The sequence below is a fragment of the Rhizobium sp. WCS2018Hpa-16 genome (assembly GCF_031843705.1).
GTDB classification, from domain to species: Bacteria; Pseudomonadota; Alphaproteobacteria; order Rhizobiales; family Rhizobiaceae; genus Agrobacterium; species Agrobacterium tumefaciens_C.
Map to the genome: position 1 here is coordinate 900,946 of NZ_JAVTIX010000001.1, position 330,532 is coordinate 1,231,477.

A 330,532-nucleotide genomic window follows, 5' to 3' on the forward strand; every position below is an offset into this window, starting at 1 on the left:
ACGGGCTATCGGCAGGCACAGTCAGGAAATGGCTGGCCTGTGGCGCATGGGCCGCAAAATGGCGCATGCCCGCAAGAATACCGGCCAGTGGCCCGGCGTGCCCGGACTTGGTATCTGGCACCAGCGGAAGCGCGAAGGCGTGGGCCCAGTTTTCCGGGGCGTTCAGCACAAGCTGTGACACCTGCGGTGTTACCCGATCAATCACATGGGACAGAAGAGGCCTTTCGCCGAGGTGGCTGAGCGCCTTGTTCGTGCCCATGCGGCGCGATAGTCCACCGGCAAGGATAAGGCCAGGCAGCGTATCTGTTTGGTTCATTTCATGCCTCGTATATGGCGATTCTCCTGCATGCCTGTATAGGCACTTGCTGCCAGCGCAAGAAGCGCGTTCACCGTCATGACCAGCAATAACGGCGTGGTGCCTGCTTCCTTTGAAAGCAGCGAAGACGCAAGGACGGCCAAAGCAGCGCCTCCGCCAATGGTCAAGGCACCGCCAAGGCCGGATGCCGAACCGGCCAGATGCGGTTGGACATTGACCATGCCAGCATTGGCGCTGGGCAATGTCACGCCATTGCCGAGGCCGATCAGGGCAAGCGGAAGAAAGAATTCGTAATGGCTGTTCAGCCCTAGATAGGACAGCGCCAGAGCAACGAAAATGCCGGCTGCGGCAATGGCGTTTCCTGCCAGCATCATGCGCGAGATACCGACGCGCTGCGCATAACGCCCGGACAGGAAATTGCCGAACATGTAGCCGCCCGCCATGAAGAAGAATTGCATGCCGAGCACCGCCGGTGACAGGCCGTAAAGCACATTGCCAACGAAGGGCGCGCCACCCAGAAAGGAGAAGAACAGGCCTGACGAGAATGTAGACGTTAGCGCGTAGCCCCAGAAGCGGCTGGAGCGCAGCAATTGCGGCCAGGCATTGAACTGAGCCGAAAAGCTTGATGATTTCTGTGTGTTCGTTTCGCCAAGGTCGAAAAAGACGAGGGCGAAGATCGCAGCGCCGCAGAGGGCGAGCAGTATGAAACTTGCGTGCCATGACGCGAAATCATTGAGGAAGCCGCCGATGGTGGGTCCAACCATGGGAACGACGGACATGCCCATGGTGACGTATCCAATCATGGAGGCGGCCTGATCTGCCGGAACCATATCCCGCACCACGGCGCGCGCCAGTACGAAGCCTGATGCCACAACGGCTTGCAGCATGCGCCCAATCATAAAGACGGTGACATTGGGCGCGAACGCGCAGATGAGGGTGGCGATGACCATGACGGCGAGCGCAACGAGCATGACCGGACGACGCCCGAATAGATCCGATAGCGGGCCGATGACGAGTTGCAGAATAGCTGTGGTTGCCAGATAGCCAGAGACGGCAAACTGCATGACGGCATAATCGGTCTCGAAATAGACCGCCATGGCGGCAAGCGAGGGCAGGAAAATGTTCATGCTCAGCGCCGCAACGCCTGAGATCAGGACGAGCGTCGCAATATGCGGCGGCGTCGAGCGCTTGAGAAAAACGACCGCACTCATGGTATTCTCGTTGAGGTTTTCGCGATAGGCGGTTGTTTGCGCCTGCTTTCGCGATAGAACGTGTAAAGCCCTGAGGCAACGATGATGGCCGTGCCGCTAAGGATAAAGGCGTTCAATTCCTCTCCAAACACGAAAAAGCCGATGGAGAAGGCCCAGATCATGCTGGTGTAGCGAAACGGTGCCACGAAGGCGATCTCGCCACGGCGCATGGACAGAATGACAGCCTGATAGCCGATGACAACGAGAACGGCAGAGGCGAAGAGGTGCGACCAGATATAGCCGTCCATCGGCTGCCAGCCGCCAAACGGCAGGACCAGGGCTGCGCCAAACAGCGTGTTGACGAAGGCGGTGGTCATTGTAATCGTCATGGACGGGACATCGGTATACATGCGCCGTGTGAGCAGATCGCGCCCGGCGGTAACGAAGACGGCGCCAACGACCAGCAGGGCTGCCGTGGTGAAGCCATCGGGGCCGGGCCGCAGAATGATGAGCACGCCCGCGAAGCCGACCAGAATGGCGCTCCAGCGCCGCCAGCCAACTGGTTCGCGCAGAAAAATGGCCGCGCCGAGCGTAACCGCCAGCGGGAGCGATTGCATGATCGCCGCCACATTGGCAAACCCCATGACCGCCAGCGCGCTAAGGTAAAGAATGGATGCCGCGACCTCGCACAGGCAGCGAGCGACGATGATGGGTCGCAGCATCATTTTGATAGGGCGCAGCGCGCCCATCTGACGGGCAATGACATAAACCAGCACGCAGGTGATGATGCCGCGCACGAAAAGGATCTGGCCTGTGTTGATGTAGGGCGTGACGGATTTGGTGAAGGCGTCATTTATGGTGAAGCAAGCCATCGCGAGCGTCATGAGCAACGCGCCGCGCGTATTGTCCGTCAGTGCCATTTTATTCACATTCCCAGATACAACGGTGTCCGCGATGGTGCCTGGCACATCGTACGACTCCGCCCACTCCTCTTACATTGAATGCGTGGCATGCTGCCGAGGCGAATTCAATCGAATTATATTGGAAGACGGAATAAAGCTTCGCGTCAGACGGGTCTGGATTCCGAAAATGCCATCAGCCGCCGGTCACACTCATGTGGCGGGCAACAGCGGGGCGCTTGTGGGTGCGGTCGATGATGAAATCATGTCCCTTCGGCTTGCGCAGAATGGCATCATCAATGGCCTGAGACAGAAGTGCGTTGTCATCGGAAGCGCGCAGCGCCGTGCGCAGATCTGCGGCATCATCCTGCCCCAGGCACATATATAGGGTGCCGGTGCAGGTGAGGCGTACGCGATTGCAGCTTTCGCAGAAATTATGCGTCATAGGTGTGATGAAGCCAAGGCGGCCACCGGTTTCCTTAACGCGGACATAGCGCGCCGGACCGCCAGTCTGGTAGCCGATATCATCAAGTGTGAAACGCTCTTCCAGCGAAGCCCGCACCTGCGACAGCGGCAAATAGCGATCCGTGCGGTCTTCCTCGATTTCGCCCATCGGCATGGTTTCGATGACGGTCAGATCCATGCCGCGCTCATGGGCGAATTGCATGAGGTGAGGAATTTCATGTTCGTTGAAATCCTTCAGCGCCACGGCGTTGAGCTTGATCTTGATACCGGCAGCCAGTGCGGCATCAATACCGCTCATGACCCGCGAGAAATCGCCCCAACGCGTGATCTGCCGGAATTTATCCGGATCGAGCGTATCCAGAGACACGTTGATGCGGCGAACACCGCAATCGAACAGTTCTGTCGCATGAGTTGCCAGTTGCGAGCCGTTGGTCGTCAGGGTCAGTTCGTCCAGCGTTCCGGCCTGCACGTGGCGACCGAGGTCACGGACCAGATGCATGATGTTCTTGCGAACCAGCGGCTCGCCGCCTGTCAGTCTGATCTTGCGCACACCCTTGGAAATGAAGGCGGAACAGAGCCGATTCAGCTCTTCCAGCGTCAAAAGATCCTTCTTGGGCAGGAAGGTCATGTGTTCGGACATGCAGTAAGTGCAGCGAAAATCGCAGCGATCCGTAACTGACACACGCAGGTAGGTGACGGCGCGACCGAAGGGATCGACCATCGGTGCCGTGCTTTCCGTCAGGGAATTCGCGTGGGGCAGCGAACCGAGAAAGCTGTTCAAACTGAAGTCTCCAGTCCATTCTTTGGGAGGCGGGCGAGGCTTGGGCCTTCATGTAGTGTCTTGCCCGCAGAGCGGCAAGGTCATAAGTGTGCAGTATATTATCATGTTGCGGAAATGAAAAATGAGTGATCCCTGGCCCACGGAACTGCGCGTCTCGAAAGACAAGCGACATCTCGTCGTGACATTCGACAATGGCGCCTCTCATGATCTGCCCGCCGAAATGCTGCGGGTGCTTTCGCCGTCTGCCGAGGTTCAGGGCCATGGGCCGGGACAGAAGGTTACCGTTCCGGGCAAGCGCAACGTTGGCATTCGCGCCGTTGTCGCCACGGGCAATTATGCCGTGCGCATCGCGTTCGATGACGGTCATGATAGCGGAATTTTCACCTGGAGATATCTGCTGGAGCTTGGGCAGACGGGTGACACACTGTTCTCTGAATATGAGCAGGAGCTGAAGGAAAAAGGCTTGAGCAGGGAGCCTAAACTCCGCTAGCAGACATAAACGAATTCATGCAGGGACAGGGGTGACACTTGGCAGTCGAGGGAAATGCAAACGATCTGGCGCAAGTGGTCGTCCTGTTGGCGGCGGGGGTCATCGCGGCGCCTATTTTCAAACGAATAGGCCTCGGTTCGGTTCTAGGCTATCTCGCCGCCGGTCTCGTCATAGGTCCGTTCGGGTTCGGTGCCTTTTCCGATTCACAAGCCATCATCCATATAGCCGAACTTGGCGTGGTGATGTTTCTCTTCATCATCGGGCTGGAAATGCAGCCATCGCGGCTGTGGTCCATGCGCAAGGATATTTTCGGGCTCGGTGCCTTTCAGGTGCTGACCTGCATGGCGGGCTTGACGATGGTGGGCCTTGCGCTCGGCTTCTCGCTTGCGCCGTCCTTTGTCGCGGGCACCGGCTTTGTGCTGACATCGACTGCTATCGTCATGCAGATGCTGCAGGAGCGCAACAGCATGTCGACGCTGAAAGGCCAGCGCATCATTGCTATTCTTCTGTTTGAAGATCTGGCCATCGTGCCGCTTCTGGTGCTTGTCGCGTTTTTGGGTGCGGGTGGCGAAGCCGTGACGCTGACGGAGCGGATGACCTCCATTGGCATCGCGCTTGCCGCCGTCGTGGCGCTTGTCGTCGCAGGCCGCTATCTGCTCAACCCGTTCTTCCGGCTGCTGGCGGCATCTGGCGCGCGGGAAGTGATGACGGCAGCGGCTTTGCTGGTGGTTCTTGGTTCCGCACTTTTGATGCAGGTCAGCGGGCTTTCCATGGCGATGGGTGCGTTTCTGGCGGGCGTGCTGCTGTCTGAATCCTCGTTCCGGCACCAACTGGAAGCCGATATCGAACCCTTCCGCGGCATTCTTCTCGGCCTGTTTTTCCTCGGCGTCGGCATGGCGATCGATCTGACTGTGATTGCCGCCAACTGGCAACTGGTCGTGATGAGCGTGGTTGCCTACATGCTCATCAAGGCGCTGTTGATTTACTGCGTGGCGCGGATGCTGGGAACGTGCCAGCGCGAAAGCATAGAGCGGGCCGTGCTGATGGCGCAGGGTGGCGAATTTGCCTTCGTGCTTTATTCGGCAGCCGTTGCGGCTGGAATACTCGACGCTGAAGCCAATGCGGTGCTGACGGCGACCATCATCATTTCGATGATCCTGACGCCGCTGATGGTGATTGCTCATGATCGCATCATGCCCAAGCATGTTCCCGATACCGGCGATCTTGATCTGCCAGAGAATGTCGAGGGCAGCATTCTCATGATCGGTTTTGGCCGGTTCGGCCAGATTGTCAGCCAGCCGCTACTGGCGCGTGGATACACGCTGTCGCTCATCGATAAGGATGCAGACTTCGTGCGCGACGCCGCCGGTTTCGGCTTCAAGGTCTATTATGGCGATGGCTCACGGTCTGAAATTCTGCATGCGGCAGGGGCAGGGTCGGCTAAGGCCGTGCTGATCTGCGTGGACGACAAGGACGCTGCCGTTCGGATCGCCGAAATTGTGAAGCACGAATTTCCCTTGGTGCCGGTGCTGGCGCGCGCCTATGATCGAGGCCATGCGCTCGACCTGTTGAAGGCGGGTGTCGATTACCAGATCCGCGAGACCTATGAGTCAGCTCTGGATTTCAGTGGAAAGGTGCTGACCGCTATTGGTGAGGAAACCGATCTGGCCGAGCGGCTGGTGGAAGAATTCCGCGATGTCGACAGAGAGCGGTTCGCGCTCGAGGTCGTTGGCGGTATCTATGCCGGGCGCTCGCTGGTGCGCGGCAACTCGCAGCCCGCCGACCTTGTTGCTGCCCGCACGGCCCGCGAGCGCGCGGAACGAGAGGCCCGCGAAGAGGCGCAGGAGCAAGGCTGACGCGCTATGCGAGGCAAAGAGAGGACATCATGACAATCATCCGTTCCGTCGACGAACTGAGAGCCATTTATGGCGAGGTGAAGGAAACCTCTTACACCAAAGTCACCAGGGCGTTGACGCCGGGTTACAGGCGGATGATCGAAGCATCGCCATTCATGGCGCTGGCAACCGTGGGGCCGGAGGGACTGGATTGCTCACCGCGTGGTGACAAGGGCGGCATTATCAGGGTTGTTGATGACAAGACGCTGATGCTGCCGGATTGGCATGGCAACAAGCGTGTGGATTCGCTGACCAACATCGTGCGCGATCCCCGCGTGGCCCTTCTGTTCCTGGTACCCGGTTCCAACACAACGATGCGTGTGAACGGAACTGCCGAGGTGTCAATCGACCCCGAATTGCTTCAGAGCTTTGAGATGGATGGCAAGCATCCGCGAACGGTCGTTGTTTTCACGATTGGTGAGGTCTATTTCCAGTGCGCGCGCGCATTGCTGCGCTCAGAACTGTGGAACCCGGACAATTTCCTTGATCCCGCGTCCTTACCCACGCCGGGCGCACTGGTTAAAGATGCAAAAGCGGATTTCGATCAGGAAACCTATGATCGCGAGTGGCCGAAAATCGCTGAGAAAACCATGTGGTGAGTGGGTGAGAAACCGCGGATGCGGTTTTCTACTTGTAAATGAGCCAGCTCTTGCCGCCATAATTTTTCTGCATGCCGTCCTGGAAAAGCACGGTGCGGTTCCGTCCTGTTTCCTTGGCCTGGTAAAGCGCGATATCGGCGTTTGCATAGAACTCGCCGGGATTTTGCGCCTGCGATGCCATCGTGTAGCCAAGGGATATTGTGACCTGACCGTAGTCGATCCCGGATTTCGAGTGGCGGAACGGGGTCTTCTCGAGCGTGGTTCTGATCCGTTCGCACATCACGTTGATTTCTTCCTGGCTGCTGCCTTCGAGAATGATGGCAAATTCTTCACCGCCACTACGGGCAACAAAGATATCCTTGCGCACGCAGGCACGGATGACCGAGGCGACGCTGGCGAGGATCTTGTCTCCCACGGGATGACCGAACGTATCGTTGATACGTTTGAAATTGTCGACATCCACCAACACAAGACCGGAAAATTGCAGGCCGATGGTGCTGTCATACATGGAGGCCAGCTTTTCATCGAAAGCGCGGCGGTTGGAAAGCCGCGTCAGGGAATCGGTGTTGGCGATGCGCTTATATTCATCAAGCTCAAGGCGAACCTGCTGCATTTCCTCGGCATGTCGATCCACGCTTTTGGATGTCGTCTCGTTTTCCGCCATCTTGTTTCCAGTCGCCTCCACAAGCATGGCGACAGCGGTGCGCAGAAGATGGGTACTTGCGTGGTTCTTATCCGCAATACCGGCACGGGTTTCATCCAGAATGCGGTTGTAATTCTCAAGGTTCGTCTGCTCGTGTTGAAGAACACCGAGCACGCGGCTGAGCTCCGTCGCCAGCTTTGCACGGGCCGATTCCAGCAATTGCCCCTGGTTATGATCGAAATACCGTGAACCGAGTTCGTCCAGATCTTCCTGCGTCGCATTATTGCCCAGCGCAGCGAGATCCTTGGTCAAATCCGGATTGGAGCCGATATAGGCTTCGTAGAACAGGCTGTAATTGCGCGGAATGGGAACAACGCCCATATTGCGCATGGCAAACAGAATCTGCGCGGATATATCCAATCCCTTGGACGTCGACGGCATCTTCATCAAGTCACTCCCGGCAATATGTGCGTCTGTAATCCGCGATCATCATAAAGTTCTAATGGAAATCTCAATTAACGAAAATCTGTATTTGTCGAAAATACGAATATTCCAATATGTCCACGGCTCTGTAAGGCCTTGTTTTTAAATAATTAGATTCGCCTAACAAAATCGTGGGTAGCACCCAATATCACCATGCAGCCAAAATTATAGTGGTAATTTCTTATAGGGCCAAAATTTTTTTGTTGTCTTAACAATCGTCAAGAATATCGAAAAAAATGGAGGCGGTTCATGAGAGCCGCCTCCACAGTCTCGTGTTATTTAGGGCCGATCATGTTTTCCGGACGAACATACTGATCGAACTCTTCATTGGTGAGATACCCACCGCCGACCGCTTCTTCGCGAAGCGTCGTGCCGTTCTTGTGCGCGGTCTTGGCGATCTTGGCGCAGGCGTCATATCCCAGCTTGCCATTGAGGGCTGTGACCAGCATGAGCGAGTTTTCGACGCCCTTTTTGATGTTGTCTTCACGGGCTTCAATGCCGACGACGCAATTGTCTGTGAAGGAAACGGCCGCATCGCCTAGAAGTTGTACCGACTGCAGAAAGTTATAGGCCATCATTGGGTTGTAGACGTTGAGTTCGAAATGGCCCTGGCTGCCTGCGAATGTGATAGCCGCCTGATTTCCGAAGATGTGTGCGCAGACCTGGGTCAGAGCTTCCGATTGGGTCGGGTTGACCTTGCCCGGCATAATGGATGAGCCGGGTTCGTTTTCAGGCAATGCCAGTTCACCAAGACCGGCGCGTGGGCCGGAACCGAGGAAGCGGATGTCGTTGGCAATCTTGAACAGTGCGGCCGCCGCGGCATTGATGGCGCCATGGGCAAAGACCATCGCGTCGTGGGCAGCCAGTGCTTCGAACTTGTTGGGGGCCGTTACGAAAGGAAGGCCAGTGATCTTTGCGATCTCTTCGGCAACCTGTTCTGCAAAGCCGACGGGCGCGTTAAGACCTGTACCGACGGCGGTGCCGCCCTGTGCCAGTTCATAAAGACCCGATAGAGTGAGTTCGATGCGCTTGATGGCGGAAGCGACCTGCGCTGCATAGCCGGAAAATTCCTGGCCGAGCGTGAGTGGTGTTGCGTCCTGCGTGTGGGTGCGGCCAATCTTGATGATGTGGGCAAAGCCCTTTGCCTTGGCATCCAGGCTCGCATGCAGGTGCTTGAGGCTTGGCAGCAGGTGGTGAACCATCTGCTCGGCGCAGGCAATGTGCATGGCCGTTGGGTATGTGTCGTTGGACGACTGGCTCATATTGACGTGGTCATTCGGGTGAACGGGCTTCTTGGTGCCCATCTCGCCGCCGAGCATTTCAATCGCCCGGTTGGAAATGACTTCGTTGGCATTCATGTTGGACTGCGTGCCGGAACCGGTCTGCCAAACCACCAGCGGGAAGTGATCGTTGAGCTTGCCATCGATGACCTCTTGTGCGGCCTGGATGATGGTGTCGCCAATCTTCGCATCGAGACCGGCCAGTGCCATGTTTGTGCGGGCAGCGGCCTGCTTGACGATGCCGAGCGCACGTACGACCGATGCGGGTTGCTTTTCCCAGCCGATCTTGAAGTTTCCAAGCGAACGCTGTGCCTGGGCGCCCCAGTAACGGTCGCTTGCAACATCGATCGGGCCAAATGTGTCGGTTTCAGTGCGTGTGGCTGTCATCAGTCCTGCCTCTCCTGTGTATCCTCCGGCAAGCCAGCTTTTCGCTTAAGGCTTTGCGCGCGGGCCGACATATAAAGGGATAGCGCAATCATGGAAAGCCTGTCGCAGCAGCCGGACGCCATATTTCGCCACGGATTTGACGCCGCGCATGGCTTGGTTCCGAAAGTCCGGCAGCGTGGCATTTGGGTCACGTTACTGGAGGCACGGAAATGACGCTCAATGTGTACCCGCGTGACGAAAACTTGTTTGCTCAATGATAAGAAACTAAAGAGAAATTTAACTATTCTGGCCAAACGTGGAGCCCACGCCAGCACGATTTTTGTCGGGCTGGAAACCCATGTCTGATAAAGGATTGGCCTTCTTCCGTTTCTTCCCAAAAGAAGACCAATCAGCTAGACAGACACATACTTCTCATATGCGCATCGATGAATGATGGCGCGGGACGCGGCGAGGATTACATTGAAAATCACATCAGGAAAAATATCGGCAGCATGGATTTTGGCTCTCGGTCTTTCCGTTTCGGCTGGCGTGCCAAGCACCGCCAGTGCCGTCACTCTCATGGATCTTCTGCGTGGTGGACCGGGCAAGGTTGAGCGTGAACGTGAGCGTCAGGAGCGCAGTCTTCCGGGTGTGACCCAGCCAGGTATCGCTGCCACCCGTGATGTGGACCCAGAGCCGCTGCCACGCGTGGCCGGCCCTCGCTATTATACCTACAAGGCAGACAGCACGCGCGTCATCGACAGCTCGAAGTTTTCGTCTGGTCTTGCCGGTGTCAAGGTTTCCGCAACGCCTGAAATCGCCAAGGCTGTGGAAGCCTATTACAACGCCGGTGGTGCGCCTATCTGGGTGTCGAACGGCGACATCAGCGAACGCGCAAGCGCCGTCCTCGCATTCTTTGAAACGGTCGGCGACAGCGGTCTCAACCCTGCCGACTACGCCGTTTCCGCACCATCGCAGGATGTGACCGCCAGCATTTCCGCAGAGCCGCAGGCGCAGGTCCAGAATGTTGCCCTGACCGACGAGCAGAATATTCCGCCTGCGATGATGCAGTTTGAACTGGCATTGTCCGTCAAGGTTCTGACCTATGTGCAGGACACGGCGCGTGGCCGCGTCGATCCCAACAAACTGTCTGGCTATCATGATTTCAAGCGCAAGACGGTCAATCTCGCGCCGGTGCTGAAGCTTGCCAGCATGAGCCCCGATGTCGGCGCTTATCTGCGCAGCCGCGAGCCATCTAATGTCGAATACCAGGCCCTGAAGGCGGAGCTTGTGAAGCTGCGCAACGAGGACCGGGATAGCACCAGCAAGATCGCGGTTCCCACAGACCTCGTTCTGAAGCCGGGTGAAAACAACGTCGAGATGGCGATGGTCGTCAAGGCCATTGAGCATCGCTCATCTGCCGGGTTGAAGACCGAGCACGCCATGACATTGGCTGGCTATCAGCAGACACCGGAATACACGCCTGATCTGGTTGATCTGGTAAAGTCGTTCCAGGCTGAAAATGGTTTGAAGGCCGATGGCGTGATTGGCCGCGCAACCGTGCGCGCCATGACCGGTGACAGCAATGAAGTCAAGATCGCAAAGCTTGAAGTAGCGATGGAACAGGTGCGCTGGCTGCCAGCAGATCTGGGTGACCGCTTCGTGTTCATCAACCAGCCCGCATTCATGGCTTACTACCATAATGAAGGTAAGGAAGATTTCGGCATGAAGGTGGTCATCGGCTCCAAGGCCAACCAGACCTACTTCTTCCAGGATGAGATTCAGACCGTTGAATTCAACCCTTACTGGGGCGTTCCGCAGTCCATCATCGTCAATGAAATGCTGCCAAAGCTGCGTCGTGATCCATCCTATCTGGATCGTCAGGGCTATGAAGTCTCCGTCAACGGCCGCACCGTGTCTTCGTCCAGCGTTGACTGGTACGGTTCGACCAACGCGATTTCGGTTCGCCAGCCGCCAAGCAGCGACAATGCGCTGGGTGACCTGAAGATCCTGTTCCCGAACTCCCACGCCATTTACATGCACGACACGCCAGCCAAGAGCTTCTTCAGCCGCGATATGCGGGCTCTCAGCCACGGCTGCATTCGTCTTGTCGATCCGCGCCGCATGGCTGCTGCCGTTCTGGGCACGAGCATCAACGATGTCGACAAGCAGATTGCCGCTGGCCAGAACCGCGCCGTGCAGGTGCCGGGCAAGATCCCCGTCTATGTTGCCTATTTCACGGCATGGCCAGACAAGGACGGCCACGTGCAGTATTTCGACGACGTCTATGACCGCGACAGCTACGTCATGAAGGCCTTCGACGCGACGACCAAGACGCGCTCGTCATCCATCTGATAGCGAGCGAGCAAGAACAGAAAGCGCCTTGACGGGCGCTTTTTTATTATCAAAGGGCAAGGGCCATGCGGGACATTCAGACGGTACTCGATTCCATTTGCAAGCACATGCAAACCCGTCTGGGTGAGGGCAAGGTTGCTGATTATATCCCGCAACTGGCCAAGGTAGACCCCAAGCAATTTGGTATCGCCGTGACCACTGTCGATGGCGAAACCTATGTGGCCGGGGACGCCCGGGTTCCGTTTTCCATTCAGAGTATTTCCAAGGTGTTCATGCTGACGCTTGCGCTGGGCAAAGCCGGTGAAAGTGTGTGGAAGCGGGTGGGGCGGGAGCCATCTGGTTCATCGTTCAACTCCATCGTTCAGTTGGAGCGCGAGGCGGGTATTCCGCGCAACCCCTTCGTCAATGCTGGCGCTATCGTCATCACCGACATGGTGCTGGCCGGTCACCAGCCGCGCGAGGCCATTGGCGAGTTGCTGCGCTTCATTCAATATCTGGCCAATGACGATACGATTTCCATCGACAACTCCGTCGCGAAATCTGAACAGACGACGGGCTTCAGAAATCTGGCGCTCGCCAATTTCATGCGCAGCTTCGGCAATCTTCACCACCCGGTAGAACACACGTTGGGCGTTTATTTCCATCAATGCGCCATTTCCATGAATTGCGTTCAGTTGGCGCGGGCAGGGCTGTTTCTGGCTAATCATGGCCGCAACCCGGTCACGGGCCATTCAGTGGTATCGGACAAGCGGGCGCGACGCATCAACGCGCTGATGCTGACCTGCGGCCACTATGATGGGTCTGGTGACTTTGCCTATCATGTCGGCCTGCCGGGCAAGAGCGGCGTTGGCGGCGGCATTTTAGTGGTTGCGCCCGGCAAGGCGTCCATCGCCGTCTGGTCTCCTGGTTTGAACGAGGTCGGCAACTCCGCACTGGGTTCTGCAGCACTGGAAATGCTGGCCAACGAAATGGGCTGGTCCGTATTCGGGGCTTGATCTTCCGCTCATATGCGGGCATTGCCTGAGGCCGGGACGCTTCAAACGTTCAGGACCAAGCGAGATTGCCATGACCATTGCCGCAGAAATCGATGACATGCCAGAGGGCGTCGAGCTTGATGAGCAGAGTGGTACTCATCCGCTGTTTGCGCATGTGCCGCAATCCGTCTCGTTCAACAAGCTGCGGAAGCGTCTGCTGCGCAATGTGCGCCAGGCCTTCGAAGATTTCGACATGCTGAAGGGTCAGAAGCGCTGGCTGGTGGGCTTGTCAGGCGGGAAGGACAGCTATGGTCTGCTGGCGCTGCTGCTGGACCTGAAATGGCGTGGCCTGCTGCCGGTTGAGCTCATTGCCTGCAATCTCGATCAGGGCCAGCCTAACTTTCCCAAGCATGTATTGCCGGAATATCTGACCAAGATCGGCATGCAGCACCGCATCGAGTACCGCGACACCTATTCCATCGTGAAGGAAAAAGTGCCTGCGGGTGGCACCTATTGCTCCCTCTGTTCGCGCCTGCGCCGCGGTAATCTCTACCGTATTGCGCGCGAAGAAGGTTGCGATGCGCTGCTTCTGGGTCACCATCGCGAAGATATTCTCGAAACATTTTTCATGAACCTCTTTCACGGCGGACGGTTGGCGGCCATGCCGGCGAAGCTGATGAACGACGAAGGCAACCTGATGGTGCTGCGTCCGCTGGCCTATTGCGCCGAGGACGATATGGCGAAATTTGCCGCAGCCATGGAGTTCCCGATTATTCCCTGTGATCTGTGTGGTTCACAGGATGGTTTGCAGCGAAATGCGATGAAGGACATGTTGGCGGATATCGAACGCCGCATGCCTGGCCGCAAGGATGTGATGTTGCGCGCCATGGCCCACGTCAATCCGTCGCATCTGCTTGACCCGAAGCTTTTTGATTTTGCGGGCCTTGCTGTCACGGAGCCGTCACGCTTGGAGCTTACGTGAGCACAGCATTTCATCCTTAAAAGAAGCCCTTCATGACCATTTCCGATTCCGATCTCGATTACCTTGTTTCCATCGTTGCCGATGCTGGCGTAACTGAGATAATGCCGCGCTTTCGCAACCTCAGTGCCTCCGATGTTTCGGAAAAGACCTCGGTCATCGATCTTGTCACTGAAGCCGATCTTCTGGCGGAAAAAAGCATCACCGCCGCGCTGCTGGAGCGTTTTCCAACGGCTCATATTGTCGGTGAAGAGGCCTATGATGCCGACCGCTCGGTTGTGCCCGCTCTTGTCGATGCTCCCTTGGCCTTCGTGATTGACCCCATCGACGGCACGTTCAATTATGCCTCAGGCCTGCCAGCCTTCGGCACGTTACTGGCCGTAACCATCAAGGGTGAGACCGTCGCAGGTATCATCCATGACCCTGTGATGGGGGACACGGTCGTCTCCGTGAAAGGCGCTGGCGCAAGGTTGATCCGCAAGAACGGCGCAGAGGTGAAACTTGATGTCGCCAAGCCGGTCGAGCTCTCACAGATGGTCGGCGTGTTTTCCTGGGGGCATAGCTTTGAGGAGCGCCGCCCGGTTATCGCGGCCAATCTGACGAAAGCCAAAATGGCGCTTTCGCTGAATTGCTCCGCGCACGAATACTGGCTGGTTTCCAGCGGCAAGATCCACTTCATCGGCCATGAAAAGTTGATGCCCTGGGACCATCTGGCCGGTGTGCTGACGCATCAGGAAGCCGGCGGGTATACGGCCAAATTCGATGGCACGCCCTATCGTCCCGGAGATCTGGCAGGCGGTATCCTGTCTGCCCCCGACAAGGAAAGCTGGAAGATGCTGCGGCGCGAAATCGTCGGCCTTTGATTTGAGACCTGTTGTAATGCGTGTCGTCCACTGGTGCGACATGCCTTGAGGAAGGAACGACCCATGACCGTGGAACTCGACATCGCATCTCTTGCCAACGCCCTGCAAGAGGCGGCGGCAGTGGAAATCCTGCCAAGGTTTCGCAATCTGGGTGAAGGCGATGTGCGGATCAAGACTGAGGCCATCGACCTTGTGACGGAGGCCGATGAAGCTGCCGAACGCCTGATCCGGGCACGCGTGGCCGAGTTCATGCCGGATGCGCTGTTTGTGGGCGAAGAAGCGGTTGCTGCCGATCCGTCCCTGCTGGGCAAGCTGGGGCAGGCGGATCTGGCCGTGGTTGTCGATCCCATCGATGGCACATTCAATTTCGCCGCCGGCCTCCCGCTTTTCGGCGTCATGCTGAGCGTGATTTCCAAGGGCGAGACTGTCGCTGGCCTGATCTACGATCCCATGGGCAATGACTGGGTGATTGCCGAGAAGGGTTCTGGCGCATGGATGTGCAGCGCCGATGGCTCACAAACCCAGATGAGCGTCGTGCCACCGCCAGAGCTTTCACAAATGGTGGGCATCGCCAACACCGGCTATTTTGAAGGTGAAGTGCGCCGCCGGCTGCTGAACAATCTGGCCGATGTGCGCCTGTTCACAAGCTATCGCTGCGCAGCCCATGAGTACCGCATTTTCTGCGGTGGCCACATGCACTTCCTTATGTACAACAAGTTGATGCCTTGGGACCACCTTGCTGGCACGCTGATTTCGCAGGAATCCGGCGCTTACGCAGCACGTCTTGATGGTTCGCCTTACCTGCCCCACCATGTCGATGGCGGGCTTTTGCTGACGGCGAACGAGGAAACCTGGGAACTGCTGCGCGAGAAGATTTTCACGGTCTGAGCCAAGGCTCTCCCGTACAAACGCAAAAGGCGCGGATGTCACCATCCGCGCCTTTTCTGTATTTGGCACATTCAGTGCGTGGGTTTGTTCTGCGGCTGGAAGAGAACGCCCTTTTCACCCAGCAGTACGAACAACAGCCCAACGACCGAAACGACGAAGAAGCCAGCCACCATGGGCAGCGCCGTGCCGTTATAAGCCTGACCGATGACTGCGCCGATCAGCGAGCCGCCAATGGTGCTCATGAAGCCGATGACCGACGAGGCGGTGCCAGCGACGTGGCCAAGGGGTTCCATGGCCAGCGAGTTGAAGTTGGAGCCGATGAGGCCGAACTGGAACATAGCGAGCGCAAACATGACGATGAACAGCACGAATGGCATGGGCTGTGGCCCGTACATCTGTGCCAAGAGCCACACGAAGGTGATGACGATGAAGCCGATCAACGATCCATGCGACAGCTTACGCATGCCAAAACGGCCAACGAGTTTGGAGTTGAGGAACGAGGACAACGCCATGAAGAGTGCGACGCCCGCAAAGGCGGCGGCAAACCAGGGCCCCAGTCCATAAATGCCCTTGTAGACCTGCTCCGCCGAGTTGATGAAGCCGAAGAGCGCACCAAAGATGATTGTGCTGGCGATGGTATAGCAAAGCGCTATCCGGTTGGTCAGCACGATCTTGAAGCCCTGCAAGACGGAGGCGACGGTGAGCGGACGCACATCTTCAGCATGCAGGGTTTCCGGCAAGCGAAGATACATCCACAGGGTCACGATGGCAGCAATGCCCGCCATGAAGCCGAAGATCAGGTGCCAATCGCCGAAGAACAGAACGATCTGTCCGGTTCCGGGTGCGATAACGGGCACGACCATGAAGACCATCATGATGAGCGACATGACTTCCGCCATCTGCCGTCCGCCATAGATATCGCGAACGATGGAAATGGTGATGACGCGTGTGGCAGCCGAGCCGATGCCCTGAATGAAGCGCAGCACGAGAAGGCCTGCAAAGGACGGCACAAAAATAACGGCAATGGACGAGATGATGTAGATCGCCAGGCCGACCAGCATGGGCGTGCGGCGACCGAAACGGTCAGCGAGCGGGCCGTAGAAGAGCTGCGAAATACCAAAGCCTATCAGATAGGCCGAGATGACATATTGACGGTGATTTTCATTGTCGACGCCAAGCGAAGCGCCGATTTCCTGCAAGCCCGGCAACATGATGTCGATTGCCAGCGCATTGAGCGCCATCAACGCTGCTGCCAGCGCGATGAATTCCGTACGCCCCATGGATATGGTGCGCGCTGGATCTGATTGTGAAGGATTTGTCACAGAATTTGTCCCAATAGAACGGCAAAGGCGTTGCTTGGGGCAACGCCTAGACAGGTTTTTAAAAGTAGGGGGGCCGGTCTGCACCGGCCGGAATCATGCCGCGCCGCGGACGCTGATACCCTGTTCCTGAAGATGGTCCTGCAGTTCGCCGGACTGGAACATCTCTCTGATGATGTCACAACCGCCGAGAAACTCGCCCTTGATATAGAGCTGAGGGATGGTGGGCCAATTGGAGTAATCCTTGATACCCTGGCGCAGATCTGCATCGGCAAGCACGTTGACGCTCTTGTACTGCACGCCGAGGTAATCAAGAACCTGAACGACCTGACCGGAGAAACCACACTGTGGAAACTGTGGGGTACCCTTCATGAAAAGCACGATATCGTTGCTCTTCACTTCTCCGTCGATCATTTCGTGAATGCCGCTCATGGCCATATCCTTTCACATGCGGTTCAAGGCCGCTGCTTCGTTTGTTCTTAGATAACACGGGAGCGCACGATTTCCAGCCGGAAATGGCAAAAAATCAAATCCGCCCGAAACCGGCATTGTCAGATATCGAGATTTTCCGCAAATGCCGAGCGATCCTGAATGAAACGGAAACGCGCCTCAGGCTTTGAACCCATGAGGTTATCAACGGCTTCGCGGGTTCCCTCAAAGTCCACGTCATCGATCTCCACCCGCAGCAGTGTGCGTTTGGAGGGGTCCATGGTGGTTTCCTTCAACTGCGCTGGCATCATTTCGCCAAGGCCTTTGAAGCGACCGATCTCGACCTTCTTGCCCTTGAACACCGTCTCCATCAGCTCGGCGCGGTGAGCGTCATCGCGGGCATAGACGGTCTTCGCACCCTGACGGATGACGTAGAGCGGCGGAACGGCCAGATAGAGGTGGCTGCCGCGTATAAGCTCCGGCATTTCCTGATAGAAGAAGGTGATGAGCAGCGAGCAGATATGCGCGCCGTCCACGTCGGCATCTGTCATAATGACGATGCGTTCATATCGCAGATCTTCGTCTCGATATTTGGTGCGCGTGCCACAGCCCAGCGCCTGAATGAGATCGGCAATCTGCTGGTTGGCAGATAGCTTCTCGCGGCTGGCGTTGCCAACGTTGAGGATCTTTCCGCGAAGGGGAAGAATGGCCTGATTGGCGCGGTTGCGCGCCTGCTTCGCAGAACCGCCAGCCGAATCACCCTCGACGATGAACAGTTCGGCGCCCTCAGCAGTGTTCTGCGAGCAATCCGCGAGCTTGCCGGGCAAACGCAGCTTGCGAACGGCCGTCTTGCGGTTGACTTCCTTTTCCTTGCGGCGGCGCAAACGCTCTTCGCAACGTTCGATAACCCAGTCCAGAAGCTTTGCCGCTTCATTAGGGTTGCCAGCCAGATAGTGATCGAACGGATCGCGAAGCGCGTTTTCAACGATGCGCTGTGCTTCCACCGTTGCCAGCTTGTCTTTTGTCTGGCCCACGAATTCCGGTTCGCGAATGAAGACGGACAGCATGCCGACAGCCGAAATCATCACGTCATCGGTCGTGATTTCGCGGGCGCGTTTGTTTTGCGTCAACTCAGCGTAGTTCTTCAGGCCCTTGGTCAGAGCAATGCGCAGGCCAGCCTCATGGGTGCCGCCTTCAGGCGTGGGGATGGTGTTGCAATAGGAATGCAACTGGGCATCGCCACCATACCATGTAACAGCCCATTCCATGGCGCCGTGGCCACCGGTCTTTTCCGTCTTGCCGGCAAAGATTTCGCGCGTGACGGTGAAGTCCTTGCCAAGCGTTGCGGCCAGATAGTCCTTCAATCCGCCGGGGAAGTGGAATACGGCCTTTTCAGGGATGTCACCATCCGGTGGCACCATGCCGGGATCGCAGCTCCAGCGAATTTCCACGCCACCGAACAGATAGGCCTTGGAGCGCGCCATGCGGAAAATCCGCGCCGGTTCAAACTTCGCGTGGTCGCCAAAAATCTGCGGATCCGGGTGAAAGCGAACGCGTGTGCCACGGCGATTGTGAACATCGCCCAGCTCTTCCAGGCCACCCATGGGAATGCCGCGGGAAAAACGCTGGCGATAAAGCTTGCGGTTTCTGGCCACTTCCACTTCGAGAAGGTCCGACAACGCATTGACCACGGATACGCCGACGCCGTGCAGACCGCCTGATGTTTCATAGGCCTTGCCATCGAACTTGCCGCCCGCATGCAGCTTCGTCATGATGACTTCGAGCGTGGATTTGCCCGGAACCTGCGGATGATTTTCCACTGGAATGCCGCGACCATTATCGCTGACCGTCAGGAAGCCTTCCGCATCCAGATGGACTTCGATGAAGTTGGCGTGGCCGGCGACGGCCTCGTCCATTGAGTTGTCTATGACTTCGGCAAACAGGTGGTGCAGCGCTTTTTCGTCCGTGCCGCCAATATACATGCCGGGCCGCATGCGCACCGGCTCCAGCCCTTCGAGAACCCGAATAGAGGACGCGCCATATTCCTGTTCGGAAGACGTGGTCACAGTGGCAGGCTTCGGCGTGCTCGCAACTGCCTTCACGGCAGGCGCAGACTTGGCCACGGCCTCCTTAGGCTCTGGTGGCGTGGCTACAGGTTGGCTTGAAAAAAGATCGTTGCTATCGTCCATTGTGCCCAGTTCAATCAGAATTTGGCCATGCGAGCAGGCTTATGATCTGCCACAGACGGCAACGCATACTTGCTGCTCAAGCACGGATGATCGGTTTTCGCGTATCCGAGGATTGCGCCGCGCACGCCCGGATGGCAAGTGTTGTGGCCGAATTGAATGGGTTCCTCAAGGCATGTCCACAGCTATTTTCACCTTTTGTACTCTTATTTGCCTCTCTGTGGCCATCGTGCCAGCCTCGGCGCAAACCTCTAGCGGGCCGCTGAAACCCTTCAAGGATGAGCTTTTCTCGGCCCAGACGGTGCTTTCCACAGGTGATGGCGGTGCGTCGCAGGTCATCGATTATCAGGAGATGCGCGATATCAACGGCCGGGATGAGACGCCGGAACGCCGCGTCAAGCGGCAATATGTCGACCTTTCGCCAAAGAAGTTCCAGACGCTGGAAACGATTTCCGTCGAGGGCAGGGCGCTTGATGTTGGCCGCGTTGGCCCGGCCTCCGGCCAGGCATTTACGGTGATATTCATCCACGGTCGTGGCGGAGACCGGCGGCTGGGCATGAATGATTACAGCTTCGGCGGAAATTTCAACCGGCTGAAAAACCTCGCCATTGCAAATGGCGGCACCTATTACGCGCCAAGTGCGCGCAGCTTCGACCAGAATGGCGTGGATGACATGGCGGCATTGATTGCCGATGCCAAGGCAAAGTCCGGCGGGCGTCCGGTTATTCTCGCCTGCGCCTCCATGGGCAGCTTCTTGTGTTACGGCATTAGCCGCGATGCACAGGCCGTGGCGAATTTGAAGGGCATGGCAATTCTGGGCGGTGCGGTCGATCCTGATTTTCCGAAAAGCGCATTTGCCAAGGCGAAAAAGCCGGTGTGGTTCACCCATGGCAGTGCAGATACCACGTATTCGGCAGAGCAGCAGGCGGCCATGTTCCGCACGCTGCTGAAGGCAGGACAGCCCGTGCGTTTCACGCTTTACCAGACAGGAACACATGGTACGCCCGTTCGGATGACGGACTGGCGCGCTGTTCTGAACTTTTTGGTTGCGCATTGAGCAGAATTCTCGCCTTGCACTCTTAAATACGTGCAGGCTGCTGAGAATTTAACCAAGGTTGTGAACCAATAACGTTCTTTTTTGTACCAAAACGTGGGCTGAGCCTTTAAGAGAAAGAGGAATAGGCCACGAACAGGCACTCGTCATAATCGAGCGCTTTTTTAGCTAGAAGGAATGGATCGCATATGACCCCTGATGTTCGCCCGCTCGTCGCTGGAAACTGGAAGATGAACGGAACACGCGATTCGCTCGATCAGATCAAAGCGATGGCTGAGGGTGTCAAAGGTCCGCTTTCCGAGAAGGTGGATGCGTTGATCTGCCCGCCTTCGACACTGCTCTATGTGGCGACTGCGCTGTGCGATGACAGCCCGCTTCTCATCGGCGCGCAGGATTGCCACCAGAACCCGTCAGGTGCTCATACGGGCGATATTTCTGCCGAAATGATTGCCGACTGCTTCGGCACGCATGTCATCGTTGGCCATTCAGAGCGCCGCACGGACCATGCTGAAACAGACCATCTGGTGCGGATCAAGGCGACGGCTGCCTATGCGGCCGATCTGGTTGCGATCATCTGCATTGGCGAGACGGCGGATGAACGCAAGTCCGGTCAGACGCTGGATGTGCTCAAGCGCCAGCTTGCTGGCTCCGTGCCGGATGAGGCCGTGGCTGAAAACACCGTGATTGCCTATGAGCCCGTCTGGGCCATCGGCACGGGTCTCACGCCCACCACGCAGGATGTGCGCGAGGCTCACGCCTTCATGCGTGACGAGCTGGTCAGGCGTTTCGGCGCTGAAGGGCAGGGCATGCGAATCCTCTATGGCGGCTCGGTCAAGCCAAACAATGCGCTGGAGCTGATGGGCGTCGAAAATGTGGATGGCGCGCTGATTGGCGGCGCCAGCTTGAAAGCATCCGATTTCCTCTCCATCTATGCCGCATATGAGCAATTGACGGCTTGATACCGTCTTTCGTCTCTCAGGGGGTTGGAATACGCTTTCGCCTCATGTAAAGAGCCGCAAACTTCTTCATTGTGCTCCAAACGGGGCATGGAATGGATTGTCATGCAGAACGTACTGATTGTTATTCATCTCATGATCGTGCTGGCGCTTGTCGGCGTGGTCCTGATCCAGCGGTCCGAGGGCGGTGGTCTTGGTATTGGCGGCGGCTCGGGCTTTATGTCCGCACGCGGCACTGCAAATGCCCTGACACGCGCAACGGCCATTCTCGCGGCTTTGTTCTTCGCAACATCGCTCGGCCTGGGCCTTCTCACACGCTACGAATCGCGTCCAACAGATATTCTGGATCGTATTCCGGCTACACAGGGCCAGGGTAACGGCATTCTGGATACGCTTGGGCCTTCGTCGTCCACGCCTGCAGCGCCGGCGCAAAACGGCGTTCCATCATCCACGAATGGTGCCGCTGCACCGGCAACGCCTGCCGCTCCGGCACCGGCTACGCCCGCTCCGGCAAATCCGAACGCAGTTCCAACCGGTCAGTAAACCCGGTTGATGCATAACGCTCCGGCAGGCCAAAAGCCTGCCGGTTTTCTTTTGTTCATATTCCGGCCAGGCTCTGCCCTTCATCAACAGGTGAATGCAGGCTTTCAGAAATTTGGACTGGCGGAATCACTCTTTTAAAGGTAAGCGGTAAATCCCATGGCGCGATATGTATTCATCACAGGCGGCGTGGTCTCCTCACTTGGTAAGGGCATTGCGGCCGCAGCACTCGGAGCGTTGTTGCAATCCCGTGGTTACCGGGTGCGGCTTCGCAAACTTGACCCCTATCTTAATGTCGATCCCGGCACCATGAGCCCCACCCAGCATGGTGAGGTGTTCGTGACGGATGACGGCGCGGAGACGGACCTCGATCTCGGTCACTACGAACGCTTCACGGGGCGCTCGGCTACCAAGACCGACAACATCACTACGGGTCGGATTTACAAGAACATCATCGATAAGGAACGGCGCGGCGATTATCTCGGCGCGACGGTGCAGGTCATTCCGCACGTTACCAACGAAATCAAGAATTTCGTGACTGAAGGCAACGAGGAATACGATTTCGTCATCTGCGAAATCGGCGGCACGGTGGGCGATATCGAAGCCATGCCGTTCATGGAAGCGATCCGTCAGGCCAAGAACGACCTGCCACGCGGCACGGCCATCTTCGTGCATCTGACGCTGATGCCTTACATTCCGGCAGCTGGCGAGTTGAAGACCAAGCCTACGCAGCACTCCGTCAAGGAATTGCAGGCCCTGGGTATTCACCCGGATATTCTGCTGGTACGTGCCGACCGGGAAATTCCGGAAGCCGAACGCCGCAAGCTTTCTCTGTTCTGCAACGTGCGTCCTTCCGCCGTTATTCAGGCGCTGGATGTTGCCAATATTTACGACGTGCCGATTGCCTACCACAAGGAAGGCCTCGACAACGAGGTTCTGGCTGCGTTCGGCATCGAGCCTGCACCAAAGCCACGCCTTGAGCAGTGGGAAGAGGTTTGCAACCGCATCCACACGCCGGAAGGCGAGGTTACGATTGCCATCGTCGGCAAATATACTGGCCTCAAGGATGCGTATAAGTCGCTCATCGAGGCTCTGCATCACGGTGGCTTTGCCAACCGCGTGAAGGTCAAGCTGGAATGGATCGAGTCTGAGGTCTTCGAAAAAGAAGATCCGGCGCCCTATCTGGAAAAGGTTGATGCCATTCTCGTTCCCGGCGGTTTCGGTGAACGCGGCTCGGAAGGCAAGATTCGCGCAGCACAGTTTGCCCGCGAGCGTCAGGTTCCTTATTTCGGCATTTGCTTCGGCATGCAGATGGCGGTCGTGGAAGCGGCCCGCAATCTTGCTGGAATCGCGAACGCCTCATCGACCGAATTCGGCACCACGCAGGAACCAGTCGTCGGCCTGATGACCGAGTGGGTGAAGGGCAACGAGCTTGAAAAGCGCAATGCTGCTGGCGATCTTGGCGGTACGATGCGTCTGGGCGCTTACAAGGCTAAGCTCAAGAAAGACACGCGGATTGCCGATATCTACGGCTCCACGGACATTTCCGAACGCCACCGCCACCGCTATGAAGTGAACGTTGATTACAAGGACCGCCTCGAAAACTGCGGCCTCGTCTTCTCCGGCATGTCCCCGGATGGCGTTCTGCCTGAAACGGTGGAATACCCTGACCACCCATGGTTCATCGGCGTGCAGTACCACCCCGAGCTCAAGAGCCGCCCATTGGACCCGCACCCTCTCTTCGCTAGCTTCATTGAAGCTGCGGTGGAGCGCAGCCGGTTGGTTTGAGGCATCAGTGCTGAGATCAAATTGCAGAAGGCCGCAGTGATGCGGCCTTTTTTTATTGAGTCTATTCGCGGAACCTCTGCCATTGGACGCCTGATCTGACCAACAGCGATGGCTGGCCTGCGGGTGCATTTCTGGCAGCTGAGATAGGCGTTGCTAATATCCCTTAGATTTTAATGGTATTTAAATAGAAGCTGTTTAGTCGTTAACCAGACAAGTTTACCGAGCCGCGATGATCGCGAGCGATGGTTGTCATCAATCATCAAAATGCCGATTTCTCCGTAGTGGCACTGGCTTTGCTCAGTGAGCGTCTTCTTGCGTGCTGCTACGCGTTTGGCGATCAACAGGGTTCCCCAAAACATGTCATTTCTTAAAAATGCGAGCATACGCACCAAGATCCTCGCTCTCGTCTTACCGCTCTGTATTGTGGGATTGAGCGCGACGGCGTTTATGTCAAACAGCTTCAAGAGCGCTGATAACAGCTACACGGATTTCATTTCCAACGATACTGCTGGCGTGACAGCAATGTCTCGCGCAAATAGAAACCTTGCAGCAACGGCCTATGCCGCATACCAAACCCTGGTCTATGGCAGTGATACTGCCGGCATGAAGGCAGCCTTAGCGCTTTATGCGGATGCCAAAGCCAAGCTCTTTGATCGGTTGGAAACGACGGCTAAACTTCTGCCAGCTGAAAAGCCGGCTCTCGACGCCTTTATTTCCAAGTCGAAAGAGGTGATTGCCTTGACCGACGAGGCTGTCAAGCTTGGCGCAAACGATCAGGATGATGCTGCCAAGGCCGCTCTGGCGAAAGCAGATTTGTTGATCGTGCCGCTGGCAGCAGATGCAGCCAAGTTCCTCGATAAGGTTATGAAGGATGTTGCAGGCAGAAGTGACGCGCTGTCCCATCAGACGGACTCTACGATCTTTTGGTCGCTGACGATTGTCGGTCTGACATTCGCGCTTGGCATCATTGCTTCGCTAGTGGTTGCAGCAAAGGGCATTACCACGCCAATTGCGAGCCTGTCCAAGCGCATGATAACGCTGGCCAATGGCCAGACAGATGCGCCGGTTGATGGGCAGGATCGCAAAGACGAAGTCGGACAAATGGCGCAGGCTGTTGCAGTGTTCCGCACCAATGCGCTTGAGACCATTCGCCTTGAAACCGAAGCCGCAGCAAACCGCAGCATGTCTGAAAAAGAACGTGCAGCCAATGAAGCGCAGAAGGCCAAGAATGCTGAAGAAACGCAGTTTGCTGTTGATAATCTGGCAAAGGCACTCAACCGCCTGGCAGACGGCGATGTTGCCTATCGCATCGAAACGCCATTTGCTGCGCATCTCGATACGCTTCGCGCCAACTTCAACAGCTCCGTCGGCAATCTGAACGACGCTCTGCGTGCTGTTGGACAGAACGCCCGTGGCATCGACGCTGGCGCAAACGAAATCCGCTCCGCCGCCGATGATCTTTCCAAGCGCACCGAACAGCAGGCTGCTTCTGTTGAACAAACAGCTGCCGCGCTGGAAGAAATCACCACGACGGTGAAGGACAGCAGCAACCGCGCAGAAGAAGTCGGCCACCTCGTTTCAAAGGCCCGTCAGGGCGCTGAAAAGTCCGGCGACGTCGTTCGTCAGGCCGTAACCGCCATGAATGAGATCGAACGCTCCTCCGGTGAGATCACCAACATCATCAGCGTTATCGATGAGATCGCGTTCCAGACCAACCTTCTGGCCCTAAACGCCGGTGTCGAAGCCGCGCGTGCCGGTGAAGCAGGCAAGGGCTTTGCCGTTGTTGCTCAGGAAGTGCGTGAACTGGCGCAGCGTTCTGCCAAGGCCGCCAAGGAAATCAAGGCGCTGATCACAACATCTGGCGAGCATGTCCGCTCTGGCGTCAACCTTGTTGGCGAAACCGGTCGTGCGCTTGAGGTGATTGTCGGAGAGGTTCAGGAAATCAACCGCCACATCACCGCGATTGTTGAATCCTCGCGTGAACAGTCTGTTGGACTTCAGGAAATCAACACCGCCGTCAACACGATGGATCAGGGTACGCAGCAGAACGCAGCCATGGTCGAGCAATCGACCGCGGCCAGCCACAGCCTTGCGAAGGAAGCCGCATCTCTCAACCAGTTGCTGGCACGCTTCAACGTTGGAAATGGCGAAGGCGCAAGCCGCAGCGTTCCAGCTGCCCCGGCACCAAAGGTTGCGTCCAACCACTCAAGACCCGCAGCATCGCCAGCCCGTGCCCTCGGCCGCAAGATCGCCAGCGCCTTCGGCGGCGGTGCATCGTCTGCCGCAGTCGCACAGGACACGTGGGAAGAGTTTTAAGCTCTTGTGCGAATCCAACGGCTAGTGCGCTCCACGGCACACGGCCAACACATTGAGTGAAATACAAGGGCCGCAGCGATGCGGCCCTTTTGTATTGAAGTACGGTTTGCGCCAAAGGAAGCCATAGATGGTTCTGATGGTTTCGTGCTATTGGCATCCAGGTTTTGAAACTAGCACCTATCCTCGGTTACAGCATACGGGGTCTACACGAGTAAGGATCGAGCAGTGGCCCGCAAGAATAGAGATGAGTTCGTTTCATGGGACGAGCCTGCGCCTGAGCCGGTAGTCTGCCCGATGTGCGAGCGCGTCATCCCGGAGGATCAGAGAGACGAGCATCATCTCGTTCCCAAGAGCAAGGGTGGAAAGAAAACCGTTTCCCTGCACCGGATCTGCCACGACCAGATACATTCGATCTTTACCGATGCCCAACTCGCCAAGAAGTTTTCCACGATCGAAGCCATTTTGGAAGATCCTGCGGTGGAGACATTCGTGACTTGGGTGAGAACCAAGCCGCCTGGCTTTTCGGATTCTGCAAAGGAATCACGTCAGTCATTCCGTCGAGTCCGCTAATCGTCCCGGGCGAAAGTTTCAGCCGGAATAGAATGCTGCCGTAGCGGAAATGCGATACAAGCGAACCTCTGATCGTGTAGGTCGGGCAATCTTAAACACCTGCCAGAATTTGGCGCTTTCCCTTCGCAATACGACATCCGCGCGTCGTGCAGTCACCATCCTCGACTAAGCCGATCGTCTATACCATCGAGTATCTGCAGGTCTTGCTTGGGGGAGCGAGTTGGACATGAACCCGGCACGCGATCGTCTTAATGGCATCTACATGGTCATTGCCTCAGCGGTTATGTGGAGCACTGCCGGTCTTTTCGTTCGCATGGCGGATATGGATGTATGGTCCATGGTTGCATGGCGCTCGGGCTTTGCGGCAATCACGCTCGGCGCCTTCCTGCTTGTTAGACAGAGGACCACCAAGCGGCATCCGGCGAAGACCTTTGGACTGCCAGGTGTTGTGGCGTGCGTTGTGTCAGCCTTCACGGCGATAAGCTATATTGCGTCACTGCAATGGACGAGCGTCGCCAATGTCATGACGGTCTATGCCACTCTGCCCTTCGTCGCGACAGGTATCGCCTTCGTGTGGTTGCGAGATCAGGTAACGCACCGCTTCGTCATCGCAGGTTGCGTCGCTTTCATCGGAGTAGCAATTTCAGCTGGCGCGGCGGTTTCGGCAACCGATTTCATTGGAATCCTTGCGGCGTTTCTCATGACCGCGGGTTGCGCGACGCAGATCGTAATCGCGAAGCGTTTTCCCAGTATGGATTCCACGCTGATGACGGTCTGTGCGGCTATCTTATGTTTATGTGTTGCTCTGCCCTTCATGCAGTTTTCGCTTCCTGCGCCAACACAGCTTATCGCCTGCGCTTTTTACGGAGTCTTGACCACAGGTGTCGGCTATATTCTCCTGCTCCTAGGCTCTCGTCGCGTCGGCTCCGGGGAAGCTGGTCTGCTCTCGATGCTTGATGTCGTGCTCGGCCCTCTTTGGGTCCTGCTGTTCTACAAGGAGTATATCTCGCTTCCTGTTCTGGCCGGCGGGGCGGTCGTGCTGACAGCCGTAGCTTGGTACGTGATAGCTGACCGCAAGACTGTCTCTGCAGCGGTTTCAACCACGCCTTAGGGCCAAGCAGAATCGGTATTTTTGGCGCGCTACAGAAACTGTCAGCCTACCTCAGCCTCACCACCACACACTCGCCACCAGCCTGCAACTCCTCAGCAAATGGCGCACGCACAATCAGGCAATCCGCCTCGGCCATGATCTTCATCATCGAAGAATCCTGCTTGGTGAAGGTTTCGACGATGGGGTTGCCGTTCTCGTGGCCGATGATGCGGGCGCGCAGATAGTCTTGGCGCTGGTCGTTGGCTTTTAGCGTTGTGGCGGTTTGAGCGGAAGTCTCGCGGGAGGTGGGCTTGCGGTGGCTGAGTTTTTGGATGAGGGGTTCCAGAAACAGGAGGCTGCAGACGAGGCTTGCGACGGGGTTGCCGGGGAGGCCGAGCACCTGCATGTCACCGATTGAGCCGACCATCAGCGGTTTGCCCGGGCGCATGGCGATGCGCCAGAAATCGAGTGCCATGCCTTGCGCTTTAAGCGCCGCCTGCACCAGATCATGATCTCCAACCGAAGCGCCTCCGAGCGTTACCAGCACGTCGGCTTTGGCGGCTATGGCGTTGTCGATGGCTGCGCGTATGAGCGCTTCGTCATCGACCACGATTCCGAGGTCGAGAATTTCTGCACCGGCCTTCCGCGCTAATGCGGCGACGCCGAATGTGTTGGAGGCGACGATTTGCGCTGGATTGGGCGAGCCGCCGGGCGGCACGAGTTCATCGCCGGTGGCGAGAATAGCGACAAGCGGTTTGCGAAAGACCGGCAGTGCCGCATGGTTCATGGCAGCGGCGAGGGTGATATCGGTGAAGGTTAGTTCCGTTCCGGCCTTGAGGACCGTTTCCCCCTCGGCAAAATCCTGACCACGGGGACGGATATGTCGCCCTTCGGTGACCTGGAAAGTCGTGCGGATTTTACCCTCGCCGATCACCTCGGCATCTTCCTGAATGAGAACGGCGTCGGCACCCTCTGGCAATGGCGCACCGGTGAAAATGCGCACGGCCTCGCCTTCGCCGACATGGCCCGCAAAGGCGTGCCCTGCGGCGGCCTCACCAATGACGGTCAGCAAGGAGCCGATCTGTGGGGCATCGACGGCCCGCAGTGCATAGCCATCCATGGCAGAGGCGTGGAACGGCGGCTGGGTGAGGCGGGCCTTGAGATTTAGCGCAAGCACGCGCTGGTCTGCGCTCTCAAGCGGCACAGTTTCCACAGAGGTGATAGGGGTCGCTGCAGCCAGCAATCGGCTTTGGGCGTCCGCAACGGGCAAGAGAGGTTTCATGGGGGGTGTCCTCTTTTATGAGCGCGATGCAGGTCGCAGAACGTCTTACGCCTTGTAGTGACCGGATTTTCCGCCAGTTTTTTCCAGAAGGCGGATGGAGCCGATTTCCATGCCCTTATCAGCGGCTTTCGCCATATCGTAGATGGTGAGGCACGCGACAGATACGGCGGTCAGGGCTTCCATCTCGACGCCCGTCTTGCCGGATAGCTTGACGGTCGCCTCGACCCGCAGCCCGGGCAGGGCGTCATCCTCGGTAATATCGACGAGGATTTTTGTCAGCAGCAGCGGATGGCAGAGCGGAATGAGGTTCGATGTCTGCTTGGCGGCCATGATGCCGGCCAGACGCGCTGTGCCGATGACATCGCCCTTCTTGGCGTTGCCGTCGCGGATGAGATCAAGCGTTTCTGGCTTCATCTTCACGAAGCCTTCGGCGACTGCAACGCGGGTGGTTTCGGCCTTTTCGCCGACATCGACCATGTGGGCTTCGCCGGAGGCACCGATATGGGTGAGCTTCGCGTCGTCGCTCATTCAGCAGCAATCGCGTTTTCGCCATTCAGCAGCGTGCGGGTAGCGGCCGTCACATCGGTCTTGCGCATTAGGCTTTCACCCACCAGGAATGTTGTGATGCCTGACGTCTGAAGGCGCTTGCAGTCTTCGTATGTGAAGATGCCGCTTTCACCGACCAGCAATTTATCGCCTGACACCATGGATGCGAGACGCTCGCTGACATCGAGGCTGACCTCGAATGTGCGCAGGTTGCGATTGTTGACGCCGAGCAGCGGAGAGGCGAGTTTAAGTGCCCGCTCGGTCTCTTCCTCGTCATGCACTTCCACCAGCACATCCATGCCAAGCGAGAAGGCTTCGTCTTCGAGACGCTTTGCTTCATCATCAGAAAGAGATGCCATGATGAGCAGGATGCAATCGGCACCCCAGGCGCGGGCTTCATGCACCTGATAGGTTTCAAACATGAAATCCTTGCGAAGTGCGGGCAGGGAGCAGGCGTTGCGCGCTGCTGTCAGAAACTCCGGCGCGCCTTGGAAGCTCGGCGTATCCGTCAGTACGGAGAGGCAGGCCGCACCGCCAGCTTCATAGGCTTGCGCCAGCGAAGGCGGGTCGAAATCCGGGCGGATGAGACCCTTGGATGGGCTGGCCTTCTTGATCTCGGCAATAAGACCGAAGGCACCGTCTGCCTGTTTGCGCTTCAACGCATTGTAGAACCCGCGTGGTGGCGCTTGGTCAGCAGCCATCGCCTTGAGATCATCAAGTGAAACCCGGGCCTTGGCCGCCGCGATTTCCTCGCGCTTATAGGCTTCGATCTTCTTCAGAATGTCGCTCATGGCTTTGCCCTATTCCTCGTTCGAAACGGCAATCAGCCTGTCCAGCGCAGCCGCAGCTTTGCCTTCGTCCAGGGATGCGCTCGCGATTTTCATGCCTTCCGCCAGCGTTCCGGCCTTGCCGGAAACGACCAGAGAGGCTGCCGCGTTACAAAGAGATACGTCTCGATAGGCATTTTTGTGACCAGCCAGAACTTCGCGCAGCGCGGCCGCATTGGCAACGCCATCGCCACCCTTGAGGTCATCGATGCTGGCGGGTTCAACGCCGAAATCGGCAGGTGTCAGATCGAATGTTCTGATCTTGCCGTTTTCCAGCGCCGCGACATGGGTGGTGCCTGTCGTGGTGATTTCGTCCAGGCCATCGCCATGCACGACCCAGACCGATTCTGAGCCAAGGTCACGCAGCACTTCGGCCAAGGGTACAAGCCAGCGCGGAGCAAACACGCCAAGTAACTGCTTTTTTGCGCCTGCCGGATTGGAGAGCGGGCCGAGCAGGTTGAAGATTGTGCGGGTGCCAAGCTCGACGCGGCTGGGGTTCACATGGCGCATGGAGGAATGGTGACGCTGTGCGAACATGAAGCCAAGCCCCGCCTCTGTGACGCAGCGGGTGATCAATTCCGGCTCAATATCCAGCTTCACGCCGAGCACCGAGAGGGCATCGGCAGTGCCGGACTTTGAGCTCAAAGCACGGTTGCCATGCTTGGCGACTGGCACACCTGCACCCGCCACAATGATGGAGGCCAGTGTGGAGATGTTGTAGGTGCCGAGACCATCGCCACCCGTGCCGACGATATCCATGGCATCGGCGGGTGCCGTGACAGGCAGCATGCGCGCACGCATGGAGGAAACCGCACCGACGATTTCATCAACCGTTTCGCCGCGCACCCGCAAGGCCATGAGAAAGGCGCCGATTTGCGATGGCGTTGCCTCGCCGGACATCAGCACGTCAAAAGCCTGACGTGCCTCTTCCCGGTTGAGGCTTTCGCCATTGGCAACCTTCGCAATCAGCGGCTTTAAATCAGCCATGTCACGCCCCCTGAAGTCCAGTTTTAATAAGCAGCCGTCATAGCCTGATCTGCCGCAGCCTGATTGATGGTCACACCATAATCATTCTGCAGGCGATTGACCATCTGGTCGAGCATGTCGTCGCCAGCGGCGCTGGCCATGGCTGTGACCTGCTGATCGCTGTCTGCAAGCGCGTCTGTCGAGGTGCTTGTGTTGACCTCGGTCACCTTGAACAGGATGCGGCTGGAACCTTCAGTATCTGGCGCAGTGCCGACGAGGCCATTTGCGCCTGCGAAGACGGCAGCCACTGCCTGCTGGCCCAGAACCGCATCTTCACTCGTGCGGCGAAGGCCCATCTTGTTTTCAACGGAAAGGCCCATCTCGCCGGCAATTGCTGCAAGCGTTTCGCCCTTTTCAGCGCGCGCCTTCAGCTCGTCTGCCTTTGCCGCAAGCGCTGTGCGCTGCTGCTCGGCAGTCCAGTCGGCAACAACCTGCTCCTTGACTTCGCTCAAGGTACGGTCGCGCGGCGGTGTAACCTGCTGGAGGTCGAACCATACGTAACCATCACGACCGATATTCACGGCTGGTGCATCTGCACCCTGCTCGGCCTTGAACACCTCTGCGATGAGGGCAGGGGTCGGCAGACCTTCGACGGCAGTGCCCTTCTCGTCTTCGCCCTTTTCATCGATTGCATTGACGGTAACGGGCTTCAGCTTGAGCTGCGTTGCCGCATCGCTCAGCGACGAACCACCGCCACGCAGATCTTCGTAACGGTCATGAACATTGTTCAGTTCTTCCGCTGCATTTGTCGTGGCAAGGTTGGTGCGAATTTCTTCCTTCGCCTCATCCAGCGTCTTCATGCTTTCATTCTTTATGCCTGTGACGCGCAGGATAACTGGGCCAAATGCGCCATCGACCACAGGCGAAACGCCGCCATCCTTCTGGATTGCAAAAGCTGCCTCGGCGACGGATTGATCCGGCACGGTGTCTTTCGTGAACTCGCCAAGTGTTACGTCTTCAGGACGCTTGCCCTGATCCTTCACCACCTGATCGTAGGTCGTCGTGCCAACGCGAATCTGCGTCGCAGCGGCTTCGGCCATTTCCTTGTCGGTAAATGTCAGCTGCTCGATGGTGCGGCGACCGGCTGTGCGGAAATTGTCTTTGTGCGCGTTGTAGAAGTCGGCGATCTGCTGGTCGGTAATCGCTGCCTGGTCTGCAATGTCGGAAGGCTCAAGCTTCACATAGGTGAACTTGCGATATTCCGGAGCGCGATACTGTGCCTTGTTCTTTTCAAACCATGGAGCAAGAACGTCGTCGCCCGGTGCCTTAACCGGATCGATATTGGCGTTGGAAAGCAGCACGTAGTCAATCGAGCGCTGTTCATCGCGATACTGCTTCAGCGCATCGACCAACACCTTAGGCGCTGTGAAACCATCCGAAATGGCATCGACGATCTGGCCGCGCACGGCAACCTTGCTGCGTTCTTCGACGTAATCGTCTTCGTTGAATCCTGCACCACGCAGGCGCTGGCTAAACAGAGCGCGGTCAAACTGGCCGCCCGGTGCCTTGAAGGCAGGATCTTCCGCGATCAGCGTGGCAAGGCGGTCTTCCGAAAGTCCGAGGTTCATGTCCGATGCAAGCTGGTCAAGTGCAGCACCTGCGGATAGCTGGCTGAACACCTGACGGTCGATTCCGAATGCCTTGGCCTGTTCCGTCGTCAGGCGCGTGCCGAACTGGCGGCCTACATCTGCGAGCTGGCGCTGATAGGCAAAGCGAAACTCGTTCTGCGTGACCGCCTGGTCGCCAACTGTCACGACAGAATGCGAGTTAGGAGACACCAGAGATGCGGAAACGCCCCACACGCCGAAGGAAAGAACGAGGAGGAGAAGAAGAATCTTCGCCGCCAGGGTACGAGAAGCATTTCTCAGGGAATCGAGCATCGTTATGCAAACCTCACAATATCAGCCCGTTACGCCGGGTCTATGGGGCTTCCTTAAATCAATCCACTTTGAAATTGAAGGCTAAATACCGCTGAAAATGGCGCAAGCGCAAACGAAGGCGTGAGTGGGAGCAATTGCGCGCCCTAAACAGGTGCAACCACGTATGCAGGCACAAAAAAACCGCCTCGGATCAGGCGGTTTTGTTTATGACGCAGACATTTACAGGCTCGACGGCCTTAAAACGATTTGCTGCGCTCGATCATTTTTTTGAACTGTTCGTCTTCTTTCTTGGACTCGATCACGGCTGTCATAACAGAGGCTACGAACATGGCGCTGATGAGGGCTGCAAGCAAAGTCAAGAAAGTAAACATGGAGAATCTCCAGAAAAGTGGATGATTACTCCCGCTCGATCAATAGTAGTTCATATATTGAGTGCGGGATGTGAGCTGTGGAAAGTCCGGGCCGTTCTGAGCCGACTTTTCGCTGTGAAGGCTGAACATGACAGCGACCATAGCGATAACCAGCATGGTCCAGGCTGTGCTGATGACGCCAATTTTAGCCGAAGTAGACTGTTTTTCTTTGGAAAACATGTGCTTGTTCCTTACCTGCGATTTCAACGCGCAATCTCTGATCCGGTTCCGCGTTATTGTTAAAAATCGATTAGCATTGCGCCTCTGAAGCGTTGTTGAATGCTTCGTTCATCTGCCGTTCAGAAAATCGGCAGTTTGCGTCAATCCATGAAAACGTATTCGACAGCAAAAGATGTTGCGATTGTCAGCATCATCATGAACACCAGCATTTCCGTCTCCGTGAGGGCATCTTGCCCGTTCGCCATTCGATGAGACCTTTATAGACATTGGCTTTGAAGCCGCGCTGAACGGGGTATTCATGTGATGTTCACTCCGCTGTTTGGCCGCTGAGACAAGCTTACGGTCTTGCGAAGACTGGGCTTCCATGACAAAAGGCGGCACAACCAACGTTAAGTATCGGGAGCGATATGACGATTGCCTTTTACCCCGGATCATTTGATCCGATGACCAACGGACATCTGGATATATTGATCCAGGCGTTGAACGTTGCGTCAGAGGTTATCGTTGCTATCGGCATTCACCCCGGCAAGTCGCCTATGTTCAGCTTTGAAGAACGGGCTGACCTTATCCGTCGCTCGATGAACGATGTTTTGCCGGAAGCGAGCGCGCGCCTGCGGGTCGTCTCTTTTTCCAATCTGGTCGTGGATGCCGCTCGTGAACACAGCGCAACACTACTGGTGCGCGGCCTGCGCGATGGTTCTGATCTCGACTACGAAATGCAGATGGCTGGCATGAACAGCCAGATGGCGCCTGATGTTCAGACCATCTTTCTGCCTGCGGCAACGGCATCCCGGCCCATTACCGCCACATTGGTTCGTCAGATCGCAGCAATGGGCGGTCGTGTAGAGTCCTTCGTGCCGAAAGCTGTGCTTGAAGCCCTTAACAGCAAGCTGAAACGCTAGTTCAGCCATTATTCTGGAGCCAATTCCGATGAAACTGCTTCGCTATGCCTTTGCCGGCGCACTTTTTGTCAGCGCCGTTGCTGCCAGCACATTCGCTTCTGCTGCTGAATTTCTGACTATCCAGCTTAAGGATGGCCCCGTCGTCATCCAGCTCGCGCCCGAAGTTGCGCCCAAGCACGTTGCGCAGATCAAGGCGCTGGCTGAAAAGGGTGCCTATGACAATGTCGCGTTCCACCGCGTCATTCCAGGCTTCATGGCCCAGACGGGTGATGTGCAATACGGCAATATGGCCAAATCCTTTGACGCCCAGCGCGCAGGAACAGGCGGCTCGGACCTGCCGGACCTTCCAGCCGAGTTTTCCAAGACACCGTTTGAGCGCGGCACGGTCGGCATGGCCCGCTCGCAGAGCCCCAACTCTGCCAACTCGCAGTTCTTCATCATGTTCGATCAGGGTTCGTTCCTGAACGGACAATATACCGTTGTCGGCCAGGTCGTGTCCGGCATGGAATTTGTCGACAAGATCAAGAAGGGCAAAGGCGGTAACGGCGAAGTTTCCGATCCTGACCGCATGGTCAAAGTTACCGTCGGCAAGAAATAAAACCGGGCGAAGACGCCCAAAATTAGGAGAGACATCATGGCCGAGATCAAAGATCCCGAAAACACCCTCATCATGGAAACAACGACTGGCAAGGTCGTGATCCAGCTTATGCCAGAAGTGGCACCGGGCCACGTTGCACGCATCAAGGAACTGGTGTCCGAGCAGGCTTATGACGGTGTTGTTTTCCACCGCGTCATCACCGATTTCATGGCGCAGACCGGCGACGTGAAGTTCGGCAAGAAGGGCTCCGAGAGCTTCAACCCGGCACGCGCCGGCATGGGCGGCTCTGAAAAGCCTGACCTGCAGGCTGAATTTTCGGCCATTCCGCACGTTCGCGGCACATGCTCCATGGCCCGTTCGCAGAGCCCGAACTCTGCCAACTCGCAGTTTTTCATCTGCTTCACAGACAGCCCATGGCTGAACAAGCAGTACACTGTCTGGGGCCAGGTCATTGAAGGCATGGAAGCCATCGACAAGATCAAGCGCGGCGAGCCTGTGAAGGATCCCGATTCGATCGTCTCCATCCGTCTTGCTTCTGCCGCTTAAGCGTAGGATAAAGACTTGTCACCCGCCTCGCAGGCAACTGCGGGGCGGGTTAATTATGTTTGTTATGCACTGATTTCTCCTTCGTCATCCTCGGGCTTGACCCGAGGATCTACCCACGTTTGATGTTGGGGTTCGTTAGATCCTCGGGTCAAGCCCGAGGATGACGGAGGGAAGCTCAGCGCATGACCGCAAACCTCTACTTGCCTTAGCCCAGCGTGAAGGCGGGTTTTGCTTTAGAGCCCATCATGCGTGTAGACCTTTTCGACTTCGACCTTCCAGATGAGAATATTGCGCTGCGCCCGGCCAATCCGCGTGACAGTGCGCGTTTGCTTGTGGTCGATCCGAATGTGGACCGCATGACGGACCATCAGGTTTTCGATCTTCCCGGCTTTCTTAAACCCGGCGACGCGCTGGTGTTCAACGATACGCGGGTGATTCCCGCCCAGCTGGAAGGTGTGCGGCTGCGCGAAGGTGCGCCGGAAACGGCTGTTTCCGCTACGCTTCATATGCGCGTTGATGCCAGCTGCTGGAAGGCTTTCGCGCGACCTGGGAAGCGCATCAAGCAAGGCGACCGTATCCGCTTCGGTTACGAGCGCGACAATGCCTGCGGTCTCGCGTTCTTGGAAGCGACGGTTGAGGAGAAAGGCGAAGAGGGCGAAATCACCCTGCTTTTCGATCTCTCCGGCCCCGCTCTCGATGAAGCCATCGCATCTGTCGGCCATATTCCGCTTCCGCCTTACATCGCGGCCAAGCGACCAGAAGATGCGCAGGACCAGATGGATTACCAGACCATTTATGCTCGCGAAAAAGGTGCCGTTGCGGCGCCCACGGCTGGCCTTCATTTTACGCCCGCGCTTTTTGATAAGCTCGATCAGGCCGGGGTGGAACGCCACTTTGTGACGCTGCATGTGGGTGCGGGCACGTTTTTGCCTGTCAAGGCTGATGACACCGAGGAGCACAAGATGCACCTTGAAATCGGCTATGTATCCGAAGAGACGGCAGTGAAGCTGAATGCTGTGAAGGCGCGGGGCGGGCGCATTATCTGCGTCGGCACCACCTCGCTGCGCCTGATCGAGAGTGCGGCGACAGATGAAGGCCAGATCAAGCCTTGGTCTGGCGCGACAGGCATTTTCATAACGCCGGGATATCGCTTCAAGGCGGTCGATATTCTGATGACGAATTTTCACCTGCCGAAGTCCACGCTGTTCATGCTGGTCTCAGCGTTTTGCGGGCTGGATACGATGCGCAAGGCCTATGCCCACGCGATCTCGACCGCCTACCGTTTCTATTCCTATGGCGATTCCAGCCTGCTTTTTCGGAAGAACTGATGCAAGAGAACTTTACCTTCACCCTCAAAGCAACCAGCGGCGGTGCGCGCCTTGGCGAAGTGGCCATGCCACGCGGCGTCATCCGTACACCTGCCTTCATGCCGGTTGGCACGGTTGGCACCGTCAAGGCCATGTATCTGGATCAGGTGCGCGATCTGGGTGCTGATGTCATTTTGGGCAACACCTACCATCTGATGCTGCGGCCCGGTGCGGAGCGCGTGGCGCGACTGGGCGGCCTGCATGAGCTGATCCGCTGGCCGCACCCGATCCTCACCGATAGCGGCGGGTTTCAGGTCATGTCGCTGTCTGGGCTGCGCAAGCTGGATGAGAAGGGCGTAACCTTCAAAAGCCATATCGATGGCTCCTATCACCACATGTCACCGGAGCGCTCGATCGAGATCCAGGGGCTGCTGGGATCTGATATCCAGATGCAGTTGGACGAGTGCGTCGCACTGCCAGCGGAGCGCAAGGAAATCGAGCGCGCCATGGAAATGTCGCTGCGCTGGGCAGAGCGTTGCCGCGTTGCGTTCGGCGAACAACCGGGCAAGGCCATGTTCGGCATCGTGCAGGGCGGCGACCAGCCGGACTTGCGCATCCGCTCGGCTGAAGCACTGAAGCAGCTTGATCTGAAGGGCTACGCTGTTGGTGGCCTTGCTGTGGGTGAGCCGCAAGAGGTGATGCTGGGCATGCTCGACATTACCGTTCCGGCCTTGCCGAGCGAAAAGCCACGCTACCTGATGGGCGTGGGAACACCGGATGACCTGCTGAAATCTGTGGCGCGTGGCATCGATATGTTCGATTGCGTCATGCCGACACGCTCAGGCCGTCATGGTCTGGCCTTCACCCGTCGTGGCCGGGTCAATCTTCGTAACGCCCGCCATGCGGAAGACATGCGTCCGCTGGACGAACAGTCCAACTGCCCGGCATCGCGGGATTACTCGCGCGCCTATCTGCACCATCTCTCGCGCTCCAACGAAGCGCTCGGCGGCATGCTGCTTTCATGGCACAATCTGGCCTATTATCAGGAACTGATGCAGGGCATCCGCAAATCCATCGAAGAGGGCCGCTTTGCGGATTTCTACGCCGAAACCATTGAAATGTGGGCAAAAGGCGATATCGATCGCCTATGATGTCATTTATGGCGGGATCGAATGGATTTGCTGACTTCGCCCTATGTTCTGTTTCGCGATGACAAGACCGGCACGGTAACGCTGTTTACCGAGCCGGACGAGCTTATCGTGGCAAATGAGGCGGAGGACTTCTTTCCGGCGCTGGAGCGGATGCAAACCGCGCGTGCCAGTGGCAAATATCTTGCCGGTTACATGTCCTATGAAGCCGGGTATCTTTTCGAACCCAAGCTGGCTCCGCTTGCGCAGGTGAAGCGGGACGTGCCGCTGCTGTGCTTTGGCGTGTTCGCGTCGCCCTCCGGTGACATGTCGCCGCCCCCGTCTCTCATGAATGCGGACGACTTTCTGGGCGATATCAAGCCCGGAAGGACGCTTGACGAATACAGCGCGCAATTTGCCAAGCTGCATCAGCATCTGCGGCAGGGTGACTGCTATCAGGCCAACCTGACCATGCCGATCAATGCCCGTTGGTCGGGGGATCCGCTGACCGCTTTCTGGTCGCTGATATCCAGGCAGCCGGTCAAATACGGCGCGCTTCTCGATCTCGGTGGCCCTGTCATCCTGTCGCGCTCACCAGAGCTTTTTTTCTCATTGAAGGATGGTTGGATCGAGACGCACCCCATGAAGGGAACGGTCAAGCGTGGCGCATCGCCTGAGGATGACGCCGCATTGATCGCGACCATGCTGCAGGACGAAAAGACGCAGGCCGAGAACCGCATGATCGTGGACCTCCTGCGCAATGACATATCCCGCATCATCGAGGTCGGCACACTGGAAGTGCCCAAGCTGTTCCACATCGAAACCTATCCCACCGTGCACCAGATGGTGAGCCATGTGCGGGGCAAGCTTCTGCCTGACATGACCGTCACGGATATTTTCGCAGCACTCTTCCCCTGCGGTTCGATAACGGGTGCGCCGAAAATGCGGGCCATGGAAATTCTGCACGATCTGGAGATCGGTCCCCGCAACGCCTATTGCGGCGCAATCGGCATGATGTCACCCGATGGAGATATGCGGTTCTCGGTGTCAATCCGCACCATCACGCTGTTTGAGGATGGCACTGCCACCTTCAACGTCGGCGGCGGGATCGTGTTCGATTCGGTGGCTGAAGCGGAATATGAGGAGTGCCTGCTCAAGGCGAAATTCGCGACGGGTGACAGGCGGCTGGGGTAGAGCTGTTTGGCTAGACCGATGGCACTACATGCACCGTGAACGTCATCCTCGGGCTTGTCCCGAGGATCTAACGAACCCCAACATTGAACGTGGTCAGATCCTCGGGACAAGCCCGAGGATGACGTTGAGGTTGCCTTGCTCCTCTCGTCTTTTCGGCAAAACAGGAACGGCATTTCCCAATAGCAGCGTCCTCCGGCACATGGCACCGAAGGACAATTTCGGTTGATTGATCAATCAATCAATAAACGACAACGCCACGGATGCTTTCACCCGAGTGCATCATGTCGAAGCCCTTGTTGATGTCTTCGAGCGGCATGGTGTGGGTGATCATTGGGTCGATCTGGATCTTGCCTTCCATGTACCATTCGACAATCTTCGGAACGTCGGTGCGGCCACGGGCGCCACCGAAGGCGGTGCCCATCCAGTTGCGGCCTGTGACCAGCTGGAAGGGACGCGTAGAGATTTCCTGTCCTGCACCGGCCACGCCGATGACGACCGACTTGCCCCAGCCGCGATGCGATGATTCCAGCGCCTGACGCATGACCTTCGTGTTGCCGGTGCAATCGAATGTGTAATCCGCACCACCGATCGTGTCGCCGTTGCGTTTCGTCAGATTGACGAGATAAGGCACGATGTCGTCGCCGACTTCCTTTGGATTGACGAAGTGCGTCATTCCGAACTTTTCACCCCAGGCCTTGCGGTCATTGTTGATATCGACGCCGATAATCATGTCGGCACCGGCAAGACGCAGGCCCTGAAGCACGTTGAGGCCAATGCCGCCGAGACCGAAGACGATGGCCGTCGAGCCGATCTCGACCTTGGCGGTGTTGATGACGGCGCCGATGCCCGTCGTTACGCCACAGCCGATGTAGCAAATCTTGTCGAAAGGCGCGTCAGGATTGACCTTGGCCAGCGCAATCTCCGGCAAAACCGTGAAATTTGCGAAGGTCGAGCAGCCCATATAGTGGAAGATCTTGTCCTTGCCGATGGAAAAGCGGCTGGTGCCATCTGGCATCAGGCCCTGGCCCTGCGTGGCGCGGATGGAGGTGCAGAGGTTCGTTTTACGGCTGAGGCAGGAATAGCATTCGCGGCACTCCGGCGTGTAAAGCGGAATGACGTGATCGCCTTTCTTCAGCGACGTTACACCCGGGCCTACGTCAACGACGATGCCCGCACCCTCATGTCCGAGAATGGCTGGAAACAGGCCTTCCGGGTCTGCGCCTGAGAGCGTAAAATCATCCGTGTGGCAGATGCCGGTCGCCTTGACCTCGATCAGCACTTCGCCAGCGCGTGGTCCTTCAAGCTGAACCGTCATGATTTCCAGTGGCTTGCCTGCCTGAACAGCGACTGCGGCGCGAACGTCCATTTGCGTCTCCATGATTGCTTTGTAAATTCGAAAAGACTTTTGCCCGACCTCAGCGGTTGGAACAAGGGTAGGTGTCGATTTTCGTCAAACTTCTGAAACCGCAACGATGGTGCGGTTTGCGGCGCGGCGCTCTCGCCAGATGATGAAAAGGCCTGATGTAACGATGATGACGATGCCGAGCCATTTCGATGCCGTTGGGAAATCGGAAAACAGCACGTAGCCCAGCACGGTTGCGGAAATGATTTCGAAATACTGAAACGGGGCGAGCAGGGACACGGGTGCTAGACGAAATGCCTTGACGACGAGGAGGTGCATGTAGCCGGATATGGAGCCGAGCAACACAAGCAGAACGAGGCCATGGCCCCAGCCGGGCAGCGCCATTTCGAAATTCACATCGCCGAGCCCGTGGCCTATCAGCAAGGCAGCGGCCATGAAAACCGTTCCGGCAATGCCAGCCATGGTCTGCATGACGAGCGGGCTGTCCGCATCCCCCATCGCACGGTTGAGAAACAGATAGAGCGTGAAAAGGAATGCGCAGGCAACCGGCAAAAGCGAGGTCCAGCCGAAGACTTCGAAGCTGGGCTGTATGACGATCATCGCGCCGATGAAGCCGACTGCAATGGCCGACCAGCGCATCCAACCGACCCTCTCGCCCAGAAACAGCGCGGACATCATGGTCAGCAGAAATGGTTCGACGAAATAGATGGCGAAGACATCTGCCAGCGGCATGTATTTGACCGCCGCGAAGAAGCAGAGGCTGGCCGCCGCATGCAGCACGCCGCGCAACAGGTTCAGCCACGGGCGTTTGGCCGCCAGCAACGCCTTTGGCGACATGATCATCAGCAATGGAAGTGTGCAGACGAGCTGAAAGAAGAACCGATAGAAGGTGACCTGCGCAGGAGACATGCCTTCGCTGACCGCCATATATTTGGCAATCGCGTCCATGATCGGCAGCACGATCATGCAGCCGGCCATGATCAGCATGCCCTTCAGTGCGTCTGAATTTGTGATTGTCGAGGTCATTCGATCACCATTTGTTCCGAAAGTGACCTTCATCTGAGTCTGAACGCCGTTGCAACCGGAATGACGGAAAAACTGGATTTGGGCGAGGGCAGGTTGGCAGAGCTGACGTTGCCCGCATGGCCCGTTTGAGGGGCCATGCGGGTGGCTTCACTTCATTTGTCGCGGGTGACGGACATTTCACCGAAGATGCGGGCCATTTCCTTCTGGACATTCTCGTCCGTGGAGCTGCTCGTATTTGCAGGAGCAACCCGTTCCGGCTCAATCTTTCCGCCAAGTTGCTCAAGGGTCACGGCAGGTGCGCCAGCAGCATTGTTACGGGCAATTTCCGCCTCTAGGAAGCTTTCGAAATCACTAGTCAGCTGATCGCCGAAAACAGCGCCGTTTTCATCCGGTGCAAGCGGCGCTGGCTTGGCCGGGCTTGCCGTGGCGGTGATGGGTGCCTCGGCGCGGTATGTCGGCAGCACGCGCTCCCTTGCAGCCTCAAGGAAATCGACAGCGCTATTTTGATCGATGACTGGAGCAATGAAGGCAGGCTCCGGCTCTATTAAAGGCGTCGGTGCAGGCGCTTGGACAACTGGCGGTTCCTGCACGGCCGGGGCAGGCGGCTTAGGCCTCGCAACGGGTTCCGCTGCCACGGCTGCCGGTATCATCGCAGGCACTACGGCTGCTGTGAGCGGCGCAGACGCGGGTTCTCTGGCAAAACTTCTCGGCGCGTTTGAAACGTCTGGAACGGGTTGTACTGCTGGTGGCGCTGGTCTCGGTGCGGGCTGGACTGGGGCAGGGATGCTTGCCGCAGGCGCTTGAGACGGGGCAGGCCTTGGTGTTGGCGCTGGTGCGGCAGTTGCAGGTGTTGGCCGCGCAGCGACAGGCGGTGCTGGCTGTGGAGCAGGCGAGGGAGCGCGTGCCGGTCTTTGCTCAGGCTGAGGTGCGACTGCTCTAGGGGCCGCTGGAATTGGCGTGCGCATCTCTGTTTCGGTGCTTGGCGCCAGTGCTCTTGTCCGTTCGACTGCAATTGCCTTTTCGGGAGTCGTGGTTTCAAGCATCGCATTCTGAGGCTCTTGCACGTCCTTCATGAAGGGAATGGCACCAATGCCGCTCTCAATCACGATATCTGTCGGGCCGCCGATCATGACGAGATGTTCGACATTGTCCCGGCGAACGAGAACGAGCCTGCGGCGCGCATCGACGGCGGTTGCATCCAGAACCTGCAGGCGGGGTTGGCGATTTTTGCCGCCGCGAATGAAGGGGGAAGATCCGCCACGCCGGCGAATGATCCACAAGATGATTGCCAGAGCCAGAAGCGCCGCGCCGACGCCAACGACAGCAACGATGAGGTTGTTGCCATAAGCGCCGATAAATTCGTCCATCATGGAGCCAATCCCTTTGGTCTTTTGTCGGTCAAATGAATGTCGCACCCGAAGTCATCAAGCTATCTGGTGCGAAAAGACGATTTTTTTCCGTCGAGTACAAGTTTTTATGCGTTGGACTTAGCCAAATTGCTGAGCATTTCAACCGTCCTCAACGCTTCGACGTGGCAAAGGTGCCACGCGAGCCTCGATATCGCATGAAAAATGTTGCATTCGCTGTGTATTGACAAAGGTTTATGGGGGCTTGGAGCTTTTTGACATTTGAGCGAATTGCTACAAGGGATAGACAAAGACGATTCCGTTCGGGGCATTTGTGCCCGAATGCGCAGGGATCGGCAAAACTGCAAGGGTTAGAGCCTCAATGACCAAGGTCAGCCAAGCCAGCGACAATGACTTTCCGTTGGTGGACAGGCGCGCCCGATCAGGCACCCTGTTGCGCATTCTGTTGCTGGCACTTGTGCTTGTGGCTGCTGCCGTCGGTTTCGTCTATTTCAAGGATTCGCTGGAAAATGAGGTTGTCCTCGGTATCCTCGGCATTCTTGCGATGCTGGGCATCTTCTTTCTGGTGTCGTCTGCCATTGGCTTCATCGAGGTCATGCCGCAATCCCAGTCCGATGGTATGGCGAGGCGCTTCCTCTCTTCTCACCCGGATGGAACGCTGATCACCGATATCAAGGGTCGCCTGGTTTATGCCAACGCGACCTATTGCCAGATGACGGGCGCGACACGGGCAACCGACATTCAGAGCCTGGAAACGCTGCTTTCAAAAGACAGGGAATCCACCGAGGCGCTGTACCGGCTGATCAACGGCCTGCGCGATGAGAAAAATGGCTATGAGGAGTTCCGGCTGCTCAGGCCCTTGAGCGAGACGAAATCTCAGGCCGGTCCGCACTGGTATCGTCTGAAAGCGCGTCTGCTGAAAGATACGAGCGACAACACTCTGCATGTGTTTCAGATTGCCGATATCACCACCGAACGCGAAGATCAGGAGCGGTTTTTTCGCGAATTGCAGAATGCCATCGACTATCTCGACCACGCTCCGGCTGGCTTCTTTTCTGCGGGCAAGAAGGGCGAGATCGTCTATCTGAATGCCACCCTGTCACAATGGCTTGGAATTGATCTGGCGCAGTTCTCCCCGGGATCGCTGACCGTATCCGATATCGTGGCCGGTGAAGGCATGGCGCTCATCGAATCCGTTCATCCGCAGGCGGGCACGAACCGCACGGAGATGCTGGATCTGGACATGCGCCGGGTCAACGGCCAGAGCATGCCAGCGCGGCTGGTACATCAGGTAACCGCCACACGCGATGGTGCGCCGGGCGAAAGTCGCACAATCGTGCTGATGCGCTCCAAGGGCAAGGAGGATGCCGAATCGGCGTCCGCCATGCGGTTTACCCGGTTCTTCAACAATACTCCGATGGCGATTGCCTCTCTGGATGGCGAAGGTCGCATTCTGCGCACCAATGCGCCGTTCCTCAAACTGTTCTCGGGCATTGTCGGGCGTGACGATATCGACAATGGCGTCGTTCTGGATGCGGTGCTGCTGGAAATTGACAAGCCGAAATTGCTGGAGGCGATCGAAGCCGCCAAGGATGGTCAGGGCGATATAGCGCCTTTCGACTCGCGCCATCCGACCGATGAGACACGGCATTTCCGTTTCTATGTTCACGCTGTGCTGGATCAGGATGACGAGGCGCCGGAAGAGGTTGCCATTGTTTACGCCATCGAAGTGACCGAGCAAAAAGCGCTTGAGACGCAGATGGCGCAGACGCAGAAGATGAATGCGGTCGGCACGCTGGCGGGCGGCATCGCGCACGACTTCAACAACGTTCTCACAGCCATTCTGCTGTCGTCGGACCACCTTTTGCTTCAGGCGCGCCCGGCGGATGCAAGCTTTGCAGACCTTATGGAGATCAAGCGCAATGCCAACCGCGCTGCGGTTCTCGTGCGGCAGTTGCTGGCCTTCTCCCGCAAGCAGACGATGCGCCCGGCCGTGCTGAACCTGACCGATGTTATTGGCGATCTCAGAATGCTGGTTGACCGGTTGATTTCCGGCACGAATGTCAAGCTCGAGGTGGACTACGGTCGAGATCTCTGGCCGGTTAAAACCGATCTTTCGCAGTTCGAGCAGGTGCTGATCAATCTCTGCGTCAATGCGCGCGATGCGATGCCGCAAGGCGGAAAAATCAAGATCATTACCCGCAATATGGCTGCGGATCAGGTTATCGCGCTTGGGCGTGCAGACCTGCCGCAGGAAGATCTCGTTATGATCGAAGTGGCCGATACCGGCACCGGTATTCCGCCCGAAATCATGGACAAGATTTTCGAGCCCTTCTTCACCACCAAGGAAGTGGGCAAGGGGACCGGGCTTGGTCTTTCGATGGTCTATGGCATCGTCAAGCAATCGGGCGGCTATATCTATCCGGATTCGGAAGTGGGCAAAGGTACAGCCTTCCGCATCTTTCTGCCCCGTCACATTATCGAAGTGGTGCATCAGACCGAAGAAGAGATCGCTGCACGCACAATCGCAGATGCCGCTGCCGCAAAGGATGTGGCAAAGGCAGAGCTGCTTGATCTGACGGGCAAGTCCGCTGTCGTGCTTCTGGTCGAGGACGAGGAAGCGGTGCGCCGTGGTGGAAAGCGTATGCTGGAAACGCGCGGCTACACCGTGCATGAGGCAGGCTCCGGCACCGAGGCACTTGAGGTTCTCGAAGAGCTGGAAGGCAAGGTCGATATTGTCGTTTCAGACGTTGTCATGCCCGAAATGGATGGCCCGACGCTGCTCCGTGAGCTTCGCAAGACCTACCCGGACATGAAGTTCATTTTCGTTTCTGGATACGCGGAAGACGCCTTCGCCAGAAACTTGCCCGCCGACGCAAAATTCGGTTTTCTTCCAAAGCCGTTCTCATTAAAGCAGCTTGCCGTTGCCGTGCGTGAAATGCTCGATAGTGAAAATTGACAGGTCACGGGACTTCAAATACCCTGATTTCCGGGTATTTGGAGATCGTGCGTTGACAAGCTGGCCTATCGAAGCCTTGCGTCTCCACTTTCGCCATTTGGAGGCGCAAAATTTACGATGACCTGCTGATACAGCTGCAGAATAACAAGACGCTGGACGAGGTCGGAGACACTCTGGCCGAAATTCAGGCTCTCTTCGGGTTCCGTTGCTACTACGTGCTCGATATGTCGCGTCTGGTGGCAGAGGAGCCGATTTCCTCGCTATTTCCCTTCAATATCGCATCTTCCATCGTCTACAAGCTGGATGAGGGGCTGACGGATTTCGCGTCCCATCTTTTCACGCATTCACCTGATACGCTTGGGCCGTTTCAGTGGCAGCTCGACGAGTTGGAAGCCATGGGCTGCGCCCCACCGGCCATGTTGAAATCATTTCGCGGTTTCGACCTCTCCATGGGAGCGGACTTTCCGGCCTTGGGCATGTTCGGAGCGCCACGGATAATCGGTTTTGCAGGCGCCAGGCCACCGCTGGATGTCGATGAGCTGGAAAGCCTGAGCGTTTTAATGTTCCAGCTTCACGCCCGCCTGACGGTGATCGGAAACGCGAGAACGGAAAAGAAGGCGCCGTTGACAAGCCTTGAGCGAGAGATTCTCAGCCTCGCATCAGATGGAGAAAGCTTCGAGACAATTTCAGCGCATATGGAATTATCGAGCCGCACGATCAATTATCTTGTTGATTCTATATGCAAGAAAATGGAGGTGGCGACGGTTGAGCATGCCGTTGCGTTGACGTTGAGACGGCGGCTGGCATCGTGAGGCGCATTTTTATCATGTAGCCGCGTTTCGGTGAACTGTTTCATCGCGGGAACGGATTATTGATTGCAGTGCGGCGCAAGGGGCTTAAAATCACGTTGTAACGACCTAAATAGAGGTCAGCGAAATTCTGGCGCGCCCCAATAAGGAGTGGAGCGTGTTTGATCTGGAGAATGATAAAAAATGATCGAGAAGTCGATCTACATGCAAGGTGATGGTGAAGGGGAAGATGGCGGTCCCAACCGCGGCACATCTGTTATCACCCGCACGAAGCCTAAGACAAAAAAGCCCAATCTATACCGTGTTCTTTTACTGAACGACGATTATACTCCCATGGAGTTCGTCATTCATATTCTGGAGCGTTTTTTCCAGAAGGACAGGGAAGGGGCAACCCGCATCATGTTGCATGTACACCAGCACGGTGTCGGCGAATGCGGGGTGTTTACATATGAGGTCGCAGAGACAAAAGTAAGTCAGGTCATGGATTTCGCCCGACAGCACCAGCACCCGCTTCAGTGCGTCATGGAAAAGAAATGAGGATCGCAACGTGCCAACTTTTTCCCCAAGTCTAGAGAAGGCGCTGCATCAGGCACTGACCTTTGCTAACGACCGCCACCACGAATATGCGACGCTGGAGCACCTTTTGCTGGCGCTGATAGAGGACGCGGATGCGGCAGCCGTGATGGGTGCCTGCAACGTAGATCTGGACGCGCTTAAAAAGACAGTTGTCGATTATGTCGACAATGAATTGTCCAACCTTGTTACGGGTTACGATGAGGATTCAAAGCCGACTTCTGGCTTCCAGCGTGTGATCCAGCGCGCCGTCATTCATGTCCAGTCATCCGGTCGTGAAGAAGTAACCGGCGCCAATGTGCTGGTCGCAATCTTCGCCGAGCGCGAAAGCCACGCCGCTTACTTCCTGCAAGAGCAGGAAATGACGCGCTATGACGCGGTGAACTTTATTTCTCACGGCATCGGCAAGCGTCCCGGCACATCCCAGACCCGCACGCCACGCGGTTCCGAAGAGAGCGAGAGCGAATCCAAGCCACCGCGCAGCAGTTCTGACGACGACAACGCAGCGCCCAAGAAGCAGCCGGATGCGCTGAAAGCCTATTGCGTCAACCTGAACGACAAGGCCCGCAACGGCAAGATCGATCCGCTGATAGGTCGTCATGCAGAGGTGAACCGGACGATCCAGATCCTGTGCCGCCGTTCCAAGAACAACCCGCTTTATGTCGGTGATCCCGGCGTTGGCAAGACGGCGATTGCCGAAGGTCTGGCCAAGCGCATCGTGGAAGGTAAGGTTCCAGAGGCGTTGAAGAACGACACGATCTTCTCCCTCGATATGGGAACGCTTCTGGCAGGCACCCGTTATCGTGGTGACTTTGAAGAGCGTTTGAAGCAGGTCGTCAAAGAGCTGGAAGAATATCCCGGCGCGGTGCTTTTCATCGACGAAATTCACACCGTGATCGGCGCTGGCGCGACATCTGGCGGGGCCATGGATGCTTCCAACCTACTCAAGCCTGCTTTGTCTTCGGGTGCAATCCGTTGCATCGGTTCGACCACCTACAAGGAATATCGCCAGTTCTTCGAGAAAGACCGGGCTCTGGTGCGTCGTTTCCAGAAAATCGACGTCAACGAGCCATCCATCGAAGATGCAATCGAGATCATGAAGGGTCTGAAGCCCTATTTCGAGAGCTACCACCACCTTCGTTATTCCAACGAAGCCATCAAGGCGGCGGTGGAGCTTTCGGCCCGCTATATTTCTGACCGCAAGCTGCCGGACAAGGCGATCGACGTCATCGACGAGACCGGTGCCGCCCAGATGCTGTTGCCGCCATCCAAGCGTCGCAAGCTGATCACCGAAAAGGAGATCGAGGTTACGATTGCGACCATGGCTCGCATCCCGGCAAAGACCGTTTCCAAGGATGACGAGATGGTTCTCGCCAATCTTGAGAAAGAGCTGCGCTCTGTGGTTTACGGTCAGGATATCGCGATTGAAGCGCTGTCTACCGCCATCAAATTGGCGCGTGCGGGTCTTCGCGAACCGAACAAGCCGATTGGCTCCTACGTCTTCTCCGGCCCGACCGGTGTGGGTAAAACCGAAGTTGCCAAGCAGCTTGCCGCCTCGCTCGGCGTTGAGATGCTGCGCTTCGACATGTCGGAATACATGGAACGGCATACGGTTTCGCGTCTTCTGGGTGCACCTCCCGGCTATGTAGGCTTCGACCAGGGTGGGCTTTTGACCGATGGCGTGGATCAGCATCCACACTCCGTGGTGCTGCTCGATGAAATCGAAAAGGCCCATCCAGACATTTACAACATTCTGTTGCAGGTGATGGACCATGGCTCGCTGACAGACCATAATGGCAAGAAGATCGACTTCCGCAATGTCATCCTGATCATGACGACCAATGCGGGCGCATCCGAAATGGCCAAGTCGGCCATTGGTTTCGGTTCTTCCAAGCGCACGGGCGAAGATGAAGAGGCGCTCAACCGCCTGTTCACGCCGGAATTCCGCAACCGTCTGGATGCTATCATTCCGTTCTCGCCGCTTCCGACTGCGGTCATCCACAAGGTTGTGCAGAAGTTCGTCATGCAGTTGGAAACCCAGCTGTCCGAACGCAATGTCACCTTCGACCTGCACGAGGACGCCATCGCCTGGCTGTCCGAGAAGGGCTACGACGAGAAAATGGGTGCGCGTCCGCTGGGTCGCGTCATTCAGGAGCACATCAAGAAACCGCTCGCCAATGAGATCCTGTTCGGGAAACTCAAGAAGGGTGGCGTCGTCAGCGTGTTCGTTGGTAAGAATGAAGACGGCACGGATGGTCTCAAGCTGAATGTTTTGCCGGAGACAGCGCCGGTGAAGCCCAAGCCTGAAGCTGAGCTGAAGGCGGCAAAATCGCCCGGCAAATCCAAGGCCAAGGCGAAGGTGGCAAAGCCTGAGCCAGAGGCCGAGGTTGTGGCTGCAGCGACCGACAAGACGACCGAGGAGGTCGCTCCCCGCCGCAAGGCAAACACAGTGCCGAAGGTGCCTAAAAAGAAGTAAGCTGCGTTCAATGATACAGACCAGTGCCGGGCTTCTTGCCCGGCACTTTATTTTTGCCGATACCGGATGATGACATGGATCTAGACCGCGATGCAGGGCCCGCCTACCTCTGGTATTTCAGAGGCATGAAAGGGATTTTTTCTCTGCCCTCGCTCATTCTCATGATCTCATTCGTGGGGTTCAGTGCGTTTGCGCTGGAATCGGGCGTTCCGCGCGAAGAAGCGGTTTTCATGACGCTGGTCATCTGGGCCTTGCCTGCAAAGATGATCCTGATTGGCGCGATGACGAGCGGGGCGGGGTTAGCGACATGCTTTCTGGTCGTCACACTGTCATCCATACGTATGATGCCGATGGTGGCGTCCATCGTTCCGGAAATGCGCACTGCAAAGACGCCGACCTGGATCCTGCTTTTTCTCTCACACTTCGTCGCCATCACGGCATGGGTCTATGCCACGCAAAACCTCAGCAAGGTGCCAAGGCCCGCGCGTGTGGCATGGTTTATCGGCTTTGGCATGACGCTGACGCTGGTGAATGCCGCCATCGTCGCCGTCTGCTATGGCGTCGTTGCAGCGTTTCCGCCGCTTGTGGCTGGCGTGCTGTTCTTCCTGACGCCGGTCTATTTCATTTCCTCGATCTGGGCATCGGCCAGACACAGCGTCGTCAAGGTGGCCTTCGTCATCGGCGTGATTGGCGGCCCGCTATTTGCTGTTATCGAGCCGGAATTCGACATTCTCTATGCCGGTATTGGTGGTGGAACGCTGGCCTACCTGATTGATCGCTTCTGGTTTCGCCGCAAAATCGAGCCTAGTTCAGTGGAGGGAGAGCCATGATGACCGATGCGTGGTGGGCACCCTATCTCTTCATCGCGATTGCAGGCTGGATTGCGACAGACCTTTGGCGCTGGCTCGGTGTTCTCGCTGGAAACCGCCTGAAAGAGGGATCTGAGGTCCTGAACTGGGTAAGAGCCGTAGCAACCGCGCTCGTGATGGCCGTCACCGCAAAGCTGATCGTCTTTCCGACAGGTGTTCTGGAGCAAACGCCGCTTTGGCTGCGCATTGGGGCGGCTGTGGTGGGGTTCCTCGTCTTCCTCCTTGCCCGGCAGAGGGTGATCGTGGGTGTGGTCGTGCCACTGTTTTTACTCGCGGTCGGCCTGTTGGCACTGGGTTTCCGCTAGAACCAGCATTTACGCGAATTTCAGGCATCCCGTTTAAGATCAGTCGCAATGGAGATACCCATGCGATTTTTGCCAGCCGAACGTTTCTTCGCCTTTATCATCATCACCATAGCCTTAGCTGATCTGACACTGATCACTGTTAGGGGCATTGCGGTTGATTCGCTGGGTTACGCAGTACCGGCTTTCGGCGCGTTAGCGCTCATTGGTGGCGGCCAATATTATCGCGTGCATAGGGGTGAGGAGCGCATTGCGCTCGCACTTATTGCGTCCGGCCTGTTCATCATTTTTACGCTCGTCGCATCTGTCTTCAACTATATGCTGCTGCCAATCACGGCTGTGCCTGGAGATGTGCTGCTGGCACATGTGGATGCGTTATTCGGATATAAATGGCCAGAAGCCGTTGCATTTGTGGCCGAATGGCCCGCGTTCTCCCGGACGCTTTATTATGTTTATTTCAGTTCTCTGCCACAGCTTGCATTCGTCGTTCTTCTGCTGGGCTTCTCGGGAAAGGCGGATGCCCTGTGGCACTTCCTGCTGACAGGAGTTTTGGGCGTAGCGGGCTGCATCGCGATCTGGTTCGCCTTTCCGAACTTTGGTCCTTCGACGCTTTTCGTGCTGTCACCCGATTTGCTGTCGAGGATCGAGCTTGGCGTGACGCCGCAATATGGCGAGGAGCTTTTACGTTTGAGCCGTGACGGTCCGACTTACATCTCGCCAGCCAATGTGCTGGGTCTGATCGGATTTCCCTCTTTTCATACTGTGATGGCATGTATGTCGGTGGTTTTTCTGGCGCGGTTCAGATGGATTTTTCCGTTCGCGCTTTGCCTCAATGCAATAATGGTGCCCGCCATTCTTGTTCATGGCGGACACCACTTGAGCGATGTCGTGGGGGGTATTGCTATGTTCGCTGTTGCATACCTGCTCGGCGGTAAGCTGGTCGCCCGACTGGCGCAGCCTGATGGGCCGATGAGGCATCCTGAGGTAACCGCACCGCCAGCCGTGAAATAATCAGGCTAGCGCCGCCTTGATGCGCTCGGCGTGCACCCTCAACATATCCCCATCCGCCATCGCGCCACTATGCGGCTTCATGGGCTCGACTTCGTTGCGCGGTATGACGTGGAAGTGCAGGTGAAACACCGTCTGGCCTGCTGCTGGTTCGTTGAACTGCGCGATGTAAACACCATCGGCCTCGAATGCCTGCTTGGCGGCGATGGCGAGTTTTTGGACGACGGCGATGGTTTTGGCCAAAACATCCGGGTTAGCATCCAGAATGTTGCGGGAGCCTGATTTGGGAATGACGAGCAGATGGCCCGGCGCCTGTGGCATTACATCCATGAAAGCCAGCGTGTGGTCGTCTTCGTAAACCTTTGCGCAAGGGATTTCTCCGCGCAGAATCTTGGCGAAAATGTTGTTGGTGTCATAGGCGGCTGTCATCAAATATCTCCTCAGGCAATCAATCGTCAGTTTCGGGGCGCTCTCCCTTGCGGAAGGGGCTGTGCTCATCAAGGTAGTCGCCGATCTGCTCCACCTCGTTTCGCTCGCGCTCAAGATAATTAGCTATGGCGCGGCGAAGGCCGGGATGGGTTATGAAGTGCGCAGACCGCGTGGTGACCGGTGTGTAACCCCGTGCCAGCTTATGTTCGCCCTGCGCGCCAGCCTCAACCCGGGCAAGGCCACGCGCCAGCGCAAAATCTATGGCCTGATGATAGCAGACCTCGAAGTGCAGGAACGGGTGATCTTCGATGCAACCCCAATGGCGGCCGTAAAGCGCTTGTCCACCAATGAAGTTGATCGCACCTGCGATATAGCGACCTTCACGCTTTGCCATGACCAGAAGAATATCCTCCGGCATGCGTTGGCCAATCAGGGAATAGAATTCGCGGGTGAGGTAAGGACGACCCCATTTGCGGCTGCCCGTATCCCTGTAGAAGGCATAGAACTGGTCCCATATGTCTTCTGTCAGGTCGCTGCCCGTCAGCCAGTCAATCTCTATGCCGTTCTCAAGCGCGGCGCGGCGCTCTTTCTTGAGGCCCTTGCGCTTGCGAGAAGAGAGCGCATCAAGAAAATCTGCGTGGTCGCGGAAACCATTGTTGATGAAATGAAACTGCTGGTCGGTGCGGGGAAGGAAGCCTTGCTCTACCAGCGCATCCATGTCGTCATCCGGGGCGAATGTCACATGCGCGGAGGAAACCTCGATGGCTTCCGTCACCTGCCGTAAACCGGACGCCAGTACCTGTCGGAAAGCGGCATCGTCGATACCAGTTGTGAGAAGCCGTGGTCCGGTTGCAGGCGTAAAGGGAACTGAGCATTGCAGCTTGGGATAATAACTGCCGCCCGCCCGCTCCAGTGCATCCGCCCATCCATGGTCGAACACATATTCGCCCTGGCTATGGCTTTTCAGATAGGCAGGGATCGCGCCCTTCAATTGTCCCTCACCATCTTCCAGAAGCAGATGGTGGCCCCGCCATCCCGTCTTGGCGGTGGCCGAACCAGACTCCTCCATGGAAGAGAGGAAAGCGTGGGATATGAACGGGTTGTAGTCATCTGTTCGCGTAAGTTTTGAAGTCCCGGAAAGCATGTTCCAGCTTTCCGGGGCAATGTCCTTGAAGGACTGTTCTACGCGAATGGAATATTCATCGCTCATGCGCTGGCTGTAACGCCTTCTCTTGGGTCGAAACCTTCAAACGTCATCTGGTCCGCATATTTATAGGTATTCGCGCGACCGGTTTCATCCCGTACAGTCCAGGTAATCACGGGAATCCCGAGTTTTCTTTGCGCATCGATGAAGCTGTTGGGCAGATGTGACCAGGCATAAGAGATGAAATCAAGGCCGATCTGCATGGCTTCATCGTGCTTGAAGAAGTCTTCAGGCTTTGCGCCCTCTGCCGTCAGGCCAAGCGGCCATGGCGAACCGGCGGCCTTGAGGTCTTTCAGCAGATGACGATCGAAGCTCATCAGCGCGACATGGCCTTCGTAGCCTTCAAGCTCTTCGAGAACCGCTTCGGCAAATCCAATATCGACATTGTCGCCCGCACGGCCTTTGAGTTCCAGAACCAGCGGGACCTTGCCGCCACAGAGCTTCAACAACTGCTTGAGCGTCGGCACCCGGTCTTTGGTCTGCCCGACGGACAACATACCGAGTTCGCCAGACGTGCGCTCCCGCACATCACCCTTAATGCCGGTCAGGCGGCTCATTTCATCATCGTGGAAGACGACGGGAACGCTGTCCGAGGCCAGCTGCAAGTCGCATTCGATGGCGAAACCCGCGTCGATTGCCCGCGAGAACGCCGTCAGGGTGTTTTCCCAGACGGTTTTGTTCTGATCATGGTAGCCACGATGAGCGACGGGGTTGGCGGTTAGCCAGGAAAGTTTCAGCGTCATACGTCAATTTCCACGATGGCGTCGATTTCAACTGCGGCATTGAAGGGCAGGGAGGCCATGCCCACAGCGGCGCGCGCGTGTTTGCCGGCATCGCCCAGAACATTTGCGATCAGGTTCGATGCACCGTTGATGACAAGATGCTGCTCGGTGAATTCAGGTACGGAAGCGACAAAGCCGTTCAGCTTCAGAACGCGGCGGACCTTCGAGAGGTCACCGTTGAGCGCGGCTTTGACTTGCGCGAGAATGTTCACGGCGCAGAGTTCGGCAGCGCGCTGCGCAGTCGCAACATCGACATCGCGGCCAACATGGCCCGTCACCGCAATCTTGCCGGATTCCATCGGCAATTGACCTGAAATGTAAAGCAGATTGCCGCTGATTGTGTAGGGTACATAGTTTGCAGCAGGCGCTGCGGCGGCGGGCAGGGTGTGGCCAAGTTCCTTCAGGCGAGCTTCGATGGCATCCGACATTTTCGTCTCCGCTTTTGTTGTAAATCTTTCAAAAATCCGGCAGACAGATCATGATGTCCAGAAGCCGGGCGATTGCTTGTACAATATGAGCGGTGAGTCCAACAGGAGATATTGAATGTTTGTCAGGAACCTTGCCATCGCACTTGGCTGCGGCACCCTTTTGGTGATGCCCGGTGTTGCAAGTGCTGTGCCTGCCTCCGTTCCCAACCTGATCTCTCACCGTGCTGTCTATGACCTGGAATTAAAGGATGCGTCGGATCGCTCCGGTATCGAGGGCATGACCGGGCGCATGGTGTATGAGTTTACCGGCTCGTCCTGCAAAGGTTACAAGACCGATTTTCGCTTCGTTACGCAGATCAATACCGGCGATGCGGTGCGCATGACGGACCAGCAGACCACGACCTTCGAGGACGTGGCTTCGCAGAAGTTCACCTTCGCAACCAAGTCATTTACGGATGAAAAGCTGGACAAGGAAGTGACGGGTTCTGCAGCGGACAAGGATGGGGCGATGAAAATCGACCTCGTCAAGCCAGATGCGCGCACGATCGACTTGGATGCTGGTGAGTTTCCGACCGAGCACATGGTGCAGGTCATCGAGAACGCGAAACTCGGCAAGCGCATTTTCGAATCCCGCGTTTTCGATGGTTCTGATGACGGCGACCAGAGCCTCATCACCTCGACCCTGGTTGGCAAGCAGCAAACGCCCGGTGATGCGGACCCGGATGCTGGCAAAGCAGGCGATTTCGCCAAGACCTCGTTCTGGCCGGTGACGATTGCCTATTACAACGACAAGTCCGCCACCGATTCGCTTCCCATCTACCGCATCTCGTTCAAGCTTTATGAAAATGGAATCACACGCGATCTGACCATGGATTACGGTGACTTCGTGCTGACGGGCAAACTGGCCAAGCTTGATATTCTTCCGCCAGAAAGCTGTGAAAAGCAGCCACTTCGCTGATCATATCGGCTATTTTCGCATATTGACTTGCGTTTTGTTGAAACAGTCTGTATGCGGCACACCATTCCACACGCGAAGCTTGGGATGTTCCGGGAGAAATCCGGATCATTCCGCCCGGTGGTGCCAGTTTGCTGGCGCTGTTTGCTTCGCGGGGGTTAAACCGGAAAAGGATAACTAGGCATGGCATTGCCCGATTTCTCTATGCGTCAGCTTCTGGAAGCTGGCGTTCACTTTGGTCACCAGACACATCGCTGGAACCCAAAGATGAAGCCGTACATCTTCGGCGACCGCAGCAACATCCACATCATCGACCTGGCACAGACAGTTCCTTTGCTGTCGCGCGCCCTTCAGGTCGTGTCTGACACGGTTGCCCGTGGCGGTCGCGTTCTGTTCGTTGGCACGAAGCGTCAGGCTTCTGAAATCATCGCCGACAGTGCAAAGCGTTCTGCCCAGTACTACGTCAACTCGCGTTGGCTCGGCGGCATGATGACCAACTGGAAGACGATTTCGAACTCGATCGCACGTCTGCGCAAGGTCGACGAAATCCTCAACTCCGACGCATCTGGCTACTCCAAGAAAGAGCGCCTGAACCTTGAGCGCGAACGCGAAAAGCTTGAAAAGGCTCTCGGCGGTATCCGCGATATGGGCGGCGTTCCTGACCTGATGTTCATTGTTGACACCAACAAGGAAAAGATCGCTATCGAAGAAGCAAAGCGTCTGGGCATTCCAGTCGTCGCCATCATCGACAGCAACTGCGATCCAGACCAGATCGACTTCCCAATCCCCGGTAACGACGATGCTTCGCGCGCCATCTCGCTCTATTGCGATCTGATTGCTCGTGCAGCCATCGACGGTATTGCACGTCAGCAGGGTTCTTCCGGTCGTGACCTCGGCGCGATGGAAGAAGCTCCAGTCGAGCCAGCGCTCGAAGACGAAGCTGCTGCTGGTACAACTGCCTGATAAGGCTACGGGCGGCGCTTATGTGCCGCCTTCTCCATGAGACGAGACAAGGCCGTTCTGGACTAGAAAAGTTCGGCGGCCTTGTTCGTTTCCATCACGCCGTTTGCTTGGCGAGGCGTGAATTTTGACGTTTCGTGATGGCCTCTTCATCAGGCTGTCACAGTTCCGGGTACATTCGTTCCCAAAATCCGATTGAGGTCTGGCCGCATTCGTGCCGTGACCGACGAACCGACAAGAGGCACACAATGAGCGAAATCACAGCCGCAATGGTAAAGGAACTGCGCGAGAAGTCTGGCGCAGGCATGATGGATTGCAAAAAGGCGCTGTCCGAGACCGGTGGCGACATGGAAGCCGCAATCGACTGGCTGCGCGCCAAGGGTATCGCCAAGGCTGACAAGAAGTCTGGCCGTACGGCTGCTGAAGGTCTCGTTGGTATCGCATCTGCCGGCCACAAGGCTGTTGTTGTTGAAATCAACTCCGAAACCGACTTCGTTGCACGCAACGATGCGTTCCAGGACATCGTTCGCGGCATTGCATCCGTTGCGCTGACAACAAACGGTTCTGTTGATGCAGTTGCTGCAGCAACCTACCCAGCGACCGGCAAGTCTGTTGCAGACACCATCAAGGACGCAATTGCGACCATTGGTGAGAACATGACGCTGCGCCGCTCGGCGATGCTTGAAGTCGAGCACGGCGTTGTTGCGACTTACGTTCACAACGCAGCTGGCGATGGCATCGGCAAGCTGGGCGTTCTGGTTGCGCTCAAGTCCGAAGGCGACAAGGCCGTTCTGACATCCATCGGCCGCCAGATCGCAATGCACATTGCTGCGACCAACCCGCTTGCTATCCGTTCGGAAGAAGTTGACGCGGCTGTTGCCGAGCGTGAACGCAATGTCTTCATCGAGCAGGCTCGCGAATCCGGCAAGCCAGAAGCCATCATCGAAAAGATGGTTGACGGCCGCATGCGCAAGTTCTTCGAAGAAGTCGCTCTTCTGTCGCAGGCATTCGTCATCAACCCTGACATCACGGTTGGTGACGCTGTCAAGGAAGCTGAAAAGGAAGCTGGCGCGAAGATCGAGGTTGTCGGCATGGCTCGCCTGCTGCTGGGCGATGGCGTCGAAAAGGAAGAAAGCGACTTCGCAGCTGAAGTTGCTGCTGTCGCCAAGGGCTGATCTATTTACCCAAATACGGGAAAACTATGGGGCATCGCGTGACAACGCGGTGCCCTTCGTGTATCGGCGTTGCGGTTATATCCTGCAGTGGGTGGCGATCATTCAGATTCGCCGTGCGCTGCTGTTTTTCAAGTTTCGCATGTTGCTATGTCTCGACAGCCATTGCTGCAAGATCACGCATCCATTCCTCAAGGAGTCATGATGTCTTCCAAGCCGCTTTATAAACGTGTTCTTCTCAAGGCGTCGGGCGAAGCCCTCATGGGCGATCAGGGTTTCGGCATCGATGTCGCGGTTGCAGATCGGATCGCATCTGATATTGCCGAGGCAAGGGCCATGGGTGTCGAGGTGGGCGTCGTTGTTGGCGGCGGTAATATCTTCCGCGGCGTGGCCGTTGCATCCAAGGGTGGAGACCGAGTGACGGGCGACCACATGGGTATGCTCGCAACCATCATCAACGCCCTGGCGCTCGCGACATCACTGCGCAAGCTCGATATCGACACTGTCGTGCTTTCTGCCATCGCCATGCCGGAAATCTGTGAGAGCTTCTCTCAGCGCGCGACGCTTTCGCACATGGCGCAAGGTCGCGTCGTGATTTTCGCCGGTGGTACCGGCAACCCGTTCTTTACCACGGATTCGGCAGCTGCCTTGCGTGCTGCTGAAATGGGAGCTGAAGCGATCTTCAAGGGCACTCAGGTTGACGGCATCTATTCTGCCGACCCGAAGAAGGACCCGACGGCAACGCGCTTCGAGGAGTTGACGCATTCGGAAGTTCTTGCCAAGGGACTGGCCGTCATGGACGTAGCAGCCGTTGCACTGGCGCGGGAAAACCACATCCCGATCATCGTCTTCTCGATCCACGAAAAGGGCGGTTTCGCGCAAATATTGACGGGTGGCGGTCGCAAGACCATCGTACACGACAAGTAACACCCGGCGCTGATTCCACGCTACACATAAGGCCGCGAGCGCCAAGAACTGATGGAGTATGAAAATGAGTGATGTTGACCTCAACGATATCAAGCGCCGCATGGACGGTGCGATCAATGCATTCAAGAGCGACATTGCATCGCTGAGAACCGGCCGCGCTTCTGCCAACATTCTCGATCCTGTCACGGTTGATGCCTACGGCTCCCGTGTGCCGCTCTCGCAGGTCGCAAACATTACCGTGCCGGAAGCGCGCATGCTGGGCGTGAATATCTGGGACAAATCGATGGTTGGCGCGGTTGATCGTGCCATCCGCGAATCCAATCTTGGCCTAAACCCGATCGTTGATGGCCAGAACCTCCGTATTCCTCTTCCAGAGCTGAACGAAGAGCGCCGCAAGTCTCTCGTGAAAGTCGCGCATGACTACGCGGAGAAGGCCAAGGTTGCTATTCGCCACGTCCGGCGCGATGGTATGGACGGCCTGAAAAAGGCTGAAAAGGATGGTGACATCGGCCAGGATGAAAGCCGTGCAAAGTCTGACAAGGTTCAGAAGATGACGGATGACACAATTTCGGATATTGATCGCTTGCTTGCTGAGAAAGAAAGAGAAATCATGCAGGTATAGTTGGTCGCAGACCAACAGCATATTTCCCTGTCAACGCCACGCTGCTTAAACTGGATCGAGATGTCGGACACTAGCCGTTCCTCACTACCCGAGCATGTTGCCATCATTATGGATGGTAACGGGCGTTGGGCTAAGCAGCGTGGGCTTCCGCGCATCATGGGCCATAGACGTGGCGTCGAAGCCGTGCGCGAAACGGTGCGGGCCGCGGGTGAATGCGGCCTGAAATATCTGACGCTTTTCGCATTTTCCTCGGAAAACTGGCGCAGGCCAGAGTCCGAGGTGAGTGATCTCTTAGGGCTTCTCAAAGCCTTCATTCGCCGCGACCTGGCGGACCTGCACAAGGAAAATGTGCGGGTTCGTATCATTGGAGATCGGCAGAATTTGAAGGATGACATCCGCAGCCTGTTGATCGAAGCCGAGCAGATGACAGCAGCCAACACGGCACTGACGCTGGTTATCGCCTTCAATTACGGTTCGCGCGATGAAATAGCCCGCGCGGCGGCATCGCTGGCAGCAGATGTGGCTGCAGGCGTGTTGAGCCCGTCTGACGTCGATGCCGACGCGATCTCTTCGCGCCTCGATACTGCGGGAATGCCGGACCCCGATCTCATCATCCGCACCAGCGGCGAAGAGCGGCTCTCCAACTTCATGTTGTGGCAAGCGGCTTATGCAGAATTTCTCTTCATTCCTGAGTACTGGCCGGACTTTGACCGCAAGACGTTTGTCTCAGCCATTGACCAGTATATGACGCGTGATCGCAGGTTTGGCGGCCTTTCGAGCCAAGTCGCTCTGGCGGGTGCCTGATGAGCCGGGAACTGAGGCTAAGGCTTATCTCCGGCATCGTGCTCGCTGCCGTTATACTCACAGCCACCTGGTACGGCGGAATGATGTTCCGCCTTGTCGCCGGGGTTCTGGCGCTGTTGCTCTATTTCGAGTGGAGCACCATTACCAAGCTGTCTGATACCAATCCGACGGGCTATGCCTGGGGGTGGTTTTCTGTGGCTGTCATGGCTGGCAATACGATTTTCGGCGAGTCTTCGCTCGATCTGCCCCTTCTGTCAGGTTTCGCGCTCACCGCAGCGCTTTTTCCGGTCTTGCGTGGTCGCAATTGGTGGCTGGTGGGCGGCATCGTCTATGCCGGTCTCAGTGGCATTTCCCTGGCGGCAATTCGCGGTGACGAGCTGACGGGCTTTGCAGCCATGGTCTTCGTCTTTGCCATCGTCTGGGCCACGGATATTCTGGCCTACTTTGTCGGTCGCGCAATTGGTGGGCCGAAGCTTGCACCCGCCATATCGCCGGGAAAGACATGGTCTGGCGCCATTGGTGGCACGGTTTCCGGCGTCGCAGCAGGCTCGGCAGTGGCCTATATCGATCACGGTCGTATCGGCATGGGGATCGTTGGGCTTGCGCTGTTGCTGTCCGTTTTCAGTCAGATCGGCGATCTCTTCGAATCCTTCATCAAGCGACGTTTCAAGGTCAAGGATTCCAGCAATCTCATTCCCGGACATGGCGGGTTTCTGGACCGGGTTGACGGTCTTGTTTTCGCCTGTTTTACCGTATTCCTCATTGCTGTCGTTCATGCGGCGATAACGGGTGATGTGCCAGGTTCAGGCAGCGGAATTCTTCCGGGGTTCTGACAAGCGTAGAGCGGCATTAGCGAAAGGCTAGACACATATGGAAATGGTGACGGCGACGGTTGGTTTTTTGACCGGGTACATGGTGCCGTTCATTCTCGTCCTTTCCCTGCTCGTTTTTGTTCATGAAATGGGACATTATCTGGTTGGGCGCTGGTGCGGCATACGATCCACAGCTTTTTCCATCGGTTTTGGACCTGAGCTTATCGGCTTCACCGACAGCCGCGGCACCCGCTGGAAGATCTCGGCAGTGCCCTTGGGTGGCTACGTCAAGTTCTTCGGTGACGAAGACGTCGCCAGCAAGCCAGACAGTGATTCTCTCGCAGGTTTGACGCTGGAAGAGCGTTCGCAGACTCTTGGCGGCGCAAAGCTGTGGAAAAGAGCAGCGACGGTTGCTGCAGGCCCAATCGCGAACTTCCTTCTGGCAATCCTTATTTTTGCAGCACTTTTTGCAATTTACGGGCGGATGATTTCAGATCCGATCGTGTCTGAAGTGCGGGAAAACAGCGCCGCGCAAGTTGCAGGTGTTCTACCAGGTGACAGGTTGGTTGCAATCGACGGCGAAAATGTCAGGACTTTCGAAGACGTTCGTCGCTACGTTGCCGTCCGGCCAGCCACGCCGATCAAGGTAACGGTGGAGCGCAATGGGCAGCAGCTGGACTTAGGCATGGTCCCTACGCGGACCGAGACGACAGACCAGTTCGGTAACAAGATGGAATTGGGGATCATCGGTATCGTGACCGATCAGACCCGCGGAAACTTCAGGCATATCAGCTTTTCCCCAGGGGAGGCGATGGTTGAAGGTGTGCGTGAGACGGGCCATGTCGTGACCGGAACCTTTGCCTATATCGGCAATCTGGTGACGGGGCGCATGAATGCAGACCAACTCGGAGGACCTGTGCGGGTCGCTCAGGCTTCGGGCCAGATGGCATCGCTTGGCTTTGCGGCTGTCATCCAGCTTGCAGCGCTGCTTTCGGTGTCGATTGGCCTGTTGAACCTGATGCCTGTGCCGGTTCTGGACGGGGGGCATCTGGTGTTCTACGCAATTGAGGCGGTGCGGGGAAAGCCGCTCGGCTCCGGCGCGCAAGAGGTCGCATTCAGGATTGGTCTTGCGATGATCTTCAGTCTGATGGTATTTGCGACTTGGAATGATATCAGCAGCTTGATTGGCTAAATTGGGCTTTTTAGGCTGTATTTTAAGGGGTCGTTTACCTTGTTTTCATGCGAAAGTGGCGATTGAGCCACGGTCGCACGCGAAGTAAACAGAAATTAACGGTCGGGCTTGCTTGTAGAGGAAAAGCAGGTAAAAACGACGACAGATGGCCGGAGTCGGGTTCCGCCCGCTGAGGGACAACGGGAAAAGGTAAGAATTGAAAATGAAGGCTGGTTCAAGATTTTTGAACGCGGTGTCGGCGGTTGCGCTGTCTGCTGGTGTTTCTTCGGTTGCGGCTCTCGGAGTTGTTGTCTCCGCTGGTGTTGCCAATGCGGCTGTCATCAGCAAGGTTGATGTTCGTGGTGCTGAGCGCGCCGGTGCAGACGCTGTGCGCTCCAACATCACGATCGCTCCCGGTCAGAACTTTTCCAACGCTGACATCGATGAATCGGTCAAGCGCCTTTATGCGACGGGATACTTCTCCAACGTCAGCATGAGCGTTTCTGGCAAGACTCTCGTTGTTACGGTGAGCGAAAACAATCTCGTCAACCAGGTTGTGTTCAACGGCAACCGGAAGATAAAGGACGACAAGCTTCAGGGCATCGTTCAGACACAGTCCCTCGGCCCATACGATCAGACGCTGGTAACTGCCGATATCGCTCGCATCAAGGATGCATACGCCGCGATTGGTCGTAGCGACATTCAGGTTACGACGCAGGTCGTGAACGTCGGCCAGGGCCGCGTGAACCTAGCTTTTGTGATCAACGAAGGTGAGCGCACAAAGATTGCACGCATCGATTTCGTTGGTAACAACGCCTACAGCGATGGTCGCCTTGCTGCTGTTCTGAATACCAAGAAATCCAACATGCTGTCGTTCCTGACGCGTAAGGATGTATACAACGAGGACAAGCTGCGCGCTGACGAAGAAGCGCTGCGCCAGTTCTACTACAACCGTGGCTATGCCGACTTCCGCGTGACGTCTTCGGACGCCGTGCTGGACGAAGCCACCAACGAATACACCATCACCATCAATGTGGATGAAGGTCAGCGTTACGCATTTGGTAATGTGGCTGTTGAATCGACCGTTCCTGGTGTTGATGGTTCGCAGTTGCAGGGTCTGGTCGAAACCAAGGCTGGTTCCGGTTACAGCGCCAAGGAAGTTCAGCAGAGCATGGAAGCCATTTCCAAGCGCGTTTCCGCTGAAGGCTATCCATTTGCTCGCGTCACCCCGCGTGGCGACCGTGATATGGCTGGCAACACCATTGGCGTGACCTACATTGTTGATCAGGGTGAGCGCGCTTACGTTGAGCGTATCGAAATCCGTGGCAACACGCGTACACGTGACTACGTGATCCGCCGCGAATTCGACATCAGCGAAGGCGATGCGTTCAACCAGACGATCATCTCGGCCGCCAAGCGTCGTCTTGAAGCTCTGGGCTACTTCTCCAAGGTTAATATCGGCACTTCGCAGGGCAGCGCTCCTGACCGCGTCGTGATTGTTGTGGATGTTGAAGATCAGGCAACCGGTTCGTTCGGTATCGGTGCTGGTTACTCGCAGAACGATGGCGCGCTTCTCGAAGCTTCCATCGAAGAAAAGAACTTCCTCGGTCGTGGCCAGTACATTCGTATCGCTGCGGGTGCCGGTCAGGATGACGCGCGTAGCTACAACCTGTCTTTCACAGAGCCATACTTCCTGGGCTACCGCCTTGCAGCAGGTTTCGACCTCTTCAAGAGCCAGAGCTCGAGCGAAGATTATTATGACTATGACGAGCAGGGCTTCGCGCTTCGCGTAACCGCGCCGATCACAGAAAATCTCGCGACGACGTTCAAGTACACTTACAAGCAGATCAATTATGATGGCCAAGGTGACTGGGATAATCCTGCAAACCTCGCGTCGCCTTATCGTGACCTGATCCGTGGTGGTGATTGGACGCAGTCCATTATCTCCAACACGCTGGCTTACAATTCTCTCGACGACCGCAACATGCCGCGCGATGGCTGGCAGGGCGCTTTGACGAACGAATTTGCCGGACTTGGTGGTGACTCCGAATACTACAAGATCTATGCCAAGGCTCGCTACTACCACACTCTTTCCGATGAGTATGACATCATCGGCTCGATCACAGGTCAGGCTGGGTATGTTGCACCAACGGGTGACAATCTCCTCGTCTTCGACCAGTTCAAGATCGGCGGACGTGTGATCCGTGGCTTCGAGAATGATGGTATTGGTCCTCGTATCAACGGCGACTCCATCGGGGGCACGACATATTTCGCAGCTTCTGCTGAAGTGACTGCGCCTATGCCGGGTATTCCTGAAGACTTCGGTCTGCGTGTTGCTGGTTTCGTTGATGCCGGTACGCTGTACGGTAACAAGGTTGCAAATAGCACAGGTGTGCAAGACGACAGCTCTATCCGTGCATCCGCTGGTATCGGCGTCATGTGGGCTTCGCCATTCGGTCCTCTGCGCGTAGACTACGCAGTACCGTTCATGAAGGAAGACTACGACGAAGTGCAGAACTTCCGGTTTGGCATGTCCAACACTTTCTGATATCGGCAGTCCAGAACTGCAAGTTTGAACGTTCTGGAGTATTCGGTTGATGGAATATAATGCTTTTTTTCCGCCCCACGAAGGCATGCGATTGAAAGATATCGCAGACCGTCTTGGGGCGGAACTGTCTGATGAAACGGCGACTGATCGTATGGTGCGTTCCATAGCACCCGTTTACAGGGCCAAGTCTGATCAGCTGTGCTACATCCTGTCTCGGAAGAACCGTGAGGATATCGAGACCTGTGACGCTGCGGCGATCATTTGTGATCCTGCTCTGCAATATCTCGTGCCAGCCCATATTCCGGCTCTGATTACCAAGCATCCGCATACGGTATTTGCGCAGGCTGGGGCCTTGCTGCATCCCTCAGCCATGAAGCCATCGGCTGTTAGTGGGCAGGATGAAGAAATTTCGCCTCTCGCGCATATTCATCCCTCTGCCAAACTTGAAGCCGGTGTTATTGTCGAGGCCTATGCCGTCGTCGGTTCCAACGCGAATATTGGCTCCGGCACACGAATCGGACCCGGCGCCATTATTGGTGAGGAAGTGCAGATCGGACGCGATTGCACGATCGCCGGTGGCGCGAGCATTCTCTCGTCGCTGGTTGGCAATGGCGTCATCATCCACAATGGTGCGCGCATCGGGCAGGATGGCTTTGGTTACGCCCCTGGTCCACGTGGCATGCTGAAGATCGTGCAGATCGGGCGTGTGATCATTCAGGATCATGTCGAGATCGGCGCAAACACCACGGTCGATCGCGGCACGATGGATGACACCATCATTGGCGAAGGCACGAAAATCGACAATCAGGTCCAGATCGGCCACAATGTTCGCATTGGCCGCCATTGCGGTATCGTCAGCAAGGTCGGTATTGCTGGCAGCACGCGGATTGGCGATGGCGTGATGATCGGTGGTGCCAGCGGCATCAACGGCCACATTTCGATTGGAGATGGTGCGCAGATCGCCGCAATGAGCGGCGTCGTTGCCGATGTGCCGGCTGGTGCGAAATATGGCGGCGTACCGGCGCGGCCTCTGAAACATTTCCTGCGCGACATGGCAGAACTGCTTGCGCGCGCCGAGGAGCGAGACAAGAAGACAGGAGAGAAGAATGTCTGAAGAGACGAAGACGGTGCTTGGCGCGGCTGACATCCTTGAAGTGATGAAGCTGCTGCCACATCGTTATCCCTTTTTGCTGATCGACAAGATCATCGACATTGATGGTGATAGCTCCGCGACGGGCATCAAGAATGTTACGGTCAATGAGCCGCATTTCACCGGCCATTTTCCAGATCGTCCCATCATGCCTGGCGTGCTGATTGTTGAAGCCATGGCGCAGACAGCCGGAGCCATCTGCGCCCGCAGGCAGGGTGATGGCGGCCATCTCGTTTACTTCATGACGATCGACAATGCGCGCTTCCGCAAGCCTGTCGTGCCGGGCGACCGCCTGGAGATTTACGTCGTGAAGCAGCGCCAGCGCGGCAATGTCTGGAAGTTCCATTGCGACGCCAAGGTTGATGGCGCTCTGGTGGCTGAGGCGGATATTGGCGCGATGATGATCCCCGAGGGTCAGCAATGAGCAAGATCGCGGCTTCGGCCAAGGTTCACCCGTCTTCATTCATTGAAGACGGAGCTGTGATCGGTGAAAACGTCGGCATTGGTCCGTTTTGTCATGTTGGCCCTAAGGTGACGTTGCATGATGACGTGCAATTGCTCAGCCACGTCGTTGTGCTGGGCTGCACGACTGTGGGCAAAGGCACAAAGATCTGGCCATCTGCCGTGATCGGCGGCGACTCTCAGAGTGCCCATCATAGCGCGGTTGATACAACGCTCGTCATTGGTGAAAACTGTACTATCCGTGAAGGTGTTACAATGAACACAGGCACGGTGGAACATGGCGGAACGACGGTTGTCGGCAACAATAACCTGTTCCTGGCCTATGCGCATGTGGCGCATGACTGCCGTTTGGGCGACAACATCATTCTGTCCAATAACGTCATGCTGGCTGGCCATGTGACGATTGAGGACCGCGCCATTCTGGGTGGCGGCTCTGCCGTGCACCAGTTTACGCGCGTTGGCCGTCAGGCCTTCGTTGGTGGCCTCTCTGCCGTCAGCTATGACGTCATTCCTTATGGCATGCTGAATGGTAATCCAGGTATTCTGGGTGGTTTGAACATTGTCGGGATGACCCGTGCAGGTATCGAGCGCGCGGAAATTCACAAGGTTCGCCGCGCCTACAAGCAGATCTTCGAAAGCGAAGGCAATGTGCGCGCCAATGCTGCCGCCATTCGTGAAGAGTATCTCGATTGCCCGCAGGCGCTCGAAGTCATCGATTTCATCGCTGCTGCCAATGAGCGGGCCATTTCGTCGCCCAACCGGGGAAAATAGCGCGTGCCACAGGATGCGGGGCGTCTCGCGATCATAGCTGGCAGCGGCTTTCTGCCCTTTTATGTGGCGCAAGCAGCACTGGACGCAGGCGAGACGCCCTTCATCATCCGCTTGCAAAACCAGGCCGATCTTGATTGGTCGGCGTTTGAAAATGCATGCATCAGCGTGGGTGATGTGTCGAGCCTCGGAAGGCTCCTGGCGAGCCATGGCATTGATCGCGTTGTGCTGTCTGGCGCGGTATCTCACCGGCCTGAATGGCGGGAAATTCGCCCCAATTTCAAAATGATTGCAAAGATGCCGTCCATCATCCGCACGCTTCTGTCGGGCGGAGATGATACCGTGCTGCAAATGGTGATCGGGCTGATTGAGGCGCAGGGTGCGCGTGTCATCGGCGCACATAACATCGCACCGGGTCTGCTGGCCACAACTGGCTCTTTGGGAAAAATCGAGCCAAGCGATGAAGACCGGAGGGATATTGCCAAAGCGGCGAAGGCGGCACTCGCGCTCGGCGCGCTCGATGTAGGGCAGGGTGCGGTCTGCGTCGGCGGTCGTCTGGTTGCGCTTGAAGGCGTCGAGGGCACCGATGGCATGCTGGCTCGGGTCGCTACATTGCGTGCCGAAGGCCGCATTTCCAGCCGTCGAAAAGGTGTGCTGGTCAAGCTGTGCAAGCCGCAGCAGGACATCAGGGCCGACCTGCCTACTATTGGCCCATCGACCGTGCACAATGCCGCCAAGGCTGGGCTTGCCGGCATTGCAGTCGAGGCGGGCAGGGCATTCGTACTGGATCGCGACGCCATGCTGGCTGCGGCCGATGAAGCCGGGGTGTTCGTCTGTGGAATCGATACAGGCCTTGCGGGAGAGATGATGTGAGAGACACGGTTCTGAAACTGGCCGTCATTGCCGGTGAAGTCTCTGGCGATCTCTTGGGCGCCGATCTGGTTCGCGCCTTGAAGGTGCAGTATCCGGGCAAGGTTGAGCTGGTTGGCGTTGGCGGCGATGGCCTGACCGGCGAAGGTATGACATCACTATTTGATTATTCCGAACTGTCGATCATGGGCTTCACGCAGGTTCTGAAAAAACTGCCGCAGCTGCTTGCGCGAATAAAAGAAACGGCAAACGCGATCATCGCAGCCAAGCCAGATGTGCTGCTTATTATCGATAGCCCGGACTTTACGCACCGTGTGGCGCGACGTGTTCGTAAAGCGATGCCGAACCTGCCTGTGGTGAATTACGTGTGCCCCAGCGTTTGGGCCTGGAAGGAAAAGCGTGCGCCGGCCATGCTTGGCTATGTCGACCACGTTCTGGCGCTGCTGCCATTCGAGCCAGAAACCATGCGGCGTTTGGGCGGCCCGCCCACGAGCTTTGTCGGCCACCGCTTGAGTGTTGATAATGACCTGTTGGCTGTTCGTGAGCAGCGCGCTGAACGGGCGTTGCCAAAGGATGGCGAACAGAGAACCATTCTTTTGCTGCCCGGCTCACGCTCAACAGAAATCACGCGTTTGATGGAGCCGTTTCAAGCTGCGGCTGCAGCATTTGTGGAGCGTAACGGGCCGACGCGATTCGTGCTTCCCACGGTTTCGAGACAGGAAGCCCGGATACGTGAACTTGCTGCATCCTGGCCAGATCATATCCGACCCGAAATCGGAGCCGATTCGGCATTCAAGTGGAATGCCTTTGCGCAGGCCGATGCGGCGATTGCTGCGTCCGGTACGGTCATTCTGGAGCTTGCGCTTGCCAATGTTCCGGTTGTTTCCGTTTACAAAACGGACTGGATCTTCACCATGTTGAGCAGGCGCATAAAAACCTGGACTGGTGCACTGCCAAACCTGATTGCCGATTACGCGGTGGTTCCGGAATATATCAACGAGGTTGTGCGCGCAGGCTCCATGTTGCGCTGGGCCGAGCGCCTTTCTGCCGATACGCTGCAAAGGCAAGCGATGCTGGAAGGTTTTGCGCTGGTGCGTGAGCGTCTGCACACAGAGCGTCCGCCGGGTGAGGTGGGGGCAGAGATATTGCTCTCAGTTTACCGCCAAAAGTCGGGCGCTGCGATCACGGCTTGATCCGCCCAATATTTGGCCGTGATGCGAAATATCGCTGTCTAAAAAATCATCATTGGTCATCGGCGCACATTTAAGTGCCATCGCGAAGGCCGTTTTGCAAAGTCCGCACAGAATGGCACGCACCTTGCTTTCTGATCTTGTATGCAAGACAGACATACAGGCGAGACAGATCAGAGTGCGATAGAACAGGCCATCTTTTCCGGCATCCTGTCTGCACGCATACGCCCCGGCACACGGCTGGGCGAATCGCAGCTTGCGGAAATATATGGCGTCTCCCGCACCAAGATCCGGGAAGTCATGATGCGGCTCGTCACGCGCGGTGTCGTTGAGGTCAGCCCCCGTCGCGGCTGGTTCGTTGTGGAGCCATCGGCCGAACAGGCGGTGATGGTGTATCAGGCGCGGCGCGTGATCGAGTTTGGCCTGCTGCGCACCATGACGACCCTTTCTCCCGCCGGGCGCCGGATACTTCTTGATCATCTGGATGAAGAGCGGGAAGCGCTGGCCGTGGCCGATCGTCAGCGCCTGACATGCCTGATGGGTGATTTCCACATCCGCATTGCCGAGATTGTCGGAAACGATATCATTATCGATCTTCTGCGGGACCTGACCGCACGCACAATCCTCATTTCGATGCTTTATCAATCCGACTTCCATGCTGCCCAATCCCATGAAGGGCACTGCCGCATATTTGAGGCGATGGATGCGGGCGATTTCGTGCGCGCAGCAGAGCTTGCCGTCACGCATCTGGATGAGGTCGAGACCGGGCTGGACCTCACGCGCCAGCGAGACCCGCTCCGGGACCTTCGCAGTTCACTATCCCTACCACCCCTTCATATTGCCAACTCATAGGAGAATTTGAAATGTTCAGCAGACGCATATTTCTCGCCACTATTGCCATTGCAGCCACCTGCAGCTTTGCAGCACCCGTCTTCGCAGATGCCTTGAGCGACATTTCATCTCGCGGTGCGATCCGCGTTGCCGTTCCGCAGGACTTTCCACCATTTGGCAGCGTTGGCGGTGATATGGCCCCGCGTGGCTATGACATCGATGTGGCCAATCTGATTGCCGAAAAGCTGGGCGTAAAGACTGAGCTCGTGCCCGTAACCAGCGCAAACCGCGTGCCCTACCTCCAGACCAACAAGGTCGATCTGGTAATTTCGAGCCTCGGCAAGAATGCAGAGCGTGAGAAGGTGATTGATTTCTCCGTGGCCTATGCACCGTTCTTTAACGGTGTGTTCGCGCCTGACGCCGTCAAAATCGAGAAGGCAGAAGATCTCGCAGGCAAGACAATAGGCGTCACACGCGGTGCGGTGGAAGATCTGGAGCTGACGAAAATCGCGCCAGCCGATGCCACCATCAAGCGTTATGAGGACAATAACGGCACGATCTCGGCATTCCTGTCAGGCCAGGTCGAAACCGTTGCCACCGGCAACGTAGTTGCGGCCGCGATTCTCGAAAAGAACCCGCCAAAGCGCCCGGAACTGAAATTCCTCATCAAGAACTCGCCTTGCTACATCGGTCTGAACAAGGACCAGCCCGCTCTGCGTGAAAAGGTCGATGCCATCATCGCTGCTGCAAAAGCCGATGGCAGCCTGAATGCCATTGCACAGAAGTGGCTGAAGACGGATCTGCCGAAGGATATTTAAGACCATTGAGAATGCGCACCCCGTGATGATCCGGGGTGCGTGTCCCGTCTTTATCCGAAAGGACCCGTCGTGAATTACACCTTCGAATTTGGGTGGCTTCTCGAATATTACCCTGCAATCGTGAAGGGGGTGCTCATCACTCTTCAGCTGATTGCGATTGGTGGTATCCTGGGAATCACTCTTGGTATTATCTGCGCCTGGGTCCGTGCGCTCGGGCCGCGGTGGCTGCGCCCGCCTGTTGCGCTTTACGTTGAGCTGATCCGCAACACGCCGTTTCTGATCCAGCTGTTTTTCATCTTTTTCGGTCTGCCATCCCTCGGCTTACAACTGACGGAACTGACCGCCGCCAATATTGCCATGGTCATCAATCTCGGTGCCTATAGTTGCGAAATCATTCGCGCTGGCATTCAAGCGACACCCAAGGGGCAGTTCGAGGCAGGCGCAAGCCTTGCCATGACGCGATTCGAAACGTTCCGTCATGTCGTGCTGGTGCCATCGCTGCAGCGCATCTGGCCCGCTCTGTCGTCCCAAGTGGTCATCGTCATGCTGGGTTCCTCCGTTGTGTCGCAGATTGCAGCCGAGGACCTGACCTTTGCGGCCAACTTCATCCAGTCGCGCACGTTCCGCGCTTTTGAAGCCTATATGGTTTCGACGGTGATCTATCTCGGGCTTGCGATTTTGCTGCGACAGATATTGCTTGTGCTTGGCGGCTTCATATTTCCCAGAAGGAGCGTCAGATGATTGAGTTTTCCACCTGGGACATACTGAGAAACCTGCTTCTGGCCGCCCGGTGGACGGTGCTGCTGTCTCTGGTTTCGTTCATTGGCGGCGCGATGGTTGGCCTCGCGTTGCTGTTCATGCGGATTTCCAAGAAAAAATCGCTCCGTGTCTTTTCCAAATATTATGTCGAGCTGTTTCAGGGCACACCTCTGTTGATGCAGCTGTTCATTGCCTTTTTCGGTCTCGGGCTTGTCGGCATCGATGTGCCTGCCTGGCTCGCCGCCGGAATAACGATTATTCTCTGGGCCGCGGCCTTTTTGACAGAGATATGGCGTGGTTGCGTTGAAGCCGTTGCCAAAGGCCAGTGGGAAGCATCCGCAAGCCTTGGCATGGGGCGCTTCCAGCAGATGCGCTACGTGATTCTGCCTCAGGCCCTGCGGGTTGCCATTCCACCAACCGTGGGCTTTGCCGTTCAGGTCATCAAGGGAACAGCGGTAACATCGATCATCGGCTTCGTGGAGCTCTCCAAGGCCGGTACCATTGTCACCAACGCCACCTTCCAGCCCTTTACCGTTTATGGCCTCGTTGCCCTCATTTATTTCGCGCTGTGCTGGCCACTGTCGAAGAGCAGCCAGATTCTCGAAAGGAAGCTTAATGTCGCTCATCGAAATCACTGAAGTCCGCAAGAGCTTTGGCAGCAACGAGGTGCTGAAAGGCATCAACCTCGATATCGAGCCGGGTGAGGTGATCGCCATTATCGGCAAGAGCGGCTCCGGAAAATCAACGTTATTGCGCTGCATCAATGGTCTCGAGACCATCTCATCTGGTGCAATTTCAGTTGCAGGTGCGCAGTTCATCGACGATGAGCTTCATCTGAAAGCGTTGCGGTTGAAAGTCGGCATGATCTTTCAGCAGTTCAACCTTTTCCCTCATCTCAATGTTGGGGAAAACGTCATGCTTTCTCAAACTGTTGTGAAGAAAACGCCGAGGCCTGAGGCGGAAGCCTTGGCGCGCAAGATGCTGGAGCGAGTGGGCCTTGCCCACAAGTTCGATGCCTATCCCGATGAACTTTCTGGCGGCCAGCAGCAACGAGTCGCCATTGCCCGCGCGCTCGCCATGCAGCCGACAGCACTTCTCTGCGACGAGATTACATCCGCCCTTGACCCGGAACTGGTGGCCGAGGTTCTGGCCGTGGTGCGGGAGCTGGCGGCGGAAGGCATGACGCTGGTGATGGTCACGCACGAAATGAAGTTCGCCCGCGATGTCTGCTCCCGCGTTGTCTTCATGCACGAGGGAAAAGTCCACGAAATCGGCCCGCCGGAAGAGGTGTTCTCAGCGCCTGAGACAGCGGAGTTGAAGCAATTTCTGGGTGTGACGGCTCATTGACGCGCTGGGGTGGCGTCGATTCAGACGTTAGTGACGCAATAAAAAAAGCCGGGTATTGACCCGGCTTTTTTCTTGTTTCGTTGCTTCCGCGCTTAGCGCTTGGAAACTGGCAGGTAATCGCGCTTTGCTTCGCCGGTGTAGAGCTGGCGAGGGCGACCGATGCGCTGCTGTGGGTCTTCGATCATTTCGTTCCACTGTGCGATCCAGCCGACGGTGCGGGCGAGCGCGAAGAGAACTGTGAACATGGTCGTGGGGAAGCCGAGTGCCTTCAGCGTGATGCCGGAGTAGAAATCGACGTTCGGGTAGAGCTTCTTTTCGACGAAATAAGGATCGGACAGAGCGATCTTTTCCAGTTCGAGCGCGACCTGCATGATAGGATCATCCGAGTTGCCGGTGGCTTCCAGCACTTCGTACATCGTCTTCTGCATGATCTTGGCGCGCGGATCGTAGTTCTTGTAAACGCGGTGGCCGAAGCCCATCAGGCGGAACGGATCGTTCTTGTCCTTGGCGCGAGCGATGAATTCCGGAATGCGATCAACCGAACCGATTTCGTTGAGCATGTTGAGCGCAGCTTCGTTCGCGCCGCCATGGGCAGGGCCCCAGAGGCAAGCGATACCTGCAGCGATACATGCGAACGGGTTTGCACCAGACGAGCCGGCGAGGCGCACGGTCGAGGTCGAAGCGTTCTGCTCATGGTCGGCATGCAGGATGAAAATGCGGTCCATGGCGCGTGCCAGAACTGGGTCAACCTTGTAGTCTTCGCATGGTACGGCAAAGCACATGTTGAGGAAGTTGGACGCGTAATCCAGATCATTCTTCGGGTAAACGAAGGGCTGGCCGATGTGGTACTTATAAGCCATCGCCGCAATTGTCGGCATTTTCGCGATCATGCGGAGCGACGCGACCATGCGCTGGTGCGGATCGGTGATGTCAGTGGAGTCGTGATAGAAGGCCGAAAGAGCGCCGACCGTGCCGCACATGACAGCCATCGGGTGGGCGTCGCGACGGTAGCCGGTGAAGAAGCGGCTCATCTGCTCATGCACCATTGTGTGGCGCGTAACCCGGGTATCGAAGTCCTTCTTCTGTGCAGTTGTTGGCAGTTCGCCGTAAAGCAGCAGATAGCAGGTTTCGAGGAAGTCACCCTGTTCGGCCAGTTGCTCGATAGGGTAGCCGCGGTGAAGCAGAACGCCTTCGTCACCATCGATGTAAGTGATCTTGGATTCGCAAGAGGCCGTCGACGTAAAGCCGGGGTCGTACGTGAAGGTGCCGGTGTTCTTGTAAAGCGTTCCGATATCTACGACCTTGGGTCCGATCGTGCCTTCCCGAACAGGAAGATCGACCGTGCTATCGCCGAGGGTCACTTTAGCGCTTGATTCCGTCATACCATACCTCCGATATATGCGGGCGATGCGGGATAACGCATCAGCCTGTTAAGCGTTACCGATTAGCTATATGATCCTAGTCATGATGCCAAGCTATCCAACCGGCAAATTGTGCATTGCGACACGCCAATATCCCAAAATGGTGCGATTCCGAGGCAGAGTGTTTCATTCTAGGTCAATGCTTCCTTAACTCAGCAAATGGTTGCAATAATACTTTGAGGGTTGCAAACTGAAAGGCTACGGCAGGGGGCGCCGGGCTTTGAATACGCAGAACGAAAAAATATTACTTTAGCGAGACCCAGACGAGATTCATTCCGCATGGAGAACTCGATGACTTGCTGTCGCCCCTGCATACCTCAAGTGGTAACGCGCTTGCAAAAAACGCGCAATCGGACTTACGTCTAGGTGCGATGGCGCGCTTCAGGCGCTGGTTGAATATTTGCCTTGCTGAAGAGGCAAATCATCGCCACGAATTTCTCTTCATTCCGGTGTTGATTGCTGCGGGAGCCGCCCTCTGGTTCAGCCTGCCGACGACACCGCCGCAGTGGCTTCTGTTTTCGCTTTCCGCATGCGCCATCATCATCGTTTGCGCGCTATTTTATAGGACTGGCCCCATTTCCATGGCTTTGAAGGCTGGGGCGCTTGTGGTGCTGGGCATGGTGCTGGCTGATGGGCAGTCTCGGCGGGCGGGTACGATCATTCTCGATACCCCGGTTACGACCGAGATTGCCGGAACGGTGGAGCGCCGCGAGCTGGATGCAAGGGGGAACTGGCGATATGTCGTTGCGGTGAAACAGACATCAGCCCCGCAGCTTGCGCGCGCGCCGCAAAAGGTCTCACTGGTTGCTCGCAGCCGTCATGAGGCGGTAGCGATAGGTGCGTCGATTATCGGCAAGGCGCGTCTGTCGCCGCCTTCAGGTCCGGCTCTGCCGGGGCTGAACGATTTCGCCTTCGGCTCCTATTTCAGCGGCGTTGGTGCAACCGGGTTCTTCTACTGCGCGCCGAAGATATGGACGGATCCGGCTGGCGAGGAGCAAGGCGGCACGTGGGCAGGGGCGGCGGATCGGTGGCTTTATGCGCTGAGAAGCAACATAGCGAACCGCATTCGCGACCTGATCGGCGGTGATGCTGGAGCCTTTGCGGCATCCATTGTCACCGATGAGAGACGTGCGATATCAGGCGAAACGATGGAGGCTTTGCGCATCTCGGGCCTCGCGCATATCGTCGCGATTTCCGGGCTCAACATGGCGCTCGCGGCCGGTATTTTCTTTGTTGGCATGCGAACCGTATTCAGCTTCTTTCCCGGCTTTTCTCAACGCTGGCCCGTGAAGAAGATTTCCGCCTTTGCGGCACTTCTCATGACATTCTGCTACTATCTGATATCAGGCTTCGCCGTCTCTGCGGAGCGAGCCTGGCTGATGATGTCGATCATGCTGGTTGCGGTTCTAGTGGACAGGCCATCGATCAGCGTTCGAAATGTTGCGCTTTCGGCCATCGTCATCATCGTCTTGTCTCCCAACGAGGTGATGGGCCCGAGCTTCCAGATGTCATTTGCAGCAACGCTGGCTCTTGTGTCGGGCTTTGCAGCCTGGAGCCGGTGGAGAGGCGAGCGCGAGCGCCCTGTTATCGCGCATCCGCCGTGGTGGCTCAGCGCCGCTTTTAAATGCGCAACCATCATTGGCGGCGTTATCGTGACATCGCTCATTGGCGGACTTTCAACGGCAATCTATTCCATCGAACATTTTCACCGCATCACAACATACGGGCTGGCCGCAAATCTTGCTGCGATGCCAATCATGTCACTCATTGTCATGCCGTTTGCGCTGATGGGCATGCTGCTGATGCCGTTCGGGCTTGATGCTCCATTCATCAAGGTCATGGGGTATGGAATGGCAATGGTCATCGACATCGCGACAACGGTGTCAGGCTGGGGCGGGGATGTGACGATTGGACGGCAGAACAGCTGGTTCCTCGCTGTGTCGACGACAGGTTTTCTGCTGCTCGCCCTTTTACGCACCCGGCTTGCATTGATTGGTCTACCCTTCGTTGCCGCGGGCTTTGTGCTGCTGAGCGCGGAGCAATGGCGCAGCAAGCCGGACTTTTTGATCTACGAGGATGGGTCGCTCGTTGCTCTTTTGAATGACGATGCGGTGGCAACCACAAAGCAGCGGGCGTCGGGCTTCATCTATGATCAGTGGGCGAGGGCGCTGCCCCTGCCGGAGCGCCATATTCCAGCAGATATGCTTGACGCAGAAAAGTCACCGGATAGTGACGACGAAGTTGGGGATGACTCACAAACCGGACGCCGCTCAACGCTGACGGACCAAGCCAAAGCGAAAGAACGGAAGGAGATGCAGAGGGCTCTCCTGAAACCAGATGGATTCACCTGTCGAAAAAACAGTTGGTGCGTATCGAAATCCAAAATCGGCATCACTGTAGCGGTAGTCTTCGACACTGCATTCGCGGGATTGGCCTGCGATATTGCCAATATTGTTGTCACGACACGCAGCGTTCCCTTCACCACATGCCGTTCTGGCGCCATTCTCATCACTCACGAAACCTTGCGCCGCACGGGGTCGATGGAGCTATGGCTAGGCGATGCAACAAAGCCGGTCCTGACCACAAGGGCTGCCATGCTGAGCGACAATCGGCCATGGACGGAGCACCGCCACTACGACTGGCGCGACAAAAGCTTCAATACAGGAATTCCGGCCCATATCGAACACCTGCTCACAGGCCGTCCATAACTCATGTGCTTTGGAGCGCGCCGCTGCTCGTCACGTCGGGACTGCGCGCAAATCCGCAAGCCATTCCCCCACATCCCGCGCCTCAGCCTCATGCGCATCATCGCGCCACGGTTCGAGAAGGGCCGCCTGTTCCCATTCCTGCATTGCCGGTAGGGAGAGGAGGTGATCCATATAGTGCTTCGATGCTGGAGACAGCGCCGTTCCGTAGGTCTGAAACCGAAACGCAACCGGGCAGAAAAACGCATCCACAGCTGTGAACCCGGCCCCGGCCAGGAATGGACCGCCATGGGCTGCCAGCCCTTGCTGCCACAAGGCGTCTATCCGGGAAATATCTCTCTGCAATGCGTCCGATATGGAGGATGGCCTAATTCGAAGACCAACACTCATGGGATGGTTGTTGCGCAATGTGGAGAAGCCAGCATGCATCTCCGCCGCGGCAGAGCGAGACCAGGCCCGTGCCTTTGCATCCGCTGCCCATACGCCATCATGCTTTTCCGCAAGATACTCGGTGATGGCGAGCGATTCCCAAACGGTCAGATCGCCATCCACAAGACATGGAACTTTCGATGTCGGTGAAAACTCCGAAAACGCATGGTCCTTGTCATCGAAACGCATGAATCGCTCGGAAAATCCAATTCCGAGCGTGCGCATCAGCACCCAGATTCGCAGTGACCAAGACGAGTAATTCTTGTTGGCGATGAAAAGTTGATACATGAGCAGCGCTCCTAAAAGGCAGCGATCAAAAAGAGAAAACTATCAGTAAACGAGAGAATTTCTTGCATAAAGCCATCCACAGCGATGGCATCATTCAAATTATTTGATGACCGTAACCAGCGTGGCGATCACGCCGGCTCACAAGCACCAGCTACAAACGCAACGGCGAAATTCCCATGCCATAAGTATCTGCTGACATAACGGAAAATCCACTCCAAATCACCGAATCGCAGTGGAATCGATACCCGGCTAACAAGTTCTATCACCGCGCGGTGACTTGAGGCCCCGCGAGCGTCAACAGAGTTAAGACTGCGCCTGAAAAGCGAGGCAAGAGCCTGTCAGGCTGGTCAGTGATAACGCCTGATCAGACCAACAAGCTTTCCCTGAATCTTGACCCTGTCGGGTCCAAATATGCGGGTTTCATAAGCAGGGTTCGCAGCTTCAAGTGCGATAGACGCGCCGTTGCGACGGAAGCGCTTAAGCGTTGCCTCCTCTTCGTCCACCAGAGCCACGATGATATCACCGGGATTTGCGGTGCTGGTATCCTTGATAATGACGGTATCGCCGTCAAAAATACCGGCTTCGATCATCGAATCGCCTTTGACCTCAAGCGCGTAATGCTCACCCGCACCCAGCATATCCATCGGCACGACCACATCATGAGTGTTGTTCTGGATGGCGGAGATTGGCACGCCCGCTGCAATGCGTCCCATGACCGGTACGCTGACTGATTCAGAATTTCTGCTGTTGGAAGATGATGGCTGAGGCCGTTGCTCAACAGCTGCGGTTTTGCCGAGACTGCCCTCAATAACACTTGGCGTGAAGCCGCGCTGTGGCTTTTCCGGGGGCGAATATGATTCGGGAAGCTTGATAACCTCGAGCGCACGGGCTCTGTTCGGTAGCCGGCGAATGAAGCCGCGCTCTTCAAGCGCTGTGATCAACCGATGGATGCCTGACTTTGATGCAAGCTCCAGTGCATCCTTCATTTCATCGAAAGATGGTGGCACGCCGGACTCTTTCATTCTCTCATGAATGAATAGAAGCAGTTCCTGCTGTTTGCGCGTGAGCATGAAGAGACCCTTGACGATTCGAGGCGGAGATTCGGGAAACAAATACAGAACGAACACTATCTGTTCCATATGTGTTCTGCAATCCCTTAAAACTCAGTGAAAGTACAAACGAGTTTCAGCGTTGCCCACAATCCCGCCGAATACCGCTCCTATACCGTGACTCGCTGTCGGCTTACTGCTACATGCGTTGCCAAGATCGGGCGTGATGCCCGTGCACTGTTTCATTTGTTCCAAGGGAAAACCATGAGTGCGACGAACAATCTGAAGGTCATTGCCGGCGAGGGCGCTGCTGCGGTCTCTTTCTCGAACACCGAACGGTTTTCCCTGATTGCCGGTCCGTGCCAGATGGAAAGCCGTGACCATGCTTTCATGATTGCCGAAACGCTGGCCGAACTCTGCGGCAAGCTGGGAATCGGCCTTGTTTACAAATCATCCTACGACAAGGCCAACCGCACCTCGCTTTCGGGCCAGCGCGGCATCGGCATCGACAAGGCGCTGGAAGTCTTCGCCGAGTTGAAGGCGCAGTTCGGCTTTCCAGTCCTTTCGGATATTCACACAGAAGAGCAGTGCGCCATTGTTGCGCCCGTCATAGATATTCTGCAGATTCCGGCATTTCTCAGCCGTCAGACGGACCTGCTGGTGGCTGCTGCAAAGACCGGCCGAGTGATCAACGTCAAGAAGGGCCAGTTTCTGGCACCCTGGGACATGAAGAACGTGCTGGCCAAGCTAAATGACAGCGGCAACTCCAATGTGCTGCTGTGCGAGCGTGGTGCATCCTTCGGCTACAATACGCTTGTGTCGGATATGCGCTCACTGCCAATCATGGCATCGCTCGGTGCGCCAGTTATATTCGATGCGACCCATTCCGTTCAGCAGCCCGGCGGGCAGGGTGGCTCGACAGGTGGTCAACGCGAGTTCGTGGAAACATTGGCACGCGCGGCGGTGGCCGTTGGTGTTGCCGGTCTTTTCATAGAGACGCATGAGGACCCTGATAATGCGCCGTCCGATGGCCCCAACATGGTTCACCTGAAAGATATGCCGAAGCTTCTCGAAAAACTTCTGGCTTTCGACAATATCACCAAATCCGCCTGATATTTCGGCGCCGAGAGGCGTCGATGGAAACCATCGCGCAGGACGGGGCTTGTCATTGTAATTTCTTCCGCATCGGCTACAGCGGAAGACGAATACCAAACGACTCGCCGCTCTGGCGACGTGTTTTTATCGCATGCCGGAATCTGAAACTTCTTCACAGCTTCCCTCATGCGCTTTAAGACATGCACCTGAAAAACACTGTTCCAATCCTAAGGGAGAGATCATGACAGCCATTACCGACATTATCGCACGCGAAATTCTCGACAGCCGCGGCAACCCGACCGTTGAGGTAGATGTCTATCTTGAAGACGGCTCTTTCGGCCGCGCAGCGGTTCCATCGGGCGCATCCACCGGCGCGCATGAAGCCGTAGAGCTGCGCGATGGCGGCAAGCGTTACCTCGGTAAGGGCGTCGAGAAGGCAGTCGAAGCCGTCAACACGGAAATCTTCGATGCGCTGGGCGGTTTCGATGCCGAGAGCCAGATCCATGTCGACCAGACACTGATCGAACTCGACGGTACTCCGAACAAATCGCGCCTCGGTGCCAATGCCATCCTCGGCGTTTCGCTGGCTGTTGCTAAGGCTGCTGCTGAAACCACGGGCCTGCCACTCTATCGTTACGTTGGTGGCCCGAACGCGCATCTGCTGCCAGTTCCTATGATGAATATCATCAATGGTGGCGCGCATGCCGATAACCCAATCGACTTTCAGGAATTCATGATCATGCCAGTCGGCGCGGAAAATATCCGTGACGCGGTGCGTATCGGCGCTGAAATCTTCCACGTTCTGAAGAAGGAACTGTCTGCGCAGGGTTTCAACACCAATGTGGGCGACGAAGGCGGCTTTGCGCCGGGCCTGAAGAGCGCGCCGGAAGCACTCGATTTCATCATGAAGTCCGTTGAAAAGGCTGGTTACAAGCCAGGCGAAGACGTGGCGCTGGCTCTCGATTGCGCCTCGACGGAATTCTTCAAGAACGGCAAATACGTGATGGAAGGCGAAGGTCGCACGCTGGAGCCTGAAGCCATGGCGGATTATCTCGCCGAGCTCGCTGGTAAGTATCCGATCATCTCGATCGAAGACGGCATGGCCGAAGACGATTGGGACGGCTGGAAGTACCTTACAGACAAGATCGGCAAGAAAGTTCAGCTGGTTGGCGACGATCTGTTCGTGACCAACTCTGCCCGCCTTCGTGACGGCATCAAGATGGGCGTTGCCAATTCGATCCTCGTCAAGGTCAACCAGATCGGATCGCTGACGGAAACGCTCGATGCTGTTGAAACTGCACACAAGGCTGGCTACACGGCTGTCATGTCTCACCGCTCTGGTGAAACAGAAGACTCCACGATTGCCGATCTTTCAGTTGCCACCAACTGCGGACAGATCAAGACAGGCTCGCTTTCGCGCTCTGACCGTCTGGCCAAGTACAACCAGTTGATCCGTATCGAAGAAATGCTCGGCCCACAGGCCGCCTATGCAGGTCGCTCCATTCTTCGCGGCTGATTTCGATATCGATATGACACGACGAAAAGCCCGGTTAACGCCGGGCTTTTTTGTGCGCTGCGGTCGGAGCGTGCGTTAAGGTCAACGGATGGTTAAGCATATGTCGCTATGATGCCTTCAGTAACGCGTTTGAAGGCTGTTTCAGAGTATGTGGACCAAGCATCACAAGAAAAGACGTTTTGGCCGTCTTGTCGTTCCGGCAATCACGGTCGCGTTTCTCTCCTATTTCGGGTATCATTCCATCCATGGTGATTTCGGGCTGAAGGCTGCGGAGCAGTTGGAGAAGCAGCGCGTCGCCCGTTCGGCGGAACTGGCCAAGCTTACCAAGGCTCGCACGGCGCTGGAGCGCCAAGTTGAGTTGATGAGTGATGGCTCGCTCGAGCGCGACATGATCGATGAGATCTCTCGCTATCAGCTGAACATGTCACGCGCCGACGAAATCGTCATCATGAACACATATTTTTGATTAACCGAATTTCAGTTAATCTCATTTTTTAATTTATTCGCAGTCACTTAGGGCGAATACGAGCCATGCGTTTATGCCATTGCTGCTTCGCGTTTTCTTGCATATGGTGCGCACCGATCCAACCATTCTAAATGGCAACTCAGGGAGGGATGTATGGCACCGCGAAAAAACGCGACCGTATCCGGCCGCAAGACCACGGCAAAGACAGCCGCTAAGGAATTTACCGGCCAGAACACGCCGGAGTTCGGCAAAGATGAAGAGCTCCACGCGTATCGCGAGATGCTGTTGATCCGCCGATTCGAAGAAAAGGCCGGCCAGCTTTATGGCATGGGCTTCATCGGCGGCTTCTGTCACCTCTACATCGGGCAGGAAGCTGTCGTTGTGGGCATGAACATGTCTCAGAAGGAAGGTGATCAGGTTATCACTGCCTATCGCGACCACGGCCACATGCTGGCTGCTGGCATGAGCGCGCGTGGCGTCATGGCTGAGTTGACCGGACGAAGCGGCGGCTTGTCGAAAGGCAAGGGCGGCTCCATGCACATGTTCTCCAAGGAAAAGCATTTCTACGGGGGACACGGCATCGTGGGTGCCCAGGTTTCTCTCGGAACCGGTCTTGCCTTTGCTAACAAGTATCGCGGCAATGACAGTGTTTCCGTCGCCTATTTCGGTGATGGCGCGGCCAACCAGGGCCAGGTCTATGAGAGCTTCAACATGGCTGCTCTCTGGAAGCTCCCAATCATTTATATCGTCGAAAACAACCATTACGCCATGGGTACATCGACTGCGCGCGCAACCGCCCAGTCCAACTACTCGCTGCGTGGCGTTGGCTTCGGTATTCCGGGTATGCAGGTCGATGGTATGGATGTTCGTGCCGTCAAGGCTGCTGCCGATGAGGCGCTGGAACATTGCCGCTCCGGCAAGGGTCCGATCATTCTTGAAATGCTGACCTATCGTTACCGTGGTCACTCCATGTCTGACCCGGCGAAATACCGTTCCAAAGATGAAGTGCAGAAAATGCGCGCGGAACATGACCCAATCGAGCAGGTCAAAGCCCGTCTCCTTGAAAAGGGCTGGGCGTCTGAGGATGAACTCAAGGCAATCGACAAGGATGTTCGTGACGTCGTTGCCGACAGCGCGGAGTTCGCCCAGACCGATCCGGAGCCGGATGTATCCGAGCTCTACACCGATATTCTGCTCTGATTTGGGAAGGGAGACATCATGCCTATAGAGATTCTCATGCCCGCCCTTTCCCCAACCATGGAGGAAGGCACGCTTTCCAAGTGGTTGAAGAAAGAGGGTGACAAGGTTGTTGCTGGCGACGCTATCGCTGAAATCGAAACAGACAAGGCAACGATGGAAGTCGAAGCCGTGGATGAAGGCACGATTGGCAAGCTGCTGATCGAGGCTGGCACCGAAGGCGTCAAGGTCAACACCGCGATTGCTGTGCTGCTTCAGGATGGCGAAAGCGCAGATGATATGTCTGCTGCATCCGCTCCCAAGAAGGAAGAGCCAAAGGCTGAGGCTTCCAACTCCGGTTCGGACGCTGCTGGTGGCAAGACCCGCGAAGCAACGGAAGAGCCTTCTGCTGCCAAGGAAGCAGCGAAGGTTCCAGCAGCACCGAAGATCGAAGTTGCTGCCGACCCTGACATTCCAGAGGGCACCGAATTCGTAACGCAGACAGTGCGTGAAGCACTGCGCGATGCGATGGCGGAAGAAATGCGCTCTGACGAAAACGTCTTCGTCATGGGCGAAGAAGTTGCCGAATACCAGGGTGCCTACAAGATCACTCAGGGCTTGTTGCAGGAATTTGGCGCCAAGCGCGTCATCGATACGCCGATCACCGAGCACGGCTTTGCCGGTATTGGCGTCGGTGCTGCGATGACGGGTCTGCGCCCGATCGTTGAATTCATGACGTTCAACTTCGCGATGCAGGCCATCGACCAGATCGTCAACTCTGCTGCCAAGACGCTCTACATGTCTGGCGGTCAGATGGGTGCGCCAATGGTGTTCCGTGGTCCATCGGGCGCTGCTGCCCGCGTTGGCGCACAGCACTCGCAGTGCTACGCGGCATGGTACAGCCATATCCCGGGCCTCAAGGTCGTAATGCCGTATTCGGCTGCTGATGCCAAAGGTCTGCTCAAGGCTGCGATCCGCGATCCGAACCCTGTCGTCTTTTTGGAAAACGAAATTCTTTACGGTCAGAGCTTCGAAGTGCCGAAGCTGGATGATTTCGTGCTGCCAATCGGCAAGGCGCGCATTCACCGCAAGGGCAAGGACGTTACCATCGTTTCCTTCGGTATCGGCATGACCTACGCCATCAAGGCTATTGCGGAACTCGAAAAGCTCGGCATCGACGTTGAACTCATCGATCTGCGTACAATCCGTCCGATGGATCTGCCAACAGTGATCGAATCGGTCAAGAAGACCGGTCGTTTGGTGACGGTGGAAGAAGGCTTCCCGCAGTCATCGGTCGGTGACTTCATCGCTAACCAGGTCATGCGCGCCGCATTCGATTATCTCGACGCGCCGATCCTGACGATTGCTGGCAAGGACGTTCCGATGCCTTACGCTGCGAACCTTGAAAAGCTTGCTCTGCCGAACGTTGACGAAGTTATCGAGGCGGTCAAAACCGTCTGCTACAAGTGAAGGGGGAGAGTGTGAGTAAAATCAAACAAATCCTCCCGGCAACTGAAAACTGGCACCGCGTTCTCGGTTCCAAAGATGCCCCGCAATTCGAGCGGGTTATCTTCTGGGCTGTGGTCAATGATGGTGAAGGCGATGTGGTCGTTGGCGTTCCGCGTGAGAACATCGGCGTCATCGGTGCCGTCAGCGAATGGCTGAACGACGTTGCGGGATATATCGAAATCGACCCGTCGCAGATCAGCCGGCTCGCGGAACATCCCGAAGAGTTGGAACAGTATAATCTCGTTTGGGGGGAGGGCTAGTCATGCCTATCAACATCACAATGCCTGCCCTGTCTCCGACGATGGAAGAGGGCAATCTGACGAAGTGGCTCGTCAAGGAAGGCGACAAGGTCGGTCCTGGCGACGTGATTGCCGAGATCGAAACAGACAAGGCGACCATGGAAGTGGAAGCCGTGGATGAAGGCATCGTTGCCAAGCTCGTCGTCCCAGCCGGTTCCGAAGCGGTCAAGGTCAATGCCGTGATCGCCATTCTCGCCGCCGAAGGCGAAGATGTGGCTGATGCTGCCAAGGGCGGCGGTTCCGCACCTGCAAAGGCAGAGGCGAAAGCCGAAGCACCGAAGGCTGACGCCGCCAAGGCTGATGCACCTGCGGACGTGAAGGCTGAATCAGCACCTGTAAAGGATGAAAAGCCTGTTGCTGATCAGGGTCCTGCGCCATCCACACCAGCACCGGTCTCGAAAAGCGGAGAGCGTATCTTCGCTTCGCCTCTGGCCCGTCGCCTGGCGAAGGATGCCGGTCTTGATCTGTCTGCAGTTTCCGGTTCCGGCCCGCATGGCCGTATCGTGAAGACGGACGTTGAAAAGGCGGCAGCTTCTGGCGGCGCAAAGGCGGCTCCTGCTGCTGCACCATCGGCTGGTACTGCGGCTCCTGCGCCTGCCAAGGGTGCGTCGGACGAAAGCGTGCTCAAGCTGTTTGCGGAAGGCTCTTACGAGCTTCTGCCACACGATGGCATGCGCAAGACAATCGCCTCGCGCCTCACGGAATCGACTCAGACCGTACCGTCCTACACGGTATCGATGGAGTGCGAACTCGATGCGATGCTGAAGCTGCGCGCCGAGATCAACGCATCCGCACCGGTGAAGAAGACCGAAAAGGGCGAGGTTCCAGCCTTCAAGCTTTCCGTCAACGACTTCATCATCAAGGCAATGGCGCTTGCTCTGCGTGATGTGCCGATGGCGAATGCTTCGTGGACATCGACCGCTCGTGTTCTGCACAAGCATGCCGATGTTGGCGTTGCCGTGTCGATCCCAGACGGTCTGATCACGCCAATCGTTCGGAAGGCAGAGACAAAGACCCTGTCTGCCATCTCCAACGAGGTCAAGGATCTTGCCAAGCGTGCGCGTGACAAGAAGCTGAAGCCGGATGAATACCAGGGCGGCACGACATCCGTGTCCAACCTCGGCATGTTCGGTGTCTCTTCCTTCACGTCCATCGTCAACCTGCCGCAGGCATCCATTGTGTCTATCGGCGCTGGCGTCGAGAAGCCGGTTGTTCGTGGCGGCAAAATCGAAGTTGGCACGGTAATGACGGCAACCTTTGCCTTTGACCACCGCGTCATAGATGGTGCGCTGGGTGCAGAACTTGCATCCGCATTCAAGCGCTACATCGAAAACCCGATGGGTATGCTGGTCTAAAAAACGCGGAGCCGAGAACCGATCAGGTTTTCGGCTCGCTCCATTCGGGAGGCCGACGTGACGAAGAACGTTCTCTGCTATGGCGACAGTCTGACATGGGGATATGATGCCGAAAATCTCGGCCGTCATGCTTATGAAGACCGTTGGCCGAGTGTCCTGCAAAAGGCGCTGGGCGCCAGTGTCAATGTCATCGCCGAAGGGCTGAACGGCAGAACGACGGCCTATGATGACCATCTTTCCGACTGCGACCGCAATGGCGCACGGGTTTTGCCGACGCTTCTGCACAGCCATTGCCCTGTTGATCTCGTCATCATCATGCTCGGCACCAACGATCTGAAGCGCGGCATTGGCCCGGGGTCTGCCGTTGGTGCGGTGAAGGGCGTTGAGCGACTTGTGGCACTGGTTCGCCAGCACGCCTGGCCATTCGGATATGAACAGCCCGAAATCCTGCTCGTTTCCGCGCCGCATATTTGCGAAACAGGCAATGAAATGTTTGCGGCGATGTTCGTAAACGCCATCGAGCAATCGCAGATGATGGGTTCGTTGTACCGGGATCTGGCGGATGAAAAGGGCTGCGGCTTCTTTGATGCGGCATCCGTTGCTGTGACGACGCCGGTCGATGGCGTTCATCTGGATGCAGAAAATACGCGTGCAATCGGACGAGGCCTCGAGCCCGTCGTTCGCATGATGCTTGGACTTTAAAATAAATTGATTGAGGCGGCGACCATGTTTCGCCCTCAAGAAGCAAAGACAGGAAACAGACATGGCTCAGTCTTATGACGTCATCATCATCGGTTCGGGTCCGGGCGGTTACGTCACGGCCATCCGTGCGGCACAGCTTGGCCTCAAGACTGCGATTGTCGAGCGCGAACATCTGGGCGGCATCTGCCTGAACTGGGGTTGTATTCCTACCAAGGCCCTGCTTCGCTCTGCCGAAGTTCTGGATAATTCCAACCATGCCAAGAATTACGGTCTGAAGCTGGAAGGTACAATCACTCCGGACGTGAAGGAAGTTGTAGCCCGTTCGCGGGGCGTTTCTGCGCGCCTGAATGGCGGCGTGGCTTACCTGATGAAGAAGAACAAGATCGACGTTATCTGGGGTGAGGCAAAGCTCACGAAAGCAAACGAGATCGTTGTCGGCAAAATTTCCAAGCCAATCGTTCAGCCACAGAACCCCGTTCCAAAGGGTGTGCTGGGCGAGGGCACCTATACGGCAAAGCACATCATCGTTGCGACCGGTGCGCGTCCGCGTGCGCTGCCCGGCATCGAGCCGGATGGCAAGCTGATTTGGACCTATTTTGAAGCGATGAAGCCGGATTTCCTGCCGAAATCCATCGTCGTCATGGGTTCCGGCGCCATCGGCATCGAATTCGCGTCCTTCTATCGGTCCATGGGCGTCGATGTGACGGTTGTGGAATTGATGGCCAACATCATGCCGGTCGAAGATGTGGAGATCTCCGCCTTCGCCCGCAAGCAGCTGGAAAAGCGCGGCCTCAAGATCATCACCGAAGCCAAGGTTTCCAAGGTTGAGAAGGGCGCTGACTCGATCACGGCCCATATCGAGACCAAGGATGGCAAGGTTCAGACAATCACCGCAGATCGCTTGATTTCGGCTGTCGGCGTGCAGGGCAACATCGAAAACCTTGGTCTGGAGGCGCTTGGCGTCAAGACGGATCGCGGTTGCGTTGTCATCGATGGCTATGGCAAGACCAATGTTCCCGGTCTCTATGCCATTGGCGATGTGGCCGGTCCGCCAATGCTGGCGCACAAGGCAGAGCATGAAGGCGTGATCTGCATTGAAAAGATTGCCGGGTTGCCCAACGTGCACTCAATGGACAGGCTGAAGATCCCCGGCTGCACCTATTGCAACCCTCAGGTCGCCTCTGTCGGTCTGACAGAAGCCAAGGCAAAGGAGCAGGGCCGCGAAATCCGCGTTGGCCGCTATTCCTTCGCAGCCAACGGCAAGGCAATCGCGTTGGGCGAAGATCAGGGCATGGTCAAGACCATCTTCGACAAGAAGACGGGCGAGCTGATCGGCGCGCATATGGTTGGCGCCGAAGTGACCGAGCTCATTCAGGGCTTCGTGGTCGCCATGAACCTTGAAACGACCGAGGAAGAGCTGATGCACACCATCTTCCCGCATCCAACGCTTTCGGAAATGATGAAAGAAAGCGTGCTGGACGCCTATGGACGTGTGCTGAACGCATAACATCTGCCCGTTACCCGGCATTGCCTCGCAAAGCCGGGTACACCATATGTCGTTGAAATGCGATTGACGGAGTTTGAAGATGGAAAGTGTGGGCTGGATAGCAGCAATCATCATCGGCGGACTGGCGGGTTGGCTCGCGGGTAAGCTGATGGATATGCGCTTTGGCATTTTCATGAATATCGTTCTTGGCATCGTTGGCTCGGTTGTTGCGGTCGCAGTGCTACGAACATTCGACGTTTTCGTGCAGGACAGCCGTCTAGGCTATTTCGTCACATCTTTCCTGGGCGCGAGCCTTCTGTTATTTCTCGCCAAGCTCGTAAGGCGTTAGACCGTATCGGTACGGTGGAAGCAGGTTTCTATGGTCACTATTCTCGACAGGACATCGCAGGACGACAAGCGTGTTCGCCACCCGGAAAAGGCGCATCGTCCCGACACCGAGGTGATGCGCAAGCCCGAGTGGATTCGCGTCAAGGCGCCGACATCAAAGGGCTATCACGAGACACGCGAGCTGGTGCGTTCGCACAAGCTTGTCACCGTGTGCGAGGAAGCGGGCTGTCCGAATATCGGCGAATGCTGGGACAAGAAGCACGCCACCTTCATGATCATGGGCGAGATCTGCACACGCGCCTGCGCCTTTTGCAATGTCTCCACTGGCAAGCCAAATGCGCTTGATATGCTGGAACCGGAAAACGTTGCCAAGGCCGTCAAGCAGATGGGCCTCAACCACGTGGTCATCACCTCTGTCGACAGAGATGATCTGGCCGATGGTGGAGCGGAGCATTTCGAGAAGGTGATCTGGGCCATTCGCGCCGCATCGCCCGGCACGACGATTGAGATCCTCACGCCAGACTTTTTGAAGAAGCCCGGTGCGCTGGAGCGGGTCGTCGCCGCCAAGCCGGACGTTTTCAATCACAATATGGAAACAGTTCCAGGCAACTATCTGACGGTTCGTCCCGGTGCGCGTTACTTCCACTCCGTGCGCCTGTTGCAGCGGGTGAAGGAACTGGATCCGACAATGTTCACCAAATCCGGCATCATGGTTGGCCTGGGTGAAGAGCGCAACGAAGTGCTCCAACTGATGGATGACCTTCGCACTGCCGATGTCGACTTTCTGACCATCGGCCAGTACCTGCAGCCGACCAGAAAGCACCACAAAGTGGAAGCCTACGTGACGCCGGAAGAGTTCAAGTCCTACGAAACGATTGCTTACACCAAGGGCTTTCTGATGGTGGCCTCCAGCCCGCTTACCCGTTCATCGCACCATGCGGGTGATGACTTTGAGCGCCTGCGCGCAAACCGTGAGCGCAAGCTTCTGGCAGCGGCTGAGTAATCCTCAGCCCGCCTTCGCTGGCCGGTGCGCCTGCATGCACAGCAGCACGCTGAGCACGACTGAGACGATAGCTGCGGCTTCGATAACGGTCGGTCCGCGCTGTTCCCACATGAAGCCGTACAGAAGCGCAAACAGCGTTTCAAACAGGATCATCTGACCAACCATCGTCAGCGGCAGCAGACGGCTCATGCGGTTCCAGAACGCATTTCCTAAGATCGAGGCCGAGATGCCGAGACCAACCGCTATGGAGGCGAATTGGAACCAATCGGCATTGCTGTGGACGTTTTGGCTGAAGGCGAATGCGGGCACCGCAACAACCAGCGCCAGACCACCAGTGACCACGCCCGTCATGAGGTTCCACTCATCGGCGCTGACATCATGAAGGCGTGTGAGCCAGCGGGCGTTTCCAACAGCAAAAGCGGTCCATGATGCGAGCGCGCCGATGGCGCAGATAAGGCCGATGATCTTTGTCGGATCGAGACTGCCCTGACCTTCAAACAGTGACTGCCACGAAATTCCAAAAATGCCGATGGCTCCAAAAAGAAGCGAGGGCCACAACCGTTTCAGAGAAACCGCGCCATGGTCGCGGCTGCCGATGATGGAAATGGCCACGGGCATGAAGCCTATGATGATGGATGTGAAGGCGACGCCGCTGAGTTGCACGGCGGTTGAGATCAGGAAATAATAGGCGATATTGCCGATGAGGCTAAGCCAACCCAGAGCGAGCCATTCGGCCTTGCCGAAACGCGAAGCTACACGCCGGATTTTGGGGGCGATGAGTACCAGTGCCAGCAGTCCATAGGTCAGATATCGCGCAGTCGAAAGCTGCAAGGGCGTAAAGCCGGCTGGGATGAGTTTTGGAGCCAGAAAGATACCGCCCCAGAGTGCGCCCGCCATCATTCCGTAAAATACGCCCAGTCCCGTCTTGTTCATGCCATGTCCATCCGTTGCATGGCGCTGTTTGCCATGGGGTGGAACGGCTGTCTTGACATAAACTACTGTTAAGGCGCGGAAAGTTCACGACGATAGGCGGCGGGCGTCGTGCCCGTGGCTTTTTTCATGGCGCGGGTGAGGGCGGTCTGATCTGAAAAACCTGCTTTATCGGCAATCTCGGCAATAGGGAGAGGCGTGTTGGCGAGATAATCGCAGATTTTGCGCATACGGATGTCGGCCAGCCAAAGATGCGGCGTTTCATCGAACTGTTCGCGGAAAATGGCATGCAAGCGGCTGACGCTGATTTCAGCCTGATCAGCCATCCGCTCAAGGCTCCACGGCATGAACGGGTCTATTTCGACAAGCGTTCTCAGCAGCGAAACTCGGGATAGAACATCCGGGCTTTCATCGGTCAGGCTGGCAATCAGAATGGGTGCCCAGGCAATGCTGGCCTTGGCGTTCAGTTCGCCTCTTTGCAGCATGCCATGCATATAATGCGTCAGCCTGTTCGTTCGCGGCTGGATATCGAAAAATGAGTTTGACGAGAACGTGTCAAGCATCTGCGCAGAGACTGCCTGTTCGTTGACATCAACGATCAGAGATTGGTTCAGGCCCGTTGCGACCTGCGTGTGTGACGTGCCCTTGTGAACAAGTGCACCCTTCAAGGGTGATAATCTTTGCTGACGCCCGCAGACGTCTATGTCCAGTTGGCCTGACAGGGGGAGGACGATCTGCACGAAGGGATGGCGCTCATCCGGGGTCTCACCACGATAGGAGCGCAGGTCGACTGAAACGGTCGGCATTGAGCGTCCTCCTGGATATTAATCCGAACTTGGTCACAGCTGGCCGGTCGGACTTCCGTTCGTCTCAGACTTCAACTTCCTGCTTCACCGTCGATTCGCCACGCTTGCGCTTGCGAAGAACCGGCTTGTTCTCTCGTGCTTCGCACTTGGCGACATCAATGAGGTAAGCCAGCATCGGCATGCTGTTCATGGATGCAAGTTGCTTCGCGGATTCTAAGAGGTTGATGATATTTGCAAAGTCGTCCATCGTATCACTCGGCTGTTTGGTTGCACCCAAGGCTGCAATCGGTGGTGTTCAATAACGCCCAGCACGGCCAGCTTGCAATAGTCAATTTCTGCAAACAGCCATGCGTGGAGTGGGTAAGATGAACCTTCTGTATGATATCGAGCAGGCTGCCCGGCTCGTATCCAACGCTTCACGCGTCATGGTGCTGGGCAATTCAGGCGCGGGGAAGACTACGCTCTCGAAAAAGCTATCTGGTCATCTCAACTGCCAATATTTCTCGATAGACCGCGATGTGAGGTGGCAATCCCACTGGACGCAACGTGACAGCGCGGAGCAGCGCAGAATTTTACACGATATAGTCGGGCGCGAACGTTGGGTGCTGGATGGCGCCAATCCATCCACCCTGGATATCAGATTGCCGCGCACCAATGTCGTTATCTGGATGCGCCTGCCGCGCATGACGTGCTTGCTGGGTGTGGCGCGGCGTGTGGTGAAATATTACGGAACGGTGAGGCCTGATATGGCGGAAGGCTGCCCGGAACCGCTGCCAAATCGCGAGTTCCTCACCTATATCTGGAACTTCGAGACACATCACGCACCGAAATTCATTCGGAATTTTGAGCTGTACGGGCCTGAAACACCAATATTTCAGGTGAAATCTCGAGCGCAGGCAAGCAAGCTTCTTGATCTTGTCAGCGCAGCGCATTAACTGCGCCTCATGCCGCAATTCGAAACCCGCCGCCCTGTCAAGCACTCCCCCGAACGGATGTATAATCTCGTTGCCGACGTGGAGAAATACCCGGAATTTCTGCCACTTTGTGACAGCTTGACTGTTCGTTCGCGCAAAGAGCGAGACACCAAGACCTTGCTGGTTGCGGATATGACGGTTGGTTACAAAGCCATCCGTGAAACCTTCACGACCCAGGTTTTGCTGAAGCCCGAGGAATCGGCCATCGACGTGAAATATCTGGATGGTCCGTTCAAATATCTCGACAACCGCTGGCGTTTCGAACCCGGCGAGAATGGCGGCTGCTCGGTCTACTTCTTCATTGATTATGAGTTCAAGAGCAGGTTACTGGGCGCTGTTATGGGCTCCATGTTCGACCGTGCATTTCGAATGTTCGCGGAAGCTTTCGAGGCGCGCGCCGACAAGATTTACAAGGACTGATGGAGTTCTAAGAGCATCTCAAGCGCCGTCTTGACGGTGGCGAGACGAACCTGCTCGCGCCCAATATCGCCATATCGCATTTCTCGATGAAGCATATGCCCGGAACGCCCCGTTGCGGCGAGATGCACAAGGCCGACGGGCTTGGTGGCCGATCCACCGCCCGGACCCGCGATTCCTGTTACCGCGACTGAGAACTCAGCCCTTGAGCGGTAAAGTGCCCCATGAGCCATCTGGAGTGCGGTTTCTTTTGAGACTGCGCCAAACTCATCAAGTGTCGCAGGGCTCACCCCAAGCATGTCCATTTTGGCATCGTTGGTATAGGTGACGAACCCACGGTCCACCACGGCTGACGACCCGGAAATCTGCGTCAGCGCACCGGCAATCAATCCGCCTGTGCAGCTTTCCGCCATTGAGACCATATGACTGGACGCGCCAAATTCCTGCACGATGCGTTGCGCCAAAGCCTCAATGTCTGCCGGAAACAGGCTCATTCCGACCTCTGCCGATAGACGACCGTCGCCGTTGCGATTGCGGCGATACCTTCTCGCCGCCCGACGAAACCAATGGTCTCGTTTGTGGTGGCCTTCACCGAGCAGCGGTCTAGCGAGATATCAAGAATAGCAGAAAGGTTCTCGCGCATGGCTTGCCGATGTGGGCCTACTTTTGGCGCTTCGGCAATCAATGAAACATCCGCATTCATGATCGTGCCGCCATAATCACGGACGATTTTCGCCGCATGCGCCAGAAAAATCCTTGATGCCGCGCCCTTCCACTGGGGATCGGAGGGTGGGAAATGGTCGCCAATATCACCCGCACCACAGGTGGCGAGTAGAGCATCCGTCAACGCATGAAGCGCGACATCGGCATCCGAATGGCCCATTAGTTTCTGATCATGCGGAATGAAGACGCCACACAGGGTGACGCCGTCGCCCGGCACGAGTTGATGTACATCGTAGCCATTGCCAGTGCGCACATCCGGTAACGCAGCGCCAAGCTTTTCATCGGCCATTGTAATATCCCGTTTCAGCGTGAGTTTAACATTATCAACGAGGCCTTCCACCAATTGAACGGCAATGCCAGCCCATTCGGCAATCGCCGCATCGTCGGTGAAATCAAGCCGTCCCGATGCTGCAGCGGCCTGGTGTGCCTCAAATATAGAGGGGTAGTGGAAGGACTGGGGCGTTTGCGCGGCGTAAAGGTTGGTGCGAGACACCGTCTCGCCAACCAAACCGTCATGGCCGCGCTTCAGCGTATCAGCCACCGGCACCGCTGGCAAAACCGCTTTGGCGCCTGCCGAAAGTGCTTCGGTGATCCGTTGCAGCAAAGGTGCATCGATGAAAGGGCGAACGGCGTCATGGATCATAACGTGGGTAATGCCAAGCCCGTCCAGCGCTTCGAGGCCTGCAAGAACCGATTGTTGACGCGTCGCCCCACCCGTTACCGTGGCGAGTCGGCTTCCCGCATTGAGCCTTCTGGCAATTGGCTCGAAAAGCGAGGCGTCGTCGGCGTGAGTGACGACCACGATCTTGGCTGCATGTTCCCAGCCAAGAAACCGCTCCAGCGTGTGCTCAATGACGGGCTTTCTACCAATGAGGCGGTACTGTTTCGGCCCCTCTTGCGGAGAGCCAGCGCGTTCGCCACGCCCCGCCGCAACGATGACGATTGCTGTTGTCATTGCACTTCCCTGCATTGAACCCATGTTATTTATGCATTTCTTCAAAGGTTTACACGGGGTTGTCTAGCGTTTTAGAAAACGAATGGCCAGTCAGAATGCCGGACATGATGCACGCATCGAAAGCCTGCGATTAAGCAAATTCCATTTTACCCTGTCGCAAAACAAGGCACGAAAAAAACAAATGAAAATCCGTGCAAAAGTGCTTGGCAACTGCCCAAACACTGTCTAAAAATAATGCAAATTTTAGAAATGCATGAAAGTTGACCATTTGGCCATTCCAACGCTGGCAGACCCATTTCAGATCGATGCCGTGACGGTGCGCAACCGTGCGGTACTGGCACCCATGTCTGGCGTAACCGACCTGCCGTTTCGCAAACTTGCCTGGCGTTTCGGCGCGGGTCTGGTGGTGACGGAGATGGTGGCAAGCCGTGAACTCGTCGCCAACAGAGGCGAATCATGGGCGAGGCTGAAAAATGCGGGCATGGTTCCGCATATGGTGCAGCTTGCGGGGCGCGAGGCGCACTGGATGGCGGAAGCGGCGAAGATATCGGCCGATAACGGAGCTGGCATCATCGATATCAATATGGGTTGCCCGGCAAAGAAGGTGACCGGCGGTTATTCCGGTTCTGCATTGATGCGTGAGCCGGACCACGCGCTCAGCCTCATCGAAGCGACGGTAGAGGCTGTCGACGTGCCGGTGACCCTGAAGATGCGGCTGGGCTGGGACGATGATTCCATCAATGCACCAGAGATCGCCGCGCGGGCCGAAGCTGCTGGCGTGAAGCTCATCACCATTCACGGCCGCACACGGATGCAGTTCTATGAAGGCCGCGCCAACTGGGATGCGATCAAGGCCGTTCGTGACGTCATATCCGTGCCGCTGATTGCCAATGGCGACGTGGAAACCTCTGCCGACGCCAGCGAAATTCTGCGCCGTTCGGGCGCGGATGCTGTGATGGTCGGGCGAGGGGCTCAGGGGCAGCCCTGGCTGCCGGCGGCTCTTGCTGGCCATGCGCCGCCAAAGGCTGAAGAAATCGCCGACATCGCCGTCGAACATTACGAATTGATGCTGGAATTTTACGGTATCGAGGCCGGTCTTCGTCATGCGCGCAAACATCTCGGATGGTATCTGGATCGGTTTGCGCCAGACATGAAGACAGATGACAAGGTTTCCATCATGACATCTAAAAACAGCGTGCAGGTGACGGAGCTTCTGCGCTCTGCCCTGCAGCAGGGTGCGGAAATTTCCGCTGCGAGGAAAGCCGCATGAGCGTCGATACCGCACCTCCCGGCGGCGGGGCAAACAACACGCTTGCCATGGCTGTTCTCAACGCCGTGCAGAACCCCGTCATTCTCGTGGATGGCGAAGGCTTCATCGCCTTTGCAAACTGGGAGGCGGAGGCCTTTTTCGGGGCAAGCGCCACGCATCTGGCGCGTTACCGCATTTCCACCTTCATTCCCTTTGGCAGTCCGCTTTTGGCCCTGATTGATCAGGTGCGGGAGCGGCGTGCGCCGGTCAATGAATATCGGGTTGACCTGTCATCGCCGCGTCTTGGGCAGGACAAGGTCGTTGACCTCTATGTGGCACCTGTTGTCAGTGAGCCGGGTTCGGTCGTCGTGGTGTTTCAGGAACGCTCCATGGCCGACAAGATTGATCGCCAGTTGACGCATCGCGCTGCGGCTCGCTCCGTTACTGGCCTGGCATCCATGTTAGCCCATGAAATCAAAAACCCACTCTCCGGCATTCGCGGTGCCGCGCAGTTGCTGGAAACGTCGGTACCTGACGAAGACCGCTCGCTGACGCGGTTGATCTGCGATGAGACGGATCGCATCGTCTCGCTGGTTGATCGGATGGAGATATTCTCCGATGAGCGCCCGGTCGATCGCATGCCGATCAACATTCACTCGGTGCTGGACCACGTGAAGGCTGTGGCGAAGGCCGGCTTTGCCCGCAACGTCAAGATCAGCGAAAACTACGATCCATCCCTGCCGCCCGTTTATGCCAACCGCGACCAATTGGTGCAGGTCTTTCTCAATCTGGTCAAAAATGCTGCCGAGGCGGTTGGCAATCAGCAGGATGGCGAGATCATCCTGACGACGGCCTACCGCCCAGGTATTCGTCTCTCGGTGGCAGGCAGTCGTGAGCGAATTTCACTGCCGCTGGAGTTCTGCGTGCACGACAATGGTCCCGGCGTTCCGGCAGACCTTGTGCCGCATCTTTTTGACCCGTTTATTACCACCAAGACCAACGGTTCCGGTCTGGGCCTTGCGCTCGTTGCAAAACTCATCGGTGCCCATGGCGGCATTGTTGAATGCGACAGCCAGAATCACCGCACCACATTCCGCGTTTTGATGCCCGTTTCCCCCGAAGTGGCGGCTGACGACATTTTGCCGAACCCGACAGGACTAAATCGATGACAGCAACGATTCTCGTGGCCGATGATGATGCGGCCATCCGTACCGTTCTCAATCAGGCTCTCAGCCGTGCCGGGTATGATGTCCGCATTACCTCCAACGCGGCGACGCTGTGGCGCTGGGTGGCAGCGGGCGAGGGCGATTTGGTCGTGACCGATGTGGTGATGCCGGATGAGAACGCATTCGACCTTTTGCCGCGTATCAAAAAGGCTCGGCCAGATTTGCCGGTGCTGGTCATGAGCGCGCAGAACACCTTCATGACGGCCATCAAGGCCTCTGAAAAAGGTGCTTACGACTATCTGCCCAAGCCCTTCGATCTGACCGAACTGATCGCGATCATCGGTCGGGCATTGTCCGAGCCCAAGCGCAAGCCTGCGAAGCTGGATGATGACATGCAGGACGGCATGCCGCTGGTTGGCAGATCCGCTGCAATGCAGGAAATCTACCGCGTGCTTGCGCGCCTGATGCAGACCGACCTGACGCTGATGATCACAGGCGAATCCGGCACGGGTAAGGAACTCGTTGCCCGTGCGCTGCATGATTATGGCAAACGCCGCAACGGCCCGTTCGTCGCCATCAACATGGCCGCTATTCCGCGAGACCTGATCGAATCAGAGCTGTTCGGGCATGAGAAGGGCGCGTTTACTGGCGCGCAGAACCGCTCCACCGGCCGGTTTGAGCAGGCTGAAGGCGGCACGTTGTTTCTGGATGAAATCGGCGACATGCCGATGGATGCCCAGACCCGTCTGCTGCGCGTACTTCAGCAGGGCGAATATACCACGGTTGGGGGACGTACGCCGATCCGCACGGATGTGCGCATCGTTGCCGCAACCAACAAGGATTTGAAAACCTCGATCAATCAGGGCCTGTTCCGAGAGGACCTTTATTATCGCCTCAACGTCGTTCCTCTGCGGTTGCCGCCTCTGCGCGACCGTGCGGAGGACATTCCAGACCTCGTTCGCCATTTCATCCAGACGGGTGAGAAGGAGGGCTTGGAAGGCAAGCGCTTCGAGACGGAAGCTCTGGAGTTGATGAAGGCCTATGCCTGGCCGGGCAATGTGCGTGAATTGGAAAACCTCATCCGCCGCCTGATGGCGCTCTATCCACAGGAAGTTATTACACGCGAAATCATCGATCAGGAACTTCAGTCTGACGTGCCTGATAGCCCGATCGATCGCACGGCTGTCCGAAATGGTTCGCTGACCATCTCTCAGGCCGTTGAAGAAAATATGCGCGATTACTTCTCCGGTTTTGGCGAGAACCTACCGCCGGCAGGCCTTTATGATCGCGTATTACGCGAGATGGAGTATCCGCTGATACTCGCGGCGCTGACCGCCACACGTGGCAACCAGATCAAGGCTGCTGACCTGCTGGGGTTGAACCGAAATACCCTGCGCAAGAAGATTCGTGAGCTGGGCGTATCTGTTTACCGTAGTTCACGAACTGCTTGAACGGTTGACAAGAGTCATCAGTCGTTGCATTTTCGCCACATTGTGTTGCTTGAAAATCACGGGACCGCAGGTGTCGCTTCGCAGCGTCCAGCGGTCTTTTTCAAGAATATGGTGCTGCATTATGCGGCATAGGAAAATGTTCGATGCGCAAACCTGTCCCAGATAAGGTTTCCGACCGTGCGTCGGCAGACGTAGTGATCGCTGACCGAAGAATGTCTTTTGCCTTGCCGGGTCTGGTGCTGGCAGGCGTTGCGCTGGTCTGCGCCACACTGACGCTGTTCGTGCTGCTGGGTCTCACCCCTATCGCACCCACCACCAACGTCGTTATCGCCTCTGTCGTCATCAACTCCCTGCTGGTGCTTGGCTTGATGTATCTGATCGGTCGCGAGATCGGTCGGTTGGTCAAGGCGCGGCGCAGGGGCCGCGCAGCAGCACGCCTCCACGTTCGTATCGTTGGGTTGTTTTCCATCGTTGCGATTACGCCCGCCATCCTCGTTGCGGTGTTCGCCAGTATCACGCTCAATGTCGGTCTGGATCGTTGGTTTGCGCTGCGCACGCAGTCCATCGTGGATTCGTCCAGCAATATTGCTCAAGCCTATATGCTTGAAAATGCCGGCTATCTACAGGGCCAAACCCTGTCCATGGCAACTGATCTCGATCGCAACCGTGCACTTTTCTATCTCGACCGTACCGGTTTTGTTGAACTGATGACGCGCCAGGCCAAGGGCCGCGGCTTCCTGGGAGCTTTTCTGGTTCAGGAAGATGGCGACGCCGTTGTGCAGGCTGACATCAAGACGGAAAGGCCGCTACCTGCCATTCCGCAGGATGCGCTGGAAAAGGCCGCCGCTGGCCAGCCAACCCTCATTCCGCCCGGCGTGACAAATCTCGTCGGTGCCATCATCAAGCTGGAAGGCATTGGCGGCACGTTTCTTTACACCGTTCGCGCCGTGGACCCCAAGGTCATGGCGGCGATGCGGCAGATGGAGGAAAACCGCGCCGAGTACAAGGCGATGGAAGCCGGTCGGGCGCCGCTACAAATCGCCTTTGCTATTCTCTACTTGGGCTTTGCGCTGATTGTTCTCCTCGCCGCCATCTGGACGGCCATCGCCATTGCCGACCGAATCGTTCGGCCTATCCGGCTGCTGATCAGCGCCGCCGACAGTGTGGCGATGGGCAATATGCATGTTCTGGTGCCTGTACGTGCCGTGGATGGCGATGTGGGCCGATTGGCGCGCACCTTCAACAAGATGATTTCGGAGATACGCAGCCAGCAGGATGAAATCATCGAGGCGAAAGACGACATTGACAACCGCCGCCGCTTTATCGAAGCTGTTCTTTCAGGCGTGACGGCGGCTGTTATCGGGGTTGATGAGCATCGCAACATCACCATCGCCAATCCGTCTGCAGAAGAATTTCTGGCCGTGCCATCCGACCGGCTCGTCGGCTCACCTCTCGTCGAGGTTGCGCCTGAGATCGAGCAGGTCGTGACGGAAGCGACCGCTTCTGCGCGAATGGATTTCCGAAAGCAGATCAACATCATCAGGCGCGGCAAGGAACGCACATTGAACGTGCAGGTCACCCGGGAAGACGCACGGGATGGCCACGAATCCTACGTCATCACGCTCGATGACATCACCGATCTGGTCATCGCTCAGCGATCCACCGCCTGGTCCGAGGTCGCGCGCCGCATCGCCCACGAAATCAAGAACCCGCTGACGCCGATCCAGCTATCCGCCGAGCGCATCAAGCGTCGGTTTGGTAAGCAAATCCACGACGAGGGTGACCGCGCTGTGTTTGATCAGTGCACGGATACCATCGTTCGACAGGTTGGCGATATCGGTCGCATGGTAGATGAATTCTCGGCTTTTGCGCGCATGCCGAAGCCGACCAAAGAACTGTCCGATTTGCGCACAATTCTGAAGGACGCGACATTCCTGCGGGAAATGGGTGCGGCCCATGTGAAGTTCGCGACCGAGTTGGGTGAGCGCGAATTGGAAGGCATGTTCGATCAGCGCATGCTCGGTCAGGCCTTTGGAAACCTCATCAAGAACGCAGCCGAAGCCATCGAATCGGTTGAGACGAGTGATACGCCGCGTGAGGGGAAAATCCTTGTGCGTGCGTCCTACGACGAGGATAACAACCGGTTCATAGCCGATGTGATCGACAATGGCCGTGGTTTGCCCGTGGAAAACAGGCACCGCATTCTTGAGCCCTATATGACGATGCGCGACAAGGGCACCGGTCTGGGTCTCGCGATCGTCAAGAAAATTATTGAAGAGCACGGTGGTCATCTTGAGTTGCATGATGCGCCCGCCGATTTCGATCATGGCCATGGAGCCATGATTAGAGTGCTGCTGCCGCGTGTCGACCTGGCAGCCAGCGAGAAAGACAAGGAAATTGCATATGGCGTCTGATATTCTGGTCGTTGACGATGAGGCTGACATTCGCGAGATCGTCGCAGGCATCCTGTCCGACGAAGGTCATGAAACCCGCATGGCGTTCGACAGCGACAGCGCTTTGGCTGCCATTTCTGAGCGTGTGCCTCGGCTGATCTTTCTTGATATCTGGATGCAGGGCAGCAAGCTGGATGGTCTGGCGCTTCTTGACGAAATCAAGAGCCGCCATCCGGACCTTCCCGTCGTGATGATTTCTGGCCATGGCAATATCGAAACCGCCGTCAACGCGATCAAACGCGGGGCTTTCGACTTTATCGAGAAACCCTTCAAGGCAGATCGGCTGATTCTCATTGCTGAGCGTGCTCTGGAAAACTCCAAGCTCAAGCGCGAAGTGTCGGAACTGAAAAAGCGCACCGGCGATGCAGTCGAGCTGATCGGTGCATCGCTTGCGGTTTCGCAGCTGCGCCAGACCATTGATCGCGTTTCGCCCACCAACAGCCGGATCATGATCCTTGGCCCCTCCGGTTCCGGGAAGGAGCTGGTGGCGCGCATGATTCATAAGAAGTCATCGCGGGCAACCGGACCATTTGTGGCGTTGAACGCCGCGACCATCACACCTGACCGGATGGAAATCGCATTGTTTGGCACGGAAGGCCTGCCGGGCCAGCCGCGCAAGGTCGGCGCACTGGAAGAGGCCCATCGCGGCGTTCTCTACCTCGATGAAGTGGGTGAAATGCCGCGCGAAACGCAGAACAAGATTCTGCGCGTGCTTGTCGATCAGCAGTTCGAGCGCGTTGGCGGTGGAAAACGCGTGAAGGTCGATGTTCGCATCATCTCGTCCACGGCGCATAATCTGGAAGGGCTGATTGCCGATGGTCTCTTCCGTGAAGACCTGTACCACCGTCTCGCCGTTGTTCCCGTCAAGGTGCCAGCGCTGTCTGAGCGTCGCGAAGATATTCCGTATCTGGTTGATATGTTTATGCGCCAGATCTCGGAGCAGGCAGGCATCCGTCCACGCAAGATCGGCGATGACGCAATGGCGGTTCTTCAGACGCATGACTGGCCGGGCAATATACGCCAACTGCGCAACAACATCGAACGCCTGATGATTCTCGCACGGCCCGAGGGCAATGACATGCCCATATCGGCCGATATGTTGCCCGCAGATATTGGTGACATGCTGCCGAGAATCGCCGCTCAGGGCGACCAGCACATCATGACTTTGCCCTTGCGCGAAGCCCGCGAAATGTTCGAGCGCGACTATCTTGTGGCGCAGATCAACCGGTTTGGTGGCAATATTTCGCGAACGGCAGAATTTGTTGGCATGGAACGCTCAGCACTGCATCGCAAATTGAAATCGCTCGGCGTATAACGATCCGCAGTTGCGGCAAATTTCCGTCAGAGAGAGCGTATGAAAGTCATCATTTGTGGTGCTGGCCAGGTGGGCTACGGCATTGCCGAGCAATTGTCGCGGGAAGATAACGAGGTTTCCGTTATCGATACCTCATCGGCATTGATTGCGGCGATTACCGAAACGCTCGATGTGCGTGGCTATGTCGGGCATGGCGCTCATCCGGATATGCTGGCCAAGGCGGGGGCCGATCAGGCCGACATGATCATCGCGGTTACGCTCCACGATGAAATCAACATCGTGGCCTGCGAAGTGGCGCACGCTCTGTTTAATGTTCCGACGAAAGTCGCCCGTATCCGTGACCAGAGTTACCTCGCGCCTGAATATGGCGACCTTTTCAGCCGTGAGAACATGTCAATCGACGTGACGATTTCGCCTGAAATCGAGGTTGGCAAGATGGTCCTGCGGCGCATCGCATTTCCGGGCGCTACGGATGTCGTTCGCTTTGCTGACGATAATGTTTTCATGCTGGCGATTGAATGCATGGAAGATTGTCCTGTTATCAACACGCCGCTGCAGCAACTCAGCCACCTCTTTCCCGATCTAATCGCTACCGTGGTCGGCGTTTATAGGGACGGCCATCTCCAGGCCGTCGACTCGGCTGAGCAGCTCCGGGTTGGCGATCTTGCCTATGTCATCTGCCAGCAGCAACACGCACGCCGTACGCTTGGACTTTTTGGTCACGAAGAAAAGGAAGCCAGCCGCATCGTGATCGCTGGCGGAGGCAATATCGGCCAGTATGTTGCGCGCTCCATTGAGCAGCTTCAGCCGAAAACACGGGTTAAGATCATCGAGTCTGACCGGGAGCGCGCTGTTGCAGCCTCTGAAAGACTGAATTCCACAATCGTTCTGAATGGTTCTGTGCTTGACCAGAAGATACTGCACCAGGCCGATATCGCTGATGCGGATCTGATCGTCACGCTGACCAATAACGACCAGACCAACATTCTTGGTGCCGTGATGGCAAAACAGCTTGGCTGCAAGTCCAACCTTGCCTTGTTGAACGGACCATCCTTCCATGATGTGGCCAAGTCGCTCGCGCTGGACGCCTACATCAATCCACGAGCCGTGACGATCTCACGTGTCTTGCAGCATGTTCGAAAAGGCCGAATCCGCTCTGTCTATGCCGTGCAAAGGGGCAATGGCGAAGTCATCGAAGCCGAGGCACTGGATACCTCGCCACTGGTGGGGCAGGCGTTGCGGGACATAGACTTTCCGCAGGGCGTGCGAATCGGCGTGATCTACCGCGACAAGAAAGTTCTGCGTCCGGATGGATCTACGAAAATCAAGGCGAAGGACAGAGTCGTCCTTTTCGCGTCATCAGACGCGGTGCGGGAGGTTGAACAGCTATTCCGTGTATCAATTCAATATTTCTAATATCTTTAGTTTCTAAGGGAAAAAGGACATTCCGAGAAATTGGGGTGAGTTTTTCCACATTGCGGAACAGATCGTGATTTGATACCAGAGTTGCTGATCGGCTGACGGGGGACAAGTTTCAACCGATCCTATTATTGATTGTTTATTTCCCGGTCTCCCATCCGGGCAAGAAAGAAAGAATCGGCGCCATGGCGGAACGTTCTCAAAACCTGCAAGATCTGTTTCTCAATACCGTTCGCAAGCAAAAGATCTCGTTGACCATTTTCTTGATCAACGGCGTCAAACTGACCGGTGTTGTTACATCCTTCGACAATTTCTGCGTCCTTCTTCGTCGTGACGGGCATTCTCAACTTGTCTACAAGCATGCAATCTCGACGATAATGCCGGGGCAACCCATGCAGATGTTCGAATCGGAAGAGGGTGCCGCGTAACGGCAAAGGCGATCTGATCGTCACACACCTCATGAGTTGATGGACAACGGAACCTTAGCCGGGGACCGTTGTTTTCTATGACATGCGCCGGACATTTCCGTTGCGCTACGGCAGACAATGAAAAGGTGCGGGCTCATTTCTACACGCGACACATCCAACGAATCCATCATCCCGGAACTCGAAAAGCACCGGGACGATATGCGTGCTGTGGTGATTATCCCGGTTTTGAAACAGGGACGTCAGCCTAAAGAAGCTTCGGCAACAACTGCCCCTCGCACCATGGAAGCCAAGCTTGAGGAAGCCAAGGGCCTCGCTCTGGCCATTGATCTCCACATTACTCAAGGCCTGATTGTTCCGGTCAATCAGCCGAAGCCTGGAACCTTGTTCGGCAGTGGCAAGATAGAGGAAATCAAGCAGCTTCTGAATGAAACGGACGCAGGTCTCGTTATCATTGACCACCCCTTGACGCCGGTGCAGCAGCGCAATCTTGAAAAAGAATGGAACGCCAAGGTCATCGATCGGACCGGTCTGATCCTGGAGATTTTCGGTCGTCGCGCGTCTACGAAAGAAGGAACGCTGCAGGTTGATCTCGCCCATCTGAATTATCAGAAGGGTCGTCTGGTCAGAAGCTGGACCCACCTTGAACGTCAGCGCGGTGGTGCGGGCTTCATGGGCGGTCCCGGCGAAACTCAGATCGAGGCTGACCGTCGTTTGCTGCAAGACAAGATCGTCAAGCTGGAGCGCGAGCTGGAGCAGGTGGTGCGTACGCGCCAGCTTCACCGCGCCAAGCGTCGTAAGGTGCCTCACCCCATCGTCGCGCTCGTCGGTTATACCAATGCCGGCAAGTCCACGCTGTTCAACCGTATCACCGGTGCAGGCGTGCTGGCTGAAGACATGCTGTTTGCCACGCTGGACCCGACATTGCGCCGCATGAAGTTGCCGCATGGTCGCACGGTTATCATGTCAGACACAGTTGGGTTTATTTCCGACCTGCCCACCCACCTTGTGGCCGCCTTCCGTGCGACACTGGAAGAGGTGCTGGAGGCGGACCTCATTCTGCACATCCGCGATATGTCAGACCCTGACAATGCCGCGCAATCGGGCGACGTGCTGCGTATTCTGAATGATCTGGGCATTGATGATAAGGTCGCTGACGAGCGGATTATCGAAGTCTGGAACAAGGTCGACAGGCTGGAGCCGGAAGCGCACGACGCCATCATGCACAAGGCCGAAGGTCGGAACAATGTTCGCGCCGTGTCGGCCATTACGGGCGAGGGCGTTGATAGCCTCATGGACGAGATTTCTCGTCGCCTGTCCGGCGTTCTCCTGCCAATGACCGCCACGCTGAGCGTCGAGCAGTTGCACCAGCTCTCCTGGGTCTATGACAATGCCATCGTTGATTCTCGTGAGGATAACGAGGACGGTTCAGTGACGCTTGATCTGCGCCTTTCAGACGCCCTGTGGCAAGAGCTTGAAAGACGCACCGGCAAGGGCCAGAAACCTGCCGAGGATGATTGGCAGCGCTGAGGTGCTGGAAAATGGGGGACCTCGCAAACGCGAGTTCCCTTCAATCATCACCTTGATAATGTGCGCTCGATAGCTTTGGCCGATTGCCACAGTTCTTCCATACGTTCCAGCGTCGCGGCCTCCAGCGTTTCTCCGCTTTCCGTCAAAGATGTCTCTATGTGGTGAAAGCGGCGACGGAACTTTGTGTTGGTGCCGCGCAGCGCGTTTTCCGGGTCTGCCTTCACATGTCGACCAATGTTGACGACGGCGAAGATGAGATCGCCCAGTTCATCGACAACCCTTTCCGGCTTCCCTTGAGATAGTGCTTCGCGCAACTCGCGTACTTCCTCCTCGATCTTGTCGAGGATCGGCTCCGGCTCCGACCAATCAAAGCCAACGCGGGCGGCTTGCTCTTGAAGTTTCAAAGCTTCCGTTAGCGCTGGCTGCGTGCGTGCAATGCTGCCCAGAAATCCTGCTTTGAAATCACCGGTAATGCCGCGTGCGAGGCGGCGCTCGGCGCGCTCCTGCTTTTCCTGTTTCTTGATAGCATCCCACTGAATCTTGACGGATTCCTCCGTATCGGCCCCAGAGACCGCGAAAACATGAGGGTGGCGTCGTATCATCTTTGTTGTGACCGCGTGGACAACGTCACCGAAAGAAAACGCGCCAATCTCTTCGGCAATACGAGAATGGAAAATCACCTGCAACAACAGGTCACCAAGTTCTTCGCAGAGGTCGTCCATGTCGTTACGCTCAATCGCGTCAGCAACCTCGTAGGCTTCCTCGACCGTATAGGGCTTGATGGTCTCGAACGTCTGGACGATGTCCCAAGGGCATCCGGTCTGGGGATTGCGTAACGCTTCCATGATCTCGATGAGACGGGAAATATCCTTCGAGGCTTCCATGTGACTGCTTTCTGCGGTTTTCAATTCAAGGGAATGTTGTTGTCATCTTTCGATGACTGATAGTCTGATGAGAGAGCATCGTATGCCGCTTTGATACGGGCTGCCTGATCCTTTAGGCGGGAACGAAGAGGCTCGGCTTCGGACTCGACAAGGTCGGCAATGAAGTATGAATTCCAGAAGGCGTTGCTGCGCCTGTAGCCGCCCGGCTCCAGCCCGAAAACTTCCTTGAGGATTTTCAAGTCATGCGGAATGGCGAAGGCATCGCGGGAATCCTCGTGGCTGAAAAAGGAGTAGAAGTTATCAAAGCCAGCCCAGGTAATGGCAGACATACACATGGTGCACGGTTCATGTGTGGACAGAAAGATGAGGTCTTTCGTGTCAGGCTTTTCTCCCAATTCGTGGAAGCGTTTCAGCGTGTGGACTTCGCCGTGCCACAGCGGGTTCTCCAGCTCATTGTTGGTTTCTGCGACAACCAGCGAAAGATCAGACTTTCTCAGAATCGCAGCACCAAACACCTTGTTGCCAAGCGCGACACCTTTTGAAGTGAGGGGGAGAATGTCGTTCTCGATGACATCGAGCAAGCGGGACGCTATCGTGTGTTCGGTCAAGTTTATGATCCTGTTCGATTGATGCCTAACGATTGGACGCTTTGGCCCGAATCTGCTGAAAAAAGATACGGATGGGCGCGTGAAATGTGTGGGATTACAACAGCGTGACACATTCGTTGCGTCGGTTTGTTTTCCTCCAAATCAACGCTTGCCCAGAAATAATAATCTACTGCACTATGGCAAGGGAATTTCTGTACCTTCAATCCTGACGCCGGATCGGACATATTATGAGCATGCTTAAGACCGCTTCAGATAGGGCTGACCACCGGCTTACGACTTTTCCCGCTTTTTTCAAGGTGGACAAGCGTCCTGTCGCGGTTTTTGGAAATGGCGATGAGGCCTATGCCAAGGTGCGCCTGCTGCTGAATACCAGCGCTGATATCCGCGCTTTTGCCGATGCGCCGCAGGATGACTACGCGGCACTGCTGAGCCAAGGCAAGGTGTCACACCACCCGCTTCCATTCTCGCCAGAGCTTGTGGACGGCATGGTGCTGGTTTTCGCGGCAACGGGCGAAGAAGCCCTGGACCGTGAGATTGTGGATGCCGCGCGCGCAAAATCGATCCCCGCCAATGCTGTCGATCAGCCCGGCTATTGTGATTTCTATACGCCAGGTCTCGTTTCTCGCGCTCCTCTTGCCGTGGCAATCTGTACCGAAGGGGCAGGGCCTGTTCTGGGCCAGATGGTCCGTGCGCGGATCGACCAGATGCTTGCACCATCGCTCGGGCATTTGCTGCGTCTGGCTATCGAGTATCGGGATGCGGCGGAACAGAACATCAAGAAGGGCGCACTGCGTCGCAACTTCTGGCGCCGCTTCTTTACTGGCAGTGTTGCCGACTCCGTGGCTTTGAATGATGTGGACGCAGCCAATAAGGCCGCACACCAGCTTCTTGCCAATCCAGAACGGCCGGAGGGCTATGTCTGGCTGGTAGGTGCCGGTCCAGGTGCCGAAGATCTGCTGACATTGCGCGCACAGCGCGTTCTGATGCAGGCCGATGTTATTGTTTACGATGCTCTGGTGCCGCAGGAAATCGTCGATATGGGCCGCCGGGATGCCGAGCGTCTGTCGGTTGGCAAGCGCAAAGGCTGTCACTCCAAGTCTCAGTCCGACATCAACAAGCTGCTCGTTTCGCTTGGCGAAGAGGGCAAGCGGGTCGTGCGTTTGAAGTCTGGAGATCCGCTGGTTTACGGTCGTGCGGGCGAAGAGATGGCTGCACTCCGGGAAGCCGGTATCGGCTACGAAATTGTGCCGGGCATCACTTCTGCATTTGCGGCCGCTGCTGACTTTGAGCTGCCGCTCACGCTGCGCGGCATTGCATCATCGCTGATTTTCACGACAGGCCACGATCTGGCCGGGGATATTCTGCCGGATTGGGCACGTTTAGCCGTATCAGGCGCGACCATCGCCGTTTACATGGGCCGCACAGTAGCGGCATCCGTGGCAACGCGCTTGATGAGCGCCGGTCTTAATGCCGATACAACGGTCGCAGTCATTGAAAATGCCAGCAGGCCTTATCGTCGGCTGATGCATGGTACCTTGAAGGATCTTCCGCAATTGGAACACCGCGATGAGCTGAGTGGTCCGGTCATGGTTATCATTGGTGATGCCGTTGCGGGCGCGAATTTCGAACGGTCCGAAGCGCTTGGATTTACCGAAGCGCCTTCAGACATGAAGCAGGAGTATGCAAATGGTTGACAAGGTTCTGACGGCCAACCGTCTCGATGACGGCATTGCGGTCTGGCTCAACGCAAACGGTGAGTGGACCGAAGATCTGCAGTCCGCACTTATTGCCCGCCACGCGGAAGCAGAAGCTTCGCTTGAGCAGATCGGCAAGCGCGATTTTTCGGCCAACAAGGTTGTGGATGTCAACATTGTCGACGTGACCGAAGAGAACGGCCAGCTTTGGCCAACGCGCCTGCGTGAACGCATTCGCGCAGCAGGCCCAACCATTCATTACGCCACCGGCTTCAAGGCAGCCGACGCGGCATTCATCGCAGTCTGAGGAATACCATGTACCGTTACGACGAGTTCGACCATGCTTTTGTCCAGGGCCGCGTAGACCAGTTCCGCGACCAGGTAGAACGACGCCTTTCCGGCGAACTGGCCGAAGATGCCTTCAAGCCGTTGCGACTGATGAACGGCGTCTACCTCCAGCTTCATGCCTACATGCTGCGCGTCGCCATTCCCTATGGAACGCTCAACGCGAAGCAGATGCGGATGCTGGCGCATATTGCGCGGAAATATGACCGCGGTTACGGCCACTTCACCACGCGTCAGAACATCCAGTACAACTGGCCCCGCCTTGCCGATACGCCGGATATTCTGGCTGAGCTCTCAAGCGTTGAAATGCACGCCCTTCAGACATCGGGGAACTGTATTCGTAACGTGACGGCTGACCATTTTGCCGGTGCTGCTGCCGACGAGGTTGCCGATCCACGCCCATACGCTGAAATCCTGCGTCAATGGTCATCCGTCCACCCGGAGTTTTCGTTCCTGCCACGCAAGTTCAAGATTGCGGTGACCGGAGCAGAGCGCGACCGTGCTGCCATTCAGGTGCACGACATTGGCCTGCATCTGAAAAAGAATGATGATGGCAAAATCGGCTTTGCAGTCTATGTTGGCGGCGGGCAGGGCAGAACACCGATGATCGCCAAGAAGATCAACGACTTCCTGCCCGAAGAAGATCTGCTGTCCTACACGACCGCAATCATGCGCGTTTACAATCTGCATGGCCGCCGCGACAACAAGTACAAGGCGCGCATCAAGATTTTGGTGCATGAGACAGGTGTCGAAGAGCTTTCGCGTCAGGTGGAAGCAGAGTTCGCACAGCTGAAAAACAGCGAGTTGAAGCTGCCGGATGCGGATATCGCCGCCATCACATCCTATTTCGCTCTGCCGGATTTGAAGGCACGTCCCGAAGGCTGGGAAAGCCTCGCACGCTGGAAGAAAGCCGATCCGGATTTCGCCCGCTGGGTGGACCAGAACGTCCAGCCGCACAAGAACCCAGACTACGGCATGGTTACCGTATCGCTGAAGCCAATCGGTGGCATTCCGGGCGACGCGACGGATGAGCAGATGGAGCTTGTTGCTGATATTGCGGAAGAATACGCGCTGGATGAAATCCGTATCAGCCACGAGCAGAATATCATCCTGCCGCATGTGGCGCTGGCTGATCTTGAGCCGGTCTATCGGGCGCTTGCGGGTGCGGGTCTGGGCACCGCCAATGCCGGGTTGATTACCGATATCATTGCCTGTCCCGGCTTGGATTATTGCGCGCTGGCCAATGCGCGCTCTATTCCAGTGTCTCAGGAAATCTCCAACCGTTTCGGCGCACCAGAGCGTCAGGCCGAAATTGGTGAGTTGAAAATCAAGATTTCCGGCTGCATCAATGCCTGCGGCCACCACCATGTCGGCCATATCGGCCTTTTGGGGGTGGAGAAGAAGGGTGCAGAGCTTTACCAGATCACGCTTGGTGGGTCAGGCGACGAGAACTCGTCCATTGGTGAAATCATCGGGCGTGGTTTTGAGCCGGAGAAGGTGACTGACGCGGTGGAAACCGTTGTCGATACCTATCTTGGTCTGCGCCTGTCCAAGGAGGAGACTTTCCTTCAGGCCTATCGCCGCGTCGGAGCGCAGCCTTTCAAGGAAGCACTCTATCCGACCGCATCTGCAGCCGCATAAGGAACCGTATCATGACAAAGATTTGGAACGAGAGCGGTTTCGTGGATAACGACCCTTGGGTCATCGAAACGGAGGAAGTGAAGGCTGAGGGTGACCAGCATGCGGTGCTCGGTTTCGATGCCTTCATTGCACGCGCAGAGGAAAGCAATGATGTCGGTCTTGGCGTGCTGATTGGCCCCGCCGATGACGTGGAAAAGCTGCGTCCCTTCATTGACCGCATCGGGCTTGTAGCGGTGAGCTTTCCTGCATTCAACGATGGCCGAGGCTTCAGCCACGCTTCGCTGTTGCGTTCGAGATTGGGTTATGACGGTGAGCTTAGAGCCGTGGGCGATGTCTTGATTGACCAGGTTCCGCTCATGCTGCGCACCGGCTTTACCAGCTTTGCTGTGACGAACGAGACGGCCATTCGTCGCCTCTCCGAAAACCGCCTGCCAGCCATCGACGTTTATTACCAGCCGACGGCCAAGCAATCCGAAGGTGGCGAGGCGTATAGCTGGCGCAGCCGCAAGGCGGTCTGAGCCATTGCCAAGCGCGGGGCTTTGATCAATATTTCTACGCGCATCGCTGCAATGAACAAACCTGTACCTTCAATAGTCGGTTCAGATGGTATATTGCCCCACACGAAAGTGTCGCTCACAATTTGAAAATGGATCGATAGAGAATGAACGCTCCAGCCAAGACGGAAGAATTTGCTGCGAAAATCCCTGACGGTGTGTATGCCGAGACGGTTCTGTCGGTCGAACATTATACCGACCACCTGTTCCGCTTCCGCATGACCCGCCCGGCAGGCTTTCGTTTCCGCTCTGGCGAATTTGCCATGATTGGCCTGATGGTTGGTGAAAAGCCCATCTACCGCGCCTATTCGATTGCCAGCCCCGCATGGGACGAGGAACTGGAGTTCTTCTCGATCAAAGTTCCCGATGGTCCGCTGACATCCCATCTTAAGCAGATCAAGCCGGGCGACACAGTGCTGATGCGCAAGAAGCCGACAGGTACGCTGGTTCTGGATGCGCTGACACCGGGCAAGCGTCTCTACATGTTCTCGACGGGCACGGGCATTGCGCCATTTGCAAGCCTCATCCGCGACCCTGAAACCTACGAAAAGTTCGAGGAAGTCATTCTCACGCACACCTGCCGCGATGTTGCCGAATTGCAGTATGGCTTCGACCTTGTTGAAGAAATCAAGAACCACGAATTCCTAAGCGAAATCGTGGGCGACAAGCTGAAGCACTACGCCACAGTCACTCGTGAAGACTATGCGTTCACGGGTCGCATTACTGACCTGATCGAAAACGGCAAGATGTTTACGGACCTTGGCGTGCCGCCGCTGGACCCCGCGATTGACCGCGGGATGATCTGCGGTTCTGCCGCCATGCTGAAAGACACCAAGGCGCTGCTTGAAAAAGCTGGGCTGACCGAAGGTGCCAACAACAAGCCTGCAGAATTCGTTATCGAGCGCGCCTTCGTAGGCTGATCGGGCACAGATACTGAAATTGAAAAGGAGGCCACGGCCTCCTTTTTTGTTTCAAGCCGTCAATTTCTGACCGTCGCCTTTTTGGGCAGGCGCGATGTCATGCCGGTAGACGAGAAAGAGCGCAATCGCGATGGCGGCTATTCCGGCACCCACAAGGTGAGAGAGGGCGTAGCCGCCTTGCGTGGTCAGCCAGCCAGCGACCCCGTTGCTTAGCGACGCGCCTATGCCTTGCACCGTCATCACGCTGGCGAGGCCCACATTGAACCGTCCAGTACCCTTCAATATGCGCTCCACCGCGATGGGCGTTGCGATACCCAAAAGGCCCGCGCCGATGCCGTCCAGAAGCTGAACGGGATAGATCACCCAGAAATCACTAAACGATGCAGCCAGCAAGCCACGCACGGGCAGGGCGGCAAGCGCGATCACAAACACGATGGAAAGCCCGAAACGTCTGATGAGCCAAGGCGTAATTGCGGCCACGAATATCATCGCCAATTGGGCGACGCCGGTGATGATGGCGGTGGTGCGGAATGGTGTGTTGAGCTCGATGGCGAAGTTTTGCGCGATCAGACGTCCCATCGGTGCATTGCCGAAATGGAAAATGAGGAGAATGATCGACAGGAAAATCAGGCCGCGTTCCTTGAACAGGACTTTGACACCTGATGGCCCCGGCTTGCCCTTATCCTCTCCCAACCCACGGGCCACCTTGTGGTCGATCTTTTTTGGGTCGATGGCCGAGATGGCGATGAGGGTTCCAAGGGCCGTTACGATCATTAGACCAATGACGCCGGAGATGCCGAAAGCTGTAACGGCAAAATAGGTTGCGAACAGCGAGATGAAGTTTCCGCCGTGGTTCCAGAACTCGTTTCTGGAAATCTGCCTTGAGAACAGCTTTTCTCCGACCAAACCCAATGTCAGGCCAGCGAGCGCGGGACCGACAACCGCGCCGACGACAGCTGTCATGATCTGCCCCGTCCAGACCACGGCTTCATTGGTAAAGAGCAGTGTGATCAGTGCACCAATGGTGACGAGAACGACAGGTATCGCGATCAGCGTTCTTTTCCAGGTGGAGCCGTCAACCAACGCGCCGCACAATGGTGTCGCCGCAAGACCAATTAGGCCGCCAACAGTCGCGATCACGCCAAGCTGCATTGCCGACCAGCCATTTGTTGCCAGAAAGGCGTCCAGAAATGGCCCGAGCCCGTCACGTGCATCTGCGAGAAAGAAATTGAGGGCTGCGAGTGCGAAAATCGAGCGATCAGACAAGCCGGTATTGGGCGTTCCGCCAGCGGTAACGCCGCGTTCGGTCGAAAGCAATGACATTGGGGGAACTCCAGATGGATGGGGAAGCTGGCGTGAAACGCGCGACATCAATTTAGGTTGCTGCCGCTCCATTACGATATGATGACGGAACAATAGGATTTGCGGAGCGTTCGGTCTCCACACACAGAAGGATGATGCGCATGATCCGCAGGCTGATTTCCACTATAGCACTTTCGACCGCTCTCTTGGCACCACCCGCCATGGCCCAAGAGGCCCAGTTTCTGTCCACGCTGAAAGGAAGCTGGAAGGGTACGGGCACTGTCACAACCAAGATCGGCTCCCGACCGATCAACGTGAACTGCACATTCGATTCGACAACATCGGGGCCGTCCCTGCAAATGAACGGCACATGTCGCGGTCTAGTCGTCGTGAGGCGCGCAATTTCGGCAGATCTTCGTGCCAGCGGCACTCGATATGGCGGCAACTATGTCGGCCCATCCGGCATCCCATCAGCACTTTCCGGTAGCCGCAGCGGCAATTCCATCAATCTCTCGATCACATGGAAACGTGTTATCAATGGTGACAAGGTCGCGGGCATGACCATCACCAAGGTGGGCAATAATGGCCTGCGCCTGCGCACCACTGACAAAGATGGAGCCAATGGGCCAACCGTTGTGACTGCCGATATCAGGCTGACGCGATAGCGACATGTGCATATAACAAAGAAAAGGCCCGGAGCGATCCGAGCCTTTTATCGTTTGAGCCTTACTCAGCCGCCTCGGCGTATTCGCTCATGGGCGGGCATGTGCAGACGAGGTTTCGGTCGCCATAGACGTTATCGACGCGATTGACCGGCGACCAGTATTTGTCCACACGGAACGCGCCCGGCGGGTAGCAGGCCTGCTCGCGGGAATATGGGCGATCCCAGTTTCCAACGAGATCTTCCACCGTATGAGGTGCGTTCTTGAGCGGGTTGTTGGTCTTGTCCGAGCGACCTTCCTCGATATCCCGGGCTTCCTGACGGATGGCCAGCATCGCGTCGCAGAAACGGTCGAGTTCAGCCTTGGGTTCGGACTCGGTCGGCTCGATCATCAGCGTGCCAGCAACCGGCCAGCTCATGGTCGGTGCGTGGAAGCCGCAATCGATGAGACGCTTGGCAACATCGTCAACAGTCACACCGCAGCTATTGGCGAGCGGACGGGTGTCGATGATGCACTCATGCGCAACGCGACCGGCTTCTGACTTGTAGAGCACGTCGTAAGCGCCCTTCAGCCGTGCCGCGATATAGTTTGCATTGAGGATCGCGACCTTCGTTGCCTGCGTCAAACCTTCACCACCCATCATGAGGCAGTAGCTCCAGGAAATCGGCAGGATGGAAGGCGAGCCGAAAGGAGCAGCCGAAACGGCACCTGAGCGTCCATCGCTTGCGGGATGGCCGGGCAGGTGAGGTGCCAGATGCGCCTTGACGCCAATAGGACCCATGCCAGGACCGCCGCCACCATGTGGAATGCAGAAGGTCTTGTGGAGGTTGAGGTGCGATACGTCAGAACCAATATCGCCCGGGCGGGAAAGGCCGACCATGGCGTTCATGTTTGCACCATCCAGATAGACCTGGCCGCCATGGGTGTGGGTGATATCGCAGATCTCGCGAACAGTCTCTTCAAACACGCCGTGGGTCGATGGGTATGTAATCATGCAGCACGAGAGGTTTTCCGCATACTGCGCTGCTTTTGAACGGAAATCATCGATATCGATGTCACCGTTTTCACGCACCTTGACCGGTACGACACGCATGCCGACCATCTGCGCGGAGGCAGGATTGGTGCCGTGGGCAGAGGTTGGGATAAGGCACACATCGCGGTGGGCATCGCCGTTTGCGAGGTGGTAGTTGCGGATGGTCAGAAGGCCCGCATATTCACCCTGCGCGCCTGAGTTGGGCTGCATGGAGAAAGCATCGTAACCCGTCACCTGGCAAAGCTTGGCGGAGAGATCATCGATCATCTCTCTATAGCCAAGAGCCTGATCGGATGGCACGAAGGGGTGGATATCCGAAAACTCCGGCCATGTGATCGGAAGCATTTCGGCTGTCGCGTTCAGCTTCATCGTGCAGGAGCCGAGCGGTATCATGGAACGGTCGAGCGCCAGATCCCGGTCCGAAAGGCGACGGATGTAACGGGTCATTTCGCTTTCGGCGCGGTTCATGTGGAAGATCGGATGCGTCATGTACTGGCTGGTACGCAGCAGATCCTTCGGCAGACGATAATCTGGCTCGAAATCCGAGATGGAGAAGTTGCCACCGAATGCACGCCAAACGGCTTCCAGCGTGGCAGGGCGCGTACGCTCGTCCAGGCTCACGCCGATCTTTGTCGAGCCGACCTTGCGCAGGTTCACGCCTTCAGCAACCGCTGCCCGCAGGATAAGGGCCTGCATGTGGCCGACATCGACCGTGATGGTGTCGAAGAAGGTTTCTGGCTCAATGGTGTAGCCAAGCTTTTCCAGACCTTTGGCCATAAGAACGGCCTTCTGGTGGGTCTGCTGGGCAATGGCCTTCAAGCCTTGCGGGCCATGGAAGACGCCATACATGGACGCCATGACGGCAAGCAGCACCTGCGCAGTGCAGATGTTGGACGTCGCCTTCTCGCGGCGGATATGCTGTTCGCGGGTCTGCAGCGAGAGGCGGTAGGCGCGGTTGCCACGAGCGTCGACGGATACGCCGACGAGGCGACCCGGCATGGAGCGCTTATGTGTGTCCTTCACCGCCATATAGGCGGCGTGCGGGCCGCCGTAACCAACAGGCACGCCGAAGCGTTGCGAGGTGCCGATTGCAATGTCTGCACCCATCTCTCCAGGAGATTTAAGCAATGTCAGCGCCAGAAGGTCAGCAGCAACCGTTGCGATGGCGCCCGTCTGATGCAGGCGGGAAATCAGCCCGGAGAAATCGCTGACATGGCCATGCGTGCCGGGATACTGGAAGATGGCGCCAAAGACGTCGACCGGATCGAGATCAGTGAAGGGATTGCCAACGATGACGTTCCAGCCGAGCGGGGCGGCGCGGGTTTCGATCAGTGCAATGGTCTGCGGGTGGCAGTTTGCGTCCACGAAGAAGGACGTAGCCTTTGACTTCGCCACGCGCTGGCACATGGCCATGGCTTCGGCAGCCGCAGTCGCCTCATCCAAAAGCGACGCATTTGCGACATCAAGGCCGGTCAGATCGGAAATCATCGTCTGGAAATTCAGCAGGGCTTCAAGGCGGCCTTGAGAAATTTCGGGCTGGTAAGGCGTATAGGCCGTGTACCAGGCAGGATTTTCCAGAATATTGCGCTGGATGACGGGCGGCGTGATGGTGCCATAGTAGCCCTGACCAATCAGCGAGGTCAGAACCTTGTTCTTGTTGGCGGTTTCGCGCAACCTGTCCAGTGCTTCACGCTCCGTCAGGGCAGGACCCCAGGCGAGTGCGGCCTCTTGGCGGATGGATGAAGGCACTGTTGCGTCTATTAGGGCGTCAAGGCTGTTATAGCCGATGACCTTGAGCATATCCGCCATTTCCGACGGCGACGGGCCTATATGACGCCGATTGGCAAAGTCATAGGGCTGGTAGTCGGTAAAATGGAATTCTGTCGGGGTCGTCATCAGGCAATAAGCTCCTTATAGGCAGCTTCATCCAGCAACGCATCAACATCAGACGTGTTGGAAAGCTTGAGTTTGAAGAACCAGCCAGCGCCCTGTGGGTCAGAGTTGACGAGCGACGGGTCATCAACTATGGCCTGATTGATCTCGGTGATCTCACCATCCAGCGGACAATAAACGTCGGATGCTGCTTTCACGCTTTCAACGGTTGCGGCATCGCCATCCTTCGAGAAGGTTGCGCCCACTTCCGGCAGTTCAACAAACACCAGATCGCCCAGCTGTTCTGCAGCGTGGGTGGTGATGCCAACAGTGGCGACATCGCCTTCGATCTTCAGCCACTCGTGCTCTTGAGTAAATTTCAGCATTGGTTTCTCCGGAAATTAGCGTTTGTAAGTGGGAGTAATAAAGGGCAGGGCAGCAACGGTGAGGGGCAGGTACTTGCCGCGCACTTCTGCAAAAATAGCGGTGCCGGGCGTTGCAAACTCTTTGGGCACATACCCCATGGCAACAGGGCTCTCGACTGTCGGGCCAAACCCGCCAGAGGAGACTTCTCCGATTTCCTGGCTGCCATCTGCATCTGCAAAAAGCTTCGCATGGCCGCGCACAGGTGCTTTGCCTTCCGGCTTCAGACCCACGCGGCGGCGCGCCGTGCCATTGGTCAGTTCACCCAGAATGCGTTTCTCACCGGGAAAACCGCCTTCGCGATCTCCGCCTGTGCGGCGTGCTTTCTGAATTGCCCATTCAAGCGATGCCTCGATGGGAGAGGTCGTGGTGTCGATGTCATTGCCGTAGAGGCACAAGCCAGCTTCTAGGCGCAGGCTGTCACGCGCACCGAGACCAATAGGCTCGCAATCGGGATGCTCCAGAAGCGCCTTGGCAATCGCCTCCGCCTTGTCGGCCGGGATCGAGATTTCGAAGCCATCTTCGCCGGAATAGCCCGAACGGGACACGATGCACTGCACGTCCAGCAGCGGTACTTCGCGCACATCCATGAACTTCATGCCGGAAACGCCAGCCCAGAGCTCGGCCAGAACCGCTTCGGCACGTGGTCCCTGAAGTGCGATCAGAGCACGGTCGTCCAATAGCGTGATATCGCAGGCGCCGGACAAGTAAGCCTGCATATGCGCCAGATCCGCATCTTTACAAGCAGCATTGACCACCACGAAAAGATGGTCGCCACGGTTGGTGATCATGAGATCATCCAGAATGCCGCCATTCTCATCGGTGAAGAAGCCGTAACGCTGGCGGCCTTCCTTCAGACCGAGAATGTCAACGGGAACCAGCGTTTCCAGAGCAAGCGCTGCATCTTCCACTTTGCCAGACTTGGCCTTTATAATGACCTGGCCCATGTGGGACACATCAAACAGGCCAGCAGCGGCGCGGGTGTGCAGATGCTCTTTCATGACGCCGGCAGCGTACTGCACCGGCATGTCGTAACCGGCAAATGGCACCATGCGTGCGCCAAGCGACAGGTGAAGGGAATGAAGCGGGGTGACTTGTAACTCGGCTGTTTCGGCCAAGGACGCCTCCAGGGTTACGCGATGTCGCGCGGGCTCATGTCATGGCACTCTTTAAAGCGCCGGGTTCAAGAGCCCCCTCTGTCCTTGTCGCCTGAGATTGTTATCCCTTCGGCGAGCCGTCCTTTGCAGGTGGCTTCTCTCCAGAGTTCCGTCCTGTTCCGCTGGTCCTTTTGCCTGAGAGTTTCCGGGGCGGTTGCTCCTTCGGCCCCGCACGAATGCGGTGTCTCCCAGCGGGATAGAAGCTCATTATCTGCTAAGCCGGTTTATTGGCAAGGACCAAATGACGCAGTCAAACAGTTTTTTGTTCAGCCTGCGCCATTGCGCCGGAGCGTCTCTGGATGGCGCTCGCCATCTCGCTTCAGCCGAAACTACTTTTCTTTCTTCTCAGGCAAAGACTTGCGCTTGGTGGTTGCGATTTCTTCGAGTTCTTTTTCAGTCATGGACTTAGCCATGTTTTTTGAAGCGCCTTGTAAACGGGAATTGGGTATCTCGCCGCGTTTTGAAGCAAGGGCGGCGCCAGCAGCTTTCTGCTGAGCTTTGGATTTTGCGGGCATGGCAGGGTTTCCTCGGATGTTTCCATACGAAGCGAAAAACCCTCGGACCGAGCTCGGAGTTCCGCCTGCTTCAAATTGGACTTTGATTTACCGCAAAAACCGGGATATCGCTTCGTGGCATGGGGAGTGCAATGAACAAGCGAGCAACCACGGCTGAAAGACTTTTGCGCATGCTTTGCGCCGTCGTCATGCTGTCGCTCGGTTTTGCGCACAAGCCGGTGGTAGCGATTGCAGCTCCGGTTATGGCACTCGATGAAGCCTACCGGTTGCCGGATGGCAGTTTTGCCGAAATCTGCGCTGCACATAGCGATGTTGAGTCGCACGCCAAGGGCAACACCGACCACCCCGGCATGAGTTGGCCTCTTTGCGAAGCATGCCTTCTGGCCGCTTCCATCCTGTTGCCGACGCCGGATACGACATCCTGGGCGAGGGCGGACATTGCGTCGCTCGAAAATGCCCCGGTTCTGTATCAGGCCGTGGCGCATGATGTGCACATGCAACGTCCCAAAGCCCGTGCGCCCCCGGCATTTCTTTAAATCCTATTTGAACGAAATCATTATGGCAGCCGCGATCGAGCGGCAGAGACGACTGCTGATGCCAAGGGCCGCAGTCGAGAGGAACATGAAATGAATATTGTTAAAATCACAGCTTTGGCCACCTTGATGGCGTCTGCCTCCAGCGTTCACGCATTCGCGCATGCCAGCTTCGTCAATCCTGTCGCTGAGCAGGAAAGCACAATTGTCGCAGCGCTTCAGGTTCCGCATGGCTGCGAAGGCGGGCTTGCCACGACTGAAGTCCGTATGGTTCTGCCTGAGGGGTTTATAGCGGCCAAGCCGCAGCCCAAGGCTGGCTGGGAATTGGAGATCATCTCAGGCGACTATCGGAAGGCTTATGATAATCATGGCACGGAGATGAAAAGCGGCCCTGTTGAGATTCGCTGGAAGGGTGGCAATCTGCCGGACGCTTTTTATGACACCTTCAACGTGCGCGGAAAAGTTTCCGGCATCGATGCCGATGTGGACCTGCCTTTCAAGGTGACGCAGCTTTGCGGAGCGACTGCCACTGCGAAATGGGACGAGATTGCCAAAGCCGGTCAGGACCCACATTCGCTGGACCACCCGGCACCAACAATTAAGGTCTCGGCAAAGAAGGAAAGTGCGCACGCCGGTGGTCATGACCATGGCGCTGCCAGCCACCATGCTTCTGATGTCGTGAAGGTTGGCAATCTAGAGCTTTCCGGTGCTGCGGCGAAGGCAATGCTGCCGGGCCAGCCTGTTGGCGGTGGCTTCGTCACCATCAAGAATGACGGGTCATCTGATGATCGGCTGGTTGCGGTGGAATCTCCACTTGCTGGCCGCTCTGAAATTCACGAGATGGCAATGGTCGATAACGTGATGAAGATGCGCAAGCTGGGTGACGGCATCGCCGTTCCCGCGGGCAAGACCGTGGAGTTGAGCCCAGGCGGCCTGCATTTCATGTTTTTCAATGTGAAGAAGCCGTTTGCAGAGGGCGACATGGTGCCCGCGACGCTGACATTTGAAAAGGCTGGCAAAGTCGACATCATGATTCAGGTCGGAGCGGCCAACGGTGAAGGCCATTCCCACAATCACAACTAATGGAAACAAGATCGCCGGGGCGGTTATCGTCCCGGCGGTTTTCGAATGGAAGGCGGTTGCCTATTTCGTGACCGTCAATCTGGCCTGCATTCCGGCCGAGTAGTGGCCCTTGATATTGCAGAACAGAAGGTAGCTGCCGGGCGTCAGGTTCGCTTTCAGCGTTCCGTGTTTGCCGGGTTTCAAATCCGCCACTTCACCCAGGCTTTTCAGCTTCTTTTCATCGATACGGTCTTTTGCAGGATCAACCGGGATCGTCTCATCGGGCGTCTTCAGCTTGATAAGAACCATCTCATGTTCTTCAGACACGGCATCATTGTGTACGTTGAACGTGGTGCTGCCCGCTTTGACAGTTGATTGATCGAGCACGAGCGTCATCGGCTGACCGCCTTCACCGCTTTCAGTTACTTTAATGGTGTTTGCCGCGAAAGCTGGTGCTGCCATGAACAGAACGGCTGCGGCGAGTGTGTATTTGGAAGGCATTTTCATTCGGTGGCTCCTTGTTATAAGAAGCACTTTCACCGTTATGCTGACACCAGACTGAACGCCGGGCGACAATCTGCGCAGATCAGTCCGACGCCGTCTTGTTTTCTTCGTAGGCCTCGATCACCTCTTCCAGAGTGGCCTGAGGGTTCTGGTGCCGTCCGGCGGTCAGGAATTCAAGTGAGAGCGCGGGTTCCTTGACGACCGCAGACATGGCGCTGACAAGACTGTCTTCGACTTGTCCGGTTCTGCGCGCAAGCTCGCGGCCAGCCTGCTCGATCTCTGCTTTTCTGGAGGCACGCTGCGTGGACTTCAAGCTGTCCGCCACATAACCTGCGGTGGTCGCTGAAACTGTTAAAACCTGCGCCATGCGATCACCTTCTTGATCCAGAATTGAACCAAGATATCTCAAGCGAATTTCTTCTCGATTAAATCCAACCGTTCAATTTTATCGAATTTTTAACGGTCTCAAAAATGCAATTTTTACCAATGGATATGTGCACTCAGGAATTTCACTTATCCTCACTTTGTCGTAGACAAAAAGCATATCGAATGGAGTGACCCCATGCTGAATATCTTCCTTGTGGCGCTGGGTGGTGCGCTCGGCTCGGTGGCGCGGTATCTTGTTTCCGTCTGGAGCGTGAGACTGGCGGGGCCGAACTTTCCTTGGGGTACGTTGACAGTCAACGTCGTCGGCGCTTTCCTCATCGGGCTGATGGTCGAAACGATTGCGCGCCGTTTTGATGCCTCCGCAGAAATGCGCCTGTTTCTGGTAACGGGCATTCTGGGCGGCTTCACAACCTGGTCGTCCTTCACGCTGGATGCCGTGGCGCTGTTTGAGCGCGGCGATTTAGGGCTTTCGGCCCTTTATCTTGGCGGTAGTCTTGTCGTTTCTTTCGCAGCGGTCTTCGCCGGGCTGGCCTTAGGCCGCGCTTTGTTCTAAAGGCAACGGAAAATACCGCACACAGACGATGCGGAGTTGAGAAAAGAAAGACTGGAATTACCATGGCAGGTATCGAGCATATCAAGGTTGAAGCCGAAGAGTCCGGCATGAGGCTCGATCGCTGGTTCAAGATCCATTATCCCGGCCTCGGCTTTGGTCCTCTTCAAAAGCTGATGCGCTCCGGACAGGTGCGCGTGGATGGCGGTCGTGTAAAGACGGATGCGCGCGTCGAAGCTGGCCAGATGGTGCGCGTGCCGCCGCTGGATGTCGATGCCAAGGTCAAGGGCGGGCCTATCAGCTCGACCGACCTGAAGAACTCCGACGATGTCGATCTTTTGAAGCGCATGCTGCTGCATGAAGATGACAAGGTCTTCGTGTTCAACAAGCCCGCTGGCATCGCCGTGCAGGGCGGGTCTGGCATCAATCGCCACATGGATGGACTGCTGGAAGCATGGACAAGCTCCAAGGGCGAAAAGCCGCGCCTCGTTCACCGCATCGACCGCGATACATCGGGAGTTCTCGTGGTGGCCCGCACCAGAGGTGCCGCCCAGAAACTCACCGCCGCCTTCCGTGAACGCGACACCAAGAAGACCTATTGGTCTTTGGTCAAGGGCGTGCCGCGTAAGCATCAGGACAAGCTATCGACCTGGCTGGTCAAGGAACAGACACCGGACGGCGACCGCATGCGCATTGCCAAGCACGGTGAAGAGGGTGCCGACCACGCCGTTTCCTATTACCGCGTTATCGATACAGCTGCGCAAAACCTGGCATGGCTTGAGATGGAGCCTTACACGGGCCGCACCCACCAGCTGCGTGTTCATGCGCTGCACATGGGCCACCCGATTATCGGCGACCCAAAATATTTCATCGAAGATACCAACTGGGATTTTCCCGGTGGTGTTCAGAAGCGCCTGCATCTGCATGCGCGCCGTATCGACATTCCACACCCATCAGGTGGTCGCCTGCGCGTGACGGCACCTCTGCCACCGCACATGGTGCAGACCTGGAACCTGCTGGGTCTTGACGTTGCCGATGGCGACAGGGACGACGAATGAAACTGGTCCTTTTCGATTGCGACGGAACGCTGGTGGACAGCGCTGGCCTGATCCATGAGGTCATGGCCCGCACCTTCGTTCATTTCGGCCACGACCGGCCGGAGATGTCGCTGACCAAATCGATCATCGGCCTGACGCTCGATATCGCCATTGCCCGCATGCAGGGAAAGCCGCATGTGGATGATGAAGCGATAGCGATGACGGCGCACTATAAATCGATCTACGGCGAAACCCGCGCAGAAGCTGGTTTTCAGGAGCCGCTGTTTGACGGTATCACCGCCATGATCGAAACGCTGGCAAAGCGTGACGAACTGCTGATGGGTGCGGTGACTGGCAAATCCCGCCGCGGTCTTGACCTCATCATGGACACCCACGGTTTCCGTCCGCATTTCATCGTGTCTCGGACTGCCGATGATTGCCCGTCCAAGCCGCACCCGGCCATGGTGACGGAATGCTGCAGCCAGACCGGTATCGTTCCGGCGGATACCATTGTTATTGGCGATGCGATTTACGATATGCAGATGGCCAAGGCGGCAGGTGCGAAGGCTATCGGTGTCGCCTGGGGTTATGCCTCCGTGGATGATCTATGGAAAGCGGGCGCCGATGCCATCGTCGAGCATGCGAGTGAAAGTCCCGGTCATATTCCGGGCTGAGAAGGACGTATCATGCGTGATCTGTTGAATGATCTTACGGAAGGACTGAGCCATCCCGATCCCATTCGCCGTTCCCAAATCCAGATGCAGAAGCGGCTGCCAAAGCGCTTCTATAAGGATGTGAGCGTGGGTGAAACAGAGGAGGGTGCTTTCACCGTTCTTCTGGACGGTAAGACCATGCGTACGCCTGCCAAAAGCCCGCTTTCCGTGCCCACCCGTGCCCTGGCGCAGTTGCTGCGAGACGAATGGGACGCACAGACCGAGGTCGTCGACCCAACGATCATGCCCGTTTCGCGCCACGTCAACACGGCTATTGACGGTATCGCCAGCGATCCGCAGGCCGTGTTCGAGGATATACTGCGTTTTTCCTCCAGCGATTTGCTCTGCTACCGCGCAGGCGAGCCGCAAGAATTGGTCGAGCGCCAATCCGATCAATGGGATCCCATTCTGGACTGGGCGGCCAATATGCTGGGTGCACGTTTCATTCTCGTTGAGGGCGTCATCCATCAGGAACAGCCCCGCGAGGCAACCGCGGCCTTTGCCGTGACCCTGAGAAAATACGATACGCCAATCGAACTGGCCGCGCTCCACACCATGACGTCCCTGACCGGCTCGGCTATTCTCGCTGTCGCCCTGGCCGAAGAAGTGCGTGATCTGGATGACATCTGGACGCTTGCGCATCTGGATGAAATCTGGACGGCGGAGCAATGGGGCGAAGACGAAGATGCCCAGATCCGCACTGCCAAGCGCCTTGTAGACATGCGCGCCGCCGTGGACGTCTTGCGGGCGGCACGTTCCGATCTCAAGTGACGCTTTAACGGTTTTCTAACCGTAAATGATGATGATGGATGCAGAGCCTGACGTTGGGGGAGGCGTCTATCATGCATCACTCGCTAAAGCGTCTTTGCATACTTGTTCTGGCATCGCTCGCACTCATGTCCTTCAGGCTTGAGACCGAGACGCGAGACGCTGACCGTCTGCTTTATGATGTCCGGGGCGCTTTTGTTGCGGCGAGACCCGAAGTCTCCGCCGACTTGATGCAGACAATCCACTACGAGATTTCAAGCGCCATACAAGCAACGACCCGAGATAAAACCCGGCCACGCGTGGTGCTGACGATCCGTCTTTTAAAAGTCACCAACACATCCTTGATTTTTGGGGAGAGGGCGTCGGCGCGCGTTCTCGTACGCGCCGCAGCAGTGCAGACGGGCGAAGTGGTCGCGGAGACCACATTCACCGCCACCATACTCGGCCTCGACAGATCAACAATACAGCGGGAACTTGCCAGCGGAATTGCCGAGAGGGTGATTACCGAGTTCCGCCTCGATAATCCCTCATCGGTCACGACAGCCTTGTTCCCAGGCCGGTAGCGTGATCAGCCGAGCCGCTCGGCGTGCCACTTCAAATGGTCATCCATGAATGTTGAGATAAAATAGTAGGAGTGGTCGTAGCGTTCATGCATGCGCAGCGTCAGATCGATATCCGTGCCCTTGATTGCCTCTTCAAAAAGCCATGGCCGAAGACCGGTATCGAGGAAGTTGTCCGCTTTGCCTTGATCGATCAGGAACTCCGGGAATCGTGCGCCGTCTTCCACCAATGAGCATGCGTCGTATTGGCGCCACGCAGCCTGGTCTTTGCCGAGATATTTCTCAAATGCAGGCGCTGACCAGTCAGCCGATGAGGGCGCCACAATGGGAGCGAAAGCCGAGCAGCTTTTGAAACGCTCAGGGTTTTTCAGCGCTATGGTCATGGCGCCATGTCCGCCCATCGAATGCCCGAAAATGCCTTGGCGGTTCATGTCGACTCGGAATTGTTCAGCAATAAGGGCAGGGAGCTCCTGCGTTACATAGCTGTACATCTGATAATGTGCCGTCCACGGCGCCTCGGTCGCATCCAGGTAAAAGCCTGCGCCTTTGCCCATCTGCCAGTTGGTCAGCTCATCTGCGACGTCGTTGCCGCGTGGGCTCGTGTCCGGGCATACGATGATGAGGCCAAGCTCTGATGCCATGCGGCGATATTCACCCTTGTCCATCACGTTAGCATGGGTGCAGGTCAATCCGGAAAGATACCAGACAACGGGGCAGGGCTCGTGAATGGCCTTTGGCGGAACATAGACGGCAAAGGTCATCTCGCATTGATTGACGTCTGAGTCGTGGGAAAAGACGCCCTGCATGCCGCCGAATGCGGTATTCTGAGAAATGATTTTCATGGGATTCCTGTGTTGACTGGAGCGATCAACCGGCCAGCGAAACTGCGGCATTGACAGCCGCCGCAACCAGCACGGTGTTAAAGAAGAACGACACGATGGAGTGCACAAGCACAAGCTTTCGCATGGATGTCGTCGTGATGGTCACATCGGATGTTTGCGCTGTCATGCCGATGACGATTGAGAAATAGAGAAAATCGTAAATTCCGGGTTCTTTTGTCTCAGGAAATTCCATCCCGCCGCGCATTTGCTGCTTCCCACCAATCTTTGCTGGACGCCAGAACACATGGGCGTAGTGCATCGCGGTCATTGTATGGATGGTCAGCCAGCCGAAAACGACTGAGAGAATTGCGAGTGACAGAGACCAGATCGTTTCGCCACTCGTATGATTAAGCGCACTGAAAAGCGATACGACCGCAACGCCGACGGCAAGACACGCGATCGCAATAATCACGAATGTGGGCAGATCATCGCTATCGGCATGCGCCTTCAAATGGGCCGCGGTGAGACGCGGAAGCCGGAATAACAAGCCAAAGAGATAGGTCAGGAAGAAAACGATGACAGCGCCTTCGACCGCCAGAGATGGTCTGATAATCAGCGCGCCGATCAGCACCAGTGCACTCAGCAAAATCGCAATGATGAATGAGCGGTGGCGCTGGAAATTATGGACCGGCGGCTGAGTGGTTTTCATGATCGTGTTCCTAGGCATTGCCTTTTTTGGCACGACGGCAAAGGCGGTCAAGTGTCTCCAGAAACTGTGACCGGTCGCGCGGTGAAAATGCCGCGTTATAACCCTTGCTTTCACCCGTTTCGCGCAAATGCGCGCCGAGATCGCGCATCGCTGTTGCCATGCCGATGTTTGTCTTATCGAAAATCCGGCCGGTCGGTCCGGTCACCTGCGCACCATTGGCGACGCAACGCCCAGCCAAGGGGACGTCCGCCGTAATAACGATATCGTCTTCGCCGGCACGTTCGGCAATCCAGTCATCGGCCGCATCGAATGAGCTTGAAACAATGACGTTCTTGACCATAGGGTCGCGGGAAGGGCGCAAACCAGAATTGGCAACGAACGTCACTTCCAGCCCGTGCCGTTCCGCAACCTTCAAAATCTCCGCTTTCACAGGGCAGGCATCGGCATCAACGTAAATCTGCGGCATGGTTCTCTTCTCAAGCTCAGTGTTCAAATCGCTTTTAGAAGGGTGGGTCGCAATTCCCAAGCGCTATTTGCGGCGGATGACCAAAGCCACGATTTGGCGGGATTTCAGGTAAGTGGAAAACGGCAAATTTCAACGCGCCAGAATCGATGTCGTCGCTCGTATTCCCCCGACAACCTGTGTGACGACCAACTCCAGCTCCTCGCGTGTCGCGCCGTCTTTGGCTTGAACGGAAAGCCCTTGCAGCACGGTTGCGAGATAACGGGCGAGGGCATCAGCGCGATCCTCATCAAGCCATCGCAAAATGGCACGCTTGATCGTTTCGCGCATATCATTCCGTCGTTTGGTCAGTTCCAAAGCCAGCTCTGAATGGTCTGGGGAAACCTGGACCATTCCGCTGGACACCATGCAGCCTTTTTCTCCCTCAGCGGATGTCACGGCCTCAATCGCCTTGCGCAGCATGGTCTCCACGGCCTGTGGCAATTCCAATGCTTCACCAAGATCGGTAAGAGCACCCGGCATACCGAAATATCGGTCCAGTGCCTCCCTATAAAGTCCGGCCTTGCTGCCAAATGCTGCATAGAGGCTGGGTGGTGCGATGCCAATCGCCGACGTCAGATCGGTCAGCGACACCCCTTCATAGCCGTGGCGCCAGAAGAGATGCATGGCCGTTTCAATGGCCTTGTCTCTATCAAAGGTTCGGGGGCCGCTACGCCGCTTTCGTATAATCTTGTCCATAGTGATCACTAAAGATCACTTGACACAAAAAATCAAGCCGATAACCTTTAGTGATCAATACAGATAAGCGCGGAAATATCGTCCGGGCTGCTCAATATCGAATTTCGGAGTCTCGGCCCATCCTCCTAATCATAGGCTCCGGCAACACCAGCAAGGATTTTTGTCTGATGATCTTGAAGTACTTAATCGGAATGGTACGAACATTGACTGTCTCCATTCTCATCGTTGGTTTCGCGTCTGCTGCAGAGGCCGGCGGAAAAAACTACACCGTCGAATCCTCTGATGGGGTGGCCATTTCCGTTCAGGAGGCCGGAAATCCTGACGGCAGGCCGATCGTCTTCATTCATGGTCTCTTCGGTAGCCGCCTCAACTGGGAGGAGCAAACACGCAGCCCGGCATTACAGCAATATCGGCTTATCACCTATGACCTGCGCGGCCATGGGCTATCTGAAAAGCCGGATGATGCGGAATCTTACAAAGACGGACGTCGCTGGGCTGATGATCTTGCCGCGGTACTGACGGCCAGTGACGCCAGAGAGCCTGTGGTGGTAGGATGGTCTCTGGGAGGCGTGGTGATATCGAACTACCTCGCTGCCTATGGCGACGCGAAAATTGGCGGCATCATCTATGTTGACGGCGTCATCGAACTCAGCGCGGCCCTGATTACGCCTCATCCCGAGGTCTATGCGGGTCTGGCTTCCAAGGATTTGAAAACGCACCTTGATACCGTGCGAACATTTCTCGCTCTGTGCTTTGAAATCCAGCCAGATTCAGCAACGTTCGAGCGTCTCCTGTCCAATGCCGCAATGGCATCCTGGGTCATGACAAAAACCGTGCCATCAATGACGGTTTCCGTCGCTGAGGGACTACCAAAGGCCAAAGTGCCGGTGCTGTTATTGTATGGCGGCAAGGACAATCTGGTAAAGCCAGAGCCAAGCATTGCGCGCGCCAAGGCTCTTAATCGAGGCGTCCAGTCCAAGATCTATCCGGACTCCGGCCATGCACCATTTCTGGAAGAAGCGACCCAATTCAACCAAGATCTGTCTGAGTTCGTCAATTCCATCAATGATGAGAGATAAGTGGCGTCGGGGCAAGTTCTCTTGCCCCGTTCCGCGAACGTCCATACAACGCCTCGAGGCGAGAGTGCGCTATGGAGAGTCAGATACACTCGATGCGATCTTCAATCGCTGTGGCGTCAATGGACCGGGGAGTAGAGTGACATCAGGTCTGTGGCAGCACAGGACACACAATTATCCCGGCAATACCGCCACTACATAAATCACATAAGATATATTATGGAACTTTTGATATCTGTGTCTGGCTAGCGCACATTAAAAGCTGACCAACTTGGCAACAAAAGAACCGTGATATGTCATTGCCTTACCTGGAAAACCTCCACCGCAATCATATCTCTCCAGACGCTTCACGGCGTCTAATATCGAGTTCTTCTGTGTAGCGTCGCAGCGTGTGGCTTTCGGTCAGAAGTCCGATAGGTCTGTTTTCGATTTTGTCGTTGACGACCGCCAGCGCTTCGCTCTCCGTGGTGTCGAACAAGGCTGCGGCTTGGCGGGCGTTCATCGTTGGAAGAAGCACGTCGCTTTTGTAACGTAGATAGGCTTCCAGGCTTATCTGCGTTGCGTCGCGTTCCATCGGGTCTGCATAGATTTCCGCCACCAGGACGATGCCGGCGTAGCGCCCGTCATCATGCACCATGATCACGCGTTGCGTCGACCCTAAGGAGAACTCCTCCTTGAACGCTGGCAAGCCCATGCTGACCTTTGCCGTGCGGACGTCTGGACGCATGATCTTGCCGACCGTCAGGTCACGTATCCAACCGATATCGTGAGCACTGCGGATGCTTTCTCCGCGAAGATGAAAGCGCCACGTGGCGAAGGAGTAACCAAATGTCGTGCGCACAACCAGCGACGTTGTGATGACTGCCGCCAAGACCAGCACGGTGATCTGAAAGTCCCCTGTCAGCTCCAGAGCCAGAAATGTCATGGTCAATGGCCCACCGATGATGGCTGCCGCAAAGGCGCTCATGCCGATCACGGCGTAAACGATGGGCTGAGTGTCGCCGTAGCCGATATGAGGCGCGCAGATGGCGAAGATTTTGCCGATCAACGAACCCATGAATAGTGAAGCAAAGAAAAGGCCGCCTCGGAAGCTGGAGCCGATGGAAATCGCACTCGCCGCCGCCTTGAGCAGGAATATACCGATCAAACCCGCCAGTGTCATATTGGCATCAAGGTTGAGATGCAGTGCGCCGTGGCCGCTGGATAAAACCTGCGGCGAAATGAGCGCCAGAGCACCTACCGCAACGCCGCCAATGGCTGGGCGCAGCCAGATGGGTATTCTGCTCTTTCGTGCAGATTCCTCGATGAATGAGACCGTTTGCATCAGCACGATGCCCACGCCGGCGCAGACCATGCCGAGGAAAATTGCCGGCACATAATCCGGCGGCGTCACTTCGCTGGTGCCGAAGATGTCGATGCTCAGACCATGCTGCGATAATAGCCCGGCAACGATGGTCGAAACCAGCGCCGAGACAATCAATGGCGCAAGCGTTACAATGGTGTAGCTGCCGATAATCAGCTCGATGGCGTAGAAGGCGCCAGTCAGTGGGGCGTTAAAGGCGGCCGCAATTGCGCCTGCAGCACCGCAGCCAACGAGGATGCGCATATCCCCTCGCCGCATTTTCAGGTTTACGCCGAGCTTGGACGCTATGCCACTAGCCACCTGTGTGTAGCCAGCTTCCAGTCCGACCGAGGCACCAAACCCGTTGGAAATGATATTCTGAATGCAAACGATGAGACTGTCGGTCAGGGAAAGCCGGCCGCCATGCAGCGCATTGGCCTCGATCGGGTCGATCATCGGCTTCTTGCGGGTTCTGGAAATGACGAACATGAAGCCGCCGAGGAGAATCCCACCCATCACGGGACCGGCCAGCACGATCCAGCTGGACAGATCGCTGCTGCTCAGCCTCTCAACGCCGAAGTTGATGACATGCAGTTGCGTGGCGATTGCGCTGATCAGGACGACGAAAACGCCTGCGCATGCACCGACTAAGATTGCGAGGAATACAAGTGCAAGCTCACCCCGGCGGAAAACGGCGCGAAGCCGCGTTGTTCGCAGATTATCAAAGAAGCTTGAAAGGCTGGGTGCGCGGAAGGGTTTTGTAGACATGAAGTTCCTCCGGCATTTCCAAACGCCCGTAAATTACGAATCCTGAGCGGCGACGTCGATTTCAAGTTGCATCTGGTCATAGCCAGGCTGAACGTGATCAGGCGTTTCGCGCATGACTGTGTCGTAATCAAGTGGCGTGTGCATATGCGTCAGCACGGCGCGTCTGGGCTGGAGCTTTTCGATCCAGCCGAGCGCCTGTTCCAGCGAGAGATGGCTTGGGTGATATGTGTACTGCAGCGTATCGATGATCAGCAGATCTAGCCCCAGAAGCTTCGCGACAGAGTGTGGCGGAAAATCGCTGACATCCGTGCAGTAGGCGACATCGCCGATACGAAAACCGAGCGAATGCGTGTCGCCATGCTGCTGCATATGCGGCATGAAATGAATGGTTCCGCCTGCCCCGCTGATTGCAATTGGCGTGTCCAGATCGACAATCAGGTGGCCATCGATGATGGGCGGGTAATTGCTGCCTGGCGGCGTTTCCAGACAATAGGGAAATCCATCTCGAATACGCTGCATCGTGACGGTGTCTGCGTAGATGGGAACGCGTTTTCTGGTGGAGATGAAATAGCCGCGAAGGTCATCAATGCCGTGCAAATGGTCTGCATGGGCATGGGTGTAAAGCACGGCATCAATGTTCGACACTTTCGCCGCTACCATCTGGGCGCGGAGATCGGGCCCGGTGTCTATGATAACGGTGGTAACGCCGCCATCGGGCGCAATCTGTTCGACCATGAGGGCGGCACGACTGCGTTGGTTTTTCGGGTTTTTCGGGTCGCAAGCTCCCCAGTCACCGTTGATCCGCGGCACGCCGGGAGACGAACCGCAACCAAGTATCGTAAACCGACGCCGAAAGCCTGCCACAGCCTACACCTTTGTCATTTTCGGAAAGCAGCGAAAGGCGTTTTCTGTCGTGATCTTCGCCATCTCATCAAAGCTGATGCCATGGACCTCAGCCAGAACTTCCGCCGTGTTGACAACGTAGGACGGTTCGTTGCGCTTTCCGCGCCAGCGTTTCGGCGCAAGATAAGGCGCGTCCGTTTCCACCAGCAAACGATCCAATGGCACTGTCGCGGCAATATCGCGGATATCCTGCGACTTGGGAAATGTCAGAATGCCCGAGAATGAGACATATCCACCGAGTTCCACACCAACTTTCGCCAATTCCGGTCCGGCGGAAAAGCAATGCAGAATGAAGGGAAATGCCCCCTTCCCGCTTTCCTCACGCAAGATCTCGATCATGTCATCATCGGCACTGCGGCTGTGAATGACAAGCGGAAGCTGCGTCACTCTCGCAGCCTCGATGTGACGTCGCAGGCCGGTTTTCTGATCCTCCGGCTTTTGCGTGTCGTAGAAGTAATCGAGACCCGCCTCGCCGATTGCAACAATCTTGTCGTGGCTGTTGGCCAGCCGCACCAGATCGTCGGTCGTAATGTCGAGTTCTTCATCCGCATTGTTGGGATGCGTACCGACAGAGCAGAAAACAGACGGATATTTTTCCGCGATCTTCAAAAGCTCCGGTAGCCGCGCCACGCGGGTGGAGATCGTTACCATTTGTGCGACGCCTGATGCGTGAGCGCGCGCAATGAGATCGTCGCGCTCTTCATCGAAATCGGCAAAGTCCAGATGGCAATGGGTATCAATCAGCATGTTCAGTTCAAACCTCTGGCGCCACATAGCGCGGGAAGACCGGCTTCGGCGCTTCGAGCGGTGTACCCGGAACAAGGCGTCCCGCTTCACCCAATGCTGCAAAGTCACGCTTTTCAGCCGGTGCGGCAACCAGATCAAGCAGCTTTTCACAGGACCCTGGCATGAACGGCTGGAGCAGGATGCCGATCTGGCGAACCACTTCCGCAGTTACGTAAAGCACCGTGCCCATCCGTTCTGGATCGGTCTTTTTCAACGCCCAAGGCTCCTGGCCGGCAAAATAGCGGTCCGTTTCTGAAATGACGGCAATGATCGCGGCAAGCGCCTTATGGATCATCTGCTTGCCCATTTCATCGCGGCAAGTAGCCTGCAACGCATCTGCGGCGGCAAGCATGGCCTTGTCTTCATCGGTAAAGGCGCCGGGCGTCGGAATCTGGCCGTCACAATTCTTGACGATCATGGACAACGAACGGCTGGCGAGGTTGCCAATACCATTGGCAAGATCGGCATTGATACGGGTGGCAATGCCTTCTTCACTGTAGCTGCCGTCCTGACCGAATGAGACTTCGCGCAGGAAGAAATAGCGCACGGGATCCAGCCCGAAATGGTTCACCAGATCAACAGGATCGACGACGTTGCCGACGGACTTCGACATCTTCTCACCCTTATTGAGAAGGAAGCCGTGGGCAAAGACGCGCTTGGGCAGCGGCAGACCGGCGCTCATCAGGAAGGCTGGCCAATAGACCGCGTGGAAGCGGATAATGTCCTTGCCGATAATGTGCGCATCAGCAGGCCAATATTTGGCACGGGGGCCATTCTTGTCTTCAATGTATCCAGTTGCGGTGATGTAGTTGGTCAACGCATCGACCCAGACATACATCACATGCTTTGGGTCATCGGGCACCTTGATGCCCCAATCGAATGTCGTGCGCGAAATCGAAAGGTCCTTGAGACCCGATTTAACGAAGGAAATGACTTCGTTGCGGCGCTCGGAAGGGCCGATAAAGTCCGGCTGCTCCTCGTAGAGCTTCAGAAGCTTGTCTTCATATTCAGACAACTTGAAGAAGTAGCTCTCTTCCTCAACCCATTCAACAGGCGTGCCCTGTGGTCCGTAGCGAACGCCATCGGCACGCACTTCCGTCTCGTCTTCGGCGTAATAGGCTTCGTCGCGGACGGAATACCAGCCCGCATAGCTATCCTTATAGATATCGCCGCTTGCTTCCATCAGCTTCCAGATGTTCCGCGACGTCTCATGGTGTCGCTCTTCCGTGGTGCGGATGAAATCGTCATTGGACGCATTGAGCAGCTTGCCCATGGCGCGGAACTGATCAGAATTGCGCTGCGCCAGCTCTTCTGGCGAAATACCTTCGGCGCGGGCGGTCTGCTGCATCTTCTGGCCGTGCTCGTCGGTCCCCGTCAGGAAGAAGACGTCCTTTCCATCCAGGCGCTGGAAACGTGCCATGGCATCCGTCGCGATAAGCTCGTAGGCATGGCCGATATGCGGCTTGCCATTGGGATAGGAAATCGCGGTTGTGATGTAGAAAGGTGTCTTGTCTGTCATGACGCTCAATCGGTTCTAGGGTCTGTTTTTGAGATAGTCCGCTCTTAGCCTATTGTTCGCACAAGCGAAAGCAAAAGCCTTAGAAATTGTGCGGTATCAAACCGAGCGCATGTCTTCCAGAATGGACAGCACCATCTGTTTCTTGTCGAGATTATAAGCCTGCGCGACCGTGATGCGCTCTGTGAGTGTTGATGACAGGCGCGCATGTCGCTCGGCAGCCGCCAGATCACCCGCCATGGCCGCCGCCCGCGCCCGGTCCATCAGGGCTTCCGTGGCATGCTCCATAAAGAAACCAAGAACGATATCACCGTCCTTTTGCGCCAGAACATCAGCCAGTTTGTGCATCTGCCTGCGCGCGGCTGGCCCCGTTGCCACCATCACTTCGCTGAAGACATCAACAATATCGGAGCCGCCGTAATTCAACAGCTTCAAGGCCTGCGAAACGCTGCCTTTTGAGGCTTCGAGAAGCTTATCGCGCTTTTCGGCAGACATTGTCGGGCCAAGATGCTGTAGCGCCTGCTCCATATCGTCGCTCTGCAATGGCATCAGACGGAGCGGCATGCAGCGGGAGCGGATGGTGGGCAAAAGCTTCCCCGGCGCGTGGGACAGAACGAGGAAAAGAGCGCGCTTGGGCGGCTCTTCCAGTATCTTCAAAATGGCGTTGGCCGCATTGCGGTTGAGATCGTCCGCCGGGTCGATAATGACAATACGCCAGTTGCCGGTGCCTGAGGTCTGCGAGAAGAAATGCCCTGCCCTGCGCACCTCATCAACGGTAATGGCGGACTTCACCTTGCCCGTCTTTTCATCGACCGGGCGCGTGAGATGCAGCAGATTGTGGGACGCACCAGAAGATATCTGACGGCTGACCATAGAGCCAGCGTCAGGATCGGCAAGGTGCTCGGGCGCCAGTAATGGATCTGGATGAGACAGCACGTGGTTGGCAAACCGGAATGCCAGTGTAGCCTTGCCAATCCCTTCCGGTCCCTCGATTAGAACCGCATGGTGACCTTTGCCAGAGCGGTAGGATTGCGCAAGAAATTGCTCCGCTTCATCGTGGCCGAATAATTTCGTATTCTCCTGGGGCGGAATTGCGCCATCCAGAACGCCCTGAGCGTCACTCATTCCGCAACGTCCGATCTAACAATTTTGCTCGCCAGAAGCGGCTCCACCAGCGCCCAAACGTCCTCAGTCACCTTTTCCTTGGGCTGTTCGGCATTGACGGTGCGGCAACGTCGGGGTTCATTGAGAGCGATATCGAGATAGGCCTCCCGGCGCTTCTCATGCGTCTCCAACTCTTCCTTCTCGAAGCGATCCGGCGTTGCGCCTTCATCTGCCCGCTTGCGGGCGCGGGCAAGACCAGCCGCGGCTGGAATGTCGAAGATCAACGTCATGTCGGGCATCGTGCCGTCTATGGCAATGCGCTGAAGTGTTTCGATAAATTCCAGCTCCAGATTGCCTGTAGCACCCTGATAGACCCGGGACGAATCGAGGAAGCGATCACACAACACGACAGAACCACGCTGCAAAGCGGGTCGGATCACCTCTTCAACATGGTCGTTGCGGGCCGCCGCAAACAGCATCGCTTCCATACGCACGCCGAACGGTTCCGCCGCGCCAGAAAGCAGAACGTGCCGGACCGCTTCGGCACCTGGCGATCCGCCAGGCTCGCGCGTCACGACAACATCCAGACCCCGTGCGCGTAAGGTTTCAGCGAGAATATTGATCTGAGTCGATTTCCCAGCACCCTCGCCGCCTTCAAAGCTGATGAACAATCCGGTGTTTTCGGGCAATTTCTCTTCCTGACTTCAGCAGTTCCGCCTGCTCGAGTTTAACCCATATAGAACTGTCGGCAAACCGGGCAAGTCACAGCCAAAAGAAAAGCAGTTCCTTCAGCGCACCGGCGGCGTTCTGGGTCAACGTCCCCTCTGTCACCGCAGCTGTGGTGTAAAGGGGCACTTCGCGAAGCAGCTTCTCGCCGGAGAAAATCTTCAACGTCGCCGCCTTTTGGCCGGCCTCAAAAGGTGCGTTCATGGGCCAGTTGTAGACGATACGCCCGGAAAGCCGGTCTGGGTTGTTGAGAGGCACCAGCACGCTCACCGGCTCGTGCACGGCAAGGTCAACAGCGCTCGATGCGCCGCCATAAACGCTGATATTCCCGACGGTTTCGTCCTTTTGAAACAGATTGCGCTTCTGAAAGGCCGTCAGCCCCCACTCCACCACCCGGCGAACTTCTTCCTGCCGTGTCTTGTCGTCAGGCATCCCTGCCAATGTCAGATAGATACGGCGGCCATCCCGTTCAGCCGAGACCAGCGCTGAAAATCCGTGGCCCTCCGCAAAGCCCAGACCCATGCCATCGATACCGTTGCCAAGAAGCGCGTTCTTGTTGCGCTGGAATATCCGGTTCCATTCGAAGTCCGGTTTGCTGAACAGGCTGTACCGATCCGTATAGGTGTCGTGAATATGCTTGCCCAGAACCACCATGTCGCGCGCGGTTGTCTTGCTGACCTGATCTGGTAGCCCGGTGGAATTGGCAAAGGAACTGCCCGTCATCCCCAAAGCCCCAGCTCGCTCGCTCATGCGCTTGGCAAATGCGGCATCCGACCCGGCCATGCCTTCTGCGATGACAAGGCAACCGTCATTGGCGTTCTGGACGATGACGCCAGTCAGCAGATCATTGATTCCGACGGAGGATTTAAGCGCTGCGAACATTGTGGATGCGCGGGACGGCGCGCCGCCTGTGCGCCAGGCATATTCGGACACCGGGTAGCTGGTCTCCGCGCTAATCTGACCTTTGGTCAGCGCGTCCATCACCACCTCAACCGTCATCAACTTGGCGAGAGATGCAGGCGCGAACTGTGCATTTTCATTGATGGCCAGCAGGACTGTGCCGGTTTCGGCATCAATCATATAAGCCTGCTGCGCTTTCAAGACCAGACTGTTACTGGCTTGGGCATGCACGCCTGAAGTGCTTGCACCGAGAAGCGTTGCAACAACCATAACGGTGCGAATGGATAGGTTCAGTATATCGCGCATCAACACGCCAGCCCGTTGTCTTGCATTAACAATGCCTGCGCACTCTGAAGAATATGATAACCGCGCCTGACAGTTGTCACGCACTCATCGGCATAAGGGATGCCTCAGCTCGGGATAGAGATCAACGACCTCTACCCTGCCTGCTTACGAAATCGAGAATGGACTGTTCGTTCAGGTTGCCCTTGTTAACGAGGACCTTGTCAAAGGCGCTTGCTGCCTTGGAAACTGCTTTTGTCTCTTCGGAGTAGGCAGAGGCGAAACGAGCCGAAGGCGTCGGTGCACGCAGGTAGTTGCCCTCTGGGCGCTCTATCAGGAACGGTCCAATTTCAGGAAGCACGACGAATTGCTCGCTCGCGCCCTGTCCCATCACAGGTGCCGGACCATTGACCAGCGGCATGGCCTGCAATGCCTGACTTTTCTTTGAGCCGACCAGTGCTGTCTGAGCCGAGCCGCCATAGGCGGGGCTCTGTGGAATTGGAATATTGGTTGCCGAAGCAGACGCGACCATCACACCGCTTGCAATCTGGCCTTCAGGATTGATGCCCGGATTGCGTGAGCCTTTTGGCGAATATGACGCCATTAGGAAAGGCATATCGTGACCGTCCAGCGGCGCGCGCCCAACATATTGAACGCGGACATTGGCTGTTCCGGTGGCCTTCATATCAAGCAGGTCGGCGGTCTTGCTGGAAACGTCGATCAGACGACCCTCGTGGAACGGGCCACGGTCATTGACGCGAACGACGACGGAAGAGCCGTTATTCAGATTGGTAACGCGTGCATAGCTAGGCAGCGGAAACGTTGGGTGGGCGGCAGAAAGGTGTTCCTTGTCATAGGCCTCACCATTGGCCGTCAAGCGGCCGTGGAAGGCCGAGCCGTACCATGACGCAAGACCTGATTTGTCGTAGTTCTGGTCTTCCTTAGGAAAATAGCGACGACCTTTGACGGTATAGGCATTACCTACGAGGAAGCGCCCGCCGCCCTTCGGAACATTCGCACCATCCGCAACCCGTGGGCTGGCCTTCACGCCATATTCGGATTCGGAAAAATATTCCTTGCTGCGCTTTGGCTTCGGCTTCGCATTGGTGTCCGACGTCGTGGAACAGGATGCGGTCGCCGCGCATAGAACGGCAATGCCGAGCCACTTGGCGCTCACTCCGGCTTTCATAACAGCAGATTTCAAATCCATGCCCCGCGTTATTATGGGCCGCCTCCGCAGCAACCCCTCTATACCTCGATCGTCATGCCCTCTGACATCGAAGTACCTAACAGCCCCCTAATCTTGCCCCTAACATGGCGAAAATGCGAATGCCGATAACGATTTCACTAAAATTGTAATTAACGTGGTTAACCAAAGGCTAACGCAGGCATCGTCGCGACGATGCAGAAATGCCTCCTGTGACGGATTGACGAGCGGAGGCAAACCGATATAAAGCCACCCATAAGACGGATGGGTGTCCGAGTGGTTTAAGGAACCGGTCTTGAAAACCGGCGTGCGTGAGAGCGTACCGTGGGTTCGAATCCCACCCCATCTGCCAGTCTTGCAAGTGACTTTTGTGTAAAACCATCAACGAAATACAGCTCTCAAGGCCGTATTTGTAGCTTGTTTACTGCAGTCCAACTGCAAGTGCATAAATCCCGTTATATGTTGTAATGAAGCATTGGCGACATATGCCAGTGCCATTATAAGGTCCGAGAACGACGATTCTTGAAAGGCCTATCTATGTGGATGGAAGTGACAGCGGTCAGCAACAATCAGAAGTTTGCGATCAATTTTGACCATGTTACGCAGATTTCCCCCCTGTCCCAAGGCACGCTGATTATGCGCGCGGGAAATGAACGCGTTCAGGTGATGGAAAGCTATGACTACATCGTCGCTCGCCTTCACGCGGCCGCGACGAAGTAATTCAGACGCCTGCGAAAACGGCGATCAGTGCGGCGAGTGCCGGGACCGCCTGAATGAAAAGAATCTTTTTGCTTGCAGTAGCAGCGCCGAAGAAGCCAGCCACGAGAATGCAGCCCAAAAAGAAAATCGCAACGCTTCTTTGCCCGTCGCCCTGCGACAGTGCGAAGATCAATCCAGCCGCCAGAAATCCATTATAGAGCCCCTGATTGGCGGCGAGAACTTTGCTGGCCTCTGCAAATTCCGGTGAAAGCCTGAATGCTCGGCGTCCTGCCGGTTTGGTCCAAAGCACCATCTGCAGAACGAGAATGTAGGCGTGTAAAGCAGCGATCAAAACAATCAGAATATTAGCAATCAATTTTGGCCTCCCCCATAGGTTTAGCCTCCTCGATAGCATTGAAGCCCCGGGTGGCGGAAGCAGCTTCAATGCTTCCGCGCCGGATATGGTTTACGGCTTCAACAGAACTTTCCCAGCTTTGCCAGGTGTCAGCGACGCTTTGACAGCAGCCGAGATGTCCGCAAGATCGTAAATGCCGTCTACCGGCAGCGTGATGGTCTTGTTGTCAACGAGCGTAATCAGTTCGCCCATCAGTCGGCGTCTGTCGTCGGGAGAAAGGGCAGCGATTGCCTTTGATCCCCAGAAGCCTTTGATGGTCAGCTGCTTGAAGATAACTGGACCGGATGAAATTTGCATGGGCTCGCCCGTCATTGAGCCGAAGGAAACGAGCAATCCATCATCACTAAGAAGTTCGGCAATGTCATTGCTGGCAACGCCCCCGATGGAATCCACACCAGCGCGAATCGGCTGATCTCCAGCCAGTGCGCGCACCTTTTGCTTCCAGTCGTCTGCGGCGGTCGAGACACCGTTAACGATGCCCAACGCCGCAAGTTCTTCAACACCCTCATCACGACGTACAAGGTTTATCGCATGAATGCCCCGCGCCTGCGCCACCATCGCAACGGCCTTGCCCACTGCGCCATTGGCGGTGTTTTGCACGAACCAGTCATTCGGCTTCACGCCCATATATTCCAGCAACGTCAGTGCGCTGAACGGCATGGCGATCAACTGCGCTGCGGCTTCGTCTGAAATCGAATCAGGCACAGGGACGACGCCGGACGCTGGTGCGACAAAATACTCGGCCCACGAACCATGAACGCCTGCGGCGGCCACCCTTTTTCCAAGCAATGAGGCGTCTGCCCCTTCGCCCAGTGCCTCGACTATGCCGACAGCCTCACTGCCACCAATTGCACCAGGCAAAGGCGGCTTATATCCATAATTGCCGCGCACTGTCCAAATGTCGTGATTATGGATGGGTGACAAAAGCATGCGAATGCGAAGCTCTCCCTTGCCCGGCTGGGGAACTGGAGCATCTCCAAGTTTTAGCACGTCCTGCGGATCGCCAAAAACGTCGTGCATTGCGCTGCGCATATAAAAATCCTTCTATTAGACAAACTACGCGCCAGCCTTGGCGAGCACTGTGGCATTGCTGTGAAGCGGAGGCGAAATACATCCAAAAAACGAAAAGCCGACCAACTGGCCGGCTCTTGCGTCACTAAAAATCTATCAACCTTACTGGCAGACGCGGAGGCTCTCCATGTGCCAGCCGCCGTCATAGGCGTTCCGGACCTGCCTGTCTTCGAACCAGCAGCGTGGCGGAGGCGGTGGTGGTGGCTCGACATAACGCGGGCCGTTACCGCCTGCCAAAGCACCACCGATGATTCCGCCCAGAACACCAGCAGCGATGCCGCCAGCAATGATGCGGCCATTATCACGGTCCCGATGCTTGCGAGGAGGATCGCGATAAGGGCGGGGCGGCGGGCCACGGCGGTCGTATCGAGGACCACCATCATAATAACGGGGCCCACCATCGTAATATTGTGCGGATGCGGTTTGCGCGCTTGTCAGAACTGCGCCACTGGCGATGATTGCAGCGAGTGCTGTGAGAACAATCTTTTTCATTGCAGGCTTCTCCATGTGAGCCGAACCGTTCCCGGGTGTCGTCTCAATATTATCTGAAAATGACATGGCAGTGATGAACAAGTGCTGAATGGATAAATATTCTGAATTCATATGGCTCCCGCATACGCAGGCGTACCGTTAGCCAGCACACTGACCTTTCGCGCTATACGGGATGCAGCTATGGGGTGATTGCTTCCTCCACGGGAGGAGCTCCCAAGTCCTGAAAGCCAATCAGGCATTACTTGGCCCCGCCTTTTGGTGGGGCTTTTTTTCTGTCCATGGTGAGCTAGTGTAGCATTGCGTTTGCCGCTCTTAGCGGGAGATCTCAACAGGCATGACTTCAACTTCAACAGCATGCCCGGAATGGCTGTCGCGTGGATACTGGTTGAAAAGATCTTCGAAAAGCTCAATCACGGCCGCAGGCATGTTGCGCGAAAACTCATCGAACAAATCATTCGCCCGGTCCCAGGCGTAGATAGCCAGAAGCGTGAGAACGAGTAGAAGAAGCCAGGGCCAGATTGGCTTGCGGCGGGAATGCCTCTCACCGTTCTTGTCAATCATATCGGACATGGGGCTTCTCCCGGTGAACGCTCAGCGTCTTCCATACCGCGGCTCACCGCCAGGGGCATAAGCAGCTTTCTGCGAAAATCGAAAGATATTGCCGCATTGGGCGCAGCGTATCATATATTCGGATGGATTGCCCGAAGGCCGCTCCGCGCGAAAGCCTGCAGGCATTTCATCAATGCGAAAATCGACATTCGGATTCTGCTTCTCATCTATTTCAGACACTTCAGCAAAGCCGGAGTGGCCACACTTTGAGCATTCGAGTTTGCGGGAATATCGGTCGCGCGAAGCCATGGAGAATCCTTTGTTTCGCGACAGGTAGCAATGCAGCGACGGCAGTTCAATACTCTCCGCGCTCCCTCCCAGCCTTCCGCAGGCTTAGGCCAAGATAGATGTCACCTCATCGCAACGCCCGATGCTGTGCCGCTCTCGATCACGAGCCGCATTTTATCAGGTTAAGTTACCATTCATAAACCACTTGGTAACGCCATCGCACTAGTGTTGCGAGATGAAATGTCTGGCGGGGCGTGTCGGACGGAACAGTGGCATGCGATTAAAGAGTTCAACCGTGTTCAAAAATGTATCTGAGTTATTTGGTAAGACGGTCAAGGCTGGGTCATTCGTGAAGGTTTTCATGTTTGCGATAGCTATGGCAACAGCAACAACTGCGACCACGCAGGTCGCGAAAGCTGATCCCAAATATGCAGGCATCGTTCTTGATGCCAAAACAGGCAAGGTTCTGTACGGCGAAGATCCAGATGGCCTGCGTTATCCAGCATCATTGACGAAGATGATGACCCTTTATCTGACGTTCGAGGCGCTGAGCGCCGGTCGGATTTCGCTTGATTCCAAGGTGCCGGTTTCTGCCAATGCAGCCAAGGAACCGCCGTCCAAGCTGGGCGTGCGTGCAGGTGGCAGCGTCACAGTCGAGCAGGCGATTCTCGCTCTCGTCACCCGCTCTGCAAATGATATTGCCACGGCACTCGGCGAGTATCTTGGCGGCAACGAAGAGCGTTTCGGTCGAATCATGACGGCAAAAGCTCGTGCCCTTGGCATGACGCGCACCACATATCGCAATGCCAATGGCCTGCCCAATACAGCGCAGATGACAACGGCACGCGACCAGGCTCGCCTCAGCGTCGCTCTTCGCCAGCACTTCCCACAATATTACAGCTACTTCAGCACCCGCACATTCACCTTCGGCAAGCAGGTCATCGGAAACCACAACCGCCTCGTCGGTACCGTTCGTGGCGTCGATGGCATCAAGACCGGCTACACCCGCGCTGCTGGCAGCAACCTTGCAACATCTGCGCAGCTGGACGGACGCTCTATCGTTGCGGTCGTACTGGGTGGTCGCTCAAGCGCCGCCCGTGATGCGACAATGCGCAAGCTGGTTGCCGAATACCTGCCAAAGGCTTCCCGCTCCGGCACCAGCAACCTGATTGCAGCAACGCCTTCAGCACCTATTGAAGAGCCCGTTTCTGTCGCAACCGCAAACACAGCTTCCGGCCTTCCAAACGCTGGCCCGCTTCCGCAGGCACGTTACGCAGATGAAACACCTGTGACGGCATTCGCACCAGCACCTGCAAATGCAGCCGTTGCAGCCATGGACATGGCAACGCGTGCCAAGACACCTGCCCGCCCAGCTCCACCTGTGGATATGAGGCCTGATCGTTCGCTGGTTACGAACTCGACCAAGGTCGACAACATCGTGACAGCCTCGACCACCCCTGTTCCGGCTGTTTCCGGTGATGCTGGCTGGGTCATTCAGATTGGTGCGTCTCCAGACGAAGGCTCTGCGCGCAACCTGCTTCAGGCCGCGCAGGACAAGGGCGGCAGCCTGCTTCGTAGCGCAAAGCCATTCACCGTGGCCTTCACGAAGGATGGTTCACAGATGTACCGCGCGCGCTTCGGCGGCTTCGATGGCCAGAATGATGCGGTCAATGCATGCAACACATTGAAAAAGAAAGGCATCAGCTGCTGGGCGTCTCTCCAGTAAGCAGCAGATGGTATCAGCGACCGGTGATGTCATGACGAACGAGATTACCGGTTCCACTCCTCGAATTGTATTGAGTAACGAGGGTTTCCAAATGGCAATCAACGAAAACTATTCGGACATTGCGGCAGGCAAAGGCAGACAGCAAAGTCTTTCCGTGCTGCATCCAATCCACGAGGCGGCAATGCGAATTGCCGATCTCGGCCTCAACAAATCGCGTCACAAGACCCGCGATCTTGTTAACCTGCTCCTTTGCCACGGCGCCCGCGCCTGGCGCAGTAACCAGCCGGAAGCAAAGATCCATCTTCACATCATGTCTAAATCTGGCCGCGGTGCGATTCATCTGCGTTTGAGATAAGACTTCCATGACAAACAAAAGCCCTGCGAAACGATGTTTCGCAGGGCTTTTTTGTATCTTATGTCAGAGATGAGTTGCGGCGAGCCCAAACAAAGGCGCGCCGCAGCTTCTTATGCGCCCTCGCCGTCACCTTCAGGTGCTGCGGCTGCTTCGGTCTCAATGCCATCAACCTCGGCCTCGCCATCATCTTCACCTTCAGGCTCATTGATGCGTTCGACGGAAACAACCTTCTCATCCTTGGCAGTTGAGAAGATGGTCACGCCCTTGGTCGCGCGGCTTGCAAAGCGAATGCCGTTGACTGGCACACGGATCAGCTGACCTCCATCGGAGACAAGCATGATCTGGTCGCTATCATCAACAGGGAAGGCTGCAACGAGTTCACCGATCTCGGCTGTCTTGGACGTGTCGGTGGCACGAATGCCCTTACCGCCACGGCCCGACGTGCGGAAGTCATAGGAAGAAGACCGCTTGCCAAATCCCTTTTCGGAAACAGTCAGAACGAACTGCTCTTTCGACTTCAGGAACTGATAGCGCTCTTCGGTCAGATGACCTTCTTCGGTCACCTCTTCACCAACAAGCGCGATTTCTTCAACATCGGTTTCGCCGGTCAGTGCACGGCGCTCAGCAGCGGCACGCTTGAGATAAGCTGCACGCTCCCATGGCTCGGCATTGACGTGGCTGACGATCGTCATCGAAATGATGCGGTCGCCCTCGCCCATGTTGATACCACGAACGCCAACCGAGTTACGGCCTGCAAAGACGCGAACATCATCGACCGGGAAGCGGATGCACTGCCCGAGCGCAGTTGTCAGCAGAACGTCGTCGCCGACAACCTCGCCAAGAGCGTCGGGACCTGTGCACGTCTCGACGGAGAGGATTTCGTCACCCTCTTCATCCAGCTTCATCGCAATCTTACCATTGCGGTTGACCTGCACGAAATCAGACAGCTTGTTACGGCGCACCGTTCCACGCGTGGTGGAGAACATCACGTCCAGTGTGTCCCACGTTGTCTCGTCTTCGGGCAACGGCATGATGGTCGTAATACGCTCGCCGGGTTCCAGCGGCAGCATGTTGATGAGCGCTTTGCCCTTGGACTGTGGTGTGCCGATTGGCAAGCGCCATACTTTTTCCTTGTACACGATACCACGTGACGAGAAGAACAGAACAGGCGTGTGCGTATTGGCAACAAACAAGCGGTTGACGAAATCTGCATCACGGGTCGCCATGCCGGACCGGCCTTTGCCACCGCGGCGCTGCGCCTTGTAAGTCGTCAAAGGTACGCGCTTGATATAACCAAGGTGCGAAACAGTAACGACCATGTCTTCACGGGCGATGAGGTCTTCATCGTCCATGTCAGGGCCACCTTCCACGATGACGCTTCGGCGTGGTGTGCCGAATTCGTCGCGTACCGCCGCAAGCTCGTCCTTGACGATCTGCTGGATACGAATGCGGGAAGACAGAATATCAAGATATTCGCTGATCTCAGCGCCGATCTTGTTCAACTCATCGCTGATTTCATCGCGACCCAGCGCAGTCAGGCGCGCAAGACGCAGCTCAAGAATGGCGCGTGCCTGCTCTTCCGAAAGGTTGTAGGTCAGGTCTTCGTTGATGCGGTGGCGCGGATCGTCGATCAGAAGGATCAGGCTTTCCACGTCCGATGCTGGCCAACGGCGCGTCATCAACTGTTCGCGGGCCGTTGCTGGATCTGGTGCCTGACGGATGACGCGGATGACTTCATCGATATTGGCAACCGCAATCGCCAGACCGACCAGCACATGGGCGCGATCACGCGCCTTGCGCAGAAGATACTTTGTGCGGCGGCTGACGACTTCCTCGCGGAAGGATACGAAAGCGCGCAGCATATCCAGAAGCGTCATCTGCTCCGGCTTGCCGCCGTTCAGCGCAACCATGTTGCAGCCGAAAGAGGTCTGCAGAGGCGTGTAGCGGTAAAGCTGGTTCAAAATGACTTCAGCATTGGCATCGCGCTTCAGCTCGACAACAACGCGGTAGCCCTGACGGTCGGACTCGTCGCGAAGGTCGGAAATACCTTCGATACGCTTGTCCTTGACCAGTTCGGCCATCTTCTCAATCATCGACGACTTGTTCACCTGGAAGGGAACTTCGGTGATGATGATCTGCTCACGGTCTCCACGCATCGGCTCGATGGTGGCGCGTCCGCGCATGATCACGGAGCCGCGACCGGTCTCATAGGCCGAACGGATTCCGGAGCGGCCGAGAATGAACGCACCTGTTGGGAAGTCAGGGCCCGGGATGATCTGCATCAATTCTGGCAGTTCGATTTCCGGGTTGTCGATCAGCGCGATAGAACCATCGATGACTTCGGACAGGTTGTGCGGCGGAATGTTGGTGGCCATGCCGACCGCGATGCCGCCCGCGCCGTTGACCAGCAAGTTGGGAAATCTCGCGGGCATGACGACCGGCTCAGACAGTGTGCCGTCATAGTTATCGCGGAAATCGACTGTTTCCTTGTCCAGATCGTCGAGGATCGAGTGAGCGGCCTTCTGCAAGCGGCACTCGGTGTAGCGTTCAGCCGCTGGCGGATCGCCATCGATGGAGCCGAAGTTGCCCTGGCCGTCGATCAATGGCAGTCGCAGGGACCAATCCTGCGCCATGCGCGCCAAAGCGTCGTAAATCGCCGAGTTGCCATGCGGGTGGTATTTACCCATCACGTCACCGGTGACGCGGGCGCATTTGACGTATTTCTTGTTCCAGTCGATGCCGAGTTCGGACATGCCGTAAAGGATACGGCGATGAACGGGCTTCAGTCCGTCACGAACGTCTGGAAGTGCACGGCTGACGATAACGCTCATGGCGTAATCGAGATACGACCGCTGCATTTCCTCCATGATGGAAATAGGCTCAATACCTGGCGGAAGCTTTCCGCCGCCTGGGGGGCTCTGGTCAGTCAAATCGGATCACATTCTATGTTAAGAATCGGATGGATTTTTATAGCGGAAACAGCGCTAAAGCGCCAATTTCCAGCCGGGTTATGAACAGTCTTTTACGTCATTTGCAAGACGATGCACAGTTTTCTCCCTACCATCAAGGAAATCTCTGTTCTGAGGGTTTTAAACGCGCCAAGACTTACCTACCATTGCGACACATCGATCCTGAAACGGGCCACAATCCCGCAATTCAAGGGCGCCAGACGGGGATATCATGGCAAGCACCGAACTTCTCATCAATGCGTTGACGACAATGCTCGTCACGCTGGATCCTCCGGGGCTCGCTCCGGTGTTTCTTGCCCTCACAGTTGGCATGACACGGGCGCAACGCGGCCAGGTGGCTCTCAGAGGCTCGATCATCGCCTTTGCCATCCTTGCCGCATTTGCGCTGTTCGGAGCATCCATTCTAGAGCTTCTGGGCATTTCACTCGGCGCCTTCCGCATCTCTGGCGGCTTGCTGCTGTTCTGGATCTCGTTTGAAATGATCTTCGAGAAGCGTCAGGAGCGTAAGGAAAAGACGTCGGAAATGGCGATCACGCTGGACCACATCCAGAACATCGCGGTGTTCCCGCTCGCAATACCCCTCATCGCCGGTCCGGGCGCCATATCTGCCACGGTGTTGATATCCGGCTCCATGCAGACGACCTTCGACAAGATCATCTTCATTCTGCTTCTGGCCTTCAGCATGCTGCTGGTGTTCCTGGCGCTACTGGCTGCTGACCGTCTGGATCGCTTCTTGGGCAACACCGGGCGCGCCATCCTCACCCGCCTGCTCGGCGTGCTTCTGGCTGCGCTTTCAGTTCAGTTCGTGGTGGACGGCGTGAAATCCGTGATAGCGTCCTGATACAACATCCAAGCAGGCCGAGATTTCGCGCGGATGCTTTCTGCTCCTGAAGCGCCGCACGCAATCAGTCGCGCGGGCCACGATGAGCCATAGTCGTTAAAGGCGGTATCGCAGGCCTGACAGACACCAGAGTAATAGAGAGGTCCCTGCTTTCCCGCCTCTGCTGCAATCCATAAAGCTCTGCAAATAGCTATAACGCAAAACGACGACGGCCATTACCTGGCGCGTCGTCGTCATTTGTTCATTGCTGATGGTCCAGAAATCAGAACGGAATATCGTCGTCCATGTCGTTGCTGAAGTTGCCAGCTGGCTGGCCACCACGAGATGAACCGCCGCGAGAGGACGAGGATGATGGCATATCGTTGCCACCGCCGTAGTTTCCGCCGCCGCCGAAATCATCTCCGCCACGGCTTCCACCGCCGCCCTCGCCACGACCGTCAAGCATCGTCAATGTCGAGTTGAAGCCCTGCAGAACGATTTCAGTCGAGTAGCGGTCGTTACCGGTCTGGTCCTGCCATTTGCGTGTTTGAAGCGCACCTTCGATATAGAGCTTGGCGCCCTTTTTCACATACTGCTCGATAACTTTGCAAAGACCTTCGTTGAACACGACAACAGTGTGCCATTCAGTCTTTTCTTTGCGCTCACCGGAGTTGCGATCGCGCCAGCTTTCGGACGTCGCAATGCGCAAATTCGCAATAGGGCGACCGTCCTGCGTGCGGCGAATTTCAGGATCAGCACCGACGTTCCCGAGCAAAATTACCTTGTTTACGCTGCCAGCCATCTTCTCATCCTGTCTGCCAACCCTCATGGCCAGCATTTATCCTGTTCAAAATTTAAACGCACCATAGACCATCGTTTGGTGCCATGGGCATTGGATGGAACAACAATCCACAAGGAATGTTCTCTCACCTGTGAAACCCTTGTCAATCGTTCTTATTTTGTTCTATTAAGGCAAATCAATCGAGTCAAGTGGACGGAAAAGCGTATCTGAAAAGCTTAACATACCTCGACACGCCGTCTGCCATCATTACATAAGAACCGACGCCTCCCAACGAGTATTCCGAGCCTTCTCATGAGTGAATTAAAGACGATTTCGATCCGTGGTGCCCGCGAGCATAATCTCAAGGGCATAGACCTGGATTTGCCGCGCAACAAGCTGATCGTCATGACCGGCCTTTCGGGCTCCGGAAAATCCTCGCTTGCCTTCGATACGATCTATGCCGAAGGGCAACGTCGTTATGTCGAAAGCCTGTCTGCCTATGCGCGGCAATTTCTGGAAATGATGCAGAAGCCGGATGTGGACCAGATCGAGGGTCTCTCCCCGGCCATTTCAATTGAGCAGAAGACGACATCGCGCAACCCGCGCTCGACTGTCGGCACTGTCACTGAGATCTACGACTATATGCGCCTGCTGTTTGCGCGCGTTGGCGTTCCCTATTCTCCTGCAACCGGTCTGCCGATCGAAAGCCAGACAGTCAGCCAAATGGTTGACCGCGTCCTCGCATTCGAAGAAGGAACGCGTCTCTATATTCTCGCTCCCATCATTCGCGGACGTAAGGGGGAGTATAAGAAAGAGCTGGCCGACCTGATGAAAAAGGGTTTCCAGCGTGTGAAGGTCGATGGTCAGTTCTACGAAATTGCTGATGTCCCTGCCCTGGATAAGAAATACAAGCACGATATCGACGTGGTGGTGGACCGTGCCGTGGTTCGCCCGGATATGGCGTCGCGTCTTGCAGACAGCATCGAGACATGTCTGAAACTGGCCGATGGATTGGCTGTCGCCGAATTCGCCGACAAGCCCCTGCCCGCGGATGAGACCTCTGCCGGCGGTTCGGCCAACAAGTCGCTCAATGAAACCCATGCGCGCGTGCTGTTTTCGGAAAAATTCGCCTGCCCCGTATCAGGTTTCACGATACCGGAAATCGAACCGCGCCTCTTCTCGTTCAACAATCCCTTTGGTGCTTGCCCGACTTGCGATGGCTTGGGCTCGCAACAGAAGGTGGACGTCGCTCTAATCGTGCCCGAACCCGAGCGCACTCTGAAGGATGGTGCGGTCGCACCTTGGGCAAAATCATCGTCGCCCTATTACAATCAGACGCTGGAAGCCCTTGGAAAAGCCTTTGGTTTCAAGCTTTCCAGCCGCTGGAACCAGCTGACCGATGCTGCCAAGAAAGCCATTTTGCAGGGTACTGACGACAAGATTGAATTCGAGTATCAGGACGGTGCGCGCTCCTACAAGACCGTGAAGAATTTCGAGGGCATCGTGCCCAATCTCGAGCGTCGGTGGAAGGAAACGGATAGCGCCTGGGCCCGTGAGGAAATCGAGCGCTACATGTCGGCGGCTCCCTGCCCCGCTTGCGCGGGTTATCGCCTTAAGCCCGAGGCATTGGCCGTCAAGATCAACAAGATGCACATCGGCCAGGTTACGCAGATGTCCATAAAACTTGCGCGCGACTGGTTTGAGGTCTTGCCGGAATCCCTCAACGCTAAGCAGAACGAGATCGCCGTCCGCATTCTCAAGGAAATCCGCGAACGTTTGCGCTTCCTCAATGATGTGGGTCTGGATTATCTCAGCCTGTCGCGAAATTCCGGCACGCTATCCGGTGGCGAAAGCCAGCGCATCAGGCTTGCCTCGCAGATCGGTTCGGGTTTGACGGGCGTTCTCTATGTGCTCGACGAGCCATCGATTGGCTTGCACCAGCGCGACAATGCTCGCCTCCTCGAAACTCTGAAGCACCTTCGTGACATCGGCAACACCGTCATCGTCGTGGAGCATGACGAGGACGCGATCATGACCGCCGACTATGTGGTCGATATCGGCCCCGCAGCAGGCATTCATGGCGGTGAGGTGATCGCCGAGGGAACGCCGCAACAGGTGATGGACAATCCGAAGTCACTGACCGGCAAATACCTCTCCGGCGAGTTGGGTGTGGCTGTTCCTGCGGAACGTCGCAAACCCAAGAAGGGCAAGGAGATCAAGGTCGTCGGCGCACGGGGCAACAACCTTAAGAATGTCACTGCGTCTGTTCCCCTCGGTGTCTTCACAGCGGTGACGGGTGTGTCCGGTGGCGGCAAATCGACTTTTCTGATTGAGACGCTCTATAAGGCTGCGGCCCGTCGGGTCATGGGCGCACGCGAAATACCGGCAGACCACGACCGGATCGATGGGTTTGAATTCATCGACAAGGTCATCGATATCGACCAGTCGCCCATCGGTCGGACGCCGCGCTCCAACCCGGCCACCTACACCGGTGCCTTCACGCCGATCCGGGACTGGTTTTCAGGCCTGCCAGAAGCTAAGGCCCGCGGTTATGCGCCCGGTCGCTTTTCCTTCAACGTCAAGGGCGGCCGTTGCGAAGCGTGTCAGGGCGATGGCGTCATCAAGATCGAGATGCACTTCCTGCCGGATGTCTATGTCACCTGCGACGTATGTCACGGAAAGCGCTACAATCGCGAAACACTTGATGTGATGTTCAAGGGCAAGTCCATCGCAGACGTGCTGGATATGACGGTCGAAGAGGGCGTCGAGTTCTTCGCGGCTGTGCCTGCGGTGCGTGACAAGCTGCAATCGCTCTTTGAAGTTGGCCTTGGCTATATCAAGGTTGGCCAGCAGGCGAACACGCTTTCAGGCGGCGAGGCCCAGCGTGTGAAGCTTGCGAAGGAGCTGTCGAAACGCTCCACAGGTCGCACTCTCTACATCCTCGACGAGCCGACGACGGGTCTGCATTTCCACGACGTCAAAAAGCTTCTGGAAATGCTGCATGAACTGGTCAATCAGGGCAACTCCGTTGTTGTGATCGAGCACAATCTGGAAGTCATCAAGACGGCGGACTGGGTCATCGATATCGGCCCGGAAGGCGGCACTGGCGGTGGTGAGGTCGTTGCGGCGGGAACGCCTGAGCAGATCGTGAAGGAAAAGCGCTCCTACACGGGGCACTTCCTGAAAGAACTGCTGGAACGCCGTCCAGAGAAGAAAATACAAGCGGCCGAGTGATCAGGACATCGAGGGCATAGGATGAGCAAGACAGGGACGATCCGTACGGGCATTGGCGGCTGGACGTTTGAGCCTTGGGAGGGCAAGTTCTATCCCGATAAGCTGGTCAAACGGCGACAGCTGGAGCATGCCAGCCGTCATCTATCCGCCATCGAAGTCAACGGCACCTATTATGGCAGTCAGAAGCCTGAAACCTTCGCCAAATGGGCGTCTGAAGTGCCGGAGGGTTTCATATTTTCGCTGAAGGCCAGCCGCTACGTCACCAACCGGAAGGTGCTTGCGGAAGCCGGTGACTCCATGACGAAGTTCCTGACTCAGGGTTTGACCGAGCTTGGCGATCACCTCGGGCCGATCCTGTGGCAGTTTGCGCCTACGAAAAAGTTCGAGCCCGATGACTTCGCGGCATTCCTCGCGCTTCTACCGGAAAAACAGGATGGATTGACGCTTCAGCACGTCGTTGAGGTCCGTCATCCGAGTTTTCAGGTGCCGGAATTTATCGAGTTGCTGAACAAGCATAAGGTGGCCGTGGTCTGCGCCGATCACCACGACTATCCGATGCTGCCAGATGTTACGGCGGATTTCGTCTATTGCCGACTGCAAAAAGGCGAAGACGATATCGAGACCTGCTATCCTGAAAAGGACGTCAAAGCCTGGGCTAAGCGTCTTCATACTTATGCAGAGGGTGGAATCCCCGATGATCTTCCATTGATCGCAGCCGATTTGCAGCCCGAGAAAAAGCCACGCGATGTGTTTGCCTTCTTCATTTCAGGCGGCAAGGTCAACGCGCCCGAAGGCGCGCAGCTTTTGCAGACGCTGGTCTAGCGCTCGGCTGCTAAACGGCGGCATCCAGTGAACTGGCATCGAAATTGATCGCGGCAAAAGCGTTCGCGATCACTGCCGATCCGGCACCCGGGCGGGTGGCATCACTGGACAGTATCTGTCGGAAGCGGCGAGCGCCTGGCATGCCTTGGAAAAGACCAACCATGTGCCGCGTAACATGGTTCACACGCCCACCCTTGGCAACGTAGTCGTCGGCATAGGCCATCATCTTGTCGCGCAACTGCATCCAGTCCGGTGCGCGCTCCGCGTCACCGTAGATACGGTGGTCCACATCGGCCAGAATGGATGTGTTGTGATAGGCAGCGCGACCCAGCATGACGCCGTCGACATGCTTCAAATGCTCGTCCGCTTGATCGAGATCGGTAATCCCGCCATTGATGCCGATGAATAGACCGGGATTGGCCTCCTTCATGCGGTAAACGAGCGGATAGTCCAGCGGCGGCACATCGCGATTTTCCTTCGGCGAGAGACCTTGCAGCCACGCCTTGCGGGCGTGGATCCAGACGGCATCCGCCCCAGCAGCGACGACGCGGGCGATGAAGTCCGGCAACACGGATTCAGGCTCCTGATCGTCCACCCCGATGCGGCATTTGACGGTGACAGGCACCGTTGCCACGGCTTTCATCGCCGATACACAACGTGCAACCACTTCCGGCTCGCGCATCAGACACGCGCCAAATGTGCCGGACTGGACACGGTCCGAGGGGCAGCCGACGTTCAGATTGATTTCGTCATAGCCATAATCGCTCGCAATCTTCACCGCTTCTGAAAGCTTTGCCGGATCAGAGCCACCCAATTGAAGGGCAACCGGGTGTTCCTCGGGGTGATAGCCCAGCAATTTGTCGCGCTGACCGTGGATGATCGCGTCAGCCACAATCATCTCGGTATATAGCAGCGCATGGCTGGACAGTTGCCGATGGAGAAAACGACAGCGCGTGTCCGTCCAATCGATCATCGGGGCAACAGCAAACAGCTTGCCACCGGTTTCGAGAGCTTTTTGATACATGGGGCGTGGAACCTCTTTTGGGGGCTTCTACCGCAATGTTGTCGATAATGCCAGTTTTGAAAGAAACGGATTTATGGCTGGAAATCGACGCAGAATCGCGGGACAACCATCTCCAGAAATCAGGAGCCGAGCCCATGTCCGCGACCGTCATTCCCGTTCCACCTGCCGTTCTTCTGCCGGTTGAAGGCACCGATGAGACATTTCCGGTGCGCCGTGTTTACTGTGTGGGGCGTAATTACGCGGATCACGCCATTGAAATGGGGCATGATCCCTCGCGCGAGCCGCCATTCTTCTTCCAGAAGAATGCCGATAACCTACTGCCCGCCGGGCAGGCCTTTCCCTATCCTGCCCTATCGTCAAATGTTCACTACGAGGTCGAGTGTGTTGTTGCCCTGAAAAGCGGTGCATCTGATATCGCGGCGGAAGAGGCCCTCGACCATGTCTGGGGGTATGGCGTGGGTATCGATATGACCCGGCGAGACCTTCAGGATGGCCTCAAGAAAATGGGCCGTTCCTGGGAAGGCGCAAAGGCCTTCGAACATTCCGCCCCGATTTCGCCATTGGTCCCGGCATCAAAAATCGGCCATCCGGCAAAAGGCACTGTCTGGCTGGAGGTCAACGGCGAGAGAAAACAGACCGGCGACCTTGATCAGATGATCTGGAAAACGGCTGAAATCATCGCAGAACTCTCAAAGTATTTCACTCTTGCTGCTGGCGATGTCATCATGACAGGCACACCGGCTGGTGTCGGCGCTATTGTCCGTGGCGATCACATCGTCTGCGGCGTCGATGGTGTCGGAACACTGTCCGTCAAAGTCATCTGAACAGAGGGGGTGAACATGCCAATATACCGGCTAGGCGAACGCATACCGCAACTCCCTGCCCCGGACCGTTACTGGGTAGCGCCCGATGCGAATGTCATCGGGTCTGTCACGCTAGGTGAAGATGTCGGCGTCTGGTTCGGCGCAACACTTCGCGGCGATAATGAGCCGATTACCATTGGCCGTGGCAGCAACATTCAGGAAGGCACCATGGTCCACGCCGATGTGGGCTTTCCGGCCACGATTGGTGAGGATTGCACAATCGGCCACCACGCCATTATCCACGGCTGCACGATTGGAGACGGGTCGTTGGTCGGCATGGGCGCTACAGTGCTGAACGGCGCCAAAATTGGCAAAAATTGCCTTGTTGGCGCCAATGCACTGATTACGGAAGGAAAGGAGTTTCCCGACAACTCGCTAATCGTCGGCTCTCCGGCACGGGCCATCCGCACCCTTGATGACAAGGCCATTGCCGCCCTGAAAACATCAGCCGAAAACTATGTCAAAAACTGGCAGAGTTTTGCCAGAGATTTGAGACCGCTTTAAGCGGCGCAGGCTTCACAAAGGCCACGAATTTCAATCGTCGTCTTTTCCGCCTTGAACTTCTTGTTTTTGGCCCAGTCACCGAGACGGTGGTCCATTTCGTGGTCGTGAAATTCGGTCACCTGCCCACAGGCATTGCAGATCGCGAAGGCAACGCTGCCATGATGGTGCGTGCAGCAATCTGTTTTCGTGTGGGAACATGCGACGAATGCATTCAAGCTCTCCAGCCGATGCACGAGGCCGAATTCAATCAGTTTTTCCAGCGCGCGATAAACCTGAAGAGGCGCTCTGAAGCCAGCATCACGTAGCTTGTCGAGGATGACATAAGCGCTGAGCGGTGCCTGCGAACGCGAGAGAGCGTCATAAACCAGAGACTGGTTTCGCGTGAGGTTCTGGGTGGTCATGAACGGCCTCCTTGTTCTGCCTTGCGCAAAAGTTTTGGCGTGGGCAGAAGACTCAAGATGAAAAGCATAACGGCGGCGACGACAATAGATGGGCCTGACGGCGTATCATATTGCAGCGAGCCCATGAGGCCGACAACGACCGCGACAGCGCCGAGAAGCGATGCGAGCACAGCCATCAACTCAGGCGTTGACGAAAACCGTCGTGCAGTGGCCGCAGGTATGATCAACAGCGATGTAATCAGCATGATGCCGACGATTTTCATGGCAATGGCGATGACGAGCGCCATCAGCAGCATGAAGAGCAGCTTGGAACGTTCCGGCCGCATGCCCTCCGCTTCCGCCAACTCTGCATTCACAGTCGAGGCCAGCAAAGGCTTCCACAGATAGGCGATTGCAAACACCACCACCACACCGCCGCCCCAGATTAGATAGATATCGGACGGAGAGACGGCCAGAATATCCCCGAACAGGAAGGCCACGAGATCGATACGAACCCATGTCATGAAGGCAACGATCACAAGCCCGAAGGCGAGCGCGGAATGCGAGAGAATTCCCAGCAGCGCATCCGAAGACAAAGCCTGACGCCGTTGCAGGAACAGCAGCACCAGCGAGACGAGCGAGGCAACGATAAAGACGCTGAGAATGAGATTGAGTTGAAACAGCAGCGAGAGCGCCACACCAAGAAGCGCGGAATGCGCCATCGTATCCCCGAAATAGGCCATGCGGCGCCAGACGACGAAGCATCCCAAAGGCCCCGCCATCAAGGCAACACCCACACCCGCCACCATGGCTCTTACGAAGAAATCGTCAAACATGCTTGGCTTCCTCCGCATGGTGATGCGAGTGACCGTGGTCATGATCATGGTCATGGTGGTGACCATCTTCCGGGTGGCAGTGGTCTGTGACTGACCCATCGGCGTGTTGCACGCGCCCATCTGGCAAATGCGTGTGGTCGTGATCGTGGCTGTAAACCGCAAGCCCTCGTCCCGCTGCACCACCGAACAGGCGCATATATTCCGGGCTCTGGCTGACGGCTTTGGGTGTGCCACGGCAGCAGACATGTCCATTGAGGCAAATGACGGAGTCAGTCTCAGCCATAACCAGATGCAGATCGTGCGAAATCAGCAAAATGCCGCAACCCGTGGAGTTTCGAATGGTCTTGATCAGATCATAGAGCGCAATCTCGCCTGAAAAATCCACGCCCTGCACAGGCTCGTCCAGCACCAGCAGATCGGGCTTGCGGGCAATGGCGCGGGCAAGCAGGGCACGCTGAAATTCCCCACCGGACAAATGCTGCACCTCGGCCTTTGCAAGATGCGCAATGCCGGTGGAGGCGAGAGCAGCGTCGATCTCTCCGGGTGGCAGCTGACCGGTGAGCGTCATCAGCCGGCGCACGGTCAATGGCATGGTCCAGTCGACGGAAAGCTTCTGTGGAACGTAGCCAACTCTCAAGCCTGCAATCCGCGAGACCTGCCCCTCATCCGGCTTTAGAACGCCCGTCGCCATTTTGGCGGTGGTGGACTTGCCAGATCCGTTGGGGCCGATGAGCGTGACGATCTCGCCTCGACGCACGGAAAAGTCCACACCCCGAACCAGCCAGCGACCGCTGCGCTGAATGCCAGCATTGGAAAGAGAGACAAGTTTTCCGTCATCTGTGAGCGGAGAATGAAGCATGTGTTTTTCCGATTGTCGGTGTTGCCTATGGCTATTGCATACGTTATAGCGTTACGCAACATATGTAATAACATTACAATTATATACAACTGGAGTATCCGCATGAAGTCCATCGCCACCCTTATTTTCGCTTCCGTCGCCGTGATCACGTCTTCGAACGCCATGGCCGCGCCGAATGTGGTGGTTTCCATCAAGCCGATCCACTCGCTCGTCGCGGCCGTCATGGCAGGCGTTGGAGAACCGGCACTGATTGTCGATGGCGGCGCATCTCCGCACACCTACAATCTCAAGCCATCCAACGCGCGCGCCATCGAAGGTGCCGATGTAGTGTTCTGGGTCGGTGACGGGCTTGAGAAATTCCTTGAAAAGCCGCTGCAATCTCTTGGCAGCAAGGCAACTATTGTCGAGCTGGATGATGCGAAGGGCCTGGAGAAACTTCCGTTCCGCGAGGGCGGCCCCTTCGAAGGTCATGACCATGGCGAGCACGAGGGCCATGACCATGCGGCTCACGACCATGGCAGCCATGAGGACCACGCCAGCCACGAGCATGAGCATGAGGACAAACACGAACATGAGGGTCATGATCATGACGAAGGTGAATTCGATATGCACCTCTGGCTTGATCCTGCCAACGCAAAGGCCATGGCTTTCGAGATCGAAAAGACACTGATCACGGCGGATCCCCAGAACGCGCAGACCTATCAGCAGAACACAAAGAAGCTGATCGAGGATCTCGATGCGCTGGACAAGGAGATCGTGGCCACGGTTGCGCCGGTCAAGGATAAGCCATTCATCGTGTTTCACGATGCGTACCAGTATTTCGAAAGCCGCTATGGCGTCAAAACCGTCGGCTCCATCACTGTCAGCCCGGAAAGCATTCCAGGTGCGGAGCGCATTAAGCAGATTCACGCCAAGGTGAAAGAGTTGAACGCAACCTGCGTTTTTGCCGAGCCGCAGTTCGAGCCAAAGCTGGTCAATGTCGTCATCGAAGGCACCAACGCGAAATCCGCAACGCTGGACCCTGAAGCAGCGACGCTGGAAGCAGGTCCAGATCTCTATTTCAAATTGATGCGCGGCATCGCCACTTCGCTGAAGAACTGCCTTTCTTAACTCAACCGTCCGGGAGGCGGGTGGCTCAGACCGCCCGCCTCTTTTTTTTGCCCATCAATGTAATACTATTACAATTCGGAGAACTTCATGACGCGCAAGCTTCCTGTAACGGTTTTGTCGGGATTTCTTGGAGCAGGAAAAACCACAGTCCTCAATCATATTCTCAGCAACCGCGACGGCCTTCGGGTTGCGGTGATCGTCAACGATATGAGCGAAGTGAACATCGATGCCGCATTGATCAGGGATGGCGGTGCCAATCTCTCGCGAACCCAGGAACAGCTTGTCGAAATGACCAATGGCTGCATCTGTTGCACGCTGCGGGATGACTTGCTGAGTGAAGTGCGGCAATTGGCGCAGCAGGACAGGTTTGATTACCTTCTCATCGAATCCACCGGCATTGCAGAACCCCTGCCCGTGGCTGCCACCTTCGATTTTCGCGATGAGAACGGAGAGAGCCTCTCCGATGTCGCGCAACTGGATACGATGGTCACAGTCGTCGATTGCGCCAATCTGCTCAAGGATTACGGCTCTTCAGACTTTCTTGCCGATCGTGGAGAAACGGCTGGAGAGGGCGATGAAAGGACGCTGGTTGATCTGCATGTCGAGCAGATAGAATTCGCCAATGTCGTCATTCTGAACAAGGTCTCCACGGCAACGGAGGCGCAGCTAGACGCGGCCAGAAAAATCATTATCGGGCTCAACCCGGATGCAAAGCTCATCGAGGCGGATTACGGCATGGTCGATACTAGATCCGTGCTTGGTACCGGCCTTTTCAATTTTGCCGAGGCTGAGACGCACCCGCTCTGGTTCAAGGAGTTGCACGGCTTCAAGGGACATATTCCAGAAACCGAGGAATATGGCATTCGTTCATTCGTCTATCGCGCCAAGCGCCCGTTCGACCCAGCCCGCTTTCACGCCTTCATTAACCGCGATTGGCCTGGCGTCATCAGAGCGAAGGGCTTCTTTTGGATAGCCACCCGCCCCGATCATGTCGGTGAAATCAGTCAGGCTGGCGCTTTGGTCAAGACAGGAAAGATGGGGCTTTGGTGGACATCCGTGCCCAAAAAGCAATGGCCAAATGATCCCGGTTTTGAGCGGATGCTCGCGCCCTATATGGACGCCGTCTGGGGTGATCGGAGGCAGGAGATCGTCTTTATCGGAGCAGATCCGATGAGTGAAGCTGGCCTTCGCAAGGAGTTGGATGCGTGCCTCGTGGATGAGGTATCGTTCACACCCGCCGCCTGGCGCCGTCTTCCAGATCCATTTCCAGACTGGAGCAGGAAAGCATCGTGAAAACGGCAGAGCGCATATCCAATTTCCGTTGCGAAGCCATTACGGGCGAAGTCGCCTTTGACAGTCAATGCGGCCATGGAACAGATCCATGGCCGCAAGACATTTCAAGCGTCGGCTTATCTGCCGGAAAGGCTGATGATCAGGCCATTGCTGGTGTTGATCAGGAGGTACTGGTTGTTAACGCGCACCCAGCGCTGACCACGACCTGGCTCTCGAAGGCTGTGACGGCGGTAGTCGCGGCGATCAATCATCTGACGACGTTCCGCCGCAGATAGACGCTGACCACGATCCCAGCGGTGTTTCTTGATGATCACCTTCTTCGTGGTAACCGTCCGCTCTACCCGGTGGCCGGGACGATCATCATGGCGGCTCTGCGCCTGCGCTACCGGAGCGGCAAGAACGGTGGCTGCGATCAGAATGGAGAAAAGCTTTTTCATGTGTGTGCCCTTTCGTGAAGTGATGGGCAAACACTATCGTCACGACGATGAACGGAAACTGAATTAGCGAATTACAATTTGGTAATGCTTGCCGGGTCTTAGCTCAAGATTCTAAAGTTTCCGTAGAGGTCACGACGAGAATGGCCGCCCCGACTATTATCAGGGCGACCTTGTTTTCACTTCGTCAGTTCGGCAGATTTTGCCCACAGATTGATATCTGCGTCCTTCGCGAAGACATCGATCTCAGCCAGTTCTTCCGGGGTGAAGTCGGGCTTGTCGAGTGCCTTGACGCAGTCCTCGACCTGCTCGGGACGGCTGGCGCCGATCAATGCAGTCGTGATGCGACCGCCGCGCAGAACCCATGCAATGGCCATCTGCGCCAACGTCTGGCCACGCCGTTCTGCAATGGCGTTCAGACCGCGAATATTCTCGATATTGCGCTCGTTGAGGAAGGCGGGGTTTAGAGACTTGCCTTGGCTCGCTCTGCTCGCATCCGGCACGCCGCCCAGATATTTGGTGGTCAGCATGCCCTGCGCCAATGGCGAGAACACGATGGAGCCGATGCCGAGGTCTTCCAGCGTATCGACAAGGCCATCCTCTTCGATCCAGCGGTTGATCATGGAATAGCTGGGCTGGTGGATGATGCAGGGTGTTCCCAGCTCTTTAAGAATAGCCGCAGCTTCTCGCGTACGCTGAGAGTTATAGGACGAGATACCGACATAAAGCGCCCTGCCCGAACGCACGACATGGTCAAGCGCGCCGCAGGTTTCCTCAAGCGGCGTGTCAGGATCAAAACGGTGCGAATAGAAGATATCGACGTAATCCAGCCCCATGCGCTTCAAGCTCTGGTCGCAGGAAGAAATCAGATATTTACGGCTGCCCCATTCACCATATGGCCCCGGCCACATATTGTAACCGGCCTTCGAAGAAATCACCATTTCATCGCGGTAACCGGCGAAGTCAGTCCGCAATATCTCGCCAAATGCTGTCTCCGCGCTGCCGGGAGGCGGACCATAATTGTTGGCAAGATCGAAATGGGTAATACCGAGATCGAACGCCTTGCGGCAGATGTCCTGCTTGGTCTTGTGTGAGAAATCATTGCCGAAATTGTGCCACAGGCCCAGCGAAATCGCGGGGAGTTTCAGCCCGGATGCGCCACAATGATTGTATTTCATGGACGCGTAGCGGTTTTCAGCCGGTTGCCAAGCCATGGATTTTCCTCCCTAGAATGCTGTTGCCCTGCGAAGAACTCGCAGGGCGTGATTGGTGCGTCGAACGTAGTGGCATGCCGCCTTCGTTTCAACCTTGCGATTGCGACGAAAACAGATCGAAAATCTTGAAGGACGGTTGTGATGGCTGCGTCTTGTCCTGAGGAGAAAAGACGATGCGCCGCGTTTCACCCGCGGTCAGATCGAACAGATTATCGGAATACCGCCCGGCAACATCGGCCTCGATGACCACGAAAAGCGCAAGCCCTTTCGCCATCACTTCCACCTCGTACTGCCCGTCATCCCGCGACGTGACGGTGTGCGTTATGCCGGATGGTTGAAGATCGAGCGCCTTATAGGTTTCCGCCACATGGTGGCCCTCGCCGGTCATGCCGTTGGAGGCGATGAAATCCCAGGAAAGCAGCGCGCCTTCGGCAACCTGGCTCATATCGATCTCGGCCATCACGATGGCCGCATCCGGCCCGCAAACACCACTGGCGGATTTGAGCGGCGTGCGCGTGCCATCGGTTGCCAGCGCGAAGATGTTCATGTCGATGTCCACCTCCTCCATCGTGTCATTGACGGCGGAAAACCGCACGATTTTGCCGTCATCGGAGGGAATGGCTGATACGGCCACCGGCTGGAAGAACCGCCTTGCGGCGTAGTGCAAAGCCTTCCAGCTGCCGCCATAATCAAGGCTAGACCATGAGGCCACCGGCCATGTGTCGTTCAACTGCCAATACAACGTGCCCATGCAGTGAGGCTTCAGCGAGCGCCAATATTCGACGGCGGTCTTGATGGCGAGCGCTTGCTGGACCTGGCTGATATAGACGAAATTCGCAAAATCCTTCGGGAAGCGGAAGTAACGGAACATGGTTCCGGCAATCCGCTCATTGCCGCCCGCATTCTTCTGGTGCAGCTCTATGACCGGCGACGAGATGTTCATGTCCTTGGCATCCGCGTATGTCCGGATAACCGGCATGGATGTGTAGGACTGGAAGCCGAATTCCGAGCAAAAACGCGGTTTGACCGCGCGGTAATTGTCGAAGGATTTGTTTTCGTGCCAGACGGACCAGTAGTGCATATCGCCAGAACCATCGGCATGCCAGGCATCGCCATAATCCAGATAGCCGGAGGCCGGGCTCGATGGCCACCACAGTGCCGAGGGTGCCGCTTTTTTCAACGCCGTTTCGATGGTCCGGTTCAGGCGATCATAGGCGACCAGATAACGATCCCTGTTGTTCCGGGACTCATCAAACCAGTTCAGAGCCCCAACGAGTTCGTTATCGCCACACCACAGCGCAATGGATGGATGCGATGACAGGCGTTTCACCTGATAGGTGACTTCACGCTCCGCATTGTCGAGAAAATCATCCGTGCAGGGGTAAAGATTGCAGGCAAACATGAAGTCCTGCCAGACCAGAAGCCCAAGCCGGTCGCAGAGATCATAAAACCAATCCGCTTCGTAAAACCCGCCGCCCCAGACGCGGATCATGTTCATGTTGGCTTCCACCGCAGACGACAGCAGATCCTCGGTCTTTTCACGGCTGGTGAGCGAATGCAGCGCGTCTGCCGGGATCCAGTTCGCGCCCCGGCAGAAAATCTCCCGCCCGTTAATCCGAAACGCAAAGCGGCTGCCGGCTTCATCCTTATCCGTCAGCAATTCAACGGTGCGAAAACCGATCTGCCGTGTCTCGGTCTCGTCTGGCAGTTCCACCGTCAGAGTATAGAGCGTTTGCTCGCCGCTGCCTGCGGGCCACCATAGTTTTGGCTTCTCCACGAAGAAGACATGACGAATGACGGTTTCGCCGGCATTCAGCCCGCAATCCAAACGGACCCGCTCCTCACCGAGAGACAGATGAACCTGCACGCTTGCGGGTTGGGCCGCATGCAACGTCACCTCAAGATGAAGCTCGACACCGCCATCGACGTGATGCTGCGAGGTGCAGACATGCTCGATACGCGCTGTGTCCAGTCGCCGAAGTGCAATGGAGCCGTAAAGGCCGAGAGGTGCCAGCGCGATGTTCCAATCCCATCCGAAATGGCACTGCGGTTTGCGCAGCATGTTGCCATTGGCGATTGGCGAATTGCCAGGGTGATAAGGAACATAAAATGGCTGGGCCGCCTGTCGCTCCTCTCCCGCCTTGATGCTGGAATGGAAATGGATGCGAATGACGTTTTCGCCTTTCAACAAGGCACTCGAAACGTCAGGCCTGTAGCGCCGAAAACAGTTATCGGCCGACAGGACGGGAACATCGTTCAGGAAAATCACGGCGACCGTGTCAAGATAATCCACGTCCAGATACCAATCTGCATCGACATCATCGATGTTGAATCTACGCTCGATCACCCAGTCCCGATGCGCCACCCACTGAACGTCATTTTCATTGCGGCCGAAATAGGGATCAGGAATGATTCCCGCGTTACGCAGAGCGGAGTGAACATCACCCGGTATCGTTATCGTCGTTGAATGATCATTCTCGACCGAGGACAACACCCATTCACCCGAGAGATCTACCTCTACGTCGCTTGCGTAAGATGACGTCATGCCATTCGCCTTATCTTTCATTGTGCATTAGCGGAAACGTTACCGTAAAATTCCTCAGGCGTCACGGGGTGTCATCGCTAGCCAATGACATTGACGCTTGCCACGAGCGGTAACCGCTAAAAATTTCAAAAATTTAATTAACTTACAATAGGCTACGGACACATCCTGATGTAAAACATTATATAATTCCCTATCCGATCATGGCAAAAATCTCCTGAATTAGACTCGCAGGCGCTATATCCTCAAGTTTTAAGGGCAAGTCGCCAAGCATGGCGACGCTCTCCGCTTTGCATTCGCATAAAAGCAATCTACGATACTTCGAATATGTATAGTGAGTGTCGACATGAATGACAGCATGAAGCCTGAGACAGGTGGCCAACCGCCTTCTGGTTACGAGCGGCCTACCCTCAAGACAATCGCGAACCTGACTGGTCTCGGCATCACGACAGTGTCTCGCGCTCTTAAGGATGCCCCTGATATTGGCGCCGACACGAAGGAGCGCGTGCGTCAGGTCGCTCAACAGGTTGGCTACCAGCCAAACCGCGCCGGGGTGCGTCTTCGTACAGGCAAAACGAACGTTATAGCGCTGGTCCTCAGTGTCGATGAGGAAATGATGGGTTTTACGACGCAGCTGGTGTTCGGCATTGCAGAGGTGCTGGCCAATACCCAATACCACCTTGTCGTTACGCCCCACACTCACGCAAAAGACCCGATGGTGCCGATCCGTTACATTCTGGATACGGGTTCAGCCGATGGTGTCATTATCTCGAAAATGCAGCCAGACGACGCCCGGGTTCGATTGATGACGGAGCGGAATATGCCGTTTGCCACCCACGGGCGCACGGACATGGGCATCGAGCACCCTTATCATGACTTCGATAATGAGACATACGCCTATGAAGCGGTGAAACGGCTGTCGCTCTGTGGACGCAAGAATATCGCCGTTCTGTTGCCGCCAGCTCACTTTTCCTATCACGACCACGCAAGACGCGGTTTCGACAGGGGCTTGCGCGACTTCGGACTTAAAGAATTTCCGATGACGGGGCTGAGCAACGCCACGTCGCTGGACCAGATCAAGGATGTCAGTCGGACATTGATGAGCGGTAGCGATTATCCTGATGGACTGATTTCAATCAGCGGCAGTTCCACCATCGCCTTCATCGCCGGCGCAGAAGAAGCGGGCAAACAGATCGGAAAAGACATCGATGTCGTTTCGAAGCAATCAGCCGATTTCCTGAACTGGATACGTCCAGAAATTCACACCATCAATGAAGACATCAAGCTGGCTGGCCGCGAGCTGGCAAAAGCTCTTCTGGCGCGCATTGATGGAAAGCCAGTTGAGGGCTTGCAGAGCCTCATTCAGCCAGTCTGGTCCAGTCGGTCACCCAAATTTGGCGCATAAAAAAGGCCCGCACGAAGCGGGCCTTTTTGTTTCAACCTTAGAAAGTGTCGAGACCGCTGCCCCATGGGCCGTGCGGCTTATCGACACCGTCGGTGCGCTCAAAGCCGTGGGCGCCGAAGAAGTCGCGCTGTGCCTGAATGAGATTGGCACTGCCACGTGCGCGGCGATAGGCGTCAAAGTAGCCGAGAGCCGAAGCCAGTGCCGGGACCGGCAGGCCGGACAGAACAGCATGCGAAACGACGCGGCGAAGCGGCGCATCGGTGTCCTTCACCATCTGCGAGAATGCTGGCGTTACGATGAGGTTGGCAATGTGCGGATCTTTTGTGAAGGCCGATGTGATTTCATCCAGGAACTGCGAGCGGATAATGCAGCCAGCGCGCCAGATGCGGGCGATGGTCGGCATCGGCAGGTTCCAGCCAAACTCCTTGGAAGCGGCAGACATGATTGCAAAGCCCTGCGCATAAGCACCGATTTTTGCAGCCAGAAGTGCATTTTCGAGGTCGTCGATAAATGCTTTCTTGTCTGAAGGAGCAGCCAATGCCGTGGGCAGACCGAAGATCTTCTCAGCCGATTCGCGCTCGTCTTTCTGCGAAGAAAGAATACGCGCAGCAACTGCTGCTTCAATCGCCGTAGCTGCGACGCCCATGTTCTGTGCTTCGATGACCGACCACTTGCCAGTGCCCTTCTGGCCTGCCTTGTCGAGAATGAGATCAACCATCGGCTTGCCGGTGATCGGGTCTGCAGCGCGCAGCACCTTTTCCGTGATTTCGATGAGGTAGGAGTTCAGGCGACCCTTGTTCCACTCGGCGAATACGTCGGCGATTTCGGATGCGCTGAGGTTCAGACCGTCGCGCAGGATGCCGTAGATTTCAGCGATCATCTGCATATCGGCATATTCGATGCCGTTGTGGATGGTCTTCACGAAGTGGCCCGCACCGTCATTGCCTAGCCATGCAACGCAGGGCTCGTCATTGTACTTGGCGGAAATAGAGGTCAGTACCTTCTCGACACGCTTCCAGCTGTCTTCGGTGCCGCCAACCATGATGGATGGTCCGTGACGCGCACCCTCTTCACCGCCAGAAACGCCCATGCCGATAAAGGTCAGGTCTGTATCCTTGAGATTGTCGAAACGGCGGATCGTATCGCGGAAATTCGCGTTACCGGCATCGATCATGATATCGCCGCTTTCGAGATACGGCTTGAGGATTTCCATCTGCTGATCGACTGGATCGCCAGCCTTGATCATGATGATGATGGGGCGCGGCGGGCGGATTGCGGCAATGAATTCCTCGATTGTTTCGCAAGGAATGATCTGGCTCTGCAACGCGCCGGCGTCGGCGTAAAATTTCTTTGTCACTTCCGGGGTTCGGTTGAAAACAGCAATCTTATTGCCTTTTTCCGCGATGTTGAGCGCAAGGTTCGAACCCATTACGCCAAGACCGATCAAACCGATTTCTGCCTGTTCCACGGATGTATCTCCAAATTGCCTATAACGGCGATGTTGTGGCACTGTAAAAGCGAAACGGCAAGGCTAACCCGAACTGAAACGATTAAATTTTGATGACGCAGCTCAGCTTTGCAGTCAGCGCATGAGGCCTTTATTCAGTCGTCCGGTCGGTCGTTTCCGTCATCGAGTGCACGCCAACCCGCCCCGTCCATATCCTCATATTGGCCGCTTTTAAGCGACCACAGGAAGGCCACCAGCCCAAGACCCCCCAGCAAAAGTGCGACTGGAATGAGAAAAATCAGCATGTTCATGCGAATTCTACTTCCGATATCGCGGCCTCAACATCCTGCGCTCTCGGCGTTTTCTCAAACCCGTTGAGCCGCAAGGCATTGGCCACGACGATGATGGATGACGTGGACATGGCGATGGCAGCAATCATTGGCGTTGCGTAGCCCGCGAGAGCAATCGGAACTGCAATGATGTTGTATCCGATAGCGAGTGCAAAATTCTGGCGGATCAACCTGCCTGCCCTTTTGGAGATATCGACTGCAAAGGATACGGCGCGCAAATCATCCTGCATGAAGACGAAATCCGCTGCCTGCCGACCGATGTCGGCGGCCGTTGCAGGTGCCATCGAAACATAGGCCGCAGCCAAAGCCGGGGCATCATTAATGCCATCGCCCACCATCAGAACCTTGCGGCCCTGGTTGGCAAGTTCAGCACAACGCTGCGCCTTTTCAGCCGGAGCCAGCGCACCATTCCAAGTCGATATGCCAACCCGTCGTGCCAGCGCCGCAACAGCTTGCACCCTGTCTCCGGACACGATTTCCGCTTCAATGTCATCCTGGGCAAGTTGGAGAATGGCCGCAGACGCACCCGGTCGAACGCTGTCTTCGAACTGGAACTGCGCGATCTCCCTGTCGTCGAGCGATAGAACCACCTCCGATGTGGCGTGCCGGTCGCGCGCTCCTGCTGACGCTGCGCATGCAAAGCGTCTGTTGCCCAATCGATAGATGCCATCCGCTGTTTTCACTGCCATGCCGGAGCCCGGAATTTCGGTGATATCGTCAAAGGTCACATGTGGTCCGTCCAATTCACGCGCAAGCGCCTGGGACAAAGGATGACGGGAATGCGCAGCGATACCGGCGGCAAGCTGCATGATGTCTGCTGGAATATCCGCAGTCCTGACAAGCCGGGGCTGACCCAGCGTCAGTGTGCCTGTCTTGTCGAACAGAACCATATCGGCTTCAGCAAGCCGTTCCATCGCAGACCCGTCTTTCACCATGATCCCGTTTTTGAACAATCGACCCGCAGCCACGACCTGCACCACAGGCACGGCAATACCCAGCGCGCATGGGCAGGTGATAATCAGCACCGCAATCGCGATCAGCAGCGCCTGCTTCCAATCTCCGCCAAGAACACCCCAGGCCATGAAAGAGATGAGCGCCAGCAGGTGCACGACAGGCGAGTAGTATTGCGCTGCGCGGTCTGCGAGGCGACGGTAACGCGCCCTGCCCCCTTCAGCCGCTTCCATGAGGCCGATGATTTCCGACAGAAACGAATCGCGGGCAAGAGCCGTCGCCTGCATTACCAGCGGCCCGGTCAGGTTTAACGTTCCGGCCTGAATGAGATCGCCCGTCCGCACAACGCGCGGCGCGCTTTCACCATTTGCAATCGACATATCTAGATCACTGCTGCCGTTGACGATTTCACCATCCACCGGCACGCGGTCTCCCACCGCGATTGCCACGCGATCACCCGGCATGATTTCAGTGACGGCACGATATTCGCGACTGCCATCTTCCAGCAGCACCGTTGCGCCACGCGGTGACAATCGCGCAAGACCTGCAATGGCAGAACGCGCCCGGTCACGCATGACGTGATCTAGCGCCCGGCCGATCAGTAGGAAAAACAGAAGCGAAGTGGTGGCATCGAACCATGCGTGCTCACCGCTGTGCATCGTTTCCCAAAGCGAGATGGTGTAAGACAGCGTAATCGCCAGCGCGATGGGCACGTCCATATTGGTGCGGCCATGCTTCAGGGCGTTATAGGCTGAGATGTAGAAGAAGCGGCCACCGTAAATCAGCGCGGGCGCTGCAATGAGCGCCGAAAGCCAGTGAAACATATCGCGGGTTGAAGCATCCGCACCGGACCACACCGAGATCGAAAGCAGCATGATGTTGACGGCGGCAAAGCCAGTCAGCCCGACAGCGCGGATCAGCTTGTCGCGCATATCGTCTGAGGTTTCCTGCGCCGAGCCATAGAGATGCGCCTCATATCCGGTTGCGGCCACCGCTTTCGCCAGATCGGCAGGGTCCGTGGTCAAACCGTCCACTTCCGCTTTCCAAACGACGGAAACCCGCTTGGAGGAAAGATTGACGCGGGCACGTTCCACTTGCGGCATATGGTTCAGCGCGGTCTCAAGCGTTATGATGCAGGCACCGCAATGCACGCCCGGCACCGATAGATCGGTCTGGCGCAATCCCTGCCCAAGATCGCGACTTGCCAGCATCAACTCTTCCGATGATGGCAGCGCGCGCTTGAGGCCGCTCTTTTCGAGAGCCATTTCCGTTCCGGGGGCGCAGCAACTCATCTCACACCACCCGCAATATCGATGCGCAATCCCGTGTGAACGATGACCTTGCCGTCCTTCATCGCAATGGCCTCAACAATCCAGTCACCAGCCGCGAGATCATGCTTGGCGGTAAAAATATTGGTCGCCTGCTTGTCCAGATCGAGCGAAAAATCCTGCTTTTCCCCCACCGGGCGGCGGAAGTTCAGCGTGACCGAATCGGTATCGATAGCACCGCGCTGCGGGTGCGAAACATCATAGGCAATTGCGTTGCCTTCAATGTGGAGTGCACCAACGATGCCCGTTGCCGCCCGTGCCTTGGCGGCCTCCGCCTTGCCGTTGAACTGCTGGCTGGCCACATAGGTGTTCGGCGCCACAAGCCCGCTCCAGCTGGTGACTGCATTCCACGCCATGGTCACGTTGACGGAGATGATGGTGCCGAAAAACAGAAGCATGATGGTCAGCATATGCCAGCCGGTAAAGGTGAAATCCGGCTTTTCGCGTGATTTAGCGCTCATTTGTGTGCTCCCGGCCCATTGAATGCGGCCTTGTAATGCGCAGTTTCCGAATACTCGGCATCGGTGGCGATGAAGTAGAAATCGTCGGCTGAATGTGTCGCGGCATCCCCCGGCAGGGTTACGAATACCCTGAGATTGGTGACTTCATCCGGCTTCACATGAATGGTGAAGCTGCGGGCCGGAAGATCGCTGACACCATTGATTTTCATCACCGCCTCGGGCAGCCCGTCGATGGACAGCGTAATGTCGCGAGGCTGGGCGATCATGTTCAGCAGACGAATGGTATAGCCATTTCGAATGGAGCCGCCCGATTCCAGCACATATTGCGGATTGCGATCATGCAGCACATTCACAGCCAGCCGCTCCCGGGTCGCAAGACTGACCATCATGACGACGCCGACGAGACACCAGATCGTCAGATAAAATACCGTCCGTGGGCGGTAGATAATATGCCAGTCGAAATGCCTGACGGAATCCAGAAAGCTTCCATCGGAATTTCGAACTTTCGAGGGCTGTATGCTCTGCGTACCGTTATCGGTCGCAAGCGCCATATTGGCCTCGTATTCGTTCAACGTTGCATAGGCAATCAGACCACGAGGCTTGGAAAGCTTGTCCATCACACCATCGCAGGCATCAATGCAGAGCGCACATGTTATGCACTCGAGCTGCTGGCCGTCCCTGATATCGATGCCCATCGGACAGACGGCAACGCATGCATTGCAATCCACGCAATCGCCCACGGGTTGACCTGCTGCAATCGCCTTTTTAGCATGCTGCGTACGAGGCTCTCCGCGCCAGTCATTATAGGTCACGACCAGCGAATGCTCATCCAGCATAGCTGCCTGAATGCGCGGCCATGGACACATGTAGGTGCAGACCTGCTCGCGCATCAATCCACCGAACACGTAGGTCGTCGCGGTCAGGATCGCGACGGTATAATAGGCAACCATCGCCGCTTGGCCGGTCAGAAACTGCATGGCAAGTGTTGGCGCATCAGCAAAATAGAAGATCCACGCACCGCCTGTCAGAACCCCGATGACGAGCCATGTCGAATGCTTGAGCACCCGTTTTCGGATCTTATCGAGTGTCCATGGACCGGCATCGAGCTTCATGCGCGCATTGCGATCACCCTCGATGTAACGCTCCACCACCAGAAACAGATCGACCCAGACCGTCTGCGGACAGGTATAACCACACCATGCGCGCCCAACGGCAGATGTCAGCAGGAACAGGCCGAAACCGGCCATGACGAGCAGGCCCGCGACATAGAAGAATTCCTGGGGCCATATTTCGATGAAGAAAAAATAGAAGCGGCGATTGACGATATCGATCAGCACCGCCTGATCAGGCGCATAAGGCCCGCGATCCCATCTCAGCCAAGGCGTGAGATAATAGATCCCGAGCGTGACCAGCATCACGATCCATTTGAACCGCCGGAACCGGCCTTCGGCACGCTTGGGAAATATCTTCTTGCGCGACTCGTAAAGCGGTTGTCTGATTTTTGCGGAATTGACGGGCTCAGCATGCAGTCTTTCGACCGTAGCAGAGCCATCACCATCATTTTCGGCGTTGTATATCTTCATGGTCGTGAGGGTCCGGTTTCTTGTCCTTGCGTTTTGACATTTTGCCGGGCAACCATCCTTGACTTAGGTCAAGTGGACCAATGTGACGCACCCCAGGGGATCAGCGGGAGGACCAAAACCATGACGGTCATGCCATCGCGCATCATCCATCTGTCTATCGAGCGCCCGTGGAAAGAGGTCTATGCCTTCGCATCCGATCCCGCCCGCATGCCCCAATGGGCTGCTGGACTTGCCACGGGGCTGGTGCAAGATGGAGAAGAATGGATCGCGTCTGGCCCGCTGGGGGATGTCAGGGTAAAATTTGCAGAGCGAAACGCCTTTGGCGTGATCGATCACAGCGTGACACTGCCACATGGACTGCAGGTCTATAATGCCTTGCGCGTCATGCCAAATGGTGACGGTGCGGAGGTCGCTTTTACGCTGATGAAACTGCCCGGCATGAGTGATGCAGATTTCGAGCGCGATGCGGCGATGGTGTTTGCCGATCTTGAGAGATTGAAGGCGTTGGTAGAGGGGGAATGAGGCCTGAAACCAGCCCTCATTCGTCGTAGTTGAACAGATGGTGAGGTAAGATAAAGCCCCTTACTCCCCGCCACCAAGCGAATGGACAAACAGCGTCAACTGCTTGACTGTCGTATCGCCAAGGCGCGCACCCCAGGCGGGCATTGCGCCATGCTTTGGAGCACGGATCTGGGCAATGATCCCATCCTCGCCCTTCGCCTTCAACCAGATGGCATCGGCAAGGTTTGGCGCACCGAATTCGCGGTTGCCCTTGGCGTCTTCACCGTGGCACGAGGCGCAATTGTCCGCATAGACCTGACGCCCAGGCTCGATCAGTGCCGCATTGTGCGGCGTGCCCGTAAGGCTCACAACATAAGCCGCGACCTCTTTGATCTCATCGCCTTTCAGAATTTCAGCGAAAGCAGGCATTTCCGACATGCGGGTATCGGCATCTTCATTGAAGCGGATGCCATGGGTGATGGTCGTGTGAATGGCATCCACATTGCCGCCCCAAAGCCAGTCATCATCATTGAGGTTTGGATAGCCGTTTCCACCTTCTGCACCAGAGCCGTGGCACTGGATACAGTTGACCTTGAACGCAGCCGCGCCGCCCGCCACCGCAAACTGCATCAGTTCGGGATCAGCCTTGATCTCATCAAAGTTCGATGATGCAATCTTCTCCAGAGAGACATTCTGCGCAGCCTTGGCATCATTGGTTTCCGCTGCAAATTCGGCGCGGCTGTGCCAGCCGAGAAGACCCTGAGTGCTGCCACTGATGAGCGGCCATGCGGGAAAAGCAATGGTGTAGCCAATGGCCCAGACGATGGTGACGTAGAACGTCCAAACCCACCAGCGCGGCATGGGGTTGTTGAGTTCGCGAATGCCGTCCCACTCGTGACCGGTGGTCGAGACGCCGCTGACGTCGTCAATATGTTTATCGGACATGTTCAGTCCTCCCTGAGCGGAATGCTGGCAGCATCGTCTGCGGCTTTCTTGGAACCGGGACGAAGCGTGAAAACGACGACCCCTGCAAAGAACAGGGCCATGGCAAGCAGTCCCCAGCTATCGGCGAAGTGGCGCATGGCAGTGTAGGTTTCCATGGTGCACCTCCTCAACGATAACCGGCGGCATCGTCATAGGTCGAGAAATCGACCAGCGTGCCGAGCATTTGCAGATATGCAACCAGCGCATCCATTTCGGTCAGCTTTGCCGGATCACCGTCGAAATCACCGATTTTCGCCTTCGGATAACGAGCTTCAAGGCTCGTCGTGTCAGCGTTGGGATCAGCCTGCGCGTGAAGATCAGCCACGGCACTGTCGATCATTTCATCACTATAGGGAACGCCCACCATCCGGTTGGCCTTCAAGTCCATCGAGATGTTGGTGACCTTGAGTGGTGTCGTCTTCAGGAACGAGTAGCTTGGCATCACCGATTCCGGCACGACGTCACGCGGCTCATTCAAATGCTGAACGTGCCACTCGTTGGAATAGCGGCCACCCACACGCGCAAGGTCTGGCCCTGTGCGTTTCGATCCCCACTGGAACGGATGGTCGTACATACTTTCTGCAGCCAGGCTGTAATGACCGTAACGTTCCACTTCATCACGGAATGGCCGGATCATCTGGCTGTGGCAAACATAGCAGCCCTCACGCAGATAAATGTTGCGGCCCGCCAGTTCGAGCGGTGAATAAGGCCGCATGCCCTCCACCTTCTCAATGGTATTTTCGAGGTAGAACAGCGGCGCGATTTCCACGATACCGCCGATGGCGACGACAGCTAGCGAACCGACGAGAAGCAAGGTTGCGTTTCGTTCGATGACGCCATGTTTGTCGAGAATAGACATGGTGAAACTCCTTATTCCGCCGGTTGCAGCTTGGGCGCGGCGGCCTTGAAGCCCGCTTCGTCACGCTGGTAGCCGAGAATTGTCATGGTGACGTTGTAGGCCATGATCAGTGCGCCTCCGAGGAACATGGCGCCGCCCAATGCACGCAGCAGATAGTAAGGGAAGAGTGCAGCGACGGTTTCAGCAAAGGAGTAAACCAGGAAGCCCTGCGAGTCGTATTCGCGCCACATCAATCCCTGCTGGATACCGGCTACCCACATGACGGCGGCGTAAACGACGATGCCGAGTGTTGCGAGCCAGAAGTGCCAGTTCACCATCTGCATGCTGTAGAGCCGTTCACGGTTCCACAATTTTGGCGTCAGATAGTAGATCGCACCGAAGGTGATCATGCCGTTCCAGCCAAGAGCGCCGGAGTGAACGTGGCCGATGGTCCAGTCGGTATAGTGGCTGAGCGAATTGACGGCCTTGATGGACATCATCGGGCCCTCAAAGGTTGCCATACCGTAGAAGGCAACGGCCATCACCATCATGCGAACGATAGGATCGGTACGGATCTTGTCCCATGCGCCAGACAGGGTCATCAGACCGTTGATCATGCCACCCCAGGAAGGCATCCACAGCATGATGGAAAAGACCATGCCCAGCGTCTGCGCCCAGTCAGGCAGAGCCGTATAATGCAGATGGTGTGGACCGGCCCAGATATACATGAAGATCAGAGCCCAGAAGTGGATGATCGACAGCCGGTAGGAATAGACCGGGCGGTTCACCTGCTTGGGAATGAAGTAGTACATCATGCCGAGGAACCCGGCTGTCAGGAAAAAGCCGACGGCGTTGTGCCCATACCACCACTGCGTCAACGCATCCTGCACGCCCGAGAAAGCCGAGTAGCTTTTGACCCCAAGGAACGAGACAGGGATCGCCAGATTGTTGACAATGTGCAGCATGGCAATGGTGACGATGAAGGCGAGGTAGAACCAGTTCGCGACATAGATGTGCGGTTCTTTGCGCTTCAGGATCGTGCCCAGGAAGGTGATGAGATAACAGACCCAGACAATCGTCAGCCAGATATCGACATACCACTCAGGCTCGGCATATTCCTTGCTCTGTGTGATGCCCAGAAGATATCCGGTAGCCGCCATGATGATGAAAAGATTGTAGCCCCAGAACACGAACCAGCCGAGATCGCCGCCGAACAACCGTGCCCGCGATGTGCGTTGCACCACGTAGAACGAGGTCGCAATCAGCGCATTGCCGCCAAAGGCAAAAATCACAGCTGACGTATGGAGTGGGCGAACACGGCCAAAGTTGAACCAGGGTTCGACGTTGAGGTCGGGAAAAGCCAGTTGCAGGGCAATGACGACGCCCACGAGGAAACCGACAACACCCCAAAAGACGGTGGCAATCACGCCATAGCGAATGACCCCATCGAAATACTCCGACTGAAGCCGGGCTTTTTCGGCAGGATCAACGGGTGCAAAGGAGACGAAGCGCAGCATTATGGCCGCGCCCGTCAGAAGCACGAAAAACAGCACCCACATATGGGCGGCAAAAAGATCATCGTAGGCGAAAGCCGCCCCGAGTAGCGCGAGGAAGGCCCCGATGCCGACCGTCGCAATTCCTAATACAGAGTTCATTGTTGGTTTCCCCCAACGTCATCGCAGATAAGACGCTGGGCAGGCACCACTCATGAAGGCGGCAAGCGTGCTTTCGCGTCATCTGCTGCTTTGACACCGCTAGGGGCAAGCGGCCTTGATCCATATCAAGTCGGAGTGATGGAAGGTGGAGCGCAAAATCGCTTGAGAGCGATCAGCCCTTCATTTTGAGGGGCAACCCAGCGGCAATGAAGTAAACCTCTTTGGCAACGGCTGCGATCTGCTGGTGCAGGCGTCCGGAATGATCCCGAAACTGCCGAGCCATGCGATTATCGGGCACGATGCCGAGCCCCACCTCGTTGGAAACAAAAACGATTTTGGCCTTTGCCTGGCTGGCATGCGCAACCAGAGGCGCAAACGCGTCCTCTACGTTCACGCCCTCCTCCAGCATCAAATTGGTCACCCAAAGCGTCAGGCAATCAACGATGATGGTGTTATCAGGCTGATCCAGCCGCTTGAGCGTGTCGGTCAACGCCAATGGCTCTTCATGCGTCTCCCAGCCATCGCCACGACGATCGCGATGATGAAGGATACGCTCCTTCATTTCGTCATCCCATGCACGGCCGGTAGCAATGTAATGCGCCCGCCCCTCTTGCGAGAGAACCATGTCCTCGGCAAACGCAGACTTGCCCGAGCGAGCACCGCCAAGAACAAGCACACAGCGGGACGCATCAAGCATTCGATAAATCATTCAATGGGATGGAAAACGATCCGGCTGCCTCTGCGACATCAGTCGCAAGCCTCGCAGCGTTTGACGGGAAAAGAGAACGATTCGTAGATATGGAGGCGTTCTCCCGGTCAATCCCGTCACACTCACCCGGTAGTGAAACCCAGCCCGTTTACCCGTCCACACAATGCGGACATGTCAGTAAATGTGCTCGGCTCAAAAGCGCCGGATCGTCATCTAAAAATAGGGATGATCCGTGACATTGTCAAACCAAGAGGATGCACAGCCGGTACGAAAAACCAAATCCGGCGTGCAGCAACACCAATGCCGGTATTTTGTTACCATACAGTTAGCGCCGACACAGAAAGAACGGATGGATGATTTTCCAGCCAGATTGCCATGCGGTCAAATCCCCTCAATATAGCGCGGGAGATTCGGACCAAGAGCCAAAGGTAGACAGCAATCATGACGACCATTGATTACGTAGCATTGATCGTTTTTTTGGTGCTGTGGATATCCTACACATACATCACCACGGCAAAAACACCATTTTCACGCACAAGCCTCAATCAGGCGATGGGAGAACGTCGCCGTCAGTGGATTTACAATTCCCTGACCCGCGACCTGAAAATGATCGATACGCAAATCATGGCGGGCTTGCAGAACGGCACCGCGTTCTTCGCCTCCACCTCCATCTTTGCCATTGGCGGATGTTTCGCGCTGCTCGGCGCGACGGATCAGGTCGAGTCTGTCTTTAGAGACCTGCCCTTCGTTCACTATGCTGGCCGCACGGCTTTTGAACTCAAGGTGATGGGGCTGACCTGTCTCTTCGGTTATGCATTCTTCAAATTCGGATGGTCGTACCGCCTGTTCAACTACTGCACCATTCTCTTTGGCGGCATGCCAATGATGCATCAGACCAATGAGAACCGACAGGCAGCGGAACACGCCGCCGAAAAAGTTATTCGCATGAACATCATCGCTGCGAAAAACTTTAATGAGGGCCTCCGAACCATCTTCTTTTCCATCGGCTATCTCGGCTGGTTCATCAGCCCCTACGTTTTCATGGCAACGACGGTCATCATCATGGTGGCACTGTTGCGCCGGCAGTTCTTCTCGGAAGCGCGCCTTGCTATCATGGATGACCCGAAAGCGCCATGAAATCGCCGCACTTCACAGGCGAAGCGCTGAGATTCAATTGTTACCGTTGCGAAGGACGGATGTATGAGTGAAGTTCCGGCAACGGCTGATATTACACGATCAAAGGGCCGCATTGGCGCACTGGACACATTGCGCGGCATCGCCCTCATTGCCATGGCAAGCTACCACTTCACCTGGGATCTGGAGATGTTCGGATATCTGGATCCGGGCACCGCAACGCAGGGCTGGTGGCGGCTTTATGCGCGTGGAATAGCCAGCACATTTCTGTTTCTAGCCGGTTTCAGCCTTTACCTCGCGCATCGGCGCGGCGTGCACTGGCCATCCTACGGCAAACGTTTTGCCATGGTAGCTGGAGCTGCACTCCTGATCTCTGTCGCGACCTATTTTGCGGTGCCGGACGGCTGGATTTTCTTTGGCATTCTCCACAATATCGCGACTGCCAGCCTGCTTGGCCTGCTGTTCCTGCGGCTTCCCTTTTTCGTGACGCTGGTTTTCGCAGCACTTGCCCTTATAGCACCGCGCTACCTGAGCTCAGACGCTTTCAATCCCATCTGGTTGTCATGGATCGGATTGTCGACCGCGCCTCCCCGCTCGAACGACTACGTGCCGCTGCTGCCTTTTCTGGCACCATTTCTTCTGGGGCTGGCGATCTCCCAATTCGTAACGCCCCGCAGTTGGCTTGATCGTTTCAGGAAGCCCAGTGGGCAAAAGAATATTCTGGCTCTGTTCGGGCGACACAGCCTTCTTTTCTACCTAGTCCATCAGCCTGTCCTGATCGCCATCGTTTATCTGGCGTCGCTGGTAGCCCCAGTCGATCAGGTCGAAAACTACAAGACGAGCTGCGAGATGAGCTGCCTGAAGCAGCAGGATAATGCGGAACTTTGCCAGCGCTTCTGCGGCTGCACACTGGAAAAACTCCAGGCAGAAAGCCTGTTTGAGCCTATGATGGCAAACAAACTAGCCGAAGCGCAGCAGTCTCAAATAGGCGAAATCGCCGCGCAGTGTTCACGCGAGATGTAGTGGGTATCGATCAGGTACCAACGCCGATTTCGGCAAGCCGAGTCAGGCATGCTTCTTCGACATTATCCAGTTCCAGAAGCGTTTCCTCGATGTCCTTGCGCTTCTGGCGAAGGTCGGCACGCTTTTCGTCAACCTTCTTCATCAAAAGCTCAAGCTGCCCGGACTCGCCAGGTGGCTCTTTGTAGACCTGAATGATTTCCCGGATTTCGGCGATGGTGAAGCCAATACGTCTGCCGCGCAGTATTTCCTGAATGAGCCTGCGATCTGCCATGCGAAACAGCCGAGTACGCCCACGACGCTCAGGATGAATAAGGCCCTCATCCTCATAAAAACGAAGGGTGCGGGTGGAGACCCCGAATTCACGCGTCAGTTCCGTAATGCTATAATACTTGTTCAAAGCTTCATCCGATTCTGGAGCACAGGACCGAAAATGAAAGACAGTTTTCAGAGTATCCGGCGCTCAAACAACAAGATAGAATGACGAAGCACATCGGGCCCCATAACTCTCCTTCATTTCAGACACTATGATTGACCTTCACGTAAAAGTCAATTTTGAGGCATCAGCCAGAAATGCCGAACCACCATGTGGCAAGGCCGAGGAAGGAGAAGAAACCGACAATGTCGGTGACCGCTGTCACGAAAACCGCAGAGGAAACGGCTGGGTCTGCTCCGAATTTATCCAGCAGCAACGGAATGATGATGCCGGCAAGGGCAGCAGCGAACATGTTGATCAGCATTGCCGTGGCAATAATGCCGCCAAGATTGACGTCATTGAACCATAGACCGGCGATGACACCGATGGCACAGCCAAACAGTGCGCCATTCAAAAGGCCAACGCCTGCTTCACGCCTGATAATGCGAGATGCGTTGTGAATATCGAGGTTTTTGGTTGCCAGCGCCCGCACTGACACGGTCATCGTCTGTGATCCGGCATTGCCGCCCATGCCCGCAACGATTGGCATGAGGATAGCCAGCGCCACGATCTGTTCGATTGTCGCATCAAAAAGACCGATGACGGATGCGGCCATGAATGCCGTGATGAGGTTGACGGCCAGCCACGGCACGCGCGAGCGCGATGTAACCGCAATCGAGTCGGAAAGCTCTTCGTCACCCACGCCGCCAAGGCGCAGCAAGTCTTCCTCTGCCTCTTCCTGCATCACGTCGACGACGTCATCAATGGTGAGAACGCCCACCAGACGGCCATTATCATCAACAACAGCCGCCGAGAGAAGGTCGTATTGCTCGAAGAGTTGGGCTGCCTCTTCCTGATCCATCTCGGCTGCAATCGGATGGTTCGTCTCATGCATGATGGTTTCGATCTTCACCTGCCGCTTGGAGCGCAGCAGCCGGTCGAGATCGAGCGCGCCAACCAGCTTGAAGGTGGGATCAACGACAAAGATTTGCGAGAAGGATTCGGGAAGCTCCTCTTCCTCGCGCATATAGTCGATGGTCTGGCCGACAGTCCAGAAAGGTGGCACAGCCACAAATTCCGTCTGCATGCGGCGACCAGCCGAGCTTTCCGGATAATCGAGCGCGCGAAGCAACCGCACCCGCTCGGTAAACGGCATCTGCGCAAGAATGTCCTCGCGATCTTCGCGGTCCATGTCTTCGAGAATGTAGACGGCGTCATCCGAATCCATCTCGCCGATACCGGCGGCAATCTGGTCATTCGGCATCTGCTCGACGATGTCGAGACGAATCGCCTCATCCACCTCGGTCAGCGCAGTCATGTCGAAATCGGAGCCCAGCAGGCGCACCATGGCGTGGCGCTGCTCTGGCAGAATGGATTCCAAGAGGTCGCCGAGTTCCGATTCGTGCAGGCGAGCGACGTTCTGCCTCAGGAAAAGCACATCGCGATCACCAATGGCGGCACCCACCATCGCCAGAAAATCGGAGCGTATTGAGCCGTCTTCCGCGTAGATGTCGGCCATGATGTCCGGCCGCTTGGCGTCTTCCGGCACGGAATGATGGTCGTCCGCTTGCGTCAAATTACGCCCCTTTATCCGGTACACTGCCTGCTTCGCCAAAGTGCAGGAGAATGGCTTTTAAAAGCGCAATGTCAACAACAGGATAGGAGAAAAGCCACGCGCTTGCCACGGCTAATCGCGCAGATAACGGATCGCGGGAGATTAATGATTGCGAAACAGTCTCACCGAATTGATCGAGCAATTTCAAGACTTGCTCAGTTACGAGTTGACATGTGTCATTTATCCGGGAATCTGGAACAAAACGCTGCAATAACAACCGTACCTGCTGGCACAGGCAACGGGCAGCGAACAAGAATTAGATCAGAAAGAGACCTTATAATGGGCAAGATGGATTTCATCGGCAAGGCTTCCAGCGCGGCTGGCGGCTGGGGCGCACTCAAGAGCGTGGGCAAGCGCCTTCTGGAATCGGGCGCTCCGATTTCCGGCGCACGAACGCTGCTCAAAGCAAACCAGCCTGATGGTTTCGATTGTCCCGGTTGCGCATGGGGAGATCCGGCCCATGGTTCATCTTTCGAGTTCTGTGAAAACGGCGTGAAAGCCGTTGCCTGGGAAGCCACGGAAGCGCGTGTACCGCCAGACTTCTTTGCCAACCACACGGTATCTGCCCTTCGCAAATGGTCGGATTACGATCTGGAAAAGCAAGGTCGCCTAACAAATCCACTGCGCTACGACCGGGCGACTGACACATATATGCCGGTCAGCTGGGACGCCGCTTTTGCCGAAATCGGCAAGGTCCTCAACAGTCTGGATAACCCTGACCGCGCCGAGTTCTACACATCCGGCCGCGCCTCCAACGAGGCTGCCTTCCTCTACCAGCTGATGGTCCGTCTTTACGGTACCAACAATTTCCCGGATTGCTCCAACATGTGCCACGAAGCCAGCGGCGTTGGCCTCAAGGCCTCCGTGGGCGTGGGCAAAGGCACCGTTCTTCTGGAGGATTTCGAGAAGGCGGACGCAATTTTCGTGATCGGCCAAAACCCCGGCACCAACCACCCGCGCATGCTGGGTGATTTGCGCCGTGCGGCCATTCGTGGCGCACGCATTGCCGTATTCAACCCTATCCGTGAGAAGGGTCTGGAGCGGTTTACTGATCCGCAAGACAAGCTGGAAATGATCACCGGCGGCAACACCAAGATTGCGACAAACTACTACCAGCCCCGCCAGGGTGGCGACATGGCCGCAGTGCGCGGCATGAGCAAGGCCGTTTTCGCAGCGGATGATGCCGCCCGCGCCGCTGGAAAGCCTGCAGTCATTGACTATGATTTCCTGAATGAGCACGCTGTCGAGTTCGAAGCTTACCGCGCCGCTGTAGACGCAACATCATGGGAAGCCATCATTGACCAGTCCGGCCTGACGCGCGAGCAGATCGAGGAAGCGGCCGGCATTTACATGGCGTCGAATGCCGTCATTGCCACATGGGCAATGGGCATCACCCAGCACAAACACTCCGTCATCATCATCAGAGAAATCACCAACTTCATGCTGCTGCGCGGCAATATTGGCCGCCCCGGTGCTGGTCTCTGTCCCGTCCGCGGCCACTCCAACGTTCAGGGTGACCGCACGGTCGGCATCGATGAGAAGGCGCCACCTGCCCTACTCGACGCGCTCGAAAAAGAGCTTGGCGTGCCGATGCCGCGTAACCGTGGCCACAACACGGTAGAAGCCATTTCGGCAATGCTCGATGGCAAGGCGCAAGCATTCATCGCCCTTGGCGGCAACTTCCTGCGCGCAACACCAGACAGCCCGCTGATTATCAAGGCTTTCGAAAAGCAGAAGCTGACGGTCAACATCGCCACCAAGCTCAATCACTCGCATCTCGTTCCCGGCGAAACGTCCTTCATTCTGCCCTGCCTCGGCCGCACAGAAATCGACCGGAACTCTGAGGGCAAGCCCCAGATCGTGACCGTGGAAGACTCCATGAGCATGGTGCACGGCTCGGGCGGAATCAACGAACCCGCATCGCCAGAGCTGCGCTCGGAAATCGCCATCGTGGCTGGCATTGCCCAGGCGACGCTTGGCAATGAGCGCGTGAACTGGAACGCACTTGCAGACGATTACGATCTCATTCGTGACATGATCGAACGTGTCATTGTCGGCTTCCATGATTTCAACGAGCGCGTCCGCGTGCCGCGTGGTTTCCATCTGCGCAATGCAGCGGCAGAGCGCGAGTGGAACACGCCTGCCAAGAAGGCAACGTTCTTCACCGGCCCGCTGCCGGAAAAGACCGAGCATCAGGAAGCTCTCACCAAGCAAGGCGTTTTCGTGCTGCAGACATTCCGCAGCCACGACCAGTACAACACCACCATCTACGGCATGGATGACCGTTACCGCGGCGTTTATGGCGAGCGTCAGGTCATCTTCATGAACCCGAAGGACATGGAAGCACTTGGCGCCCATGCCAAGCAGCGCGTGGACGTGATCGGTGAATATGGTGATGGAGTAGAGCGCATGGCCGAAAACTTCCGCCTGGTGCCCTACAACATTCCAGAAGGCAGCATCGGCGGATATTATCCTGAGCTGAACGTGCTGGTGCCGCTTCACAGCTATGGCGAAGGCAGCTTCACGCCAACGTCGAAGTCGGTTCTCGTATCCGTGCGCCTGCGCGCAAGCGCAGAGGCCGCCGCCTGATGAGTGAGGATCAATCCGCGGCGCGCTTCATGGCCGTTGTGGAGGAAATCAGCCTTAAGGCCCCTGTTGCGCTTGACGCGACCGGGGCCGCATTGATTGCAGCCGTCCATTTCGGTGTCGGCACGGACAGCCGCAGCCTTTCCAACAAGCTCGGCATTGAGCACGCGCTTGTTTTGCGTGAAATCAATATTCTCTCGGGTCGATTTCTGATTATCGGCAAGCGTGATGCGCGGACGCAGCGGACATGGGTGGAACTGACAAGCGAGGCCAGCGAACTTGCAAGTTCCGCCTCGAATGTGGCACTGCAAGAACCGCTTTAAGTCTCATGGAATGAATGGAATATAGACATGGCAATCCGTTCCATCGTGCCCTATCCACATGTGGTGCTTTCATCCCACTGTGAACCGGTCACAGACTTTGGCCCCGGGCTTGCGGAGCTTGAAAAGGATTTGCTGGACACGATGCGCGCCGCGCCCGGCGTCGGAATTACGGCCGCTCATATCGGCGTCCTCAAACGCATCTTCGTGCTGGAACTCACACCCGGCGCGGTGCGCACCTATGTCAACGCTGAAATCACCGAACTGTCCGGTGAGACGATGCGGCACATGGAAGGCAGCGTTTCCATGCCGGGCTTTACCGAGGAGGTCGAGCGGCCTTCATCGGTGAAGTTGCGGTATCAGGACGTGTCAGGCGCGTGGCACGATGAGCAGGCGGACGGTTTCCACGCGATCTGCATTCAGCATGAAATCGATCAGCTGAACGGCATGTTCTGGCTGAAGCGCCTGTCGAAACTCAAGCGGGATCGCCTTATCCGCAAATGGGAAAAAGCGCAGCGCTGATTATTCCACCGCAAGCGTAAAGCGTGCGTCGCCCCGCAGCGTATTGCTGACGGTGCATATCTCTTCCGCTCTGTGCGCTATGGCGATTTTGGTATCCTCATCGAAATCGCCACGGATGATCAACCGCACATCAAAGCTTGTGATCCGCGAAGGCTCCTCCTCGGATTTCTCGCCCGTAACTTGCGCCTGCACACCCTCAAAACGATTGAGAAGGCCCATCTCGCTGGCGGCAATGCGTGCGCTGAGAACCATGCAGGCCGCAAGCGATGCGTAGAGCAAATCAAGCGGGTTAAACCCGGGGTCAGACGCGCCCGTCACCATCGCCAATTCGCCGCCAGTCGGCGTTTCGAGATGCGGATGACCATTGCGGCCCAATGTGGCCGATGCACCGGTCTTTCGTTTTCTGATCCTGATCTCGCTCACGGAAACATCCTCACATTCGAATTGTCGAAAATTACATTTTGCACAATGGAACCAAAAGACGCTGCCGTGGTTCTACTCACGGAACGGTGATGAACCGTTACGGATTTATCGAAAATAGGAGCTGGGACACATGGTTACTGGTACACTCGTTAGCATTCTGATCACATTTCTGGTCATCGTACTTATTCTTTGGCTGATCAACCGCCTGCCCGTTGGCGGCAGCGCGAAGCAGATCGCTCAGGTTATCGTCATCATCATCGGTATTATTTCGCTGCTGAAGTATCTCGCAGTATTTTAAGCGATAAGACTTTTATGTCTGAGAGCCCGACCAGGTGTCATGCCCTGGTCGGGTTTTTTTGTGCGATTTCAGCTTTCACGCGGGAAAATATCTGACATAAGCGAATTCGTCACCGACAGGTGACCAGTTGGGTGAATTCATCGTCCCCTGCCCGCCAAACAGATCAAATAGCGTTTCCGCATTGCCGCCATCCATATCCATCAATCGCAGACGCACGTTCAGGTCACGCGGATGGTCGAAAACATCGGCGTCGTAAGAGACGAAGACGATCTTGTCACCCACGGGTGACGGATGCGGAAACCAGTCTCCAAACTCGCTGTCGGTGATACGCTCAACCTCGCCGCCGCCAACCGGCACGCGCCAAATTTGCATCCGGCCCGTGCGGCTAGAGTTGAAATAGATCCATCGACCATCCGCCGAATAGTCAGGCCCATCATTGCGACCTTCGCCGTGGGTCAAGCGCGTCTCTTCGCCGCTTTCGATATCCATGGAATAGATATCGAATATCTGATCGCGGATGCCACAATAGGCAAAGCTTTTGCTATCAGGTGCCCAGCCGTGCCAGTACGACGGCAGATTGTGCGTCATCAGCTTAGGCGTTCCGCCTGCTGACGGCAGTAGATATATCGCGCTTTTGCCGAATTCGACCTTATCGGAAATGGCGATCAACGAGCCATCCGGCGAAATGCCGTGGTCATTGTTGCACTGCGTCGCAAAACCGGTGTCGAGAACAAGCGGCACCACATCACCAGTCAGAGACAGCCGATACATCAGCCCCTCACTGTTGAGCAGCAAATACTGCCCATCCGGCGACCAGTTGGGCGCTTCGAACAGTTCCGGCGTCTGCCAGACCACCCGGTTTTGCCGGGTGCGGATGTTGAAGATTTCAACGGAACTGCGAAGCTTTTCGATCACATCATCTGTCCCGGAAGCGGTTGGTGATGGGGTAGCGGCGATCACGACCGAAGTTCTTCTTGGTGATCTTCACGCCCGGCGCAGACTGCCTGCGTTTGTATTCGGCAAGATACAGCAGATGTTCGATGCGATGGACCGTCGCAAGATCATGTCCGCGCGCGACAATATCGTCCACAGACATTTCCAGTTCCACCAGGCATTCCAGAATATCGTCCAGCACCGGATAGGGCGGCAGGGAGTCCTGATCGGTCTGGTTGGGGCGCAACTCGGCAGAGGGTGCCTTCGAAATGATGTTGGCGGGAATGACCTCGCCCGAAGGTCCAAGCGCCGTTGGCGGCACGTGGCTGTTTCTCCACGCCGAAATCGCATAGACCTGCATCTTGTAAAGGTCTTTGATCGGGTTGAAGCCGCCGTTCATGTCACCATAGAGCGTGGCATATCCAACCGACATCTCCGATTTATTGCCTGTCGTGACAACCATCGAGCCAAATTTGTTGGAGACCGCCATGAGAATGGTGCCTCGGGTGCGGCTTTGCAGGTTTTCTTCTGTAATGCCCTCTTCCGTTCCTTCGAAAAGCTCAGCCAAAGACGACAGGAAGCCATCCACCGGATGGGCAATCGGAACGATATCATAGCGGCAGCCAAGAGCCTTGGCGCAATCGGCGGCGTCCTTCAGGCTGTCTTCAGATGTGTAGCGATAGGGAAGCATGATGCAACGCACCCGCTCCTCGCCAAGCGCATCGACAGCGATCGCGGCGCATATGGCGGAATCGATGCCGCCGGAAAGGCCCAGAACGACGCTTTTGAAGCCATTCTTGTTAACGTAATCGCGGAAGCCCAGCATGCAGGCCCGGTAGTCCGCCTCCTCGCCCTCTGGTATTTGTGAAAACGGACCTTCGCTGCAACGCCAGCCGTTTTCGGTGCGCTTCCAATCCGTGACGGCAAGTGTCGTCTCAAACTGGCTCATCTGGAAAGCCAGCGTCTTGTCCGCATTGAAGGCAAAGCTTGCGCCATCAAATACAAGCTCATCCTGCCCACCCACCTGGTTGGCGAAGACGAGCGGCAGACCGCTCTCAATGACCTGGCGCAAAGCCACCTGATGGCGCACATCGACCTTGCCGCGATAGTAGGGTGAGCCGTTGGGAACCAGCAGAATTTCCGCACCGCTTTCAGCCAGCGTCTCGCAGATGCCAAGATCGTTCCAGATTTCCTCGCAGATCGGAATACCGATGCGTACACCTCTGAAATTATAGGGGCCGGAAATCGAGCCTTCCGAGAACACGCGCTTCTCGTCGAACTCGCCGTAATTCGGCAAATCGACCTTGTCTCGCAGCGCAATAATCTTGCCGCCATCAATCAGCGCCACCGAGTTATGGCGCCCCGCCTCGCCCTGACGGGGAAAGCCGATGATGATACCCGGGCCGCCATCGGCGGTGTCTGCCGCCAGATCTTCCACGGCCTTGAGGCACGATTTCAAAAAGGCAGGTTTCAACACCAGATCTTCCGGCGGGTACCCGGAGATGAACAACTCGCTGAGCAGCAGCAGGTCTGCACCCTGCGACGCCGCATCGGCGCGGGCCTGACGCGCCAGAGCAAGATTGCCCACGACATCGCCGACGGTTGGGTTGAACTGCCCGACGGCAATCCGCAAAATACTAGGATCAATCTGTGCTTGGCTCATGTCACTTATCTAGCGCGCTGATGCCTGCGGTGCAACGCAGGCCATTAAGGTCTCTCACAAAAAACAGAACCACTGACGTTGGGACCGCCTTCACTCACTCCACACATGAGCAGATGTAGATGTTTACCGCGAATTCATTTGAATTCCACACGCACAGCCGCTTATTTCGATAGAACGGTGGACGCCAGGTTTCGAATTGTCCCCGGCTGGCTGGAGACCAACAATGTCTGCAATTCCTGAATATATCGCCTCACATTTCACGCGCTCATCCAGAAACATCGGAGAGGCAGAAAAGCGCATTTTGAAAATTGCGCATGAGAAAAAACTCATTTCCACCGATACCAATGCCGCGTTCTCAAAGGGTTCGTCTTTTGGAGAACGCTTGGCGGATGAAATTGCCCGCGTTGGCGGGTCATGGGCCTTCATCATCAGCTTCATGGTTTTTCTTATGGCATGGGTTATCATCAACACCATCGTCCTAACGTCGCATGCCTTCGACCCCTACCCCTTTATCTTCCTCAACCTCATTCTCTCCATGCTCGCAGCCATCCAGGCACCCATCATCATGATGTCTCAGAACAGGCAGGCGACACGCGACCGATTCGACGCGGAGAAGGATTATGAGGTCAATCTGAAGGCAGAACTGGAAGTCCTCTCCCTTCACGAGAAAATCGACAACCGTGTTCTGGCAGAACTGGCGGCATTGAGAAGCGATATCGCCCGCCTTCACAGCCGCGAGACCGGCGAAGAAACAAACTAGACGAGTACGGCTGAGCAAAAGCGACATAACGCAAATCTTTTTGCGTCATTCCGGTCGATAGTTACGAATCCGTCAGATTTTTACGCTACTGATTGACGTGGGCATTTGTTGCATTGCACTCTTGGTGCGGCGACGCGGGAATCAGTTCCGTTTCAGGATAGCATCACGCTTTCCCGAGCAGCGACGCCTCCGCGCTGGAACAGTTCAGTCCGGCCTTCAAAATTCTTTTCCGAGGTTTTCTCCATGAACCAATATGATCTTGTTGTTGTCGGTAGCGGACCCGCTGGTAGGCGTGCAGCCATCCAGGCCGCCAAACTCGATAAAACGGTCCTGGTCATCGAAAAAGGTCGACGCGTTGGTGGCGTATCGGTCCACACCGGCACAATTCCCTCAAAGACGATGCGCGAAACGGCGCTCAACCTCTCTGGCTGGCGCGAACGTGGCTTCTATGGTCGCTCATACCGCGTGAAGCAGGAAATCAGCGCCGATGACCTGCGCCGCCGCCTGCTAATTACGCTTGATCATGAAGTCGACGTTCTGGAGCACCAGTTCGCGCGAAACCGCGTCACGCATATTCGCGGCAAGGCCGCCTTCGTTACGTCTGACACCATGGAAATCACCAAGGATGATGGTGAGATCGTGATGATTAAAGGCAAAGCCATTTTGCTTGCCGTCGGAACCCGTCCTTTCCGCCCGGATTACATGCCGTTTGACGGCAAGACGGTGATCGACAGCGATGAACTGCTGGAGATCCAGAAACTGCCGCGCTCCATGGTCGTCATTGGTGCCGGCGTTATCGGCATAGAATATGCAACGATTTTCAGCGCGCTGGACACGGCTGTCACCGTGATCGATCCAAAGCCGACCATGCTGGACTTCATCGACAAGGAAATCATCGAGGACTTTACCTACCAACTTCGTGACCGCAACATGAAGCTCCTTCTTGGCCAGAAGGCTGAAAAAGTCGAGCATACGCCCGAAGGCAAGGTCATGCTGACATTGGACAACGGCCGCACGCTGACCACGGAAATGGTTCTGTTTGCCGCTGGCCGCATGGGGGCAACCGAGTCACTGAACCTTGCAGCTGCTGGCCTTTCCGCAGACGATCGTGGCCGCCTGTCGGTCAACCCTGAAACCTTCGAGACATCGGTTCCCGGTATCTTCGCGGCCGGTGATGTCATCGGCTTTCCAAGCCTCGCCTCCACCTCCATGGAGCAAGGTCGAATCGCTGCGCGTGTGGCTGTCGGCGCCATCGGCATGGAGCCGCAGAAATATTTCCCTTACGGCATCTACGCTGTCCCGGAAATTTCGACTTGCGGCCTGACCGAAGAGGAAATGAAAGAACGCGGCATTCCATACGAGTGTGGTATTGCCCGCTTCCGTGAGACCTCGCGTGGGCACATCATGGGGCTAGACACCGGCCTGCTGAAGCTCATCTTCTCGCAGAAGACACGTCGCCTTCTGGGTGTTCACATCGTTGGCGAAGGTGCGACAGAGCTGGTTCATATCGGACAGGCCGTTTTGAACCTCAAGGGTACCGTCGAATATTTCGTCGAAAACACCTTCAACTACCCAACGCTTGCCGAAGCCTACAAAATTGCCGGCCTCGACGCCTGGAACCGCATGGGTGACATCAAGAAAAAAGAGAACGTCTGACCTCTAGAGCAATTCCATCAAAAGTGGGAACCGGTTTTGCGTCCGGAATTGCGTAAAAACAAAGAGCTAGAGTATTTCGGTGAACCGGTGTTCACCGGAAATGCTCTAGGCTCAGCGCCCCTACCATTTGATGTTGTAGCGGGCGCTGACCGAAGGACTAAAACCGTCCCGCTGGCTCTGGGCGAAGTTGCCAGAGACGGAGAGGTTCTCACCGAGTTTCTGCTCCAGCCCCACATTTGACGTGAAGTCTTCAAACGAATCGTGGCTCGCCCCGGTCAGCACAAATGCCGTACCGGTCGCTGACCGCGTCAGCCGCAGCGACTGAGAAACATCAAGCCCGCTCCACTGCTGCGCCGTTCCATCATAACGGACCGTTACATTCCTATTGGATTCGAAATCCAGATCCGGCGTAGCAATACGTTTTTGCGAAGATGTCATTGACCACGCGCTGGAGCCGGTCAGCGCGTTGACCAGCACGCCAATATCGCCAGCCACCTTAGCACCCGGCACGTTGGAGGACAAAATCGTAACCGTGCCCCACAGCTTCACCGGCGTATCCACCAGCGCACCGCTCTCTGAGCCATTCACACCCATTTCAAGACCGCCCCGAATAGGAGTCTGCGTTGGGAGTTTCGCACCAATCCGGGCGGAGTAAGAGGTATCGGAGTTCTTTGCCGGAGCCCAGATCAGCCCGCGCTCCTGCGCAAGAGCAGATCCGCATTGGCAAAGAACAGCAAGGGCGGCAATCAGGGCTTTGTGTCCCGTTTTCAAAAACATGTCTCTTCCTCAAGCTTTGGGAAGGTGCGCCACCATGTGCAGGCGACGCTCCTTATTCGGCTATCGACGACAGAACCGTGAGGAACTGCCGTTATGAATTGTAGAATCAACACGCCGCAGGGCGCGTTATGTCACCGGGCGCAGAGCCGCATCGAGTGGCGCCAGACGGAGAGTTGGAACTGAGGGCGAAGCCGGGCCGCGCATTTTGCGCAACGGATTTGCTGAAGCGCGAGGAACTGCAAATCGATGCCCTAACCTGCCAGATGAACGCCAGATGAACAAGGGCGACCGGGGCAGAAACCGGATTGTGCAGTGCAATGTGATTGGATTGTTACAGTGGTTAACGAACAGGTTAACGCCTGAATCTGGTAGAAAAATAATCCGCCGAACGAAAAAGGCCGCAGCAATTGCCGCGGCCTTTCCATAAATCCTGATGACGGAGAAGCTTACTCAGCGTCGCCTTCGGCAGCCTTCTTCTTAGCAGGTGCCTTCTTCTTCGGAGCGGCTTCTTCGCCTTCGGAAGCGTCGGCCTTAGCAGCTGCCTTCTTCTTGGAAGAAGACTTCTTCTCAGCCTTGTCGCCTTCTTCAGCGTCGTCAGCCAGCAGCTCTTCCTTCGTTACGGTCTTGTCAGTTACCGAGATTTCCTCAAGCAACTTGTCGATGACCTTTTCTTCGAAGATAGGAGCGCGCAGCGAAGCGGAAGCGCCTGGCGTGTTGCGGAAGAAATCAAGGATTTCCTTCTGCTGGCCTGGGAACTGCTGAAGCTGTGCAAAAAGCGCACGCTGCATTTCTTCTTCGGTGACTTCTACGCCAGCCTTCTCGCCGATTTCGGAGAGAACGAGACCAAGGCGAACGCGCCGCTCAGCAAGCTTGCGATACTCTTCGCGGGCTTCTTCTTCAGTCGTGTCTTCATCAGCAAAGGTCTTGCCGGACTGAGCAAGATCGGTGTTGATCTGGCGCCAGATGTTGTCGAACTCGGCATCAACCAGACCGGCAGGCGTTTCAAACTTGTAGACTTCGTCCAGCTGATCAAGAATCTGACGCTTCACCTTCTGGCGAGTCACGTTCGTGTACTGGCTTTCGATCTGGCCGCGCACGATTTCCTTGAGCTTCTCAACCGACTCGAGGCCGAGCTTTGTTGCCAGTTCGTCGTTGATCTCGACGTCCGCAGCAGCAGCTACGTCCTTAACGGTGATGTCGAACACAGCTTCCTTGCCTGCAAGGTTTGCAGCAGGATATTCGGTTGGGAACGTAACCGTGATGGACTTCTCTTCGCCAGCTTCAACGCCAACCAGCTGGTCTTCAAAGCCAGGGATAAAGCGGTTGGAACCGATAACGAGTTCTGCATCTTCAGCAGCGCCGCCATCGAATGCAACGCCATCGACCTTACCGAGGTAGTTCATCGTCACGCGATCACCTTCGGCGGCCTTGCCAGCCTTGGTTTCGTAAGTGCGAGCGCTTTCGGCGATCTTGAGGATCTGCTCGTTGACTTCGTCTTCGGTCACTTCAACGACTTCGCGCGTAACCTTGATGCCGTCGTTCGACTTCAGTTCGATAGCCGGAATGACTTCATAAACCAGGTTGAATTCGAAATCGGCTTCGGCTGCGAGAATCTTGTCAGCTTCGTCCTGATCTTCAGTCATGGAGATGGAAGGCTGCGTTGCAGACTTTTCGCCACGGCCAGAAATGATTTCAGACGGCTTGTCGCGAACCAATTCGTTGACGAGGTCAGCCATGATGGACTTGCCATACATCTTCTTGAGATGTGCGAGTGGCACCTTGCCTGGACGGAAACCGTTGATGCGAACCTTGTCCTTGGCGTCAACCAGGCGCTCGTCAAGGCGAGACTTCATATCTGCGGCCGGAATAACGACCTTGATTTCGCGCTTCAGCCCTTCAGCCAGCGTTTCGATAACCTGCATTTTCATACCTTCACATCATGGCGGCGGTGCTCAGACAGCCGTTGGTTTACGTTCGAGCACAGCGCCGGAACCTAAATTCACCGGCCGTAACTATATAAACTACATGCACAAGCATTTTGCCGAGCAAAAACTGCGCTTGAGCCAAAGAGGCGGCGATACAAGTGTATCACGCATGCCTCTCGGCGATTCATGTGGTGCGGGTAGAGGGACTCGAACCCCCACAACTCTCGTCGCCAGAACCTAAATCTGGTGCGTCTACCAATTCCGCCATACCCGCGCTCTTGAATCCTGCATAAACAACATCCGGCACAAATGCCTTCCGGAGCGCGCGTCTCTATATCACCCGTTTTCTGGAGCGCAAAGGAAAAATGACGGTTTTACGTCGCTATTTGCTGAACCGGATGATCCAAGCGGAGGAAATTGGGGCAAACACCCCTCGCCTCATCGCCATCATCTTCATTGCCAGCCATCGAGACCGGAGCGCGATCAACCAGCCGGGCCCCAACGTAATGGCGGATTGCAAAGCCGAAAAACACATCTTTTCCGCGACTAAACAGCTCGAACGCACAAAATGTGCCGCCAAATTATGCATTTACGAAGACTTAACCACTCGATTTCAGGCATGCAATGCACCCAGCGCATAGGTGGCATACTTCATTGTCTGTTTTTGTTTTTATTAAACCGATTATATTCGGCGTCAGGAAATGAGTTGAACGCCGATCCCAAGCGGCGCAGATAACCAAAGGAAACGATCATGAACATCACTCGCTCGCTGAACAACTGGCGCAAGTATCGTCAGACTGTAACTGAACTTGGCCGCATGAGCGACCGCGAACTGAACGACCTGGGCATTGGCCGCAGCGACATCCGCCGCGTAGCACGCACAGCAGTCGGCATCTAAATATAGACTGCTTGTGAGTGGCGTTAGCCACGACACATCAAGCTTTGAAAAAAGGTCTCGAGCTTCGGCTCCGGGGCCTTTTTCTTTGTCTGCAGCATTCCCAAACCTGAGCCATAAACGCTGGTCAAATTGAGCGCCTAAAAAACATGCGCAACCGCCACAAAGGTGCAAAAATAGCCGACACATTGCACAAACGCATGGCAGTCGCCTAAAAACTGCACTCCACTTCCTCGATCTCCTTATGTATATACACATCAACAGCAGCAAACGCCCACACGTGCATCGCTGCAGACCCATTCGAGATAAACCGAACACAGATTGAGGAAACGACCATGAACCCTATTCGCATCGCAAAAAACTGGATGAGCTACCGCCGCACAATGAATGAACTCGGCAGCCTCTCCAACCAGGCCCTGAGCGACATTGGCCTGACACGTTACGACATCCGCAACGTTGCTTCCCGTTCGTTCCGCTAATCAGCGTACAGAGTCATTTCTTCGACCGTCCTCCCAAGAACGCAGAAATGACTGAGCGACAGGTAATCAAAAACGGCGCCATTGGCGCCGTTTTTGATTCTACCATCCCCACGGGTAGCAACGCGCTCCAACCAAGCCATCCCCTCCCCACTACATAAGAGAATCAGCCCCTCGCTTGACAATTCAATTCTAATATGAGAACATAAAGTGAACATATGGAGTTGCAGCAATGACCGCAGCAGACAAGACCATTGAAAATGCCATGTCCATAGTCGCCCAGTCACGCAGCTTGCGTGAAAGAGCGCTGGAACGCAGACGTGAACTGCAACGGCGCACGGAAGTGATGACCATCAAGCCGCTTTACATTCTCAAGAAAAATGGCGGCAGACAGCTTTCGCTTCGGTTGGACAGCTGACCCAAGGCCCAAGGCTTCCGCATCTGTGCAGCTACTCGTTTCATGGCAGAAAAAATCCCGATTCGGAGTTTCCTCCGCACGGGATCACTAGAACAGCACTATATCATGGTCGTTACTGCATGCGCTGGAGGGCCGCCTGCGGCGATGCGGTTGCGGTCTCTGTGAGACCCGGCAAACGATCTGTCTTCCTCAGTATTTTAATTGGCTTCTCAGCTGGGTCTGTCGGTGTGGCGATGCTGGCGGTCTTGAATTCCCGATCAACGGGGAAAGATACGTCAACATTTTTTGTCAGCAAACTATCGGCCATTGCTGCGGAGGCTGAAAAACCGATCGTGGCTACAATGATGAGAATAGGCTTCATGTCATTCTCCATTCTTTGTGGGTTACGGCTCGAATTGAATGCGTGTGCGCTCCGTGAATTTCCTCTGGAAAAGAGGAAATGCTCAGGCTTTACTGGGCTCATATTTGCTTTTCAGAGAGCGTCGGAAGATCATCGCAACATAAGTCCCTCGCAGAGGAATTATGATCGGTTTATACACGGACGCTGAGGCGCTGTTGGCAGCCTGCAATATGCGGCGAGTTCCGGAACTGTTTTGAGACATCATGCCTGCTCTCCTTCGCGAAATAGAACGGAAGGCGCGGGCTTTAGTTCCTGCTGCAGCTAAGTAAAGGTTAACAAATCATACAACAAATGCAGAATATCCACTCACGAATCCGTGATTGAATTCTAATGAAAACTAGTATTTGGGCAAAAATTCTAGATATCGAGTGTTCCAGCTGCAATACGTACGGCATGTCCGCCGATTCTGGCACGGGAAATCTCGTTTTCCTTCACATCCATCACAAGATGGATATGAGACGGGCGTCCCATTTCAACACCCTGCTCAATCAGCATCGGGTAGTGCCCATCTGCCAATCTGTCAAAATGGTGGATCGCTCCTGAGAGTGCTGCAACTGCGGAGCCGGTAGCCGGATCCTCTGGAATGCCCATATCAGGCGAGAACATGCGGGCATGAAACTTTGCCGCATGGTTCACGCCACCGCGACAATAGAGATAGGCAGAGGTCAGCCTGCCCTCGACCAGAGGCGCGTTTTTGATCCACAGCCCGGCATCAAAATCCACCTCTTCCATCGCAGCGAGATTATGCACGGGTATGGTCAGGAATGGCACTCCGGCCGTCCAAATGGAAGACACGTGATTCTCGAAGCCCAGCTGGGATTCGGCAAGACCAATTGCGTCGGCAAGCTCCGCGCTGTTCACCGGCAGTTGCACACGCGAGGACTTACGCGGCAGATCGAATTCAGCAAAACTGGCCTCTCCCTCACGAATGCGGATAGCGCAGCGGACTGGCCCGACCTTCTCGTCCAGCACTGTCACCATATCTGCGTCACCACCACCGTGGTTTTTCTCCGCAATGGCGATGGCCGCACCCACAGTCGGGTGGCCGGCAAATGGTAATTCTGATGATGGTGTGAATATACGCAGGGATGCAGCATGGGCGGGGTTGGCGGATGTCGTGATGAAAACCGTTTCAGACAGGTTCATCTCGCGCGCAATGGCCTGCATGGTCACATCGTCAAGTGCATCCGCACCAAACATGACGGCAAGAGGGTTCCCGGCCAGCTTTTGGCGCGTGAAGACATCGTAGATACTATAACTTATAGCCACATCCCACTCCCTTGGCCGCTCTCGTTCATCCGCAAACTGCCTGACCTCACAAGCCTCTGCAACCCTGTTTGTGCACTCGTTGAGAAGAAGCTCATGAATGCACGGCCTGCTTTAAAGAGCTTGTCCTGACAGCAGGTCTTCATGTACCAAAGGCCATCAACAGGGGTGACGGAATGTCGCGTTCAACTGAGAGTCTGTGTTTCGTAGCCTCGACCACCGACAATGCGCAAGCTGCGCGCGATGAGCTTGTGGAGCATTACGGCAATACGCCGTTTGAAGAGGCCGATGTCATCGTCGCGCTTGGCGGTGATGGTTTCATGCTGCAGGTGCTGAATGAAACCATGAATTCCGGCAAGCGCGTCTATGGAATGAATCGCGGCTCTGTTGGTTTTTTGATGAATGATTACCGAATCGAAGGGCTTCGCAGACGCATCGCGGTTGCCACGGGCAACGATTTCCATCCACTTCGCATGACGACAATAGATACCAACGGCGATGAATTCTCCGCACTCGCAATGAATGAAGTCAGTCTGTTCCGCCAGTCGCATCAGGCCGCAAAACTGCGCGTTGATGTGGATGGCAAGACGCGTTTGGAAGAGCTGATTTGCGATGGAATGATGGTTGCCACCCCCGCAGGCTCCACTGCCTACAACTTCTCAGCCCACGGGCCGATATTGCCGCTCGAATCACCGCTTCTCGCATTGACGCCGGTCAGTGCCTTTCGTCCCCGTCGTTGGCGTGGCGCTCTGCTGCCCAACAAGGTCACTGTGGATGTGCACGTGATTGAGGGCGATAAGCGCCCGGTCAACGCCGTTGCCGACCACACCGAAGTCAAATCGGTGCAAAGCGTGCGGATTGCGCAATCCGAAGACAGGACCGCAAAAATTCTGTCCGATCCAGACCGGTCCTGGTCAGACAGGGTGCTGGCTGAACAGTTTACGAATTGAGAATCATGATGATGATGAAAACCCTTCTCACCACCAGCTTGCTCCTTGTCAGCATCTGCACTGCCAATGCACAGTCTCAGAACGCCGAGATTGCCTCCCTGCCCGTCTCTACCATTTTCGTGGCGAGCAGCGGCCTTTGGGAACAGGAGACCGCCCCCGCTGCGAACGCAGACAAGAAGGGCGAACCGACGCGGGGCTACTACAAGGTTGTCGCCATGCGCCAGCCAGACGGCACGGCGAAAATCTATCTTCAGCAGATCGCCTATACGGCGGGTGGGCCAAGTCTGGTCGAGACCGTGGAACTTGAAGAATTCACGCAGATGAAAGCTTACGTAACCGACATCCGCCCTGAAAGCTCAACCGGCGCGCCCGCTGTTCCCGGACTTTTCGTAACCGTGCACCTCAAGACAAAGCCTGACCAGAAAGATGCGGATGCATGGACGGTTCTGATCGATGAACTAGGTGACATGAAAATCGAAAAAGCATCCAACTGACTGCGACCTTAGAGGCCCAAGTGCTCGGGTCCGCTCAGGACTTCCCGGAAATGGTGCTTCCAAAGGCGAGTACCCAATGCACCGCTGCGGTCGAGACTGGAACCGACCGTCAGCCAGGGCAGCAATGTCGGACGTAACCCGGCGTCGAAAAACGAAAATCCAGCGGCCAGCACGCAGGTGTCGGCCTGAATTCCACAAACGAGAACGCGGTCCACTTCTAGCGATAGCAGGTAATCGACAGCCTCTTTCGGCGGCGCGTAACCGTATTTTATGAAGACGCGATCTGCGGCAATCAGGCTCTCGTCCGAGGGTGCCGGTTTCCAGCCCAACTGGCTTTCAAAGGGTGTGATGCTCTCATCGTGCCTTTCGACACTGGCAACGCTCGGCATGAGTTTCGCAAGCTTCTTGATCTTGTCCACCAGCTCCACTGGCGGGTTAAAGCTTGGCTGGATATCAACGATATAAAGAACCTGCTTCATCTCACACCTCTCAAAACACGAACGCCTCCCGCGATATCAATCGCAGGAGGCGCATTTTCAGTAAGGCTTTTGACGTCCGATCAATCGATGTCAGCAACCTCAACATCAGCACCGCCGCTGATGCGGTGTGCCAGCGCAGCTTCCATGAACTCGTTCAATTCGCCGTCCAGCACGTTGCCAGGTGCAGTGCTTTCGACGCCCGTGCGCAGGTCCTTGACCAACTGATAAGGCTGCAACACGTAAGAGCGGATCTGGTGGCCCCAGCCAATATCGGTCTTGGATGCAGCCTGCGCGTTGGCAGCCGCTTCCCGCTTCATCAACTCCGCCTCATAGAGGCGCGACCGCAGCATTTCCCACGCCTTGGCGCGGTTCTTATGCTGAGAACGTTCCTGCTGGCACGCAACAGCAATACCGGTCGGAATATGCGTAATACGCACAGCCGAGTCTGTCGTGTTGACGTGCTGTCCGCCAGCGCCTGACGAACGATAGGTATCGATGCGGCAATCGCTTTCATTGATATCGATCTGGATCGAATCATCAACCACCGGATAGACCCAGATGGACGAGAAGGATGTATGGCGTCGCGCATTGCTGTCGTAAGGCGAGATACGAACAAGGCGGTGAACGCCCGACTCGGTCTTCATCCAGCCGAAAGCATTGTGGCCTTTGACGAGGATCGTTGCGGATTTGATGCCCGCTTCTTCGCCATCGTGAATTTCGAGAATTTCGACCTTGAAGCCCTGACGTTCGGCCCAACGGGTGTACATGCGCAAAAGCATGTTGGCCCAGTCCTGGCTTTCGGTGCCACCAGCGCCTGAATGCACTTCGACATAAGTATCGTTGCTATCGGCTTCACCAGATAGCATCGCTTCCACCTGACGGCGGTTGGCTTCGCTTCTCAGCGCCTTCAAACCGTCTTCAGCTTCCTTGACGATATCGGCATCGCCTTCAGCCTCGCCCATTTCGATCAACTCAATATTGTCGTTGACCTGCTGTTCAAGCAGTTTCACGCCATTGATCGATTCATCGAGTTGCTGGCGCTCGCGCATCAGCTTTTGCGCCTCTGCGGCGTCGTTCCAGAGGTTTGGGTCCTCTGCCTTATTGTTCAACCAGTCCAGTCGTCTTATCGCCTGGTCCCAGTCAAAGATGCCTCCTCAGCAGGCTTATGGCCTGCTTGATTTCGTCGACGATGTTCACGATCTCATTGCGCATTTCGCAGATACTTCGCTTTCATGGAATTTGGAATTGTATTTTGCTCGCTGAATAAATGCGAGGGGCGCGGATGTAAAGCCCACGCCCCTCGCCTTTCCATTCAATGATTTTAATAGAGGCCGCCGCCGCCGCCAGTAATGGCCTGCTGCGCCTGGGGAGAAGCGCGCAGAATATCTTCCTGCGACATTGCTCCATCCATGCCGATGACGGAGAAGCTGCTGGCTGGCCCCGTACCTGGCTTGAAAGCTTCCATGATCGTATCAGGCTCGCCCTCGTTTGCTGCCATGCCCGTCTTTCTGTTGACGGCCACGAACTGCATGCCATTGGGGACGATGAACTTGCTGGCCGGCATGTGTTTGGCAGCCTGCGCTATGAATTCGCCAAAGATCGGCGCGGCAAGAGAGCCGCCGGTACCGCCGCGACCAAGGGGGGCCGGGCTGTCAAAACCGATGTATAGGCCAGCGACCATGTCCGGCGTGTAACCGACGAACCATGCATCCTTTTCGTCATTTGTTGTGCCGGTCTTGCCAGCAACCGGCAGATCGACCTTGATCTTGCCAGCGGCAGTGCCGCGCTGAACAACGCCCTCGAGCATTGACGTGGTCTGATACGCCGTCATCGGGTCGAGAACCTGCTCGCGATTATCAACGATCTCCGGCTCATCCTGGTTCTGCCAGCGTGGCGCGTTGCAGCTCTCGCAGCCGCGCTCTTCATGACGGAAAATCGTCTTGCCGTAACGGTCCTGAATGCGGTCGATCACGGTCGGATTGATCTGCTTACCGCCATTCGCGATGACCGAGTAGGCAGAGACCATGCGCATGACAGTGGTTTCGCCAGAACCGAGCGACATCGCAAGCAGCGGTGGCATCTTGTCATAGATACCGAAGCGTTCGGCATATTCTGCAACCAAGTTCATGCCCATATCCTGCGCAAGCCGCACAGTCATGAGGTTACGGGATTTTTCAATGCCCAGACGCAGTGTGGATGGGCCTGCGGATTCACCGCCATAGTTCTGCGGCCGCCAGACCTGACCACCGGAAACGACTTCAAGCGGCGCATCCATGACAACCGAAGCAGGCGTATAGCCATTGTCCAGAGCGGCTGCGTAGATGAATGGCTTGAACGATGAACCCGGCTGACGCATGGCCTGCGTTGCGCGGTTGAATTCAGACTGACCGTAGGAGAAGCCGCCCACCATCGCCAGAACACGACCCGTATGGGGGTCCATGACAACCATGCCGCCCTGAACCTTTGGTGGCTGACGAAGGCGGAACGCATCCCCCTTGTCGGAAAGCGGCTCAACGTAAACAACGTCACCCGTTTTCAAAACGCCGGCTGGCGATTTGGCGGTTGCGCGCTGGCCTTTTGCGTCTCGATAGGCCCACTTCATGTTCTCCGGCTTGATCCGACCACGGCTGCGCAGATCAGGATTTTCGCTATCTCCATCCGGACGAAGTCCGATGTCGACACCGTCAGCCGTAGCAGCAAGCACAACGGCCATTTTCCATTCCGGAACGTCACGCAGCGGCTTCAGCTTCAAAAGTGCAGCCGCCCAGTCGCCTGACGTATCGATCTGGTCGATGGGTCCGTGAAATCCGCGGCGCTCGTCATAATCAAGGAGACCATCCTGCAAAGCCTTGCGAGCTTCCATCTGAATGACGGGATCAAACGACGTGCGGACGGAAAGGCCACCTTCGAGCAAAGCCTTCTCGCCGTATTTCTCAACGATCTGGCGGCGGGCTTCTTCGGAGAAGTAGTCGGATGCAGCAAGACGTGCGCCGCCTGTGCGAATGTTTACGCCCAGCGGCTGTGTCTTGGCGTCAGCAGCGTCTGCCTGGGTGATGTAGCCGTTTTCGGCCATACGATCGATAACCCAGTTACGGCGTTCCAGCGCGGCTTTTTCCCGGCGAAGAGGGTGGTAGTTCGCAGGACCCTTCGGCAGCGCGGCCAAATAAGCGGTCTCGGCAATTGTCAGTTCCGTCACGGATTTGTTGAAATAGGTCAACGCCGCACTAGCGATACCGTAGGAGTTCAACCCGAAGAAAATCTCGTTGAGATAGAGTTCGAGGATTTTGTCCTTGCTGTAGGCCTGCTCGATGCGGAAGGAAAGAACCGCTTCTTTCGCCTTGCGCTCCATTGTCTGTTCATTGGTCAACAGGAAGTTCTTGGCCACCTGCTGGGTGATGGTCGAACCACCCTGCGTGGGGCCACCTGTTGCAAAGGCGACGGCTGCACGGGCAAAACCTGTCACGTCGATGCCAGGGTGCTGATAGAAATTCTTGTCTTCTGCCGAAAGGAAAGCAGCCTTCACACGGTCAGGAACCGCCTGGATGGGCAGAAAAAGCCGACGTTGCTTGGCATACTCTGCCATCAGCGCGCCATTGCCCGCATGAATGCGCGTCGTAACCGGCGGCTCGTAACTGCTCAGCACAGCATAATCGGGAAGATCCTTCGTGATCGTCACCAGATAGATGGCAACACCACCGGCTGCCACAAGGAACAGCATGCTGGCCAAGCCGAAGAAATATCCAATAAGTCTGATCATATTAAAGCTACCGATACTTCGAATCGCGAAGGGTTGCGCCCGCAGTTATGCGCACATTCTTGCATATAGCGTGCCGTTTTGCACACCGCATCATCGATGACAAGCTGCCAGTTGAAGCATTGTCCGCATTGTTAGAGCGGACGGCAACTCCTGCTTAACAAAAAAGGTACAGCGTTGGCATCGAATCTCAACCGAGAGTAACGTGGGGAATGTGAGTAAAATAGGGCTTTACACCTATTTCCTCGGGGAGATCGTCCAGACTTGAATGCTTTTGTCGTGTGAATGTGCGCAAAACACACGAAGCCGTGATGCAATGGCCGCAAGCATGTTTAACCGCCGTTCGCCATCGCCTGAGCGCGGTAGCGTGTCACGGCGTTTGCCAGCGTATCAGCCACCTTTGCCCGCCAGGCTTCATCAAGCAGCAGCTTCTCGTCATCAGGATTGGACAGAAACCCGAGCTCAAGCAGCACAGACGGCACATCATGCGCCCGCAGCACCTGAAAACCGGCAAATCGATGCGGATTATTAATAAGGCCGATTTGACCTTCGAAGGATTTGACGATGTTCTCAGCCAGGGTAACGGAAAATGCCTGAGTTTCGCGTCGGGTGAGGTCAAGCAGAATATCTGCGACCTCAGGGCGTTCGTGCTGCACAGTCACGCCCGCAATCTGGTCTGAAAGGTTTTCTCGCTCGGCCAGATCCTGCGCCATCCTGTCGGAGGCGCGATCGGAGATCGTGTAGACAGTCGCGCCGCGAATACCCTTCTGTTTCAGGGTGTCAGCATGAACGGAAATGAAGAGATTGGCATTCTCTTGTCGCGCAAGAACAACGCGCTCGGAAAGCGCCAAAAACGTATCATCGTCACGGGTCAAGAAAGCCTTGATTCCCGGTATCTTGTTCAGCCTATCAGCCAATTGCTTGGCGAAGGTCAGCGTGATGACCTTTTCGTCCGTACCACTGAGCGCTCCCTTGGCGCCTGCATCAATGCCGCCATGGCCGGCATCGACAGCAATGACGAACTCGGATTGGCGCGACGTTTTCGGCGCCACTTCAGAGGTTACAGATGCTGTTGTCGCTGGCGCAAGTGCCTGCCAGTTCTGATTTTTCAGCAGGTCTGCAAATTTCTGCTTCGTCGTTACCTCAGCATCCAGAACGAAGGGAAAAACCTGCGCTCCATTTTCCGCCTTGGCTTCAGCGATAACAACCTGCGCTGGCTTCTTGGCCGTCAGAACAAGGCGCGCACGGCCCTCGCCCATATTGCCAAATCGGATATCGCTGAAAATCCCTGTCGGTGCCAGGTCGCTGTTGGGGAAGGAAAAGCCGACGGCCGGGAAATCGACAACGATGCGAGCTGGAGAATCGAGATAGTGGACTTCGAATTCCGGCTGCTGGTTAAACTCCATGACGATGCGGGTGCGCGCCTCATCCCCGATGATGCGTGCTTTGCTAACAACAAGCGCTGGCGTCTTCTCCTGAGAATGACCCAAGGTACCGCTGCAAAAAATGCAAATCGATGCAAGCAACAGGGCCTGACCGATTCGCGCGGACAAAACCCTGAATTGAGACACGCAGCTCGCGATAATGGATATTTTTGTGGTCGCCAAAATCATTTCCGTATCTGAAGTTTTGTCACGCAAGAGGATATTTTATCAGCGAAACAAGCCGTTCCAACTGCTCACAGAGGCCGGAATTAGGCCCGCGCGCAACAATCACAGCCATTGGTGAAGCAATTCTTAACTGCGAAATTCCATCAACGATATGGCATATTTAGCCGCCCTATTGCTATTATGACAGATAGAACATACAACGTGAATGAGGGTTAAAAGTGTTGACGGGATCGATGCCCGCCGGCTGCCAATCGACAAAGACGCTGGCGCTGCAATATCGGGCAATCATCTGCCGTCGCTGCATTTTTCTCCTGAAACTGAATCAATTCTGGCGTTGCCAGAACAATACCCGGTGGCATGCCACCGCGCGCTCGGAGAGAGCATTTTCATCGGATCCCATCGGGGTCTATTTATTATAGTCGTTCTCGCTTGGCCAATGATGTCGTTGCAGCAGCTTTCAAATCAACCGGATACCACGAGCAGGCATCATGCTTTGCCAGTTGTCCGGGCGCTGCCAGTTAACCGACGCCGGGCAGAACACTTCATTTCCGGCACACCCTTGGAATTAGATGAAAGGCCTGTCCTCGTGACGGGCCTGTTCTCGTATATGACAAGGCTGCGCCGAGGAGCAAAGCTTACATGGCAGACAAAATGCTTATCGACGCGTCCCATGAAGAGGAGACGCGCGTAGTCGTAGTCCGCGGGAATCGAATTGAGGAATTCGATTTTGAATCGGAACACAAGAAACAAATTCGCGGCAATATCTATCTTGCCAAGGTGACACGCGTGGAGCCTTCGCTTCAGGCTGCATTTGTTGACTACGGCGGCAATCGCCACGGCTTTCTGGCATTCGCAGAAATCCATCCTGACTACTATCAAATCCCCCTTGCTGACAGGCAGGCTCTCTTAAGAGCTGAAGCGGAAGATCATCGCCGCAACGACGACTTTGAGTCGGCAGACGCGCCGAACGAACGGGTCTCATCGACTGTCGATCTCTCTCAGGTAGAACAGCCCGATGTGGGCATCGTTGAAGCCGCACAGGCTGCCCCTGAGCCTGAGGTTGTCGAGGACGTTTCCGCTGAAGCTGTTGAAGCCGAGGTTGAGGCAACCGAGGTCGTGGCGCAAGACGTTGCTTTCGAAGACGAAAAGCCAAAGAAGCGCGTTCGTCGCCCACGCACAAAGAAAAAGACGGAAGCTGATGACGTTTCTGCCGACGCGGCCCCTTCGGATGAAAGCTCCGAAGATGATGGCAGCAAGGGCGGCGAAATGGCAGCCATGGTCGATACCGACACGATTTCGGAAGAAGTCGAAGGCCTCGGCCGTCGTGACAATGATGACGAAGATGATGATGACGATCATCACGAGAAGGAAGTCATCGAGTCTGTTGGCGCAGAAGACGCAATGGAAGAAGTTCCAGACCGCGTTTCCCGCAAGCCGCGCAAGCAGTATCGCATTCAGGAAGTCATCAAGCGCCGCCAGATTATTTTGGTTCAGGTTGCCAAGGAAGAACGTGGCAACAAGGGTGCTGCCCTGACGACATATCTTTCGCTGGCTGGTCGTTACTCTGTTCTCATGCCCAACACGGCGCGTGGCGGTGGTATTTCCCGCAAGATCACTCAGCCAACAGACCGCAAGCGTCTGAAGGAAATCGCACGCGATCTCGAAGTGCCGCAGGGCATGGGCGTGATCCTTCGTACAGCTGGTGCAAACCGCACCCGCGTCGAAATCAAGCGTGACTTCGAATATCTGATGCGTCTGTGGGAAAACGTCCGCACATTGACGCTGAATTCGACGGCCCCTTGCCTCGTTTACGAAGAAGGATCGCTGATCAAGCGTTCCATTCGCGATCTCTACAACAAGGACATCAGCGAGATCATCGTTTCCGGTGAAGAAGGCTATCGTGAAGCGAAAGACTTCATGAAGATGCTGATGCCGAGCCATGCCAAAGTGGTTCAGCCATACCGCGACATTCACCCGATCTTCTCGCGCTCCGGCATCGAAGCGCAGCTTGACCGCATGTTGCAGCCACAGGTCACGTTGAAATCAGGTGGTTACCTCATCATCAACCAGACGGAAGCGCTGGTTGCCATCGACGTGAACTCCGGTCGTTCGACACGCGAGCATTCCATCGAGGAAACCGCGGTCCAGACGAACCTGGAAGCCGCTGAAGAAGTCGCACGCCAGCTTCGTCTTCGCGACCTTGCCGGTCTTGTCGTCGTCGACTTCATCGACATGGAAGAAAAGCGCAACAACCGCGCCGTTGAAAAGAAGCTGAAGGATTGCCTGAAGAACGACCGCGCCCGCATTCAGGTCGGTCGTATCTCGCACTTCGGTCTTCTGGAAATGTCGCGCCAGCGCATTCGCGCATCGGTTCTGGAATCCACAACGCAGGTCTGCTCGCATTGCGGTGGCACCGGCCATGTTCGCTCTGAATCCTCCATTGCCCTGCATGTGCTGCGCGGCGTTGAAGAATATCTGCTGCGCAACACCACGCACAACATCACGGTTCGCTGCACGCCGGATACGGCATTGTACCTGCTCAACCACAAGCGTGCGACGATTGTCGATTATGAAGCCCGCTTCGGCGTCGCTATCATCATCGCTGCCGATGCAAGCGTCGGTGCGCAGCACTTCGCGATTGATCGCGGCGAAGCCGTCGAGAACCCTGTCAAGATAGAGAGCCTCATCCAGTTGCTTCCTGACTTCGAAGAAGAGGAAGATGACATCATCATCGAAGCTGATGAGGATGAAGAAGAGGAAGAGATCGTAAAGGTCGAGAAGGCTGAAGCCAAACCTGCGCAGGCGGACAACGGCGAAGAAGGCAAACGCAAGCGCAAGCGTCGTCGTCGTCGTCGGGGCAAAGGCAGCCAGAACGGCGTCGATGCACAAGCAGATGCTGGCGAAGACACTGAGTCTGACGATCAGGACGACGATGCCGAGACAGATACGGATGAAGAGACAAATGTTTCGACATCCAATGGCAGCGACAACAACGGATCGGAAGAAGCAAAGCGCAAACGCCGTCGCCGTGGCAAGCGTGGTGGACGCCGCAATCGCGATGAAAACGGCAACATCATTGAAGACAATGATGACGTTGAGGCCACACAGGCTGGGGAAGAAGGCGACGAAGCCGCACCTTCCGAGAGCACAGAAGAACAGGGTGCCGTCGACGCTGTTGCTACTGACGTAACACCTGCGGTCGTTGCCAATGACGCTGAAAAGCCGAAGAAGCCACGCCGGACACGTAAGGCGAAGGACAAGGCTGGCGACACCGAGGCTGAACCTGCAGCAGCTGTCGCTTTGGCTGAACCAGCACCTGCAGCCGTCGCTGTCGAGACTGTGGAGCCGCAAGCAGTGGAGGCACCCGTTGCCGAAGCCCCTGCTCCGGCGCCTGTGGAGCCTGTTGTTGAGTCATCTGCCGTTTCCCGTGAAGAAACGACGGATGAAGCAGCCAAGCCTGCACGTGCCAACCGCGGCGACAACGTCTCCTCCTCGGAGCCCGTCGTAACCTCGGCAGCACCAGAAGGTGGCGAGACTGATCCATCCAAGCCCCGCAAGGGCGGTTGGTGGCAAAGACGCGGCTTCTTCTAGAAGCCGGCTTTAGTCCGATAGCAAAAAAGGCTCCGTTTACGGGGCCTTTTTTGTGTCTACGGTTGGCAAACGGCTGGCTTGTTGTCGGGAATTGTGGATGCTATCGATCCTCCATGAGATCCAGCACACCGATGGGCGAAGCTGAGTACAAAGCCTTGCTCCTTTCCATTCTGCGTCAGCACTCGCTACCCGCATTGGACAAGCGGCGGCTGGTGGGTCTCAACCTTCCCGCAAAAACTCGTATGATGATGATCGGGATACATCCGGGACAAAGCGAGGAAGGCTTCTTCGACGTCCACATTCACCTTGATGGTCCAGACCTCTACGTCCCAATAAAGCTATTGCAGCGTATCGATCACTCTTCGAGGTTAGCTGTATCGATGGTCGTATGATACCGGATGTGCCGATGTTCGACGCCGAGAATGCCGGGTTTTCTGTCAATGACGCAATCGTCGATGTGTGCATGGACTGGGTGGAGGAACTGTGGTCGCAGTCTGAGGGTATCGATGTGGCAGCACAGATGTTCGGCGACGAAGGCTATGGATCGGTATCCGAAAAACTATTGCCTCGCGGGGGGGGGCAGGCAATGAGGCCATAAGGTTGAGACCGGCCGCAGCCTATCGACGGTTAGACACCATCATGCATCACAAAATAAAAAGCCGCATCGTTTCCGATACGGCTTTGGACGTGCTTAATATAAGCCTCAGATGGCTCACTCGTCGCGATACACCTTTTCACGGCGCTCGTGGCGTTCTTGTGCTTCGATGGAGAGTGTGGCGATAGGACGGGCGTCCAGTCTCTTGAGACCGATAGGTTCGCCGGTTTCTTCGCAATAGCCGTAGGTGCCATCATCGATGCGCTGCAGCGCAGAATCAATTTTCGAGATCAGTTTTCTCTGGCGGTCTCGGGCGCGCAGTTCGATGGCCCGGTCTGTCTCTGATGATGCCCTGTCGGCAAGGTCAGGATGGTTTGCGCTTTCCTCTGCGAGATGCCCCAGCGTCTCTCTCGCTTCTCGCAGAATGTCGTTCCTCCAGCTCACCAGCTTGGCCCGAAAATAGGCCTTCTGGCTTGCATTCATGAACTCATCGCTCTCCGAGAGTACGTATTTACTAAGATCGATCTTCTCACTCACGCGATTCTCCTCGAAGAACATCTCTTATATTGCGCGGGTATACTCCAAGGACGTAGGCCCGTTCAAGTGCGCAGAACAGTTTTAGAGCATTTTTAAATCTGTCATAAAAATCGGCTAAATGATTATTTCTTATGCTTTATTCGCAAAACACGAAATATTTCCGCGATCACGTTTCACATCACGTCACGACAGCCTGGCTCTTGCAGCAAGACGCTCAACTCCTGTAAAGCTGCTGTCGATGTTTCCCTGGCCACAGGACTTCCGATGCAAGAGCCTTCCACCCTGCCGTCAAGACTTTATCTTTTGCGCCATGCACATGCCGGTTGGGCTGCGCCCGGCGAGCGGGATTTCGACAGATCGCTGGATAATAAGGGCTACAGCGAAGCGGAAATCATCGCAGACCGCGCATCGGACATGGGCTACAAACCCGATATACTCATCAGCTCTACCGCGTTGCGGTGCCGCGAAACGGCCCAGTCCATGCGCCGCGCCTTCAACGACAGCGTCGAGATCACCTTCGTCGATGAAATGTACAATGCCGAGGCCGATACTTACATGGCCTTGATTTCAGCGCAGGCGGAGGGCAGCTCCGTCATGCTGATCGGTCACAATCCAACGCTGGATGCCGTTGCAGAGAGGTTGATTGGCAGTAGCCAGATGGAGGCACAGATCCCTTCAGGCTTCCCAACCGCTGGTCTTGCTGTGCTGGATGCGGTGCCGACCGCTGATGGAGATGGCGCCCAATGGCGTCTGGTGGCTTTCCTGTCTCCGTGACATCGACACCGGCTCGACGGTAAAATTTCCGCCGGGCGCTTCTTTTTTGAGCAATCCGCCACCCTATATATTTTCACATAGAATAATATTTTGTGGGAAACGTCCTTGCCGCCATCCTTTACATCCGTCGCAGATAGCGCACTGATTGCCATGGACAACCTTGCGGACCGGGCAAGCGCCATCACTAACCCGACATTGCGGTTGGGCGTGACCGGACTCTCGCGCGCTGGCAAGACTGTCTTCATTTCCTCGCTCGTGCATAATTTGCTGAATGGTGGCCGGTTGCCGATCTTCGAGGCGATGCGATCCGGTCGTGTCTCAAATGTGCGGCTGGAGCCTCAGCCCGATGACGCCATACCCCGTTTTCAATACGAGGATCACATTCAGGCACTTGTGCGGGACCGGATATGGCCGGATTCCACCCGTGCCATTTCCGAATTGCGCATCACAGTGGAATACCAGAGCGCCAGCGGCTGGGGTCGCTGGTTCTCGCCCGGACGCCTCGCCATAGACATTGTCGATTATCCCGGCGAATGGCTGCTCGATCTTCCGTTGCTGTCCAGAGATTACAAGACCTTCAGCGACAGTACCGTCGCGCTGGCACAGACCGGTGTGCGCGCCGAACTTGCCCGCGAATGGCTTGATATCGCCGCCGCCGTCGATATTGATGGCCCGGCAGATGAAATGACGGCGCGTCGTCTAGCCGAAAGCTTTGCCACCTATCTGCGCGCTTGCAAGTCAGATGAGCGTTCGCTTTCCACCCTTCCTCCGGGACGTTTTTTGATGCCGGGTGATCTTGAAGGATCGCCTGCCCTCACCTTTTCACCGCTTCCCGGCCTGAGTGATGGCAAGGCAGCAAAAGGCTCCCTGCGCGCCATGATGGAGCGTCGTTACGAGGCCTATAAGACGATTGTCGTGAAGCCGTTCTTTCGTGAGCACTTTGCGCGCCTTGATCGCCAGATCGTGCTTATCGATGCGCTTCAGGCCGTTAATCGCGGCCCTGAGGCGGTACAGGATCTGGAGAGAGCGTTGGGCGACGTGCTGGCCTGTTTCAGGCCCGGCAAGAACAACCTGCTGTCATCGCTTGTCGGGCGGCGGATAGACAAGGTTCTGGTTGCCGCAACGAAGGCCGATCACCTTCACCACGAAAGCCATGACCGACTGGAAAATTTGACGCGACGTCTCGTGGACAGAGCGATCACCACAATCGGCATGAGCGGCGCGGGCATAGAGGTCATGGCGCTTGCCTCAGTGCGTGCCACCAAGGAGGCTAGCGTGCGCCAAGACGGGCAATCGCTCCCGGTCATTGTCGGCACGCCTATCGCTGGTGAGACGATCAATGGCGAGGTCTTTGACGGAAACCGCACCACCGCTGTTTTTCCCGGCGATCTGCCCGAAAATCCGGAGCCACTGTTCCGCGCACTCGATGCTGAGGGTGACAAGGCTGATCTTCCAGATGTGAGTGTCATCCGCTTTCGCCCGCCCCGGCTTGAAGAAAACAAGGATGGCATCAAATTGTCGGTTCCGCATATCAGGCTGGACCGTGCCATGCAGTTCCTGTTTGGAGATCGGCTTGCATGAAAGACGAGAATGATAAGTCCAGCCGCCGCCCCGCAGCGTTTACTCTGGAAGCTGAAGCGACACCAAGCCGCGTGATGGACGCCAAACGCGCTCCGCGCAGCTTCGATGGCGAGATTTCGATGACGCCGGATGAAGAGGACCCGTTTCTATCGCCGGATGCTGCAGATGCAGCGGCGGTTCCCGTTGCTGTTCCTCGCCGGCGGCGCTTCTCCTTTGGTAAACTGGCCATCAGCGCCATAGGCGTTCTTCTGTCCCTCGCCTTTGGTCTGTGGGCAGATCAGTTGATCCGCGATCTCTTTACCCGCTCTGACTGGCTGGGTTATGCGGCAAGCCTTTCGCTTGCTGTCGCCGTCTTTGCGCTGCTTGCGCTTGTTGCGCGAGAATCCATTGGCATTTGGCGGCTGAACGCTGTGCAGTCGCTGAAAGCGGATGCAGAAAAAGCTTCGTTGGATAAGCAGCCAACAGCCGCCCGTGCTGTCGTGGCACGTCTCACAACCGTTCTCTCACATCGGGCGGAGACTGCGAAGGGCCGCGCCGCGCTGAAGCTTACTGAGAACGATGTGATCGATGGCCCTCACCTGATCGACCTTGCAGAGCGGGAACTACTGACCCCGCTTGATCGTCAGGCGCGCGCCCTCATTCTCAACTCATCCAAGCGCGTGTCGGTCGTCACAGCCGTCAGCCCCCGCGCCGTTGTAGACCTCGTCTATGTGCTGTTTGAAGTCACACGGCTCGTCCGCACCATGGCTGAGCTTTATGGCGGTCGTCCCGGCACGCTGGGAATGCTGCGCCTGTTGCGGGATGTTATCGCACATCTGGCGGTAACGGGCTCCATAGCCGTTGGGGATGGCTTGGCCCAACAGGTTCTCGGTCATGGCCTCACCTCCAGGCTTTCCGCTCGCCTGGGTGAAGGCGTCATCAACGGGCTGATGACCGCACGAATCGGCATTGCAGCTATGGATCTGTGCCGTCCCCTGCCGTTCAGGGCACTGAAACGCCCCGGAATTGGTGATTTTGTTTCTGACCTAACGCCAGATTTTAGCGGCGGGTCTAAAGCGGAAAAGCCCTGATTTTCAGGCTGTCTGGAGCCTGAAAGGTTACTGCCCACATTAGCAAACGTCACGAAAGAAACGAAGCGTTAACCATTCCCGACATAAATTGAGGCCACACAAAGCGGCCAACGCGCCAGGGAAAGTATCATGTATTCGCGCTTCTTTTCGCTACTGGGTGGCCTTGCCGCCATTATGTCCATTAGTGGTGGCCTTTCGGTTTCCGACGTTCAGGCAGCCTCCCGCGATGACCAATTCTTTGGTTCCGTTGCTGGCGCATGGTCCGGCCCTGGCGAAATCGTTGCCGGCAAATACAAAGGCACCAAATTCACCTGCGATTTGACAGGCGAACCCTTGGCAAACGACGATACCGGCATCAAGCTGGGTGGCACCTGCCGCGTTGGCGTTTTCAAGCAACCGATGTCTGCCGTTATTTCCCAAAAGGGCAACAGCTACGAAGGCAAGTTCCTCGATGGTTCCGAAGGCAAGGGACTTGATATCGTTTCCGGTCAGGTCAGTGGCGACAAGGTTGTTCTTGGTATCAACCGCGCGAAGCTGAATGGCGCGATGGTTGCCCGCGTTACCAACAACACGTCCATGAACATCACGATTTCGGTGAAAGTCGCGGACCAAATGGTGCCTGTTATCGGCCTGACGCTGGCGCGCAATGTCGATCAGATGGCGGTAGGATCGATCAAGCCGTAATTAACACAGCCTGAGTTCTAAGCATCTGAGAACGGGAGTGTCCACCACTCCCGTTTGTTGTTGGTGATGCGGATACCATCCTTGTCGGCATCCTGCAGCCAGTCAGAAACTGCCCTACCCTCAAAAATAAGGTCTGGCGCTATGTCAGCCAGCGGCATCAGCACGAATGCGCGTTCCGCCATACGCGGATGAGGAATTTCTACACGTGCGGTGCTGATGATGGCTTCGCCATAGGTCAGCACATCGATGTCGATTGTTCGTGGCCCCCAGCGCTCATTGCGAACACGCTTCATGCCCCGCTCAATGTCCAGGCACAGATCCAGTAACTCTTCAGGGCCAAGCGCTGTCTCAATCAGGGCGCAGCAATTGAAAAAATCCGCCTGATCAAGCTTGCCCCAAGGCGGCGTCCGGTAAAGCTGCGACACTGCAACAAGCTGGCAGCTTTCGTGACGTGATAGCAATTCCAACGCTTGCGCCATGGCAGCCGGTGGGTCGCCAATATTGCCGCCCAGCCCCAGAGACGCAACGATCATCCCATCAGCCATGCTGTTCGACACTCACCTGCGCATAATCCAGAATACCAGGAACAGGTGCCGAGGGCTTGCGAACGGTAATCTTGACCCGAACGATCTGCGGATAACGACGACGCAAGGCCGTGGCTATATCGTTGGCCAGTGCCTCGATCAGATAACGGCGTTGCCCGGCAACGATCTTTTCAACGACATCGAAGGCCACGCCATAATCAACCGTGTTTTTGATGTCATCCGTTTCCAGAGCGTCGCCAGCCTCGACTTCCATTTCCGCATCAACGAAAAAGCGCTGACCAAGCGTTTCTTCCTGCTCCAGCAGCCCATGGCGGGCGAAGAACGAACAGTTTTTCAGCACTATCGTGTAACGGCTCATCTCATCCACCTTAATTCTTGTTCTTGTGCTTTAGAACCGCATCAGCAATCGACAACGCGTCGCGTGTCATCGCCACATTATGTACGCGAAAAATCACCGCTCCCGCCAGCCTTAGAATGGCCGTTGTGGCCGCGGTTCCAACATCGCGCTCCTCCGCACCGTCCCTGCCGGTCAGCGCACCGATGAACCGCTTGCGGGAGGTGCCGGCCAGAATAGGCAATCCAAAGCCGCCAAGCTCATCGAAACGCGACATCAACGCAATGTTTTCGTCCGTATCCTTGGCAAAGCCAAAGCCCGGATCGAGCACGATCGCATTTCGCGCGATGGCGGCCTGCTGCGCAATCTCGAGCGATCGGTTAAGAAATGCGAACTGGTCTTCAACGACATCCGGCAGTTTCTCGCGATCGCGCCCCGTATGCATGATGCAGACACCGGCTTGCGTGGCCGCCACAACATTAGCCATATCAGGGTCTTTCTGAAGCCCGTAGACATCGTTGACGATGTGCGCGCCAGCCTCTATCGCCAGTCTTGCGGTCGATGCGCGGTAGGTATCGATGGAAAGCAGCGCGTCCGTCTCTTTCGCCAACCGTTCGATGACAGGTAGCACCCGGTCCTGCTCTTCCTGCTCGGTCACGGCGTCAGCGCCCGGACGGGTCGATTCACCGCCGATATCGATGATATGGGCGCCCTCTTTCACGCAGGCCAAGGCGTGCGCGAAGGCTTGGTCAGCGGCCAGAAATCGTCCGCCGTCGGAAAAAGAATCCGGCGTTGCGTTCACGATTGCCATGATAAGGCCATCCCCATCAAGTTTCAGGGATCGCCCATGCCCGACTTGCCACCCATTGTCACTGGCTGTTATCACCTAACTTCAAGCCTTTCCGGAATAACGGAGTGCATGCCATCAATACCGTTACCACTCCGTCCAGCGAACTGGACATCATCTGGCGTTCTATGCCGGAATCATTCTCCAAGTTCAACCGGAAGGCCGGGAAATGAAGAACCAGTCACACATGCTTCGTGCTGTTGTTTTCGGTGTCATGTTTTTGTCTGCGACACAGATCGCAAATTCCGCGGCGGTCGTCAGCAAGTCCTTCTCCTACTTCAAGATCGGTGGAAAAACCGCAGAGGATTTGGACCGCGAATTGTCCCGCCACGGGCCTTTGACAAAAGCGACGGGAGCCCGACATCCCGGTGCAACCGAGATCAAGTTCGGTGGCGAGTTAAGCTACGTCGAGAAGGGCACACTGTGCGCCGTCGGCTCAGTCAAGGTCACGCTGCACACCAAGATCCTTCTGCCGCGATGGACCAATCGTCGGCGCACCTCGGCGGACCTTGCTCTGATCTGGGACACACTGGCATCAGACATCAAGCGACACGAAGAACGACACGCCGAGATTGCCCGCACCTATGCGCGCTTGCTGGACCAGAAACTGCAGGCGCTTCAGCCGCAGCCAGATTGTGAGAAGATGCAGGCACTCGTCACGCAGACGACGCGGAGCGTGATGGAAGAGCACGACAAGGACCAACTTCGGTTTGATATCGTGGAATCGAAAAACTTCGACGCGCGCATGACACGATTATTGAAGCACAGAATTTCACAGGCAGCGCCTGATCGCTAGAATGTATGATGCAAAAAGCACTTATAGGTAAGTCTTAAAGCATTATCGCAACCGGGAAAACCGCGTTTCAGAGAATGAAATGATCGTTGATTTCTTGCTATGGATGCAACGATCCGACTCGGCCATTATCAGGCCAACACAGTTTCAATCTCCCCTTCATGGCTCCTCCGGCGCGTGCTGGGCACCAGGCATATATCTATATGCCTGAGAGTGATGCACCTACCTTGCCTCGCTTCTCCTGAGAACGGATGGCGAGGTTTTTTCTGTGGTAATGTCTGGCTATCAGCCCTGACGCTCTGGCACGTGAACGACAAGGCCATCAAGCGCATCGCTCATTTTGATCTGACAGGAAAGACGCGACGTCGGGCGAACGTCGAATGCAAAATCCAGCATATCTTCTTCCATCGGCTCTGGCGCGCCGACGCGCTCTGCCCAGGCATCATCAACATAGACGTGACAGGTGGCACACGCACATGCACCACCGCACTCGGCATCGATACCCGGTACGGAGTTGCGCATGGCGGTTTCCATCACGGTGGAGCCATTGCTGACGTCGAATTCATGCGACGTGCCGTCAAAAGCAACGATAGTCAGTTTGGTCATGTAGGGAATCCAGAACGAGTGTTTGAGAATGTTTCTAAACAAATAGAAAGGCCGGGTCCGCTTGGCAACCCGCGAATGTGGCTACCAATGCAAAACCGGCCTCAAAAAACCCGTCTCTAACCGTGATTAACGGCACAATTTCAAAATGAAGTTCTCTGCTTCAACGACGGAAACGGCCACTTTTGCCAAGGCGGCACTGTCCTTGCAGTCATTTTCAACGGCCTCAGCCGCAGCAGAGACACCGAAAGCACCCACCGCATCCGCCGAACCTTTGAGACGATGCGCAATGGCTTTGATCTGATCTTCATCGGCTGTCGCGAGATCGTGCAGCAAAGTCCGTGCATTGCGGGTAAACAACTGGAGAATCTCGATCTCCAGATCCTTGTCGCCCATCGTCTGACGGGACAGATGCGCGAAATCAATTGGCTTGCTCTTGGCGGGCGTGGCGGGCACGCCATTATCTGGACCTTCAAATGCAATATTTAGCACTGCCATCTTGTAGAATCCCTATTTTGGATCAGTTTCTTGTTTTGAGGCACACATGTTCCGGAGTTAAGCAGGCTAAGGCTCCCAAGAGCTTAAATTGCGGCGCGCGTGCGGTGAAAATCTTTCCCTATGGTTAATTTATGTTAAACATATACGGAACAAGGTGTTCAGCGCGCTGGCGAGGTTTAAAAACTGTTAACAAACCGCCACTTGGCCAAGTGCGGGATGCTGCGTTAATTGTTTCAAAGCCGCAAATGTGTCACTACGATACTGCTGTGATCCACAACCTCAGTTCGGGTTTTGTGAATCCGGCATATGAATGTAGTTTACCCGGGAGCTTGGGGAACAGCTCTCAGAAATTAGTAAGACACGAGGCACTATATACCGGCTGGTATCGTGTCTCGAGGCGTGATGGCGGAAACCCGTAGCGGGCGGCAAACGGGTCAACGGCATGAGGCCGGGCGTATAGTAACGAGGCGTAACCGCATGGCGAATAACAAGATTAGCGACTCGATTGACGAGACTGCATTTCAGGCATTGGAAGATGCCTTGCAGCTTGGCGCATACGAAAATCAGCCGGAGCCTCGGAAAAAGTCCGCTCCAAAGCCTGCGGAGCGCAAAGTGCAAGAACCAACAAGAGCAGCAGAACGCCCCAATCCCCGCGCTGCAGAAGTCCCGCAGCAGCCACGACCTGTGCCTGAGCAGGCAGCACCGAGATCACCATCTCTGGAAGCGGCCAATGATGGCTCGAAACGCAGCCCGGCCATGATCCTGAAGTCGCTCGATGCTGGCTCTATCGCAGGGGCATTGCGCAACGCTTCTATAGTTTCCGTATTTTGGGCCGTCGCTGGAGTAGGCCTTGCAAATGTTATCTATGGCAACCTGATCTGGAATGTCGGTTCTCTGGCAGAACTGCTGGCTGTTCCCGGTGTCATGGCAATCTTCATTGGCATCATCGTGCCAATCATGCTGTTTTTCGCTTTCGCAATCATGATGGCTCGCGCCAAGGATCTTCGCAACGCAGCGCGCTCCATGGCTGAAGTGGCATTGCGCCTTTCTGAGCCTGAAACGGTTGCATCAGACCGCATCATGTCCGTCGGTCAGGCCGTCCGCCGCGAAGTATCCGCGATGAATGACGGCATTGAGCGCACTATTGCCCGTGCGACCGAGCTTGAAACGCTCGTTCATTCCGAGGTCAATGCGCTTGAGCGTAGCTATGCCGATAATGAATTGCGTGTTCGCAGCCTCGTTCAGGAACTGAGCGCAGAGCGCGACGCCATTATCAATCACGCGGAACGCATCCGCACCTCCATCGTCGGCGCGCAGGATCAGATCAAGGAAGAACTCTCCATCGTTGGAGAAGAGCTTTCCATGCGTCTCGCGACCAGCGGCGAAGCCTTTGCCTCGATGATCGACACGCGGTCTGCCGCCCTTCTGGAAAAATCGCGCATTTCTTCAGAAGCGATGGGCAGCCTCATCGCCGCCAAGACGGACAACCTTCTCAAGGCTCTGAACACGTCAGGCGCATCCATTTCCAACGAATTCGATCTGCGCCTGCACGATCTCAGCACGACGCTGGATGAGCGCGGCCGCCTGCTTCTGGACCAGTTCGCAACCCAGGCTTCCACCCTGAGCAGCGGAACGGAAAACCTCAATAAGTCGCTCGAAGAACGCACGCGTCTTCTCAATGATATCCTGTCCAAGCGCACTCTGGAAATCGGCCAGAACATCGAGCGCGGCCAGGAAATCATCGGCGGTTCGCTCGACAACGTTCTCGATAAGCTCTCGGAAACGCTGGAACAGAAGGGCCTGTCCTTCCGCCAGAGCCTGCAGAGTTCGACCGACGATGCCATCATGGATCTGGATCTGCGCTCCGGCCTGTTCGAGGAAAAGCTGCAGACAACTGTTGGCCTCGTCAACTCAGCCTTCGATGAGCACGTTGCCGAATTCGCCACTGCATTCGATCAGCGCGCTGGCAGTCTCGATAGCAAGTTGATGGAAAGCCTCGCCCGGATCAATGAAACGGTTTCCGGCGGCACTGAGTCCATCGATGGCGTACTGAACTCGGGTATCGATCGCCTCAACACCACCCTCACCGACCAGTCATTCGCTCTCGCCACCACACTTGGCACCGGCCAGGAAATGCTGGAAAGCTCGTTCGAAGGCCACACTCGTGAACTGAGCGACGCAATCGGCAAGCGCACGGCTGAAATCACCGGCGCATTCAACACAACACATGAGCAGATCGATACTGTTCTGGCCGAACGCAGCGCCGCCCTGTTCGGTGCGCTTTCCGCCAGCCAGGATCGTTTCGACACTGCCCTTGCCAGCCGCACCGAAGCCATCACGGGTTCTGTATCCGGCACGGCGCAACATCTTGCAGCCCTTCTGGAAGAGCGCGCTGCAGCCATCAACAACATCGTGGCCGATGTCGAACGCCGTCTGGCCGAGACCCTCGACAGCCGTGCAGCAGCCATCACTGGTGCCGTTTCTGGTGTCGAAGAGCGCCTGGCAGATACGCTCGACGTGCGCACCGCAGCCATCCAGCAGGCTGTTGCGGGCGTTGAAGACCGCATCGCGGACACGCTCGAAAGCCGTACCGCCGCCCTCGCCCATGTTGTGTCCGGCGCCGAAGAGCGGATCGCGGATGCTCTCGACAGCCGCACGATGGCGCTCGACATGGCGTTTTCGACCGCCGAAGAGCGCCTGTCCGAGACATTGGATAGCCGCACCACCACATTGACAAGCGCGGTTTCGGGCGTCGAAACCCGCATCGCGGAAACGATTGATAGCCGTACAGCAGCTCTGAGCAACGTCGTAGCCGGTGTCGAAGACCGCATCGCAGACGCACTCGACAGCCGCACCATGGCGCTCGATATGGCGTTTTCCACTGCCGAAGAACGCTTGTCCGAGACATTGGATAGCCGTACAGTCGCATTGACCGGCGCAGTTTCGGGCGTCGAGACACGCATTGCAGAAACACTTGATAGCCGCACGGCAGCTCTCAGCAGCGTCGTATCAGGTGTTGAAGACCGCATCGCGGACGCTCTCGACAGCCGCACCATAGCGCTCGATATGGCGTTCTCCACAGCCGAAGAGCGTCTGTCTGAAACATTGGACAGCCGGACCAACGCGCTGAATTCTGCGGTCGCTGGCGCAGAAGAACGCATTGCCGATACGCTTGACAGCCGTACCATGGCAATCGACATGGCGTTTTCGGGTGCCGAGGAGCGCATCGCAGAATCTCTCGACATCAGAACTGCGGCGCTGAACACGATCGTGTCCGGCGTTGAAAGCAGAATTTCCAATACGATTCAGACCGGAACAACCGCACTTTCCAACGCCGTCACAGGCGTGGAAGATCGCATCGCTGAAACGCTCGATAGCCGCACAGCCGCCTTGAGCAGCGTTGTCGCCGGTGTTGAAGAACGGATTGCCGACACGCTCGACAGCCGAACCATGGCGATCGACATGGCATTCTCCGGCGCGCAAGAGCGCCTTGCAGAGACACTGGATGCGCGCACGACGTCGCTGTCCGGCATTGTCTCCGGTATGGAAACTCGCATCGCCGACACGCTTGACGGCCGCACCGCTGCCTTGTCCAGCGTCGTATCTGGTGTCGAGGAGCGCCTTGCCGATACGTTGGATAGCCGCACAATGGCTATCGATATGGCATTTTCTGGTGCGGAAGAGCGTATCGCGGCCTCTCTCGATAGCCGCACTGCCGCTTTGAACACCGTCGTTTCCACTGCTGAAGAGCGCATCGCCGATACCCTCGATAGCCGGGCGATGTCCTTCGATATGGCATTTTCTGGCGCCGAGGAGCGTATCGCAGCCTCTCTCGATAGCCGCACTGCCGCTTTGAACACCGTCGTTTCCAGCGCTGAAGAGCGCATTGCAGATACGCTCGACAGCCGGGCGATGTCCTTCGATATGGCATTCTCGAGTGCAGAAGAGCGGCTTGCCGAAACCCTTGATGCCCGCGCATCTTCTCTCAGCAGCGTTGTTGCTGGCGTCGAAGGACGCATCGCCGACACGCTGGAAAGCCGCACAACTGCGCTTGCAAACGCAGTATCCGGCGTCGAGGACCGCATTGCCGACGCACTCGACAGCCGTGCTATGGCAATCGACATGGCGATTTCAGGTGCGGAAGAGCGCATCACGGAAACGCTCGATAATCGCACCGAGACCCTCACCCGGTCTGTCGCAAATGCGGAACAGCGTCTTTCGTCTACAGCTTCTACCATCGAGGAAGCGCTTTCCGTCGGACATCTTCGTCTGGACACCATGCTTGGCATCCAGGCCGATGCGATCACCAGAACGGTGGAGCGCAACAGTGGGCTGATCGAGGAAACCGTTGGATCAGCGGCAACGCGGATCGAAACCGCAGTAGAAGGCGGCGTCGGCCGATTTGCGGGCACCATGGAAACCGGCGTTTCCCGCATCGAGAACAACCTTGTTTCATCGCACGACTTGCTGCGCGGCACACTCGACCAGCATCACTCCGCACTCAGCGAAACGCTTGGCTCTGCGCGGGAGCGCATCAGCGACCTGCTATCCGAGCAGTCCATGTCGATTGGCACAACAATCGCATCGAGCGCAAGCATGCTGGAAATGTCGCTTGAGAACCAGCAGGAGGCCATTCAGCGCACGATAGACGCCAGTGGCGCGACGCTTGAAGAGCGCATGCGCAACAGTGCGGGTGCCGTCGTCGAAAAAATCGATGAAGCCACCAGAGAAATTGGTGGCGCGGCTGACGCCCTCACCGCCCGCGTCGAGGAAACCGTCGGTCAAGTCGCCGTTCGTCTGGATCAGACCGGTGCGCGCCTCGAAAGCAACATCGACAGCTTGCAGACCCGTATCCAGACCGATCTCGGTAACGTCAATGCAACAATCGAAGATGCCGGTCGCAAGATTTCCGAAACGTTTGACGGTAAAACCGCAGAGCTTGTACGCTCAAGCGACGACGCAACACAGCGCATAGCAGGCGTTTTGGACACCGGGGCAGCCCGCATTGACGAGCGCCTCGGCACCATGGACCGCGCCCTGAATATCGGCCTCGATAATGTCAACCGCACCATCGAAGGCAAGGCGACCAACCTCGCTGTCAGCCTGCGCGATGCTGTTGTGAATGCTACTGAGACAATGGGTAGCGAAGCCCTTCGCTCGACAGAATTGCTGGCGAAAACAGGCAATGAATTTGCCGATCAGATTAAATCGCGCAACGATGAATTCGCACGCGCCATCGAGCAGCGTTCCGATGAAATCGTTGGCCGCATGTCTGATGCTCAGGTTCGCATGTCGGGTCAGGCAGTCGCTGTGGCCCAGACCTTCTCCGAAGCTGGCAATGCCATCGTCAACAAGGTTGCAGAAGCTGAAGCCATTGTTCGCACACAGGTCGGCGCCATCTCCGAGACTTTGGCGGGCGTGGAAAGCTCTCTCGATGCACGTGGGGAATCCATCCGCTCGACACTCGATTCGCGAACACGTGAACTCAACTCCATGCTTGCCAGCCGCTCCGCCGAGCTGTCGCGCCTCATCGAAGAGAAGGCCAAGCCTATCGTCAATGAGTTCTCGACAATCGGTAACAATGCGGCTGAAAAGATCGTGACCGCCGCACAGCAGAGCGCGAACCTTCTGGTCGAAAGCAACAGCGGTATGGCTCAACTGGTCGAGCAGGCCATTGATGACTATTCCAAGGCCAGCAGCGATGCGGCAAACCGCTTGGTTGCCGCTACTCGTCAGAGCACGACGATGCTGACAGAAACGCATTCCGGCATGACGAATGTCGTGACGGGCGCAGTTGATAACCTCAACGTTGCCGTTGCGCGCGCCTCTCAGGAATTCAAGGCGGCGGATCAGTCGCTCAGCACAGCGACCTCCAGCTTCTCGGATTCCGCTTCACGTGCCGCCGATATGGTGTCCAGCTCCAGCCGCCTGCTGGAAGGAAAGATCGACCGCCTCTCCAACATTTCGGGCCAGACTCTTACGCAGGTTGCAGGGATCGTCGATCGCTTCGAGGAACATTCATCCGTTCTGTCGCAGGCCTCGGAGCTCCTCAACGCTGCACAGACAAGTCTGGTCGGCACTCTGGAGGAACGTCAGGAGGCCCTGCGGACACTGTCTGTTGGCTTGCTGACCCGTTCGGAAGAAATCGAAAACTCGATGCGCGACGTCATGGGCGTCGTTGAACAGACCCTCGCACAGGCTGAACAGCGTTCTGCCAACGTGGCAGGCAATCTGCGAAACAACCTCAGCACCTCATTCGATGACATTGGCCGCTCGCTCGACGAGACTGAACAGCGGGCAAAGTCTGCAGCCGAGAACATGCGCGGCGCACTTCAGTCTGCGGGCGAAGATGCAAGCCGCTCTATCGAAGGCACAATGGCTGAAGCCCAGAAATATTCTGACGCTTTGGTGACCCGTCTTCGCGGTGGCGTTGCAGCGTCCCTGTCCGACGTGGACAAGCTGCTCGGAAACGCAACTGACAAATCCAACGCTGCGGCTGAATCGATGCGCGAAACACTGCGTGAAGCGGTGGAAGAAGCGGTTCAGCGCTTTGCTGGTGCCACGGACGAGATCCGTCGCTCGAGCCTCGATATTCGGACTGAACTGGATTCGACTCGTGCCGAACTGAAGCGTGGTGCCTTCGACCTGCCAGAAGAAGCCAAGGAAAGCGCTGCCGCCATGCGCCGCGCCGTATCCGAGCAGATCAAGGCGCTGCAGGACATTTCGCAGCTGGTCGGTCGCTCGACGCAACAGCTTGAAATTTCCGAGCCCGCTGCGCGTGCGATTGCCGCAACAAAGACGGTCGCACCCGCCCAGCCACAGCAGCCACGCGTAGAACAACGGCGCCCAGAGGCCCCAACACTGTCTTCACCCGTCATATCTCGCCCTGCGCTTCAGCAACCGGTTGCACAGCAGCCACGTCCAAGCGCGCCAGCTGAAGCCCGCGCCGTACCGCAGCAGCCAAGCATTTCTTCTGCGCCAGTTCAACGCCGGGAAGATGGCGGCGGCTGGATCAGCGATCTGCTGCGTGGCGCCTCCCGTGATGGTCAGGATGGCCAGGCACAGCCTGCACCCGCCCCGCGTCAACAGGCAGAGCCTCAGACAAGAGCTGCAGATGTGAGAAACCCACGCCACGTGGTCGAATCCCTCAACTCTCTGTCGGTGGATATTGCCCGCGCCATCGACCATGATGCTTCTGTTGAATTGTGGGGCCGCTATCAGCGCGGTGAACGCGACGTATTCACACGCCGCCTCTACACTCTGAAGGGCCAGCAGACCTTCGACGAGATCAAGCGCAAATACGAGCGTGAGGTGGAATTCCGCACCGCAGTGGACCGCTACATTTCCGATTTCGAAAAATTGCTGGCTGATGTCGCACGCACAGACCGCGACCGCACAATCACGCAGTCATACCTCACCTCCGATACCGGCAAGGTCTATACGATGCTTGCCCATGCGGCGGGTCGCTTTAGCTGAGCCGCTGACATATGAAATCACCAAGCCCTTCCGGTTCGTCCGGAGGGGCTTTTTCTTTTGGCGCTTCATACCGTCTTGAAGAAATTTGCTCAGGGTTTTATATTGTCTCTGCGAGGACGACCTCGGCCATGGTGGTGATAGCAGTCGGGACGGCCCGGAAAAATACGGGAGTTATCGATGCGCACGATCAAGGATCGTATCCGTCACGCCCTCAGCTTCGAAATCATCGGCCTAATCCTCATGATACCGCTCGGCGCTATCGTCTTCAGCATGCCCGCGGAAGATATCGGCGTGGTCGGCGTGGTCAGCGCCACGATCGCAACGGCTTGGAACTATATCTACAATCTAGGTTTCGACCATGCCATGCAGCGCGTGAAGGGCACGACACAGAAAACCACGCTTATTCGCGTTGTGCACTCCGTCTTGTTTGAGCTCGGCCTGCTGATTGTCCTCATGCCATTTATTGCATGGTACCTCGGGATCAGCCTGCTGCACGCGCTGGTGATGGACATATCCTTCGCGCTTTTCTACGTCGTCTACGCCTTCGTCTTCAACTGGTGCTACGACAGGCTCTTTCCGCTCCCAGAATGGAATACAGCCTCCTCTGCAGAGCAGATCTAAGTGCTATCAGAACACCAATAGAAAACGCCGCGTACAGCTTCTGTACGCGGCGTTTTCTTTTCGAGCTGGCTGACACAAGAGCAGTACGAGTGAAGGACACTCCGACCGGCTTCTCTGCCTTTTACAGTGACTTGAGCGTCCAGGCGACGATGTCGCGCGTTGCACCAGCGAACGCGCTGTCGATACCCTTGACCAGATTGGCGTTGCCGGAACCGTTGATACGCGCGCTTGAGCGGAACACTTCCTGCGACCGCACAGTGCCGTTCTTATCGTTCAGCAACTTCACCGAAATCTCGATATTGGCGACGTTTTTCGTCGTATCGACTTCGAATGCGCGAATATCCGTCACGACCTGATAGTCGATAGCGAGGCCCTGGCCAGGACGACCGACGCCGCCGAGTTTGCCGGTGTCTTCGAACGCTTCAACAAGCTTCGACTGCACCATGCGCGGCAAGCGGTCACTCCACTGCGATCCCGCGAGATACTGCATCTCGGAGCCGGATAGACGCACAACTATGTTCTCGCTATCCAATGCCTTCAACGCGGTCGGATCCGCGATCAGCAACTGCCTTGAGCGCAGTGTAGGACCTTGCGTAACGGACGTAGACGTCACGGAAAGATCGAATGTGTCATTCTTTGCACCGCCACCGCAGCCTGCCAGCAAAGCTGCAAGCATAGGCACCACGACGACCGCTTTGCTGCCCGACCGGTAGGACGTCTGTCCGCGCATCAACGAAATTTTCAAAGTCGTACCTCCCGTCAACGCCTTGTCCGGCCGTCATATTGTTTTACGTTTTCGCCACCGAAAATCAGTCGCTGCGGATCGCGATCGAAATTCGAAATGGTGTTATTCAGATTGTCGACGGTCTGGCGAGTGCTGCCAATCAGCGCCTGGAAATCCTTCAAGCCGGAACCGGAGAAGCGCGCGAGATTGTCTGCAATCGGCCCGATACGTGCGTTGAGATTATCGGCAACGGCCTTGAACGATGCCAATGTCTCACGAGCCTTAGAGAATAGCGAATTGGCATCATCGGTTCCCAGTAGTCCGTCAACTTTCGCCAAAATTCCATCAACGCGGCTGGAAGCGAGGTTCAGTTTGCGCGACATATCGGTGAAATCAGCAATGGCCTGATCGATATCCGGACGGCGCGTGCCGACGTCATCTGCAATCTGGCGGAATGTCGACATCGCTTGACGCGCATCTGCAGTGGCCGTGGAAACGTCATCGACCACATTGCCAACCTTTGACGGGTCAACTGAGGCCAGCAGCTCGTCAGCCCTCTTCACCACAACCTGAACCTCGGAACTGGCCTGCTCGAAGTTGCGCGACGTGCGCTGCACCGTTTCCATCACGTCCTGAATGCCGCCAGATGAGGCCGCCACGTCCGACGTTACCTTATCGACGTTCGTCAGAATCGAGTCGATCTTCTGCGAATCGACAGCCTTCACAAGGTCTTCAACCGCTGTGAGTGTGCTGTCGAGACGCACGGAAACCGACTGAACTGTGGTGGACAGGGAACTCAGGCTGGAAATAAAATTCTCGATACCATCGGAATTGGACGCCAGCGCATTGGAGAACTTCTCCGCATTGCGCACGGTCTGTGTCAAAGGTCCGCGCGCATCCTGCACGAAGCCCTGCAACTCACCGATAGCGCCATCTGCGCGGCGCAGGATCTTGTCTGCCGTTGCCAAAAGGTTCGTCACGCTGGAAAGGTCAGCCGTCAGTTCTGCAGGCACGCCGGTGTCGAACGACTTCTGCAGGATACGCTCTTCATTGTTGCGACCACCTGATAGTTCGATATAGGCAGCGCCCGTCAAGCCCTGAATTTCAAGCACGGCGCGGGTGGATGGAAACACGGGCGCATCGGCCTGCACTTCCGTAAATGCGATTGAATAGGCCGGATCGTCGCGGTCAATCGAAAGGCCACGCACTGTGCCCACGGGAATACCGTTGAAGCGAACCGGCGAACCGACGGACAGGCCGTTGGCAGAGCCCGGAATACGGATCGTCAATTGTGCAGTTGGACCACCGCGACCGAATTCCGCCATCCAATACACGAAGCCGAAGGCGGCTGCGATGATGATCAGCGTGAAAATTCCGACGATGGTGTAATTTGCCTTGGTTTCCATGGCTATCCGTCACTCCCCGGAATGTGTTGCGTGCCGTCGGGAAGAACAACGGCGCGTGCCCGCTTTCCGCGGAAATATGATTGAACCCAAGGATCGTCGCTTTCGAACATTTCCTCAAGTGTACCTTCTACAGCAACCTTTTTATCGCCAAGAACGGCAATGCGGTCGCAGACCGAGAACAGACTGTCCAGGTCGTGGGTGACCATATAGACGGTCAAGCCCAGAGAATCGCGCAGACGCGCAATCAGCATATCGAATTCCGCTGCACCGATAGGATCAAGTCCAGAGGTCGGCTCATCCAAAAACACCAGATCGGGATCCAGGGACAGAGCGCGCGCCAATGCAGCGCGCTTAATCATGCCACCCGAAAGCTCTGACGGGTATTTGTCAGCGGCATCAGGTGCCAAACCGACCATCTCGATCTTGATGGCGGCAAGCTCATCCATCAGTTGCTGCGGCAGATCCAGATATTCGCGCATAGGCAACTGAATGTTTTCTTTCACGGTCAAACCGGAAAACAACGCGCCCTGCTGGAAGAGGACACCCAGACGCGTGTCGAGCCCCATGCGCTCTTCTTCCGTTGCCTTGTCGTAATCCGTTCCAAGTATCTTGATGGTTCCGCCCTGACGCGGAAGAAGCCGCAACACGGCCCGCATCAGCACGGATTTACCGGCACCGGAAGGCCCAATGAACCCAAGAATTTCTCCGCGGTAAACATCGAGATCCAGGTTATCGAGAACAACTTTGTCGCCAAACGCAACGGTGACGCCCTCGACTGAGAGGATCACTTCCCGGTCTGTTTTTTTCTTTTCGGTTTTCAATGCCTGCTCTTGCACAGCCTCTCCCTCAAAAATCGATGGCTGCGTAGAAGATGGCGAAGACGCCATCCACCAGGATTACAACGAAAATGGATTTAACCACGGAAGATGTCACGTGCTGGCCGAGAGACTCGGCACTTCCGCCAACCTTCATGCCTTCCACCGCCGCAACAATGCCGATGATGAGCGCCATGAATGGCGCTTTGATCATGCCGGAAGCAATTGTCGAAGCCTCCACGGCAGAATGCAGGCGAGATACGAACACTTCGAAGGTGATGCCGGAATAAAGCAGCGAAACGACGGCTGCGCCGAACAGCGCGGCGAAGTTGGCGATGATCGTCAACAGCGGCAGCGCAATCGTCAGCGCCACCAGCCTTGGAAAGACCAACACACCCACCGGGTTAAGCCCGATGACTTTCAGCGCATCGATTTCCTCGCGCATTTTCATCGAGCCGATTTCAGCCGTAATCGCGCTACCGGAGCGGCCCGCAATCATGATGGCGGTCAAAAGCACGCCGATTTCACGCAATTGCAGAATGCCGACGAGATCGACCACGAAAACTTCGGCGCCGAAATATCTCAGCTGGAACGCTCCCTGCTGCGCGATGATCGCGCCAATCAGGAATGACATCAAAAGGATGATCGGAACAGCGCGAACGCCCATGTGATCGATCTGGTTGACGATGGCTGCAGGAGAAACCCCGCGCCCGCGCCCCAGCTTCATCTGCGCACCGCGCACGGCTGAACCGAGAATATACATGCCCGCCAGAAAGTCGGCACCAGCCTGCACAACGTTCTTGCCGATAGGATCGAATATGCGCTGAACGACACCGATCTTGTTATTGTTCTTTGGCGGCAGTGGTGCCTGGTCCGGCAGACCTGCAATAATCGCTTCGAAGCGCTCATTGCCCTCAAATGCGACCTCTGTACCGGACTTGTCCATCCGGTTGCGCAGTCGGCGGAGCAGCCACGCACCCGTGGTGTCGATGTCCTCGACGCCAGAAAGGTCAATCGTTACAGGTCCGGATGGTTTTGAAGTCTCGATCTTCTCAATGTCTGCCAGAACGGGCGAGACATTGGCGTTGCGCCAGGAACCGCTCAGAACATAGCGCGCAGCGCCACGATCCGCGTTGTCATCCGCTACGATCGCTGCCGGTTGCGCCTTTTGCTGTGCCTCAAGTTCTTGCATCTTGCTCCAAGCGAATGCAGCCTATTAATAAATGAGTAACGACTCATATCCATTGACGGATCACCAAGCCACAGGGATCACGTCAGATTCCGATCATTTGTTGTTGGCAACCGGGTTTTACATCAGACGAAAGGTTAAATTCGATGAGCCGTTACCTTGAAGCCACAGCGCAGGCCTTTCCCGTCGCCGGAAGTTTCACCATTTCTCGCGGAAGTCGGACAGAAGTGGTGGTCGTGGCGTGTACCATCACGGAAAACGGCTTCATTGGACGGGGCGAATGTGTTCCTTACGCCCGCTACGGCGAATCAGTCGAGGGTGTCCTTGCCGGTATAAGCGCCGTGTCAGATGCGATCTCGAGCGGCATCGACAGGATGGAACTCCAGCGCCTCATGAAGCCAGGTGCCGCCCGCAATGCGGTGGATTGCGCCTTATGGGATCTCGAAGCAAAACAATCCGGCAAGTCCGTTTCCACGTCGCTGCTTTCCGTAGAGCCGCAAGCCATTATCACAGCGTTTACGATATCGCTGGGCAATGCGGACACGATGGCGGCCAAGGCAGCGGAGAATGCATCGCGCCCGCTTCTGAAAATCAAGACCGGAACAGAGGATGACGCCTCGCGCCTTCGCGCCGTCAGGGCAGCGGCTCCCCACGCACGCATCATCGTCGATGCAAATGAGGGGTGGACCGAACTCAATATTGAGTACCATCTTGCCGTCGCAGAGGAATTGGACATCGCGCTCATCGAGCAGCCATTGCCTGTCGGAAAGGATTCTATTCTTTCGCGCATCAAGCGCCGGGTGCCTATCTGTGCGGATGAAAGTGTCCACCACACGGCGGATCTCGCCTCCTTAAGAGATCGATATGACGCCATAAACATCAAGCTCGACAAGACAGGTGGCCTGACGGAAGCACTCGCCATGAAGAAAGAGGCCGAACGGCTCGGCTACACCGTCATGGTCGGCTGCATGCTGGGCACCTCGCTCGGTATGGCGCCTGCCCTCATGCTTGCTCAGGACACGGCCTTTGCCGATCTCGACGGTCCGCTCCTGCTGGCGCGGGATCGTGTTCCGGGCCTTCGCTATGAAGGATCACTCGTTTTCCCGCCACAGCCGGAGCTCTGGGGCTGAACATCACGCTGCCCGCTGGCCGATCAGCCCAGCAATATTGACAGGCTCCAATTCGCGCACCGCCGTTTCGAGCTGGTCGTCGGACTTCATCCACGTAATCAGCTCAAAGGTGCCGTCGGCATTCTCGGCAACGGCGGTGCAGCTCTCCACCCAGTCGCCGGTGTTGATATAGCGGATACCGTCTATGTCCTCCATAACGGCGTGGTGGATATGACCACAGATGACACCATCAACATTGTTGCGGCGGGCCTCATCTGCCACCACACGCTGAAACTCGCCAATGAAGTTGACCGCATGCTTTACCTGAAGCTTGGCCCAGGCGGAGAAGGACCAGTAAGGCAGGCCGATGCGACGGCGCACGGCCGCGAGCAGAACGTTGATGGCAATTGCCGCGTCATAGGCCCAATCGCCCAGATAAGCTAACAGACGGGCGTTGCGAACCACCACGTCGAACTCATCGCCGTGGATGACGAGGTACTTCTTGCCGTCAGCCGCTTCGTAGATCATTCGCTCGGCAACTTCTATTCCGCCGAAATGCGTGCCTGGAAACTCCCGGAGAAATTCATCGTGGTTTCCCGGAATATAGACGATGCGCGTACCCTTGCGAGCCTTGCGCAGCAGCTTCTGCACCACATCGTTGCAGCCCTGCGGCCAGTACCAGTTGCGGCGCAGGCGCCAGCCATCAATGATATCACCAACAAGGATTATCGTGTCAGCCTCGTGATGGCGCAGGAAATCCAGAAGGAAATCTGTCTTGGCCGCCTTGGAGCCAAGATGCACATCTGAGATGAAAAGCGTTCTGAACTGCCTGGCTTCGGTTTGCGCGGCCATGGAATTGTTCCCTCTGTCTCGGCAACTTTCTCCCTCTGCAAAACCAGACTCGTGTTTCAGCAAGATGACAAAGCGCCATTTCCGTTGATCGACGTGCTTTTTACGCAACTTCGAATGTACGGATTTTGCGCAGTCCAGATGAAATAAACGGCTGTACGCACTGTCTGATTGTTGTATGCAAAGGCCTCCCAGAAACTTGAAATAAAGCGGTGATAGAATGAGTTCTCAGGACACGGGCAAGACGCAAGACAAGAACCCCAATGCGGATCTGGAAGAACAGGCGCTTTTCTATCACCGTTATCCTCGCCCCGGAAAACTCGAAATCCAGGCATCCAAGCCGCTTGGCAACCAGCGTGATCTGGCTCTGGCCTATTCTCCGGGCGTTGCTGCGCCTTGCCTGGCCATTCACGAAAACCCTGAAATGGCTGCCGAATATACGGCACGCGCCAATCTGGTTGCTGTGATCTCCAACGGCACGGCGGTGTTGGGCCTTGGCAATATCGGTCCACTGGCCTCCAAGCCAGTCATGGAAGGCAAGGCCGTCCTGTTCAAGAAATTCGCAGGCATCGACGTTTTCGATATCGAAATCGACGCACCCGGCGTCAATGACATGGTGTCGACCATTTCGGCGCTCGAGCCCACCTTCGGCGGCATCAACCTAGAAGACATCAAGGCACCGGAGTGTTTCGAAGTAGAGCGCCAGCTTCGCGCCAAGATGAATATTCCCGTCTTCCACGATGATCAGCACGGCACAGCCATCATCGTTGCGGCTGCCGTGACGAACGCGCTAGAACTGGCTGGCAAATCAATAGGTGACGTTAAGATCGTTGCATCGGGCGCGGGTGCCGCAGCCCTCGCCTGCCTCAACCTGCTGGTCGTGCTAGGCGCAAAGCGCGAAAACATCTGGGTGCACGACATTGAAGGCCTCGTCTATGAGGGCCGCAACACCTTGATGGATGAGTGGAAAGAGATCTACGCGCAGAAGACCGACAAGCGCGTCCTGAACGAAACCATTGATGGCGCCGATGTGTTTCTCGGCCTGTCTGCCGCTGGCGTTCTGAAGCCGGAGCTTCTGGCCCGCATGGCTGAAAAGCCTCTCATTCTGGCACTCGCCAATCCTAACCCTGAGATCATGCCGGAACTGGCACGCAGCGCGCGCCCGGATGCGATGATCTGCACAGGTCGTTCCGACTTCCCGAACCAGGTCAACAACGTCCTCTGCTTCCCATACATCTTCAGAGGTGCACTGGATTGCGGCGCGACGACGATCAATGAAGAAATGAAGATGGCTGCCGTTCACGCGATTGCGGAACTGGCGCGTGAGGAAGTTTCAGAAGTCGCCGCGAAAGCCTATAGCGACGAGACGCCAATCTTCGGCCCGAACTATCTCATCCCCTCGCCTTTTGACCCGCGCCTCATCCTGCGCATCGCTCCTGCGGTGGCACGCGCTGCTGCGGCAAGCGGCGTAGCGGCACGTCCTATCACCGACTTCGACGCCTATCTCGATCAGCTGAACCGCTTTGTCTGGCGCTCCGGCTTCATCATGAAGCCAATTTTCAATCTGGCGAAGACGGCAGAAAAGAAGCGCATCATTTTCGCAGAAGGTGAAGATGAACGCGTTCTGCGCGCCGCACAGGTGCTGCTGGAAGAAGGCACAGGCGTCCCTATCCTCATCGGCCGTCCGCAAATCATCGAGGCGCGCCTGAAGCGTTTCGGCCTTCGTATTCGCCCGAACGCAGACTTTGCCGTGGTCAATCCGGAAGACGATCCACGTTACCGTGACTATGTGGATGACTACTTTGCGCTGGTCGGTCGTGCCGGCATCAACCCGGAAGCGGCGCGCACGATTGTTCGTACCAACAGCACCGTCATCGGCGCTCTCTCGGTCAAGCGTGGCGAAGCGGATGCCCTGATATGCGGTCTCGAAGGTCGCTTCGACCGCCATTTGAAGGATGTGAACCAGATCATCGGCAAGAGCGAGGGTGCCCACACATTTGGCGGCCTCAGCCTGCTCATTACACAGCAAGGCGCGATCTTCCTCACCGACACCTTCGTGAATTACGAACCGGCGGCTGAAGATCTGGCGGAGCTTGCAATCCTTGCGGCCAAGGAGATCAAACGTTTCGGCATCACGCCAAAGATCGCTCTCGTCAGCCATTCAAACTTCGGATCTCGCGATTCTGAAAGCGCACGCAAAATGCGCCGTGCCTTGCAAATGGTGCGCAGCGCCGCGCCAGAACTTGAGATCGATGGCGAAATGCAGGGCGGTTCAGCACTTTCGGAATCGCTGCGCAAGCGCGCAATGCCCAACAGCTCCCTCTCCGGGGAGGCAAATTTGCTGGTCTTCCCGAACCTCGATTCGGCCAACATCACCCTCGGTGTTGTCAGGACGATGACCGAAGGCCTGCACGTTGGGCCAATCCTGCTGGGCTCGGCACTTCCCGTTCACATCCTGTCACCAACGGTGACATCGCGTGGCGTTGTCAATATGGCAGCGCTGGCTGCGGTGCAGGCTTCCCACCCTTCGGTGTAATCGGGGGTTAACATAATTTTGAACACGGCCTTGCCGCTTTGCGGTGGAGCCTTATGTTATCCTGAACTAAAGCACGTCATCCGCATCCTGCGGGTGACGATTACAGGATATGACCTGCACCATGGCAGGACAGGAAACGGACGGACCATTGATCCCGCGCCGACACCGCATGATCGGCACACTTGCCTTGCTCCTGCTGGCTGCGCCCGCAACGGTGCAAGCAAGCGATGTGTGCGAGACGCTTCGCTCGCAGCTGGAACAGCAGCCAAGGCAGACCTTTGGCAACACTGCTGAAGTACGGCGGATCGCCAATGCGCTGGCCCAACAGAACATTCTGATCCGCCGCATCAAAAATGACATGCGAGGCTATGGCTGCACGTCCGGCAGCATTGTCACCTATGGCAATCCCAATGCTGAGCTATGTGGCGAGATTGGCTATGCGCTGGAGCAGGCAGAAGCCGAACGGGACATGATCGCGCAAGATCGCGACCGTATGCTTGCCGAGCGGCGGAGCGAAAACGCGCAAGGCGCGAGAGACCGCATTCTGGCCGCGCTCAATGCTCAGGGATGCTACGACGAACAGCCGTCCTATAGCGCCACGGATCCATCTGAAAATCCCGACATGCAAGAGCCCATTGGCGGCTATGGCGCGGCAGATAATCAGGACTACGCACCAACGCCCGATATGCCGATGCAAGGAGGCTTGAGGACGCTCTGCGTTCGCACCTGCGATGGCGCGTTCTTCCCGATTTCATCGGATGCGACACCGCTCGATTTCAAAGATCAGGCGGCGCAATGCGAAAGAATGTGCCCGGGCACACAGACCGAGCTTTTTTATCATGAGCTTCAGGGCCAGGAGAGCGCGGATATGGTTTCTGCCAAAACCGGCCAGCCCTATGCTTCCATGCCAACTGCATTCGCTTATCGAAACAGCACCACGGCCAATCGTTCCCCCTCCTGCAGCTGCAATATGACCGCCAATGGCGACCCGATGAAGAAGCAGGATGGCAAGGAAAGCGGCCCGCAATCGACGCCTGCGCAAAGCTCTGCCAGCATCACCACCATCCCGTCACCAAAAGGTGACACGGCGTCAAAACCAGCGGGGACCAAACCGGTCGAAAAGGCTGAGCCGATCCCTGATCGTGATTATGACCCTGCCAAAAACAAGGTGCGAATCGTCGGACCCCAGTTCATGCAGGAAGAAGCCAGCCGCATCGACCTTAAGAACCCGGCTCTTCAAGGCGCGCAACCGCAGCAGCAGTAAGTGGCAGCGCCCTGCCCTTACCTCTGGCCCCATCGGTCCTGAAAGACGAGATCTTCAAGCGGAAGCCTTTGCCGCCAACCCTTCACCGCAAGTTCCGGCTCAGTGTACAGTTCATCAACCCGACCAAGACAGAGCCATGCGACGATTTCGATGTGATCCGGGATCGTGAGAATCTCGCGAATATCGGCATCGTGAAAGATGCTGACCCAGCCCACGCCAACACCCTCTGCTCGCGCAGCAAGCCATAGGTTCTGTACGGCGCAGACGGTGGAGTACACATCCATGCGTGGATTGTGGGTCCGGCCCAAAACAACGTCACCACCCCGCGTAGGATCGCAAGTCACACAGATGGAAAGCGGGGCTTTGCGAATGCCCTCAAGCTTGAGGCTGCGGTAAAGATCCTGCTTCTCCCCGGCAAACATCGCTGCCGCTTCCGCATTGGCGCGGGAGAAGGCCTCAAAGGCTCGCTGGCGCGTTGCGAGGCTCGTCACCAGTGTGAAGTTCCAAGGCTGCATGAAGCCGACTGAGGGTGCGGCATGGGCAGCGGCAAGTAATTTCGCTACGAGATCATCCGGCAGCGGCTCTGGCAGGAACTGATCGCGAACGTCGCGCCTGGTTTCAATCGCACGGTATACCGCCGCCTTGTCGATGTCTGAAAATGCCTGTGCCTTTTGCACCGCATGTTGAAAATCATCATCCTGCATCGTCAATCCCCAACATTACAGGGCTTATGCCGCTTATCAATAAAAGGCGCAAGCAGGCACTGCTTTTCCCGGATTGGTCGGAACCGCGACCCTGCCTATCGCATTCTAGACGAAAAGGAGAATGCAGATGGATTGCTACACGGAATTGCGCCAACAGATCGGCCAGGACCTAGACACACTCAAAACCTCCGAGGGTCCAAAGTCGATTTTCGAGCTGGCAGACGCTTATCTTCTGGCCGACGCAGACCTCACACGGCAGGTGGTGGAAGACATTATCAAACAGGAAGCCGACAAGCGGTCCATTGAAATTCACTGATCGCAACCAGATATCTAGGCGGGGATGGGCTGATAATTGGAGAGTATGCGGGTGATGTCATAACTGAGAATTCGCTCATCCTTATGTGTATCAGCGTCGTTCTCGCCATTCTCGCGAGTATCATTCTCGCCTCGCGCCATCGCGACAAACTCATCATCAAAATCGCAACGACCGCTCTTTCCAAGAGCGATGACGCGACACCTCTCGACAGACACTGGACGGATATACAGCGCGGACAGAGCCGAGGAAATGCACTGTCGCTGATCCAGTCCAACATGGCCGCTTTTGCAGCACGGGTAAACTCAGCGCGCGCGGCAGGCCGAAGCCTCGATCTCATGTATTATATGTGGAATGCCGATCTCACCGGTCAGCTCATGATGCGTGAGGTTATAGCCGCAGCAGATCGTGGTGTTCGGGTCCGGTTGTTGCTGGATGATCTTGGCGTGTCTATTTCAGACCGCGCTTTCCAAGCCATAGATAGCCACCCCAATATCGAGCTCAGGCTCTTCAATCCAACAAAGGCTCGGGAAAATGTGTTCCGCCGAGGATTGGAAATGGTGCTGCGGTTTCGCAGCGTCAACCGGCGCATGCACAACAAGGCGTGGATTGCCGATGGCCGAATTCTGATCGTCGGTGGTCGCAATATTGGTGATGCCTATTTCGATGCTGCGGAACAGGCCAACTTCCGCGACTTCGACGTCATAGCGCGTGGTGACTGCATCTCCGATGCGGAGGAGATTTTCGACGATTACTGGAACAGCGCCGTTTCCGTACCCGTCCGGTCACTTCTTGCCCGCCGCCCTTCCAAGCTCGCCAAGCTCAGACGCAAAATGGACATGCTGGCGTCAGGCGCTGCCGCTCGCCCCTATCTGGCGAAAGTTGAAAGCCAGCATCATTCCGGCAGTTTTTTGATGTCCGACAGTTTGCACTGGGTCGACAATGCCAAGGTGGTAGCCGATCCGCCGGAAAAGGCCGCCGGCAAGCGCCGCAGCGGCCACAACTTTCTGATGGAAACGCTTCTGCCTGTCATGGAAGACACGGCACAGCAATTGAATATCACATCGCCCTATTTTATCCCCGGGCAGAAGGGCGTTGAAACCTTCTCTCGCCTCTCCGCCTCCGGCGCATCCGTTTGCATCCTGACAAATTCCCTGGCAGCAACAGATGTGGCAGCGGTTCACGCTGGATATTCCCGGTATCGCAGGCCGCTGCTCATCAACGGTATCAAAATCCACGAGCTGCGCTCGCTGGCAGACCAGAACAAGTCCTTCTCCCTGCGCGGCTCAGGCCAGGCAAGCCTTCATACCAAGGCGTTTACACGCGACAGTGAAATCGGCTTCATCGGCTCGCTCAACTTCGACCCGCGGTCCATGTCGCTCAACACAGAAATGGGAATGCTGTTTTCCTCTCCTGAGCTCGTCGAAGAGATGGACGTGATTTTCAAAGAAGAAACCAGCCGCCAAATGAGCTTCGAACTAACCTTGAACGAGCGCAGAAATGTCACTTGGACGGGCATGGTGAAGGGTGTTCCTAAACGCTACCGCCGTGAGCCCTATGCCAGTTTCAGCCGCCGCCTGCTGGTCGGCGTTATGGGGCTTCTGCCGCTCGAATCTCAACTTTGAACAAAAGATGTAAGGTGAACTGATCGATTTTCCTTCTCAGGCATTTCAGCTCTATGGAAGTTCAGGAGAAATTGATGTTCATCGCGCCGCCCGACCCCAAAACGAGCATTAAAATAGCGGAAATGTACCGCAGTGCCGAAAGCACTCACGGTTACCTGCCCAATATGTATCGCGCTTTTGGCCACCGTCCGGAAGTCATGGAAAGCTGGAGTGCGCTTCTCTCAAGCCTGCGAGGAAACATTGAACCACGCAGATATGAACTTGTGACGCTGGCCGCAGCACGAGAACTGAAATCATCCTACTGCATGCTGGCGCACGCCTCTGTGCTGGCGACAGAGGGGCTGGGCGCTGAGGAGCTCGCAAGCATCGTAGACAACGCAGAAAACGCGCCGCTGAATGAACAGGAGCGCGCAATCATGTTCTTTGCAACAAAAGTCGTGCGTGATGCGACTTTGATCACGCAAGCTGACATTGACGCCTTAAAAACCCATGCGCTGACCGACGCCGAAATTTTCGACATCGTGGCAGCAACGGCTGCGAGATGCTTTTTCTCTAAAACGCTTGATGCCTTGGGCACATCGCCGGATCAGGCCTATGTCGATAAGCTTGGGCCAGAGCTTTCTGAAAAGCTTGCGCTCGGGCGTCCGATTGAACGAGACGCCTGAGCCATTTAGCTTACGTCAGGCAGCAGCCTTTTTGCCGAGCAATTTTGCCGCCTGGATCTGAACCAGGGTATCGAGGTTCTGATTGACGCGGCAATAGAACTCCTCGTCGATGAACGGGCGCAGCATGAAGTCATTGCCGCCCGCTTTCAGGAAACGGGCTGACAAAAGCCGATTGTTAGATGAAGAAACGCCGATGATGCGCAATTCATGCGAGCCGCGCATGGTGCGGATGCGACGTGTCAATTCAAAGCCATCAATATCAGGCATGTTGTAGTCAGTCACAACAAGGCCGATGTCAGGATTCTTGCGCAGGATTTCCAGCGCTTTTGCACCGTTTTCAGCAAGGCTGACGCGGAAGTTGTAACGCTTCAGGCGGCTAGACAACAAGGCGCGTGCGGTTGGGCTGTCGTCGACGATCAACACGTGGTGGCGATGGTTCGTAAGGAAGCGGCAAACGGATTCAGTCAACATATCGACTGCGAACACATTGTCCTTGAGAATATAATCGACCACTTCCTTGGTGATCAGCTTTTCGCGCGTATCTTCGTGGAAGGTGCTTGTGAAAACGATCGTGGGAATGGATAGATCAACGAGGTATTCCAGAGCTTCGCCGTTTTCTGCGCCGGGGAGATTGATGTTGGACACAGCAAGTGTGACCTCTTCCGAAGAATGCTCATAGCATTCCTGCAGTTCTTCGAAGTTCCGGCAGATCTCTACAGTTAGACCAAGCAATTCATGCAGCCGTCCGCCGATCATTTGGGTGAAAACGTTTGAGTCTTCAGCAAGCAATATTCTTGTGTTTTCAAATGCGACGCCGGCATACTGCATGCCTGTTATACCTAGAAAATTCATAGTGCCCCCAAAGACCAAACCAGCTTTGAGATAGACAATACACTCTGATATTTTCAGAATAATTAATCCACAGCCGACTTGCGAACTATGGTTACCTATTCGCAAACCATTTTTTCTACCGATAAGCAGAAACTTCAGACCGTCATTAGCTTCAACGTGTCGACAACTTTCTGGAAATCGTAAGGCTTAGGAAAGAAAACGCTGCGGGCCGGAAGCGACTCGTCGGATGGTGTGTTATGCCCAGATGTGACGACAATACCAAGAGGTGTGTTGCCAGCCCTTGCCCAGTGCGCAAGTCCCACGCCATTCATGCAGCCTGGCATATCAACATCGGTAAACAGAACGTCGATGTCGTTGCGGCTTTCCATAATTTCTATTGCCTGATCGGCTCCGGTTGCCTCGACAGCGTCGAAGCCCGCATCCTCCACCAGATCAACCGCCATCATTCGTAAGAGCGGGTCGTCCTCCACGACAAGCACCACTTGTCTGGCATATGCGTTGCGCTGTCCCATGGCTACTACCACCTGTTTTTACATCCAAGCGTCGTATCGTCGAGAGTTCGTGACCTTGGATAGAACAACGCCCACCTGAGCCGCCTGTTCCTTCAGGTCCGGCTGAATCAGGCCTGATCGATCTCCAATATGGGACAGCAACGGCGAAATTCGCCCTATTTCATTCCTGTCAAAGCTCAGACTGAACGGGTAAGTCCTCCATCGACGCGCAAATTCTGACCCGTGATGGAACACGCACTTCTCGATGCAAAAAAAACCAGTAACAGCGATTTTTTAGCTTTTCGCAGGGCGCTGCTTCGGCGTTACCGCGCTACTTGAGCCACCCGGCAATGCGGCCCACCGCTTCGGCAATGTCGGACACCGAACCGGCATAGGAAAACCGCAATGCGCGGTGGCCTTCTAGCGGGTCAAAATCCATGCCGGGAGTCGCTGCAACGTCGATTTCTGCCAGCATTCGTTTGGCAAACTCCATGCTGTCATTGGAGTATCGACTGGTATCGACATAGGCGTAAAAAGCGCCGTCCATCGGCGATGCCAGGGGCAGACCAAGCTCCGGTAGGCGGGTCAACAGAAAGTCACGGTTGGTGCGATAGCTTTCCTTGTAGACATCCAGCTCCTCCTCTGCGGAAAAAGCCGCAGTGGCAGCCAACTGCGACAATTCGGGAGCGGAAATGTACAAGCTCTGCGCCAGACATTCGACGGGACGGATCAGCTTTTCCGGCAAGACCATCCAGCCAATACGCCAGCCGGTCATGCAATAATATTTGGAAAACGAATTGATGACGATGGCATTATCGCTCACCTCAACCGCACTCGTCTCATCACCGACAAATGTCAGGCCATGATAGATTTCATCTGAGATGAACGCGATATCGCGGCTGTCACAATAGGACATCAGGCGTTTCAAGGCCTCGCGCCCGGTCACGGTTCCTGTCGGGTTTGCAGGGCTGGCCAACAACACGCCTTTGAGCTTGCATCCAGCCTTGGTTTCGGCACGCTCAAGGCTGGCGGGCGTCAATGTGTAACCCGTCTCGGCCGTTACCGGCACTTCAACGACCTTAAGCCCCAGCGCTTTGAGAATGTTACGATAGGCAGGATAACCCGGACGCGCGATGGCGACCGCGTCGCTGGGATCAAACAGAGCCAGAAAAGCAAGATTGAAACCAGCCGAGGAGCCGGTGGTGACGGCAATGCGTGCAGGATCCACGATCGCACCATGGCGTAGCCTGTAGCTGGCGGCGATGGCCTCACGAAGCTCGCGAAGGCCCAGAGCATCCGTATAGCCAATGCGTCCATGCTTGAGAGCGGCTTCGGCGGCTTCCAGCGAAGCGCGTGGCGCGGAATGTGAAGGCTGCCCCACAGCCATGGAAATAACCGGGCGTCCTGCTTGTCTTCGCCTGTTTGCTTCCGCCAGAATATCCATGGCGTGAAATGGCTCGACAGCGCTTCGCTTGGACAACGTTATCAATGCATGCTCTTTCTTCGAAAACCGTCGGACATTTGCCGCATTATTGCGGTCTTCACAATGGCGGGATCGCAACGGATCGATTTAATTTGCGATGTCTGAATCGCAGCTAATAGGGTAGATGCGTGGGACTACAGAATCACCATTTTGCAACAAAACGATGAGGACCGACATGGCACCCTTCTTAAAATCCACGGCTTTTGCCTGCATGACGGCCCTTTCAACTGTTTTCATATCCCTGCCCGCGCATGCGCTGGATGAGCAGCAGAAAAAAGAGTTCGGCGCCTTCATCAAGGAATACCTGATCGAGAACCCCGAGATCATGCTGGAAGTTCAGGAAGCGCTCGAGCGCAAGCAATATGAAACGCGTAATGCCAAAGCTGCGGACGCCGTCGCTGGCAACGAGAAGGCATTGTTCCAATCGAAATACGACTTGTCCATTGGCAACCCGAACGGCGATGTCACATTGGTCGAGTTCTTCGACTACAATTGTGGCTATTGCAAACGCGCCATGGCTGACGTGGACACCATTCTGAAGACCGACAAGAAGGTTCGTTTCGTCCTTAAGGAATTCCCGATCCTCGGGCCTGAATCGGTCGAGGCCCATAAAGTCTCCAACGCCGTCAAGTTGATCGCGCCGGAAAAATACCCTGAGTTCCAGCGCACCCTGCTTGGAAGCTCTGGCCGCGCCAATGAAGAAAGTGCCATTGAAGTCGCAACATCGCTTGGCTTGAAGGAAGCGGACATCCGTAAATCCATGGCTGAAAACAAAAATGATGCGCAGGTCAAAGAAGCCTATCAGCTTGCGACAGAGCTCGGCATCACCGGCACACCTTCTTACGTCATTGGTAATGAGGCCGTATTTGGCGCAGTCGGCGCGGCGCCGCTCAGCGAGAAAATTGCTAACATGCGGACATGCGGCAAGGCGACCTGCTCGTAATTCGGTGTAAATCGACGCGTAAGGCCCCGAAAATTAAGGACAACAAGTGGTTTGAGCGCTTCGGGGCTTTTCCTTCGCCTTTGCGCGGTCTATAGGTGGCGCTGATTTTTTGGCGGAACGACAAATGAGCAACACAATCTTCGTCCTCAATGGACCCAATCTCAACATGTTGGGAAAACGGGAACCTGGTATTTATGGCGGCAAGACGCTGAAGGACATTGAGAACGACTGTGTGAGAGCTGGCGAAGAGCTTGGCTTCTCCGTCGAGTGCCATCAGTCAAACCACGAAGGCGCACTGGTCGACCTGCTGCATGAGGCTGGCGAACGTGCGGCAGGTGTCATCATCAATCCCGGTGCCTATGGGCACACGTCAATTGCCTTGCACGACGCCATTCGCGCCATATCGGTTCCGGTCGTGGAAGTTCACATTTCCAACATACACGCACGTGAAGAATTCCGTCATAAATCGATGATAGCGCCAGCCGCCAAAGGCATGGTCTGTGGCTTCGGACCTTACGGCTACATCATGGCTCTCAACGCTTTGAAGAATATCACGGCATAAAAGAAACAATCAGAATAGGGTTTGTCATGTCAGAAAAGAAACACGGTATCGACAAGGAACTGATCCGCGACCTCGCGAACATTCTCAACGACACCGACCTTTCCGAGATCGAAGTCGAGCAGGACGATCTGCGCATTCGCGTCTCCCGTGCAGCACCTGCGCCGATTTACGCAACAGCACCCACACAGTACGCACCTGCTCCTGCCGTCGCACCAGTTGCTGCAGCACCCGCAGTCGCACCTGGCATGGCTGCACCTGCTGCGCCTGCCCGCAACCCGGCCAACACGGTCACGTCGCCCATGGTTGGCACCGTCTACCTGTCGTCCGCTCCTGGCGCACGCCCGTTCGTTGAAGTCGGCGCCACCGTCAAGGAAGGCCAGACGCTTCTGATCGTTGAAGCCATGAAGACCATGAACCAGATCCCGGCTCCAAAGTCTGGCAAGGTGACAGAAATCATCGTGAACGACTCGCAGCCAGTGGAGTATGGTGAAGCCCTCGTGGTCATCGAATAAGGGCTCATTTCATGGTATCCAAGATCCTCATCGCCAATCGCGGCGAAATCGCCCTTCGCGTTCTGCGCGCTGCCAAGGAGCTAGGCATTCCAACTGTTGCCGTGCATTCCACGGCTGACGCAGATGCCATGCATGTGCGCCTTGCCGACGAAAGTGTCTGCATCGGCCCGCCACCTTCGCGTGACAGCTACCTGAACATCCACCAGATCGTTGCCGCCTGCGAAATCACGGGCGCTGACGCCGTTCACCCCGGTTACGGCTTCCTTTCTGAAAATGCGAAGTTCGCGGATATCCTGGATGCGCACGGCATCACCTTCATCGGGCCGACCGCCGACCACATCCGTATCATGGGCGACAAAATCACTGCCAAGCAGACCGCTCTTGAACTCGGAATTCCCGTAGTTCCCGGCTCTGATGGCGAAGTGAAACCTGAGAACGCCTTGGAAATTGCCCGTAAGATCGGCTTCCCCGTTCTCATCAAGGCAACAGCCGGTGGTGGCGGACGCGGCATGAAGGTTGCGAAAGACGAATCGGAAGTCGAAGAAGCCGTTTCCACGGCACGTTCCGAAGCGCTTGCCGCTTTCGGTAACGACGCCGTCTACATGGAAAAATATCTCGGCAAGCCGCGCCATATCGAGGTGCAGGTTTTCGGTGACGGAGAAGGCAAGGCCATTCACCTGGGTGAACGCGATTGCTCGCTTCAGCGCCGCCACCAGAAGGTTCTCGAAGAAGCCAATTCACCCGCGTTGACGGTTGAGCAGCGCATGAAAATCGGCGAGATTTGCGCTGATGCGATGCGCAAGCTGAAATATCGCGGTGCCGGCACCATCGAGTTCCTCTATGAAAACGGCGAATTCTATTTCATCGAAATGAACACCCGTCTTCAGGTGGAGCATCCGGTCACGGAAGCGATCACCGGCATGGATCTTGTGCAGGAACAGATTCGCGTTGCCTCCGGCCAGGGCCTTTCGGTCACGCAGGATGAGGTCAAGTTCAATGGCCATGCCATCGAATGCCGCATCAACGCCGAAGACCCACGTACTTTCGTGCCATCTCCGGGTACGCTGACCTATTTCCACACGCCCGGCGGTCTCGGCGTTCGTGTCGATTCAGGCGCTTATCAGGGCTACAAGATCCCGCCATATTACGACAGCATGATCGGCAAGCTGATCGTGCATGGTCGTAACCGTGACGAGTGCATTCGCCGCCTTCGTCGCGCACTCGACGAGTTCGTCGTGGACGGTATCAAGACCACCCTGCCGCTGTTTCAGGATCTTCTACAAAACGAAGACATTCTGAAGGGCGACTACGACATTCACTGGCTGGAAAAATATCTGGCCGGCGACGCGAAGTAAGAGATGGGCAGGCGCAGCAGAAATAACGATATAGACGTCGATATTCTGCTGCGCGCCTATTCCATCGGCCTGTTTCCAATGGCCGATTCGGCAGATGACCCGGAACTGTTTTGGATAGAGCCGGAAATGCGGGGCATCATTCCGCTTGATAATTTTCATGTCTCCAAAAGCTTGGCCAAAGCCATCCGAAAAAGCCAATTTGAAATCCGCTTCGATACGAATTTCGAAGGCGTGATGGCCTCATGCGCTCAGGAAGCGCCCGACCGCCCCAGCACTTGGATCAACAAAACAATCCGTCGCCTTTACACCGAACTTCATGAGATCGGCCACGCCCACAGCGTGGAAGCATGGGACGGCGATGAGCTTGTCGGCGGTCTATACGGGGTGTCTCTAGGCTCTGCATTTTTTGGCGAGAGCATGTTTTCCAGACGCACGAATGCCTCGAAAATCTGCCTCGTGCATCTTGTCGAGCATTTGAACACAAAAGGCTTCACGCTGCTCGATACGCAGTTCACGACGGATCATCTGAAGACGTTTGGCGCCATCGATGTCCCCAAAGCGGAATATGCGAAAATGCTGGAACCAGCGGTTAACCGCCCAGATCTCGACTTTTAAGATGTTAGATTATTTGCTCGCGGCCGCCGGTGCGGGCACATCCGATTCTTGCTTGCAGTTGGTCAGCCACACGTCATAGATCGGGTGCTCAACGGCATTGAGGCCGGGGCTGTCTGCAAACATCCAGCCCGTGAATATCCGCTTTATCTTGCGATCAAGCGTGATCTCATCGACTTCGATAAATGCATCGATTTTCTGCGCTTCGGTGTCGTCACGCGAATAGCAGACTTTGGGCGTAACCTGAAGCGCGCCGAACTGCACCGTCTCATTCAGATAAACGTCAAACGACGTGATGCGACCTGTGATTTTGTCGATACCGGAAAAAACCGCAACGCGATTTTCAATTCGGGCGGCGGAAGCGGGAAATGCAAAGCCAGCGATTGCCGAGAGCGTCAGAACCGACATAGCCAGTGCACGCAAAGAACCATCTCGCGTGAATTTTCCCATATGGATCCGTCTCCAGAAATATTGCCCCCGCGACGTTAGCGGAAGTTCAACGCCTACAGGCGGAATGTGGCAAAAACGGGTGACAATGACGCGCGGATATTAGACATAAGCGCGCCACGCACCAAGGCAATCAGTTACCGGGTGTCCAGGCATCGTAGTCGCCGGTTACGCGCGGACGCTCGCCTGCAACGGCCAAAGAACCCTGCGGGCGATAGGCCTGCGACGTGCCAGTCATGTTTGGCTGGTGCGGCTTCTGCCATTCGCGCACCGCATAGCTTTCCTGGCTTGGCGGAACATCCGTGCGGTAATGCATCCAGCCATGCCAGCCGGGCGTGATTGCAGACGCGTCGGCATAACCGTTATAGATCACCCAGCGGCGCGGCATGCCCCAAGATGTCGTGCCGCCCTCATAGTAGGTATTGCCCAACTCATCCTGTCCAACCTTCTTACCGAAACGCCATGTGTGAAAGCGTGTTCCGATTGTCTGGCCGTTCCACCAGGTGAAGATTTGCGTCAGGAGAGTCTTCATTGTCAATTCCTCGGCTGTGAGTGCACCGCAGCGATCAAATGTGCGCAGCACAGCACAAGCTTATGCCGCTCCACGCATCAATTGTCCAGTATTTCCAACATTCAGTGTCGCTATTTCAGCGTCATTCCAAGCCAGACAAGTCGATCGCACGCTTATCTTGCTAGCGTCTTTTCCATCGCAATGCCGGGCAAGCCGGCAACACCTGCCATCCGCTCGACCCGGTCAACCTCTGTGAAGCCGAGGCCCTCATAGAAGGCTATCGCGACCGAATTTTTTGGCTCAACCTCAAGACGCATAATCTCTGCATCAGGGAAGCATGTTTCCAGTTCTGCAAAAATATCGCGCCCGACACCCTGCCGCTGAAAATGTGGATCGACATAGAGCTGATGCAACAGTGCGGTCTTCGACATGTTGCTCGACATGGCGGCATACCCCATACCGCCAATGCGCTTTCCATCGTCCGCAACAAGAAACTCGCCACCCTTTTTCTGGACGCGCTCTTTCATCGCGGCTGGCGAGTGCCACTCGGTAATCAATTGACTAACCCGCGGCGCGCCATAAATCGCATCATAAGTCGCATGCCACGTTCGAGCCAGAAGCGCCCTCACCGGCTCAATATCGCGCTCACTGGCGGTGCGTATGAAAAACACCATGAACCTCCGTCGCAGAATGAAAACGCCGGGAGTAATCCCGGCGCAAAGAATGTTTTTGACTGCTTTGTCCCCTCGCCGTCATCACCGGGAAAAGTCCCGGCACAACGGCTAGGGCACGTTCTATTCCTCGATGCCCAGTTTGGCCTTAACCAGATCCTGCACGGCTTGCGGGTTGGCCTTGCCGCCCGTGGCCTTCATCACCTGCCCGACGAACCAGCCGGCCAGCGTTGGCTTCGCCTTGACCTTCTCAACCTGATCCGGGTTTGCAGCAATGATTTCATCCACGGCCTTCTCGATGGCGCCCGTGTCAGTGACCTGTTTCATGCCTCTGGCATCAACAATCTCAGCCGGGTTGCCGCCTTCGTTCCAGACGATTTCGAAAAGGTCCTTGGCAATCTTGCCAGAGATTGTGTTCGCCTTGATCAGATCAATGATTCCGCCGAGCTGATCGGCAGAAATCGGTGTTTCTTCAATGCTCTTGCTGGACTTGTTCAACGCGCCCAGGAGATCGTTGATGACCCAGTTTGCAGCGATCTTGCCATCTCGTCCTTCGGCCACCACCTCGTAATAATCAGCAATGGCCTTTTCAGAAACCAGGATCGATGCGTCATAGACCGACAGACCAAGCTCACGCACAAAACGCGCCTTTTTGTCATCTGGCAGTTCTGGAAGGTCTTTGCCCATCTTTTCGATGAAGGCATCGTCGAATTCTAGCGGCAACAGGTCCGGGTCTGGGAAATAGCGGTAGTCATGCGCATCTTCCTTGGAGCGCATCGAGCGTGTCTCGCCCTTGCCGGGATCGAACAGGCGGGTTTCCTGATCGATAGAACCGCCATCTTCGAGAATCGCAATCTGGCGGCGCGCCTCGTATTCGATGGCCTGACCGATAAACCTGATGGAATTGACGTTCTTGATTTCGCAGCGCGTGCCAAACTCGCCGCCCGGCTTGCGGACAGAAACGTTCACGTCGGCACGCATGGAGCCTTCGTCCATGTTGCCGTCGCAGGTGCCGAGGTAACGCACGATAGACCGCAGCTTCGTCATATAGGCCTTGGCCTCGTCAGATGAGCGCATGTCAGGCTTCGACACGATTTCCATCAGTGCAACGCCGGAACGGTTCAAATCCACGTAGGACATTGTCGGATGCTGGTCGTGCATCGACTTGCCCGCATCCTGCTCCAGATGGAGGCGCTCGATGCCGATCTCGATGTCTTCGAAGTTGCCCTGACGGTCAGGACCCAGCGAGATGATAATCTTGCCTTCGCCAACGATGGGGTCCTTGAACTGCGAAATCTGATAGCCCTGCGGCAAATCCGGGTAGAAATAGTTCTTGCGATCGAAGATGGATCGCTTGTTGATCTGCGCCTTGAGCCCGAGGCCCGTACGCACGGCTTGCGCCACGCATTCCTCGTTGATGACGGGCAGCATGCCGGGCATGGCGGCATCCACCAGAGATACATTTGAGTTCGGTGCATTGCCGAAGGTCGTGGACGCGCCCGAAAACAGCTTGGAATTGGAAAGAACCTGAGCGTGAACTTCCATGCCGATGACGATTTCCCAATCGCCGGTCGCGCCGGGAATGAAGCGTTTTGGGTCTGGTGTGCGCACGTCTACAAGGGTCATATCAAGCTCATAAAATACGGAATTTCTGTCTATGCTGAGGTAGAACAATTGGCACCGAGGCGCAAGGCTTGTCGCGCAGCACAGGCCGAGGCCTCCCGATTTCGACACGCCGGGCACCAATTTTTTACAATTTTCACGTCCATTGCCAGCATGATGACCCTCGCATTGGCACTCGCCACCTACCTTGCTTTCAACATCCTAGTCTTCCTCACCTATTGGTGGGACAAGCAGGCAGCCCGAAAGGGAAGCTGGCGCGCGCATGAAAGCACGTTACTGTGGCTGGCTTTTCTGGGTGGAAGTGTGGGCGTGGTGCTGGCGCAGAGATTGCTGCGTCATAAAACCCACAAGGAGCCGTTTCGCAGTTACCTGCTTGCAATCATCGTGGTTCAGATCGGACTCATCCTGTCCCTGCTGACTGCTGCGAACTGGAAGAACTGAAGGCAATGGCTCAAAAGCCGAAGCCATAACCCGTCACATTCATGTCAATGAGTTGTTTTTGCAAGCCGACAGACTGAACTTCACGGTCAAGCTTGGTTGAATACTTCATCGAGAACCAGCTGACACTGTAACCGTGTTTTCTGAAGAAAGAGACTGCCTGATTGTTCTGTGCATGACTTTCAAGCTCGGCAACGGGCAAGCCGCGCTCCACGATCTGCTGTTCGAGTTTGGCCAGTAACGCTGTGCCAACACCTTGACGTTGGTGGGCCGGATCGACCCAGAAATCGCTTATCATCTCATCGAAATGTTCACGCGCAGCCCAACCGACAACGACACCCCGCACCTCTGCAAGCGTTATCGCCTGCCAGGTTGAAAATGCGAAACTCTCGAATGCGGCGCGGGCATTGTCACGCAATGCTTCTGTCACGCCAATTGCCGTTGTGGCGTTTGTCCAGGCACGAAGCCCGATGCTTGCCAGCACCGCTGCGTCCGCCTCTTTGGCCGCGCGAATAAGGATCACAAGCTGTCTCCATCTGTGGTTCGAAAGCCGCGCAGATAAAGCTTGGGTGAAAGCCGCCACCTTGCAGCGACAGCCTTCGCTTTCAAATCATGCAAGATGCCGATCAGGTCCGCTCGATGCGGATGACCTGCGGCTCATTGACAAGATACTTCTCGCTCTTGATGGCTTTGACGGCCTTACGGATCGCATCTTCCATCGTCGCGTGAGTCACGAGGATGATGGTTTGCGAGCCACCTTCGCTTTGAACGCGCGAATGCTGCACGATGGATTCCAGCGAAATGTTGTTTTCCGCCATGCGTGTTGCGATGCTGGCGAAGACGCCGGCCTTGTCCTTCACCGTCAAACGAATGAAATAGCCGCCCTCATGGCTCTTCATCTTGGCGCGGCGGTATTCTGTCAAGGATTTGGCAGGGCGACCAAGAACCGGCACCTGCTGCGCGCCGGGGCGGCTCTTGGCAATATCGGCAATGTCACCCAACACGGCAGATGCCGTGGCGCTGCCGCCTGCGCCGGGACCAACCATCAGCAACTCGCCGAGAATATCCGACTCGACGGCAACGGCATTGGTCACGCCATCAACCTGCGCAATAACAGAATCTAGCGGCACCATGGTGGGGTGAACGCGCTGCTCGATACCGGATTCGGTCACCTGCGCCACGCCAAGCAGCTTGATGCGATAACCAAGATCGGCAGCAGCCTGAATATCCTCGATGGAAATATTCGAAATGCCTTCGAGATAGATGTCATCGGCCGAAATCTGGCAGCCAAAGGCCAATGTCGTCAGGATTGCGAGCTTGTGGGCGGTGTCGTTGCCCTCGATATCGAATGCAGGATCGGCCTCGGCATAACCCAGGCGCTGCGCTTCCTTCAGGCAGGCCTCGAAAGAGAGCCCTTCCTTTTCCATCTTGGTCAGGATGTAATTGCAGGTGCCGTTCATGATGCCGTAAATGCGCGACACATTGTTGCCGGTCAGCGATTCGCGCAGGGCCTTGATGATAGGAATGCCGCCAGCCACTGCCGCTTCGAAGTTAAGCAGCGCGCCTCTCTCTTCCGCGAGAATGGCAAGCTCAACGCCATGTTTGGCAAGCAGCGCCTTATTGGCTGTTACCACATGGACGCCGCGCGACAATGCCGCACGGACCGCATTCTCTGCAGCACCGGAAGCGCCACCAACGAGTTCCACCAGAACATCGATTTCGGCATTTTTAGCCATGTCTTCTGGCGTATCGAACCAAGTAATACCGGCAAGATCCAGACCACGATCACGCGAATGATCACGTGCGCTGACTGCAATAATCTCGATTGCGCGTCCGCAGGTAATCGCAAGTTCGTTGCTTCTCTGCTGAAGGATGCGCACGAGCGAAGAGCCGACAGTGCCGAGTCCCGCTATGCCGATTCTCAATGAATCTGCCATTGGTATATTCCTGATTTGCTGACATGGAGAGGTGGCCAGAAGCGGCCACCCGGTTGGTGCCCTTAACGGTGGGCGTTAAGCGAAACGACGTTGTGCAATGTGTCGTCCGCTGTCGCCAGAAAGCGCTTCAAATTGCGCGCTGCCTGGCGAATTCGGTGCTCGTTCTCAACCAGAGCCAAGCGAACGTAATCGTCGCCCATTTCACCGAAGCCCACACCTGGAGCAACGGCGATATCGGCCTTCTCGACCAGAAGCTTGGAAAACTCCAGCGATCCCAAATGGCGGAACTTCTCTGGAATTTTAGCCCATGCGAACATCGTGGCGGCTGGCGGCGGAACCTCGAAGCCTGCCTTGCCAAATGTATCGACCATAACATCACGGCGACGGCGATATACGCTGCGCACTTCTGCGATATCGGAACCATCACCGTTCAGTGCGTGGGTCGCAGCAACCTGAATTGGCGTGAATGCGCCATAGTCCAGATAGGATTTCACACGCGTTAGCGCGCTGATCAGCCGCTCATTGCCAACGGCAAAGCCCATGCGCCAGCCCGGCATGGAGAATGTCTTGGACATGGAGGTGAACTCGACAGCGACGTCCATGGCTCCGGGCACTTCCAGAACCGAAGGCGGCGGGTTGTTGTCGTCAAAATAGATCTCGGAATAGGCAAGGTCCGAAAGCACGATCAGATCATGCTTCTTGGCGAAGGCAATGATATCGCGATAGAAATCCAGCGACGCAACATGCGCGGTCGGGTTGGACGGATAGTTGATGATGAGCGCAAGCGGCTTCGGGATGGAGTGGCGCACCGCGCGCTCCAGGGGACCGAAAAAGGTTTCATCCGGCTCGACATTCATGGAGCGAATAACGCCGCCTGCCATCAGAAAGCCGAAGGCATGGATCGGATAGGTCGGGTTTGGACACAGAATGACATCGCCCGGCGCGGTAATGGCCTGCGCCATATTGGCGAAGCCTTCCTTTGAACCAAGGGTGGCAACAACCTGAGTATCGGGATTGAGCTTCACACCGAAACGGCGCGCGTAATAGGCAGCCTGCGCGCGGCGAAGGCCGGGAATGCCCTTGGACGAAGAATAGCGATGCGTGCGCGGGTCCTGAACCACTTCGCACAGCTTGTCGACAATGGCCTTTGGCGTTGGAAGATCAGGATTGCCCATGCCAAGGTCAATGATGTCAGCACCACCCGCTCGCGCGCTCGCTTTCAAACGGTTGACCTGTTCGAACACGTATTGCGGCAGACGCTTGACCTTGTGAAACTCTTCCATCTTTTCCTCGTGGACATGAACCGAACGACCGGCTCACAAAAGCATTCGTTTTTTGATTCCAGATACAGCCGACACGAACAAATCGGGCCTGTAAAACTGAGTGTAACGTATGTGCTGGAAAACACGAATTTGTTTTCGCAGCAACCGGCTTGTTTGCAGGCTTGGCGCCACCGCGCCAAAACCTGCATAACGCGAGTTTTTTCCAAATTGCAAGGCAAGCCACCGCGTTTGGCGGCGCAACCTGCCAATCAGCCGCGCTCACCATTCACAATTACAGATCGGATCACAGAAAGCACCCGCTCCGGCTCAATGTTGGTGCAAACCTGCTGGCTTGGATATCCATCCCAGTTACCGGGTGGAAAGGCCACGCCATCCGGCTTCTGGATGGTCTGGCCATCAGCAATGCCCCCGCACACGACGCGGACGGCACCCTTGCGGGTCTCGAACAGTTCAGGATTGGTCAGATAGACGCAAGCGCATGAGTCGTGAACGACCATGCCATCACCGGTGCGCTGGCTGTAAAACTCGATGTAGAATTGCGATAGATCAGACAGAAGCTGGACATGGGCACCGCCCTCTTTCGCCATATCAGCCATGAATTTCGATGTCATCACAGTGCGTGTGGTCACATCGAGGCCGACGATGGTCACAGGCCATGGCGCTGTAAACACCACATCTGCGGCTTCCGGATCCCCGTGAATATTGGCCTCGGCGGCAGGGCTGACATTGCCATTGATATCAAACGCGCCACCCATGATGATGACGCTCTTCACCAGAGATGCAAAGTCAGGTTCTTCACGCAAAGCCAAAGCGAGGTTCGTCATGCGCCCCACAGCAATAAGCGTCACTTCACCCGGATTTGCCCTGACCGTATCAATGATCAATCTGTGCGCCGGACGGGAATCGAGTGGCAGGTCGATGGAGGCAGGCACGCCAATATTGCCAAGTCCGTCGTCGCCGTGAATGAATGTTGGCCAGTGGCCTTCAGGAAGCTCGGGATTGAATGTCACGCCTGCGCCTTTTGCCACAGGTGCCGTCATCTCCCATTGCTGCTTCAGAAACAGCGCGTTGCGCGTCGTAATATCGAGCGGCGCGTTGCCGAAAACAGTCGTCACGCCGACAAGGTCAATATCGGGATGCCGATGCAGAAAAAGCAATGCCATTGCGTCATCGATGCCGGGGTCCGTGTCGAAAATAACCTTGTGCATGGGGTAATCCTTGAAATCGTCTAGAGTAGAATCGCCCAATAAAAGACGACACAGGGCGAGCACCATAAACGGCGATACGGATGACGCAATGCCCACGACGTATCAGAGGAAAAGCATTGCAAGCCTGATGATTAGGTGACAGAAGCGAACAATCTCACCACCGTTCCGGAATACTTGCCGTGCACGAATTAGCTCTCAATATTTTTGTGATTCTCTTTTTTGTCGCGATCTTCGCGGGCTTTGTGGATTCCATTGCTGGCGGCGGCGGCCTGATTGCCATTCCGGCCATGCTGATTCTGGGTATTCCACCGCTGGAAGCCTTGGGAACCAACAAGCTTCAGGCGCAATTCGGCTCAGCCTCGGCAACGATAGCCTATGCCCGCCGGGGGCATGTTGACCTGAAAAAACAGTTCCCGATGGCGCTCATGGCCTTCATTGGCGGCATATTTGGCGCGATGACGGCCTCTTTCGTGCCACCGGATACGCTTCGCATGATCATGCCTTTTCTTCTGATCATCATAGCGCTCTACTTTGCCTTCAAACCGAACCTCAGCGATCTCGATAGTCACCAGAAAATCGCGCCATTTGTTTTTGGCGTGACGATTGTTCCGCTGATCGGTTTCTATGATGGTGTTTTTGGCCCGGGCGCAGGCTCGTTTTACATGCTTGCATTCGTCGGCCTCGCCGGCTTCGGCATGCTGAAAGCCACCGCCCACACAAAGCTTCTGAACTTTGGCTCGAATTTCGGCAGCTTCCTCGTCTTCACTTTCAGCGGCGCGATTTTATGGAAGCTGGGCCTTGTCATGGGGTTCGGACAATTCCTGGGCGCTCAGATGGGATCGCGTCTTGCCATGAGTAATGGTGCGAAGATCATCCGGCCTTTGCTCGTCGTCTCGTGCCTTGCAATGGCTTCAAAGTTGCTGTTCGACGCTGGAGCAGCAGCCTTTATCAGCCAGTTTTTTCAGAGCCTGTTCGGGGCTTGATCGCCTCAACTGTTTTCCATGACGACCATTGCATGGACTTCTTGAAGAACGACCACGGCACCTATGATTTCATTGTTGGCGGCCCGCAATGGGCTCATGCGGCATCTGGTCTTGTACTCGTCCTGATCGCGCCTTCCGAGATGGAGGTAATCCACGAGTTGACCTGAAAAACACCGGTCGAATGCGGGTTTCGCCATAGCTTCAAAGCTTTTTTCGCCAATAAACTCAGAAACGTGCCGACCAACGACAGAGAGCTGTGAATAGCCAAGAAACTCAGCATTGATGCGATTGGCATAGAGATAGCGATAATCTCTCGTAATAACGGCGATACGGTCGGGCAAGCTGTCCAGTATAGCCTCATTGAACAGCGGTTGAGCCTGCGCATTGAACGCAAGGCAGTTTTCCTTTTGAACAAGCAACTGATCGCAGCTGTCGTAACCTTCGTTCGCGCCTCGGAAATAACGATCAATCAGCATCGACATCGCTGCACTGCGGCGCGTCACGCTGGATCTGTCATCTGCTTCATCGCGGATGAGGCCATTCAAGAACTGCAACTGCCTGTAGGCATCCTCACGCGTGCGCGCACGATAGGAAAGGATATCCGCAATCATGGGCTCCAGCTCACGATCAAGCAGCCGGACGAGATCATCATGGCCGTTCGCAACAGCCTGTTTGAGCTGAACACATTTCAGCGAAAACGCATCGAAGAGCTCAATCAATGGAGTCTCCATCCTATAACAGACATTTCCTGCAACCGCCCAAAGTTCAGCAAAATGGCACCGCCGATCTCAGACACAGCGAGGAGAACGCCTTCTCCTCAAAAACAGTTCCATTGAAAAACCGATTTATTTTATATACCACTTGGCAAATAAATTTGAGTGGACTTTCCCGATCAACTTTAAAGCGCGAAACAAAGATAAAGATTAGCGGCATTTATAAACCAGTTGTATTTGCAGCATCAACACTAACGTATCATGATGCGTCAATACACTATTTTTTACCTGTTCATGGGCGGAATCGATATCGATACCGCAGGATTTTCCTACGCTACGCGAGGCACGGGAATGCGTTAGTCATCGCGGTAACCTCACGTGACGCAAGATCTTTCAGGCAAATAAGTTCGAATGCGGTCTATACGACCGAAGGATTACGCGACCACCCTGTTTCGGCGATCCGCAAGTTCCTTGACGGTGATGATTGCGCCGACGAGTTTGTAGGAAGGGGAAAAGCAGGGAGACATTTCGTAGGAGCGCACGACAGTGCGTCCGTCGATCGTCTCGGCATACGTGTATTTCGCGGGTTGCCCCTTGAAGCAAGCGTCCAGCTTTTCGCGCAGGGCCTGCTGGAAGTGATGTACGCCAATGAATTCCGCAATGTGGCGCCCAACAAGATCGTTTGTTGTCGCGTCATAGCAATTCGCATTGATGGCGTTGGTGTAATTGATGCGATAACCGGGCGAAACAACGAAAACACGCGCATCCAGATCGTCGAGCTTGTCCTCGTCCAGAATGACGTAGGGGCTCCATGTTGTCGATTCGCCATCCGGCGCCACGCCATCGTACGGAAGTCCGGCACCGATATAGCGATCGACCAGCTTGCGCAGAAGTTCCGAGTTGCGCTGCACGCAGCCAGTGTCTTCCGCTTCTTCATTCAATAGATCGATAGCAAAGCGAAACTGCTCCAGCACCTCGGCTGAGCTCATGGTTTGACGGCTCGTAATGCCTTCAAGCAAGGTATCGAGTTCACGATCAAGATTCGTTATAGTCTGAGCATCATTACGACCAACGGCGCCTTTCAGCTCCGAATATCGTTGCCAGAACAAGTCAATCAACGCTTTCAACTCGATACTCCCCCGGCTGATCCAATGCCATTCGCATGTTCAATACGCTCAGGCCCAGCGGTACAAGACTGGTATAATGCGCCACTGTTAAAAAAAGACGTAACGAGAATGCCGCACTGCACATAGAATAAATAACACACGCATGGCGGTTTTAACAAATCCTAGAAATTGTGACGAATAAGGTGCAGTCACAACTTACAGAACATTGCTCGCGTGCCTCAATATGCGGCGGTCTTGTTAAATACTATTCTTGATATGCCACCGGTCGTGATACCACAACCATTGGCCTGGGTATTCACGCACCCAGCTCTCAACCTTGTCGTTGAGAAGCTGCGCGGTCTTCTGAACGTCGACACTGCCGTTTTCGTTCAACGGTATCTCGACTTTAGGTTCGATTTCCAACCGATAACGGTTATCGGGAAGGCGAACACAGCGAGCGGGAAACACATCACAACCGAACTGCCGAACAAGCTTTGCCAGCAATGGGTTGGTCAACACGTCGTTGCCGAAGAATTTCGTGGGCAATCCCTTTCGGAATTTCTGGTCCACCAGAACACCGATCCCACCGCCCTTTTCCAGCTGACGCGCCAGCGCAAAGGATGAACCGGCGTGGGATGGTACGAGGTTGCCCATGCGCTCTTTGCGAAAATCAAAGATACGTTTCGCAACATAGGGATTGTTGGGTGGGCGGAACAGCACCGTCACATCAAGCCCGAAGGCGGAACCTGCAACAGGCAGAAGTTCGAAATTGCCGGAATGCGCCGTAAATACGATGAACGGACGTGGATTGTCGCGCAGTTCCAGAAACGTTTCGGTGCCGATAACCTCAACCCTGCCCGGCTTTGGATTGGCCGGATCAAAGTCGAAGAGGCGATCGAGAAACACATATTCGGCCGCCAGGCGACCCATATTGCCCCAGCTGTCGAGCGCAATCTCGACTCGCTCTTCTTCCGACTTCTCCGGATAAGCACGCTTCAGGTTCACCAGCATCAGCTTGTGACGAGAGGTTTTGGGGCCAACCTTACGCGCAAGCCTGTCTGCGAACCGGATGGCCGGATCGGCAGGAGCAAGTTTCAGGAGGTTCAGAGCGCTGAATGCGAGCGTCGCATTCAGCCACTGACGAAAGTTTTCGAGCGCCAGAACAGCGCGCGTTATCAACATTTTCAAAAGGATCAATCCATCCGTAGGACGATTTTGCCGAAGACCTGACGGCTTTCCATCCGCTCCAGCGCCATCTCGATAGTATCGAAGGTTACTTCGGTATCGATGACCGGATGCACAAGGCCACGTGCCATCTTTTGCATAGCATCTGCCATGTTTTCCATACGGCAGCCAAAGGAACCCAGCAATTTCAACTGCTGTTGGAACAGCATCATCAAATTGATTTCCGAGGAAACGCCTGATGTCGAGCCACATGTGACAAGGCGTCCACCGCGCTTTAGGCAGAACATCGAACCGGCCCAGGTGTCTTTGCCGACATGTTCGAAGACGACATCAACGCCCTTCTTCTTGGTCAACTTGCGCACCACGCCTTCAAACCGATCAACGCGGTAGTTGATAACGTGATCGGCGCCAAGTGCTTTGGCGCGTTCGATCTTGTCATCAGAACCCACCGTGGTGATGACGGTGCAGCCCATCTTCTTGGCAAGCTGGATCGCAGCGGAACCAATGCCGGAACCGCCAGCATGGATCAGGATCGTTTCACCGGGCTGAAGCTTGGCGTTGTCGAACAGCATGTGTTCGACAGTCCCGAACGTTACGGGTGCAAGAGCCGCAGCCACAGCGTCGATGCCGGGCGGTGCAAGTACGAGCTGCCGGGCGGGAATGTTGATCTTTTCCTGCGCAAAGCCATCCAAGTGAAAGCCGTGCACACCCGCCACGTTTTCGCAGAGGTTATCCCGCCCGGCCACACAGTGATGGCAGCGCCCGCAGGTACGCGCGCCGTAAATGGATACCAATTGCCCAGGCAAAACATTAGAAACACCGGGACCGATAGCCTCGACAACGCCAGATGCTTCCGCACCGATTGTCAGCGGCATCTTGCGTTTGGCAAATGCCATGCCGCGCCAGCCCCATACATCGATGTGGTTGAGCGCAACAGCCTTGACCCGAAGCGTCACTTCGCCAGGAGCCGGTGCTTCAGGCTCGGGCAATTCCACTCTCTCAAGCTTACGATCATCAACGAGTTGCAAAGCGCGCATAGTAAAAAGTCCTTCGCCCGAAGGCCCTAAAGATTTGGATGTGAGAGACCGATTAAGCCGGTTCCCGCGTCATGACAAGGCTTGCGTTCTGGCCACCGAAGCCGAATGAATTGGAAAGCACAGCAGTTACCTGCGCATCGCGCTTCACATTCGGCACCACGTCCAGTGCAATCGTCGGGTCAGGGTTGGTGTAGTTGATGGTCGGCGGAACGGTGCCTGTCAGCATCGTCTGCAATGAGAACACAGCTTCGACCGCACCGGCCGCCGTCAGCGTATGGCCAATCATCGATTTGTTGGAAGACACCGGGATCGACTTCAGCCCCTCGCCAAAAACAGCCAGCATGGAACCATATTCCATCTTGTCGTTCTCAGGCGTGGAGGTGCCGTGCGCGTTGATATAGTTGATATCGCCTTCGCCCACGCCCGCATCGGCAAGAGCTGCTCTGATGGTGGCGATGGCGGGGCCGCCATCCGGCGAGGAGCGCGTGCGGTGGAAGCTGTCAGCCTTCTCGCCAGCGCCCTTGATGATGCCGAGAACCTTCGCACCGCGCGCAATAGCGGATTCCAGCGATTCCAGCACAAGCGTTGCAGCTCCTTCCGCGATCACGAAACCATCGCGGTCCTTGCTGAACGGCTTGGATGCCTTTTCCGGTGGATCATTCTGCGTGGAGAGAGCCGACAGCAGCGAAAAGCGAATGAGAGCTTCAGCGCTCACTGAGCCGTCTGTCGCAACGGTCAAGGCGCGCTCGGAGCGGCCCTGCCTGATGGCCTCAACGCCAAGCTGGATAGCGGTGGCACCAGACGCACATGCGGTGGACAATGTGACAGGCAATCCACGCGTACCGAAGCGATCTGCCAGACGCTCGGAGATGGCGCCAAACAGAGCCGCCTCCTGAAATTCGGGATCTGGACGCTCTCGCAACGCAGCCATAAAGCGATCATAGGCATCGCCCGGCTTTTCAGCAGGTGGAGAACGGTCGCCCAGTTCGAAGCGGGCGCTCCATTCCGGCTCAATCGGCGGCGCAGCCAGAAACAATGGGCCGTTGAAATCGCCTGAAAGCCCAGCCTGCGCCAACGCTTCGATGGTAGTTTCGCGAGCGAACGCATAGGAGCGCTCGACGGAGTTGGGCTTGGGGATCTCGATGAAATCCACGGTTCCGCAAATCCGCGTGGACAGGTTGTCCGTGGGGAAGCGGGTGATTTTATGGATGCCGGATTTGCCTGACGTCAGCGCATCCCAATTGTCTTTCAGCCCTTGGCCGAGCGATGTGAGGATGCCCATGCCGGTAACGGCAACGATGGGGCGACCGAGGTGATCCTTGAAATTGCTGGATGCCATGGTGTCTACTCCTCAAATATCTTTGGAAAGAACGGCAACGCCTTCGCCGCGAACATGGCCAACCGTTGTCACCACTGCCTGAGCAGCAGCAGACGCCATTGGCTTCTCAGCGGAACTATCGAAAGCCGGAACCTTCGCATCGCTGTTGAGCGCAAGTGCTGCGAGCGCAAGGCCCAGCGGAAACTGTGCTTCAAGCCCATGGCCCGTAAACCCGCCAAAACCACGAATGGCAGCCTGTGGCAGGACTTGCGCAAGCACATGGCTTTCGCTTGGCGTAACAGCGCCGTAACCGCTGGCACCCGAAAAGACGACAGTGTCGGCAGCATCCTTGGCAGGTGCCAGGAGCCGCTCGAACCTCTGTTCAAACTTCCCATTTTCGCGTGAACCACGATCCCCTTCGATAGCGTCGATGCGGGCATAGATCTTTGCGCCACGGGCCTCGGCGCGCTTACGCGATTCCAGCACGAGGAATGCACCGACAGAGCCGGTAATCATGCCACCGCCCTCACCGTCAGCCCGCGACCAGAGCGGCTGCCATTCACCTTGCGCGTGGGCACCGATGGCTTCAAACAACAACGTCATGTCAGGACGCTCGGCGGCAAAAGCACCACCCACCAGCGCGTGGCTCGATTCGCCAGAACGGATTCGGTAAAATGCGGTTTCGACAGCGGAAATGCCTGCCGCTTCTTCACCCATAAATGTGCGCGAGGAACCTGTGACCTTGTGAACGATGGAAATGTTACCGGCCATGAGGTTGGAAAGCTGCGCGAGAAACAGGGTTGGACGAAGCTCGGTTGTGAGCTTCTCGTTCAACATGACTTCGCGATCGTTGCGCTTCATGCCCTCGTCGATGATGAGCGTATCGACATTGATATCGCGCTCGCCACCGCCAGCCGCCACGATCATATCCATCGTGCCACATGCTTCTGCGTCGTCTTTCAGACCCGCATCATCAAGCGCCAGACCGGCCGCAAAAACGCCAAGACGCTGCCAGTTTTCCATCTGGCGCTGATCCTTGCGTCCAATCTGGCTGGACCAATCGATCTCTGGCAAGGGATGGATCGGGTAAGGCGCGAACTTTTCGGTTTCGACAATCGCTTCCGGGGCCGCGCTTGCGCAAAGCAAGGCGATATGGGCATCGATACCGACGCCATGACAGGTCACGATACCGACCCCGGTGATCACCACATCATTGTCAGACTTCATTATCCGTCATCCTTCGTCGCTTGCCGGTCATGGAAAACAGGCCAGCTTACCAAAGCGGTGAAAACCGCACGTGCCATGCGGAATAATGCTCACAATGCAGCTTTGCAATGGCGAAGGCCCAAACAGCCCCCGCTATGCATCAATTTTCACCTATTGAATGTTATGAATCGAGCAGTTTGCCCGCTCAGACAGACGTATCAGCCGCGATGGCCGCCATCAGGCCGATTTCTTCGGCGCGATTTTTCACGATGGGACCCAGCGGAATTTCGCTAAACGGCATGGTGCGCAGCTTCAATTGCGCGTCGCATACCTTCTTGCCGTCAGATGTTATTTTGGCTTTTGTCACCGCAAAGCCAGATCCGTCATGTTCCAGATAGGCTTCGATATCGAGCACTGCATTTGGCTCGACAAAAGTGCGCATCTTCGCACCATCAACAGTCATCAGAAACGGCATCGCGGCAAAATCGGTCATCGCCAGAACGAGCATTCCGGATGCCTGGGCCATGGTCTCGATCAACAGAACACCGGGAACCAGCGGCATGCCGGGAAAATGCCCTTCAAAGACAGGGCTGTTCTGCGGCACGATGGAGCGAGCCTTCAAGATGCGCGCAGAACGATCGATGGATTCGATACGGTCCACCATCTGGAAATATTCTAGAAGCATGTTCCGTCCGTAGAATGTTTGAGTTGCGGATAGCGCGCAGAACCACTGCTATGGTGGTCAAGACTGCACGCCCGCTTTGCAGAAAGGCCCGCCTCATGGACGGGCCATCCACAATCAGCCCTTGGCTGCTTTCAACTCGTCAATCTTTGCACAGAGGTTCTTCAGAACGAAATATTCCTCGGTCGAAACCTTGCCTTCGTTGACTTCCTGCGTCCACTGTTCCAGCGGAATCTTGATGCCGAATTCCTTGTCGATCGCAAAGACGATGTCGAGGAAGTCGAGGCTATCGATGCCCAGATCGTCAATCGTGTGGCTTTCAGGCGTAATGGTTTCGCGTTCGATTTCGCTTGTGTCAGCGATAATATCTGCAACCTTATCGAATGTAGCTGTCACGCCAATATTCCTTCGTGTCTCTTTATGTATGACGCTCCACATAGGGAACTTGCGCAAAAAAGCCAATGGTTTCGTGGAGTATCCTCGAATTTTCAGAGCAAAGTGTTGCTTAAACAGCAACCGAATGCCGCCCGCGACCGTTCGAAAGATAGGTATCGAACGTGGCCGCGATGCTTCTGGCAAAGGGCTTGCCCGCATCTGACAATCTGAAAATGCCGTCTTCGATGACAACAAGACCATCGCGATCTCGCATTGCGAAGTCTCTGGCCTCAGTTGCCACACCATGTCCCATGGCGCCATACATTTCACAAAGAGCCGTGAGGTCGAGAGCGAAATCACACATGATCTTCTCAATGACGAAGCCACGCACCCGGTCCTCGTCTGACAACGCGATGCCGCGCACCACGCAAAGACCATCACCATCCGCCATACGCTCATATTCACCAGTGGCCGGCATGTTCTGAACATAGCCCTGCGGCAATTTGCCGATGGCCGATGCACCAAGCCCGATCAGGGCATCCGCGCAATCATCCGTATAGCCCTGAAAGTTTCGCTTCAGAACGCCGTTCTTCAACGCCACCGCAAGCTTGTCGTCAGGCTTTGCAAAGTGGTCGATACCAACTGCGACATATCCTGATGCAACAAGCATATCTGCCGCCATCGTCATTTGCTGGTATCGCTCCATAACATCTGGCAGCGCATCCTCGGGGATCATCGTCTGGTGTTTCTTCATCCATGGCACATGGGCGTAGCCGAAGAGCGCGATGCGGTCAGGATCAAGCGAGATGATCTGCTCAACGGTGTCCCGCAGCGTATCGAGCGTCTGATGCGGAAGGCCGTAGAGAATATCGCAATTGACCGAATGAACACCCCTCGCCCGCACTGCGTCCACCACCGATTTCGTCTGATCGAAGGTCTGGATGCGGTTGATGGTCTGCTGCACCTTCTCGTCAAAATCCTGCACGCCCAGACTGGCCCGCGTCATGCCGATGGCGGCCAAGGCATCGTAACGCCCCTCGTCCAGATCATTGGGATCCATCTCGACGCTGATTTCGACATCGGGGGCAAAATGGAATGTAACGCGCAGACAATCCATCAATGCCTTGAGGTCATCAGGCTTGACCATGGTCGGCGAGCCGCCGCCAAAATGCACAGCCGTTACCCTGGCGTCTCGCGATACATGCGCGCCAACCTTTAAAACCTCCCGATGCAAGGATTTCAGGTAGGTCGCAATCGGCTCATATTTCAATGTGTGCTTGGTGTGACAGGCACAAAACCAGCACAATCGGTCACAATAGGGAATATGAACATAGAGGGATATACTGTTCGATTTATCTAATTTTCCAAGCCACGAAGTATAGGCGGACGAATCAACCCCATCATGGAAGTGTGGTGAAGTAGGATAGCTCGTATAGCGCGGAACAGCGGCACCATATTTGTGAATGAGATGCTCGGTCAAAACGCAATTCCCTCTTAGCATATATCAATTCTGCGACTATAAAATACAGGCTGCGACAGTTTGAAACTTTGACTTCGATCAATTCGAGGCGTAAAGATTGTCATCTCAAAGCCGTGGGGGATTACGGCTTGTCGGGGTGGGACGAATGCATACCAAGCGATTGGTATCACAGCTTTGCCGCGACCTTCAGGATCGGGAAGCACTATGGACACGTTACAGCGAAGCATACACAACTCCGACCTTCCATTGGTATGTCGGTCCTGTGAAGCACGGCATGGCGGTCTCTGCGGCGTCTTGCTTCCACAACAACTCGTCGAGTTGAACAGGCATTCCAGCCGCAGGAAGATCGAACTCGGCCATGAAATGCTCGGCCAGGGCGAGCAAGTGGAATATTACGCCAACATTCTCAAAGGTGTGGTGAAACTATCCAGAGTCATGGCGGATGGTCGCCAGCAGATCGTCGGCCTGCAATTTGCACCCGATTTCCTCGGACGCCCGTTCATTCACGAAAGCAGCATGACGGCGGAAGCAGCCACCGAAGTGGAGATCTGCAGCTTTCCACGCCGCATTATCGACCGCATGGTTGGCGAAATTCCGAGCATGGAGCGCAAGCTTCATAGCCAGTCTCTGAAAGAACTCGATGAGGCGCGCGACTGGATGCTGACACTGGGCCGCAAGTCGGCGCAGGAAAAAGTCGCAAGCTTTCTCTATCTGATCGCGACTCACATAGACCCGGAAAACGAGGACAAATCCTGCTTTGATTTGCCTCTGTCACGGGCCGATATCGCAGACTTCCTGGGCCTGACTATCGAGACCGTCAGCCGCCAGATGACGAAGCTGCGCAAAGAGGGTCTGATCAAGATCGAGAACAATCGCCATATCACCGTGCCCGATATGATTTCGCTCAACATGGCTGCGGGAAATGACTGACAGCCAGAATGTGCCTAGAGCAAAACTGGTAACGGGCTTTTTGTCGGGAATTGTGTAGAAACAAAGAGTTATTGTGTTGTCGGTGAACCCGCGTTCACCGGAACCAAACTAGCGAATCTGCATGGTGTAGCTAGACATCATGGATGGTGCCTTGGCTGGTTCGGGGTGGAATAACGACGCCCCGACGATCAAACCGACAATGATACACTTCATGGTTACGCCCCCCAGCGCTTGCGATGTTTTTACCTCGCTTGGCTGAAACTATAACCCGGAAGTTGCATATGCCCGTTTAAAAAAAGCGGTTAGCGGCTGGCTTATACAAAGCGTAGAATCATAAGCGCGACGATAACGTCCCGTTAAGACTTGCCTTATTGCGAAGCTGCTGGGGTCGCCACAGGCTTTTGCTGCTCCGAAAGCGCCCGCAACTCGGCAACCCGGCGTTTGTATTCCTTCTCGGAAATTTGGCCTTTGCTCCGGGCATTTCCAAGCCGCGTCATGGTTGTTTCCATCGAGGTGGCTTCGTCGTCCTGCATCTGCGGCAGAGCGGCTGTCATCGGCGTGGCGAAGGTTGGATAGGTTCCCGTGTCACGCTTTTGCGAAACGGGAGAAGCATCAACCTTGCGCGGCCCAACGACCTCAGCCGCCGGACGCTTCATGTTTGCGGGTGCAACAACGGGTTCAAGGTTTTGGCAACCTGCCAGAAGCGGCAGCGCAACGCCAAAAACGGAAAAGACAGTCGCCGCTCTTACGCTCACCATATGCTTGCCCATGCCTTGTCCCGCCTGTAACGAATTATTCAAATACACAACGCCGTGATCCATAGCGTCTCTGTCGCTGGAACTTGTATTCGTTTTCATGCAGAATGTGCAAACACAAAAATGCACCGGAGTACAATGTATGGCAGGCACTGACGGCGGGGGGAGAGACGAAGGAGACAAGCGAAAGGGCTTTGATCCTAAATCCGCCGAAGCCTACGTGGTGCGGGATCCGCAGGCCTTTGCCATGAACGTGGCCAAGGCACTGGAAAATCTGGGTAAAGCCGCTTCGGAATGGATTGCTCCGCGCGAGCGTGGAGAAATTCCCCAAACCAGCGCCAGCCCCATGAGCGATCTGTTTCAAACATTATCCGATGTCGCTGAATATTGGATGGCAGAGCCAAAGCGCTCTGTCGAAGCCCAAACACATCTGCTCTCCAGCTACTTCGACATCTGGCAAAAGTCCGTCTCTCAACTCTCTGGCGACGATGCAAACTCGCAAGAAAAGCCCGACACACAGCCACGGCACAAGCGTTTTGCAGATGAGGAATGGCAATCGAACCCGTTCTTTGACGCGTTGCAGAAAGTGTACCTCGTAACCGCCGCATGGGCAGAGCGCATGGTAACGGATGCGGAAGGGCTGGACGACAAGACCCGCCAGAAGGCGCGGTTCTACATGCGGCAGGTGACGGAAGCGATTTGCCCCGCTAACTTCGCCTTCACCAACCCGCAGGTCTTTCGTGAGACGGTGGCCACCAGCGGTGCCAATCTGGTGAAAGGCATGGCCCAGCTGGCTGAGGATATGGCGGCGGGCAATGGCAACATCAAGCTGCGCCAGACCGATTACAGCAAATTCGTCATCGGCCAGAATATTGCCGTCACCCCCGGCAAAGTCATTGCCCGTAGCGATCTCTGCGAAATCATCCAATACGCTCCTTCAACCGAAGAGGTTCTGAAGAGACCCCTGCTGATCATTCCGCCATGGATCAACAAGTTCTACATTCTCGATCTCAACGCCCACAAATCCTTCGTGAAATGGTGCGTCGACCAGGGGCATACCGTATTCATGATCTCCTGGGTAAACCCCGATACGCGCCATGCGGAAAAGGGCTGGGACGACTACACGCGGCAAGGAATTGAGTTTGCGCTGGACACGATAGAGCAGGCAACCGGCGAAAAGCAGATCAATGCGGTGGGTTATTGCATCGGCGGAACTCTGCTTGCCTCCACGCTTGCGCTGCATGCCCAGCAGAAGAACAAGCGCATTCGTTCGGCCACGCTGCTCGCAGCACAAACCGATTTTACCCATGCCGGCGATCTGAAAGTCTTCATAGACGAGCAGCAATTGGCCGCACTCGACGCCCATATGAAGGCCGTGGGGTATCTGGATGGTACGATCATGGCCAGCGTCTTCAATATGCTCAGGGCATCCGACCTGATCTGGCCTTATGTCGTCGATAATTATCTGCGTGGGGCGCAGCCGCCACCCTTTGACCTCCTCTACTGGAATTCCGATTCAAGCCGCGTGGCTGCTGCCATTCACTCGTTTTATCTGCGCAACTGCTATCTAGAAAACAATCTGGCAGAAGGGCGCATGCAGGTGGCAGGCAAGGTGGTCAATCTCAAGGATATAGAAATACCGATCTACGACCTCGCCGCCCGGGACGACCATATCGCGCCCGCCAAATCCGTGTTCGCAGGTGCGGATCTTTTCGGCGGTCCGGTCGAGTTTGTGCTCAGCGGCTCCGGCCATATCGCAGGTGTCGTCAATCCGCCTGAGATGGACAAATATCAATATTGGACAGGCGCATCACCGACCGGTGACTTTGATGCCTGGCACCAGGCAGCCGAGACTTGCAAAGGATCTTGGTGGCCACACTGGCAAGCGTGGATCAAAGCGCAAGACAAGCGCAAGGTTGCCGCCCGCCTACCCGGCGATGGCGCCCTGCCCGCCCTTTGCGATGCGCCGGGCACTTATGTGCTTGAATAAGCGCGAAGCGCACACAACACTGCACCATGATCTTTGATTCTCCGCTCATTCCAGCGACGCTCATCTCACGCTACAAGCGTTTTCTCTTCGATGCCGTGCTGGAAGACGGCACTAAGATAACAGGTTCCTGCCCCAACACCGGCTCAATGCGCGGTTTGACAGCGCCGGGTTCGCGCGTGTGGCTGTCGCAACATGACAGCCCGACCCGCAAATATAGGCACTGTCTGGAACTGGTGGAAGCGGATGGCACAATCGTCGGCATTAACACCGGCATGCCAAACAAGCTTGCTGAGGAAGCCATAAGCAAGAACCGCATCCCATCATTAGCCGGCTATACGACCGTCAGGCGCGAGCAGAAATACGGCATCAACTCGCGAATCGATTTTCTGCTGTCAGCGCCGGGCAGGCCGGATGCTTATGTGGAAGTGAAAAACGTGCATTTCATGCGCCAGCAGGGCCTTGCCGAATTTCCCGATACCGCCACCAAGCGTGGTGCAAAACACCTTGAAGAACTGGGCGATGCGGCACAGGCGGGCTATCGCGCAGTCATGCTCTACCTCATCCAGCGCGGAGATTGCGACCGCTTGCGCATCTGTGGCGATCTCGATCCGGTCTATTCAGCCGCTTTTCAGAGGGCCATGCAGCGCGGCGTGGAAGCTTACGCCATAAAATGCAGCATCTCATCGCGGGAAATCGTTGCAAATGAGATGGTGGCAATAGACGACGGGCACCAAGCTGCTTTATAAAACAAAGCATTAAAAGACAAGAAAGCTTAACCATGGTCACTTACATCGACGCAGCAGCGGCCCCATCCCGGAACACCGGCGTCATCCGGTTGTACAATGCCGAAGACTTCAAAGGCATGCACAAAGCCAGCCAGTTGACGGCACGCTGCCTCGATGAACTGGCCGCTATCGTCAAACCCGGCATCACGACGAACGCCATTGACCGCTTCGTTTTCGAATTCGGCATGGACAACAACGCCCTGCCCGCAACGCTGAACTACCGCGGCTATACAAAATCCGTCTGCACATCCATCAACCATGTCGTCTGCCACGGTATCCCCGATGACAAGCCTTTGCGCGAGGGAGACATCGTCAATATCGATGTGACCTATGTTCTGGATGGCTGGTACGGCGATTCCAGCCGCATGTACCCCGTCGGGCAGATCAAGCGCGCTTCGGAACGTCTCCTTGAAGTGACATATGAATGCCTGATGCGCGGCATCGCATCCGTCAGGCCCGGTGCCCGTACAGGTGCCATCGGCGCCGCGATTCAGGCCTACGCGGAATCGGAGCGCTGCTCTGTCGTGACGGATTTCTGCGGCCATGGCGTCGGTCGCCTGTTCCACGATACGCCCAATATTCTGCATTACGGCAAGGAGACGGATGGGCCGGAAATGCGCGAAGGCATGATCTTCACCATCGAACCGATGATCAATCTGGGCAAGGCGAATGTGAAAGTGCTGTCGGACGGCTGGACGGCCGTCACCCGTGACCGTTCGCTTTCCGCGCAGTATGAACACGCAGTCGGCGTGACGGCCACGGGGTGTGAGATTTTCACACTCTCGCCCGGCGGCCTGCACCGCCCTGGCCTGCCCCCGCTCTGAACGCAAGAGAGACGATGCCGATGGCAAAACGCCCCGCTGATCAGAAAACGACAGTCGAGACCAGAGACGGCGCAACCGGCGGCTTTGCCGAAACCAGTGATGAACGCGGCTTTTTTTCCGAAGCCCGGCAGTCACCGAGAAAAATGCGGGTGGAGGCAGCACCCGCAGTTGATGCAGATGCAGCGCATTACCTTGGCCATCGCGAGCGGCTTCGCGCCAAGTATCGAGACCACGGCGACGCGGCGTTGGCCGATTATGAGTTGCTGGAGCTCTTGCTGTTTCGCCTTATTCCCCGCCGCGACACGAAGCCGATTGCCAAGGCCTTGATTACCCGTTTCGGCACCTTTGGCGGCGTGCTTGGCGCGCCTATTCCGCTGCTTCTGGAGGTCAAGGGTGTCGGCGAGGCTGTTGCTCTCGATCTCAAACTCATCGCATCCGTTTCACAGCGCATGCTGAAAAGCGAAATCCGCAACAAACAGGTGTTAGGCTCCTGGTCTTCCGTCATTGATTATTGCCATGCCGTCATGGCGCATGAAGCCCGCGAGCAATTCCGCATTTTGTTTCTCGACAAGCGCAATGTGCTGATCGCAGACGAGGTTCAGGGGCAAGGCACCGTGGACCACACGCCGGTCTATCCCCGCGAGGTCGTGCGGCGGGCGCTGGAACTGTCCTCCACCGCTATCATTCTCGTTCACAATCACCCCAGTGGCGACCCTACCCCATCCCGTGCTGACATCGATATGACCAAGACCATCATCGATACCGCGAAACCGCTGGGCATCTCCGTGCATGATCACATCATCATCGGTAAGGACGGACATGTCAGCTTCAAGGGCCTGCGCCTGATCTGATCTCCCGACTATCTTAAAACAAATCGGCCCCCGACGCGGGATCTCCAACATTCGGGGGCCGGTTCAATTTTAAACAGCTTTCTCGCTGAAATCAGCCGTTCACGACGGCCAGACGCTTCTCATCCCGACCGCTCTTCATACGCTCGGACAGAAGGAACGCCAGTTCCAGAGCCTGGTCCGCGTTGAGGCGCGGGTCGCAATGGGTGTGGTAACGGTCAGACAGCGAGTCTGCCGTAACAGTGCGAGCACCGCCCGTGCATTCCGTCACATCCTTGCCGGTCATCTCGATGTGGATGCCACCCGGATGCGTACCTTCGGCGCGGTGAATCTGGAAGAAGCTTTCGACTTCCGACAGAATGCGCTCGAACGGGCGCGTCTTGTAGTGGTTGAGCGTGATCGTGTTGCCATGCATCGGATCACAGGACCAGACGACCTTGCGGCCTTCTTTTTCGACGGCGCGGATAAGCTTTGGCAGGCTCTCGGCAACCTTGTCATGGCCGAAACGGCAGATCAGTGTCAGGCGTCCCGCTTCATTGGATGGGTTCAGCGCATCGATCAGCTCGATCAGGTTATCCGGCTGCAAAGACGGGCCGCACTTCAGACCAATCGGGTTCTTGATGCCACGGAAATATTCCACATGGGCATGGTCCAACTGGCGGGTACGGTCGCCAATCCAGAGCATGTGGCCCGATGTTGCATACCAGTCGCCGGAGGTCGAATCGATGCGGGTCAGCGCTTCTTCATAACCAAGCAGCAAAGCTTCGTGGCTGGTGAAAAAATCTGTTTCGCGCAGGCTTGGCTGGTTTTCAGACGTGATACCAATGGCCTTCATGAAGTCCATTGTCTCAGAAATGCGGCTGGCCAGCTTGCGGTAACGATCCGCCTGCGGGCTATCCTTGACGAAACCGAGCATCCACTGGTGCACATTTTCAAGGTTGGCATAACCACCCATGGCAAAGGCACGCAGAAGGTTCAGCGTCGCGGCAGACTGGCGGTAAGCGTCCAGCTGACGCTCGGGGTTCGGAACGCGCGAGGCTTCGTTGAACTCAATGCCATTGATGATGTCACCGCGATAGGACGGCAGGTTTACGCCATCCTGGGTCTCGATGTTGGACGAGCGCGGCTTGGCGAACTGACCGGCGATGCGGCCAACCTTCACGACAGGAAGCTGCGCACCATAGGTCAGAACGACAGCCATTTGCAGGAACGCACGGAAGAAATCGCGGATGTTATCAGCGCCATGCTCCAGAAAGCTCTCAGCGCAATCGCCACCCTGCAACAGGAATGCTTCGCCTTCGGCAACACTGGCAAGCTGCTTCTTCAAGCGGCGCGCTTCACCGGCAAACACCAGTGGCGGATAGGTTGCCAACGTTGCTTCCGTCGCAGCAACTGCCGCCGCATTCGGATATTCGGGAACCTGCTGGATCGGCTTGTGCCTCCAACTGCTCGGTGTCCAATTCTGTGCCATGTTCTTCTCGCCTGTGACGCCACCAAATAAAGGAGGCAGCAACTACCCCTGTTAATCGCGCGCTTATAAACATTTTCACCCCAGCTTGCAAAGGCCAAGTTCGCCGCGATTCGTCCAGTTCGCCATCCCCTTCACGCCAACGAAAATGCGCCCTCTTGTTCATCCAGCGTGAAATGTACACCGCGATACACTCCAGCCGCGTTGACGGCCAGTTCTCAAAGGAAATCTCAGGGCCACCACGGCCCATGGTTTCGCCTTGCCTGCGAATGCGCTCCATAACGAACATTGTTTCCGGTAACATCTCTCTGGCTCCCGTTTCCATGAGTTGGAGGTAAGGCAGACAAACAAGAGCTCATAGACGCAGGACTGAAACGGGCATTTCAGCCTTGCATGGTTCACACGTGAGACCATTGCCCTATAGTGCCTATTGAGCCGGGGAAAACGCGCCATGAACGATGTTAACTGGGACGATTTGAAGCTTTTCCATATTGTTGCGTCTGAAGGTGGCCTTGCTGCCGCTGCGGGCCAAATGGGCGTCAGCACGCCGACAATCGGGCGACGGATGTTGTTTCTGGAAAGAACCATGGGGCGCACTTTGTTTATCCGCAGCCAGCAAGGCTATCAGCTCGCGCCTGACGGCATCGCGCTGCTTGAGCGCGTCCAATCCATGCGCCGCACGGCGTCGGAAATCAGCCAGTGGCACGGAGATGCTTTCTCCCTGCCGATCGTCTCCATCGGCAGCAATATCTGGATGATGGGCTTCATTGCCGAAAATTCCCATGTCCTTCGCGGCCCGCAAGATGCATTCCGGCTATGCTGCAAGCTCCTAGGCGCAGACGAGGATCTCAAATATCGGCGGGGAATGGTGGGGCTTTTCGACAAGGCGCCAGCGAACGGCAATTTTGCGGCTCTCAAATCCGTCAATGTGACATACCACGTCTATCGCGCAGAAAATCGTTCGGGAGAGGAAAACTTGCCGTGGGCCTCAAACGGCACCGAAGTTGCCACTTCGGACGCAGAGAAATGGGTTTTTCGCCGCCATGAACACATGATCCAGACCTGGACCAACGCCCCGGAGCTTTTGCCAAAACTGATTGCGAGCGGTGCCGGAAGAGGCATTCTGCCGTCTTTTATCGGGGACGAGCTTAAGGGCGTCGTGCGCGACAGCGCAGCACTGGAAGAACTGTCGCACCCGCTGTGGCTGGTCTTCAATGATGACGACCGCCACTCGCCAGAGATGCGTCTTGTCATTGATCGTCTCGCTGCGCTGCTGAAGCACAACGAGACACTCTTTGATGGCAGATCGGAAAGTGACAACCGAAGCGAGGCTTCGATTATACTCTTTCCCCGCTCTTGATCCGGCAGGTCGGCGTGCTGCTGGATTTCCAGGCACCAAAACCAAAAAGGCCGATCGCAACGCGATCGGCCTCTGTCATGGCTCGAATTTTTAGCTCGCTTACCACCACTTCGCAGGGGTGAACTTGCCTGCTGCCTGCTCGATTGCGTAGGCCGTCTTGAATAGGGTTTCTTCCTCGAACGGTTTGCCGATGAGCTGGAGGCCCAGGGGCAAGCCTTTGCCGTCTAGGCCGGCAGGGACGGACATGGCGGGGAGACCGGCCATGTTGACGGTGATGGTGAAGACGTCCTGAAGGTACATCTTGACCGGATCTGCCGCTAGGTCCTTGTCGCCGATTTCGAAGGCAGACGATGGGGTGATAGGAGCCAGAACGGCATCGACGCCTTCATGGAAGACAGTTTCGAAGTCGCGCTTGATGAGCGTGCGCACCTTCTGGGCCTTCAGGTAATAGGCATCGTAATAACCGGCAGAGAGCACGTAGGTGCCGACCATGATGCGGCGTTTGACTTCCGAGCCAAAACCGGCGGCGCGGGTCTTTTCGTACATGTCCGCAATGTCCTTGCCATCGACGCGCAGGCCGTAGCGAACGCCGTCGTAGCGGGCAAGGTTGGACGAGGCTTCGGCAGGGGCAACGATATAATAGGCAGGCAGCGCATATTTGGTGTGCGGCAGCGAGATATCGACAATGTCGGCACCGGCATCCTTCAGCCAAGCAATGCCCTGCGCCCAAAGCTTTTCAATCTCTTCCGGCATGCCATCGACGCGGTATTCCTTGGGAATACCGATCTTGAGGCCTTTCAGCGACTGGCCGATGGCCTGTTCGTAATCCGGCACCGGCAGATCAACCGAGGTCGTGTCCTTGGCATCGACGCTGGCCATCGATTTCAGCAGAATGGCGGCATCGCGGACGTCGCGGGCGATGGGGCCAGCCTGATCGAGCGAGGACGCGTAAGCGGCAATGCCCCAGCGGGAAACGCGGCCATAGGTTGGCTTGATGCCGACAGTGCCGGTGAAGGCTGCGGGCTGGCGAATGGAGCCGCCGGTATCTGTGGCAGTGGCACCGGCGCACAGATGCGCGGCAACGGCTGCTGCAGAACCACCGGAGGAACCGCCAGGCACGAGGTTCTTATCCGAACCATTGGCGCGCCACGGGTTGACGGTTGGGCCGTAGTAGGAGCTTTCGTTGGACGAGCCCATGGCAAACTCATCCATGTTGAGCTTGCCAAGCATGACCGCACCGGCATCCCACAGGTTCTGGGTGACGGTGGATTCGTATTTCGGCTTGAAGCCATCCAACACATGCGAGCAGGCCTGCGTGTGCACGTCACGCACGGCGAAAAGGTCCTTCACGCCAAGCGGAATACCTTCCAATGCGCCAGCCGCGCCAGCAGCACGCTTGTCATCGGAGGCCTTAGCCATGTCGCGCGCCATATCGGGCGTCAGCGCCACATAGGCGTTCAGCTTTTCATTGGCCGTTTCGATGGCGGACAAATAGGCATTCGTCAGTTCAACTGAGGTGAATTCCTTGGCGCCAAGTTTGTCGCGGGCTTCGGCAATGGTCAGGCTGGTCAGGTCGGTCATATCGGCAACGGCTTTCGAATTATATCAATCGGACGGGCGGGAGCAAACCGGCTATAGGCTTACTCGACCACCTTCGGGACGAGGAAGAAATTGCGGTCCGTGTTCGGCGCATTTGCGACGATATCCTCGGCCTTGGCTCCATCGCTCACCACGTCAGTGCGCTTCTTCATGGCAACGGGCGTGACGGATGTCATCGGCTCGACGCCATCGACATTCACTTCCGAAAGCTGCTCCACGAAACCGAGAATGCCATTCAACTCGCCCAGCATCTTCTGGGCTTCGTCTTCGCTGACGGCAATACGGGCAAGGCGCGCAACGCGCTTTACGGTGGCAAGATCGACGGACATGGTTCTACTCCAGTCAAGAATTTTCCTACCCGCTATAATGACCGCGCCCGAAGTTCGCAACCGGGAACGGTCTGGATGAGCGGCGAATTTGGCGAGATATCTCGCAGCAGACCCGGCCTCGTCTGGAGCCGGATGTTTGGCCCATGTCAGCACGTTTGATATCTCAAAGGCTGACATGGGCAGATCAGGTCTTGTTTTCGATCAGAACGTCAGCGTCTGCCCGACGCTTGGCGCGTCCACGCGGGCAGCCGAGCCTTCCATGCCTGTGATGAATTTCTCAGGCGTCTGGTCGACGATCGGGAATGAGCCGTAGTGGCAGGGGATGACATTGCGGAACTTGAAGAAGCGCTGGCAGGCAAGTGCCGCGACCGCGCCGCCCATGGTGAACCGGTCACCAATGGGAACGAGGCCGATATCGGGCTCATGCAACTCATGGATCAGCGCCATGTCGGAGAAGATATCTGTATCACCCATGTGATAGACGGTCGGGCCATCTTCGAAATGCAGCATCAGGCCATTTGCGTTGCCCAGTGCGTGGCTGACGCCATCTTCTGTGATCTGCGCGGATGAATGCAGCGCATTGGTAAAGGTGGCGGAAAATCCGTCAAATCCAACCGTGCCGCCAGTGTTGCCCATTTCGAGCTTCGAAACGCCCTTGGAGCCGAGCCATGCAGCCAGATCGGCATTCGCCAGCACGGTTGCGCCGGTATCTTTTGCCAGCTGGATCGTATCACCCACATGGTCGCCGTGACCGTGGGTCAGCAGAATGTGGGTAATGCCGTTGGCGGCGTCCTTGGCATCCTGCCCGGCAAAGCTGGGGTTTCCGGTGAAAAACGGGTCGATGAGGATTTTTGCCTTGCCCGTTTCGAGACGGAATGCGGAATGGCCAAGCCAGGTCAGTTTCATGGAGGTTCTCCTTTGTGTTACCGATATATTATGACATAGGACGGGCTATACAACTGGACCGTCTCAAATTCTGGAGTGATAAATGGCAGCCGATGACGACGAATATGTGTACGACGAAGCGTCAGGTGAATGGCGTCCTGCATCAGAGGTTGCTGCCCAAGCCGCCAAGGCAAACGAGGTTCGCGATGCAAGCGGCACGCTTCTGGTTGATGGTGATTCCGTTACCCTCATCAAGGACTTGAAGGTCAAGGGTGCGGGCACGACGTTGAAGCAGGGCACGGTCATAAAGTCCATCCGCCTCACGGAAAATCCCGAAGAGATCGATTGCCGTCACGATGCCATCAAGGGCCTCGTGCTGCGCACCGAATTTGTACGCAAACGCTGAGACCAACCCATGGCGACGTTGACGATTGAGGAACTGGCGACTTTTCTGCAGCCGGGACAGGCTATTGCGGGGCTGGACCTGGGCACCAAGACCATCGGCCTTGCCATGTCGGATCTTTCACGGCGTTTCGCCACCCCTCGCCCGGTCCTCAAGCGCATCAAGTTCACGCAGGATGCAGATCTTTTGCTGGACTTTGCGGCGAAGGAAAAGGTGGCGGCCTTCATCATCGGCCTGCCGACCAATATGGATGGATCGGCCGGGCCGCGTGTTCAGGCAACGCGGGCTTTCGTGCGCGCCATGAGCGACAAGACCGCCCTGCCCTTCGTCTATTGGGACGAGCGGCTCTCCACCGTGGCGGCAGAGCGGGCTTTGCTGGAAATGGACGTGTCGCGGGCCAAAAGGGCGCAGCGGATCGATTCGGCCGCTGCGAGCTTCATTCTTCAGGGTGCGCTGGACAGGCTTTCCGCGCTAGGACGCGCGGACGTTGTCTTCGAAGACTGACGCTTACGCCACCATGCGGCGATTTCTTTTCTCTTCCGAAACGCGATGATGGCCATGACGATGAGGCTATCCATCGCGATGGCGCGTGCCACCAGCGGCGGAATGGTTTCCGGTGGGATGCCGAGGATGTTTCCGTAAATCTGGAACACAAGATCATGCGACTGGCGCGTGAGCATGAAGAAGCCGAAGCTCATATCGTTGTAGGATAGCCCATACCAGGCACCCAGAAACGCCACGGGCCCAGCCCAGAGAATCAGAAACCACTTCATGCCATCTGCTCCCGTGAAAAGACTGGCTCGGGCGCAATCGCCAGAACGGCCCAGCGCAGGCAGGCCATGAGGCACAGGTTTACCGTCGGAACATCAATGTCCAACGGCAGCAATGCGAAGAACGTCATCATGACGATCAAGGATATCCATCGGGTCACGGCGGTTCCTTTTCACACGCCCACAGGCGCATGGTTAATGATTTCTTAACACAATGATCCCGTCACTCCAGACGGGCAAATGGAAGTTGGTGTTATGGTTAACAAACGGCGTAGGGCTGTGGATAAGCTCTCCGCTTGAGGCATTAACGCGCGAGCAGCCATTTAAGGGCAAGTGATGCCGAGCGAGTTCGAATGTGCTCTCTCAACCGTAAACGCCGCGAACGATTCGTTTCACGGCTGTGCCGATTTTGTCCCAATCCTTGGTCGTTTTCAGCGCAACGCCGGCGAACTGTCCTGATGTGACCGACGAGATGACAAGATGCTGTATGGCGGCGAATATCACGGCGTTGACGGTGGCCGTATCCACACCCTTCGGCGCCTGAAGCGAGCCGCGCATCTTTTCCAGCCACTTGGCCAGCGCCTTTGCGCGGGCATCGGCCAGTTGCTTGACCTGCGGGGAGTTTTCGGACACCTCCCAGGCGATGATCTTGCACACGAGCGGATCGGACCGCAGCGCCTCGATATAATAGAGCGCAAGCTTTTCCATGAGGTCGCCATAGGTCAGCAGAAACATGCCGCCAGTATCTTCGGGAATACGATCCTTGACCCAGGAACCCAGGTCTTCGCCGATGGCCGCAACCAGACCCTCCAGCCCTCCGAAATACCGATAGATCAGCTGCTTGTCGCAGCCCGCGCGGCGCGCCACGGCATTGATGCCGAAGCCCTGAAACCCCTCCTCCGCGAGCAGCGTTTTTGCGGCATTGAAAATGGATTTTTCGGTCGCTGCGCGATCCCGGATGCGTTTTTCGGAAACAGCCTCGCCAGAGGTCTCATTAATTGCCAGCATGTTCCCGCAACTCTCCGCGTGGTGACGTTACCAACGCAGTTAGCAAAGGGTTAATTTCTCGGCAATGTGCAAGAACCCCGGAAGGCGAAGGAATGTGTGGATGAGTTGAAGAAGCCGCACTTGCGACGAAAGATTGCCTCGAAATCGCCGAAAGCATCAGGCGCTGCGGCGGAATGCGAGCGGGGTCTGCCCTACCACATCCCGGAACGAGCGCCCCAGCTGGCTTGCGCTGCCAAAGCCGCAAGCGGTCGCGATCTCTGCGATGGATAGCCGCGTTTTCGCCAGCATCGACTGCGCCCGTTCGATCCGCTTGCGGATGACGAACTGATAAGGCGGCTCACCGAACGTGGCCTTGAAGGCACGAGAGAAGTGAAACCGCGTCAAGCCAGTGATTGCTGCGAGATCATCAAGGCCGATATCGGATGAGAGATTAGCCTCAACATAATCCGTCAACAGACGGCACTGCGTCTGGCCAAGCCGGCCGGACCCGCCAACCTTTGCGGGGTTTTGCGCGCCCAGCCGCACCATTTCCAGAGCGGCGGTAAGCCCAATGGTTTCCGAGTATACTTTCGAGGATGGCCGTTCGTGATCAGCCATGATGTGGCCGAGCTTGCGCATCGTTGAACCAAGTTCCCTGTCCTGAAAGTAAATATTCGCCCGGAGCTCCACACGCGCAAACTCTGCCTGCAACTCCTCTTCCATGACTGCGGGATCAAAGCAGACGACGGTAAACGCGTTCAGGCGATCCACCGGTTTTGCCCAGCCTTCAATGGTCTGCCCCATGGGGACATAGGTCATCAGATCCCGAAGGTCCGTGGCAGCAACAGGCCGTTCGCCGGAAACTTCCATCTCCCCGTCAAGCAGTACCAGATCATGATGCGCCAGATAGTGACTTTCACCCTCCCAGCGAAACTCATATTCGGCAGGCAGATGAAGCCGGGAATATTGCACGGATACACCGCGCCAGCTTTTCGCCGTGTGGACTTCTGTAGGGGGGCTAGCATCGGAGAAGGTTAAGTGCAGTTCGTCATTTCGTTTCATAGTCTTTTTCACGCACTCTTGGTTGCAAGCCACTTTTGCGGCGCAATAAACACTCGGACTAATTGTGCTAATAAAAACAATACCTTACGTAGCGTGACGTATAAAAAATTTACCTGTGATTCAGGTCTTATCGTTAGGTTATCAGATAATAAGTTTCTAACGCAAGCAACCTCCCCAAGCGGCTGATGAACGTGGAAACAATGCGACTTTACCAGACATGGAGAATGGAATGCTGGGTTTCGGCGGTGCGGACGCGAAGGCCGTGCTTGATGCGATGAGCAAGTCTCAGGCGATTATCGAATTCAAGACCGATGGTACAATTCTTAAGGCAAACGAAAATTTCTGCCGCGTGCTGGGTTACCATTTGCACGAAATCGTCGGGAAACACCATAGGCTGTTTGTCGACCGTCTGGAGGCAGACTCGCCCGATTATCGCGGCTTCTGGGCCAAGCTTGGTCGTGGAGAGTACGAAAGCCACCAGTTCAAGCGCATTGCCAAGGACGGCAAGGAGGTCTGGATTCAGGCTTCCTACAATCCTATTTTTCGTGGTGGCAAGCCATACAAGATCATCAAGTTTGCGACTGATATCACGGCCCAGAAACTGAAGAGCGCGGAAGACAGTGGCACGATGAGTGCCATTTCCCGCGCGCAGGCCACCATCGAGTTTACGCCCGATGGCGAGATCCTGAACGCGAACGAAAACTTTCTGAATGCCCTCGGCTACCAGCTCTCGGAAATCAAAGGCCGAAAACACGCGATGTTTTGCGAGCCTGCCTACACCCAGAGCGCGGAGTACAAGCAGTTTTGGCAAAAGCTGGCGGCCGGAGAATTCGTGGCCGGGGAGTTCACGCGTCTGGGTAAGGGCGGCAATAAAGTCCACATTCAAGCCTCGTACAATCCCATCTTCGACATGAATGGCAAGGTGCTAAAGGTGGTGAAGTTTGCGACCGATGTGACCGAACGCGTCAATAATGTCGATCAGTTGGCCAACGCTCTCAAGGGTCTGTCCGAAGGCGACCTGACACAGCAGATTACCAGCCCCTTCCTGCCTGCGCTGGAGCGCCTGCGGCTTGACTACAACTCGACTTCGGAAAAACTGCGCAGCACACTGGAGACCGTTGTTGAAAACGCTGGTGCGATTTCAACGGCATCCCGGCAGATTCAGACCGCTTCCAATGCGTTGGCAAAACGAACGGAGCAGCAGGCGGCATCCGTAGAGGTGACGGCTACGGCACTTAAGGAGATCACCACCACGGTTGCCGAGTCCAGCAATCGCGCTCACGAAGCCGGGCAGATGGTACGCAAGACGAAGGAAAATGCCGAATACTCTGGCAAGGTCGTCAATCAGGCTGTCGAGGCCATGGGCAAGATCGAGCAATCGGCAGCAGAAATTGCCAGCATCATCGGTGTTATCGATGAAATCGCCTTCCAGACCAACCTGCTGGCGCTGAATGCTGGCGTTGAGGCCGCACGTGCTGGCGAGGCTGGCAAAGGCTTTGCCGTTGTCGCCCAGGAAGTGCGTGAACTTGCGCAACGCTCTGCAAGGGCTGCCAAGGAAATCAAGGCTTTGATCAACGCATCCAACGACCATGTGAAGAACGGCGTGTCTCTGGTGGGTGACACCGGCGCAGCTCTTCAGGAGATTGTTGGACAGGTCGTGGAGGTCGACGGCAATGTCAGTGCCATTGTCGAAGGCTCTCAAGAACAGGCGACGGGTCTGAAAGAGATCAATATCGCCGTCAACAATATGGATCAGGGCACGCAGCAGAATGCTGCAATGGTTGAAGAGACCTCTGCCGCGGCCCATACACTGGCGGATGAAGCAGCCCGCCTGCTAGCGTTGATCGGAAAGTTCAACATTGGTGCCCGCAACAGGGCTCAGCGCCCGGCATCTGCCGCTCCGGCGCGGCCTGTGAAGAAGACTGTTTCCTATGACACCAGTGGCAACACAGCCCTCAAACAGCAAGAGAGCTGGGAAGAGTTCTAGAACGCGCAGCTTGTAGTCAAAAAGGCAGTTTCACATTCACACAACGCCTGCCTTTTTTCATTTTATAAGCACCGTACACCTCGTGAAGACTTGCGGTTTTACCTTGCCGGTGGATGCTGAAAAACGACGATTTGGCACGCATCCAACAATTGCAAGATAATGGAAACACCGCGATTTTTGGTTGTCATCGTGAAGTCGAGATGCATGCAGACATGTCGGAATCGGAAAGCTTCAAGAATAAATTCGCCCTGTCGTTGTATCTACTAGCACGCTAAATAATAACGAGCTGATTTTTCAGCAAATAAAGGTTAAAATCAGCAATAAACGCACCGATCAACTGATAATTTATAGCTTGTAAACACATCTACGTAACAATCATCGAATGAAGCAAGGCTTGCTCTGCAGCGTCTGACGAACATCGGAAACGCGGCGAGTTCATAAGACGTGGGAGAATGGAATGCTGGGTTTTGGCGGTTCAGACGCGAAGGCCGTTCTTGATGCTATGAGCAAGTCTCAGGCAATTATCGAATTCAAGATTGATGGTACAATTGTTACGGCAAACGAGAATTTCTGTCGGGCGCTCGGTTATCAATTGCACGAGATCGTTGGGAAGAACCATAGGCTGTTTCTCGATCCCACAGAGGCAAATTCGCCCGACTACCGCGACTTTTGGGCCAAGCTCGGTCGTGGAGAATACGAAAGCCGTCAGTTCAAACGTATTGCCAAAGACGGTAAGGAAGTCTGGATTCAGGCGTCCTACAACCCGGTTTTTCGTGGAGGCAAGCCTTACAAGGTCGTGAAATTTGCGACTGACATCACCGCGATCAAGCTAAAAGCGGCGGAAGACGCAGGCATATTGAATGCGCTTTCCCGCGCACAGGCCACCATCGAATTCACGCCTGATGGCGAGATCATTGACGCGAACGAAAACTTCCTGAACGCCCTCGGCTACCAGCTTTCCGAAATCAAAGGCAAGAAACACGCTGTTTTCTGCGAGCCTGCTTACACTCAGAGCGCGGAATACCGCCAGTTCTGGGCCAAGTTGGCATCAGGAGAATTCGTGGCAGATGAATTCATGCGTCTCGGCAAGGGCGGCAAGAAGGTCTATATCCAGGCCTCCTACAACCCCATCTTCGACATGAATGGCAAAGTGTTCAAGGTCGTGAAGTTCGCGACCGATGTGAGCGAGCGTGTCGCGAATGTGAAGCAACTGGCCGACGGTCTGCAGAGCATGTCCGAAGGCGACCTGACGCAGCAGATTGCCGTGCCTTTCCTTCCCGCTCTGGAACGGTTGCGGACTGACTTTAACTCGACATCGGCCAAGTTGCGCAAAACGCTGGAGACAATTCTCGAGAACGCCGGAGCGATTTCTGCAGCATCGAGCCAGATCCAGGCCGCCTCCAATGAGTTGGCCAAACGGACCGAGCACCAGGCGGCATCAGTTGAAGAGACGGCTGCGGCGCTCGAAGAAATCACCACGACTGTCTCCGATTCCAGCAACCGCGCCCACGATGCCGGTCAGTTGGTGCGCAAGACCAAGGAAAATGCCGAGTATTCCGGAAAGGTCGTCAGCCAGGCTGTCGAGGCCATGGGCAAAATCGAACAATCGGCTGGCGAGATCGGCAACATCATCGGCGTCATCGATGAAATCGCCTTCCAGACCAACCTGCTGGCACTGAATGCAGGCGTTGAGGCGGCACGCGCTGGCGAGGCCGGCAAGGGCTTTGCCGTTGTTGCACAGGAAGTTCGTGAACTCGCGCAACGATCTGCAAAAGCTGCCAAGGAAATCAAGACGCTCATCAACGCTTCCAACGGCCACGTCAAAAACGGTGTGTCACTGGTTGGGGATACCGGCACAGCACTTCAGGACATCGTGCAACAGGTCGTGGAGGTCGATGGCAACGTCAACGCCATTGTTGAAAGCTCGCGCGAACAGGCGACTGGCTTGAAAGAGATCAACATCGCCGTTAACACCATGGACCAGGGCACGCAGCAGAATGCCGCAATGGTTGAGGAGACGTCGGCCGCGGCTCATACGCTCGCAAATGAAGCGGCCCGTCTGTTCGCGTTGATCGGCGAATTCAACATTGGCGTTCGCAACACGGATCAGCGCTCTGCCGTCTCCGCACCAAGCCGTCGTCCAGCCCCCTCCTCAGCGCCCGCTCCGGCGCGGTCCATGAAGAAGACTGTTTCCTACGCCACCAACGGAAATGCGGCTCTCAAACCCCAGGAGAGCTGGGAAGAGTTCTGAACAAGCTACGCGTAAATCTCATATACTGAATCGAAAGGCGGGTGCACGTTGATGATGCACCCGCTTTTTATCTCGCTGCATCTCATACGCGGAAGACCAGCGTCAATTCCGCTCGCTACGCAATCGCGCCGGACAATTGTCATTTATCAAGTTCAAGCGAAGTTTGTTGCTGCTCCCTACCTATTCCCAAAGAATAGATCAGCCACTTCTACAGCAACTCAAGCGAAAAACTCGCCCTGCCGCAAAACAGGAGTTTTTGTTTTAGAGCTTGTAAACATATTTGAAAGACAATTTTCACATTGAGCGACGCTTGTTCTCTAACCTCAGATGAACATCCGAAGCGCTTCGTTTTTCATCAATGGAGAATGGAATGCTGGGTTTTGGTGGTGCGGATGCGAAAGCTGTACTTGATGCGGTCAGCAAGTCTTTGGCAATTATTGAATTCAAACTCGATGGCACGGTTTTGGCGGCGAATGAAAATTTCTGTCGCACGCTCGGATATGAGCTGCCGGAAATCGTCGGAAAGCACCATCGGCTCTTCGTTGATCCGGCGGAGGCAAACTCTCCTGACTACGGGGCTTTCTGGTCGAAGCTTGCCCGTGGCGTCTATGAGAGCCGCCAGTTCAAGCGCATTGCCAAGGACGGCAAGGAGGTCTGGATCCAGGCAACCTACAATCCGGTCTTTCGCGGCGGAAAGCCATTCAAGGTTGTGAAGTTCACAACTGACATCACGGCGACCAAACTCAAAGCCGCTGAAGACGCCGGGATGTTGAATGCACTTTCCCGGGTTCAGGCTATCATTGAGTTCACCCCGGATGGGAAGATACTGAATGCCAATGACAATTTCCTGAACGCCCTTGGCTACCAGCTTTCCGAAATCAAAGGCAAAAGACACGCGATGTTCTGCGAACCTGCCTATGCGCAGAGCGCCGAATATAAGCAGTTCTGGGCAAAGCTGGCGGCAGGCGAATTCGTGATCAACGAGTTCATGCGTGTCGGCAAAGGCGGCAGGCCAGTCTTCATTCAAGCTTCCTACAATCCTATCTTCGATATGAATGGCAAGATTTTCAAGGTCGTGAAGTTCGCGACCGACGTGACCGAACGGGTCAACAATGTCGAGACACTGGCCAATGCACTCCAGAGCCTGTCCGAAGGCGACCTGACACAGCAGATATCCAACCCGTTCCTGCCCGCATTGGAGCGGCTGCGGACGGATTTTCACGCAACGTCGACAAAGCTGCGCAGCACCTTGCAGATCATGATTGAAAATGCCGGTGCGATTTCATCGGCGTCCCAGCAGATCCAGTCAGCATCCAATGAACTGGCAAAGCGAACAGAACAGCAGGCAGCATCCGTTGAAGAGACGGCCGCGTCGCTGGAGGAAATCACCAACACCGTATCGGATTCCAGCAACCGCGCTCACGAAGCCGGTGAACTTGTGCGCAAGACGAAAGAAACCGCCGAATATTCCGGCAAGGTGGTGCGTGAAGCCATCGATGCCATGGGCAAGATCGAGCAATCGGCAGGAGAAATCGGCAACATCATCGGCGTCATCGATGAAATTGCTTTTCAGACGAACCTGCTGGCACTGAATGCGGGGGTCGAGGCTGCCCGCGCTGGCGAGGCCGGAAAAGGATTTGCCGTTGTTGCTCAGGAAGTTCGGGAGCTCGCGCAGCGCTCCGCAAGGGCCGCAAAGGAAATCAAAGCGCTGGTCAACGCTTCCAACGACCACGTGAAAAGCGGAGTTGCGCTGGTCGGCGACACAGGCAAGGCCTTGCAGGACATCGTGGAACAGGTTGTGCAGGTCGATGGCAATGTGAGCGCCATTGTCGACAGCTCACGCGAGCAGGCGAATGGCCTCAAGGGCATCAATATCTCCGTCAACAAAATGGACCAGGGCAACCAGCAGAACGCCGTCATGGTCGAAGAGACCTCTTCATCCGCCCAGAATCTGGCGAGAGAAGCAGTCCGACTGTTTGAGTTGATCGGCAAGTTCAAGACCGGTGTCCGCAGTTCGGATCAGCGGACAGCATCTGCAGGCTCCGCATTGGGCCGCCACGCCGCCTAAGCCAGTACTGGCACAAGCGGCATGCGGTTTTGAGTCCCTTGAGGCGTCACGTCGCCGGTGGGTAAAGCAGATCGATGATGTAAGACGCATCGAAGCGGCTATCTAGCATGCCATAGGTGTGGCGGAAACCGCCTGCGAGGCGTGTTTCGAGGAAAGCATCGGCAATGCGACCGGCACCGATGCGGCAAAGCTCGGCAGCGGCAGCGGCAAGCGCGAACTGTTCCACCAGCATGCGGGCCGCACCCTCGTCGCGTTCGCACAGCGCAATGGCGGCGCGCAACACATCGGTGGTTTTCTTGCCGGAAGGCCCCAGATCGCGTTCCAGCACTTCGAAGACCAGATCGAAGAGATCCCTGCCGCGCTGTAGAACACGCAGCACATCCAGCGCCATGACGTTGCCGGAGCCTTCCCAGATCGCATTGACGGGAGCTTCACGATAATGGCGGGCAATGGGGCGATCTTCAATGTAACCGTTGCCGCCGAGGCTTTCCATGGCTTCGTAAATCAAGGGAGGCGCGATCTTGCAGCACCAGTATTTGACGACAGGCGTCATCACACGGGCATAGGCCGCTTCTGCGGGATTGTTTCGAGCGCTATCGAAAGCCGCAGCCAGACGGAAGGACAAGGCGGTCGAAGCCGCCACATCCAGCGCCATATCAGCCAGCACGCGCGTCATGATCGGCTGAGCGACGAGCGCTTTGCCGAAGACGTTGCGGCCACGGGCATAGTGAACGGCTTCCGCCATCGATGCGCGCATCATGCCCGAAGACGCCAGCGCGCAGTCAAGCCGGGTCAATGTGACCATATCCAGAATGGTGCTGATGCCGCCACCGGGCTCGCCCAGCAGATAGCCGAACGCATCGGTAAATTCGACTTCGGCTGATGCGTTGGAGCGGTTGCCGAGCTTGTCTTTCAGGCGCTGGAAATGCAGTCCATTGGCCGAACCGTCTTCCAGAAAGCGCGGGACGAGGAAGCAGCCCATGCCATCGCCCATCTGCGCCAGCATGACGAAACCATCGCTCATAGGGGCAGACAGAAACCATTTGTGGCCGGAAAGGCGATAGATGCCCTCGCCTACTCGCTCTGCCGTGGTGCGGTTGGCGCGCACATCGGTGCCGCCCTGCTTTTCCGTCATGCCCATGCCGATGGTGACGGCGGTTTTCTGCATTGCAGGCTTTTGCGACGAATCATATTTGCGCGAAAGAATCTTGGGCGCCCATTCCTTCTGCACGCGTGGCGATGACATCATCGCGGCAACGGACGCATGGGTCATGGTCAGCGGGCACAGATGCCCTGCTTCCAGCTGCGAGGTGAGATAGAATTTGGTGGCGCGGGCCTTGTGCTCGTTGCCGCGGGTCTCCGGCGTATTTTCCCAGGCGCTGCTGTGCAGGCCTGATGACATGGAGCGGCGCATGAGCGCATGCCAGGCAGGGTGGAATTCCACCTGATCCAGCCGCTCTCCGCGTGGGCCGTGGGTGTGCAGTTTCGGCTCGCTGACATTGGCCATGCGGGCCAGTTCCTGCGCTTCCGAGGAGGTCACATAGCGGCCAATCTGATCAAATTCATCTCGCAGAGGGCGCGAAAGACTGGATGTCAAATCCACAATCAGCGGGTCTGTGCGATAGGCATTGATGCCGGACCAGAGGCTAGGCTGGTTCAAATCGGCGAGCTGTTCTTCTGTCCGGTTCATATTCGTCATCGCGTCGCTATATCGGGATTCGTATTTTATTGCATGTATTAGGTCTGCCCCGGCTTATCCCATGCTTGCCGACAAAGCCACCTGTCTTTATAGACCCGATAACCAAAGCCAGAGCGCCGCGACAGGCGCTGTTGTGACCCGGAGGACATATTCCATGGTCTATTATCCCCACCGCCACTTGCTTGGCATCAAGGGGCTTTCCCATCAGGATATCACCACTCTTCTCGACAAGGCTGACGAGGCTGTGAAAATCAGCCGCCAGCGCGAGAAGAAGACATCGACCCTGCGCGGTCTGACCCAGATCAACCTGTTTTTCGAAGCCTCGACGCGCACGCAATCATCCTTCGAGCTGGCCGGTAAACGGCTGGGCGCAGACGTGATGAACATGTCGGTGGGCAATTCGTCCGTCAAAAAAGGCGAGACGCTGATCGACACGGCCATGACGCTGAATGCCATGCGGCCCGATGTGTTGGTGGTGCGCCATTCTTCCGCAGGGGCTGCCGCCCTTCTGGCGCAAAAGGTGGCATGCTCGGTGGTCAATGCAGGCGATGGCCAGCACGAACACCCGACGCAGGCGCTTCTTGACGCGCTCACCATCCGCCGAGCCAAGGGCACGCTTTCAGGCATGACGGTGGCGATCTGCGGAGATGTGCTGCATTCGCGTGTTGCCCGCTCCAACATCATTCTGCTGAACCAGATGGGTGCGCGAGTGCGTGTGGTTGCGCCGCCAACGCTTCTGCCCTCCGGCATCAACCAGATGAGCGTTGAAGTGTATCACGACATGAAGGAAGGTCTTGCTGGAGCTGACGTGGTGATGATGCTGCGCCTGCAGCGCGAGCGCATGTCCGGTTCTTTCGTGCCTTCGGTGCGCGAGTATTTTCATTATTACGGCCTGGATGCCGAAAAGCTGAAAGCCGCCAAGGAAGACGCGCTGGTGATGCACCCCGGCCCGATGAACCGTGGCGTTGAAATTGCCTCCGAAGTGGCCGATGGCCCGCAGAGCGTGATTGAAAGCCAGGTGGAAATGGGTGTGGCCGTGCGCATGGCCGTTATGGAAACCCTTCTTCTTTCACAAAATCAGGGAGAGCGCGTATGACCACCGCAACCGTTCTCAAAAATGTTCGCATCATCGATCCATCCCGCAATCTCGATGAGGTCGGAACGATCCTCATCGGTGCTGACGGCACGATTCTGGCTGCTGGCAAGGACGCGCAGAACCAGGGTGCGCCCGAAGATGCTGTAGTGCGCGATGGACGCGGCGTGATTGCGGCACCGGGTCTGGTGGATGCTCGCGTGTTTGTGGGTGAGCCGGGCGCGGAACACCGCGAAACGATCGAATCCGCTTCCCGCGCTGCGGCAGCGGGTGGCGTGACCAGCATGATCGTGATGCCGGATACCGATCCCGTCATCGACGACATTGCGCTTGTGGAATTCGTGAAGAAGAAGGCGCGCGACAAGGCGCTGGTCAATATCTATCCGGCAGCGGCGCTGACAAAGGGTCTGCGCGGCGAGGAAATGACCGAATTCGGCATGCTGCGGGAAGCCGGGGCCGTTGCCTTCACCAATGGTCGCAAGGCGATGCCGGATACCGCCGTGCTGCGCCGCGCCATGACCTATGCGCGAGAACTGGGCGCGGTGATTTCACTGGAGACCCGCGACCCCTATATCGGCCATGGCGACATGAATGAGGGCCTGTTTGCGAGCTGGCTGGGCCTTTCAGGCATTCCCAGAGAAGCCGAAATCATTCCGCTGGAACGGGATCTGCGCATCGCCGCGCTGACCCGTGCCAACTACCACGCCGCCAAGATTTCCGTGCGGGAATCGGCGGAAGCGATGGCCCACGCAAAATCGCGGGGCGTGAAGGCGACCTGCGGCATTTCCATCAACCATCTGACGCTGAACGAAAACGATATCGGCGAGTACCGGACCTTCTTCAAGCTTTCCCCGCCGCTGCGTTCTGAAGACGACCGCATGTTCATGGTGGATGCGCTGAAGGATGGCACCATCGACATCATCGTCTCGTCGCATGATCCGCAGGATGTGGACACCAAGCGCCTGCCATTCTCGGATGCGGCCAGCGGTGCCATTGGCCTTGAGACCATGCTGGCGGCGGCTCTTCGGCTCTATCACAGCGATCAGGTGCCGTTGATGCGCCTCATCGATGCGCTTTCCACCCGCCCCGCGCAGATCTTCGGGCTGGACGCCGGAACGCTGAAACCGGGCGCGAAGGCGGATATCACGCTGATCGATCTTGATGAGCCATGGCTGGTTTCCGAGAAAAATCTCGTGTCGAGGTCCAAGAATACACCGTTTGAAGATGCACGCTTTACCGGCCGCGCCGTTGCAACCTATGTTGCAGGCAAGCTGGTCTATTCCAACCAATAAAAGACTCGACGGGACTGAGGGGACATCCATGACCGCATTGACTGTTTGGGAAACCGCGCCAGCATTGCTGGCGCTCGCCGCTTTGGTGGGGTACCTGCTGGGTTCGATCCCATTCGGGCTCATCCTGACCCGCGCAGCCGGTCTGGGTGACGTTCGCAAGATCGGCTCCGGCAATATTGGCGCGACCAATGTGCTGCGCACCGGCAACAAGAAACTGGCGGCTGCCACATTGCTGCTGGATGCCCTGAAGGGCACGGCAGCGGTGCTGATCGCGGGTGCCCTTTGGGGCTACGAGGCCTCACTGGTTGCTGGCTTCTTCGCCTTTCTCGGGCACCTGTTTCCGGTATGGCTGGGCTTCAAGGGTGGCAAGGGTGTTGCCGTCTATATCGGTGTGCTTCTAGGCGCTGCACCGTTGATGATGCTGGCCTTTGCGGCGATCTGGATCGCTACGGCCTATATCACAAAATACTCATCTCTTTCCGCACTGGTTGCAATGCTTGTCATTCCGGTTGCATTGTGGATATTAGGGCCAGAGAAGACGGCTCTGCTGGTGACGCTGCTCAGCGTGATCTCCTGGTATATGCACCGAGAAAACATCAAGCGGCTGCTGGCAGGGACGGAAAGCAAAATCGGGAAGAAGGGCTGAGGCGCAAGCGTCTTGCCCTGATGGGGGCAAGACATGCCGCATGACGGCGAAACGAAGCGCGGCATCGCGCTTAACGACCGGCAACGCATTGCCTGGCTTCGGCTCATTCGCAGCGACAATATCGGTCCGGTGACGTTCCGGGAACTGATTAACCACTTCGGCAGTGCCGAAAAGGCACTGGACGCCCTGCCCGATCTTTCCCGCCGGGGTGGCTCGGCGCGCAGCCCGCGCATTGCCTCCGTTTCAGAGGCGGAAAGAGAGATCGAGGCCGCCGAACAATTCGGCGCGCGATTCGTGGGCATTGGCGAGCAGGATTATCCACCGGCACTGCGCGAGATCGATGGCGCGCCGCCGATCATTTCCATGAAGGGCTCAGGCCGCACGGCGGTCCGGCCTTCCATCGGCATCGTCGGATCACGCAATTCTTCCATCAATGGTTCGAAGTTTGCGGCCATGCTGGCGCGCCAATGCGGCGAGGCAGGCTATACGATTGCCTCGGGCCTTGCTCGCGGCATCGATGCGGCGGCCCACGCTGCCAGCCTTTCCACCGGCACAGTCGCCATGCTGGCAGGCGGGCTGAACAGGCCATACCCGCCGGAAAACCTGCGGCTTCTAGATGAGATCTATGACAATGGCGGGGCCAGCATCAGTGAAATGCCGTTTGGCTGGGAGCCGCGCGCCAGAGATTTTCCGCGCCGAAACCGGCTGATTGCAGGCGTTTCCATGGGCGTTCTGATTGTGGAGGCTGCGGACCGCTCAGGTTCGCTGATTACCGCGAGACTGGCCGGTGAATTCGGACGGCTGGTTTTTGCGGTTCCGGGCTCACCTCTCGATGCGCGATGCCACGGCACCAACCGGCTGATCAAGGATGGAGCGATGCTGGTGACGGAGGCAGCGGACATTCTGAACGCGCTGCGACCACTCATGGAGCCATCCCTGCCATTCCAGCACATTGCCAAGGAAAGCGCTGAAGATATGGAGATTTCACCACCCCGTGACGATGACCGCAGCATCATCGCATCTGCACTCGGACCCTCACCGGTTGAGACGGATGACATTATTCGCCACACCGGCCTGCCCGCCTCGACTGTCTATCTCGTGCTTCTGGAACTGGACATAGCGGGGCGGTTAAATCGGCATTCCCAGGGGCGGGTTTCGATCAATATGGCTGACTGAGAGCTTGCGACGACCAGTTTTAATGTCTTCTGCCTCAATGTAAGCCATTTCAATCAGGTAAAGCAGCATGTCGGCACCCTCTACCTTTGCGACATACCGCAACTCTGAAAGCATCTGACTGATATAAGCAATGTTTGGCGGTATCTGCGCGTCTTTGCCCTTGTTGTTATTGTCTGCATTCACACCCATGTTTACCCCGATCAACCCGACAAAACGCGATGTCTTCCAAAGAGCATCACCCCATGCAGGCAACCATAACTTGTTTATCCTGAATTGCAATATGCAATCCAGTCGCCACAAGGTTGCATAACGGTGTAATGGCAGAAAAACGTTGCTTGCCTCTTGACCGAAGCGCATTACCTGTCCATGTCGAAATAAAGGTCGCGCCGCTGATGGCTGAAAAGCTGTGGTGCATGTTAACGGGCAAGTTCCGAAAGAAGAAAATATGACTATCGTCGTCGTCGTAGAATCCCCGGCAAAAGCCAAGACGATCAATAAGTATCTCGGCTCCGGCTATAAGGTGCTCGCATCGTTTGGCCACGTGCGCGATCTTCCCGCCAAAGATGGCTCTGTGCTTCCCGATCAGGATTTCGAAATGACATGGGAGGTCGATCCGGCCTCGCAAAAGCGCATGAAGGAAATCTCAGATGCCGTAAAGGCATCGGACGGATTGTTTCTCGCAACCGACCCGGATCGCGAAGGTGAAGCCATTTCCTGGCACGTCCTCGATCTCCTGAAAAAGAAGAAGGTGCTTGGCGACAAGCCGGTGAAGCGCGTCGTGTTCAACGCCATCACCAAGAAGGCCGTTCTGGATGCGGTCGCTGATCCGCGCGACATCGATATTCCGTTGGTGGACGCTTACCTTGCCCGCCGTGCGCTGGATTATCTCGTTGGCTTCAACCTTTCCCCGGTTCTGTGGCGCAAGCTCCCTGGTGCGCGTTCGGCTGGCCGCGTGCAGTCGGTATCGCTGCGCCTCGTCTGCGACCGCGAATCGGAGATCGAACGTTTCGTTTCCGAAGAATACTGGAACATTTCCGCCCTTCTGAAGACGCCGCGTGGTGATGATTTCGAGGCAAAGCTGGTGTCTGCCGATGGCAAGCGCCTGCAAGCGAGATCGGTCAAGACCGGCGATGACGCGAACCGCCTGAAGACGCTGCTGGAAGCCGCGACATACACCGTGGATACGGTTGAGGCGAAGCCCGTCAAGCGTAACCCCGGCCCTCCCTTCACGACATCGACGCTGCAACAGGCGGCCTCTTCGCGCATGGGCTTTTCAGCCTCGCGCACCATGCAGGTTGCCCAGCGCCTCTATGAAGGTATCGACATTGGCGGCGAAACCGTCGGTCTGATTACCTATATGCGTACCGACGGCGTGCAGATGGCACCTGAAGCGATCGAAGCTGCCCGCGGCGCGATCGGCGAGCAGTTCGGCGCCCGTTATGTGCCGGAAAAGGCGCGCATCTATTCCACCAAGGCCAAAAACGCCCAGGAAGCGCACGAAGCGATCCGCCCAACAGACTTCAGCCGCACGCCCGATCAGGTCAAGAAGTACCTCGATGCCGACCAGTTGCGCCTTTACGAACTGGTGTGGAAGCGCGGCATTGCCAGCCAGATGGCGTCTGCGGAAATCGAGCGCACGACGGTTGAGATTCTGGCCGAAAACAAGGGCGAGAAGGCGGGCCTTCGCGCTGTGGGTTCGGTCATTCGTTTCGATGGCTTTATCGCCGCCTATACCGACCAGAAGGAAGATGGCGAGCAGAGCGACGACGGTGATGAAGATGGCCGTCTGCCGCAGATCAATGCCCGCGAAGACCTCGCCAAGCAGAAGATCAATGCAAGCCAGCACTTTACCGAGCCGCCACCGCGTTATTCGGAAGCATCGCTGATCAAGAAGATGGAAGAGCTTGGCATCGGCCGCCCTTCCACCTATGCAGCCACGCTGAAAACGCTAAGCGACCGCGAATATATCATTGTCGACAAGCGCAAGCTCATCCCGCATTCTCGCGGGCGGCTGGTTACGGCGTTTCTGGAAAGCTTCTTCACCAAATATGTGGAGTATGATTTCACCGCCGATCTGGAAGAAAAGCTCGACCGTATCTCCGCTGGTGAGCTGGACTGGAAGCAGGTTCTTCGCGATTTCTGGAAGGACTTCTACGCCCAGATCGAAGACACCAAGGAATTGCGCGTTACCAACGTTCTGGACGCGCTGAACGAGGTTCTGGCACCGCTGGTGTTCCCAACCCGCGAAGACGGTTCCGATCCGCGCATCTGCCAGGTTTGCGGCACGGGCAACCTTTCGCTGAAGCTCGGCAAATACGGTGCCTTCGTTGGCTGTTCCAATTATCCGGAATGCAACTTCACGCGCCAGCTGAACTCAGATGGTGCGGAAGCCGATGCAGCCGCGCTCAATGAGCCGAAGGCGCTGGGTGCTGACCCACACACCGGCGAAGAGCTGACATTGCGCTCTGGCCGTTTCGGACCTTACATTCAGCGTGGCGATGGCAAGGAAGCCAAGCGTTCGTCGCTGCCCAAGGGCTGGAAGCCAGAAGATATCGACCATGAAAAGGCGCTGGCGCTGATCAACCTGCCGCGTGACATTGGCCAGCACCCGGAATCGGGCAAGATGATTTCGGCGGGCCTGGGTCGCTATGGACCGTTCCTTTTGCATGATGGTGGCTACGCCAATCTGGAAAGCATCGAAGATGTGTTCTCCATTGGCCTGAACCGCGCCGTGACCGTGATTGCCGAGAAGAAGGCATCGCCCGGTCGTGGCCGCTCTTCCACACCGGCGGCATTGAAGGAACTGGGAGACCACCCCGATGGCGGCGCGATTACCGTTCGCGATGGCAAATACGGGCCTTATGTGAACTGGGGCAAGGTCAATGCGACCATTCCCAAGGCTCAGGCGCCTGACACTGTTACGCTGGACGAGGCGCTGGTTCTGATTGCTGAACGCATTGCCAAGACTGGCACCGGCAACAACGGCAAGCCCGTGAAAGCCAAGAAGGCAGCAGCACCGAAAAAGGCGGCCAAGGCTGAGAGCGCCGATGGCGAGACCAAAGCCAAGGCCAAGCCAAAGGCGGCAGCGAAACCAAAAGCGGCTGCAAAGCCGAAAACAGCAGCCAAACCCAAGGCTGCTCCAAAAGCGAAGAAGGCAGAATCTTGAGCAAAGCACCGCGTAAGACATCCGGCTCGGCGGGCGATGGCTTCGGCCGTACTGGTCGCGGAAAAAAAGTCCTCGAGTCTGCGGGCATCATCCATGGTGAGGTTCCGCCGCGCGACGTGCTCCTGAAATTTATCGCCGAGCATCCCGATCAGGCCTCCAAGCGCGAAATCGCCAAGGCCTTCGGGCTGAAGGGTGAAACGCGCATCGTGCTCAAGGCTCTGCTCAAGGAGCTTGAGACCGATGGCATGGTGCACAAGAGCCGCAAATCCCTGATGAAGCCGGGTGGTCTGCCGCCGGTGACGGTGCTGGACATCACCACACGCGACAAGGATGGCGGTCTGATTGGCCGGCCTGCCGAATGGCCTGACGATCAGGGTGCAGCCCCAGCTGTGACCATCCGGCAATCCTCTGCCGACCGCAACAAGGGCAAGGTTCCCGTTGGCGGTCTTGGTGACCGCGTACTGGCGAAGATTTTCCCTTCGAAAGAGCCGGGTGGCCCTGCCTATACGGCGCGGATCATCAAGCTGATCGACAGACGTCAGGGCGGTTCGCTCGGCGTGTTCAAGGAAACACCGGGTGGCGGTGGCCGTCTGATGCCGGTCGAGCGACGCGGCGAAGAAATGGTCATCGATCCCGATGGCGTCGGTGGTGCCAAGGACGGCGATCTGGTGGAGGTGGAAACCTCACGCAACAGCGGGCGCTATGGCCTGCCACGCGCCAAGGTTCTGTCGGTGGTCGGCTCTGTCGCATCGGAGAAGGCGATCTCGATGATCGCCATCCATGCCCATGGCATTCCACACATTTTCCCATCCGACGCACTGGCGGCAGCGGATGCTGCAAAGCCTGCGACGATGGCGCACCGTGAAGACTGGCGCAAGCTGCCGCTCATCACCATCGACCCGGCTGACGCAAAAGACCACGATGACGCGGTTTATGCCGAGCTTGATCCATCTCCCGACAATCCTGACGGCGTGATCGTGACCGTTGCGATTGCCGACGTATCCTATTACGTCCGCACCGGTTCAGCACTGGACCGCGAAGCCTTAAAGCGCGGCAACTCCGTCTACTTCCCCGACCGCGTCGTACCGATGCTGCCGGAGCGTATTTCCAACGACCTATGCTCGCTGAAAGAAGGGCTGGATCGCCCCGCCATCGCAGTGCGGATGGTGTTCTCGAAGGAAGGCCGCAAGGCCAGCCATACGTTCCACCGCATCATGATGAAGAGTGCGGCCAAGCTTTCCTACCAGCAGGCGCAGGCGGCCATCGACGGCAATCCCGACGACAAGACCGGCCCGATGCTGGAGCCGATCCTGCGGCCCCTGTGGCATGCCTACGAGATCATGACGATTGGCCGTGACCGCCGCCAGCCGCTTGAGCTGGATATGCCGGAACGCAAGATCATTCTGAAATCGGACGGCACGGTTGACCGTGTGCATGTTCCTGAACGTCTCGATGCGCACAAGCTGATCGAAGAGATGATGATCCAGGCCAATGTGTGCGCTGCCGAAACGCTTGAGCTGAAAAAGCAGCCACTGGTCTACCGCGTGCACGACGCGCCGACCATTGCCAAGCAGGAAGTGCTGCGCGAGTTTCTGACCACCATCGGCTTTTCGCTGGTCAAGGGTGGGCAGGTTCGCGCCAATTCCTTCAACGGCATTCTGGCCCGCGCGCTGGATACGCCGCACCAGATCATTGTCAACGAGATGGTTCTGCGCTCTCAGAGCCAGGCGATCTACAGCCCTGACAATATCGGCCATTTCGGCCTCAACCTGATGAAGTATGCGCACTTCACCTCGCCCATTCGCCGGTATGCCGATCTAATCGTGCACCGGGCGTTGGTGGGCTCTCTTGGGCTGGGTGAAGGTGGAATCACCCCGCAGGAAGAGGCGACGCTTGCCGATATCGCCGCGGAAATCTCGACCTTCGAGCGACGTGCGATGGCAGCCGAGCGTGACACGGTAAACCGGTTGATCGCGCACCACCTTTCGGAGCGCGTGGGCGAGGAATTCGAAGGACGCGTCGGTGGCGTAACCAAGGCAGGACTATTTGTCGCGCTTCCACAGTTTGGCGCTGACGGATTTATTCCTATATCTACGCTGGGTCGGGACTATTACATCTATGATGAGGCGCATCAGGCGCTGACGGGTGAAAAGTCGGGACTTGGATACCAGTTGGGCGATACCATTCAAGTTCGCCTGGCAGAAGCGGTGCCTCTGGCCGGTGCTTTGCGGTTCGAAGCGTTGAGCGAGGGCAAGAAATTGCCGGCAGCGACACGCTCGTTCCACAAGACGACACGGCGCAGCGGCGGACCGACACCGGGCACGAGACCACCACGCAGACGTAGATAGGCCTGCAAAAGCAAGGATGAGGCGCATGACGACGATCGAGACGCAGACAGTGCAGTATGGCGGCACGCCGGAAGTTCGTCCTCTCGGGCGCTCCATCAAACACGGCATGCTGAGCCGTTGCCCAGCCTGTGGCAACGGCCATTTGTTTCGTGCATGGCTAAAGCCGGTAGACGAGTGCGCGTCTTGCGGTGCTGATATGCACCACCAGCGCTCGGACGATCTGCCGCCCTATATTTCTATCACCATTCTCGGCCACATTGCTGTTGGTGGCTTCATGATGACCGATACGGTGTTTCTGGTGCCGATGTGGGTTCACTTCGCGATCTGGGTACCTATCACGGTTCTCGTCGCGCTGCTGACGATCCAGCCGATCAAAGGAGCGGTCATCGGCTGGCAGTGGGCCTTGCGTATGCATGGGTTTGATAATGAGCCCCAAAAAGAACAGATCGATGGTTCATCTCACTGATCGGACCCGGCCATTGTGACGCTCGACCAGCCCGCTGAAAAAGCGCCATATCTGCGCCCGAAAGATGCAGCGTCGATCCTGCTCATGGATAGGTCTACGCAGAGCATACGTGTGCTGATGGGAAAGCGTTCCAGTGCGCATGTGTTCATGCCAGACGTTTACGTCTTTCCCGGCGGTAAGCGCGACCGTGAAGACAGCACCCTGCCCTTTGCCAGCGATCTGCACCCTGTCGTTCTCGACAACCTCATGCGCGCATCGTCAAAAACGGTGTCGCAGAGGCGTGCACGCGCGCTTGCGCTTGCGGCCCTGCGCGAATTGCACGAGGAGACGGGCTTACGTTTTCGAAGCGATGAGCAAGGCAACGGCGGGCCTGATTTGTCTTGCCTCCGCTTCGTCGCACGAGCCATCACCCCACCTGGCCGGATCAGGCGATATGACACACGCTTTTTCTGCTGTTTTACGGATGAGGTGGGCATAGACCCGGCAGCGGCCAGAGATTCAGATGAGCTGCAAAATCTCGAATGGCTTGACATCAAGGACAATTCCGGTGTGAACATGGCGCCCATTACGCGCTTGGTTCTCGAAGATGTCACAAAGTTCGTGATAGGTGATCCTTCATTGCAATTCGAGAGCCCGGTGCGACAATATTTTGAGCGTCGCGGCACGTTTACTCGTGGCTTTCTATAAAGGTCTACATGTCCCATCCGACTAGTGACGCCGATGATATTCACTGGCCCTCACTCATAGCCGCCATATCCGCCATCAGCGCCGTGGGCATCGCCATCGGCCTGGGGCTGCCGCTTTTGAGTATCATCCTTGAGAAGCGCGGCATCTCTTCAACGATGATCGGCCTCAACACCGCCATGGCGGGCGTTGCAGCCATGATCGCGGCACCCATGACGAGCAGGCTGGCGCACGAATTCGGCGTTGCGCGGACCATGATGACGGCCGTCGTCGTTTCCGCCATCAGCGCGCTTGGATTTTATTTCGCAGAAGCATTCTGGATGTGGTTTCCGCTGCGAATCGTCTTCCACGGCGCAACCACCATGCTGTTTATCCTCTCTGAATTCTGGATCAATGCCGCAGCGCCGCCCAAACGGCGCGGCCTGGTGCTGGGCATGTATGCAACCGGCATGGCCGTTGGCTTTGCGGGCGGTCCATTGCTGTTTTCAGCCATAGGCAGCGAGGGAATCACCCCGTTCCTGTTGGGGGCGGCCATCATCCTTCTCGCCGCGATTCCCATCTATCTAGCCCGCCATGAGAGCCCCAACCTCGACGAAAAACCCAATCATCATTTCGTCCGCTATATCTGGCTGGTGCCGATGGCTTCTGCTGCCGCTTTTGTCTACGGCTCGGTGCAGGCGGGCGGACTTTCGCTCTTCCCTGTCTATGCGACTCGCGAAGGTTTCAGCGAATCACAGGCGGCCTTGCTTCTCACAGTCATGGCCATCGGCAACATGGCGTTCCAGATCCCCATTGGCATGCTCTCAGACCGCATCAAGGACAGGCGCGTCCTGCTGGGCCTCATGGCGCTCACAGGCGTCATAGGGACGCTTGCGCTGCCTTTGCTGGTGGATAACTGGATGCTGCTCTCATCGATGCTGCTGCTATGGGGAGGCTGCGTATCGGGCATGTATACGGTGGGTCTTACTCATCTCGGCTCTCGCCTCACCGGCTCTGACCTTGTGGCCGCCAATGCTGCCTTCATCTTCTGTTACGCCATTGGTACCATTGCCGGGCCGCAGACGGTGGGTATCTCCATGGATATTGCCGGACCAGACGGTTTTGCATGGGCTTTGGCGATGTTTTTCGGGCTATACGTGGTGCTTTCCATTGCGCGTTCGGTTTTCGGATCAAATCGGACTTGACTTTTCAGGCGCGATCCGTAGTTTCGCGCCAGATTTAGCCGGGGTCCAACAGGGCCGCGGACTCACTATTTGTTAAAGGCAGGACGACCATGGCGAAAGCTACAACAATCAAGATCAAGCTGCTGTCGACGGCCGACACCGGTACTTTCTACGTCACCACAAAGAACAGCCGTACATTCACGGACAAGATGACGAAGACAAAGTACGATCCAGTCGTACGCAAGCACGTTGAATTCAAGGAAACGAAGATCAAGTAATCTTCTATCCATGAACTGCCAAAAACGCGCCCTCAGAGGCGCGTTTTTTGTTGATCGCATTTTGCTCTTCGAACCGATCCTTTTACAGACCAGCACAACACATCTTACAGAGTAGCGCTGCACTTGATGACGCCCGTCAAATATGAGGACGGACGGACAGGCGACACTAGCCAAGCGTTATAGGTGAGGACGTGTGAGGGGGATGAGAGAAAAGTGGGTCGACCGGGACAGCAATGACAGTACGAGGAACCATTCAAAGCATCACCGGTCGACCAACCCCAAGACCCAGGAATGCGGCGGACCTGAGCACCATGGGGTAACTGAAGCATATAAGCTTTCCCTGAAGAAAAGCAGATGTCCAAATTACCGATCTATCGTCATGATTGCAGCGGGATAAGTTGGCTGCAAGTGAAGATAGTTGTTTTATGAGTGGACTATCGCGTAACACTCGAACTAAATCAACAAATTATTAATCAAATCGCCGTGTTGTCTCTGGATATGGTTAAATATCCCAGGATGATACGGAATTTCTACCGAATTTTAGCATTACAACGCACAGTAAGTATTATTAATAGTTAAATCAAACAGCCTCCTCTTAAACAGAGAGATTTAATTATACTGTCGACAACCAAAAATTGCCCCCTCACCGGTTGTAACCCGATGGAAACCGCGCTTCGGCTTGTGTGAGAGGTAGAACGCCAATCAAGCGGCAGAAGCGACGACCCGGTTGCGCCCGGCAGTCTTTGCCTCATAGAGAGCCATATCCGCCTGCCGCATGAGCGCCTCCGGCGTTTCCACCGATAGCGCGTTGGTTGCGATGCCCAGCGATGCCGTAATGTGCAGCTCGCGGCCTGAACGCAGCGTAAACGGCGCGCCTTCGATGATGGAGCGCAGTCGCTCAGCCACGGCAGCGGCCATATCAACAGGCGTATCCGGCATAACCACCACGAATTCTTCGCCGCCGTAACGGCAGGCCAGATCCGCGCCACGAACGGTCGAGCGCAGTCTTGAAGCAAATTCCCGCAGCACCTCGTCACCCGCATCATGGCCGTAGGTGTCGTTCACGTCCTTGAAGCGGTCTATATCCGTGATGCAGACTGACAGAGGGCGCTGGCGTGCAGCGGCGCGGGTGAACAGCACCTTGAGGTGGTTATCGAGGTAACGGCGATTGTTGAGCCCCGTGAGGGCGTCAATGACGGCCATTTCGATTGTCTGGTCCAGATTTTCCCGCAGCTTGGTGTTGAAGCGCTTTCGCTTGATCTGCGTCAGCGTGCGCGCCACAAGCTCATTGGGGTCAATGGGGCGAACGATATAGTCGTTGATCCCCAGTTCCAGGCCACGAACGATCATCGCCTCATCGCCCTGCTCCGTGACCAGAAGCAACGGAAGGAACCGTGTTCGCTCCAAAGAGCGCAGCTGCGAGCAAAGGCGCAACGGATCGAAATTCTCGAAGTTTGAATTGACGATGACCATTTCATAGTCATTTTCGGCCGCTTCAAACAGAGCCGCAGCCGGTTCGCTGATAGCGAAAACCTCGGCAACGGGCTTGAGAGCCTTGATGATGCGTTCCTGAGAGCTTGGCCGCTCGTCAATCAGCAGGACGCGGCCTGGCTTTTCGATCTGCGCGCTTTCGGAAATAGGATCACCCGCATTGATGTTTTGGGCGGTCTTCACGCGCGCGCGCAACTCATCACTCATCGTCTTCAGGCGCACAAGGCTCTTGACGCGGGATATCAATTGCAGATCGTTGACGGGCTTTGTCAAAAAGTCATCGGCACCGGCTTTCAGACCGCGCACGCGATCTGCGGGCTGGTCGAGGGCGGTGACCATGACCACGGGAATATGCGCCGTAACAGGGTTTGCCTTAAGCCGCTCGCAGACTTCAAAGCCGTCCATATCCGGCATCATGATGTCCAGAAGGACAATATCGACCTGCTCTGTCTGGCAGATGGCCAAAGCCCGCGCGCCATTATCTGCACACAGGACGTCAAAATATTCCGCTGAAAGCCTCGCTTCAAGAAGCTTTACGTTTGTTGGAATGTCATCGACGACCAGAATTCTCGCAGTCATTTGCCTAGCCCCGACTTAAACGTCGCCCAGATATGTTTTGATGGTCTCAATAAATTTTGGCACGGAAATGGGTTTTGAAACATAGGCTTCGCATCCACCCTGGCGAATGCGTTCCTCATCACCCTTCATGGCGAAGGCCGTGACGGCGATGACGGGAATGACGTGCAATTCGTCGTCTTCCTTCAGCCATTTGGTCACTTCCAGCCCGGATACTTCCGGCAACTGAATGTCCATGAGAATGAGGTCAGGCCGGTGCTTGCGTGCCAGCTCAAGTGCTTCCATGCCATTGCGGGTCTGGATGGTTGTATAACCAGACGCCTCGATCAGGTCGCGAAAGAGCTTCATATTCAGCTCATTGTCTTCAACTATCATGACCTGTTTGGGCATGCGATCAGTCCTTGTTTCACTTTGAAACCAGTTCGTAGACATATAGTGTGCCTGAGAAGCGATTCCATTGTCCCCGAAGCATGCACGCTATGGGGATTTGGTTGAGAAATAGGTAACTTCAGTAAACAAATGTTGCACGAAACAAAAAACAGCGGACGCGCGCCCAAAGACAGTCATGAAACGGCGGTTGCCATACTTGGCTGGCTTGCCAGCGAACCGGATATGCTTGCACGATTTCTGGCTCTCACCGGCTTGCAGCCCAACATGCTGCGACAGGCCGTCAACGATCCCGGTTTTCTGGCGGGCCTCGTAGACTTTCTGATGAGCCACGAACCTGACCTCATGGCGTTTTGCGAAGCGACCGGCACGAAGCCCGAAGATGTGGAGGCGGCGTGGCATAAGTTCTCCGGACCGGGGCTGGGATCAGGCGAGTTTTGAGCCAACGGCGTCTCTCCATCTCTTGAGACTATACCCATAACATACTATGGTGCGAAACGTTCACTCTTTGTTTCGAGCCATGGCCGCTTTGTCGACGCACTACGATCCCGGTTTCTGCCGTGACTGTCTGGCTGGCCAGCCGGTGGGTAAACGGCGTTGCCTGCGATGCGGCAGCCCTCGCCTCGTCTATCACGCCGAACTCTACGACCTCTCCATCGCCCACATCGATTGCGATGCGTTTTACGCCTCCGTGGAAAAGCGTGACAACCCCGAACTCGCAGACAAGCCGGTGATTATAGGCGGCGGCAAGCGCGGCGTCGTCTCCACGGCCTGCTATATTGCCCGCATCCACGGTGTGCGCTCTGCCATGCCCATGTTCAAGGCGCTGGAGTCCTGCCCGCAGGCCGTGGTCGTTCGGCCTGACATGGAGAAGTACAGCCGGGTCGGAAAACAGATCCGAAGCATGATGGAGGATCTGACGCCGCTGGTGCAGCCTGTTTCCATCGATGAAGCGTTCCTCGATCTTTCCGGTACCGAGCGCTTGCACCACGACCCGCCTGCCCGGGTGCTGGCCGGTTTTGCGCGCCGGGTGGAGAAGGAGATCGGCATTTCCGTCTCCGTCGGCATTTCCTATTGCAAGTTTCTGGCAAAGGTAGCGTCCGACCTGCAAAAGCCGCGGGGCTTTTCAATAATAGGGGAAAAAGAGGCGATGGAGTTTCTTGGTCCCCGCCCGGTGACGACGATATGGGGTGTGGGCAAGGCCTTCGCCGCGACGCTGGAGGCGGATGGCATCCGCACAATCTCGCAACTGCAGCAGATGGACGAAGGCGGCCTGATGCGCCGCTACGGCACCATGGGACAGCGCCTGTATCGCCTTTCACGGGGCATCGATGACCGCGATGTGCACATCAATGATCCTGCCAAGAGTGTCTCTGCCGAGACGACGTTTTTCAACGACATATCCCGCCATGACGAGCTGGTTTCCATTTTGAGGTCGCTCTCGGAAAAAGTGGCGTGGCGATTGAAGAAGAACGAGGTGGCGGGCCATACCGTCGTCTTGAAAATGAAAACGTCCGACTTCAAATCCCGCACCCGCAACAAGCGGCTGGAAGACCCGACGCAACTGGCCGACAGAATATTTCGCACCGGCATTTCGCTGCTGGAAAAGGAAACTGACGGGACCAAGTTCCGCCTGATCGGCATTGGCGTAACCGACCTCTGCAAGGCGGAGCTTGCCGATCCGCCAGACCTCGTGGATATCAATGCCGGACGCAGGGCCGCGGCTGAAGCTGCGATGGACAAGCTGCGCGACAAGTTCGGCAAGGGTGCTGTTGAAACAGGTTATACATTCGGCACCAAAAAATAGTCGCCCGACACGCAGGCGTGATGACTATTTAAAAGTTTCCTTAAATTCCGACCGTTATGGTTGCGCATCAAGACGCCGCGCATGGTTTGGCCGGTTGTCAGGCTCCCCCATGTCTTTTCCGAAAAGCCATGATTTGTAATGCGTTGGAGTGACACATGATGTTGCGTGCCTTTGTCGGAGCATGTCTCCTTTCCACCTCCCTTCTGGTGCAGACGGCCTTGGCGGGTGATACGCGCAGCTTGCAGGTCATTATTTCCAAGAGCGAGCAAACGCTGTCTCTCTATGATGGCGGGGCGTTGATTGCGACATCGAAGGTCTCTTCCGGCAAGACCGGTCATGAGACGCCGAGCGGCATCTTCTCGATCCTCGACAAACGGAAATATCACGAATCAAACATCTACTCGGCCGCGCCCATGCCGTTCATGCAGCGGCTGACATGGTCCGGCATTGCGCTGCATGAGGGGCATGTACCTGACTATCCCGCCTCTCACGGCTGCGTTCGCCTGCCAGCGAAATTCGCGAAGAACCTATTCGGCATGACGGGGCGCGGTGTGCATGTCATCATATCGGATGCCGATGTCGTGCCACGCGCCATAGAGCACCCTGCCCTTCCCCAGCCGCACAGCACGCAGGACAAAGGTCTGATGTTGTCCGATGTGGAGCTGCGCCCTTCAAACTTCGATGCGTCACTGAAGCTGGTTGAGGTGGCTGTCTACGAGACAACAAGCTCGGTGAAACCCAAAGCATCGAGGCCGACCAACCTTTCGCCGCTTCGCGTTCTCATCACCCGCCGTGGCGAGCGTGAGAAAATCATCGACGTACAACGTCTTCTAACCGCTATCGGCTTCGATGCGGGCGTAGCAGATGGCTATTCGGGTCAGATGACGATTAGCGCTGTGAATGGCTTCAAACGCTGGAAGAACATCAAGACGACAGGCCCGCTTTTGAGCGACGAATTCATCGATGCGCTTTATGAGTCTGCGGGTGCGGAGGCCGCGCCCAATGGGCAGATCATGGTGCGCAGGGATTTTCAGCCGTTGTTTGAGGCACCCATTCACATCAAGGACCCGCATGTCGCGCTGGGGACCCACTTCTTCGAAGTGATCGATATGGATGGCGACAAGGCGCAGTGGAACGGGCTAACGCTAGAAAACCATCTTCCTGCGGCTGCACGCAGGCGCCTCGGCATAGATGTGGCGGATGCGCCCGGGCTGCCGAACCCGCTTAAGGCGGTGCTGGATCGTCTCGAAATTCCCGATACCATTCGTTCAGAGCTTGAGGCAAACCTGACGACCGGCAGTTCCATCACCATTGCGGATCTGAGCCACGGGCTGGAGACTGGCAAGGGCACTGATTTTATTACCCTGACCCGCGACGGGCCGATCTGACACCCAACACGCGGAACGAAGTGCAGCGGCAGGCGTTGCAATGGCTCGACATGACAACGTGGAGAGCCAGCAGATGAATTTCAAATATATCGCCGCAGCCCTTCTTGGCCTCGCCTGCGTATCGGCGGCGGAAGCGCAGCAAAACTACAGGATCTATGCGGGCCCTGACGTGACAAGCGATCCGATCATATTGGACATTTTTGACCGCGCCGTGATGAAATGCACAGCGGAAGCCAGCACCCCGCCACGCGGGACGGCATACACCACATCGACCTATCACACTGTCGCGGTTAGAGCATGCCTTTCGCGCCAGGGCTTCGTCGACCGGGGAGGCTATGCCTACCCGTATACGCGCCTGTTCTAAGCGTCAGATCAGTTCAACATCCACGACGCCAGGTGCGGAGCGGAACGCAGCGCCAATCTCAGGCGAAATACGGTACTTTCCGGGCAGTTCGAGTTCAATCTCGCGCTGCCCGTCGTCTTTGATCAACACGAAATACACCGCACCATCGCCCCGGTTAAGGTGATGCGCCAGAGTCTTCATAGGGCCTGAATCGCGCAGATAAACCCGCAGTGCTTTCTGCATCTGCACCGAGCGTTCTTCCAGCGATTGCGCCGTCTGAATGCGCAAGCCGATGCCCTCAGGGCGCTCTTCAGCCTGAACGGTGATGACAAGCGACTTTCCGACCTCCAGCAGATCGCGGTACTGGGCCAGACCTTCGGAAAACAGCACGGCCTCATACTGGCCGGACGCATCCGAGAAGGTGATGATGCCCATCTTGTTGCCGGTTCTGGTTTTGCGCTCCTGCTTGCCGGTCACGGTGCCAGCCAAGCGCCCCGCAGTCGCGCCCTGCTTCACCGATGCAGTAAAATCGGCGATGTTTTGCACGCGCAGCTTATCGAGAATGGCGCGGTATGTATCCAGTGGGTGCGCGGTGAGATAAAAGCCGAGAACCTGATATTCGCGCAGCAGCTTTTCCGAGGCAAGCCATGGCTGGAACGCTGGCAGCACCAGTTTTTCCGGTCCACTCGCCCCGCCTGAGCCAAACATATCGTGCTGGCCGCTGACCCGCCTGCTTTGCGCCAGTTGGGCGTAACCGATGATACGGTCCAGCCCGCCGATCAGTTCGGCACGATCCTTGCCGAAGCAATCGAAAGCGCCTGCATTGATGAGGCTTTCCAGAACGCGGCGGTTGACCTGCTTGGGATCAATGCGCAGACAGAAATCTTCAAGGCTTGCAAATGGCGTTTCGCCGCGCACCTCGACGATGTGATCGACCGCGCCTTCGCCCACGCCTTTCAGCGCAGCCAGCGAATAATAGATGCGGTTTTCGCCCGGCTCGAAACGGCGATGAGACGTCTGCACCGAGGGAGCGACGATTTCGATGCCCATGCGGCCCGCATCCTGCCGGAAGTCATTGACCTTTTCCGTATTGGCCATATCCAACGTCATGGATGCCGCCAGAAACTCGACCGGATAATGCGCCTTCATATAGGCCGTCTGGTAGGAGACGATGGCATAGGCTGCGGCGTGGGATTTGTTGAAGCCGTAATTGGCGAACTTCGCCAGAAGATCGAAAATCGTGTTGGACTGCGCCTTGGAGACATCGTTGCGCATCGCGCCCTCAACGAAACGCTCGCGCTGCTGGTCCATTTCCTCCTTGATCTTCTTACCCATGGCGCGGCGCAGAAGGTCGGCTTCGCCAAGAGAATAGCCCGAGAGAACCTGGGCGATCTGCATCACCTGTTCCTGATAGACGATAACGCCCTGTGTTTCCTTCAGCAGGTAATCGATGGTCGGGTGGATCGACTCGATCTCTTCCTCGCCATGCTTACGGGCGTTATAAACCGGGATATTCTCCATCGGACCCGGGCGATACAGCGCCACCAGCGCGATAATATCCTCGATGCAGTCAGGCCGCATGCCGATCAGCGCCTTGCGCATACCCGCACTTTCCACCTGGAACACGCCAATGGTTTCACCGCGCGACAGCATCTCGTAGGTCTTCACGTCTTCAAGCGGGATCGCAGCCAGATCAACCTTGATGCCCTTGCGCGCGACGAAATCTACCGCGACCTTCAAAACGGTGAGCGTCTTCAGACCCAAGAAGTCGAACTTAACGAGACCGGCGCTTTCAACCCATTTCATGTTGAACTGGGTGACCGGCATGTCTGAGCGCGGATCGCGGTACATTGGCACCAACTTGGAAAGCGGGCGGTCTCCAATCACGATACCGGCGGCGTGGGTGGAGGCGTGGCGGTACAGCCCCTCGATCTTCTGGGCAATATCCAGAAGGCGGGCGACGACGGGCTCCTTGTCCGCCTCTTCCTGAAAACGTGGCTCTTCCTCGATGGCCTTGGACAGAGGCGTGGGGTTGGCCGGGTTGTTGGGTACCAACTTGCAAATGCGGTCCACCTGCCCATAGGGCATTTCCAGCACGCGACCGACATCGCGCAGCGCCGCACGGGCCTGCAACGAACCGAAGGTGATGATCTGCGCAACCTGTTCGCGGCCATATTTCTTCTGAACGTAACGAATGACTTCTTCGCGGCGATCCTGACAGAAGTCGATATCGAAGTCGGGCATGGATACGCGTTCAGGGTTCAAGAAGCGTTCGAACAGAAGCGAGAAACGAAGCGGATCGACGTCGGTAATGGTCAGCGCATAGGCAACCAGCGAGCCCGCACCCGAACCACGGCCGGGGCCGACGGGGATATCCTGAAGCTTGGCCCATTTGATAAAATCGGCAACGATGAGGAAGTAGCCCGGAAACTTCATGCGCTCGATAACGCCGAGTTCGAAATCCAGCCGGTCGCGATATTCCTGTTCGGTGTAGCCCGGCGCCATGCCGAGCGCCGAAAGCCTATGCTCCAGACCCTCGACAGCCTGACGGCGCAGTTCAGCACCCTCGGCACGGTCAGCCTCGTCAGGATCATCACTTGCGCCGGTAAAGCGCGGCAGGATCGGCCCGCGCTTTTTCAGCACATAGGAGCAGCGCCGCGCGATCTCGATGGTGTTCTCAAGCGCCTCGGGAAGATCGGCAAACAGCGCCATCATCTCTTCACGGCTTTTGAGATAATGATCGGGCGTCAGGCGAAAGCGGGTGTCATCGGATACGATGGCATTGTGGGCAACCGCCATCAGCGCATCATGGGCGTCATAATCGGCACGCGATGGAAAGAACGCCTCGTTGGTAGCAACCAAAGGCAGGTCATGCTCATAGGCCAGCGCGACCATGCGCCGTTCGTGGGCGCGGTCAAAATTACCCTGTCGCTGCAGTTCGATGTAGAAGCGATCACCGAAAAGCTCTTTCAAGGTCAACAGGCGTTTTGTGGCCTGGCTCAAATGGCCCTCTCTCAGCGCCATATCGATAGGGCCGCCGGATGCGCCGCTGAGCACGATCAGGCCAGAATTATCCCCCTGATCCAACCATTCTTTCGTAATGCAGACAGAAGGACCGGTGTCTTCTCCATCGAGATAGGCACGGCTGATGAGGTCCACCAGACGCTCATAACCTTTGGCATCCGCCGCCAGAACGACGATGGCTGGCAATTTTGCAAGGCTGTTATTGCCGCGCTTGTCATCGCCAGCGTCCTGCAGGTCGATAGACATCTGGCAACCAATGATCGGCTGCAGACCCTCGTCACGAGCCTTTTCAGAGAACTCGAGAGCGACGAAGAGATTGTTGGTATCGGTAATGGCAATGGCAGGCTGACCATCGCCCACAGCCTTGGACATGATCTTTTTCACGGGCAAGGCGCCCTCGAGCAGGGAGTAAGCGGAGTGAACCCGCAAGTGCACGAAGCCGGGCGTCTGCATGTCTTTTCCAGCGTCTGCGCCGGTGACTGTAATATCGCCCATCTCGTAAAATCCCGTCATTCAGAGTCACGGGATTTTCGGCTTTTCCTCGACCAGAGTCTACAGGCACGGACAAGGTTTACACGTCATTTCTAACGGAAACGACAGTCACACTTCACATGGAAGTGAGGATGACACCGAAGCTGGCAACGAAGACGGCGATGGAAGCGAATGCAGCAATGTCACGGATGATGTCAGTCATTTGTCTCTCCATACTCTCTATGTTCTAACTTTGTTCCCATTTAGTTCTGATGTCAACGTCTTTTTCGACTCTTGTAATATCAACGCATCGCGAGTCGCGCGGGTTCCCCCTTCGAGAGCCCGCACGCCGTTGGTGAATTTGGGATAGAGCGCAGCCTACGTCCCCCGCGCACGCAGGCGCAGCCGAAGCGATCAGATGCCGCAGTCCGGGAAATTTAACGCCGCAAACGCCAACAGGCACATCCGGTTTCTGCGGATATGCCTGTCGTGGTGTTGATGGATTATGGGAGTAAACGGGACGCGTCAGAACTCGACGATCTTGCCTTCGCTCAATGTGACGCGGCGGTCCATGCGGCCAGCAAGCTCGTGGTTATGTGTGGCGATGAGGGCTGCAAGACCTGACTGGCGCACCAGCGCCTCCAGTGCGCCAAACACATAGGATGCTGTTTCCGGGTCAAGGTTGCCGGTCGGCTCATCCGCCAGAAGGAGAAGCGGAGCGTTGGCAACCGCACGGGCAATCGCTACGCGCTGTTGCTCGCCACCCGACAGTTCCGATGGACGGTGATCGCCGCGATGGCCGATGCGCATATAATCCAGAAGCGCGCTGGCGCGCTCCTTGGCTTCAGCATGCGGTAGCCCGGAGATAAGCTGCGGCATCATGATGTTCTCAAGCGCGGTGAATTCCGGCAGGAGATGGTGGAACTGGTAGACGAAGCCAATATCGCTGCGGCGGATGGATGTGCGCTCTTCGTCTGAAAGATTATCGCAAAGCCTGCCATTGATGGAAACCTCGCCAGCATCCGGGTGCTCCAGAAGGCCAGCCAGATGCAGCAAGGTGGATTTGCCCGTGCCCGATGGTGCGACGAGCGCGACGATCTCGCCGCTTTTCAGCTCAAGATCAGCATTCTTCAAAATGGAAAGGCTGTGTTCGCCCTGCCCGTAAGTCCGTTCCACGCCCTTGAGCCGCAACGCTGTTTTCTGTGCCATTGTATGATGCGGTCCTTATTCGTAACGCAGGGCCTGAACCGGGTCGAGCTTGGAGGCCCGCCAGGCCGGAAAGATCGTTGCCAGAAATGACAGTGTCAGCGCCATGATGACCACGGTCATCGTCTCGCTGAATTCCATTTCTGCCGGAAGCTGGCTGAGGAAATAAAGCTGCGGGTCAAACAGAACCGTGCCCGAAATCCAAGAGAAGAACTGCCGGATCGATTCCACGTTTAGACAGACGAGGACGCCAAGGCCGACGCCCGCGAATGTGCCAACAATACCGATTGCCGCACCCGTCATGAAGAAAATCCGCATGATGGAGCCTGCGCTGGCACCCATGGTGCGCAGGATAGCGATGTCGCTGCCCTTATCCTTCACCAGCATGATGAGGCCGGAAATGATGTTAAGCGCCGCCACTAGCACGATGAGTGTCAGGATCATGAACATGACATTCCGCTCTACCTGAAGGGCGGAGAAGAACGTCTGGTTTCGCTGTCTCCAGTCGGTGATATAGACCTGCCGTCCAGCCGCCGTTTCCACCAACGGCCTGATTCCATCCACATTATCCGGGTGGGTGATGAAGAGTTCGATGGACTGGACGATGCCTTCAGCGTTGAAATAGAGCTGCGCTTCAGACAGCGGCATGTAGATCATCGAGGCATCATATTCGGACATGCCGATTTCGAAGACGCCAGCGATCGTATAGGATTTGACGCGCGGATTAACACCCATCGGCGTCACGTCACCCTCTGGTGATATCAGCGTAATCTGGTCGCCAGCGGTAACGCCGAGCGATGATGCCAGGCGGGAACCGACGAGGACGCCCTGCCCTGACATGAAGCCGACGAGATCTCCGACCTTGATGTTGCCGGAGACTTCCTTGATCTTTTCGATGTCTTCGACGCGCACACCGCGCACCAGCGCACCGCTGCCAGCACCGCCGCGACCGGATGCGAGCGTCTGGCCTTCCACCAATGGCAGCGCCATGGTGACGCCAGGAACAGCGGCGAATTTCTTCGTCAGCTCGTCATAGTCCTTCAACGGTGCATCGATCGGCTGCACGATCATATGGCCGTTGATGCCGAGAATACGTGAAATCAGCTCGGTGCGGAAACCATTCATGACCGCCATGACGATGATCAGCGTCGCAACGCCAAGCATGATGCCGACGAAGGAAAACCCTGCGATGACAGATATAAAAGCTTCCTTGCGGCGCGAGCGCAGGTAGCGCCAAGCCACCATGCGCTCGAAGGCCGAAAATGGCCGGGCGCCTTGGTCCTTTGCGGATGGGCCTGCACCGGTATCAGCCTCGGCTTTTGCCATGTCTTCTCCTTGTTGGCTTCTCAGCCAAGTACCCTGTTCATTGCCGCTTCAACGGTCACGGTTTCGCGTGCGCCGGTCCTGCGGGTCTTAACTTCAACTTCGCCAGCCGCGACGCTGCGTGGACCGACGATGATCTGCATCGGCACGCCGATGAGGTCAGCCGTCGCAAACTTCTGGCCAGCGCGATCATCCGTGTCGTCGTAGAGAACATCCTTGCCGGCGTTGCTCAGCGAATAATACAGCTTCTCACAGGCTGCATCACAGGCGGCATCCCCAGCCTTCATGTTGATAATGACGACATCGAACGGAGCAACCGATTCTGGCCAGATGATTCCGTTCTCATCATGCGATGCTTCAATGATGGCGGGAACAAGGCGTGTAGGGCCAATGCCATAGGAACCCATGTGGACAAGGTGCTCCTTGCCATCTGGCCCCTGCACTTTCGCACCCATTGGCTCGGAATATTTCGTGCCGAAATAGAAGATGTGACCGACTTCGATACCGCGCGCCGAAAGACGCTCGCCTTCGGGAATGGCGTTGAATGCGGCTTCATCATGCATTTCAGATGTCGCGGCGTAGTCAGTCGTCCACTCATTGAAGACGCCCTGCAAGCCATCAACATCGTCAAAATTCGTATCATCAGACGGAATGCCGCGGTCCAGAAAGCTCTTGTGGCAGAATACCTCGGACTCGCCCGTATCGGCCAGAATGATGAATTCATGGCTGTGATTGCCGCCTATGGGGCCGGTATCAGCCCGCATAGGAATGGCGCGTAGGCCGAGACGAGAGAAGGTACGCAGGTAAGCCGTGAACATTTTGTTATAAGAATGGATCGCGTCTTCCTTGGTCAGATCGAAGGAATAGGCATCCTTCATCAGGAATTCGCGCGAGCGCATCGTGCCAAAACGCGGACGCACCTCGTCACGGAACTTGAGCTGAATGTGATAGAGGTTCAGCGGCAGGGTCTTGTAAGACTTTACATAGGACCGGAAGATATCAGTGATCATCTCTTCATTGGTCGGGCCGTAAAGCATCTGCCGATCCTGACGGTCCTTGATGCGCAGCATTTCCTTGCCGTAATCATCATATCGACCGCTCTCCTGCCACAGCTCTGCCGTCTGAAGCGTCGGCATCAGAAGCTCGATGGCGCCGGAGCGATCCTGCTCTTCCCGCACGATCTTGTTGACCTTATCCAAAACGCGCTTACCCAGCGGCAGCCAGGAGTAGATGCCCTGGCTCTGCTGGCGGACCATGCCCGCACGCAACATAAGGCGGTGCGAGACAATCTCGGCTTCCTTGGGGTTTTCCTTGAGGATGGGCAAAAAATAACGGCTGAGACGCATGGTGGATTCCATTTTGTGACGAAGCCTCGCATTTACGCGGGAATCGCCGGAATAACGGGATATTTGCGCCGTACATAGCGGTTTCCGAACCAGAAGGGAACCCGCACACCAAGGTCTTGACGCCACCAAACTCCGAGTTCTGCCAGCGTTTTCAAGAGATCGTGCACACATGTTGAAAAAACGGAATTTCAGCCTTGCAAAAGCCCCTGACAAACCCAATTCGTGTCAGTTTTACGACAGCTTTTAGACAGATTTCGCCCCTGATCGGCCACAGGAGGAATAATTTTGCCCCGTACATGCGACATATCGCGCCAGGAGAATTTTTTTGCCGACTGTAACAAATTTACAAAAAACTGGGTGACAAGGTTTAATGTTTGGGCTAGTTTCAGCTCACAAAAGAGGCAGGGAGTTTAAATTCTTGTCTATTTCGCGGTCAGTCTTGGGAGGATGAGATCTTAGGCGCGTTCATTCGCTGCCCCGGTAACGGTTACAGATCACGCGAAACTGAAAAACAAGGCTGAAAAGCCTTGTTTTTTTTTGCTTTTTTGCCGACGCAGCAAATCGACTCAACCAATCAAGGCAAATCTGTGATTGTCAATTTGTAGTTTATCAGTCTGAGGCTGTATGCCTTCTCTACATGACAGCGGGATGACAGAAATCAGTCATAAACCGGGATAATGCGCGGCAGGTCATCCATGGTGAAGCCGACATACCAAGTGACTGCATACCAGACTGCACAGACTGCAAGAGAAATCAGCGTTGTCAGCAGCACGATCTTCCCGCCCCGGAAGCGGGCCGGTGCACTGGCAACGGTGCCGAGCGCAACATTGCCATCGTCAGACTGTGTGCGCAGTCCAATTGGCAGGACCACGAACAGGATGGTCCACCAGACGATGAAAAAGACGGCAAAGGCCGAAATCCACTGCATGCACTCATCCTCCTACGTCGTTTGACGCCTTTTCGCGATGCAGATCAAACCCGCTTCGGGTTTCAGATCTGTTCAAGCTCTATCAATGTACCGAAAAAATCCTTCGGGTGAAGAAAAAGCACCGGCTTTCCATGGGCGCCGAGCTTCGGCTCTCCATCCCCTAACACACGCGCACCCTCTGCCTTGAGGTGATCGCGCGCGGCGATGATATCTTCCACTTCATAGCAGATATGGTGCATTCCGCCCGATGGGTTCTTTTCGAGAAACGCCGCAATGGGCGATTTTTCACCCAACGGTTCCAGCAATTCCACCTTGGTATTGGGAAGCTCTACGAACACGACCGTCACGCCATGTTCCGGCAAAGGCTGGGGCTGCGAAACCGCAGCTCCCAGCGTGTCACGATAGGTGGCAACTGCCGCAGCCAGATCCGGCACGGCAATTGCGATGTGGTTGATACGACCAAGCATGCTTACCCTTCCAAATAGCTGCGACCGATCTTAAACCTTGGTGACGAACACCGTGACGATCGGCTTCTTGCCCCAGACCTGATTGGCGGCGGCGCGAACGGCACGACGCACCGATTCCTGCACCATATTCAAATCCTTGCGGCGAGCACGCGGAATGCTTTCGACCGCACCCAGCACGGCATCATAGAGCGTGTCTTCCATGGCTTCGCCTTCATCATCGAATTCCGGCAGGCCGAATGGAATGACATCGGGATCGCCCAAGAAATCATAGCTGCTGTCCAGCAGGACATTGATGGAGACGTGACCGGCGAAGGAGAGCTTCCGACGATCGCCAATGCCCATTTCTTCGAAATCGCCCAGCAGACGGCCATCCTTGAAGATACGGCCATGCGGCGCATCGTCGATCACCTCGGCTGGACCGGGCGCCAGGCGCAGGATATTGCCGTTGCGGACCTTCGGAACCTGCCCGATGCCAGCCTGCTCGGCCAGTTCTTTCTGCCCTACCAGGTGCGCAGCCTCACCATGAACCGGAACCAGAATTTGCGGCTTGACCCACTCATACATCTGCAAGAGTTCGCTACGACGCGGGTGGCCGGACACGTGAACTAGCGCTTCATTATCAGTGATGATGTGAACGCCCTGCTCTATCAGGCCATTCTTGATGTCCTGAATGCCCTTTTCATTGCCCGGAATGGCGCGGGAGGAAAACACCACCGTATCGCCAGCAGCCAAGGCAACATTACGCATCTCATCGCGAGAAAGCTTTGCCAGCGCCGCACGCGCTTCGCCCTGAGAGCCAGTCAGGATAATGACAACCTTGTTGCGCGGAATATAACCAAATTCATCTTCGGCGAGGAACGGCTTAATGCCTTCCATGATGCCGAGATCCTGCGAGACATTGACGACCCGCTTCAGCGAACTACCGAGCAGCAACACCTCACGGCCCGCACGTTCTGCCGCCTGGGCAATCGAGCGAATGCGCCCGACATTGGACGAGAAGGTGGTGACCGCGACGCGGCCCTCGGCATTTTCAATGATCTGCCGCAGACCTTCAGAGACCTGCTCTTCGGAAGGAGAGACACCATCGCGCAGCGCATTCGTGCTATCGCACATCATGGCCAGAACGCCTTCTTCACCGATGGCACGGAAGCGTGCTTCATCGGTAAACGGTCCAAGCGAGGGCGCGTGATCGATCTTCCAGTCGCCGGTATGCACGGCATTGCCGAGCGGCGTGCGGATGACAAGCGACATAGGCTCAGGAATAGAGTGATTGACGCCGACAGCTTCGATCTCGAATGGACCGACATTGATACGATCACCCGCCTTGAACGGCGTGATGGGAATTTCTGCGCGAGTTCCCTCGTAATTGCGCTTGGCTTCCAGCATGCCCGCGGTGAAGCCGGACGCGTAAACCGGAACCTTGAGGCTCGGCCAGAGGTCGTTCAGCGCACCATAGTGGTCTTCATGCGCGTGGGTGATGATGATGGCCTTGAGATTTGCGAGCTGCGCTTCGATGAAGCTGATATCCGGCAATACGAGATCGATGCCTGGCAGATCAAGCCCTGCGAATGTTACGCCGCAATCCACCATGATCCATTGACGCTTGGACGCCGGGCCGTAGCCATAGAGCGCCAGGTTCATGCCAATTTCGCCGACGCCGCCCAGCGGCAAGAATACGAATTCGTCTTTTGTCGTCATTAGTGTGTTCGTCCAATCATGCCTGGCACCGCCACGTACAAGGACGTGCGAGAGCGAGGCGATAAGCATCGGTTTTCATCAATCACACCGAGATGGCCGATGCGTGGCCACGCGTGCGCCCTGCATTTACCGAGCAGCAGGAATGCTCCAGATTACAATGTCGAACCTCGGCGCTTTCACGCACCGTGCAGATCAACCAAAAAACACATCGCCAGCCGCGATGGCGCGGGTAGGACCGCCATCTTCATCCAGCAGCAGAAAACCCTTATCATCAATTCCGGCAAAACGCCCGTGGATAGAACGATCCGGCAAATTAACGGTGATCGGTTCACCGATGCCACAGGCCGCCGCACGCCACAGGCGCATAACATCTGCCACGCCCTGCCCGCGGTTCCACATCTGCAACATATGCGCCGCCTCCCTAAAGAGATGCGCAAAAAGCTCGTCTGGACCACAGGTCGCGCCGTGTTCACCAAGGCGCGTTACGGGGTAAGCCGGATCAGTGGGCATATGGGCAATATTGATGCCGATGCCGATGACGAGCGCTGAACGCCCATCAGGCAGTGTCTCCGCTTCCATCAAAATGCCGCAGGTCTTCCTGCGTCCGATCAGAATATCATTCGGCCATTTAATCTCGAGTGGCGCTGAACCAACTGGTAGTACCGAGGCCACAGCACGATAAACCGCCAGCGCAAAGGCCAGCGGCAGAGAGCCAATATGCTTCATGGGAGCAGCATCGATGAGAAGAAGAGAGGCGTAGAGATTGCCGGGCTCAGACACCCATGGCCTGCCGCGGCGGCCCCGCCCGCCGGTCTGACGGATGGCGGTAACCCAGAGATTGCCGCCATCACCTGCCCTTGCCCGGGCAAAACACTCAATATTGGTCGATGACGTTTCCGCCACCGCCTCGTGCCGGAAGTCATCCAGTGACATCCGGCCCGCTTTCATGCGTGTGTCGCTCAAAAGAACGTCTTTGCTGCAACGGTTACCGCGTTGCCCAGCATACCGCCGAAGAGAATAAAGCCGAGCACAAAGAGGCCAGATAGTGCGTAAACGACACGCAGTTCCATCGCCGCCTTTTCAAAGCCACCCTTGGCTTCATCGAACCACATGACCTTGACAATGCGCAGATAGTAATAGGCACCGACAACCGAAGCGATAACACCGATGACGGCCAGCGGATAAAGATGTGCTTCGATGGCTGCCAGGAACACATAGTATTTTCCGAAGAAGCCGGCCAGCGGCGGAATGCCAGCGAGCGAGAACATCATGATGGTCATGACCAGCGCCATGATCGGGTTGGACGACGCCAGTCCCGCAAGATCATTGATGTCTTCAACGTTGCCAATGTCCTTGCGGCGCATGGCGAGAATGCAGGCGAAGGTACCAAGCGTCATGCCCATGTAAACCGCCATGTACAGCAGCACGCCAGCAACGCCAGCTTCACTGCCGGCCGCTAGGCCAACAAGCGCATAGCCCATATGGCTGATGGAAGAATATGCCATCAGACGCTTGATGTTGCGCTGGCCAATAGCCGCGAAGGCACCAAGCAGCATAGACGCGATGGAGATGAAAACGACGATCTGCTGCCAATCCGCAAAGACAGGCTGGAACGCATCAATCACGATACGGACCAGGATAGCCATGGCGCCGACCTTTGGCGCAGCAGCCAGGAAGGCTGTAACCGTCGTTGGTGCACCCTCATAAACATCGGGCGTCCACATGTGGAATGGAACCGCAGAAATCTTGAATGCAAGACCAGCAAGAACGAACACCAAACCGAAGACGAGACCGAGCGAGCGTGTCTCAGACGAGAGAACTGCTGCGATTTCGTTGAAGCCTGTGTTGCCGGTGAAGCCATAGACCAGCGACATGCCGTAGAGCAACATACCGGAAGACAGTGCACCGAGGACGAAGTACTTCAGACCGGCTTCTGTGGAGCGCAGGCTTTCGCGGTTGATGGCGCAGATGACGTAGAGCGCGAGCGACTGCAATTCCAGCGCCATGTAGAGCGAGATCAGATTGTTGGCAGAGATCATCAGGAGAATGCCGAGTGTTGCAAGAACCAGCAACACCGGGAATTCGAAGCGCCCGATAGGCTCGACCCGGCTATGGCCGACAGACAGGATCATGGCGACAATGGCACCGATCAGTGCCAGGATCTTCATGAAATTGCCGAAGGCATCGGCCACGTAAACACCGCCAAAGGCTTCGCCATTGGCAGGTGCAAAGATGATCCACAGACCAACGACGACCAGAAGTGCTACGGCAAGACCCGTAACTGTGTTGGTCGACTTGTCCCCGGAGAAGACCCCAATCATGAGCAGCACCAGAGCGCCGACCGCAAGGATCAGCTCGGGCGTCGCGATGCGCAGACTGGCAAAAAGAATTTCAGCGGTCATGTCCTACGGGTCCTGTCGTCAGTTCAGAGAAAGCGCAACATTCTGCGCTGCCTGCAATGCGGCCGTATAATTATTGATCAAAAGGTCCACCGACGCTGCCGTAGCATCGAAAACCGGTGCCGGATAGACGCCGAAGAAGATCGTCAGCGCCACCAGCGGATACAGCATAAGCTTTTCGCGGGTAGAAAGGTCGAGCATCGCCTTCAGGCTTTCCTTCTCCAGCGCACCGAAGATGACGCGGCGGTAGAGCCACAGCGCATAGGACGCAGAGAGGATAACACCGGTCGCAGCAAAGAGTGCAACCCAGGTATTGGCGCGGAATACGCCAATGATCGTCAGGAATTCACCGACGAAGCCGGATGTGCCAGGCAGACCGACATTGGCCATCGTGAAGACCATGAAGGCAACGGCATATTTCGGCATGTTGTTGACGAGACCGCCGTAAGCGGAAATCTCGCGTGTATGGAGCCGGTCATAGACCACGCCAACGCAAAGGAACAACGCGCCGGAGACGATGCCGTGCGAAAGCATCTGGAAGATTGCACCCTGCACGCCCTGAACATTGGCCGCAAAGATACCCATCGTCACATAGCCCATATGCGCAACGGACGAATAGGCAATCAGCTTCTTGATGTCGTCCTGCATCATCGCAACCAGCGAGGTGTAGATGATGGCGATAACCGACAGCGTGAAGACGAAAGGCGCGAAGTAATCCGATGCAATCGGGAACATGGACAGCGAGAAGCGGATGAAACCATAACCGCCAAGCTTCAACATGACACCCGCCAGAATGACGGAACCAGCGGTCGGCGCCTGAACGTGGGCATCCGGAAGCCAGGTGTGGACAGGCCACATTGGCATCTTCACCGCAAATGCTGCGAAACAGGCCAGCCAGAGCCACGTCTGCATGCCAGCCGGAAAGCCGTGCTTCAGCAGCAACGTCATATCCGTGGTGCCAGCCTGCCAGTACATCGCCATGATCGCGAGCATTGTCAGAACCGAGCCGAGAAGCGTGTAGAGGAAGAACTTATAGGATGCGTAGACGCGATCCTTGCCGCCCCAGACGCCGATGATGATGAACATCGGTATCAGCGTCGCTTCAAAGAAGACGTAAAACAGAACCGTATCCAGCGCGACAAAGACGCCGATCATCACGACTTCCAGAAGAAGGAAGGCGATCATGTATTCCTTGATACGCTTCTCGATCGAATTCCAGCTGGCAAGAATGCAGAAGGGCATCAGGAATGTGGTCAGGATCACAAACAGCATCGAGATGCCATCGACGCCCAGATGATAGGCAGCGAGATCACCGAACCAGGCATGCTTCTCGATCATCTGGAAGCCAGCGTTCGAATTGTCAAAGCCGATCCAGATGAAAAGGGAGACGACGAAGGTAAAGACGGTCGTCAGCAGCGATACGTTGAGAACGTTACGGCGACCAAATGGGCCATTCGCGTTCGTCAGAAGCAAGAGCACCACGCCGACGAGCGGCAGAAAGGTGACCGTTGAAAGAATAGGCCAATCGGTCATCAGAGGGCACTCCCGAGCATCATCCAGGTGACAAGCCCGGCAATGCCGATCAGCATCGCGAAGGCATAATGATAGAGGTAACCGGATTGCAGACGAACGACGCGGTTGGTCACATCAGCCACGCGCGCGGCAATACCGTTGGGTCCGTAGTGGTCGATGACAGCAACATCGCCCTTTTTCCATAGGAAGCGACCGAGCGCTTTCGCGGAACGAACAAAGAGGAAATCATAAAGTTCGTCAAAGTACCACTTATTGAGCAGGAACTGGTAAAGGCCATGGTGGGTCTTTGCCAGACGCTTCGGCGTCTCAGGCGACTTGATATACATGTACCAGGCCGTCACGAAACCAAGTGCCATCGCGAAGAACGGGCTCCACTTGACCCACAAAGGCACGTGGTGGAACTCCTCCAGAATCTCATTGGACGGAAGCGTAAACAGGGCGCCCTTCCAGAATTCTGCATATCCATGGCCGAAGAAGTGGCCTTCGAACGCGACGCCCGCAAAAATTGCACCAACAGTCAGAATGAACAGCGGAATCAGCATGACCATCGGCGATTCATGGACATGGTGCATCACATCAGCAGATGCGCGCGGCTTGCCGAAGAACGTCATGAATGCCAGGCGCCAGGAATAGAAGCTGGTAAACAGCGCGGCGATAACCAGAAGCGTGAAGGCGAAGCCTGCGACCGCATTGTGCGATGCATAGGCGGATTCGATGATAACGTCCTTGGAGAAGAAGCCTGCGAAACCGAACATGGTGCCCGGAATACCAACGCCAGTGAGCGCCAGTGTACCGATCGTCATCGTCCAGAACGTGATGGGGATGTGCTTGCGCAGACCGCCCATGTGACGCATGTCCTGCTCCCCATCCACGGCATGAATCACAGAACCGGCGCAAAGGAACAGCAGAGCCTTGAAGAAGGCGTGCGTGAAGAGATGGAACACCGCCGCACCATAGGCACCAACGCCGAGCGCAACAAACATGTAACCGAGCTGCGAACAGGTCGAATAGGCGATGACGCGCTTGATATCGTTCTGAACCAGGCCGACGGTCGCCGCAAAGAAGGCAGTGATCGCGCCGATAAGCGTGACGACAGTCAACGCATCTGGCGAAAGTTCGAAGATCGGAGACATGCGTGCGACAAGGAACACACCGGCGGTCACCATGGTGGCAGCGTGAATAAGCGCAGACACAGGTGTCGGGCCTTCCATCGCATCGGGCAACCATGTGTGCAGCAAAAACTGTGCAGACTTACCCATCGAGCCCATAAAGAGCAGAAGGCAAACGCCTGTCAGCGCGTTGGCCTTGTCCAGCTGCATGCCAAACAGGTTGATGACAACATCGGTGGACGCCGCGCCATCGGCAGGCAGGTAGGTGCCCGCAGCGGCGAAGATCGTTTCGAAGTTCACCGAACCGAACAGCACGAACAGACCGGAAATTCCAAGAATAAAGCCAAAGTCACCCACTCGGTTGACGATGAAGGCTTTCATGGCAGCAGCCGAAGCAGACGGCTTCTTGAACCAGAAACCAATCAGCAGGTAGGACGCCAGGCCAACACCTTCCCAGCCGAAGAACATCTGCAACAGATTGTCAGATGTAACCAGCATGAGCATGGCGAAGGTGAAGAGAGACAGATAGGCAAAGAAGCGCGGACGATGCGGATCATGGTGCATGTACCCGATGGAGTACAGGTGAACCAGGGTCGACACGGTGTTGACGACCACGAACATCACAGCCGTCAAGGTATCGATGCGGAACGCCCATTCGACATCAACGCCACCGGACTGGATCCAGCGCAAGACAGTCACCTTGATGACTTCCCCAGCTTCATGGCTCAGAAGCGCGACATCGAAGAAGACGATCCACGACAAGATCGCGACGACGATCATCAGGCCGGTGGTGACATATTCCGAAGCCTTGGCGCCGATGGAGCGGCCAAAAAGGCCAGCGATCAGGAAGCCAATCAGCGGAAGAAAGACGATAGCTTTGTAGATCATAGCCTTATCAGCCCTTCATCATATTGACGTCTTCCACGGCAATGGAACCGCGGTTGCGATAGAAGACAACGAGTATTGCAAGACCGATGGCCGCTTCCGCAGCAGCAACAGTCAGAATGAACAGCGCAAAAACCTGGCCAACAATATCGTTCAGGAAGGACGAGAACGCGACCATGTTGAGGTTGACCGCAAGCAAGATCAGTTCGATCGACATCAGGATAACGATGACATTCTTACGGTTCAAAAAGATACCGAAGATGCCGATCGTGAAGAGGATCGCGCTGACCGTGAGGTAATGGGAAAGACCGATTTCCATAATATGTTTTCCTTGGATCCGTTCGCGCCTTAGATGCCCTGACCCGGCTTGACCTTGACTGTCGTGACAGCGGTCTTGGGATCGCGACCGACCTGGGTGGCAATATCCTGCCGCTTGATATCTGTGCGGTGGCGAAGTGTCAGCACGATTGCGCCGATCATCGCAACCAGCAGCACCAGACCGGCCAGCTGGAAGAAGTAAACGTAGTTGGTGTAGAGCACATCACCCAGCGCTGCCGTATTGGCGCGCTCTGCCGGGTTGGGAATCGGCATGGTGATGGATTTCGCTGCCTGCGGGTTAAGCACGCTGCCGCCAACGACGATGATCAGCTCGGCCGCCAGAATGATGCCGACCAGCGCACCGATCGGAGCGTATTGAAGAACGCCAGAGCGAAGTTCTGCAAAGTCTACATCCAGCATCATGACGACGAAGAGGAACAGCACCGCCACAGCGCCGACATAAACGACCAGCAGGATCATGGCCAGGAACTCTGCACCCGTCAGCAGGAAAAGCGCCGCCGCGTTGAAGAATGTCAGGATGAGGAACAACACCGAATGAACGGGGTTCTTCGAAGCGATGACCATAAACGCGGACGCAACTGCGACGAAGGCGAATATGTAAAAGAATACAGCGTGCAGACCCATGTTGGTGCCTTTTTGTCCTCACCGGACAAACACGGCCGAAAAGCCGTATGCCCGTTTTATTCCCGTCAGCGAAAACCGACAGGCAGTGACTGTTTTACCCACTTCAAAGCAGCGCTTCGAAACAAGGATGTGCCTTAACGGTAAGGCGCATCCAGAGCAAGGTTGCGAGCGATTTCGCGTTCCCAACGGTCGCCATTATCGAGAAGCCGCTGTTTGTCGAAATAAAGCTCCTCGCGGGTCTCGGTTGCGAATTCGAAATTTGGCCCTTCCACGATCGCATCGACCGGGCAGGCTTCCTGGCAGAAGCCGCAATAAATGCACTTTACCATGTCGATATCATAACGAACCGTGCGGCGAGTGCCATCGTTGCGGCGCGGGCCTGCTTCGATGGTTATCGCCTGGGCAGGACAGATGGCTTCGCACAGCTTGCAAGCGATGCAGCGTTCTTCGCCATTGGGATAACGACGAAGTGCATGCTCACCGCGAAAGCGCGGGCTGACCGGGCCTTTTTCGAATGGATAGTTCACCGTTGCCTTCTGTTTGAAGAAGTGGCGCATCGTCAAGAAGAACGCGCCTACGAATTCCTTGAGGAACAGCGAATTGACGGCTTGTGAAAGACTGGCCATCTCAACCTCCAAATCTGCAAGCGAGGACTGCGGACATCTTATGCCCCCGCCGTCAGCTTGAGTACGAATGCAACAATAATAACCATGGCGAGTGACAGAGGCAGGAAGACCTTCCAACCAAGACGCATCAACTGGTCATAGCGGTAACGTGGGACAAACGCCTTCACCAAGCCGAACATGAAGAAGACCATGCCGCCCTTGAGGATGAACCAGATGATACCCGGTACCCAGTTCAGGAACCACACATCAACGATCGGGAGCCAGCCACCAAGGAAAAGGATGGTCGTCAGGCAGCACATCAGAACGATGGCAGCATATTCGCCCAGCATGAACATCATGTACGGAGTGGAGCCATACTCCACCATGTGACCCGCGACAAGTTCCGATTCAGCTTCTGGCAAATCGAACGGTGGACGGTTGGTTTCCGCCAGGGACGAGATAAAGAAGATGATGAACATCGGAAACAATGGTAACCAGTGCCAGTCCAGGAAGGATGATGGCAGGCCAAGAGATGTGCCGATGCCTGTGTGCTGAGCATTGACGATATCTGTCAGGTTCAACGAACCAACGCAGAGCAGAACAGTGACGATAACGAGGCCGATGGAGACTTCGTAGGACACCATCTGCGCGGCAGAACGAAGCGCGCCGAGGAAAGGATATTTCGAGTTCGACGCCCAGCCACCCATGATGATGCCGTAGACTTCAAGCGAAGAGATCGCGAAGATGTAGAGAATGCCGACATTGATATTGGCAATCACCCAACCATCCGCAAACGGAATAACGGCGTAAGTTGCCAGCGCCAGCGTCACGGCAACCAGCGGGGCCAGCAGGAAAACTGCCTTGTTGGCACCCGATGGGATGACCGGCTCTTTCAAAATGAACTTCAAAAGGTCGGCAAACGACTGGAAGAGACCGAAGGGACCAACGACGTTGGGACCACGGCGCAACTGCACGGCAGCCCAGATCTTACGGTCTGCCAGAAGAAGGAAGGCGATCGACACCAGCAGCAAAACGAGAAGCAGCAGAGACTGGCCGACAATAATCAGCGCTGGCCAGACGTAGCTCCAGAAAAACGAGTCCATAATCCCCTACCCTTACTCTGCCGCAGCCTTGAAGTTGTTGCGGGCCAATGCGGAACACTCGGCCATGACAGCAGACGCTCTCGCAATCGGGTTCGTCAAATAAAAGTCCTTAACCGCCGAAGCAAAGCCCGCCTTGGACAAAGTTCCAGCCTTTGCCGCCAGCGCCTCGAGATCAGCGCCATCAGCGACAGCAATCTCGTCAGCATCAGCAAGATGCGGATGCGCAATGTAGAGCTGAGCGCGCAGTGCCGAAAGCGAATCGAATGGCAGCTTCTTGCCGAGAACATCGGAAAGCGCACGCAGGATCGCCCAGTCTTCACGGGCTTCACCAGGTGCAAAACCGGCGCGATTGCCCATCTGGACGCGACCTTCGGTGTTGACCCAGATACCGGATTTCTCGGTATAGGCAGCACCTGGCAGAATAACATCTGCAGCCATTGCGCCAGCGTCACCATGCGATCCGATGTAGACGGTCAGCTTTGCAGCCTTGGCAGAAAGATCGATCTCATCGGCACCAAGAAGGAAAAGAACCTCTGCGGATGCAACGATGGAAGCTGCGTTGGCAGACTTGTCTGGCGGAACGAAGCCAATATCCAGACCCCCTACGCGAGCAGCAGCCGTGTGGAGAACAGAGAAGCCATTCCACTCAGCAGATACAGCGCCTACGGAAACGGCGAGCTTTGCTGCAGCGCTCAGAACAGCTGCGCCATCTTCGCGTGACAAGGCACCCTGCCCTACAATGATGAGCGGGTTCTTCGCGGCCTTCAGCTTTTCGATGAAGCTATGTCCACCATTGACCAGATCGGACAAGGTGTCCGTTCCAGAACCGAGATATTCGTAATCATAACGCAATTCACCAGCTTCGCCGATCACACCAATCGGGAAACCGCCGCGACGCCAGCGCTTGCGGATGCGTGCATTGAGAACGGCACCCTCGAAACGTGGGTTCGAGCCGATGATGAGAAGAGCGTCGGCATTTTCGATGCCTTCGATTGTGGCGTTGAACAGGTAGCTCGCACGACCCAGAGATGGATCAAGTGCTGCGCCATCCTGACGGCAATCGACATTTGTTGAGCCGAGAGACGCCAGCAGCGACTTCAGCGCGAACATTTCTTCGGCTGTGGAAAGATCGCCAGCGATTGCCCCGATCTTTTCGCCCGATGTCGCAGACATAGCGGCCTTGATCGCACCAAACGCCTCGCCCCACGTGGCTGGCTGCAAGCGGCCATCCTTGCGGACATAAGGTTTGTCGAGACGCTGCGTTTTCAAGCCATCCCAGATGAAGCGGCTCTTGTCGGAAATCCACTCTTCGTTGATCGCCTCGTTGACACGCGGCATGACGCGCATGACTTCGCGGCCACGTGTATCCACGCGGATCGCAGAACCAAGGGCATCCATCACGTCGATGGTTTCGGTCTTGCCGAGTTCCCATGGACGGGCGGTGAAGGCGAATGGCTTCGATGTCAGCGCGCCAACCGGGCAAAGATCGACAACGTTACCCTGCAATTCAGACGTCATCGCCTGCTCAAGATACGTCGTGATTTCAGCATCCTCACCGCGACCAATCAGGCCCAGTTCGGAAATGCCGGCAACTTCCGTGGTGAAACGAACGCAGCGCGTGCAGTGAATGCAGCGGTTCATAACCGTCTTGACGAGCGGCCCGATGTACTTGTCCTCAACAGCCCGCTTGTTCTCAGAGTAACGCGAGCCAGGAATACCGAAGGCCATGGCCTGGTCCTGAAGGTCGCATTCGCCGCCCTGGTCGCAGATGGGACAATCGAGCGGATGGTTGATGAGAAGAAATTCCATCACGCCTTCGCGGGCCTTCTTGACCATAGGCGTGTTGGTGAAAACTTCTGGCAGTTCGCCATTGGGGCCGCCGCGAATATCGCGCACGCCCATAGCGCAAGATGCCGCAGGCTTTGGCGGCCCGCCCTTCACCTCGATGAGACACATGCGGCAATTGCCCGCGACCGACAAACGCTCGTGGAAACAAAAGCGAGGAACTTCGGCACCAGCCTCCTCACACGCCTGCAACAGCGTGAAATGATCTGGGACTTCGATCTCTTTACCGTCAACCTTGAGCTTTGTCATGGTCCTACTTACGTCCTGTTGCCTGTCCGTCCCGCACCGTCTCATGCGTTCCGCAACAAATCCTGATGACATCGAGCAGACTCAAAATCCGCAAGACGCTTTAACGATATAAGGGACCGGTACACCCGATCCCCGCCTCTCGCAACACCCTTCGGGCGTTACTTTGGCCGGTGTTACTCGGCAGCCTCAAGCACAGCGCCGTCATCCATGGCCCTGTAGGTATATTCATCGATCCGCTTTTCGATTTCCGGACGGAAATTGCGAATCAATGCCTGAACCGGCCATGCAGCAGCATCGCCCAGCGCACAGATGGTGTGGCCCTCGATCTGCTTGGTCACTTCAAACAGCATGTCGATTTCACGCTTCTGCGCGTTGCCCTTGACCATGCGTTCCAGCACGCGCCACATCCAACCCGTGCCTTCACGGCAAGGGGTGCACTGGCCACAGCTCTCATGCTTGAAGAACGCAGCGATGCGGGCGATCGCCTTGATGACGTCGGTGGACTTGTCCATGACAATCATGCCACCGGTGCCGAAGGACGACTTCACTTCGCGCATGCCATCAAAATCCATGATGGCATCCTTCATGTCCTCACCGCGAACGATGGGGCACGATGCGCCGCCTGGAATGACGCCTAGAAGATTATCCCATCCGCCACGAATGCCACCACAGTGACGCTCGATCAGTTCCTTGAACGAAACGCCCAAAGCATCTTCGAAGGTGCAAGGACGCTCGACATGGCCTGAAACCATGAATAGTTTCGTGCCGACATTGTTTGGGCGGCCAATCGAGGAGAACCAGGACGCGCCACGACGTAAAATAGTCGGGGCAACGGCGATGGACTCGACATTGTTGACCGTCGTTGGGCAGCCATAGAGACCCATATTGGCCGGGAATGGAGGCTTGAGGCGCGGCTGGCCCTTCTTGCCTTCCAGGCTTTCGAGAAGCGCCGTTTCCTCGCCACAGATATAGGCACCCGCGCCGTGGTGAACGTAGATATCAAAATCCCAGCCGTTCTTGTTGTTTTTGCCCAGAAGGCCAGCGTCATAGCACTCGTCGATTGCCGCCTGAAGCACTTCGCGTTCGCGCATATATTCACCGCGAACATAAATATAAGCCGTATGCGCACTCATGGCGAAACCGGCAATCACGCAGCCTTCGATCAGCGTATGCGGATCGTGACGCAGAATTTCGCGGTCCTTACAGGTGCCTGGTTCGGATTCGTCGGCATTGACGACCAGATAGTGAGGACGGCCGTCGCTCTCCTTCGGCATGAAGGACCATTTCAGGCCCGTCGGGAAGCCCGCACCACCACGACCACGAAGGCCGGACGCCTTCATTTCGTTGATGATCCAGTCACGACCCTTTTCGATGATCTGCTTGGTGCCATCCCAATGTCCGCGCGCAAGAACGCCTTTCAGAGAGGTGTCCTTGAGGCCGTAGAGATTGGTAAAGATGCGATCCTGATCTTTTAACATGCTTGACCTCTCACTGCGGCTTCTTGCCGGAGTTTTCCTTCTCGACAGCCTTGACGTTCGCCTCTGCTGCCTTCGGGTCCGTTACGGGTGTCTTGAGCTTCGGATCAGTCTCCGGCGCGTCGGTTTTCGGCTTTGCAGCATTGGAAGGCGGCGTTGGCGCTGCGGCGTCAGCAGCTGGCGATTCCGCTGGCTTGTCGAGGTTAGAACGATCCGGCTTTGTCTCTTCCGTCAAGGTGGTGAGACCACCGATCGGAGCGGACAGATGGCGGTCGATCTGCGGACCTGGCTTGACGGTATCGCCCTTGCCTGCCTCGAATGTATCAATAATTTCTTCCAGCCGCTCCGGCGTCAGGTCCTCATAGGCATCCTTGAAGATGATGACCATAGGCGCGTTGACGCAGGCACCCTGACATTCCACTTCTTCCCACGAAAGCGTACCGCTTTCATTGGGCGTGAGCGGATCATGGTGGATTTTGTGGCGACAGACATCCATCAGCGCTTCAGAGCCGCGCAGCATGCAGGGCGTTGTGCCGCAGACCTGAATATGCGCACGGGTACCAACTGGTTTCAGCTGGAACTGCGTATAGAAAGTCGCAACCTCAAGCACGCGGATATAAGCCATATCCAACATGTCGGCGATCTTCTCGATGCAGGCGCGGGTGACCCAGCCATCCTGCTCCTGAGCGCGCATCAGCAACGGAATGACCGCTGACTGCTGGCGTCCCTGAGGATACTTCTGGATCGTTTTTTCCGCCCACGCGATATTGTCCGCGTTAAACGCGAACCCGGCGGGCTGGAACTGGTCTTCGGCTAGTCGACGAACGGACATACTACCTCACGCCCCATCAGTTTAACGACTCGCACCGCGATCTCGTCACCGTGACGAATTCGCAGGCATAGGCCGTTTTGTCTTTTTGCATGAACACAATGAATTTTCCGCCATTGGGAAGAGACGATTTGATCTCGTATCCCTGTGACAGAAGTTGCTTGACAGAAGATGAACCGCCGCCTGCCTGCGAAGAAACACCCACATCCGCCGTCTGGGCGAATACGGGTGCCGTCGCGGCAACAAAAGCCGATATGGCCAGCGGCAATCTCATCAGCGGTCAACCTCCCCGAACACGATGTCCAGAGAGCCGAGAACAGCTGTCACGTCGGCAAGCTGATGGCCTTTGCAAAGGTAATCCATGGCTGCCAGATGTGCAAACCCCGGAGCGCGGATCTTGCAGCGATAAGGCTTGTTGGAACCATCGGCCACCACATACACGCCGAACTCGCCCTTGGGCGCTTCGACCGCTGCATACACTTCGCCAGCGGGAACGTGATAGCCTTCAGTGTAGAGTTTGAAATGGTGGATGAGCGCTTCCATCGAACGCTTCATCTCGCCACGCTTTGGCGGAACAACCTTGCCATCCAGCGATGACACGGCGCCCACGCGGTGCTTGCCCTGCAAAAGCTCGACGCACTGCTTCATGATCTTGATCGATTCGCGCATTTCCTGCATGCGGATCAAATAACGGTCGTAGCAATCGCCGTTCTTGCCCACAGGAATGTCGAATTCGAGATCTGAATAGCACTCGTAAGGCTGCGCGCGACGCAAATCCCATGCAGCGCCTGAGCCGCGAACCATGACGCCTGTAAAGCCCCATGCAAACGCATCTTCGAGCGACACGACGCCAATATCGACGTTACGCTGCTTGTAGATGCGGTTCTCGGTCAACAGACCCTCGACATTGTCAAGGAACGTGATGAAGGGATCGCACCACTTGCCGATATCATCAACAAGCTCCGGCGGCAGGTCCTGGTGAACGCCACCCGGACGGAAATAGGCAGCATGGAGACGTGCGCCGGAAGCCCGCTCGTAAAATACCATGAGCTTTTCGCGCTCTTCGAAACCCCAGACCGGCGGCGTCATGGCGCCAACGTCCATGGCCTGGGTCGTGACGTTCATGATGTGCGAAAGAATACGGCCGATCTCCGAGAAAAGAACGCGGATCAACTGGCCGCGCATCGGGATTTCAAGACCAAGCAGCTTCTCGACGGCGAGCGCGAAAGCATGCTCCTGGTTCATCGGCGCGACGTAATCAAGCCGGTCGAAATAAGGCAGGGCCTGAAGATAGGTCTTGCTTTCGATCAGCTTTTCCGTGCCACGGTGCAACAGGCCAATATGCGGATCAACGCGCTCGACGACTTCGCCGTCGAGTTCAAGAACGAGACGCAAAACGCCGTGCGCAGACGGATGTTCCGGGCCGAAGTTGATCGTAAAATTGCGGACGTTATGCTCTGTCATGGCTTTGCCTTTTCATCGCCCGGAAGAACATAATCTGTTCCTTCCCAAGGGGAGAGAAAGTCGAAATTGCGGAATTCCTGCTTAAGTTCGACTGGCTCGTAAAGAACGCGCTTCAGAACATCGTCATAGCGCACTTCCACGAAGCCCGTGAGCGGAAAATCCTTGCGCAGCGGGTGACCTTCAAAGCCGTAATCGGTCAGAATGCGGCGCAGGTCCGAATGGCCTTCAAACGGAATGCCATACATGTCCCAAGCTTCGCGCTCAAACCACTCCGCACCAATAAAGACTGACGTGGCCGATGGAACGGCTTCGTCCTCGGCGACCTGGAGCTTGACGCGAACACGCAAGTTCTGGCGCGGCGATAGCAGATGATAGACAACGTCGAAACGCTTCTCGCGTGTCGGCCAGTCAACGCCACAGATATCGATGATGTTCACAAAACCGCACTGCACGTCATCGCGCAGGAATGTCAGGAGCGCGATGATGCTCTCCGGCGTCGTGTTCAACGTCAGTTCGCCATAGGCAATGGCCGACGATTCCAGCAGGGAACCGCGCGCTTCATTGATGTAGGCGGCAAGATCGTTAAGAGCTTCGCTCATTGCTTCTCTGTCCTCTGCCCTTAACGCTCGATCGTACCGGTACGCCGGATCTTCTTTTGCAGCAGCAGCACGCCGTAAAGCAGTGCTTCTGCCGTGGGGGGACAGCCCGGCACGTAAATATCGACCGGCACCACGCGGTCACAGCCACGCACTACGGAGTAGGAGTAGTGGTAATAGCCGCCGCCATTTGCGCAGGAGCCCATAGAAATGACGTAACGAGGCTCAGGCATCTGGTCATAGACCTTGCGGAGCGCAGGTGCCATCTTGTTGGTCAGCGTGCCGGCTACGATCATGACGTCAGACTGGCGCGGCGAAGCGCGTGGAGCAACACCAAAGCGCTCCATGTCATAACGTGGACCGGAAGCCTGCATGAGACCTTCGACAGCACAGCATGCCAGACCGAACTGCATCCACATCAAGGAGCCGGTACGGGCCCAAGTGATGAGTTCGTCCGTGGACGTAACGAGAAAGCCCTTGTCGGCAAGCTCGTCGTTGATTTCAGTAAAGTAGCCATCATCACTGCCAACAGGCTTGCCTGTGGCGGGGTCGATAATGCCCTTGGGCTTTGGTGCGACAAGCGTGTCGTTTTGAACTACGCCCATTCCAGTGCCCCCTTCTTCCATTCATAAATAAAGCCGATGGTGAGAACACCCAGGAATACCATCATGGACCAGAAACCGAACCAACCGATTTCACCGAAGGACACTGCCCACGGGAACAGGAAAGCGACTTCAAGGTCGAAGATGATAAACAGGATCGACACCAGATAGAACCGAATATCGAACTTCATGCGCGCATCATCAAACGCATTAAAGCCGCACTCGAAAGCGGATAGCTTTTCCGGATCGGGGTTCTTGTAGGCAACAGCGAAAGGCGCAATCAGCAGCGCCAAACCGATGACAAGCGCGATACCAATGAAGATTGCGATCGGAATGTAGGAACTGAGGAGTTCAGTCATTGTCTCTTCCTTGCCCGACCGAGCGTCGAGCATGCCGTTATGGTCAGTGGAATCCATAGGGCCGAAATATGTTGCAACGCCGCTGTGGTTATCGCAGCCACGCTCTCTCTGCAAGAGATTAAGTGCCATTTCAAGCCAATCGTGACTTGGACACCAAATTCTCTTGCCCCATTATATGCACACAAAACCCTAAAGATACCGCTAACCGCTTCAATCGATTAGACAATATTCGTTTTGCGCACCATACCCAATCGTCGCAAATTTTTGTCCACAATGGAACAAAAAAATGGCGAAAAATTCCATGGAGACTTGAGCGTGATTGACAAGAAATTTGCTGGGAAATGCAATGTGACAAAAGGATGCAGTCAGCGAATGGAGCGAAGCAAAAAGCGACATAGTTGAAGCTTTTCGACGGAGCTGACAAAAGGCAAAAATACCCGTGGGCACGTTGCGAAGTCTGACGATTGATCTGGAGGAGAATAAAATGGCGCGAGTGACGGGGCTCGAACCCGCGACCTCCGGCGTGACAGGCCGGCACTCTAACCAACTGAGCTACACCCGCGCATTTTAAGGATCTTTCAGATCCGTAGACTTCGAGGAAGGAATGGCGCGAGTGACGGGGCTCGAACCCGCGACCTCCGGCGTGACAGGCCGGCACTCTAACCAACTGAGCTACACCCGC

311 protein-coding genes, 4 tRNA genes, 3 pseudogenes and 1 riboswitch (1 of these 319 cut by a window edge) are annotated in these 330,532 nt (G+C 56.2%); of the genes and pseudogenes, 157 read left to right on the forward strand and 161 right to left on the reverse strand.

Going from position 1 to position 330,532, the window contains the following annotated elements; all coding sequences use genetic code 11:
• The 4 genes from mobA to moaA all read right to left on the reverse strand — a co-directional run.
• On the reverse strand, positions 1-316 hold the 5' portion of the coding sequence (gene mobA, locus RQI55_RS04575; RefSeq protein WP_243255894.1) for a molybdenum cofactor guanylyltransferase MobA. The gene continues 314 nt to the left of window position 1, outside the view; the window shows 316 of its 630 coding nt (coding positions 1-316); the start codon lies at positions 314-316; its stop codon lies off the left edge, out of view.
• Positions 313-1,527: a multidrug effflux MFS transporter gene (locus RQI55_RS04580; protein ID WP_243255895.1), complete on the reverse strand. Its 1,215-nt coding sequence runs from the start codon at positions 1,525-1,527 to the stop codon at positions 313-315. The genes mobA and RQI55_RS04580 overlap by 4 nt, the downstream gene beginning before the upstream one ends.
• Positions 1,524-2,426, reverse strand: a complete 903-nt coding sequence (locus tag RQI55_RS04585; RefSeq protein WP_042619361.1) for a DMT family transporter — start codon at positions 2,424-2,426, stop codon at positions 1,524-1,526. Before RQI55_RS04585 ends, RQI55_RS04580 begins: the two co-directional genes overlap by 4 nt.
• A gap of 175 nt (positions 2,427-2,601) precedes the next feature.
• Positions 2,602-3,591: a GTP 3',8-cyclase MoaA gene (moaA, locus tag RQI55_RS04590; protein ID WP_409233696.1), complete on the reverse strand. Its 990-nt coding sequence runs from the start codon at positions 3,589-3,591 to the stop codon at positions 2,602-2,604.
• A 181-nt stretch (positions 3,592-3,772) separates the two neighbouring features.
• Between moaA and RQI55_RS04595 the strand changes: the two genes are divergently transcribed.
• Genes RQI55_RS04595 through RQI55_RS04605 form a run of 3 tightly spaced genes read left to right on the forward strand, consistent with a single transcriptional unit; the run spans position 3,773 to position 6,635 of the window.
• Positions 3,773-4,141: a gamma-butyrobetaine hydroxylase-like domain-containing protein gene (locus RQI55_RS04595; RefSeq protein ID WP_042619363.1), complete on the forward strand. Its 369-nt coding sequence runs from the start codon at positions 3,773-3,775 to the stop codon at positions 4,139-4,141.
• A 38-nt stretch (positions 4,142-4,179) separates the two neighbouring features.
• Positions 4,180-5,997, forward strand: a complete 1,818-nt coding sequence (locus RQI55_RS04600) for a monovalent cation:proton antiporter-2 (CPA2) family protein (protein WP_243255896.1) — start codon at positions 4,180-4,182, stop codon at positions 5,995-5,997.
• 29 nt (positions 5,998-6,026) lie between these two features.
• On the forward strand, positions 6,027-6,635 hold the full coding sequence (locus tag RQI55_RS04605) for a pyridoxamine 5'-phosphate oxidase family protein (protein ID WP_243255897.1): 609 nt from the start codon (positions 6,027-6,029) through the stop codon (positions 6,633-6,635).
• 28 nt (positions 6,636-6,663) lie between these two features.
• On the opposite strand, the gene RQI55_RS04610 is transcribed toward RQI55_RS04605, so the two are convergent.
• Together RQI55_RS04610 and fumC are read right to left on the reverse strand one after the other, a co-directional pair.
• Positions 6,664-7,725: a GGDEF domain-containing protein gene (locus RQI55_RS04610; RefSeq protein WP_042619366.1), complete on the reverse strand. Its 1,062-nt coding sequence runs from the start codon at positions 7,723-7,725 to the stop codon at positions 6,664-6,666.
• Positions 7,726-8,036: 311 nt separating this feature from the next.
• Positions 8,037-9,428 carry a class II fumarate hydratase gene (gene fumC / locus RQI55_RS04615; protein WP_042619367.1) on the reverse strand — a complete coding sequence of 464 codons (1,392 nt, stop codon included), beginning with the start codon at positions 9,426-9,428 and terminating at the stop codon, positions 8,037-8,039.
• A gap of 465 nt (positions 9,429-9,893) precedes the next feature.
• On the opposite strand from fumC, the gene RQI55_RS04620 reads away from it, so the two are divergent.
• From RQI55_RS04620 to RQI55_RS04640, 5 genes are all read left to right on the forward strand, one after another.
• Positions 9,894-11,762: a murein L,D-transpeptidase gene (locus RQI55_RS04620; RefSeq protein WP_409233697.1), complete on the forward strand. Its 1,869-nt coding sequence runs from the start codon at positions 9,894-9,896 to the stop codon at positions 11,760-11,762.
• A gap of 65 nt (positions 11,763-11,827) precedes the next feature.
• Positions 11,828-12,757: a glutaminase gene (locus RQI55_RS04625; protein ID WP_042619368.1), complete on the forward strand. Its 930-nt coding sequence runs from the start codon at positions 11,828-11,830 to the stop codon at positions 12,755-12,757.
• Positions 12,758-12,827: 70 nt separating this feature from the next.
• On the forward strand, positions 12,828-13,718 hold the full coding sequence (ttcA, locus tag RQI55_RS04630; RefSeq protein ID WP_243255899.1) for a tRNA 2-thiocytidine(32) synthetase TtcA: 891 nt from the start codon (positions 12,828-12,830) through the stop codon (positions 13,716-13,718).
• Between the two features lie 32 nt (positions 13,719-13,750).
• Complete coding sequence (locus RQI55_RS04635) at positions 13,751-14,578, forward strand: inositol monophosphatase family protein (protein WP_243255900.1); 828 nt, start codon at positions 13,751-13,753, stop codon at positions 14,576-14,578.
• A 63-nt stretch (positions 14,579-14,641) separates the two neighbouring features.
• Positions 14,642-15,466 (forward strand): inositol monophosphatase family protein, encoded by an 825-nt coding sequence (locus tag RQI55_RS04640; protein ID WP_243255902.1) that lies wholly within the window; start codon positions 14,642-14,644, stop codon positions 15,464-15,466.
• A gap of 71 nt (positions 15,467-15,537) precedes the next feature.
• Here RQI55_RS04640 and RQI55_RS04645 read toward each other — a convergent pair whose 3' ends face one another.
• The 3 genes from RQI55_RS04645 to parE form a co-directional block, all read right to left on the reverse strand.
• Positions 15,538-16,746 carry a multidrug effflux MFS transporter gene (locus RQI55_RS04645; protein WP_243256954.1) on the reverse strand — a complete coding sequence of 403 codons (1,209 nt, stop codon included), beginning with the start codon at positions 16,744-16,746 and terminating at the stop codon, positions 15,538-15,540.
• 135 nt (positions 16,747-16,881) lie between these two features.
• A complete protein-coding gene (gene grxD, locus RQI55_RS04650) occupies positions 16,882-17,217 on the reverse strand; it encodes a Grx4 family monothiol glutaredoxin (RefSeq protein ID WP_042619730.1) in 336 nt (111 codons plus the stop codon).
• Positions 17,218-17,336: 119 nt separating this feature from the next.
• Positions 17,337-19,403: a DNA topoisomerase IV subunit B gene (gene parE / locus RQI55_RS04655; RefSeq protein WP_243255903.1), complete on the reverse strand. Its 2,067-nt coding sequence runs from the start codon at positions 19,401-19,403 to the stop codon at positions 17,337-17,339.
• Between the two features lie 172 nt (positions 19,404-19,575).
• On the opposite strand from parE, the gene RQI55_RS04660 reads away from it, so the two are divergent.
• The 7 genes from RQI55_RS04660 (at position 19,576) to RQI55_RS04690 (ending at position 27,735) form a co-directional block, all read left to right on the forward strand.
• Positions 19,576-20,457 (forward strand): alpha/beta fold hydrolase, encoded by an 882-nt coding sequence (locus RQI55_RS04660; protein WP_243255904.1) that lies wholly within the window; start codon positions 19,576-19,578, stop codon positions 20,455-20,457.
• Between the two features lie 185 nt (positions 20,458-20,642).
• Positions 20,643-21,413, forward strand: coding sequence for a triose-phosphate isomerase (gene tpiA / locus RQI55_RS04665; protein ID WP_243255905.1), 771 nt, complete (start codon positions 20,643-20,645; stop codon positions 21,411-21,413).
• Positions 21,414-21,515: 102 nt separating this feature from the next.
• Positions 21,516-21,953 carry a preprotein translocase subunit SecG gene (secG, locus tag RQI55_RS04670; protein ID WP_042619731.1) on the forward strand — a complete coding sequence of 146 codons (438 nt, stop codon included), beginning with the start codon at positions 21,516-21,518 and terminating at the stop codon, positions 21,951-21,953.
• 156 nt (positions 21,954-22,109) lie between these two features.
• Positions 22,110-23,738, forward strand: coding sequence for a CTP synthase (locus RQI55_RS04675; RefSeq protein WP_192066819.1), 1,629 nt, complete (start codon positions 22,110-22,112; stop codon positions 23,736-23,738).
• 357 nt (positions 23,739-24,095) lie between these two features.
• Entirely contained in the window at positions 24,096-26,054 is a 1,959-nt protein-coding gene (locus RQI55_RS04680; RefSeq protein ID WP_243255907.1) for a methyl-accepting chemotaxis protein, read from the forward strand.
• 225 nt (positions 26,055-26,279) lie between these two features.
• The gene (locus tag RQI55_RS04685) at positions 26,280-26,624 is read left to right on the forward strand and encodes an HNH endonuclease (RefSeq protein ID WP_243255908.1); all 345 of its coding nucleotides are present in this window, start codon (positions 26,280-26,282) and stop codon (positions 26,622-26,624) included.
• 226 nt (positions 26,625-26,850) lie between these two features.
• Positions 26,851-27,735 (forward strand): DMT family transporter, encoded by an 885-nt coding sequence (locus RQI55_RS04690; RefSeq protein WP_243255909.1) that lies wholly within the window; start codon positions 26,851-26,853, stop codon positions 27,733-27,735.
• 46 nt (positions 27,736-27,781) lie between these two features.
• Here the strand turns inward: RQI55_RS04690 and glp are convergent, their stop codons facing one another.
• The 7 genes from glp to RQI55_RS04725 form a co-directional block, all read right to left on the reverse strand.
• Positions 27,782-28,996 (reverse strand): gephyrin-like molybdotransferase Glp, encoded by a 1,215-nt coding sequence (glp, locus tag RQI55_RS04695; protein WP_243255910.1) that lies wholly within the window; start codon positions 28,994-28,996, stop codon positions 27,782-27,784.
• 45 nt (positions 28,997-29,041) lie between these two features.
• On the reverse strand, positions 29,042-29,524 hold the full coding sequence (moaC, locus tag RQI55_RS04700) for a cyclic pyranopterin monophosphate synthase MoaC (RefSeq protein WP_243255912.1): 483 nt from the start codon (positions 29,522-29,524) through the stop codon (positions 29,042-29,044).
• On the reverse strand, positions 29,521-30,333 hold the full coding sequence (gene trpC, locus RQI55_RS04705; RefSeq protein ID WP_243255913.1) for an indole-3-glycerol phosphate synthase TrpC: 813 nt from the start codon (positions 30,331-30,333) through the stop codon (positions 29,521-29,523). Before trpC ends, moaC begins: the two co-directional genes overlap by 4 nt.
• A gap of 9 nt (positions 30,334-30,342) precedes the next feature.
• On the reverse strand, positions 30,343-31,356 hold the full coding sequence (trpD, locus tag RQI55_RS04710; RefSeq protein WP_042619383.1) for an anthranilate phosphoribosyltransferase: 1,014 nt from the start codon (positions 31,354-31,356) through the stop codon (positions 30,343-30,345).
• Positions 31,357-31,379: 23 nt separating this feature from the next.
• Complete coding sequence (locus RQI55_RS04715; RefSeq protein WP_042619384.1) at positions 31,380-33,275, reverse strand: peptidylprolyl isomerase; 1,896 nt, start codon at positions 33,273-33,275, stop codon at positions 31,380-31,382.
• 236 nt (positions 33,276-33,511) lie between these two features.
• On the reverse strand, positions 33,512-33,646 hold the full coding sequence (locus RQI55_RS04720; protein ID WP_311272103.1) for a hypothetical protein: 135 nt from the start codon (positions 33,644-33,646) through the stop codon (positions 33,512-33,514).
• Positions 33,647-33,685: 39 nt separating this feature from the next.
• The gene (locus RQI55_RS04725) at positions 33,686-33,865 is read right to left on the reverse strand and encodes a hypothetical protein (protein ID WP_192066805.1); all 180 of its coding nucleotides are present in this window, start codon (positions 33,863-33,865) and stop codon (positions 33,686-33,688) included.
• A gap of 407 nt (positions 33,866-34,272) precedes the next feature.
• On the opposite strand from RQI55_RS04725, the gene coaD reads away from it, so the two are divergent.
• The 6 genes from coaD to RQI55_RS04755 all read left to right on the forward strand — a co-directional run bounded on the left by coaD (position 34,273) and on the right by RQI55_RS04755 (position 39,539).
• Positions 34,273-34,767, forward strand: coding sequence for a pantetheine-phosphate adenylyltransferase (gene coaD / locus RQI55_RS04730; protein WP_243255916.1), 495 nt, complete (start codon positions 34,273-34,275; stop codon positions 34,765-34,767).
• A gap of 28 nt (positions 34,768-34,795) precedes the next feature.
• Positions 34,796-35,365, forward strand: coding sequence for a peptidylprolyl isomerase (locus RQI55_RS04735; RefSeq protein WP_243255918.1), 570 nt, complete (start codon positions 34,796-34,798; stop codon positions 35,363-35,365).
• Positions 35,366-35,401: 36 nt separating this feature from the next.
• Positions 35,402-35,911, forward strand: coding sequence for a peptidylprolyl isomerase (locus tag RQI55_RS04740; RefSeq protein WP_042619388.1), 510 nt, complete (start codon positions 35,402-35,404; stop codon positions 35,909-35,911).
• Between the two features lie 245 nt (positions 35,912-36,156).
• Positions 36,157-37,239 carry a tRNA preQ1(34) S-adenosylmethionine ribosyltransferase-isomerase QueA gene (gene queA, locus RQI55_RS04745; RefSeq protein WP_243255919.1) on the forward strand — a complete coding sequence of 361 codons (1,083 nt, stop codon included), beginning with the start codon at positions 36,157-36,159 and terminating at the stop codon, positions 37,237-37,239.
• Positions 37,239-38,369: a tRNA guanosine(34) transglycosylase Tgt gene (gene tgt, locus RQI55_RS04750; protein ID WP_042619390.1), complete on the forward strand. Its 1,131-nt coding sequence runs from the start codon at positions 37,239-37,241 to the stop codon at positions 38,367-38,369. The genes queA and tgt overlap by 1 nt, the downstream gene beginning before the upstream one ends.
• A gap of 27 nt (positions 38,370-38,396) precedes the next feature.
• Positions 38,397-39,539 (forward strand): aminodeoxychorismate synthase component I, encoded by a 1,143-nt coding sequence (locus tag RQI55_RS04755; protein ID WP_243256955.1) that lies wholly within the window; start codon positions 38,397-38,399, stop codon positions 39,537-39,539.
• Positions 39,540-39,777: 238 nt separating this feature from the next.
• On the opposite strand, the gene RQI55_RS04760 is transcribed toward RQI55_RS04755, so the two are convergent.
• The 3 genes from RQI55_RS04760 to RQI55_RS04770 form a co-directional block, all read right to left on the reverse strand.
• Entirely contained in the window at positions 39,778-40,905 is a 1,128-nt protein-coding gene (locus RQI55_RS04760) for an S-(hydroxymethyl)glutathione dehydrogenase/class III alcohol dehydrogenase (RefSeq protein ID WP_042619392.1), read from the reverse strand.
• A gap of 84 nt (positions 40,906-40,989) precedes the next feature.
• Positions 40,990-41,928 carry a DMT family transporter gene (locus RQI55_RS04765; protein WP_243255920.1) on the reverse strand — a complete coding sequence of 313 codons (939 nt, stop codon included), beginning with the start codon at positions 41,926-41,928 and terminating at the stop codon, positions 40,990-40,992.
• Positions 41,929-42,080: 152 nt separating this feature from the next.
• Entirely contained in the window at positions 42,081-43,298 is a 1,218-nt protein-coding gene (locus RQI55_RS04770; RefSeq protein WP_409233682.1) for a flagellar biosynthetic protein FliO, read from the reverse strand.
• A gap of 358 nt (positions 43,299-43,656) precedes the next feature.
• Here RQI55_RS04770 and cckA point away from each other — a divergent pair, with 358 nt between their 5' ends.
• The 7 genes from cckA (at position 43,657) to RQI55_RS04805 (ending at position 52,294) form a co-directional block, all read left to right on the forward strand.
• Positions 43,657-46,254 carry a cell cycle histidine kinase CckA gene (gene cckA / locus RQI55_RS04775; RefSeq protein WP_311272102.1) on the forward strand — a complete coding sequence of 866 codons (2,598 nt, stop codon included), beginning with the start codon at positions 43,657-43,659 and terminating at the stop codon, positions 46,252-46,254.
• Between the two features lie 224 nt (positions 46,255-46,478).
• Positions 46,479-47,066, forward strand: a complete 588-nt coding sequence (locus RQI55_RS04780) for a helix-turn-helix transcriptional regulator (RefSeq protein WP_243255922.1) — start codon at positions 46,479-46,481, stop codon at positions 47,064-47,066.
• A 180-nt stretch (positions 47,067-47,246) separates the two neighbouring features.
• Positions 47,247-47,600 carry an ATP-dependent Clp protease adapter ClpS gene (clpS, locus tag RQI55_RS04785; RefSeq protein WP_042619395.1) on the forward strand — a complete coding sequence of 118 codons (354 nt, stop codon included), beginning with the start codon at positions 47,247-47,249 and terminating at the stop codon, positions 47,598-47,600.
• Positions 47,601-47,610: 10 nt separating this feature from the next.
• The gene (clpA, locus tag RQI55_RS04790) at positions 47,611-50,112 is read left to right on the forward strand and encodes an ATP-dependent Clp protease ATP-binding subunit ClpA (protein WP_311272101.1); all 2,502 of its coding nucleotides are present in this window, start codon (positions 47,611-47,613) and stop codon (positions 50,110-50,112) included.
• 74 nt (positions 50,113-50,186) lie between these two features.
• Positions 50,187-50,942: an AzlC family ABC transporter permease gene (locus RQI55_RS04795; RefSeq protein ID WP_311272100.1), complete on the forward strand. Its 756-nt coding sequence runs from the start codon at positions 50,187-50,189 to the stop codon at positions 50,940-50,942.
• On the forward strand, positions 50,939-51,286 hold the full coding sequence (locus RQI55_RS04800; protein ID WP_243255924.1) for an AzlD domain-containing protein: 348 nt from the start codon (positions 50,939-50,941) through the stop codon (positions 51,284-51,286). Before RQI55_RS04795 ends, RQI55_RS04800 begins: the two co-directional genes overlap by 4 nt.
• Before the next feature lie 48 nt (positions 51,287-51,334).
• On the forward strand, positions 51,335-52,294 hold the full coding sequence (locus RQI55_RS04805; RefSeq protein ID WP_311272099.1) for a phosphatase PAP2 family protein: 960 nt from the start codon (positions 51,335-51,337) through the stop codon (positions 52,292-52,294).
• Here RQI55_RS04805 and RQI55_RS04810 read toward each other — a convergent pair whose 3' ends face one another.
• Genes RQI55_RS04810 through RQI55_RS04825 form a run of 4 tightly spaced genes read right to left on the reverse strand, consistent with a single transcriptional unit; the run spans position 52,295 to position 55,134 of the window.
• A complete protein-coding gene (locus tag RQI55_RS04810) occupies positions 52,295-52,720 on the reverse strand; it encodes an HIT family protein (protein WP_311272098.1) in 426 nt (141 codons plus the stop codon).
• A gap of 19 nt (positions 52,721-52,739) precedes the next feature.
• Positions 52,740-53,930, reverse strand: a complete 1,191-nt coding sequence (locus RQI55_RS04815; protein WP_243255927.1) for a GNAT family N-acetyltransferase — start codon at positions 53,928-53,930, stop codon at positions 52,740-52,742.
• On the reverse strand, positions 53,927-54,667 hold the full coding sequence (locus RQI55_RS04820; protein WP_243255928.1) for a glycerophosphodiester phosphodiesterase family protein: 741 nt from the start codon (positions 54,665-54,667) through the stop codon (positions 53,927-53,929). The genes RQI55_RS04815 and RQI55_RS04820 overlap by 4 nt, the downstream gene beginning before the upstream one ends.
• Positions 54,664-55,134: a RidA family protein gene (locus RQI55_RS04825; RefSeq protein ID WP_042619402.1), complete on the reverse strand. Its 471-nt coding sequence runs from the start codon at positions 55,132-55,134 to the stop codon at positions 54,664-54,666. Before RQI55_RS04825 ends, RQI55_RS04820 begins: the two co-directional genes overlap by 4 nt.
• A 115-nt stretch (positions 55,135-55,249) precedes the next feature.
• Between RQI55_RS04825 and RQI55_RS04830 the strand changes: the two genes are divergently transcribed.
• The 19 genes from RQI55_RS04830 (at position 55,250) to RQI55_RS04920 (ending at position 73,300) form a co-directional block, all read left to right on the forward strand.
• Positions 55,250-56,092 carry a cell envelope integrity EipB family protein gene (locus tag RQI55_RS04830; protein ID WP_192066773.1) on the forward strand — a complete coding sequence of 281 codons (843 nt, stop codon included), beginning with the start codon at positions 55,250-55,252 and terminating at the stop codon, positions 56,090-56,092.
• A gap of 180 nt (positions 56,093-56,272) precedes the next feature.
• Positions 56,273-57,052 (forward strand): 30S ribosomal protein S2, encoded by a 780-nt coding sequence (gene rpsB / locus RQI55_RS04835; protein ID WP_243255929.1) that lies wholly within the window; start codon positions 56,273-56,275, stop codon positions 57,050-57,052.
• Between the two features lie 245 nt (positions 57,053-57,297).
• Positions 57,298-58,224, forward strand: a complete 927-nt coding sequence (gene tsf / locus RQI55_RS04840; protein ID WP_042619404.1) for a translation elongation factor Ts — start codon at positions 57,298-57,300, stop codon at positions 58,222-58,224.
• 201 nt (positions 58,225-58,425) lie between these two features.
• On the forward strand, positions 58,426-59,148 hold the full coding sequence (gene pyrH / locus RQI55_RS04845; RefSeq protein ID WP_042619736.1) for a UMP kinase: 723 nt from the start codon (positions 58,426-58,428) through the stop codon (positions 59,146-59,148).
• 64 nt (positions 59,149-59,212) lie between these two features.
• Positions 59,213-59,770 (forward strand): ribosome recycling factor, encoded by a 558-nt coding sequence (gene frr, locus RQI55_RS04850; protein WP_042619405.1) that lies wholly within the window; start codon positions 59,213-59,215, stop codon positions 59,768-59,770.
• A gap of 60 nt (positions 59,771-59,830) precedes the next feature.
• Positions 59,831-60,574, forward strand: a complete 744-nt coding sequence (locus RQI55_RS04855) for an isoprenyl transferase (protein ID WP_243255930.1) — start codon at positions 59,831-59,833, stop codon at positions 60,572-60,574.
• Complete coding sequence (locus RQI55_RS04860) at positions 60,574-61,407, forward strand: phosphatidate cytidylyltransferase (RefSeq protein WP_042619406.1); 834 nt, start codon at positions 60,574-60,576, stop codon at positions 61,405-61,407. Before RQI55_RS04855 ends, RQI55_RS04860 begins: the two co-directional genes overlap by 1 nt.
• Positions 61,408-61,444: 37 nt before the next feature.
• A complete protein-coding gene (rseP, locus tag RQI55_RS04865; protein WP_243255932.1) occupies positions 61,445-62,578 on the forward strand; it encodes an RIP metalloprotease RseP in 1,134 nt (377 codons plus the stop codon).
• A gap of 202 nt (positions 62,579-62,780) precedes the next feature.
• On the forward strand, positions 62,781-65,105 hold the full coding sequence (gene bamA, locus RQI55_RS04870) for an outer membrane protein assembly factor BamA (protein ID WP_243255933.1): 2,325 nt from the start codon (positions 62,781-62,783) through the stop codon (positions 65,103-65,105).
• Positions 65,106-65,154: 49 nt separating this feature from the next.
• A complete protein-coding gene (gene lpxD / locus RQI55_RS04875; RefSeq protein ID WP_243255934.1) occupies positions 65,155-66,219 on the forward strand; it encodes a UDP-3-O-(3-hydroxymyristoyl)glucosamine N-acyltransferase in 1,065 nt (354 codons plus the stop codon).
• On the forward strand, positions 66,212-66,679 hold the full coding sequence (gene fabZ / locus RQI55_RS04880; protein WP_243255935.1) for a 3-hydroxyacyl-ACP dehydratase FabZ: 468 nt from the start codon (positions 66,212-66,214) through the stop codon (positions 66,677-66,679). The genes lpxD and fabZ overlap by 8 nt, the downstream gene beginning before the upstream one ends.
• Positions 66,676-67,488, forward strand: a complete 813-nt coding sequence (lpxA, locus tag RQI55_RS04885) for an acyl-ACP--UDP-N-acetylglucosamine O-acyltransferase (protein WP_243255937.1) — start codon at positions 66,676-66,678, stop codon at positions 67,486-67,488. The genes fabZ and lpxA overlap by 4 nt, the downstream gene beginning before the upstream one ends.
• A 3-nt stretch (positions 67,489-67,491) precedes the next feature.
• Positions 67,492-68,358, forward strand: coding sequence for an LpxI family protein (locus RQI55_RS04890; protein ID WP_243255939.1), 867 nt, complete (start codon positions 67,492-67,494; stop codon positions 68,356-68,358).
• The gene (lpxB, locus tag RQI55_RS04895) at positions 68,355-69,548 is read left to right on the forward strand and encodes a lipid-A-disaccharide synthase (protein WP_243255940.1); all 1,194 of its coding nucleotides are present in this window, start codon (positions 68,355-68,357) and stop codon (positions 69,546-69,548) included. The genes RQI55_RS04890 and lpxB overlap by 4 nt, the downstream gene beginning before the upstream one ends.
• A 141-nt stretch (positions 69,549-69,689) precedes the next feature.
• On the forward strand, positions 69,690-70,397 hold the full coding sequence (locus tag RQI55_RS04900) for a GntR family transcriptional regulator (RefSeq protein WP_243255941.1): 708 nt from the start codon (positions 69,690-69,692) through the stop codon (positions 70,395-70,397).
• An 11-nt stretch (positions 70,398-70,408) separates the two neighbouring features.
• The gene (locus tag RQI55_RS04905) at positions 70,409-71,194 is read left to right on the forward strand and encodes a transporter substrate-binding domain-containing protein (protein ID WP_243255942.1); all 786 of its coding nucleotides are present in this window, start codon (positions 70,409-70,411) and stop codon (positions 71,192-71,194) included.
• A 69-nt stretch (positions 71,195-71,263) separates the two neighbouring features.
• The gene (locus RQI55_RS04910) at positions 71,264-71,935 is read left to right on the forward strand and encodes an amino acid ABC transporter permease (protein ID WP_243255943.1); all 672 of its coding nucleotides are present in this window, start codon (positions 71,264-71,266) and stop codon (positions 71,933-71,935) included.
• Positions 71,932-72,591, forward strand: coding sequence for an amino acid ABC transporter permease (locus RQI55_RS04915; RefSeq protein WP_311272097.1), 660 nt, complete (start codon positions 71,932-71,934; stop codon positions 72,589-72,591). Before RQI55_RS04910 ends, RQI55_RS04915 begins: the two co-directional genes overlap by 4 nt.
• Positions 72,569-73,300 carry an amino acid ABC transporter ATP-binding protein gene (locus RQI55_RS04920; protein WP_311272096.1) on the forward strand — a complete coding sequence of 244 codons (732 nt, stop codon included), beginning with the start codon at positions 72,569-72,571 and terminating at the stop codon, positions 73,298-73,300. The genes RQI55_RS04915 and RQI55_RS04920 overlap by 23 nt, the downstream gene beginning before the upstream one ends.
• Positions 73,301-73,392: 92 nt before the next feature.
• On the opposite strand, the gene gltA is transcribed toward RQI55_RS04920, so the two are convergent.
• Positions 73,393-74,682, reverse strand: a complete 1,290-nt coding sequence (gltA, locus tag RQI55_RS04925; protein WP_192066749.1) for a citrate synthase — start codon at positions 74,680-74,682, stop codon at positions 73,393-73,395.
• Between the two features lie 335 nt (positions 74,683-75,017).
• On the opposite strand from gltA, the gene RQI55_RS04930 reads away from it, so the two are divergent.
• Entirely contained in the window at positions 75,018-77,429 is a 2,412-nt protein-coding gene (locus tag RQI55_RS04930) for a ComEC/Rec2 family competence protein (RefSeq protein ID WP_311272095.1), read from the forward strand.
• Between the two features lie 30 nt (positions 77,430-77,459).
• Here RQI55_RS04930 and RQI55_RS04935 read toward each other — a convergent pair whose 3' ends face one another.
• Positions 77,460-78,143 carry a glutathione S-transferase family protein gene (locus RQI55_RS04935; protein ID WP_311272094.1) on the reverse strand — a complete coding sequence of 228 codons (684 nt, stop codon included), beginning with the start codon at positions 78,141-78,143 and terminating at the stop codon, positions 77,460-77,462.
• A gap of 347 nt (positions 78,144-78,490) precedes the next feature.
• Positions 78,491-79,213 (reverse strand): transcriptional repressor LexA, encoded by a 723-nt coding sequence (lexA, locus tag RQI55_RS04940; RefSeq protein WP_192066743.1) that lies wholly within the window; start codon positions 79,211-79,213, stop codon positions 78,491-78,493.
• A gap of 243 nt (positions 79,214-79,456) precedes the next feature.
• Here lexA and kdsA point away from each other — a divergent pair, with 243 nt between their 5' ends.
• The 11 genes from kdsA to lipA all read left to right on the forward strand — a co-directional run bounded on the left by kdsA (position 79,457) and on the right by lipA (position 90,147).
• A complete protein-coding gene (gene kdsA, locus RQI55_RS04945) occupies positions 79,457-80,305 on the forward strand; it encodes a 3-deoxy-8-phosphooctulonate synthase (protein ID WP_042619420.1) in 849 nt (282 codons plus the stop codon).
• 223 nt (positions 80,306-80,528) lie between these two features.
• A complete protein-coding gene (eno, locus tag RQI55_RS04950) occupies positions 80,529-81,803 on the forward strand; it encodes a phosphopyruvate hydratase (protein ID WP_042619421.1) in 1,275 nt (424 codons plus the stop codon).
• 148 nt (positions 81,804-81,951) lie between these two features.
• Positions 81,952-82,269, forward strand: a complete 318-nt coding sequence (locus RQI55_RS04955; protein WP_042619422.1) for a septum formation initiator family protein — start codon at positions 81,952-81,954, stop codon at positions 82,267-82,269.
• Between the two features lie 153 nt (positions 82,270-82,422).
• Positions 82,423-83,469: a pyruvate dehydrogenase (acetyl-transferring) E1 component subunit alpha gene (pdhA, locus tag RQI55_RS04960; protein WP_243255947.1), complete on the forward strand. Its 1,047-nt coding sequence runs from the start codon at positions 82,423-82,425 to the stop codon at positions 83,467-83,469.
• Positions 83,470-83,487: 18 nt separating this feature from the next.
• Positions 83,488-84,915 (forward strand): pyruvate dehydrogenase complex E1 component subunit beta, encoded by a 1,428-nt coding sequence (locus RQI55_RS04965; protein WP_042619424.1) that lies wholly within the window; start codon positions 83,488-83,490, stop codon positions 84,913-84,915.
• Positions 84,916-84,926: 11 nt separating this feature from the next.
• A complete protein-coding gene (locus RQI55_RS04970; RefSeq protein WP_042619425.1) occupies positions 84,927-85,214 on the forward strand; it encodes a hypothetical protein in 288 nt (95 codons plus the stop codon).
• Positions 85,215-85,216: 2 nt separating this feature from the next.
• On the forward strand, positions 85,217-86,608 hold the full coding sequence (locus RQI55_RS04975; protein ID WP_243255948.1) for a pyruvate dehydrogenase complex dihydrolipoamide acetyltransferase: 1,392 nt from the start codon (positions 85,217-85,219) through the stop codon (positions 86,606-86,608).
• Between the two features lie 57 nt (positions 86,609-86,665).
• Positions 86,666-87,310 carry an SGNH/GDSL hydrolase family protein gene (locus tag RQI55_RS04980; RefSeq protein WP_042619427.1) on the forward strand — a complete coding sequence of 215 codons (645 nt, stop codon included), beginning with the start codon at positions 86,666-86,668 and terminating at the stop codon, positions 87,308-87,310.
• 61 nt (positions 87,311-87,371) lie between these two features.
• Positions 87,372-88,817 carry a dihydrolipoyl dehydrogenase gene (lpdA, locus tag RQI55_RS04985; RefSeq protein WP_311272093.1) on the forward strand — a complete coding sequence of 482 codons (1,446 nt, stop codon included), beginning with the start codon at positions 87,372-87,374 and terminating at the stop codon, positions 88,815-88,817.
• 79 nt (positions 88,818-88,896) lie between these two features.
• Entirely contained in the window at positions 88,897-89,145 is a 249-nt protein-coding gene (locus tag RQI55_RS04990) for a GlsB/YeaQ/YmgE family stress response membrane protein (protein ID WP_042619429.1), read from the forward strand.
• 30 nt (positions 89,146-89,175) lie between these two features.
• On the forward strand, positions 89,176-90,147 hold the full coding sequence (lipA, locus tag RQI55_RS04995) for a lipoyl synthase (RefSeq protein ID WP_192066729.1): 972 nt from the start codon (positions 89,176-89,178) through the stop codon (positions 90,145-90,147).
• A 3-nt stretch (positions 90,148-90,150) separates the two neighbouring features.
• Here the strand turns inward: lipA and RQI55_RS05000 are convergent, their stop codons facing one another.
• The 3 genes from RQI55_RS05000 to RQI55_RS05010 form a co-directional block, all read right to left on the reverse strand.
• Positions 90,151-91,080, reverse strand: a complete 930-nt coding sequence (locus RQI55_RS05000) for a DMT family transporter (protein WP_192066727.1) — start codon at positions 91,078-91,080, stop codon at positions 90,151-90,153.
• A 68-nt stretch (positions 91,081-91,148) separates the two neighbouring features.
• Positions 91,149-91,883 (reverse strand): AraC family transcriptional regulator, encoded by a 735-nt coding sequence (locus tag RQI55_RS05005; protein ID WP_243255951.1) that lies wholly within the window; start codon positions 91,881-91,883, stop codon positions 91,149-91,151.
• 64 nt (positions 91,884-91,947) lie between these two features.
• The gene (locus RQI55_RS05010) at positions 91,948-92,130 is read right to left on the reverse strand and encodes a hypothetical protein (protein WP_042619741.1); all 183 of its coding nucleotides are present in this window, start codon (positions 92,128-92,130) and stop codon (positions 91,948-91,950) included.
• Positions 92,131-92,248: 118 nt separating this feature from the next.
• On the opposite strand from RQI55_RS05010, the gene RQI55_RS05015 reads away from it, so the two are divergent.
• Positions 92,249-92,818 carry an AAA family ATPase gene (locus tag RQI55_RS05015; protein WP_243255953.1) on the forward strand — a complete coding sequence of 190 codons (570 nt, stop codon included), beginning with the start codon at positions 92,249-92,251 and terminating at the stop codon, positions 92,816-92,818.
• Positions 92,819-92,827: 9 nt separating this feature from the next.
• On the forward strand, positions 92,828-93,277 hold the full coding sequence (locus RQI55_RS05020; protein ID WP_042619434.1) for a type II toxin-antitoxin system RatA family toxin: 450 nt from the start codon (positions 92,828-92,830) through the stop codon (positions 93,275-93,277).
• Here RQI55_RS05020 and RQI55_RS05025 read toward each other — a convergent pair.
• Both RQI55_RS05025 and RQI55_RS05030 read right to left on the reverse strand, forming a co-directional pair.
• The gene (locus RQI55_RS05025) at positions 93,265-93,768 is read right to left on the reverse strand and encodes a CinA family protein (protein WP_243255954.1); all 504 of its coding nucleotides are present in this window, start codon (positions 93,766-93,768) and stop codon (positions 93,265-93,267) included. The two genes, RQI55_RS05020 and RQI55_RS05025, sit on opposite strands and share 13 nt — an antisense overlap.
• Positions 93,765-94,952, reverse strand: a complete 1,188-nt coding sequence (locus tag RQI55_RS05030) for a bifunctional 2-C-methyl-D-erythritol 4-phosphate cytidylyltransferase/2-C-methyl-D-erythritol 2,4-cyclodiphosphate synthase (protein ID WP_243255955.1) — start codon at positions 94,950-94,952, stop codon at positions 93,765-93,767. Before RQI55_RS05030 ends, RQI55_RS05025 begins: the two co-directional genes overlap by 4 nt.
• A gap of 253 nt (positions 94,953-95,205) precedes the next feature.
• On the opposite strand from RQI55_RS05030, the gene dusB reads away from it, so the two are divergent.
• From dusB to hflX, 8 genes are all read left to right on the forward strand, one after another.
• Positions 95,206-96,222, forward strand: a complete 1,017-nt coding sequence (dusB, locus tag RQI55_RS05035) for a tRNA dihydrouridine synthase DusB (protein WP_243255956.1) — start codon at positions 95,206-95,208, stop codon at positions 96,220-96,222.
• Positions 96,219-97,370: a nitrogen regulation protein NR(II) gene (locus tag RQI55_RS05040; RefSeq protein WP_243255957.1), complete on the forward strand. Its 1,152-nt coding sequence runs from the start codon at positions 96,219-96,221 to the stop codon at positions 97,368-97,370. Before dusB ends, RQI55_RS05040 begins: the two co-directional genes overlap by 4 nt.
• Complete coding sequence (gene ntrC / locus RQI55_RS05045; protein WP_042619438.1) at positions 97,367-98,818, forward strand: nitrogen regulation protein NR(I); 1,452 nt, start codon at positions 97,367-97,369, stop codon at positions 98,816-98,818. Before RQI55_RS05040 ends, ntrC begins: the two co-directional genes overlap by 4 nt.
• A 143-nt stretch (positions 98,819-98,961) precedes the next feature.
• Positions 98,962-101,232, forward strand: a complete 2,271-nt coding sequence (locus RQI55_RS05050) for a PAS domain-containing sensor histidine kinase (RefSeq protein ID WP_243255958.1) — start codon at positions 98,962-98,964, stop codon at positions 101,230-101,232.
• Entirely contained in the window at positions 101,222-102,586 is a 1,365-nt protein-coding gene (locus tag RQI55_RS05055; RefSeq protein ID WP_042619440.1) for a sigma-54 dependent transcriptional regulator, read from the forward strand. Before RQI55_RS05050 ends, RQI55_RS05055 begins: the two co-directional genes overlap by 11 nt.
• A 39-nt stretch (positions 102,587-102,625) precedes the next feature.
• Entirely contained in the window at positions 102,626-104,002 is a 1,377-nt protein-coding gene (gene trkA / locus RQI55_RS05060; protein WP_243255959.1) for a Trk system potassium transporter TrkA, read from the forward strand.
• 188 nt (positions 104,003-104,190) lie between these two features.
• Positions 104,191-104,433 (forward strand): RNA chaperone Hfq, encoded by a 243-nt coding sequence (hfq, locus tag RQI55_RS05065; RefSeq protein WP_003496145.1) that lies wholly within the window; start codon positions 104,191-104,193, stop codon positions 104,431-104,433.
• 198 nt (positions 104,434-104,631) lie between these two features.
• The gene (gene hflX / locus RQI55_RS05070; protein WP_042619743.1) at positions 104,632-105,960 is read left to right on the forward strand and encodes a GTPase HflX; all 1,329 of its coding nucleotides are present in this window, start codon (positions 104,632-104,634) and stop codon (positions 105,958-105,960) included.
• 47 nt (positions 105,961-106,007) lie between these two features.
• Here hflX and mazG read toward each other — a convergent pair whose 3' ends face one another.
• Positions 106,008-106,844: a nucleoside triphosphate pyrophosphohydrolase gene (mazG, locus tag RQI55_RS05075; RefSeq protein ID WP_243255960.1), complete on the reverse strand. Its 837-nt coding sequence runs from the start codon at positions 106,842-106,844 to the stop codon at positions 106,008-106,010.
• Positions 106,845-106,864: 20 nt separating this feature from the next.
• Positions 106,865-107,452 (reverse strand): deaminase, encoded by a 588-nt coding sequence (locus tag RQI55_RS05080; protein WP_243255961.1) that lies wholly within the window; start codon positions 107,450-107,452, stop codon positions 106,865-106,867.
• Positions 107,453-107,685: 233 nt separating this feature from the next.
• Between RQI55_RS05080 and cysG the strand changes: the two genes are divergently transcribed.
• From cysG to RQI55_RS05105, 5 genes are all read left to right on the forward strand, one after another.
• Positions 107,686-109,146 carry a siroheme synthase CysG gene (gene cysG, locus RQI55_RS05085; protein WP_243256958.1) on the forward strand — a complete coding sequence of 487 codons (1,461 nt, stop codon included), beginning with the start codon at positions 107,686-107,688 and terminating at the stop codon, positions 109,144-109,146.
• The gene (locus RQI55_RS05090; protein ID WP_243255962.1) at positions 109,139-109,453 is read left to right on the forward strand and encodes a DUF2849 domain-containing protein; all 315 of its coding nucleotides are present in this window, start codon (positions 109,139-109,141) and stop codon (positions 109,451-109,453) included. The genes cysG and RQI55_RS05090 overlap by 8 nt, the downstream gene beginning before the upstream one ends.
• Before the next feature lie 8 nt (positions 109,454-109,461).
• Positions 109,462-111,132: a nitrite/sulfite reductase gene (locus RQI55_RS05095; protein ID WP_311272092.1), complete on the forward strand. Its 1,671-nt coding sequence runs from the start codon at positions 109,462-109,464 to the stop codon at positions 111,130-111,132.
• 11 nt (positions 111,133-111,143) lie between these two features.
• Complete coding sequence (locus RQI55_RS05100) at positions 111,144-111,650, forward strand: DUF934 domain-containing protein (RefSeq protein ID WP_243255965.1); 507 nt, start codon at positions 111,144-111,146, stop codon at positions 111,648-111,650.
• Between the two features lie 143 nt (positions 111,651-111,793).
• A complete protein-coding gene (locus RQI55_RS05105) occupies positions 111,794-112,606 on the forward strand; it encodes a ferredoxin--NADP reductase (RefSeq protein ID WP_311272091.1) in 813 nt (270 codons plus the stop codon).
• 51 nt (positions 112,607-112,657) lie between these two features.
• On the opposite strand, the gene RQI55_RS05110 is transcribed toward RQI55_RS05105, so the two are convergent.
• On the reverse strand, positions 112,658-113,929 hold the full coding sequence (locus tag RQI55_RS05110) for an MFS transporter (protein ID WP_243255967.1): 1,272 nt from the start codon (positions 113,927-113,929) through the stop codon (positions 112,658-112,660).
• Positions 113,930-114,063: 134 nt separating this feature from the next.
• Here RQI55_RS05110 and RQI55_RS05115 point away from each other — a divergent pair, with 134 nt between their 5' ends.
• Positions 114,064-114,573 carry a hypothetical protein gene (locus RQI55_RS05115; protein WP_409233683.1) on the forward strand — a complete coding sequence of 170 codons (510 nt, stop codon included), beginning with the start codon at positions 114,064-114,066 and terminating at the stop codon, positions 114,571-114,573.
• A 61-nt stretch (positions 114,574-114,634) separates the two neighbouring features.
• On the opposite strand, the gene gcvP is transcribed toward RQI55_RS05115, so the two are convergent.
• The 4 genes from gcvP to RQI55_RS05135 form a co-directional block, all read right to left on the reverse strand.
• A complete protein-coding gene (gene gcvP, locus RQI55_RS05120) occupies positions 114,635-117,499 on the reverse strand; it encodes an aminomethyl-transferring glycine dehydrogenase (RefSeq protein WP_311272090.1) in 2,865 nt (954 codons plus the stop codon).
• Entirely contained in the window at positions 117,499-117,861 is a 363-nt protein-coding gene (gene gcvH / locus RQI55_RS05125) for a glycine cleavage system protein GcvH (protein ID WP_243255972.1), read from the reverse strand. Before gcvH ends, gcvP begins: the two co-directional genes overlap by 1 nt.
• 15 nt (positions 117,862-117,876) lie before the next feature.
• Entirely contained in the window at positions 117,877-119,016 is a 1,140-nt protein-coding gene (gene gcvT / locus RQI55_RS05130) for a glycine cleavage system aminomethyltransferase GcvT (RefSeq protein ID WP_243255974.1), read from the reverse strand.
• Positions 119,017-119,168: 152 nt separating this feature from the next.
• A riboswitch (glycine riboswitch) is annotated at positions 119,169-119,256 on the reverse strand.
• Positions 119,257-119,384: 128 nt separating this feature from the next.
• Positions 119,385-119,570: a DUF3008 family protein gene (locus tag RQI55_RS05135; RefSeq protein WP_243255975.1), complete on the reverse strand. Its 186-nt coding sequence runs from the start codon at positions 119,568-119,570 to the stop codon at positions 119,385-119,387.
• 131 nt (positions 119,571-119,701) lie between these two features.
• Here RQI55_RS05135 and RQI55_RS05140 point away from each other — a divergent pair, with 131 nt between their 5' ends.
• Positions 119,702-120,106 (forward strand): DUF2946 family protein, encoded by a 405-nt coding sequence (locus RQI55_RS05140; protein ID WP_243255976.1) that lies wholly within the window; start codon positions 119,702-119,704, stop codon positions 120,104-120,106.
• A gap of 90 nt (positions 120,107-120,196) precedes the next feature.
• Positions 120,197-121,186 (forward strand): copper chaperone PCu(A)C, encoded by a 990-nt coding sequence (locus RQI55_RS05145; protein WP_243255977.1) that lies wholly within the window; start codon positions 120,197-120,199, stop codon positions 121,184-121,186.
• A 60-nt stretch (positions 121,187-121,246) separates the two neighbouring features.
• Here RQI55_RS05145 and RQI55_RS05150 read toward each other — a convergent pair whose 3' ends face one another.
• Both RQI55_RS05150 and RQI55_RS05155 read right to left on the reverse strand, forming a co-directional pair.
• On the reverse strand, positions 121,247-121,672 hold the full coding sequence (locus RQI55_RS05150) for a plastocyanin/azurin family copper-binding protein (RefSeq protein WP_042619454.1): 426 nt from the start codon (positions 121,670-121,672) through the stop codon (positions 121,247-121,249).
• Between the two features lie 79 nt (positions 121,673-121,751).
• Complete coding sequence (locus RQI55_RS05155) at positions 121,752-122,036, reverse strand: hypothetical protein (RefSeq protein WP_042619747.1); 285 nt, start codon at positions 122,034-122,036, stop codon at positions 121,752-121,754.
• Between the two features lie 195 nt (positions 122,037-122,231).
• On the opposite strand from RQI55_RS05155, the gene crcB reads away from it, so the two are divergent.
• The 5 genes from crcB (at position 122,232) to RQI55_RS05180 (ending at position 125,687) form a co-directional block, all read left to right on the forward strand.
• Positions 122,232-122,609 carry a fluoride efflux transporter CrcB gene (crcB, locus tag RQI55_RS05160; RefSeq protein WP_042619455.1) on the forward strand — a complete coding sequence of 126 codons (378 nt, stop codon included), beginning with the start codon at positions 122,232-122,234 and terminating at the stop codon, positions 122,607-122,609.
• 62 nt (positions 122,610-122,671) lie between these two features.
• Positions 122,672-123,664 (forward strand): RluA family pseudouridine synthase, encoded by a 993-nt coding sequence (locus RQI55_RS05165; RefSeq protein WP_042619456.1) that lies wholly within the window; start codon positions 122,672-122,674, stop codon positions 123,662-123,664.
• The gene (locus tag RQI55_RS05170) at positions 123,661-124,317 is read left to right on the forward strand and encodes an HAD-IA family hydrolase (RefSeq protein WP_311272089.1); all 657 of its coding nucleotides are present in this window, start codon (positions 123,661-123,663) and stop codon (positions 124,315-124,317) included. The genes RQI55_RS05165 and RQI55_RS05170 overlap by 4 nt, the downstream gene beginning before the upstream one ends.
• A 12-nt stretch (positions 124,318-124,329) precedes the next feature.
• Complete coding sequence (locus tag RQI55_RS05175; protein ID WP_243255979.1) at positions 124,330-125,127, forward strand: ATP12 family chaperone protein; 798 nt, start codon at positions 124,330-124,332, stop codon at positions 125,125-125,127.
• 71 nt (positions 125,128-125,198) lie between these two features.
• The gene (locus RQI55_RS05180) at positions 125,199-125,687 is read left to right on the forward strand and encodes a hypothetical protein (RefSeq protein WP_243255980.1); all 489 of its coding nucleotides are present in this window, start codon (positions 125,199-125,201) and stop codon (positions 125,685-125,687) included.
• A 5-nt stretch (positions 125,688-125,692) separates the two neighbouring features.
• On the opposite strand, the gene fghA is transcribed toward RQI55_RS05180, so the two are convergent.
• The 4 genes from fghA to RQI55_RS05200 all read right to left on the reverse strand — a co-directional run bounded on the left by fghA (position 125,693) and on the right by RQI55_RS05200 (position 128,343).
• Entirely contained in the window at positions 125,693-126,526 is an 834-nt protein-coding gene (gene fghA / locus RQI55_RS05185; protein ID WP_243255982.1) for an S-formylglutathione hydrolase, read from the reverse strand.
• Positions 126,527-126,551: 25 nt separating this feature from the next.
• A complete protein-coding gene (locus RQI55_RS05190) occupies positions 126,552-127,214 on the reverse strand; it encodes a DUF1345 domain-containing protein (protein ID WP_311272088.1) in 663 nt (220 codons plus the stop codon).
• 10 nt (positions 127,215-127,224) lie between these two features.
• A complete protein-coding gene (locus tag RQI55_RS05195) occupies positions 127,225-127,680 on the reverse strand; it encodes a YaiI/YqxD family protein (RefSeq protein ID WP_042619461.1) in 456 nt (151 codons plus the stop codon).
• A gap of 129 nt (positions 127,681-127,809) precedes the next feature.
• Positions 127,810-128,343 carry a TetR/AcrR family transcriptional regulator gene (locus RQI55_RS05200; RefSeq protein ID WP_311276912.1) on the reverse strand — a complete coding sequence of 178 codons (534 nt, stop codon included), beginning with the start codon at positions 128,341-128,343 and terminating at the stop codon, positions 127,810-127,812.
• A 239-nt stretch (positions 128,344-128,582) separates the two neighbouring features.
• Here RQI55_RS05200 and RQI55_RS05205 point away from each other — a divergent pair, with 239 nt between their 5' ends.
• A complete protein-coding gene (locus tag RQI55_RS05205) occupies positions 128,583-129,494 on the forward strand; it encodes an alpha/beta hydrolase (protein WP_311272087.1) in 912 nt (303 codons plus the stop codon).
• A 325-nt stretch (positions 129,495-129,819) separates the two neighbouring features.
• On the opposite strand, the gene RQI55_RS05210 is transcribed toward RQI55_RS05205, so the two are convergent.
• The 8 genes from RQI55_RS05210 to RQI55_RS05245 all read right to left on the reverse strand — a co-directional run bounded on the left by RQI55_RS05210 (position 129,820) and on the right by RQI55_RS05245 (position 139,028).
• Positions 129,820-131,601 (reverse strand): chloride channel protein, encoded by a 1,782-nt coding sequence (locus RQI55_RS05210; RefSeq protein ID WP_311272086.1) that lies wholly within the window; start codon positions 131,599-131,601, stop codon positions 129,820-129,822.
• A gap of 33 nt (positions 131,602-131,634) precedes the next feature.
• Entirely contained in the window at positions 131,635-132,465 is an 831-nt protein-coding gene (locus RQI55_RS05215; protein WP_243255990.1) for an MBL fold metallo-hydrolase, read from the reverse strand.
• Between the two features lie 3 nt (positions 132,466-132,468).
• Positions 132,469-133,251 (reverse strand): TatD family hydrolase, encoded by a 783-nt coding sequence (locus tag RQI55_RS05220; RefSeq protein ID WP_243255993.1) that lies wholly within the window; start codon positions 133,249-133,251, stop codon positions 132,469-132,471.
• A 7-nt stretch (positions 133,252-133,258) separates the two neighbouring features.
• Positions 133,259-134,809, reverse strand: a complete 1,551-nt coding sequence (metG, locus tag RQI55_RS05225) for a methionine--tRNA ligase (RefSeq protein ID WP_311272085.1) — start codon at positions 134,807-134,809, stop codon at positions 133,259-133,261.
• Between the two features lie 96 nt (positions 134,810-134,905).
• Entirely contained in the window at positions 134,906-135,931 is a 1,026-nt protein-coding gene (locus RQI55_RS05230) for a DNA polymerase III subunit delta' (protein WP_243255995.1), read from the reverse strand.
• The gene (tmk, locus tag RQI55_RS05235; RefSeq protein WP_243255996.1) at positions 135,928-136,599 is read right to left on the reverse strand and encodes a dTMP kinase; all 672 of its coding nucleotides are present in this window, start codon (positions 136,597-136,599) and stop codon (positions 135,928-135,930) included. The genes RQI55_RS05230 and tmk overlap by 4 nt, the downstream gene beginning before the upstream one ends.
• A gap of 73 nt (positions 136,600-136,672) precedes the next feature.
• A complete protein-coding gene (locus RQI55_RS05240; RefSeq protein ID WP_243255997.1) occupies positions 136,673-137,842 on the reverse strand; it encodes a D-alanyl-D-alanine carboxypeptidase family protein in 1,170 nt (389 codons plus the stop codon).
• Between the two features lie 121 nt (positions 137,843-137,963).
• Entirely contained in the window at positions 137,964-139,028 is a 1,065-nt protein-coding gene (locus RQI55_RS05245; protein ID WP_409233684.1) for a septal ring lytic transglycosylase RlpA family protein, read from the reverse strand.
• 259 nt (positions 139,029-139,287) lie between these two features.
• Here RQI55_RS05245 and RQI55_RS05250 point away from each other — a divergent pair.
• Positions 139,288-139,377 (forward strand) — tRNA-Ser (locus RQI55_RS05250).
• A gap of 170 nt (positions 139,378-139,547) precedes the next feature.
• Complete coding sequence (locus RQI55_RS05255; RefSeq protein ID WP_311272084.1) at positions 139,548-139,745, forward strand: hypothetical protein; 198 nt, start codon at positions 139,548-139,550, stop codon at positions 139,743-139,745.
• A gap of 1 nt (position 139,746) precedes the next feature.
• Here the strand turns inward: RQI55_RS05255 and RQI55_RS05260 are convergent, their stop codons facing one another.
• The 4 genes from RQI55_RS05260 to RQI55_RS05275 all read right to left on the reverse strand — a co-directional run bounded on the left by RQI55_RS05260 (position 139,747) and on the right by RQI55_RS05275 (position 142,272).
• The gene (locus RQI55_RS05260; RefSeq protein WP_243256961.1) at positions 139,747-140,100 is read right to left on the reverse strand and encodes a DUF1304 domain-containing protein; all 354 of its coding nucleotides are present in this window, start codon (positions 140,098-140,100) and stop codon (positions 139,747-139,749) included.
• A 90-nt stretch (positions 140,101-140,190) separates the two neighbouring features.
• A complete protein-coding gene (locus RQI55_RS05265) occupies positions 140,191-141,171 on the reverse strand; it encodes a zinc-binding dehydrogenase (protein ID WP_243256064.1) in 981 nt (326 codons plus the stop codon).
• Between the two features lie 141 nt (positions 141,172-141,312).
• Positions 141,313-141,702 carry a hypothetical protein gene (locus RQI55_RS05270; RefSeq protein WP_042619763.1) on the reverse strand — a complete coding sequence of 130 codons (390 nt, stop codon included), beginning with the start codon at positions 141,700-141,702 and terminating at the stop codon, positions 141,313-141,315.
• 312 nt (positions 141,703-142,014) lie between these two features.
• Positions 142,015-142,272, reverse strand: coding sequence for a hypothetical protein (locus tag RQI55_RS05275; protein ID WP_192066674.1), 258 nt, complete (start codon positions 142,270-142,272; stop codon positions 142,015-142,017).
• Between the two features lie 628 nt (positions 142,273-142,900).
• Between RQI55_RS05275 and RQI55_RS05285 the strand changes: the two genes are divergently transcribed.
• Both RQI55_RS05285 and RQI55_RS05290 read left to right on the forward strand, forming a co-directional pair.
• On the forward strand, positions 142,901-144,265 hold the full coding sequence (locus RQI55_RS05285; RefSeq protein ID WP_409233685.1) for a D-alanyl-D-alanine carboxypeptidase: 1,365 nt from the start codon (positions 142,901-142,903) through the stop codon (positions 144,263-144,265).
• A gap of 91 nt (positions 144,266-144,356) precedes the next feature.
• Positions 144,357-144,620: a hypothetical protein gene (locus tag RQI55_RS05290; RefSeq protein ID WP_042619527.1), complete on the forward strand. Its 264-nt coding sequence runs from the start codon at positions 144,357-144,359 to the stop codon at positions 144,618-144,620.
• A 110-nt stretch (positions 144,621-144,730) separates the two neighbouring features.
• On the opposite strand, the gene gyrA is transcribed toward RQI55_RS05290, so the two are convergent.
• Positions 144,731-147,550 carry a DNA gyrase subunit A gene (gyrA, locus tag RQI55_RS05295; RefSeq protein ID WP_192066354.1) on the reverse strand — a complete coding sequence of 940 codons (2,820 nt, stop codon included), beginning with the start codon at positions 147,548-147,550 and terminating at the stop codon, positions 144,731-144,733.
• Positions 147,551-147,800: 250 nt separating this feature from the next.
• On the opposite strand from gyrA, the gene RQI55_RS05300 reads away from it, so the two are divergent.
• The gene (locus tag RQI55_RS05300; RefSeq protein WP_042619529.1) at positions 147,801-148,430 is read left to right on the forward strand and encodes a MarC family protein; all 630 of its coding nucleotides are present in this window, start codon (positions 147,801-147,803) and stop codon (positions 148,428-148,430) included.
• A 262-nt stretch (positions 148,431-148,692) separates the two neighbouring features.
• Here the strand turns inward: RQI55_RS05300 and RQI55_RS05305 are convergent, their stop codons facing one another.
• Complete coding sequence (locus RQI55_RS05305; protein WP_243256066.1) at positions 148,693-149,211, reverse strand: single-stranded DNA-binding protein; 519 nt, start codon at positions 149,209-149,211, stop codon at positions 148,693-148,695.
• 291 nt (positions 149,212-149,502) lie between these two features.
• On the opposite strand from RQI55_RS05305, the gene uvrA reads away from it, so the two are divergent.
• Positions 149,503-152,424 carry an excinuclease ABC subunit UvrA gene (gene uvrA / locus RQI55_RS05310; RefSeq protein WP_243256067.1) on the forward strand — a complete coding sequence of 974 codons (2,922 nt, stop codon included), beginning with the start codon at positions 149,503-149,505 and terminating at the stop codon, positions 152,422-152,424.
• A 21-nt stretch (positions 152,425-152,445) separates the two neighbouring features.
• Positions 152,446-153,246, forward strand: a complete 801-nt coding sequence (locus RQI55_RS05315; RefSeq protein WP_311272083.1) for a DUF72 domain-containing protein — start codon at positions 152,446-152,448, stop codon at positions 153,244-153,246.
• 10 nt (positions 153,247-153,256) lie between these two features.
• Here the strand turns inward: RQI55_RS05315 and dusA are convergent, their stop codons facing one another.
• Positions 153,257-154,270 (reverse strand): tRNA dihydrouridine(20/20a) synthase DusA, encoded by a 1,014-nt coding sequence (gene dusA / locus RQI55_RS05320; RefSeq protein WP_243256069.1) that lies wholly within the window; start codon positions 154,268-154,270, stop codon positions 153,257-153,259.
• 134 nt (positions 154,271-154,404) lie between these two features.
• Between dusA and RQI55_RS05325 the strand changes: the two genes are divergently transcribed.
• Both RQI55_RS05325 and RQI55_RS05330 read left to right on the forward strand, forming a co-directional pair.
• A complete protein-coding gene (locus RQI55_RS05325) occupies positions 154,405-155,094 on the forward strand; it encodes a fumarylacetoacetate hydrolase family protein (protein WP_243256070.1) in 690 nt (229 codons plus the stop codon).
• Positions 155,095-155,109: 15 nt separating this feature from the next.
• The gene (locus RQI55_RS05330; protein ID WP_243256071.1) at positions 155,110-155,637 is read left to right on the forward strand and encodes a gamma carbonic anhydrase family protein; all 528 of its coding nucleotides are present in this window, start codon (positions 155,110-155,112) and stop codon (positions 155,635-155,637) included.
• Here the strand turns inward: RQI55_RS05330 and RQI55_RS05335 are convergent.
• Genes RQI55_RS05335 through znuC form a run of 3 tightly spaced genes read right to left on the reverse strand, consistent with a single transcriptional unit; the run spans position 155,634 to position 157,712 of the window.
• Positions 155,634-156,038 (reverse strand): Fur family transcriptional regulator, encoded by a 405-nt coding sequence (locus RQI55_RS05335; protein ID WP_042619534.1) that lies wholly within the window; start codon positions 156,036-156,038, stop codon positions 155,634-155,636. The genes RQI55_RS05330 and RQI55_RS05335 overlap by 4 nt on opposite strands.
• A complete protein-coding gene (gene znuB, locus RQI55_RS05340) occupies positions 156,035-156,853 on the reverse strand; it encodes a zinc ABC transporter permease subunit ZnuB (RefSeq protein ID WP_243256072.1) in 819 nt (272 codons plus the stop codon). Before znuB ends, RQI55_RS05335 begins: the two co-directional genes overlap by 4 nt.
• Positions 156,846-157,712: a zinc ABC transporter ATP-binding protein ZnuC gene (znuC, locus tag RQI55_RS05345; RefSeq protein ID WP_243256073.1), complete on the reverse strand. Its 867-nt coding sequence runs from the start codon at positions 157,710-157,712 to the stop codon at positions 156,846-156,848. Before znuC ends, znuB begins: the two co-directional genes overlap by 8 nt.
• A gap of 102 nt (positions 157,713-157,814) precedes the next feature.
• Between znuC and znuA the strand changes: the two genes are divergently transcribed.
• Entirely contained in the window at positions 157,815-158,822 is a 1,008-nt protein-coding gene (gene znuA / locus RQI55_RS05350; RefSeq protein WP_243256074.1) for a zinc ABC transporter substrate-binding protein ZnuA, read from the forward strand.
• Positions 158,823-158,909: 87 nt separating this feature from the next.
• A complete protein-coding gene (locus tag RQI55_RS05355; protein WP_311272082.1) occupies positions 158,910-160,115 on the forward strand; it encodes a GTP-binding protein in 1,206 nt (401 codons plus the stop codon).
• A 116-nt stretch (positions 160,116-160,231) separates the two neighbouring features.
• Here RQI55_RS05355 and RQI55_RS05360 read toward each other — a convergent pair whose 3' ends face one another.
• The 3 genes from RQI55_RS05360 to RQI55_RS05370 form a co-directional block, all read right to left on the reverse strand.
• Positions 160,232-160,552: an RcnB family protein gene (locus RQI55_RS05360; RefSeq protein WP_243256076.1), complete on the reverse strand. Its 321-nt coding sequence runs from the start codon at positions 160,550-160,552 to the stop codon at positions 160,232-160,234.
• Between the two features lie 176 nt (positions 160,553-160,728).
• A complete protein-coding gene (gene mgrA, locus RQI55_RS05365) occupies positions 160,729-161,763 on the reverse strand; it encodes an L-glyceraldehyde 3-phosphate reductase (RefSeq protein ID WP_243256077.1) in 1,035 nt (344 codons plus the stop codon).
• A gap of 88 nt (positions 161,764-161,851) precedes the next feature.
• Positions 161,852-164,308: a glycoside hydrolase family 2 protein gene (locus tag RQI55_RS05370; RefSeq protein ID WP_243256078.1), complete on the reverse strand. Its 2,457-nt coding sequence runs from the start codon at positions 164,306-164,308 to the stop codon at positions 161,852-161,854.
• A gap of 343 nt (positions 164,309-164,651) precedes the next feature.
• Between RQI55_RS05370 and RQI55_RS05375 the strand changes: the two genes are divergently transcribed.
• Positions 164,652-165,710, forward strand: coding sequence for a LacI family transcriptional regulator (locus tag RQI55_RS05375; RefSeq protein WP_243256079.1), 1,059 nt, complete (start codon positions 164,652-164,654; stop codon positions 165,708-165,710).
• 37 nt (positions 165,711-165,747) lie between these two features.
• Here RQI55_RS05375 and gndA read toward each other — a convergent pair whose 3' ends face one another.
• The 5 genes from gndA to ccoG form a co-directional block, all read right to left on the reverse strand.
• A complete protein-coding gene (gndA, locus tag RQI55_RS05380; protein WP_243256080.1) occupies positions 165,748-167,178 on the reverse strand; it encodes an NADP-dependent phosphogluconate dehydrogenase in 1,431 nt (476 codons plus the stop codon).
• 134 nt (positions 167,179-167,312) lie between these two features.
• On the reverse strand, positions 167,313-167,468 hold the full coding sequence (gene ccoS / locus RQI55_RS05385) for a cbb3-type cytochrome oxidase assembly protein CcoS (RefSeq protein ID WP_082249961.1): 156 nt from the start codon (positions 167,466-167,468) through the stop codon (positions 167,313-167,315).
• A complete protein-coding gene (locus RQI55_RS05390; RefSeq protein WP_243256081.1) occupies positions 167,465-169,750 on the reverse strand; it encodes a cation-translocating P-type ATPase in 2,286 nt (761 codons plus the stop codon). The genes ccoS and RQI55_RS05390 overlap by 4 nt, the downstream gene beginning before the upstream one ends.
• Positions 169,747-170,247 carry a FixH family protein gene (locus tag RQI55_RS05395; RefSeq protein ID WP_243256082.1) on the reverse strand — a complete coding sequence of 167 codons (501 nt, stop codon included), beginning with the start codon at positions 170,245-170,247 and terminating at the stop codon, positions 169,747-169,749. The genes RQI55_RS05390 and RQI55_RS05395 overlap by 4 nt, the downstream gene beginning before the upstream one ends.
• On the reverse strand, positions 170,244-171,830 hold the full coding sequence (gene ccoG / locus RQI55_RS05400; protein ID WP_243256083.1) for a cytochrome c oxidase accessory protein CcoG: 1,587 nt from the start codon (positions 171,828-171,830) through the stop codon (positions 170,244-170,246). Before ccoG ends, RQI55_RS05395 begins: the two co-directional genes overlap by 4 nt.
• A gap of 120 nt (positions 171,831-171,950) precedes the next feature.
• On the opposite strand from ccoG, the gene RQI55_RS05405 reads away from it, so the two are divergent.
• The gene (locus RQI55_RS05405) at positions 171,951-172,352 is read left to right on the forward strand and encodes an SRPBCC family protein (protein WP_243256084.1); all 402 of its coding nucleotides are present in this window, start codon (positions 171,951-171,953) and stop codon (positions 172,350-172,352) included.
• Between the two features lie 60 nt (positions 172,353-172,412).
• On the opposite strand, the gene ccoP is transcribed toward RQI55_RS05405, so the two are convergent.
• The 5 genes from ccoP to cobU form a co-directional block, all read right to left on the reverse strand.
• Positions 172,413-173,276, reverse strand: a complete 864-nt coding sequence (ccoP, locus tag RQI55_RS05410) for a cytochrome-c oxidase, cbb3-type subunit III (RefSeq protein ID WP_243256085.1) — start codon at positions 173,274-173,276, stop codon at positions 172,413-172,415.
• Between the two features lie 2 nt (positions 173,277-173,278).
• A complete protein-coding gene (locus RQI55_RS05415; protein ID WP_192066391.1) occupies positions 173,279-173,431 on the reverse strand; it encodes a cbb3-type cytochrome c oxidase subunit 3 in 153 nt (50 codons plus the stop codon).
• 11 nt (positions 173,432-173,442) lie between these two features.
• Entirely contained in the window at positions 173,443-174,174 is a 732-nt protein-coding gene (gene ccoO / locus RQI55_RS05420) for a cytochrome-c oxidase, cbb3-type subunit II (protein WP_243256086.1), read from the reverse strand.
• An 11-nt stretch (positions 174,175-174,185) separates the two neighbouring features.
• A complete protein-coding gene (ccoN, locus tag RQI55_RS05425; RefSeq protein WP_243256087.1) occupies positions 174,186-175,808 on the reverse strand; it encodes a cytochrome-c oxidase, cbb3-type subunit I in 1,623 nt (540 codons plus the stop codon).
• A gap of 172 nt (positions 175,809-175,980) precedes the next feature.
• The gene (gene cobU / locus RQI55_RS05430) at positions 175,981-176,505 is read right to left on the reverse strand and encodes a bifunctional adenosylcobinamide kinase/adenosylcobinamide-phosphate guanylyltransferase (RefSeq protein WP_311272081.1); all 525 of its coding nucleotides are present in this window, start codon (positions 176,503-176,505) and stop codon (positions 175,981-175,983) included.
• Positions 176,506-176,958: 453 nt separating this feature from the next.
• Between cobU and RQI55_RS05435 the strand changes: the two genes are divergently transcribed.
• Together RQI55_RS05435 and RQI55_RS05440 are read left to right on the forward strand one after the other, a co-directional pair.
• The gene (locus RQI55_RS05435; protein ID WP_243256089.1) at positions 176,959-177,654 is read left to right on the forward strand and encodes a DUF599 domain-containing protein; all 696 of its coding nucleotides are present in this window, start codon (positions 176,959-176,961) and stop codon (positions 177,652-177,654) included.
• A 63-nt stretch (positions 177,655-177,717) separates the two neighbouring features.
• Positions 177,718-178,674, forward strand: coding sequence for a DUF1624 domain-containing protein (locus RQI55_RS05440; RefSeq protein WP_311272080.1), 957 nt, complete (start codon positions 177,718-177,720; stop codon positions 178,672-178,674).
• Between the two features lie 10 nt (positions 178,675-178,684).
• On the opposite strand, the gene RQI55_RS05445 is transcribed toward RQI55_RS05440, so the two are convergent.
• From RQI55_RS05445 to RQI55_RS05455, 3 genes are all read right to left on the reverse strand, one after another.
• Entirely contained in the window at positions 178,685-179,071 is a 387-nt protein-coding gene (locus tag RQI55_RS05445; protein ID WP_042619552.1) for a MerR family DNA-binding transcriptional regulator, read from the reverse strand.
• Positions 179,072-179,234: 163 nt separating this feature from the next.
• Positions 179,235-180,605, reverse strand: a complete 1,371-nt coding sequence (gene mgtE, locus RQI55_RS05450) for a magnesium transporter (protein ID WP_155398998.1) — start codon at positions 180,603-180,605, stop codon at positions 179,235-179,237.
• Positions 180,606-180,663: 58 nt separating this feature from the next.
• Positions 180,664-180,849 carry a hypothetical protein gene (locus RQI55_RS05455; RefSeq protein ID WP_192066400.1) on the reverse strand — a complete coding sequence of 62 codons (186 nt, stop codon included), beginning with the start codon at positions 180,847-180,849 and terminating at the stop codon, positions 180,664-180,666.
• Positions 180,850-180,980: 131 nt separating this feature from the next.
• On the opposite strand from RQI55_RS05455, the gene RQI55_RS05460 reads away from it, so the two are divergent.
• From RQI55_RS05460 to RQI55_RS05470, 3 genes are read left to right on the forward strand one after another with little or no spacing between them, the layout of a single operon-like run.
• Positions 180,981-183,290, forward strand: a complete 2,310-nt coding sequence (locus RQI55_RS05460; RefSeq protein WP_243256091.1) for an FdhF/YdeP family oxidoreductase — start codon at positions 180,981-180,983, stop codon at positions 183,288-183,290.
• Positions 183,290-183,610: a hypothetical protein gene (locus RQI55_RS05465; protein WP_243256092.1), complete on the forward strand. Its 321-nt coding sequence runs from the start codon at positions 183,290-183,292 to the stop codon at positions 183,608-183,610. The genes RQI55_RS05460 and RQI55_RS05465 overlap by 1 nt, the downstream gene beginning before the upstream one ends.
• A 27-nt stretch (positions 183,611-183,637) precedes the next feature.
• Positions 183,638-184,129, forward strand: a complete 492-nt coding sequence (locus RQI55_RS05470) for a peptide deformylase (protein ID WP_243256093.1) — start codon at positions 183,638-183,640, stop codon at positions 184,127-184,129.
• Here the strand turns inward: RQI55_RS05470 and RQI55_RS05475 are convergent, their stop codons facing one another.
• Positions 184,130-184,552, reverse strand: a complete 423-nt coding sequence (locus RQI55_RS05475; RefSeq protein ID WP_243256094.1) for an OsmC family protein — start codon at positions 184,550-184,552, stop codon at positions 184,130-184,132.
• Between the two features lie 130 nt (positions 184,553-184,682).
• Here RQI55_RS05475 and RQI55_RS05480 point away from each other — a divergent pair, with 130 nt between their 5' ends.
• Positions 184,683-184,850, forward strand: coding sequence for a Thivi_2564 family membrane protein (locus tag RQI55_RS05480; RefSeq protein ID WP_042619558.1), 168 nt, complete (start codon positions 184,683-184,685; stop codon positions 184,848-184,850).
• 75 nt (positions 184,851-184,925) lie between these two features.
• Here RQI55_RS05480 and RQI55_RS05485 read toward each other — a convergent pair whose 3' ends face one another.
• Together RQI55_RS05485 and RQI55_RS05490 are read right to left on the reverse strand one after the other, a co-directional pair.
• Entirely contained in the window at positions 184,926-185,762 is an 837-nt protein-coding gene (locus tag RQI55_RS05485) for a TolB family protein (protein ID WP_243256962.1), read from the reverse strand.
• Positions 185,763-185,766: 4 nt separating this feature from the next.
• Positions 185,767-187,446, reverse strand: a complete 1,680-nt coding sequence (locus RQI55_RS05490; protein WP_243256095.1) for an NAD+ synthase — start codon at positions 187,444-187,446, stop codon at positions 185,767-185,769.
• A gap of 223 nt (positions 187,447-187,669) precedes the next feature.
• On the opposite strand from RQI55_RS05490, the gene RQI55_RS05495 reads away from it, so the two are divergent.
• On the forward strand, positions 187,670-188,206 hold the full coding sequence (locus RQI55_RS05495) for a DUF1003 domain-containing protein (protein WP_042619560.1): 537 nt from the start codon (positions 187,670-187,672) through the stop codon (positions 188,204-188,206).
• Between the two features lie 243 nt (positions 188,207-188,449).
• Positions 188,450-189,862, forward strand: a complete 1,413-nt coding sequence (gene sthA / locus RQI55_RS05500; RefSeq protein WP_192066645.1) for a Si-specific NAD(P)(+) transhydrogenase — start codon at positions 188,450-188,452, stop codon at positions 189,860-189,862.
• Between the two features lie 120 nt (positions 189,863-189,982).
• On the opposite strand, the gene RQI55_RS05505 is transcribed toward sthA, so the two are convergent.
• The 3 genes from RQI55_RS05505 to RQI55_RS05515 all read right to left on the reverse strand — a co-directional run bounded on the left by RQI55_RS05505 (position 189,983) and on the right by RQI55_RS05515 (position 192,838).
• Positions 189,983-190,639, reverse strand: coding sequence for a hypothetical protein (locus tag RQI55_RS05505; RefSeq protein ID WP_243256096.1), 657 nt, complete (start codon positions 190,637-190,639; stop codon positions 189,983-189,985).
• 446 nt (positions 190,640-191,085) lie between these two features.
• Positions 191,086-192,561, reverse strand: a complete 1,476-nt coding sequence (tig, locus tag RQI55_RS05510; protein WP_192066647.1) for a trigger factor — start codon at positions 192,559-192,561, stop codon at positions 191,086-191,088.
• A 192-nt stretch (positions 192,562-192,753) separates the two neighbouring features.
• Positions 192,754-192,838: transfer RNA gene (locus RQI55_RS05515), tRNA-Leu, on the reverse strand.
• 91 nt (positions 192,839-192,929) lie between these two features.
• Here RQI55_RS05515 and RQI55_RS05520 point away from each other — a divergent pair.
• The 4 genes from RQI55_RS05520 to RQI55_RS05535 all read left to right on the forward strand — a co-directional run bounded on the left by RQI55_RS05520 (position 192,930) and on the right by RQI55_RS05535 (position 194,353).
• The gene (locus RQI55_RS05520) at positions 192,930-193,205 is read left to right on the forward strand and encodes a hypothetical protein (RefSeq protein WP_243256097.1); all 276 of its coding nucleotides are present in this window, start codon (positions 192,930-192,932) and stop codon (positions 193,203-193,205) included.
• Positions 193,206-193,315: 110 nt separating this feature from the next.
• Complete coding sequence (locus RQI55_RS05525) at positions 193,316-193,462, forward strand: DUF1127 domain-containing protein (protein WP_082249962.1); 147 nt, start codon at positions 193,316-193,318, stop codon at positions 193,460-193,462.
• 332 nt (positions 193,463-193,794) lie between these two features.
• A complete protein-coding gene (locus RQI55_RS05530; protein WP_042619564.1) occupies positions 193,795-193,938 on the forward strand; it encodes a DUF1127 domain-containing protein in 144 nt (47 codons plus the stop codon).
• A gap of 229 nt (positions 193,939-194,167) precedes the next feature.
• Positions 194,168-194,353 (forward strand): hypothetical protein, encoded by a 186-nt coding sequence (locus RQI55_RS05535; protein ID WP_192066413.1) that lies wholly within the window; start codon positions 194,168-194,170, stop codon positions 194,351-194,353.
• 112 nt (positions 194,354-194,465) lie between these two features.
• Here RQI55_RS05535 and RQI55_RS05540 read toward each other — a convergent pair whose 3' ends face one another.
• Complete coding sequence (locus RQI55_RS05540; RefSeq protein ID WP_042619567.1) at positions 194,466-194,714, reverse strand: hypothetical protein; 249 nt, start codon at positions 194,712-194,714, stop codon at positions 194,466-194,468.
• Positions 194,715-195,110: 396 nt separating this feature from the next.
• Positions 195,111-196,022: a PhzF family phenazine biosynthesis protein gene (locus tag RQI55_RS05545; protein WP_243256098.1), complete on the reverse strand. Its 912-nt coding sequence runs from the start codon at positions 196,020-196,022 to the stop codon at positions 195,111-195,113.
• Between the two features lie 173 nt (positions 196,023-196,195).
• Between RQI55_RS05545 and RQI55_RS05550 the strand changes: the two genes are divergently transcribed.
• Positions 196,196-196,969 carry an NAD kinase gene (locus RQI55_RS05550; RefSeq protein WP_243256099.1) on the forward strand — a complete coding sequence of 258 codons (774 nt, stop codon included), beginning with the start codon at positions 196,196-196,198 and terminating at the stop codon, positions 196,967-196,969.
• Positions 196,970-196,974: 5 nt separating this feature from the next.
• Positions 196,975-197,463 (forward strand): hypothetical protein, encoded by a 489-nt coding sequence (locus tag RQI55_RS05555; protein WP_243256100.1) that lies wholly within the window; start codon positions 196,975-196,977, stop codon positions 197,461-197,463.
• A gap of 8 nt (positions 197,464-197,471) precedes the next feature.
• On the opposite strand, the gene RQI55_RS05560 is transcribed toward RQI55_RS05555, so the two are convergent.
• From RQI55_RS05560 to RQI55_RS05575, 4 genes are all read right to left on the reverse strand, one after another.
• Positions 197,472-197,942: a cysteine hydrolase family protein gene (locus RQI55_RS05560; protein ID WP_243256101.1), complete on the reverse strand. Its 471-nt coding sequence runs from the start codon at positions 197,940-197,942 to the stop codon at positions 197,472-197,474.
• Between the two features lie 80 nt (positions 197,943-198,022).
• Positions 198,023-199,154, reverse strand: a protein-coding gene (gene prfB / locus RQI55_RS05565) for a peptide chain release factor 2 (protein ID WP_162196044.1) whose coding sequence is annotated in 2 segments (ribosomal slippage) — positions 198,023-199,084 and positions 199,086-199,154 — 1,131 coding nt in all. Because the reading frame shifts where the segments join, the coding sequence is not laid out codon by codon here.
• Between the two features lie 109 nt (positions 199,155-199,263).
• Positions 199,264-201,699 (reverse strand): penicillin-binding protein 1A, encoded by a 2,436-nt coding sequence (locus RQI55_RS05570; protein WP_192066421.1) that lies wholly within the window; start codon positions 201,697-201,699, stop codon positions 199,264-199,266.
• A gap of 329 nt (positions 201,700-202,028) precedes the next feature.
• A complete protein-coding gene (locus tag RQI55_RS05575; RefSeq protein ID WP_409233686.1) occupies positions 202,029-203,309 on the reverse strand; it encodes an N-acetylmuramoyl-L-alanine amidase in 1,281 nt (426 codons plus the stop codon).
• A 636-nt stretch (positions 203,310-203,945) separates the two neighbouring features.
• Here RQI55_RS05575 and RQI55_RS05580 point away from each other — a divergent pair.
• Together RQI55_RS05580 and RQI55_RS05585 are read left to right on the forward strand one after the other, a co-directional pair.
• On the forward strand, positions 203,946-206,897 hold the full coding sequence (locus RQI55_RS05580) for a ribonuclease E/G (protein WP_243256103.1): 2,952 nt from the start codon (positions 203,946-203,948) through the stop codon (positions 206,895-206,897).
• A gap of 131 nt (positions 206,898-207,028) precedes the next feature.
• Positions 207,029-207,495 (forward strand): annotated as a pseudogene (locus tag RQI55_RS05585) (DUF6389 family protein).
• Positions 207,496-207,609: 114 nt separating this feature from the next.
• Here the strand turns inward: RQI55_RS05585 and dksA are convergent.
• Complete coding sequence (dksA, locus tag RQI55_RS05590) at positions 207,610-208,029, reverse strand: RNA polymerase-binding protein DksA (RefSeq protein WP_243256104.1); 420 nt, start codon at positions 208,027-208,029, stop codon at positions 207,610-207,612.
• Positions 208,030-208,293: 264 nt separating this feature from the next.
• Here dksA and RQI55_RS05595 point away from each other — a divergent pair, with 264 nt between their 5' ends.
• From RQI55_RS05595 to RQI55_RS05610, 4 genes are all read left to right on the forward strand, one after another.
• On the forward strand, positions 208,294-208,803 hold the full coding sequence (locus RQI55_RS05595) for a histidine phosphatase family protein (RefSeq protein WP_243256105.1): 510 nt from the start codon (positions 208,294-208,296) through the stop codon (positions 208,801-208,803).
• Between the two features lie 105 nt (positions 208,804-208,908).
• Positions 208,909-210,384 (forward strand): YcjX family protein, encoded by a 1,476-nt coding sequence (locus tag RQI55_RS05600; protein WP_042619576.1) that lies wholly within the window; start codon positions 208,909-208,911, stop codon positions 210,382-210,384.
• Positions 210,381-211,454 carry a TIGR01620 family protein gene (locus tag RQI55_RS05605; protein WP_311272077.1) on the forward strand — a complete coding sequence of 358 codons (1,074 nt, stop codon included), beginning with the start codon at positions 210,381-210,383 and terminating at the stop codon, positions 211,452-211,454. Before RQI55_RS05600 ends, RQI55_RS05605 begins: the two co-directional genes overlap by 4 nt.
• 129 nt (positions 211,455-211,583) lie before the next feature.
• Complete coding sequence (locus RQI55_RS05610) at positions 211,584-212,138, forward strand: hypothetical protein (protein ID WP_042619578.1); 555 nt, start codon at positions 211,584-211,586, stop codon at positions 212,136-212,138.
• A 17-nt stretch (positions 212,139-212,155) separates the two neighbouring features.
• On the opposite strand, the gene folK is transcribed toward RQI55_RS05610, so the two are convergent.
• From folK to folP, 3 genes are read right to left on the reverse strand one after another with little or no spacing between them, the layout of a single operon-like run.
• Positions 212,156-212,671, reverse strand: coding sequence for a 2-amino-4-hydroxy-6-hydroxymethyldihydropteridine diphosphokinase (gene folK / locus RQI55_RS05615; protein WP_042619776.1), 516 nt, complete (start codon positions 212,669-212,671; stop codon positions 212,156-212,158).
• 4 nt (positions 212,672-212,675) lie between these two features.
• The gene (folB, locus tag RQI55_RS05620; protein WP_042619777.1) at positions 212,676-213,041 is read right to left on the reverse strand and encodes a dihydroneopterin aldolase; all 366 of its coding nucleotides are present in this window, start codon (positions 213,039-213,041) and stop codon (positions 212,676-212,678) included.
• Positions 213,042-213,051: 10 nt separating this feature from the next.
• Entirely contained in the window at positions 213,052-213,828 is a 777-nt protein-coding gene (folP, locus tag RQI55_RS05625; protein ID WP_082249964.1) for a dihydropteroate synthase, read from the reverse strand.
• Positions 213,829-214,033: 205 nt separating this feature from the next.
• Between folP and RQI55_RS05630 the strand changes: the two genes are divergently transcribed.
• Entirely contained in the window at positions 214,034-214,660 is a 627-nt protein-coding gene (locus RQI55_RS05630; RefSeq protein ID WP_409233687.1) for a DUF922 domain-containing Zn-dependent protease, read from the forward strand.
• Positions 214,661-214,942: 282 nt separating this feature from the next.
• On the opposite strand, the gene RQI55_RS05635 is transcribed toward RQI55_RS05630, so the two are convergent.
• Complete coding sequence (locus RQI55_RS05635; RefSeq protein ID WP_042619581.1) at positions 214,943-215,263, reverse strand: 2Fe-2S iron-sulfur cluster-binding protein; 321 nt, start codon at positions 215,261-215,263, stop codon at positions 214,943-214,945.
• Between the two features lie 126 nt (positions 215,264-215,389).
• Positions 215,390-215,758, reverse strand: coding sequence for an Hpt domain-containing protein (locus RQI55_RS05640; protein ID WP_243256107.1), 369 nt, complete (start codon positions 215,756-215,758; stop codon positions 215,390-215,392).
• A gap of 477 nt (positions 215,759-216,235) precedes the next feature.
• On the opposite strand from RQI55_RS05640, the gene RQI55_RS05645 reads away from it, so the two are divergent.
• Both RQI55_RS05645 and RQI55_RS05650 read left to right on the forward strand, forming a co-directional pair.
• Complete coding sequence (locus RQI55_RS05645; RefSeq protein ID WP_243256108.1) at positions 216,236-223,234, forward strand: hypothetical protein; 6,999 nt, start codon at positions 216,236-216,238, stop codon at positions 223,232-223,234.
• Between the two features lie 177 nt (positions 223,235-223,411).
• Entirely contained in the window at positions 223,412-223,855 is a 444-nt protein-coding gene (locus RQI55_RS05650; RefSeq protein ID WP_042619584.1) for a PACE efflux transporter, read from the forward strand.
• Between the two features lie 121 nt (positions 223,856-223,976).
• Here the strand turns inward: RQI55_RS05650 and RQI55_RS05655 are convergent, their stop codons facing one another.
• Genes RQI55_RS05655 through RQI55_RS05670 form a run of 4 tightly spaced genes read right to left on the reverse strand, consistent with a single transcriptional unit; the run spans position 223,977 to position 227,992 of the window.
• A complete protein-coding gene (locus RQI55_RS05655; RefSeq protein ID WP_243256964.1) occupies positions 223,977-224,585 on the reverse strand; it encodes an ABC-type transport auxiliary lipoprotein family protein in 609 nt (202 codons plus the stop codon).
• 29 nt (positions 224,586-224,614) lie between these two features.
• Positions 224,615-225,985, reverse strand: a complete 1,371-nt coding sequence (locus RQI55_RS05660; RefSeq protein WP_243256109.1) for an MlaD family protein — start codon at positions 225,983-225,985, stop codon at positions 224,615-224,617.
• Positions 225,986-225,987: 2 nt separating this feature from the next.
• Positions 225,988-226,821 carry an ABC transporter ATP-binding protein gene (locus RQI55_RS05665; protein ID WP_409233688.1) on the reverse strand — a complete coding sequence of 278 codons (834 nt, stop codon included), beginning with the start codon at positions 226,819-226,821 and terminating at the stop codon, positions 225,988-225,990.
• Between the two features lie 10 nt (positions 226,822-226,831).
• Positions 226,832-227,992 carry an ABC transporter permease gene (locus tag RQI55_RS05670; RefSeq protein WP_243256111.1) on the reverse strand — a complete coding sequence of 387 codons (1,161 nt, stop codon included), beginning with the start codon at positions 227,990-227,992 and terminating at the stop codon, positions 226,832-226,834.
• A 143-nt stretch (positions 227,993-228,135) separates the two neighbouring features.
• On the opposite strand from RQI55_RS05670, the gene dgcA reads away from it, so the two are divergent.
• Positions 228,136-229,119 (forward strand): N-acetyl-D-Glu racemase DgcA, encoded by a 984-nt coding sequence (dgcA, locus tag RQI55_RS05675; protein WP_243256112.1) that lies wholly within the window; start codon positions 228,136-228,138, stop codon positions 229,117-229,119.
• Positions 229,120-229,122: 3 nt separating this feature from the next.
• On the opposite strand, the gene RQI55_RS05680 is transcribed toward dgcA, so the two are convergent.
• Positions 229,123-229,950: a UDP-2,3-diacylglucosamine diphosphatase gene (locus RQI55_RS05680; protein ID WP_243256113.1), complete on the reverse strand. Its 828-nt coding sequence runs from the start codon at positions 229,948-229,950 to the stop codon at positions 229,123-229,125.
• Positions 229,951-230,167: 217 nt separating this feature from the next.
• On the opposite strand from RQI55_RS05680, the gene RQI55_RS05685 reads away from it, so the two are divergent.
• Together RQI55_RS05685 and RQI55_RS05690 are read left to right on the forward strand one after the other, a co-directional pair.
• Positions 230,168-232,483, forward strand: a complete 2,316-nt coding sequence (locus RQI55_RS05685; protein WP_042619591.1) for an NADP-dependent malic enzyme — start codon at positions 230,168-230,170, stop codon at positions 232,481-232,483.
• Between the two features lie 121 nt (positions 232,484-232,604).
• Positions 232,605-233,747 (forward strand): DUF2865 domain-containing protein, encoded by a 1,143-nt coding sequence (locus tag RQI55_RS05690; protein WP_243256114.1) that lies wholly within the window; start codon positions 232,605-232,607, stop codon positions 233,745-233,747.
• Between the two features lie 17 nt (positions 233,748-233,764).
• Here RQI55_RS05690 and bluB read toward each other — a convergent pair whose 3' ends face one another.
• The gene (gene bluB / locus RQI55_RS05695) at positions 233,765-234,451 is read right to left on the reverse strand and encodes a 5,6-dimethylbenzimidazole synthase (RefSeq protein ID WP_243256115.1); all 687 of its coding nucleotides are present in this window, start codon (positions 234,449-234,451) and stop codon (positions 233,765-233,767) included.
• 127 nt (positions 234,452-234,578) lie between these two features.
• On the opposite strand from bluB, the gene RQI55_RS05700 reads away from it, so the two are divergent.
• From RQI55_RS05700 to RQI55_RS05710, 3 genes are all read left to right on the forward strand, one after another.
• The gene (locus RQI55_RS05700; RefSeq protein ID WP_243256116.1) at positions 234,579-234,767 is read left to right on the forward strand and encodes a hypothetical protein; all 189 of its coding nucleotides are present in this window, start codon (positions 234,579-234,581) and stop codon (positions 234,765-234,767) included.
• Between the two features lie 83 nt (positions 234,768-234,850).
• Positions 234,851-236,389 (forward strand): phospholipase D family protein, encoded by a 1,539-nt coding sequence (locus RQI55_RS05705; RefSeq protein WP_311272076.1) that lies wholly within the window; start codon positions 234,851-234,853, stop codon positions 236,387-236,389.
• Between the two features lie 71 nt (positions 236,390-236,460).
• The gene (locus RQI55_RS05710) at positions 236,461-237,054 is read left to right on the forward strand and encodes a carboxymuconolactone decarboxylase family protein (protein WP_409233698.1); all 594 of its coding nucleotides are present in this window, start codon (positions 236,461-236,463) and stop codon (positions 237,052-237,054) included.
• Positions 237,055-237,069: 15 nt separating this feature from the next.
• Here the strand turns inward: RQI55_RS05710 and RQI55_RS05715 are convergent, their stop codons facing one another.
• The 4 genes and pseudogenes from RQI55_RS05715 to RQI55_RS05730 form a co-directional block, all read right to left on the reverse strand.
• The gene (locus RQI55_RS05715; protein WP_042619596.1) at positions 237,070-237,906 is read right to left on the reverse strand and encodes a response regulator; all 837 of its coding nucleotides are present in this window, start codon (positions 237,904-237,906) and stop codon (positions 237,070-237,072) included.
• 134 nt (positions 237,907-238,040) lie between these two features.
• Positions 238,041-238,418: a response regulator gene (locus tag RQI55_RS05720; RefSeq protein ID WP_243256119.1), complete on the reverse strand. Its 378-nt coding sequence runs from the start codon at positions 238,416-238,418 to the stop codon at positions 238,041-238,043.
• 176 nt (positions 238,419-238,594) lie between these two features.
• Positions 238,595-238,672, reverse strand: a pseudogene (locus RQI55_RS24210) (3-oxoacyl-ACP reductase); the annotation flags it as partial.
• Positions 238,673-238,728: 56 nt separating this feature from the next.
• Positions 238,729-239,841, reverse strand: a complete 1,113-nt coding sequence (locus RQI55_RS05730; RefSeq protein ID WP_409233699.1) for a pyridoxal phosphate-dependent aminotransferase — start codon at positions 239,839-239,841, stop codon at positions 238,729-238,731.
• A 214-nt stretch (positions 239,842-240,055) separates the two neighbouring features.
• On the opposite strand from RQI55_RS05730, the gene RQI55_RS05735 reads away from it, so the two are divergent.
• The 5 genes from RQI55_RS05735 to aat all read left to right on the forward strand — a co-directional run bounded on the left by RQI55_RS05735 (position 240,056) and on the right by aat (position 243,867).
• Positions 240,056-240,823 (forward strand): DsbA family protein, encoded by a 768-nt coding sequence (locus RQI55_RS05735; protein WP_243256120.1) that lies wholly within the window; start codon positions 240,056-240,058, stop codon positions 240,821-240,823.
• Between the two features lie 124 nt (positions 240,824-240,947).
• Positions 240,948-241,385, forward strand: a complete 438-nt coding sequence (aroQ, locus tag RQI55_RS05740; protein WP_192066455.1) for a type II 3-dehydroquinate dehydratase — start codon at positions 240,948-240,950, stop codon at positions 241,383-241,385.
• Between the two features lie 26 nt (positions 241,386-241,411).
• Positions 241,412-241,897 carry an acetyl-CoA carboxylase biotin carboxyl carrier protein gene (gene accB / locus RQI55_RS05745; RefSeq protein WP_243256121.1) on the forward strand — a complete coding sequence of 162 codons (486 nt, stop codon included), beginning with the start codon at positions 241,412-241,414 and terminating at the stop codon, positions 241,895-241,897.
• Positions 241,898-241,908: 11 nt separating this feature from the next.
• Positions 241,909-243,252 carry an acetyl-CoA carboxylase biotin carboxylase subunit gene (gene accC / locus RQI55_RS05750; protein WP_243256122.1) on the forward strand — a complete coding sequence of 448 codons (1,344 nt, stop codon included), beginning with the start codon at positions 241,909-241,911 and terminating at the stop codon, positions 243,250-243,252.
• 3 nt (positions 243,253-243,255) lie between these two features.
• Entirely contained in the window at positions 243,256-243,867 is a 612-nt protein-coding gene (aat, locus tag RQI55_RS05755; protein WP_311272074.1) for a leucyl/phenylalanyl-tRNA--protein transferase, read from the forward strand.
• Between the two features lie 9 nt (positions 243,868-243,876).
• Here aat and RQI55_RS05760 read toward each other — a convergent pair whose 3' ends face one another.
• From RQI55_RS05760 to gatB, 4 genes are all read right to left on the reverse strand, one after another.
• Complete coding sequence (locus RQI55_RS05760; protein WP_042619604.1) at positions 243,877-244,314, reverse strand: DUF2155 domain-containing protein; 438 nt, start codon at positions 244,312-244,314, stop codon at positions 243,877-243,879.
• 130 nt (positions 244,315-244,444) lie between these two features.
• Positions 244,445-244,843: an NADH:ubiquinone oxidoreductase subunit NDUFA12 gene (locus RQI55_RS05765; protein WP_243256124.1), complete on the reverse strand. Its 399-nt coding sequence runs from the start codon at positions 244,841-244,843 to the stop codon at positions 244,445-244,447.
• A 152-nt stretch (positions 244,844-244,995) separates the two neighbouring features.
• Positions 244,996-245,493 (reverse strand): GNAT family N-acetyltransferase, encoded by a 498-nt coding sequence (locus RQI55_RS05770; protein WP_243256965.1) that lies wholly within the window; start codon positions 245,491-245,493, stop codon positions 244,996-244,998.
• Positions 245,494-245,616: 123 nt separating this feature from the next.
• Complete coding sequence (gene gatB, locus RQI55_RS05775; RefSeq protein ID WP_243256125.1) at positions 245,617-247,119, reverse strand: Asp-tRNA(Asn)/Glu-tRNA(Gln) amidotransferase subunit GatB; 1,503 nt, start codon at positions 247,117-247,119, stop codon at positions 245,617-245,619.
• A gap of 48 nt (positions 247,120-247,167) precedes the next feature.
• On the opposite strand from gatB, the gene RQI55_RS05780 reads away from it, so the two are divergent.
• A complete protein-coding gene (locus tag RQI55_RS05780) occupies positions 247,168-247,557 on the forward strand; it encodes a DUF1294 domain-containing protein (RefSeq protein WP_311272073.1) in 390 nt (129 codons plus the stop codon).
• A 10-nt stretch (positions 247,558-247,567) separates the two neighbouring features.
• Here RQI55_RS05780 and RQI55_RS05785 read toward each other — a convergent pair whose 3' ends face one another.
• The 4 genes from RQI55_RS05785 to RQI55_RS05800 form a co-directional block, all read right to left on the reverse strand.
• Positions 247,568-248,077 (reverse strand): GNAT family N-acetyltransferase, encoded by a 510-nt coding sequence (locus tag RQI55_RS05785; protein WP_243256126.1) that lies wholly within the window; start codon positions 248,075-248,077, stop codon positions 247,568-247,570.
• A gap of 103 nt (positions 248,078-248,180) precedes the next feature.
• Positions 248,181-249,491 carry a homoserine dehydrogenase gene (locus tag RQI55_RS05790; RefSeq protein WP_243256127.1) on the reverse strand — a complete coding sequence of 437 codons (1,311 nt, stop codon included), beginning with the start codon at positions 249,489-249,491 and terminating at the stop codon, positions 248,181-248,183.
• Positions 249,492-249,553: 62 nt separating this feature from the next.
• Positions 249,554-250,774: an LL-diaminopimelate aminotransferase gene (locus tag RQI55_RS05795; RefSeq protein ID WP_243256128.1), complete on the reverse strand. Its 1,221-nt coding sequence runs from the start codon at positions 250,772-250,774 to the stop codon at positions 249,554-249,556.
• Positions 250,775-251,022: 248 nt separating this feature from the next.
• Positions 251,023-251,982, reverse strand: a complete 960-nt coding sequence (locus tag RQI55_RS05800) for a nucleoside hydrolase (protein WP_243256129.1) — start codon at positions 251,980-251,982, stop codon at positions 251,023-251,025.
• A 179-nt stretch (positions 251,983-252,161) separates the two neighbouring features.
• On the opposite strand from RQI55_RS05800, the gene RQI55_RS05805 reads away from it, so the two are divergent.
• The gene (locus RQI55_RS05805) at positions 252,162-252,965 is read left to right on the forward strand and encodes a TSUP family transporter (RefSeq protein WP_243256130.1); all 804 of its coding nucleotides are present in this window, start codon (positions 252,162-252,164) and stop codon (positions 252,963-252,965) included.
• 5 nt (positions 252,966-252,970) lie between these two features.
• Here RQI55_RS05805 and RQI55_RS05810 read toward each other — a convergent pair whose 3' ends face one another.
• The 9 genes from RQI55_RS05810 to hemN all read right to left on the reverse strand — a co-directional run bounded on the left by RQI55_RS05810 (position 252,971) and on the right by hemN (position 262,067).
• The gene (locus tag RQI55_RS05810; protein WP_042619782.1) at positions 252,971-253,684 is read right to left on the reverse strand and encodes a PAS domain-containing protein; all 714 of its coding nucleotides are present in this window, start codon (positions 253,682-253,684) and stop codon (positions 252,971-252,973) included.
• A 428-nt stretch (positions 253,685-254,112) separates the two neighbouring features.
• Positions 254,113-254,667 (reverse strand): hypothetical protein, encoded by a 555-nt coding sequence (locus tag RQI55_RS05815; RefSeq protein ID WP_311272072.1) that lies wholly within the window; start codon positions 254,665-254,667, stop codon positions 254,113-254,115.
• Positions 254,668-255,042: 375 nt separating this feature from the next.
• Positions 255,043-255,966, reverse strand: coding sequence for a lipid A biosynthesis lauroyl acyltransferase (locus RQI55_RS05820; protein ID WP_042619612.1), 924 nt, complete (start codon positions 255,964-255,966; stop codon positions 255,043-255,045).
• 11 nt (positions 255,967-255,977) lie between these two features.
• Positions 255,978-257,006, reverse strand: coding sequence for a zinc-binding dehydrogenase (locus RQI55_RS05825; RefSeq protein ID WP_042619613.1), 1,029 nt, complete (start codon positions 257,004-257,006; stop codon positions 255,978-255,980).
• A gap of 52 nt (positions 257,007-257,058) precedes the next feature.
• Complete coding sequence (locus tag RQI55_RS05830) at positions 257,059-258,345, reverse strand: beta-ketoacyl-ACP synthase (RefSeq protein ID WP_243256131.1); 1,287 nt, start codon at positions 258,343-258,345, stop codon at positions 257,059-257,061.
• Positions 258,346-258,357: 12 nt separating this feature from the next.
• Complete coding sequence (locus RQI55_RS05835; protein ID WP_243256967.1) at positions 258,358-259,554, reverse strand: beta-ketoacyl-ACP synthase; 1,197 nt, start codon at positions 259,552-259,554, stop codon at positions 258,358-258,360.
• 181 nt (positions 259,555-259,735) lie between these two features.
• On the reverse strand, positions 259,736-260,215 hold the full coding sequence (locus tag RQI55_RS05840; RefSeq protein WP_243256132.1) for a 3-hydroxyacyl-ACP dehydratase FabZ family protein: 480 nt from the start codon (positions 260,213-260,215) through the stop codon (positions 259,736-259,738).
• A gap of 114 nt (positions 260,216-260,329) precedes the next feature.
• Positions 260,330-260,608, reverse strand: a complete 279-nt coding sequence (locus RQI55_RS05845) for an acyl carrier protein (protein ID WP_042619617.1) — start codon at positions 260,606-260,608, stop codon at positions 260,330-260,332.
• Positions 260,609-260,717: 109 nt separating this feature from the next.
• Entirely contained in the window at positions 260,718-262,067 is a 1,350-nt protein-coding gene (gene hemN, locus RQI55_RS05850) for an oxygen-independent coproporphyrinogen III oxidase (RefSeq protein WP_243256133.1), read from the reverse strand.
• A 204-nt stretch (positions 262,068-262,271) separates the two neighbouring features.
• Here hemN and fnrN point away from each other — a divergent pair, with 204 nt between their 5' ends.
• Positions 262,272-262,997 (forward strand): transcriptional regulator FnrN, encoded by a 726-nt coding sequence (gene fnrN, locus RQI55_RS05855; protein WP_243256134.1) that lies wholly within the window; start codon positions 262,272-262,274, stop codon positions 262,995-262,997.
• A gap of 368 nt (positions 262,998-263,365) precedes the next feature.
• On the opposite strand, the gene RQI55_RS05860 is transcribed toward fnrN, so the two are convergent.
• Positions 263,366-263,767, reverse strand: coding sequence for a hypothetical protein (locus RQI55_RS05860; RefSeq protein ID WP_243256135.1), 402 nt, complete (start codon positions 263,765-263,767; stop codon positions 263,366-263,368).
• A 127-nt stretch (positions 263,768-263,894) separates the two neighbouring features.
• On the opposite strand from RQI55_RS05860, the gene RQI55_RS05865 reads away from it, so the two are divergent.
• Genes RQI55_RS05865 through radC form a run of 4 tightly spaced genes read left to right on the forward strand, consistent with a single transcriptional unit; the run spans position 263,895 to position 268,202 of the window.
• Entirely contained in the window at positions 263,895-265,742 is a 1,848-nt protein-coding gene (locus tag RQI55_RS05865; RefSeq protein ID WP_243256136.1) for an alpha/beta hydrolase, read from the forward strand.
• A 26-nt stretch (positions 265,743-265,768) separates the two neighbouring features.
• Complete coding sequence (sfsA, locus tag RQI55_RS05870; protein ID WP_243256137.1) at positions 265,769-266,488, forward strand: DNA/RNA nuclease SfsA; 720 nt, start codon at positions 265,769-265,771, stop codon at positions 266,486-266,488.
• A gap of 32 nt (positions 266,489-266,520) precedes the next feature.
• Positions 266,521-267,351 carry a type I methionyl aminopeptidase gene (gene map / locus RQI55_RS05875; RefSeq protein ID WP_311272071.1) on the forward strand — a complete coding sequence of 277 codons (831 nt, stop codon included), beginning with the start codon at positions 266,521-266,523 and terminating at the stop codon, positions 267,349-267,351.
• 20 nt (positions 267,352-267,371) lie between these two features.
• Positions 267,372-268,202, forward strand: a complete 831-nt coding sequence (gene radC, locus RQI55_RS05880) for a RadC family protein (RefSeq protein ID WP_409233689.1) — start codon at positions 267,372-267,374, stop codon at positions 268,200-268,202.
• 91 nt (positions 268,203-268,293) lie between these two features.
• On the opposite strand, the gene RQI55_RS05885 is transcribed toward radC, so the two are convergent.
• The gene (locus RQI55_RS05885; RefSeq protein ID WP_042619784.1) at positions 268,294-269,670 is read right to left on the reverse strand and encodes a class II 3-deoxy-7-phosphoheptulonate synthase; all 1,377 of its coding nucleotides are present in this window, start codon (positions 269,668-269,670) and stop codon (positions 268,294-268,296) included.
• 448 nt (positions 269,671-270,118) lie between these two features.
• Between RQI55_RS05885 and RQI55_RS05890 the strand changes: the two genes are divergently transcribed.
• Positions 270,119-271,027 (forward strand): LysR family transcriptional regulator, encoded by a 909-nt coding sequence (locus tag RQI55_RS05890; RefSeq protein WP_243256139.1) that lies wholly within the window; start codon positions 270,119-270,121, stop codon positions 271,025-271,027.
• Between the two features lie 99 nt (positions 271,028-271,126).
• Here RQI55_RS05890 and gatA read toward each other — a convergent pair whose 3' ends face one another.
• The 3 genes from gatA to RQI55_RS05905 all read right to left on the reverse strand — a co-directional run bounded on the left by gatA (position 271,127) and on the right by RQI55_RS05905 (position 273,861).
• Positions 271,127-272,608 carry an Asp-tRNA(Asn)/Glu-tRNA(Gln) amidotransferase subunit GatA gene (gene gatA, locus RQI55_RS05895; protein WP_243256140.1) on the reverse strand — a complete coding sequence of 494 codons (1,482 nt, stop codon included), beginning with the start codon at positions 272,606-272,608 and terminating at the stop codon, positions 271,127-271,129.
• A gap of 59 nt (positions 272,609-272,667) precedes the next feature.
• The gene (gene gatC, locus RQI55_RS05900; protein WP_192066506.1) at positions 272,668-272,955 is read right to left on the reverse strand and encodes an Asp-tRNA(Asn)/Glu-tRNA(Gln) amidotransferase subunit GatC; all 288 of its coding nucleotides are present in this window, start codon (positions 272,953-272,955) and stop codon (positions 272,668-272,670) included.
• Between the two features lie 201 nt (positions 272,956-273,156).
• Complete coding sequence (locus RQI55_RS05905) at positions 273,157-273,861, reverse strand: metal-dependent hydrolase (RefSeq protein ID WP_243256141.1); 705 nt, start codon at positions 273,859-273,861, stop codon at positions 273,157-273,159.
• A gap of 82 nt (positions 273,862-273,943) precedes the next feature.
• Here RQI55_RS05905 and RQI55_RS05910 point away from each other — a divergent pair, with 82 nt between their 5' ends.
• Both RQI55_RS05910 and ruvX read left to right on the forward strand, forming a co-directional pair.
• Positions 273,944-274,246 carry an alkylphosphonate utilization protein gene (locus RQI55_RS05910; RefSeq protein ID WP_042619628.1) on the forward strand — a complete coding sequence of 101 codons (303 nt, stop codon included), beginning with the start codon at positions 273,944-273,946 and terminating at the stop codon, positions 274,244-274,246.
• A 9-nt stretch (positions 274,247-274,255) separates the two neighbouring features.
• Positions 274,256-274,747 (forward strand): Holliday junction resolvase RuvX, encoded by a 492-nt coding sequence (gene ruvX, locus RQI55_RS05915; RefSeq protein ID WP_243256142.1) that lies wholly within the window; start codon positions 274,256-274,258, stop codon positions 274,745-274,747.
• Here ruvX and RQI55_RS05920 read toward each other — a convergent pair.
• The 4 genes from RQI55_RS05920 to RQI55_RS05935 all read right to left on the reverse strand — a co-directional run bounded on the left by RQI55_RS05920 (position 274,687) and on the right by RQI55_RS05935 (position 277,062).
• Positions 274,687-275,016 (reverse strand): DUF6105 family protein, encoded by a 330-nt coding sequence (locus RQI55_RS05920; RefSeq protein ID WP_042619630.1) that lies wholly within the window; start codon positions 275,014-275,016, stop codon positions 274,687-274,689. The two genes, ruvX and RQI55_RS05920, sit on opposite strands and share 61 nt — an antisense overlap.
• Positions 275,013-275,174 (reverse strand): hypothetical protein, encoded by a 162-nt coding sequence (locus tag RQI55_RS05925; RefSeq protein WP_155398983.1) that lies wholly within the window; start codon positions 275,172-275,174, stop codon positions 275,013-275,015. Before RQI55_RS05925 ends, RQI55_RS05920 begins: the two co-directional genes overlap by 4 nt.
• 202 nt (positions 275,175-275,376) lie before the next feature.
• Positions 275,377-276,021, reverse strand: coding sequence for a TetR/AcrR family transcriptional regulator (locus tag RQI55_RS05930; RefSeq protein ID WP_243256143.1), 645 nt, complete (start codon positions 276,019-276,021; stop codon positions 275,377-275,379).
• Positions 276,022-276,177: 156 nt separating this feature from the next.
• A complete protein-coding gene (locus tag RQI55_RS05935; RefSeq protein WP_243256144.1) occupies positions 276,178-277,062 on the reverse strand; it encodes a helix-turn-helix domain-containing protein in 885 nt (294 codons plus the stop codon).
• Positions 277,063-277,291: 229 nt separating this feature from the next.
• Here RQI55_RS05935 and RQI55_RS05940 point away from each other — a divergent pair, with 229 nt between their 5' ends.
• The 3 genes from RQI55_RS05940 (at position 277,292) to RQI55_RS05950 (ending at position 283,368) form a co-directional block, all read left to right on the forward strand.
• Entirely contained in the window at positions 277,292-279,049 is a 1,758-nt protein-coding gene (locus RQI55_RS05940; RefSeq protein ID WP_311272070.1) for a PAS domain-containing methyl-accepting chemotaxis protein, read from the forward strand.
• A gap of 457 nt (positions 279,050-279,506) precedes the next feature.
• Positions 279,507-281,300, forward strand: a complete 1,794-nt coding sequence (locus tag RQI55_RS05945; RefSeq protein ID WP_311272069.1) for a methyl-accepting chemotaxis protein — start codon at positions 279,507-279,509, stop codon at positions 281,298-281,300.
• Positions 281,301-281,670: 370 nt separating this feature from the next.
• Positions 281,671-283,368, forward strand: coding sequence for a PAS domain-containing methyl-accepting chemotaxis protein (locus RQI55_RS05950; protein ID WP_243256147.1), 1,698 nt, complete (start codon positions 281,671-281,673; stop codon positions 283,366-283,368).
• Positions 283,369-283,414: 46 nt separating this feature from the next.
• On the opposite strand, the gene RQI55_RS05955 is transcribed toward RQI55_RS05950, so the two are convergent.
• The gene (locus tag RQI55_RS05955) at positions 283,415-285,067 is read right to left on the reverse strand and encodes an acyl-CoA dehydrogenase family protein (RefSeq protein WP_243256148.1); all 1,653 of its coding nucleotides are present in this window, start codon (positions 285,065-285,067) and stop codon (positions 283,415-283,417) included.
• Positions 285,068-285,221: 154 nt separating this feature from the next.
• On the opposite strand from RQI55_RS05955, the gene RQI55_RS05960 reads away from it, so the two are divergent.
• From RQI55_RS05960 to dprA, 4 genes are read left to right on the forward strand one after another with little or no spacing between them, the layout of a single operon-like run.
• Positions 285,222-286,163 carry an aspartate carbamoyltransferase catalytic subunit gene (locus RQI55_RS05960; RefSeq protein ID WP_042619635.1) on the forward strand — a complete coding sequence of 314 codons (942 nt, stop codon included), beginning with the start codon at positions 285,222-285,224 and terminating at the stop codon, positions 286,161-286,163.
• Positions 286,160-287,452 carry a dihydroorotase gene (locus tag RQI55_RS05965; RefSeq protein ID WP_243256149.1) on the forward strand — a complete coding sequence of 431 codons (1,293 nt, stop codon included), beginning with the start codon at positions 286,160-286,162 and terminating at the stop codon, positions 287,450-287,452. Before RQI55_RS05960 ends, RQI55_RS05965 begins: the two co-directional genes overlap by 4 nt.
• Before the next feature lie 28 nt (positions 287,453-287,480).
• Positions 287,481-288,098, forward strand: a complete 618-nt coding sequence (plsY, locus tag RQI55_RS05970) for a glycerol-3-phosphate 1-O-acyltransferase PlsY (protein WP_042619637.1) — start codon at positions 287,481-287,483, stop codon at positions 288,096-288,098.
• 33 nt (positions 288,099-288,131) lie between these two features.
• Positions 288,132-289,274, forward strand: coding sequence for a DNA-processing protein DprA (gene dprA, locus RQI55_RS05975; RefSeq protein WP_311272068.1), 1,143 nt, complete (start codon positions 288,132-288,134; stop codon positions 289,272-289,274).
• Here dprA and RQI55_RS24215 read toward each other — a convergent pair.
• Positions 289,227-289,631 (reverse strand): hypothetical protein, encoded by a 405-nt coding sequence (locus RQI55_RS24215; protein ID WP_409233690.1) that lies wholly within the window; start codon positions 289,629-289,631, stop codon positions 289,227-289,229. The two genes, dprA and RQI55_RS24215, sit on opposite strands and share 48 nt — an antisense overlap.
• Before the next feature lie 88 nt (positions 289,632-289,719).
• Here RQI55_RS24215 and topA point away from each other — a divergent pair, with 88 nt between their 5' ends.
• From topA to rpmG, 6 genes are all read left to right on the forward strand, one after another.
• On the forward strand, positions 289,720-292,440 hold the full coding sequence (gene topA, locus RQI55_RS05985) for a type I DNA topoisomerase (protein WP_243256163.1): 2,721 nt from the start codon (positions 289,720-289,722) through the stop codon (positions 292,438-292,440).
• Positions 292,437-294,788, forward strand: coding sequence for a ribonuclease R (rnr, locus tag RQI55_RS05990; protein ID WP_311272067.1), 2,352 nt, complete (start codon positions 292,437-292,439; stop codon positions 294,786-294,788). Before topA ends, rnr begins: the two co-directional genes overlap by 4 nt.
• Before the next feature lie 25 nt (positions 294,789-294,813).
• The gene (locus RQI55_RS05995) at positions 294,814-295,254 is read left to right on the forward strand and encodes a DUF983 domain-containing protein (protein ID WP_243256165.1); all 441 of its coding nucleotides are present in this window, start codon (positions 294,814-294,816) and stop codon (positions 295,252-295,254) included.
• A gap of 51 nt (positions 295,255-295,305) precedes the next feature.
• Positions 295,306-295,941 (forward strand): NUDIX domain-containing protein, encoded by a 636-nt coding sequence (locus RQI55_RS06000; protein ID WP_243256968.1) that lies wholly within the window; start codon positions 295,306-295,308, stop codon positions 295,939-295,941.
• A gap of 8 nt (positions 295,942-295,949) precedes the next feature.
• Positions 295,950-297,122 carry an MFS transporter gene (locus RQI55_RS06005; RefSeq protein WP_243256166.1) on the forward strand — a complete coding sequence of 391 codons (1,173 nt, stop codon included), beginning with the start codon at positions 295,950-295,952 and terminating at the stop codon, positions 297,120-297,122.
• A gap of 89 nt (positions 297,123-297,211) precedes the next feature.
• Entirely contained in the window at positions 297,212-297,379 is a 168-nt protein-coding gene (gene rpmG / locus RQI55_RS06010) for a 50S ribosomal protein L33 (protein ID WP_003496403.1), read from the forward strand.
• Positions 297,380-298,081: 702 nt separating this feature from the next.
• Here the strand turns inward: rpmG and RQI55_RS06015 are convergent.
• Both RQI55_RS06015 and RQI55_RS06020 read right to left on the reverse strand, forming a co-directional pair.
• Entirely contained in the window at positions 298,082-299,449 is a 1,368-nt protein-coding gene (locus RQI55_RS06015) for a PleD family two-component system response regulator (RefSeq protein WP_243256167.1), read from the reverse strand.
• A 15-nt stretch (positions 299,450-299,464) separates the two neighbouring features.
• The gene (locus tag RQI55_RS06020) at positions 299,465-299,836 is read right to left on the reverse strand and encodes a response regulator (protein WP_042619642.1); all 372 of its coding nucleotides are present in this window, start codon (positions 299,834-299,836) and stop codon (positions 299,465-299,467) included.
• A gap of 129 nt (positions 299,837-299,965) precedes the next feature.
• On the opposite strand from RQI55_RS06020, the gene RQI55_RS06025 reads away from it, so the two are divergent.
• The 4 genes from RQI55_RS06025 to RQI55_RS06040 all read left to right on the forward strand — a co-directional run bounded on the left by RQI55_RS06025 (position 299,966) and on the right by RQI55_RS06040 (position 303,392).
• The gene (locus tag RQI55_RS06025; RefSeq protein WP_192066537.1) at positions 299,966-300,274 is read left to right on the forward strand and encodes a DUF3572 domain-containing protein; all 309 of its coding nucleotides are present in this window, start codon (positions 299,966-299,968) and stop codon (positions 300,272-300,274) included.
• 79 nt (positions 300,275-300,353) lie between these two features.
• Positions 300,354-301,640 carry a DNA polymerase IV gene (locus tag RQI55_RS06030; protein ID WP_243256168.1) on the forward strand — a complete coding sequence of 429 codons (1,287 nt, stop codon included), beginning with the start codon at positions 300,354-300,356 and terminating at the stop codon, positions 301,638-301,640.
• A 155-nt stretch (positions 301,641-301,795) separates the two neighbouring features.
• Complete coding sequence (locus RQI55_RS06035) at positions 301,796-303,028, forward strand: L,D-transpeptidase family protein (RefSeq protein ID WP_243256169.1); 1,233 nt, start codon at positions 301,796-301,798, stop codon at positions 303,026-303,028.
• Positions 303,029-303,068: 40 nt separating this feature from the next.
• A complete protein-coding gene (locus tag RQI55_RS06040; protein WP_243256170.1) occupies positions 303,069-303,392 on the forward strand; it encodes a hypothetical protein in 324 nt (107 codons plus the stop codon).
• 3 nt (positions 303,393-303,395) lie between these two features.
• Here RQI55_RS06040 and dnaE read toward each other — a convergent pair whose 3' ends face one another.
• From dnaE to RQI55_RS06165, 25 genes and pseudogenes are all read right to left on the reverse strand, one after another.
• On the reverse strand, positions 303,396-306,908 hold the full coding sequence (dnaE, locus tag RQI55_RS06045) for a DNA polymerase III subunit alpha (protein WP_409233691.1): 3,513 nt from the start codon (positions 306,906-306,908) through the stop codon (positions 303,396-303,398).
• Positions 306,909-307,391: 483 nt separating this feature from the next.
• Positions 307,392-308,075 (reverse strand): ABC transporter ATP-binding protein, encoded by a 684-nt coding sequence (locus RQI55_RS06050; RefSeq protein WP_042619647.1) that lies wholly within the window; start codon positions 308,073-308,075, stop codon positions 307,392-307,394.
• Positions 308,076-308,090: 15 nt separating this feature from the next.
• On the reverse strand, positions 308,091-309,398 hold the full coding sequence (locus RQI55_RS06055) for a lipoprotein-releasing ABC transporter permease subunit (protein WP_311272066.1): 1,308 nt from the start codon (positions 309,396-309,398) through the stop codon (positions 308,091-308,093).
• A 20-nt stretch (positions 309,399-309,418) separates the two neighbouring features.
• The gene (gene proS, locus RQI55_RS06060; RefSeq protein WP_243256172.1) at positions 309,419-310,741 is read right to left on the reverse strand and encodes a proline--tRNA ligase; all 1,323 of its coding nucleotides are present in this window, start codon (positions 310,739-310,741) and stop codon (positions 309,419-309,421) included.
• A gap of 658 nt (positions 310,742-311,399) precedes the next feature.
• The gene (locus RQI55_RS06065) at positions 311,400-311,669 is read right to left on the reverse strand and encodes a DUF1467 family protein (protein WP_243256173.1); all 270 of its coding nucleotides are present in this window, start codon (positions 311,667-311,669) and stop codon (positions 311,400-311,402) included.
• A 62-nt stretch (positions 311,670-311,731) separates the two neighbouring features.
• The gene (mce, locus tag RQI55_RS06070; protein ID WP_243256174.1) at positions 311,732-312,136 is read right to left on the reverse strand and encodes a methylmalonyl-CoA epimerase; all 405 of its coding nucleotides are present in this window, start codon (positions 312,134-312,136) and stop codon (positions 311,732-311,734) included.
• Positions 312,137-312,166: 30 nt separating this feature from the next.
• Positions 312,167-313,834, reverse strand: coding sequence for a ribonuclease J (locus RQI55_RS06075; RefSeq protein WP_311272065.1), 1,668 nt, complete (start codon positions 313,832-313,834; stop codon positions 312,167-312,169).
• A gap of 192 nt (positions 313,835-314,026) precedes the next feature.
• Positions 314,027-314,767, reverse strand: a complete 741-nt coding sequence (locus tag RQI55_RS06080; protein WP_243256969.1) for a biotin--[acetyl-CoA-carboxylase] ligase — start codon at positions 314,765-314,767, stop codon at positions 314,027-314,029.
• 26 nt (positions 314,768-314,793) lie between these two features.
• Positions 314,794-316,236 (reverse strand): NADH-quinone oxidoreductase subunit NuoN, encoded by a 1,443-nt coding sequence (gene nuoN / locus RQI55_RS06085; RefSeq protein ID WP_243256176.1) that lies wholly within the window; start codon positions 316,234-316,236, stop codon positions 314,794-314,796.
• Between the two features lie 18 nt (positions 316,237-316,254).
• The gene (locus RQI55_RS06090) at positions 316,255-317,766 is read right to left on the reverse strand and encodes an NADH-quinone oxidoreductase subunit M (protein ID WP_243256177.1); all 1,512 of its coding nucleotides are present in this window, start codon (positions 317,764-317,766) and stop codon (positions 316,255-316,257) included.
• Complete coding sequence (nuoL, locus tag RQI55_RS06095; protein WP_311272064.1) at positions 317,766-319,763, reverse strand: NADH-quinone oxidoreductase subunit L; 1,998 nt, start codon at positions 319,761-319,763, stop codon at positions 317,766-317,768. The genes RQI55_RS06090 and nuoL overlap by 1 nt, the downstream gene beginning before the upstream one ends.
• 7 nt (positions 319,764-319,770) lie before the next feature.
• Positions 319,771-320,079 (reverse strand): NADH-quinone oxidoreductase subunit NuoK, encoded by a 309-nt coding sequence (nuoK, locus tag RQI55_RS06100; protein WP_243256179.1) that lies wholly within the window; start codon positions 320,077-320,079, stop codon positions 319,771-319,773.
• A gap of 29 nt (positions 320,080-320,108) precedes the next feature.
• Positions 320,109-320,723 (reverse strand): NADH-quinone oxidoreductase subunit J, encoded by a 615-nt coding sequence (locus tag RQI55_RS06105; RefSeq protein WP_042619656.1) that lies wholly within the window; start codon positions 320,721-320,723, stop codon positions 320,109-320,111.
• Between the two features lie 134 nt (positions 320,724-320,857).
• Positions 320,858-321,349, reverse strand: a complete 492-nt coding sequence (gene nuoI, locus RQI55_RS06110; protein ID WP_042619657.1) for an NADH-quinone oxidoreductase subunit NuoI — start codon at positions 321,347-321,349, stop codon at positions 320,858-320,860.
• Between the two features lie 38 nt (positions 321,350-321,387).
• Positions 321,388-322,431, reverse strand: coding sequence for an NADH-quinone oxidoreductase subunit NuoH (gene nuoH / locus RQI55_RS06115; RefSeq protein WP_192066557.1), 1,044 nt, complete (start codon positions 322,429-322,431; stop codon positions 321,388-321,390).
• Positions 322,432-322,443: 12 nt separating this feature from the next.
• Positions 322,444-324,525, reverse strand: a complete 2,082-nt coding sequence (nuoG, locus tag RQI55_RS06120) for an NADH-quinone oxidoreductase subunit NuoG (protein ID WP_243256180.1) — start codon at positions 324,523-324,525, stop codon at positions 322,444-322,446.
• Between the two features lie 173 nt (positions 324,526-324,698).
• Positions 324,699-326,003, reverse strand: coding sequence for an NADH-quinone oxidoreductase subunit NuoF (gene nuoF / locus RQI55_RS06125; protein ID WP_311272063.1), 1,305 nt, complete (start codon positions 326,001-326,003; stop codon positions 324,699-324,701).
• 25 nt (positions 326,004-326,028) lie between these two features.
• Positions 326,029-326,832, reverse strand: a pseudogene (nuoE, locus tag RQI55_RS06130) (NADH-quinone oxidoreductase subunit NuoE); the annotation flags it as partial.
• A gap of 16 nt (positions 326,833-326,848) precedes the next feature.
• Positions 326,849-327,103, reverse strand: coding sequence for a hypothetical protein (locus RQI55_RS06135; RefSeq protein WP_042619662.1), 255 nt, complete (start codon positions 327,101-327,103; stop codon positions 326,849-326,851).
• Positions 327,103-328,293, reverse strand: a complete 1,191-nt coding sequence (locus tag RQI55_RS06140; protein ID WP_042619663.1) for an NADH-quinone oxidoreductase subunit D — start codon at positions 328,291-328,293, stop codon at positions 327,103-327,105. The genes RQI55_RS06135 and RQI55_RS06140 overlap by 1 nt, the downstream gene beginning before the upstream one ends.
• Entirely contained in the window at positions 328,290-328,892 is a 603-nt protein-coding gene (locus RQI55_RS06145; protein ID WP_243256183.1) for an NADH-quinone oxidoreductase subunit C, read from the reverse strand. The genes RQI55_RS06140 and RQI55_RS06145 overlap by 4 nt, the downstream gene beginning before the upstream one ends.
• 20 nt (positions 328,893-328,912) lie before the next feature.
• The gene (locus RQI55_RS06150; RefSeq protein ID WP_192066564.1) at positions 328,913-329,494 is read right to left on the reverse strand and encodes an NADH-quinone oxidoreductase subunit B family protein; all 582 of its coding nucleotides are present in this window, start codon (positions 329,492-329,494) and stop codon (positions 328,913-328,915) included.
• Complete coding sequence (locus RQI55_RS06155; protein WP_042619792.1) at positions 329,485-329,850, reverse strand: NADH-quinone oxidoreductase subunit A; 366 nt, start codon at positions 329,848-329,850, stop codon at positions 329,485-329,487. Before RQI55_RS06155 ends, RQI55_RS06150 begins: the two co-directional genes overlap by 10 nt.
• A gap of 485 nt (positions 329,851-330,335) precedes the next feature.
• A tRNA-Asp gene (locus tag RQI55_RS06160) sits at positions 330,336-330,412 on the reverse strand.
• A gap of 43 nt (positions 330,413-330,455) precedes the next feature.
• Positions 330,456-330,532, reverse strand: a tRNA-Asp gene (locus RQI55_RS06165).

What these genes read in the sequence shown, in the direction of transcription:
- aroQ (WP_192066455.1), top strand. Translation starts at nt 240,948, where the DNA reads ATGAGCAACACAATCTTCGTCCTCAATGGACCCAATCTCAACATGTTG.
- RQI55_RS04780 (WP_243255922.1), top strand. Translation starts at nt 46,479, where the DNA reads ATGTCGCGTCTGGTGGCAGAGGAGCCGATTTCCTCGCTATTTCCCTTC.
- RQI55_RS06050 (WP_042619647.1), bottom strand. Translation starts at nt 308,075, where the DNA reads ATGGCACAGAAAACAGCGTTGCGGCTCAAGGGCGTGGAACGGACTTAC.
- fghA (WP_243255982.1), bottom strand. Translation starts at nt 126,526, where the DNA reads ATGAAAATCATTTCTCAGAATACCGCATTCGGCGGCATGCAGGGCGTC.
- RQI55_RS05230 (WP_243255995.1), bottom strand. Translation starts at nt 135,931, where the DNA reads ATGAGTGACGCTCAGGGCGTTCTGGATGGCGCAATTCCGCCCCAGGAG.
- ccoP (WP_243256085.1), bottom strand. Translation starts at nt 173,276, where the DNA reads ATGTCCGATAAACATATTGACGACGTCAGCGGCGTCTCGACCACCGGT.
- RQI55_RS04660 (WP_243255904.1), top strand. Translation starts at nt 19,576, where the DNA reads ATGTCCACAGCTATTTTCACCTTTTGTACTCTTATTTGCCTCTCTGTG.
- RQI55_RS05355 (WP_311272082.1), top strand. Translation starts at nt 158,910, where the DNA reads ATGACGCGCAAGCTTCCTGTAACGGTTTTGTCGGGATTTCTTGGAGCA.
- RQI55_RS04830 (WP_192066773.1), top strand. Translation starts at nt 55,250, where the DNA reads ATGTTTGTCAGGAACCTTGCCATCGCACTTGGCTGCGGCACCCTTTTG.
- RQI55_RS05955 (WP_243256148.1), bottom strand. Translation starts at nt 285,067, where the DNA reads ATGACGAATATGAACCGGACAGAAGAACAGCTCGCCGATTTGAACCAG.
- RQI55_RS05640 (WP_243256107.1), bottom strand. Translation starts at nt 215,758, where the DNA reads ATGGCAGTGCTAAATATTGCATTTGAAGGTCCAGATAATGGCGTGCCC.
- RQI55_RS05680 (WP_243256113.1), bottom strand. Translation starts at nt 229,950, where the DNA reads ATGGCCGCGCAAACCGAAGCCAGGCAGTTCAGAACGCTTTTCATCTCA.
- RQI55_RS05110 (WP_243255967.1), bottom strand. Translation starts at nt 113,929, where the DNA reads ATGTCATTGCTTTCGACCGAACGCGGCGTTACCGCTGGCGGAACGCCC.
- RQI55_RS05135 (WP_243255975.1), bottom strand. Translation starts at nt 119,570, where the DNA reads ATGCCCGCAAAATCCAAAGCTCAGCAGAAAGCTGCTGGCGCCGCCCTT.
- RQI55_RS04770 (WP_409233682.1), bottom strand. Translation starts at nt 43,298, where the DNA reads ATGATGGACGAATTTATCGGCGCTTATGGCAACAACCTCATCGTTGCT.
- RQI55_RS05860 (WP_243256135.1), bottom strand. Translation starts at nt 263,767, where the DNA reads ATGGGCAAGCATATGGTGAGCGTAAGAGCGGCGACTGTCTTTTCCGTT.
- topA (WP_243256163.1), top strand. Translation starts at nt 289,720, where the DNA reads ATGACTATCGTCGTCGTCGTAGAATCCCCGGCAAAAGCCAAGACGATC.
- RQI55_RS06080 (WP_243256969.1), bottom strand. Translation starts at nt 314,767, where the DNA reads ATGTCACTGGATGACTTCCGGCACGAGGCGGTGGCGGAAACGTCATCG.
- RQI55_RS05240 (WP_243255997.1), bottom strand. Translation starts at nt 137,842, where the DNA reads ATGCGCGATATACTGAACCTATCCATTCGCACCGTTATGGTTGTTGCA.
- ccoS (WP_082249961.1), bottom strand. Translation starts at nt 167,468, where the DNA reads ATGAACATGCTGATTTTTCTCATTCCAGTCGCACTTTTGCTGGGGGGT.
- RQI55_RS05960 (WP_042619635.1), top strand. Translation starts at nt 285,222, where the DNA reads ATGGTCTATTATCCCCACCGCCACTTGCTTGGCATCAAGGGGCTTTCC.
- RQI55_RS05025 (WP_243255954.1), bottom strand. Translation starts at nt 93,768, where the DNA reads ATGAGCCTGTTTCCGGCAGACATTGAGGCTTTGGCGCAACGCATCGTG.
- crcB (WP_042619455.1), top strand. Translation starts at nt 122,232, where the DNA reads ATGCTGAATATCTTCCTTGTGGCGCTGGGTGGTGCGCTCGGCTCGGTG.
- hfq (WP_003496145.1), top strand. Translation starts at nt 104,191, where the DNA reads ATGGCGGAACGTTCTCAAAACCTGCAAGATCTGTTTCTCAATACCGTT.
- RQI55_RS06035 (WP_243256169.1), top strand. Translation starts at nt 301,796, where the DNA reads ATGATGTTGCGTGCCTTTGTCGGAGCATGTCTCCTTTCCACCTCCCTT.
- RQI55_RS06015 (WP_243256167.1), bottom strand. Translation starts at nt 299,449, where the DNA reads ATGACTGCGAGAATTCTGGTCGTCGATGACATTCCAACAAACGTAAAG.
- hflX (WP_042619743.1), top strand. Translation starts at nt 104,632, where the DNA reads ATGCGTGCTGTGGTGATTATCCCGGTTTTGAAACAGGGACGTCAGCCT.
- RQI55_RS05825 (WP_042619613.1), bottom strand. Translation starts at nt 257,006, where the DNA reads ATGCGCGCTTTGCAACTCGTTGATGATCGTAAGCTTGAGAGAGTGGAA.
- map (WP_311272071.1), top strand. Translation starts at nt 266,521, where the DNA reads ATGGTCACTTACATCGACGCAGCAGCGGCCCCATCCCGGAACACCGGC.
- RQI55_RS04645 (WP_243256954.1), bottom strand. Translation starts at nt 16,746, where the DNA reads ATGGGGCGTACGGAATTCATCGCGCTGGCAGCAGCGTTGATGGCGCTC.
- RQI55_RS05395 (WP_243256082.1), bottom strand. Translation starts at nt 170,247, where the DNA reads ATGAGCGCTAAATCACGCGAAAAGCCGGATTTCACCTTTACCGGCTGG.
- RQI55_RS06020 (WP_042619642.1), bottom strand. Translation starts at nt 299,836, where the DNA reads ATGCCCAAACAGGTCATGATAGTTGAAGACAATGAGCTGAATATGAAG.
- RQI55_RS04855 (WP_243255930.1), top strand. Translation starts at nt 59,831, where the DNA reads ATGTCGGACACTAGCCGTTCCTCACTACCCGAGCATGTTGCCATCATT.
- RQI55_RS05655 (WP_243256964.1), bottom strand. Translation starts at nt 224,585, where the DNA reads ATGCGCGGACAGACGTCCTACCGGTCGGGCAGCAAAGCGGTCGTCGTG.
- RQI55_RS05495 (WP_042619560.1), top strand. Translation starts at nt 187,670, where the DNA reads ATGTCTGCAATTCCTGAATATATCGCCTCACATTTCACGCGCTCATCC.
- RQI55_RS06145 (WP_243256183.1), bottom strand. Translation starts at nt 328,892, where the DNA reads ATGAGCGAAGCTCTTAACGATCTTGCCGCCTACATCAATGAAGCGCGC.
- RQI55_RS05630 (WP_409233687.1), top strand. Translation starts at nt 214,034, where the DNA reads ATGAAGAACCAGTCACACATGCTTCGTGCTGTTGTTTTCGGTGTCATG.
- RQI55_RS05275 (WP_192066674.1), bottom strand. Translation starts at nt 142,272, where the DNA reads ATGTCCGATATGATTGACAAGAACGGTGAGAGGCATTCCCGCCGCAAG.
- sfsA (WP_243256137.1), top strand. Translation starts at nt 265,769, where the DNA reads ATGATCTTTGATTCTCCGCTCATTCCAGCGACGCTCATCTCACGCTAC.
- RQI55_RS05660 (WP_243256109.1), bottom strand. Translation starts at nt 225,985, where the DNA reads ATGGAAACCAAGGCAAATTACACCATCGTCGGAATTTTCACGCTGATC.
- RQI55_RS05820 (WP_042619612.1), bottom strand. Translation starts at nt 255,966, where the DNA reads ATGTTGATAACGCGCGCTGTTCTGGCGCTCGAAAACTTTCGTCAGTGG.
- RQI55_RS05435 (WP_243256089.1), top strand. Translation starts at nt 176,959, where the DNA reads ATGACGACCATTGATTACGTAGCATTGATCGTTTTTTTGGTGCTGTGG.
- gatA (WP_243256140.1), bottom strand. Translation starts at nt 272,608, where the DNA reads ATGACCGACCTGACCAGCCTGACCATTGCCGAAGCCCGCGACAAACTT.
- RQI55_RS04820 (WP_243255928.1), bottom strand. Translation starts at nt 54,667, where the DNA reads ATGACGCTGAAACTTTCCTGGCTAACCGCCAACCCCGTCGCTCATCGT.
- RQI55_RS05705 (WP_311272076.1), top strand. Translation starts at nt 234,851, where the DNA reads ATGTGTATCAGCGTCGTTCTCGCCATTCTCGCGAGTATCATTCTCGCC.
- RQI55_RS04640 (WP_243255902.1), top strand. Translation starts at nt 14,642, where the DNA reads ATGACCGTGGAACTCGACATCGCATCTCTTGCCAACGCCCTGCAAGAG.
- RQI55_RS04690 (WP_243255909.1), top strand. Translation starts at nt 26,851, where the DNA reads ATGAACCCGGCACGCGATCGTCTTAATGGCATCTACATGGTCATTGCC.
- RQI55_RS05760 (WP_042619604.1), bottom strand. Translation starts at nt 244,314, where the DNA reads ATGGGAAAATTCACGCGAGATGGTTCTTTGCGTGCACTGGCTATGTCG.
- RQI55_RS05815 (WP_311272072.1), bottom strand. Translation starts at nt 254,667, where the DNA reads ATGAGCTCAGCCGAGGTGCTGGAGCAGTTTCGCTTTGCTATCGATCTA.
- cysG (WP_243256958.1), top strand. Translation starts at nt 107,686, where the DNA reads ATGCTTAAGACCGCTTCAGATAGGGCTGACCACCGGCTTACGACTTTT.
- fnrN (WP_243256134.1), top strand. Translation starts at nt 262,272, where the DNA reads ATGGACACGTTACAGCGAAGCATACACAACTCCGACCTTCCATTGGTA.
- RQI55_RS04990 (WP_042619429.1), top strand. Translation starts at nt 88,897, where the DNA reads ATGGAAAGTGTGGGCTGGATAGCAGCAATCATCATCGGCGGACTGGCG.
- RQI55_RS05865 (WP_243256136.1), top strand. Translation starts at nt 263,895, where the DNA reads ATGGCAGGCACTGACGGCGGGGGGAGAGACGAAGGAGACAAGCGAAAG.
- RQI55_RS04965 (WP_042619424.1), top strand. Translation starts at nt 83,488, where the DNA reads ATGCCTATAGAGATTCTCATGCCCGCCCTTTCCCCAACCATGGAGGAA.
- coaD (WP_243255916.1), top strand. Translation starts at nt 34,273, where the DNA reads ATGACGATTGCCTTTTACCCCGGATCATTTGATCCGATGACCAACGGA.
- RQI55_RS06005 (WP_243256166.1), top strand. Translation starts at nt 295,950, where the DNA reads ATGTCCCATCCGACTAGTGACGCCGATGATATTCACTGGCCCTCACTC.
- RQI55_RS05220 (WP_243255993.1), bottom strand. Translation starts at nt 133,251, where the DNA reads ATGCTGATTGATACCCATTGCCATCTGGACTTTGCCGATTTCGATGAA.
- RQI55_RS05405 (WP_243256084.1), top strand. Translation starts at nt 171,951, where the DNA reads ATGACGGTCATGCCATCGCGCATCATCCATCTGTCTATCGAGCGCCCG.
- RQI55_RS04605 (WP_243255897.1), top strand. Translation starts at nt 6,027, where the DNA reads ATGACAATCATCCGTTCCGTCGACGAACTGAGAGCCATTTATGGCGAG.
- RQI55_RS05920 (WP_042619630.1), bottom strand. Translation starts at nt 275,016, where the DNA reads ATGAAGTGGTTTCTGATTCTCTGGGCTGGGCCCGTGGCGTTTCTGGGT.
- ntrC (WP_042619438.1), top strand. Translation starts at nt 97,367, where the DNA reads ATGACAGCAACGATTCTCGTGGCCGATGATGATGCGGCCATCCGTACC.
- trkA (WP_243255959.1), top strand. Translation starts at nt 102,626, where the DNA reads ATGAAAGTCATCATTTGTGGTGCTGGCCAGGTGGGCTACGGCATTGCC.
- RQI55_RS05315 (WP_311272083.1), top strand. Translation starts at nt 152,446, where the DNA reads ATGAGCAAGACAGGGACGATCCGTACGGGCATTGGCGGCTGGACGTTT.
- RQI55_RS05940 (WP_311272070.1), top strand. Translation starts at nt 277,292, where the DNA reads ATGCTGGGTTTCGGCGGTGCGGACGCGAAGGCCGTGCTTGATGCGATG.
- RQI55_RS06075 (WP_311272065.1), bottom strand. Translation starts at nt 313,834, where the DNA reads ATGACGACAAAAGACGAATTCGTATTCTTGCCGCTGGGCGGCGTCGGC.
- secG (WP_042619731.1), top strand. Translation starts at nt 21,516, where the DNA reads ATGCAGAACGTACTGATTGTTATTCATCTCATGATCGTGCTGGCGCTT.
- rseP (WP_243255932.1), top strand. Translation starts at nt 61,445, where the DNA reads ATGGAAATGGTGACGGCGACGGTTGGTTTTTTGACCGGGTACATGGTG.
- nuoH (WP_192066557.1), bottom strand. Translation starts at nt 322,431, where the DNA reads ATGGACTCGTTTTTCTGGAGCTACGTCTGGCCAGCGCTGATTATTGTC.
- RQI55_RS05765 (WP_243256124.1), bottom strand. Translation starts at nt 244,843, where the DNA reads ATGAAGACTCTCCTGACGCAAATCTTCACCTGGTGGAACGGCCAGACA.
- RQI55_RS04915 (WP_311272097.1), top strand. Translation starts at nt 71,932, where the DNA reads ATGATTGAGTTTTCCACCTGGGACATACTGAGAAACCTGCTTCTGGCC.
- RQI55_RS05560 (WP_243256101.1), bottom strand. Translation starts at nt 197,942, where the DNA reads ATGAAGCAGGTTCTTTATATCGTTGATATCCAGCCAAGCTTTAACCCG.
- RQI55_RS05490 (WP_243256095.1), bottom strand. Translation starts at nt 187,446, where the DNA reads ATGAGCCAAGCACAGATTGATCCTAGTATTTTGCGGATTGCCGTCGGG.
- pyrH (WP_042619736.1), top strand. Translation starts at nt 58,426, where the DNA reads ATGTCTTCCAAGCCGCTTTATAAACGTGTTCTTCTCAAGGCGTCGGGC.
- gatB (WP_243256125.1), bottom strand. Translation starts at nt 247,119, where the DNA reads ATGACCCTTGTAGACGTGCGCACACCAGACCCAAAACGCTTCATTCCC.
- RQI55_RS05265 (WP_243256064.1), bottom strand. Translation starts at nt 141,171, where the DNA reads ATGCGCAGCGCAATGCACGACGTTTTTGGCGATCCGCAGGACGTGCTA.
- nuoG (WP_243256180.1), bottom strand. Translation starts at nt 324,525, where the DNA reads ATGACAAAGCTCAAGGTTGACGGTAAAGAGATCGAAGTCCCAGATCAT.
- grxD (WP_042619730.1), bottom strand. Translation starts at nt 17,217, where the DNA reads ATGAGCGGCATTCACGAAATGATCGACGGAGAAGTGAAGAGCAACGAT.
- RQI55_RS05670 (WP_243256111.1), bottom strand. Translation starts at nt 227,992, where the DNA reads ATGCAAGAACTTGAGGCACAGCAAAAGGCGCAACCGGCAGCGATCGTA.
- RQI55_RS06025 (WP_192066537.1), top strand. Translation starts at nt 299,966, where the DNA reads ATGTTGCACGAAACAAAAAACAGCGGACGCGCGCCCAAAGACAGTCAT.
- RQI55_RS05005 (WP_243255951.1), bottom strand. Translation starts at nt 91,883, where the DNA reads ATGCCGACCGTTTCAGTCGACCTGCGCTCCTATCGTGGTGAGACCCCG.
- dusB (WP_243255956.1), top strand. Translation starts at nt 95,206, where the DNA reads ATGAAAGTTGACCATTTGGCCATTCCAACGCTGGCAGACCCATTTCAG.
- RQI55_RS04825 (WP_042619402.1), bottom strand. Translation starts at nt 55,134, where the DNA reads ATGTCGGATGCCATCGAAGCTCGCCTGAAGGAACTTGGCCACACCCTG.
- RQI55_RS05015 (WP_243255953.1), top strand. Translation starts at nt 92,249, where the DNA reads ATGAACCTTCTGTATGATATCGAGCAGGCTGCCCGGCTCGTATCCAAC.
- RQI55_RS05580 (WP_243256103.1), top strand. Translation starts at nt 203,946, where the DNA reads ATGGCAGACAAAATGCTTATCGACGCGTCCCATGAAGAGGAGACGCGC.
- RQI55_RS05965 (WP_243256149.1), top strand. Translation starts at nt 286,160, where the DNA reads ATGACCACCGCAACCGTTCTCAAAAATGTTCGCATCATCGATCCATCC.
- cobU (WP_311272081.1), bottom strand. Translation starts at nt 176,505, where the DNA reads ATGCTTGATGCGTCCCGCTGTGTGCTTGTTCTTGGCGGTGCTCGCTCG.
- RQI55_RS05795 (WP_243256128.1), bottom strand. Translation starts at nt 250,774, where the DNA reads ATGGAAGAGTTTCACAAGGTCAAGCGTCTGCCGCAATACGTGTTCGAA.
- nuoL (WP_311272064.1), bottom strand. Translation starts at nt 319,763, where the DNA reads ATGATCTACAAAGCTATCGTCTTTCTTCCGCTGATTGGCTTCCTGATC.
- RQI55_RS05270 (WP_042619763.1), bottom strand. Translation starts at nt 141,702, where the DNA reads ATGAAAAAGATTGTTCTCACAGCACTCGCTGCAATCATCGCCAGTGGC.
- ruvX (WP_243256142.1), top strand. Translation starts at nt 274,256, where the DNA reads ATGGCGACGTTGACGATTGAGGAACTGGCGACTTTTCTGCAGCCGGGA.
- RQI55_RS05010 (WP_042619741.1), bottom strand. Translation starts at nt 92,130, where the DNA reads ATGGACGACTTTGCAAATATCATCAACCTCTTAGAATCCGCGAAGCAA.
- dprA (WP_311272068.1), top strand. Translation starts at nt 288,132, where the DNA reads ATGCCGCATGACGGCGAAACGAAGCGCGGCATCGCGCTTAACGACCGG.
- RQI55_RS05285 (WP_409233685.1), top strand. Translation starts at nt 142,901, where the DNA reads ATGTTTGCGATAGCTATGGCAACAGCAACAACTGCGACCACGCAGGTC.
- mgtE (WP_155398998.1), bottom strand. Translation starts at nt 180,605, where the DNA reads ATGGCCGACATCTACGCGGAAGACGGCTCAATACGCTCCGATTTTCTG.
- RQI55_RS06055 (WP_311272066.1), bottom strand. Translation starts at nt 309,398, where the DNA reads ATGGCAAAAGCCGAGGCTGATACCGGTGCAGGCCCATCCGCAAAGGAC.
- cckA (WP_311272102.1), top strand. Translation starts at nt 43,657, where the DNA reads ATGACCAAGGTCAGCCAAGCCAGCGACAATGACTTTCCGTTGGTGGAC.
- RQI55_RS04800 (WP_243255924.1), top strand. Translation starts at nt 50,939, where the DNA reads ATGATGACCGATGCGTGGTGGGCACCCTATCTCTTCATCGCGATTGCA.
- RQI55_RS06030 (WP_243256168.1), top strand. Translation starts at nt 300,354, where the DNA reads ATGGCCGCTTTGTCGACGCACTACGATCCCGGTTTCTGCCGTGACTGT.
- RQI55_RS05190 (WP_311272088.1), bottom strand. Translation starts at nt 127,214, where the DNA reads ATGAAAACCACTCAGCCGCCGGTCCATAATTTCCAGCGCCACCGCTCA.
- RQI55_RS04955 (WP_042619422.1), top strand. Translation starts at nt 81,952, where the DNA reads ATGTGGACCAAGCATCACAAGAAAAGACGTTTTGGCCGTCTTGTCGTT.
- RQI55_RS05360 (WP_243256076.1), bottom strand. Translation starts at nt 160,552, where the DNA reads ATGAAAAAGCTTTTCTCCATTCTGATCGCAGCCACCGTTCTTGCCGCT.
- gcvP (WP_311272090.1), bottom strand. Translation starts at nt 117,499, where the DNA reads ATGACGACCCCGACAGAATTCCATTTTACCGACTACCAGCCCTATGAC.
- RQI55_RS05195 (WP_042619461.1), bottom strand. Translation starts at nt 127,680, where the DNA reads ATGCCGCAGATTTACGTTGATGCCGATGCCTGCCCTGTGAAAGCGGAG.
- RQI55_RS04680 (WP_243255907.1), top strand. Translation starts at nt 24,096, where the DNA reads ATGTCATTTCTTAAAAATGCGAGCATACGCACCAAGATCCTCGCTCTC.
- bamA (WP_243255933.1), top strand. Translation starts at nt 62,781, where the DNA reads ATGAAGGCTGGTTCAAGATTTTTGAACGCGGTGTCGGCGGTTGCGCTG.
- bluB (WP_243256115.1), bottom strand. Translation starts at nt 234,451, where the DNA reads ATGCAGGATGATGATTTTCAACATGCGGTGCAAAAGGCACAGGCATTT.
- RQI55_RS05205 (WP_311272087.1), top strand. Translation starts at nt 128,583, where the DNA reads ATGATCTTGAAGTACTTAATCGGAATGGTACGAACATTGACTGTCTCC.
- RQI55_RS06105 (WP_042619656.1), bottom strand. Translation starts at nt 320,723, where the DNA reads ATGGGTCTGCACGCTGTATTCTTTTACATATTCGCCTTCGTCGCAGTT.
- RQI55_RS05155 (WP_042619747.1), bottom strand. Translation starts at nt 122,036, where the DNA reads ATGGCGCAGGTTTTAACAGTTTCAGCGACCACCGCAGGTTATGTGGCG.
- RQI55_RS05140 (WP_243255976.1), top strand. Translation starts at nt 119,702, where the DNA reads ATGAACAAGCGAGCAACCACGGCTGAAAGACTTTTGCGCATGCTTTGC.
- RQI55_RS04805 (WP_311272099.1), top strand. Translation starts at nt 51,335, where the DNA reads ATGGAGATACCCATGCGATTTTTGCCAGCCGAACGTTTCTTCGCCTTT.
- ccoO (WP_243256086.1), bottom strand. Translation starts at nt 174,174, where the DNA reads ATGTCTATTCTCGACAAACATGGCGTCATCGAACGAAACGCAACCTTG.
- RQI55_RS04740 (WP_042619388.1), top strand. Translation starts at nt 35,402, where the DNA reads ATGGCCGAGATCAAAGATCCCGAAAACACCCTCATCATGGAAACAACG.
- RQI55_RS05245 (WP_409233684.1), bottom strand. Translation starts at nt 139,028, where the DNA reads ATGGATTTGAAATCTGCTGTTATGAAAGCCGGAGTGAGCGCCAAGTGG.
- RQI55_RS05540 (WP_042619567.1), bottom strand. Translation starts at nt 194,714, where the DNA reads ATGAAGCCTATTCTCATCATTGTAGCCACGATCGGTTTTTCAGCCTCC.
- nuoN (WP_243256176.1), bottom strand. Translation starts at nt 316,236, where the DNA reads ATGACCGCTGAAATTCTTTTTGCCAGTCTGCGCATCGCGACGCCCGAG.
- uvrA (WP_243256067.1), top strand. Translation starts at nt 149,503, where the DNA reads ATGAGTGAATTAAAGACGATTTCGATCCGTGGTGCCCGCGAGCATAAT.
- tgt (WP_042619390.1), top strand. Translation starts at nt 37,239, where the DNA reads ATGCAAGAGAACTTTACCTTCACCCTCAAAGCAACCAGCGGCGGTGCG.
- RQI55_RS04795 (WP_311272100.1), top strand. Translation starts at nt 50,187, where the DNA reads ATGGATCTAGACCGCGATGCAGGGCCCGCCTACCTCTGGTATTTCAGA.
- RQI55_RS05535 (WP_192066413.1), top strand. Translation starts at nt 194,168, where the DNA reads ATGACCGCAGCAGACAAGACCATTGAAAATGCCATGTCCATAGTCGCC.
- RQI55_RS05375 (WP_243256079.1), top strand. Translation starts at nt 164,652, where the DNA reads ATGAATGACAGCATGAAGCCTGAGACAGGTGGCCAACCGCCTTCTGGT.
- ccoG (WP_243256083.1), bottom strand. Translation starts at nt 171,830, where the DNA reads ATGAAGATATACAACGCCGAAAATGATGGTGATGGCTCTGCTACGGTC.
- RQI55_RS05715 (WP_042619596.1), bottom strand. Translation starts at nt 237,906, where the DNA reads ATGAATTTTCTAGGTATAACAGGCATGCAGTATGCCGGCGTCGCATTT.
- RQI55_RS05020 (WP_042619434.1), top strand. Translation starts at nt 92,828, where the DNA reads ATGCCGCAATTCGAAACCCGCCGCCCTGTCAAGCACTCCCCCGAACGG.
- RQI55_RS05635 (WP_042619581.1), bottom strand. Translation starts at nt 215,263, where the DNA reads ATGACCAAACTGACTATCGTTGCTTTTGACGGCACGTCGCATGAATTC.
- trpC (WP_243255913.1), bottom strand. Translation starts at nt 30,333, where the DNA reads ATGAGCGACATTCTGAAGAAGATCGAAGCCTATAAGCGCGAGGAAATC.
- mce (WP_243256174.1), bottom strand. Translation starts at nt 312,136, where the DNA reads ATGCTTGGTCGTATCAACCACATCGCAATTGCCGTGCCGGATCTGGCT.
- RQI55_RS05105 (WP_311272091.1), top strand. Translation starts at nt 111,794, where the DNA reads ATGAACGCTCCAGCCAAGACGGAAGAATTTGCTGCGAAAATCCCTGAC.
- RQI55_RS04860 (WP_042619406.1), top strand. Translation starts at nt 60,574, where the DNA reads ATGAGCCGGGAACTGAGGCTAAGGCTTATCTCCGGCATCGTGCTCGCT.
- radC (WP_409233689.1), top strand. Translation starts at nt 267,372, where the DNA reads ATGGCAAAACGCCCCGCTGATCAGAAAACGACAGTCGAGACCAGAGAC.
- RQI55_RS05305 (WP_243256066.1), bottom strand. Translation starts at nt 149,211, where the DNA reads ATGGCTGGCAGCGTAAACAAGGTAATTTTGCTCGGGAACGTCGGTGCT.
- RQI55_RS05480 (WP_042619558.1), top strand. Translation starts at nt 184,683, where the DNA reads ATGGTTACTGGTACACTCGTTAGCATTCTGATCACATTTCTGGTCATC.
- mgrA (WP_243256077.1), bottom strand. Translation starts at nt 161,763, where the DNA reads ATGGCTTGGCAACCGGCTGAAAACCGCTACGCGTCCATGAAATACAAT.
- accB (WP_243256121.1), top strand. Translation starts at nt 241,412, where the DNA reads ATGTCAGAAAAGAAACACGGTATCGACAAGGAACTGATCCGCGACCTC.
- RQI55_RS05735 (WP_243256120.1), top strand. Translation starts at nt 240,056, where the DNA reads ATGGCACCCTTCTTAAAATCCACGGCTTTTGCCTGCATGACGGCCCTT.
- dusA (WP_243256069.1), bottom strand. Translation starts at nt 154,270, where the DNA reads ATGTATCAAAAAGCTCTCGAAACCGGTGGCAAGCTGTTTGCTGTTGCC.
- RQI55_RS04585 (WP_042619361.1), bottom strand. Translation starts at nt 2,426, where the DNA reads ATGGCACTGACGGACAATACGCGCGGCGCGTTGCTCATGACGCTCGCG.
- RQI55_RS05040 (WP_243255957.1), top strand. Translation starts at nt 96,219, where the DNA reads ATGAGCGTCGATACCGCACCTCCCGGCGGCGGGGCAAACAACACGCTT.
- RQI55_RS04765 (WP_243255920.1), bottom strand. Translation starts at nt 41,928, where the DNA reads ATGACCTCGACAATCACAAATTCAGACGCACTGAAGGGCATGCTGATC.
- RQI55_RS04625 (WP_042619368.1), top strand. Translation starts at nt 11,828, where the DNA reads ATGCGGGACATTCAGACGGTACTCGATTCCATTTGCAAGCACATGCAA.
- RQI55_RS05470 (WP_243256093.1), top strand. Translation starts at nt 183,638, where the DNA reads ATGGCAATCCGTTCCATCGTGCCCTATCCACATGTGGTGCTTTCATCC.
- RQI55_RS05325 (WP_243256070.1), top strand. Translation starts at nt 154,405, where the DNA reads ATGTCCGCGACCGTCATTCCCGTTCCACCTGCCGTTCTTCTGCCGGTT.
- plsY (WP_042619637.1), top strand. Translation starts at nt 287,481, where the DNA reads ATGACCGCATTGACTGTTTGGGAAACCGCGCCAGCATTGCTGGCGCTC.
- RQI55_RS05165 (WP_042619456.1), top strand. Translation starts at nt 122,672, where the DNA reads ATGGCAGGTATCGAGCATATCAAGGTTGAAGCCGAAGAGTCCGGCATG.
- RQI55_RS05390 (WP_243256081.1), bottom strand. Translation starts at nt 169,750, where the DNA reads ATGAGTTGCTGCGCCCCCGGAACGGAAATGGCTCTCGAAAAGAGCGGC.
- RQI55_RS06155 (WP_042619792.1), bottom strand. Translation starts at nt 329,850, where the DNA reads ATGACTGAACTCCTCAGTTCCTACATTCCGATCGCAATCTTCATTGGT.
- RQI55_RS06090 (WP_243256177.1), bottom strand. Translation starts at nt 317,766, where the DNA reads ATGACCGATTGGCCTATTCTTTCAACGGTCACCTTTCTGCCGCTCGTC.
- lpxA (WP_243255937.1), top strand. Translation starts at nt 66,676, where the DNA reads ATGAGCAAGATCGCGGCTTCGGCCAAGGTTCACCCGTCTTCATTCATT.
- gatC (WP_192066506.1), bottom strand. Translation starts at nt 272,955, where the DNA reads ATGTCCGTCGATCTTGCCACCGTAAAGCGCGTTGCGCGCCTTGCCCGT.
- RQI55_RS05905 (WP_243256141.1), bottom strand. Translation starts at nt 273,861, where the DNA reads ATGAAACTGACCTGGCTTGGCCATTCCGCATTCCGTCTCGAAACGGGC.
- RQI55_RS04725 (WP_192066805.1), bottom strand. Translation starts at nt 33,865, where the DNA reads ATGTTTTCCAAAGAAAAACAGTCTACTTCGGCTAAAATTGGCGTCATC.
- RQI55_RS05530 (WP_042619564.1), top strand. Translation starts at nt 193,795, where the DNA reads ATGAACCCTATTCGCATCGCAAAAAACTGGATGAGCTACCGCCGCACA.
- RQI55_RS04905 (WP_243255942.1), top strand. Translation starts at nt 70,409, where the DNA reads ATGTTCAGCAGACGCATATTTCTCGCCACTATTGCCATTGCAGCCACC.
- RQI55_RS05690 (WP_243256114.1), top strand. Translation starts at nt 232,605, where the DNA reads ATGGCAGGACAGGAAACGGACGGACCATTGATCCCGCGCCGACACCGC.
- znuA (WP_243256074.1), top strand. Translation starts at nt 157,815, where the DNA reads ATGAAGTCCATCGCCACCCTTATTTTCGCTTCCGTCGCCGTGATCACG.
- RQI55_RS05575 (WP_409233686.1), bottom strand. Translation starts at nt 203,309, where the DNA reads ATGATTTTGGCGACCACAAAAATATCCATTATCGCGAGCTGCGTGTCT.
- moaA (WP_409233696.1), bottom strand. Translation starts at nt 3,591, where the DNA reads ATGGTCGATCCCTTCGGTCGCGCCGTCACCTACCTGCGTGTGTCAGTT.
- RQI55_RS04715 (WP_042619384.1), bottom strand. Translation starts at nt 33,275, where the DNA reads ATGCTCGATTCCCTGAGAAATGCTTCTCGTACCCTGGCGGCGAAGATT.
- RQI55_RS04610 (WP_042619366.1), bottom strand. Translation starts at nt 7,725, where the DNA reads ATGAAGATGCCGTCGACGTCCAAGGGATTGGATATATCCGCGCAGATT.
- clpS (WP_042619395.1), top strand. Translation starts at nt 47,247, where the DNA reads ATGATCGAGAAGTCGATCTACATGCAAGGTGATGGTGAAGGGGAAGAT.
- RQI55_RS04935 (WP_311272094.1), bottom strand. Translation starts at nt 78,143, where the DNA reads ATGTATCAACTTTTCATCGCCAACAAGAATTACTCGTCTTGGTCACTG.
- dgcA (WP_243256112.1), top strand. Translation starts at nt 228,136, where the DNA reads ATGAGCCGTTACCTTGAAGCCACAGCGCAGGCCTTTCCCGTCGCCGGA.
- rpsB (WP_243255929.1), top strand. Translation starts at nt 56,273, where the DNA reads ATGGCATTGCCCGATTTCTCTATGCGTCAGCTTCTGGAAGCTGGCGTT.
- tsf (WP_042619404.1), top strand. Translation starts at nt 57,298, where the DNA reads ATGAGCGAAATCACAGCCGCAATGGTAAAGGAACTGCGCGAGAAGTCT.
- RQI55_RS05685 (WP_042619591.1), top strand. Translation starts at nt 230,168, where the DNA reads ATGAGTTCTCAGGACACGGGCAAGACGCAAGACAAGAACCCCAATGCG.
- trpD (WP_042619383.1), bottom strand. Translation starts at nt 31,356, where the DNA reads ATGGCTGATTTAAAGCCGCTGATTGCGAAGGTTGCCAATGGCGAAAGC.
- proS (WP_243256172.1), bottom strand. Translation starts at nt 310,741, where the DNA reads ATGCGTCTCAGCCGTTATTTTTTGCCCATCCTCAAGGAAAACCCCAAG.
- RQI55_RS05200 (WP_311276912.1), bottom strand. Translation starts at nt 128,343, where the DNA reads ATGCATCTCTTCTGGCGCCACGGCTATGAAGGGGTGTCGCTGACCGAT.
- RQI55_RS05050 (WP_243255958.1), top strand. Translation starts at nt 98,962, where the DNA reads ATGCGCAAACCTGTCCCAGATAAGGTTTCCGACCGTGCGTCGGCAGAC.
- RQI55_RS05055 (WP_042619440.1), top strand. Translation starts at nt 101,222, where the DNA reads ATGGCGTCTGATATTCTGGTCGTTGACGATGAGGCTGACATTCGCGAG.
- RQI55_RS05645 (WP_243256108.1), top strand. Translation starts at nt 216,236, where the DNA reads ATGGCGAATAACAAGATTAGCGACTCGATTGACGAGACTGCATTTCAG.
- RQI55_RS05910 (WP_042619628.1), top strand. Translation starts at nt 273,944, where the DNA reads ATGGCAGCCGATGACGACGAATATGTGTACGACGAAGCGTCAGGTGAA.
- ttcA (WP_243255899.1), top strand. Translation starts at nt 12,828, where the DNA reads ATGACCATTGCCGCAGAAATCGATGACATGCCAGAGGGCGTCGAGCTT.
- aat (WP_311272074.1), top strand. Translation starts at nt 243,256, where the DNA reads ATGGGCAGGCGCAGCAGAAATAACGATATAGACGTCGATATTCTGCTG.
- RQI55_RS05440 (WP_311272080.1), top strand. Translation starts at nt 177,718, where the DNA reads ATGAGTGAAGTTCCGGCAACGGCTGATATTACACGATCAAAGGGCCGC.
- RQI55_RS05605 (WP_311272077.1), top strand. Translation starts at nt 210,381, where the DNA reads ATGAAAGACGAGAATGATAAGTCCAGCCGCCGCCCCGCAGCGTTTACT.
- RQI55_RS04675 (WP_192066819.1), top strand. Translation starts at nt 22,110, where the DNA reads ATGGCGCGATATGTATTCATCACAGGCGGCGTGGTCTCCTCACTTGGT.
- RQI55_RS05945 (WP_311272069.1), top strand. Translation starts at nt 279,507, where the DNA reads ATGCTGGGTTTTGGCGGTTCAGACGCGAAGGCCGTTCTTGATGCTATG.
- RQI55_RS05330 (WP_243256071.1), top strand. Translation starts at nt 155,110, where the DNA reads ATGCCAATATACCGGCTAGGCGAACGCATACCGCAACTCCCTGCCCCG.
- moaC (WP_243255912.1), bottom strand. Translation starts at nt 29,524, where the DNA reads ATGAGCGACGACGCGAAGCTCACCCATATCGGTGCCTCCGGCGAAGCC.
- frr (WP_042619405.1), top strand. Translation starts at nt 59,213, where the DNA reads ATGAGTGATGTTGACCTCAACGATATCAAGCGCCGCATGGACGGTGCG.
- RQI55_RS24215 (WP_409233690.1), bottom strand. Translation starts at nt 289,631, where the DNA reads ATGCGCTTCGGTCAAGAGGCAAGCAACGTTTTTCTGCCATTACACCGT.
- RQI55_RS05465 (WP_243256092.1), top strand. Translation starts at nt 183,290, where the DNA reads ATGAGTGAGGATCAATCCGCGGCGCGCTTCATGGCCGTTGTGGAGGAA.
- RQI55_RS05720 (WP_243256119.1), bottom strand. Translation starts at nt 238,418, where the DNA reads ATGGGACAGCGCAACGCATATGCCAGACAAGTGGTGCTTGTCGTGGAG.
- RQI55_RS05090 (WP_243255962.1), top strand. Translation starts at nt 109,139, where the DNA reads ATGGTTGACAAGGTTCTGACGGCCAACCGTCTCGATGACGGCATTGCG.
- lipA (WP_192066729.1), top strand. Translation starts at nt 89,176, where the DNA reads ATGGTCACTATTCTCGACAGGACATCGCAGGACGACAAGCGTGTTCGC.
- rpmG (WP_003496403.1), top strand. Translation starts at nt 297,212, where the DNA reads ATGGCGAAAGCTACAACAATCAAGATCAAGCTGCTGTCGACGGCCGAC.
- znuB (WP_243256072.1), bottom strand. Translation starts at nt 156,853, where the DNA reads ATGTTTGACGATTTCTTCGTAAGAGCCATGGTGGCGGGTGTGGGTGTT.
- RQI55_RS05145 (WP_243255977.1), top strand. Translation starts at nt 120,197, where the DNA reads ATGAATATTGTTAAAATCACAGCTTTGGCCACCTTGATGGCGTCTGCC.
- RQI55_RS05595 (WP_243256105.1), top strand. Translation starts at nt 208,294, where the DNA reads ATGCAAGAGCCTTCCACCCTGCCGTCAAGACTTTATCTTTTGCGCCAT.
- RQI55_RS04580 (WP_243255895.1), bottom strand. Translation starts at nt 1,527, where the DNA reads ATGAGTGCGGTCGTTTTTCTCAAGCGCTCGACGCCGCCGCATATTGCG.
- RQI55_RS05570 (WP_192066421.1), bottom strand. Translation starts at nt 201,699, where the DNA reads ATGATCAGACTTATTGGATATTTCTTCGGCTTGGCCAGCATGCTGTTC.
- RQI55_RS05885 (WP_042619784.1), bottom strand. Translation starts at nt 269,670, where the DNA reads ATGGCACAGAATTGGACACCGAGCAGTTGGAGGCACAAGCCGATCCAG.
- kdsA (WP_042619420.1), top strand. Translation starts at nt 79,457, where the DNA reads ATGAGTGCGACGAACAATCTGAAGGTCATTGCCGGCGAGGGCGCTGCT.
- RQI55_RS06150 (WP_192066564.1), bottom strand. Translation starts at nt 329,494, where the DNA reads ATGGGCGTAGTTCAAAACGACACGCTTGTCGCACCAAAGCCCAAGGGC.
- gcvH (WP_243255972.1), bottom strand. Translation starts at nt 117,861, where the DNA reads ATGCTGAAATTTACTCAAGAGCACGAGTGGCTGAAGATCGAAGGCGAT.
- RQI55_RS05335 (WP_042619534.1), bottom strand. Translation starts at nt 156,038, where the DNA reads ATGACCACCCAGAACCTCACGCGAAACCAGTCTCTGGTTTATGACGCT.
- RQI55_RS05930 (WP_243256143.1), bottom strand. Translation starts at nt 276,021, where the DNA reads ATGCTGGCAATTAATGAGACCTCTGGCGAGGCTGTTTCCGAAAAACGC.
- RQI55_RS05095 (WP_311272092.1), top strand. Translation starts at nt 109,462, where the DNA reads ATGTACCGTTACGACGAGTTCGACCATGCTTTTGTCCAGGGCCGCGTA.
- RQI55_RS05175 (WP_243255979.1), top strand. Translation starts at nt 124,330, where the DNA reads ATGCGTGATCTGTTGAATGATCTTACGGAAGGACTGAGCCATCCCGAT.
- RQI55_RS04735 (WP_243255918.1), top strand. Translation starts at nt 34,796, where the DNA reads ATGAAACTGCTTCGCTATGCCTTTGCCGGCGCACTTTTTGTCAGCGCC.
- accC (WP_243256122.1), top strand. Translation starts at nt 241,909, where the DNA reads ATGGTATCCAAGATCCTCATCGCCAATCGCGGCGAAATCGCCCTTCGC.
- RQI55_RS05840 (WP_243256132.1), bottom strand. Translation starts at nt 260,215, where the DNA reads ATGCTTCTAGAATATTTCCAGATGGTGGACCGTATCGAATCCATCGAT.
- metG (WP_311272085.1), bottom strand. Translation starts at nt 134,809, where the DNA reads ATGACAGACAAGACACCTTTCTACATCACAACCGCGATTTCCTATCCC.
- RQI55_RS05100 (WP_243255965.1), top strand. Translation starts at nt 111,144, where the DNA reads ATGACAAAGATTTGGAACGAGAGCGGTTTCGTGGATAACGACCCTTGG.
- RQI55_RS05890 (WP_243256139.1), top strand. Translation starts at nt 270,119, where the DNA reads ATGAACGATGTTAACTGGGACGATTTGAAGCTTTTCCATATTGTTGCG.
- RQI55_RS05790 (WP_243256127.1), bottom strand. Translation starts at nt 249,491, where the DNA reads ATGGCAGATTCATTGAGAATCGGCATAGCGGGACTCGGCACTGTCGGC.
- lpxD (WP_243255934.1), top strand. Translation starts at nt 65,155, where the DNA reads ATGGAATATAATGCTTTTTTTCCGCCCCACGAAGGCATGCGATTGAAA.
- RQI55_RS05555 (WP_243256100.1), top strand. Translation starts at nt 196,975, where the DNA reads ATGATGATGATGAAAACCCTTCTCACCACCAGCTTGCTCCTTGTCAGC.
- RQI55_RS05550 (WP_243256099.1), top strand. Translation starts at nt 196,196, where the DNA reads ATGTCGCGTTCAACTGAGAGTCTGTGTTTCGTAGCCTCGACCACCGAC.
- RQI55_RS05610 (WP_042619578.1), top strand. Translation starts at nt 211,584, where the DNA reads ATGTATTCGCGCTTCTTTTCGCTACTGGGTGGCCTTGCCGCCATTATG.
- mazG (WP_243255960.1), bottom strand. Translation starts at nt 106,844, where the DNA reads ATGGAAGCCTCGAAGGATATTTCCCGTCTCATCGAGATCATGGAAGCG.
- glp (WP_243255910.1), bottom strand. Translation starts at nt 28,996, where the DNA reads ATGAAACCTCTCTTGCCCGTTGCGGACGCCCAAAGCCGATTGCTGGCT.
- folB (WP_042619777.1), bottom strand. Translation starts at nt 213,041, where the DNA reads ATGAGCCGTTACACGATAGTGCTGAAAAACTGTTCGTTCTTCGCCCGC.
- RQI55_RS05505 (WP_243256096.1), bottom strand. Translation starts at nt 190,639, where the DNA reads ATGTTTTTGAAAACGGGACACAAAGCCCTGATTGCCGCCCTTGCTGTT.
- folK (WP_042619776.1), bottom strand. Translation starts at nt 212,671, where the DNA reads ATGATCGTTGCGTCTCTGGGGCTGGGCGGCAATATTGGCGACCCACCG.
- RQI55_RS05520 (WP_243256097.1), top strand. Translation starts at nt 192,930, where the DNA reads ATGACGGTTTTACGTCGCTATTTGCTGAACCGGATGATCCAAGCGGAG.
- RQI55_RS05030 (WP_243255955.1), bottom strand. Translation starts at nt 94,952, where the DNA reads ATGACAACAGCAATCGTCATCGTTGCGGCGGGGCGTGGCGAACGCGCT.
- parE (WP_243255903.1), bottom strand. Translation starts at nt 19,403, where the DNA reads ATGGACGATAGCAACGATCTTTTTTCAAGCCAACCTGTAGCCACGCCA.
- RQI55_RS04815 (WP_243255927.1), bottom strand. Translation starts at nt 53,930, where the DNA reads ATGAGCGATGAATATTCCATTCGCGTAGAACAGTCCTTCAAGGACATT.
- RQI55_RS05995 (WP_243256165.1), top strand. Translation starts at nt 294,814, where the DNA reads ATGACGACGATCGAGACGCAGACAGTGCAGTATGGCGGCACGCCGGAA.
- RQI55_RS04920 (WP_311272096.1), top strand. Translation starts at nt 72,569, where the DNA reads ATGTCGCTCATCGAAATCACTGAAGTCCGCAAGAGCTTTGGCAGCAAC.
- tig (WP_192066647.1), bottom strand. Translation starts at nt 192,561, where the DNA reads ATGCAGGTTATCGAAACGCTGGCTGAAGGGCTGAAGCGCGAAATCAAG.
- RQI55_RS05525 (WP_082249962.1), top strand. Translation starts at nt 193,316, where the DNA reads ATGAACATCACTCGCTCGCTGAACAACTGGCGCAAGTATCGTCAGACT.
- RQI55_RS05210 (WP_311272086.1), bottom strand. Translation starts at nt 131,601, where the DNA reads ATGTCTACAAAACCCTTCCGCGCACCCAGCCTTTCAAGCTTCTTTGAT.
- RQI55_RS05290 (WP_042619527.1), top strand. Translation starts at nt 144,357, where the DNA reads ATGGCAATCAACGAAAACTATTCGGACATTGCGGCAGGCAAAGGCAGA.
- RQI55_RS04635 (WP_243255900.1), top strand. Translation starts at nt 13,751, where the DNA reads ATGACCATTTCCGATTCCGATCTCGATTACCTTGTTTCCATCGTTGCC.
- RQI55_RS05180 (WP_243255980.1), top strand. Translation starts at nt 125,199, where the DNA reads ATGCATCACTCGCTAAAGCGTCTTTGCATACTTGTTCTGGCATCGCTC.
- RQI55_RS05300 (WP_042619529.1), top strand. Translation starts at nt 147,801, where the DNA reads ATGGCAAGCACCGAACTTCTCATCAATGCGTTGACGACAATGCTCGTC.
- nuoK (WP_243256179.1), bottom strand. Translation starts at nt 320,079, where the DNA reads ATGGAAATCGGTCTTTCCCATTACCTCACGGTCAGCGCGATCCTCTTC.
- RQI55_RS05950 (WP_243256147.1), top strand. Translation starts at nt 281,671, where the DNA reads ATGCTGGGTTTTGGTGGTGCGGATGCGAAAGCTGTACTTGATGCGGTC.
- RQI55_RS04975 (WP_243255948.1), top strand. Translation starts at nt 85,217, where the DNA reads ATGCCTATCAACATCACAATGCCTGCCCTGTCTCCGACGATGGAAGAG.
- RQI55_RS04810 (WP_311272098.1), bottom strand. Translation starts at nt 52,720, where the DNA reads ATGACAGCCGCCTATGACACCAACAACATTTTCGCCAAGATTCTGCGC.
- fumC (WP_042619367.1), bottom strand. Translation starts at nt 9,428, where the DNA reads ATGACAGCCACACGCACTGAAACCGACACATTTGGCCCGATCGATGTT.
- RQI55_RS04720 (WP_311272103.1), bottom strand. Translation starts at nt 33,646, where the DNA reads ATGTTTACTTTCTTGACTTTGCTTGCAGCCCTCATCAGCGCCATGTTC.
- lpdA (WP_311272093.1), top strand. Translation starts at nt 87,372, where the DNA reads ATGGCTCAGTCTTATGACGTCATCATCATCGGTTCGGGTCCGGGCGGT.
- RQI55_RS05370 (WP_243256078.1), bottom strand. Translation starts at nt 164,308, where the DNA reads ATGACGTCATCTTACGCAAGCGACGTAGAGGTAGATCTCTCGGGTGAA.
- gltA (WP_192066749.1), bottom strand. Translation starts at nt 74,682, where the DNA reads ATGACGGAATCAAGCGCTAAAGTGACCCTCGGCGATAGCACGGTCGAT.
- RQI55_RS05730 (WP_409233699.1), bottom strand. Translation starts at nt 239,841, where the DNA reads ATGGATATTCTGGCGGAAGCAAACAGGCGAAGACAAGCAGGACGCCCG.
- RQI55_RS05460 (WP_243256091.1), top strand. Translation starts at nt 180,981, where the DNA reads ATGGGCAAGATGGATTTCATCGGCAAGGCTTCCAGCGCGGCTGGCGGC.
- RQI55_RS05830 (WP_243256131.1), bottom strand. Translation starts at nt 258,345, where the DNA reads ATGGCATCCAGCAATTTCAAGGATCACCTCGGTCGCCCCATCGTTGCC.
- eno (WP_042619421.1), top strand. Translation starts at nt 80,529, where the DNA reads ATGACAGCCATTACCGACATTATCGCACGCGAAATTCTCGACAGCCGC.
- nuoF (WP_311272063.1), bottom strand. Translation starts at nt 326,003, where the DNA reads ATGTTAAAAGATCAGGATCGCATCTTTACCAATCTCTACGGCCTCAAG.
- tpiA (WP_243255905.1), top strand. Translation starts at nt 20,643, where the DNA reads ATGACCCCTGATGTTCGCCCGCTCGTCGCTGGAAACTGGAAGATGAAC.
- znuC (WP_243256073.1), bottom strand. Translation starts at nt 157,712, where the DNA reads ATGCTTCATTCTCCGCTCACAGATGACGGAAAACTTGTCTCTCTTTCC.
- RQI55_RS05170 (WP_311272089.1), top strand. Translation starts at nt 123,661, where the DNA reads ATGAAACTGGTCCTTTTCGATTGCGACGGAACGCTGGTGGACAGCGCT.
- RQI55_RS05150 (WP_042619454.1), bottom strand. Translation starts at nt 121,672, where the DNA reads ATGAAAATGCCTTCCAAATACACACTCGCCGCAGCCGTTCTGTTCATG.
- RQI55_RS06140 (WP_042619663.1), bottom strand. Translation starts at nt 328,293, where the DNA reads ATGACAGAGCATAACGTCCGCAATTTTACGATCAACTTCGGCCCGGAA.
- RQI55_RS05935 (WP_243256144.1), bottom strand. Translation starts at nt 277,062, where the DNA reads ATGAAACGAAATGACGAACTGCACTTAACCTTCTCCGATGCTAGCCCC.
- RQI55_RS04760 (WP_042619392.1), bottom strand. Translation starts at nt 40,905, where the DNA reads ATGGACGTTCGCGCCGCAGTCGCTGTTCAGGCAGGCAAGCCACTGGAA.
- RQI55_RS05700 (WP_243256116.1), top strand. Translation starts at nt 234,579, where the DNA reads ATGGATTGCTACACGGAATTGCGCCAACAGATCGGCCAGGACCTAGAC.
- queA (WP_243255919.1), top strand. Translation starts at nt 36,157, where the DNA reads ATGCGTGTAGACCTTTTCGACTTCGACCTTCCAGATGAGAATATTGCG.
- ccoN (WP_243256087.1), bottom strand. Translation starts at nt 175,808, where the DNA reads ATGAACTCTGTATTAGGAATTGCGACGGTCGGCATCGGGGCCTTCCTC.
- RQI55_RS06135 (WP_042619662.1), bottom strand. Translation starts at nt 327,103, where the DNA reads ATGAGATTGCCGCTGGCCATATCGGCTTTTGTTGCCGCGACGGCACCC.
- RQI55_RS05415 (WP_192066391.1), bottom strand. Translation starts at nt 173,431, where the DNA reads ATGGAAACCTACACTGCCATGCGCCACTTCGCCGATAGCTGGGGACTG.
- dnaE (WP_409233691.1), bottom strand. Translation starts at nt 306,908, where the DNA reads ATGACGGGATTTTACGAGATGGGCGATATTACAGTCACCGGCGCAGAC.
- RQI55_RS04595 (WP_042619363.1), top strand. Translation starts at nt 3,773, where the DNA reads ATGAGTGATCCCTGGCCCACGGAACTGCGCGTCTCGAAAGACAAGCGA.
- pdhA (WP_243255947.1), top strand. Translation starts at nt 82,423, where the DNA reads ATGGCACCGCGAAAAAACGCGACCGTATCCGGCCGCAAGACCACGGCA.
- RQI55_RS05115 (WP_409233683.1), top strand. Translation starts at nt 114,064, where the DNA reads ATGCGCATGATCCGCAGGCTGATTTCCACTATAGCACTTTCGACCGCT.
- nuoI (WP_042619657.1), bottom strand. Translation starts at nt 321,349, where the DNA reads ATGGCCAGTCTTTCACAAGCCGTCAATTCGCTGTTCCTCAAGGAATTC.
- RQI55_RS05000 (WP_192066727.1), bottom strand. Translation starts at nt 91,080, where the DNA reads ATGAACAAGACGGGACTGGGCGTATTTTACGGAATGATGGCGGGCGCA.
- RQI55_RS06040 (WP_243256170.1), top strand. Translation starts at nt 303,069, where the DNA reads ATGGCTCGACATGACAACGTGGAGAGCCAGCAGATGAATTTCAAATAT.
- sthA (WP_192066645.1), top strand. Translation starts at nt 188,450, where the DNA reads ATGAACCAATATGATCTTGTTGTTGTCGGTAGCGGACCCGCTGGTAGG.
- RQI55_RS06065 (WP_243256173.1), bottom strand. Translation starts at nt 311,669, where the DNA reads ATGCAGTGGATTTCGGCCTTTGCCGTCTTTTTCATCGTCTGGTGGACC.
- lexA (WP_192066743.1), bottom strand. Translation starts at nt 79,213, where the DNA reads ATGCTCACGCGCAAACAGCAGGAACTGCTTCTATTCATTCATGAGAGA.
- RQI55_RS05800 (WP_243256129.1), bottom strand. Translation starts at nt 251,982, where the DNA reads ATGCACAAGGTTATTTTCGACACGGACCCCGGCATCGATGACGCAATG.
- RQI55_RS04900 (WP_243255941.1), top strand. Translation starts at nt 69,690, where the DNA reads ATGCAAGACAGACATACAGGCGAGACAGATCAGAGTGCGATAGAACAG.
- folP (WP_082249964.1), bottom strand. Translation starts at nt 213,828, where the DNA reads ATGGCAATCGTGAACGCAACGCCGGATTCTTTTTCCGACGGCGGACGA.
- fabZ (WP_243255935.1), top strand. Translation starts at nt 66,212, where the DNA reads ATGTCTGAAGAGACGAAGACGGTGCTTGGCGCGGCTGACATCCTTGAA.
- RQI55_RS05650 (WP_042619584.1), top strand. Translation starts at nt 223,412, where the DNA reads ATGCGCACGATCAAGGATCGTATCCGTCACGCCCTCAGCTTCGAAATC.